At 69.6% G+C, this 461373-nt stretch carries 424 protein-coding genes and 4 tRNA genes (2 of these 428 running past the window's edge); 242 read left to right on the top strand and 186 right to left on the bottom strand.

Features of this window, described 5'->3' with window-relative positions; all coding sequences use genetic code 11:
- Positions 1-825, top strand: the 3' portion of a protein-coding gene (locus BLR91_RS16170) for an isochorismate synthase (RefSeq protein ID WP_089880133.1). It extends 396 nt beyond the left edge of the window; 825 of the gene's 1221 nt are visible here — the last part of the coding sequence; its start codon lies beyond the left edge, outside the window; it ends in the stop codon at positions 823-825.
- 29 nt (positions 826-854) lie between these two features.
- Here BLR91_RS16170 and BLR91_RS16165 read toward each other — a convergent pair whose 3' ends face one another.
- Positions 855-1709: a polyphosphate kinase 2 family protein gene (locus BLR91_RS16165; protein ID WP_018189421.1), complete on the bottom strand. Its 855-nt coding sequence runs from the start codon at positions 1707-1709 to the stop codon at positions 855-857.
- A gap of 135 nt (positions 1710-1844) precedes the next feature.
- Between BLR91_RS16165 and BLR91_RS16160 the strand changes: the two genes are divergently transcribed.
- The 5 genes from BLR91_RS16160 (at position 1845) to BLR91_RS16140 (ending at position 6923) form a co-directional block, all read left to right on the top strand.
- Positions 1845-2231 carry a hypothetical protein gene (locus tag BLR91_RS16160; protein WP_018189422.1) on the top strand — a complete coding sequence of 129 codons (387 nt, stop codon included), beginning with the start codon at positions 1845-1847 and terminating at the stop codon, positions 2229-2231.
- 102 nt (positions 2232-2333) lie between these two features.
- A complete protein-coding gene (gene ubiE / locus BLR91_RS16155) occupies positions 2334-3389 on the top strand; it encodes a bifunctional demethylmenaquinone methyltransferase/2-methoxy-6-polyprenyl-1,4-benzoquinol methylase UbiE (protein WP_089880137.1) in 1056 nt (351 codons plus the stop codon).
- Between the two features lie 20 nt (positions 3390-3409).
- Positions 3410-4465, top strand: a complete 1056-nt coding sequence (locus BLR91_RS16150; RefSeq protein ID WP_020075889.1) for a polyprenyl synthetase family protein — start codon at positions 3410-3412, stop codon at positions 4463-4465.
- A gap of 30 nt (positions 4466-4495) precedes the next feature.
- Positions 4496-5893: an FAD-dependent oxidoreductase gene (locus BLR91_RS16145; protein ID WP_089880141.1), complete on the top strand. Its 1398-nt coding sequence runs from the start codon at positions 4496-4498 to the stop codon at positions 5891-5893.
- A 13-nt stretch (positions 5894-5906) separates the two neighbouring features.
- Positions 5907-6923 carry an alpha/beta hydrolase gene (locus BLR91_RS16140; protein WP_089880147.1) on the top strand — a complete coding sequence of 339 codons (1017 nt, stop codon included), beginning with the start codon at positions 5907-5909 and terminating at the stop codon, positions 6921-6923.
- Here the strand turns inward: BLR91_RS16140 and BLR91_RS16135 are convergent.
- A complete protein-coding gene (locus tag BLR91_RS16135) occupies positions 6910-7398 on the bottom strand; it encodes a YajQ family cyclic di-GMP-binding protein (RefSeq protein WP_018189427.1) in 489 nt (162 codons plus the stop codon). The two genes, BLR91_RS16140 and BLR91_RS16135, sit on opposite strands and share 14 nt — an antisense overlap.
- A 127-nt stretch (positions 7399-7525) precedes the next feature.
- Between BLR91_RS16135 and BLR91_RS16130 the strand changes: the two genes are divergently transcribed.
- The 5 genes from BLR91_RS16130 (at position 7526) to BLR91_RS16110 (ending at position 12316) form a co-directional block, all read left to right on the top strand.
- A complete protein-coding gene (locus BLR91_RS16130; RefSeq protein ID WP_089880151.1) occupies positions 7526-8215 on the top strand; it encodes a DedA family protein in 690 nt (229 codons plus the stop codon).
- Positions 8212-9444, top strand: coding sequence for a sensor histidine kinase (locus BLR91_RS16125; protein ID WP_089880154.1), 1233 nt, complete (start codon positions 8212-8214; stop codon positions 9442-9444). The genes BLR91_RS16130 and BLR91_RS16125 overlap by 4 nt, the downstream gene beginning before the upstream one ends.
- Positions 9441-10112, top strand: a complete 672-nt coding sequence (locus BLR91_RS16120) for a response regulator (protein ID WP_020075885.1) — start codon at positions 9441-9443, stop codon at positions 10110-10112. Before BLR91_RS16125 ends, BLR91_RS16120 begins: the two co-directional genes overlap by 4 nt.
- Before the next feature lie 151 nt (positions 10113-10263).
- Positions 10264-11640: an acyltransferase family protein gene (locus tag BLR91_RS16115; RefSeq protein ID WP_231918958.1), complete on the top strand. Its 1377-nt coding sequence runs from the start codon at positions 10264-10266 to the stop codon at positions 11638-11640.
- Positions 11641-11668: 28 nt separating this feature from the next.
- Positions 11669-12316: a biliverdin-producing heme oxygenase gene (locus BLR91_RS16110; RefSeq protein WP_018189432.1), complete on the top strand. Its 648-nt coding sequence runs from the start codon at positions 11669-11671 to the stop codon at positions 12314-12316.
- A gap of 30 nt (positions 12317-12346) precedes the next feature.
- On the opposite strand, the gene BLR91_RS16105 is transcribed toward BLR91_RS16110, so the two are convergent.
- From BLR91_RS16105 to BLR91_RS16100, 3 genes are all read right to left on the bottom strand, one after another.
- Positions 12347-13084, bottom strand: coding sequence for a nucleotidyltransferase domain-containing protein (locus tag BLR91_RS16105; RefSeq protein ID WP_089880162.1), 738 nt, complete (start codon positions 13082-13084; stop codon positions 12347-12349).
- Positions 13085-13099: 15 nt separating this feature from the next.
- The gene (locus BLR91_RS20200) at positions 13100-13243 is read right to left on the bottom strand and encodes a hypothetical protein (RefSeq protein ID WP_166645306.1); all 144 of its coding nucleotides are present in this window, start codon (positions 13241-13243) and stop codon (positions 13100-13102) included.
- Positions 13244-13310: 67 nt separating this feature from the next.
- On the bottom strand, positions 13311-13793 hold the full coding sequence (locus BLR91_RS16100) for a nucleoside deaminase (RefSeq protein ID WP_089880166.1): 483 nt from the start codon (positions 13791-13793) through the stop codon (positions 13311-13313).
- Between the two features lie 128 nt (positions 13794-13921).
- On the opposite strand from BLR91_RS16100, the gene BLR91_RS16095 reads away from it, so the two are divergent.
- The 3 genes from BLR91_RS16095 (at position 13922) to BLR91_RS16085 (ending at position 15369) form a co-directional block, all read left to right on the top strand.
- Positions 13922-14272, top strand: a complete 351-nt coding sequence (locus BLR91_RS16095; RefSeq protein WP_089880169.1) for a helix-turn-helix domain-containing protein — start codon at positions 13922-13924, stop codon at positions 14270-14272.
- 110 nt (positions 14273-14382) lie between these two features.
- Positions 14383-14464, top strand: a tRNA-Tyr gene (locus BLR91_RS16090).
- Between the two features lie 92 nt (positions 14465-14556).
- Positions 14557-15369 (top strand): inositol monophosphatase family protein, encoded by an 813-nt coding sequence (locus BLR91_RS16085; protein ID WP_018189436.1) that lies wholly within the window; start codon positions 14557-14559, stop codon positions 15367-15369.
- Positions 15370-15382: 13 nt separating this feature from the next.
- On the opposite strand, the gene BLR91_RS16080 is transcribed toward BLR91_RS16085, so the two are convergent.
- The 3 genes from BLR91_RS16080 to BLR91_RS16070 form a co-directional block, all read right to left on the bottom strand.
- On the bottom strand, positions 15383-17131 hold the full coding sequence (locus BLR91_RS16080) for a glycoside hydrolase family 13 protein (protein WP_089880172.1): 1749 nt from the start codon (positions 17129-17131) through the stop codon (positions 15383-15385).
- Positions 17132-17156: 25 nt separating this feature from the next.
- Positions 17157-18185 (bottom strand): LacI family DNA-binding transcriptional regulator, encoded by a 1029-nt coding sequence (locus BLR91_RS16075; protein ID WP_089880176.1) that lies wholly within the window; start codon positions 18183-18185, stop codon positions 17157-17159.
- A gap of 133 nt (positions 18186-18318) precedes the next feature.
- The gene (locus BLR91_RS16070) at positions 18319-19176 is read right to left on the bottom strand and encodes a pentapeptide repeat-containing protein (RefSeq protein ID WP_089880180.1); all 858 of its coding nucleotides are present in this window, start codon (positions 19174-19176) and stop codon (positions 18319-18321) included.
- Between the two features lie 110 nt (positions 19177-19286).
- Between BLR91_RS16070 and BLR91_RS16065 the strand changes: the two genes are divergently transcribed.
- From BLR91_RS16065 to BLR91_RS16045, 5 genes are all read left to right on the top strand, one after another.
- Positions 19287-20243 (top strand): aldo/keto reductase, encoded by a 957-nt coding sequence (locus BLR91_RS16065; protein ID WP_089880183.1) that lies wholly within the window; start codon positions 19287-19289, stop codon positions 20241-20243.
- Between the two features lie 118 nt (positions 20244-20361).
- Positions 20362-20433 (top strand) — tRNA-Thr (locus tag BLR91_RS16060).
- A 45-nt stretch (positions 20434-20478) separates the two neighbouring features.
- Positions 20479-20552: transfer RNA gene (locus tag BLR91_RS16055), tRNA-Met, on the top strand.
- 538 nt (positions 20553-21090) lie between these two features.
- Positions 21091-25071: an NACHT domain-containing protein gene (locus BLR91_RS16050; RefSeq protein WP_157694614.1), complete on the top strand. Its 3981-nt coding sequence runs from the start codon at positions 21091-21093 to the stop codon at positions 25069-25071.
- A 175-nt stretch (positions 25072-25246) separates the two neighbouring features.
- Complete coding sequence (locus tag BLR91_RS16045; protein ID WP_157694615.1) at positions 25247-26050, top strand: GAF domain-containing protein; 804 nt, start codon at positions 25247-25249, stop codon at positions 26048-26050.
- A 379-nt stretch (positions 26051-26429) separates the two neighbouring features.
- On the opposite strand, the gene BLR91_RS16040 is transcribed toward BLR91_RS16045, so the two are convergent.
- From BLR91_RS16040 to BLR91_RS16030, 3 genes are all read right to left on the bottom strand, one after another.
- Positions 26430-26906 carry a nucleoside deaminase gene (locus tag BLR91_RS16040; RefSeq protein ID WP_089880193.1) on the bottom strand — a complete coding sequence of 159 codons (477 nt, stop codon included), beginning with the start codon at positions 26904-26906 and terminating at the stop codon, positions 26430-26432.
- Positions 26903-28354, bottom strand: a complete 1452-nt coding sequence (locus tag BLR91_RS16035; RefSeq protein WP_089880195.1) for a purine-cytosine permease family protein — start codon at positions 28352-28354, stop codon at positions 26903-26905. Before BLR91_RS16035 ends, BLR91_RS16040 begins: the two co-directional genes overlap by 4 nt.
- 109 nt (positions 28355-28463) lie before the next feature.
- Positions 28464-29717, bottom strand: coding sequence for an acyl-CoA dehydrogenase family protein (locus tag BLR91_RS16030; protein ID WP_089880198.1), 1254 nt, complete (start codon positions 29715-29717; stop codon positions 28464-28466).
- Positions 29718-29957: 240 nt separating this feature from the next.
- On the opposite strand from BLR91_RS16030, the gene BLR91_RS16025 reads away from it, so the two are divergent.
- Both BLR91_RS16025 and BLR91_RS16020 read left to right on the top strand, forming a co-directional pair.
- Positions 29958-30935 carry a helix-turn-helix domain-containing protein gene (locus BLR91_RS16025; protein ID WP_157694616.1) on the top strand — a complete coding sequence of 326 codons (978 nt, stop codon included), beginning with the start codon at positions 29958-29960 and terminating at the stop codon, positions 30933-30935.
- A 179-nt stretch (positions 30936-31114) separates the two neighbouring features.
- Positions 31115-32539, top strand: a complete 1425-nt coding sequence (locus tag BLR91_RS16020) for an NAD(P)/FAD-dependent oxidoreductase (protein WP_089880204.1) — start codon at positions 31115-31117, stop codon at positions 32537-32539.
- A gap of 9 nt (positions 32540-32548) precedes the next feature.
- Here BLR91_RS16020 and BLR91_RS16015 read toward each other — a convergent pair whose 3' ends face one another.
- Together BLR91_RS16015 and BLR91_RS16010 are read right to left on the bottom strand one after the other, a co-directional pair.
- On the bottom strand, positions 32549-33439 hold the full coding sequence (locus BLR91_RS16015) for a hypothetical protein (RefSeq protein WP_089880208.1): 891 nt from the start codon (positions 33437-33439) through the stop codon (positions 32549-32551).
- Between the two features lie 125 nt (positions 33440-33564).
- Complete coding sequence (locus BLR91_RS16010; protein WP_231918957.1) at positions 33565-34731, bottom strand: flavin-containing monooxygenase; 1167 nt, start codon at positions 34729-34731, stop codon at positions 33565-33567.
- Between the two features lie 87 nt (positions 34732-34818).
- Between BLR91_RS16010 and BLR91_RS16005 the strand changes: the two genes are divergently transcribed.
- The gene (locus BLR91_RS16005) at positions 34819-35124 is read left to right on the top strand and encodes an NIPSNAP family protein (protein WP_089880213.1); all 306 of its coding nucleotides are present in this window, start codon (positions 34819-34821) and stop codon (positions 35122-35124) included.
- Here BLR91_RS16005 and BLR91_RS16000 read toward each other — a convergent pair.
- Together BLR91_RS16000 and BLR91_RS15995 are read right to left on the bottom strand one after the other, a co-directional pair.
- Positions 35105-36022, bottom strand: a complete 918-nt coding sequence (locus tag BLR91_RS16000; RefSeq protein ID WP_089880216.1) for a nucleoside hydrolase — start codon at positions 36020-36022, stop codon at positions 35105-35107. The two genes, BLR91_RS16005 and BLR91_RS16000, sit on opposite strands and share 20 nt — an antisense overlap.
- A gap of 60 nt (positions 36023-36082) precedes the next feature.
- A complete protein-coding gene (locus BLR91_RS15995; RefSeq protein WP_157694617.1) occupies positions 36083-38404 on the bottom strand; it encodes an FN3 associated domain-containing protein in 2322 nt (773 codons plus the stop codon).
- A gap of 189 nt (positions 38405-38593) precedes the next feature.
- Between BLR91_RS15995 and BLR91_RS15990 the strand changes: the two genes are divergently transcribed.
- Positions 38594-39910, top strand: coding sequence for a hypothetical protein (locus tag BLR91_RS15990; RefSeq protein WP_197674299.1), 1317 nt, complete (start codon positions 38594-38596; stop codon positions 39908-39910).
- Positions 39911-39929: 19 nt separating this feature from the next.
- Here the strand turns inward: BLR91_RS15990 and BLR91_RS15985 are convergent, their stop codons facing one another.
- The 6 genes from BLR91_RS15985 to BLR91_RS15960 all read right to left on the bottom strand — a co-directional run bounded on the left by BLR91_RS15985 (position 39930) and on the right by BLR91_RS15960 (position 46602).
- Entirely contained in the window at positions 39930-40961 is a 1032-nt protein-coding gene (locus BLR91_RS15985) for a LacI family DNA-binding transcriptional regulator (RefSeq protein WP_089880223.1), read from the bottom strand.
- Between the two features lie 119 nt (positions 40962-41080).
- Positions 41081-42376 (bottom strand): enolase C-terminal domain-like protein, encoded by a 1296-nt coding sequence (locus BLR91_RS15980; protein ID WP_089880226.1) that lies wholly within the window; start codon positions 42374-42376, stop codon positions 41081-41083.
- Entirely contained in the window at positions 42369-43265 is an 897-nt protein-coding gene (locus tag BLR91_RS15975; RefSeq protein WP_089880230.1) for an NAD-dependent epimerase/dehydratase family protein, read from the bottom strand. The genes BLR91_RS15980 and BLR91_RS15975 overlap by 8 nt, the downstream gene beginning before the upstream one ends.
- Positions 43262-44188, bottom strand: coding sequence for a carbohydrate ABC transporter permease (locus BLR91_RS15970; RefSeq protein WP_197674298.1), 927 nt, complete (start codon positions 44186-44188; stop codon positions 43262-43264). The genes BLR91_RS15975 and BLR91_RS15970 overlap by 4 nt, the downstream gene beginning before the upstream one ends.
- Positions 44188-45174 (bottom strand): carbohydrate ABC transporter permease, encoded by a 987-nt coding sequence (locus BLR91_RS15965; protein WP_089880236.1) that lies wholly within the window; start codon positions 45172-45174, stop codon positions 44188-44190. Before BLR91_RS15965 ends, BLR91_RS15970 begins: the two co-directional genes overlap by 1 nt.
- A gap of 66 nt (positions 45175-45240) precedes the next feature.
- A complete protein-coding gene (locus BLR91_RS15960; protein WP_157694618.1) occupies positions 45241-46602 on the bottom strand; it encodes an extracellular solute-binding protein in 1362 nt (453 codons plus the stop codon).
- A gap of 163 nt (positions 46603-46765) precedes the next feature.
- Between BLR91_RS15960 and BLR91_RS15955 the strand changes: the two genes are divergently transcribed.
- Positions 46766-47926 carry a glycoside hydrolase family 5 protein gene (locus BLR91_RS15955; RefSeq protein ID WP_089881751.1) on the top strand — a complete coding sequence of 387 codons (1161 nt, stop codon included), beginning with the start codon at positions 46766-46768 and terminating at the stop codon, positions 47924-47926.
- Here the strand turns inward: BLR91_RS15955 and BLR91_RS15950 are convergent.
- Positions 47843-48679 carry an SDR family oxidoreductase gene (locus BLR91_RS15950; protein WP_089880242.1) on the bottom strand — a complete coding sequence of 279 codons (837 nt, stop codon included), beginning with the start codon at positions 48677-48679 and terminating at the stop codon, positions 47843-47845. The genes BLR91_RS15955 and BLR91_RS15950 overlap by 84 nt on opposite strands.
- 90 nt (positions 48680-48769) lie before the next feature.
- Here BLR91_RS15950 and BLR91_RS15945 point away from each other — a divergent pair, with 90 nt between their 5' ends.
- Positions 48770-49450 (top strand): TetR/AcrR family transcriptional regulator, encoded by a 681-nt coding sequence (locus tag BLR91_RS15945; protein WP_089880243.1) that lies wholly within the window; start codon positions 48770-48772, stop codon positions 49448-49450.
- On the opposite strand, the gene BLR91_RS15940 is transcribed toward BLR91_RS15945, so the two are convergent.
- Genes BLR91_RS15940 through BLR91_RS15930 form a run of 3 tightly spaced genes read right to left on the bottom strand, consistent with a single transcriptional unit; the run spans position 49437 to position 51151 of the window.
- On the bottom strand, positions 49437-50390 hold the full coding sequence (locus BLR91_RS15940) for an oxidoreductase (protein ID WP_172823223.1): 954 nt from the start codon (positions 50388-50390) through the stop codon (positions 49437-49439). The genes BLR91_RS15945 and BLR91_RS15940 overlap by 14 nt on opposite strands.
- Positions 50391-50423: 33 nt before the next feature.
- Positions 50424-50789: a DUF202 domain-containing protein gene (locus BLR91_RS15935; protein WP_089880251.1), complete on the bottom strand. Its 366-nt coding sequence runs from the start codon at positions 50787-50789 to the stop codon at positions 50424-50426.
- Positions 50786-51151, bottom strand: coding sequence for a YidH family protein (locus tag BLR91_RS15930; RefSeq protein WP_089880252.1), 366 nt, complete (start codon positions 51149-51151; stop codon positions 50786-50788). The genes BLR91_RS15935 and BLR91_RS15930 overlap by 4 nt, the downstream gene beginning before the upstream one ends.
- Positions 51152-51395: 244 nt before the next feature.
- Here BLR91_RS15930 and BLR91_RS15925 point away from each other — a divergent pair, with 244 nt between their 5' ends.
- The 10 genes from BLR91_RS15925 to BLR91_RS15880 all read left to right on the top strand — a co-directional run bounded on the left by BLR91_RS15925 (position 51396) and on the right by BLR91_RS15880 (position 66561).
- Positions 51396-52646 (top strand): low temperature requirement protein A, encoded by a 1251-nt coding sequence (locus tag BLR91_RS15925; protein WP_089880255.1) that lies wholly within the window; start codon positions 51396-51398, stop codon positions 52644-52646.
- A gap of 95 nt (positions 52647-52741) precedes the next feature.
- Positions 52742-54529: a DEAD/DEAH box helicase gene (locus tag BLR91_RS15920; RefSeq protein ID WP_089880259.1), complete on the top strand. Its 1788-nt coding sequence runs from the start codon at positions 52742-52744 to the stop codon at positions 54527-54529.
- 80 nt (positions 54530-54609) lie between these two features.
- Positions 54610-55635 (top strand): LacI family DNA-binding transcriptional regulator, encoded by a 1026-nt coding sequence (locus BLR91_RS15915; protein WP_089880262.1) that lies wholly within the window; start codon positions 54610-54612, stop codon positions 55633-55635.
- 160 nt (positions 55636-55795) lie between these two features.
- On the top strand, positions 55796-57124 hold the full coding sequence (locus tag BLR91_RS15910) for an ABC transporter substrate-binding protein (protein ID WP_089880265.1): 1329 nt from the start codon (positions 55796-55798) through the stop codon (positions 57122-57124).
- Between the two features lie 59 nt (positions 57125-57183).
- A complete protein-coding gene (locus tag BLR91_RS15905) occupies positions 57184-58095 on the top strand; it encodes a carbohydrate ABC transporter permease (protein WP_089880268.1) in 912 nt (303 codons plus the stop codon).
- Positions 58092-58988 carry a carbohydrate ABC transporter permease gene (locus BLR91_RS15900; protein WP_089880271.1) on the top strand — a complete coding sequence of 299 codons (897 nt, stop codon included), beginning with the start codon at positions 58092-58094 and terminating at the stop codon, positions 58986-58988. The genes BLR91_RS15905 and BLR91_RS15900 overlap by 4 nt, the downstream gene beginning before the upstream one ends.
- A gap of 39 nt (positions 58989-59027) precedes the next feature.
- A complete protein-coding gene (locus BLR91_RS15895; RefSeq protein ID WP_089880274.1) occupies positions 59028-60122 on the top strand; it encodes a glycoside hydrolase family 130 protein in 1095 nt (364 codons plus the stop codon).
- Between the two features lie 103 nt (positions 60123-60225).
- Entirely contained in the window at positions 60226-64740 is a 4515-nt protein-coding gene (locus tag BLR91_RS15890) for a polysaccharide lyase family 8 super-sandwich domain-containing protein (protein WP_231918956.1), read from the top strand.
- A complete protein-coding gene (locus BLR91_RS15885) occupies positions 64706-65818 on the top strand; it encodes a LacI family DNA-binding transcriptional regulator (RefSeq protein WP_231918955.1) in 1113 nt (370 codons plus the stop codon). Before BLR91_RS15890 ends, BLR91_RS15885 begins: the two co-directional genes overlap by 35 nt.
- Positions 65818-66561, top strand: a complete 744-nt coding sequence (locus tag BLR91_RS15880) for an HAD-IIB family hydrolase (protein ID WP_089880283.1) — start codon at positions 65818-65820, stop codon at positions 66559-66561. Before BLR91_RS15885 ends, BLR91_RS15880 begins: the two co-directional genes overlap by 1 nt.
- Positions 66562-67001: 440 nt before the next feature.
- On the opposite strand, the gene BLR91_RS15875 is transcribed toward BLR91_RS15880, so the two are convergent.
- Positions 67002-67610, bottom strand: a complete 609-nt coding sequence (locus BLR91_RS15875) for a hypothetical protein (protein WP_157694619.1) — start codon at positions 67608-67610, stop codon at positions 67002-67004.
- Between the two features lie 159 nt (positions 67611-67769).
- Here BLR91_RS15875 and BLR91_RS15870 point away from each other — a divergent pair, with 159 nt between their 5' ends.
- Entirely contained in the window at positions 67770-69047 is a 1278-nt protein-coding gene (locus BLR91_RS15870) for a hypothetical protein (protein WP_089880288.1), read from the top strand.
- 149 nt (positions 69048-69196) lie between these two features.
- On the opposite strand, the gene BLR91_RS15865 is transcribed toward BLR91_RS15870, so the two are convergent.
- Positions 69197-69451 (bottom strand): DUF2188 domain-containing protein, encoded by a 255-nt coding sequence (locus BLR91_RS15865; RefSeq protein ID WP_089880291.1) that lies wholly within the window; start codon positions 69449-69451, stop codon positions 69197-69199.
- Between the two features lie 516 nt (positions 69452-69967).
- Here BLR91_RS15865 and BLR91_RS15860 point away from each other — a divergent pair.
- From BLR91_RS15860 to BLR91_RS15840, 5 genes are all read left to right on the top strand, one after another.
- Positions 69968-71146 (top strand): hypothetical protein, encoded by a 1179-nt coding sequence (locus tag BLR91_RS15860; RefSeq protein ID WP_157694620.1) that lies wholly within the window; start codon positions 69968-69970, stop codon positions 71144-71146.
- Between the two features lie 577 nt (positions 71147-71723).
- Positions 71724-78428, top strand: coding sequence for a PA14 domain-containing protein (locus BLR91_RS15855; RefSeq protein WP_157694621.1), 6705 nt, complete (start codon positions 71724-71726; stop codon positions 78426-78428).
- Positions 78429-79254: 826 nt separating this feature from the next.
- Positions 79255-79686: a VOC family protein gene (locus BLR91_RS15850; protein WP_089880306.1), complete on the top strand. Its 432-nt coding sequence runs from the start codon at positions 79255-79257 to the stop codon at positions 79684-79686.
- Positions 79687-79776: 90 nt separating this feature from the next.
- Positions 79777-80340 (top strand): TetR/AcrR family transcriptional regulator, encoded by a 564-nt coding sequence (locus BLR91_RS15845; RefSeq protein ID WP_089880308.1) that lies wholly within the window; start codon positions 79777-79779, stop codon positions 80338-80340.
- Between the two features lie 86 nt (positions 80341-80426).
- Positions 80427-81191 carry an SDR family NAD(P)-dependent oxidoreductase gene (locus tag BLR91_RS15840; protein ID WP_089880312.1) on the top strand — a complete coding sequence of 255 codons (765 nt, stop codon included), beginning with the start codon at positions 80427-80429 and terminating at the stop codon, positions 81189-81191.
- 19 nt (positions 81192-81210) lie between these two features.
- On the opposite strand, the gene BLR91_RS15835 is transcribed toward BLR91_RS15840, so the two are convergent.
- The 5 genes from BLR91_RS15835 to BLR91_RS15815 all read right to left on the bottom strand — a co-directional run bounded on the left by BLR91_RS15835 (position 81211) and on the right by BLR91_RS15815 (position 85318).
- Positions 81211-81513, bottom strand: coding sequence for a YciI-like protein (locus tag BLR91_RS15835; RefSeq protein WP_089880315.1), 303 nt, complete (start codon positions 81511-81513; stop codon positions 81211-81213).
- A gap of 72 nt (positions 81514-81585) precedes the next feature.
- Positions 81586-81981 (bottom strand): RidA family protein, encoded by a 396-nt coding sequence (locus BLR91_RS15830; protein ID WP_089880318.1) that lies wholly within the window; start codon positions 81979-81981, stop codon positions 81586-81588.
- A gap of 94 nt (positions 81982-82075) precedes the next feature.
- On the bottom strand, positions 82076-83965 hold the full coding sequence (locus tag BLR91_RS15825) for an amidase family protein (protein WP_231946230.1): 1890 nt from the start codon (positions 83963-83965) through the stop codon (positions 82076-82078).
- Positions 83962-84699 (bottom strand): cohesin domain-containing protein, encoded by a 738-nt coding sequence (locus BLR91_RS15820; RefSeq protein WP_231918954.1) that lies wholly within the window; start codon positions 84697-84699, stop codon positions 83962-83964. Before BLR91_RS15820 ends, BLR91_RS15825 begins: the two co-directional genes overlap by 4 nt.
- A gap of 229 nt (positions 84700-84928) precedes the next feature.
- Positions 84929-85318, bottom strand: a complete 390-nt coding sequence (locus BLR91_RS15815; protein WP_231918953.1) for a MerR family DNA-binding transcriptional regulator — start codon at positions 85316-85318, stop codon at positions 84929-84931.
- 49 nt (positions 85319-85367) lie between these two features.
- On the opposite strand from BLR91_RS15815, the gene BLR91_RS15810 reads away from it, so the two are divergent.
- Positions 85368-86138, top strand: coding sequence for an SDR family NAD(P)-dependent oxidoreductase (locus BLR91_RS15810; RefSeq protein ID WP_089880323.1), 771 nt, complete (start codon positions 85368-85370; stop codon positions 86136-86138).
- Positions 86139-86152: 14 nt separating this feature from the next.
- Here BLR91_RS15810 and BLR91_RS15805 read toward each other — a convergent pair whose 3' ends face one another.
- Entirely contained in the window at positions 86153-86566 is a 414-nt protein-coding gene (locus BLR91_RS15805) for a MarR family winged helix-turn-helix transcriptional regulator (RefSeq protein ID WP_089880326.1), read from the bottom strand.
- Between the two features lie 50 nt (positions 86567-86616).
- On the opposite strand from BLR91_RS15805, the gene BLR91_RS15800 reads away from it, so the two are divergent.
- A complete protein-coding gene (locus BLR91_RS15800; RefSeq protein ID WP_089880329.1) occupies positions 86617-87396 on the top strand; it encodes an alpha/beta fold hydrolase in 780 nt (259 codons plus the stop codon).
- A gap of 57 nt (positions 87397-87453) precedes the next feature.
- On the opposite strand, the gene BLR91_RS15795 is transcribed toward BLR91_RS15800, so the two are convergent.
- From BLR91_RS15795 to BLR91_RS15775, 5 genes are all read right to left on the bottom strand, one after another.
- Positions 87454-87867, bottom strand: a complete 414-nt coding sequence (locus tag BLR91_RS15795; RefSeq protein ID WP_089880332.1) for an ATP-binding protein — start codon at positions 87865-87867, stop codon at positions 87454-87456.
- Positions 87860-88192 (bottom strand): STAS domain-containing protein, encoded by a 333-nt coding sequence (locus BLR91_RS15790; protein ID WP_018189541.1) that lies wholly within the window; start codon positions 88190-88192, stop codon positions 87860-87862. The genes BLR91_RS15795 and BLR91_RS15790 overlap by 8 nt, the downstream gene beginning before the upstream one ends.
- Positions 88189-90141 (bottom strand): glycosyltransferase family 2 protein, encoded by a 1953-nt coding sequence (locus BLR91_RS15785; RefSeq protein WP_089880334.1) that lies wholly within the window; start codon positions 90139-90141, stop codon positions 88189-88191. Before BLR91_RS15785 ends, BLR91_RS15790 begins: the two co-directional genes overlap by 4 nt.
- Positions 90138-91313, bottom strand: a complete 1176-nt coding sequence (locus BLR91_RS15780) for a PP2C family protein-serine/threonine phosphatase (protein ID WP_089880336.1) — start codon at positions 91311-91313, stop codon at positions 90138-90140. The genes BLR91_RS15785 and BLR91_RS15780 overlap by 4 nt, the downstream gene beginning before the upstream one ends.
- 86 nt (positions 91314-91399) lie before the next feature.
- Entirely contained in the window at positions 91400-92176 is a 777-nt protein-coding gene (locus tag BLR91_RS15775; protein WP_089880339.1) for an SDR family NAD(P)-dependent oxidoreductase, read from the bottom strand.
- Positions 92177-92295: 119 nt separating this feature from the next.
- On the opposite strand from BLR91_RS15775, the gene BLR91_RS15770 reads away from it, so the two are divergent.
- The 16 genes from BLR91_RS15770 to BLR91_RS15695 all read left to right on the top strand — a co-directional run bounded on the left by BLR91_RS15770 (position 92296) and on the right by BLR91_RS15695 (position 110266).
- Positions 92296-92898 (top strand): TetR/AcrR family transcriptional regulator, encoded by a 603-nt coding sequence (locus BLR91_RS15770; protein ID WP_089880343.1) that lies wholly within the window; start codon positions 92296-92298, stop codon positions 92896-92898.
- A gap of 112 nt (positions 92899-93010) precedes the next feature.
- Positions 93011-95848 carry a discoidin domain-containing protein gene (locus BLR91_RS15765; RefSeq protein WP_231918952.1) on the top strand — a complete coding sequence of 946 codons (2838 nt, stop codon included), beginning with the start codon at positions 93011-93013 and terminating at the stop codon, positions 95846-95848.
- A gap of 97 nt (positions 95849-95945) precedes the next feature.
- Positions 95946-97322: a GH1 family beta-glucosidase gene (locus BLR91_RS15760; RefSeq protein ID WP_089880351.1), complete on the top strand. Its 1377-nt coding sequence runs from the start codon at positions 95946-95948 to the stop codon at positions 97320-97322.
- Between the two features lie 58 nt (positions 97323-97380).
- Positions 97381-98628, top strand: coding sequence for an extracellular solute-binding protein (locus BLR91_RS15755; protein WP_269457361.1), 1248 nt, complete (start codon positions 97381-97383; stop codon positions 98626-98628).
- A 53-nt stretch (positions 98629-98681) separates the two neighbouring features.
- A complete protein-coding gene (locus BLR91_RS15750) occupies positions 98682-99560 on the top strand; it encodes a carbohydrate ABC transporter permease (RefSeq protein WP_018189549.1) in 879 nt (292 codons plus the stop codon).
- Positions 99547-100458: a carbohydrate ABC transporter permease gene (locus BLR91_RS15745; protein WP_089880356.1), complete on the top strand. Its 912-nt coding sequence runs from the start codon at positions 99547-99549 to the stop codon at positions 100456-100458. The genes BLR91_RS15750 and BLR91_RS15745 overlap by 14 nt, the downstream gene beginning before the upstream one ends.
- 25 nt (positions 100459-100483) lie before the next feature.
- A complete protein-coding gene (locus BLR91_RS15740; RefSeq protein WP_089880359.1) occupies positions 100484-101926 on the top strand; it encodes a glycoside hydrolase family 5 protein in 1443 nt (480 codons plus the stop codon).
- Positions 101927-101943: 17 nt separating this feature from the next.
- Positions 101944-103176 (top strand): ROK family transcriptional regulator, encoded by a 1233-nt coding sequence (locus BLR91_RS15735; protein ID WP_089880362.1) that lies wholly within the window; start codon positions 101944-101946, stop codon positions 103174-103176.
- 167 nt (positions 103177-103343) lie between these two features.
- A complete protein-coding gene (locus tag BLR91_RS15730; protein ID WP_018189553.1) occupies positions 103344-104300 on the top strand; it encodes an ABC transporter permease in 957 nt (318 codons plus the stop codon).
- Positions 104300-105127: an ABC transporter permease gene (locus tag BLR91_RS15725; protein WP_089880365.1), complete on the top strand. Its 828-nt coding sequence runs from the start codon at positions 104300-104302 to the stop codon at positions 105125-105127. The genes BLR91_RS15730 and BLR91_RS15725 overlap by 1 nt, the downstream gene beginning before the upstream one ends.
- Positions 105128-105165: 38 nt before the next feature.
- The gene (locus BLR91_RS15720; RefSeq protein WP_089880369.1) at positions 105166-106230 is read left to right on the top strand and encodes an ABC transporter substrate-binding protein; all 1065 of its coding nucleotides are present in this window, start codon (positions 105166-105168) and stop codon (positions 106228-106230) included.
- Between the two features lie 46 nt (positions 106231-106276).
- A complete protein-coding gene (locus tag BLR91_RS15715; protein ID WP_089880372.1) occupies positions 106277-107428 on the top strand; it encodes an ABC transporter ATP-binding protein in 1152 nt (383 codons plus the stop codon).
- Between the two features lie 38 nt (positions 107429-107466).
- Complete coding sequence (locus BLR91_RS15710; RefSeq protein WP_020075801.1) at positions 107467-108261, top strand: carbon-nitrogen hydrolase family protein; 795 nt, start codon at positions 107467-107469, stop codon at positions 108259-108261.
- A 31-nt stretch (positions 108262-108292) separates the two neighbouring features.
- The gene (locus BLR91_RS15705; RefSeq protein ID WP_089880376.1) at positions 108293-108961 is read left to right on the top strand and encodes an RraA family protein; all 669 of its coding nucleotides are present in this window, start codon (positions 108293-108295) and stop codon (positions 108959-108961) included.
- Between the two features lie 38 nt (positions 108962-108999).
- On the top strand, positions 109000-109731 hold the full coding sequence (locus BLR91_RS15700) for a 3-keto-5-aminohexanoate cleavage protein (protein ID WP_089880379.1): 732 nt from the start codon (positions 109000-109002) through the stop codon (positions 109729-109731).
- Positions 109732-109780: 49 nt separating this feature from the next.
- Positions 109781-110266 carry an Lrp/AsnC family transcriptional regulator gene (locus BLR91_RS15695; protein ID WP_018189560.1) on the top strand — a complete coding sequence of 162 codons (486 nt, stop codon included), beginning with the start codon at positions 109781-109783 and terminating at the stop codon, positions 110264-110266.
- A gap of 9 nt (positions 110267-110275) precedes the next feature.
- Here the strand turns inward: BLR91_RS15695 and BLR91_RS15690 are convergent, their stop codons facing one another.
- The gene (locus BLR91_RS15690; RefSeq protein WP_018189561.1) at positions 110276-110794 is read right to left on the bottom strand and encodes an Lrp/AsnC family transcriptional regulator; all 519 of its coding nucleotides are present in this window, start codon (positions 110792-110794) and stop codon (positions 110276-110278) included.
- A gap of 31 nt (positions 110795-110825) precedes the next feature.
- On the bottom strand, positions 110826-111407 hold the full coding sequence (locus BLR91_RS15685; RefSeq protein ID WP_089880381.1) for a TetR/AcrR family transcriptional regulator: 582 nt from the start codon (positions 111405-111407) through the stop codon (positions 110826-110828).
- A gap of 79 nt (positions 111408-111486) precedes the next feature.
- On the opposite strand from BLR91_RS15685, the gene BLR91_RS15680 reads away from it, so the two are divergent.
- Positions 111487-112404, top strand: coding sequence for an aldo/keto reductase (locus BLR91_RS15680; RefSeq protein WP_089880385.1), 918 nt, complete (start codon positions 111487-111489; stop codon positions 112402-112404).
- A gap of 9 nt (positions 112405-112413) precedes the next feature.
- On the opposite strand, the gene BLR91_RS15675 is transcribed toward BLR91_RS15680, so the two are convergent.
- The 7 genes from BLR91_RS15675 to BLR91_RS15645 form a co-directional block, all read right to left on the bottom strand.
- Positions 112414-112932 (bottom strand): hypothetical protein, encoded by a 519-nt coding sequence (locus BLR91_RS15675; protein WP_089880388.1) that lies wholly within the window; start codon positions 112930-112932, stop codon positions 112414-112416.
- Positions 112933-112953: 21 nt separating this feature from the next.
- On the bottom strand, positions 112954-114060 hold the full coding sequence (gene mraY, locus BLR91_RS15670) for a phospho-N-acetylmuramoyl-pentapeptide-transferase (protein WP_089880391.1): 1107 nt from the start codon (positions 114058-114060) through the stop codon (positions 112954-112956).
- A 115-nt stretch (positions 114061-114175) separates the two neighbouring features.
- Complete coding sequence (locus BLR91_RS15665; protein WP_231918951.1) at positions 114176-116290, bottom strand: RICIN domain-containing protein; 2115 nt, start codon at positions 116288-116290, stop codon at positions 114176-114178.
- Between the two features lie 83 nt (positions 116291-116373).
- Positions 116374-117657: a family 1 glycosylhydrolase gene (locus BLR91_RS15660; protein WP_089880394.1), complete on the bottom strand. Its 1284-nt coding sequence runs from the start codon at positions 117655-117657 to the stop codon at positions 116374-116376.
- On the bottom strand, positions 117654-118538 hold the full coding sequence (locus tag BLR91_RS15655; protein WP_018189568.1) for a carbohydrate ABC transporter permease: 885 nt from the start codon (positions 118536-118538) through the stop codon (positions 117654-117656). The genes BLR91_RS15660 and BLR91_RS15655 overlap by 4 nt, the downstream gene beginning before the upstream one ends.
- Entirely contained in the window at positions 118535-119485 is a 951-nt protein-coding gene (locus BLR91_RS15650; protein WP_039731324.1) for a carbohydrate ABC transporter permease, read from the bottom strand. The genes BLR91_RS15655 and BLR91_RS15650 overlap by 4 nt, the downstream gene beginning before the upstream one ends.
- A gap of 56 nt (positions 119486-119541) precedes the next feature.
- Positions 119542-120801 (bottom strand): extracellular solute-binding protein, encoded by a 1260-nt coding sequence (locus BLR91_RS15645; RefSeq protein ID WP_089880401.1) that lies wholly within the window; start codon positions 120799-120801, stop codon positions 119542-119544.
- Positions 120802-121041: 240 nt separating this feature from the next.
- On the opposite strand from BLR91_RS15645, the gene BLR91_RS15640 reads away from it, so the two are divergent.
- Positions 121042-122265, top strand: a complete 1224-nt coding sequence (locus BLR91_RS15640) for an ice-binding family protein (protein ID WP_172823222.1) — start codon at positions 121042-121044, stop codon at positions 122263-122265.
- On the opposite strand, the gene BLR91_RS15635 is transcribed toward BLR91_RS15640, so the two are convergent.
- Positions 122262-122930, bottom strand: a complete 669-nt coding sequence (locus BLR91_RS15635) for a winged helix-turn-helix transcriptional regulator (RefSeq protein WP_089880407.1) — start codon at positions 122928-122930, stop codon at positions 122262-122264. The two genes, BLR91_RS15640 and BLR91_RS15635, sit on opposite strands and share 4 nt — an antisense overlap.
- 63 nt (positions 122931-122993) lie before the next feature.
- Between BLR91_RS15635 and BLR91_RS15630 the strand changes: the two genes are divergently transcribed.
- A complete protein-coding gene (locus tag BLR91_RS15630; protein ID WP_089880410.1) occupies positions 122994-124505 on the top strand; it encodes a DHA2 family efflux MFS transporter permease subunit in 1512 nt (503 codons plus the stop codon).
- Here the strand turns inward: BLR91_RS15630 and BLR91_RS15625 are convergent.
- Genes BLR91_RS15625 through BLR91_RS15610 form a run of 4 tightly spaced genes read right to left on the bottom strand, consistent with a single transcriptional unit; the run spans position 124502 to position 126768 of the window.
- On the bottom strand, positions 124502-124975 hold the full coding sequence (locus BLR91_RS15625; RefSeq protein ID WP_089880412.1) for an SRPBCC domain-containing protein: 474 nt from the start codon (positions 124973-124975) through the stop codon (positions 124502-124504). The two genes, BLR91_RS15630 and BLR91_RS15625, sit on opposite strands and share 4 nt — an antisense overlap.
- Positions 124976-124984: 9 nt before the next feature.
- Positions 124985-125629, bottom strand: coding sequence for a dihydrofolate reductase family protein (locus BLR91_RS15620; protein WP_089880414.1), 645 nt, complete (start codon positions 125627-125629; stop codon positions 124985-124987).
- Position 125630: 1 nt separating this feature from the next.
- Entirely contained in the window at positions 125631-125978 is a 348-nt protein-coding gene (locus BLR91_RS15615) for an ArsR/SmtB family transcription factor (RefSeq protein ID WP_089880417.1), read from the bottom strand.
- A gap of 43 nt (positions 125979-126021) precedes the next feature.
- Complete coding sequence (locus BLR91_RS15610; RefSeq protein WP_089880421.1) at positions 126022-126768, bottom strand: hypothetical protein; 747 nt, start codon at positions 126766-126768, stop codon at positions 126022-126024.
- Positions 126769-126927: 159 nt separating this feature from the next.
- Here BLR91_RS15610 and BLR91_RS15605 point away from each other — a divergent pair, with 159 nt between their 5' ends.
- Entirely contained in the window at positions 126928-127794 is an 867-nt protein-coding gene (locus BLR91_RS15605) for an AraC family transcriptional regulator (protein ID WP_089880425.1), read from the top strand.
- A 22-nt stretch (positions 127795-127816) separates the two neighbouring features.
- On the opposite strand, the gene BLR91_RS15600 is transcribed toward BLR91_RS15605, so the two are convergent.
- From BLR91_RS15600 to BLR91_RS15590, 4 genes are all read right to left on the bottom strand, one after another.
- Complete coding sequence (locus BLR91_RS15600; protein ID WP_231918949.1) at positions 127817-128602, bottom strand: alpha/beta hydrolase; 786 nt, start codon at positions 128600-128602, stop codon at positions 127817-127819.
- The gene (locus tag BLR91_RS20350) at positions 128560-128907 is read right to left on the bottom strand and encodes an epoxide hydrolase N-terminal domain-containing protein (protein ID WP_231918948.1); all 348 of its coding nucleotides are present in this window, start codon (positions 128905-128907) and stop codon (positions 128560-128562) included. Before BLR91_RS20350 ends, BLR91_RS15600 begins: the two co-directional genes overlap by 43 nt.
- Before the next feature lie 52 nt (positions 128908-128959).
- Positions 128960-129256: a DUF2277 domain-containing protein gene (locus BLR91_RS15595; RefSeq protein WP_018189579.1), complete on the bottom strand. Its 297-nt coding sequence runs from the start codon at positions 129254-129256 to the stop codon at positions 128960-128962.
- A gap of 150 nt (positions 129257-129406) precedes the next feature.
- On the bottom strand, positions 129407-130366 hold the full coding sequence (locus BLR91_RS15590) for a zinc-binding dehydrogenase (protein ID WP_089880427.1): 960 nt from the start codon (positions 130364-130366) through the stop codon (positions 129407-129409).
- Positions 130367-130450: 84 nt separating this feature from the next.
- Here BLR91_RS15590 and BLR91_RS15585 point away from each other — a divergent pair, with 84 nt between their 5' ends.
- The gene (locus BLR91_RS15585) at positions 130451-131029 is read left to right on the top strand and encodes a TetR/AcrR family transcriptional regulator (RefSeq protein ID WP_089880431.1); all 579 of its coding nucleotides are present in this window, start codon (positions 130451-130453) and stop codon (positions 131027-131029) included.
- A gap of 10 nt (positions 131030-131039) precedes the next feature.
- Here BLR91_RS15585 and BLR91_RS15580 read toward each other — a convergent pair whose 3' ends face one another.
- Positions 131040-131603: a TetR/AcrR family transcriptional regulator gene (locus BLR91_RS15580; protein ID WP_089880435.1), complete on the bottom strand. Its 564-nt coding sequence runs from the start codon at positions 131601-131603 to the stop codon at positions 131040-131042.
- 81 nt (positions 131604-131684) lie between these two features.
- Here BLR91_RS15580 and BLR91_RS15575 point away from each other — a divergent pair, with 81 nt between their 5' ends.
- Both BLR91_RS15575 and BLR91_RS15570 read left to right on the top strand, forming a co-directional pair.
- Positions 131685-132584 (top strand): NAD(P)H-binding protein, encoded by a 900-nt coding sequence (locus BLR91_RS15575; RefSeq protein ID WP_089880438.1) that lies wholly within the window; start codon positions 131685-131687, stop codon positions 132582-132584.
- Positions 132585-132591: 7 nt separating this feature from the next.
- The gene (locus tag BLR91_RS15570) at positions 132592-133380 is read left to right on the top strand and encodes a thioesterase family protein (protein ID WP_089880442.1); all 789 of its coding nucleotides are present in this window, start codon (positions 132592-132594) and stop codon (positions 133378-133380) included.
- 6 nt (positions 133381-133386) lie between these two features.
- On the opposite strand, the gene BLR91_RS15565 is transcribed toward BLR91_RS15570, so the two are convergent.
- The 3 genes from BLR91_RS15565 to BLR91_RS15555 are packed head-to-tail and all read right to left on the bottom strand — an operon-like array spanning position 133387 to position 135579.
- Positions 133387-133791 carry a RidA family protein gene (locus BLR91_RS15565; RefSeq protein ID WP_020075776.1) on the bottom strand — a complete coding sequence of 135 codons (405 nt, stop codon included), beginning with the start codon at positions 133789-133791 and terminating at the stop codon, positions 133387-133389.
- A gap of 28 nt (positions 133792-133819) precedes the next feature.
- Positions 133820-134566 carry an IclR family transcriptional regulator gene (locus BLR91_RS15560; RefSeq protein WP_231918947.1) on the bottom strand — a complete coding sequence of 249 codons (747 nt, stop codon included), beginning with the start codon at positions 134564-134566 and terminating at the stop codon, positions 133820-133822.
- A complete protein-coding gene (locus tag BLR91_RS15555) occupies positions 134563-135579 on the bottom strand; it encodes a sugar kinase (RefSeq protein WP_089880449.1) in 1017 nt (338 codons plus the stop codon). The genes BLR91_RS15560 and BLR91_RS15555 overlap by 4 nt, the downstream gene beginning before the upstream one ends.
- A gap of 98 nt (positions 135580-135677) precedes the next feature.
- Between BLR91_RS15555 and BLR91_RS15550 the strand changes: the two genes are divergently transcribed.
- From BLR91_RS15550 to BLR91_RS15525, 6 genes are all read left to right on the top strand, one after another.
- Positions 135678-136928, top strand: a complete 1251-nt coding sequence (locus BLR91_RS15550; RefSeq protein ID WP_089880451.1) for an alanine racemase — start codon at positions 135678-135680, stop codon at positions 136926-136928.
- 8 nt (positions 136929-136936) lie between these two features.
- Complete coding sequence (locus BLR91_RS15545) at positions 136937-137560, top strand: bifunctional 4-hydroxy-2-oxoglutarate aldolase/2-dehydro-3-deoxy-phosphogluconate aldolase (protein ID WP_089880454.1); 624 nt, start codon at positions 136937-136939, stop codon at positions 137558-137560.
- The gene (locus tag BLR91_RS15540; protein WP_089880457.1) at positions 137557-139158 is read left to right on the top strand and encodes an N-acyl-D-amino-acid deacylase family protein; all 1602 of its coding nucleotides are present in this window, start codon (positions 137557-137559) and stop codon (positions 139156-139158) included. Before BLR91_RS15545 ends, BLR91_RS15540 begins: the two co-directional genes overlap by 4 nt.
- A gap of 101 nt (positions 139159-139259) precedes the next feature.
- Positions 139260-139772: a hypothetical protein gene (locus BLR91_RS15535; RefSeq protein ID WP_089881764.1), complete on the top strand. Its 513-nt coding sequence runs from the start codon at positions 139260-139262 to the stop codon at positions 139770-139772.
- 112 nt (positions 139773-139884) lie between these two features.
- Positions 139885-140580, top strand: a complete 696-nt coding sequence (locus BLR91_RS15530) for a helix-turn-helix transcriptional regulator (RefSeq protein WP_089880460.1) — start codon at positions 139885-139887, stop codon at positions 140578-140580.
- Positions 140581-140667: 87 nt separating this feature from the next.
- Positions 140668-141048, top strand: coding sequence for a VOC family protein (locus BLR91_RS15525; RefSeq protein ID WP_089880464.1), 381 nt, complete (start codon positions 140668-140670; stop codon positions 141046-141048).
- Positions 141049-141084: 36 nt separating this feature from the next.
- Here BLR91_RS15525 and BLR91_RS15520 read toward each other — a convergent pair whose 3' ends face one another.
- The 4 genes from BLR91_RS15520 to BLR91_RS15505 all read right to left on the bottom strand — a co-directional run bounded on the left by BLR91_RS15520 (position 141085) and on the right by BLR91_RS15505 (position 147374).
- Positions 141085-142020, bottom strand: coding sequence for an NADP-dependent oxidoreductase (locus tag BLR91_RS15520; RefSeq protein ID WP_089880467.1), 936 nt, complete (start codon positions 142018-142020; stop codon positions 141085-141087).
- Between the two features lie 71 nt (positions 142021-142091).
- Positions 142092-142667, bottom strand: a complete 576-nt coding sequence (locus BLR91_RS15515; protein WP_089880470.1) for a TetR/AcrR family transcriptional regulator — start codon at positions 142665-142667, stop codon at positions 142092-142094.
- 70 nt (positions 142668-142737) lie between these two features.
- Entirely contained in the window at positions 142738-144888 is a 2151-nt protein-coding gene (locus tag BLR91_RS15510) for a phosphocholine-specific phospholipase C (protein ID WP_089880473.1), read from the bottom strand.
- Positions 144885-147374: a hypothetical protein gene (locus BLR91_RS15505; protein ID WP_089880476.1), complete on the bottom strand. Its 2490-nt coding sequence runs from the start codon at positions 147372-147374 to the stop codon at positions 144885-144887. Before BLR91_RS15505 ends, BLR91_RS15510 begins: the two co-directional genes overlap by 4 nt.
- A 291-nt stretch (positions 147375-147665) precedes the next feature.
- Between BLR91_RS15505 and BLR91_RS15500 the strand changes: the two genes are divergently transcribed.
- Together BLR91_RS15500 and BLR91_RS15495 are read left to right on the top strand one after the other, a co-directional pair.
- A complete protein-coding gene (locus BLR91_RS15500) occupies positions 147666-148403 on the top strand; it encodes a GntR family transcriptional regulator (RefSeq protein WP_089880479.1) in 738 nt (245 codons plus the stop codon).
- 179 nt (positions 148404-148582) lie between these two features.
- Positions 148583-149326 carry an alpha/beta hydrolase gene (locus BLR91_RS15495; RefSeq protein ID WP_089880482.1) on the top strand — a complete coding sequence of 248 codons (744 nt, stop codon included), beginning with the start codon at positions 148583-148585 and terminating at the stop codon, positions 149324-149326.
- Between the two features lie 56 nt (positions 149327-149382).
- On the opposite strand, the gene BLR91_RS15490 is transcribed toward BLR91_RS15495, so the two are convergent.
- Positions 149383-150207: an alpha/beta fold hydrolase gene (locus BLR91_RS15490; protein ID WP_089880485.1), complete on the bottom strand. Its 825-nt coding sequence runs from the start codon at positions 150205-150207 to the stop codon at positions 149383-149385.
- Between the two features lie 124 nt (positions 150208-150331).
- Here BLR91_RS15490 and BLR91_RS15485 point away from each other — a divergent pair, with 124 nt between their 5' ends.
- The 11 genes from BLR91_RS15485 to BLR91_RS15435 all read left to right on the top strand — a co-directional run bounded on the left by BLR91_RS15485 (position 150332) and on the right by BLR91_RS15435 (position 161650).
- On the top strand, positions 150332-150772 hold the full coding sequence (locus tag BLR91_RS15485) for an MSMEG_6728 family protein (protein WP_231918946.1): 441 nt from the start codon (positions 150332-150334) through the stop codon (positions 150770-150772).
- Positions 150773-150864: 92 nt separating this feature from the next.
- Positions 150865-151878, top strand: coding sequence for a LacI family DNA-binding transcriptional regulator (locus BLR91_RS15480; protein ID WP_020075758.1), 1014 nt, complete (start codon positions 150865-150867; stop codon positions 151876-151878).
- A 406-nt stretch (positions 151879-152284) separates the two neighbouring features.
- Positions 152285-153292, top strand: a complete 1008-nt coding sequence (locus BLR91_RS15475) for a LacI family DNA-binding transcriptional regulator (RefSeq protein ID WP_018189608.1) — start codon at positions 152285-152287, stop codon at positions 153290-153292.
- Positions 153293-153362: 70 nt separating this feature from the next.
- On the top strand, positions 153363-154613 hold the full coding sequence (locus BLR91_RS15470; protein WP_020075757.1) for a sugar ABC transporter substrate-binding protein: 1251 nt from the start codon (positions 153363-153365) through the stop codon (positions 154611-154613).
- Between the two features lie 37 nt (positions 154614-154650).
- A complete protein-coding gene (locus tag BLR91_RS15465; protein ID WP_089880493.1) occupies positions 154651-155622 on the top strand; it encodes a carbohydrate ABC transporter permease in 972 nt (323 codons plus the stop codon).
- Positions 155619-156437 (top strand): carbohydrate ABC transporter permease, encoded by an 819-nt coding sequence (locus tag BLR91_RS15460; RefSeq protein ID WP_018189611.1) that lies wholly within the window; start codon positions 155619-155621, stop codon positions 156435-156437. The genes BLR91_RS15465 and BLR91_RS15460 overlap by 4 nt, the downstream gene beginning before the upstream one ends.
- A 2-nt stretch (positions 156438-156439) precedes the next feature.
- Positions 156440-158155, top strand: coding sequence for an amylo-alpha-1,6-glucosidase (locus BLR91_RS15455; RefSeq protein ID WP_089880496.1), 1716 nt, complete (start codon positions 156440-156442; stop codon positions 158153-158155).
- Positions 158152-160107 carry a glycoside hydrolase family 127 protein gene (locus BLR91_RS15450; protein ID WP_089880499.1) on the top strand — a complete coding sequence of 652 codons (1956 nt, stop codon included), beginning with the start codon at positions 158152-158154 and terminating at the stop codon, positions 160105-160107. The genes BLR91_RS15455 and BLR91_RS15450 overlap by 4 nt, the downstream gene beginning before the upstream one ends.
- Positions 160108-160266: 159 nt before the next feature.
- Positions 160267-161001 (top strand): DUF4397 domain-containing protein, encoded by a 735-nt coding sequence (locus tag BLR91_RS15445; RefSeq protein WP_089880502.1) that lies wholly within the window; start codon positions 160267-160269, stop codon positions 160999-161001.
- 17 nt (positions 161002-161018) lie between these two features.
- Entirely contained in the window at positions 161019-161453 is a 435-nt protein-coding gene (locus tag BLR91_RS15440; RefSeq protein WP_089881767.1) for a hypothetical protein, read from the top strand.
- Positions 161454-161461: 8 nt separating this feature from the next.
- Positions 161462-161650 carry a hypothetical protein gene (locus BLR91_RS15435; protein ID WP_089880505.1) on the top strand — a complete coding sequence of 63 codons (189 nt, stop codon included), beginning with the start codon at positions 161462-161464 and terminating at the stop codon, positions 161648-161650.
- A gap of 59 nt (positions 161651-161709) precedes the next feature.
- Here BLR91_RS15435 and BLR91_RS20055 read toward each other — a convergent pair whose 3' ends face one another.
- The 8 genes from BLR91_RS20055 to BLR91_RS15395 form a co-directional block, all read right to left on the bottom strand.
- Entirely contained in the window at positions 161710-162315 is a 606-nt protein-coding gene (locus tag BLR91_RS20055) for a TetR/AcrR family transcriptional regulator (protein WP_157694622.1), read from the bottom strand.
- Between the two features lie 15 nt (positions 162316-162330).
- On the bottom strand, positions 162331-163620 hold the full coding sequence (locus tag BLR91_RS15425; protein WP_089880509.1) for an ABC transporter permease: 1290 nt from the start codon (positions 163618-163620) through the stop codon (positions 162331-162333).
- A complete protein-coding gene (locus BLR91_RS15420) occupies positions 163617-164306 on the bottom strand; it encodes an ABC transporter ATP-binding protein (protein WP_089881770.1) in 690 nt (229 codons plus the stop codon). Before BLR91_RS15420 ends, BLR91_RS15425 begins: the two co-directional genes overlap by 4 nt.
- Before the next feature lie 81 nt (positions 164307-164387).
- A complete protein-coding gene (locus tag BLR91_RS20345) occupies positions 164388-165053 on the bottom strand; it encodes a class F sortase (RefSeq protein WP_231918945.1) in 666 nt (221 codons plus the stop codon).
- Positions 165050-165904: a DUF4397 domain-containing protein gene (locus tag BLR91_RS15410; protein WP_231918944.1), complete on the bottom strand. Its 855-nt coding sequence runs from the start codon at positions 165902-165904 to the stop codon at positions 165050-165052. Before BLR91_RS15410 ends, BLR91_RS20345 begins: the two co-directional genes overlap by 4 nt.
- Before the next feature lie 133 nt (positions 165905-166037).
- Positions 166038-166808: an anti-sigma factor gene (locus BLR91_RS15405; protein ID WP_089880517.1), complete on the bottom strand. Its 771-nt coding sequence runs from the start codon at positions 166806-166808 to the stop codon at positions 166038-166040.
- Positions 166798-167340, bottom strand: coding sequence for a sigma-70 family RNA polymerase sigma factor (locus tag BLR91_RS15400; protein WP_018189623.1), 543 nt, complete (start codon positions 167338-167340; stop codon positions 166798-166800). Before BLR91_RS15400 ends, BLR91_RS15405 begins: the two co-directional genes overlap by 11 nt.
- A 65-nt stretch (positions 167341-167405) precedes the next feature.
- Positions 167406-167672 (bottom strand): lipopolysaccharide assembly protein LapA domain-containing protein, encoded by a 267-nt coding sequence (locus BLR91_RS15395; RefSeq protein WP_018189624.1) that lies wholly within the window; start codon positions 167670-167672, stop codon positions 167406-167408.
- A 56-nt stretch (positions 167673-167728) separates the two neighbouring features.
- Here BLR91_RS15395 and BLR91_RS15390 point away from each other — a divergent pair, with 56 nt between their 5' ends.
- A complete protein-coding gene (locus BLR91_RS15390; protein ID WP_089880521.1) occupies positions 167729-168472 on the top strand; it encodes a phosphotransferase in 744 nt (247 codons plus the stop codon).
- Positions 168473-168549: 77 nt separating this feature from the next.
- Here BLR91_RS15390 and BLR91_RS15385 read toward each other — a convergent pair whose 3' ends face one another.
- Complete coding sequence (locus tag BLR91_RS15385; protein WP_089880525.1) at positions 168550-169389, bottom strand: helix-turn-helix domain-containing protein; 840 nt, start codon at positions 169387-169389, stop codon at positions 168550-168552.
- Between the two features lie 102 nt (positions 169390-169491).
- On the opposite strand from BLR91_RS15385, the gene BLR91_RS15380 reads away from it, so the two are divergent.
- The 7 genes from BLR91_RS15380 (at position 169492) to BLR91_RS15350 (ending at position 178799) form a co-directional block, all read left to right on the top strand.
- Positions 169492-170175 carry an SDR family NAD(P)-dependent oxidoreductase gene (locus BLR91_RS15380; protein ID WP_089880528.1) on the top strand — a complete coding sequence of 228 codons (684 nt, stop codon included), beginning with the start codon at positions 169492-169494 and terminating at the stop codon, positions 170173-170175.
- Positions 170176-170215: 40 nt separating this feature from the next.
- Positions 170216-171214: a LacI family DNA-binding transcriptional regulator gene (locus BLR91_RS15375; RefSeq protein ID WP_089880531.1), complete on the top strand. Its 999-nt coding sequence runs from the start codon at positions 170216-170218 to the stop codon at positions 171212-171214.
- 142 nt (positions 171215-171356) lie between these two features.
- On the top strand, positions 171357-173459 hold the full coding sequence (locus BLR91_RS15370) for a beta-galactosidase (protein ID WP_089880534.1): 2103 nt from the start codon (positions 171357-171359) through the stop codon (positions 173457-173459).
- Between the two features lie 29 nt (positions 173460-173488).
- Positions 173489-174847, top strand: coding sequence for an ABC transporter substrate-binding protein (locus tag BLR91_RS15365; protein WP_231371112.1), 1359 nt, complete (start codon positions 173489-173491; stop codon positions 174845-174847).
- Positions 174848-174917: 70 nt separating this feature from the next.
- A complete protein-coding gene (locus BLR91_RS15360) occupies positions 174918-175871 on the top strand; it encodes a carbohydrate ABC transporter permease (protein WP_089880537.1) in 954 nt (317 codons plus the stop codon).
- Positions 175864-176805, top strand: a complete 942-nt coding sequence (locus tag BLR91_RS15355; protein WP_089938097.1) for a carbohydrate ABC transporter permease — start codon at positions 175864-175866, stop codon at positions 176803-176805. Before BLR91_RS15360 ends, BLR91_RS15355 begins: the two co-directional genes overlap by 8 nt.
- On the top strand, positions 176802-178799 hold the full coding sequence (locus tag BLR91_RS15350) for a beta-galactosidase (RefSeq protein ID WP_089880544.1): 1998 nt from the start codon (positions 176802-176804) through the stop codon (positions 178797-178799). Before BLR91_RS15355 ends, BLR91_RS15350 begins: the two co-directional genes overlap by 4 nt.
- Before the next feature lies 1 nt (position 178800).
- On the opposite strand, the gene BLR91_RS15345 is transcribed toward BLR91_RS15350, so the two are convergent.
- Positions 178801-179430 carry a TetR/AcrR family transcriptional regulator gene (locus BLR91_RS15345; protein ID WP_089880548.1) on the bottom strand — a complete coding sequence of 210 codons (630 nt, stop codon included), beginning with the start codon at positions 179428-179430 and terminating at the stop codon, positions 178801-178803.
- Between the two features lie 84 nt (positions 179431-179514).
- Here BLR91_RS15345 and BLR91_RS15340 point away from each other — a divergent pair, with 84 nt between their 5' ends.
- The 3 genes from BLR91_RS15340 (at position 179515) to BLR91_RS15330 (ending at position 183739) form a co-directional block, all read left to right on the top strand.
- Positions 179515-180945 (top strand): purine-cytosine permease family protein, encoded by a 1431-nt coding sequence (locus BLR91_RS15340; protein ID WP_089880551.1) that lies wholly within the window; start codon positions 179515-179517, stop codon positions 180943-180945.
- The gene (locus BLR91_RS15335) at positions 180942-182570 is read left to right on the top strand and encodes an amidohydrolase (RefSeq protein WP_089880554.1); all 1629 of its coding nucleotides are present in this window, start codon (positions 180942-180944) and stop codon (positions 182568-182570) included. The genes BLR91_RS15340 and BLR91_RS15335 overlap by 4 nt, the downstream gene beginning before the upstream one ends.
- A gap of 83 nt (positions 182571-182653) precedes the next feature.
- Positions 182654-183739, top strand: a complete 1086-nt coding sequence (locus BLR91_RS15330) for a LacI family DNA-binding transcriptional regulator (protein ID WP_089880555.1) — start codon at positions 182654-182656, stop codon at positions 183737-183739.
- A gap of 12 nt (positions 183740-183751) precedes the next feature.
- On the opposite strand, the gene BLR91_RS15325 is transcribed toward BLR91_RS15330, so the two are convergent.
- From BLR91_RS15325 to BLR91_RS15310, 4 genes are all read right to left on the bottom strand, one after another.
- On the bottom strand, positions 183752-184738 hold the full coding sequence (locus BLR91_RS15325) for an aldo/keto reductase (protein WP_089880558.1): 987 nt from the start codon (positions 184736-184738) through the stop codon (positions 183752-183754).
- Between the two features lie 101 nt (positions 184739-184839).
- Positions 184840-185541 (bottom strand): type 1 glutamine amidotransferase domain-containing protein, encoded by a 702-nt coding sequence (locus BLR91_RS15320; protein WP_089880561.1) that lies wholly within the window; start codon positions 185539-185541, stop codon positions 184840-184842.
- A 91-nt stretch (positions 185542-185632) separates the two neighbouring features.
- Positions 185633-186502 (bottom strand): LysR family transcriptional regulator, encoded by an 870-nt coding sequence (locus BLR91_RS15315; protein WP_089880564.1) that lies wholly within the window; start codon positions 186500-186502, stop codon positions 185633-185635.
- Positions 186503-186528: 26 nt separating this feature from the next.
- A complete protein-coding gene (locus BLR91_RS15310) occupies positions 186529-187533 on the bottom strand; it encodes an amidohydrolase family protein (protein WP_089880566.1) in 1005 nt (334 codons plus the stop codon).
- Positions 187534-187636: 103 nt separating this feature from the next.
- Between BLR91_RS15310 and BLR91_RS15305 the strand changes: the two genes are divergently transcribed.
- Positions 187637-188173, top strand: coding sequence for a TetR/AcrR family transcriptional regulator (locus BLR91_RS15305; RefSeq protein ID WP_089880569.1), 537 nt, complete (start codon positions 187637-187639; stop codon positions 188171-188173).
- Positions 188174-188213: 40 nt separating this feature from the next.
- Here BLR91_RS15305 and BLR91_RS15300 read toward each other — a convergent pair whose 3' ends face one another.
- Positions 188214-188693, bottom strand: coding sequence for a MarR family winged helix-turn-helix transcriptional regulator (locus BLR91_RS15300; RefSeq protein WP_231918943.1), 480 nt, complete (start codon positions 188691-188693; stop codon positions 188214-188216).
- A gap of 47 nt (positions 188694-188740) precedes the next feature.
- Between BLR91_RS15300 and BLR91_RS15295 the strand changes: the two genes are divergently transcribed.
- Entirely contained in the window at positions 188741-189643 is a 903-nt protein-coding gene (locus BLR91_RS15295; RefSeq protein ID WP_089880573.1) for an alpha/beta hydrolase, read from the top strand.
- A 20-nt stretch (positions 189644-189663) separates the two neighbouring features.
- Here the strand turns inward: BLR91_RS15295 and BLR91_RS15290 are convergent, their stop codons facing one another.
- Positions 189664-190059: a winged helix-turn-helix transcriptional regulator gene (locus BLR91_RS15290; RefSeq protein ID WP_089880576.1), complete on the bottom strand. Its 396-nt coding sequence runs from the start codon at positions 190057-190059 to the stop codon at positions 189664-189666.
- 93 nt (positions 190060-190152) lie between these two features.
- Between BLR91_RS15290 and BLR91_RS15285 the strand changes: the two genes are divergently transcribed.
- A complete protein-coding gene (locus BLR91_RS15285) occupies positions 190153-191022 on the top strand; it encodes an SDR family oxidoreductase (RefSeq protein ID WP_089880580.1) in 870 nt (289 codons plus the stop codon).
- An 81-nt stretch (positions 191023-191103) separates the two neighbouring features.
- Here the strand turns inward: BLR91_RS15285 and BLR91_RS15280 are convergent, their stop codons facing one another.
- Both BLR91_RS15280 and BLR91_RS15275 read right to left on the bottom strand, forming a co-directional pair.
- Positions 191104-193050 carry a potassium transporter Kup gene (locus tag BLR91_RS15280; protein ID WP_020075725.1) on the bottom strand — a complete coding sequence of 649 codons (1947 nt, stop codon included), beginning with the start codon at positions 193048-193050 and terminating at the stop codon, positions 191104-191106.
- Positions 193051-193076: 26 nt separating this feature from the next.
- On the bottom strand, positions 193077-194111 hold the full coding sequence (locus tag BLR91_RS15275) for a LacI family DNA-binding transcriptional regulator (protein ID WP_231918942.1): 1035 nt from the start codon (positions 194109-194111) through the stop codon (positions 193077-193079).
- A 318-nt stretch (positions 194112-194429) separates the two neighbouring features.
- Here BLR91_RS15275 and chvE point away from each other — a divergent pair, with 318 nt between their 5' ends.
- The 5 genes from chvE (at position 194430) to BLR91_RS15250 (ending at position 200276) form a co-directional block, all read left to right on the top strand.
- Positions 194430-195551: a multiple monosaccharide ABC transporter substrate-binding protein gene (gene chvE, locus BLR91_RS15270; protein ID WP_029042853.1), complete on the top strand. Its 1122-nt coding sequence runs from the start codon at positions 194430-194432 to the stop codon at positions 195549-195551.
- A gap of 74 nt (positions 195552-195625) precedes the next feature.
- Positions 195626-197170, top strand: coding sequence for a multiple monosaccharide ABC transporter ATP-binding protein (gene mmsA / locus BLR91_RS15265; protein WP_089880585.1), 1545 nt, complete (start codon positions 195626-195628; stop codon positions 197168-197170).
- Complete coding sequence (gene mmsB / locus BLR91_RS15260) at positions 197167-198342, top strand: multiple monosaccharide ABC transporter permease (RefSeq protein WP_020075724.1); 1176 nt, start codon at positions 197167-197169, stop codon at positions 198340-198342. Before mmsA ends, mmsB begins: the two co-directional genes overlap by 4 nt.
- A 9-nt stretch (positions 198343-198351) precedes the next feature.
- Positions 198352-199263 (top strand): NADP-dependent oxidoreductase, encoded by a 912-nt coding sequence (locus BLR91_RS15255; RefSeq protein WP_089880588.1) that lies wholly within the window; start codon positions 198352-198354, stop codon positions 199261-199263.
- A gap of 236 nt (positions 199264-199499) precedes the next feature.
- Positions 199500-200276 (top strand): isocitrate lyase/PEP mutase family protein, encoded by a 777-nt coding sequence (locus BLR91_RS15250; RefSeq protein ID WP_089880591.1) that lies wholly within the window; start codon positions 199500-199502, stop codon positions 200274-200276.
- 37 nt (positions 200277-200313) lie between these two features.
- Here the strand turns inward: BLR91_RS15250 and BLR91_RS15245 are convergent, their stop codons facing one another.
- Positions 200314-203022, bottom strand: a complete 2709-nt coding sequence (locus tag BLR91_RS15245; protein ID WP_089881781.1) for a CBM35 domain-containing protein — start codon at positions 203020-203022, stop codon at positions 200314-200316.
- 242 nt (positions 203023-203264) lie between these two features.
- Between BLR91_RS15245 and BLR91_RS15240 the strand changes: the two genes are divergently transcribed.
- From BLR91_RS15240 to BLR91_RS15215, 6 genes are all read left to right on the top strand, one after another.
- Complete coding sequence (locus BLR91_RS15240) at positions 203265-205400, top strand: glycoside hydrolase family 36 protein (protein ID WP_089880595.1); 2136 nt, start codon at positions 203265-203267, stop codon at positions 205398-205400.
- Positions 205401-205437: 37 nt separating this feature from the next.
- The gene (locus BLR91_RS15235; protein ID WP_089880598.1) at positions 205438-206760 is read left to right on the top strand and encodes an ABC transporter substrate-binding protein; all 1323 of its coding nucleotides are present in this window, start codon (positions 205438-205440) and stop codon (positions 206758-206760) included.
- Positions 206761-206830: 70 nt separating this feature from the next.
- The gene (locus BLR91_RS15230; protein ID WP_231918941.1) at positions 206831-207772 is read left to right on the top strand and encodes a carbohydrate ABC transporter permease; all 942 of its coding nucleotides are present in this window, start codon (positions 206831-206833) and stop codon (positions 207770-207772) included.
- Positions 207769-208629: a carbohydrate ABC transporter permease gene (locus BLR91_RS15225; RefSeq protein WP_089880603.1), complete on the top strand. Its 861-nt coding sequence runs from the start codon at positions 207769-207771 to the stop codon at positions 208627-208629. Before BLR91_RS15230 ends, BLR91_RS15225 begins: the two co-directional genes overlap by 4 nt.
- A gap of 31 nt (positions 208630-208660) precedes the next feature.
- Complete coding sequence (locus BLR91_RS15220) at positions 208661-209671, top strand: LacI family DNA-binding transcriptional regulator (protein WP_089880606.1); 1011 nt, start codon at positions 208661-208663, stop codon at positions 209669-209671.
- Positions 209672-209727: 56 nt separating this feature from the next.
- On the top strand, positions 209728-211338 hold the full coding sequence (locus BLR91_RS15215; protein ID WP_089880610.1) for an alpha-amylase family glycosyl hydrolase: 1611 nt from the start codon (positions 209728-209730) through the stop codon (positions 211336-211338).
- A 143-nt stretch (positions 211339-211481) separates the two neighbouring features.
- Here the strand turns inward: BLR91_RS15215 and BLR91_RS15210 are convergent, their stop codons facing one another.
- Positions 211482-212405, bottom strand: a complete 924-nt coding sequence (locus BLR91_RS15210) for an aldose 1-epimerase family protein (RefSeq protein WP_089880614.1) — start codon at positions 212403-212405, stop codon at positions 211482-211484.
- A gap of 101 nt (positions 212406-212506) precedes the next feature.
- Positions 212507-213958: a PucR family transcriptional regulator gene (locus BLR91_RS15205; RefSeq protein WP_089880619.1), complete on the bottom strand. Its 1452-nt coding sequence runs from the start codon at positions 213956-213958 to the stop codon at positions 212507-212509.
- Between the two features lie 91 nt (positions 213959-214049).
- Between BLR91_RS15205 and gabT the strand changes: the two genes are divergently transcribed.
- Together gabT and BLR91_RS15195 are read left to right on the top strand one after the other, a co-directional pair.
- Positions 214050-215411, top strand: a complete 1362-nt coding sequence (gene gabT / locus BLR91_RS15200) for a 4-aminobutyrate--2-oxoglutarate transaminase (RefSeq protein WP_089880622.1) — start codon at positions 214050-214052, stop codon at positions 215409-215411.
- Positions 215408-216892 (top strand): NAD-dependent succinate-semialdehyde dehydrogenase, encoded by a 1485-nt coding sequence (locus tag BLR91_RS15195; protein ID WP_089880625.1) that lies wholly within the window; start codon positions 215408-215410, stop codon positions 216890-216892. Before gabT ends, BLR91_RS15195 begins: the two co-directional genes overlap by 4 nt.
- A gap of 27 nt (positions 216893-216919) precedes the next feature.
- Here BLR91_RS15195 and BLR91_RS15190 read toward each other — a convergent pair whose 3' ends face one another.
- On the bottom strand, positions 216920-217144 hold the full coding sequence (locus tag BLR91_RS15190) for a three-helix bundle dimerization domain-containing protein (RefSeq protein ID WP_018189668.1): 225 nt from the start codon (positions 217142-217144) through the stop codon (positions 216920-216922).
- A 58-nt stretch (positions 217145-217202) separates the two neighbouring features.
- Between BLR91_RS15190 and BLR91_RS15185 the strand changes: the two genes are divergently transcribed.
- Positions 217203-217895, top strand: coding sequence for a PhzF family phenazine biosynthesis protein (locus BLR91_RS15185; protein WP_089880628.1), 693 nt, complete (start codon positions 217203-217205; stop codon positions 217893-217895).
- 75 nt (positions 217896-217970) lie between these two features.
- Here the strand turns inward: BLR91_RS15185 and BLR91_RS15180 are convergent, their stop codons facing one another.
- From BLR91_RS15180 to BLR91_RS15160, 5 genes are all read right to left on the bottom strand, one after another.
- Entirely contained in the window at positions 217971-219464 is a 1494-nt protein-coding gene (locus BLR91_RS15180; protein WP_089880631.1) for a catalase, read from the bottom strand.
- A gap of 41 nt (positions 219465-219505) precedes the next feature.
- Positions 219506-219946 carry a Fur family transcriptional regulator gene (locus BLR91_RS15175; RefSeq protein WP_089880635.1) on the bottom strand — a complete coding sequence of 147 codons (441 nt, stop codon included), beginning with the start codon at positions 219944-219946 and terminating at the stop codon, positions 219506-219508.
- 30 nt (positions 219947-219976) lie between these two features.
- Positions 219977-220171, bottom strand: a complete 195-nt coding sequence (locus BLR91_RS15170; protein ID WP_089880639.1) for a hypothetical protein — start codon at positions 220169-220171, stop codon at positions 219977-219979.
- A 107-nt stretch (positions 220172-220278) separates the two neighbouring features.
- Positions 220279-222006: a cation:proton antiporter gene (locus tag BLR91_RS15165; RefSeq protein WP_089880641.1), complete on the bottom strand. Its 1728-nt coding sequence runs from the start codon at positions 222004-222006 to the stop codon at positions 220279-220281.
- 38 nt (positions 222007-222044) lie between these two features.
- Positions 222045-222611, bottom strand: coding sequence for a TetR/AcrR family transcriptional regulator (locus tag BLR91_RS15160; protein WP_089880644.1), 567 nt, complete (start codon positions 222609-222611; stop codon positions 222045-222047).
- 165 nt (positions 222612-222776) lie between these two features.
- Here BLR91_RS15160 and BLR91_RS15155 point away from each other — a divergent pair, with 165 nt between their 5' ends.
- Positions 222777-224363 (top strand): MFS transporter, encoded by a 1587-nt coding sequence (locus BLR91_RS15155; protein ID WP_089880646.1) that lies wholly within the window; start codon positions 222777-222779, stop codon positions 224361-224363.
- Positions 224364-224443: 80 nt separating this feature from the next.
- Here the strand turns inward: BLR91_RS15155 and BLR91_RS15150 are convergent, their stop codons facing one another.
- Genes BLR91_RS15150 through BLR91_RS15140 form a run of 3 tightly spaced genes read right to left on the bottom strand, consistent with a single transcriptional unit; the run spans position 224444 to position 226779 of the window.
- On the bottom strand, positions 224444-224986 hold the full coding sequence (locus BLR91_RS15150) for a GIY-YIG nuclease family protein (RefSeq protein ID WP_089880649.1): 543 nt from the start codon (positions 224984-224986) through the stop codon (positions 224444-224446).
- Between the two features lie 58 nt (positions 224987-225044).
- A complete protein-coding gene (locus tag BLR91_RS15145) occupies positions 225045-226040 on the bottom strand; it encodes a class I mannose-6-phosphate isomerase (protein WP_231918940.1) in 996 nt (331 codons plus the stop codon).
- 37 nt (positions 226041-226077) lie between these two features.
- Positions 226078-226779, bottom strand: a complete 702-nt coding sequence (locus tag BLR91_RS15140) for a YoaK family protein (protein ID WP_089880652.1) — start codon at positions 226777-226779, stop codon at positions 226078-226080.
- Between the two features lie 171 nt (positions 226780-226950).
- On the opposite strand from BLR91_RS15140, the gene BLR91_RS15135 reads away from it, so the two are divergent.
- From BLR91_RS15135 to BLR91_RS15115, 5 genes are all read left to right on the top strand, one after another.
- On the top strand, positions 226951-227988 hold the full coding sequence (locus BLR91_RS15135) for a LacI family DNA-binding transcriptional regulator (protein ID WP_018189683.1): 1038 nt from the start codon (positions 226951-226953) through the stop codon (positions 227986-227988).
- Between the two features lie 161 nt (positions 227989-228149).
- The gene (locus BLR91_RS15130) at positions 228150-229490 is read left to right on the top strand and encodes an ABC transporter substrate-binding protein (protein ID WP_089880656.1); all 1341 of its coding nucleotides are present in this window, start codon (positions 228150-228152) and stop codon (positions 229488-229490) included.
- A 148-nt stretch (positions 229491-229638) separates the two neighbouring features.
- Positions 229639-230496 (top strand): carbohydrate ABC transporter permease, encoded by an 858-nt coding sequence (locus BLR91_RS15125; protein ID WP_089880660.1) that lies wholly within the window; start codon positions 229639-229641, stop codon positions 230494-230496.
- Positions 230493-231404: a carbohydrate ABC transporter permease gene (locus BLR91_RS15120; protein WP_089880662.1), complete on the top strand. Its 912-nt coding sequence runs from the start codon at positions 230493-230495 to the stop codon at positions 231402-231404. The genes BLR91_RS15125 and BLR91_RS15120 overlap by 4 nt, the downstream gene beginning before the upstream one ends.
- 47 nt (positions 231405-231451) lie before the next feature.
- A complete protein-coding gene (locus BLR91_RS15115; RefSeq protein WP_089880665.1) occupies positions 231452-232549 on the top strand; it encodes a glycoside hydrolase family 172 protein in 1098 nt (365 codons plus the stop codon).
- 15 nt (positions 232550-232564) lie between these two features.
- Here BLR91_RS15115 and BLR91_RS15110 read toward each other — a convergent pair whose 3' ends face one another.
- Entirely contained in the window at positions 232565-233587 is a 1023-nt protein-coding gene (locus tag BLR91_RS15110; RefSeq protein ID WP_089880669.1) for a LacI family DNA-binding transcriptional regulator, read from the bottom strand.
- Between the two features lie 157 nt (positions 233588-233744).
- Between BLR91_RS15110 and BLR91_RS15105 the strand changes: the two genes are divergently transcribed.
- The 5 genes from BLR91_RS15105 (at position 233745) to BLR91_RS15085 (ending at position 239072) form a co-directional block, all read left to right on the top strand.
- On the top strand, positions 233745-235097 hold the full coding sequence (locus BLR91_RS15105) for an ABC transporter substrate-binding protein (RefSeq protein WP_231371105.1): 1353 nt from the start codon (positions 233745-233747) through the stop codon (positions 235095-235097).
- A gap of 131 nt (positions 235098-235228) precedes the next feature.
- Positions 235229-236101, top strand: a complete 873-nt coding sequence (locus BLR91_RS15100; protein WP_089880673.1) for a carbohydrate ABC transporter permease — start codon at positions 235229-235231, stop codon at positions 236099-236101.
- Positions 236098-236922, top strand: coding sequence for a carbohydrate ABC transporter permease (locus BLR91_RS15095; protein WP_089880677.1), 825 nt, complete (start codon positions 236098-236100; stop codon positions 236920-236922). The genes BLR91_RS15100 and BLR91_RS15095 overlap by 4 nt, the downstream gene beginning before the upstream one ends.
- Before the next feature lie 3 nt (positions 236923-236925).
- Positions 236926-237918, top strand: coding sequence for a glycosyl hydrolase family 32 (locus BLR91_RS15090; RefSeq protein WP_089880682.1), 993 nt, complete (start codon positions 236926-236928; stop codon positions 237916-237918).
- Positions 237915-239072, top strand: a complete 1158-nt coding sequence (locus tag BLR91_RS15085) for a serine hydrolase domain-containing protein (RefSeq protein WP_089880685.1) — start codon at positions 237915-237917, stop codon at positions 239070-239072. Before BLR91_RS15090 ends, BLR91_RS15085 begins: the two co-directional genes overlap by 4 nt.
- 37 nt (positions 239073-239109) lie before the next feature.
- Here BLR91_RS15085 and BLR91_RS15080 read toward each other — a convergent pair whose 3' ends face one another.
- Both BLR91_RS15080 and BLR91_RS15075 read right to left on the bottom strand, forming a co-directional pair.
- Complete coding sequence (locus tag BLR91_RS15080) at positions 239110-240435, bottom strand: enolase C-terminal domain-like protein (RefSeq protein WP_089880689.1); 1326 nt, start codon at positions 240433-240435, stop codon at positions 239110-239112.
- A gap of 123 nt (positions 240436-240558) precedes the next feature.
- Positions 240559-241479, bottom strand: coding sequence for a LysR family transcriptional regulator (locus tag BLR91_RS15075; RefSeq protein ID WP_043742045.1), 921 nt, complete (start codon positions 241477-241479; stop codon positions 240559-240561).
- Between the two features lie 145 nt (positions 241480-241624).
- On the opposite strand from BLR91_RS15075, the gene BLR91_RS15070 reads away from it, so the two are divergent.
- A complete protein-coding gene (locus BLR91_RS15070; RefSeq protein ID WP_231918938.1) occupies positions 241625-242533 on the top strand; it encodes a DMT family transporter in 909 nt (302 codons plus the stop codon).
- Positions 242534-242577: 44 nt separating this feature from the next.
- Here BLR91_RS15070 and BLR91_RS15065 read toward each other — a convergent pair whose 3' ends face one another.
- The 7 genes from BLR91_RS15065 to BLR91_RS15035 form a co-directional block, all read right to left on the bottom strand.
- Positions 242578-243285: a GntR family transcriptional regulator gene (locus BLR91_RS15065; RefSeq protein ID WP_018189697.1), complete on the bottom strand. Its 708-nt coding sequence runs from the start codon at positions 243283-243285 to the stop codon at positions 242578-242580.
- Between the two features lie 55 nt (positions 243286-243340).
- The gene (locus BLR91_RS15060) at positions 243341-244318 is read right to left on the bottom strand and encodes an aldo/keto reductase (RefSeq protein WP_020075691.1); all 978 of its coding nucleotides are present in this window, start codon (positions 244316-244318) and stop codon (positions 243341-243343) included.
- Positions 244318-245442 (bottom strand): mandelate racemase/muconate lactonizing enzyme family protein, encoded by a 1125-nt coding sequence (locus BLR91_RS15055; protein WP_089880697.1) that lies wholly within the window; start codon positions 245440-245442, stop codon positions 244318-244320. The genes BLR91_RS15060 and BLR91_RS15055 overlap by 1 nt, the downstream gene beginning before the upstream one ends.
- A gap of 32 nt (positions 245443-245474) precedes the next feature.
- Positions 245475-246371 carry a carbohydrate ABC transporter permease gene (locus BLR91_RS15050; protein ID WP_018189700.1) on the bottom strand — a complete coding sequence of 299 codons (897 nt, stop codon included), beginning with the start codon at positions 246369-246371 and terminating at the stop codon, positions 245475-245477.
- Positions 246361-247347 carry a carbohydrate ABC transporter permease gene (locus BLR91_RS15045; RefSeq protein ID WP_018189701.1) on the bottom strand — a complete coding sequence of 329 codons (987 nt, stop codon included), beginning with the start codon at positions 247345-247347 and terminating at the stop codon, positions 246361-246363. Before BLR91_RS15045 ends, BLR91_RS15050 begins: the two co-directional genes overlap by 11 nt.
- A gap of 3 nt (positions 247348-247350) precedes the next feature.
- Positions 247351-248598 (bottom strand): ABC transporter substrate-binding protein, encoded by a 1248-nt coding sequence (locus BLR91_RS15040; RefSeq protein WP_231371104.1) that lies wholly within the window; start codon positions 248596-248598, stop codon positions 247351-247353.
- A 192-nt stretch (positions 248599-248790) separates the two neighbouring features.
- Positions 248791-250155, bottom strand: coding sequence for an alpha-L-fucosidase (locus BLR91_RS15035; protein ID WP_089880701.1), 1365 nt, complete (start codon positions 250153-250155; stop codon positions 248791-248793).
- A 131-nt stretch (positions 250156-250286) separates the two neighbouring features.
- On the opposite strand from BLR91_RS15035, the gene BLR91_RS15030 reads away from it, so the two are divergent.
- Together BLR91_RS15030 and BLR91_RS15025 are read left to right on the top strand one after the other, a co-directional pair.
- The gene (locus BLR91_RS15030; RefSeq protein ID WP_231919005.1) at positions 250287-251645 is read left to right on the top strand and encodes an alpha-L-fucosidase; all 1359 of its coding nucleotides are present in this window, start codon (positions 250287-250289) and stop codon (positions 251643-251645) included.
- Positions 251646-251648: 3 nt separating this feature from the next.
- Positions 251649-252482 (top strand): amidohydrolase family protein, encoded by an 834-nt coding sequence (locus tag BLR91_RS15025; RefSeq protein ID WP_089880708.1) that lies wholly within the window; start codon positions 251649-251651, stop codon positions 252480-252482.
- Positions 252483-252640: 158 nt separating this feature from the next.
- Here the strand turns inward: BLR91_RS15025 and BLR91_RS15020 are convergent, their stop codons facing one another.
- The 3 genes from BLR91_RS15020 to BLR91_RS15010 all read right to left on the bottom strand — a co-directional run bounded on the left by BLR91_RS15020 (position 252641) and on the right by BLR91_RS15010 (position 255801).
- Positions 252641-253918: an alpha-hydroxy acid oxidase gene (locus tag BLR91_RS15020; protein WP_089880713.1), complete on the bottom strand. Its 1278-nt coding sequence runs from the start codon at positions 253916-253918 to the stop codon at positions 252641-252643.
- On the bottom strand, positions 253912-254649 hold the full coding sequence (locus tag BLR91_RS15015) for a FadR/GntR family transcriptional regulator (protein ID WP_089880716.1): 738 nt from the start codon (positions 254647-254649) through the stop codon (positions 253912-253914). The genes BLR91_RS15020 and BLR91_RS15015 overlap by 7 nt, the downstream gene beginning before the upstream one ends.
- Before the next feature lie 69 nt (positions 254650-254718).
- Entirely contained in the window at positions 254719-255801 is a 1083-nt protein-coding gene (locus BLR91_RS15010; protein ID WP_089880720.1) for a 2,3-butanediol dehydrogenase, read from the bottom strand.
- A gap of 183 nt (positions 255802-255984) precedes the next feature.
- On the opposite strand from BLR91_RS15010, the gene BLR91_RS15005 reads away from it, so the two are divergent.
- Positions 255985-256722, top strand: a complete 738-nt coding sequence (locus tag BLR91_RS15005; protein WP_089880723.1) for an SDR family oxidoreductase — start codon at positions 255985-255987, stop codon at positions 256720-256722.
- 27 nt (positions 256723-256749) lie between these two features.
- Here BLR91_RS15005 and BLR91_RS15000 read toward each other — a convergent pair whose 3' ends face one another.
- Both BLR91_RS15000 and BLR91_RS14995 read right to left on the bottom strand, forming a co-directional pair.
- A complete protein-coding gene (locus BLR91_RS15000; protein WP_089880727.1) occupies positions 256750-257496 on the bottom strand; it encodes an SDR family NAD(P)-dependent oxidoreductase in 747 nt (248 codons plus the stop codon).
- 38 nt (positions 257497-257534) lie between these two features.
- A complete protein-coding gene (locus tag BLR91_RS14995) occupies positions 257535-258386 on the bottom strand; it encodes a fumarylacetoacetate hydrolase family protein (RefSeq protein ID WP_172823221.1) in 852 nt (283 codons plus the stop codon).
- A gap of 86 nt (positions 258387-258472) precedes the next feature.
- Here BLR91_RS14995 and BLR91_RS14990 point away from each other — a divergent pair, with 86 nt between their 5' ends.
- Entirely contained in the window at positions 258473-258805 is a 333-nt protein-coding gene (locus BLR91_RS14990; RefSeq protein ID WP_089880731.1) for an L-rhamnose mutarotase, read from the top strand.
- Positions 258806-258817: 12 nt separating this feature from the next.
- Here BLR91_RS14990 and BLR91_RS14985 read toward each other — a convergent pair whose 3' ends face one another.
- From BLR91_RS14985 to BLR91_RS14975, 3 genes are all read right to left on the bottom strand, one after another.
- On the bottom strand, positions 258818-259741 hold the full coding sequence (locus tag BLR91_RS14985) for an acetylxylan esterase (protein ID WP_089880733.1): 924 nt from the start codon (positions 259739-259741) through the stop codon (positions 258818-258820).
- Positions 259742-259796: 55 nt separating this feature from the next.
- Positions 259797-262388, bottom strand: a complete 2592-nt coding sequence (locus tag BLR91_RS14980; RefSeq protein ID WP_089880736.1) for a X2-like carbohydrate binding domain-containing protein — start codon at positions 262386-262388, stop codon at positions 259797-259799.
- 92 nt (positions 262389-262480) lie between these two features.
- Positions 262481-264679: an alpha-galactosidase gene (locus tag BLR91_RS14975; protein ID WP_089880739.1), complete on the bottom strand. Its 2199-nt coding sequence runs from the start codon at positions 264677-264679 to the stop codon at positions 262481-262483.
- An 87-nt stretch (positions 264680-264766) separates the two neighbouring features.
- Here BLR91_RS14975 and BLR91_RS14970 point away from each other — a divergent pair, with 87 nt between their 5' ends.
- On the top strand, positions 264767-267169 hold the full coding sequence (locus BLR91_RS14970) for a glycosyl hydrolase family 95 catalytic domain-containing protein (protein WP_089880742.1): 2403 nt from the start codon (positions 264767-264769) through the stop codon (positions 267167-267169).
- 32 nt (positions 267170-267201) lie between these two features.
- A complete protein-coding gene (locus tag BLR91_RS14965; RefSeq protein ID WP_089880746.1) occupies positions 267202-268368 on the top strand; it encodes an ROK family protein in 1167 nt (388 codons plus the stop codon).
- Between the two features lie 6 nt (positions 268369-268374).
- On the opposite strand, the gene BLR91_RS14960 is transcribed toward BLR91_RS14965, so the two are convergent.
- Complete coding sequence (locus BLR91_RS14960; protein ID WP_231918937.1) at positions 268375-269565, bottom strand: ROK family protein; 1191 nt, start codon at positions 269563-269565, stop codon at positions 268375-268377.
- A 273-nt stretch (positions 269566-269838) separates the two neighbouring features.
- Between BLR91_RS14960 and BLR91_RS14955 the strand changes: the two genes are divergently transcribed.
- The 3 genes from BLR91_RS14955 (at position 269839) to BLR91_RS14945 (ending at position 273540) form a co-directional block, all read left to right on the top strand.
- Positions 269839-270825: an ABC transporter permease gene (locus BLR91_RS14955; RefSeq protein ID WP_231371102.1), complete on the top strand. Its 987-nt coding sequence runs from the start codon at positions 269839-269841 to the stop codon at positions 270823-270825.
- Positions 270819-271772 (top strand): carbohydrate ABC transporter permease, encoded by a 954-nt coding sequence (locus BLR91_RS14950; protein WP_020075679.1) that lies wholly within the window; start codon positions 270819-270821, stop codon positions 271770-271772. The genes BLR91_RS14955 and BLR91_RS14950 overlap by 7 nt, the downstream gene beginning before the upstream one ends.
- Before the next feature lie 85 nt (positions 271773-271857).
- On the top strand, positions 271858-273540 hold the full coding sequence (locus BLR91_RS14945; RefSeq protein ID WP_089880754.1) for an extracellular solute-binding protein: 1683 nt from the start codon (positions 271858-271860) through the stop codon (positions 273538-273540).
- A 40-nt stretch (positions 273541-273580) separates the two neighbouring features.
- Here the strand turns inward: BLR91_RS14945 and BLR91_RS14940 are convergent, their stop codons facing one another.
- Positions 273581-274462, bottom strand: coding sequence for an SDR family NAD(P)-dependent oxidoreductase (locus tag BLR91_RS14940; RefSeq protein ID WP_089880758.1), 882 nt, complete (start codon positions 274460-274462; stop codon positions 273581-273583).
- A gap of 28 nt (positions 274463-274490) precedes the next feature.
- Between BLR91_RS14940 and BLR91_RS14935 the strand changes: the two genes are divergently transcribed.
- The 4 genes from BLR91_RS14935 to BLR91_RS14920 all read left to right on the top strand — a co-directional run bounded on the left by BLR91_RS14935 (position 274491) and on the right by BLR91_RS14920 (position 276909).
- Positions 274491-274955 (top strand): MarR family winged helix-turn-helix transcriptional regulator, encoded by a 465-nt coding sequence (locus BLR91_RS14935; protein WP_089880762.1) that lies wholly within the window; start codon positions 274491-274493, stop codon positions 274953-274955.
- Positions 274956-275069: 114 nt separating this feature from the next.
- Positions 275070-275684, top strand: coding sequence for a DUF416 family protein (locus BLR91_RS14930; RefSeq protein ID WP_089880765.1), 615 nt, complete (start codon positions 275070-275072; stop codon positions 275682-275684).
- 43 nt (positions 275685-275727) lie between these two features.
- Positions 275728-276555, top strand: coding sequence for an AraC family transcriptional regulator (locus BLR91_RS14925; protein ID WP_089880769.1), 828 nt, complete (start codon positions 275728-275730; stop codon positions 276553-276555).
- A 45-nt stretch (positions 276556-276600) separates the two neighbouring features.
- The gene (locus BLR91_RS14920) at positions 276601-276909 is read left to right on the top strand and encodes a hypothetical protein (RefSeq protein ID WP_089880773.1); all 309 of its coding nucleotides are present in this window, start codon (positions 276601-276603) and stop codon (positions 276907-276909) included.
- A gap of 45 nt (positions 276910-276954) precedes the next feature.
- On the opposite strand, the gene BLR91_RS14915 is transcribed toward BLR91_RS14920, so the two are convergent.
- Entirely contained in the window at positions 276955-278163 is a 1209-nt protein-coding gene (locus tag BLR91_RS14915) for an MFS transporter (protein ID WP_018189723.1), read from the bottom strand.
- 80 nt (positions 278164-278243) lie between these two features.
- Entirely contained in the window at positions 278244-279161 is a 918-nt protein-coding gene (locus BLR91_RS14910; protein ID WP_089880777.1) for an NAD-dependent epimerase/dehydratase family protein, read from the bottom strand.
- A gap of 100 nt (positions 279162-279261) precedes the next feature.
- Here BLR91_RS14910 and BLR91_RS14905 point away from each other — a divergent pair, with 100 nt between their 5' ends.
- Entirely contained in the window at positions 279262-280155 is an 894-nt protein-coding gene (locus tag BLR91_RS14905) for a LysR family transcriptional regulator (protein ID WP_089880780.1), read from the top strand.
- Here BLR91_RS14905 and BLR91_RS14900 read toward each other — a convergent pair.
- Positions 280134-280835 (bottom strand): ABC transporter ATP-binding protein, encoded by a 702-nt coding sequence (locus tag BLR91_RS14900; protein WP_089880784.1) that lies wholly within the window; start codon positions 280833-280835, stop codon positions 280134-280136. The two genes, BLR91_RS14905 and BLR91_RS14900, sit on opposite strands and share 22 nt — an antisense overlap.
- Complete coding sequence (locus BLR91_RS14895; protein ID WP_089880787.1) at positions 280832-281899, bottom strand: FtsX-like permease family protein; 1068 nt, start codon at positions 281897-281899, stop codon at positions 280832-280834. The genes BLR91_RS14900 and BLR91_RS14895 overlap by 4 nt, the downstream gene beginning before the upstream one ends.
- Positions 281900-282065: 166 nt before the next feature.
- Here BLR91_RS14895 and BLR91_RS14890 point away from each other — a divergent pair, with 166 nt between their 5' ends.
- From BLR91_RS14890 to BLR91_RS14880, 3 genes are all read left to right on the top strand, one after another.
- Entirely contained in the window at positions 282066-283253 is a 1188-nt protein-coding gene (locus BLR91_RS14890; RefSeq protein WP_089880789.1) for a sensor histidine kinase, read from the top strand.
- Positions 283250-283876, top strand: a complete 627-nt coding sequence (locus tag BLR91_RS14885) for a response regulator transcription factor (RefSeq protein WP_089880794.1) — start codon at positions 283250-283252, stop codon at positions 283874-283876. The genes BLR91_RS14890 and BLR91_RS14885 overlap by 4 nt, the downstream gene beginning before the upstream one ends.
- A gap of 68 nt (positions 283877-283944) precedes the next feature.
- Positions 283945-284763, top strand: a complete 819-nt coding sequence (locus tag BLR91_RS14880) for a hypothetical protein (protein ID WP_157694624.1) — start codon at positions 283945-283947, stop codon at positions 284761-284763.
- Between the two features lie 19 nt (positions 284764-284782).
- Here BLR91_RS14880 and BLR91_RS14875 read toward each other — a convergent pair whose 3' ends face one another.
- The 11 genes from BLR91_RS14875 to BLR91_RS14825 all read right to left on the bottom strand — a co-directional run bounded on the left by BLR91_RS14875 (position 284783) and on the right by BLR91_RS14825 (position 294830).
- The gene (locus BLR91_RS14875; protein ID WP_089880801.1) at positions 284783-285379 is read right to left on the bottom strand and encodes a dihydrofolate reductase family protein; all 597 of its coding nucleotides are present in this window, start codon (positions 285377-285379) and stop codon (positions 284783-284785) included.
- 69 nt (positions 285380-285448) lie between these two features.
- Positions 285449-285949 carry a flavin reductase family protein gene (locus BLR91_RS14870; RefSeq protein WP_231374334.1) on the bottom strand — a complete coding sequence of 167 codons (501 nt, stop codon included), beginning with the start codon at positions 285947-285949 and terminating at the stop codon, positions 285449-285451.
- Complete coding sequence (locus tag BLR91_RS14865; protein WP_018189730.1) at positions 285946-286449, bottom strand: NADPH-dependent FMN reductase; 504 nt, start codon at positions 286447-286449, stop codon at positions 285946-285948. The genes BLR91_RS14870 and BLR91_RS14865 overlap by 4 nt, the downstream gene beginning before the upstream one ends.
- Positions 286449-288221 carry an MDR family MFS transporter gene (locus BLR91_RS14860; RefSeq protein ID WP_089880805.1) on the bottom strand — a complete coding sequence of 591 codons (1773 nt, stop codon included), beginning with the start codon at positions 288219-288221 and terminating at the stop codon, positions 286449-286451. The genes BLR91_RS14865 and BLR91_RS14860 overlap by 1 nt, the downstream gene beginning before the upstream one ends.
- A gap of 13 nt (positions 288222-288234) precedes the next feature.
- On the bottom strand, positions 288235-289560 hold the full coding sequence (locus tag BLR91_RS14855) for an NtaA/DmoA family FMN-dependent monooxygenase (RefSeq protein ID WP_231919004.1): 1326 nt from the start codon (positions 289558-289560) through the stop codon (positions 288235-288237).
- Positions 289561-289565: 5 nt separating this feature from the next.
- Positions 289566-290225, bottom strand: a complete 660-nt coding sequence (locus tag BLR91_RS14850; protein ID WP_020075667.1) for a cysteine hydrolase family protein — start codon at positions 290223-290225, stop codon at positions 289566-289568.
- A complete protein-coding gene (locus BLR91_RS14845) occupies positions 290222-291286 on the bottom strand; it encodes an LLM class flavin-dependent oxidoreductase (protein WP_089880812.1) in 1065 nt (354 codons plus the stop codon). Before BLR91_RS14845 ends, BLR91_RS14850 begins: the two co-directional genes overlap by 4 nt.
- A gap of 31 nt (positions 291287-291317) precedes the next feature.
- On the bottom strand, positions 291318-292430 hold the full coding sequence (locus BLR91_RS14840) for an ABC transporter substrate-binding protein (protein WP_089880816.1): 1113 nt from the start codon (positions 292428-292430) through the stop codon (positions 291318-291320).
- A 113-nt stretch (positions 292431-292543) separates the two neighbouring features.
- A complete protein-coding gene (locus tag BLR91_RS14835) occupies positions 292544-293404 on the bottom strand; it encodes an ABC transporter permease (RefSeq protein WP_018189736.1) in 861 nt (286 codons plus the stop codon).
- 11 nt (positions 293405-293415) lie between these two features.
- Positions 293416-294246 (bottom strand): ABC transporter ATP-binding protein, encoded by an 831-nt coding sequence (locus tag BLR91_RS14830; RefSeq protein WP_089880821.1) that lies wholly within the window; start codon positions 294244-294246, stop codon positions 293416-293418.
- A 158-nt stretch (positions 294247-294404) separates the two neighbouring features.
- The gene (locus BLR91_RS14825; RefSeq protein ID WP_018189738.1) at positions 294405-294830 is read right to left on the bottom strand and encodes a hypothetical protein; all 426 of its coding nucleotides are present in this window, start codon (positions 294828-294830) and stop codon (positions 294405-294407) included.
- Between the two features lie 1520 nt (positions 294831-296350).
- Here BLR91_RS14825 and BLR91_RS20050 point away from each other — a divergent pair.
- The 6 genes from BLR91_RS20050 to BLR91_RS14790 all read left to right on the top strand — a co-directional run bounded on the left by BLR91_RS20050 (position 296351) and on the right by BLR91_RS14790 (position 301693).
- Entirely contained in the window at positions 296351-296722 is a 372-nt protein-coding gene (locus BLR91_RS20050) for a hypothetical protein (RefSeq protein WP_157694625.1), read from the top strand.
- An 843-nt stretch (positions 296723-297565) separates the two neighbouring features.
- Positions 297566-298012 carry a MaoC family dehydratase N-terminal domain-containing protein gene (locus BLR91_RS14810; RefSeq protein ID WP_026307047.1) on the top strand — a complete coding sequence of 149 codons (447 nt, stop codon included), beginning with the start codon at positions 297566-297568 and terminating at the stop codon, positions 298010-298012.
- Complete coding sequence (locus BLR91_RS14805; RefSeq protein ID WP_089880829.1) at positions 298012-298437, top strand: MaoC family dehydratase; 426 nt, start codon at positions 298012-298014, stop codon at positions 298435-298437. The genes BLR91_RS14810 and BLR91_RS14805 overlap by 1 nt, the downstream gene beginning before the upstream one ends.
- Positions 298434-299573, top strand: coding sequence for a UDP-N-acetylmuramate dehydrogenase (locus BLR91_RS14800; RefSeq protein WP_018189742.1), 1140 nt, complete (start codon positions 298434-298436; stop codon positions 299571-299573). Before BLR91_RS14805 ends, BLR91_RS14800 begins: the two co-directional genes overlap by 4 nt.
- A gap of 68 nt (positions 299574-299641) precedes the next feature.
- Complete coding sequence (gene bsh / locus BLR91_RS14795) at positions 299642-300730, top strand: choloylglycine hydrolase (protein WP_269457360.1); 1089 nt, start codon at positions 299642-299644, stop codon at positions 300728-300730.
- 144 nt (positions 300731-300874) lie between these two features.
- Positions 300875-301693, top strand: coding sequence for a hypothetical protein (locus BLR91_RS14790; protein WP_089880836.1), 819 nt, complete (start codon positions 300875-300877; stop codon positions 301691-301693).
- An 83-nt stretch (positions 301694-301776) separates the two neighbouring features.
- Here the strand turns inward: BLR91_RS14790 and BLR91_RS14785 are convergent, their stop codons facing one another.
- The 3 genes from BLR91_RS14785 to BLR91_RS14775 all read right to left on the bottom strand — a co-directional run bounded on the left by BLR91_RS14785 (position 301777) and on the right by BLR91_RS14775 (position 305674).
- Positions 301777-303867, bottom strand: coding sequence for a RecQ family ATP-dependent DNA helicase (locus BLR91_RS14785; RefSeq protein ID WP_089880840.1), 2091 nt, complete (start codon positions 303865-303867; stop codon positions 301777-301779).
- 92 nt (positions 303868-303959) lie between these two features.
- The gene (locus BLR91_RS14780; protein ID WP_089880843.1) at positions 303960-304340 is read right to left on the bottom strand and encodes a hypothetical protein; all 381 of its coding nucleotides are present in this window, start codon (positions 304338-304340) and stop codon (positions 303960-303962) included.
- Positions 304341-304387: 47 nt separating this feature from the next.
- Positions 304388-305674: a PspC domain-containing protein gene (locus BLR91_RS14775; protein ID WP_089880846.1), complete on the bottom strand. Its 1287-nt coding sequence runs from the start codon at positions 305672-305674 to the stop codon at positions 304388-304390.
- Positions 305675-305788: 114 nt separating this feature from the next.
- Here BLR91_RS14775 and BLR91_RS14770 point away from each other — a divergent pair, with 114 nt between their 5' ends.
- The 9 genes from BLR91_RS14770 to BLR91_RS14730 all read left to right on the top strand — a co-directional run bounded on the left by BLR91_RS14770 (position 305789) and on the right by BLR91_RS14730 (position 313433).
- The gene (locus BLR91_RS14770) at positions 305789-306997 is read left to right on the top strand and encodes a sensor histidine kinase (RefSeq protein WP_089880849.1); all 1209 of its coding nucleotides are present in this window, start codon (positions 305789-305791) and stop codon (positions 306995-306997) included.
- Complete coding sequence (locus BLR91_RS14765; RefSeq protein WP_018189748.1) at positions 306994-307668, top strand: LuxR C-terminal-related transcriptional regulator; 675 nt, start codon at positions 306994-306996, stop codon at positions 307666-307668. The genes BLR91_RS14770 and BLR91_RS14765 overlap by 4 nt, the downstream gene beginning before the upstream one ends.
- Before the next feature lie 200 nt (positions 307669-307868).
- Positions 307869-307941, top strand: a tRNA-Trp gene (locus BLR91_RS14760).
- Positions 307942-307983: 42 nt separating this feature from the next.
- Positions 307984-308256 carry a preprotein translocase subunit SecE gene (gene secE, locus BLR91_RS14755; protein ID WP_018189749.1) on the top strand — a complete coding sequence of 91 codons (273 nt, stop codon included), beginning with the start codon at positions 307984-307986 and terminating at the stop codon, positions 308254-308256.
- A gap of 53 nt (positions 308257-308309) precedes the next feature.
- The gene (gene nusG, locus BLR91_RS14750; protein WP_089880853.1) at positions 308310-309233 is read left to right on the top strand and encodes a transcription termination/antitermination protein NusG; all 924 of its coding nucleotides are present in this window, start codon (positions 308310-308312) and stop codon (positions 309231-309233) included.
- A gap of 119 nt (positions 309234-309352) precedes the next feature.
- Positions 309353-309784: a 50S ribosomal protein L11 gene (gene rplK / locus BLR91_RS14745; protein ID WP_018189751.1), complete on the top strand. Its 432-nt coding sequence runs from the start codon at positions 309353-309355 to the stop codon at positions 309782-309784.
- A 73-nt stretch (positions 309785-309857) separates the two neighbouring features.
- Positions 309858-310547, top strand: a complete 690-nt coding sequence (gene rplA, locus BLR91_RS14740; RefSeq protein ID WP_018189752.1) for a 50S ribosomal protein L1 — start codon at positions 309858-309860, stop codon at positions 310545-310547.
- Between the two features lie 239 nt (positions 310548-310786).
- A complete protein-coding gene (locus BLR91_RS14735) occupies positions 310787-312781 on the top strand; it encodes a S53 family peptidase (RefSeq protein WP_231918936.1) in 1995 nt (664 codons plus the stop codon).
- A 106-nt stretch (positions 312782-312887) separates the two neighbouring features.
- The gene (locus tag BLR91_RS14730; protein WP_018189754.1) at positions 312888-313433 is read left to right on the top strand and encodes a GNAT family N-acetyltransferase; all 546 of its coding nucleotides are present in this window, start codon (positions 312888-312890) and stop codon (positions 313431-313433) included.
- A gap of 1 nt (position 313434) precedes the next feature.
- Here BLR91_RS14730 and BLR91_RS14725 read toward each other — a convergent pair whose 3' ends face one another.
- Entirely contained in the window at positions 313435-314403 is a 969-nt protein-coding gene (locus tag BLR91_RS14725) for an NADP-dependent oxidoreductase (RefSeq protein WP_018189755.1), read from the bottom strand.
- A 193-nt stretch (positions 314404-314596) separates the two neighbouring features.
- Between BLR91_RS14725 and BLR91_RS14720 the strand changes: the two genes are divergently transcribed.
- Complete coding sequence (locus tag BLR91_RS14720; protein WP_089880859.1) at positions 314597-315388, top strand: DUF998 domain-containing protein; 792 nt, start codon at positions 314597-314599, stop codon at positions 315386-315388.
- Here BLR91_RS14720 and BLR91_RS14715 read toward each other — a convergent pair.
- The 5 genes from BLR91_RS14715 to BLR91_RS14695 all read right to left on the bottom strand — a co-directional run bounded on the left by BLR91_RS14715 (position 315274) and on the right by BLR91_RS14695 (position 320329).
- Positions 315274-316101, bottom strand: a complete 828-nt coding sequence (locus tag BLR91_RS14715; RefSeq protein ID WP_089880863.1) for a YqaJ viral recombinase family protein — start codon at positions 316099-316101, stop codon at positions 315274-315276. The genes BLR91_RS14720 and BLR91_RS14715 overlap by 115 nt on opposite strands.
- The gene (locus BLR91_RS14710) at positions 316098-317141 is read right to left on the bottom strand and encodes a Gfo/Idh/MocA family protein (protein WP_089880866.1); all 1044 of its coding nucleotides are present in this window, start codon (positions 317139-317141) and stop codon (positions 316098-316100) included. Before BLR91_RS14710 ends, BLR91_RS14715 begins: the two co-directional genes overlap by 4 nt.
- 41 nt (positions 317142-317182) lie before the next feature.
- Entirely contained in the window at positions 317183-317917 is a 735-nt protein-coding gene (locus tag BLR91_RS14705; protein ID WP_089880869.1) for a ThuA domain-containing protein, read from the bottom strand.
- Positions 317914-319056: a Gfo/Idh/MocA family protein gene (locus BLR91_RS14700; protein WP_089880873.1), complete on the bottom strand. Its 1143-nt coding sequence runs from the start codon at positions 319054-319056 to the stop codon at positions 317914-317916. Before BLR91_RS14700 ends, BLR91_RS14705 begins: the two co-directional genes overlap by 4 nt.
- An 82-nt stretch (positions 319057-319138) precedes the next feature.
- Positions 319139-320329 carry an ROK family transcriptional regulator gene (locus tag BLR91_RS14695; protein WP_018189761.1) on the bottom strand — a complete coding sequence of 397 codons (1191 nt, stop codon included), beginning with the start codon at positions 320327-320329 and terminating at the stop codon, positions 319139-319141.
- A 167-nt stretch (positions 320330-320496) separates the two neighbouring features.
- Here BLR91_RS14695 and BLR91_RS14690 point away from each other — a divergent pair, with 167 nt between their 5' ends.
- The 4 genes from BLR91_RS14690 to BLR91_RS14675 are packed head-to-tail and all read left to right on the top strand — an operon-like array spanning position 320497 to position 324544.
- Positions 320497-321219 carry a sugar phosphate isomerase/epimerase family protein gene (locus BLR91_RS14690; RefSeq protein ID WP_020075644.1) on the top strand — a complete coding sequence of 241 codons (723 nt, stop codon included), beginning with the start codon at positions 320497-320499 and terminating at the stop codon, positions 321217-321219.
- A complete protein-coding gene (locus BLR91_RS14685) occupies positions 321216-322313 on the top strand; it encodes a Gfo/Idh/MocA family protein (RefSeq protein ID WP_089880876.1) in 1098 nt (365 codons plus the stop codon). The genes BLR91_RS14690 and BLR91_RS14685 overlap by 4 nt, the downstream gene beginning before the upstream one ends.
- A 13-nt stretch (positions 322314-322326) precedes the next feature.
- A complete protein-coding gene (locus BLR91_RS14680; RefSeq protein ID WP_089880879.1) occupies positions 322327-323496 on the top strand; it encodes a Gfo/Idh/MocA family protein in 1170 nt (389 codons plus the stop codon).
- Positions 323489-324544 (top strand): sugar phosphate isomerase/epimerase family protein, encoded by a 1056-nt coding sequence (locus tag BLR91_RS14675; protein WP_018189765.1) that lies wholly within the window; start codon positions 323489-323491, stop codon positions 324542-324544. The genes BLR91_RS14680 and BLR91_RS14675 overlap by 8 nt, the downstream gene beginning before the upstream one ends.
- 9 nt (positions 324545-324553) lie before the next feature.
- On the opposite strand, the gene BLR91_RS14670 is transcribed toward BLR91_RS14675, so the two are convergent.
- A complete protein-coding gene (locus BLR91_RS14670; RefSeq protein ID WP_089880882.1) occupies positions 324554-325489 on the bottom strand; it encodes a quinone oxidoreductase family protein in 936 nt (311 codons plus the stop codon).
- Positions 325490-325560: 71 nt separating this feature from the next.
- Here BLR91_RS14670 and BLR91_RS14665 point away from each other — a divergent pair, with 71 nt between their 5' ends.
- Entirely contained in the window at positions 325561-325995 is a 435-nt protein-coding gene (locus tag BLR91_RS14665) for a MarR family winged helix-turn-helix transcriptional regulator (RefSeq protein WP_089881791.1), read from the top strand.
- A gap of 3 nt (positions 325996-325998) precedes the next feature.
- On the opposite strand, the gene BLR91_RS14660 is transcribed toward BLR91_RS14665, so the two are convergent.
- Complete coding sequence (locus BLR91_RS14660) at positions 325999-326451, bottom strand: VOC family protein (protein ID WP_089880885.1); 453 nt, start codon at positions 326449-326451, stop codon at positions 325999-326001.
- Between the two features lie 100 nt (positions 326452-326551).
- Between BLR91_RS14660 and BLR91_RS14655 the strand changes: the two genes are divergently transcribed.
- From BLR91_RS14655 to BLR91_RS14630, 6 genes are all read left to right on the top strand, one after another.
- Positions 326552-327535 (top strand): helix-turn-helix transcriptional regulator, encoded by a 984-nt coding sequence (locus tag BLR91_RS14655; RefSeq protein ID WP_089880888.1) that lies wholly within the window; start codon positions 326552-326554, stop codon positions 327533-327535.
- An 81-nt stretch (positions 327536-327616) separates the two neighbouring features.
- Complete coding sequence (locus tag BLR91_RS14650) at positions 327617-328864, top strand: ROK family transcriptional regulator (RefSeq protein ID WP_089880891.1); 1248 nt, start codon at positions 327617-327619, stop codon at positions 328862-328864.
- A 134-nt stretch (positions 328865-328998) separates the two neighbouring features.
- On the top strand, positions 328999-330351 hold the full coding sequence (locus BLR91_RS14645) for an extracellular solute-binding protein (RefSeq protein WP_089880895.1): 1353 nt from the start codon (positions 328999-329001) through the stop codon (positions 330349-330351).
- Positions 330351-331313, top strand: a complete 963-nt coding sequence (locus BLR91_RS14640) for a carbohydrate ABC transporter permease (RefSeq protein ID WP_018189772.1) — start codon at positions 330351-330353, stop codon at positions 331311-331313. Before BLR91_RS14645 ends, BLR91_RS14640 begins: the two co-directional genes overlap by 1 nt.
- Positions 331313-332149, top strand: coding sequence for a carbohydrate ABC transporter permease (locus BLR91_RS14635; protein ID WP_018189773.1), 837 nt, complete (start codon positions 331313-331315; stop codon positions 332147-332149). The genes BLR91_RS14640 and BLR91_RS14635 overlap by 1 nt, the downstream gene beginning before the upstream one ends.
- A 45-nt stretch (positions 332150-332194) precedes the next feature.
- Positions 332195-335206, top strand: a complete 3012-nt coding sequence (locus BLR91_RS14630) for an alpha-mannosidase (protein WP_089880899.1) — start codon at positions 332195-332197, stop codon at positions 335204-335206.
- Positions 335207-335254: 48 nt separating this feature from the next.
- On the opposite strand, the gene BLR91_RS14625 is transcribed toward BLR91_RS14630, so the two are convergent.
- The 4 genes from BLR91_RS14625 to BLR91_RS14610 form a co-directional block, all read right to left on the bottom strand.
- The gene (locus BLR91_RS14625; RefSeq protein ID WP_018189775.1) at positions 335255-335881 is read right to left on the bottom strand and encodes a DedA family protein; all 627 of its coding nucleotides are present in this window, start codon (positions 335879-335881) and stop codon (positions 335255-335257) included.
- 279 nt (positions 335882-336160) lie between these two features.
- Complete coding sequence (locus tag BLR91_RS14620; RefSeq protein WP_089880903.1) at positions 336161-336769, bottom strand: response regulator; 609 nt, start codon at positions 336767-336769, stop codon at positions 336161-336163.
- Positions 336766-337797 (bottom strand): sensor histidine kinase, encoded by a 1032-nt coding sequence (locus tag BLR91_RS14615; RefSeq protein ID WP_089880907.1) that lies wholly within the window; start codon positions 337795-337797, stop codon positions 336766-336768. The genes BLR91_RS14620 and BLR91_RS14615 overlap by 4 nt, the downstream gene beginning before the upstream one ends.
- A 9-nt stretch (positions 337798-337806) precedes the next feature.
- Complete coding sequence (locus BLR91_RS14610; RefSeq protein WP_089880911.1) at positions 337807-338703, bottom strand: UbiA family prenyltransferase; 897 nt, start codon at positions 338701-338703, stop codon at positions 337807-337809.
- Between the two features lie 117 nt (positions 338704-338820).
- Between BLR91_RS14610 and BLR91_RS14605 the strand changes: the two genes are divergently transcribed.
- A complete protein-coding gene (locus BLR91_RS14605) occupies positions 338821-339420 on the top strand; it encodes a pentapeptide repeat-containing protein (protein ID WP_089880915.1) in 600 nt (199 codons plus the stop codon).
- Here BLR91_RS14605 and BLR91_RS14600 read toward each other — a convergent pair.
- From BLR91_RS14600 to BLR91_RS14585, 4 genes are read right to left on the bottom strand one after another with little or no spacing between them, the layout of a single operon-like run.
- A complete protein-coding gene (locus BLR91_RS14600; protein WP_089880919.1) occupies positions 339417-339794 on the bottom strand; it encodes a carboxymuconolactone decarboxylase family protein in 378 nt (125 codons plus the stop codon). The genes BLR91_RS14605 and BLR91_RS14600 overlap by 4 nt on opposite strands.
- Complete coding sequence (locus BLR91_RS14595; RefSeq protein ID WP_018189781.1) at positions 339791-340279, bottom strand: MarR family winged helix-turn-helix transcriptional regulator; 489 nt, start codon at positions 340277-340279, stop codon at positions 339791-339793. Before BLR91_RS14595 ends, BLR91_RS14600 begins: the two co-directional genes overlap by 4 nt.
- The gene (locus BLR91_RS14590; RefSeq protein ID WP_089880923.1) at positions 340276-341145 is read right to left on the bottom strand and encodes an MBL fold metallo-hydrolase; all 870 of its coding nucleotides are present in this window, start codon (positions 341143-341145) and stop codon (positions 340276-340278) included. The genes BLR91_RS14595 and BLR91_RS14590 overlap by 4 nt, the downstream gene beginning before the upstream one ends.
- Positions 341146-341182: 37 nt before the next feature.
- Positions 341183-342121, bottom strand: coding sequence for a LacI family DNA-binding transcriptional regulator (locus tag BLR91_RS14585; protein WP_231918935.1), 939 nt, complete (start codon positions 342119-342121; stop codon positions 341183-341185).
- A gap of 183 nt (positions 342122-342304) precedes the next feature.
- On the opposite strand from BLR91_RS14585, the gene BLR91_RS14580 reads away from it, so the two are divergent.
- The 8 genes from BLR91_RS14580 to BLR91_RS14545 are packed head-to-tail and all read left to right on the top strand — an operon-like array spanning position 342305 to position 350825.
- Complete coding sequence (locus BLR91_RS14580; RefSeq protein WP_089880929.1) at positions 342305-343831, top strand: mannitol dehydrogenase family protein; 1527 nt, start codon at positions 342305-342307, stop codon at positions 343829-343831.
- Positions 343828-344877: an L-idonate 5-dehydrogenase gene (locus BLR91_RS14575; RefSeq protein WP_089880934.1), complete on the top strand. Its 1050-nt coding sequence runs from the start codon at positions 343828-343830 to the stop codon at positions 344875-344877. The genes BLR91_RS14580 and BLR91_RS14575 overlap by 4 nt, the downstream gene beginning before the upstream one ends.
- 42 nt (positions 344878-344919) lie before the next feature.
- Positions 344920-346320 carry an MFS transporter gene (locus BLR91_RS14570; protein WP_018189786.1) on the top strand — a complete coding sequence of 467 codons (1401 nt, stop codon included), beginning with the start codon at positions 344920-344922 and terminating at the stop codon, positions 346318-346320.
- A gap of 16 nt (positions 346321-346336) precedes the next feature.
- A complete protein-coding gene (manD, locus tag BLR91_RS14565; protein WP_018189787.1) occupies positions 346337-347566 on the top strand; it encodes a D-mannonate dehydratase ManD in 1230 nt (409 codons plus the stop codon).
- Positions 347556-348209 (top strand): bifunctional 4-hydroxy-2-oxoglutarate aldolase/2-dehydro-3-deoxy-phosphogluconate aldolase, encoded by a 654-nt coding sequence (locus BLR91_RS14560; RefSeq protein ID WP_089880937.1) that lies wholly within the window; start codon positions 347556-347558, stop codon positions 348207-348209. The genes manD and BLR91_RS14560 overlap by 11 nt, the downstream gene beginning before the upstream one ends.
- Positions 348206-349171: a sugar kinase gene (locus BLR91_RS14555; RefSeq protein ID WP_089880940.1), complete on the top strand. Its 966-nt coding sequence runs from the start codon at positions 348206-348208 to the stop codon at positions 349169-349171. Before BLR91_RS14560 ends, BLR91_RS14555 begins: the two co-directional genes overlap by 4 nt.
- 52 nt (positions 349172-349223) lie before the next feature.
- Positions 349224-349889, top strand: a complete 666-nt coding sequence (locus BLR91_RS14550; protein WP_089880943.1) for a TetR/AcrR family transcriptional regulator — start codon at positions 349224-349226, stop codon at positions 349887-349889.
- A 51-nt stretch (positions 349890-349940) separates the two neighbouring features.
- Positions 349941-350825, top strand: coding sequence for an alpha/beta hydrolase (locus tag BLR91_RS14545; protein WP_089880946.1), 885 nt, complete (start codon positions 349941-349943; stop codon positions 350823-350825).
- Positions 350826-350831: 6 nt separating this feature from the next.
- On the opposite strand, the gene BLR91_RS14540 is transcribed toward BLR91_RS14545, so the two are convergent.
- Both BLR91_RS14540 and BLR91_RS14535 read right to left on the bottom strand, forming a co-directional pair.
- Complete coding sequence (locus tag BLR91_RS14540; RefSeq protein ID WP_089880950.1) at positions 350832-351503, bottom strand: ABC transporter ATP-binding protein; 672 nt, start codon at positions 351501-351503, stop codon at positions 350832-350834.
- 31 nt (positions 351504-351534) lie between these two features.
- Positions 351535-353061 carry an ABC transporter permease gene (locus tag BLR91_RS14535; protein WP_089880954.1) on the bottom strand — a complete coding sequence of 509 codons (1527 nt, stop codon included), beginning with the start codon at positions 353059-353061 and terminating at the stop codon, positions 351535-351537.
- A 172-nt stretch (positions 353062-353233) separates the two neighbouring features.
- Between BLR91_RS14535 and BLR91_RS14530 the strand changes: the two genes are divergently transcribed.
- From BLR91_RS14530 to rplL, 8 genes are all read left to right on the top strand, one after another.
- A complete protein-coding gene (locus BLR91_RS14530) occupies positions 353234-354451 on the top strand; it encodes an NAD(P)/FAD-dependent oxidoreductase (RefSeq protein WP_089880956.1) in 1218 nt (405 codons plus the stop codon).
- Entirely contained in the window at positions 354448-355344 is an 897-nt protein-coding gene (locus BLR91_RS14525; RefSeq protein WP_020075614.1) for an RNA polymerase sigma-70 factor, read from the top strand. Before BLR91_RS14530 ends, BLR91_RS14525 begins: the two co-directional genes overlap by 4 nt.
- A gap of 56 nt (positions 355345-355400) precedes the next feature.
- On the top strand, positions 355401-356123 hold the full coding sequence (locus tag BLR91_RS14520; RefSeq protein ID WP_089880959.1) for a FadR/GntR family transcriptional regulator: 723 nt from the start codon (positions 355401-355403) through the stop codon (positions 356121-356123).
- Positions 356120-357364, top strand: coding sequence for a CynX/NimT family MFS transporter (locus BLR91_RS14515; protein WP_231918934.1), 1245 nt, complete (start codon positions 356120-356122; stop codon positions 357362-357364). Before BLR91_RS14520 ends, BLR91_RS14515 begins: the two co-directional genes overlap by 4 nt.
- A 60-nt stretch (positions 357365-357424) precedes the next feature.
- Positions 357425-358195: a response regulator transcription factor gene (locus tag BLR91_RS14510; protein WP_269209383.1), complete on the top strand. Its 771-nt coding sequence runs from the start codon at positions 357425-357427 to the stop codon at positions 358193-358195.
- Complete coding sequence (locus tag BLR91_RS14505) at positions 358192-359760, top strand: sensor histidine kinase (protein ID WP_089880964.1); 1569 nt, start codon at positions 358192-358194, stop codon at positions 359758-359760. The genes BLR91_RS14510 and BLR91_RS14505 overlap by 4 nt, the downstream gene beginning before the upstream one ends.
- A gap of 258 nt (positions 359761-360018) precedes the next feature.
- Positions 360019-360534 (top strand): 50S ribosomal protein L10, encoded by a 516-nt coding sequence (rplJ, locus tag BLR91_RS14500; protein WP_018189799.1) that lies wholly within the window; start codon positions 360019-360021, stop codon positions 360532-360534.
- Between the two features lie 53 nt (positions 360535-360587).
- On the top strand, positions 360588-360977 hold the full coding sequence (gene rplL / locus BLR91_RS14495) for a 50S ribosomal protein L7/L12 (RefSeq protein WP_018189800.1): 390 nt from the start codon (positions 360588-360590) through the stop codon (positions 360975-360977).
- A 436-nt stretch (positions 360978-361413) separates the two neighbouring features.
- On the opposite strand, the gene BLR91_RS14490 is transcribed toward rplL, so the two are convergent.
- Positions 361414-362289, bottom strand: coding sequence for a sigma-70 family RNA polymerase sigma factor (locus BLR91_RS14490; protein ID WP_089880967.1), 876 nt, complete (start codon positions 362287-362289; stop codon positions 361414-361416).
- 79 nt (positions 362290-362368) lie between these two features.
- On the opposite strand from BLR91_RS14490, the gene BLR91_RS14485 reads away from it, so the two are divergent.
- The 4 genes from BLR91_RS14485 to BLR91_RS14470 all read left to right on the top strand — a co-directional run bounded on the left by BLR91_RS14485 (position 362369) and on the right by BLR91_RS14470 (position 365617).
- The gene (locus tag BLR91_RS14485; RefSeq protein ID WP_089880969.1) at positions 362369-363163 is read left to right on the top strand and encodes an SDR family oxidoreductase; all 795 of its coding nucleotides are present in this window, start codon (positions 362369-362371) and stop codon (positions 363161-363163) included.
- On the top strand, positions 363160-363816 hold the full coding sequence (locus BLR91_RS14480) for a class I SAM-dependent methyltransferase (protein WP_231919697.1): 657 nt from the start codon (positions 363160-363162) through the stop codon (positions 363814-363816). The genes BLR91_RS14485 and BLR91_RS14480 overlap by 4 nt, the downstream gene beginning before the upstream one ends.
- Positions 363817-363848: 32 nt before the next feature.
- Entirely contained in the window at positions 363849-364313 is a 465-nt protein-coding gene (locus tag BLR91_RS14475; RefSeq protein ID WP_089880975.1) for a MarR family winged helix-turn-helix transcriptional regulator, read from the top strand.
- Between the two features lie 65 nt (positions 364314-364378).
- On the top strand, positions 364379-365617 hold the full coding sequence (locus tag BLR91_RS14470; protein ID WP_089880978.1) for an MFS transporter: 1239 nt from the start codon (positions 364379-364381) through the stop codon (positions 365615-365617).
- A 194-nt stretch (positions 365618-365811) separates the two neighbouring features.
- Here the strand turns inward: BLR91_RS14470 and BLR91_RS14465 are convergent, their stop codons facing one another.
- The 5 genes from BLR91_RS14465 to BLR91_RS14445 form a co-directional block, all read right to left on the bottom strand.
- The gene (locus BLR91_RS14465; protein WP_020075607.1) at positions 365812-366819 is read right to left on the bottom strand and encodes a LacI family DNA-binding transcriptional regulator; all 1008 of its coding nucleotides are present in this window, start codon (positions 366817-366819) and stop codon (positions 365812-365814) included.
- 13 nt (positions 366820-366832) lie between these two features.
- Positions 366833-367072 carry a hypothetical protein gene (locus BLR91_RS14460; RefSeq protein WP_018189807.1) on the bottom strand — a complete coding sequence of 80 codons (240 nt, stop codon included), beginning with the start codon at positions 367070-367072 and terminating at the stop codon, positions 366833-366835.
- Positions 367073-367076: 4 nt separating this feature from the next.
- A complete protein-coding gene (locus tag BLR91_RS14455; protein ID WP_018189808.1) occupies positions 367077-367991 on the bottom strand; it encodes a carbohydrate ABC transporter permease in 915 nt (304 codons plus the stop codon).
- Positions 367988-369031, bottom strand: a complete 1044-nt coding sequence (locus tag BLR91_RS14450; protein ID WP_018189809.1) for a carbohydrate ABC transporter permease — start codon at positions 369029-369031, stop codon at positions 367988-367990. Before BLR91_RS14450 ends, BLR91_RS14455 begins: the two co-directional genes overlap by 4 nt.
- Positions 369032-369114: 83 nt before the next feature.
- Positions 369115-370398 carry an ABC transporter substrate-binding protein gene (locus BLR91_RS14445; RefSeq protein ID WP_018189810.1) on the bottom strand — a complete coding sequence of 428 codons (1284 nt, stop codon included), beginning with the start codon at positions 370396-370398 and terminating at the stop codon, positions 369115-369117.
- A 154-nt stretch (positions 370399-370552) separates the two neighbouring features.
- Between BLR91_RS14445 and BLR91_RS14440 the strand changes: the two genes are divergently transcribed.
- The 3 genes from BLR91_RS14440 to BLR91_RS14430 all read left to right on the top strand — a co-directional run bounded on the left by BLR91_RS14440 (position 370553) and on the right by BLR91_RS14430 (position 374209).
- Complete coding sequence (locus BLR91_RS14440; RefSeq protein WP_029042844.1) at positions 370553-372439, top strand: ABC transporter ATP-binding protein; 1887 nt, start codon at positions 370553-370555, stop codon at positions 372437-372439.
- 31 nt (positions 372440-372470) lie between these two features.
- Positions 372471-372821: a nuclear transport factor 2 family protein gene (locus BLR91_RS14435; RefSeq protein WP_089880981.1), complete on the top strand. Its 351-nt coding sequence runs from the start codon at positions 372471-372473 to the stop codon at positions 372819-372821.
- 143 nt (positions 372822-372964) lie between these two features.
- On the top strand, positions 372965-374209 hold the full coding sequence (locus BLR91_RS14430) for an Nramp family divalent metal transporter (RefSeq protein ID WP_089880985.1): 1245 nt from the start codon (positions 372965-372967) through the stop codon (positions 374207-374209).
- 16 nt (positions 374210-374225) lie between these two features.
- On the opposite strand, the gene BLR91_RS14425 is transcribed toward BLR91_RS14430, so the two are convergent.
- Positions 374226-374897, bottom strand: a complete 672-nt coding sequence (locus BLR91_RS14425; protein WP_089880988.1) for a metal-dependent transcriptional regulator — start codon at positions 374895-374897, stop codon at positions 374226-374228.
- 64 nt (positions 374898-374961) lie between these two features.
- Here BLR91_RS14425 and BLR91_RS14420 point away from each other — a divergent pair, with 64 nt between their 5' ends.
- The 3 genes from BLR91_RS14420 to BLR91_RS14410 all read left to right on the top strand — a co-directional run bounded on the left by BLR91_RS14420 (position 374962) and on the right by BLR91_RS14410 (position 377997).
- A complete protein-coding gene (locus BLR91_RS14420; RefSeq protein WP_018189815.1) occupies positions 374962-376326 on the top strand; it encodes a cystathionine beta-synthase in 1365 nt (454 codons plus the stop codon).
- 35 nt (positions 376327-376361) lie between these two features.
- Positions 376362-377507 (top strand): cystathionine gamma-synthase, encoded by a 1146-nt coding sequence (locus BLR91_RS14415; protein ID WP_089880991.1) that lies wholly within the window; start codon positions 376362-376364, stop codon positions 377505-377507.
- 70 nt (positions 377508-377577) lie between these two features.
- Positions 377578-377997: a VOC family protein gene (locus tag BLR91_RS14410; RefSeq protein ID WP_089880995.1), complete on the top strand. Its 420-nt coding sequence runs from the start codon at positions 377578-377580 to the stop codon at positions 377995-377997.
- Here BLR91_RS14410 and BLR91_RS14405 read toward each other — a convergent pair.
- Positions 377984-378814: a hypothetical protein gene (locus tag BLR91_RS14405; protein WP_231918933.1), complete on the bottom strand. Its 831-nt coding sequence runs from the start codon at positions 378812-378814 to the stop codon at positions 377984-377986. The two genes, BLR91_RS14410 and BLR91_RS14405, sit on opposite strands and share 14 nt — an antisense overlap.
- A gap of 23 nt (positions 378815-378837) precedes the next feature.
- On the bottom strand, positions 378838-379119 hold the full coding sequence (locus BLR91_RS14400; RefSeq protein WP_018189819.1) for a hypothetical protein: 282 nt from the start codon (positions 379117-379119) through the stop codon (positions 378838-378840).
- Between the two features lie 241 nt (positions 379120-379360).
- Here BLR91_RS14400 and BLR91_RS14395 point away from each other — a divergent pair, with 241 nt between their 5' ends.
- Complete coding sequence (locus BLR91_RS14395; RefSeq protein WP_157694626.1) at positions 379361-380473, top strand: glutamate--cysteine ligase; 1113 nt, start codon at positions 379361-379363, stop codon at positions 380471-380473.
- A gap of 97 nt (positions 380474-380570) precedes the next feature.
- Positions 380571-380840: a hypothetical protein gene (locus BLR91_RS14390; protein ID WP_089881006.1), complete on the top strand. Its 270-nt coding sequence runs from the start codon at positions 380571-380573 to the stop codon at positions 380838-380840.
- A gap of 31 nt (positions 380841-380871) precedes the next feature.
- On the opposite strand, the gene BLR91_RS14385 is transcribed toward BLR91_RS14390, so the two are convergent.
- The 3 genes from BLR91_RS14385 to BLR91_RS14380 form a co-directional block, all read right to left on the bottom strand.
- Positions 380872-381078, bottom strand: a complete 207-nt coding sequence (locus tag BLR91_RS14385; RefSeq protein ID WP_018189822.1) for a hypothetical protein — start codon at positions 381076-381078, stop codon at positions 380872-380874.
- A gap of 80 nt (positions 381079-381158) precedes the next feature.
- Positions 381159-381320, bottom strand: a complete 162-nt coding sequence (locus tag BLR91_RS20195; protein WP_018189823.1) for a hypothetical protein — start codon at positions 381318-381320, stop codon at positions 381159-381161.
- A gap of 95 nt (positions 381321-381415) precedes the next feature.
- Positions 381416-383002: a Na+/H+ antiporter gene (locus tag BLR91_RS14380; protein WP_018189824.1), complete on the bottom strand. Its 1587-nt coding sequence runs from the start codon at positions 383000-383002 to the stop codon at positions 381416-381418.
- A gap of 105 nt (positions 383003-383107) precedes the next feature.
- Between BLR91_RS14380 and BLR91_RS14375 the strand changes: the two genes are divergently transcribed.
- The 4 genes from BLR91_RS14375 (at position 383108) to BLR91_RS14360 (ending at position 388837) form a co-directional block, all read left to right on the top strand.
- Positions 383108-384475 (top strand): APC family permease, encoded by a 1368-nt coding sequence (locus BLR91_RS14375; protein WP_089881009.1) that lies wholly within the window; start codon positions 383108-383110, stop codon positions 384473-384475.
- Between the two features lie 53 nt (positions 384476-384528).
- Complete coding sequence (locus BLR91_RS14370; RefSeq protein WP_089881012.1) at positions 384529-385548, top strand: LacI family DNA-binding transcriptional regulator; 1020 nt, start codon at positions 384529-384531, stop codon at positions 385546-385548.
- A gap of 81 nt (positions 385549-385629) precedes the next feature.
- Positions 385630-387021, top strand: a complete 1392-nt coding sequence (locus tag BLR91_RS14365; protein WP_089881015.1) for an MFS transporter — start codon at positions 385630-385632, stop codon at positions 387019-387021.
- A gap of 73 nt (positions 387022-387094) precedes the next feature.
- Complete coding sequence (locus BLR91_RS14360; protein WP_089881017.1) at positions 387095-388837, top strand: cellulase N-terminal Ig-like domain-containing protein; 1743 nt, start codon at positions 387095-387097, stop codon at positions 388835-388837.
- Between the two features lie 24 nt (positions 388838-388861).
- On the opposite strand, the gene BLR91_RS14355 is transcribed toward BLR91_RS14360, so the two are convergent.
- Positions 388862-390253, bottom strand: a complete 1392-nt coding sequence (locus tag BLR91_RS14355) for an APC family permease (protein ID WP_089881021.1) — start codon at positions 390251-390253, stop codon at positions 388862-388864.
- A gap of 109 nt (positions 390254-390362) precedes the next feature.
- The gene (locus tag BLR91_RS14350) at positions 390363-391313 is read right to left on the bottom strand and encodes a zinc-binding dehydrogenase (protein WP_089881025.1); all 951 of its coding nucleotides are present in this window, start codon (positions 391311-391313) and stop codon (positions 390363-390365) included.
- 220 nt (positions 391314-391533) lie between these two features.
- On the opposite strand from BLR91_RS14350, the gene BLR91_RS14345 reads away from it, so the two are divergent.
- The 10 genes from BLR91_RS14345 (at position 391534) to BLR91_RS14300 (ending at position 402538) form a co-directional block, all read left to right on the top strand.
- Positions 391534-392613, top strand: coding sequence for a Gfo/Idh/MocA family protein (locus BLR91_RS14345; RefSeq protein WP_231918932.1), 1080 nt, complete (start codon positions 391534-391536; stop codon positions 392611-392613).
- 5 nt (positions 392614-392618) lie between these two features.
- The gene (locus tag BLR91_RS14340) at positions 392619-393314 is read left to right on the top strand and encodes a ThuA domain-containing protein (protein WP_231918931.1); all 696 of its coding nucleotides are present in this window, start codon (positions 392619-392621) and stop codon (positions 393312-393314) included.
- Positions 393311-394285, top strand: a complete 975-nt coding sequence (locus BLR91_RS14335; RefSeq protein WP_018189835.1) for an ABC transporter permease — start codon at positions 393311-393313, stop codon at positions 394283-394285. The genes BLR91_RS14340 and BLR91_RS14335 overlap by 4 nt, the downstream gene beginning before the upstream one ends.
- 6 nt (positions 394286-394291) lie before the next feature.
- Positions 394292-396373 (top strand): dipeptide/oligopeptide/nickel ABC transporter permease/ATP-binding protein, encoded by a 2082-nt coding sequence (locus BLR91_RS14330; protein WP_089881034.1) that lies wholly within the window; start codon positions 394292-394294, stop codon positions 396371-396373.
- Positions 396370-397557: an ABC transporter ATP-binding protein gene (locus tag BLR91_RS14325; RefSeq protein ID WP_018189837.1), complete on the top strand. Its 1188-nt coding sequence runs from the start codon at positions 396370-396372 to the stop codon at positions 397555-397557. Before BLR91_RS14330 ends, BLR91_RS14325 begins: the two co-directional genes overlap by 4 nt.
- The gene (locus BLR91_RS14320) at positions 397554-399212 is read left to right on the top strand and encodes an ABC transporter substrate-binding protein (protein WP_231371095.1); all 1659 of its coding nucleotides are present in this window, start codon (positions 397554-397556) and stop codon (positions 399210-399212) included. The genes BLR91_RS14325 and BLR91_RS14320 overlap by 4 nt, the downstream gene beginning before the upstream one ends.
- Before the next feature lie 70 nt (positions 399213-399282).
- Positions 399283-399951: a ThuA domain-containing protein gene (locus BLR91_RS14315; RefSeq protein ID WP_020075581.1), complete on the top strand. Its 669-nt coding sequence runs from the start codon at positions 399283-399285 to the stop codon at positions 399949-399951.
- On the top strand, positions 399948-400742 hold the full coding sequence (locus BLR91_RS14310) for a sugar phosphate isomerase/epimerase family protein (RefSeq protein WP_231918930.1): 795 nt from the start codon (positions 399948-399950) through the stop codon (positions 400740-400742). Before BLR91_RS14315 ends, BLR91_RS14310 begins: the two co-directional genes overlap by 4 nt.
- Complete coding sequence (locus BLR91_RS14305; protein ID WP_089881037.1) at positions 400739-401716, top strand: NAD-dependent epimerase/dehydratase family protein; 978 nt, start codon at positions 400739-400741, stop codon at positions 401714-401716. Before BLR91_RS14310 ends, BLR91_RS14305 begins: the two co-directional genes overlap by 4 nt.
- Positions 401717-401764: 48 nt before the next feature.
- Complete coding sequence (locus tag BLR91_RS14300; RefSeq protein ID WP_089881040.1) at positions 401765-402538, top strand: GntR family transcriptional regulator; 774 nt, start codon at positions 401765-401767, stop codon at positions 402536-402538.
- Between the two features lie 263 nt (positions 402539-402801).
- On the opposite strand, the gene BLR91_RS14295 is transcribed toward BLR91_RS14300, so the two are convergent.
- The 5 genes from BLR91_RS14295 to BLR91_RS14275 all read right to left on the bottom strand — a co-directional run bounded on the left by BLR91_RS14295 (position 402802) and on the right by BLR91_RS14275 (position 408313).
- Positions 402802-403734, bottom strand: a complete 933-nt coding sequence (locus tag BLR91_RS14295; protein ID WP_089881043.1) for an ABC transporter ATP-binding protein — start codon at positions 403732-403734, stop codon at positions 402802-402804.
- Positions 403731-404594 carry an ABC transporter ATP-binding protein gene (locus BLR91_RS14290; protein ID WP_089881046.1) on the bottom strand — a complete coding sequence of 288 codons (864 nt, stop codon included), beginning with the start codon at positions 404592-404594 and terminating at the stop codon, positions 403731-403733. The genes BLR91_RS14295 and BLR91_RS14290 overlap by 4 nt, the downstream gene beginning before the upstream one ends.
- Positions 404591-405583, bottom strand: coding sequence for an ABC transporter permease (locus BLR91_RS14285; protein WP_018189845.1), 993 nt, complete (start codon positions 405581-405583; stop codon positions 404591-404593). Before BLR91_RS14285 ends, BLR91_RS14290 begins: the two co-directional genes overlap by 4 nt.
- An 8-nt stretch (positions 405584-405591) precedes the next feature.
- On the bottom strand, positions 405592-406575 hold the full coding sequence (locus BLR91_RS14280) for an ABC transporter permease (RefSeq protein ID WP_089881049.1): 984 nt from the start codon (positions 406573-406575) through the stop codon (positions 405592-405594).
- A gap of 61 nt (positions 406576-406636) precedes the next feature.
- Positions 406637-408313 (bottom strand): ABC transporter substrate-binding protein, encoded by a 1677-nt coding sequence (locus BLR91_RS14275; RefSeq protein WP_231918929.1) that lies wholly within the window; start codon positions 408311-408313, stop codon positions 406637-406639.
- Positions 408314-408479: 166 nt separating this feature from the next.
- Here BLR91_RS14275 and BLR91_RS14270 point away from each other — a divergent pair, with 166 nt between their 5' ends.
- The 9 genes from BLR91_RS14270 to BLR91_RS14230 are packed head-to-tail and all read left to right on the top strand — an operon-like array spanning position 408480 to position 418057.
- Positions 408480-409520: a Gfo/Idh/MocA family protein gene (locus BLR91_RS14270; RefSeq protein WP_089881054.1), complete on the top strand. Its 1041-nt coding sequence runs from the start codon at positions 408480-408482 to the stop codon at positions 409518-409520.
- Positions 409517-410290 (top strand): GntR family transcriptional regulator, encoded by a 774-nt coding sequence (locus tag BLR91_RS14265; RefSeq protein ID WP_018189849.1) that lies wholly within the window; start codon positions 409517-409519, stop codon positions 410288-410290. Before BLR91_RS14270 ends, BLR91_RS14265 begins: the two co-directional genes overlap by 4 nt.
- A gap of 1 nt (position 410291) precedes the next feature.
- The gene (locus tag BLR91_RS14260; RefSeq protein WP_089881056.1) at positions 410292-412316 is read left to right on the top strand and encodes a primary-amine oxidase; all 2025 of its coding nucleotides are present in this window, start codon (positions 410292-410294) and stop codon (positions 412314-412316) included.
- Positions 412313-413029: a sugar phosphate isomerase/epimerase family protein gene (locus BLR91_RS14255; RefSeq protein WP_089881060.1), complete on the top strand. Its 717-nt coding sequence runs from the start codon at positions 412313-412315 to the stop codon at positions 413027-413029. Before BLR91_RS14260 ends, BLR91_RS14255 begins: the two co-directional genes overlap by 4 nt.
- On the top strand, positions 413026-414186 hold the full coding sequence (locus BLR91_RS14250) for a Gfo/Idh/MocA family protein (protein WP_089881063.1): 1161 nt from the start codon (positions 413026-413028) through the stop codon (positions 414184-414186). Before BLR91_RS14255 ends, BLR91_RS14250 begins: the two co-directional genes overlap by 4 nt.
- On the top strand, positions 414183-415202 hold the full coding sequence (locus BLR91_RS14245) for an SIS domain-containing protein (protein ID WP_020075572.1): 1020 nt from the start codon (positions 414183-414185) through the stop codon (positions 415200-415202). Before BLR91_RS14250 ends, BLR91_RS14245 begins: the two co-directional genes overlap by 4 nt.
- Positions 415203-415234: 32 nt before the next feature.
- A complete protein-coding gene (locus BLR91_RS14240; RefSeq protein WP_231918928.1) occupies positions 415235-416110 on the top strand; it encodes a BadF/BadG/BcrA/BcrD ATPase family protein in 876 nt (291 codons plus the stop codon).
- 43 nt (positions 416111-416153) lie between these two features.
- On the top strand, positions 416154-417530 hold the full coding sequence (gene aldh, locus BLR91_RS14235) for an aldehyde dehydrogenase AldH (RefSeq protein ID WP_018189855.1): 1377 nt from the start codon (positions 416154-416156) through the stop codon (positions 417528-417530).
- Positions 417527-418057, top strand: a complete 531-nt coding sequence (locus BLR91_RS14230) for a hypothetical protein (RefSeq protein WP_089881068.1) — start codon at positions 417527-417529, stop codon at positions 418055-418057. Before aldh ends, BLR91_RS14230 begins: the two co-directional genes overlap by 4 nt.
- A 40-nt stretch (positions 418058-418097) precedes the next feature.
- On the opposite strand, the gene BLR91_RS14225 is transcribed toward BLR91_RS14230, so the two are convergent.
- Together BLR91_RS14225 and BLR91_RS14220 are read right to left on the bottom strand one after the other, a co-directional pair.
- Entirely contained in the window at positions 418098-419009 is a 912-nt protein-coding gene (locus BLR91_RS14225; RefSeq protein ID WP_089881072.1) for a 2-dehydropantoate 2-reductase, read from the bottom strand.
- Complete coding sequence (locus BLR91_RS14220; protein WP_231918927.1) at positions 419006-420394, bottom strand: MFS transporter; 1389 nt, start codon at positions 420392-420394, stop codon at positions 419006-419008. The genes BLR91_RS14225 and BLR91_RS14220 overlap by 4 nt, the downstream gene beginning before the upstream one ends.
- A gap of 96 nt (positions 420395-420490) precedes the next feature.
- Between BLR91_RS14220 and BLR91_RS14215 the strand changes: the two genes are divergently transcribed.
- The 3 genes from BLR91_RS14215 to BLR91_RS14205 all read left to right on the top strand — a co-directional run bounded on the left by BLR91_RS14215 (position 420491) and on the right by BLR91_RS14205 (position 423153).
- A complete protein-coding gene (locus tag BLR91_RS14215; protein WP_089881081.1) occupies positions 420491-420991 on the top strand; it encodes a winged helix-turn-helix transcriptional regulator in 501 nt (166 codons plus the stop codon).
- Between the two features lie 70 nt (positions 420992-421061).
- A complete protein-coding gene (locus tag BLR91_RS14210) occupies positions 421062-422090 on the top strand; it encodes a LacI family DNA-binding transcriptional regulator (RefSeq protein ID WP_018189860.1) in 1029 nt (342 codons plus the stop codon).
- A 31-nt stretch (positions 422091-422121) separates the two neighbouring features.
- The gene (locus BLR91_RS14205; protein ID WP_089881084.1) at positions 422122-423153 is read left to right on the top strand and encodes a LacI family DNA-binding transcriptional regulator; all 1032 of its coding nucleotides are present in this window, start codon (positions 422122-422124) and stop codon (positions 423151-423153) included.
- A 12-nt stretch (positions 423154-423165) separates the two neighbouring features.
- On the opposite strand, the gene BLR91_RS14200 is transcribed toward BLR91_RS14205, so the two are convergent.
- The 6 genes from BLR91_RS14200 to BLR91_RS14175 form a co-directional block, all read right to left on the bottom strand.
- Complete coding sequence (locus BLR91_RS14200; RefSeq protein WP_018189862.1) at positions 423166-424086, bottom strand: carbohydrate ABC transporter permease; 921 nt, start codon at positions 424084-424086, stop codon at positions 423166-423168.
- Positions 424083-424997 (bottom strand): carbohydrate ABC transporter permease, encoded by a 915-nt coding sequence (locus BLR91_RS14195; protein WP_018189863.1) that lies wholly within the window; start codon positions 424995-424997, stop codon positions 424083-424085. The genes BLR91_RS14200 and BLR91_RS14195 overlap by 4 nt, the downstream gene beginning before the upstream one ends.
- Positions 424998-425093: 96 nt before the next feature.
- Positions 425094-426410: an extracellular solute-binding protein gene (locus tag BLR91_RS14190; RefSeq protein WP_231918926.1), complete on the bottom strand. Its 1317-nt coding sequence runs from the start codon at positions 426408-426410 to the stop codon at positions 425094-425096.
- Between the two features lie 55 nt (positions 426411-426465).
- Positions 426466-427887, bottom strand: a complete 1422-nt coding sequence (locus BLR91_RS14185) for an aldehyde dehydrogenase family protein (RefSeq protein WP_089881090.1) — start codon at positions 427885-427887, stop codon at positions 426466-426468.
- A 46-nt stretch (positions 427888-427933) separates the two neighbouring features.
- Positions 427934-428944 carry a hydroxyacid dehydrogenase gene (locus BLR91_RS14180; protein WP_020075562.1) on the bottom strand — a complete coding sequence of 337 codons (1011 nt, stop codon included), beginning with the start codon at positions 428942-428944 and terminating at the stop codon, positions 427934-427936.
- 118 nt (positions 428945-429062) lie between these two features.
- Positions 429063-429725, bottom strand: a complete 663-nt coding sequence (locus BLR91_RS14175) for a ThuA domain-containing protein (protein WP_089881093.1) — start codon at positions 429723-429725, stop codon at positions 429063-429065.
- A 109-nt stretch (positions 429726-429834) separates the two neighbouring features.
- On the opposite strand from BLR91_RS14175, the gene BLR91_RS14170 reads away from it, so the two are divergent.
- The 5 genes from BLR91_RS14170 to BLR91_RS14150 all read left to right on the top strand — a co-directional run bounded on the left by BLR91_RS14170 (position 429835) and on the right by BLR91_RS14150 (position 435695).
- Positions 429835-431124, top strand: a complete 1290-nt coding sequence (locus BLR91_RS14170) for an MFS transporter (protein WP_018189868.1) — start codon at positions 429835-429837, stop codon at positions 431122-431124.
- A gap of 165 nt (positions 431125-431289) precedes the next feature.
- A complete protein-coding gene (locus tag BLR91_RS14165; RefSeq protein WP_089881097.1) occupies positions 431290-432489 on the top strand; it encodes a Gfo/Idh/MocA family protein in 1200 nt (399 codons plus the stop codon).
- Positions 432486-433670, top strand: coding sequence for a dihydrodipicolinate synthase family protein (locus BLR91_RS14160; protein ID WP_089881101.1), 1185 nt, complete (start codon positions 432486-432488; stop codon positions 433668-433670). Before BLR91_RS14165 ends, BLR91_RS14160 begins: the two co-directional genes overlap by 4 nt.
- On the top strand, positions 433667-434539 hold the full coding sequence (locus BLR91_RS14155; RefSeq protein ID WP_089881105.1) for a sugar phosphate isomerase/epimerase family protein: 873 nt from the start codon (positions 433667-433669) through the stop codon (positions 434537-434539). The genes BLR91_RS14160 and BLR91_RS14155 overlap by 4 nt, the downstream gene beginning before the upstream one ends.
- A 52-nt stretch (positions 434540-434591) precedes the next feature.
- Positions 434592-435695: a glycerate kinase gene (locus BLR91_RS14150; protein WP_089881108.1), complete on the top strand. Its 1104-nt coding sequence runs from the start codon at positions 434592-434594 to the stop codon at positions 435693-435695.
- Positions 435696-435809: 114 nt separating this feature from the next.
- Here BLR91_RS14150 and BLR91_RS14145 read toward each other — a convergent pair whose 3' ends face one another.
- The gene (locus BLR91_RS14145) at positions 435810-436493 is read right to left on the bottom strand and encodes a FadR/GntR family transcriptional regulator (protein WP_020075555.1); all 684 of its coding nucleotides are present in this window, start codon (positions 436491-436493) and stop codon (positions 435810-435812) included.
- Positions 436494-436637: 144 nt separating this feature from the next.
- Here BLR91_RS14145 and BLR91_RS14140 point away from each other — a divergent pair, with 144 nt between their 5' ends.
- The gene (locus tag BLR91_RS14140) at positions 436638-438068 is read left to right on the top strand and encodes a GntP family permease (protein WP_018189874.1); all 1431 of its coding nucleotides are present in this window, start codon (positions 436638-436640) and stop codon (positions 438066-438068) included.
- Entirely contained in the window at positions 438065-438574 is a 510-nt protein-coding gene (locus BLR91_RS14135) for a gluconokinase (RefSeq protein ID WP_089881111.1), read from the top strand. Before BLR91_RS14140 ends, BLR91_RS14135 begins: the two co-directional genes overlap by 4 nt.
- A gap of 80 nt (positions 438575-438654) precedes the next feature.
- Here BLR91_RS14135 and xylB read toward each other — a convergent pair whose 3' ends face one another.
- From xylB to BLR91_RS14105, 6 genes are all read right to left on the bottom strand, one after another.
- Positions 438655-440094 (bottom strand): xylulokinase, encoded by a 1440-nt coding sequence (xylB, locus tag BLR91_RS14130; protein ID WP_089881114.1) that lies wholly within the window; start codon positions 440092-440094, stop codon positions 438655-438657.
- A 129-nt stretch (positions 440095-440223) separates the two neighbouring features.
- Complete coding sequence (xylA, locus tag BLR91_RS14125) at positions 440224-441414, bottom strand: xylose isomerase (RefSeq protein ID WP_089881118.1); 1191 nt, start codon at positions 441412-441414, stop codon at positions 440224-440226.
- Between the two features lie 97 nt (positions 441415-441511).
- On the bottom strand, positions 441512-443836 hold the full coding sequence (locus BLR91_RS14120; RefSeq protein WP_089881121.1) for a beta-glucosidase family protein: 2325 nt from the start codon (positions 443834-443836) through the stop codon (positions 441512-441514).
- A gap of 30 nt (positions 443837-443866) precedes the next feature.
- Positions 443867-444763 (bottom strand): carbohydrate ABC transporter permease, encoded by an 897-nt coding sequence (locus tag BLR91_RS14115; protein ID WP_089881124.1) that lies wholly within the window; start codon positions 444761-444763, stop codon positions 443867-443869.
- Positions 444760-445797 carry a carbohydrate ABC transporter permease gene (locus tag BLR91_RS14110; RefSeq protein ID WP_018189880.1) on the bottom strand — a complete coding sequence of 346 codons (1038 nt, stop codon included), beginning with the start codon at positions 445795-445797 and terminating at the stop codon, positions 444760-444762. Before BLR91_RS14110 ends, BLR91_RS14115 begins: the two co-directional genes overlap by 4 nt.
- 11 nt (positions 445798-445808) lie before the next feature.
- Positions 445809-447095 (bottom strand): ABC transporter substrate-binding protein, encoded by a 1287-nt coding sequence (locus BLR91_RS14105; RefSeq protein ID WP_020075550.1) that lies wholly within the window; start codon positions 447093-447095, stop codon positions 445809-445811.
- 110 nt (positions 447096-447205) lie between these two features.
- Between BLR91_RS14105 and BLR91_RS14100 the strand changes: the two genes are divergently transcribed.
- On the top strand, positions 447206-448204 hold the full coding sequence (locus BLR91_RS14100; RefSeq protein ID WP_018189882.1) for a LacI family DNA-binding transcriptional regulator: 999 nt from the start codon (positions 447206-447208) through the stop codon (positions 448202-448204).
- A gap of 123 nt (positions 448205-448327) precedes the next feature.
- On the opposite strand, the gene BLR91_RS14095 is transcribed toward BLR91_RS14100, so the two are convergent.
- Positions 448328-449299 (bottom strand): acetylxylan esterase, encoded by a 972-nt coding sequence (locus BLR91_RS14095; protein ID WP_089881127.1) that lies wholly within the window; start codon positions 449297-449299, stop codon positions 448328-448330.
- A 174-nt stretch (positions 449300-449473) separates the two neighbouring features.
- Between BLR91_RS14095 and BLR91_RS14090 the strand changes: the two genes are divergently transcribed.
- From BLR91_RS14090 to BLR91_RS14045, 10 genes are all read left to right on the top strand, one after another.
- Positions 449474-450427 carry a LacI family DNA-binding transcriptional regulator gene (locus BLR91_RS14090; protein WP_020075548.1) on the top strand — a complete coding sequence of 318 codons (954 nt, stop codon included), beginning with the start codon at positions 449474-449476 and terminating at the stop codon, positions 450425-450427.
- Positions 450428-450515: 88 nt separating this feature from the next.
- Positions 450516-451703 (top strand): Gfo/Idh/MocA family protein, encoded by a 1188-nt coding sequence (locus BLR91_RS14085; RefSeq protein ID WP_089881130.1) that lies wholly within the window; start codon positions 450516-450518, stop codon positions 451701-451703.
- 89 nt (positions 451704-451792) lie between these two features.
- Complete coding sequence (locus tag BLR91_RS14080) at positions 451793-452485, top strand: ThuA domain-containing protein (protein ID WP_089881133.1); 693 nt, start codon at positions 451793-451795, stop codon at positions 452483-452485.
- On the top strand, positions 452470-453567 hold the full coding sequence (locus BLR91_RS14075; RefSeq protein WP_089881136.1) for a Gfo/Idh/MocA family protein: 1098 nt from the start codon (positions 452470-452472) through the stop codon (positions 453565-453567). The genes BLR91_RS14080 and BLR91_RS14075 overlap by 16 nt, the downstream gene beginning before the upstream one ends.
- A gap of 52 nt (positions 453568-453619) precedes the next feature.
- Positions 453620-454822 carry an ROK family transcriptional regulator gene (locus BLR91_RS14070; RefSeq protein WP_089881139.1) on the top strand — a complete coding sequence of 401 codons (1203 nt, stop codon included), beginning with the start codon at positions 453620-453622 and terminating at the stop codon, positions 454820-454822.
- A gap of 214 nt (positions 454823-455036) precedes the next feature.
- A complete protein-coding gene (locus BLR91_RS14065) occupies positions 455037-456347 on the top strand; it encodes an ABC transporter substrate-binding protein (protein ID WP_018189889.1) in 1311 nt (436 codons plus the stop codon).
- 112 nt (positions 456348-456459) lie between these two features.
- Positions 456460-457425 carry a carbohydrate ABC transporter permease gene (locus BLR91_RS14060; protein ID WP_089881142.1) on the top strand — a complete coding sequence of 322 codons (966 nt, stop codon included), beginning with the start codon at positions 456460-456462 and terminating at the stop codon, positions 457423-457425.
- Positions 457425-458321 (top strand): carbohydrate ABC transporter permease, encoded by an 897-nt coding sequence (locus tag BLR91_RS14055; protein ID WP_018189891.1) that lies wholly within the window; start codon positions 457425-457427, stop codon positions 458319-458321. Before BLR91_RS14060 ends, BLR91_RS14055 begins: the two co-directional genes overlap by 1 nt.
- A 16-nt stretch (positions 458322-458337) precedes the next feature.
- Positions 458338-460584 (top strand): alpha-xylosidase, encoded by a 2247-nt coding sequence (gene yicI, locus BLR91_RS14050; protein ID WP_089881146.1) that lies wholly within the window; start codon positions 458338-458340, stop codon positions 460582-460584.
- Positions 460585-460678: 94 nt separating this feature from the next.
- Positions 460679-461373: the 5' portion of an ROK family transcriptional regulator gene (locus tag BLR91_RS14045; RefSeq protein WP_089881153.1), read on the top strand. 484 nt of this gene lie beyond the right edge of the window; the window shows 695 of its 1179 coding nt (coding positions 1-695); it begins with the start codon at positions 460679-460681; its stop codon lies off the right edge, out of view.

Raw genomic sequence — 461373 nt, 5'->3', positions numbered from 1 at the left:
GGTGACGAGTACCGGCTGGCCCTCCTCCCCGGCGAACTGGGTGGCGAGGGGTACCGTTCGGCCGTCGCGGCCGCGGTCGAGCACATCCGCGAGCAGGATCTGTCGAAGGTCGTGCTGGCGCGAGACCTCCGCGGGCACCTGCCGATCGAGTCGGACCTCCGACGCGCGCTGGTGGAGCTCGCGCTCGGCTACCCGGACTGCTGGACCTTCGCGGTGGACGGCCTGGTCGGCTCGTCCCCGGAGACGCTGGTGCGCGTCCACCACGGAACGGTGACGGCACGCGTGCTGGCTGGGACGATCTCGCGCGGCTCGGACGCCTCCCTCGACGCTGCCGCTGCCGCCGAGCTGGTGGCCAGCGCCAAAGATCAGGGCGAGCACCGCTTCGCTGTGACCAGCGTGATGGATGCGCTCGGCCCGCACAGTGCAGACCTGGCAGCGAGCGACGAGCCCTTCACGCTCAAGCTCCCCAACCTGTGGCACCTCGCGACGGACATCGCCGGGATGCTGAGCGACGGATCCAGCTCCCTCGATCTCGCCTCCGCGCTGCACCCGACGGCCGCGGTCGCGGGAACGCCCCGACGCGAGGCGCTGGAGCTGATCCGCGAACTGGAGCCGTTCGACCGCGGACGCTACGCGGGCCCGGTCGGCTGGGTCGGCGGGGACGGCGACGGCGAGTGGGCGATCGCACTCCGGTGCGCACAGGTGACTCCGGACGGCGACCTGACCGCATATGCGGGGGCGGGCATCGTCGCGGACTCCGACCCCGAGCGGGAGCTCGCCGAGACGACGATGAAGTTCCGGCCGATCGTGGAGGCGTTCGGCTGAGCGAGGTCCACTGACCGGCCGACCCGCGATCAGGAGTCGGCCAGGCGGCGCTTCTGCTCCTCGACGTCGTAGTCGGGCATCGGCCACTCCAGGTCCAGCCCCTCGAGCGCGCGGATCAGCAGCTGCTGCACGGCGACCCGCGCGTACCACTTGTGGTCGGCGGGGACGACGAACCACGGCGCCTCCGCCGTGCTCGTGCGCTCCAGGGCGATCTGGTACGCCTCCTGGTAGTCGTCCCAGCGGAGCCGCTCGTCGACGTCGGCGGGGTTGAACTTCCAGAGCTTTGCACGGTTCTCGAGCCGGGCGGCCAGGCGCTTCTTCTGCTCGGCCTTCCCGAGGTGCAGCATCACCTTCACGATGGTGGTGCCGGACTCCGCCAGCTCGTGCTCGAATCCGGTGATCGCGCCGTAGCGGCGCTCCAGCTCCTCCGGCGGCGCGAGCTGGCGCACACGGCCGATCAGCACGTCCTCGTAATGGGAGCGGTCGAAGACGCCAACCTGGCCCGCGGCGGGGACCTCCCGCCAGACGCGCCAGAGGAAGTCGTGCGAGAGCTCCTCCGGGGTCGGCTTGCCGAAGCCCGCGTAGTGGACGCCGCCGGGGTTCATCGCGCCGATGACGTGCGAGACGATGCCGCCCTTGCCTGCGGTGTCCATCGCCTGGAGCACGAGGAGGACGGATCGCGGGGCACCTTCCCTGCCGCACGCGAACAGCTTCTCCTGGAGCTCGGCGAGGACGTCCTTCCCCGCTGAGAGGGCATCCTTCCCCTCCTCCTTGCCGCCCTCGAAGCCGGGGGCGCCGTCGGTGGGCTGGTCGGCGAGGCGGAAGCCGGGTCGCACCCGGAGCAGCTCGGAGGGATCCGTCGTCCAAAACGTGTCGTGGGACACCGTCGCTCCTCACCCGTGGGGCGGCCGTCCGCTCCGCGATCTCTGGGATCGCCATGGTAGTCCCGCCCGTTCAGATGTGGTCTAGCCGTGGGTCGGCACGCAGCATTACGGTGTGCGCGATGAGAGGGGACTGAGATGGGCACCTTCTGGAATGCGTTCTTGTACGTCTTCTGGATCTTCGCGTTCGTGGCTTTCGTGATGATCCTGTTCACCGTGCTGGTCGACCTGTTCCGCGACAGCGGGCTCAATGGATGGTGGAAGGCCCTGTGGGTGATCTTCTTCATCTTCGTCCCGCTGATCTCGGTGCTCGTGTATCTGATCGCCCGCGGACGGGGGATGGCGGAGCGGAGCATGGCCCGCCGTGCCCAGGTGCCGGAGGACGACGACTGGGGGTCGAAGCCGACGGCGTCGGCGACACCGGCGGCCGACATCCAGCAGGCGCAGGCGCTTCTCGACCAGGGTGTCATCTCGCGCGGCGAGTTCGACGCTCTGCGGGCGAAGGCGCTGGGGCAGCGGTTCTGATGGTCGGAAGCCGTCGTGCCGGAGCGCCCCGCCTGGCTGACCGTTCGGCGTGCATCCTGTCGTCGGCATGCACCCGCTGACGCCGCAGCCTAAGCTGGTGGGGTGAGTAAGGCCGACCTCAGCAAGCAGCCCGCCCAGGTCGCCGCCATGTTCGACCAGGTGTCGACGCGCTACGACCGGACCAACAACGTCCTGTCGGTCGGCAATGCGGCCCTGTGGCGCGTCGCGACGACGCGTGCGGTCGCGCCGCGCGCCGGCGAGACGATCCTCGACGTCGCGGCCGGGACGGGCACGTCGAGCGCCTCCCTCGCCCGCAACGGGGCGTCCGTCGTCGCCGCCGATTTCTCGGCCGGGATGATCGACGTCGGCCGGCAGCGCCAGGCCGGCAACCCCTTCATCCGTTTCGTCCAGGCCGACGCCATGGACCTCCCGTTCGACGACGACACGTTCGACGCGGTGACGATCTCATTCGGTCTGCGCAACATCGTCGACCCGAAGAAGGCCCTCGCCGAGTTCTTCCGTGTGGTCAAGCCAGGCGGCCGCGTGGTGGTGTGCGAGTTCTCCCAGCCGCCGCTCGCTCCCGTCCGCGCCGGCTACTCGGCGTATCTCAAGTTCGGGATGCCCGTGCTGGCGCGCGTCGCCAGCTCCAACCCCGCGGCCTACGAGTACCTCATGGAGTCCATCCAGGCGTGGCCGGACCAGCGCGCGCTCGCCGGGTGGATGCGCGAGGCTGGTTTCGAGCGTGTCGCGTACCGCAATCTGACGGCCGGCATCGTCGCCCTGCACCGCGGTTTCAAGCCCGAGCGCCGGCCTGCACCGGTGGAGCCAGTGGAGCCGGTCGCGGCGACGCCCGACGTGAATGCGCAGCCCGAGGCGCCGGCCGAGAAGCCGGCTGCCGCGACGAAGCCCAAGGCCGCTCCCAAGCCGAAGGCCGCTGCGACGAAGGCGAAGCCCGCTGCTGCGAAGCCCGCTGCCGCGAAGCCCGCTGCTGCGAAGTCTGCCGCTCCGAAGTCTGCCGCCGCCAGGCCCACGACGCCGAAGCCCGCGGCACCCAAGCCGAAGCGCTCGACCTCCGCCGGCTCCGAGTCGCGTCCGGCATCCGCCGGAACCGCCGGCTCCGAAGAGTCTGCGTCCACCATCCCGTCCGAGGGGGAGTAGTGCCACGAAGTGTCCCGGCTGTGCGGCGCCCGTCGCTGACCAGCCAGCTCGGCTTCACCGAGCGGATCTTCCTCCGCGGTGACGACCGCCAGCTCGCGAACGCCGTCGACGCCGGTCTCGCCCAGGTCGAGGAGAGCCTCCACCGCGAGATGCACTTCGCGGACAACCTCGCCGACGTGACCGCCCGGTACCTCCTCGAGGCCGGCGGCAAGCGGGTCCGTCCCATGCTGACCCTGCTGGCCGCCCAGCTCGGCGACGGCACGAACGCCGACGTCATCCAGGCGGCCGAGGCCGTCGAGATCACCCACCTCGCCTCGCTGTACCACGACGACGTCATGGACGACTCCCAGATGCGCCGCGGCGTGCCCAGCGCGCAGTTCGTCTGGGGCAACTCCGTCGCCGTGCTGACCGGCGACCTGCTGTTCGCCCGCGCCAGCAAGCTGGTCTCCGCGCTCGGTGAGCGGGCGATCCAACTCCAGGCCGACACGTTCGAGCGGCTGTGCCTCGGCCAGCTGCACGAGACCATCGGACCCCAGGAGGGCGAGGACCCGATCGAGCACTACATCGGGGTGCTCGAGGACAAGACCGGCTCCCTGATCGCGGTCGCCGCCCAGATGGGCGTGCTGTTCTCGAACGCTCCGAAGGAGTACGAGCAGCCCGTCGTGGTGTTCGGCGAGAAGATCGGCGTGGCCTTCCAGCTCATCGACGACGTCATCGACCTGTCGTCGGAGGGGGTGGCCGAGACCGGCAAGACCCCCGGCAACGATCTGCGTGCCGGCGTCGCGACCCTCCCCGTCCTCCGCCTCCGCGAGCGTGCGTCCACCGACCCGGAGGCCGCGGCCCTGCTCGAGCGTCTGGAGCGCGACGTCATCGGCTCGGCCGAGGACGGCGAGGTCACGCCCGCCGCGATGGAGGCGATCGCCGCGCTCCGTGAGCACGAGGTGACCCGCCAGACGCTGGAGGAGGCGCACCGCTGGGCGCGCGAGGCGGTCGAGGCCCTCGAGCCCCTTCCGGACGGCCCGGTGAAGAAGGCTCTGATCCGGTTCGCGGACACGATCGTCGAACGCTCCAGCTGAGCGACCAGCAACCCCAGAAGGAATCAACGAATGACCAAACTGCGACTGGCCATCGTCGGCGCCGGACCGGCGGGCATCTACGCCGCCGACATCCTGCTGAAAGCGGAGCGGGGCTTCGACGTGTCGATCGACCTGTTCGAGCAGCTTCCCGCACCGTACGGCCTCGTCCGCTACGGCGTGGCCCCCGACCACCCGCGCATCAAGGGCATCATCACCGCGCTGCGCGAGGTGCTCGACAGCGGTGACATCCGGATCTTCGGCAACGTCCAGTACGGCCGCGACATCACGCTCGACGACCTCAAGCGCCACTACAACGCCGTCATCTTCGCCACCGGCGCCGTGCGCGACGCCGACCTCGAGATCCCGGGCATCGAGCTCCGGGGTTCGTATGGAGCGGCCGACTTCGTCAGCTGGTTCGACGGGCATCCCGACGTCCCGCGCACGTGGCCGCTCGACGCGAAGTCGGTCGCCGTCATCGGCAACGGCAACGTCGCACTCGACATCTCCCGGATGCTCGCCAAGCACGCCGACGACCTGCTGCCGACCGAGATCCCGGACAACGTCTACGAGGGGCTCAAGAACTCGCCTGTCACCGACGTTCACGTCTTCGGCCGTCGCGGCCCCGCGCAGGTGAAGTTCACTCCACTGGAGCTGCGCGAGCTCGGCGAGCTGCGCGACGTCGACATGATCCTCTACGACGAGGACTTCGACTACGACGAGCAGTCGAAGGCGGCGATCGCGAGCAACAAGCAGGTGATGGTCATCGACCGCGTGCTGCAGCAGTGGCGGCAGCGCGAGGTCGGCAACGCATCGCGACGGCTCCACCTGCACTTCTACGCGAAGCCGCTCGAGGTGGTGGGCGACGAGAACGGCCAGGTGCGGGCCTTCCGCTGGGAGCGAACCGAGCCCGACGGCGAGGGGGGCGTGCGCGGTACGGGCGAGATCCGCGAGCTCGAGATCGATGCGATCTACCGGGCCGTCGGCTACTTCGGCTCGCCGCTGCCCGGCATCCCGTTCGACCGCAAGCACGGCGTCATCCCGAACCACGAGGGCCAGGTGCTGCGGAAGGGCGACAACGAGCGCATGTACGGGGTCTACGCGACCGGGTGGATCAAGCGCGGGCCCGTCGGGCTCATCGGTCACACCAAATCGGATGCCATGGAGACGATCAAACATGTCATCAACGATCAGGGGAACTGGTGGTCGCCGTCCGACCCTGACGAGCAATCTGTGGAAAACCTCCTCCACGAGCGAGGTGTGGAGTACACGACGCTCGACGGCTGGCACAACCTCGACGCGTACGAGCAGTCTCTCGGCGCCGAGCGCGGCCGGGTTCGGGTGAAGGTCGTCCCGCGCGACGAGATGGTGCGGGCCTCCAATGGGGAGCCTGTCGGCAGCGGGCCGGCGAGCGGGCAGGCCGCCGAGTAGGCGCCCCGGCGGCATGGCGAACGCGCGCGAGTGGGTCCCCGACATCCTCGGGGAGCCGTTCGAGCAGCTGACGCTTCCGCTGCAACCGGACGCGGAGGGCGACGTCGTCGCCACGCTCGTGCGATACTCGCCGCCGCCGCGCCTCCACCTGCACCGTCGGCCCGCCGCCGACACCGACGTCCTGTACGTGCACGGCTGGTCGGACTACTTCTTCCAGACCGAGCTCGCCGAGTTCTGGCACGACCAGGGCGCTCGGTTCCACGCGCTCGATCTGCGCAAGTACGGCCGCAGTCTCCGCGAGGGGCAGACTCCGGGGTTCGTGGACGACCTGGCCGTCTACGACGAGGACATCGCGGCAGCGCTGGACGCGATCGGCCACGGTGAGTCGCAGGACCCGGAGGGGGCACACCGCCCGCGGTCGCGCCGCCTCATCCTGCTGGGCCACTCGACCGGCGGTCTCACCCTCAGCCTGTGGGCCGACCGCCACCCCGGCCGAGCGGGTGCGCTCATCCTGAACAGCCCCTGGCTCGAGTTCCAAGCCCGATCGGCGGGTCGCGCCGCCCTGACACCGCTCATCGACCTGCACGCGCGCATCGACCCGAAAGCGGCGATGCCCAACGTCGACCTGGGCTTCTACAGCCGGACGGTGTCACGCACCATGGACGGCGAGTGGGACTACGACCTGGCCTGGCGCCCCATCCGCGGCTTCCCGGTCCACCCCGCCTGGCTGGTGGCCGTGCTGGCCGGGCACGCGCGCGTCGCTGCGGGCCTGCACATCGACGCACCCGTGCTCACCCTGTTGTCCGAACGGTCGACGCTGCTGCCGCACTGGACGCCGGACATGCTGACCTCGGACGTGGTGCTCGTCGTCCGCGACATCGCTCAGCGCGCGCTGCAACTCGGGCCGACCGTCACTGTCTCGTGGCTGGAGGACGCCCTCCACGACGTGTTCCTGTCGCGACCGCCGGTGCGCCGGGCGGCATACGCATCCATCACGCAGTGGATGCGCGGGTACCTCAGCGCAGGTTGACGAACTGCAGGGCGACGTCGAGGTCCGCGTTCTTGAGCAGCGCCATGGTGGCCTGCAGATCGTCGCGGCTCTTGGAGCTGACCCGCAGCTCGTCGCCCTGGATCTGCGACTTCACGCTCTTGGGCGCCTCATCGCGGATCAGCTTGTTGATCTTCTTGGCCGCATCCTGCTCGATGCCGTTCTTGAGTCCGACCTCGATGCGGAACTCCTTGCCGGACGCGTACGGCGCGCCGGTGTCGAGCGACTTGAGGGTGATGCCCCGCTTGACGAACTTCGACTCGAGGACCTCGAGCACCGCCTTCACGCGCTCTTCGGTGTTCGCCTTCAGGAGGACCTTCTCGCCGCTCCACTCGACGGATGCGCCGACGTTCTTGAAGTCGTAGCGCTGGTCCACCTCTTTGCGGGCCTGGTTGACGGCGTTGTCCGCCTCCATCTTGTCGACCTTGCTGACGACGTCGAACGAGGAGTCTGCCATGGTGTCCGTCCTTCCCGTAGTGAGCTGCTCCCAGTCTACGAGGCGCGACAAGTCCCTCCGCGGTAGGGGTCGGACCGGTACTCCCGGGGGACGCGCGGAGGGCGCTCCGATTCCTATCGTCGGGACCATGGACGCCATCAACGACTTCATCGCGGCAGCGGCCGCATCTCCGTGGGTCTATCTCGTCGTCTTCGCGGTCGTGCTGGTGGACGCCTTCTTCCCGCCCGTTCCGAGCGAGTCGGTCGTGATCGGCGCCTCTGCTGCGGCGGTCGCCGTCGGCGTCCCGAACCTGCCCCTGGTGCTGGCATGCGCCGCCGCGGGGGCGATCGTGGGCGACAACCTCACCTTCGCGCTCGGGAGGACGTTGGGGCTCGACCGGTTCCGGGTGCTGCGGAGGCCACGCATGGCCGCCGCCGTTGAGCGCGCACGGCGCGGCATCCACGCCCGCGCCGGGGTCCTGGTGCTGTCGGCGCGATACGTTCCGGTCGGCCGGGTGGCCGTGAATCTGGTGGCCGGGGCGTCCGGCCTGGCGTGGCGCCGGTTCGTCGGGCTGTCGGTCGTCGCGGGCGTCTCGTGGGCGCTCTACTCCGTTACAGTTGGGGTGGTCGCGGCCCAGTGGCTGCATGGCAACGCGTTCCTCGCGATGGTCGTCGGCATCGCGCTCGGGGTCGGCACGGGGGTCGTGGTGGATGCGCTCCTGCGGCGTTCCGCTCGCCGGCGCGCGTCGCGGGCGGGCGTCGAGTCGCCTGCCGCCGTCGCATCCCGACCTGCGCGGACCGGAGCGCGACGCGCCGCACTGGAGGGAGGACGCCGATGACTGCGAACAGCCTCCCCACCACCGCCCGGGTCGACCGGTGGCTCCTCGTGCTGTGGATCGCAGCGTCCGCAGCGTCCATCGCCATCGTCGCGGTCGCCGCCTCCATCGGACCGGCCGTCTACGGCGTGCCGGTCGCTCTCGCCCTGCTTCTAGCGCTCCTCCAGGGGACGTCCATCGTCGGCGCATTGCTCTGGCCGCGCGTCGCGGCCGCTGCCGCCGCGGCCTCGCTGCTGGGCTTCGCCGTCGTCTCACCCGCGACGGCGTCCGCTCCGTGGCCGGTGTCGGCCCCATCCATCGTCGCGTTCTCGGCCACGATCGCCCTCGTCGTCGTGCGGGGCGCCTGGCGTCCCGGACTGGTGGCGTGGGCCGTCGCGGTCGCGGGAGCGGTGACCATTGGAGTGGTGGGCGGCGCTGCTGCCGGCACGGCGAGCGGAGTCGACGGCGCCGCGACGGCCGACCTGATCGTGTTCGCGTCCGTCAGCGGAGCTGTGCTCCTCGGGGCGTTGCTCGTTTCGCGCTGGCAGGATGTTCGCCGTCAGTTGGTGCGCGAACGGCAGACCTCCGCGGGGGAGCTCGCACGGCGTGAGGTCGCGGAGGAGCGGACCCGCATCGCGCGCGAACTGCACGACATCGTGGCGCACGGGATGTCGGCGATCCAGGTGCAGGCGTCGAGCGCGAAGTACCGCATCCCGTCGCTCCCGGACGAGGCGGTCGCCGAGTTCGACGACCTCGCCGCCACAGCGCGCACCGCGATGGGGGAGATGCGGCGACTGCTCGGGGTGCTCCGCAGCGACGACGCCGGGGTGGAGACGGCGCCGCAGCCGGGCGTGACGGACATCCCGGCGCTGGTCGCCGACGCGGCGCGGCGCGGACGGGTGGAGCTCGTCGGCACTGGCGTCGACACCGGCGGCATGGACGCCATCACCTCTCTCGCCGCCTACCGGATCGTGCAGGAGTCGCTCAGCAACGTCGCGCGGCACGCGACCGACGCCGACACCGTGGTCCGCCTGGACCGGGTGGACGACTCGCTCGCGATCGAGGTCCGCAATGCCCCGGCCCCCGGTCGCCCCGCCTCGCCGCCTGCTCCCGACGGCGGAGGGCACGGCATCCGCGGGATGCGGGAGCGGGCGGAGCTGCTCGGTGGCACGCTGACCGCCGCCGCCCAACCCGACGGCGGGTACCTCGTGCGTGCGGTCCTTCCGCTCGCCGGGAAGAATGGGACGCCGTGACGATCTCCGTGCTCGTGGTCGACGACCAGGCGATGGTCCGCGCCGGCTTCGCCGCCATCCTCGCGGCCCAGGACGGGATCGACGTGCTCGGCCAGGCGTCGGACGGCGCTGAGGGTGTCGAACTGGCGCGCCGCCTGCGACCGGACGTCGTGCTCATGGACGTCCGAATGCCCGGCATGAACGGCATCGACGCGACGCGCGAGCTCGTCCATCCGTCGCGCGGTGAGCCGCATCGACCGCTCGTTCTCGTGCTGACCACGTTCGACGCGGACGAGTACGTCTACGACGCGCTCGCTGCCGGTGCGAGCGGGTTCCTGCTCAAGGACGCGCCGCCGGACGACCTCGTCCACGCCGTCCGCGTCGTCGCGGCCGGGGAGGCGCTGCTCGCTCCGCGCGTGACCAAACGACTGCTGGAGCGGTTCGCGACCCAGCGGCCCGCCACCTCCAGCCGCGCTCTCCTGCTCGCCGACCTGACCGAGCGCGAGCGCGAGATCCTCGTGCTCATCGGGCGGGGCATGTCGAACGCCGAGATCGCGGCGCAGCTCTTCATCGCGGAGCAGACCGTGAAGACGCACGTGAGCCGCATCTTCACCAAGCTGGGCCTGCGCGACCGGGTGCAGGCCGTGATCCTGGCCTTCGATGCCGGGCTCGTCGAACCGGCGCCGTAACAGCGCTGGCAGCGCTGGCAGCGCTGGGCCGCTGATGCCACCCCTACCGCGGTAGTGCCCGGGGTTGGCTCCGCGGAGGGACGCGGCGGCCGACACCGCATCGAGACGCTCGTACCGACCGGTCACCCTGACCGGACGGAAGGAACGTCCGATGTCTCTCGCAGCCGCCACGCTCGCGCCCGACTCCCCGCCGACTCGGGCGAGAACCGCTACGGGTCCGCATCCCGACCGCGCTCCGTCCTCTCGGCGCGACGCCGCAGTGGATGTGGCACGCGCCTGGTGCCTCACCGTCGTCGTCGCCCTCCACGCTCTGATGGTCGGCGTCTCCGTCACCGCGGACGGGCCGCTGCTCCAGAACGCGATGGAGCACTGGAGCGGGTTCGGCATCCTGACCTGGTTCGGCCAGGTCATGCCGCTCTTCTTCGTGCTCGGCGGGTTCTCCGGGTTCCTGCAGTGGGAGCGCGCACGCCTGCGCGGTGACGGGTACGGCGCCCAGCTCGCCGGTCGCCTGCGGCGCCTTTTCGTGCCGGCCGTCGCGGCGGTACTCGCGATCGTGGTGGTGCTGGCCCTGTTGCAGTTGGCCGGCGTGCCGGAGGACATCGTGGCGACCGCAGGTTTCCGGCTCAGCCAGCCGCTGTGGTTCCTCGGCGTCTACGTCGTGTGCACGGCGGCGCTGCCTCTGCTGGCCGCCCTGCATCGGCGTCGTCCCCTGCTCGCGCTTGCGGGTCTGGGGGCAGCGGTGCTCGCCGTGGACGTGGTCCGCGCATCCACGGGCGTGGCCGCCGTGGGCCTGATCAACCTGCTCTTCGTGTGGTTGCTCGTCCAGCAGCTGGGCTTCGTTCTCGCAACGCTTCCCCGGGACGGATGGTCAGCACGTCGTGCGAGGTGGATGGCGGTCGCCGCGTTCGGGACTCTGGCCGTGTTGTGCGCCGCCGGCGTCTACTCTCCCGACCTCTACCTCAATCTCAATCCGCCGACCGGAGCCCTCGTGCTCCTCGGCGTCGGTCAGCTCGCCGTGTTCTCCCTCCTTCGCACCCGGCTCGCGCGTCTCGCGGAGGGTCGCATCCTCGGCCGGTACGTGGCCGCCATGAACCGGCGCGCCATGACCGTGTACTCGTGGCACATGCTCGTTCTGGTCCTGCTGGCGGGGGTGCTGCTCGTGGTGGGCGGCGAGTCGCTGCCTCAGCCGCTGTCGGCCGGGTGGTGGCTGACGCGGCCGCTGTGGCTGGCCGCCGCCGGGGTGGCGGTGGCCGGGGTTGCGGCGGTCGCCGGGCGGCTCGAGGCCCGGCCGTCCGACGCGGGCGCTGGGATGGGATGGCGCGTTCCGGGGCCGCTCCGTGCGGTGTGCGCCGCGGCGGCGGGCGCCGGCGGTGTCCTGCTCATTCTGGTCTCCGGGTCGGCGCTGGCGGCCTGGGTCGTGGGTGCCGTGCTGATCCTCGCTTGCCTCGGTCTATTGCGCTCGCCGGGTGTGTCGCCGGAGCGGCGGCCGGCCGTCTTGACGGGAGTCGCGCGGGTAGGAGAGGCTTAGGCAAGCCTCCCCTAAGTCAGGAGACCCGATGGCTGATCTGATCCCCTTCTCCGAAGCCCTCCGCGAACGCACGCGGGGTGTCCATCAGGAGAGTGAGGGCGCCGGCTTCATGCAAGACCTGATGAGCGGGCGGGGGTGCCGCGACGACTACATCCAGCTTCTCTCGCAGCACTACTTCATCTACGAGGCCCTCGAAGAGGCGGCCGTGTGGATGCGCGAAGACCCGGTCGCCGCCCTGTTCATCAGCCCCAAGCTGACGCGCCTGCCGGCGATCGAGGCCGACCTCGCCTTCCTGCTCGGCGACGACTGGCGCGAGCGGATCGCGCCCCTGCCCTCGACGGCGCGGTACACGGCCCGCATCCGCGAGGTCGGGCGCACCTGGCCGGGCGGCTTCATCGCACACCACTACACGCGGTACCTCGGCGACCTGTCCGGCGGCCAGATCATCCGCACGCTGCTTCAGCGCCAGTACGGGTTCGAGACCAACGGCGTCGGGTTCTACCTGTTCGCCGACATCGCCAAGCCGAAGCTGTTCAAGGACACCTATCGGTCGCAGCTGGATGCGGTCGAGTGGACCGAGGAGGAGCGCGACCGCGTCATCGGCGAGGTGTCGCTGGCCTTCCGCTTCAACACGGAACTGTTCGACGACCTGGCGACGGCGAAGGCCGCCGCCTGACGCTGACCCGCTTTCGGCGAATCCAGGGTCTCAGCGCACGAAGTCCTCGTCGACGCGGCCGCCCAGGCGGTCCAGCAGGGCGGCGGCGACACGGACAGCCTCACGATGGTCCCGCTCGCGGGCGAAAGCGGCCAGTGCATCGGCCGACTCCGGGTCGACTGCACGAAGCCGACGGGCAAGCCATTTGCCGCTACCCAGCCACGCGCCGGAATGGAGCAGGGCGAGCTCTCCGAGGCCGCGGAGGAGATCGGCGCGGATGGCCGCCGACACCAACTCGTCCGTCGCATCTGTCAGGTCGTCGATCAGATCCGTGACCGCGTAGCGTCGGAGCGCCAGCTGATGCGCGGTCGGCCGCGGACCCGGCGCCAGGCGATCAGCCGACCAGCGACGCAGTTCCGAGAACTCGTCGCCCGTGCGCAACGGGATGCCCTCGGTCAGCAGGACGGGCAGGACCGGGCGCAGCGAGGCGAAGTCGCGTTCCGCCCACTCGCGGTATCCCTCGACCGTGTAGGCGAACACATCGAAGCGCTCGCCGTCGTGGTGCGTGACGCGGGCCTCGGAGGTCGGGCTGCCGTTTCGCCGCTCGAAGGTCGATGGTGGCGCGATCAGCAGGATGTCGATGTCGCTGGTCGGCGTCCGTTTCCCGGTTGAAGAGCTGCCGCCCAGGATGACCGTGGTGGCCTCGGGGTACTCCGCATCGCAGAAGCGGAGCGCGGCGCCCCGTACTCGCTCAGCGTCGGCGGGGCCGCCCGATCGAGGCGATGCCATCGATCGCGGCCGGGATCAGGCCGTCTGCGCGAGCTCGGCGTAGTAGGTGACGTGGCAGCCGTCACCGTTGCACTCGACGCAGAGGGTGATCTCCTCACTGCGCTGGGCGGGGTCGGCCCCGGTCCCGTCGCACCGTTCGCAAATCTCCAACGTTCTCATGCCCCCGATTGTGCGCCCGACCACCGACATCGGCCGCAGGCCCGTCGGGGTGTCGCGATCGCGGCCTTCAGTCGTGCCAGAAGCCGCGGTGCGGATCGACCGCTTCGTCTTCGAGGATCGGGCCGAGGACGGTGACCTCGCGGCTCCCGTCGGCGAAGATGAGGCGGCACGGGTGGTCCAGCGTCGGATTCTCGGGGTGGTCGCCCGTGAGGGCGCGCAGACCCTGCTCGGAGAGGCCGTAGACCACCGCGCCGATCCCGGCCCAGTAGATCGCGCCGCTGCACATGGCACACGGCTCGCACGAGGTGACGAGGGTGTATCCGGGGAGCTCGGCGTGCGGGATGGCCTCCCACGCCTTTCTCACCAGATTGGTCTCCGCGTGGCCGGTGATGTCGTTCTCGGTGACCACGGTGTTCTCCGCTTCGAGGGAGATCGTGCCGTCGGGAGCGACGAGGATCGCGCCGAACGGGTGGTTGCCGTGGGCGCGGGCGTCGAGGGACACCTGGATCGCGCGTCGCACGTGGTCTTCGGTCGCTGCTGCTGCGGTCATGGGTCGGGTCCTCCTGTGTGGATGCGCGGGCGGCGGGGCCCGATACCTGTCTATCGGTGATTCTGCCCAGAGCAGAACCGCCGAAATCGACGGGCGCGGATGCGGCCGAGCCGACATAGGCTGGCGGCATGCTCGTACGGCATGCGATCGGATCGGTGCTCCGCCGGATCAGGACGGAGCGCGGGACGACGCTGCGCGAGCTCTCCGAGACCTCCAGGGTGTCGGTCCCGTACCTCTCCGAGATCGAGCGGGGCCGCAAAGAGGCGTCGTCTGAGATCCTCGCCGCGCTGTGCCGCGTGCTCGGGATCAGCGAGGGTGAGCTCCTGACCCGCGTCGCGGCCGAGTTCGCGGGCGCGCAGGTGCTGACTCTGGTGCCGGAGCGGGAGATCGAGCGCGAGCCCGCATCCACTCTGGAGCTGCAGTCGGCCGCGGTCGGCCGCACTGCGCAGACCTCCGGCGTCGTCGCGCTCGCCGCCTGACGCCGGCCGTGTGGCCGCTGAGCGGGCGCTGATTTCGTCTGCAGCCGCCCGCCGAGTATTCTTGTGTGGCGCCTTCGGTCACGAGTGAACTGGTGGTCGAAAGCGCCAATGGCGAGTTACCCAAGCGGCCAAAGGGATCTGACTGTAAATCAGCTGTCTACGACTTCGGGGGTTCGAATCCCTCACTCGCCACCGCGTTCAGAACGCTTCGCGAAAGCCCTCGGCCACCGGCCGGGGGCTTTCGTCATGAGACGCATGCCACACAGGTCTGACAGGCTGGAGGCATGACCTCCAACGCCGAGCTGCTCGAGATCGCCGCCACCGTCGCCCGCCGCGCCGCCGCCTTCGCGCTGCAGCGCCGTCAGGACGGGGTGGAGATCGCCGCGTCCAAGTCGTCGCTCAGCGACATCGTCACGCGCGCCGACCGCGAGACGGAGCAGCTGATCCGCGACGCACTCTCGGCCGCCCGCCCGCGCGACGGGTTCCTCGGTGAGGAGTCCGGCGGCGGCAGCAGTCAGAGCGGTCTGACCTGGGTCGTCGACCCGATCGACGGGACGGTCAACTACTTCTACGGCATCCCGGCCTGGGCCGTCAGCATCGCCGTCGTCGAGGGCGATCCGGAGCCCGCGACCTGGAAGGCTCTCGCCGGTGCCGTGGTGAACCCCATATCCGGAGAGGTCTTCACCGCGTACACCGGGGGAGGGGCGCGGCTGAACGGGGAGCCCATCCACGTCACCGAAGGGGTGGAGCTGCCGCTCGCCCTCATCGGCACCGGCTTCGGCTACGACGCCGAGGTGCGGCGCCGGCAGGCGGGATTCGTCGCCGAGCTGATCGGCGACGTGCGCGACATCCGCCGCATCGGCGCCGCGTCTCTCGACCTGTGCTCGGTCGCCGCCGGCCGGCTCGACGGGTACTACGAGCGCGGACTGAACCCGTGGGATCACGCCGCCGGTGCCCTGATCGCCCAGGAGGCCGGAGCGCGGGTCGCCGGAATCGGCGGAGGCCCGGCCGACCGCCGCCTCACGGTGGCGGCCGCGCCGGACCTCTTCGAGCAGCTGCACCCCCGCGTCGAGCGCTTCTACGCCGACTGGGAGTGACGCCGAGCGCGGCTCAGACCAGCCAGGCGGTCGTGTCGCGGGGAAGCGTACCTCCGTCGAGCGCGCCGCTCGCCAGGACCACCTCGCCCTCGGGCAGTTCCACCGGCTCCTCCCCGAAGTTGACCACCACGGTGACCTCGCCGGAGCGGAAGGCGAGCGTGTCGCCGCCCAGGTCCATCCACTCGGGGGAGCCGAACGCCAGGTCGTAGCGACGGCGGGCCTCCAGGGCGTCCTGGTACATCGTCAGCGTCGAACCCGGAACGCCCGCCTGCGACGACCGGGTGTATGCCGCCCAGGTCGCCGGCTGGGGCAGCCAGCTCGCGGCGGTCGGCCCGAAACCGTACGACGCCTCGGCGCCCTCCCACGGGATGGGGACGCGGCAGCCGTCACGGCCGTACCGCTCGCCGTTGGTGCGGAACCACGTCGGGTCCTGGCGCGCGTCGTCCGGCAGGCCGATCGCCTCGGGCACCCCGAGCTCCTCGCCCTGGTAGAGGTAGGCGGAACCGGGCAGGGCCAGCATGAGCGCCGTCGCCGCCCGCGCCCGATGGAGAGCGAAGACCGGGTCCGGCAGCCCGGTGGTCTTCGGACCGATGCCGTGGCCCTGCAGGTTCTCGCCGTGCAGCGCAAGGCGCGTGGCGTGGCGGACGACGTCGTGGTTCGACAGCACCCAGGTGCTCGGGGCGCCGACGCTGCTGAACGCGGCGATCGAGCGGTCGATCACGCTGCGGAGAGCGGACGCGTTCCACGGGGTCTCCAGGTACGCGAAGTTGAAGGTCTGCTGCATCTCGTCCGGCCGGACCCAGCGGGCCAGCTTGTCGAGCGGCTCCACCCAGGCCTCGCCGCACAGCACGCGGTCGCCGGTGTACTCATCCAGGACCTTGTGCCAGTCGCGGTAGATGGCGTGCACGCCGTCCTGAGCGAAGTAGGGAGGTGTCGGCGGCTCGCCGTCGGCGTGCGCCGCGATCTCCGGCTCCAGCGGGATGCCGCCGGTCTCCTGCGTCGACGCAGTGCCGCCCATGCTGCCCATGTGCGCGGGCGGGGTGTAGTCGGGGAGGCCGGCCTCCTTGACCATGCCGTGGGCGACATCCACCCGGAAGCCGTCGACACCGCGGTCCAGCCAGAAGCGCAGGATGTCACGGAACTGCTCCCAGACCCACGGGTTCTCCCAGTCGAAGTCCGGCTGCGACTTGTCGAACAGGTGCAGGTACCACTGGCCGGGCCGCCCGTCGGCCTCGGTGATGCGCGTCCACGCAGCACCGCCGAAGATCGACTCCCAGTTGTTCGGCGGCAGTTCGCCGTCCTCGCCCTTCCCGTCACGGAAGATGTACCGCGCCCGCTCGGGGCTTCCCGGACCGGCCGCGAGCGCCTCCTGGAACCAGCGGTGATCGCTCGACGAGTGGTTCGGGACGATGTCGATGATCACGCGCAGACCGAGGTCGTGCGCGGTCGCGAGCATCGTGTCGAAGTCGGCGAGGGTGCCGAAGCGGACGTCGACGTCGCAGTAGTCGGAGACGTCGTACCCGGCGTCGCGCTGCGGCGAGCTCTGGAACGGAGACAGCCAGACGGCATCCACCCCCAGCTCGCGGAGAGCGGGGAGGCGGTGGGTGATGCCGGGCAGGTCGCCCATCCCGTCGCCGTCCGAGTCGGCGAAGGAGCGCGGATACACCTGGTAGATGACGGCGGAGCGCCACCATTCGCGGCCGGGGGCCGACGGCGTGAGCTCGGTGTGGGGGAGGGGGGTCGGAGCGGCGATGGTGGTCACCTCGTGTTCGTGTCGGTTGTGATGGTCAGGGGTGGACGGCGGTGCTGGACCGCACGATCAGATCCGCCGGAGCGGTGTGGCTGAGGGGATCGGGGCGTGCCCGGGTCGGAGCGGCCCGCGCGGCCTGGAGGGCGTCGAGCAGCAGGGCGGCGGCCTGTTCGCCCTGCCGGTCGGGATGCTGCGCGACCGTGCTCAGTCCGAAGAAGTCGGCGAGAGGATGGTCGTCGATGCCGATAATGGAGACGTCGCGGGGGACGGAGAGTCCGAGGTCGCGTGCGGCGAGGATGGCGCCGATGGCCATCTCGTCCGAGCCCGCGAAGATCGCCGTCGGGCGCTCGTGCGGCGACCCGAGCAGTTGCTTCGCCGCGTCGTAACCGCCGGGGAGGGTGAAGTCGGAGGCGCGGTGCAGCTGTTCGTCGACGGGGAGGCCCGCATCCCGCAGCGCCTGCTCGTAGCCGAGGCGCCGGCTGGTCGGGATGTGGAAGTCGAGGTCGAACTCCTGCGAGCCGCCGATGTGGGCGATGCGGATGTGCCCAAGCGAGATCAGGTGGTCTGTGGCGAGGCGGGCGACGGCCAGGTCGTCGATGGTCAGGGTGCTGACGCCGGGGAGGGGGCCGCCCACGCCGACGACGGGCTTTCCGAGTGCGAGGAGCCGGCTAACCTCGCCCTCCGCCAGCTCCAGCGAGACGGTGAAGACCGCATCCACCCGGTTGCGCAGCAGGTGGTGGTCGAAGACGCGACGGCGCTCGCCGCCGTCCCCGCTGAGGTTGTAGAGCGTGAGGTCGTAGCCCTGCCCCAGCAGGACGCGCTCGGCGCCCTCGATGACGGAGGTGAAGAACCAGCGGTTGAGGTGCGGCACGACGGCGCCGATGTTGCGGGTGCGGCCGGAGGCGAGGCTCGACGCGTCGGAGGAGACGACGTACCCGAGCTCCGACGCCGCCTGGACGACGCGCGCCCGTGTGTGGTCGGAGACCGGGCCGTTGCCGCTCAGGGCGCGGGAGACGGTGGCCGTGGAGACGCCGGCGAGACGCGCGACATCGTCGATCCCGGGCATCCCACCTCCTGCGTCTCGCGTCGTGTCTGATGCGGTGGAAGCGTTTGCGTCCGCCGGTGTCCCGCGGCCGGCCGCGCACAGCGGCAGTATAGCGAGTGGGGTGGAAGCGTTTGCACTCTGTGACGCGATGCGGTCATGCCCAGTGGCCGGGGCGGTCGAGCGTCGGCGGCAGGAGGGTGCGGCTGTCGCCCGTCGCCGCGTTGACCTGCACCTGCGTCAGATAGATCGCCTCGCGGAGGTCGGCGCCGTCGAGGCGCGCGTCGCGGAGGTCGGCTCCGATCAGTTCGGCACGGGACAGGTCGGCGTCGCGGAGGTCGGCGGCGATCAGGAGAGCGTCGCGGAGTTCGGCCCCCCGGAGGTCCGCCCCGCGGAGGTCGGCGCCCAGGAGGTCTGCGCCCGGCTGGATGCGCGAACGCGCGGTCCGCTTCCTGCCGGCACCGAGGGGTCCGGTGCCGACGGGTCCGGCCTCGCGGGTGAGCCGAGCGGCCTCGCGGAGGAGCTCGGCGGCCGGTGCGCGCGGGTCGTCGATGTCGGAGTCGACGATGACCGCGCTCGGCGCGTCTGTCAGCTCCAGCACCTCCGCACGCGCACGGCGGAGCGCGGGATGGATGCGGGCTGCCGCGGGTAGTGCGAGCGCCTCCTCGAGGTACCAGAGGAGCTCGTGCAGCTGGCGCATGAGCGGGAAGACGGCGAACATCTCGCGACGGCGGTCGGCGTCGCCGCGCCACCCCATCCCGTCGAAGGTGTGCTGCGTCACCTGCTGGCCGGCTCCGAAGCAGTCGAAGACCGTGCAGCCGCGGAAGCCGCTCTCGCGGAGCCTCGGGTGGATGGTGCAGAGGTCGTCGTGGTCGAGGTTGACGCAGGGGTCGCCGGCGGGCTTGTCGAACGCGAAGTCGGCGGAGCGTGCGAAGGCGAGGGCGACGCAGCAGAGTCCGACGCACCGGGAGCAGTCGGCTCTCAGCTCGCGGCGGGGTTCTTCAGCGGTGCGCACCCGTCCACAGTACGGGTCCGCCGCAACCTTTCCACACCCTCAGGAAGAGCCGGAATAGCCCTGGGCCGACCGCGTTAGCGTGGAAGAACGACACAACGAAGGAGAACAGCATGACTGCACCGCGCCGCACGATCGGTTCGTCCGACCTCGAGGTCTTCCCGCTCTCTCTGGGGGGTAACGTCTTCGGCTGGACGGCCGACCGCGAGACATCGTTCGACGTCCTCGACGGGTACACCGCGGCGGGTGGCAACTTCGTCGACACCGCCGATGGCTACTCGGCGTGGGTCCCTGGCAACACGGGCGGCGACTCCGAGCGCATCCTCGGCGAGTGGTTCGAGGCGCGTGGCAACCGCGACCAGGTGGTGCTCGCGACCAAGGTGAGCCAGCACCCGGACTTCAAGGGGCTCGCTGCCGACAACATCCGTCGGGCGGCCGACGCATCGCTGGAGCGACTGAAGTCGGACTACATCGACCTCTACTACGCCCACTTCGACGACGAGACGGTGCCGCTGGAGGAGACGGTGGCGGCGCTCTCCGGCCTGGTGGATGCGGGCAAGGTCCGCTACATCGGCATCTCGAACTACTCGCCCGAGCGCATCGAGGAGTGGTTCCGGATCACCGAGCGCGAGGGGCTCCACCGCGCCGTCGCCCTTCAGCCGCACTACAACCTGGTCGAGCGCGGGTACGAGACGACGTACCGCCCGATCGCCGAGCGCGAGGGCCTCGGTGTGATGCCGTACTTCGCTCTCGCGGCCGGCTTCCTGACGGGCAAGTACCGCGACGGCGTCACGGTCGACAGCGCTCGCGCCGGCGGTGCCGCGAAGTACCTCGACGACACCGGCCGCGCCGTCCTCTCGGCCCTGGACGAGGTGGCCGCCGCCCACGGCGCCTCCGTCGCATCGGTCGCCCTCGCCTGGCTGGCCGCGCAGCCGACCATCACCGCCCCGATCGCCAGCGCCCGCACCACGGAGCAGCTGCCGGACCTCCTCGCGTCCGTCGAGCTCGAGCTCACGGGCGACGAGCTGGAGGCGCTCGCCGGAGCCTCGGAGGCGGCCAAGGCGGCCTGAGCCTCGCAGGGGGCGGGGCCGCCGCTGCCGGGCGTCCGCAATGGTACGGAGCACCCTGTCGTGGGTGGTATCCTCGAACGGTTGCCGAAAACGACGTGCCTCGGGCCGTCACGGCTCCGCCCCCTTAGCTCATTGGTAGAGCACTTCCTTGGTAAGGAAGAGGTAGTGGGTCCGATTCCCACAGGGGGCTCCGTCTCCCGTCCTGCGACTGGCTCGCTCGACGTGGGGATGCCACGGCGGGGTAGCTCAGGTGGTTAGAGCACACGGCTCATAATCGTGGTGTCGCGGGTTCGAGTCCCGCCCTCGCTACAGGTTCTTGAAACACGGAAACGGCGGCTGATGATCAGCCGCCGTTTCTTGGTTGTCGGGGACAGGAGGGCGGCCAGATCGCGGTGGCGCGTCGGTCGGCTACCAGCTCGAGGACCTTGGCGAAACTCGAGTCGTTTGAGGCCAGGAACAACGCGACCGATGCCATCTCCTCGCGGTGGCTCGTCTCTCGTCGCGGTATCACGGACTCGAACGCAACCTTCAGTTCCGCGCTCATCACTGCAGCATCATCGGCGTGGCGACCTGTCCCTCAGCTCGGACACCCAGACCCGAGGGTGGGCGGCCAGCACGGCCTTGCGTGCCGCGTACACGCTCGTGGTACGCGCGGTGCTCTCGAGCGCCAACCTATTAGGGTCGCTCGCGGTGATATTCAACAGACGACTAACACAAACGAGGGCGGCGCCGAAATGGTTTCGCGATTCTGCGGGTGCACGGTCCGTGGTTCAATACTCGACCCCAAAACAGCCTGCCCCGAATGCGGTGCAGACCGGAGGGTCGCGCGTAAGCCATGATCAACACCATGGACTACAACCTCGACTCGTTGGGCCCCCGTAACTTCGAGCATCTAACGCAGGCGCTTCTGGCCAGAAAAATTGGCCCGAAATTGAGCGTTTTCGGAGACGGACCTGATGGTGGAAGAGAAGCCATCTGGAACGGCGAAGCACCATCATTCGGCAGGTCCAATGATTGGAACGGTTACGGAGTCCTGCAGGCTAAGTTCAAAGTCCACACGTCAGATGTGAGTGCCAACCTAACCTGGCTCAAGTCCGTCGTGCGCAAAGAGATTTCTGAGTGGACACGCCCCGATTCGAAGCGCTACGAAAAGCCCGAATACTTGCTGTTCGTTACGAACGTAAGGCTTTCTTCCGTGCCCGGGGCGGGTAAGGACGATATCCGAGCAGAACTATCACGCCTCGTTTCTGAGGCCGACCTACCGATCAAAGAAGTTCAACTTTGGGATTACCACGAGCTGATCACTCAGCTCGACGATGCAGAAGACATTCGCCGGCGCTATGCTGCCTTCCTTACGCCCGGAGACGTTATCGCGGCGATGCTGTCGCAAGTAGATGATACCGAGCGCACGCTCGGAGAGGCATTGACCGGCTACACCGCACGGCTGCTCATCGACGAGAACATCATCAATCTCACACAGGCTGGGACCTCCGGAGATGGTCGAGTGACCATGGGTGACGTCTTTGTGGATCTCCCAGCAAGTCTGCCCCCTCAGCCTTGGGCCACCGTGGATACTAGCGAATCTGATGACCTTGCCGATTCTGTCACGGACGACGAAGACGACGAGGATGTGGACCCCTCCGAATACTTCGACATCGCTGAAACTGACCGGGAGAGGGCGCGGGAGCGTTCGGGGATTGTTACGTACCTGGTGAATGAGTTCAACCGGGGAGCGGATGCTATTGGCGGCGACAGGCGGAGTTCCAACCGTACGGTGCTGGTAGGAGGTCCCGGGCAAGGAAAGAGCACTGTTACGCAATGGCTCGCTCAGCTTTTCCGTGCCGAGTTCCTCAGAGGTTCGAGCGTCGAAGTCGCTGATGTCAGGGATACCGCTGCAAGAGTAGAGGCAAGACGCCAGAAACTCGGTCTACCCGAGATTCGAGCGCGTAGGTGGCCAGTCCGTATAGTCCTCTCTGAGCTCGCTGACCACCTTGCCGAAAGCCCGAAGGACTCCCTACTTCATTACGTCGCGTCGCGGGTATCCGACAGGTCTTCGGTTCCCGTTGATTCCATGATGGTGCGGAGGTGGCTGCAGAGATATCCGTGGCTCCTTCTCATTGACGGGTTGGATGAAGTGCCCGCGTCCAGTAACCGCGAACAAGTCATGACCGCTATCCGAGATTTCTTCATCGATGTGGCGGGGCTGGGAGCGGACGTCGCCGCAGTGGCGACCACGCGCCCCCAAGGTTACGGCGAGGAGTTCTCGCCGAACGAATACCAACATTTCGAGCTCAGCGCGCTCACCGTCACCGAAGCCATCTCGTATGCGGAAGGTCTCGTCTCACTCAGGATGGGAGAGGGCACAACCAATGCCGAAAAAGTGATGGAGCGGCTCAGGCGCGCCAGTAGGGAAGAGCACACGTCGCGACTATTTGAGTCGCCACTGCAGGTCACGATCTTGGAGGTTCTGCTGGAGAAACTCGGCAAGGCACCCAATGATCGCTCGCGTCTATATTCGGCGTACTACAACGTGATTTCGGAACGCGAGCAAGAGAAGAGCGGCGAGCTAAGCGAACTGGTGCAGCGCTATGAGTCCGATGTGGTTTATCTCCATCGACGAATCGGATTCGAACTCCAAACGCGTGGAGCGGCCGTTGGAGAAACCACCTCTTCGTTGACGATCGACGAGTTCAATCTCTTCCTGACCGAACGATTCCGAGAGCAAGGGCACGAGCCGGTGGAGGCGGCTGCCCTCGTCGATGACTTCACGCGCCTCGTTACAGATCGACTGGTATTTCTCGCGAAACTTCAAGCCGACCGCATCGGTTTCGAGTTGCGAAGCCTTCAAGAATTTATGGCTGCCGAGTATCTGGTGAACCTTCCCGAAACCGATGTCATTGGTGAGATTGAAGCGCGTGCAAGGACGCCCTATTGGCGGAATGTCGTTCTTTTCGCGATCGGAAGCGTCTTTGCCCACAAGGAGCATCTGAGAGCTGAAATTGTCCTGTCTTGCGAGCGCCTCAATATTGACGACAAGACCACCCAGCTCATGTTGCCTGGAGCCGACCTCGCGATCGATATTCTGCGCGATGGTAGCTGCCTGTCGATGCCAAGGTACGCCCGGGGTCTTGTCCAGAATGCACTTCGGGCGCTGTCGCAGGCGAGGAGCGTCGACGTTAGACAGCTGCTCTTCTTGGCCTCCACCGACTACGCCAGCCTCCTTTGGGACGAGCTGGAATCGGTGAACGCAATGAGCGCCGTGCACTCTATTAACCGGGTCGCACTGCTGGCCATGATTCGTAGTGAGCACGCCGACCGCGCGGATAAAGCCATGCGAAGAATCTTCGATGAGGCGGATCCTCATTTGCGGGCGGCGCTGATCGAATGGGCCTGGGACACTTGGGACTCAGGAATGGGAGAAGTAGTGGGGAACTGCTTCCTTACTGCCCCGCCAACAATGTTCTACGAGGAACGCGCTCGACTGGGTACAAGGTCAATCCTGCGCAGCCACGAAACGCCCTCGCCTGAGTGGATGCGAAACCTCTCCGTTCTTTCGGGAGCCAACATCCGCGATCGCCCTGACTTCGGCAGCCCTCGCTCGAAGGAGTCAGCCGTAACGGTCTTCTTCTACCCGCTCGGAGGAAACACGGAGGCATGGCAGTGGCTCGCCGGGATTGAGTCAGACGACTACGAATGGCGCGCGTCCATCGAAATCGCGAAGTTCGCCGCTAATCCATCGAGCTCAAGTCTTGCCGATGCTCTGGAGGCTTTCAGTGCTAGCGATAATGACAGCGCACCCCAGGTCACCCCCTGGCCGTTCGTGGCATGCGCCCAGTACGCCGACCGGATTGCTGCCACGACTTCGACATCTCGCACAACTGCGCTTTTGCAGCTTGCCGCGGCGTCTCGTCGCGGCGAACTAGGCGAAGTCGACCATTGGTACGCGGCGCAGAACGAGTGGGGCGCCGTGTTTCCGGTGACCGAAGCTTTCGTGTCGAGTCTCGCTAAATCCCCGTCGGGCACGCCGCTCTGGCCGTTCGTCCCAGGGGAAGGTTACGCGCACGAAGGGTTTACATTTCTCGCGGGCACCCCGACTGATGCAGCGGAACTCGATCAACAGGTGAGGATAGTCCGCGCCTTCGCCGCCCGGGGGACTGCCGAGCAAGCCTTGGGTCACGTCGCCGTATTTCTGGCAAGCCTTATTGCGAGCGCGCGCCTCGAGGATCCCACGTTGCTCACACCAGAGTTGCGCAACGAGCTGTTTGAGCTGGTGAGTCCAATCGCTGCGGATTCGGTTCTTGGACCACATTGGCTCCCGTGGATTAACCTCGCCGAGCCCTCCCACGATCGGCCCAGTGGCGATCTCATCCGTTCTCTTGGTGCTCGCGATTGGTACTCGCGTTACATGGACGAAGCCCATGCCGATTTCTTGCTCGGCCGACTAGACGAGGCGACTGAGGCGGCGGGTGCCTTGCGGCTAGCGCTTCACTCGAAGCCGAGTCTGATTGTCACGTGTGAGCGGGCAGTACTGAAAAGTGCGATGGCTTCGAGACCGGATCTTTCGTACGGCATCGTCGCGGAAGCGTGCGCCGTAGTGGACAGTTCGCTTGAAGCGCTCTGGTCAGGTTCGCTCGATTCGCATCTCCGCGCGATCGCCTGTTCTGACGATCGCGTCTTCGGTGCAATGTGGTTTCTGCGAGTGCTAGATGACGACGAACTACCTAATGGCGTCCATATCGCCGCGCGGACTTCGTTTGTCGCCGCGGATGCCAACCCGCGAATCGCTGAGAGAATGTACGAAGTCGCTGAAAGGCTAAGACTCGAGTAGCGACAGATTCCGAAGGGGCGTCCTGACGCTTTTTGTCCGCCATCGCATCGCTTGGAGGGTGCGTGGCCCTCGACGCTCCTGGAAGTTTCAACAGCCAAGCGGCTAAGCCTGCAGGGCACTCGCTCGAACTGGGTGTCGCATGTTGCGCTGCGCGAACTGCAATAACATTTTGCGCATGTCAAGACGGGTACCGGGGAGCTGGAAGCGATTTGGCTTGACCGTGCTTCGCGTTTTTGTTCTCGGGGTGGTTGTCGCTGGCGGTTTCGTTTTCGAGGCTCGTAAGGATGCTGGTGGCGACATCTGGCCCGGGTTCGCTTGGGCATGGTTCTTCGCCCTACTTGGCGGGGTCTTGATCATCGCTGGCATCGCCGCCCAAGTCCTGTGGGGGTGGCGCGTAGATCTGACTGAGGCTCGAAATACTCACGACGCGGCGAACTTCCAGGTAGCAATGAAAGATGCTTTGAAACCAGTGCTCGCGAAGGTTTCGGAGATGCCCGATATGCCGGTAGGCGAGCGTGAGGCTCACCTTAAGGTTGTTGCTGACGCTGCGGCATGGGCGCTTTCAACACTTCTCCTTCGACACGTCGATTCGGCACGAACCGGAGTCTATGGAATGTCCGCGAACGGCGATGCGCTCCGTGTCGTTGGCTACGGGGGGCGCGGTGAGCGTCCTGGAGAGTTTCTTGCTGGCAGAACCGCGGCGGACCTGGCACTTCAACGAGTCAAGAACGGTGAGATCCTCATCATCGACGATCGGACGGTTGAGGGGCCGCCTGGCTGGGACCGCGAAACTGCGGAGTGGCTCTCCTTTGTGTCGATTCCTATCGTCAGTAACGACGGTTACTCATTCGGGATGCTCAACGTAGACTCGCCGAGTGCACGTCAGTTCGGTGACATCGAGAAGCAGATCGTGTCGGTGGTCGCCGAGATACTTGCCATTGCCTTCGCTCTTACGTATCCGCTCAGCGGCAGATCTTAGGGCGTGGTACAGGTAAAGGAGGGTAGGATTTGAGCATGAGCACAGTATCGGTTGCGGATGCAGCGGGTGGCTCGATTGGGCGGGTTCGTGTGCCCGAGTATAAGAAGATCGAAACGCCAGATCTCACCAGCGAGGCGACCGTCAACGAAATATTTGCCGCTGCCGTGCGGGTAGCGCGAGCCGAACGAGCGCGTCGACCCTTTTGGTCGCGAAAGAACCGCTAGCTGGCCATACAACATTCGATCGTCCGGGCTATACGACGCGGGCCTGGAGCAGTTCGCCCGGGCGTATGGCGTCGGCTTGCGATAACCCGCACCGCCCTTGATCGTGGTTCGCGGGTTCGAATCCCGCCCTCGCTACAGGGCTCGACCCGCGCTCCTCACTCCTCCCCGATGTCCTCATTCCACAGCTCGGGGTTGGACTCGATGAATGCACCCATCATCGCGACCAGCTCTGGATTGTTGACGACCGTGACCTCCACGCCGTACTCTGCCAGCCAGTCCTGGCCGCCGAGGAAGTTGCGGTCGTCGCCCACGATCACCCGGCCGATGCCGAACTGTCTGACCAGGCCGGAGCAGTACCAGCACGGCGACAGGGTGGTGACCATGACCGTGTCGCGGTAGCTGCGCTGGCGTCCGGCGTTGCGGAAGGCGTTCGTCTCGGCGTGCATGGAGGCGTCGCCGTCCTGCACCCGGCGGTTGTGACCGCTGCCGAGCAGTCTGCCCTCGCTGTCGAACAGCGCGGCGCCGATCGGGATGCCACCGGCCCCCGCGCCGCGCCGCGCCTCCGCCGTCGCGACGGAGAGTTTCTCGGCGTCCGTCGTGTAGACGCGGCCATCCGCGTCGGCGGCGCTCACGCGACCGTGTCCGCGGCGTCCACCCCGACGATCACCGACGGTTCCGTCGCGAGAGAGGCGCCGAGCCGGACCTTGAAGGCGCGGAACAGGATCCAGTAGAGCGCGGCCGCGAGCACGAACCCGACGAGCGGCGTCAGGTCGCCGATCGGCGCTGCCGCTGCGATCGGGCCCGTGTAGAACGTCTGAGCCGAGAACAGCCAGATCGACACCGCGCCCGCGACCAGGAGCGAGATCCAACCCGCCGGGTTGCGGTAATTCGCGTGGCTCGTGACCAGGCTCGCTATCTCGGTGCCACGGCGCAGGAGTCGGTCGGTGAGGACGACGCCGAGCCACGGCGCGATCCAGTAGGCGATGACGAGGAGGAAGTTCTCGTACTTCGCTCCCGCGTCCGGCAGAGCGCTCCACGCGATGAAGAACCCGATGACGCCGAAGCCGAGCGCGACGATCGCACGGCGCCAGGCGAACGGTATCTTGATGCCGGCGGCGAGGAACGACATCGCCCCGGAGTAGATGTTGAGCGCGTTCGCCGCGATCGCCCCCACGGCGATGGCGAGCAGGGTGAGGTCGCGGATGACGACCGGCATGTGGGCGGTGAATGAGGCCGTCGGATCGTCGGGGTTGAATCCCGCGATCGTCGCCGCCGCCGCGCCCGCGGCCATGAGCACGACGCAGCTGATGAAGTTGCCGAGACCGGCCGCCCAGCCGATCGCCCGGCGGCTGGAGTTCGCGGGAAGGTACCGGCTGTAGTCGGACGCGTAGGGGTTCCACCCCGCGGCATAGCCGAACGCGGCAGCGGCGGTCAGAGTCCAGCCCGCGAAGCTGAAGCCGCCGCCCTTGACCGGAGCGCCGAGGTTCGCATGCGCGAACACGGTGATCGTCGCGACCAGGAAGATCGCTCCCAGGATGTAGGTCGCGTACCGCTCGAAGAGCTGCACCAGGTCGTGGCCGATGAAGGCGACGACCACCTCGACGACGACGACGATCAGCAGCGACAGCACGGCGGGCATCCCGGTCAGTGTGGTGAGTGCGAAAGCGCCGCTGACGGAGTTGACCGCGAACCAACCGAGCCCGGCCATCACCGTGTTCAGGGCCGACGGCAGGATGTTGCCGCGGCTGCCGAATGCCGTGCGGCCGATCACCATCTGGGCGAGCCCCTCACGGGGACCCCAGGTCGACAGGATGCCCTGGGTGAGGGCGCCGAGCGCCGTGCCGAAGACGAGCGCGGTCATCGACTGCCAGAAGCCCAGCCCGAAGAACGCCACCGCTATCACGCCGACGAAGATCGTCGCGAACTCGAGATTCGGGGCGGTCCAGGTGGCGAAAAGCTGCCATGGAGAACCGTGCCGGCGCTCCGGCGGAATGGCTTCGATGCCGCCCGATTCGACGCTGGTGACGCTGACATGCTGCGCGTCGGCGGGCGCTATCCCTACCGTGGGGGAAGTGGTCATGGAGGCAGCATAGGAAGATCCGATCCGGCGAGCTTCTTCGCGGACGGAAAAGTCACATGTTGTTTACATGAGGCAAACACAAGCCCCGTGCTCACCGCCAGCGGTCGACCTAGGCTGAGAGACGGTTCTCGCCCGCCGCCAGGTGGTCGTAGCGGGGGTTGCGAAGCAATTCGTGCAGGTGACGCCGGCGGACGCCCATATTGCCGCCGTCGTAGACCGGGAAGCAGAGGACATCCTGCATGATTCCACCGAGCTCCGAGCGATCTCCGTACGAGTCGACGCCGACCAAGCGCATCGCGTCGTAGACGGTCTGCACCGAAAGCTCCGAGTTGTAGATCTTCACCATGTTCGACAACTCCCGATCGAGCCCTCCGGTCTTATCGAAGTGGTCGGCAGCTTTCCAGGCGAAGTAGCGTCCCACCTCGATCCGGGTTTTGATGTCGGCGAGCATGTAGCCCGCGTTCTGGTGCTCGATTACCGGCACGCTTCCGGATCGTTTTTCGGTCTTGACGAAGTCGTACGCGAGCTCGAAGGCGGCACGCATCTTGCCGACGGCTGCCGCGCCGATGCTCGAGCACGTCCAGGAGAAGGAGCCTTTCGTCAGGCTGAGACCGTCGCCGGGCGCGCCGACCAGGTTGGAGAGCGGCACGCGCACGTCCCGGAACTCCACAACCGGTGAGTTGGTTGCGCGGTGGCCGACGGTGTCGATGATCCCGGTGATCTCCACTCCCGGCGTCCCCTTCTCCACCACGATGATCGCCAGCGACTCCTCCGGAGGCTTCGTTTCGTCGATCCGGCACACCACGCTGATCAGGTCCGCGCCCCCGTCGTCCCACCCGGAGGCATTCGTGGTGTAAGCCTTGCTGCCGTTGATGACCCATTCGTCGCCATCCTGGACGGCGAAGGTCTGAACTCCGTACCGGGGATCCGGGTGATCGAAGTTCGCGCCGCCCGCTGACTCGGTGAAGGCAATGGCGGCGAGTGCCGGGCTGCCGTCCAGGAAGGGGGCGAAGAAGCGCTCCCTCTGCTCGGGCGTACCTGCCGCGATAATCGGAAACAGTCCGAGACCGGTGCCGAGGATGGCCGATGGAACGTTGACGTCCACCCTGGCCAGTTCTTCACAAGCGAGTGCGAACTCCAGGTTGCTGAAGCGGTTCCCGCCGTTCTCGGCGGGGACAAGACCGCTGACGAATCCTGCGTCGACCATCTGCTGGTAGAAGGGTTTGAGCGAGCGGAATCGGACCAGGGGATCGGTTGCCGGAGCAATAGCGCTCTCGACGCCTTTCAGAACGGTCTCGGCGAACTCGCGCGCCTGGAGACGAAGACCGAGTTGTTCGTCGGAGAGTGTGAAATCGATGGGCATCGGGGTGGCTCCAATTCTGCTGGGTCGGGGATCGGTTCGGGTAGCGTCCCAGGCTCGAACATGCGGCGAATTGTATGAGCGTGCAGTGCGGGTGGGATGACAGTGCAGACGACGGGAATGTGAGCGATCGGTTACAGCGCGGAAACTCGCGACGAAGCAAACGGAAACATTGGATTGGTCTGCTGGTTCTGTAGCCCTCGCATCGCAAGGGGTCCGCAGACGGCGGAAGGGAGTGGAGTTGTGCAACGGTGGAACACGACCGACCGACCCGCATCCGAGCAATACGCGTATTGGCGCGAAGTTGTATGCGAGGCCTTCACCCCACTTCGGCCGACGGCCCGAGATTCGCGGGACTCCTGGCGGGAGGCGGGCCTCGAGGGCTGGGTCGATTCTCACGCGTTCGGCGCCGTCAACGGGGCGGAGATCGGCACGTGCGTGCAGACTATGCGCCACGGAGACGAGGAGGTCGCGCGCGTCTCCGATGGGGTGGTGTTCATCAACTTGATGCTGCGCGGTCGCTGTCTGGTCAGCCAAGGGTCGCAGGAGACGATGTCGGGCCCCGGAACGTTCTCGATCGTCGATGCAACGCGCCCGTTCCGTCTCGACTACATCGACCCCTGGCGCACGATCTCGTTCCGCGTGCCATCCGCGCGGATCCCCGGCGGCATCACCGACGACATGATTGCGCGGCCCTTCTCGGCCGGGCGCGGGATCGGAGCGGTGCTCGCCGACACGATGCGCTCAGCATGGGCGCGGGCCGCGGAACTGACCGATACGCAGGCGACCACAGCGGGCACAGCGATCGCGGCGCTCGTCGGCGTGTTGGCTGAGGCGAAGCCGTCCGACGATTTCACGGGAGAGCCCGCTCGCGACGAGGCGCTACGCAGCAGCATCGAGCACTTCGTCGTACGGCATCTTCAATACGGCGACACCTCGCCTGGCGCGATCGCCCATCACTTCGCAATCTCCGTGCGGAAGCTCCATCAGATTTACGAGAGTGCGCCCCTCACATTCAGCCAAACCGTGATGCATCTGCGGGTGGAGAAGTGCGCCGATGACATCGTGTCCATGGAAGGTCGCACGACATTGACCTCTCTGGCAGCGAAGTGGGGATTCAGCGACCTCTCGCACCTCAATCGAGCATTCCGCCAACATCTCGGTGTTGCACCGCGGGCTGTCGGCCCATTGATCGCCTCCGGGGTGCGCGTCACGCGCTGAGCGGTCAGGCCACGTCGCTCAGCAACGCATCGATCAACGCTGCCTTCAGGCGTGCGCCGCGACAACCTGTTGCGGCCGACGCAGAATGCCGACGCACTGTCCGAGCCTCCACGGGATGCGTTCTCCTAGTGTGGAAGGTGGGCAGAGCGTCCAGCGCCACCGCTTCCACAGGAGACCCCGTGTCCGCACCGATTCCCGCCTACGACCTCGACCTCCGCAGCGACCCCGCCGTCATCGACCGTGCGCTCCGCGGTGCGAAGAACGTCTCGTTCTGGCTCGACGACCCGCGCCGGCCCGCCGCGCGACCGGCGCTGTCGGGCGACGTCAGCGCCGACCTTCTGGTCGTGGGCGGTGGCTACTGCGGCCTGTGGACCGCTCTCCTGGCGAAGGAGCGCGAGCCGGACCTCGAGGTGGTCCTCGTGGAGGGCAAGGAGGTGGGCTGGGCCGCGAGCGGACGCAACGGCGGTTTCGTCGAGGCGAGCCTGACGCATGGCTCCGAGAACGGCGAGCGGTACTTCCCGGCCGAACTCGAGACCCTGGACCGGCTCGGGATGGAGAACTGGGTCGAATTCGCCGCCGACCTGAAGCGGCACGGCATCGAGGCGGAGTACGAAGCGACCGGCGTCCTGACCGTCGCCACCGAACCGCATCAGGTCTCCGCGCTCCGGGAGGCGGCCGGAGAGCACAGCGAGTTCCTGGACGAGGGTGCGCTCCGGCGCTACGTGACGTCGCCGCTCTTCCGCGGGGGACTCTTCGAACGCGACGGCGAGGCCCTGGTCCATCCCGCGCTGCTGGCGTGGGGACTCAAGCAGGCGTGCCTGAGTCTTGGCGTGAAGATCTACGAGCGCACTCCGGTGCGCGGGCTGTCGGACGAGCGCGATCGCGTGCGTGCGACGGCCACCGGCGGTGTCGTGTCGGCGCGACGCGTCGTGCTGGCCACCAACGGCTTCCCGTCGCTTCTGCGCCGGAACCGGTTCCGCACCATCCCCGTCTACGACTATGCGCTGATGACGGAGCCGCTGAGCGAGCAGCAGCTGGAGGCGATCGGCTGGACGGAGCGCTTCGGGATGACCGACTCCTCCCGCCAGTTCCACTACTACCGGAAGTCGGCCGACAACCGGATCCTCTGGGGCGGCTACGACGCCGTGTACCATCCCGGCGGCCGGATCAAGCCGTCGTACGACGTGCGGGACGAGACGTTCCGGCGCCTCGCCGACCACTTCCTGCGGACGTTCCCGCAGCTCGGTGACATCACGTTCACGCACGCGTGGGGCGGCATGATCGACATGTCCAGTCGGCTGGTGGCATTCCACGGCACGGCGATGGGAGACAAAGTCGCCTACAGCAGCGGCTTCACCGGCCTCGGCGTCGCGGCCACCCGCTTTGCGGCGAAGGTGATGCTCGAGCTGCTCGACGGCGCGGACACCGAGATCACCCGGACGCGGCTGGTGCGGACCAAACCGCTCCCCATCCCTCCGGAGCCGGTCGCTTCGGCGGCCGTCGCGGTGATCAAGCGGGAGATCGTCCGTTCCGACCGGAACGGCGGTCGCGACGGCGTGATCCTGAAGGTGGCGGACGCCCTGGGATACTCGTTCGATTCGTGACCGGCGTTCTCACGCCTCGGGCTCGGCGAGCGTCTCGCGTCTGCGTCCACCGCGGGCGATGGCCCAGCGGACGACGACGATGGCCGCCCCCAGCAGCGCCGCCAGAATGACCGGGCCGACGCCGATGTCGAGGGCGGCGGGGAAGATCTTGACGGCGATCTGCGCCATCTCTCGGAGGTCGCCGTCGAGCACCCGCATGCCGAGCGCGTTCGAGACGGCCGTGAAGACGGCGGGCGTCACCCAGAGCGCGATCAGCCCCACCACCCACACGCCGAGGCGGCGCAGCGGGACCACGCCGCACCACCCGAGGACGGCACCGACGATGACGGCGGGCAGCCAGTGGAAGATCGACCCGAGTGCGAGCGCGACGCTGTACGGGCCGACCAACGCCGTGACGGCGCCGACGATCCAGGAGGTGACAGGGACCGCCGCCAGCACCAGCCCCAGCGCCGCGGGACCGACGGCGCGCCGGGAGACCAGCCAGAACAGTCCCTGAGCCAACAGCACGGAGACGATCGTGCCCCCGAGCATCCCGGCGAAGTAGAGCGAGGCGCGGCTATCGACGCCGGGCCGGCCGATGCCCAACCCGTCGGCGATCACCACGAACGCCTGCAGGAGGGCGGCGAACTGGAGGAGCAGCAGTCCGATGGAGACGCTCCACGCCTCCACCTGTCCGGTCCGATGCAGCAGCCGGGTCGCGCCGCCCGCGAGCACCCCGCCCACCAGGAGCAGGACCAGGAGCGTCGTGGCGGAGTACTGGCTCACCGGCAGCAGTGCGAACGGCATCTCGTCCGGCGGCGTGTCGGTCTGCCAGAGGTTCTGCAGCGGAAGGCGGCCGCCCGTCACGAGCCAGGGCAGCAGGCCGACGACTCCGGATGCGAAGCCCAGCGCCCCTCCCATGACGAGTGACTCGGCTCGGCCGCGTGGACTCACAGACGTCGGACCATGACGTGACGATGACATGAAACAGCGCTCCCCCCGAGGCGACATGCAATGACCAGAACGGTACAGTATCCCGCTGCCGCTCACCGGTCCGACTCGATGGTGCTCGTCGTCGCAGCGGCGATCTTTCTGGCGTCGATCCCGAGCTGGCGGAGGTTGCCTGTCAGCGGATTCGAGTATCCGAGGAAGAACAGGCCCGGGTAGGCGGGCAGTTGAGCGTCCGCGTTGATCAGCGGACGACCGTTGGGGGAGAGAACGCCGAGACCGCCGACCAGCGACTCGAGGCCGCGGCGGAACCCGGTCGCGAGGACGACGGCGTCGGGATGCAGTTCGGTGCCGTCGGCGAGAACCACGGCATCCGGGGTGAACCTCGAGACGGCCGCCACGACCGTGACGTGACCGGCCTTGAGGGCCCGCAGGAGACCCACGTCGAGCGTCGGCGTGACATCGTCGCGGGCCTGTTGGGTGGCGATCCCGCGTGGCGCCTTCGGGATGCCGTACGCGCGCAGGTCGCCGACAGCCACTCGTTGAAGCGCGCCGGCGAGCGCATCCTGCGCCTTCAGGGGGAGCGGCGCCATCGACAGGATGAGTGCCTGGCTGGGGATGCCCAGCACGGCGCGTCGCACGATGTTGGGCGGCGTACGAACCGCCAGGGAAACCGTGACACCTGCCTCTGCGAGGTCGGCGGCGATCTCCGCTCCGCTGTTGCCCGGCCCGACGACGAGCACGTCGCGAGCTCCGAGCAATGCGGGGTTCCGGTACGCGCTCGAATGCAGGACCGTGCCGGAGTAATCGCCCAGCCCGGGCCAATCGGACATCTTCGGGCTGTGGTTGTAGCCGGTCGCGACGACGACGGTGTCGGCCGCGATCACGCCGCGTTCGTCTCCTCTGCTCCAGGCGACCCGCCACTGGTCCTCCGGCCGCTCGACAGACAGAGCGGCGACTCCGAGTCGGATGTCGAGATCGTGCACGGCGGCGTACTGGGCGAGGTAGCGCAGCACGTCGTCGCGCGCGACCCAGCGACCGTAGCGGCGCGGGATGCGGAGGCCGGGCAGTCCGGAGAGCCTGCGCGCAGTGTGCAGATGGAGGCGGTCGTAATGGCCGGCCCAGCTCGCCCCGACCCGGTCGGCCCGGTCGATGACGACAGCGTCGACGCCCGCGCGCTTCAGTTCGGCGGCAGCGGCGAGACCGGCGGGGCCGGCCCCGATCACCACCGCCGGAACACGAGGGGGGAGGGCGTGGGCGCTCACGCGAGCCACCTTAGCTCCGCCGACCCGCGCCGGCCGCACCCTCTGCCAGGATGGGCTCGCCCCTTTGACCGACGAGAGAGAGCATCCGTGATCACCGTTCACCTGCGGTACGAGATCGACGACAGCAAGCTGGCGGACTTCACCGAGTACGGGCAGCGCTGGATCCGCCTCGTCAACAAGCTCGGCGGGACCCACCACGGGTACTTCATGCCCAGCGAAGGCGACAGCGACGAAGCCTTCGCCCTGTTCACCTTCCCGTCCCTGGCGGATTACGAGCGCTACCGCGAGGCGTCCGCATCGGACCCCGAGTGCCAGGAGGCCTTCCAGTTCGCCCGCGACACCGGGTGCATCCGACGGTACGAGCGCCGCTTCCTCACGCCGGTGTTCGAGTAGGGAGCCGTCTCGCGCGGGTGGACCGCTCGAGCAGGGCATCGAGGGCGTCGCCCACCCGCGCCGGTTCGGCGGCGAGCGAGATATGGCGGTGGGGGCCGAGGTCGTCAGTGACGAAGCGGGTCCACCCGTCCTGCTCCACCGTCAGCCTTCCCCGCGGCGAAAGCACATACAGGTCCGGGTCGGAGACGACGGCGTAGTGCATCGCGATGAGGTCCCAGCTCGCGCGGCCGGAGTCCTCTCCGGAAAATCTCCGGTAGGCGGCGCCGACGAGGTTGTGCTCGCTGTCCCGAGACGGGCCCCGGCCGGTGACGACCTCGAAGCCGGTCTCCCAGCCGACGAATTCCACCGGTGTCGGCCACTGAGAGAGCACGAAAGCCGCGGCGACCGGGTCGTGGGCGATGTTGAACTCGTGACCCTCGGGGAACCGGCCGCCCATGACGATCAGCCGAGTGACCGCACCCGCGACCAGCGATCTGCCGTCGAGGTCGGAGATGTCATCCGGCGGCGACTCGATCAGGTCGCGCAGGTTGCCGAAGAAGCCGATCGATACGACGGTCACGGATGCGGCCGCCGCCTCGGCGAGTGCGCGGCGGTGAACCGTCACGGCGAGCTCAGCGTCCTCGGCCGGAGGAACCACGTAGTTCTCGGTGATGAACCTCGCATAGTCGGGCTCGGACACGGACTCGTCCTGCAGGGGGAAGCGCCCGACAGGGATGCCAGGTCGCCCGAAGAACCCGTTGACGGCGAGTGCGGCAGGGACGCCGTAGACGCTCGGCGTGTTGACGCCGACGGTAAGGATCTCGCACCGGCCATCGTCGGCGAGAGCGTGCGCAATGGCCAGGGCACCGACGTCGTCCACGTCGCTGAACAGGTCGGTCTCGATGATGAGGCGGTGCATGGTTTCTCCCGGGCTGCGACGCGCCCGTATCGGGGATCGACACGGGCGCGCCGCTGGGCCTCAGCCCTGGTTGACGGAGAGGTAGAACACGTCCTCGTTCTCGGTCTGGTTCAGGTCGTGCACCGTCGGGTCGGTGTCCCGGATCGGCACCTGCACCTGGATGGCGTTCCGGCCGGCCGACGTCCAGGTCAGCGGCGTTCGGTTGCCGAGCAGATCGACCCGGTCCAGCGATTTCACGTTGTGGACGTTGCGGAGCGTGACGGTGATGGTCGGCTCGCCGAAGTCCAGGTGGATGGTGTCACCCGTGTTCTGGTCCTCGAAGATGTCGGCCTGGTTCTGGCGTTTCAGATCGATGGCCAGCACGATCCGCTTGCCGTCGAGCAGGAACCCGTTCGCTGTCGACAGCGCCTCGTTCAGCTCGGGCTTGAGGCCCGGATCCGTGGTGAAGCTGTCGTAGGTCGTCGCCTTCGAACCGCGGAGCAGGTCGGCGAGCGTCACGAGCGTCTTGCCTTTGGTGCTGAGCCCGTCGCCGCTCTTGATCGTGCGGTTGTAGCCGAAGGCGGCCGGGTCGTTCGGCGACCAGTCGGCGAAGTAGATCAGCTTGACCTGGTCGGGGTTGCTGCCGCCCTTGGACAGTGCCCAGTGGAAGACGCGCGGGTAGATGTCGGCGATGAACTTGTCCTCGGTGGTGAAGCCGATCTCCGTCTGCCACACCGACGGATTCTTGATGCCGCGCTTCTGCGCCGCGGCGTAGATCGTCTGCATCGTACCGATCGGCATGTAGTGCATGTCGTAGACGTCGATGCTCTTCCAGGCCTTCCACTTGTCGAGCAGTGCGATGTACTCGCTGAGCGGGGCGCCGCAGATCCAGCCTCCGTAGACCACCTTCATGCCCGCCGCGTGGATGATCTTGGCGGCGGGGAGCTGGATGTCCTGCATGTACTGGTCCATGCCGCCCTCCCAGAAGCCCGAGCCGGGGTAGGCCTCGTTCCACACCTGGAAGTACGTGATGCCGAGCGGCTTCAGGGTGTCGACGGCGAGCTTCACGAAGTCGGCCCAGTCCTTCGGATCCTGCGGGGGAGTGCGGCCGATGTTGGTCTGCACCGACGCGTCCGAGATCACCTTTCCGGAGGAGTCCGTGACCTTCAGCTGGCGGATGAAGTTCCAGCCCTCTGTGCCGGTGACGGGACCGTACTGATAGGTCTTGCCGTGGAACTCGTAGCTGTAGCCCGTTCGGTTCGCCGCCCAGCCTGCGGTGTAGGCGAGCACCGGGAGGATGGTCACCCCGTGCGCCTTGGCGTCCGTGAACTGTTGCACGTACTTGTCCAGGGCGGCATGGTCGATCTTGCCCTTCTCCGGTTCGATCGTGCCCCAGTCGAAGTCCTGCCGGCCCCACTGCATGTCGGCGACATTGGCGGCCGACGTCGGTCCCTGGTTGACGCCGGCGAAGGCGCGGAAGGGCTCGTTCAGCACGAACGGCAGGTCGCTGACCGTGCTGGGCGCGCCGCCCACCCCGATCGCGACCGCCTTGAGGTCGGTGTCTGCAGTGATCGGCACCGGCTTGGTGTAGGTGATGGCCGTCGCCGAGGTGGCGGGGTCGCTCCCGTCGGTCGTGTAACGGATGCAGGCGCCGGCGGTCTTGGTCGTCAGCGTGACCGGCGTGCTCACGTCGATGGTGCCGGGCGCGGGCGACGAAGTGACCGGCGCGGCAGGCTGATTCACTTCCGAGGTGATGTCGGCCTGGAGCTTGCCTGGCACCCACCACGTCTGCACGGAGTCGCTGACGAAGAGGATGTCGTCGCCCTTCGCGGCCGTGAAGGTCTTATCGAAATTCGTGGACGTACCGGTGTACGTGAAGAGCTCCTGCAGCGAGCCGGCGATGGCGGCGCTGTCGCCGTCGTGCGCCAGCAGGATGCGGAAGCGGCCGCCGAGAGAGGTGAACGATCCGGTGAGGTGGACAGGCTTGCCGTCGGCCTCATCCGGGACGGTGTAGGTCTGCGCGATGGGCCGCCAGTCGGTGCCGATCGAGCCGTCCGCCTTGACGTACCACGCGTGCTCGGGCTTGGTGAGATCGAGCGCCCACTCGTCGGCGGCGAAGGCGCCGGAGCCGCCCTTCTGCAGCAGAGTGGCACCGGTGTCGCTCAGTGCTTCGTAGGACCAGCGTCCCGGGCCGATGGTGTTGGACGCGAGCTGGTAATCCTTCACATTGTCCGTCGTCGGATTGGGCGTGGTGGCCGGGCACTCCGACGGGGTGGCGGCCGCCGAGCGGGCGGTCGGCAATGTCGGAGGGTTGGTGTGCGCAAAGGCTTGCGCAGATGAGGCTATCAGCAGCGCGCCGGCGGCGGCCGTCGATGCCAGGAGGTACAGCGGATGCTTCTTCATGACGCGGAACTCCATCGTTCGAGAAGGTGATGTGCCGCCATATCTCGCGGCGCGGTCAGACTAGTGGCCGCGCGATGGCGTGTCAATCGCTTCTCTCGGGCTCTTGACGGCATCGCGGCGTCGGTGCACTCTTGTGGTGCACAAGCGATTGCGCAGATGTCATCAGGTATGAGGCGATGGAGGCTCAGGATGAACGAACGCAGCATGTCGAGGAGGGTCTTCCTCGGCGCGACGGCACTGACCGCGGGAGCGGTTCTCGGCGCCCTCGACGTCGGGCCGGTCCTCGCGGCGCCGACCCCCAGGCTCCGGATGGGCGACTCGCCGAACGCGTCTCCGGACGGCACCACCATCCCGTCCGCAACCTCGATCACCGATAACGGCGGCGATGTCTGGACGGTGTCGGGCGGGGTCATCTACCGCAACGGCTCGACCGTTGGCGTGACCTACGACGTCGCCCTCCTGCTCTGGTACGGCGGAGTGATCTACTGCGTCAACACGAGCGGCCAGTGGTACGCCGGCTGGAACGACGCCTGGCTGCACTGCACCGACCCTCGCATTCCGCTGTCCGTTCCCGCCGGAATGCTCTACGGGATGAACGGGCATCACGACACCCCCCAGAGTCCCGCGCTCATCGCGAGCCTGATGACCGACCTGGGGTGCACCGTGTATCGGGTCAACTGCACCGACGACCCGGCGAGCCTGGGGCCGGTGACGACACTCGCGCAGTCCCTCGGCGCCTCGGGAATCACCGTCCTGCCCGTCATCGACTCGGGCCTGGAGGACTCGAGCGGGGCGATGTACGCCTCCGAGGACGCCGCCTACGACTCGGGTCACTCGATCGGGGAAGCCGTCGCGAACGCTCTGACACCGCACGGAGTGACCATGTTCGAGTGCGGCAACGAACTGACCAGGAACTCGGCCATCATCCTGCCGGAGCACGAGGCGGACGCAGGGACCAAACTGATCGACTTCGACAACGACAACTGGCCGCTCATGCGCGGGCTGATGCGCGGGCTCATCGATGGCGTCAAGAGCGTGCAGCCGGGCGCTCAGTGCGGCATCAACTTCTGCAAGTCGGACGTCGCCGCCGCGGACGGGCTGTGGGAGGGGTGGCAGCCGGACGGCTCGATCGGCCATCCCCCGGTCCGCTGGGACCTCACCACGTGGCACAACTACGAGGGAGACGGTGACATCTTCCGCATCGGTACCGACGGAGCCGGCCCGTCCTTCGATCTGCCGATCTACTGCAAGGCCCGTTATGGCGTGCCGTTCCTGCTGACCGAGTGGAACTCCGACCCCAATCAGTCGCAGAGTCACCGGGCCTCCTACATCTCCGCCCAGCTCGCCGAGTTCGGGCCGCGACGGAACACCGAGGGCTTCCTGTCGTCGATGTTCTACGAACTCGACGGCGGCACGCAGTGGGGGCTGGTCGACGACGCGGGAACGCACATGGACCCGCCGTACTCGGCGTACCGCTCGTTCGTCGCCGCCCACCCGGACGTCTGATCCGGCGGGGAAGTCGCGCTCAGAGGAGGTCGTACGGCTCGAGCGTCGGCCCGACCGTGGAGCGACCGACGATGAACTCGGGCTGTACGTACTCGATCCCGGCCTCGTCGTCGCTGTTCAGCACGCGGAGGAGGCGTGCCGCCGCCTCCTCCCCGACCTTGCCCAGAAGCGGGTCGAAGGAGGTGAGTGGACGGTCGGGGCGCCTGACCTCGCCCATCCGGTTGTCGTAGCCGACGATCGCGATGTCATCGGGCACGCGGACCCCCGCCCGGTGGAACTCCGAGAAGAGGCCGACGGCGATCTCGTCGTTCGCGGCGAACACCGCATCCACCCGTGCGCCCCCGGCCAGGATGCGCCGCGCGGACTCGGCACCCCACTCGCGTAGGTAGCTGCCGAAGAGAGGGGCGTCGAAGGCCGGCTGGAGGCCGGCGTCGCGCAGGGCGTCCGTGAAGCCGGCGGAGCGCGCGGCGACGGCGGGCTCCCCGAGCGTGGCCGTGACGTGTGCGATGTGGCGCCGCCCGAGACCCATGAGGTGCTCCGCCGCGACCCGGCCCGCCTCGCGGTTGTCCGGGGCGACGACGTAGTCGGTCTCCGGCGTGGCCGATGAGGAGGCGAACACCACCGGCACCGAGAACTCCTCCGACAGCACCAGGCTGGCCCGATTGGGGTCGTCGCCGACCACGAGGATGCCGTCGATGCGGCGCGAGCGCAGCCGCTTCAGGTAGCTGGCCAGCACGCGTGGCCGCCCCTGCGCATCGAGCACGACGGCCGCGATGTTCTCACGGCCCAGATGGTTGCTCGCACCCATGATCAGCGGCATGCTGAATCGGCCGAAGCCGTTCTCGGCGAGCACGCCGACGATGAAGCTCTTGCCGGTCACGAACGAGCGGGCGATCATGTCGGGCTCGAACTGCAGGCGGGCGGCCGTGTCGATCACGCGAGCGCGGGTCTCGGGGGAGATGCGGCCGATGCCGCGCAGCGCGCGTGAGGCGGTCGAGACCGAGACACCTGCCGCGCGCGCGACATCGCTCATGCTCGCGCGGTCACCCATCCCTGTCCTCCTCCTGTGGGCCGTCCCGACGGATCGGCTCCCTCATGATGGCATGACGCACCGCACCGGACGAGGTGGTCGCTGTACGCGCCATCCACGACGGTGCGCGTCGGCCGGGGTCACGGTGCGATCAGCCCGCCGTCGAGCCCGCGGACCCCGGCAGCCCACTCGTCGTGTCCCGACAACCCGGCCGGGAACCGCGCTGCCGCGGCCTCGTCGATGTCGATCCCCCATCCCGGGTCCTCGTTCGGGCGCAGCCAGCCGTCCACGATGCGGAGGGTGCCGGGGAACACCTCGTGGGTCGCGTCGTTGTAGACGTGCCCCTCCTGGATGCCGAAGGCGGCGGAGGTCACATCCAGTGCCACATTGGCGGCCGCGCCGACCGGCGAGGTGTCGCCTGGGGCGTGCCAGGCGGTCTTCACCCCGAAGAACTCCGCCAGCACGGCGAGCTTCTTGGCCGGGGTGAGCCCGCCGACGGCCGAGATGTGCGAGCGGATGAAGTCGACGCCGCCCGAAGTGATCAGCCGTGCGGCATCCGACACCGACGTCGCCAGCTCACCGACCGCGAGCGGCACGGGCGACTGCGCGCGCACGTCCGGCAGGCGGTCCCAGTGCTCGGGCGCCACAACATCCTCCAGGAAGAAGAGCCGGTAGGGCTCCAGCGATCGCGCGAGCACGACCGCCTCCTTCGGTGTCAGCCGGGAGTGGACGTCGTGCAGGAGCTCGACTCCGTCACCGAGCCGCTCCCTGGTCCGGGCGAAGAGCTGCGGGGCGGCCGCGAGGTACTCGCCGACATCCCAGCCGCGCGGGTACGGCGCCCCGGCTCGCGCGACGCCCGCGATCGGCGGAGCTCCGTACGTGCCGATACCCGCCTGGCCCGACTGCAGCCGGATGTGCCGCCACCCCCGGGCGAGGAATTCCTCCGCCTGGTCGAGCGCGTCCTCCACGCCCGCCCCTCCTGCATGGATGTACGTGTCGGCCGCCGCACGGACCTTGCCGCCGAGCAGTTCGTGCACGGGCGCCCCCGCCCGCTTGCCCGCGATGTCCCACAGCGCCATGTCGAGCCCTGAGATGGCGTTGTTGCCGACGGGGCCCTCCCGCCAGTATCCCGAGAACCGCGCCAGCCGGATGAGGTCGCCGATGTCGCCCGGGTAGCGGCCGACCACGAGAGGTGCGAGGTGCTGCTCGACGAAGACGACCACCGCGTGCCAGCGCTGCGTGAAGGTCGCGCAGCCGAGCCCGTAGAGGCCGTCCGTGTCCGTGTCCACCCGCACCACCACGAGGGGTGTGCCTTCCGGCGCCGTCACGATGGCGCGCACGCCGGTGATCCGGACATCCTCCCGCGCGGGCCACGGCTGGTCGAAAGTGCGGAAGTCGCGGTCGGCGACGGGGTCGAGTACGGCGGTCTCAGGCATTCACGGCTCCCAGGGCGAGCGGATCCTCGAGCGGGTCCGCGTGATGGATGGAGTACAGCGGGGTGAAGCCCAGCAGCTCCCGCGCCCGCGACGTGTCGATGAGCGGCCCGTGCTCGGCGATCGGCCCGCGGACCGGGACAGCGGGCGCGAACCTCCTCAGCAGCTCGGCGGCCGGGATGGCCGGCAGCACATCGTCGGCGCTGAGGCCGACCACGTGAGGTCCGGGCGGCGCGGAGGTCAGTGCGGAGCGGATGGCCCGCACGCCGTCGCGCAGGTCGAGGTAGGCCCAGCCCTCCCGCGCCATCGACGCCGGGTCGAGCTCGACCTCGGCGGCGACGCGCTCGAGGGTGGCGCGATCCTTGATCAGCGGGAATCGGAGGCAGACGACGTCCATGCCCCAGCGCCGCCAGATCATGCGCGCGGTCGTCTCGTCGCTGGTCTTGGAGAGCGAATACGCGTCCGCGATGTCGGTGGGGATCTCCTCGTCGATCGGGTAGTACGCCGGCTCCACGTCGTTGCTGTTCATCGGGACGCCGAACGCATTGATGCTGCTCGCCACGACGGCGCGCCGGACGCCGCGTTCGGCGGCGGTAGCGAGCACCGTGAACGTGGCGACGACGTTCGTTCCGTAGACGGTCGCCGGCGTCCCGAGCGACGGATGCGGGATCGCGGCCAGGTGCACGATCGCGTCGACATCCTCCAGCGCCTCCGCGACGGTGGCCTCGTCGCGCGCGTCGCCGGCGATGACCCGGTCGGCTGCGCTGTCGCCATCGAAGTTCAGGGAGAGCGCCGTGACGGCGACGCCGTCTGCGACCAGCTGCTCCGTGGTGGCTCGGCCGATCGCGCCGTCGGCACCGGTGACCAGCACGCGGCGGGGAAGCTCCGTCATCCCTTCACTCCTCCCGACATCCCGACGCCGCGCAGGAACGAGCGCTGGAAGACGATGAAGAGCACCACCGGGATCAGCAGGGCCAGGAACAGGCCCGCCAGCTGGATGTTCAGCGGGCTGAACTGCGCGATCTTCGGCAGGGCGACCGAGACCGGTTGGAGATCCGGGTTCGGTAGCACGAGGAGTGGCCACAGATAGTCCTTCCAGGAGGCGATGACGGCGAGGAGGGCGACCACGCCGAGGATGGGGCGGGACAGCGGGAGCACGATCGTGGTGAACACCCGCACATGGCCGGCGCCGTCGATACGCGCAGCCTCGAAGTACTCGCGCGGTATGGAGTCGAAGAAACGCTTGATGACGAGGACGTTGAAGCCGTTCGCGGCGGCTGGGAGCCAGACCGCCCAGTACGTGTTGGTGAGATCCGCGCCGACGAGCGGGAGCTTCAGCACCGTCAGATAGAGCGGGACGAGCGAGACGATTCCCGGGATGAACAGGGTCGCCAGGATGGCGCCGGAGAGCACGGGTCCCCACTTCGGCCGGAGCACGCTCAGCACGTAGGCGCCGGTGGCGCACACGAAGAGATTCGCGATCATCGAGCCCAGGGCGAGGATGGCCGTGTTGCCGAGGTAGAAGCCGAGGTGTCCCTGGTTCCAGGCCGTCGCGAGGTTCCCCCACTCGACGACGCCGGACGGGAAGAAGGCGAGCGGGTCGCGCAGGATGTCCTGGGTGGGGGAGAGGGCGGCTTTGAGCAGCCACAGCAGCGGACCGAGGCCGGCGACGATCAGACCGATCAGGATGAGGACCTGGACGACGGTGAGTGGAATCCGCACCGCCGGTCGCCTGCGGTCGCTGTCGGAGATCACGCTGCGCTCGGCGGCCGGACGACTGCGACGCCGGGTGCCGGTGGGAAGCGGTGCGCTCATCAGTCGCTGCTCCATTTCCGCGTCGCGAGCTGGTAGATCGCCGACAGCAGGCACAACCCGGCGGCCAGTAGGACGCTGAGGGCCGTGGCCGCGCCGTAGTCGCCGCTGACGAACGCGTAGTTGTAGATGAGGAGGAGGATCGTCGTCGTCGACCCTTGCGGACCGCCCCCGGTGAAGAGGAACGGCTCGGTGAACAACTGCATCGTGCCGATGACCTGCAGCAGCAGCATCACGAGGATCACGCCGCGCAGTTGCGGGAGGGTGATGTGCCACACGCGGGACCAGATGCCGGCGCCGTCGAGTTCGGCGGCTTCGTACAGCTCCGTTCGCACCGATGTCAGGGCCGCCAGGTAGATGATCACCGCCGTGCCGGCTCCCGCCCAGGTCGCCTCGATCACGATCGAGGGCATCGCGGTCGCAGGCGAGTCGAGCCACGGCTGCGGCGGGATGCCGAACACCCCCAGGATCGAGTTGAACAGCCCGCTCGGCGAGGAGTCGTAGAACACCTTCCAGAGGAGGATGGAGACGACGGGCGGGACGATCACCGGCAGGTACACGAGCGTCGTGTACATCCACGACCGTCCGCGCAGCTCGGCGATGAACACCGCGAGGAGGATCGGCAGCGGGAAGCCGAAGAGGATCGCCAGGCCGGTGAAGTAGAGGGTGTTGATCGCCGCCTGGCCGAGTCCCGGATCGGAGAGGACGTACGTGAAGTTGTCCAGCCCGACCCACGTGGCGGGGTCGACCAGGTTCGTTCGCTGCAGGCTCATCACGAGCCCGCTGACGATCGGCCCCCACGAGAAGTAGAGGAAGATCAGGACGATCGGCACGGCGAACAGGACGACGGTGAGCCCGCCGCTCCGGTACCACGCCACGACACGGTTGCGCCGCCTCGCCGGCGCCGACCGGCGCCGCGCATCCCTCACTCCGGACGTCGCCGTCGGCGGCGCCTCCTTCAGCGTCGGGGTCTGCTCCCTCAGCGCCATGATCTCTCCTTCCGGACGCGGTGGTCCGGCGCGTGGCTTCCCAGCCCTGCGCCGGACCACGGGGCGTCAGCGTCCGAGCTTGCCCTGCACGGTCTTCGCCGCCTGCGACAGCAGAGCCGGGATGTCGGCGTTCTGGTCGGTGAGCACGCTCTGCACCACCGGGTCCAGCGCCGCGTAGACCTCCTGCGCGTGCGACGACGGCTCCGGGATGATCTTCTGGTCCTTCGCGACCGCCACGTACGGTGCGAAGTTCGCGGTGGGGACGTTGACGTAGGGCTTGATCCAGCCGTTGTACGTCTCCTGCTTCTCCGCGCTCAGGACGGGCAGGCCGGGCAGACCGACGGGCTGCTTGTCCGCCGCCTGGGCCTTCGCCTGGTCGACCGCAGCCTTCTGATTCTCGAACGGGCCGAGGTAGAAGAAGCGGATCCACTTGAGCGCGGCCTTCTGCTGGTCCGCGGTGGCCTTCGGGCTCACCACCTGCACCGAGCCTCCGGAGAGCGTGCCGTGGTCGCCGCCGTTCTGCGGCAGCCCCCCGACACCGAAGTTCTTCGGGTCCATGCCGTTGGTCACGATGGAGGCGCGGTACTGATCGGGCGCGGACATGAACATGCCGACCTTGCCGCCGGCGAACGCCTGGGCCATGCCGTCGAGATCGTAGAGGGCCGTGGACGGCATCGAGCCGTCGGTCCACCGCATCTCGTGCAGCGCCTTCAGCGCCTCCTGCGACGGTGTCCCATCGAAGGTGGCCTTCGTGCCTTCAGCGTTCTCGACCGTGCCGCCGAAGGCGTACGTCTGGGTGGTGAACATCCAGCCACCCTGGCCTTTGGTGGTCAGCTGGGCGTAGCCGGGGACTCCGGTCTTCTCGGTGATCTGCTTCGCGTCGGCCCGCAACTCGTCCCAGGTGGCCGGCGGCTTGTCGGGGTCGAGGCCGCTCTTCGCGAACAGGTCACGGTTGTAGATGAGGCCGACCGAGTAGGCCGACGTCGGGACGGCGTAGGTGTGTCCGTTGTCGGCCTGAGCCACCTTGAGGACCGTCGGGTTCAGCTCGTCGGCGAGACCGGAGGACTTGAGCACGTCGGTCAGGTCGGCGACCTGCCTTCGCGCGATCAGGCCCTGCGGCTCCGTGAACGGGACGCTGAGGACGTCGGGCAGGTTCCCGCCGGCGACCAGGGCCTGGAACGTCGTCGCGTCCCACTTGGTCTCGACGGGTTTCAGCGTGATGCCGGGGTTCGCCTTCTCGAACGCCTTCACCTGCTTGTCGTAGTAGGCCCGGTTGTCCGCGTCCGACGACGCCGGCCGGTCTCCGATGGTGATGGTCACAGCGCCGTTCGCGCTGTCGGAGCTCGGCGAGCTCGAGCAGCCGGCGAGCACAGCGGCGACGGCGAGGCCGGTGGCGGTGATCACAGCCAGCTTCCGCGTTGGTTTCATCCTTGAAACTCCTTGGTCTTGGACGATGCTCATGGTCGTCCTGGAATGCATTTTGAGCAAAGCGCGCAAATGCTTGTTCATCGCGATTCTGCTGGATACATTCACGGTGCGCAAGTAGCATTGCCTGCACCACGCAAACGATTGCGCATGCGAAGGAGCGTGAATGCCGACGATATCCCGAGCCTCCCACTGGCGAGGCGCCAACCTGATCGAGCTCTTCTCGACGAGCGCGCGCTGGATGGAGCTCTTCCCGATCCGGCTGGGGCACGGAATCCAGGAGTCGGATTTCGCCATGATGGCGGAGCTCGGGATGACCTTCGCGCGCATCCCGCTGTCGTACCTGTGGTTCGGCACCGGCCCGCGCGGGCAGTCCATCGATCCCGATCGCCTGGGTCTCGTCGACCGTGCGGTCGAACTGGGGCGCGAGTACGGCATCCACGTGAGCCTCAACCTCCACCGCGCCCCCGGGTACTGCGTCAACTCACTGTCGCAGTTCGACGTGCCGGAACCCGGGGACCTCTTCCGCGACGCCGACCGTCAGCAGCTGTTCCGCCACTACTGGACGACTTTCGCCCGGCGGTACGCCGATGTACCGCCGGAGGAGCTGAGCTTCGACCTGCTCAATGAGCCACCGCGCACCGACGAGGCGACCTTCGACGAGGTCTTCGGCCGTACGGCGGAGGAGATCTGGAGGATCTCGCCCGAACGCCTGGTGGTGCTGGAGGGCTGGGATGCGGGAATGCAGCCACCTCCTGCGAAGTGGTCGGCGCATCCCCGGGTCGTGACCTCCGTGCACCTGTACAAGCCCTTCGAGATCACGCATCACCGAGCGCCGTGGGTGGCTGCGACGACGGCCGAGCCGCACTGGCCGCTGCAGACCGATGTGGATGCGGCGCGCCGCGACGGGTACGTGCCGCTGCCCGGCGAGACGACGGCGACGTGGGATGCGGGCGCCATCGAGCGGGTGCTGCAGCCGTGGATCGCGCTCGCGGACGCCGGCGCCGCTGTGCACGTCGGCGAGATGGGGGCCTACGCGACACTCCCGTCCGCAATCCGCCTCGCGTGGTTGGAGGCCGTCACTGGCGTGCTCGGCGACCATGGCATCGGCTGGGCGCTCTGGAACCTTCGTGGGCCCTTCGGCATCGTGGACACCGACCCCGCGGTGTCGCGCTCGGGGACGGAGCCCGCAGCGCCCGAGGTGATGCGCGCGCTCGGGATGCGCTCCCCGGGTGGGCGGCGGTCAGCGGAACAGCTCGACGTGATCGCTGACCCAGGTGCGGAACGTGCGAGATGGGCGCCCGGTGATGCGGGTGTACTCGCGTGACACGTCCGGGCGGGTTCCGACGGCCTCCCGCCAGTCCGTGACGATCTGCGTCACCCAGACCTCCGGCACGTACTGGGACAACATCGCGACCGACTCCGCCTCCGTCTGCTCGACCACGGCGACGGGTCGGCCGATCACCGAGCCGATCGTCTCGACCTGCTGGCGCAGGGTCAGCCGCTCCGGGCCGGTGAGCACGGGGGTCGCGTTCAGCAGGGCGTTTCCGGTGAGGGCGATCACGGCCACCTCCGCGATGTCCGCCTCGTGGATGGGGACCTGCACGGCGTCCGGGTAGGGCAGCGGCACCGCGCTCTCGCCTTTCACACTCCAGCTCCAGCGCGCCGCGTTGCTGGCGAAGCCGCCCGGCCGCAGGAACGTGAAGTTCAGCCCGGATGACTCGATCGCCCGCTCGACGCGCAGGAACCTCGCACCGTTGAAGTCCTCTTCGGCCCCGGGGAACGTCACGGCGGAGGACGACAGCAGCACCACGTGCCGAACTTCCGAGCCCGCCAGCTGCGCGACCACGGCTTCCGGGTCGTCGAGATCCGCGTACAGGAACACGCGATCAACGCCCGCCAGCGCCGGCCCGAGCGTCGGTGGGTCGTTCAGGTCCGCGGCCAGCACCTCGACCCGCTCCGGCAGCGTCAGGTTCTCCGGTCGCCGGCTCGTCGCCCGCACCCGCTCTCCGCGCTCCAGCAGCCCGGCGACCACCAGGCCGCCGACCGCACCGCTCGCGCCCACTACCAGCACCGACATGGTTTCTCCTTCTCATAGAGCTTGACGAACAGCGTTCGCGAACAATGTTCGTAGAGAATGGCGATCGTGTCAACTCGCTACACTGGGGGAATGCCGCTGCCCGCTGAGCCCGTTTCGCGCCGTGACCGCCCGGCGAAGCCGCCGTTGTCGCGGCGCTCGATCCTCGACGCCACCCTCGGGCTGATCCGCGAACGTGGAGTCGAGGCCGTGACGCTCCGCGACGTCGCCGCGGCGGTGAACACGGGCCCGGCGTCGTTGTACGCGTACTTCGGGGGTCGGGATGTGCTGCTCGAGCACGCGCTCGACGACGTCTACGCGGGCATCGAGCTCGTCGCTCCGGTCGACGGGGACTGGCGGGCGGCGTTGGCGGCCACGGTCGTCAACACGGTCGACGCGCTCGAGTCGTTCCCGGGCCTCGGCGCGGTCGCGCTCGGCACCATCCCGACGCTCCCAGGGGCACTGCGTCTCGCAGAGCACGAGCTCGCGCTCATGGAGGCCGGCGGCATCCCCGATGCCGATGCCGCGCTCGCCGTCGACCTCATCGCGCAGTTCGCGGCGTCGACCGCCGTCGAACGCACCGTGCGTGATCGCTCGGCCGTCGCCGGCATCCCCGATTCGGATGCTCTCGCCGTCTACTCGACCGCGGACCCGGAGCTGTTCCCGCGCGTCCGGCGGCTGGCCCCGGCGCTGACCGGAGCGGACGAGCGCCGACGGCGCGACTTCGCGATCGACGTCATGATCTCGGGACTCACCTCGGTCAGCCGGGCGTGACCGCCGCCGGCCCGGCGACCCTTCCCGTTCCATCGCTCGCTGCGGCGAGAAGGGGCACGAGCACATCGCTGATCGGCGTCGGGATGCCATGAGCGCGGCCGAGGCGCTGCACGACACCGTTCCGTGCGTCCCACTCCAGAGGGCGACCCGCTTCGCGGTCGGCGAGGATGGAGGTGCCCAGGTCGGCGGGGAACGACTGGAACCGCGCGAGCAGCTGGGCCGGGACATCGTCGTCCAGCGCAGCCCCTTCGGCCCGAGCGACGGCGAGACACTCGTGGAGGTAGTCCAGCGCCAGTCCGGCGATGTCGTCTCGCCGGAACATCCCAGCCCTGCGGCCCGTCAGCACCATGAGACCGGCGACGGCGTTCTGGAGCAGCTTGCGCCACGCGACCGACGCGAAATCCGTGGACAGCTCGACCTCGCACCACGTGGTGCTCAGCGCCTGGGCCGCGACCGACGCTGCCGGGGAGTGCGGCAGGGTGAGGCGCGCGTCGCCGCGCAGCAGTACGGAGCCGTCGGGCTGCGTCTCGGCGGGGAACCACACGACAGCGGGGACGACATGTCCTTCCGGGAGGAGCGGCGCCAGCGCCGCCTGCTGTTCGACGCCGTTCTGCAGCACGCAGACGACGGTCTGCGGCCCGACCAGTGCCGCCAGCCACGGTGACGCGGCCTCGAGCTGGGTGGTCTTCACCGCGAGAAAGACGAGATCTGCCGGACCGGCGACCTGCGACACGTCAGCGATGACGGGTCCAGGGACCACGATGTCGTGATCTCCGCGATGAAGGACGAGCTGGTCTCGAGCCGTGCGTCCGTAGAGCTGAACGGGGGTGCCCGCCTCCTGCAGCGCCGCGGCAACGGTGGTGCCGATCGCGCCGGGGCCGATCAGGGCGATCGTCTCCGGCACCGACGAGGTCCCGCCTCGCGGATGGACTGCGCTCATGCCGACCACCCTATTCCGCGGGTGCGTCCGACCTCATCGCGGGAGCGAGGCGCCGAGGGCACCGCTCACTGCGAGCACGATCACGACGACGATGCTGACGAGGGCGCCGCCGAAGACGAAAGCCGCGGTGGCCGCGATGAGGCGACCCTCGGCGATCGGCGCACGATCGCCGTCGGTGGTGAGCTGTCCGTGGTGCCCGCGATACCGGCGATGGATCATGGCGAGCAGGATGCCGGCGATCACCACGCCGGTCAGCCCGAGGAGCGCCGACCAGGCGCCGAGCAGCTCGGGCAGGATGCGCGCTGCGACGAACGATCCGACGAGAAGGGCGAGCCCGGTCCGCCGCCACGCGAGAGCGGTGCGTTCGGGTTGCAGGCCCGGGTCGAACGGGGCGTTCATCGCAGCAGGACGCCCACCAGGACCAGCACGCCGACCGCGGTGACGACGACGCTCAGGACGACGGTCAATGGTGCCGACGGCAGCGGGGTCCCGTGTCGCAGGGCGGACTCGGTGCGCTTCCAGCCGTACCAGGCCTGAATAGGCACGGCCGCGCCGGCGATCAGCAGCAGGAGGGACGCGGCGAGGCGGAACCCGGGGTGGATGCCCAAACCGAGGGCCTCGAGCGCGACACCGCCGGCGAGGAGGGCGATGCCGGTGCGGAGCCAGGCGAGGAATGTCCGTTCGTTGGCGAGGGAGAAGCGCGCATCCGGCTCGTCGCCACTGGAGAAGACGGACCGCGGGAAGCGTTTGTCGTCCGTCATCCGCGGCCGTCCGAGGGGGCATCGCCTCCGGCAGCTGCAGGAGCGCAGCAGTCCGGAACGGACTCGGCTGGGGTGTGCTGATCGGTGTCGGAGGTCATGGGGTTCTCCTCGTCATTCGGCGTCGCGGACGGCGACGGTGCGGAACCCGGCGTTGGGCGACCATCGTAACCTGCCGAACCGACGAGACCCGGCGCAGAATAGGGCCACCCGGCCGCGGGGGCCGGGCGTCCATTCGGGAGGCGACATGTCCGAGACCACGCGAGACGACCTCGGTCACCGGCTGCTGCGTATGAGCGGCCGGGACCCGGGCGAGGCGCACCGCGCGGCGACACCGCTGGAGCTGCTGTTCGATCTGACCTTCGTGGTCGCCTTCGGGCAGGCGGGGGACCAGCTCGCACACCTGCTCTCGGAGGGACACGTGTGGCCGGCGATCGGCGCGTTCTCGTTCGCGATGTTCGCGATCTGCTGGGCCTGGATCAACTTCTCGTGGTTCGCGTCGGCCTACGACACCGACGACTGGTTCTACCGCGTGACGACGATGGTGCAGATGGTCGGCGTTGTCATCCTGGCGCTCGGACTGCCGGAGATGTTCGCGTCGGTCGACGCCGGAGGCGAGTTCGAGGTCGGTGTGCTCGTGGCGGGCTACGTCGTCATGCGCATCGCCCTGGTCGCCCAGTGGCTGCGCGCGGCGGCACAGGATCCCGCCCGGCGGCGCACCGCCCTCGTCTACGCCGCTTTCGTCACCGCGGCCCAGGTCGGCTGGGTGCTGCTGGCGTTCGCGCGGCCCAGCTTCGAGACGGTCCTGCTGGTGGCTCCGCTGCTCTATGTTGTGGAGCTGGGCGGCCCCGTCCTCGCCGAGGTGCGGCTCGGCGGGACGCCCTGGAACGCCGGCCACATCGCCGAACGCTACGGCCTTCTCACGATCATCGCGCTCGGCGAGGTGCTGTTCGGGACGGTCACGTCGGTCGCGGCGCTCGTCGAGAAGCAGGGATGGAGCATCCAGGCCGCCCTGATCGCCGTGGCCGGCGTCGGGCTGACCTTCGGGCTCTGGTGGACGTACTTCATCATCCCGTCGTCACAGATTCTCCGACGGCACCGCCGGCGCGCGGTGGCGTGGGGCTACAGCCACATCCTGCTCTTCGCCTCGATCGCAGCGACCGGGGCGGGGCTGCACGTCGTCGCGTACGAGATCGAGGGGGTCGGGGAACTCGGCGTGGCCGGTGCTGTGGCGAGCGTGGCCGTGCCAGTGCTCGTGTTCTCGGTGGTCCTGTTCCTGCTGTACACGTATCTCGTTCACGAAGGGGACCCGTTCCACATCGGGCTGTTCGTTGGGACGGTCGTCGCGCTCGTCGCGTCGGTGTGGCTGGCGGCCGCGGGGGCTCCGATCGGGGTGAGCCTCATCGTCATCGCCCTGTCGCCCGCGGTCGTCGTGGTCGGATACGAGACGATCGGGCACCGGCACCAGGCGGCGGCGCTGGCGCGTCAGCTCACCTAGGCCTCACCCGGAAGCCCCTAACTCGGCGGTTGCCGCACGCCGCTCGGCGTGCTTCGCCACGCCGAGAATCCGCCCCCGGGGACTACCGTGGGACAGTGACCACGCCAGATTCCGCACACAGCGGCTCCGAAACCGCCGACGATGCTCCGACCTTCTCGTCGTTAGGGCTGGATGGGGCCGTCCTGAAGGCTCTGAAGGATGTCGGCTACGAGACGCCGTCCGCCATCCAGGCCGCCACCATCCCGCCGCTGCTGCAGGGCCGCGACGTCGTCGGCCTCGCGCAGACGGGAACCGGCAAGACGGCGGCCTTCGCGCTGCCGATCCTGTCGCGCCTCGACCTGTCGCAGAAGAGTCCGCAGGCGCTCGTGCTCGCCCCGACGCGCGAGCTCGCGCTGCAGGTGGCGGAGGCGTTCGAGAGTTACGCGACCCACCTGAAGGGCGTGCACCTGCTGCCGGTCTACGGCGGGCAGGGATACGGGGTGCAGCTGTCCGCGCTGCGCCGCGGCGTCCACATCGTCGTCGGAACGCCCGGACGCATCATGGACCACCTGGAGAAGGGGACCCTCGACCTCTCCCAGCTGAAGTACCTGGTGCTCGACGAGGCCGACGAGATGCTGAAGATGGGCTTCGCGGAGGATGTGGAGACCATCCTCGCCGACACCCCGGACGACAAGCAGGTCGCGCTCTTCTCGGCGACGATGCCCGCGCAGATCCGGCGCATCTCCAAGAAGTACCTGCACGATCCGGAAGAGATCACCGTCAAGTCGAAGACGACGACGTCGGCGAACACGACCCAGCGCTACCTCGTCGTGTCGTACTCGCAGAAGGTCGACGCGCTCACGCGCATCCTCGAGGTGGAGAACTTCGAGGGGATGATCATCTTCGTCCGCACCAAGAACGAGACGGAGACGCTCGCGGAGCGGCTGCGCGCACGCGGCTACTCGGCCGCGGCCATCAACGGCGACGTCGCGCAGGCCCAGCGGGAGCGCACGGTCGACCAGCTCAAGTCCGGCAAGCTGGACATCCTGGTCGCCACCGACGTCGCGGCGCGCGGCCTCGACGTCGAGCGCATCAGTCATGTCGTCAACTTCGACATCCCGGTCGACACCGAGTCGTACGTGCACCGCATCGGCCGCACCGGACGCGCAGGCAGGAGCGGCGCGGCGATCAGCTTCGTGACGCCCCGCGAACGCCGGCTCCTGACCGCGATCGAGAAGGCCACGCGCCAGCCGCTGACACAGATGCAGCTGCCCAGCGTCGACGACGTGAACGTCACCCGTCTCGCCCGCTTCGACGACGCCATCACCCAGGCGCTCGCCCAGGAGGACCGGATCTCGCGCTTCCGCGAGATCATCGCCCACTACGTCGAGCACCACGATGTGCCGGAGACGGATGTGGCGGCGGCGCTCGCCGTCGTCGCTCAGGGCGACGAGCCGCTCCTGCTCAGCGAACGCGACGAGCTGTCGCAGCCGGTGGAGCGCGAGACGCGCGGCGACCGTGCCGGCGGCGATCGTGCAGGCGGCCGAGGCGCTCGGGGCGACCGGCTCGACCGTCCGGGGCGCCGGGAACGGAACGACACCCCCATGGCGCCGTACCGCCTCGAGGTGGGCAAGCGTCAGAAGGTGGAGCCGCGCCAGATCGTCGGTGCGCTGGCCAACGAGGGCGGCCTGAGCCGCGAGGACTTCGGGCACATCCGGATCATGCCCGACTTCTCCATCGTCGAGCTGCCGGCCGACATGCCGGGCGACACGCTGTCCCGGCTCTCGGGCACGCGGATCGGCGGCAAGCTCATCCAGCTCCGTCCCGATCGCGGGCGAGGCGGCAGTCGGTCCGGCTCGTGGCAGGACGACGACCGGCCGCCGCGCAAGCCGCGGCGCGGCTGAGGGAGGCTGAGGAGCGCCCGCCGCCCTCTTCGGCATAGGATGTCCGTCGCTCGATGCAGGGCGGAAGGCGAGGCGGGTCGGTGGGCGATGAGCGGGTGACGATCGTCGACGTCGCGAACAAGGCCGGCGTCGCGATCAGCTCCGTCTCGAGCGCGCTCAACGGGCGGCCCGGGGTCTCGGACGTCACGCGCGAGCGCATCATCCGGATCGCGTCGGAACTCGGCTTCGTCCCCTCGCTCCGGGCCAAGAGCCTGTCCGGGCGGCGCGCGTTCACGGTCGGCCTCGTCCTGCACCGGGATCCGGATGTGCTCGAGCTCGACCCGTTCTTCGGCGGGTTCATCGGCGGCATCGAGGATGCGATCGATCCCCGCGGGTACGCGCTCGTCCTCCAGATCAGCGCCGAATCCGACAAGGTGCTCCAGCGGTACGAGAAGCTCGCGGCCGACCGTCGCGTCGACGGTGTGTTCATCAACGACCTGGAGGTCGACGACCCGCGCATCGCGTTGGTCCAGCGGCTCGGGCTCCCCGCCGTCGCCATCAACCCGGGCAGCGGCTTCCCGATCCCCGCGGTGCGCGAGGATCCCGACGCCGGGATCCGGGCCACCCTCCGGCACCTGGTCGACCTCGGGCACCGGCGCATCGCCTACGTCAGCGGCCGCCCGAACATGACGCACTCGGTGGAGCGCGAGAACTCCTGGCGTGCAGGGCTGCGCGAGCTGGGGCTGGAGCCCGGACCGGTGGTCCCCGGCGAGTTCACCTACCTCGGCGGCGCGGCTGCCGCATCCATCCTGCTCGACTCGGCCGACCCGCCGACCGCGGTGATGTGCGCGAACGACCTGTCGGCCATCGGCCTCATCGCCCAGGCGCAGCACCTCGGCGTGGATGTGCCGGGCCAGCTGTCGGTGGCGGGCTTCGACGACATCCGGCTCGGCACCTACGTTCGGCCGTCCCTCACCACGGTGCACACCTCGCCGCGGACGCTGGGGAGGGAGTCGGGCAGGATGCTCGTCGATCTGATCGAGGAGGGCGTCGTCGACGACGTCCGGATCCCCGACGCCGAGATGATCGTCCGCGATTCGACGGGGCCGGCGCGCTCGCAGCGCTGATCGCGATCGGGCGGGGTGCTCGGTCGGGCTTGCATTTGCATGCCGGGGCGTGCCACCATGTCGTCACCGAAACGTTTCGGTAACCTGCGCGTGTAGAACCGAAACGTTTTTGTACCCGATACACCTGCACACATCCCGAAACTCGACGAGGAGACAACACATGGCAACGAAGAGGTTGCGCGGCGCGACCCTGGGCCGGCGGCTGATCGCCGGCGCGGTCGCCGCAGCCACGATCGGCGCACTCGCCGCCTGCTCCAGCGGCGGCGGATCGACAGATGGAGAGCCGAACGGGAAGCTGCAGCTTCTCGTCTCGAGCAGCGACGCCACGGACGCCGGCTTCCGGGCGATCAACGAGGCCTTCGAGAAGCAGTACCCGAAGGTGGACGTCGTCTTCTCCACCGTCTCGAACGACAACTACCCCGCGACCAAGTCGTCGCGCCTCACGGCGGGCAACCTCGACCTCTTCGTCGTGAAGGGCCTCATGGAGACGCCGTCGTACGCGAAGGACGCCGCCACCGACGACGCGCGGCTCGCCAAGGCGGGCGGCCTGGTCGACCTCACGGGCGAGTCGTTCCTCAAGCAGTACACGCCGACCCTGCTCGACACGCAGGCGATCGACGGCAAGCAGTACGCGGTCCCGACCGGCGTCAGCTACTACACGGGCGTCTTCTACAACAAGAAGATCTTCGCCGACAACGGGCTCACGATCCCGACGACCTGGAGCGAGTTCACCGCTGTGGTCGACGCCCTCAAGGCCAAGGGCGTCACGCCGTTCGGCATGGGTGGAAAGGACAGCTGGCCCGCCGGACTGCCGATGCTCGCCTCCGTCACGGCGAACTATCCGACGCTCGCCGACAAGCGGCAGCTGGCGAAGGACCTCTGGACGAACAAGGCCAAGCTCACCGACCCGACCGAGGTCAAGGTGCTGAAGCAGACCGAGTACGTGCTGCAGAACTCGCAGGAGGGAGCTGCGGGAGCCGACTACACGTCCATCCCGTCGGGCTTCGCTGCGGGCGACTTCGCGATGACGGTCGACGGCACCTGGGACCAGCCGACGATCGACGCTGCCGTCGCCAAGAAGTTCGACTACGGGTACTTCCCGTTCCCGGGTTCCGACAACGCGGCGGACAACGCCCTGCTCAACGGCAAGACGGAGCTCCAGCTGGCCGTCCCGACCTCGGCGAAGAACAAGACGGCGGCGCTCGCGTGGCTGAAGTTCTTCTCCGACAAGAAGAACTACGAGCTGTTCCTGCAGAAGTCGGGCTTCTCGTCGGCTCAGCCCGGAATCTCCACCAGCGCGTTCCTCCAGTCGATCGGCGACTACACCAAGTCGTACGAGCCCGCCTGGGACCAGGTCTGGTTCGCCAACAACAAGGCGGGCCAGGACGCGGTCTTCCCGTTCAACTACCCGGCGCTGAGCCCGCTCGGCTCCGCAACGCCCGAGCAGGCCGCCGAGGCCGCGCAGAAGGCGTGGTCGGCCGCCGGCTGACCCTCTGTCGGGAGGGTGGCCGACCCCGGCCGGCCACCCTCCCGGGAGTCGAGAGACACATGACTGAATCGTTCCCCTTCCCCCGCCGCACGCCGGTCCGCGTCACCTTCGGGCTCGGGATGCTGCTGCTGGGCATCTTCGGCTTCGTTCCGGCGGTCGGCGTGCTGATCGCCTCGCTCACCGACCTGCGCGGCCTCCCCGGCCTCCCGATCAACTTCGTCGGCCTGCAGAACTACGTCGACTTCTTCTCGCCCGCCAAGTGGGCGGACAGCGCGAACGCCCTGCGCAACACGATCATCTTCGCCGTCGTGAGCACGGCGCTGCAGATCGTCGTCGCCCTGGCCGTCGCGGTGCTCCTCAACCGCCGGCTGAGGGGTCGTAACTTCTACCGGGCCGTGGTGTTCATGCCCACGATCCTGGGCGTGACGGTCACGGGACTGGTCTGGTCGCTGATCTTCAACGTGAGCGGCGGACCGGCCGCATCGCTGCTCGGCCTCTTCGGCGGCCATTCCGCGTTCTTCGGAGACCCGAAGCTGGCGCTTGCCCTGGTGATCCTCGTCCAGGTGTGGATGGTGCTCGGCGTCTCGGTCATCATCTTCCTGTCCGGCCTCCAGGCCGTTCCGGAGGAGCTCAACGAGGCGGCGGAGATCGACGGGGCGAGCGGCTGGCAGCGCTTCCGCAGCATCACCATCCCCCTGCTGGCGCCGTCCATCACCGCGAACGTCCTGCTGGGCATCGTCAACGCGCTCCAGAGCTACCAGCTCATCTACGTGCTCAGCGGTCCGAACAACCGCTCAACCCAGGTGCTCTCCCTGCTCGTGTACGTCCAGGGCTTCGGCGGCGCCTCGGGGACGACGTTGTCGCAGTCGCAGGGCTATGCGGCGGCCGTATCGATGGTCCAGTTCTTCCTGGTGGCCATCGTCTCGATCATCGCTCTGCTGATTCTCCGCCGACGGGAGGCGAGACTGTGACGACCACCACCGAACAGGTGACGACGCCGACGACCGAGTCGCTGCCGGAGGCATCCGGCCCACGCGGCGCCACGGTGTCGCGCCGTCGCCGGCGCCGGCCGATCGGCGCGTACATCTGCGCGCTCATCCTCATGGTCGTGTTCCTCTTCCCGCTGCTCTACCTGCTGAACACCGCGCTGAAGTCCCAGGCCGAATTCGTCGCGAACCCGGTCGGGATCGTCTCCAACCCGCAGTGGGGCAACTTCGCGACCGCGTGGGAGAAGGGCGACTTCGGCGCGTACATCCTGAACAGCGTCCTCTACACGGCGGCCGGGTCGGCGATCGGCACCCTCCTCACCCTGGTGCTGGCGTTCCCCGTCGCACGCGGGTACATCCGCGGTGCGAAGTACTGGTCCATCGTCTTCGTTCTGGTGCTGTTCCTGCCCAACGCCCTGATCACCCAGTTCCAGCTGCTGCTGCGGCTCGGGCTCTACGACACGCAGCTCGGGTACATCCTGCTGGTCGGTGTGGGTGTCGGCGTCGGGCCCCTGCTGCTGAGCGGATTCGTGAAGTCCATCCCGCGCGAGCTCGACGAAGCGGCCGCGATGGACGGCGTCGGCTACTGGCGCTACCTCTTCACGTTCATCCTGCCGCTGGCCCGGCCGGCGCTGGTGACCGTGTTCATCCTGCAGGCCGTGTGGATCTGGAACGAGATCATCCTCGCGACCGTCCTGCTCGCCGACCCCACCAAGTTCCCGGTGACCGTCGGGCTCTACGCCTTCAAGGGGACGTACGGCAACCAGTGGCCGCTGCTCGCGGCCGCGACCTTCATCGTCGCGGCCCCGCTCATCGTCGGCTACATCTTCATCCAGCGCTACCTGGTCAACGGCGTCGTCGGCGCCGTCAAGGGCTGACCCCGTCCACGCATCACCCCATCCGCTAGAGAGGTCCTGTTGTCCACCACCACCCCCGCCCGCACCACCGCCGTCGCCATCCCGTACGCACTGGAGCGCATCGGCATCGTCATGGAGCCCGACCCGGCCGACCCGCGCCAGGTCGAGGGCGTGCTGAACCCCGCGACCGTGCAGGACCCGGACGGCACGGTGCACCTGTTCCCGCGGCTGGTCGCCGAGCAGAACGTGTCGCGGATCGGGCGGGCGCGTGTCGTCGTGACCGACGGTGTGCCGACCGGCGTCGCGGACCTCGAGATCGCCCTGGAGGCGCAGCGGGGATGGGAGCACGGCACGGCGCACGGCGGCGTGGAGGACCCGCGCATCACCCCGCTGAACGACCTCGGCATCCACGTGATGAGCTACGTCGCGTTCGGGCCGCTCGGACCGAAGCCCGCCCTCGCCGTGTCGACCGACGGCCGCGAGTGGACGCGGCTCGGCCCCATCCAGTTCGCCTACGACGACGCCCTCGACACCGACCTCAACCTCTTTCCGAACAAGGACGTCGTGTTCTTCCCGGAGGTCGTGCCCGACCCGGAGGGCCGCCCGAGCTTCGCCATGCTGCACCGGCCGATGTGGGACTTCGGGTTCGTCCGGCCGGACGAGCAGCCGCCGCTTCCCGCGGGCGTGACGGACGACCGCGCGAGCATCTGGATCTCTTACGTGCCGGTGGACGACGCCGTGCAGGACATCACGGCGCTCACCCGTCCCGGCGGCCACCGCTTCGTCGCAGGCCCCGAGTACGAGTGGGAGGCCCTGAAGATCGGCGCCGGCCCCGCTCCGCTGCGGGTGCCCGAGGGCTGGCTGCTGCTCCACCACGGCGTCACCGGCAGCCTGCCGGGCGGATCGTTTGTGCCCCAGGCATTCACCGTCCGCTACGTGGTCGGCGCCATGCTCCTCGACGCCGACGACCCCTCGCGCGTGCTCGCCCGCACGAGCGAGCCCCTGATGGCCCCGGAGACCGCGGGCGAGACCGCGGGAACCGTGGCGAACGTCCTGTTCCCCACGGCGATCGAGAAGATCGACGGAGAGCATGTCGTCTTCTACGGCGCAGCCGACACGCGGATCTGCGTCGCCCGGCTCGTCCGCATCCCCTGACCCACCTCCAGCGAACAAGGAGTCCAACGCAATGACGCGTCATCCCGAAGACCCGAACGCTCCACGTCCAACGCTCCTCCGCCGCTCGCGCCTCTCGGCGTTCGTGGCCTTCCTCGTCGCGGCCCTCCTGAGCGCGGCCGGTCTCGCAGCGCCAGCCCAGGCGGCGGACCTGCAGACGGACGTCTCCACGATCGTCACCCGGCTGCAGGACTACTACCTGAGCCAGGGGGATGAGGTGCAGATCGCCAACGGCATCTACCTGGCGCAGACCAGCAACGCCCTCGATTACGTCGCCTCGCAGAACGCGGACGGCTCGTGGTCGGACGTGAACTATCAGGACACGACGAGCTCGGCGAACGGCAAGACGTGGGATGCCTACAAGGCTCTCTACCGGATGGTCGCCATCGCGCAGGCCTACCGCGAGACGTCGGCGAAGGGCTACCACGACCCCGCGCTGATCGCCGCGGAGGAACGCGCGCTCGCGTACTGGGATCAGGTGAACCCGGGGAACACGAACTGGTGGGAGACCGAGATCGGCGAGTCGATCGCGATGGGCCGGATCTCGATCTTCGTCGGCGACGAGCTGAGCGCCGATGCCGCAGCTCTGGCGATCAAGCACAACCAGGGCAAGCTGGACCCGGCCGGCGCGAACGGCGCCTGGCGCACCTCCGACTACCTGTACAAGGCGCTCGCCACCCGCGACGCCGCCGCGATCACGGCGGGGTTCGCCACGATGGTGCAGACGGTGGCCGTCGACGACTCGGGCACCGTGCAGGAGGCGGTGCAGCCGGACTCGACGTTCTGGGCGCACGGCGCGCAGCTCTACAGCGAGGGCTACGGGATGGCCCTGTTCACCATGGTGGCGATGTGGGCGGACTCCGCCCGCGGCACGAGCCTGGCCTTCACCCGCGATCAGCTGGATACGATCGCGTTCTACATCGTCGACGGCACCCGCTGGCTGATCCGCGGCGAGATCGAGATGCTGTACCTCCTCTACCGGCCGGCGACCACGGTCGACGGGGTTACGAGCTACGGCGCCGTGTTCCTGGATCCGCTCGACCGGATGGCGCGCACCGACCCCCTCTACGCGACGGCCTACCGGCAGATGGCCGACAACATCCGCGGGAAGACGGCCGGCAACGGCGTCACCGGCGACAAGTACTTCTGGCGCTCCGAGTTCTCCTCGCACCAGCGGGCCGACTACGGCATCGTGACCGGTCTGAACTCGAGCCGGACCGTGGGAAGCGAGTACCGCTCCACCCTCCGCAAGGACGTCGGCAACGAGATCGTCTGGAACCGCACAGGCACGACGGCGATCCAGGTGACGAACAAGGAGTACACCGACCTCGGACCGGCGTTCGACTGGTACCACTACCCCGGCACGACCGTGCCGTACGTGAAGGAGACCTCGCTCGGCAAGGACGGCCGCTCCGCCAACGGCGGCGCGTTCACCGGCGGCGTCTCGGACGGCACCTACGGTGCGAGCGTGGAGAGCCTCGACCGCGCGGGCACGCAGGCGCAGAAGAGCTACTACTACTTCGACGACGAGATGGTGGCGCTCGGCGCGGGCATCCAGTCGTCCTCGACCGCGCCCATCCACACCACCGTCAACCAGGTCGCCGCGAAGGACAACGCCTCGGTCGACGGTCAGAAGGTCGCGCCCGGCACCGACGGGAAGGTCGTCGCCGATCCGTCGTGGGCGTACAACGACAAGGTCGGGTACGTGTTCCCGTCCGACCAGGCGGTGACGGTGTCCGACAAGACGCAGACGGGCAGCTACTACGGCGACCAGCCGGAGAGCCACGACGCGTTCACGCTGTACTTCGATCATGGGACGACGCCCAGCGGCGCCGGATACCAGTACATCGTGCTGCCGGCGAAGTCGGCAGCGCAGACCCAGGCCTACGCGGCGAACCCCGCCGTGAAGATCCTCCGCAACGACACATCGGTGCAGGCGGTGCAGCATCCCGGGCTCAAGCGGACGATGGCGACGTTCTACCGCGCCGGCTCGCTCGACCTCGGCGACGGCCGCACGCTCTCGGTGAGCCAGCCGAGCATCGTGATGCTCGACGAGTCCTCCGGCACCCCGGTCGTGAGTCTGTCGAACCCCAGCCAGCCCGGCCTGCTCGTGGATGTGGCGCTGAGCGGAGGCGCGTCGGCGTCGCGCGGCACCTTCGTGCTCGGCACCGGTGCGAACCTCGGGAAGACCGTCACGGAGCCGCTGGTGGCGGACGACTCGGACGGCTCGCCCTACACGGCAAGCGGTTCGGTCGCGGGCCACGGCCCCGCGCGTGCGGGTGACGCCGACCAGACGACCGCATGGCAGTCGTCCGGTGCGGCCCCGTGGCTGAGCCAGCGGCTCGCCGCCGGCACGTACGCCATGGGCGCGGACATCGACTGGGGCGCCGACTACGCCACGCGCTTCCTCGTCCAGACCTCTCTGGACGGGACGACCTGGACCGATCAATCGCTGGTCCAGAACGGCACTGGAGGACACCAGCACGTCGACTTCCCGGCGGTCGCGGCGAACTTCGTCCGCATCCTGCCCCTGGACGGCCCGGGAGGCGGCTCCTACTCGGTGACCGAGTTCGCCGCGTTCGCCCGCGCGAACCTCGCGCTCGGCGCGCCGACCACCGCCTCCGATGGGACGAGTCCGGCGAGCGCGACCGACGGGAACGCGACCACCCGCTGGATCGCCGACAGGACCGGATCGCCGGATACCTCGTGGCTCCAGGTCGACCTCGGCAGCGTGCGGAAGATCGGCGCCGCGAGGCTCTTCTGGGAGGCGTCCTACGCCAGCCAGTACAAGATCCAGGTCTCGGATGACGGCAGCACCTGGCGCGACGCCTACACGACGCCCGCCGCCGGAAGCGATGGCGGCACCGACCTCGTCGCGCTCAACGCGACAGGACGCTATGTCCGGATGCAGACCGTGAAGCGGGCACTCACCACCTACGGCGTCTCGGTGTGGGAGTTCGAGGTGTTCGGCGACAGCGCCATCACCACGGCGCCCGCATCGGCCGGGCGGGTGAACCTCGCTCTCGGGAAGCCCACCACAGCGGACAGCGTGTACAACAACCTCGCGAACGTGCAGGCTCCGGCGGCGACGGACGGCTCGAAGACCACCAAGTGGTCTTCCGCCCGACCCTCCGGCACGGCGCCGTACACCAACCGCAACTGGCTGCAGGTCGACCTGGGCACGGTCCGTCCGGTGTCTCAGGCGGTCGTCGAGTGGGAGAGCGGCAACTCGACCGACTACCAGCTCGAGGGATCGGTGAACGGCAGCGATTGGACGCCGCTGGCCCGCGTGCAGAACACCGGCACCGCCGACCACCGCCGCGACAGCACCTCGTTCCCGACGGCGGAGGTGCGGTACGTCCGCGTCATCGGGTCGCCGGCGACCAAGTACGGACTCAACATCTGGGAGTTCGAGGTCTACGGCGGATACAGCCTGGCGTGCCCGGCGCCGGTGAACGCGGACAGGGACAGCACCGCCATCCTGGCCGCGACCGTCACCCCGCTCGTCGATAGCGACTCGTTCACGGCGTACTCGCTCGACCCGTCCGTCGCGGCGGTGGCGTCCGCACCCCAGGCGGCCGCCGATGGGACGGTCTCCGTCGGCCTGAAGACCGGGGCGCCCGGCAGCACGTCCGTCGTGCTCGTGCACAGTGCAGGGGACGAGTTCGTCCGCTGCCCGGTCACGGTGGCGGTCGACAAGAGCGCTCTGCAGGCACAGGTGGATCGGGCCAACGGTCTCGACAGCACGGTGTACACGCCGGCCACCTGGTCGCCCGTGCTGCCCGCGCTGGAGGCCGCGAAGGCGACGCTCACGGCGGCCGACGCCACACAGCCCGCGATCGACGCGAGCACCGCTGCGCTGAAGGCGGCTCTCGACGGTCTGCGCGCCACCGCCGTCGTCAGCGCACCCGCTGTCAGCACGAAGTGGGGGACGGCGGCGACGGTCACCGTCACGGTCACCTCTCCACTCCCGGTCTCCGGGAAGGTCGCTCTCACCGAGGGGGACAAGGACCGCGGGGTCGCATCCCTGACGGGCGGTGTCGCCACGTTCACCCTGCCGCCTGGTCTCGCAGCGGGCGACCACGTGCTGACCGCGACCTACAGCGGCAGCGACACGGTCGCCGGTGCCAGCACGACGCTGACCGTCACCGTGGTGCTGCCTGCCGCCTGGAGCAAGACGACGTCCTACAAGACGGGCGACATCGTCAGCTACAAGGGTTCCGTCTACAAGGCGGGATGGTCCACGAAGGGCGAGCAGCCCGGGCTCAGCAACACCGGAGCCTGGCAGGAGCTGGCGATGACGGAGAGCGGTGCCGCCGTGTGGACGTCGTCCCGCGTCTTCGCTGCGGGCGACACCGTCGTGTACCAGGGCAAGACCTTCCTGGCCGGCTGGTACAGCCGTGGCGATGTCCCGGGGTCGGTGACGGGACCGTGGCAGGAGATGGCCACCGCACCGGACGGCACCGCGTTGTGGACGCCGTCGCGCATCTTCACCGCGGGCGACCGGGCCAGCTACAAGGGAGTCGTCTACGTCGCGAAGTGGTGGACCCGCAACCAGGCTCCGGGTGACGTCAACGGCCCGTGGGCTGTGGCGCGGTAGCGGGCGGGGCGCCGAGGTGGGAGCCGGTTCGGGTCCGGATCCCGCCTTCGGTGCCGCCCAGCAGCCGGGGGAGCGGCGCATCACCATCGCGGACGTCGCCGCGCGAGCGGGCGTCTCCAAGAGCGCCGTCTCGTTCGTCTTCAACGGTCGTCGCGGCCTCAGCCAGGTGACGACCGACCGCATCGTGCGGGCGGCGCGGGAGCTCGGCTGGCGGCCGAGCTCCCGCGCCCGGGCGCTCTCGGCGCGCCGGCCGCGGAGTGCGGGTGTAGTGATCCGCAGAGACGGTTCGGGAGCGGACTCCGATCTGGGCGGGTTCCTCCACGGACTCGGGGATGCGCTCGCCGCGACGGGCGCCGTCCTCGTCGTCCGCGTCGTCACGACGGGCGTGGAGGAGCAGGAGGTCTACTCCGGATTCGTCCGCGAGTCCCAGGTGGACGTCGTCCTTCTCCTCGGCATGCGGATCGGCGACGAGCGTCCGGACGTTCTGACGGCTCTCGGTCTGCCGTTCGTGGTGGGCGACGACGCGGGGGCGTCCGGCGCCGACGCGGAGGGGATGCGGCTGGCGATCCGTCACCTGCAGGGGCTGGGCCACCGGCGGGTCGCGCTGGTCGCTGACGGAGCGCTCGTCCGGTCGGCCCGGCGGATAGCCGCGTTCGTCGACGAGTCCCGCCTCCTCGGCCTCGACGTCCGCGTGTTCCGTGCCGACTCGTCTCCGCCCTCCGTCGCGGCCGCCACAGTGCGTCTCCTCGATAGGAGTGTCGCGCCGACCGCCATCCTCTATGAGAGCGGCATCCTCGCCGCCTCCGGGATGCAGGTCGCCCAGCGTCGGGGCATGGCCGTCCCGGAGGAGCTGTCGGTCATCGGTCTCGAGGACGGACCGATCGCCCTCGCGACCACACCCTCCCTCTCCACCGTGTGCAATGACGCGGACGCCTGGGGCCGGGCATGCGGACGCCTCCTGGCCGACCGCATCGGCGGTGGAGAACCCCACGAACTCGCGCTTCTTCCCCTGGAACTCGTCGTGCGGGGCAGTACCGGCCCGCCACCCCGCCCACTTGACCACGAAAGGTCCCGCTGATGCTCCGTCTCGTCGCCTTCGATCTCGATGACACCCTCGCTCCGTCGAAGTCGCCCATCCACCCGCGGATGGCCGCGCTGCTCGGACACCTCCTCGAGGTGAAGGAGGTGTGCGTGATCTCGGGAGGCCGGTTCGAGCAGTTCCGGGACCAGCTGCTCTCCCGTCTGCCCGCGTCTGCGCCGCTGGAACGCCTCCACCTCATGCCGACCTGCGGGACGCGCTACCTGAACTGGGACGGAGCCCGCTGGCGCCTCAGGTACGCCGAGAACCTGAGCGACGCCGAGCGGGAGGAGGCGCTCGCCGTCGTCGAGGAGGAGGCGTCCCGCCTGGGATTGTGGGATGCGGGCACGTGGGGGCCGGTCATGGAGGACCGCGGCTCGCAGATCACGTTCTCCGCGCTGGGCCAGTTCGCACCCGTCGCCGAGAAGTCCGCCTGGGATCCGGCGGGAACGCGGCGCAGCAGTCTCCGCACGGCGGTGCAGTCGCGGCTGCCCGGACTCGAGGTGCGTGCGGGCGGTTCGACCAGCATCGACATCACGCGGCGTGGCGTGGACAAGGCCTACGGGATGAGGAGGCTCGCGGCGATCACGCACATCCCGTTCTCGGACATGCTCTTCGTCGGGGACCGTCTCGACCCGGACGGCAACGACTATCCGGTGCTCGCGCTCGGCATCCCGACGCGTGCCGTGAGGGACTGGACGGAGACCGCGTCGCTCATCGAGGAGGCGATCGCCGCGGCGTGATGTGGCGGGCTGTGGTCCCCAGCCTCGACGCTGACCGCCCGGATCCCGAAGGTCACCTTCTTCGCCGGGCACCCCACTGAGCTGGCGCACTTTTGGAGGGGTCTCGACGCCCATATGCGGCCGGGGCGGGACGCGCGCGTAGCCGATCTGTCTCATCTCAACGGGGTGCCTGTCTCGTAAGCAATCTTCGTGACGCGGATTCCGCGGCCTGGGTTGCGACACAGGCTTATGAGATTCGCCGGCACTTGGTTCGCTTGAACTCAAAGGCAGCCCGCGGCATCTTAGCGAGACGTCTCAAAACTGTAGGGATACAAGACCCAGCCGACATCGGTCCTAGATAAAGGAACAGAAGGCAGTACGTAAAGCTGCCAAGAAGCCACTCGATCCGTGGCGTCAGTGGAGGCTTGGCCGGGCTCGGCCGATAGCAATGGAGTGCGGTGCTACCGCTTGTCCGGGGATGACGTGGGAAGTCCGAGCACCTTTAGATCAGCGTCCGCCACGGCGGAGAGAGCATTGGCTACGTCGTCAGTGAGCAGCGAATCGATGAGTTCAGGAGTCAGAGGCAGTTCGCCCTTGTCGATGGAGTCGAGGAGCCGGTCGCGGAACTTCTGCCGGAACGCCACCGCGTTCTCATATTCGGTCGCCGCTGCGTTATTGATGCGCCTGCGCGCCGGCCAATCGCGAATCAATCGGATGATGTACACGACAACGACGCCACCCGCGAGGATGACGAGCTCGAGGGGGTTTTCGTAGCGGAGCGACTGGACGGTGATGCGGGCGTTCGCCTCGATCTCGCGCAGCGTCAGCTGGCTAATGGGGGCTTCGCGGATGCCGAGTCCTTCCAGTGCTTCGAAGGCGCCCAGCTCGAAGAACGTCGCAGATCTGCGGCTGACAAATCTTGCGTACTCCCAGGCCAGTCGATCGCTTGACCGCTGCATCTCGCTCGCGAAGGTAAGAAGTCGTCCCAGGTCATCGACTGCTGATTGGACAGCTTCTATGGTCGATCGCGGCCCGAGATTGAGACGCAGGGTGATTGGTTCGTCCGCCATGGCTAGAAGCTAGCAGCGGAGTCGCTTACAGCGGCGTATTCGTGCGCAATGAGAATCGAGCGACGCTCAAAAAGACATAAGGTGGTTATCGGTGTAAAAAACTCCTGTCTAATGGAGTGATTTCCCCCGTCGAAATCGGTGCCCCCATAGGGTGATCGAGTGGCCCAGTTCTTCGACTTTCCCCACCCGCGAGTGCTGTTCGAATCTGTCCCTGACGACGTATACGTGCTCCTAGAGAAGCATGTTGCGCACGCGGTTCGAATCGGGCCGAACGACCTGGTGCATGAAGACGAGTTTGACCTGTATGTCACCTTCGAAGAACACCCTCAGCGCTTGTTCAGCCGCCTCTCGACGTTCAGTGTGGGCGCGAAATCGCTGAGCTGGAAGTTCAGCCGAGACGTCGAAACCTACGCGAGCGAGCTGTATATCCCCGACCCCATTAATGAGAACGACGACGCTAGGCGGCTCGTGGAGGACACCCTTGTCGACCTGTTCCCGCCAGGGCCGAAGCTGGCGTGGCGATCCGATTACGTGAAGACCGGAACGCTCGACGATAAGTGCATCCCGCTACTGCACCTAGGCGATGCGAAAGAGGTCCTCGCGCTCATCGCCACCGACTTTGGAGGAGGGTCGTACGTGCTAGCGCTTCCGCCAGGCGTCGGCCAGGTCGAGCGGTGGTTTACCTGGTCTATTACCGTCCTTCACAACGTGGCTTCCGACCGATTTCCGGCTGCGCCAGGTTGGGCGGAAGCCGCGGAGTGGTCGAGCGCAGCAGCCGTCGCGGCCGCGGACACCTTGGAGCAGGTTCGGGCGGCGTGGGCCGACGCCCGGGTCGAGTTCGTGAAGAGCGAGAGGGAAGCGCTGGACAGACTTGAGGCCCGTCGCGAGGAAGATCAGCGAGGCCTTCAACGGCTCCTCACGGAAGACGGGCACGAGCTGGAAGAGGCAGTCGCTCAGGCGTTTGATCTGCTGGGATTCGAGGTAACCGTAATGGGTGAAGATCACCGCGATCCGGTCACGAAGGCTCTGCTGGAAGACATTAGGGTTCAAGCCCCGGGCGAAGAGTGGACGGGTCTCGTGGAGGTCAAGGGGTACACCAAGGGGGCCAAGGTGGGCGACCTGAGCCAGATAACCAACAGGCCAGTGCTGGCCTTCCATCGGGAACACAATCGTGAGCCAGACGCTTTGTGGCACGTGGTCAACGCACACCGGCGAATCGACCCCTCGGCGCGGCCACGGGCGATCGACAGTGACGCGGAACTGGACGGCCTCGCCGCACAGCACGGGATGCTTATTGACACGCGAGATCTGTTTCGGGCGGTGCGCGCGGTGCAGGATCGCACGTGCACACCGGGAGCAATACGTGAATCGCTCCGTGCCGGCTTGCGACGATGGACGTTTGATCCCTCCGACGTAGAAGGCCCCGCTAGCCACTAACGCAACGCATCAGCGTTCCTCGACGCCGCGCCACTCGTAGACCGCGGCATCGACGTCCTGAGCGGAGAGCACGAAGCGTTCGTAGGCGGTGCGGTCGTCGTTCAGCGGTCGCTTGAACTCGCTCGGCAGTCGGCCGTCGACATGCAGCGTCAGTGCTTCTTGTCCGGCGCAGGTGACTCGTTGTGGTGCCCGGAGATGCCGTCGCGGAACTTCCCGTCCCGGCCCTGCACGCGGACCTCGCCCTTGCCCTCACCGGAGTTGTTCACGATCTCCTTGGCGCGGGCGATCGCCTCGGCCTGAGTGTCGGTGTGCGCGGAGGCGCGCTTGTGGTCCTCTTTCACCACATCCCAGCCGCCCCGCTTCTCGTTCTGGACGACATAGCGGTCCTCGTCGTTGTTCGCCATGACGCTCCTTTCCGCCACGCACGGTACGCCGCCGCGGTTGGATTCCAGCCGGAGCCGGCTTATCATTCGAACACATGTTTGAATGAATGGAGGCCGGCGGATGACCCTTACTCACGCTCCCGAACTCGTGTCCGTGTGGACCGAAGGCCGTCGACCCGTCCGCTTGGTCTGGCAGGGCGTGCGCTACCTGGTGACCGATCAGTCCACCGCCTTGCGGGAGGCGGTCATCCACGAGGCACTGACCCATCCCGCCAGCAAGATGACCGGGTGGCGTTTCCAGGGGAACCAGGGTCGTCGACGGCGAGACGAGGATGTTCGACGTTCGCCCCGTCGACGGCACCAGCGGGAAACCCAGGATGCCGTCGGCCTCAGCACTCAGTGAGATGAAGAAGTGCGGCTCGTGTTGCCCGCAATCTGACATAACGTCGAGTATCGCCGGTGTGCTTGATTGGGGATAGGGGACTGGTGGGCCGTCGCGAGTGCCATGGCTAAGCTCATGGTGACCTAGGGGAGCCGATGACTATATGGGGCGAGCGGTATCGCAAACATGAGCTGTGGGTTGAGGTCGCGAATTGCCGCGGATTAGTCAATTCGATCGAACTCGATCCTGGCGACCGTAACGAGCAAGATGCGCTGGCGCACATCGGAATGGTCCTCGAATTACTCGAGAAGCGGCACGAGGAAACGGACCCTCGAGAAGTGACCTCATCGATGCTCGCCCGCACACACCAGGCGACCCTGCAGTGGAACAACGCCCTAGTCAATGTGCGGGATCACTCCTGGAACGCTACTGACGCAATCGACGAAGCTGATGCGGTGTTAGACACCCTTGCCAGCTGGCCTCCGATGAAGCCGGCACGCTATCTGGCGGGCATCGGTTCTGCAACCGAGGCCTTTCAGAACCGCGTCGCAGACATGCTCGAAGATGTCACGCAGCGGTACGACACGCTGGTCCTGAAATTGGAGGGGATGGCGGAGGATGAGACCAAGCTTCGGAGCAGCATAGACGCAGAGAAGCAACGGATCTCCGAAGCCATCGCTGATTTCAAGACAGTGTCGAAGACGGCGGTTGACGAGCTCATCGCCGAAGAGAATCAGCGTCTTGCCGAGGCGCGGGAGCGGGAAACGAGAGAACGGTCACGCTATACGGCCGAAGCACAAAATGCACTCGACCAGCTAAGGAAGCACGAGGAGACGGCTCGGGACACCGTGCACGCGACCACCGCCTCAGCCGTCGCCACGGATTATGGAAAATACGCTCGTAACAAGGCCGTGGCGGCTTGGGTCTGCGATATCGGTGCGGCACTCATCGGCGCGGTCGGCGTCGCCGCGATCCTGTTCCATCTATTCACACTTAATCCGAATGCGGACACCAACCTTGGGATCTCGATCACGCGCTTGGCGGCGTCGCTTGGCGCACTGGGCGTCGCAGCGCTTTTAGGCAAGAGGGCCGCCCAGCATCACAGAGAGTCCCGGGCGGCAAAGCGCACGGATCTGGCGTTGCGCCGGGTCATGCCCTTCATCGTTAACCTGCCCGCCGACGAGCAGGAGCTCATCGTGTTGGACTTCACTGAGCGCGTGTTTATTCGCGGAGAACTTGACGAATCCCAACCGACGTCCGGTGCTAGGGCCCTTAGAGAACGAGTGGCAGATATGCGCCGGCGGAAGTCGGATCAACCGGCAGCGCAAGATTAATCTGACATAAGGTCCGCTTATCGGCCGACGCCGCTTACCTCGCAAGGCTCAGCAGCTGTATCGCCCCAGGTCCGATGCGCGCACCGGTGGGAACGTCGTCCGCCCGGCCCTCGGACCTACCCCCAGTTATGGGGGATGACGCACTATCTTGTCTGGTTGTCCAGCATTCATATGAGAACTCTCACGGTTTTGAGGTTCCTTTGTGGTCGCGGTCGCCGCTAACTTGACCTCACGCTTCGCTGTCGGGGGGAGGCGGTAGCGAAGGGAACGACGAGTGCGCCGGTTGACTCGAGGCTTCACTGCTGTTTTGGCCGCGGTGGCCACATCCGGGGCTTTGGTGCTGACATCCGCGGCTCCCGCAGGAGCGGTGCCCGCAGCGCCGGCTGCGGCAGTGCCAGCGACCCGATCTGTGGCAGAGTTGCCGCCGTTGCCGTCCACGGTAGCGCCGGCCGTGGCGGGGACCGCGGAGGATCTCAGCGCCAGGCCGTTGGAGCAGACACAAGGATCCAAGCTCCACGATTCGGAGCTCGACACTCCTGCAGCGGCCGCCGCCCCGGCGGATCTCGCCGGCGCAACGGTGACCGACCGGGACGAGTTCACGACGACGTATCAGAAGCCGGATGGTTCGCACGTAACGGAGGTATCGCCAACACCTATCAACGTTCAGCAGGATGGGGCGTGGCAGGAGTCCTCGACGGCACTCAAGGATGACGCTGCTGGCGGGATGAGTGTGCAGCAGAACGTGCTGCATCCAGCGTTCAAGGACGATGTCACCGCGGCGGATGCGGTGTCGGTGGAGAAGGATGGGTACTCGGTCTCGTACTCGTTGCTGGGTGCGGAGAAGACGTCGATGAAGCGTCCCTTGCCGATGTCCTCCCGCAACCATGTCGGCGAGAACGAGGTGACCTACCCGGACGTGTTTGATGGCACCGACGTGGAGTATCAGGTGCAGCCGTCATCGGTGAAAGAGACGGTGAAGCTGGATTCTGTTCCGAAGGCGAGCCAGGACTCTTACACGTGGAAAGTGAAGGCGCCAGGGCTCTCCCTTGCTGTGAATAACGACGGGGGAGTGGACTTCACTGACAGCAACGGCACGGTCCGGTTTCGGATCCCGACTCCGCTGATGTGGGACTCGGCCGGTGTCGAGGGGGAGTCCTCGCCAGCCACAACCAACGTGCCGGTGACTGTGAAGAAGGCCGGGAGTGACTGGAAGGTCACGCTCAGCCCGTCGCGGACCTGGCTGACGGACAAGGATCGGGTGTACCCGGTGTTCATCGATCCGACCACCTGGGGTGGCGGCACGAACGATATCCACTCGTACAAGGCCGACGGCACCGTGCGAACGGACACGATCCTGGTCGGTAACGCGCGTGACCCGGGCGATGATTGGTGGCGGTCGATCGTCCATTTCCCGTACGAGCAGCTGTTCGGGAAGCAGGTTCTGGATGCGCAGATCTACGCGTCGATGAACGGCATCGTGGGAACGTCCACCACCTACCCGGGCGCGGTCGATTACGCCACAGCGTTCAGCTACTACGGTGTCGGCGCGAACCTGGCTTCACTCACGGTGGGCACCGACGGGTACTCGGGGGGCGCGGGGCTTGCGCAGTACATCTCAAACTGGGTGAACGCGCGCTCGTCCGGGAACTATCTGATGCTCGCCGGTGGCGAGATCGCCGGCGCGTACACGCTCAAATCGTTGAACGCCGCACTCTACGTTTCCTGGGTTGATTACCCAGCGACTCCAACGGCCGTCGCACCGTCCCCAACCAGCGGGTATTCGACGCTGACGCCAACGTTCAGGGTGAGCTCGACTGATCCCGCCGGCATAGGGCTGGGATATTACTACCGCATTGCTACCGGGCCAACCGCGGAAACGGGTGTGGTCTACCAGTCCGGATGGATTACAAACAATCCGCTCACACTGGCCCCCGGGGTGCTTACCCCGAACACGAAGTACTTCTATCACGTGTTCGTCAAGGATGGGTATTGCAACAACACCCCGTCGAACTCGTGCTCACAGGTGGTGAGCCCCGTGTATTCCTTTAGCACGAACACCCCTGGCGTCGTGGCGCAAGGCCCGACCACCCCGGCGGACGGGTCTGTGGTGGTGACGCCGACGCCGACGTTGACCGCTCCGCCGGGCACGGATGCGAACGGTGACAAACTCAAGTACCAGTTCCGCATTACCACTGGAGCAGACGGCGCCAGCGGTATCGTCGCCGTCTCCGACGTCCTGACCAACAGTCCACTGTCGTGGACTGTTCCACCAGGTGTGCTGCAGGACGGGGTCACGTACTCCTGGGTGGTCGTGGTTGATGACGGGTACGACAAGTCTTCGGGATCCTGGGTGAACCGCCTGCGGTACACCGCCCGCGCCGGTGCGAGTGGGCCCTCGCCCACAGATTCCGCGGGCGGGGTGAGCGTGAATCTAGCGAACGGGAACGCGACCCTCTCGTTCGCCTCTCCGACCGTGTCCACACTGGGTGGGCCGATGGGGATGTCGTTCACCTACAACTCGCAGCAGCCCTCCACGCAGGGTCTGACCGCCACATATTACGACGTGTCGGATTCAACGGCCAGCGCCGCCAGCTTCTCGCGGTCGGATCTGGCCAGCCGGGTGCGGCTGGTGCGCACCGACCCGATGGTCCGCTTCGACTGGGGCACGGCCGCGCCGGCGCCAGCAGTGCCGAACAACAACTTCCTGGGTCAGTGGGACGGGTTCATCACCCCACCCGGTGCCGGGACGTTCACCTTCGGGCTGCTGCGCGATAACGGGGCGAAGCTGACCATCGGGTCTGCTGTGATGGACCAGCTCACCGACACCTACACGACCACGCCGTCGTGGGGGAGCCCCATGAGTCTGCCGCTCGCGCCGACCACATTCGATCTGAAGTATTTCAACCACACCGGGCCTGCGCAGCTCGAGCTTTGGGTGCAGGGCACCTACACCGACAAGAACGGAGTGCAGCAAACCCTCGCGCCGACAGTGGTCCCGCCGACCTGGTTCAGCAAAGCCGTAGACACTCTTCCACCCGGGTGGGGATCCAGCACCGCCCTGAACGGCACCGACGCGATATACACCCGCGCCGAGGTGAAGGAGGGCTCGATCGCCCTCATCGACTCCAGTGGGACCCCGCACACGTACACCAAAGCAAAGACCGGCAGCGGGTATACGCCGCCGCCCGGAGAACAGGGGATCCTCGCCCAAGACGGGAACAACACGTACACGCTGACCGATGAGGCCGGAACGGTATACCAGTTCAACACCGCCGGGAAGATCACCGCCATCACCCAGGCTATGGACACCAAGAAACGGGCCACGCCGGTCCTCGCCTACCGGGCTGGCACCAACCAGCTCGACAGCGTCTCTGACCCGGTTTCCCTGGTATCAGGCAGCTACACCCGGCAGGTGAAGTTGGCCTACGCCGGCGACACCGCCGCCTCTGTCGGTCTGTCCACGTCCGACACCGACGCGTCTGGGTTGGCCTGCCCGGTCCCGTCTGGTTTCACCACCGCTCCGGCCGGGATGATCTGCCGCATCATCTACCCGGGCCACATCGCGGGCGCGGCCGACACAACCCAGCTGCTGTACACGCTGCCGGACACCACCAACAACCCTGCCCAGGCAGCGCTCCCGGAGGCGGCAGGCGGAAAGTTCCTCTCCCGCATCATCGACCCCGGAAACGAGGTCACCGACTTCGGATACAGCAACGGGCTGCTGAGCTCGATCCGCTCCGCGACCGTGAACGACTGGCTCCTGGCCCACCCGGACAAAAACGCCGCCGCGGCCGAGGTCCTCACCCAGATCAGCTACGACACCAGCAACCGGGTCACCAGCATCACCCTGCCCGCCCCCGACGGTGTCACGGCGTCGCAACGCCCTCAGAAGACCTACACCTACGCCCGCAACGCCGACGGGTCAGGAACCACCTACGTTGACGCGGCCGGGCTCACACCGCCCACTGCCGCACCCGCAAACGGGCACGCCGCTACCACCAGCTACGACACCGCATGGCGGCGCACCACAAGCTTGTCCGCTACCGGACTCGCGACCTCCACCACCTGGAACGTCCGGGATCAACAAACCTCGAGCACCGATCCCGCCGGGCGGATGTCCACCACGATCTACGACCAGCTCAACCGCCCCACCGACGCCTACGGGCCCGCACCGACCGGGTGCTACGACAGCACCACACTGCGCCCAGTACCCGCCTCCTGCGCGATCACGGTCGCCCACACCTCGACCGCGTACGACGAGGGCATGAAAGGCCTGAACGCCACTTACTACACCAACACCGCCTTCTCCGGCCTGCCCAGCTTCTACTCCACCGGCATCGACGGCATCACCGACGGCATCATCAACCGCAACTGGTCAACCGGCGCCGCGTACAGCGGAGGACCCACCGACAGCTGGACCATGCGGTTGACCGGAACCATCACCTTCCCCACCGCCGGCAACTACATCCTCAACACCTACGCCGACGACCAAGCCAACCTCTACATCGACGACGTTCTCGTCGCCAACGACGCAACCCCCGGCGCTGTCCACTTCGGACCCAACGCCACCATCACCTCGAAGACAGCTGGCGACATCCACCGGATCCGCATCGACTACACCGACCTCACCTCCAGCGCCTGGCTGGCGCTTTACTGGATAGCCCCGGGCGGGTCCCGGGTCCTCGTCCCCGGAACTGCCCTGTCACCCGCCTACGGCCTATCCACGAGCAGCCAGACCGATGACTCGGGACCCACCGGAGTGAGCGGTGTCAGCAACTCGCAGGTGCCCTCGCTGCGCACCGCAACCAGTTACGCCACCCCCTGGCTCGGCATCGCCACATCAACCTCGGTCGACCCGGCAGGCCTCAACCTCACCACAACAAACACGTTCGAGCCCTACGGCACCACCGGATACCTCCGCCAGCTCTCACAGACGCTCCCGGCTGGAAACACGGTGGCAACTAACACGTACTACACCGAAACCGGGGGATACGCCACGCAAGTCAACGGCGGCACAGCCGTATGCGGTCTTGCAGCAACGACCCCTCAGTTTGGGCAGCTGATGACCAGCACCGGAGCAACACCTGCCACCGGGCAGGCGATCGCCACCAACTACGTCTACGACATGATGGGACGCGTGGTCGCCACCAAACGCACGGGTGACGCCAACTGGTCCTGCACCAGTTACGATGCCCGCGGACGGGTGACCCAGCAGACCTACGCAAACACCAGCGGCAATGGGCAACGGACGGCAACATTCGGGTTCACCGATGCGAACGGGGATCCGCTCACCATCTGGGCGGAGGATGACGCCGTCCCCGGATCACCGACCCACGGCCGCATCACCACCGTCTCCGACCTCCTCGGGCGCACCATCTCGTACACGGATGTGTGGGGGACGGTAACTACCTCCAGCTATAACATCCTCAACCAGTTGGTCACCCAGACCTCTACTCCTGCCGGGCAGCCTGGCCAGGGCGAACAGTTCACCTACGATGACGACGGCAAGATCACAACGATCAAGGATCTCGCCGGGAGTGTCCTCGCTCAACCCACCTACACCCTTGGCGAGCTCGCCGAGGTCAACTACCCAACCGGTGCTGGAAACGCCGGCCCCGGTGTCACCGGTGCCTGGACCCGCACTGCAGACGGCGACATCCGATCCCTCAGCTGGGTATTCCCGAGCAACCAGCCCGGCATCACTGACGCAGTGATCCGCTCCCAAGCCGGGCGGATCCTGCAAGACACCACCACCGATGGCGCAACCACAGCTGTCTCCACCTACAGCTACGACGGCGCCGGACGGCTGACGCAGGCAGTGATCCCGAACCACACCCTCGCGTACGGGTTCGCTTCCGCCAGCTGCGGCGCTAACACCTCCGCGGGCAAGAACGGCAATCGGACAAGCCTCACCGACACCTACACGCCCGTCGGCGCAACCACTCCCACGGTGCTCACCAGCTCGTACTGCTACGACAACGGGGACCGGCTCACCGCCACCAACATGCCGGCAATCACCGGCGGGTCACCGATCGCGACCACCAGCCTGTCCACCAGTACCGGCACGCTGGCTTACGACGGCCGCGGGAACACCACCACCCTCGCCGACCAGACCCTGAGCTATGACCAGTCGGACCGGCACATAAGCACAACTACCGGCAACGAGACGATCACCTATGAACGAGATGTGACCGACCGGATCATTTCTCGCACAGTGACCCCGACCACCGGTCCCGCAACCACGGTGCGATACGGGTTCAGCGGCGACGGAGACAGCCCTGACTGGACACTCACCATCAACGGAGGAGTACTCGAGCGCACCGTCGGACTTCTTGGCGGTGTGACAGCATCCCTTCAGCCAGGAGCAGCGGTGTGGTCTCTACCCAACATTCATGGCGATGCCATAGTCGCTACAGACGGAGCCGGCACACGTCTGGGAATGCTAGCGGCCTACGACCCGTTCGGAAACCCTATCGACCCGTCCACGCAGGCAATCGGAACCGGGATAGCCGACGACGCCGTCCCGGCCAATACTCCACAAACCGCTACCTATGGGTGGGAGGGATCAAGCCAAAAGCTCTACGAACACGAAACGACCATCGACACCATCGAGATGGGGGCAAGACAATACGTCGCGGTCCTCGGGCGCTTCCTTTCGGTGGACCCTGTTCACGGCGGCAACACCTGCGCGTACAACTATCCGAACGATCCAATAAACGGCGAAGATCTCAGCGGCAAATACGGCATTGGGGTCCGACTAAGTGATGCAGGTCCTGCCGGAATTCCGGTAACGCCTAAGCAGCTTGTTGCTATCGCATCGAAGAGCCTCACTTACAGCAAAGGACGTCTAATTGCCCGAGCTGCTCCGCGCCCGACGCCCGCGAAAAGTCCATCCTGGGGCGATAAGGTCGCAGCCAACTGGAATAGGACCTGGGCACGTTTCTTCGACAATCCGGAAGGACGAAACTTCCTATCCGGGCTCAAATGGCTGGGCGATAATGGTGGAGCAGCAGGTCAATACTGTGGACTTGTCATTTGCGGCTCTTTTGGCACGTCTGGGATGGGAATCGGACCTGCCGTCGGCGCAGGGTTCACCGGTCAAGTAGGAGTCAGTGGCGGAAAGCTTCACGGACTTGGCTTCACCGTGGGCTGCTCTGGTGCCGCTGGCGCGGGCGTGTACGCCTCATACTCTCGTGATTGGCAAGGAAACTCGTCACCCGAAGTGGGCGCCACCAATGGCGGTGGCGCAAACTGCTCCGGGCAAATCATGTGGTTCTGGTAGGAGAAGTAATGTCCATCGAGTCAATAGTGATGACAATCGCGGGTTTCGGAGCAATCGTGGCCGGGGTCGCGGTCATACTTTTCCGAGACCGCGTCGACTCTAGAAATAAGGCGAACATTGAGCAGAAGCTGGAAGGAGCACTGCCTAATGCGAGCTCGCTATCGACGCCTGCCAGAATGGCCGGGGTTGGAGTAGTAATCGTGATCGCAGGGGTGATCGTTGCATGGAGGGGGTTGGCGGGCTGAGCACGTATGCCCTACCTGAAGTGGTCGTTCTAGAATCTAGGCGCACCCAAAGGCCCTCAGAAGAGAGGGGCGTTGCCACCTCGACGCAACGTGCTCGCAAGAGGCACCGGCCATCGGTCACGCACAGAAGCTCCTCACGGCGGTCCGTACCCCCACATTGCGCTGATCACTTGGTCGACGGTTTCATGCACAGCTTCGGAGCCCACCGCAACACTGCCCCGGTGGTGATCGACGTCCAGAACGGCGCGGGGAGCGCCGATCGGCTCGCATCGCTCCTGCCCCGACACACAGCCATGGACATCCTTTTCAACAACGCGGTCATGCGAGTGGACGCGTGTGACCGCCGCCGTGCGGGTACTCGCCACAGAGCGGCGAAGCGCGAAGCTGTCCTGCGATGATGCTCGACAAGAGATGTAAATGAAATAAAATATAATACAAACCCAGAGGCCGGTACGCGTGGGGAGCGGCTTTGCAACGATGGCATCCTCGATCGCAAGGCGCTTGTGCGTCCGTATGGTCCATCGAGGAGACGGGCTCCCAGCGATGCGGCGGCTGTGGCCGCGGATCGCTATCCTCGACGCATGACCGCCCGGATTGCGAACGTGACGTTCTTCGCCGAGAATCCTACCGAGCTGGCGCGCTTCTGGAGCGCCGTGATGGGCTACCCGGAACCCACCGGCTGGGACCCGGAGGATGTGGCAGAGCTCAAAGCCTCCGGGATGACCGACGAGGAGATCGCGGATCGCGCCGAAGCGTGGGATCAGAACCCGGCGCATCAACGGTTCTACTTCAGCCGGTACCGGCGCGAGCGACGGCAGCGCAACCGCGTGCACCTCGACATCACGCCGTTCGACGACCGCCGCGCCTCGCGTGAGGAGCTCGAAGCGGAGCGCGACCGCCTGATCGCGCTGGGCGCCACCGAGGAGAAGACCCTCCTGGGGTACTGGGGCCCCTACGAGGAGTTCGTGATCATGATGCGCGACCCGGAGGGCAACGAGTTCTGCCTGCAGTAGCTCCGCGTCGGTCGCCTAGGATCTAAGCGGAGCTAGATCCGCTTACGGCGGAGGATGAGACGACAGCGTCCATCCGGCAAGGAGGACACCGTGGCTCGACCCCTGAGGGCCGATGCGCAGGCCAATCACGAACGACTGCTGGAGGTCGCCGCGGCGGCCTTCGCGCGGGAGGGCACGGACGCCTCGCTGAAGGCGATCGCCGCGGAAGCGGGCGTGGGGATCGGCACGCTGTACCGTCGCTTCCCCACGCGCGAGGACCTGATCGAGGCCGTGTACCGCAGTGAGAACGCTCGGCTGGCCGCAGCAGCCGAAGAGCTGCTGGAACAGCAACCGCCGATCGATGCGCTGCGGGCGTGGATGGAGCGCTTCGTCGACTACATGCTCACGAAACAGGGGATGTCGGACGCCCTCCCGATGATCCTCGCCGCTCGCGACGGGCTGAGGGCGCAGAGCCGGGAGGCCCTCGAGGGTGCGGTGAGCGCGCTCGTCGACGCCGGCCGGCGAGGCGGTGTGCTCCGTCCTGACATCGTTCCCCACGATGTGCTGATGGCGCTCGGCGGCATCACCCTCATCGCGGAGCACGAGCGTCAGCGTGAACTCGCCTCGCGCCTCGTCTCCCTCCTAATCGACGGGCTGGTGGCGCAGCGACCCTGACTCGTTTTGCTCCGTATACGGAGTCGGCTCCGCTTGTGTTACATTAACCGGAGTCGGCTCCGCATGCCGTCAGTCAGGAGAGGAAGATGTCGAACGCACTCACAGGGACAGTCGCGCTGGTCACCGGCGCAAGCAGCGGTATCGGCGCCGCTACGGCTCGCAAGCTCGCCGCCGAGGGTGCCGCGGTCGTGCTCGTCGCGCGACGAGGCGAGCGCCTGGATCAGGTGGTCGAGCAGATCGAGTCGAACGGTGGTGTGGCGAGAGCGGTCGTCGCGGACATCACCAGTCGCGCGGGAGCAGACAGCGCCGTGGAGCAGGCGGTCGCAGCGTTCGGGCGGCTGGATGTGCTCGTCAACAACGCCGGTGCGATGCTCGTCGGGCCGTTCGCGGATGCGCCGGAAGGCGAGTGGGAGCGGATGGTCGACGTCAACATCCGCGGGCTCCTGTACATGTCGCGAGCGGCATTACCCCATCTGGTGAAGGCGGCCTCCGATGCACCGCGGCGAACCGCGGATCTCGTGAACATCAGCTCCTCGGCCGGGCGCGTCGCCCGTCCGGGGACGGCGGTCTACAACCTCACCAAGTTCGGCGTCAACGGTTTCACCGAAGCCCTTCGGCAGGAGATGCAGGCACAGCGGGTCCGCGTCAGTGTCGTCGAGCCCGGGAACGTCGACACCGAACTCGCATCACATACGCGAGAGGAACTCCGGGCCGGTGTCGAGGCGCAGACCGGCGCCATCGAACGGCTGAAGCCGGAGGACATCGCGGACGCCGTGGCGTACATCGTGACGAGCGACCGGCGCGTGGCCGTCAACGAGGTCTTCGTCCGCGCGGCCGATCAGAGCTGGTGAGCTGAGAGCCGAGCTGCGCCTACGGGCGCACCGGCGTGGCTGCGTCGTTTCCGACGACGGTGCGCCAGGGGCGGGCGGTCCAGGATCTGACGACGCCCTCCGTGACGTACGGATCGATGGCGGCGAAGGAACGCGCGGTCTCGAGCGCGTCCTCGCCGGTGAAGATCAGGAGGCCGGTGAACGGGCCGTCCCCGGCAGCGCCTCCGAGCACGAGCTCCCCGCGCTCGACGGCAGCCCACGCTGCCGTGAGATGGGCCGAGCGGTGCGCCTCCCGAGCGGTCAGATAGTCGTCGCCGTAGGTGTACTCGAGCACGGCATGCATGCGTCTCTTCCTCTCTGCTCACGGTCGGCTGCTGCGATCGAGCCTATCGAGGTGGCGTCGCAGAGAAACGAATCAGGAGCCGTTCCGGCGGCCGCCGACGTACGCGGTCACGCGGATGGAGATCAGCACGTCGGGGATCACGGCGCCGAGTTTCGCCGCATACCGAGCGGGCGGCTCGCTCGGGAACCATGATCGGTACTCCTCGTTCATCCCGGCGAAGTCGGCCGGGTCGCTGAGGAGGATCCCGACTTCGACGACGTCGTCCAAAGTGGCATCCGCGGCCGCGAGAACAGCGCGACAATTCGCGAGTGCCTGGCGCGTCTGCTCCTGGATCGTGGGGCCGGCGGGTCTCCCCGTGTTCACGTCGACCCCCACCAGGCCCGAGATATGGATGAAGTCCCCCGCCTTCACGCCTTGGCTGTAGAACGGGGAGCTCGGTGCATCCGGGATGCTGATCACTTCGCGCATGGGCTCACTATGGCTCGTGGTGTCCGCGGTGGCCAGGGGGAGTCGAGCGCCCCGGCGGGATGGCCGGGGCGCTCGTCTCGGACGGGCGGTCGCCCTACTTCAGCGGGCCATAGAGCGGCGCGGTCGCCCGCGCGTGCGTCGCCTGCTCGAACGCGTAGGCCAGGCCGATGATGCCGCTCTCGTCGTAGTCGCGCCCGAGGAACTCGAGGTTGACGTTGGCGCCGACGACGGGGTTCGTTCCGTCGGTGGCGACGGCCTGCCCCATCGGCACCGTGATGGCGGGCATCCCGGTGTTGGGGCTGAGACGCATGTTCGTGCTGATGGTGCTGTACGGGGATCCGCTCGGATACACCAGCGAGTCCAGCGCATTGTCGTTCATCAGCTGCGTCACGGTCGCGTTGCCGGTGGCGATCGCCGCCGTGTGCGTTCCGCTCGGGCCCGCCCACGCCTGGTACTGCGCGTCGGTCACGTTGTTGCGCGAGGTGTAGATGCTGTTGCGGGAGGTGACGTTGCGCCCGCTGGCCAGGATGTCGTCGATCGACCGCGCGGTGACGTTCGGGGCCAGGTGGTTCTGGATGTAGATGTTCAGGTCGTGCTTGAACTCGTTGGTGCTGCCGCTTCCCTCGTTCAGCGTCGCCGTGAAGGCGGCGGGAACGGTGGTGATCTCGACGACCGTCGCCCCCTTCGCCTCCAGCTTCGCCTTCGCGTCCGCCCACAGTCGGAGGACCGTCGCATTGCTGCCGAGCATGGAGGTGACGATGCCGATCCGCTTGCCCTTCAGCGCCGTCGGGTCGAGAGCTGCGGTGTACGAGTCGGGGACGTGGCCCTGCTGCTCCGCCGTGATCGGGTCGGCTGCATCCACTCCGGTGACGGCGTCGAGCGCGACCGCCGCGTCGGTGACGCCGCGGGCGATCGGGCCGCCGGTGTCCTGGGTGAGGGCGAGCGGGATGATGCCGTCGCGGCTGGTGAGGCCGACGGTGGGGCGGATGCCGACCAGCGAGTTGTAGGTCGACGGCACACGGATCGAGCCTCCCGTGTCGGTGCCGAAGCCGATGCCCGCCAGGTTCGCCGCGATGGCCGCGCCCGTCCCGCCGCTGGAGCCTCCGGCGGTCTTGGTGGTGTTAAGGGGGCTGGCGACGAGCAGCGTCTTGCCCGGGTCCTGGAACGAGGAGAACTCGGAGACGAACCCGTACGCGAACTCGTCCAGGCTGGCCTTCGCGAGGATGACGGCCCCCGCCGCGCGGAGGTTCTTCACCATGGTCGCGTCGTCGCTCGTCTGGTTGGCGTCCCAGCAGCCGCATCCACCGGTCGTGGGCATGTCGGCGGTGTCGTAGTTGTCCTTGACGGCGATCGGGACTCCCAGCAGCATGCTCGTCATCCCCTTCTGCGCGCGGGTGGCGTCGGCCTGCGCCGCGATCGTCAGCGCCTGGGCGTTCGTCGAGATGATCGAGTTGAGCGCGCGGCCGCCGGCCCCCGGGTCGACCACGGTCCGGTCGAGCGCGGCGATCCGGTCGAGGTACTCCTGCGTGATCTTCACGGACGTGGTGACGCCGGCGTTCATGGCGGCCTGCATGTCCAGAGCGGAGGCCTCGACCAGCTCGAACGGTCCGTCGTCGTAGATCATCCGCTGCGACAGGGCGACGACGTCCTTGACGGTGATGACGCCGTCCGTGTCGGAGTCGGCAGCCGCGACGGTGGACCAGCCCGCCGATGCAGGGGTGGCGCCCAGGTGATCGGTCAGCACGTCGAGGTCGGCCTTCGTGACCTGCTTGTCCCCGGTCAGGTCGAGAGCCGTGTAGTACGGCGCGAGGAACGGCTCGGCGGCGCTCGCCGCGGGGGCGGCTGCGGCGGGAGCGACGACGGCGCCGGTGGCGACGAGAGCGGCAAGCGCTGCGACCGCGCCGACGGTGGTCGTGGCGCGGCGGGCAGTTGTTCGGGTGTGCATGGCGGTGGCGCTCCTCTGGGCGGGTCGGCGGGCGGTCATCGGGCTTCTCCTGCACGGCGGCGGCGGACTGCGATCAGGACGACGGCCGCGCCGAGCACGACCAGCACGGCGCCGGCGATCAGGTACGGAGCGACATCGGAGCCGGTCGAGGCCAGGTCATCATCGGAGGTGGATGCGGACGAGCTCGTCGCCGCGCCCGAGCCGGAGCCCGTGCCGGACGACGACCCGGTCGACGGACCGCTGCCGGTGGGCGGGCCGGGGACCGAGGCAGGGGAGACCACGACGGCCGGGCTCGCGGCGGCGTTCGACAGCGGCGTCACGGCCGAAGCGGGATCCACCAGCGAGAGCGAGCGGAGCGTGAACGCCGTCGAGCCCGCGGCCTTCGCGGTGAACGTCAGGGTGTACGCGATGGTGCCGGAAAGCGCGGGGGAGGTGCCGAGCCGCGTGTAGATGACGTCCACGGTGCCGGAGGAGGTGGTGACGGCGTCGTATCCTCCGGCGGGCACGACCGCGCTGCCGTCGACATACGCCACGACGGCCGGGTCGAATGCGAGCACCGATTCGTAGCCGAAGACGTCGGTCGCGCCGGTCAGGGTCACGGTCACGGTGAACGAGTCGCCGGCGGTGACGGCGGACGGCGCGGAGACCGTGGTGCCGGTCACCGCGGGCGCCGCGACAGCGGGCGCCGCTGCGCCGACCGCGAGGCCGAGGCCGGCGAGCGCGGCCGCCGCGGCGGCGAGGAGGCGCACGAGTCGCCTGGGGGTGTGATGCATCGGGTAGTGCCTTCCTGAGCGGGCGAGGGGGCTCGCGGGCGGGTGGGGTCGCCGATGCGACCGCCGTCAGCGGCAGGAAGGGGAGACTCGCGGCGTCGAGGAGCACGACCGGCGAACGGTCCAGTACCGGCCCCGGGGGTGGGCCGGCGGCTGAGAGAGCGGCGCCATCGACAGGGTCGACGCTAGGGGGCCGCTGTTTCGCGGAGCGGGCGAACGTGTTTCTGAACGATTACACAGACTGGGACTCGTGCACGGCGTTGGCCCCGGACGGGAGCAACCGGCCGGCGAGATAGTCGTCGAGCGTCTTCCGGCGCTCGCGGAGGCGATGCTCCTGCCGGAGGAGGTCGTCGCGGACCGCCATCACGCGGGCGAGGAGATCCTCGGGCGGGGAGGACGTGCCGCCCTCGGCGACGCACGGGATGATGTCGCGAAGCAGCCGAGACGGGAGGCCGACGGCGAAGAGGTCCTGGACGAACAGCACGACGTCCACGGTCTGCGGGCCGTAGTCCCGGTAGCCGTTCGGGAGCCGGCGACTGCGGATGAGACCCTGCTGCTCGTAGTAGCGCAGGGCTCGCGTGCTGACACCGGTCTTCGCGCTCAACTCGCCGATCCGCACCATCCACCTCCGCTTTACCTTGACATTGACGTCAATGTTTAGGTTAGCCCTCATGACATCACTGACGCAGCTGAAGGATCGCCATGCCCTGGTCACGGGCGGCTCGACCGGGATCGGCGCGGCCATCGCCGCGGAGCTCGCACGCAACGGAACCCACCTGGTCCTCGTCGCCCGGGATGCGCGTCAGCTCGAGGTCACGGCCGCCGACCTGCAGACGCGGTTCGGCGTCGCCGTGCTGACGATCGCCGTCGACCTCGCCGAGCCGGGAGCGGTCGCCCACGTACTCGAGGCCGTCGAAGACGCCGGCATCGAGATCGAGCTCCTGGTCAACAGCGCGGGGATGAGCTCGCGGGGGTTCGTGGCGGACTCGGATCCCGTGGTCCTCCGCCGCCTCGTCGAGCTCAACGTCGGTGCGCTGACCGAACTCACCGCATCCGTCGTTGCCGGAATGGTGGAGCGCGGGCGCGGCGCGATCGTGAACGTCGCCAGCACGGGCGCCTACGCTCCCGCGCCCGTCCTGGCCGCATACGCCGCATCGAAGGCCTACGTCCTCTCGTTCACCCAGGCGCTGTGGGCGGAGACGAGGGATGCCGGGGTGCGGGTGGTCGCCGTCAGCCCGGGGCCGACACGGACCCCGATGAACTCCTCGCAGAGGAAGGGGATGCGTCAGCCCGCCCAGGTGGCGCGCACCGTCCTGCGGGCGCTGGAGGGCGCGGGCCCGGCGGTAGTGGATGGCGCCGCGAACGCCGTGACCGTTGCGGCAATCCGGCTGCTTCCTGCCCGTGTCATCACGGCCATCGCCCGACGCGCGATGGGCGCCTAGCCGAGTCCCGCGCTCTACTGCTCTTCCGTGAGGAGCCGGAGTCCGGCGGCAAGCGCGGCACGTTGGCTCTCGTCGAGGGGTGCGAAGAGATCCTCGAGCACGTCCGCGGCGACGCGGTGCCCCGCGCGCAGCGCATCCCTCCCGGCTTCCGTGAGCGAGTGCTCGATGCGTCGCCCGCGGCCGGCGGTGCGCGAGATGAGACCCCGTTCGACCAGGCGGTTCGCCAGAGTGCCGAACGCCTGATCGCTCTGGAAGGTCGTCACCGCGAGGTCGTGGCCGGACGCGCCGGGCATCCGTTCGATGGCTCGCAGCGCGTCCCACTGCACCAGGCTCACGCCGACGTCGCGCAGGGCGGCGTCCATCGTCCGGTGGTTGCGGTACTGCGCGCGCTTGATCGCGAGGCCGAGCTGTTCCAGATCCGTGGTCACGGTGCTACTGTATCAACATTCGTAGATAAACATGTTTAGATAGGCGCATCATGAACCCCTCACTTCCCGAAGATCTGCCCACCCTCCAGGCCGGCGACCCGAGCGGCCGCACCGCGTTGGTGCTCCACGGTGGCGGCGGCCCGCAGACCGTCGCCCCGATCGTCGGCCATCTCGGCGCCACCATGCACGCCTCTGCGCCGACCCATCCGGGCTGGGAGGGAACCGCCCGCCCGGAGGACATCGCGTCGATCCGCGACCTCGCCTCCGCGTACCTGGCGCGTCTCCTCGATGACGGCGAGCACGGCGTCGTCCTGATCGGATCGTCGATCGGCGGGTGGATCGCCCTCGAGATGGCCGTTCAGGCCGCGGCCGACGAACGCTATGCCGGAGTGATCGGCGCGGTGATCGACATCGACGGCGTCGGCGCGGTCGTCGAGGGGGAGCCGGTCGCCGACTTCTTCGCCCTCGACGCCCGCGGGCTGGCCGAGGCCGCGTGGCACGACCCGGACCGCGGATACCGCGACCCGGCCCAGCTCACGGACGAGCAGCGTGCCGTGCAGCTGTCCAACGGCCGGACCATGGCCGCCGTCGCCGGGGTGAGCATGAGCGACCCGACGCTCCTCGATCGGCTCGCGACGATCGACGTTCCGACCCTCGTCGTGTTCGGCGAGAGCGACGGCATCGTCACACCCGCCTACGGCCGTGCGGTCGCCGCCGCGATCCCCGGTGCGGAGTTCGCCGAAGTGCCCGCCGCCGGGCACCTCCCGCACCTCGAGGCGCCGGATGCGACCTGGGCCGTCATCGACCCGTTCCTCGCCCGCGCACGGTGAGACCAGCGATGGTGAGACCGGCGCGAGGGGGAGCCCCGCGCGACGGCAGAGCGCGGCCTAGCCGAGCGCGAGCAGCCAGCGGTTGCCGGTCCCGTCGAGAGTGTCGTGCTCGAAGCGGTCCACGAGCATGGTCACCAGCGCCAGGCCGCGGCCCGATTCGGCGAGGTCCTCCGCCTCCGGCATGGCCGGATCGACCACATCCACATCGGCGGGAGGGGCGTCATCCGTGATGATCGCCTCCAGGCCACCGGTCGTGGTCCGGATGACGAGCTCGACGCGGACCGGACGGTCGTCCTCGCTGTGCGTGACGACGTTCGTCACCACCTCGACGACGGCCAGCTCGAACGCCCCGCGGACCTGCGCGGGGAGGTCCGGCCGCTGCTCCGCGAGCCGCTCGAAGCTCTCGTGGACGCGACCGATCGTCTCCAGGTCGGCCGGCGCCCGGAACGCATCCCGGAACGGCTCAGTCACGGTAGGCGTCGTCCGGCGACGGGTAGACGCGCAGGATGCGGTCGAGGTTGGTCAGCTGCAGCACGCTGGTGACCTGCTCGGTCGCAGCGGCGAGCCGCAGATCGCCACCGGCCGTGCGGGCGGTCTTCAGGCCGCTGATGAGAGCGCCCAGGCCGGAGGAGTCGATGAACTCGACGGCGCTGAGATCGACGGCGACGCGCGCGCTGCCCTCGTCCACGACGCTCTGAACGGCGCGCCGGAGGTCCGGGGCGCTGACGAGGTTGATCCGCCCCTCCACCGCGAGGACGGCGACGCCGTCGTCGCGGAGTGTCGTCGTGATGTTCATCGTGGGGGGTTCTCCTTCCTCGCCGCGTGAGCGGCGGGGCCTCGGTACAGGGCGGCGCGGGGGATGATGCTGAGCACGACCAGGTCGTAGACGACCCACACCGTGTTGACCAGTGTCCCGACGCCGTCGGCCGTCCCCGCGATGACGCGCAGGATTCCGATGATCGCGGCGATGACGAGCAGTGCCATCGCGGTCAGCTGCGGCCAGATCTCGCGCCATGGGATGGGCGCACGGCCGTTGCGCTCCTTCGGCGTCACGACGAAGCCGAGGGGGCGCTTGAACCAGACGTTGGCCGCGGAGGTCCAGCACGCCTTGATCCACAGCGGGAACAGGGCGAGCGCGTACTGCTGGCCGCGCCACGTGCGGATGCCGTGCGCGCCGATCAGGAACATCAGCTGGCTCAGCACGAAGTACGGGATGAAGCGGGCGAAGAAGTCGACGCTCCAGGCGGTCACCGGCATGACGCCCGCCAGCAGGTAGATCGCGGGGGCCGCCAGGTAGACGATCGCGGCGAAGCCGGCCAGGTAGCTCCACATCGTCGCGAAGTACATGAGCCGCTGCCCGGCGTCGAGTCCGCGCTTGAGGAGCGGATTGTCCTTGAGCATGACCTGGAGCGTTCCCTGCGCCCAGCGCAGGCGCTGCTTCAGCATCGTCCCGAGGTCTTCCGGGGCGAGCCCGGTCGCGAGCAGCTCGTGGTGGTAGACGCTGCGCCAGCCGTTGGCGTGCAGCTGCATCGCCGTCGCCATGTCCTCGGTGACGGAGATCGTCGCCATCGGCATGACCGGTTGCGCCTGGTCCGGACGGTCGACGGCGAGGGCCTCGGTGATGCTCTGCACCGACTCGATGGCCCCGAGGGGCGACCAGTCGCGCTCCGCCAGGCGGTCGAGGGCGACCTCGTCGACGACGAACGCCGGCAGCTCGGAGTCGGCCTGGACGGGCAGCTGCGCGATCGCCGCGAGGTCCGCCTCGACCGAGGTCAGGTGGCCGCGCACGGCGGCGCGCGAGACCGCATCCACCTGCTCCCGGAGCCGGAAGGTCACCTCGCCGACGCTCTGTCCGGCGCGCAGGCTCTCGCTCGCCTCGTGCACGTGTCCGCGCAGCTCGCCGACGAGGGCGGCCGCTTCCGGGTCGAGGTGGGAGGCGCGCTCGGTCTTGGTGAGCATCCGCTCGGCGGCGCGCAGGGAGGTGCGCACGGTCCGCTCGACGTCCCGGACGTAGCCGGAGATGCCGAGCTGCATCAGGGCATCGCGGCGCAGCACGGCGTTGGACCCGCAGAAGAAGGCCGCGTTCCAGCCGTCCTTGCCCTGCTGGATGGGTCCGTAGAACAGGGGCGCCTGGTTGCCGAGCAGGTCGGCGTCGTCGACGTTCGAGAAGTACTGGGGCGTCTGCACCAGCGCGACCTTCGGGTCGGCGAAGTGGCCGAGCGTCCGCTCGAGGATCTCCGGCTCGGGGATCTGGTCGGCGTCGAGGATGAGCAGGAACTCGCCGTCCGTCTGGAGCAGGGCGTTGTTGAGGTTGCCGGCCTTGGCGTGCCGGGGCTTGTCGGTCCAGTCCTCGGTGCGCGTGATGTAGCCGACACCCTCCCGGGCGGCGGCGGCGCGCATCTCGGGCCGGTCGCCGTCGTCCAGCACCCAGGTTGTGTGCGGGTACGGGATGCGCCGGGCCGCCGCCGCCGTCGTCATCACCAGGTCGACCGGCTCGTCGTAGGTCGTGATGAACACGTCGACGGTGCCGGCGGCCGGGGCGTCCGGACCGTTGCGGATGCGGATGCGCCACATCGTGAGGGCGAAGAAGAAGGTGTCGACCAGGCTGTACGTCTCGGCGATGACGAGGGGGACGGCGATCCACCACGCCTCCCAGTTGACCGACGCGAGCCACCGCCAGACCACGTAGTTCACGCCCGCGAGGACGGCGAGCAGCGCGACGACGCGCAGCAGCACGGGCCTCACCGGTCGCTCCGTCGCACGACCACGGCCGTCATGTCGTCGATCGGGATGCCTTGCCGGGCAGCGCTGAGGATGCGGGACACCGCACCCGCCGCTGTCGCCGATCCGCGCACGATGGCCTCCAACCGGGTCAGGGCGTGGTCGCCGCCGAGCGCATCGAGGATGCCATCGCTGACGCACAGGAGGGCGTCGCGCGGGCCGAGCTGGATGCGTCCGGGCGTCCGCGGCTCGAACACCGGCAGACCGAGCGGCAGGGATCCGGCGGGAAGCCGCTCGAACCGCCCGGTGTGCCGCACGATGATCGCCAGCCCATGACCGGCGTCGAGGTAGTCGATGGTTCCGTCCGGATGCACGCGGGCGTGGAACAGGGTGACGAACGTCGCCAGCTGGTCGAGGTCCTCCTCGACGACGCGCGAGGCCGCCTCGACGGACGCCTGAAGGTCGGCGAGGTCCATCGCGCTGCGGAGAGCGGTGCGCACGGAGGCGGCGACGATCGCGGCGGCCATTCCCTTGCCCATGACGTCGGCGACCGAGACGCAGAAGTCGTCGTCGACGTCGTACCAGTCGTAGAAGTCGCCGGAGACGCCGCGGGACGGCTCGCACGCGGCAGCGACGTCGAAGCCGGGAGCGCGCGGCTGGCGCCGGGGGAGGAGCCCCTTCTGGGCGATGGCCGCACGGTCCAGTTCGTCGTCGCGGTCGAGCTCGGCCTGCACCCAGTCCGCCAGGTCGCGCAGCACGCGCTCCTGCTCCGGGCTCAGCTCGCGGGGGACGGTGTCCAGCACGCACAGCGTGCCGACGGCGTCGCCGCCGGGGGCGTGAAGCGGCTCGCCCGCATAGAAGCGGAGGTGGGGGTCGCCGAGGACGAACGGGTTCTCACTGAACCGCTCGTCGACGGAGGCATCGCTCACGATGAGGGCGGCATCCTGCCGCACGGTGACATCGCAGAACGCGCCTTCACGCGGCGCCTCGGTGGTGAGGCCCAGCTGCGACTTGCGCCACTGGCGGTTCTGGTCGATGAGCGTGATGCTCACCATGGGCACGTCGAAGAGCTGCTGGGCCAACCGCGTGATGCGATCGAACCGTGCCTCCGGCCCCGAATCGAGGATGCCGAGGCCCGCGAGCGCCCGCTGTCGCCGGAACTCCGCCTGCTGTACCGAGTCCGCGTCGACGACCATGCCCCCATCGTACCGAGCGGTCTACCCCGCGCCAGGCCTGCGGCCGAAGTCGATCGATGTCCGACTTCGGCCGCGGGCCGATCGGCTCAGGCCGTCCAGCCGCCGTCGATCGTCACCGCGGAGCCGGTCATGTAACCCGCGGCGTCGGACGCGATCCACGACACCAGCTCGCCGACGTCGGAGCTGTGGCCGAAGCGGCCGAACGCGGTGAAACCGGCGAGGTAGTCGCCGGCCTCGCCCGAGGCCGGGTTGCCGTCGGTGTCGATCGGGCCCGGCTGGACCACATTGGCGGTGATGCCGCGCGCGGCGAGGTCGCGCGCGAGCCCCTTGGTGAAGCCGACCATCGCGGCCTTCGTGAGCCCGTAGACCGCACCGCCGGTGAAGGGGATCCGCTCGGCGTTGACGCTGCCGATCGTGATGATGCGCCCGCCGTCGGGAAGGCTCTCGAGCGCCGCCTGCGTCGTGTACACGGTGCCGCGCACGTTGAGGTCGATGGTGTGCTCGATGTGCTCGTCCGGCGTCTCGGTGAACGGCTCGAACCATCCGCCTCCCGCGTTGTTGACCAGGATGTCCAGGCCGCCCAGCGCCTGGACGGCGTCGCGGACGCCCTCCCGGGCCGCCGCGGCGTCTCCGTTGTTCGCACGGATGGCGACAGCTGTGCCCCCCGCAGCGGTGATCTCATCGACCAGAGCCGTCGCGCGCTCGGGCGACGACCAATAGGTGATCGCGACCTCGGCCCCGTGGGCGGCGAGCGAGCGGGCGATGCCGGCGCCGATGCCGCGGGAGCCCCCGGTGACGAGGGCTCGCTTGCCGGCGAGGGTGAGGGGCGTGGTCGGTGCTGCGGTGGTGGATGCGGTGCTCATGATGTCCTCCGGTTCTCTGTCCTGGATTCTGTTCCAGTTGGTACAGAAAACCACGGGCTTGCCCGAGTATTCCATCTGAGCGATAATTTTTTCCAGATCAGTACAGAAAGGGGTCGCAGATGACGGTGACGCGCGGGCGCCCCCGGGGATTCGACACCGATGACGCGCTCGACCGCGCGATCGAGGTGTTCTGGCGCCAGGGGTATGAGGGGACGACGCTCGACGATCTGACGGACGCCATGGGCATCAAACGGCCCAGCCTCTATGCGGCCTTCGGCAACAAGGAGGCCACGTTCCGTCGCGCGGTCGAGCGCTACTCAGCGGTGGACATGGCGTATGTCTCCGAGGCGCTGGCCCAGCCGACGGCACGGGCCGTCGCCGAGCACTACCTCCGCAGCAACGTCGTGGCGATCACCCGGCCCGGCAAGCCGGCGGGGTGCCTCTCGGTGCAGGGCGGCCTCGCGGGCAGTCCGGAGGACGAGCGGATCGTGCGCTTCCTCGCCGACAGCAGGGCAGCAGGCGAGCGGAGGTTCGCCGAGCGTTTCCGGCGCGCGCGGTCGGAGGGCGACCTTCCGCCGGGGGAGAGCCCGACCGAGCTCGCGCGCTACCTCTCGACCGTGAGCGCCGGCCTCGCGGTGCAGGCCGCCGCCGGCGCATCCCGCCGCGCGCTGATGGCGGTCGCGGAGCGCGCGCTCCGGGCCTTTCCTGGAGGCTCGGCGTAACGTCGCCGCTTAGGGTTTGACTTAATTTAAGCTCTTGACAAAGGGGCACGGTCCTCGCGATGCTACGTGCGACGGAACGACCAGACGTTCCGCGTACCGATCAAGGAGGATCGTGAAACGATACGTAGTGGCCGCGCTGGTGACAGCCGCGGCCGTGGCGGCGACAGCCGTCCTGCCCGTCACCGCGGCCAACGCCGCGGCTCTCACCGCCACCGACTTCCTGAAGGCCAACGGGAACGTCCTGAAGAAGGCGTCGGGGACCGGATCCACCGTCAACCTCCGCGGAACGAACATCGGCGGCTGGCTCACGCAGGAGGACTGGATGTCCCCGCTCGGCGAGTTCGCGGCCGACCGGACCGGATGGACCGTGACCGCGTCGGCCGGCACCGCCGCGAACGCCCTGGACGGCTCCGGCACCAGCCGCTGGACGACCGGGGCCAACCAGGCCGGCGGGGAGTGGATCCGGCTCGACCTGGGCGCCAACACGCTCTTCAACCGGCTCACCGTCGACAACACGGCCAACGCCGGCCAGTGGCCGCGCGCCCTGAACATCGAGACGTCCACCAACGGCACCACCTGGACGAGCGTCGCGACCCAGGCGGGGACGGACGGCCTGACCACCGTCAAGTTCACTCCGCAGGTCGCCCGGTACGTGCGCGCCACTCAGACCGGCACGGCGGCGACGCCGTGGTCGGTCGGGGAGATCAACCTCTACAGCGACCCGGTGCTCTTCAACGGCACGCACACCGCCACCGCCTCCGCGAGCGCGCCCGGTACCAACGCCCAGATGGTCCTCGACGGAAACACCTCGACGGTGTGGCAGACGGGAGCCGCTCAGGCGCCCGGCCAGAGCCTCACCATCGACCTCGGCCGCAACGTCGACATGGACAAGGTGCTCTTCGACGCCGGCGCGGCCACGGCCAACGACTACCCGCGCATCTACGACGTGTTCACGTCCTACGACAACACCACCTGGACCCAGGTGGCGAGTGGATACGGCTCGAACCGGGTCACGCAGGCGGACTTCCAGGGCAGCAAGAACGGGCGCTACCTCCGGATCGTCTCGAACGGGACGTCCACGCAGTGGTGGTCGGTCGCGGAGGTCGCGATCTCGAGCGGCACCTCCCTCGACCGCGGCGGCTGGTCCGTCGTCTCGTCGGTCGGAGCGACCCCGGCCGCCATGCTCGACGGCAACACCGGGACCCGCTGGGCGACCGGGGCGGCCCAGGCGCCCGGGCAGACCGTGACCGTCGACATGGGCGCACTCGTCACGCTCAACAACGTGACGACGGACACGGCGAAGAACACCACCGATGAGGACGACTGGATGCGCGGCTACAGCCTCCAGCTGTCGCGAGACGGCTCCACCTGGAGCACCGTGGCCTCCGGCGTCGGAACGCGGAAGGCCACCACGATCGGGTTCACGGCCCAGGCCGCGCGCTACGTGCGCCTGACGCAGACCGGATCGGCGGGCAACTGGTGGTCGATCGGCGAGCTCACGGCGGGCCTCTACAACGACGACTACTCGCTGACGAACACGATGACCTCGCGGTTCGGCACGGCGACGACGGCCTCGGTGGTCGGCACGCATCAGGACACCTGGTTCACCGCGACCGACCTGGACAACATCCAGGCCACCGGGATGAACTTCATCCGCGTGCCCATCGGCTGGAACGTGTTCCTCAACCTCGACGGCACGTGGAAGTCGAACCCGTGGACGAAGATCGACTGGGTCGTCAGCCAGGCCGCCTCCCGTGGCATCTACACGCTCATCGACCTGCACACGGTGCCGGGCGGAGGCTGCCCGTGGGGCTCCTGCGGCCGCATCGGTCCGAACCCGAACGGGTTCTGGGGCAGTGCCACCTACCAGAACTGGGTCGAGGACATCTGGAAGAAGATCGCGACGCGCTACAACGGCAACCCCGCCGTCGCGGGATACGACCTCATCAACGAGCCGCTGATCGACTACGGCGAGGACACGGACGACGTGGCCCAGAAGAGCGCGTACTACGACCGCCTCTACGACGCCGTCCGGGCGATCGACGCCGACCACACGATCTTCCTCGGGGCGTTCTTCGGCCTCGACAAGATCGCGCCGCCGTCGACGTACGGCTGGACCAACGTCGCGTACGAGTACCACCCGTACGACATGCCGAACTCGAAGGACTGGACGGCGCAGAACCAGCTCGTGACGAACGAGCTGGGCGGCCTCGCGGCCAAGCTCTCCGACCCCGGGGTTCCGATCCTCTACGGCGAGTACTCGCTGTACTACAACGACGATGTCTGGGCCCGGTTCATGGCCGGTCTGAACGCGTCGAGCGTCTCGTGGTCGAACTGGTCGTACAAGGTCAAAGGCTCTGCCGACGACGGCTTCGCCTACTGGGGTCTCTACTACGACAACCGCAAGCCGGTCCCGGTGATCAACAGCGACGACGCCGCCACGTTCCAGTCGAAGCTGGCCCAGTTCGGAACGTCGAACTTCACCCAGAACACCCGGTTCGTCGGCACGATCGCCAAGTACGCGGGTGGCCTGTCCACCTTCTCGCCGACGGCGATCAGCCACACCGGCTGGACGGCGACCGCCTCCACGACCGCGGCGGGCTCGTCCGCGGCCTCCGGGATCGACGGCGCCAACGGCACCTCGTGGCAGAGCGGGCAGGCGATGGCCGGCGGTGAGTGGTACCGGATCGACATGGGCGCGAACCGCACGGTCGCCATGGTGACCGTGCAGACCGCGAGCGGTTCGAAGTGGGACTACCCGCGCGGCTTCACGGTGGAGACGTCTCTCGACGGCTCCACCTGGTCGACCGCCGCCACCGGAATCGCGTACGGCTGGAAGCGGCCGATCTCGATCGCCCCGACCACCGCGCGCTACATCCGGATCACCCAGACCGGCGTCGCGCCGCAGTGGTGGACCATCGACGAGGTGACCGTCTACTCGTCGTACTGAGAACACGGGGACAAGAGGCCGGCCTGCGGGCCGGCCTCTTGCATCCCTGCTGATCCATGCCTTATTCTAAGACCTAGAGAAAGAACGAAGGAGTTCCATGACTCTCACCGACCCGAGCGGCCTCCCGGTCGACTTCCCCCCGGACTTCCTCTGGGGCGTCGCCACCGCGGCCTATCAGATCGAGGGCGCAGCGGCCGAGGGCGGACGCGGCCCGAGCATCTGGGACACCTTCAGCCACACGCCCGGCCTCACACATCGCGGGGACACGGGTGACATCGCCTGCGACCACTATCACCGGCTCGGCGCCGACCTCGACCTGATCGCGTCGCTCGGCCTCACCGCGTACCGGTTCTCGCTCTCCTGGTCGCGACTCCAGCCGAGCGGGCGCGGCCCGCTCAACCCGGAGGGCGTCGCCTTCTACCGGCGGATGCTGACGGGGCTCGCCGAGCGCGGCATCGGGCCCTTCGTGACCCTCTACCACTGGGATCTGCCGCAGCCGCTGGAGGATCTCGGCGGCTGGCCGGAGCGGGAGACCGCGCTGCGCTTCGAGGAGTTCACCGCCCGCGTCGCCGACGCGCTTGGCGATCTCGCGCAGGACTGGATCACCCTCAACGAGCCGTGGTGCTCCGCCTTCCTCGGTTACGGCTACGGAGCACACGCGCCGGGCCGGCGCGACCTCCGGCTCGCCACCGCGGCCGCACACCACCTCAACCTCGCGCACGGGCTGGCCCTGCGCGCTCTGCGCTCCGCTCTGCCCGGTGCGCGGGTCGGCGTGACGGACATCGTCACCGACATCGTCGCAGGGGAGGGGCCGGACGACGCCGCTGCCGCGGACCGCCTCGACGCCGTGAGCAACCGGGTGTTCCTCGACCCGGTGTACCGCGGGGAGTACGGGGCCGGCGTGCACGCCCTCCTCGATCCTCACGGGCTCGCGGACCTCATCCACGACGGCGACCTCGCGCTCATCTCGGCACCCGTCGACTTCGTCGGCCTCAACCACTACCAGCGTGTGATCGCCACGGCCGACCCGGCCACCCCGTTCGGCGTGCGCGAGACCCCCGCGCAGCCGGCGACCACCTCGTTCGGCTGGTCCGTCATCCCGGACTCGCTGCACGCCGTGCTGCTCCGCATCTCCCGCGAGTACTCCGGCCTGCCGGTCTACATCACCGAGAGCGGCGCCAGCTTCGACGACTACGTCGACCCGGAAGGCGGTGTGGACGACACGGAACGCGTCGCCTACCTCGCCGGCTACTTCGCCGCCGCATCCCGGGCGATCGCCTCCGGCGTCGACCTCCGCGGCTACTTCGTCTGGTCCCTGCTCGACAACTTCGAGTGGGCGGAGGGCTACTCCAAACGGTTCGGCATCGTCTACGTCGACTACCGCACCCAGGAGCGCATCCCCAAGCTCAGCGCCCGCTGGTACCGCGACCTCGTGTCGCAGCACGCCCGTCTCACCACCGCCGACCTCCCATAGCCGGCATCCACCACCCGCACCCACCTGCACACCCCTGCACACCCGAAAGGAAATCTCGATGAAGAGAATGCGCTGGCTCGCCCTGGGCACCGCCGCCCTGGCCGCCGCCACCCTCGCCGGCTGCTCCTCCTCCGGCTCGTCCGGCGACGCGACCGCCGGAAAGGACCTGACCGTCTGGGTCATGGGAGACAGCTCCGCCCACTTCGACGCGCTGGTGAAGCCGTTCGAGGAGAAGAGCGGGATCGACGTCAAGACCGTCGCGATCCCGTGGGACAACGTCGACCAGAAGTTCACGACGGCCGTCGCCTCCGGAGACGGACCGGACGTTGTCCAGATCGGTCTCTCCAAGCTGCGCACCTACGCCGACAGCGGCGCGCTGATGACCCTCGACGACGCCACCCTCGGCGACTACCCGAACCTCGCCGCATCCAACTTCGTCGAGGGCGTCGCCGGCGATGCCACCGCCATCGGAGGGAAGGTCGTCTCGGTGCCCTGGGTGTCCGACACCCGCGTGCTGTTCTACCGCAGCGACATCCTCGGCGCCGCGGGAATCGACGCTCCTCCGGCCACCTGGGACGAACTGCGCGCCGACGCGAAGAAGCTCACCGCGCGCGGCAACGGCTCGTACGGCTACTACATCCCGCAGTGGGACAGCGCCCTCCCCGTCATCATGACGTGGGACCAGGGCGGAGAGATCGTGAACTCGAAGGGCACGATCGACTTCGACTCGCCCGAGTTCGAGAAGGCGGTCGACCTCTACACCGGCCTCTACGCGGACAAGAGCGTTCCCACCAACAGCGACTTCGACCAGACCCAGGGGTTCGTGACCGGCACGACGCCCATGCTGGTGAGCGGACCGTACCTGGCCGCGGCGATCTCGCAGGCGGCTCCCGAGCTCGCCGGCAAGTGGAACGTGACGACGGTCCCGGCGGCCGAGAAGGACACGTCCCTCCTCGCCGGCTCCAACCTCGGCGTCTGGGGCTCCACTAAGAACAAGGCGGGTGCCCTTCAGCTGCTCGACTACCTCTCCCAGCCCGACGTGCAGGTGAAGTGGTACGAGTCCGACGGACAGCTCCCGACGGTCACGAAGGCACTGGAGGACGAGAAGCTCTCCGCCGACCCGATGGTCGCGGTCTACACGAAGCAGCTCGCCTCGTCGCGGCTGCTGCCCCTCGTCCCGAACTGGGACGGTGAGACCGGCAAGGCCCTGCTCGACTCGCTGAACTCCATCGTGCTGACCGGCGCGAATCGCGACGAGACGCTGAAGAACCTGTTCACCACCACCAGCGGAACGTCCGCGAAATGAGACCCGGCGGTGCGCGGTGGCCCCGGTCGCCGCGCACCGCCGACCATGAGGCCATGAAGACCCGACTCGTCCCCTACACGTTCGTCGCCCCGGCGATGCTGCTCCTGATCGCGTTCGGCATCCTGCCGATCGCCGTCGCCCTCCTCGTCAGCTTCACCGACATGAACCTCGCCGGACTCGGCAACTGGTCGCGCATCCAGTTCGTCGGAGGCGACAACTACGCGGCCCTGTTCGCCGATCCCGCCTTCTGGCAGGCGCTGGGAAACACCGCGCTGTTCGCCTTCATCGGCGTGCCCAGTGTGATCGTGCTCTCGCTCCTCATCGCGCTCGCCCTCAACCGGTCGCAGGGGCGGTTCTTCCGTGCGCTGCGCTCCTTCTACTTCGTCCCGGCCATCACGGCCATCGTCGCCGTCGCGCTCGTGTGGGGGTACCTCTACAACACGCAGTTCGGCCTCTTCAACTACCTGCTGTCGCTGGTGGGGCTGCCACCCGTGCCCTGGCTCTCCGACCCGACGGTCGTCAAGTTCTCGGTCGTGCTCGTCGCCGTCTGGCGGGGGCTCGGCCTCAACGTGATCATCTTCCTCGCCGCCCTCCAGGGCGTGCCGAAGGAGTATCTGGAGGCCGCCTCGATCGACGGGGCCTCCGGGGCGCGCCGCACGTGGTCGATCGTAATCCCGCTGCTGCGGTTCGCGATCTTCTTCGTGACCATCACGACCGTGATCGCCTGGCTCCAGTTCTTCGACGAGCCGTTCGTGCTCACCAAGGGCGGCCCGCTCGGCGCCTCCACCTCCATCTCGCTCTTCCTGTACCAGAAGGGCTTCTCGTCGAGCCAGTTCGGCTACGCCAGCGCCGGCTCGGTCGTCCTCGTCGCGATCATCGCGATCATCACCGTCGTCCAGCTGCGTCTGAGGAGATCCGATGTCGACTACTGAGCTGCTCGCCCGCGGAAGCCGCCGGCTCGTCACCGACGGGCCCGGCGACGACGAGCCCGCGGCCGCACCCCGTCGCCGTGTGCGCCGCGGCCGCGTCGGCACCGTGATCATCGGCGCCTTGCTCGCCATCGGCGCATTGGCGACCGCGTTCCCCTTCCTCTGGATGGTGTTCGCGTCGGTCAAGCCGCGCAGCGAATCCGTCGCCTACCCGCCGCAGCTGCTGCCGAAGGAGCCCACCTTCCAGTACTTCGTCCAGCTCTTCACCGAGCTCGACTTCGGCCGGTACCTCCTGAACACGCTGATCATCGTGGTCATCTGCATGCTGGGCCTTCTGCTCATGGCCGCGGCCGGCTACGGGTTCGCGAAGTTCCGCTTCCCCGGGCGGGACGCGCTGTTCTTCCTCGTGCTGGTCACCATGATGATCCCGGGCCAGGTCACCATGATCCCGAGCTACCTCATCCTCAACGGGATGAAACTGACCAACACCCTGGTCGGCATCGCCCTGCCGATGCTCGTCTCGGGCTTCGCGGTCTTCCTCTTCCGGCAGTTCATGGCGACCATCCCCACCGAGATCGTCGAGGCGGCCCGGATGGACGGGGCGGGGGAGTGGCGCATCTTCTTCCGCATCATCCTGCCGATGTCCGGCCCCATCCTCGCGGTGCAGGTCGTTCTCACCTTCATCGCCGGCTGGAACAGCTTCCTCTGGCCGCTGATCATCGCCAACGACCAGAACCTCTACACGCTCTCCGTCGGGCTCTCGCTGCTCAACCAGCAGATCGCCACCAACCCGTCGCTGCAGATGGCCGCCTCCACGCTGATGGTCGTTCCGATCCTGATCGTCTTCGTCGTCTTCCAGCGCTACGTGGTGCAGGGCTTCGCCCTCTCCGGACTCAAGTGACCCACCCGAACCGATGAGGAACACCATGGACTCTTCCCTCCGCCCCCGCCCGGCCGGCTTCGTGCGCGCCGAGGGGACCCAGCTGGTCGACGACTCCGGCCCCCTCCTGCTCCGCGGGGTGGGGCTCGGCAACTGGCTGCTGGCCGAGGGGTACATGTGGCGGTTCGGCGACGAAATGTCCTCCCCGCGTCAGATCGAGGCGCGCATCGAAGCCCTGGTCGGCAGCGAGCGGGCGGGGGCGTTCTGGCGACGCTTCCGGGACTCGTTCGTGACGGAGCGGGACTTCGCGCTCATCGCCGAGCGGGGGTTCGACCACGTCCGGCTCCCGATCAACGCCCGCGGCGTGATGGACGACGACGGCGGACTCCGGGAGGGGGGCTTCGAGCTGATCGAGCGCGCGGTGCGCTGGAGCGAGCAGCACGGCCTGCGCATCCTGCTTGACCTGCACGGGGCGCCCGGCGGTCAGACCGGCACCAACATCGACGACTCTCCGAACGGTCTGCCCGAGCTGTTCATGTCGCCTCGCTACCGCGCGCAGACCGTGGAGCTGTGGCGTGAGCTCGCGCGCCGGTATCGCGACCGGGAGGCGGTGCTCGGCTATGACCTGCTCAACGAGCCGCTCCCGAACGAGTGGCAGCACCGCTACAACGACGAGCTCGTCGACCTCTACCGCGAGCTGACGGCGGCGATCCGCGCGATCGACGACCGGCACCTGCTGATGTACGAAGGGAGCCACTGGGCGACGAACCCGGAGCCCGTGCGCCATCGCTTCGACGACAATCAGGCGGTCCAGTTCCACCGCTACTGGTGCCCGCCCGACGAGACCAGCATCGCCGATTTCCTGCAGCTGCGGAACGATCTCGGCGTTCCGATCTACATGGGCGAGGGCGGGGAGAACACCCCCGGCTGGATCTACGCGGCCACCCGCCTGTACGAGCGGCACGGCATCGGCTGGAACTTCTGGCCGTGGAAGAAGCTCGACACGCTCACCTCTCCGCTGTCCGTCCGGCCGCCCGAGGGATGGGACCGGATCGCCGACCCGGCCGAGCATCCCGAACCCGAGGAGGCAGCGCGCACCCTCGATGCGTTCCTCGCGTCCGTGCCGGCGGATCGCTGCGACGTGCGCACACCGGTGCTGGACGCGCTCTTCGCGCGTCCCGACCTGCACCTCCCGGCCTGGACCGGCGTCCGGGACGCGGCCGAGACGCCCATCGACGACCTCACTCCGTCCGTGGTGCCGGACGGCATCTGGCATCACACCGCCGGGCGACCGTACGCCCACGACGAGTACGTGCCGGTGGAGTTGCATCCCGGCTCCCGGCTCTCCTTCGGGTTCTCGGCACCGCCGCGATCGTGGACCGTGGATGCCGACCGGCCGCACGCCGTCACCGCCAGCTGGGACGACGGCGCGCTCATCCTCGCGGTCGCCGAGCGCGTGCTGGTGCGCAGACTCGAGGTCAGCGTATGACGGGATATCGTCGAGCCATGAGCGCACAGTCACGGCCCGCGGCACCCGGCATCCGGGAGTCCGCCACCGTGACGTCACTGCGCCATCAGAACCGTGCCGCCGCGCTGCGGTTCGTGCTGCAGCAGCGCGAGACCACGCGCGCCGAACTGGCCCGCCGGTGCGGCTTCTCCTCGGCCTCGGCCGCGAACATCACCGCCGAGCTGATCGAGGACGGCCTGATCGCCGAGGTCGGCTCTGTCGCATCCCGGGGCGGGCGCCCCATCTCGCTCCTCGCACCGCGCGCCGACGGCGCGTACGCCATCGGGGTGGACGTCGGAGAGCGTGGCGTCGCCGTCGAGCTGTTCGACCTCTCGCTCACGATGGTCGACCGCGAGTTCCGCGGCGGCCGGCGGGAGGAATCGCCCGACGACATCCACCGCGACCTGAGCGAGGCGATCGCCGAGCTGCGGGAGCGCAACCGCGAGCGCTGGCCGCGCGTCCTCGGCATCGGGCTGGGCCTTCCCGGCGTGGTGGAGACGGAGGCCGACGGCACCCAGGTGCTGTACGCCCAGAGCCTCGGCTGGGCGCCCCGGCCGATCCCGCTCGACCTCGACCCCGACCTCCCCGTCTACGCGGAGAACGGAGCCAAGACGCAGGCGCGAGCCGAGCTCTGGTACGGCGCGGCGCGGGGCATCGACCATGCCGTCGTCGCTCTCCTCGGCCGTGGCGTCGGTCTCGGCGTGATCACGGACGGCGAGCTGGCGCACGGCGCGCACAGCAGCGCCGGCGAATGGGGCCACACCAAGATCCGCTACGGCGGCGCGCTCTGCCGCTGCGGTCAGCTCGGCTGCGTGGAGGCGTACCTCGGCGCCGACGCCATCCTCGAGGCGTGGCGCGCCCGCGGCGGCTCCTTCGACGGCAGCGGCTGGCAGGCTCTCGGCGCGCTTCTGGCGGCGGCGGCCTCCTCGGACCCGGACGCGACGGCCGTGCTGGACGACACGATCGACGCGCTCGGAGCCGCGCTCGGCAGCGTGGTGAACCTGACCAACCCGCAGCGCGTGGTCATCGGCGGCTGGGTCGGGATGCGCCTGATGGAGCAGCATGCGGACCAGATCGCGGCGGCAGTGCGCCGGAACTGCCTGGACCGCCTCGGCGCCCAGTTCGAGCTCGTGCCGGCGACCTTCGGCGGCGACACGGTCGCCCTCGGCTCCGCGCTCATGCCGATCACCGCGCTGATCGACACTCCGCGGGCGGAGCTCTTCGCGAGCTGAGCGCCTCCTCCGGCCGCCGGGGCGCCGGCGACGGCTGCGATATGCGAAAGCATGTAACGGGGACGCCACTGATCTCGCAGCACCCTCCTGTATCGAGCAGGTGAACGGGACACCAACAATGGATCAACCCCGCTCACGCCGCTGAGATGCCACGAAGGAGGAGCGCAGTGACGACCACCGACACCTTCGTCCCCGCCGACGACGACACACTCGACGTGGCGACTCCCGCGGACGCGCCGAGCGCGGGACCACGCTCCCGCCGCGTGCGGGGCTCGGGTCGTCGGACCGCGACAGGCCTCCTCCTGCTCGCCCCCGCGATCGTCGCGGTGCTCGGCCTCGCCATCATCCCGATCGTCATCGTCGCCCGCAACTCGTTCGCCGAGAGCAACCTGTACGGCGGGATCACCGGCGGATTCACCTGGGCCAACTACGCGCAGCTGGTCGATCCGGCCTACGCCAAGGTGCTCGGATACAGCCTCGGGATGGCCGCGATCAACACCGTCGTGTGCCTGGTGATCGGCTACATCGTCTCGTACTACATCGTCTCGCGGCCGCCGCAGCGCCAGTCCCTGCTCCTGCTGCTCATCATCGTGCCGTTCTGGACGGACTTCCTGGTGCGCACGTTCGCCTGGATCTCGGTGCTCGGCCGCGGCGGTCCCGTCTACGGCGTGCTCGGAGCGCTGGGCGTCGACACGGGGAGCCTCTCGCTCATCCCGAGCCAGGGCGCCGTGGTCATGGGGCTGCTGTACGCGTTCCTCCCGACGGCGATCTTCCCGATCTACGCCAGCATGCGGGCGATCGACCCCTCGGTGAAAGAGGCAGCGGCCGACCTGGGCTGCGGGTGGTGGCAGACCCACCTGCGCGTGCTGATCCCGCTCAGCAGCACCGGGATCGTCGCCGCGGCGATGCTCACGTTCGTCCCCACCCTGGGCGTCTTCGTCATCCCCGTGCTCCTCGGCGGCGGCAAGGACCAGCTCGTCGGGAACCTGATCGTCACCCTCTACACGGAGTTCCGCAACCAGCCGATGGGCGCGGCGGTCTCCATGGTGCTCCTCGTGCTGATGCTGCTCGCCATGGTGGTCGCCGGTCTCATCGCGCGACGCGGACGGAAGAAGGTCGCCTGATGGATCGCGTCACCTCCTGGATCGCCCGCATCGTCCTGGTGTTCCTCTACATCCCGATCGTCGCCGTGATCGTGTACTCGTTCAACTCGGCGTCCGGCGGGTACCAGTGGAAGGGATTCACCCTCCAGTGGTACGGCCAGCTCTTCAGCGACGGCGCCCTGCTCCAGACCCTCCTCATCAGCGTGATCGTCGGCGTCCTCGCCGCATCCGTCGCCACCGTGATCGGCCTGCTCGCCGCCATCGGGATGGTGCGCTTCCCGTTCCGCGGGTCGGCCGCGATCCTCGGCGCGATCGCCCTTCCGCTGATCGTGCCCGAGATCGTGCTCGGCGTCGCCCTGCTCAGCGTCTTCAGCTTCCTCCACGTCCCGCTCGGCATCCTCACGCTGGTCCTCGGCCACATGATCATCACCCTGCCGCTGACCACGCTCATTCTGATCGGCGCCTTCCGCACCCTCGACCCGAGCCTCATCGAGGCCGCCGCCGACCTGGGCTGCACGCCGTGGCGCACCTTCACGCGGGTCCTCTTCCCGCTTCTGCGCTCCTCGATCCTCGCGTCGTGGCTGCTCGCCTTCACCGTCTCGCTCGGCAACATCGTGATCTCCACCTTCGTCAGCGGAGTGGGATCCACGACCATGCCGCTGCGCGTCTACTCGCTGCTCAAGTCCGGACTCACCCCGGAGCTGAACGCGCTCGGGACGCTCCTGATCGTGCTCACGTTCGTGGTCGTCCTCTCCGTCGGCATCCAACAGATGCGACGCATCCTCGCGAGCCCATCCGGCGCCGCCGCACTACCCGACACCAGCACCACCTCCATCCGCACCCGCTAGCCCTCACCCCCGCACCCCCCCAGAACGGGAGAACCCTCATGAAGCGCACCTCCGCCCTCATCGCGGTCGCCGCGGTCGCAGCACTCGGCCTCACCGCCTGCTCGTCCGGCTCCGGCGGCTCGTCCTCGGCGCCCTCCACCCAGCTCAACATCTACGCGTGGGCCGACGAGATCCCGAAGTCCGTGATCTCGGCCTTCGAGAAGAAGACCGGCATCAAGGTCACCATCGACACGTTCGACGCCAACGAGACGATGATCTCCAAGCTCGCGGCCGGCGGATCCGGTTACGACATCGTCGAGCCCAGCCAGTACGCGGTGCAACAGCTGGTCGGCCAGGAGCTGGTCGAGAAGCTGGACCACTCCAAGATCACCGGGCTCGACAACCTCGGCAAGAAGTTCGCGGACCCCAGCTACGACAAGGGCAACGAGTACAGCGTCCCGTGGATCTGGGGCACCACCGGGCTCGCCTACAACCAGGCGTGCACCGGGAAGGCCGTGGACAGCTGGGACGCCCTGTGGGACCCGGCGTACAAGGGCAAGATCTACATGCTCGACAACATGCTGAGCGCATACATCCCTGCCCTGCAGTACAAGGGCCTGAAGGCGACGACCACCAGTGAGAAGGACATCGAGAAGGGCACCCAGGCGCTGCTCGACCAGAAGCCCCTGCTGGCGGGATACAACTCCTCCAACTACTCCGACCTGCTCGCGTCCGGAGACGCCTGCGTCGCGGAGGCGTACGGCGGCAGCGCGATCGCGAAGGTGACGGCCGCGAACCCCGACGTCAAGTTCGTCATCCCGAAGGAGGGCGGCACCCTGTGGGTCGACGGTTTCTCGATCGCCAAGGACGCCCCGCACGCCGACGCGGCGTACAAGTGGCTGAACTTCACCCTCCAGCCGGAGATCGCGGCCATGGCCACGAACGACGGCGGCAGCGCCTCGGTGAACGAGGCGGCCAAGGCCCACATCACCGACAAGGCGCTCCTCGAGAACGTCGCCGTGTACCCGACGGACGAACAGCTCGCCAAGAGCGAGTTCATCGTCGACCCCGGCAAGGCGCTCGCCTACTTCCAGCAGGGCTGGACGAAGGTCAAGGCCTCCTGAGGCCAGGCCGCCGACACCACACGGACGACACCACGAGGACGACACCATGACCACGCCCGCCAGCCCGACCGTCACCGCCCCGACACTCGCGGGAGCGGCGGACCGGAAGACTCCGGCCATCCGTCTCACCGGCGTCACGAAGACGTTCGGGAGCACGACCGTCGTGCAGCCCGTCGACCTGACGATCGGGGACAACGAGTTCTTCTCGATCCTCGGTCCGTCGGGATGCGGCAAGACGACGCTGATGCGGATGATCGCCGGCTTCGAGGCGCCGACCGGCGGCTCGATCGAGCTGGCGGGCCGGTCAGTGGAGTCGCTCCCCACCCGCAAGCGCGACCTCAACATGCTGTTCCAGAGCTATGCGCTGTTCCCGCACCTCTCGGTGCGGGACAACATCGGCTTCGAGCTGAAGGTGCGCGGTCGCAAGCGCTTCCCCGACCGGGAGGACGCGGTGGATGCCGCACTCGCCCTGGTGCGGATGGAGCGCTTCGCCGACCGCAAGCCGAACGAGCTGTCCGGCGGCCAGCGGCAGCGCGTCGCGCTGGCTCGCGCCATCGTCTCTCGACCCGCCGTCGTGCTCCTCGACGAGCCGCTCGGCGCCCTCGACCAGCAGCTCCGGAAGGAGATGCAGGTCGAGCTCAAGCGGATGCAGCGCGAGGTCGGGATCACGTTCGTCTACGTGACCCACGACCAGGAGGAGGCGCTGACGATGTCCGACCGGATCGCCGTGATGTCGGAGGGACGCGTCCAGCAGGTGGATGCGCCCCGCGCCATCTACGACCGGCCGGCGAACCGCTTCGTCGCCGGCTTCATCGGCACGTGCAACCTCTTCGATGCCGTCTATCACGGCACTCCGGCCGGGGCGACGGTCGACATCGCCGGTCTCGGAATCGTGCCGGCCCGCACCGACGCGGCGGGACCGGGCGCCGAGGTGACCGTGGCCGTCCGTCCCGAGCGCGTCGCCCTGCGCTCCGGCACGGAGCCGTCGCCGGCCGGCAGCGGCGCGGTCGCGGCGACGCTCCTCGACGCGGTCTTCCTCGGCGACGAGTGGCGCTACATCGTCCGCGCCGAGCAGGGCGCCGAGCTGGTCGTCACGCGGCCGAGTGGCCCGGGCGACGACGCACTCACCCGGCTGGTGCCCGGCGACGCGGTCACCGTCTCCTGGCACGCGGACGACGCCCACATCCTCGCCGCTTGAGCGCGCGAACCCCGCTCCTCCTCCCCGAAAGGATCACCATGAAGGTCGCAGCAGGCCAGCTCGCACCGACGACGGACCTGGCCGCCAACCGCCGGACGATCGAGACCCTGGTCGATGAGGCCGCGGCGGACAACGTCGACCTCCTCGTCCTGCCAGAGGAGGCGATGCTCCTCGCGGACGGCGTCGACCTCCCGCTGGGCGATATCGCGCGGGCGGAGTGGGGCGGGTTCGTCGAGTTCGTCTCCGGGCTCGCCAAGCGCACCGGCATGGCCATCATCGCCGCCGGGTACGAGGGCACCGACGGCGACCGCCCCTACAACACTATCGTCGCCATCGACGAGCGCGGCATCGAACGTGCGCGATACCGCAAGCTGCACCTGTACGACGCGTTCGCGTACCGGGAGTCCGACTACGTCACCCCGGGCGACGCGAACCCGGTCGTGGTCGAGCTCGCCGGTGCCTCCGTCGGGCTCGTCAACTGCTACGACCTCCGTTTCCCCGAGCTGACCCGCAACCTCATCGACCAGGGAGCCGACCTCATCTCGGTCTCGGCCGCCTGGGTCTCCGGCGCGATGAAGGAGGACCACTGGCGCACACTCCTGCGCGCCAGGGCCATCGAATCCACCACCTGGGTCGTCGCTGCCGGATCGGCGTCACCGGACTGCATCGGCCAGAGCATGGTCGTCGACCCGTTCGGCATCGTGCGCTCGTCGCTCGGCGGTGAGACGTACGGGTTGGCCGTGTCCACCGTGTCCCAGCGCCGCACGGACGAGGTCCGCGCCGTGCTGCCGGTGCTCGAGAACCGCCGGCTGAACACATCCATCAGCCTCTGACCCCGTCCGCCCCACCTCGCGAGGAACATCCATGCCCGTCACCATCGGCCCCACCCCGTCCGCGCTTCCCCAGGAGCTCCTCGAGAAGCTCGCCCGCGTCTCGTTCCCGACACTCGGCCACTACCTCGAGGAGGGGTTCGCCGACCCGGGGATCGTCCGGCTCGCCGGCACGACGCGCGTGATCGGTCGCGCCGTCACGGTGCGGACGACGGCCACCGATTCGACGATGCTCCACCACGCCGCCGGCCTGGTGGAGGCCGGGGACGTGATCGTCGTCGACACTGGCGGGGACGTCCGCCATGCACCTCTTGGCGAGGTCGTCGCCTCTGCGCTCTCCTTCCGGGGAGCGGCCGGAGCGATCGTCGACGGCGCGGCCACCGACATCGACGAGATCGCGGGACTCGGGCTCCCGGTGTACGGGCGCGGGTTGAGCATGCTAACCACGAAACTCCACGACATCGACGCCGGGGGACTCAACATCCCCGTCGTCTGCGGTGGCGTCGTCGTGCGCCCGGGCGACGTGGTGCTCGCGGACGCGAACGGGGTGCTCTTCGCACCCGCGGCGGTGCTCGAGCAGCTCATCGACACCGCGCTCGAAGACGACGCGGAAGAGCCGGATCTCGTGCAGGCGCTGCGGGACGGCGGACGCCTCGGCGACCTCACGGGCGCCAGCGCGACCATCGCCGGCTTCGCGTCCTGAACTCCCCTCACTCTCCCTCCCGCCACCGAAAGGACCCCATGCTCCTCAAAGCCGCCATCAACGGAGGGAGGACTCCCGACGAGTTCCCCGCAGTCCCGCTGACCGCGGAGCAGATCGCCCGGGAGTCCGCCGCCGTGCTCGCGGCCGGCGCCGACGTCGTCCACGCTCACGCCCGCGCGGCGGATGGCGCCCAGACGATCGACCCGGAGGCGATCGGTGCGATGGTGCGGGCGTTCCGCGCGGAGGTCCCGGACGGGGTGATCGGCACGACGACCGGACTCTGGACGTGCTCCGGGCACGCGGAGCGGATGCGGCTGATCGCGGCGTGGCCCGAGGACGCCCTGCCCGACTTCGCGTCGGTCGCGTTCAGTGAGGAGGGCGCGGCCGAGGCGGCCCAGCTGGTCCTCGACCGCGGAATGGTGCTGGAGAGCGCGGTCTGGTCGATGGCCGACGTGCCGGCGCTGCTCGCCTCGCCGACGCTGCACCGCAACGTGCGCATCCTGATCGAACCGGAGACAGAGGACGTGGAGGAGGCGGTGTCTGCGTGCCGCACGATCGCCCACGTGTTGCGCGACGCGGGCGTGGAGGCCCCGATCCTCTACCACGGGGCCGACCGGACCGTCTGGCCCGTCGTCCGCGCCGCGATCCAGGACGGCTGCGAGACACGGGTGGGGCTCGAGGACGGGCTCACCCGCGAGGACGGCTCTCCGACAGCGGGCAACGTGGAGTTGATCGGCGCCGTGCGTGCGCTCGAGCCGATCATCGCCTGAGGGTGCTCCGGCTCCGGCGTTCTCAGGATGAGCGTTTAGGGTGCTTGCGATGATCGACGACACCGACCGCAAGCTCATCGAGCTGCTCATGCGCGACGGGCGCCGGCCGTTCACCGAGCTCGGGGCTGAGCTCGAGGTGAGCGAGGCGACGGTGCGCGGGAGGGTCGCGCGCCTGCAGGAGTCGGGCATCCTCAAGATCGTCGCCCTCTGCAACCCGCTGACGCTCGGTCACCAGTCGGTGCGCCTGATGATCGGCGTCGGGGGCCACTCGCCGCGGGCGGTGGCGAAGGCGCTCGCCGACATGGCGATGGTCAACCACGTCGCCCTCGGGACGGGCGCGCACGACGTCTACGTGGAGGCGACCTGCCGCGACCTGGACCAGCTCGTGACCCTGCTCGACGACGTTCGGCGCGTTCCCGGCGTGACGGACATCGACCAGTTCGTGCTGCTGGAGCTGTTCAAGGACTACTCGTGGGTGGGTCTGCGCGACAAGGCCGGCCAGAGCGCGGGTCAGGGCACCGGCCAGACCGACTGAGCCCGAGCGTCAGAGCTTCGGAAGCTGCGGCCGGGCCGTCCGCCGCTTGATGATGGCCTCGTCGACCGGCGCCGAGTCCTCGCGGAAGCCCGCCCAGAGGTAGGTGTCCTTCATCACCTCGAGCACGGTCATCGTCTCGACGTGCTGGACGCCGTTGACCCTCCGCACCTTCTCGTTCAGGATGCTGGAGAGGTGGATGACGTCGTCGCAGCGCAGATCGGCGATGAGGTCGTACGCTCCGACCGCGCTGGCGACGAACTTGATCTCCGGAACCGTCACCAGCTGTTTCGCGACCGCGGCGACGGCGACACCGCGGATGCGGATGGCGATGTGCACCTCGATCTCGCCGAGCTTCGGGGCGTCGGGCATTCCGACCACCTGGACGATCCCAGCCTTCGAGAGGCGGCGGTACCGCGCTCGGACGCTCGGCTCCGAGAGGCCGACGTTTCGGCCGATGACGGCGAACGAACGGCGCCCGTCGACGCGCAGCTGATCGATGATCTTGCGGTCGATCGTGTCGATGTCCATGCGGGGCTCCCGGGGCGTCGGTGGTCCAACTCTATGCGGTCCGCAGCCCCCGCACCACGAGATCCAGCAAGCGCTCGACCTGCGCGCTGTCTGTCGATTCCGCGGTGGTGAGGAAGACGCCGACCATGGCGGCGGTCACGTCGTCGGCCGAGACGTCGTCGCGGAAGAGCCCGCGCTCGATGCCGGCGGCGAGGAAGGGCTGCACGGCCGCGTCGACCCGCTGCCGGGTCTGCGCCGAGGCGGCGGCGGTTCGTGCGCCTCCCGCCCGGAGCGACTCGGCCATCCCGCGCTTGGTGGCGATGAACCCGGAGTAGAGGCGCATGAACTCGCGGAGTGCGACATCCGGCTGTTCCGTCGGCAGAAGCGAGGCGCCGCGGTCGAGGACGGCGTCCAACTCGTTCTCGTAGACCGCAGCGACCAGGTCTTCGCGGGTCGGGAAGTTGCGGTAGAGCGTCCCGATGCCGACCCCGGCCGCACGTGCGATGGCTTCGAGGGACGCCTCCGGGCCCTCTGTCGTGAGCGCCTCACGGGCGGCGTGGAGGATGGCCGACCGGTTGCGTGCCGCGTCGGCGCGCGGTCTGCGCGCGCGAGTGGATGCGGGATCGGCGCTCAAAGTGGAGGTACCTCCGGTTTAAGTGGTAGCGTCATGGCAGCGGAGGGGCCTCCGCTTCTGACCCAGTCTAGGAGGAGACATGACCGACACGACGATCCGACCCGGGGGCACATTCGCTCTCGGCGGCCGGGAGGTCGCCCGCGTGGGCTACGGCGCGATGTCCCTGGAGCGCTACGAGGACGACCGCGAGACCGGGGCCGCTCTGCTCCGCCGAGCGGCCGAACTCGGCATCGACCACGTCGACACCGCCGACTTCTACGGCGCCAGCGTCTCGAACGACATCATCCGGCGGGCCTTCGGAGACTCCGACACGGTCGCGATCGCCACGAAGGTGGGTGCCGTGCGCGTGGATGCGCCCGTGCCCCTCGCTCTCGCCCAGCGACCCGCGGAGCTGCGCGCCCAGGTCGAGGACAATCTGCGCACGCTCGGGCGGAGCAGACTCGACGTGGTCAACCTGCGCCGCCCGGAGGTCGGGCCGGGTCTCACGGTGCCGGTGGAGGAGCTGGTCGACCTGGACGACCAGCTCGCCGAGCTCATCGCGCTGCGAGACGACGGCCTGATCGGCGCGATCGGGCTCAGCGCCGTCGGTGCGTCGACCCTACGCCGCGCCCTACCCGCCGGGATCGCCTGCGTGCAGAACGCCTACTCCCTGCTCAGTCGGGAGCACGAGGACCTCCTCGCCCTCTGTCTCGCCGAAGGGATCGCCTGGGTGCCGTTCTTCCCGCTCGGCAGCGGTTTCGCGCAGTACCCGAAGGTCGCCGACGACCCCACGGTCCGGCGCATCGCGACGGAGACGGGCGCAACACCTGCCCAGGTCGGCCTCGCGTGGCTGCTCGCGCACGCGGCGAACGTCCTCCTCATCCCGGGCACGGCGAGCGTCCCGCACCTGGAGGAGAACGTGGCCGCCGGCGCGCTGGTTCTCACCGCGGAGCAGCTGGCCGAACTGGACGCCGTGGCCGGAGCGACGGCCGGTCCGTCGGATTCCGCGCGGCGTTAGTCCCCACGGTCAGAGCGCGCCGTCGAGCACCCGCGCCGCCGCCTCGCGGGGCGTGAGCCGGCTCGTGTCCACCACCGGACCGGGGATGCGCGCCGCGTCGAGCACCGCATCCAACTCTCCGAAGCGGTGCAGGTGCCAGGCGGCCGCCAAGTCGTCGTCGCGGTGCCGTGCGCGCAGCCGGGCCTCGCCGATCACCGGGTCGACGGTGAGGCGGACGACCGTGAGAGGGAGTCCGCCGAGTGCGTCGCGATAGCGGGGCAGCTCTGCGGCGTCCTCGATGACGCCGGGGAGGATGAGGACCTGAGCGCCCGCAGCGCGGTGGTTGGCAGCGACCGGGCGGAGGTTCGCGAGCTCCAGCGCGGAGTTGAACGGGTCGCCCTCCGGGGCTGGCCAGCCCGCGCGGAGTGCGTCCAGATCGATGATCGCGTGCGGGACGCCGCGCTCGATCAGGAGCGCGCTGACCGCATCCGCCGCCGTGCTCTTGCCGACGCCGACCGTGCCGTTGAGGAAGAGTGCCTGCTCGCGCATGGGATCAGTCAACCGCACGCGCTAGGCGAGCCACTCGAAGTAGAACGACCCGACGCCGACGGCGATCAGCACGCCCGCGATGATCCAGAACCGCACGACGATCGTGACCTCGGGCCATCCCTTCAGCTCGAAGCTGTGGTGGATCGGCGTCATCGGGAAGAGACGCCTGCCGTGGGTCGCCTTGAAGTACGCGCGCTGGACGATGACCGAGCCCGCCTCGATGACGAAGAGGCCGCCGATGAGGATCAGGAGCAGTTCGGTGTGGGTGAGGATCGCGAGGGCGCACAGCGCTCCGCCGAGACCGAGCGCGCCGGTGTCTCCCATGATGATCTTGGCGGGACTGGTGTTCCACCAGAGGAACCCGACCAGAGCGCCGCAGATCGCCGCAGCGACGATGGCCAGAGACAGCGGGTCGCTCGTCGGATAGCACTTGGCCACGTTCGCCGGGTTGATGTTGGGGTTGAAGCAGGACTGGTTGAACTGCCAGAAGCCGATCAGCGTGTACGAGCCGATCGCGAGGACCGATGCGCCCGTCGCCAGTCCGTCCAGACCGTCCGCGAGGTTCACGCCGTTGGTGGTCGCCGACGCCAGGAGGTTGATCCAGACCAGGTAGAGGACGAAGCCGACCACGGGCACCACGGTGGCGATCCGGGCGAAGTCGAGTGCGGGGATGTCGCGGATCGCCGAGACGGCCATGGATGCCGGCGTCGTGCCGTCGGCGGTGGGGAACTGGAGTGCGAGCACGGCGAACGCGGTCGCGACGATCGCCTGCCCCGCGATCTTCGCCCATCCGCCGAGTCCGAGGCTGCGCTGGTGGTGCACCTTCAGGAAGTCGTCGATGAACCCGACCGCCGCCATGCCGACGAACATCAGCAGCACCAGGAGCGACGACGGGGAGATGCCGTCCCCGCCGTTGAGGAGGGCGGACACGAAGAACCCGAAGAGCGTCGCCAGGATGAAGACGATGCCGCCCATCGTCGGGGTCCCGCGCTTGACGTGATGCGACTGGGGTCCGTCGTCCCGGATGAACTGCCCCCACTCCAGCCGTCGGAACAATCGGATGAAGAGCGGCGTCAGGAAGAGCGAGAAGGCGAGGGCGAGACCGCCCGCCGTAAGTAGGGTCCCCACGCAGCGAGTCTGGCAGGCGGCGCCTCGCCGGACGTGATCCGCGCCGAGCACTCGAAGAGTCGACGCGCCGGGAGGGGCGACGGCGGCCCGATCGCCGTCGCCCCGGTCGGATGGACTACTGGATGCCCTCGCGCACGAGCCGCCACTGCTGCGTCGCACTGCCGTCGGCGGTGCGCTGCTGGGCGAAGGCGCCGTCGGCCGTCGACGATCCGGCGATCTCGAGCGGCTTGCCGCTGTTCGCGTTCGTCAGCGTCCACCAGCCGCCCGAGGTGCTCGGCGACCACACCTGCGTGGCGTTGCCGGTCGGACCCCACTGCGCCGCCCGCACACCGTCTGCGGTCTGAGCGCCGGGGATCTCGAGCAGCTTGCCGCTGTTCACATTGAACAGCTGGAGGCCGTTCGACACCGGGTGCACGTTCCACACCTGGCACGCGTTGCCGGTGTCACCCCACTGCCCGGCTCCCGCGCCGTCCGCCAGGGACGCACTCGCGATCTCCAGGTACTTGCCGCTGTTGCGGTTCACGACGCGGAACTGCGGATCCAGGGCGGTCCCCGGCTTGTACAGCTGGATGGCGTCGAGCTCGGCGAACGAGGTGCCCTTCGTGAATGCGATCGTGTTCGCGCCCGCGTTCAGCGTGACCGTCTTCTGCACCCAGCCGTAGCGTCCCCAGTTCACCGTCGCCGGGTAGCTGAGGGTGGATGCGGTGCCGCCGTTGACGCTGACGTTGTGCGTCGATGCCGCGCCCGTTCCGTTGTCGTAGCGGACGTTCATCGTGTACGAGCCGGCCGACGGGACCCGCACGGTGAAGGTCACCGAGCTGGTCGTGTTGTTGATGTTGCCGACCTTGCTGCCGTTCGACGCATCCGGATCCGTGACGAGGGAGGTGTCCGATGTGCGGGCGGCCTTCTCGGCCTCGTACTGCTGGGCGTCCAGCGGGATGGAGCCGACACGGATGTCGTTGTAGGTGGTCGTGAGGTTCTCGACGTTGGTCGCCTGGTACAGCGTGCGGCCGTCCACCGAGTAGTCGATGCTCTGGGCGAAGCCGCTGAAGGTGCCGCCTTCGGCGTCCGGTCCGTCGTACGTGACCGCCATCGGAAGTCGCTCCCACGGCCCGTCGCCGAGGTTGTAGTTGACGTAGAAGTTCTGACCGCCGTCGATGGTGCCCGTGGCATCCAGCGACCACTTGGATGCGACGACGACCATCCCCTTCGGCCCGCCGCCCGGGACCCACTTCACATACGGCGACGATCCGATGCCGCGACCGTTGGCGAGAGTGATGGGCGTGCCGATGCTGGTCGTCGGCGACCAGTTCAGGCCGTCGGGGGACGTCTTGAAGTACACCGGCGCGGTGTTCTTGGTCTGCGACGGCCGGTTGACCACCTCGAACGTGGCGAGGTAGCGGCCGTCGGGGAGCTTGGTCACCGTGATCATGCCGGGCCGGTCGGACTGGTTGTTCGGGGCCGACACGTTCGACTCAGCACCCCAGGTCGCGCCGCCGTCGGTGGACCGCCGATACGACACCGCCTGCAGGACGCCGCTCGCCTTCTGCCGCTCGTCCGAGAAGTAGGCGACCAGGCCGCCCTGCCCGTCGATGGCCAGCGACGGCTCCCACACGGTCGAGGTCGTGGAGGTCGGGCTCGGGTCGTAGACGGCGGGCCCGCCGGTGTCGATGGTGCTCAGATACGACCACGACGTGCCCTGGTTCGTGCTCTTGTAGACGACCAGGCGGCTGCTCGAGCGGTCCTCCGGCATGATCATCCCGGCGAGCAGGATGGTGCCGGCGGCCAGCCCGCCCGTCGCCTGCGAGACCTCGAACAGGAACGGCTGGGAGGTGCGGGTCAGCGTCGGGAACGTCGCGCTCGGCACGACGTCCGTGACGTGGGTCCAGCTGGTCCCGTCGTCGGTACTGCGGTAGATCGGGTAGACCTGCACGCCGTTCACGAGCACGAGCTGGTCGTAGGTGACCAGTTGGGTGCCGTTCGCCGCCCCGCTGTTCTTGAGCACGATGTTCTTCGCGTACGTCGTTCCGGCCGCGCGGCCGCCCTCCGGGTTGAACGACGTGCCGGCGGCGGGGGAGTAGACGAGCGATCCGTTGCCGGTCGTCACGGCGGAGGCGGGCGCGGCGGTCAGCGTCGTCGCGACGAGTGCGCCGGCGACGGCGCCGGCCACGGCGAGTGCCCGGAGTCGTCGCCGCTGCGACGTGCCCGATGTGGTGCGTGATGGAAACATTGTCGGTTCCTTCTCTCACTGGTGACCCGTCCGCGGGCGCGGGCGGGCCGTCACGACGTCGGGCTCGTCGTCACGTCTGGACGTCAGGTCAGCAGGCTGACGTCATCGGCAGGCAGAGGGGCGAGCCGGGCGGCGTACTCGCGGAAGCGGTCGGCGACCGGGTTCGGCCGCCGCAGCAACCCGGCGGGCGACTCGACCAGGTCGTGGAGCCCCATGGTCAGCAGGTGGTCGGCGCGCGGCCGGTCGCTGTGCCGCCACGTCCACTCGTACATGTCGAACAGCGGCCACCAGACGTACCCGACCACCGGCTCGCCCTCGGACCGCATGCTCTCCACGAGGGCGAGCGACTCATCCAGCCAGTGGATGCGCTCCTCGACCGTTCCCGTCACGCACGTCTCGGTGACCATCACCGGGGCGCCGTACCGCGAGGCGAACCGCTCGAGCGCCTCGCGGAGGCCCTGCGTTCCGCGGTCGACGCTCGGCCGCGGGTCGGCGAAGCCGCCGCCGTGCCGGACGCCCGCCTCGAACAGCTCGGTGGAGTGGCGCGGGTAGTAGTTGACGCCCATGATGTCGGGGCGCACGGCGTGGGCGGCGAACCAGTCCAGCTCGGCGTCCGTGACCGCCGGGGCGAGCCGGTCGCGCAGCGGGTGGGCGTCGTCGACCCGGCCGGTGACGAGGTCCTCGACCAGGTGCACCTGGTGGCGCAGCCGCTCGGCCTCCGCGTGGTGTTCCGGTGCGGTGTCGTCTCCGACGTAGCTAATGGCGGCGTCGACGTGCACGAAGGTCGCGCGGTCGCCGATGCGGGCGGCCAGCGCCTCCTGGCTGAGCACGAAGCCGCGCGCCAGGTTCGCGGCGATGGTGGCGAAGCCCTCGGCGCCGGTCCGGTAGGGCGGCCAGTAGCCGTACTCCCCGGAGAACAGCGCGTGGATGACCGGCTCGTTCACCGGCGTGTAGTCCACGACCCGGTCGCCGTAGCGCTCGCCGAAGCGGTCCGCGAACTCGGCGACATGCTGCGGGTAGTCCGGCGAGGCGAACTGGTCGGCCAGCCAGGTGGGGGTGCCGTAGTGCAGCAGGTCGATGATCGGCCGGAGGCCGGCGCCGAGCAGCGCATCCACCGCCCGGTCGGTCCAGTCCCAGTCCCAGCGGCCGGGCTCCGGCGCGATCCGGTACCAGGGAACGCCCCAGCGCAGCACCTCGGCGCCGACGCCCGCCGCGAGGGCGAAGTCCTCGCGGTACCGGTCGTAGTGCTCGGTGAGCTCGTACTCGTCGATGGCGCGCTCGCCGGGCCGCTCCTGCGGCACGAAGGTGTCCTCGATCCCGAGTCCGAGGTGCAGGCGGCCGTCCTCGAACCAGCGCGGGGACGTCACTTGAGCCCCGTGGTCGCGACGCTCTCGATGAAGCGGCGCTGCATGATCAGGAACATGACGGCGAGCGGCAGGACCGCGATGAGCGATCCGGCCATCATCGTGCCGTAGGGGATGATGCCGCTCGGCCCGGTCAGCAGGGTGAGGCCCGACGTGATCGTGCCCATCTCCGGCGACGTGGTGAAGACGAGCGGCCAGAGCAGGTCGTTCCAGTTGTTCACGAAGGTGAAGATGGCGAGCGTGAGGAGGGCCGGGACGGCGTTCGGGAGCACGATGCTGCGGAAGATGCGGAACTCGCCGGCTCCGTCGATCCGCGCCGCGTTGTCGAGGTCGCGGGGGAGGGCGATGAAGAACTGGCGCAGGAAGAAGATGCCGAAAGCGTCGGCCGCCCGCGGGATGATCAGCCCGGCGAACGTGTTGACCCACCCGAGCTGCGCCACCAGCTGGTAGACGGGGATGAGCGTCGCCTGGAACGGGATCATCAGGCTGGCCACGATCACGATCAGCACGACCCTGCTGCCGCGGAAGTCGATGCGGGCGAGGGCGTAGGCCGCGAGCGAGTCGAAGACGAGGGCGAAGACCGTCACCCCGCCCGCGAAGACGAGGCTGTTGAGGAAGAGCCGCCCGAACGGGAGGTCGCTGAAGATCTTGGTGAAGTTGTCCAGCGTCCACGTACCGGGGAGCAGTGTCGGCGGATAGGCGTTGATCTCGGACGCCGGCTTGAACGCCGTGAGGACGATCACGATCACGGGGAGCAGCACGATGGCGGTCAGCACAAGGGCGGCGGCGAAGAGCAGCCAGCGCTCTGCGGTGCGGCCGACGCGCCGGCGGCGGGTCGTAGTTGCGGCCCGGGCCGGCGCAGCGGGGGCGAGGGTGGCGGTCATGCGAGGTCCTTCTCACGGCGTCCGAAGAAGCGGAACTGGATGAGGCTGAGGATGAGGGTCGCGGCCAGCAGCACGTAGGAGAGCGCTGTCGCGAGCCCGAGGTCGAGCTTCTTGAAGCCCTCCTGGTAGATCTCCATGACGACGGTCTGCGTCGAACGGTACGGACCGCCGCCCGTCATGACGTAGATCTGGTCGAAGGCCTGGAGGGCGGCGATCATCGCGAACACGACGACGAACGCGAGGGTGTTGCTGAGCTGGGGGAGGGTGATGCTGATGAAGCGCCGCCAGGCTCCCGCGCCGTCGATCTTCGCCGCCTCGTACAGCGACTCGGGGATCTCCTGCAGACCGGCGATGAAGATCACCATGTAGAAGCCGAAGCTCTTCCAGATGGCCACGAGCACGACGGTCGGCATGGCGAGCGCGGGATCCTGCAGCACGTTTCCGAGCTGGATGCCGACGCTGCGCAGCCAGTAGTTGAGGAGGCCGACCTGCGGGTCGAGCAGGTACGTCCAGGCGAAGGCGGCGACGGCGAGGGAGACGATGAACGGGAGGAACAGTGCCGTGCGGAAGAAGCCGCGACCGAGCAGGCGGCGGTTGGTGAGGAGGAGCGCGAGCAGCAGTGCCGCTATCAGCGCCGTCGGGGTGAAGAGCACCGTGTAGAGCGCGGTGTTGCCGAGGGTGGCGAGCACGCGTGGGTCGGTGAAGACCTGCACGTAGTTGTCGAAGCCCACCCACTCCTCCAGGCCGAAGCCGCTCGCGTTCGTGAACGAGAGACGCAGGGCCGACAGCATCGGCCATCCCACGAAGGCGATCAGGACGACCGTCGCGGGGAGCATGAAGAGCAGGGCCATCGGTCCGCGGCGGCGGCCCGAACGCGGCCGGCCGCCGAGCGGGGCGGGCGGGCGATACGGCCTGCGGCCCGTGCGGGAGCGAGTGAGTGTGGTCATGGTCGCTTTCGGAAGAGGGTGGTGGACCGCCGGGGTGCGGCGGTCCACCGGGTGGATCACTTGCCGAGTGCCTGCTGCACCTGGGTGGATGCCGACTTCAGCAACGCATCCGGGTCGCCGCCGGCGAGGGCCTTCTGCGTCGCTTCGTCGACCGCCGAGAGGACATCCGTGCTGTTGGCGACGCCGGGGAGCAGGGGACGCGCATCCCCGACCAGGTCGGTGAGCGTCGCCACGACCGGGTTCGACGACACGTCGGAGGAGGGGATGTCGGTGCGCAGCGGCGGCCACGCCGAGCCGAGCGACCACTTCGTGGCGACCTCCTTGGTGAAGAAGTAGGCGAAGAACTTCTCCGCCGCAGCCTTCTTCGCCGCGTCTGCCTGTGCGGTCACCGCGGCCGAGATGCCGATCGCCGAGGCGGCGGCGCCCTTCGGTCCGGCGGGGATGCCGGCGATGCCGTAGTCGATCTTGTTCTCGGTGGCGACGCCCGCCATCCACGGTCCGCCGATCTCCATCGCGGCCTTGCCGGAGGAGAAGAGCTTGTCGGAGGCGACGCCGTCGAGGCCCGTCGGCGAGATCTTGTCGGCGGTGACGGCCTTCGCCCAGTACGACAGCGTCTCGGCGTTCTCGGAGGAGTCGAGCACCGACTTCGAGCCGTCGACGATCTTCCCGCCGTTGCCGTAGAACAGGCTCGCCCAGACGCCGTTGCCCACGGTCGCGTGGTCGGGGAGGGCCAGGCCGTACTGCTCGGGGGTGCCGTCGCCGTTCTCGTCGACGGTGAGCTTCTTGGCGTCGGCGACCCATTCGTCCCACGTCTTCGGGAACTCGGTGATGCCGGCCTTCTCGAAGAGCGCCTTGTTGTAGATGACGGAGAGCGGCACGAAGCCGGTCGGGATGCCGTAGTAGGAGTCGTCGACCTTCTCCATCTCGACCGCTGCGGGCCGCAGCGACGCGCTCTTCGTGGCGCTGCTCGCGTAGAAGTCGTCGAGCTTGGCGAACGCGCCCTTGGATGCGTACACCGGGAGGGTCTCGGCCGGCATCGCGACGATGTCCGGCCCCTTCTTGGCGGAGAGCGCGGGGAGCAATGTGTCGCCGATGACGGCCCAGGTCTTGGTCGTGGTCTTGATCGTGATCTTGTCCTGCGACTTGTTGAAGTCGTCGACGATCGCGTCGAGCACCTTGCCGTCTGCTTCGGTGTAGCCGTGCCAGAAGGTGAGAGTGACGGGGCCGGAGTCGGCGGAGCCGGGGGAGGTGGAGCAGCCGGCCAGCGCGAGAGAAGCGCCGGCCGCGACGGCCAGCGTCGCGAGCAGTTTCTTCATTGAATGCCTCTCATGGGACCGACCGCTCATCGTCGATCGGATCGGGTTTACAACGATGTAATCAACGTTGTAAATGGGAGTATAGGCAGGCGGCGGAGCGGGCGTCAAGCCGAAAACCGCTCACCCCCCGTTCGGCCGGATCCGGCACCGGGCCCGGATGTGTGTCAGACTCCGCGGCAAGGGGTATGGAAGACGAATCTCGTCGTATGCCAGGACCCCCCGATTCGGGCGGGGGCCTTCGTGGCCGATTCGACATCCACTTCTTCTTCACGTTCTTTCGGCGCGCGCATCGGCGTCGGGGCGACAGCGGCAGCTCTTCTGGCGCTGCTCGCCCTGTGCTTCGGCCCGGCTGCGGCGCACGCGGACACCACCCTCGACGGGCCGGTGGACATCGGGACTGCCGCGCCCTTCGGCGTGCTCGGAGCGAGTGAGGTGACGAACACCGGGCCGACCGTCGTCGACGGCGATGTGGGCGTGTCTCCTGGCTCGTCGATCACCGGGTTCGGGGGCGCTCCCGACGGCACGTTCACCGGAACCCTGCATCAGACCGACGCCGTCGCAGCTCAGGCGCAGAGCGACGTGACGACGGCCTTCAACACCGCCAGCGGGCTCACGCCGACGACCTCCGGCATCGGCGAGCTCAACGGGTTGTCGCTGACACCCGGCGTCTATTCGGGCGGCGCGCTCTCGCTCGCGGACAACGGAGCGCTGACCCTCGCCGGCAGTGCGTCATCGGTGTGGGTCTTCCAGGCGGCCAGCACGTTGACCATCGGATCGGCGACGCACATCACGATGACCGGCGGCGCGACCGCCTGCAACGTCTTCTGGAGGGTCGGGTCGTCGGCGACGTTGGGCACGGCCGCGCAGTTCATCGGGACCGTGCTCGCCGACCAGTCCATCACCGCGACGACCGGCGCGACGATCGTGGGCCGCCTGCTGGCGAGCAACGCGGCGGTCACCCTCGACACCAACACCGTGACGGCCCCGACGGGATGCCCGCCGCCGGGCACACCCGTCACGACATCGAGCCCGTCCATCACCTCCGGAACGCCGACCGCCCCGGTCGCCGGGACACCGTACGCGTTCACCGTGACCGCCTCCGGCACGCCGTCACCCACGTTCACCGTGAGCGCCGGCGCTCTCCCGGTCGGTCTCACCCTGAACGGCACCACCGGAGTCATCTCCGGGACGCCGACCACCCCGGGTTCGTCGACCGTGACCATCACCGCATCCAACGGACAGGGCCCCGACGCATCGGCGACGTACACCTTCGTGACGACGCCCGCGGCAGTGCTCGTCGGGACGGAGGGGGTGCTGGCGATCGGCTCGGAAGGCGCGACCGCATCGCTCGCAGACAGCGGGAGCGACCCCGTCCTGCCGTTCGTCGCGGCTCTCGCGCTGGTCGTCCTGGGGCTCGCGGTGAGCCGTCTCGGAGTGTCCCGTTCGGCTCGCGGCCGGCTCTAGGCGGGCACGTTCGGGCTGTACGGCACGTGGAGCGCGTCGGCGAAGCGGGCGAACAGCGAGGCGTCGCCCTCCAGCTGCACCGCACCGGTCGCGATCGCGGTGTCCGCATCCAGCTCTCCCGCGAGGAGGTCGCGGATCTGCGGGCCCGCGGTGATGACGAGGTCCGGTGCCTCGGCCGCGCCAGGGCCCACGGTGATGACGCCGTCGCGCATGATCAGGTGCGTCACCACCTCGCCGACGCGGACGGTGTAGGCCGTGTCCCACTCCTTCGGCACGACTCCCTCGCCCGCGGCGACCTTCAGCGCTGAGGCGATGGATGCGGTCGTCACGATCTCGCCGTCGCGCGGAGTCCGCATCCCGCCGGCGCCCCAGCGCGACAGCGCGTCCATCGCCGGGCCGAGCTCCTCGCCGCGCGGGGTCAGCCGGTAGACGACCGCCCGCTCACCGCTTGACGGAGCCATCCGCTCGACGATGCCCTCCTCCTCGAGCTCTTTCAGCCGGGAGGCGAGGGTGTTCGTGGGGATGCCGGGGAGGCCGGAGACCAGGTCGGAGTAGCGCTGCGGGCCGACGCTCAGATCGCGCAGGATCAGCAGGGTCCATCGCTGCCCGACGATCTCGGCTGCGCGTGCGAGACCGCAGAACTGCCCGTAGTGCTGGTTCGTCATGAATCTCACTGTAGCACTTGACTTCATTATTTGCAGTGTGCTTTATTTTTTGAAGTACATCCGATGAAGGAGAACGCCATGACCGACACCATCGACCGCGCAGAGCTCGCCAGCGAGCCGACCCCGGTCGCCACCGCAGCACGCAACCGCACCGCGCTCGCCCTGCTCCTCGCCGCCGTCTTCGTCGTCTTCCTCAACGAGACGATGATGGGTGTCGCGCTCCCGCGCATCCAGGAGTCCCTCCACATCGACGCCACCCAGGGGCAGTGGCTCACGACGGCGTTCGCGCTCACGATGGCCGTGGTCATCCCCGTGACGGGCTGGCTGATGCAGCGGCTCAACACGCGGCCCGTCTTCATCGTCGCGATGTCGAGCTTCGTGATCGGCACCCTCATCGCGGCCCTGTCGCCGGTGTTCGAGACGCTGGTGGTCGGCCGGGTCGTCCAGGCGGTCGGCACCGCGATCATGATGCCGCTCATGATGACGACGGTGATGACGATCGTCGCGGAGGAGCAGCGCGGCCGCGTCATGGGGCGCGTCTCGATCGTGATGTCTGTCGCTCCCGCGATCGGTCCGATCGTCTCCGGGGCGCTGATCCAGGTGCTCCCGTGGCAGGGGCTGTTCTGGGTGATGCTGCCGATCGGACTCGTCATGCTCGCCATCGGCGTGCGCCGGGTGCCGAACGTGTCGGAGACGCGGAAGGTGCGCCTGGACACGCCGTCGGTGATCCTCTCGGCGCTCGCCTTCTCGGCCCTCGTGTTCGGCCTCAGCCAGATCGGCGCCGCGGCGGTCGGCTCGGCGGCGGTCCAGCCGTGGATCCCCATCGTCGTCGGCCTGATCACGCTGGCGTTCTTCGTGTGGCGGCAGCTGGTGCTGCAGCGCACGGACTCGGCGCTGCTCGACCTGCGCACGTTCCTCTCCCGCGACTTCGCGGTCTCGGTCTCGATGATGACCGCCGCCATGGTGTCCCTCTTCGGCGCCTTCATCGTGCTGCCGCAGTTCGCCCGCTACACCCTGGGTCTCGAGCCGCTCTGGGTCGGCGCGATCCTGCTCCCCGGCGGCCTGCTGATGGGGCTGGCCGGTCCGACGGTCGGCCGGCTGTACGACCGGTTCGGGCCGCGGCCGCTCGTGATCCCCGGGTCGATCGGTCTCGCCGTCGCCCTCTGGACGCTGGCGCTCGGGCTCGGCGAAGGGTCGTCGTGGGTCGTGCTGCTCGGGGCGCACATCGTCCTGATGCTGTCTCTGGCGTTCCTCTTCACGCCGGCGTTCAGCTCGTCGCTGGGCTCGCTCCCGCCGCGGCTGTACTCGCACGGCAGCGCCACCATCGCCACTCTGCAGCAGGTCGCGGGCGCCGCAGGAACGGCCATCTTCGTCGCCCTGTATGCGACGGGCGTGGCCTCGACCGGAGGCGCCGACCCGGACCTGCCGACGGCGGCCGCCGCCGCGCACGGCTCGCACCTCGCGTTCCTCGCTGGCGGCGTCCTGTCGCTCGGGGTGGTCGTGCTGGCGCTCTTCGTCCGGAAGCCCGCCGCGACCGCAGACGCGATGCCGGAGCTGGAGGTCGCCGAGGCCTAACCGGCGGAGCGTTCGAGATAGGCGCCCAGGGCATCGAGCAGGCCCCGGGTGCCGCTCTCGCGTCCGGGGCCGTCGGCCCAGAACCGGTCGAAGAAGACGCCGTGCTCCACGTGCGTGAAGCGGGTGCCCTGCTCGGTCGGGTCGAACTCCAGCGACGCGACGGACGTCGACATGTGGTCTCCGTCGATCCACATGTCGTAGGTGGTGACGATGCGGACGTGCTCGACGATGTCGGTATAGGTCGCTTCGTACCGAGAGACCGGGCCGTGGTGGAACTTCCCCTCGGCGACGTCCCGTCCGCCGACGCGGAAGTCGAACGACCACTCGCGCGGCTCCATGGCGTCGCCGGCTCCCCACCAGCTGAGCTTCTGCTGCTCGTCGGAGAAGGCGTCCCAGACGCGCTCGGGCGGGGCCGGGTAGTCGCGGGTGAGGGTGAATCCGGCGCGGGCGAGGCGGCGTTCGATCGTCATGGCTGCGTCCTAGCGGGTCAGGCTGACGTGGATGGTGCCGCTCTCGGCGACCTCGGTGGTCACCGTGTGCGTCGAGTCCATGCCGGTCAGGTCGTCGAAGAGCCGATTGCCGCGGCCCAGGAAGATCGGCGTGATCATGAGGTGGAGGTCGTCCACCAGTCCGGCCTGCAGGAAGGCGCGGGCCGTGCGGTACCCGCCGCCCACCCGGACGTCCTGGCCGCCAGCGGCCTCGGTCGCCTCGGCGAGCACGTCCTCCGGGGAGGCGTTGCGGAAGTGGAAGGTCGTGCCGCCGTCCATCTCGATCGCGGGGCGGGGAGCGGTGCTCGTGAGCACGAAGACCGGGGTTCCGAAGGGCGGGGTGTCTCCCCACCATCCTTTCCACTCCGGGTCGTCGGGGAACGAGTGGAGGCCGAACATCCCGGCGCCCAGGATCTCGGCGCCGACGCCTGCGAAGAACTCGCGGCCGACCCGGTCGTCGACGCCGGTCGTGCCGGCCCCGCTCGTGTCGCCGAAGATGCGCTCGCGGAACGTCCGGGTCGATGCCCAAGCGGCCGTGAGGCGGCCCCAGTCCTCGCCCATCGGGTTGTCGGGCGACACATCGGACGGCGTGTAGCCGTCGAGCGAGGCGAAGAGGTTCATGCGGACGCGGGTCATGTCAGGTGTCCTTCGGGGTCGGCGCCGAGGCGCGGGCGAGGTGGATGCCGAGGCGGTCGGCCTGGTGCTCGGCGGGCGTGCGTTGCTCGCCGAGCCAGAGGTGCAGGATGTCGAGGGCGCCCGGCCGCAGGCTCACAGTTCGGACGCGCCCGTGCTTCTCGGAGGTGATCACTCCGGCGTTCTCGAGCACGCTCAGGTGCTGCATGAACGACGGCAGCGCCATCGGGAACGGTTCCGCGAGCTCGCTCACCACCGCCGGTGACGCTGCCAGCCGCTCCACGACGGCTCGCCGCGTGGGGTCCGCGAGGGCGCGGAGCACGGCGTCGAGCTCGTCGTAATACTTAGGCACATGCCTAAGTGTGGCCCCGACGACCTCGTTCGTCAACCCGTGGTCAGGGTTTGGCGCCGTTGCTGAACGAACCGTGCAGGGTGGTGTCGGCGAACACCGTGGTGTCGATGACCGCGCGGACCGCATCCAGCGTCGCCGGGTCCGCGCCGTCGACGAGCACCGTCAGCGAGCCGTACTCGACGCGCATGGTGTACGGGATGGACGCCTCCAGCGAGGTGACATGCGGCGTCGCCGCCAGACGCGCGAGGCCCTCGGAGACGTCCGTGGAGGTCTCGATCGGGATGGCCTGGTCGAAGGTCCGGCTGTAATGGACCGTCGTCTCGATGTGCCCGGGCCCGGCCGGCACCGTCAAGGAGAGGCTCACACCCGTCCACGCGAGGTGCTGCGCCATCGTCGTCGGAACTGCCGCCGCCTGTGCGGGTGTCGCCTCCGCCTCCATCACGACGTCGACCTGGCTGGAGAAGTGATTGGAGACGATCCGGCAGTCCGGTCGGTTCCGATCGTCCGAGGCGGTTCGTGAGTTCGATGTGCGCTCGCTCACCGTGTCGACGCCCGCGAGCTTTCGGACGGCGGCGACGGCCTCCCGGACCTCTCCGGCGACATGCGGATCGAGCGTCGGGGCCGGCGTCGGGGATGGATCCGGCTCGGCGCCGCGGGGAAGGCAGGCCTCCGCAGGCGCGGCGGAATCCCGGCCGGTCGCATCCCGCGCCAGCCCCTCGATCATCGAGCACCCGGACATGAGGGCGGCAGCGCAGACGATGGCCAGGATGGTGGCGGCGCGGCGAAGCATAGGCTCGAGGCTAATGCGGTGGCCCGTTGCGGGCGTCAGCCTCCGGGATGAGCTCGGCCGAGCGGGTACACCAGGCCGACCCGGCGCCGATCGTTTCGGACCGCGATAGTCGGGTGCGGCGGCCCGTGGCCGACCAGGCTGAAAGGCGAAGGAGGGACCGTGATCGCGATTCTCAACCGGGTGGTCGAGGTGATCGAAGACCACCTCGCCGACGACCTCGACCTCGCCGGGGTTGCCCGCGAACTCGGCACCACGGAGTACCACGTCCGTCGCATGTTCTCGTCGCTGGCCGGGATGCCCCTGTCAGAGTATGTGCGCCGTCGTCGCATGACCGTCGCCGTCGCCGACCTGCTCGGAGATGACGACCTGCTCGACGTTGCCGTTCGTCACGGCTACGGCTCGACGGAGGCGTTCAACCGGGCGTTCCGGTCGGTGCACGGCGCGAGTCCCATCACCGTGAGACGGGATGGCGGCCCCCTTCGCACGCAACCGCAGCTCAGGTTCCGCCTGACCGTAGAAGGGAACACCCCGATGGACACCCGTATCACCGACCGACCGGCCTTCCGGCTCGTGGGCCACGCAGCCCGCGTGCCGCTCATCCACGAAGGCGTCAACCCGCACATCCAGGCCCTCGTCGCATCCATCGAGCCGGACGAGCATGCTCGCCTCAGGGGCCTCAGCGACACCGAGCCCGCAGGCCTGCTCCAGGTCAGCGCCGACGTCGACCCCGACTACACCGAGGGGACCGAGCTCACCTATCTCCACGGTGTCGCGCGAACGGTGGACTCGCCGACACCGGACGACCTGGACGCCATCGAGGTCCCGGCCGGGACCTGGGCGGTGTTCCGCATCGAGGGGGACTACCCCGCGGCGCTCCAGTCGGCGTGGGCCGCGACGGCGAGCGAGTGGTTCCCCTCCAACCCGTGGCGTCTGCGGCCGGGCCCGTCGATCGTCGCGGTCCTCGACCGATCGGCGGACTTCACCAGGGCGACCTGCGAGTTGTGGCTGCCGGTGGAGCGCGCCTGACGGCGGATCAGCGGACGGCGGATCAGCGGACGGCGCCCAGCGCCCGCCGGACACCCTCGACGTAGTCGGTCGGCTGCTCCCAGGCGGCGAAGTGACCGCCGTGCGGGAACTCCAGCCAGTCGACGACGGAGAAGAACCGCTCGACGAACTGCCGCGGCGCGTTGACGAGGTCGCGCGGGAACACCGTCATGACCGTCGGGATCTCGATCCTTGGCCAGTCCTTCGGTGCCGCAGCCGCGTACGGAGTGAAAGACGTACCGATCGCGCCGGTGTACCAGTACGCCGAGATCCAGGTCAGGGCCTCATCGGGCGTGAACGCCCGGCGGAGGTCGCCGCCGGAGTCCGTCCAGTCGATGAGTTTCTCCAGAATCCACGCGGCCATCCCCGCGGGGGAGTCGCCGAGCCCCACCGCGAGCGTGCGCGGGCGGGTGGACTGCTCGTGCATGTACCCGCCCTCGCGCTGCTGCCAGTCGCGGCCGCGCTCCACGTAGGCGCGCTCCGTCTCGTCGAGGTCGTCGGGGAGCCCGACGAGGAAGTGGTACTGCGAGAGGTCGGTCAGATGCAGGGCGCTGACGTGGGAGCCGTGGCGGCCGGCGATGGCCTCCCCGACATCGCATCCCACGTCGCCCGCCGAGATCACATATAGGTCGAACCCGAACTCGGCCATGGCGTCGGCGACGGCGTCCGCCATCTCAACCGACGACATCCCGCCGCCCTCCACCGGTGCGGCGAACGGATACCCGGGCAGAGCGGGGAGCACGAGCGTCACGTCACCGAGCAGGGGCAGGATGCGCTCGAAACGGAGCACCGAGTCCGCCAGCCGTGCAGGAGGAGGACGACCGGCGCATCCTCGCGGTCGGCGGGCCGGACGATCGCGCGGATGGGCACCGCGGTGTGTTCGGTCTGCACCCACGGCCAGGACGCGATGCGGCGCTCGTGCTCGCGCCAGTCGTAGTCGTCCGCCCAGTGCCGCAGCAGGTCGGACAGCACCTCGGGGTCGACGCCGCCGAGTCCGTCGCGCTGTGGCAGCGGCACCCTCCGGAACCGCTCGAGGCGCGAACGGAGGTCGGCGATCGCCTCCTCCGGCACCGGGATGAGTTCGTGACGCTTCATCGCTCCTCCTCCGCAGCCGCGCTGTGCGTCGTTGCTCTCACGTCCGATGCGCTCATGCCGACGCCGTCCGGATCCTCACCTCGCGCTCCATGCGCTTCTCGTGGCGTTGTCGGCCCTTCGCGGCCTCGAGCTCGCGGCTCTTCGGCGGGGCGTTCGTCACCAGCTGGTCGAGCATCCGTCTGGTCGCCTCGGCGATCTCGTCGATGGCCTGCTCGAACGCCGCGGTGTTGGCCCGGGAGGGATGCGTCGAGCCGCTGACTTTGCGCACGAACTGGAGTGCGGCCTCCCGCACCTCATCGTCGGTTGTGGGCGGTTCGAAGTTGTGAAGGCAACGGATGTTCCGGCACATGCCGCGACGATATACCGCCCACCGCCCTCCTCCCAACCGCCCTCCTCCCAACCGCCCACCGTCGAGTCCGCGATCTTTGCACGCTGAGGGTGCGAAAAGCGGTAAGTCTGTGCGGACTCGACGGTGGGCGGAGGGGGCGACGGCGAGGGGTCAGGGGGTGAGGACGATGCGGCCGAAGACGGCGCCGTCATCCATGAGGCGGTGGGCGTCCGCCGCGCGGTCGAGCGGCATGACCTCGTGGACGACGGCGTGCAGCTCGCCGCGGATGGCGGCCTCGAACAGCTCGGCGCGTGCGGCGGAGCGCGCGAGCGGAGGGATGGAGTCGAGGCTGAAGGCGGCGACGGAGCGCGAGGCCTGGAAGCCCTGGAGAAGGCGCGCCCCGAAGTCGGCGGGCGGGAAGCCTGCGACGGCACCGACGAGCACGAGGCGGCCGTTGGGGGCGAGCCGGTCGATGAACGCCGGCATCCCGTCGCCTCCGACGATGTCCACGATCACATCGAACGGGCGGGAAGCCCCGTCGGGCCCGTGGCCGGACCGGTCGAGCACGTCCGTCGCCCCGAGCGCCGCAAGCCGACGACCCCGCTCGGCGGACGAGGTCGTCACGGCCACCGCGGAAGCGCCTGCGCGCGCCGCCAGCTCCACCGCGGCGATCCCGATGCTGCCGCTGCCACCGCGGATGAGCACCGAGTCGCCGGGCGCGAAGGGGGCGCGGGCGAGCGCGAATCGCGCGACGGGGGCCGCGCTGCCGATCGTCACCGCATCCACCGCCGACAGGTCGTCGGGGAGCGGGGTCACGTCCTCCACTGAGGCGACGGCGCGCTCGCTGTAGCCGCCCGATCGACCCGTGAACGCCCAGACGCGCCGACCGATCCAGGAGGGGTCCACGCCGTCGCCGACCCCGGCGACCGTCCCGGCGACCTCACTGCCCGGGATCATGCCCAGCGGGTAGCTCGAACCGAGCGTCCCGCGCCGGATCACCGCGTCGACGCCCCCGACGCCGATCGCCTCCGTCTCGATCAGCAGCTGCCCGGCACCGGCTTCCGGCTCGGGGGCGTCGATGACGGCCATCCCGCTCGGGTCGCCGTATTCCTGGATCGCAATCGCTCGCACGTCTTCTCCTTCTCGTTGCGGTACTCTCGCACGGTAGTGGACGCCCCCGTCCACTTGATCGAAGTGAGACCGTCGGGAGGACGAGTGACTCAGATCCTCCGCTCGGATGCGCAGGACAACCGCGACCGCATCCTGGCGGCGGCGCGCACCCTCTTCTCGGAGCGCGGACTCGACGTCGGGATGCGGGAGGTCGCCCGCCACGCCGAGGTCGGCCCGGCGACGCTCTACCGCCGGTTCCCCACGAAGCAGTCGCTCATCGACGAGGCGTTCCAGGTCGAGATGCGGACGTGCCGCGCGGTCGTCGAGGAGGGCTGCGCCGATCCCGATCCATGGCACGGCTTCACGTCGGTCATCGAGCGCCTGACCGCGCTCGACGTGCGGAACCGGGGTTTCGTCGACGCCTTCCTGTCGATCGCGCACAGCTCCGCAGCCTTCGCGCAGCACCGCCGGGAGTTGCTCGGGATGCTGGACGGTCTCGCGACGCGGGCGAAGGCGCAGGGTCGACTGCGCCCCGACTTCGTCGTCGACGACCTGGTGCTCATGCTGCTCGCCGGCCGCGGCCTAGGGTCCGTGTCGCTCTCGCGGCGGGATGCGGCGGCACGCCGCTTCGCGGGTCTCGCCATCGACGCCTTCCGGGCCGACCGCGCCGTCTCCGCCGGCTGACCGCGGGCGCTCAGCCGGCGGTGCTGCGGATCCCGTCGAGCTGGAGGTCGAGGTAGCGGCGCCAGTCGCCGCTTCCGGACATGTTGGCCATGGCTCCGCGGGTGATCAGGATGAAGTCGTCGGGCCGGAAGTCGGGGCGCAGCAGCCCGACGTCGACGGCGCGCTGCACGACCCGGTCGACGATCTCCGAGAACGCGTGCTTCTCGGCGGTGATGTCGGCCCAGGTCGGCTCCTCCGGGCTGAGGATGGCGAAGCGGAACGCGGCGTCGGGCTGCGCCGATTCGAGGTAGCCGACGAGGAGGGTCTCGAAGGCCGCCCACGGATCATCGAGCTGTTCGGCCGCCCGGGCGAGTTCGGTGACCGCCGCGAACCGGCGCGCGATGATGGCGGCCCGCAGCGCCCGCTTGTCGGCGAAATGCCGGTAGAGCGTCCCGACGCCGAGCCCCGCCCGCGCGGCGATCTCATCCATCTGCACGTTGTCGCCGTGGCGTGCGAACAGGTCGCTGGCCGCGTCGAGGACGGCTTCACGGTTGCGCCGGGCGTCGGCGCGCAGCGAGCGTTCCGGTGCGGTCATGATCCCTCACTGTAGTTGACGTCAGGGAGGCGTCGGGGCTACATTCGGAACCGGAATTCAGGTTCATCTTATGGAGGTCTCATGATCGTCGTCACCACTCCCACCGGCCGGATCGGCAGCCGGCTCGTCACCCTGCTGCTTGAGCGGAGCAGCGACGTCCGCGTCATCGTGCGGAACGCATCCCAGCTCGACGACGCCGTCCGCACCCGCGTCGAGGTGGTGGAGGGATCGCACGCAGACCCGGCCGTCCTCGACGCGGCCCTGCCCGGCGCGGACGCGCTGTTCTGGCTCGTTCCGCCGAACCCGGCGGCACCGAGCGCCGAGGAGCACTACCTCGCCTTCGCGCGCGCCGCTTCCGCCGCCATCCGTCGTCACGGAGTCGGCCGCGTGGTCGGGGTCACCAGCGCCGGACACGACTTCCGGGAGCCGGCCGGCGTGCTGTCCGCGGCGTTCGCGATGGATGCGGAACTCGCCCGGTCCGGCGCGGCCTACCGGGCGTTGTCCCTGCCGTTCTACATGGAGAACCTGCTCGGGCAGGCCGACGCGATCGTGCGCCGCGGGGCCTTCTCGCTCACGTTCGCCGCCGATCAGCCGCTCGCCATGGTCGCGACCCGCGACATCGCCGAACGCGCGGCGGACCTGCTCACCGATCCCACCTGGCACGGGCAGGAGAATCTTCCGCTGTTCAGCCCGGACCGCCTCGCGCCCGACGCGATCGCCCGGGTGATGAGCGAGGAGCTGGAACGCCCGGTCTCCTACGAGCCGATCGCGATGGACGACTTCGCCGCGCTCCTGCGGTCCCGAGGGGCGAGCGAGCGGGCGATCACCGACACGATCGAGATGTTCGCCGCACAGGATGCCGGCATCTACGACGCGGACTGGGCGACGGCCGAGATCGCCCCCACCGACTTCCGTACCTGGTGCCGCGAGGTGCTGCGCCCGGCGGTGGAACGAACCGCTGCGACGGTGGGCGCGAAATAATCGGGGGATGGACTCCTACTTCCAGCGCATCGACGACACCCGTTTCCGCCCGACCGTCGATGCGGGGGGAGCCTGGAACGACGGCGAGATCCACTTCAGCCCGCTCGGCGGCCTCATCGTGCACGCGATGGACCGCCACCGCGCCGACCGCGACGCGGCTCCGCTCTCGCTCGCGCGGGTGAGCTTCGACATCCTCGGCTTCCTCGCCGCCGACGTGTGCGACATCGCCGTGGAGACCATCCGTCCCGGCCGGACCATCGAACTGGTGGAGGCGACCGTCGTCATCGCGGGCCGTACCGCTGTGCTCGCGCGGGCCTGGTACACCGTCGACGGCGACACCAGCGAGGTGGCGGGAGGCGAGCCGGAGCGGATCGCCGTTCCCGGTCCCGACCGGCGCTGGCCGATGACGGAGACCTGGCCCGGCGGCTACGTGGCCTCGCTCGAGATGCGGGCGGCCGAGGACCCGCGCCCGGGCCGCGCGACCGCGTGGCTGCGCACCGATCGGGCGATCGTCGCCGGTGAGGAGGCCAGCCCCCACGCCGCCTTCATCGCGCTGGTCGACACAGCGAACGGAATCGCCGTGCGCCGGCATCCTACCGAGTGGATGTTCCCCAACCTCGACCTGACCATCCACCTGTTCGCGCATCCGACAGGGGAGTGGGTCGGCCTCGACACGACCGTCACCTTCGGGTCGACCGGGCAGGGCCTCACCAGCACCGCGCTCCATGACGTGTCCGGGCCGGTCGGCCGGGCGGAGCAGGTCCTCACCGTCCGGCCGCTGACCGGACGCGCCTAGGCCGGCTCAGTCGAGCACGGCGAGGGCGTCGATCTCCACCAGCATCTCCGCGCGGGGGAGCCCGGTGAACACCGTGGTGCGCGCCGGCAGAACGCCCGAGCGGACGCGCGAGGAGAGGAACTCGCCGTACGCCTCGTTCATCGCCGCGAAGTCGTCGCGCGTGGTCAGGTAGACGCGCAGCATCATCACGTCGTCGAAGGTCGCGCCGCCGGCCGTGAGGATCGCCTCCACGTTCTGCAGGGTCCGGATCGTCTGGCCCTTCACGTCTCCCTCGTGCACGTACGCGTTGGTGGCGGGGTCGACGGCCCCCTGCCCCGAGACCTGGAGGAACGGACCGCGCCGCACCCCCTGCGAGAAGACGTGCGCGGGGGCGGGGGCCTCGGCGGTGAAGACGGCGATGCGTTCGGACATGGCTTCCTTTCGAAGGGGGTGGCTGCGGTCAGGCGGCGCGGGCGCCCAGCTCCGCGGAGACGCGCCCGGCCGCGGCCTGGAGCGCCGGGAGGAGCTCGACGACGCCCTCGTACGGGAGGACGACGTTCGGAACGGAGATCGAGATGGCGGCGACGACACGACCGTCGGGGCCGCGCACGGGCGCGCCGACGCAGTTCATGAACGTCTCATGCTCCTCGTGGTCTTGCGCCCAGCCCCGTCGCACGCTGCGCTCGACCTCGGCGAGCAGGGCCTCGGGCGTGGTGATCGTCCGGTCGGTGAAGCGCTCGAAGTCGAGGCCGGCGACGACCGCGCGGCGCTCCGGGGCATCCAGTCCTCCCAGCAGCACTTTGCCGACCGCGGTCGCGTGCAGGGCGGCGGGGAGGCCGATCCGCGAGTACATGCGGAGCGGTTGCCGCGACTCGACCTTGTCGACGTAGGTCGCGACGCCGTCGTCGTAGGTCGCGAGGTGCACGGTCTGCCCGGTCTCGGCGGCGAGTGCCCGGAGCTCCGGGCCGGCGGCGCCGCGCACATCCAGCGCATCCAGTGCACCGGAGGCGAGGGCGAGCACGGCCGGGCCGATCCGATACCGGTGGTGGCTGTCGCGGCCGACGAAGCCGCGCTGCTCCATCGTCTGGAGCAGGCGCAGGACCGTCGTCTTGTGGACGCCGAGCTCCGTGGCGAGCGGGTCGAGGGTGGTGGTGCCCCGGGCGATGAGCCCGAGGACGTCGAGTGCGCGGCCGAGCGACTGGCTCACGACGACACGATCCAGGGAATCGCGCCCGGACCGACGGACCAGCTCGCCCACTCGTCGTCGGACGCGCGCACGATCCTGTCGCGTTCCGCCTCGTTCGGGACGGCGGGCGGGCGGTCTCCGCGGCTGGTGAGGGTCAGCGCCGCCAGCGCGTGTCCGAGGCGGAGGCTGGCGGCGTCGTCGCGTCCCTCCGCGATTCCGCAGAGGAAGCCGGCAGCGAACGCGTCGCCGGCGCCGACGGGCTCCACCACGTCCACGGTGAGGCACGGGACGTGCACCTCCACGCCATTTCGCCGGTGGACGGACGCGCGACGGACGTCGTCCTTCACGACGATGGTGTCCAGCCGGGGATGCGCAGCGAAGAGCCGACCGGCGTCGCCGTGCCCGAAGTACGCCTCGGCCTCGTCGCGACCGACGAAGAGGAGGTCGGCCTGGCCGACCAGGGCGGTCAGCGCGGAGGTGTCGCCGTCGCTCCAGAGCTGAGGGCGGAAGTTGAGGTCCACGCTGAGCCGGGTGTTCGCACCGAGCGCCTGCCGCAAGCCCGAGACGGCGTCGGCCGCAGTGGGGGACAGCGCCGCCGTGATGCCCGAGGTGTGCACGAGTTCGGCCCGGGCGAGGAGGGCGGCGACGGGCGGAGCGGCCACGGTGTCCGGCGACAGGGCAGAGGCCGCGGATCCGCTGCGGTGATAGTGCATCCGGGTGCGGACGCCCTCCGCGGCCCGGATCGTCTCCTTGATGTAGAGCCCCGTCGGGCGGGTGGGATCGAGTTCGACGGCGGACGTGTCGACTCCCGCCTCGTCCGCGACACGACGGATGCGCTCGCCGAACCCGTCGGTTCCGAGCCGCGACACCCACGACGTGGGCACGCCGAGGCGCGCGAGGCTGGTCGCGACGTTGAACTCCGCGCCGCCGACGTCGGAGCCGAAGGTGCTCGCGTCGGCCAGCGATTGCTGCGCGTCCGGATAGAGGACCACCATCGCCTCGCCGATCGTGACCTGGAGACCGGCGCTTCGCATGCGGTGTGCCCTTCCTCGATCGACGGACTCCATGCTAGACAGGGATGCACACAAGACGCAATGACCGTTGCATATCGTGCAACCAGCGAGGGAGGCCTGTGCCGGACTTCAAAGGGATGCCCCTCGGTGGGCCACCCGCCGCCATCGACACCCTCGCGGCAGATCGCCCGTCGTTGTCCGACTTCCCGACCCCTCTCGTCACCCTCAGCGAGGATGCGCTCGCACACAACGTCCGGACGATGGCGGCCTGGTGCGCCTCCGCGCGAGTAGGACTGGCGCCGCACGGCAAGACCACCATGAGCCGGGTGCTGTGGCAACGGCAGCTGGATGCGGGCGCCTGGGGGATCACGGTCGCAACGCCCTGGCAGGCGTCGGTGGCGCTCGACTGGGGCGTCCCGCGCATCCTGCTGGCCAACGAGCTCGTTCAGCCGGCGGCGATCCGCGCTCTCGCCCCGTACGCCGCCCGGCTGACCGTCTGGGCCGACTCGGTGCGTGCCGTGGAACTTCTCGCGGGCGTGCTGGACGAGGTGGATGCTCCCGTGCCGCTGGCGGTGCTGGTCGAGCTGGGAAGCGCGGGAGGCCGGACCGGGGCACGTGGCGTCGACGCGGCTCTCGAGGTCGCGCGTGCCATCGCCGCTGCTCCCACGCTGCGGCTGGCCGGGGTCGGCGGGTACGAGGGTGCGCTGGCCCACGATGCATCGACGTCATCGCTCGACCGTGTCCGGTCGTACCTCGCCGAGATGGTGCGGCTGCACGAGGAACTGGATGCGCAGGATCTCTACCCGGCGGAGGGCCCGGTGCTGCTCACCGCCGGTGGCAGTGCGTACTTCGACGATGTCGCGGCGGTCCTGGCTCCGCTCCGCGCCCCGGAGGGCGAGCACGGGCGGCCGGTCGATGTGGTGCTCCGGTCCGGCGCGTACATCACCCATGACGACGGCTTCTACCGCGGCATCACACCGTTCTCCCGTGGTGGCTCCGGCGAGCGGCTCCGCTCCGCGATCCACGGCTGGGCGACGGTCCTGTCGCGGCCGGAACCGGGCCTCGTCCTGGTGGATGCCGGCAAGCGCGACCTGCCCTACGACGAGGGCCTTCCGGAGGTTCAGGCTGTGCGGCCGCTGCGCGGAGGCCCCGCTGCCCCCGTAGAGGGAGCGGAGGTGACCGCCATGAACGATCAGCACACGTTCATCCGGGTCCCCGCCGACGCGCTCGTCGAGGTGGGCGATGTCGTCCGGCTGGGCCTGTCGCATCCCTGCACCGCGTTCGACAAGTGGCGCGCGCTGCCGCTCGTGGACGACGCGCTCGCCGACGACCCGCGGGTCATCGGGCTGATCGAGACCTTCTTCGGCTAGGAGTCCTGATGCTCATCCCCACCCTCGAGCGCGACCGCGCGCTCGCCGTCGTCCGCGCACCACGCGTCGACGACCCGGCAGCCCTGTGCCGCGCGCTAGCGGCGGGCGGCATCCGCACGGTCGAGTTCACGTTCACGACGCCGGGCGTCGAAGCGGTGATCGCCGAGGCGGTCCGCGGTGCCGACGACGTGATCGTCGGCGCCGGCACGGTGACGGATGCGCGCTCGGCCGAGGCGGCGGTCGCGGCCGGTGCGCAGTTCCTCGTCACGCCCGGCATCAGCGAGGGCGCGGCGGGGGTCGCGCGCGAGGCGGGCATCCCGATCCTGCTCGGCGCGCTGACGCCGTCGGAGGTGATGCGCGCGCTGGCGTTCGGAGCCGCCGCGGTCAAGATCTTCCCGGCCGGCCTCGTCGGTCCTGCCTACCTCACCGACCTGCGGGGCCCGTTCCCGGGTGTGCCCGTCGTGCCGTCCGGCGGCCTCGATGCCGCCAATGCGGCCGACTGGATGCGCGCGGGCGCCCTCGCCGTCACGGCCGGCTCCAGCGTGGTTGGCGCCGCGCTGGTCGAGGCCGCCGACTGGGCGACCGTGACCGCGCGGGCGCGGGAGTTCTCGACGGCGGCGCTGAGCGCGTGAGCGGCATCCTCCTCCGCGACGCCCTGATCCTGGACGGTTCCGGACGCCCGGGCGTCGTCGGCGACCTCCTGGTCGAGAACGGGCGGATCGCCGGGGTGGGAGGCCGCATCCATGCCGGGGACGCCCGCATCGTCGCTGCGGACGGACTGGCCGTCGCTCCCGGATTCATCGACATGCACGCGCATTCGGACCTCGCGGTCCTCACCGATCCGGAGCATCGGGCGAAGACGACGCAGGGGGTCACCACCGAGGTCCTCGGGCAGGACGGACTCTCCTACGCACCCGCCACCGAACGGACGCGGGGGATCCTGCGCGAACAGCTCGCCGGCTGGAACGGCCTGCCCTCCGGCAGCGACGTCGGCTGGCGCCGTGCCGCCGACTACCTGGATGAACTGGACCGGCATCCACTCGCGGTGAACGCCGCCTACCTGCTTCCCCACGGCACCATTCGGATGAACGTTATCGGAACGGAGGGTCGGCCGCCGACGGCGGAGGAGCTCGAGACGATGCGCGCGGAGGTGGACCGGGGGATGCGCGACGGCGCCTTCGGGCTGTCGGCGGGACTGTCGTACGTGCCGGGGATGTTCGCGAGTACGGATGAACTCGTCGCCCTGTGCTCGGTCGTCGCCCGCCACGGCGGCTTCTTCGCGCCGCACCAGCGGTCGTACGGAGCGGGCGCGCTCGACGGCTACGCCGAGATGATCGACATCGCCGCACGGTCGGGGAGCGCCCTGCATCTCACGCACGCCACCATGAACTTCGACGTGAACCGGGGTCGAGCGGGCGAGCTGCTCGACCTGGTCGACCGGGCGGTGGCCGCCGGCGCCGACGTGACGCTCGACAGCTACCCCTACCTCCCCGGGTCGACGACGCTCGCCGCGCTCCTGCCGAGCTGGGTGCAGACCGACGGCCCGGAGGCCACCCTGCAGAGACTGCGCGATCGGGAGGTGCGGGTCCGGATCGCTCACGAGCTCGACACGACCGGGAGCGATGGGAGCCACGGTGTCCCGGTGGACTGGGCGGCCGTGCAGGTGGCCGGCGTGCGGGACGGATCGCTCGCCGACCGGGTCGGCCGCACCATCGCCGATCTCGCTCGCGACGCCGGTCTTCCGCCCGGGGAGGTGTACGTCGACCTGCTGGAGCGGGACCGCCTGGGGACGACCATCCTGCATCACGTGGGCGACGAGCAGAACGTCCGCGCGGTCATGCGCCACTCCCGCCACACTGCGGGCAGCGACGGGATCCTCGTCGGCGACCGGCCGCATCCCCGCGCCTGGGGCACCTTCCCGCGCTACTTGGGCCATTATGTGCGGGAGGAGGGCGTGCTGACCCTCGAGGAGGCGATCGTGCACCTCTCGGCACGACCGGCTCGTCGGCTCGGACTCGAGGACCGCGGCCGCATCGCGCCGGGCTTCGTCGCAGACCTCGTCCTGTTCGATCCGGATCGGGTCGCCGACGCCGCCACGTTCGACGATCCGCGGCGCCCTGCGGAGGGCATCCCGTGGGTCCTCGTCGCCGGCGAACCGGTGATCGAGGATGGCGAGCGGACGCTCGCGACCCCCGGCCGCGCGCTCCGTCGCGGCGCGGGACGTTGCTAACCGCGCCGTGAAGGGATAACGTGAGCGGCGCTCAAATGCAATGGCCCAGCGGCCGTCGCATCCATCAGCTCCAGAACCATCTGCTTCAGAAGGAGACCACCGTGAGTGATTCCAACCTGCCCCCGAGTTACCCCGCCTCGTCGTCGCCGGCCCCTGCCGCCGGCGGTCCGGTCACCCCTCCGCAGCAGGTGAACATCGCGTTCTGGCTGTACATCGTCGGTGCGGCCCTGAGCCTCATCTCGCTCATCGTCTCGTTGGCCACGGTCGGTTCGCTGAAGGATCAGATCCAGCGTCAGCTCGCCGCGCAGGGCCAGCAGGTCCCCGCCGGCGCCGTGGACGCCGGCGTGGCGGTCTCCGTCACGCTCGCGGTCATCTTCAGCATCCTCTTCATCGCCGCCTACGTGCTCTTCGCCTTCTTCATGCGTCGCGGCGCGAACTGGGCGCGCATCGTCCTCCTGGTCGTGACCGTGCTGTCGCTGTTCGAAGTCCTCGGCGGCTTCGGCCTCGGCGCCGCCCGCTTCGTGGTCGGCGTCATCGCCACCATCCTGATCTTCCTGAAGCCCGCGAACGACTACTTCCGCGAGGTCAAGGCGAGCAAGCAGCTGCGGGCCTGACCGCCGCTGCCTCACGGGGCCCAGCGGGACGCGTTCACGCGCATCCGCTGGGCCCTTCGTCGTTCGCGGCCGGGTCCGGCGCCCGCGCGCACGGTCTCGCTAGAGTCGACGGATGAACCGCACCGACCGGCTGTACGCCATCGTGGAGGCGCTTCGCGCCGTGGCGCCGCGCCCGCTCAGTGCGCGGCGGCTGGCCGAGCGGTTCGAGGTCAGCACCCGCACCATCGAGCGCGACCTGTCGTCGCTTCAGCAGACCGGCGTCCCCATCTGGGCGGAGCCCGGCCGGACCGGCGGCTACTGCCTCGACACCGCGCACACGCTCCCTCCGCTGGGGCTGACGGTCGAGGAGGCGCTCGCCGTCACGATCGGGCTCGGGATGCTCGCGTCCAGCCCGTTCGGAGCCGAAGCGTCAGCGGCGCTCGGCAAAGTGCTCGCGGTGATGGACGGCAGCAGGGCTGAGGAGACGCGGGCGCTCGCGGCGCGCGTCCACCTGCTCCAGGGCGACCCGCCCGCGCCTGCGCCCATCGGGTTCTCGGACGCCCTGCGCGCCGGGACGGTGCTCCGCCTCCGCTACCGCGATCGGGCGGGCGTCGAGACGGAACGCGAGGTCGAGCCGCAGGGATACGTCGGCCGGGACGGGACCTGGTACTTGATCGCCTGGTGCCGCACGCGCGGTGCCATCCGGGCGTTCCGCGGCGATCGCATCGTCGCCGCCGAGCCGACGGGCGAGAGGCCGCCGCGGCGGGAGCTCACGGCCGCCGACCTCGACATCCCGTACGGAGACCTGCGCCCGATACTCGGACCCTGAATCCTGGAAACACCGACAGGACGCTGTCGCCGGGGCACGCGACCATGGTTCTGCGCGGGTCGAGCGGCCCGGGCGGAGAGGTTCACCATGGCTTTCAGCTCGATCAGGATCATCACCCACGACGTCGATCGACTCGTGCAGTTCTACGAACTCGTCACCGGGAAGACGGCGTCCCGTCCCGCCCCGGTGTTCGCCGAGTTCCGGGAGGGAACGGTGGCGCTCGCCATCGCCGACGTCGCGACGGTCGCCATGCTCGGCGACGACGCTCCCCGGCCATCGCGTGGCGGACCGGCCATCGTCGAGTTCGAGGTGGACGACGTCGACGGCGAGTTCGACCGCCTGCGGGACGCGCTCACAGACATCGTGCTGGAGCCGACGACGATGCCGTGGGGCAACCGCTCCACGCTGTTCCGCGACCCCGACGGCACCCTCGTCAACCTGTTCGCGCGCCCGCAGCCCGCTCCCTGAGCGAGGGCTCGGGAGCGGGCGGGGAGGCGGAGCCGGTTACGGGAGGGCGACCACTTTGCCGCGCAGCGTGCCGGCGGCGGCCTGCTCGTGGATGCTGCGAAGCTCGGCGAGCGGCACGCGCCGGGCGACGTCGACCCGGAGGTCGCCGCTGTCCACGAGGGAGACGAGCTCGGCGAGCTGCTCCGCGTCGCTCCGCACGAAGACGACCACGCTGCGGACATTCCGCTCCGCGTCGTCGGGGGCGGCCATCCACGCGGTCGTGCTGACCACCACGCCACCGTCGCGCACCCGTGCGACCAGGGCCGCGAACTCGTCGGGCTCCAGCGGGGCCAGGTTGAGGAGGACGTCGACCGGTTCGTCGACCGCGTCGAGCACCGAGCGTGCGGTGTGGTCGATGACCTCATCCGCGCCCGCCTCACGGACGGTCGCGCTGCTGCGCGGGCTCGCTGTGGCGATGACGTACGCGCCGGCACGCTTGGCGAGCTGCACCGCGTAGCCGCCGACGGCCCCGCCCGCACCCGTGATGAGGATGCGCTGGCCCGACGTGAGTCCCGCGTCGTCGAACAGCGCCTGCCGCGCGGTCAGGGCGACGGAAGGCAGGGCGGCCGCATCCGCCAGAGGGATGGAGTGCGGCGCCCGGGCGAGCACCTCGGCGGGGGCGATGGCGTATTCGGCCGCCGAGCCGTCGGCGGTCATCGGCAGGAACCCGACGACCTCGTCGCCGACGGCGAGGCCCTCGACTCCCGCGCCCAGCGCGTCGACCGTGCCCGAGACGTCGTAGCCGGGGATGTGCGGCAGCGTGATCGGGATCGGCAGGCTGCCCGCGCGGATGCCGTTGTCGGCGGGACTGAACGCCGAGCCGGCGACGCGGAGCCGCACCTCGCCCGCGACCGGGACGGGGAGTTCGGCTTCCTCGTAGCGGAGCACGTCGGGTCCGCCGGTCTCGTGGAAACGGATTGCCTTCATGGTCATGACTTCCTCTCAGATGGTCGCGGCACCCGTCCTCGGCGTCGCACTCTCATCAAGCGGAGGAAATCATCCGTTTATTCCCCGATATCGGGAGAGATCCCGCGCAGGAAGATCGCCCGCTGCTCCTCGGCGGCCCGCGGCCAGTCGGAGACGTTCGGCATGGGCTGCGCGAGCATGGCCCCGAAGCGGACAACGGTGCCCGCGTCGACCTCCCGCCGCACGGAGCCGTCGGCATGGCCGCGCGCGACGATGGCGGCCATCGTCCGCTGCATCCGCCCCCGCAGCTCCGCCGACTCCGTCCCCTCGGTCATTGGGCCGCCGTGTAGGGGGAGGACCAACTGGTCGCGGTGCTCGAACGACTGCCGCAGGAAGCGGGCGATCGCATCCCGACCCGTCTCGCCCGACGCGAGCGCGTCCTCCGCCTCGGCGAGGATGAGGCGGTAGGCGCGCACCGCCATCGCCTCGAGCAGCGCCTCCCGGTTCGGGTACCGGCGGTACAGGGTGCCGATGCCGACCCCGGCGTCGGCCGCGATCTTCTCGAGCGGGACGAACCTGCCCTCGGCCAGGCCCGAGCGGACGGCCGCGGCGATTAGCCGGTCGGCGTTCTCCGCCGCATCCCTTCTCAGCTTCTTCGGTTCGCTGCCCGCCATGACCTGCCCTCGGATCCACTCGACGTCGTCGCCCCACGATAGTTGCTCGAGGGCCGTCGAGCTGCGCGCGTCAGACCCGCCCGGCGAAGCGGTAGCGGAAGCCCGTTCCCGTCCCCGCGGTCACGACGACGTCGTAGTAGCCCCACTCGTCGACCGGCCAGTCGACCGATCGGGATCCGCGCGGCGGCACCGTGACCTGCTCTGCGTGGTCGGTGAAGTCGTTCCCCACCAGGCAGAACCGGACGGCCGCTCCACCCTCGTTCGTGAGCGTGAGGCGGAGGCTGCGCGACCCGACCGCACCGACGGCGGCCGTCGCGTGCGGTATGCCGATGTCGCGGCGGTCGCCGCGCACGACGGTTCCGGCGAACCGGCGCAGGAAGCGGTCGGGACCATAGACGCTGACGTCGTACAGGCCGTCGGTCGCCGCCGCGTCCCACACCCAGTCCGCGGTCGCACCGGCCGCCAGCGTGTGCGGGTCGGCCTGGAAGGGCAGCGCGATGTTCGGGAAGACCTGGTGGTTGACGCCCACCGTGCCCTGGTTGCGCATGGTCAGGGTGACCCGGCCGCTCGTGCGGTCGACCGCGACGTCGGCGCTCTGCCGGTAGGGGAGCGTCCGGTGGCGGGGCGCGCCCGCATCCTGTCCCGGCATGGACTGGGCGCCGACCGCCGGTACGGCCACGGGCGGCTTGCTGCGGTCCGCGTCCGCCGCGGCGACCAGCTGCTGCGTCTGCGCGAGGCCGGGCACGACGTCCGTCCCCGGGATGCTGAAGTCGGGATGCGCGAAGTCGAAGCAGCTCAGCAGGTCGCCCGAGACGGTCCGCCGCCACTGCGAGATGTTGGGCTCCGTGACCCCGGTGATCGCCTCCAGGAACCGGATGATCGACGTGTGGTCCGAGGTCTGCGAGTTGACCCATCCGCCGCGCGACCACGGCGAGACGACCGTGAGCGGCACGCGGGAGCCGAACCCGATGGGCAGGCCGTTGACGAACTCGTCCGCGGTCCCCGCCTCCGGGAACGGCGGCAGCACGTGGTCGAAGTAGCCGTCGTTCTCGTCGTAGTTGATGAGCAGGACGGTCGAGGCCCAGGTCTCCGGATTGCTGAACAGCGCCTGCACGACGGCGTTCGTGTAGTGCGCGCCGTAGTCGGGGCTGGCCGACGGGTGCTCGCACCAGCCGTACGGGGCGACGACGTACGAGACGGTGGGGAGCGAGTTCGTCGCGCAGTCCCGGCCGAAGTCGGACAGCAGGTAGGTGACGTCGAGCCCGCGCCCGGAGTCGGCCTTCCAGCCGTCGTGCAGCCCGCCGTTGAGCGCGAGCTGCCGCGTCGCCGGATCGGAGGAGGCCAGCGCGTCGTGGTACTGCTGGAACAGCCAGAGCGGGTTGTCGCCGTAGTCGCCGACGTACGGGTGGCTGCCGCTGTCGCCGACCTCGTCGTTGGCGTAGGTCTTCCAGCTCACGCCCGCCGCCTGAAGCCGTTCGGCGTAGGTGCCCCAGCGGTACACCGGGTTGTAGTCGGCCGGGTTGTCGATGGCCGGGCCGCCGAGACCGCCCGCCGGGTTGATCATCCCGGACCACTGGTACAGGCGGTTGGGCGTCGTCGGGCCGTTGAGCGAGCAGTGGTAGTCGTCGCACACGGTGAAGGCGCTGGCGAGGGCGTGCTGGTAGGGGATGTCGTCGCGGGTGAAGTAGCCCATGGTCTGCTCGCCCTTGGCGGCGACCCAGCGGTTCCAGGCGCCCTTGTTCCACGCGGTGTGCCCGCCGCTCCAGCTGTGATCGAGACCGCCCGCGTTCTGCGAGTTGTACTTCGTCGAGTCCATGCGGAACGGCAGCATCACCTGCCCGTCGGCGCGCGATGCATCCGGCTGGTGGAAGATGTCCCCGCCTCCGGGGTACTCCAGGATCTGCTTGTCGGCGAACCCGCGGACGCCCGGGAGGGTGCCGTAGTAGTGGTCGAACGACCGGTTCTCCTGCATCAGGACCACCACGTGCTTGATGTCCTTATAGGTGCCGGTGAGTTTCGCGGCCGCGGCGGCGGGGAGGGCGGCCCGGCCGGCGGTCCCGTAGGCGACACCGGCCATGATCGCCGCGGCGCCGCCGAGGAGGAGCGTCCGGCGGCTCACCCCACGCGGGACGGAGCTGACGTACGCGGCGTTCTCGTCGAGCGGCGGCGCCGCATCGAACGTGACTTCGGGCGCGTGGCGCTCCGGCTTGGATCGGCTCATGGGTTCGCTTCCTCCGGGTGTGCGTTCGGTTCTGCTGCTGCGATGCCGGAGGGAGTGGATGCGTCCATCCGGCGGCGGATCAGGATCGTCAGGGCGCCGATCACGACGGCCGCCATCGCGAGGCCGGCCATCACCAGGCCGAGCACGTCGCCGGTGCGGGCCAGCGCTCCGGGCAGGCCGGTGTGCGGGGCGGTGGTGCTCGTGCCCGGGTCGGCAGGCGCGGCTCCGCCTCCGCTGCCCGCCCCGCCTCCGCCGGCCGGGGGCGCTGCGAGCACGATGGTCGCCTCCACCGCCGCCCGATCCGATACCCAGCGGTTGGCGTTCGACGGCGATGCCTGCGGGAAGCCGTCGATGACGAGGTTGGCGTCCCGCACGGTCATCGCTCCGGCGACGTACGCGTAGTCGAGCCGGTCGAGGAGGGCTGGTCGTGCCGCCGCCGCACTCGCGGTGCCGCCGAGGATGCCGGCCGTCGCGCCGGGGTCGGCGGCGGTGTCCGTCCGGGCTGTGCGGAACGCATCCACCAGGCCGGCCGCGTGGAGCTCCGACGTGACCGGCCAGGCCACCGGGCCCGCTGCGCAGTTCGCTGCCGAGGCCGCGCCGGCCCAGTCGACGTCCGACGGCGACTCCAGGTCGCCGAGCAGGAGCAGCCGGCCCTCCGGCGCCGAGGCATGGGCGGCGCGCGCGGCCCGGGCGATGGCCTGCGCCTGCGCGTACCGCGCGCTCGCCTTCTCGGCGGAGACGGCGGCCGCGGCTCCCTCGGTGCAGACCGCTGCCCGGTCGGGGCCGCCGGCGTCCAGGGCGACATCCCACACCGGCAGGTCCGTCTCGCCGATGGCGGCCGACACTGCGACGACGGCCCCGGCCGGCGCGGGGAGCGCGGTCAGGGGGAAGGGCGCGATCACGGCGAGGCCGGTTGGGTCTTCGACCACGTTCCAGCCGAGCCGCTGCGCCACCGCGGTGGCGGTCCCGCCGGTCTCCTGCAGCGCGATCAGGTCGAAGCGGTTGACGAGCACCGACCGCGCCAGCTTGCCGACGGCGTCGTCGACGTGGGTCCCGCCATCCCACATGCTCAGCGTCGCGGCGTGCACGGCCGGCGGTGCACCGGGTTCGCTGATCGGCAGCTCGATCGTCAGCGTTGCGGTCAGGCCGCTGGCCTCGGTGGCGAGCACCGTCAGCAACGGGGTCTGCGCCGGGATCGACGCGGGCGTCGTGCCCGCCACCGTCCCGTCGGGCGCGACCGCGAGCCAGTCCGGGCCGTTTTGTGCGGTGAACGTCGCCGCGGCGGGAGCTGCGCCGCGCACGCCGGTCCACATCCCGGCGATGGAGAAGCGCACGGCCGTCGACGGCGCGGCGGCAGGCCGGACGATGTCGTCGGTCAGGAAGTGGTCGACGGTCGGCTCCGTGGACCCGGTGAGCGGCGGTTCGGCCTTCAGGGCGAACGTGATGGGCGGTGCCAGGTTCACGTAGCCGTCGTCGTAGAGCAGGACGGCGGCGACGGTGTGGCCGCCGGTGAGCGCCCCCGCCGGGATCGTGACCGTCCCCGATGTCGCGTTCGGCACGTACGCCCAGGTGGTCGATGCTCCGTGCGACGCGCCGCCGCTCGGCGCCGTTGCGGGATCGTCGTAGATCCCGATCCAGTTCTTCGCGTTGGGGGTGGCGGTGGTGAACGAGAAGGTCAGCGGCTTCCCGGCCATCGGATCCCGTGTGAGGAGCGTCAGCGTCCCGCTATCGGTCGGTCCGGAGGCCGCTGGGGCGAGCCGGAAGACGACGGGCTGCGCGAGCCAGGTGTAGCCGTCGTCTGCGAGCAGGTACGCGATCACGTCGTGTCCCGACGTGAGTGCGCCCGCCGGGATGGTGACGGTGCCGGAGGTGCCAGACACGTATGACCACGCGGTCGAGCCGGCTCCGGGGTAGGTCTGGTTCAGCGGGGATTTCTTCGGGTCGTTGTAGATCGCGACCCAGTCGGTCCCGGACGCGTTCGCGTCACCGGTGGAGTAGGAGAACGTCAGGTCGCCGCCGACCCGCGGGGTCGCCGTCGTGAGGGCGAGCGAACCCCCGGTGGCGTACCCGACGTGGAAGGTGACGGGCTGCGCGAGCCAGGTGTAGCCGTCCGCGTACAGGAAGTACGCGACGAGGTCGTGGCCAGGAGTGAGCCCCGCGCTCGCGACCGTGACCGTGCCGCTGGAGGCCGGCGTCGTTGCGCTGACGTACGCCCAGTCGGTTGAGGAGCCGTGGCTCTTCTCGTCGGTCGGGCCGGTGGCAGGGTCGTTGTACACCGCGACCCAGTTCTTCGTGTTCGGCTTGTCCGTCGTGTACGAGAACGTGAGCGGATCGCCGGGCGCCGGCGTGGTGTTCGTGAGCGTCAGCGTCCCGTTCGGAGCGGGCGCCGCGGCGGCCGGCTGGGCGACGACGCCGAGTGCCGCCGTCGCAGCGACGACGGCGCCGATGAGGGCTGCGGCGACGGTCGACCGGGTGATCCTGCGCACGGGTGCTCCTTCGGGTGAGGCCGCGGGCGGGGCGGGATCCCGAACCCGCACCGCGCCCGTCGGCACAGGTCCCCACCCAACCGACCGCAGCGGTCGCGGACCCTGCGTGCTCGCGACGTACGGGTGAACGGCCGTCGAACCGGAGCCGTCCACCTGGCACCGTCTGCGCACTCAGCAGCGTGGCGTAGGGGCACGGACGCGCGGGATACCGGGGAGAGCGGTCACACTGGTCTGTACAAGTGTTTGCACCCGGGCGGACGCACGCGACCAGGATGAGCGGAAGGACCGAACATGCCGACGCTGTATCGAGAGATCGCCGAGGACCTGGGCGCGCGCATCCTCCAGGGCGAGTTCGGCGCGGGCACCTCGCTGCCGTCGGAGAACCGGATGGCGGAGACCTACGGCGTCGCCCGCGGCACCGTGCGGCGGGCGCTCGCCCTGTTGCGCGCCCGCGGCGACCTGACCTCGCGCCAGGGCTCCTCGTGGGTCGTCGCCGCGGCGCGCCAAGGGCAGGAGTTCGACGAGCTGCGCTCTTTCGCCCAGTGGGCACGGAGCAGGGGGATGACACCGGGCGGCCAGGTGGTGTCGCTCCAGACCGCGCCCGCCCGCGTCGCCGAACGCCGCCGCCTCCACCTCGACGAGGGGGACGAGGTGCTGCGGGTGGTCCGGCTCCGCACACTCGACGGCCGGCGCGTGATGCTCGAGCGGACCACGTACGCCACCTGGATGATCCCGATCATCCAGTCGCTCTCACCGCGCGAGGCCTCGGTCGTGCAGGTGCTCTTCGACCGCTTCGGGATCGTCACAGGCCAGGCCGACAACACGCTGGACGCGACCGCCGCGACGAGCGAGGACGCCCAGCTGCTCGGCGTGCGCCGTTCGTCCCCACTGCTCCGGCTTCGCCGGGAGAGCTCCGACGCCGGAGGCCGCCCGATCGAGTACGGCGAGGACCGCTACGTCCCCGGAACGGTCGCCTTCCAGGTGCACACCCGGCTCACCGCCGCGGCGATGCGGAGGATGGGCGGCTGAGTCGATCGGGGCTCGGGGATGATCGCAGGGCGAGCCGGTGCTAGGCTTCCGGCGTCCGTGCAGCAGATCGAGGAGGTGATACCCATGAACGAAACGACGTGGGTGCTCTTCTCTGAGGACACGGTCGGGCGATAGGTCGTCCGGGAGCGCCCTTCAGGCACTCCACGAAAGGCACGACCATGCACTTCGACTTCACTTCAGCACCACACCTCGTCGACGGCGTCACCGAGCGCCGATTCACCCTCGGCGGAATCCCGGGCATCCTGTGGGCGCCCGAATCCGCATCCTCCTCCGCGCCCGTCCCGCTGATCCTGCTGGGGCATCCCGGCGGCGTCGAGCAGATGTACCCGCGGCTCGTCGGGCGAGCGCGACAGGCCGCGGCCGACGGCTTCGCTTCGCTCACCATCGAGCTGCCCGGGACGGGCGACCGCCCCCCATCGGCGGTGACGGAGGAGGCGCGCGCCGACCTCCGTCGCACGCTCGCGGCGGGAGACCCGGTCGGCCCTGACCTCGTCGACCGTCTCGTGCTCCCGCTCGTCGAGGGCGCCGTCCCGGAATGGCGGTCGGCGGTGGATGCGGCTCTCGCACTGCCGGAGATCACCGGTCCGGTCGGGTACTCCGGCGGATTCATCTCGATCGGCGTCCGGCTGGCTCTCACCGAGCCACGGGTGGTCGCGGCCGGGCTCTTCGCCGGCAGCTACATCCCGTCCGTCATCCAGGAGGAGGCACGGCAGGTCACCATCCCGCTGCACGTGCTCCTGCAATGGGATGACGAGGGCAACGACCGGCAGGCGGCGCTCGACCTGTTCGACGCGTTCGGCTCGACGGAGAAGACGTTGCAGGCGAACCTCGGCGGCCACCGCGGTGTCCCCGCGTTCGCCGGCGAGGGCGCGGCCCGGTTCTTCGCCCGGCACCTGCGCTGACGACATCGGGCCACCCGCCGGAAGGCGGGTGGCCCGATCCTTCGCGTCGGCGGACGCTACGACTGGAGCCACTCCAGCAGGTCGGCGTTGATCGTCTCGGCCTGCGTGGTCGGCATCCCGTGCGGGAAGCCCGGGTACGACTTCAGCGTGCCGTTCTGGACGAGCTTCGCCGAGAGGGGGCCCGAGTCGGCGTACGGCACGATCTGGTCGTCCTCGCCGTGCATGACGAGGACGGGCACCGAGATCTTCTTGAGGTCCTCGGTGAAGTCGGTCTGCGAGAACGCGACGATCCCGTCGTAGTGCGCCTTCGCGCCGCCCATCATGCCCTGGCGCCACCAGTTCTCGATGATCGCCTCGGACGACTCCACGCCGGGGCGGTTGAAGCCGTAGAACGGGCCCGACGGCAGTGCCCGGTAGAACTCCGACCGGTTCTTGGCGAGCTGCGCCTGCAGGTCGTCGAAGACGCTCTTCGGCAGACCGCCGGGGTTGTTCTCGGTCTGCACCATGATCGGCGGCACAGCGCTGATCAGCACCGCCCGGGCGACGCGGTCCTCACCGTAGGTCGCGATGTAGTGAGCGACCTCGCCACCGCCGGTGGAGTGGCCGACGTGGATGGCGTCGTGCAGGTCGAGCGCCTCGACCACGGCCCGCAGGTCGGCGGCGTAGTGGTCCATGTCGTGCCCGTCGCCGGACTGCGTGGAACGGCCGTGGCCCCGGCGGTCGTGGGCGACGACGCGGTAGCCGTGCTGCAGGAAGAACAGCAGCTGGGTGTCCCAGTCGTCGGCCGAAAGCGGCCAGCCGTGGCTGAAGACGATGGGTTGACCGGTTCCCCAGTCCTTGTAGTAGATCTCGATGCCATCTGACGTGGTGACAGTGCCCATGGTTCCCTCCGGGAGTGGCGAAGCGGGGTGCTGTGGGACGGTGCTGCGGAACGTTCGGCGCGCTCTCAACCTAGCCGTCGGTACGGAGCGAGTGCCAGGGGCTGACGCGGGTACCGTGACGGGCGTGCAGACCTTCCTGCCCTATCCGTCTTTCGCCCGGAGCGTTCGCGTGCTCGACCGCGCGCGCATGGGGAAGCAGCGCGTCGAGGCGTTGCAGGTTCTGCGGGCGATCACCGTTCCCGGGTACGGCTGGCGCCACCATCCCGTCGCGAAGATGTGGCGTGGATACCTCCCCGCGCTGACGAAGTACGCGCTCGAGTCGACGGACGCGTGGATCGAGCAGGGCCACGCCGACACCGTGCGGCCGCAGGTACTGGCTTTCGCGCCGGAGGTCGAGGCGCTGTCGCAGGAGGAATTGGAGCTGCCGCCGTGGATCGGCGACCCGGACTTCCACCGCAGCCACCAGTCGAACCTGGTCCGCAAGGACGCCGAGTTCTACGGGCCGCTGTTTCCGGGGGTGCCCGACGATCTGCCCTACGTCTGGCCGGGGCCGACGCGGGAGTGAGCCAACGCACTGAGCCAACGCGCGACGAGGTTCGAATCGGTTCGATTCGCGCGCCCGTGTGAGAATTGACACGGCGAACGGCTGGAGGGGCGATGGCGGCGACGATCCGGGATGTGGCACGGGTCGCGGGGGTGACCCCGAGCACGGTGTCGTACGCGCTGTCCGGCAAGCGGGCCATCTCCGAGGAGACGCGGGAGCGCATCCAGCGGGCCATCGTGGAGCTCGACTTCACGCCCAACGCCGGCGCCCGCGCCCTGGCACTGTCGCAGACGAACGTGCTCGGGCTGTTCCTCCAGTTCCAGGAGGACGAGTTCGCGCCCGCGATGCTGCAGTACGTGCTGCCGGTGTCGACGACGGCACGCAATCACGGGTTCGACCTGCTGATGGTGACGGACCCGGACGTGGATGCGGCCATCCGCCGCACGACGTCGTCGGCGATGGTGGACGGAGTGGTCCTCCTCGACGTCACCTACGACGACCCGCGACTGGAACCGCTGCGGCAGACCCGCCAGCCGGCCGCACTCATCGGGTATGCGAAGAACGCCGAGGGCTTCGACGCGGTCGACCTCGACTTCGGCGAGGCGGCACGGAACGCTCTCGATCACCTGCACGGCCTCGGGCACAGGGAGGTCGTGCTCGTCACGCCGCCACGGCACGTCTCGGAGCGCGGTGGCTCGTACGCCTGGCGGTTCAGCGATGCGGCGGCGGAGCGGGCGGCGCGCCACGGCATGCAGCTGCACATCGTGGAGGGGGAGTCGCGCCAGCCCGCTCTCGGGCAGGCCGTCACGGCCGCGCTCGACCGGTATCCGTCCGCGACGGCTCTCGTCGTGCACAACGACGCAACGATCGCCGCGCTGCCGTCGCTGCTGCATGAGCGCGGGATCTCGGTGCCGGACGACCTCTCCGTCGTCGGCATGTTCTCCGCCGAGTTCGGGACGGCGTTCTCGCTGCCGTACACCTCCGTCGACACGCGTCCGGAGCTGCTGGGGGAGTGGGCGGTGTCCCGCCTCGTGGAGCGCATCGCCGATCCCGAGGGCGCCGAGGCGCCGCAGGTGCGCCTGATCGAGCCGGGGTTCGTCGACCGGGGCAGCACGCGCGCGGTCTGAGCCGCGCCACGCACATTCGTGCCGAATGTGCGTTTTGAGCGCTCCTTTCCGCACATTCGTGCCGAATCTCCGCCCGTCCCCGCGCGAGATTTGCGCCAAATCTCGGTTATCGCGGCCGCTTTCCCACGATTTGCGCCAAATCTCGGTAATAGCGGCGCGTTTCCCGCGATTTGCGCCAAATCTCGCGGGGCGGGGATGCGTCGAAGCGGTTCGGTGACGAGGTCAGGCACGCCCGGAGAGGGGGTATAACGGGCCGTCTGCGGCCTGAATCGGGGCGAGAATGTGCCGATTCGCGCGGGAGCGAAGCGGTTCGACTTGTGCAGCACGCGCGAGCGCGCTATCTTCATCGAAGCGGTTCGACAGCAGTCGGGCCGACGACTTCCCGATGGAGCGAAGGAGGGGCGCGATGGCCGTCACCATCACCGACGTGGCACGTGCAGCCGGCGTCTCCACGAGCACCGTCTCGTACGCCCTCTCCGGCAAGCGCTCCATCTCCCCTGACACCCGCCGCCGCATCGACGAGGCGATCACGAACCTCGGCTTCATCGTCAACGCGGGCGCCCGCGCGCTCGCCACCTCGCAGACGATGGTCATCGGCCTGCTCACCCAGTTCCACGCCGACGAGTTCGCCCCCGCCATGCTCGAGTACATCCTCCCGGTGTCCGACACGGCCCGCGAGCTCGGCTACGACATCCTGCTCGTCACCGAACTCGACAGCGTCGCCGCCCTGCGCCGGGTCACCAGCTCCGGGATGGTCGACGGCGTCGTCCTGCTCGACGTCGTCCACGAAGACCCGCGCCTGGCCACCCTCCGTGACGCCGCGCAGCCCGGAGCCCTGGTCGGCCTCCCGAAGCACACTGAGGGCCTCGACGTCTTCGACCTCGACTTCGGCGAGTCCGCCCGCATGCTGGTCGACCACCTGTACGCGCGCGGTCACCGCGAGATCATCGTCGTGTCGCCCCCGCTCCACGTCTTCGAGCGCGGCGGCGCCTACGGCTGGCGGTTCCGGGATGCGGCCCTCGAGCGCGCCGCCCGTTACGGCCTGCAGATGCACCCGTACTACGGCGAGGCGCGGCAGCCCGAGATCGGCCGGAGCATCAACGCCATGCTCGACGCCCGGCCGACCGCCACCGCGCTCATCGTGCACAACGACGCGACGATCGCGGCGCTGCCCTCGGTGCTCACCGCACGCGGCGTCAGCACGCCCGACGACCTCTCGGTCGTCAGCCTCTACGCGAAGGACTTCGGCCGAGCGTTCTCCCTGCCGTACACGGCAGTCGAGAGCTCACCCGATGAGCTGGGCCGCTCCGCGGTCCGGCAGCTCGTCCGGCGGATCACCTCACCCGATCTCGCCGGTCCGGCGGTGACGAGATTCGTCGCCCCCGAAATAACCGACCGTGGGAGCACCCGATGAACCGCCCCACGCAGCACGCTCAGCGCCCCCGGCCGGACTCGCCCCAGTGCACGATTCAAGGAGGAATACTGTGATCACCAAGAAGACCTCGCGCCTGCTCGGCGCAGCGGTCGTCGCCGCGGCGGTCGTCGCCGGCGTCGCCGCCTGCTCGGGCTCGGGCTCCGGCTCGAGCGGAAGCGCCGGAGGCACCTACACGTTCTGGGATCCGTACCCGCAGTTCGACGCATCGGCCGACTGGACGAAGCTCGTCGAGCAGTGCGGAACGGAGGCCGGAGTCACCGTGAAGCGCACCGGCTACGACACCAGCGACCTGACCAACAAGGCGCTGCTCGCCGGCCAGCAGGGCAGCTCCCCCGACCTGCTGCTCGTCGACAACCCGGTCGTCTCGACGCTGGCCGAGGCCGGCATCCTGACCACCACGTCGGAGAACAAGCTCGACACGTCCGACATCCAGAAGAACATCCTGGCTGCCGGTCAGCTCGACGGGAAGACGTACGGCGTACCGATCGGGGCCAACACCCTGGCGCTCTACTACAACAAGGCCGTGCTGTCGGCCGCCGGTGTGGACGCGAGCTCGATCAAGGACTGGTCGACGCTCACCGACGCCCTCGCCAAGGTCACGGCCGCAGGCAAGAAGGGAATCACCTTCTCGGCGATCGGGACCGAGGAGGGCAGCTTCCAGTTCCTGCCGTGGTTCTGGGGCTCCGGCGCCAACCTGACGAAGCTGGACTCGGACAAGGCCGAGCAGGCGCTCTCGCTGTGGACGGACTGGGTGAAGAAGGGATACGCCCCCAACTCGGTCATCAACAACACGCAGACGACGTCGTGGCAGGAGTTCGCCACCGGTGACTTCGCGTTCGGTGAGAACGGCACCTGGCAGCTGGGCAACGTGAAGAAGGCCGGGATCGACTACGGCATCCTCAGCATCCCGGCGATGGATGGGGGAGCGGCTCCCGCTCCGACCGGCGGCGAGTTCATGACGCTCCCCGTGCAGAAGGACACCGCCCGCTACGCCACCTCGAAGAAGATCGCCGAGTGCCTCACCAGCACGAAGAGCTTCGTGAAGACCGACACCACGCTCTCCTACATCGCCCCCACGGAGGCGGCGCAGAAGGAGCAGGTCGCCGCGAACCCGGAGTTGCAGCCGTGGGTCGACGCCGTCGCCGCAGCGAAGGGCCGCACCAGCGACGACCTCGGCACGAAGTACCCGAAGATCTCCAAGGAGCTCTGGACCGCGGTCCAGAACGCCCTCAGCGGAGCGCAGTCGCCCGCGGACGCCCTGAAGGCGGCCCAGACGGCAGCGGCCGCAGCCACCAAGTAACCCGAGCACGACCAGCAACGCAACTGAGGAAACACCGATGACGACAACTCAGACAGCGTCGCGCGGCACGGCCACGGACGGGGGTGGGACGGTGCGAGCCGCCGTCCCGCCCGCGCCCCGGCGCCGGCGTCGGCGCGGCTCGTGGACGGCGTGGGCGTTCCTCGCCCCCGTCGTGATCTACCTGGTCGTGTTCTACGCGTGGCCGCTCTATCGCAACGTCGAGCTCAGCGTCCGCGACTACACCGTCCGGTCGTTCGTGATGGGCGACGCCCCGTTCGTCGGGCTCGACAACTACATCAAGGTGCTGCAGGATCCGACTTTCGGGCCGGCGTTCTGGCACACCGCCGTCTTCACCCTCGTCTCGATCGCGTTCCAGTTCACGATCGGGCTGGCGCTGGCGGTGTTCTTCCACCAGAACTTCCGCCTCTCGGCCACGCTGCGAGCCCTCTTCCTGGTGCCGTGGCTGCTTCCGCTGATCGTCTCCGCCTCCACCTGGTCGTGGATGCTGAACAGCGATTCCGGCGTCGTCAACGCGGCGCTCGAGGCGTTCGGGCTGCCCGGGATCAACTGGCTGACCTCGCCGGACTGGGCGCTGACCAGCGTCATCATCGCGAACATTTGGATCGGCATCCCCTTCAACCTGGTCATCCTCTACTCGGGCCTGCAGAACATCCCGCAGGAGCTCTACGAGGCGGCGTCGATCGACGGGGCCAACGGATGGCAGCGCTTCTGGCGTGTGACCTTCCCGCTGCTGCGCCCGGTGTCGGCGATCACCCTGCTGCTCGGGCTGATCTACACGCTCAAGGTGTTCGACATCATCTGGATCATGACGCGCGGCGGGCCCGGAACGGCGTCCACGACGTTCGCGACCTGGTCGTACCAGCTCGGGTTCGCCTCGACCCTGCCGGACTTCAGCCCGGCGGCCGCGGTCGGCAACCTGCTGATCATCCTCGCGCTCGTCTTCGGCTTCGTGTACATCCGCACCCAGAGGAAGCAGGACCTCGCATGAACGGCAAGCGGCCCTGGTGGAAGACCGTCGTCGGTGTGGTGCTGACGCTGGTGATGCTCTTCCCCGTCTATTGGATGATCAACGTCTCGCTGACTCCGACGAGTCTGATGCGGAAGAGCCCGCCGGACCTGTTCCCCATCCACGCCACTTTCGAGGGCTATCAGGCCGTGCTCGACCAGCAGCTGCCGTACCTCGGCACGAGCCTGCTCGTCGGGATCGGCACCGTGATCCTCACGGTCGCGATCTCGGCTCCGGCCGCGTATTCGCTGGCGAAGCTGCGCCCACGCGGCCGTGGAGTCCTCAACTTCCTGCTGCTCATCGCGCAGATGATCCCCGGGATCATCATGGCGATGGGGTTCTACGCGATCTACCTCAACCTCGGCATCCTGAACACGCTGTGGGGCCTGATCATCGCGGACTCGACGCTGGCCGTGCCGTTCGGCGTGCTGATCTTCAGCGCGTTCATGTCCGGCATCCCCGACGAGCTGATGAACGCCGCGAAGATCGACGGCGCGAGCACCTGGCGCACGTTCCGCTCGATCGTGCTCCCGGTGAGCCGCAACTCCATCGTCACGGTGTCGCTGTTCGCGTTCCTCTGGGCGTGGTCCGACTTCGTGTTCTCGTCGACGCTGAACAGCGGCGGGGCTCTGCAGACGATCACGCTCGGCATCTACAAGTACATCGGCAACAACAACCAGGAGTGGAACGCCATCATGGCGACCGCCGTGGTCGCGTCGGTGCCCGCCGCCGTGCTGCTGGTTCTCGCGCAACGCTACGTCGCCGCCGGTGTCACCGCCGGGGCCGTGAAGGACTGACCGTGACGAACCTCAGCACCATCGCGTCGACCGACGTCGCCGTCGACCTGTCCGAGATCCCGTTCTCCGTCCGGGGCAGCTGGCTCGACATCTCGCCGGTGATCGGCACGCACCAGGTCTCGGACGACCTCCATCTCGTCAGCCATGTCACCGGGATGCACGCCGTGCTCCGGCTCACGCCGGTCGTCGGCGCCGCCACCGCGGCCCGTGTCGAGGCCACAGCCTCCCGCGTCGCCTGGACGGCGGGCGACGGGATCGTCGAGGCCGTGTTCGAGCATCCCGGAGCCATACGCTTCCGCGGCCGGGGGCTCGGGATGCGGTTCGCCGCCTCCGACGAGCTGACGCCGTTCACCGGCGGGTACCTGTTCACCGATCCCGTCGACGGCGCCATCACGCTGACCAGCTACGAGACCGGCCGGCGCTACCGGTTCACGGTTCTGGCCGGTTCGGCGGAGATCGTGGGCGACGGGCTGCTCGGCAGCGGAGCCCGGGAGGTGGCGTTCGGCGCCGACGACCTGTGGGAGGTCCGGTTGGAGCAGACGGAGGCGGGTCTGCGTCCACTCGATGCCACCACCTCCTTCGACGACCTGGTGCGGCACCGCCGAGCGGAGTTCGCGGCGTACTGCTCCGGCCTGCTGGCCGGGGCGGAGGCGACGCCCACCGCGGTGAAGGCCGCGTACGTGCTCTGGTCGGCCACCGTCGAGCCCGGCGGCTTCGTCGGCCGCGAGGCGGTGCTCATGTCGAAGCACTGGATGGACAAGGTCTGGTCGTGGGACCACTGCTTCAACGCCCTCGCCCTCGCACCGCTCGATGCGGAGGCCGCCCTCGACCAGTTGCTCCTGCCCTTTGATCACCAGGACGCGGGCGGAGCGCTGCCCGACTCGGTCACGCACTCCGAGGTGCTCTACAACTTCGTGAAGCCGCCCATCCACGGCTGGGCGTTCCGGCTCCTGCGGGAGCGCGTCTCCACACCCTTCGACGACGGCGCCCTGCGCCTGGTGTACCGGAGGCTCTCCGCCTGGACGCGGTTCTGGCTCGACAGCCGCCGCGCACCCGGTCATGCGCTCCCGTACTACCAGCACGGCAACGACAGCGGGTGGGACAACTCCACGCTCTTCGACCGGGATCGGGTGGTCGAGTCGCCGGACCTCGCCGCGTTCCTCATCCTGCAGCTGGAGGAGCTGGGCCGCCTCGCGGTCGAGCTCGGAGAGTCTGCGGCCGAATGGGAGGACGAGCGGATCGCGATCGAGCGGGCGCTGTTCGACGAGCTGTGGGCGGGCGATCACTTCGTCGCCCGGTCGGTCGCCTCGGGGCGGCCGTCCACCTCCACGAGCCTGCTCGGGTCGCTCCCCATCGTGCTCGGAGACCGTCTTCCCGCCGACATCGCGTCCGCGCTCGCCGCCGCGGTCGAGGCCCACCTCACACCGTGGGGACCGGCGACCGAGCTGCCTGACTCTGCGCAGTACACCGCCGACGGCTACTGGCGCGGACCGGTCTGGGCGCCGAGCACCCACCTCATCGTCGACGGCCTGCGCCGCGCCGGGCACGGCGAGCTGGCCGACCGGGTCGCGGACGCCTTCCTCGCCGCCTGCGAGCGCTCCGGATTCGCCGAGAACTTCGACGCCCTCACCGGCGACGGCCTGCGCGACCGCGCCTACACCTGGACGGCGGCGGTCTATCTGCTGCTCGCCAGCCACCGACCGTCGGGAGAACGATGACCCTCACCTCGACCGCCCTTCTGACCGGGGGACCGGTTGTCCCCTCCCGCAGCCTCCTCCGGCCGCTCGGACCGGACGAGGTCCGCATCTCGGGCGGATTCTGGGCCGACAAGCAGCAGCTCAACGCGACCGTCATCCTCGACCACTGCGAGACGTGGATGGAGCGGATCGGCTGGATCGGCAACTTCGACCGTGCCGCCGCGGGCACGGTCGCCGAGCACCACGACGGGATCGAGTTCGTCGATTCGGAGGTCTACAAGCTGCTCGAGGCGATGGCCTGGGAGCTCGGCCGTCGTCCCGATGCCGGGCTCGAGGCGCGCTACTCGGCCTTAGTCGCCCGGGTGGCGGCGGCGCAGGAGCCTGACGGCTACCTGCACACCGCCTTCGGGCGTCCCGGTCAGCGTCCGCGGTACAGCGATCTCGAGTGGGGCCACGAACTGTACTGTTTCGGCCACCTCTTCCAGGCGGCGGTCGCGCGTGCCAGGAGCGGGCATCCCGACGACGTGCTCGTCCGGACCGCCCGGCGGCTGGCCGACCACGTCGCCCGCGAGTTCGGCGAGGGCGGCCGGGATGCGATCTGCGGTCACCCGGAGATCGAGCCGGCGCTGGTCGAGCTGGGGCGCGCCCTCGGTGAGCAGCGGTACATCGACCTGGCGCGCATCTTCGTCGAGCGGCGCGGCCGGCGGACCCTCGCCACGACCCTGTTCCAGGGCAGCGACTACTTCCTCGACGACGTGCCGGTCCGCGACGCGACCGTGCTGCGCGGGCACGCGGTCCGCGCCGCCTACTTCACGGCCGGGGCGGCCGATGTCGCCGTCGAGACCGGCGACCACGGCCTGCTCGCCGCCGTGCAGAACCAGTGGCGACGGACGGTCGCGCACCGCACCTATCTCACAGGCGGGATCGGCTCGCACCACCAGAACGAGGAGTTCGGCGCCGACCACGAACTGCCGCCGGATCGCGCCTACGCCGAGACCTGCGCCGCCATCGGCTCCGTCATGGTCAGCTGGCGCCTGCTCCTGCAGACCGCCGACCCGGCTCACGCCGACCTCATCGAGCGGACCCTCCTCAACGCGGTGCTCGTCTCTCCCCGCGAGGACGGCCGCGCGTTCTATTACGCCAACACTCTGCACCAGCGCGAGCTGGCGTCGGAGACGCACGACGACGAGCTGAGCGAGCGCGCAGAGGCCAACCTCCGCGCGCCCTGGTTCGAGGTGTCCTGCTGTCCGACGAACGTCGCCCGCACGCTGGCGAGTGTCGGCGCGTACTTCGCGACGGCCGACGGCGACGGCGTCCAACTCCACCAGTACGCGGATCTGGATGTGGACACGGCCCTCCCGGACGGCAGGCACGTCGCGCTCGCGGTGCGCACGGGCTACCCCTTCGACGGTCGAGTGGTCGTCTCGGTGGCCGAAGCGTCGGAGTTCACCCTGAGCCTGCGCATCCCCGCCTGGTCTCGCGGCCGGGCGCGCGCGAGCCTGAACGGCGAACCCGTCCTTGTCGACGGCGACACCCTGCGTCTGCGCCGCGCCTTCGCTCCGGGCGACGAGCTGGTGCTCGACCTCGACACCTCCCCGCGGTTCACCGTCGCACCCGACGCGGTCGACGCCGTGCGCGGGACCGTCGCCGTCGAGCGCGGGCCGCTCGTGCTGTGCCTGGAGTCGGTGGATCTGCCCGGCACGACAGGGTTCGATCGCGTCCGGGTCGACACGGGAACTGCGCCGGTTTCCACCGCAGACGGTGCGTCCGTGCGGCTGATCGTGGAAGATGGGCGCAACGACGACCGCGACGATGCCGACCGCAACCTTACCGACGACTGGCCGTACCTCCGCCTCGACTCCGCCGTGACCGCCCGGTCGGGCCAGGCGGTCACGGCGGGCCTCATCCCCTACGCCCACTGGGCGAACCGCGGACCGAGCCTGATGCGGGTGTGGATCCCCGCCGCAGGCTGACGACGCTCGGCTGCCGGCGAGTCATCGGGGCCGGCAGCCGAGTCCTTCTCTCCCCGGTTTGGGATTTTCTCCGGACCGGGTGCATCCGATCGCCCCTCTTCAGCCGAATGAACCCGTGGGAGCACACACGGTTCTTCCGCGGAGACGAAGGGGTTCATCATGACGAGGACTCGGAAGTGGCGGATCGGCGTCGCCATCGGCGCAGCGCTTGCCCTGATCGGGGTGGCGGCGCCCGCGAACGCGGCGCCGCATCCATCCACCTGGCGCCCGTTCGGCATCTCGCAGGTGTCGGTCTTCCACGGCGTTCCCGCAATGCCGGTGGATGTGTACGTGAACGGCCTGCGGGTGCTGAACGACTTCCAGCCCGGCACGTTCGCCGGCCCGTATCTGCTGCCGTCGGGCACCTACCGCCTGGCGATCACCGCGGCCGATGCGCGTAACGACCGGAATCCCGTCATCGGACCGGTGACGGTCTCGTTCGCTCGGAACACCAGCTACACCGTGGCCGCGCACCTCACGCCGACCGGGACGCCGACGGCGAGCGTCTTCACGAACGACCTGTCCGTCTCGCCGTCCGGCACCGGCCGGTTGGTTGTGCGGCACACCGCGGCTGCTCCGGCGGTGGATGTGCTCGCCGGTGGCACTCCGGTGATCACCGGTCTGACCAATCCCAACGAGGCGGCACTGGTGCTTCCCGCGGGCACGGTGAATGCGTCGGTGGCGCTTGCCGGAACGACGGCCCCGGTCATCGGACCGGCGGCGGTCCCGGTGACGGCCAAGACCGACACGATCGTCTACGCCTGGGGGAGCGCCAGCGCGGGCACCCTGACGGTCGCCGTCCAGACGCTGCGGCAGGGGCGCCTGTTCGACGTCCCGTGGATGCTGCATCGCTGATCGTCGAGGAGGAAGCTGTGCGAGTCGTGGAGGCCCACATCACTGCGACGGTGCACGAGTTCTTCTCCCAGCAGTGGGTCCTTCTTCTCGCCGGCCGCGTGACCACGCGCGGCCGGCGAGAGTTCCGGAGCCGGCTCACCGGCCCGGTCGCCCTGAAGGAGGGCAGCGCGCTCGACGTGAGCGCGCTGCCCGAGCGCGACGTTCACGCCCTGCTCGTCGCCCGCGGGGCGCCCGACACCTGCGTCCTGGTCAAGGACGGACTCGTGGAGGACGAGATCACGACCCTCGCCTCCGCCCTGCACCGCGTCTTCCTCTCCCGGGAGGGCGCGCTCATCTCGTGCGTCCCCGGGCGGCTGGGCTTCCTGCAGTCCGACGGCGGCCGCACCCGGCTGCTGCTCGGCGCGGGACGCACGACCGCCGCACCCGGCATCTCACAGAAACCACCCCAGTAGGAGAAATCATGTCTGCAGCCACCGCGGACGATATCGCGGCCGCACTCGGCGACCTCGCCGTCCGCCTCCCCGCCGCGCCGACCGTCGAGCAACTGGCTCCGATCGTCGCCCGCCTCAGTCGCCGTGAGCGCGCCGTGCTCGCGCTCGTCTTCGAGCGGCTGGCGGAGGAGCCGGGCGCGGAGCAGCTGAGCGCGTGATAGCTCGGTCGGCGGTCCGCTCCGTCAGCCAGACGTCGTTCCGAAGCGGACTGCTCTCGTCACGCCAGGGGCGGCCTCAGGTCGCGGAGCAGGCGCCCGATCCGCTGCCCGATCTCGGCCGGGTTCGCGGGGGAGGGGGCCGCCGCCGCCTCCGCCATGTACCGGAACGTCCCGGCGAGCATGTGGCTGACCAGCGCTGCCTGGTCGGCCAGATCGACGGGGTCGGCGTCGGGGCTCTCGTTCTCGAGCCGCAGTCGGAGGATCTCTGCCAGTTCGGACTGGATGGTTCCGAATTGCTCGAGCTGGCGCGCGACCAAGTCGGGGTGGCTCCCGACCGCGCGGAGCCGCGCGGCGCGGTCCGCGTCATCTGCCACCGCCGGTAGCGCGATCAGGCTCAGTGCCGACGGGAGCAGCGGCTCGCGTTCGATGATGAAGCGCCGGGCACGGCCCTGGTCGACGCGCGGGCCGTCCGTGCCGATGACGGCCGCATCCTTCGTCTTGAAATGGTTGAAGAAGGTGCGCTGCGAGATGCCCGCCCTCTCGCAGATCATGTCGACCGTGACGGCGTCGTAGCCCCGCTCGTTGACGAGGGCCACGGCGGCGGACTCGATGGCCGCCGTCGTCTCGGCACGATTGCGGCGCCGCGCTCCGTCAGCGGTCGACATGGTCCTCCCGGTGTCCTACTCGTAGCGTAGCGAGTCGATCGGGTTCTGCCGGGCGGCTCGACGTGCAGGGAGGACGCCGGCCAGGAACGCGATGAGCATGATAGCAACGACCACGACGAGGACGGACTCCGGCCGGAACAGCAGGAGCGTGAGCCCGGGCAGCTGCGACAGCGGACCGGCCGCCGCGGCGGCGCTGATCCCGCTGCCGAGGAGGATCGCCACGACCGCCCCGAGCGCGCTGCCCAGCAGCCCGATGACGACGGCCTCGACGCTGAGCAGGGCGAATACCCGCCGGCTCGGCATCCCCAGGGCTTTCATGAGTCCGATTTCTCGGGTGCGCTCCTGTACACCCATGAACAGGGTGTTCACGATCCCGAAGGCGGCGGCGATCAGGGCCACCACGGCGAAAGCGTTCAGCACGCCGATGATGCCGTTGATGACGGTCTGGATGGTGCCCAGCTGGTCCGCGATCGTCTGGCCGCTGAATCCCGCGTCCGCGAGTTCGCCCTTCAGGTCGTCGATTCGCTGCGCGTCAGGGTTTCCGTCGAGGTAGGCGATGGCGAGCGGATACCCGGCGCGGGTGTCCAGGCCGGCCCGTTGGGAGGTGACGAGGGCGTCAAGGAGGGCGTTGTTCGCGCCCGCGCCGCTGGCGAGCAGGCTGGTGCGAGCCACGCCGACGATCGTCGCGGTGACCGTCTGAGGCCTGCCCATCGCGTCGGTCAGGCCGAGGGTGACCTCGGTACCGACGGCGTCCGCGGCCGACTTCAGGCCCAGCGGCTCCAGATACGACTCGGGCAGCACCAGCTGATGCGCGGAGGCGTTCTGATCAAGCTGGTCCCCGGCGGCGAGATCGGCCCGCGTGATGGAAGAGGTGGGATTGATCGAGAGCTGGTACCGGTCGCCGTCGGCGGCTGCGATGTAGTCGACCGCGACACTCTGGATCGGGGCGACCCGCTCGATGCCGTCGATCTTCCCGATCGCGGCCACATCGGCGTCCGAGAGCGTGCCGCCGCTCGCTCCGAGCGGGTTCGGAGCACCGCCTGCGGCGGCCGCCGCGCCCCCCGCCTCCGGGTCGTACTTCTGCGGTCCGGTGCCCGTGGGCGCGGATCGCTGGACGAGGAGGACGTCCTGAGAGCCGAGCGACGCCAGCTGCTTGGTGACGTAGTCGGAGACCCCCGAACCGAGCGCCGTGGTCAGGGTGAGGGTGAACGCGCCGACGAAGAGCGACAGCACGGTGAGGATCGCCCGCGTCTTGGTCCGGAAGACGTTGCGCGCCGCCGTCCGGATGAGTTCGCCCGTTCTCATGCCGCCACCTCCGCAGCGATGCGGCCATCGGTGATGGTCACCCGCCGGTCGCATCGCGCCGCCAGGTCATCGTCGTGGGTGACGAGCACGAGGGTGATCCCGTCCGTCTCCCGCGACGACAGCAGCAAATCCTCCACGTGGGCGCCGGTGGTGCTGTCGAGGTTGCCGGTCGGTTCGTCGGCGAAGATGACGCTGGGATCTCCGACGAGAGCGCGGGCGATGACCACGCGCTGCTTCTGGCCTCCGGAAAGCGCCGTTGCCGCATTCTTCGCTTTGTCGGCGAGGTCGAGACGCTCGAGAACCTCCATTCCGCGCCGGGCTCGCTCCTTCCGTGATACCCCGCGGATCGCCAGCGGCAACGTCACGTTCTCGAGGACGGTCAGGTTCGGGATGAGGAAGAACTGCTGGAACACGAAGCCGAATCGTTCGTTCCGGAGGTTGTCGAGCTCCCGCCTTCCCAGGTGCGACGCGGGCCGACCATCGATGAGCATCTCCCCGTCGTCCGGACGATCCAGTAAGGCGAGCAGGTGCATCAGAGTCGACTTGCCCGACCCGCTCCTGCCGACGATCGCCACGCTCTCTCCCGGAGCGATGTCCAGATCCACTCCGCGCAGCGCCTCGAACCGGCTCTCTCCGGTCCCGTAGGTCTTCGAGAGACCCTTGGCGCTCAAGATCGCTTCCACCAGCACACCTCCATTTGTCGTTAGTGCAGTCACTGTAACAGATGGTGCAGTGACTGCACATGACGCCTTATGGAGGCGCACGCGTCACGGCCCGAGCGGGGTCGCCGTCACGATCACGTTGTCGCGGTAGTGGCCGGTGGCGTCGTCGAAGACGCCGCCGCAGGTGATGAGCACGAGCTTCGCCGGGCCGGTCTCGACGAAGAAGTCCTTCAGCGACCCGGGCGCCTTCTGCGGCTGAGCGACGCCGTCGACCCGGAAGCTGCGAGCGCCGGAGTCACCGGTGAGCACGACCTCCGCGCCGGGCGCCACGTCCTTCAGACGGCTGAACGGCCCGATGCCGTCCCAGGCATCCACATGGGCGACGACCACGATCGAGCCCGTCGTGGCGGATACGCCGGACGAGTAGCGGTACCAGCCGGCGGTGTGCGATTCGGACGGAATGGTGACGTCGCCCGTCGGATCGAGGCCGACGGGGACGACCGGCATATCGATGCCGAGCGACGCGACAGCGACGCGCGCGGGCGGCTGCTCCGGCGCGACGGGCGGAGCAGATCTGGTGTCGATGGTCGTGCGCGGGATGTCGGGCACCGGGGGCGACGCAGCGGGCGGCGACGAAGTGGGGCCGACAGTCGGAGCCGTCGGCGTCGGTGCAACGCTCGCGCCTGTCGTGCACCCCGTGAGCGCCACCAACGCGAGGGCGGCGCCGAACACGGCGGCCGCCCTCGCGTGGGCTGTGGTGTGGGGACTCATCCCCGGGTGGACTCCGCACGGGTGCGGCGGACGACGAGACCGGCCGCGACGGCGGCTGTCAGCAGGAGCGCGATGGCGCCGACCCACAGCGCAATCTGCTCCGACCGGGCCGCCTGGTCTGCGCGGAACGCGGCACCGGTCGTGCCGGCCTGCACGCCGTTCGGCGGCGTGCCCAGACCGTCGATCGTCTGGACCATCAGCGCCAGGTTCTTGTCGGTGGCGCTGCCGTAGGCGTAGACGATCGTGTTCGTTCCGTCGGCGATCGTCACGTCGGCTGGGCCGATCAGGGCGGGTTCGGTCGTGCCCGCGGCCGTCACCGAGGCGGAGACGGTCGATGCGGGCAGGTCGAGCTTCGCCTCGTTCGGGTTGGTCAGGTTGCTGACGACGGCCTTGCCCCCGGCGACGACGTCGACCGCGGGAGCCGCCGCGACGTGCCGGACGGTCAGGCGGCCCTGGCCGGCCGCCGTGGCGGACATGTCGTTCGTGAACAGCGTGGCCGTCGGCTTGCCCGATGCGTCGAGGTGCGCGACCGCCGAATAGTCGCCGCCCGCTGCGAGCGGCAGGTCGATGGGGCCGATCACCGGGCTGTCCGTCGCCGAGGTGGCGCCCACCTTGGTGATCGAGACGCTGTAGGTCCCGGCCGGCAGGGTCAGCGGACCGGCCATCGTGCCGGGCTGGAAGTTCTTGATCGTGTCGGTGCCGTTCACCCACACGTCGACGGGCGTGCCGGGCACTCCGTGGATCACGGAGAGCTGGACGTCCGACTCGGCAGCCGTGGCGGGGGCGGCGCTCACCGCGAACGCGAGCGCGGCGATCACCACGGCCGAAGCGGAAACTGCTCTGATCTTCATCGATCCTCCTAGGGATGTCGGACGCGGGATCGCGTCGCATGCCCATACATTCCGGGCGGAGGGCGAATCGGATGCACCTCCTACGGATTCGCGGGGGAACCGGAGGAAACAGAGGAAGCGGAGCTGGGCCGGGTCAGCGTGCCGCGGACAGGGTGCCCCGGACGATGCTGTCGCCCGAGTGCGCCGGATCGCCGTTGAGCGGCTGCTGCGAGATGTCGACGACCGGGTAGTCGGCGGCGGCGATGTTGGGCGGCATCACGAAGCGACCCGTGCCTCCATCCAGGAGTCCGACGCTGATCGCCTTCGTGAGGTCGCTGTTCATCAGCCACACCTCGCGGTACGCGGTGCCCGGGGAGTGCACGGCCGGGGAGTCCAGCTCGACCGCCAGGACCGTCGTGCCGTCGGGCTCCCGCTCCATGGTGGCCTGACCGTTGGAGGTCGACCACGCGGGCAGTCCGGCCAGCGTGGCCTGCGCCTCCACCTGGGGCGCCGGACGGATGAACACGACGAGAGCCACAGCGACGGCGACGAGCACGACCGCTGCGGCGGAGACCAGGTACGGCCAGCGACGACGGCCGCGTCCCCGGCGACGCGGGGCGACATCCCGGGTCGGGGAAGCATCAGCCCGAGTGGCCGAGGGGATGCCGTCGTCGGCCGCCACGCTGGAGGTCGCGGGCGGGTCGAGTGTCAGCTGCGCGCTGATGTTCTCCCACACGCGGGGAGAGGGCTCCTGCAGGGCGAAGTCGACCGGGCCGTTCTCACGCGCCGCACGCGTCACACGCGTCAGGCGCTCCAGCTCCGTCCTGCACTGCGGGCAGGTCATCACGTGGTCGACGTCTCTCGCGTCGATGTCGGTCTCGCCGAGGGCGAGCATCGCGAGGACATCCGGGTCGCTATGCGTCATCCGCGTCCTCCAACCGTGCCCGCAGCCGGAGGAGGCTGCGCCGGATATGACTCTTGACCGTACCCAACGGAAGGTCGAGTTTCGCCGCGATCTGCGTATGGGTCAGCCGATCGTAGAAGGCGAGCCGCATGATCTGCTGCGCCACCGGCTCCAGCTGGTCGAGCTCCTGGCTCATGGCGACGCTGTCGGCGATCTCGTCCGTCCAGCTGAGCGACTGGAGGTAGACGCTCTCCATGAAGGCCTCCAGTTCGCGCTGACGTTTCGCCCGCGCCTCGTAGGCGTCGACGATCTTGTGGCGGGTGATCGCCATCAGCCACGTACTGAGCTTCGCGCGCTCCGGATCGAATCCCGCGCGTCCCTGCCAGGCGGCGACGAACACCTGCTGCGTCACGTCCTCGGCGTCGGCGACGTTGCCGAGCGAGCGCAGCGCGAGCGTGTAGACCAGCCGTCCCCAGCGCTGGTACAACAGCTCGATCGCGGACACATCGCCGGCATGCAGGGCGCCGACGAGTGAACGCTCGGTGTCATCCACGCAGTCATCATCGCTCCCAGGTCCGCAGAAAGCGAGGAAACGGCCGTGTTCTGGCGAAAAACGCCTCAGCGCCGCGCGCGCCTGGCCGCACGGTTGCGCGCGAGCACCCAGCCGACGACTCCGCCGATCAGGAAGACGAGCACCACCAGCAGCCAGGTCGGCACCTGAACCTGCGTCCACAGCACGAAGATGGTCGCACGGTCGCCGCCGACGAGGTTCTGCACGGCCACGATCACCAACAGCAGGATGAGGACGATCGCCAGCCACTTGCGTTTCAGGAACCGCGTCAGACGGTTCTCGTCATCCCGGCCGGTGTTCCCCGCGCTGCTCATCCGGTCAGTATGGCGGTGGGGAGGGGTGGGTCGCCAGGGGCGGCTAGCCTCGACGTGTGGAACGGGAAGAGGCGCTCGCCGGGGGAAACGCCGGGGGCGCGGTGGTGCGCATCGGCGACACCGTCCGCAAGCCGTGGACGGCGGCGACGCCGAGCGTCGTGTCGTTCGTCGAGCACCTGCGGGAGTCCGGTGTGGATGCGCCCGCCCCGCTGGGCCGCGACGACGAGGGGCGACAGGTCCAGGAGTTCGTGCCGGGCCGTCTGGCGATGGATGCGGACCCGCTCACCCTGTCCGAGCTGCATCGGGTCGGGGAGATGGTCCGCGCCATCCACGACGCCAGCGCCGCGTTCGTCCCGCCGCCGCATGCGGTCTGGGAGACGGCGATCCCTGCACCTGCCGCAGAGCTCGTCTGCCACAACGACCTGGCCCCGTGGAACCTGATGGTGGGCGACCGCTGGCTGTTCATCGACTGGGACGCCTCCGCCCCCAGCACCCGCCTCTGGGATCTGGCCTACGCCGCCCAGGCGTTCACGCTCAACGACGCGGCCCGCGCCCCCGAGGACTCCGCCCGGGCGCTCGCGGCATTCGTCGACGGGTACGGCGCCGACAAGAGTCTGCGCGCCAACCTCCCGACCGAGATGGGCCGTAGAACGCAGGCGATGTACGACCTGCTCCACACGTCGAACCGCGCGGGTCGGGAGCCGTGGGCGACGATGTACGAGACCGGGCACGGAGCGCACTGGCAGGCGGTGACCCGCTACGTGACCACTCACCGCGACGTATGGGCACGCACCCTGTAAAACCCGGGCCGAGATTCGTGCCGAATGTGCGCTTTGAGCGCCGCAAAGCGCACATTCGGCACGAATCTCGGGGGAGGTCAGGGCGCGGGGGCGAACCGCTCCACACCCGCGACGCGCAGCAGGTCGAGCTTGGCCGCATCCTCGCTGCCCGGCACTGCGGTGTAGACGACGATGCGGAGGTCCCCGTCGGGCACGGTCAGCACGTCGCAGTCGACGGTGATCGGGCCGACGATCGTGTCGGTCATCGTCTTCCTGCTCGAACGGTGCGCGGCCACGCGGGCCGTGGCCCAGCGGCGCTCGAAGTCGGGCGAGGCGGCACGTAGCCGGCCGATCACGCGTTCGAGGTCCCGGTCGGCGGGGTAGCGGCCGTGCGCCTGGCGGAGGTCGGCGACGAGGTCGGCCGAGAACTCCTCGGCGTGGATGTCGTCGAACTCGACCCCCGAGTGGCCGTGGGTGAAGTGCCGCCAGACCAGATTGCGGTCCAGTCCCGTCATCTCCGACGGATCCTTCAGCAGCGCCGCCCACAACGGGTTCCAGACGAGGAAGTCCCACGACGCCGTGAACACCGCGAGCGGCACATCCCCGATCCGGTCGAGGATGCGCTGCACGCCCGGCGTGAGGTGCCTCGGGATGCTGCCCGCCGGCGACGACGCCGCACCGGCCACCCGGAACAGGTGGTCGCGTTCCTCGGCGGAGAGCCGCAGAGCGCGGGCGAGCGCGCTGAGCAGCTGGGGCGACGGGTTCGTCGCGCGACCCTGCTCCAGACGCACGATGTAGTCGACGCTCACGCCGGCGAGGGCGGCGAGCTCTTCGCGGCGCAGGCCCGGCGTCCGTCGGCCCGGGCCGGCGGGGAGCCCCACCTCGACCGGGTCGACCCGGTCGCGCCACGACCGCAGCACCGCCGCGAACTCGCTCATGGCCTCATCGTACGTCCGGTCGCCCGCCCGACCCTGGTACTGCCGGTACCCCCGAAGACCGGTGCCTGGGCATCCCCGCGGCGGGCGCACAGGATCGAGGTCATGACGACGACACTGATCACAGGAGCCAACCGCAGCCTCGGCCTCGAGACCGCCCGCCGACTCATCGAAGCCGGGCACACGGTCTACGCCGGGATGCGCGATATCGCGGCAGGAGACGAGGCGCGAGCGCTGGGCGCCATCCCGCTGGCCCTCGATGTCACCGACCAGGCCAGTGTGGATGCGGCGGTCGCCTCCCTGCCGGAACTGGATGTGCTGGTCAACAACGCCGGCGTGCTCGGCGGCCGACGGCAGGGTGCCGACGACCTCGACATCGAGGCGATGCGGCAGACGCTCGACACGAACGTCGTCGGCGTCGCCCGGGTCACCCAGGCCTGCCTCCCCCTGCTGCGCCGCTCGGCGGCGCCGGTCATCGTGAACGTCGCCTCGGGAGTGGGCTGGCCGCGCTGGCTGTCGACGCCCGGGCACGACGAGCATCCGGTGCTCGGCATCGCCTACGCGGCATCCAAGGCGGCGGTCATCGCCCTGACCGTGCAGTACGCCAAGGGACTGCCCGGCTTCCGGGTGAACGCGAGCGATCCGGGCTACACCGCGACGGAGTTCAACGGGTACAGCGGGCATCAGACCGTCCAGGAGGGGACGGACGCCACGGTCGCGCTGGCCACCCTCGGTCCGGATGGCCCGACCGGCGAGTTCCACAACCGCTTCGGGCGCATCGAGTACTGACCGGACGGGGCCCTCGCGCGGTGTGGCTACACTTCATTCCATGAAACGCGCCACCATCTACGATGTGGCACGCCACGCGGGGGTCTCGCACCAGACGGTCACCCGGTTCCTCAACGGCTTCGAGGGGATCCGGCCCGCGACGCGGGAGAAAGTCCAAGCCGCGATCGACGAACTGAACTACCGGCCGAACGGCGCCGCCCGCTGGCTGCGCTCGCGGCAGTCCAACCGGATCGGCATCCTCGCCCACCGAATGGAGCTCTCCGGCCCCGGGCGCATCATCGCCGGCGCGACGACCGCGGCGCGGAGCCGCGGCTACGTGCTCGACATCGCGTCGATGGACGGGGAGGACGCCGACTCGGTCGATGCGGCACTGGATGTGGTGATGGAGCACCAGATCGCGGGTGTCTTCGCGACGGCCCAGACCGACGTGGTGCGCGAGGCCGTCGCCAATCGCGGACTCGACGTTCCGATCTCGATCGACTCGGGGGAGGGGCTCTCGTCCTCCGGCACCAACCCGCGAGCACATCCCGGCCGGCTCGCGGCGGCGCATCTCGCCGACCTCGGGCATCGCCGCGTCGCCTTCGTGAACGGGCCGGATGTCTGGATCGCGGCGGGGGAGCGGCGCAGCGGCTTCTTCGCCGTGGCTGCGGAACGAGACCTCGATGTGGTGTGGGAGTACGAGGGCGACTGGTCGGCCGAGGCCGGCTACCGCGCCGCGCAGCAGCTGCCGGACGACGTGACCGCGGTCGCCCTCGCCAACGACAGCATGGCGATCGGACTGATCTTCGGCCTGGCCGAGCGCGGCCGCCGGGTGCCGGACGACGTGAGCGTGATCGGGATGGACGACGCCCCCGAGTCGCGCTTCCACCTGCCGTCGCTGTCGACCATCCGCCTCGATTTCGAGGGCGAGGGCGCGTACCTGATGAACGTGCTGATCGCGAAGATCGAGGGTGCAGACACAGCCGACGTGCCGGGCTACCGCCTGCCGGAGCTGGTGCAGAGGGGCTCGACGGCCGAAGCGCCGACAGCCGGAAAGTAACCATCCGGTCTCGGTGGTTGTGCGCCGAGCGCCGGTCTGTGTAGCATCGCGACCAGGAAATGTTGTCGACAACATCGAGTGAACCCGCTGCAGGATGTTGTCGACAACACACAGCAGGACGCAACGATGCGGAAGGTCGACGATGACGCAGAACCCCCCGTTCCCCGGTGTGCTCTTCGGAGCCGCCTACTACGCCGAGTACCAGCAGGAGGGGACGCTCGATCGTGACCTCGACCTGATGTCGGAGGCGGGGTTCACCGTCATCCGGGTCGGCGAGTCGGTGTGGTCCACCTGGGAGCCGCGGAACGGCGAGTTCGACCTCGACTGGTTGCAGCCGGTGCTCGACGGAGCCCACGCCCGCGGCATCGCGGTCATCCTCGGGACGCCGACCTACGCCATCCCGCCGTGGCTGCAGACGCTCCACCCCGAGATCGCGGCGATCGACGGGCGCGGGCACGCCATCGGCTGGGGAGCCCGCCAGGAGATGGACCAGTCGTCGACCGTCTACCGCTGGTACGCCGAGCGCATCATCCGGAAGGTGGTCGCGCGCTATGCCGACCACCCGGCCGTGATCGGCTGGCAGGTGGATAACGAGCCGGGTAACAACCTCCCGCACAACGAGACGACCTTCCAGGCGTTCGTCTCCTGGCTCCGGAGGCGCTACGGCACGGTGGAGCGCCTCAACGACGAGTGGGGGCTCGTCTACTGGTCGCACCGCATCGCCGAGTGGTCGGAGCTGTGGCGCCCGGGCGGCAACCTGATGCCGCAGTACCAGCTGGAGTGGCGCCGGTTCCAGGGCGAGCAGGCCACCGACCTCATCGCGTGGCAGGCCGAGATCGTGCGCGAGTACGCCAGGGACGACCAGTTCGTCACGACCTGCATCTCGTACTCCCGGCCGCAGATCTCCGACGACGAGCTCGTCTCCTCCCTCGACATCACCGCGGGCAACCCCTACTACCTGATGCAGGACGGCCTCTCGGCCGACGTCGACCTCCCACGCCGCGCCCAGTGGTGGCACACAGGCCCGTGGGCGCTGTTCCAGTGGGGCGACCGCGCCTTCTCGTCGGCGCAGGAGCGGTTCCTCGTCACCGAGACCAACGCGCAGTCGATCGGCGGACCGTGGCAGAACCAGCCGCCGTTCCCCGGCCAGATCAAGCAGGCAGCGTATGCGCTGATCAGCCGCGGCGCCCGGATGATCGAGTACTGGCACTGGCACACCCTCCACTTCGGGGTGGAGACCTACTGGGGCGGCGTCCTCCCGCACAGCCAGGTGCCCGGCCGCATCTACCGCGAGGTCGCCGAACTGGGCGCGAGCCTGCAGCGGCTGGGCGACGCGCTCGACGGGTTCGTGCCGGATGCGGACGTGCTCATGCTGCACTCCACGGACACCCTGTGGTCGTTCGAGACGTATCCGCCGCTCGCGACCGACGACGGAGGACCGGACGGCACCTCCTACGCCCGCATCGTCGATGCGTTCTACCGCGGCTTCAGCGAGGTCGGCGCGCAGGTCCGCGTGCAGCACACCCGGCAGTTCGTACAGCGGTCCGCGGCCGACCTCGTCGCCGAGCATCCCATCCTCGTCGCTGCCGCCGAGTACGTCGCCGACGACGCGACCCTCGATGCGTTGCGCGCCTACGCCGAAGCGGGCGGACACCTCGTGCTGGGCATCCGGACCGGGTACGGCGATGAGCTCGCCCGTGCCCGCCGCGCTGTCGCTCCCGATCGGCTGCATGACGCCGCCGGCGTCTGGTACGACGAGTACAGCAACCTCGCCGAGCCGCTGGCGGTCACGGCCGCAGACGAAGGATTCGACCTCGAGCCGGGCGCGCAGGCGACGGCCTGGGTCGACGTGCTCAACGTCGAAGGGGCCACAACGCTCGTGTCGTACGAGCCCACCGAGCTCGGAGCCGACGCGGCCATCACGACCACGCCGTTCGGTGCGGGGCGCGTGACCTACGTCGGAACGGTCCCCAACCGGGAGCTCGCCCGCAGCCTCGCTCGCTGGCTGGTCCCCGAGACCGCCGCCGCGCGCTGGCAGACCGCGTCGCCCGTCACCGTCAGCACCGGGCGCACCGGCGGCCAGGACGTCGCCTTCGTGCACAACTGGTCCGCGACCGAGCATGTGGTCACCGTGCCGGCGGACAGCATCCACCTGGACACCGGCGAGCGGTTCGCCGCCGGGTCCCGTTTCACCCTCGAACCGCGCGGCGTCGCCGTGTTCGAGGTCGCCGGTTCACAGGCGTGACCGGGAACACCAAGAGAAAGAGAACGCTCATGAGGAAGAAAGCACCGAGAACAGCAGTGGCGCTGGGCACCGGCCTCCTGGCCGTCGCCCTCGTGCTGACCGGCTGCACCGGCGGTGGAGGCGGGACCGCCGACAACACCAAGCCGGTCTCGCAGTCCGACATCGACAAGGCGATGAAGACGCCGACCACCCTCACCTTCTGGACGTGGGTGCCCGACATCAAGAACGAGGTCGCGCTCTTCGAGAAGAAGTACCCCGCGATCAAGGTCAAAGTCGAGAACGTCGGCCAGGGCGCTCCGCACTACCAGAAGCTGCGAACGGCACTGAAGGCGGGAAAGGGTGCCCCGGACGTCGCGCAGATCGAGTTCCAGTACATCTCATCGTTCACCGTCACCGACAGCCTCCTGAACCTCACGCCGTACGGCGCGAACGACCTCGGCGACCAGTACGTGCCGTGGGTGTGGAACCAGGTGAAGCAGAACAACGGCGTTTACGCCGTGCCGCAGGACTCGGGCCCGATGGGCAACCTGTACCGCAAGGACATCCTCGACAAGGCCGGCGTCACCACGCCCCCGACCACGTGGGACCAGTACGCGACCGACGCCGCGACGGTGAAGGAGAAGACCGGCGTCTACATGTCGAACCTCGCCTCCAGCCAGGCGGGCCAGATGCTCGGCCTCCTCTGGCAGGCCGGCGTGAAGCCGTTCGGCTACGACGGCAAGAAGGGCGTCACGGTCGACGTCAACAGCGCAGAGGCCAAGAAGGTCGCGTCGTACTGGCAGGACCTCATCCAGAAGGGATACGTCTCCACCGATCCGGACTTCACCGACAGCTGGTACCAGGGTCTCGCCAACGGCAAGTACGCCGGCTGGCTGACCGCGGCGTGGGCTCCGGTGTTCCTCCAGGGCACCGCGGCCAAGACCTCCGGACTCTGGCGTGCGGCCGAGCTGCCGCAGACACCCGGAACGAAGCCGGCCTCGGGCAACTGGGGCGGGTCCTCCGATGCGGTCCTGAAGACCACGAAGAACCCGATCGCGGCGTACGAGCTGGCGAAGTTCATCAACAACGACCCGGAGTCGACGCTGATGTTCGCCAACAAGCAGTTCCTGTTCCCGACGCTGAACTCCACGCTGAAGGACCCGGCGTTCGTCGACCAGAAGGCCGAGTTCTACGGCGGCCAGGAGGTCAACAAGCTGTTCGCGAACATCTCCACCACCGTCGACACCAAGTTCGACTGGCTGCCCTACATGGACTACGCCTACTCGAGCTACACCGAGACGATGGGCAAGGCGCTCGCCGCGAAGGGCGATCTCTCCGCCGGGCTCGACGCCTGGCAGAAGGCGCTGGTCAGCTACGGGACCCAGCAGGGCTTCTCCGTCAACAAGTAGGGGTCGGGGCCGGCGGTGGATGCGCATCCGCCGCCGGCCCGCACCCTCGGCTCGAACAAGGGAGTTCACCATGACCCAGTCCGTCGCACCCGGGAGGGTGCGCACGCGCGAGCACACGGAGAAGCAGCGGCCTCGGAGGAACGCGAACCAGCGCCGGCTGAGCATCGCCGCCTACCTGTTCGTGGCGCCCTTCATGATCGTCTTCATCGTCATGCTGCTGCTGCCGCTGTTCTACTCCGGCTACCTCAGCCTCTTCACGACGCAGCTGATCGGCGGCCAGACCTTCGCCGGCTTCGCCAACTACGTGCGGGCGTTCACCGACCCGGACTTCCTCGCGGGCGTCGGGCGCATGGCGCTCTTCCTCGTCATCCAGGTGCCGATCATGCTGGCGCTGTCGCTGTTCTTCGCTCTCGCGCTCGATAGCGGCCGCGTTCGCGGCTCTGTCGCCCTGCGGCTCCTGATCTTCCTGCCGTTCGCCGTGCCCGGCGTGGTCGCGACGCTGATGTGGGGCTACCTGTACGGCAACGACTTCGGCCCGATCGCCCAGTTGTTCCGTGCGGTCGGCCTCGGGGCTCCCGACCTGCTGAGCGACCAGAACATGCTCGGCTCGATGATGAACATCGTCACGTGGGCCTTCGTCGGCTACAACATGATCATCATGTACGCGGCGCTCCGCTCGATCCCGACGGAGCTGTTCGAGGCGGCGGAGATCGACGGCGCCAGCCAGTGGCGCGTGGCGTGGAGCATCAAGATCCCCGGCATCCGTCCCGCAATCATCCTGACGGTGATCTTCTCGATCATCGGAACGTTCCAGCTGTTCAACGAGCCGAGCCTGCTGCACGCGCTCGCGCCGAACGTGATCGACAACGGCTACACGCCCAACTACTACGCGTACAACCTGGCGTTCACGAACCAGGACGTCAACTACGCCGCCGCCATCGCCTTCCTGCTCGGTCTGGTGATCGCGGTCGTGTCGTACGTCGTCCAGCTCTCGACCCAGCGGAAGGCGGCCCGCAATGACTGAGACCGCCACCGGCAGCCCGCTGCCGACTGTCGACGACGTCTCGCCGCGCCGCCGGACCGGGCGCCGCGGCGCACGGGCCTACAACCGGGAGACGCAGCGCAGCACCCTGCTCACCGTGATGCTCTGGATCTGCGCGCTGTATTTCGTGCTCCCGATCGTCTGGCTGTTCATCGCATCCACGAAGAGCAACGCCGACCTGTTCACCACCTTCGGGTTCGCCTTCGGACGCACCTTCGACCTGTTCGCGAACATCGGTGCGGTCTTCACAGCCCAGAACGGGATCTACCTGCACTGGGCCATCAACACGCTCGTCTACGCGCTGGTGAGCGCGATCGGTGCGTCGCTGCTCGCGACCATGGCGGGATACGCGTTCGCCAAGTACCGCTTCCCGGGGTCCGTGCTGATGTTCAGTGTGGTGCTCGGGGCGATCATGATCCCGCTGACCGCGCTGGCCCTCCCGGCCTACCTGATGTTCAGCCAGATCGGCATCACGAACACTCCGGCCGCGGTCATCGTGCCGTCGCTGGTCAGCCCGTTCGGCGTGTTCCTCATGCGGGTGTACGCGGCGGACGCCATCCCCGACTCGATGATCGAGGCCGGCCGAGTGGATGGCGCGGGCGAGTTCCGCATCTTCTGGCAGGTCGGTCTCCGCCTCCTCGGACCGGGAATCGTCACGGTGTTCCTGTTCGCGCTGGTCGGCACCTGGAACAACTACTTCCTGCCGCTGATCATGCTGAACAGCTCCGAGCTCTACCCGTTGACGGTGGGGCTCGCCCAACAGCAGGCGACGAGCGCGGCGGGCGGGGGATCGCAGGCGCTGTTCTCCGTCGTCATCACGGGTTCGCTCGTGTCGATCATCCCTCTGGTCATCGCGTTCCTGTTCTTGCAGCGATACTGGACGACCGGACTAGCGAGCGGGAGTGTCAAAGAGTGAGTGGATTCTGGTACGGCGGCGACTACAACCCTGAGCAGTGGCCGGAGGAGGTATGGCGCGAGGATGTGCGCCTGATGAACCGGGCTGGCGTGAACATCGCGTCCGTCGGCATCTTCTCGTGGGCGCGCATCGAACCGAGGGACGGCGAGTTCGACTTCGCCTGGCTGGATGAGGTGCTCGACCTGCTGCACGCGGGCGGAGTGCGCGTCGACCTGGCCACGGCGACCGCTTCGCCGCCACCGTGGCTGGCGCTGAAGCATCCCGAGATGCTGCCGGTGACGGTCGACGGCGTCACGCTCTCGTCGGGGAGCCGGCAGGCGTATTGCCCGAGCTCGCCGATCTACCGGCGCTACGCCGCGCGGCTGGTCGAGCGGATCGTCGAACGCTACGCCGACCATCCCGCGCTCTCGCTCTGGCACGTCAACAACGAGTACGGCTGCCATGTCAGCCACTGCTACTGCGATGCGTCGGCGGCGGCGTTCCGGGTCTGGCTGGAGCGGAAGTACGGCACCATCGAGGCGCTCAACGACGCGTGGGGCACGGCCTTCTGGTCGCAGCACTACGGCGCCTTCGACGAGATCCTCCCGCCGCGTGCCGCCCCGACCTTCAAGAACCCGACCCAGGTACTGGACTTCGACCGTTTCAGCTCGGACGAGCTGCTGGACTGCTTCCGCGCAGAGGCGGCGATCATCCGCTCGCACTCGGACGTTCCGATCACGACCAACTTCATGGGCTTCTTCAAGCCGGTCGACTACTGGACGTGGGCGCAGGAGGTCGACATCGTCTCCGACGACTCGTACCCCGACCCCGCCGATCCGCTCGCCCCGGCCTACGGCGCGATGCAGCGCGACCTGATGCGCTCGCTCGGCGGCGGCGCGCCCTGGCTGCTGATGGAGCAGTCACCCGGCGCTGTGAACTGGCGCGAGCGGAACGCCGCGAAGCTCCCGGGGCAGATGCGGGCGTGGTCGTACCAGAGCATCGCGCGCGGGGCCGACGGCATCCTCTTCTTCCAGTGGCGGCAGGCGGTCGCGGGCGCGGAGAAGTTCCACGCCGGGATGCTGCCCCACGGCGGCACGGACACGCGCATTTTCCGCGAGGTCGAGCAGCTCGGCTCCGAACTGGCGACGCTGTCGTCGGTCGATGGCCTGCTCGGGCGACCCGTTCCCGCTCAGGTCGCCATCGTCTTCGACTGGGACTCCTGGTGGGCGATCGAGCAGAAGGCGTCGCCGACCACGATCTCGTACCTCGCCGACGTCCTGGGCTGGCACATCGCGCTGACCGCGGCGGGCGTCACGGTGGACTTCGTCCAGGCGACGGGCGACCTGTCCGGCTATCGGGCCGTCGTCGTCCCGTCGCTGTTCGTCGCGAGCGACGCCCAGCTCGAGGCGCTCGACGCGTACGCGGCGGGAGGGGGATCGCTGGTCGTCGGCTATCTCACCGGCATCCTCGACCCCGACCTCCACGTGCGCACCGGCGGATACCTCGGCGCGCTGCGCGAGACGCTCGGGCTCTGGGTGGAGGAGTTCGCCCCGCCTGCCGCGCCGGATCTCGCCGCGCTCGGCGGCGGCGAGCCGCCCGCCGTCGGTGTCCGCGGCGACCGCATCGGCGGCCGGGCCTCCGCGTCGCTCTGGTCGGAGTACGTGCGCGTCGAATCGGCCGACGTGGAGGCGGTCTTCGAGGGCGGAGCGCTGGACGGGCATCCCGCGGTGACCCGCCACGCCCGTGGTTCCGGGCAGGCCTGGTACGTCGCGACCCGGCTCGACGCCGAACCGCTCGGACTGCTGCTGGATTCGATCCTGACCGAGGCCGCAGTGGAGCGGCTGCCGCGCATCCCGGGCGTGGAGTTCGTCCGCCGCGGCGCGTTCCTCGCCGCCATCAACCACGGCCAGGAGGCGGTGACGCTCGACCTGTCCGGCACGGACATCCTCACGGGGGGGTCGGCGGCCGGTCTTCGACTGGAGCCGCACGGGGTGGCGCTCGTCCGAGAGGAGTGAGTCAGCTCTTCGCGACGGCGCCGAGCGTTCCCGGAGCGAGACCGAGCGTCCACTCGGTCACGTCGGCCACGAAGTGCACGTGCGCCGGGTGGCTGAGGTCGTCGGTGCTGTTCACGTACGAGCCGCCGCCGTCGACCGCGATGAGGATGCGGATGCTGGCCGCCTCCGGGTCGACGGCGGCGAAGTCGCCGGACGCGACGCCGTCCTCGATGATCGCGCGCAGGCGGGCGCGGTCGAGCGCATCCTGCTCTTGCAGTGTGGTCTCGAGGCTCGGGATGAAGCGCGACAGGTGCCGGGCGTTGAGCCACAGCCGGGCGAGCGGGAGCGATGCGCCCGTCTCGATGTGGTGGACGAAGTGCGCGAGTCGCTCCAGAGGTGAGCCGTCGGTGGGGAAGAACCGCTCGCGTTCGATCGTCGCCGCCCGCACGAAGGCCTCGTCGACGAGGTCCTCCGCCGCCGGGAAGTAATGGGAAATGAGGCCGGGGCGGACGCCGAGGCGGGTGGCGACGGCGCGCAGGGTGATGCGTTCCAGTCCCTCGTCGAGGGCGATGGATGCGGCCTCGGACAGGATCTCCTCCCGTCGCTCCTCCGGTGCTTTCCGGGAGCGGGGAGGGGATGCGCTTGACTCCATGGGTCCCATGCTATTGAATGACTGACCAACAGCTTATTGGGCACATGACCAACAGCAACGGTGCTCGGTCAGGAAAGAGGCATCATGTCCGGAACGCAAGCCCGCGAGGAGCAGTTCGTCGACGCCTCCACGCAGCCGGAGACCCGCGGCATCGAGGTCATCGGCGACGCCGAGCGGCACGGGCGCGCCCGGGACCTCTTCTTCGTCTGGGCCGCCCCCGGCGTGAGCATCCTGAACTTCACCATCGGCGCGACCCTCATCCTGCTCGGGCTCGAGATCTGGCAGGCGATCGCGGTCATCGTCGCCGCCTCCCTGCTCTGGGTCTTCCCCGGGATCATCGCGGCGAGCGGGCCCGCCGCCGGAACCTCCGGTTCGGTCGTGACGCGCGCGATGTACGGCATCCTCGGCAACAAGCTCTTCGTCGCCTTCGTCGGCTGGTTCATCGGCGCGGTCTTCCTGTCTCTGACGTGGCTCGCGTCCTCCTTCATGGGCGCCGACCTGCTGCGCCGGGTCGGCCTGGACGACCCGGTGTGGGTGCCGATCGGCGTCACGATCGTGGTCTCGGCGGTGACCATCCTGGTGGCGATCTTCGGACACGGGCTGATCCTCCGGATCTATCCGATCCTCGCGATCGTGCTGTTCGTCATCTTCATCGTGGTGTCGGGCTTCATCCTCCCGACCGTGGACTGGCAGTACACCGCGCCCGAGCCGCTCGGGGGAGTGGAGCTGTGGTCGGCCGTCTCGATCGGCTTCACGATCCTCGCGTCCACGCCGCTGTCGTTCATCAACAGCCCCGACATCGCGCGCTACCTGCCGCGTACGACCCGGCCCGCGAACATCGCCGCCGCGACCGCGCTGGGCGGCGCGCTGCCGTTCATCGTGTTCACCGGCGTCGGAGTGCTGCTCGCCACCGGGTTGAAGGCGAGCGCGTTCGACGCCGGCATCGACGTCGCGCTCTTCGACCTGCTGCCGGAGTGGCTCGGGCCGGTGCTCGTCATCGGGGTCGTCCTCAACACGATCGCGCTGAACGCCATGACCACCTACACCTCGAGCATGGCGCTGCAGGCGATCGGATTCCGGCTCAAGCGCATCCCGGCCGCCATCATCGTGGGCGTGGTCGGGACGGCGCTGACCATCTACCTGGTGCTCTCGTCGAGCCTGCTCCAGGCTGCCAACCTCATGCTGCAGTTCCTCGTCATCGTGTCCGGCCCCGCCATGGCGATCTTCGTGGTCGACGTGCTTCGGCGCCGATACGTGTACGACAGCGTCGATCTGTTCGACACTCGGCGCGGCGCGGCGTTCTGGTTCACGGGCGGGTGGAGCATCCCGGGTGTGGCGGCGCTCGTCCTGGGCGGCTTCGTCACGGCCGTCTGCCTGTCGACCGACGTGTGGAGCGGTCCGATCGCCGCGTCGATCGGCCACATCGACCTCTCGGTGCCGCTCGGGATGATCGTCGCCGCCACCGTGTACGCCCTGTTGAGCCGCACCCGGCTCGGGAAGGAGGGACGGCTGTGACCGACCCCGCCGAGACCACCCTGTACCGCGACGCCCGCGTCTTCACCGCGGACGCGGACCCGCGCGCCGCCTGGGCGGACGCCTTCGCCGTCGCCGGCGACCGGATCGTCTGGGTCGGGCGCGATGGCGACGCCACCCCGCCGGCCGACCGTGTCGTCGACCTCGGCGGCCGCCTCGTCCTGCCGGGGTTCACGGATGCGCACACGCACCTGCTGATGATGGGCGCCGCCCTCGGCCAGGTGTACCTGACCGGTGCCCGCGACCTCGACGGCATCCAGTCGCTGCTGCGCGAAGCGCGGGAGGCGGACCCCGGCGCGACGGTGCTGCGCGGGCGCGGCTGGCTGTTCGACGCGGTGCCCGGGGGAGCGCCCACCGCCGGGATGATCGACGCGGCAGTGCGCGATATCCCGGTCTACCTGGATGCGAACGACTACCACTCCTGCTGGCTCAACACGGCGGCGCTGGCCGAGCTCGGCATCACCCGCGAGACGCCCGATCCGATCGGCGGCGAGATCGTGCGCGACGCCGACGGAGAGCCGACGGGTCTGCTCCTCGAGACGGCAGCGACCCAGTACGCCTGGGCGCAGCGGGACGCCGCGACCACGGACGCCGACCGGGACGCCCAGGTGGAGCGGACCCTCGCCGCCTACGTCGCTGCCGGAGTGACGGGCGCCGTCGACATGGCGATGGACGCCTACGGGCTGGAGGCCCTCCGGCGTGCGCAGGACCGCCGCGGAGGGGAGCTGCCGATCCGCATCGCCGCGCACTGGCTCGTGACCAACACGGGCGATGACGAGCAGAACCTGGCGCAGGTCGCGGAGGCCGCGCGCGTGGCGGCCGAGCCAGCCACTCCCTGGCTGCGTGTGATCGGGATCAAGCTGATCCTGGACGGCGTGATCGATGCCTGCACGGCCGCGATGCGCCAGCCGTACGCGAACGGCTCGAACGCCGATCCGATCTGGCCGTTGGCGCGCCTGACTCCCGTCGTGGTCGCGGCCGACGCCGCCGGTCTGCAGATCGCGCAGCACGCCATCGGCGACTACGCGAGCCAGATCGCGCTCGACGCGCTGGAGCACGCCGTCGCCGAGAACGGCCAACTCCCGCGGCGTCACCGCATCGAGCATCTGGAGTACGCCGCACCCGGGACGGCCGAGCGGATGGCGCGCCTCGGTGTGACGGCGTCGATGCAGCCCGTCCACGCCGATCCGGCGATCTTCGACAACTGGATGCAGATGCTCGGCGACGACCGGGTCGAACGCGCCTTCCCGTGGCCGGAGTACGAGGATGCCGGAGCCCTTCTCGCGTTCTCGACGGACTCGCCGACGGCGCCGCACGACGCGCTGGCCAACATGTACGTCGCCGCCACGCGCGCGTCTGCCCTGGTGCCCTCGGTCGCCGCGGTGCAGCCGCAGTACGCGCTGCCTCTCGAGCGTGCCGTAAGCCACGCCACGAGGGATGCCGCCGCCTCCATCGGAGACGGCGGCTGGCGCGGGCGGATCGCGCCGGGCCACGCGGCGGACGTCGTGGTGCTCGATGCGGACGTCTTCGCGGAGGAGCCCGCGTCGCTGCTGAGTGCCCGGGTCGTTCAGACCATCGTCGCCGGGCGAACGGTGTACTCCGCGTAGCCCCGCGAACCGAGGCCGCCACGGCCATCGCCCTCCGGATATCCAACGTTGTACAGTGGGACGACAGCCCACCAGGAGGACGAATGGCAGCGACGCTGCACGACGTGAGCCGGCTTGCCGGGGTGTCGATCAAGACGGTCTCGAACGTCATCAACGACTACCCGTACGTCCGGGACAGCACACGTCAGCGCGTCCTCGCGGCCATCGCAGAGCTGGACTACACGCCCAACCTGTCGGCGCGCAGCCTGCGGTCCGGGCGGACCAACGTGATCAGCCTCCTCATCCCGGAGCTGCGGAACGCGTACTTCGCCGAGCTCGCGGACTCGGTGATGCGGGCCGCGCGCGAGCGGGGGCTGTCGGTGCTGATCGAGCAGTTCGGAAACGACCGCGCCAGCGAGCTGTCCGTGCTGCGCAACCGGAGCGGCCGCATGGTCGACGGCATCCTGTACAGCGTGCTCGGCCTGGACGAGTCGGACCGCGACGCCATCGCCGAGGTGAACACGCCGATGGTGCTGCTCGGCGAGCGGATCTTCAACGGTCCGAAGGACCACGTGACCATGCAGAACGTCGAGGGCTCCCGGGCCGCCACCGAGCTGGTGCTGGCCGGCGGTCGCCGTCGGGTGCTCGCGATCGGCGCGCACCCCGGCGAGGTGATCGGCTCGGCCGGACTGCGGCTCGCGGGATACCGCGAGGCGCTGGAGGCCGCGGGCGTCGCCTACGACGAGCGCTTCGTCGTCCCCGCCGGCACCTGGCACCGTGCCGACGGCGCCCGTGCCATGCGTGCGTTCCTGGAGACGGGCCTCGAGTTCGACGCGGTCGTCGCCTTCAACGACACCCTCGCGCTGGGCGCGCTCCGCGTGCTTCAGGAGGCGGGTCTCCGCGTCCCCGACGACGTCGCCCTCATCGGCTTCGACGACATCGACGAGACGCACTACTCGATGCCGACCCTCTCGACCATCGACCCCGGACGCGACGAGATCGCCCGCCGGGCCGTCGAACTGCTCGTGCGGCGAATCGAGGAGGACGCGGACACCCTCGAGCCGGAAGAGATCGCGGTGCCGTTCCGCGTCATCCAGCGGGAGTCGACGCCGCCGGCGCCGGCCTTCGCCGCGGACGTTGCCGCGGAGACGCCGGTGGCCGCCGAGACGCCGGTGCCCGCCGAGGCGTGAGCCGCCGCTTCGTCAGCCCAGCGCCGCGTCGATCGCGGCGAGCACGTCGCCCGTCAGCTCCGGGCCGTCGAGCGCGCCGAGGTTCTGCTCCAGCTGCTGCACGCTGCTCGCGCCGATGATCGCCGAGACGACGACCGGGCTGCGGAGCACCCACTGCAGGGCGAGCTGGGCGAGCGTCTGGCCACGCCCGGCGGCGATGTCGTTGAGCGCACGCACCCGGGTGAGGACGTCCTCGGTGAGATCGGACTCGTGGAGGAAGGCGCTGGTGACCGCGCGCGATCCCTCCGGCACTCCGCCGAGGTACCGGTCGGTCAGGAGGCCCTGGGCGAGCGGCGAGAACACGATGGCCGCGGCGCCCGCCTGCTCCACCGCATCCAGGACACCGTTTTCGGGCGAACGGTCGAAGAGGGAGTAGCGCGGCTGGTGCAGCAGCAGCGGCGTGCCGGAACCGGCCAGCAGGGCGGCAGCCGCGGTGGTGCGTTCCGCGCCGTAGTTCGAGATCGCGGGGTAGAGCGCTTTGCCTCGCTCGACGGCGGTGGTGAGCGCGCCCATCGACTCCTCGAGCGGTGTCTCGAGGTCGGGCCGGTGATGGTAGAAGACGTCGACGTAGTCGAGTCCGAGGCGCGTGAGGCTCTGGTCGAGCGACGACAGGAGGTACTTGCGCGATCCGTGGTCGCCGTACGGGCCGGGCCACATCAGGTAACCGGCTTTGGTGGAGACGACGATCTCGTCCCGGTGGGCCTTCAGATCGGTGGCGAGGATGCGGCCGAACACCTCCTCGGCGGCGCCAGGGGGAGGACCGTAGTTGTTCGCCAGGTCGAAGTGCGTGATCCCGGCGTCGAACGCCCGGAGCACGATCGCGCGCTGCGTCTCGAAGGAGCGCGTGCTCCCGAAGTTCTGCCACAGCCCCAGCGACAGCGGGGGCAGCAGCAGCCCGCTGCGGCCGGCGCGCCGGTAGGGCATGGAGTCGTAGCGGGCGGGATCGGCGACGAAGGTCATGCGGCGGGCTCCTGATCGGCGGGGGTGCGGGGCAACGGTATCGCGGATGGGATGCACCCGCGGTACCGCGCCGTCAGCATGCGCGTGTCAGCATGCGCGTGTCAGGAGGCGAGCGCCTCCACCAGCGCCTTCGCGACCGCCTCGCTCGACTGCGGGTTCTGGCCGCTGATCAGATTGCCGTCCCGCACGACGTGCGAGCTCCACGCGTCGCCGTCCTCGACGAGCGCACCGCGCTTGCGCAGGGTCGAGGCGACGAACCAGGGCGTGTTCTCGCCCAGACCGCCGGTGCGCTCCTCATCATCCGTGAAGACCGTCAGGCGCCGGCCGGCGAAGGTGAACGCGCCGGACGTGTCGACAGCGCTGAGCAGGCCGGCGGGGCCGTGGCAGAAGGGCGCGATCATCGTCCCGCGCGCATCCGCCTCGGTCAGGAGGGAGCCGAGTGCGACATCGAACGCCAGGTCGGCCATCGGGCCGTGGCCGCCCGGCAGCACGACCGCGTCGTAGTCGGCGGCGACCGCCGAGTCGAGCGCGAGAGGATGCGCCAGGTCGTCGGCGATACCGGAGAGGTAGGCACGGAAGTCGTCGACCTTCGCCTGGTCGCCGACGATCTCGACCGTGAGCGATCCGGGGTCGACGGTCGGGATGCGGCCGCCGGGCGTCGCGACGGTGATCGTGTGCCCCGCAGCCGTCAGGTCGCGGTGCGCGACGACCAGCTCTTCGGCCCAGAAGCCGGTGGGATGCGCAGAGCCGTCCGCGAGGGTCAAGGAGTCGGCCGCGGTCACGACCATCAGGATGTTCGACATGGGGGTCCTTTCGACTCCCCGATTGTGGCGGGCCGCAACGGTCGCTCCCGATCGGTGCGACCGCACCCGGGCATCGGAAATCTTGGGATGGTCACCGCAGGCAGCGGCGGAGGAACTCCGCCGCTGCGCCGAGTTGCGCATCCCGCTCCCACTCCCGACCGCGCGTCGCCAGGTACAGCGTGTTGAGCGGCGGCACCTCAGGGGAGTGGAGGGCAACCAGCGATCCCTCAGCCAGGTCGCCCTCCACAAGGTAGCGGGGGAGGACGGAGAGGCCGGCGCCGGCGAGCAGGGCCGAGCGGATGCCGCGGAGGTCCGGGATGATCGCCGCGATCGTCGCGGGTTCCGGCCGCTTCCCGAACTCGCTGCGCCAGTAGCGCCGGATGATCGGCAGGTTCTCGGCGTACGCGACCACGGGCACCTCGTCGAATGTCGTGCCCGTCCACCGCGGCGCTGCCACCAGCACGAACTCCTCGTCGTACACGGGAACGCTGGTGATGCCGCGGCGGCGCGGGGGCACCGCGCTCACGACGATGTCGAGGGATCGAGCGGCCAGCTGGTCGAGCAGGTCGTCGGCGAGGCCGAACACGAACCGCAGGGTCGCATCCACCTCGTCCCGCGCCTCGGCGATGCGCGGCAGGACCAGCAGGGAGAGGATGTCGGCAGCGCCGCCGATGTGCACCGATCGACGCGGCGGGCCGGGCGCGCCGGCGCCGGCGGTGGCATCCTCGATCGCGTCGAGATGCGCGGCCACCTCGCGGGCCAGCTCGGTGCCTTTGGGTGTGGCCGAGACGCCGGCCGGCCCCCGAGTGAAGACGGCGTATCCGAGCGACCGCTCCAGGGCATGGATGTGCGCGGAGACGGTCGGCTGCGAAATGCCCAGCAGGTCGGCGGCGCGGGTCAGCGAGCCGGTCCGCCACACCGTCACGAACGTGCGCAGGTGGTCGAGGCTCTGGCTGGTCACGGGGTCACCCTATGCGACGGCGAGTGTCATCCGATGCCGAACAGGGCTCTCGCGTTGCCGGATGCGAACGCGCCCCGGGCGGTCTCGTCGGGCAACGCATCGAGGAATGCTTCGATCTCGTCGCGGGTCGGAAGCTGGAACGGGTAGTCGGTGGAGAACAGGATGCGGTCCGGCGTCGTCACCGCGAGGGCATGGTGGAGCATGGCCGGGTCCAGCATCCCGGATGCCGTGATCCAGACGTTCTGCTGCAGGTATTCGGTGATCGACCGATCGAGCCCGGCGGCGCGCGCGAGTCCGTCCGCCCGCTGGTGCCAGAACAGGAGCAGTTCGCCCCAGTGGCCGAGAACGAGCTGCAAGTCGGGGTGTCGATCGAGCACGCCGCGTGTCATCAGCCGGAGGGCCGCCGTGCCCGCTTCGAGGTGCCAGCCCCACCCGAAGGTGGCAAGGGCGAGATCGGCGATGTCGCCGAAGCCGCTGTAGTTGGCGGCGCGAACGGAGGCCGGCGGGATCTGCGGGTGGATGAAGATCGGCTGGCGCAATCGGGCCGCGACCGCCCAGAGGTCGTCGAAGCGGGGGTCGTCGAGCAGGATGTCGCCGGTGCGGCCGTAGACCATCGCGCCGGTGAGACCGCGGGCGGATGCCCGTTCGAGCTCCCCGGCCGCGCTCGCGGGATCAGCCAGCGGCAGGGTCGCCATCGCCCGGAACCGGTCGGGATGCGCGCTCACGATCGAGGCCGCAGCATCGTTGGCCTCGCGGCTGAGCACCGCGGCATCCGCCCTCGACAGGCCCTGTGCTCCTGGCGGCGCCAGCGACAGCACCTGCAGCGCGACGCCCTGCGCATCCATCGTCGCGATCCTGTCGGCGTCCACGTCGGCGAGCCGGCCTCGCGCACCGCCGTGGTCGTTGAGCGCGAGGCTCTCGTCGCGGACTCCGGGCGGCTGCGCGCGGAGTGCTGCGTCGATGCCGTCGAAGGTCCAGTGCTCCTCGATGCCGACCAGACCCGGGGTCGTGGCCTGCGTGGTCCCGCTCATGGCATCTCCTGTGTGTGTTCTCGAAGTCGGGCGCTCAGAGCGATTCGCTCATCGACTGTTGAGTGACCGTACCACATTCGCTCACCAGTTGTAGAGTGAACGCATGGACGCCTCCCCCTCGCGCGCCGAACGCCGCGCCGCGACCGCCGCCCGGATCCTCGAGGCCGCCCAGGCCGAGTTCGGTGCGCATGGCGCAGAAGGAGCGACCATCCGGGGCATCGCGCGACGCGCCGGCGTGGATCCGTCCCTGGTGCTGCAGCACTACGGCTCCAAGCAGGGGCTGTTCGCGCTCGCCGTCCGCCCGGCCGCCGATCTCACGGCCGAAGGGGTGCCGGCCCACCTGGCGGAGGTGCTCGAGGCCCGGTTGACGGACCTGTCGCCTGCGACCAAAGCGCTCATGCGGTCGATGCTCACCTCCGCCGAGGCGGCTGCGGTGATGCGCGAGTATCTCCAGGAGCGCACCGAGAACCTGGCCCGCACGTTCTCGGGTGACGACGCCGAGCTGCGCGCGGCGGCGATCGTCTCGAGCATCCTCGGCGTCACCATCGCCCGGCACTTCCTCGACCTGGCGCCGCTGAAGGACGCCGATGAGGCTCAGATCGCGGCGCTGACGACCACCTGGCTGTTCCCGCTCACCTGACGGCGCGCTGGTCGATCCCGGCGCGGGCTGACCTGCTCGACTAGCCGACCGGCAGTCCGACCCGGCTGCTCTCCAGTGCGGTGCGGAGCCGCGCGAGGACCGGGCCCGTCGCATCGATGTCCGACGGCGTCATCGCGGGGGACACGAGTTCGGCGAGGCGCTCGCGGAACGTGCTCTCGGCTTCGGCGACGAGTTCCGCACCCGCGGGCGTGAGGCTGACCAGGGAGGAGCGCCCGTCCGCCGGATTCGGATGGCGGGTGACCCAGCCGCGGGCTTCGAGGCGGTCGACACCTTTGCTGATCGCGCCGATCCCCGCGGCGAAGTTCGTGGCGACATCCGCGATGCGGGAGCCAGGGTGGTCGCGGAAGTAGCGGAGGAACTCGTATTGCGAGGTCGCGATGCCGTGCTCTCGGCGCAGTGTCTCGCTGATCGCGTTGTACAGCCGCGTCTCGCACCGGACCAGGTCGTCGAACAGCTGGATGAGGCCATCGGTTGCACTTTTAGTTGCCACGGCATACATTCTACGAGATACTTGCCGCGGCAAGTAATTGGAGACGAGGAGAGAACATGAGCAGGGAACAGCGACGAGCACTCGACCGGAAGCTGCGCGAGGCGCCGCAGCCGGACGGACCGGCCTCGGTCGAGAGCATGCGCGAGGGCTTCGCCCGGCTGATGAGTCAGTTCCCCATCCCCTCCTCCGTCCGCCGGACCCCCACCGAGGTGGCCGGCCGACCGGCGGTCCTCGTGGAGCCGTCGACGGGGCAGCGCGCCGGCACGATCCTCTACTTCCACGGAGGCTCGTTCTCGCTCGGTTCGCCGGAGACGGCGATGGCGCTGACGGCGCATCTGGTCGAGCGGACCGGGGTGCGGGCGCTCTCCCTCGACTACCGACTCGCGCCCGAGCATCCCTTTCCCGCGGCGATCGACGACTGCCTGTCCGCCTATCGGGCCCTGCTGGACGACGGCGCCGACGCCGCGTCGATCGTGCTGGCCGGCGACTCCGCGGGCGGAGGGCTGGCGGTCACGACGACACTCGCGGCGCGGGATGCGGGTCTCCCGGTCCCGGCGGGCATCGTCGCCTTCTCGCCGGGGCTCGACCACACGCGCTCCGGAGGGTCGATGGCGACGAAGGAGGGGATCGATCCCTTCTTCGTCGCCGATGGGATGCGCCGCACCGGCGAGCTCTACCTCGACGGCCAGGATCCGCACCAGCCGCTGCTCGCTCCCGCGATCCTCGGCGACCTGAGCGGGTTCCCGCCGATGCTGCTGCAGGTCGGCACCAACGAGCTGCTGCTCGACGACTCCGTGCGGCTCGCCGACCGGGCGCGGGAGGCGGACGTCGACGTGATCCTCGATGTGGTCGCGGACGTCCCCCACGTGTTCCCGGCCTTCGTGGGGATGCTCGATGAAGCGGACGAAGCCGTCGACCGGGCTGTCCTGTTCATCACGCAGCGGCTGCGCGCCCGCTGACGGTACAGCCTCGGCCGGGATCAGGCCTGCTGGGGCTGCTCGGCTTCCTCGTCGGCGAGGATGTCGTCGGCGTTCGCCGCGATCCACGACATCAGGGGCAGCAGGTGCTCGGTCAGCTCGTGCCCGCGGGCGGTGAGGCTGTAGTCCACCCGGGGCGGGATGGTCGGCTGCGCCGTGCGGAGCACGAAGCCGTCGGCCTCGAGGGTGCGGAGCGTCTGCGCCAGCATCTTCTCGCTGATGCCCTGCACCGTCCGGCGCAGCTCGCCCCAGCGGAGGTCGCTCTGCGAGAGCGCCACGAGCACCAGCACACCCCAGGTGCTGGTGACGTGGTTGAGGACGATCCGGGTCGGGCACGCCGACGGGAGCACGCCGTCGGTGAAGCCGAAGCCGTTGAGTGACGCAAGACTGGTGTCCACGTCAGTAACTTACCAAAAAGTGGGTACCTGCGATGGGGAAGTAATGAACGCGGAGATGAGTTGCCTCCGATGTCCGATCGAAAGGAACCCATCATGACCATCGTCGTCACCGGCGCCACCGGCCACCTCGGCCGCCTCACCATCGACTCCCTGCTCGCCCGCGGCGTCGCCGCCTCCGACATCCGCGCGGCCGGCCGTTCCGCCGAGCGGCTCGCCCCGCTCGCCGCGCAGGGCGTCCAGACCGCCGTCATCGACTTCGAGAAGCCCGAGACGCTCACGGAGGCCTTCGCCGGTGCGGACGCCGTGCTGATCGTGTCCGGCTCGGAGGTCGGCAAGCGGGTGCAGCAGCACCGCAACGCGATCGAAGCCGCCGAGGCCGCCGGCGTCGGCCGGCTCGTCTACACGAGCGCACCGCACGCGACCGACGGGGCGCTCGTGCTGGCGCCGGAGCACAAGGCGACCGAGGAGCTGCTCACCGCGTCGTCGCTGCCCGTGACGATCCTCCGCAACAACTGGTACACCGAGAACTACACCGGCCTGATCGACCAGGCCGCCGCGACCGGCGAGATCGTCGGCAGCGCGGGCGACGGACGGGTCGCCAGTGCCTCCCGCAAGGACTACGCGGAGGCCGCGGCCGTCGTGCTGATGACCCCGGGCCACGAGGATGCGGTCTACGAGCTGAGCGGCGACACCGCCTGGACGTTCGACGAGCTGGCGTCCACGATCGGCGAGCTGGTGGGACGTGAGGTCGTCTACCGGTCGGTCTCGCCGGAGGAGCACACGCGCATCCTCACCGAGGCGGGACTCGACGAGGGCACGGCCGGCTTCGTCGTCGCGCTCGACGGCAACATCCGCGACGGGGAGCTGGCCGACGTGCGCAGCACGCTGGCCGACCTGATCGGCCGCCCGACGACGCCGCTCGCGCAGGGCCTCGCCGAGTCGCGCTCAGAGGCCGCGGCCTAGTCGCACCCTTCCCGTCGGGCAGATTCGTGCCGAATGTGCGCTTTCGCGCCCGCAAAACGCACATTCGGCACGAATCGCGGCTCAGATCTCGACGTCGCTGCCCATCGTCACCGTCCGGAGCGGCGGCAGGCCGAACCGGGCGGCGGGGTCGGCGGCGTTGTGCGCCAGCGCGACGAACAGCGATCTGCGCCACCGCACCATCCCCTTCGTTCGGGTGGTGCGAATGGCACCCCGCGAGATGAAGTACGACGCACGCGGGAAGTCCGAGGGATCGAGCGGCAGTGCGCCCGCGCGGCACGCGGCACGCAGCGCCCGGGGGATGTCCGGCTTGTCCGAGAAGCCGAACCTGATGCTGAGGTGCTCGATGCCGTCGTCGGCGTACCCGAGGTCGTCGTACGTGAACGCCTCCGACGTCGGCACGTGCGGCACCTGCGCCGTGCTGATCGACACGATGATCACGTGCTCGTGGAGGACGTGGTTGTGCTTGACGTTCGCCCGCAGGGCGAGCGGGGTCGTGTCCTTGTTGGGGTGCGGGAACACGGCGACGCCGGGCACCCGGGGGAGGTTCTGCTCGCGCAGGTTGTCGATGAACTCGGAGAGCGATCCCTCCTTTCGCTTGCGGTCCTGCTGCACCAGCTGGCGTCCGCGGCGCCACGTCGTCATCACCAGGATGACGGCCGCAGCGATGAGCAGCGGCACCCACCCGCCGTTGATGATCTTGGAGAGGTTGCCGGCGAGGAACGCGAGTTCGAGTCCGCCGAACGCGACGGCGGCGAGGATCATCTTCCACGGCGCCCAGTTCCAGAGCGGCTTGGCGACGAGGAGCAGCAGCAGGGTGTCGACGACCAGGGCGCCCGTGACCGAGATCCCGTACGCGGTGGACAGCCGGTCGGACGATCCGAACGCGAGCATGACGGCCATCACGCCGATGAAGAGCAGGATGTTGACCGCCGGCAGGTAGATCTGGCCGCCCTCGCGCTCCGATGTCTGCCGGATCGTGAGCGGCGGGAGCAGCCCGAGCTGGACGGCCTGCCGCGACAGCGAGTAGGCGCCCGAGATGACGGCCTGGCTCGCGATCACGGTCGCTGCCGTGGCCAGGATGACGACGGGCAGCCTGCTCCACTCGGGGAAGAGCAGGAAGAACGGATTGCTGCGCGCGGCGGGGTCGTGGAGGATCAGCGCGGCCTGCCCCAGGTAGTTGAGCGTCAGCGCGGGGAAGACGAGCACGAACCAGGCCCTCCGGATGGGGGAGCGGCCGAAGTGGCCCATGTCGGCGTAGAGGGCCTCCGCGCCGGTGATCACGAGCACCACCGCACCCAGAGCGATGAACGAGATGGTCGGGTGGGAGACAATGAAGACGACGGCGTAGGTGGGCGACAGGCCGAGGAGGACAGCCGGATACTGCACCACCATCACGACGCCGGCCACCGCCATCACGACGAACCACAGCACCATGACCGGCCCGAACAGCACGCCGACCTTGCCCGTCCCGAACCGCTGGACGGCGAACAGGACGACGATGATCACCGCGGCGATCGGGATGACCAGATGCGAGATCGCCGGGATGGTGACGTGAAGACCTTCGACGGCCGACAGCACCGAGATCGCCGGCGTGATGATCGAGTCGCCGTAGAACAGCGACACCCCGACGATGCCGATCACGAGCAGGATGCCTGCCTTGCCCGCTCGGCTCGCGTAGAGCCGCTGCGCCAGGGCGGCCAGCGCCATGACCCCGCCCTCGCCGTCGTTGTCGGCGCGCATCAGGATGCCGAGGTACTTGATCGACACGATGATCGTGATGCTCCAGAACATCAGCGAGATCACCCCGAAGACGTCGTCCTGGTTCGGACGCACCGCACCGCCGTCGAGCAGGAACACCGTCTTCAGTGCGTACAGCGGGCTGGTGCCGATGTCGCCGAACACGACGCCGAGTGCGGCGAGGGCGGCGGCCGCCAGCGCGCGCGGATGGTGAGGCGCACCCGCGGGCGCACCCGCGTGCGCCGTCGGCGGCGCTACGAACTCTCGCACTCCGGCAACGGTACGCCGATTCCGTGTCAGCCGGGCACACGCGGCGGCGCGGTGCTCTGCCGGACCACCAACTGCGGGATCGGGTACTCCGCCGCGATCGTCGACGCATCCCCTCCCTCGATCTGCGTGACCAGCACGTCGATCGCGTGCGCGCCGAGCCAGGCGAAGTCCTGGCGGATGGTCGTCAGCGGCGGTGCGAAGTGCTTCGCCTCCGGGATGTCGTCGAAGCCGACGATGCTGAGGTCGCCCGGGATGGAGAGCCCGAGGTCGGCGGCGGCGTGCATGAGGCCGAGCGCCATCTGGTCGTTGGAGGCGAACACCGCCGTGAAATCGGGATGGTCGAGCAGCTTCAGGCCGACCTCGTAGCCCAGGTCGGCCGTCCAGTCGCCGAGGACCGGCGCGGTCGCCGGCAGGTCGTGGTCCGAGAGCTCGGCGAGGAAGCCGTTCATGCGGTCCTCTGCCTCGTTCCAGTCCTGCGGGCCGGCGAGATGCCGGATCCGGGTGTGGCCGAGCTCGATCAGGTGCCGTGTCGCGAGCCGTGCTCCCGCCTCCTGATCGAATGCCGCGACACGGCCGTCGCTGTCGTCCTTCCAGTGCATGCTCACGAAGGGAACCCGCACGGCCACCCGCTGGAGCGCCTCGTGGGCGCGCTGCTGCGGTGCGATCACGACGACGCCGTCCACTCCCTGCGCCGCGAACGCGTCGAGCGCCTCCGAGATCGCGGCGTCGTCCTCGCGGGCGAGGGTGGCCGAGAGGATGGCGTAGCCGCGCGCCCGCGCCGCCTCGTCGATCGCCGCGGCCGCGCTGAACGGTCCGTAGTGCGATCGGGCGGAGACCAGCAGCCCGATCGTCTTCGAGCGGGAGGTGGCCAGCGCCCGCGCCGCGCTGTTCGGCCGCCAGGAGTGCTCCTCGATGACCTTCCGCACCTGCGCCTCGGTGGAGGCCTTGATGTAGCGCTCGCCGTTCAGCACCCGGGACACGGTCTGACGCGACACACCGGCCAGCCGGGCGATGTCCCGGATGGAGAGCGCGCGCTGCTCGTCGCGTGGGTGCTTGTCCATGCATCCTGTCTCGTCGGCGAGAGCGGCTGCGCTGCCACGCTCGGTGAACGTGTTCATCATATTTTTCCGCGGAGCACTTGACTGACGCCCGGCTCAGGTCATAACGTCTAACCCGTTCTGGGACCGGTCACATATATCGCGTACGGACCAGCATACGACGAGGGAGTCGCACATGACAGCAGCAATCGGGCCGCACAGCAGCGGCCGTTCCTGCAGCTCCCCGTCGCACGCTGCGACGGGGGCGCGTGACAGTTCCGAGCTCGGCGAGCTCGTGCGCAGCGGGCGCACGGGTCGCCTCACCGCTCGAAAGGAATCACAGTGAAGTTCAGGAAAGTGGCACTCGCTGCGGCCGCGCTCGGCATCGCCGTCGCGCTCGCCGCGTGCACCGGAGGCCGCGGCGGCGGAACAGGGTCGAGCACCGACAACAAAGGCGCGCTGGTCGGCGTCGCGATGCCGACGAAGGTGTCCGAGCGCTGGATCGCGGACGGCAATGCGGTCAAGTCGGACCTGCAGAAGAACGGCTACAAGGTCGACCTCGAGTACGCCAACAACGACATCCCGACCCAGGTGCAGCAGGTCAACACGATGATCACCAAGGGCGCCAAGGTGCTCATCATCGCCTCCATCGACGGTGGCTCGCTCACCGACCAGCTCGACGCGGCCGCCAAGGCGGGCATCAAGGTCATCTCGTACGACCGACTGCTCACCGGCGACAAGAACGTCGACTATTACGTGTCGTTCGACAACTACAAGGTCGGCGTCTACCAGGCCAACTCGCTCCTCACCGGCCTCGGAGTCCTCGACAAGGACGGCAAGCCGACCGGGCAGAAGGGCCCGTTCAACATCGAGGTCTTCGCCGGAAGCCCCGACGACAACAACGCGACCTTCTTCTACAACGGCGCGATGGACACCCTGAAGCCGTACATCGCCGACGGCACCCTGGTCGTCAAGAGCGGGCAGACCAACTTCAACCAGGTCGCCATCCTGCGCTGGGACCCGGCGACGGCCAAGGCCCGCATGCAGGACCTCATCGCCAAGTCGTACTCCACCGGCACCGAGGTGCAGGGCGTGCTCTCGCCCTACGACGGTCTCTCCGACGGCATCCTGAGCGCGCTCGAGGGCGCCGGCTACGGGTCCGGCGGCAAGAAGCTCCCGATCATCACCGGTCAGGACGCCGAGGTCGCCAGCGTGAAGCAGATCATCGCGGGGACGCAGTACTCGACGATCTACAAGGACACCCGCAAGCTCGCGAACGAGGCCGCCAAGATGGCCAACGACCTGCTCTCCGGCAAGAAGCCCGAGGTGAACGACACCAAGAGCTACGACAACAAGGTCAAGGTCGTCCCGAGCTACCTGTTCCAGCCGGTCGTCGTCACCAAGGACAACTACAAGGAGATCCTGGTCGACAGCGGTTACTACAAGGAGTCCGACCTTCAGTAGGTCCGGCCTGACGGTCCGGGCCGGTCGGTGACAACGCCGCCGGCCCGGGCCTCATTCGCCAAGCAAGGGAGACCATGGCCAACACGATTCTCGAGATGCGCAACATCTCGAAGTCCTTCCCCGGCGTCAAGGCGCTGCAGGATGTCTCGATCAGCGTCGAGGAGGGATCCGTCCACGCGATCTGCGGCGAGAACGGCGCAGGCAAGTCCACGCTCATGAAGGTCCTCTCGGGGGTGTACCCGCACGGGACCTTCGAGGGCGAGATCGTCATGAACGGCGAACCCGTCGAGTTCCGGTCGATCAACGACTCCGAAGCGGCCGGCATCGTCATCATCCACCAGGAGCTGGCGCTGTCGCCCTACCTGTCGATCGCCGAGAACATCTACCTCGGCAACGAGCGGCAGAAGCGCGGGTTCATCGACTGGAACGAGACGAACCTGGAGGCGGCCAAGCTGCTCGCCCGGGTGGGTCTCCACGACAACCCGATCACCAAGATCAAGGACATCGGCGTCGGCAAGCAGCAGCTGGTCGAGATCGCCAAGGCGCTGTCCAAGGAGGTGAAGATCCTCATCCTCGACGAGCCCACCGCGGCGCTCAACGACGAGGACTCCGCGCACCTCCTCGACCTGATCCGTCAGCTCCAGTCGCACGGGATCACGGCGATCATCATCAGCCACAAGCTCAACGAGATCAAGGCGATCGCCGACCGGGTGACCATCATCCGCGACGGCCGCACGATCGAGACGCTCGAGATGGGCACAGAGGGCACCAGCGAGGAGCGCATCATCAAGGGGATGGTGGGCCGGGATGTGGCGAGCCGCTTCCCCGACCACGTGCCCCACATCGGCGAGGAGCTGCTCCGGGTCGAGGACTGGACCGTGCATCACCCGCTCGACCGCACCCGCACGGTGGTCGACAACGTCAGCTTCCACGTGCGCGCCGGCGAGATCGTCGGCATCGCGGGCCTCATGGGAGCGGGGCGCACCGAGCTCGCGATGAGCATCTTCGGCCGCAGCTACGGGGTCGGGATCAGCGGGCGCGTCTACAAGCGCGGCCAGCAGATCTCGGTCAGCACGGTGTCCAAGGCGATCGCCAACGGCATCGCCTACTCGACCGAGGACCGCAAACACTTCGGGCTCAACCTGATCGACAACATCCAGCGCAACATCTCCATCGCCGCGCTCGACAAGCTCGTCAACTGGTTCAAGTTCGTCAACGACCAGCGGGAGTCGCTGGTGGCGGAGGAGTACCGCCGGACGATGAACATCAAGACACCGAACGTGCTGACGCTCACCGGGAAGCTCTCCGGCGGAAACCAGCAGAAGGTCGTGCTGTCGAAGTGGATGTACGCCGACCCGGATGTGCTCATCCTCGACGAGCCCACCCGCGGTATCGACGTCGGCGCGAAGTACGAGATCTACACGATCATCGACCGGCTCGCGGACCAGGGGAAGGGCATCATCGTCATCTCCTCCGAGCTGCCGGAGCTGCTCGGCATCTGCGACCGCATCTACACCCTGAGCGAGGGCCGCATCACCGCCGACGTCCCGCGCGAGAAGGCAACCGCCGAATACCTCATGCAATTCATGACCCAGGAACGCGAGAAGAACACCGCATGAAATCGCTCACGAAAGCCCTCAGCTACCTGACCAGCCAGTTGCGTCAGATCGGGCTGTTCATCACCCTGATCGCCATCGTGATCTTCTTCCAGATCGCGACGGGCGGCATCACCCTCGCGCCGATCAACGTGTCGAACCTGATCGTGCAGAACAGCTACATCCTCATCCTCGCGATCGGCATGGTGATGGTCATCATCGCCGGCCACATCGACCTGTCGGTGGGGAGTGTCGTGGCGTTCATCGGGGCGATGGCGGGTGTGTTCATCTCCGAATGGCACCTGCCGTGGCCGCTCGCGATCGTGTTCTGCCTGGTGCTCGGAGCTCTGGTCGGAGCGTGGCAGGGATTCTGGATCGCGTACTTCGGCATCCCGGCCTTCATCGTCACCCTGGCCGGCATGCTCGCGTTCCGTGGCGCGGCGCAGATCGCTCTGGGCAACCAGCAGATCTCGTTCTTCCCGAAGGAGTTCCGCGCGATCGGTTCCGGCTTCCTGCCGGCGTTCGGCACCACAGGCTACGAGCCGCTGACGATGGTCCTCGGTCTGCTCGCGAGCATCGCGATCCTGGTGTCGTCGCTTCGCCAGCGCGCCGTCCGGCGCAAGTACGACCTCGAGGACGAGCCGCTGTGGTGGTTCGTGGTGAAGCTCGTCTTCCTGATAGCCCTGGTGCTCGTGATGACGGTGCTGCTCGCCAGCTACAACGGCACCCCGATCGTGCTGATCATCCTGGCCGTGCTGGTCGTCGGCTACTCGGCGATCATGAACCGCTCCGTGTTCGGCCGTCACATCTACGCGATCGGCGGCAACCTGGCCGCTGCCGCCCTCTCCGGCGTCAAGACCAAGCGGGTCACCTTCCTGCTGTTCGTCAACATGGGCGTGCTGTCGGCCGTGGCCGGTCTCGTGTTCACGGCGGGCCTGAACCTGGCCAGCCCCAGCGCGGGCAACGGGTTCGAGCTGGATGCGATCTCCGCCGTCTTCATCGGTGGCGCGGCGGTCACGGGCGGTATCGGCACAGTGACCGGCGCCATCATCGGTGGTCTGATCATCGGCGTGCTGAACAACGGCATGTCGATCCTGGGTATCGACAGCGACTACCAGTTGCTCATCAAGGGCCTGGTCCTGCTCGCCGCGGTCGCGTTCGACGTCTACAACAAGCGGCGGTCCGTCGGGCAGTAACCTTCCGGCATGAAGGCGATCACCGTCAGCGATCCCGCCGCTGGAGTCGCGGGAATGAGAGTGGAGGAGCGCCCGGCGCCGCACGCGGCCGAGAACGATGTCATCGTCCGCGTGCGCGCCGCCGGGTTCACCCCGGGCGAGCTGGAGTGGCCGGCCACCTGGACGGACCGGGCCGGCCACGACCGCACCCCGGCCATCCCCGGGCACGAGCTCGCGGGCATCGTGACCGGGCTCGGGTACGGCACGACCGGCCTGACCGTGGGTCAGCGCGTGTTCGGGCTGGCCGACTGGGCGCGCGACGGAACGCTGGCCGAGTTCGTCGCGGTGGAGGCCAGGAACCTGGCCCCGCTGCCGGCCGATGTGGACTTCGTGACCGCGGCGAGCCTCCCGATCTCCGGTCTCACCGCCTGGCAGGCGCTGTTCCAGCACGGCGGCATCCAGGCGGGACAGACGGTGCTCGTCACCGGAGCCGCGGGAGGCGTCGGGTCCCTCGTCGTCCAGCTCGCGCGCGAGGCCGGAGCCGTCGTCATCGGCACCGGGCGGGCGGGTCACCGCGATCGTGCGACCGAAGCGGGCGCCCACGTCTTCGTGGATACGGAAGAGCTCGACGCGGCCGGATCCGTGGACCTGGTCGTCGACGTGCTCGGCGGCGACGTCGGTGCCCGGGCCCTTGGGCTGGTGCGACCGGGCGGCCGGTTCGTCACGATCGCCGCGCCGCCCGCGTCGGAGCGGCCGGACGTCACGGCACTGTTCTTCGTCGTGGAACCGAGCCGCGTCGAGCTGGAGCAGCTGGTCGCCCGCGTCCGTGCCGGCGCGTTGCGCAGCTTCATCGGGGACGTCGTCGAGCTGGACGGCGCCCCCGCCGCGTTCGCCGGCCGCGGTTCGCGGAACGGCAAGACGATCGTGAGGGTGGCGGACTAAGGCCGGCCATCCCGCATCTCCTCCGTCTCCGTCACTCCGGAGCGGCGCAGACGGAGGGTCTGCGCCGCGCGCGCCCGCGAATCACCTCCGTTGGGCGCCGGCACGCGCCGAGCACCCGAGATCTCCTCCTTTCCCGCGCAGGAGGGGATCGCCGCCGCCGCCCTCGGCGGGCTATCCTCGCCCCGTGATGGTGAGGGCCGGTGGGGCTTTCCAGCGCATCCCGTGAGGGGGAGCCGATGACGTTCCACGAACTCCATCGCGGCGACCGGCCGCTTCTGCTGCCCAACGCGTGGGATGTGGGGTCGGCGATCGCCTTCGCCGCGGCGGGCTTCCCGGCGATCGGCACGACGAGTTTCGGTGTGAACGCGGCATCGGGCCGCCCGGACGCGGAGAGTGCTGGCCGGGAGGCGACGCTCGCCCTTGTCGAGCGGATCACCGCGCTCCCGGCGTACATCTCGGCCGATATCGAGGACGGCTTCAGCGACGACCCGGAGGAGGTCGCCGACCTCGTCGCAGGCCATGGCGTCGCGGGTGTGAACCTGGAGGACTCCGCCGGCGGCCATCTCGTCGACCCCGCCATCCCCGCGGCCAAGATCGCGGCGGTCACGCGGAGCGCACCCGACGTGTTCGTCAACGCGCGGGTCGACTCCTACTGGTTCCACGAGGAGGCGACCGTCGACGCCGTCGCCGAGCGGGCGAAGCGGTACGCCGACGCCGGAGCGGACGGCATCTTCGTGCCGGGCGTCTCGGACCCGGCGACGATCGAGCAGCTGGCGGCGGCCATCACGCTTCCCCTCAACGTGCTCGTCGTGCCGGGCCTCGGCCTCGACCGCCTCGGTGAGCTGGGGGTGCGACGGGTGAGCACCGGCTCCCTGCCGTACCGGGTCGCGATCGACGCGGCAGTGGATGTCGCGGCAGCGGTGCGGGACGGCCGCGAGCTCCCGACAGCAACCTCCTACGCGGAGGCGCAGCAGCGGCTGATCGACTTCGCGCGAGCGGCGCCGGAGCCGTGAGGCTCCGACGCCGCCCGTCGTCTGTTCCCGGTGCCGGCTACTTCGCACCGAGCCCGGTCTGGCGCTTCGCGATCGACGGTGCCGCACCGACGAACTTCGCCAATGTGACGGTGTCGACGTTCGGCCCGTACGCCGTGGCGTTGCCCAGGGTGAGCGCGCCGCCGTCGGTCGAAAGCGTCAACGGGACCGTCTTGTCCCAATAGCTGCTCCACGAGTAGTTGTGGCGGAAAGCGGCGCGGGTGGTGGCTCCGCCGGCCTCCGTCACATCCAGGAAACGGCTGATCACCTGCGGGTTGTAGTTGATCGCCGCCGACTTGTCGGCGTTGGCTGCGCCGAGGACCAGCTGGTAGTCGCCCGCCGCGAAGCCGCTCGGCCGCGGCACAGTCAGCGTGTTCGCCGGGCCGTTTCCGAGGTAGCCGACGTGGCGGACCACGCCCTGCGCATCCGCGGAACCGTTCGAGCCGGCCGGGTCGGTCTGCGCGACCGCAGCGCCGGACAGAGGGAGAGCCTCGGCCTCGCTGCGGAAGACGAGAGCCGCATCCGCGTCGGCCGCCTTCTGCGCCGCACCCCGGATCGTCGACACATCGCCGACGAGCACGGTGCCCGCCGTCGCGCGGACGGTGAGCTCGTTCACTCCCTGCGGGAGGAACAGCCGCACGGTCGCATCGAAGACGCCCGGCCCGGTGGAGGTCGGAAGGGCCACCGTCCGGCCGTTCACGACCAGGGAGGGTGTCGCCCCGCGACCCGTCGACGCGAAGTGCGTCGTCACGTCGTAGTAGCCCGTCTCCGCAGTGGTCGCGTAGAAGGTGGCGGCGCCGTCGCCCGTCACCGAGGCGTAGCCCCGCGCGGCCGGCTGCTTCCAGGAGAGGGTCGCCCCGCCGGAGAGGCGGGCGTCGACGGCCGGGTACGTCGCCCGCTCACCCGAGGTGACGTCGTGGAGGTCGAACCGGTCGAGCGTGATGTCCGCACCCGGAAGTAGGGTCGTCCCGTCGACGCTCGCCCGCAGCGACAGAGCGTGAGTGCCCGCGGTCAGGTGGATCGTGGCATCCGCCGTCCCGCGGTATCCCCAGCCGAGATCGGCGGAGTACTTCACCAGCTGGCCGAAGGCGCCGTCGACGAACAGCGCGTGCTGCCCGGGCGACGCGTTCGTGCCGCTGAGCACTGACAGCCGGTAGTTGCCGGTCGTCGGCACGGTCACGTTCCAGGTCGCGGAGGAGCCCGCGCGGTTGAACGAGCCGACGTCCTTGCCGCCAGAAGCCATGAAGGACCACTCGCGCGACGGGTCCTGCGTGTAGACGGTCGCGTCCGCGAGAGTCGCGTTCTCGGCCTCCGTGCTGTTCACCAGGTCTGCCGACACGGGTTGCGGATCGGTGAGTCGCGGCGTGATCTCCAGCTGGTACGCCGAGTACCGGTCACTGTTCGGAACGTTCACCGAGAGCCGGCCGTCTGTGACCTCCGCGGTCGTCGACAGGATCACCGGAGGCTGGAGCGAGGCGCCCTCCGCGCCATTGAGGCGGTCGGCGCGGACGCGCACGTCGACGGTCGAGCCGAAGGTGGATGCGTCGAGTCCCTTCACGTCGACCGCCACGTCCGAGGATCCTCCGCCGAACAGCACGGTGGCCGTGCGAGCACCGGTGTCGATGGCGGCGAGGCCCTGGAGGGAGTCCGGCGTGTGCAGCTTCGGCGGGGTGACCTGCGCGGTCGTGGAGCCGGCGAGGTCGCCGTACCAGTTGAACATCCACCATCCGCCGTTCGCGCCGTTGTTGCGCGAGGAGTTGTCGGAGAGGTTGCCCGCGTAGTTCCAGTACGCCGTCTGCGCGTCGACCTTCTCGCTCTCGAACATCGAGATCCACTGGATGAGCTGGCCGGGCACGCCCATGTCGCGCAGCATCCCGAACTCGGTGATGTTGACGGGGATGGGCGCGATACCTAGCCGCTGGAGCAGTGCCGTGTACTCGTCGTGGTGGCCTCGGAAGGTTGCCAGGTTGTTCGTGCCGAGTTCGTGCCAGATGAAGATGTCCGGGAGTTCGGAGTGCGCTTTGGCGTAGGCGAGGAAGTCGGCGCTCCGGTCGGGGTGCCAGACGGAATCGCCCGGGCCCCCGACGCGGGCGTGCCCGAGGCCGTGCTCGGCGTAGACGCCCTGGATCACCTGGTAGGCGGCCGACCAGTCGGCGAGGAACTGGTCCTTCTGCGTCGACCAGTTCGGGTACCAGTTGCCGCCGTCGGGTTCGTTGAACGGGATGAAGACGTACTTCTCGGGATGCTTCGACGTCGTCGCGACGTCCTCGACGACCTTCTTGAGGATGGGGAGGTAGTCCCAGACCCCGTCGCCGTTCGCGTCGCCCGGCCGTGTGCCGCTGTTGTAGGGCCAGTCCGGATACATGTCCTGCGCGTAGACGTAGAGGTCCTGGCCTCCGCCGGCGAAGAAGGACGACTCGACCTGCAGCGCGTCGCCGTTGGGATGCTGAGCACCGAAGGGCGGCTTCTGCGACGTGTTGGTGATGTGGGCGCCGTTCAGGACGGACTGGCTCGGAACCCCGTCGTCGCCGAGGCCGTAGAGCGTGCCGGTGGCGCCACCCCGGAAGGCGCCGGTGGTCTGGGAGAAGTCGACACCGAGGTGGTCGACGCCGGCGGCGCCGGCGGGAAGGGCCGAGAGGCCGCTCACCGCGAGGGCGAGCCCGGCAGTGATGGCGATCGAGGGCGGGAGGATGCTGCGCAGGCGGCGCCTGCGGTGTGTTCCGTTCACGCGGTACTCCTTCGTACGGATCGGTTGGACGGTTCCGGGCTCGCGTCGGGTCTCCACCGTGGAGCGCCACTCTGAAACCGCTATCATGATAGCGATATCGCCAAGGCTTGCAAGTATCCATATCGCCCAATGACCGTGGCGCTGATAGCGCTATCAGAAAAAGACTTGCGCAGCGGTCTGATAGCGCTATCATGAACCGACGCGGCAGCCGGCCGCCACCATCCACGATGACGAGGAGACCGATGACCGACCGCCTGAGCTGGGGCACCGAGAAGCTGACCGTCGAGATCGAATGGTCCGCCGACTCCGCACCCCGAATCGCCGCGGTCGAGCACGACGGGTTGCGGCTCGACATGCCCGCGGGGCTTCCGCTGGTCGACGTGCTCGCGGTCAACCAGGGGCACTCGCTCGCCAGCGATCGGCTGGTCCACACGGCGATCGGGCACGACCTCCGCTATGCCGGCCACGACGAGGCGGCCACCGCCACCGGATCGGCCCTGCGGGTCCGGCTCGACCACGTACAGACCGGCCTCCGCATCGAGCTGCTCCTCGAACTCACCGACGGCCTGTCGGTGCTCCGTTCGTCTGCCACCGTCCTCAACGACGGTCACGAACCCGTCGTGCTCCGCTCCATCCCATCGCTCGCGCTCTATCTCGGCGGCAACGGCCGCAGCAGCATCCGCGAGTGGGAGGTCTACCACGCGCTCAGTGACTGGCTGGGCGAAGGGCGGTGGGTGCGCGAGCCGCTCAACGGCGTCCGCTTCCCGCGCCTCGAACAGCAGCTGACCAACCACAACCCGCGCGGAGAGTTCAGCGTGATCTCCTCCGGCACCTGGTCCACCGGCAAGCACCTGCCCGTCGCGGCGGTGCGGTCGACGCGGCTCGGAGCCGCCTGGGCCTGGCAGATCGAGCACAACGGCGCCTGGCGCTGGGAGCTGGGGGAGGACACCGCGAGCGGCTATCTCGCCCTCTCCGGGCCCACCGACACCGACCACCAGTGGAGCGAGGAACTCCGGCCCGGCGAGTCGTTCACCACGGTCACCGTCGCCCTGGCTCTCGCCCGCGACGTCACGTCGGCGATCGGCCAGCTGACCGCCTACCGGCGCGCACACCGGCGGCCCCATCCCGACAACAGCGCGATGCCCGTCGTCTTCAACGACTACATGAACACCCTGAACGGCGACCCGACGACGGAGAAGCTGCTCCCGCTCATCGACGCGGCCTCCCGCGTCGGCGCCGAAGTGTTCTGCATCGACGCGGGTTGGTACGACGACAGCGGCGAATGGTGGGACACCGTGGGGGAGTGGATGCCGAGCACCACACGTTTCCCCGGCGGGCTCTCGGAGGTCATCGACCACATCCGAGACGCCGGGATGGTGCCCGGCCTCTGGCTCGAGCCCGAGGTCATCGGGGTGAACAGCCCGATGGCCGACCGTCTGCCCGACGGCGCCTTCCTGCAGCGCAAAGGCGAGCGCGTGGTCGAGCACCACCGCTACCACCTCGACCTCCGCCATCCGGCGGCGCGCGAGCACCTGGACTCCGTCGTCGACCGGCTCGTGCACGAGTTCGGGATCGGCTTCTTCAAACTCGACTACAACATCAACCCGGGGCCGGGGACGGATCGGGATGCGGACAGCGTCGGCGCCGGACTGCTGGCCCACAACCGCGCCCACCTCGACTGGCTGGACGGCGTGCTCGACCGCCACCCCGGTCTCGTGCTCGAGAACTGCGGTTCCGGGGCGATGCGCTCCGACTACGCCATGCTCTCCCGGCTGCAGATGCAGTCCACCTCCGACCAGCAGGACTTCCTCAAGTACCCGCCGATCGCGGCGAGCGCGCCCGCGGCGATGCTGCCGGAGCAGGCGGCGAGCTGGGCGTATCCGCAGCCGGAGATGACGATGGAGGAGGTCGCCTTCTGCCTCGCCACCGGACTCCTCGGCCGCTACTACGTGTCCGGGCATCTGGCGCGGATGGACGCCGAGCGACTGGCGCTCGTCGCCGACGCGGTCGGGGTCGCCAAGCAGCTGCGCGGCGAGCTCACCGCATCCACCCCCTTCTGGCCGCTCGGCATCCCCACCTGGGACGCAGGGTGGACCTCGCTGGGGCTCGCGATCGACGACGGCGCCCTGGTGACCGTCTGGAACCGCGACCCGGCGACACCCGAGACCCGGCTCTCCCTTCCGGCGTTCGCCGGACGGGAGCTCACGGTCTCGACCGTCTTCCCGCGATCCCTTCCCGACTGGGAGACCCACTGGGACGCGGGGACAGGAGAACTCACCGTCACCAGCCCCACCGGCGAGGTCGGCGCGCGGGTCCTCCGCCTCCAGGCCGCGACGAACATCGCGTCCGCACCGCATTCCGCAACCCGAACCCAGTAGCGCTACCGTCGCTACGTCACTCAAGGAGAGCAGTTCAATGAAGATCGCTTGGAAGGGAGCCGCCTCGATCGCGGCCATCGCCGCCGCCGCGGCGCTCGTGCTGTCGGGGTGCAGCGACCCCGGATCCGGAGGCGGCAGCGCGGGCAGCGCGTCGTGGCCGGCGCAGGACACCAAACTCGACGGCGTCGACCTCACCATCTGGGCCGCGCAGAACTCGAACAAGACCCCCGAGAGCGTGATCACGGGCTTCGAAAAACTGACCGGCGCGAAGGTGAAGGTCGTCACCATCCCCGACCCGTACGAGCAGGGCGTACAGACCAAGGTCGCTACGGGTGACAAGCCAGACCTCGCCTTCTGGCAGCCCACGGCTTCCGAGCTCACGGCGCTCAACGCGACGCAGAACCTGCAGTCGCTGGAGGGCGCTCCGTGGGTGAAGAACTACACCGGCAACCTGGCCGACATGACGGGCACGCTGGACGGCACGCGCTACGCCGCCCTGGTGACCACCCCGGCCGTCATCGGCGTCTACTACAACAAGGAGGTGTTCTCGAAGAACGGGATCACCGCCACCCCGAAGAACTGGGACGAGTTCATCGCCCTGGCCGAGCAGCTGAAGGCCAAGGGAGTCGACCCCTTCTACGAGATGGGCGGCGACAAGTGGGCCACCCAGTGGTGGGTGCAGGCGCAGCTGGCCGACGCCGCCAAGGACGGCCTCTGGGACAAGGTGAACAAGAACGAGGAGAAGTTCACCGACCCGACCATCCAGGGCGCGATCGACAACTATCAGAAGCTGATCCAGCAGGGGCTGTTCAACGCCGACATCAAGACCGCGACATTCGTCGACCAGGGGAACGCACTGCTCGGAGGCAAGGCGGCCATGGCGATGCAGGTCAACTCGTTCTTCGGCGAACTGCAGGCCACCTCCAACACCGAGGAGCTGAACAAGAAGATCGGATTCTTCCCCATCTCGCCGAAGGGCAACGTCGGCACGTACATCCCGGACCAGTCGAACGCCCTCGTCGCCTTCAAGACGGGTGACAGCAAGCGGGAGGCCGCCGCCCGTCAGTTCCTCAGCTACTGGCTCGGAGACGGGTACGCCGACTTCGTGAAGGCGCAGTCGACCGTGTCCCTGATCAAGGGCGTCGACACCCCCAGCAGCGTCCCCACCGCCCTCACCGATGTGGCGGCATCCCTCGACGGGTCGGTCGGTTCGATGCAGGCGCTCGCCGTCGCGAACCCCGACCTGTACCTGAACCTCGCCGACATGATCCAAGGGACCAAGACCCCGGTCCAGGTGGCAGAGGCGACACAGGCGCAGTTCGCACAGCTCGCGAAGGCGCAGGGAGTCAAGGGCTTCTAGCCGACGGGCGTCGGGGCGGACTCCCCACCCGCCCCGGCGCTCCCCGACCACTCGCAGAAAGGCAGACACCGTGACCGCCCAACTCGCCCCGCCCGCCCCCGCGGCCGCGCCGACGGCCCGCCCGAGTGCGCCGCGACCGCGAGGCCGCCGACGGCAGGACCACCCCGCTTGGTTCCTGGTGCCCGCGCTCCTCGTCTTGATCGTCTTCTTCTTCGTCCCGACGATCTTCAACTTCGTGTACGCGTTCACGAACTGGTCCAGCTTCCACAGCGACATCGGCTTCGTCGGCACCGACAACTTCGCCGCCCTCTTCACCAACGGCAGCCTGCTGAACGACCTCCGGATCACGCTCGTCTACGCCATCCTCGTCGCCGTGTTCCAGAACGTGTTCGGCCTGGTCCTCGCGCTCGTGCTGGAGCGCGACACCCCGATCAACCGCTTCGCGCGCGTCGCCTTCTTCGTCCCCGTCGTGATGTCGGCGCTCGCCGTCGGCTACATCTTCCAGGCGATGCTGAAGCCCGAGGGCGCGCTCAACCAGATCCTCGGCTTCGTCACCGGCCAGCACGTGTCCATCGCCTGGCTCGGCAGCACCACCTGGACCATCGTGGTCGTCGCCCTCATCCACGCGTGGAAGTGGATGGGCCTCTCCATGCTGATCTACCTGGCCGGCCTCAAGACCATCAACGAGGACATCCTGGAGGCCGCGCGCCTCGACGGCGCCGGCTGGTGGACGACGTTCCGCACCATCCGGTTCCCCCTCCTCGCCCCCGCCGTGACGTTCAACGTCGCGACCGCCTTGCTCGGCTCGATGAACGGCTTCGACATCGTCCAGGCGACGACGGGAGGCGGCCCCGGTGGAACGACCGAGCTGCTCAACATCTTCATCTTCCGCACGTTCGGGCAGGGACTGTTCGCGCAGGCGACCACCATGAGCCTCACCCTGTTCCTCATGGTGACGGTCCTGGCCTTCCCGGTCATCTACTTCCTCCGCAGAAGGGAGAACGTGCTGTGAGCGCGCTCGCCTCCACCACCCGCCGTCGCCGCCGGCCCCTGAAGCCGTCGCGCGTCGTCCAGCCGATCGTCGCCATCCTGCTGGTCGTGCTCCTGCTCGGCATCCCCTTCTGGCTGGTCGTCGTGACCGCGGGAAAAGACCAGGCCGAGGCCCTCAACCCCAGCCTGGCGCTGCCGACCAGCTGGCACCTGCTGCAGAACTTCGCGACCGTCCTGGACCAGGGACGCATGGTCCCCGCCTTCTTCGGCAGCCTGCTCATCATGCTGCCGTCGGTGTTCGGCGTCCTCCTCCTCGGCGCGATGGCGTCGTGGATCCTGGGCCGACGGCGCGGGCGCGCGATCTCGTTCGTCTACGCGCTCGGCATCAGCGGGATCGTGCTCCCGCCCGCCGTCGTGACCATCGTGCTCCTACTCCGCCAGCTGGGGCTCGCGGGCACGGCCGTCGGGATGATCGGCGTCTACATGGGCATGTACATGTCGACCGTCATCTTCTTCGTGACGGGTTTCGTCCGCACCATCCCGGTGGAACTGGAGGAGGCGGCGCGCGTGGACGGGGCCGGCCCGGTGAAGGTGTTCTTCCGTGTCATCCTGCCGCTCCTGACCCCGACGCTCGCGACAGCGACCATCCTCATCTGCCTGTACATCTGGAACGACGTCTTCTACGCGCTGTTCGTGGTCGGGGGGCGGCTTGACACCCTCCCGCTGAACCTCTACCAGGTCGCCAGCGCCGGTCTGTACCTGCAGAACTGGCACCTGATCTTCGCCTACATCATCCTGATGAGCCTTCCGCTGCTGATCACCTTCACGGTGATGCAGCGCCGCATCATCTCGGGCATCACCAGCGGGGCCGTGAAGTGACGGAGCGGGGCGCGTGGCTATGCTGAGGGCGATGCCGAACAACGCGCCGAAACCGCCCGTGATCAGCGACGTCGCGCGCCGCGCCGGCGTCTCGGTCCCGACGGTGTCGCGCGTCCTCAACGGCGCGGCGTACGTGTCCGACGAGAAGCGCTCACGTGTCATGGAGGCGATCCGGGAGCTCGACTTCCGTCCCTCCGCCGCCGCACGCGCGCTGGTGGCCCGTCAGCCGCGGCTCATCGCCGTGATCGCAGGCAACACCTCCCGATACGGGTACGCCGAGACCATCCGCGGTATCGAGGAACGCGCCCGCGCGGCCGGCTACACCGTGAGCATCACGGTGGTGGAGTCCGCCGACGATGAGACCGTCGACGGGGCCGTGTCGCTCGTCCTCGACCAGCCGATCGCCGGCGTCGTTGTCCTCAAATTCGACCCGCCGGGAGTGGCGGCGCTGCATCGGCTGCCGAAGTCCATCCCGACCGTGTCGATCTCCGGCGTCCGGGAGTCGGGGGTTCCCCAGGCGGTGCTCGCCGAGGCGGACGCCGCGGAAGAGGTCGTCGACTACCTCCTCGAACTCGGCCACTCCACCGTCCATCACGTCCGAGTACCGCCGTCGCGCAAGGAGGACGGCCGCACGACCGGCTGGAAGCGGGCGCTGACCGCCCACGGAGCCCCGGTTCCCCCGCCGGTCGACGCCACCTGGGAGCCGGAGTCCGGGCGCGAGATCGGACGTGCCCTCGCCGAGGACCCGACCGTCACGGCCGTGTTCTGCGGCAACGACGAGATCGCGATGGGAGTCATCCGTGGTCTCGTCGAGAAGGGCAAGCGCGTGCCGCAGGACGTCAGCGTCGTCGGGTTCGACGACCATCCTCTCGCCCGGATGTGGAGCCCGCCGCTGACCACGGTGGACCAGGACTTCGTCGGGCTCGGCTCCCGCGCCTACGACCTGCTCGAGGGCGTGATCGCGGGCGGCAAGGTGCGGAAGTTCTCCTCGGAGCGCCCGACCGTCGTCATCCGCGAGAGCACGGCGCCGCCGCCCGCCTGACGACGGGAGTGATGCCTGATCGCGGCCCCGCCGGACCGGGGGCGTATGACTGGAGCATGACGAACACTGCTGCCACCACCGACGGCTGGACGGGCGCCTGGGCCGGCGATCCCGGCGAACTGGTGTACGGGCTCGACCTGTCGCGGTTCGCGGACGGCGACGGCGACGGTTTCGGCGACTTCGCCGGGGCGATCGAGCACCTCGACTACGTCGCCTCGCTCGGCGTGACCTGGATCTGGCTGCTGCCGTTCTATCCCAGCGCCCGGCGCGACAACGGCTACGACGTCGACGACCATCTCGCCGTCGACCCTCGGTTCGGGGACATCGACAGCCTGCGCGCCTTCCTCGACGCGGCGCACGAGCGGGGGATGCGCGTCCTCATCGACGCGGTGCTGCACCACACCTCCGACCGGCACGCCTGGTTCCGCGCGGCCGTCGACGCGCCGGACTCCACCGCCGGACGCTTCTTCATCTGGAGCGAGGACGACTCGGTCGAGCCGGGCGACCATCCGATGTTCCCGGGCGAGGACGACGCGGTCTGGGCGTACGAGCCCCGGGCCGGCCGGTACTACCACCACCAGTTCTACGAATTCCAGCCGGACCTCAACGCAACGGATCCGGACGTGTTCGAGGAGATCGTCCGGGTGCTGAGCTACTGGCTGGAGGTCGGCGTCGACGGCTTCCGCATCGACGCGGCCCTCCTGATCGTGCAGGGCAAAGGCCGGCCGGACACGGATGTGGACGACGGCTCCTTCTTCGACCGCCTGCGCGCACGCCTCCGCGAGGTGAAGCAGGATGTGGCGCTCATCGCCGAGGCGGACGAGTCGCCGGAGCTCATGGCGGCCCTCGTCGAACGCGGCCGGTTCGAGGCGGTCATCGACTTCACGCTGAACAACTCACTGATCCTCGCGCTCACCCGGGGTCGGGCGCAGCCGCTCGTGGACGCCCTCCGACGCCTTGACGACACCATCCCGCCCGATGCGCGGCTCAACTTCGTGCACAACGCCGACGAGCTCGACCTCCAGCAGTTGAGCGACGACGAGCGCAAGGAGGCGTTCGAGCATTTCGCGCCCGAGCCGTCCATGCTGATCTACGGGCGCGGCATCCGTCGTGGCTGGGCGCCGATGATGCAGCCCGATCAGCGGGTGCGCATGACCCTGAGCCTCCTGTACGCGCTGCCGGGCGTCCCGCTGCTGCTCGCCGGCCAGGAGCTCGGAGTCGGCGACGACCTGAGCATCGAGGGACGCGGAGCGGCCCGGACCACGATGCAGTGGGACGACTCGCGGTGGGGCGGGTTCACGAGCGCGGAGGAGTCGCCCCTCACGCTGCCGGCGCAGGTCGACGGGCCGTACGGATTCCGGGAGGTGAACGTGCGGGCGCAGGAGGGCGACCCGGCGTCGCTGCTGACCCTCGTGCGGAGGATCGCGGAGCTCCGCCGGGAGAAGGGGGCGGGTGCAGCCGGATGGACGGCGCTCGACGTGGGCGCCCCCTCCGTCCTCGCCCTGCGGCGGGACGGGCTCCTCACCGTGCACAACCTGTCGGACGAGTCCGTCGAGCTCGATCTCGGCCGTCACCTCGACCTGGGTGGCGAGCCGGAGGCGCCGCTCGCGGAGGGCTGGGACGGCCGCGTGCTCGGCCCGTACGGCTTCGCGTGGCTGTCCCTGTGAGCGCATCCGACGGAGTGTCGACGGCGGGATGACCCGCTCGACACCGCGTACAGCGTTGCCGCCGGCCGGCTCCGCCTAGCATCGCAGTGCGCGCGGCCCGTCGTGGAAGGCCGCGCGCACCTTCTTCCCCTGGGCGGCCTTCGCTAGACGGCGCGGATGGTCCAGGATGCGGTGGCCGATGCTCCCGGTTCGAGCACGATGAGGTCGGTGCCCGAGTTGTAGGCGTCCGGCGGGCACGTCATCGGCTCGACGGCCAGTCCGAGTCGGTTCAGCTCGGGGACGGGCTGGTCGGCCGTGTGGATCTGCACCCACGGGCAGTCCTCGCCCCAGGCGAGTTCCACTCCGGTGCCCTCCGCGGTCGTGACACGGACGACGGCCACGCCGTCCGCCGAGCGGGTGAGGCCCGTGAAGGCGTGGTCGATGAAGGTGTCGCCGATGGTCCGGGGCGTGCGGAAGTCCCAGTCGCCGCCCTGCTCGGTCGCGACGTCGGCGAGGCCGGTCGGGATCAGGCGGTCCTCGGTGACGGTGAGCACCTGGTCGGCGGGGAGGGACAGCGTCCAGTCGTCCACTCGGCCGTCGCCCGCGACGAGGTACGGGTGCGGGCCGGTGCCCCACGGGGCGCGCGTCGGCCCGGTGTTCGTGCCGGTCACCGTCGTGTGCAGGCCCTCCTCGTCGAGCGAGAACGCGACCGTCACCTCCACGCGGTGCGGGTAGCCGGCCTGCGCCTCGATGGTCGCGGCGAACGTCACGCTGTCGGCGGCTCGATCGACCGCGACGAAGTCGAGCCACGCCGCCAGTCCGTGCAGGGCGTGCCCGCGGGTGGGCTCGGTGAGCGCGAGCTGCTGCTCGACGCCGTCGAAGGTGTAACGGCCGTCGACGACCCGGTTCGGCCAGGGTGCGAGGGTGGCGCCGCGGAACGCGGGACGCACCTCGTCGGCCTCGAACGGGACGACGAGGTCGCGTCCGTCGAACTGGAGCGTCCGCAGGGTGGCGCCGACCGACGCGATGGTCGCGTGGTAGTCGCCCGCCGTGAGGCCGAAGTGGGTACCGGAGATGGGTGTGCTCATCCGCCCATTCTCTCCAACGATGCACCCAAGCCAACAGCTCCTGAGTTTTTCGGGCGAATGAGTCGCTTGAGACCGAAAGACTCAGGAGCTGTTGGCTTGCGTCAGGTGGAGGCGCGGAGGGCGGCGTAGAGGTCGGCGCGAGCGGCGAAGGACGTGAGGTCGCGACCGAGCAGCCGCTCCGCCTCGGCGACGCGCGCACGGAGGGTGTGACGGTGGATGCCGAGCTTCCGGGCGGCGACGTCGTACACGCCGTCCGAGTCGAGCCAGGTGCGCAGGACGCCCGGCAGCGACGGATCCGCGGCGGTCAGCGGGCGGAGCGCGCTCTGCGCCACCGCGCGGGCGTCCGGCGTGTGCAGCAGCGCCAGCATCCCGGCCCCGGCCACGTCTTCGAACGACGGGATGGGGTCATCGGCGGTTGCGCGGCCGCGCGCCGCGATCGCCTGCTCCAGAGCGGCGGGCAGCGCATCCAGCTCGGCCGGAGCCGACAGCCCGCCGCGCAGGTCGAACCGCACCGCGATGGCCGAGGCCGCGTCGTCGTCGCCGAGCACGAGCAGGTCGCCGCCCTCCCGCGCGAAGAAGCCGGAGGCGTTGCTCCCGAGCCAGTCGAGCGCGGCGGCGATCGCCGGGCCGCTCAGCACGGCGACGCGGAGCGGCGCGGCGGGGAGCGCCCCCAGCACAGGCTCGGCGACGGACGCGGCGACACCCAGGTCGCCGGCGAGCAGGGCGCGCCACACCGCCGTGCGGAGGCGTTCCCGTGCCGCGTCGGCGGCCCGCGACTGCTCGAGCGCCAGCCCGGCCAGGGCGACGACGCCGGTCACGACCTGTTGTGCGGCGGCATCCAACCCGTCCGACCCGACGGCCAGGACACCACGGAGGCGCCCGGCGGCGCCGAGTGTCTGCAGGGCGAACGGTCCGGCGTCGGTCCCGACCGTACCCGCGGCGCGACGGCCGCTCCGCAGCAGCGGGTCGGCGGCGTCCGCGAGCGCCTTGCGTGCCCGCGCGTCGAGCACACCCGACGGGTAGCTGCGCGCAACGGCGCCGTCGCCGCCGACGAGCGCGACCGGTCGCTCGATCTGCCGCGACAGCTCGGACAGCACGGCGCCGAGGGCATCCGGCCGCAGGGCCGCGAGCGAGATCGCGCGCGACGCACGCAGCGCCCAGGTGCTGCGGGCGTACGCATCGGCCGCCACGCGGTCGGCCACGAAGCGCGCGATCGCGATGAACGGCGTCCGGTAGGGCACCTCGAACAGCGGGAGGCCGTGCCGGGTGCACGCCTCGACGAGCGCTGCCGGCGCCCCGTCACGGACCACCTCCGTCCCGAAGCCGAGCGCCGCGATGCCGTGTTCGGCCAGCCGGCCGACGTACGGCTCTGCGTCCTCCGGCGGCTCCGTCACCAGCAGCACCTGGCCGCGCGACAGGAAGGGCGTCGGGTCGGGGAGGTCCGAGCTGTGCGCCCAGGCGAGGGACGCATCCGGGTCGCCCACTCCGGCGGGGGTCAGCAGGCGCAGGCCCAGCTCGCCGCGCGCGAGCAGCTGGGTGAGGGTGGCGGGCATCGTGCTCCATCTGCCAGGGTGTCGATCCCCGACGCTGTGATTGTACGTCGCGTCCAGGTCGCGGTTCGCGCCGACTTCTTACATTCGACACATGACCATCCTCGACACCGCCATCGACACCCCCGTCGGCGGACCCTCGCTCCCGCAGGAGCGCCGGCTCGTCACCCCGATCCCCGGCCCCGAGTCGCGCAAGCGCGCCGAGCGCAAGGCCCAGGCCGTCGCCGCCGGCGTCGGCACGACCATCCCCGTCTACACGGTCGCAGCGGGAGGCGGCGTGCTGGTGGATGTGGATGGCAACTCCCTCATCGACTTCGGCTCCGGCATCGCCGTGACCGGCGTCGGCAACTCGGCCCCGCGCGTCGTGGACGCCGTCAGCGCGCAGGTCGCGGCCTTCACCCACACCTGCTTCACCGTCGCCCCGTACGACTCGTACGTCGACGTCGCCGAGGCGCTCAACCGGCTGACCCCCGGCGACTTCGCCAAGCGCAGCGCCCTGTTCAACTCGGGGGCGGAGGCCGTCGAGAACGCCGTCAAGATCGCCCGCCACTACACGGGCAAGCAGGCCGTCGTCGCGTTCGACCACGCGTATCACGGCCGCACCAACCTCACGATGGGCCTCACCGCCAAGAACCAGCCCTACAAGAACGGCTTCGGACCGTTCGCCCCGGAGATCTACCGCGCACCGCTCAGCTACCCGCTGCGCGACGGCGGCCTCTCCGGCGCCGAGGCGGCGAAGCGCGCGATCACCATGATCGAGAAGCAGATCGGCGCAGCGAACCTGGCCGCGCTCATCATCGAGCCGATCCAGGGCGAGGGCGGCTTCATCGTCCCGGCCGACGGCTTCCTCCCCGCCCTGCAGCAGTGGGCGAACGCCAATGGCGTCGTCTTCATCGCCGACGAGGTGCAGACCGGCTTCGCCCGCACGGGCACCATGTTCGCCTCCGAGCAGTTCGGCATCGTCCCCGACCTCATCGTCACCGCGAAGGGGATCGCGGGCGGCCTCCCGCTGTCGGCCGTCACCGGTCGCGCCGAGATCATGGACGCACCGCAGGTCGGCGGCCTCGGCGGCACCTACGGCGGCAACCCGCTCGCCTGCGTCGCCGCGCTCGCCGCGATCGAGACCTACGAGCAGGAGGACCTGGCGGCCCGCGCCCGGCAGATCGGCGACATCCTGTTCGAGAAGCTCGGCGCCCTGCGCGATGCGGACGCCCGTGTCGCCGAGGTGCGCGGCCGCGGTGCGATGGTCGCGATCGAGCTCGTCGACCCCGCAACCGGTGAGCCGGATGCCGCGCTCACCGCGAAGGTCGCCGCCGCGGCCCACGCGGCCGGTGTCGTGCTGCTCACCTGCGGCACATACGGCAACGTCATCCGCTTCCTCCCTCCGTTGAGCATCCCGGACCACCTCCTCATCGAGGGCCTGGACGTCATCGCAGAGGCGGTGGCGGGCGCATGACCATCATCGACACCACCGCCGAGCTGACCGCACGCGAGGCCGAGCTGCTCGCCCGCGTGCCCGACGGCCTGTTCATCGCGGGCCGCTGGGAGGCGGGCTCCCGCGACCCGATCCAGGTGCAGGACCCGGCCACCGGACGCGTCATCAAGCGCATCGCCAACGCCGATCCTTCGGACGGGATGCGCGCGCTGGATGCCGCGGTCGCCGCCGCCGACGAGTGGGCCGCCACCGCGCCCCGCGTCCGCGCCGAGATCCTCCGCCGCGCCTTCGACCTGCTGCAGGAGCGCCGGGACGACTTCGCCCTGCTGATGACGCTCGAGATGGGCAAGCCGCTCGCCGAGGCGAACGGCGAGGTCACCTACGGCGGCGAGTTCCTGCGCTGGTTCTCGGAGGAGGCGGTGCGCATCTCCGGCCGCTTCGGCCAGAACCCCGAGGGCACCGGCACGATGGTCGTCTCGCAGCGCCCGGTCGGCCCGTGCTTCCTGATCACGCCGTGGAACTTCCCGCTCGCCATGGCCACCCGCAAGATCGCCCCCGCGCTCGCCGCGGGCTGCACGGTCGTGGTGAAGCCCGCCGAGCTGACGCCCCTGACCACGCTGTTCTTCGCTCAGCTGCTCGCCGACGCCGGTGTGCCCGCCGGCGTCGTGAACGTCATCCCGACGAGCACGGCGCGCACGGTCTCCGAGCCGATCATCGCCGACCCGCGCCTGCGCAAGCTGTCGTTCACGGGATCGACCCCGGTCGGCCGGTCGCTGCTCGCCCAGGCCGGCCAGAACATCCTGCGCACCTCGATGGAGCTGGGCGGAAACGCGCCGTTCGTCGTGTTCGGCGACGCCGACCTCGACAAGGCGGTGGAGGGCGCGATGCTCGCGAAGTTCCGCAACATCGGCCAGGCCTGCACGGCGGCGAACCGGTTCATCGTCCACGAGTCGGTCGCCGACGAGTTCGCCCGCCGTGTCACCGAGAAGGTGCAGGCGCTGCGGATCGGGCGCGGCACCGAGGAGGGCGTCACCATCGGGCCGCTGATCGACGACCGTGCCGTCGCATCCATGTCGGCCCTGGTCGACGATGCGGTGGGCCGCGGCGCCCGCGTGCTCACCGGCGGCGGCGCGCCGGAGGGCGACGGCTACTTCTTCGAGCCGACCGTGATCGTGGATGTGCAGCCCGGCAGCGAGATCCTCCGCGAGGAGATCTTCGGGCCGATCCTCGCGATCACCACCTTCTCGACCGAGGACGAGGCGGTGGCCGCGGCGAACTCCACCGAGTACGGCCTCGTCGGCTACGTCTTCACCCAGGACCTGGCTCGCGGCCAGCGGATGATCGACCGCATCGACACCGGGATGATGGGTCTCAACACGGGCCTGGTGTCCAACGCCGCTGCCCCGTTCGGCGGCGTGAAGCAGTCGGGCCTCGGCCGCGAGGGCGGCCTGGAGGGCATCCACGAGTACCTCAGCACGAAGTACACGCTGATCCCGGCCTGATCGGGACGACGGGGGAGAGCGCGCCGATCAGTCGGCGCGCTCTTCTGCGTTCAACTCCTGCTTCACGTCGTGCTCGATGAGGACCGGGACGAAGTCGCGGACCGGCGCCCCCTCGAACTCCTCGTGGTGCTTCTCGACCAGCTCGTCGATGCGCTCGCGCGGCACCTGCGGATAGCGCTCGGCGAGCCGCTCGGCGGCGTGCTCGACGGCGAGGTCCTCTTCGCTGGCGTTCTGGCGGTCGTCGATCGTCATGGCGCGATTATGCACCCGCCGGGTTAACGAAGTGGAGGCCTTCTGCCAGGCTGATGCCATGGATGAGACCATCGAAGTAGTCGTCGTTCGCGTGTTCACGAACGAGAGCGGCCGTAACGGCAACGAGCTCGGCATCATCACGAGCTCCCCGGCCACGGCGTCCCGCGAGCAGGACATCGCCAACGCGCTCGGCTTCAGCGAGACCGTGTTCGTGGATGCGCTGGACGAGGCGGGGCGTGCCGCCACGATCCGCATCTTCACGCCGGCGCGCGAGCTGCCGTTCGCGGGCCACCCGAGCGTCGGCACGGCCTGGTGGCTGTCCGATCAGCGGACCCCGGTCGACGTGCTGCGAGAGCCCGCCGGAGATGTCGAGGCCACCGTCGACGACGACACCGCGTGGATCACCGCCCGCGCCGAGTGGGCGCCCACCTTCGAGTGGCTCGAGCTGCAGTCGCCGGAGGATGTGGACGCGCTCGACCCGTTCGCGTTCACCTCCGGCCACCACTACGCCTACGCGTGGATCGACGAGGCGGCGGGGACGCTGCGCTCGCGGATGTTCGCGCCGGACATGGGGATCATCGAGGACGAGGCGACGGGCGCGGCGGCCATCGCGCTGACGGCGCGCCTGGGCCGGCCGCTCAGCATCCTGCAAGGCGAGGGGTCGCAGCTGGCGACCGAGCCGCTGGGCGACGGCCGCATCCGCGTCGGCGGGACCACGGTCTACGACCGCACGATCGAGGCGACGCTCTAGCAGCGGTCTCCGAAACGCGGCACGCCGCCATCCCGAGCGGGATGACGGCGTGCTGCGCCTGTGGAAGGGGCGTGCCTACTCGGCGACGCCCATGTACTCCGCGGCCTCGTCCGGGGTCTGCGCCGCCGAGTCGAGGCGGTCGCGCAGCGCACGGCCGAGCGACGCATCCACGTTCGTCCAGTACTGGATGGCGCGCTCGCGGATGTCCTCGCGCTTCACACCGCCGACGGCGCCGGCGATCGTGTCGAGGAACCGGGCTCGTGCCGTGTCGTCGAACACCTCGCGGTAGAGCGCGCCGGCCTGACCGAAGTCGTCGTCCTCCGCGTGCAGCGTCGCCGCCGAGCGGACGAGCGCGCCGTCGGACTCCCACGAGCCCTCACCCGCACGCTCCGCCTGGGCGGACGGACCGCCGAACGAGTTGGGCGCGTACACCGGGGCGTCCGCGGGCTTGAAGCCGTGGCGTGCCGCGCCGTCCTGCGAGTAGTTGTGGACGGGTGCGACCGGGCGGTTCACCGGCAGTTCGTTGTAGTTGGTGCCCACGCGGTAGCGCTGGGCGTCCGGGTACGAGAACACGCGGGCCATCAGCATCTTGTCCGGGCTGATGTCGATGCCAGGAACGGTGTTGGCGGGCGAGAACGCGGCCTGCTCGATCTCGGCGAAGAAGTTCTGCGGGTTCTCGTTGAGGGTGTGGATGCCGACCTCGATCAGCGGGTAGTCGCTGTGCGGCCACACCTTGGTCAGGTCGAACGGGTTGAAGCGGTACGTCTTGGCGTCCTCGTACGGCATGACCTGGACGGACACGCGCCACGCCGGGAAGTCGCCGCGCTCGATCGCCTCGTACAGGTCGCGGCGGTAGTGGTCCGCGTCGGCGCCGGCCAGCTGCTCGGCCTCGACGCCCGTGATCTCCTCGTTGCCCTGCAGCGAGTGGAAGTGGTACTTCACCCAGAAGCGCTCGCCGGCCGCGTTGATCCACTGGTAGGTGTGCGAGCCGTAGCCCGGCATGGTCCGCCATGAGCGGGGGAGACCGCGGTCGCCCATGAGGTAGGTGACCTGGTGGGCCGACTCGGGCGACAGCGTCCAGAAGTCCCACTGCATGTCGGCGTCGCGGAGGCCGGATCCGGGGAGGCGCTTCTGCGAGTGGATGAAGTCGGGGAACTTGATGCCGTCGCGGATGAAGAAGACGGGGGTGTTGTTGCCGACGATGTCGTAGTTGCCCTCGGTCGTGTAGAACTTCACCGAGAAGCCGCGCACGTCGCGCCAGGTATCGGGCGAGCCCTGCTCGCCGGCGACGGAGGAGAACCGCTGGAGGGTGCGGGTGGCGGTGCCGGGCTGGAAGACCGCCGCCTTGGTGTAGGCCGTCACGTCGCCGGTGACGACGAACTCGCCGAACGCGCCGCCGCCCTTGGCGTGGACGATGCGCTCCGGGATGCGCTCGCGGTTGAACTGGGCGAGCTTCTCGACGAGGTAGCGGTCGTGCAGCGCGGTGACGCCGTCGCGGCCGGCCGTCAGCGAGTGGGCGTCGCTGGCGACGGGGGTTCCGGTCTGGGTCGTTGTGTAGTCGTCCGTCATTGTTCTCCCGGTGTCGGTGAGCGCTCGCGAGTGCTGAGCGTTCAGGGTTCCTGAGCGCGCGCGGCGCGCTCCTGGCAGGACGGGCACAGACCCCAGAAAGTGACTTCGGCCGTGTCGATCGCGAAGCCGCCCGCATCCGAGGGATGCAGGCAGGGCGCGTGACCGACGACGCAGTCGACGTCGGCGACCGCACCGCATGCGGTGCACACCACGTGGTGGTGGTTGTCTCCGATGCGCCGCTCGTAGAGCGCAGCCGAGCCTGCCGGCTCGATCCGCCGCAGCAGTCCCGCCGCAGTCAAGTCGCCCAGAACGTTGTGGACGTTCTGGATCGACGTGCCCGGAAGGGTCGGCAGCAGCGTCCGGAAGACGGTCTCCGCGTTCGCGTGCGGCCGGTCGGTCAGCGCTTCCAGCACCGCCACCCGGCCACGTGTCGCTTTCAGGCCGGCATCGCGCAGTGCGCTCTCGAGCCGTGCCGTGTCCATGACTCGACACTAGTGCGATGTTTTGAATAACTAAAAATACGTGATGACCCGGGCGTGGCGCCGCCCGAGTTCGGCGCGCGACCGGCGGACCGGCAGCTTGTCATGCGCGACGGTGACCGGGCCGATGGCTTTGCTGATCGCGCGCAGGGCGTCGCCCTCGGTCTCGGCCTCGACGGCGACGACCATGCGACGTCGGTCGCGGTTGCGAATCACGGTGAGCTCCATGACGCTCCTCTTCCTCCCGCCCCCTGCGGGTCTCATCCACTTGAGACGAGAGGACGGGACGGTCGTGACGCGGCAGGCCGGCGTTCGCAGAGGTCTGTCAGGAAGCGCTACCGCGAGCGGGAGCGGAGGCGGGTCTCCTCGAGATCGAGCAGCGCCTGCGCCTCGGTGAGGACGCGGGAGGGATACGACCCGCGGGAGCGTTCGAGCAGCAGCCGCTCGCGCTCGGCATCCACGACGGCGAGCCGCAGCGTCCGGTAGACGTGGTGCGGGCGGCTGTCCTGGGGTGCGTCGCTCAACAGGGTGCGCTCCCACGCGGACTCCGCGCGCAGGTAGGACGACTGCCGCACCCGCTCGACCACCTCCGGGTCGATCGTCGTCGTGGTCTGGGCCGCGGTCTCCGGGTCGTCGAGCACGGCGAGTCCGGCCTCGCTCAGGTCGTCGAGGAGCTGCGCGAGCAGCCGGCGGTCCTCCCGGGCGTCCGCGCCCTGGAGCCCGAGGGTCCGGATCAGCCAGGGCAGCGTCCCGCCCTGCACCACCAGGCTGACGAACGCGACGGTGAATGCGATGAGGATGAGCTGGGGGCGGTAGGGGATGTCGCTCGGCAGCGACTGCGCCGCCGCGAGGGTGACGACGCCGCGCATCCCGGCCCAGCCGAGGACGACGCCGCCCTTCCAGTCGATCGCCTCCTGCCGGTACTCCTCCAGGTCGGTGCGATGCCGCTCGTACCGCTGCTCCGCCCGCTGCTTCCGCAGAGCCTGCCATCGGTAGCGGACGGGATGGTCGCGGAAGTAGCTGATCATCAGCCACTCGCGCAGCACGGAGCGTTCGGCGTGCTCCGCGCGTCTTCGCAGGCCGAAGATGAGCGGGACGATGAGCACGAACCGGATGACGATGAGCGAGAGCACGGCGATGAGCCCGAGGCCGACGGCGTTCCACACGCTCAGCACCTCGGGGTTCTCGACGTCGCCGACCAGCGTCCGCAGTTCGAGCCCGATCAGCAGGAAGACGCCGTTCTCGAGCAGGAACTGGATGGTGCGCCAGTTGATCTGGTCGCTGATCCTCGCCTGCGCGCTGAACTGACGCGGTGCGGCGTGCCCGGTGTAGAGGCCGGTGATGACGACGGCGAGGACGCCGGAGCCGTGCAGGGCCTCGGTCGGCGCGAACGCGGCGAACGGGACCACCACGGAGAGCGCCGTGTCGAGCACCGGGTCGCTGAGCTTGGATCGCACCCACACCGAGACGAAGCCGACGACGAGACCCACGACGAACGCGATGACCACGGCGGAGATGAAGTCGACGACGCCCGCCCACGGAGTCGCGAGGGCGCCGAGCGCGGCCGCGAGCGCCGTCCGCAGGAGCACGAGGGCGGTCGCGTCGTTGACCAGGCCCTCCCCCTCCAGCACGGTCAGGAGGCGGGGCGGGAGGCCGAGCTTGCGGCCGATCGACGTGGCCGCGACGGCGTCGGGTGGACTGATGATCGCGCCGAGTGCGATGGCCGCCGCGAGGTTGAGATCCGGCAGCATCGTGTACAGCACGAAGCCCGAGGCGAAGGCCGTGATCACGACGAGCACGACGGAGAGGCCGGCGATCGGGGCGAGGTTCCGCCGGAAGTCGGTCAGCGGGACGCTGATGGCCGCCGCGTACAGGATCGGCGGGAGGAGCCCGTCGAGGATGATCTCGGGCGGCACCTCGATGTCGGGGACGCCGGGCAGGAACGACAGAGTGACGCCGACGATGACGAGGATGATCGGAGCCGCGATGCCGAGCTTCCGCGAGAATGCGGCCACGCCGACGATGACCGCCACAGCGATCACCGCATAGACGCCCAGCTCCATCCTCTAAGCGTACGGGGCCGTCCGGCGGGGCGCCCTGGTCAGCGGGGGCGGAGACCGTCGATGGCCATGGCGAGGACGCGGTCGCGCTGCTGGTCGTCGTCGAAGGCGACCCCGGCGATCCCGGACACCATGCGGATCACGTCGCCGATCGTGGCGTCGGAGCGCAACTCACCCGCCAGCTGTGCCCGGCGGACCAGCGGCTCGCCGGCGTCGTAGAGCGAGGTGCGGCAGCTGAGCAGCACGGGGGAGTCTTTGTTGAGGCCTTCGATGAGCGCGCGCTTGGTGCCGACGTAGGCGATGAAGCGGCGGAGCCAGGCCTGAACGGCCTCCCACGGCTCGAGCGACCCCGCCTCCTCCGCTGCGCGGACGACGGCGGCGACCTCGTCGATGTACACGGCCTCCACCAGCGAGTCGCGCGTGGGGAAGTTGCGGTACAGCGTCCCGATCCCGACCCCGGCGCGGCGGGCGATGTCCTCGAGCGACGCGTTCGGTCCCTGCTCGGCGAAGGCCTCGCGTGCGGCGGCGAGCAGCGCGTCGAAGTTGCGTCGGGCATCCGCCCTCTGCGGTCGGGCGACGCTCGGTGCTGTGGTCTCGGTGCCGGTCACGGCAGCTGTCCTTTCGGGTCGGACCTCGGGGGTCGAAAACTCGAGGTTGCGAAGCGGAGGCACCCTCCGGTAATGTTATGAGCGTAACCGGAGGAACCCTCCGAACGGAGCCTCCCTCCAATTCTACGCCTTTCGGCACCTCTCGAGAAACGGAAACCCCGGACAATGTCTCGATCCCATCCCGGACTGACCTTCGCCATCCTGGCGCTCAGCGTCGGTTCCTTCGCGACGCTCCAGTCGCTCGTCGTCCCCGTCCTCCCCGTCATCCAGTCCGACCTGCACACCACGACCGCAGGCGTCACCTGGACCATGACCGCGTGGCTCATCGCCGCCGCGGTCGCGACGCCCCTGCTCGGTCGCGTCGGCGACCTCGTCGGCAAGCGCCGCATCCTCGTCCTCGCGCTCCTGGCCGTCGCTCTCGGAAGCGTCGTGGCCGCCGTAGCGCCGTCGATCGGCGTCGTCATCGCCGGTCGCGTCATCCAGGGTCTCGGCGGGGCGATGTTCCCGCTCGCCTTCGGCATCATCCGCGACGAGTTCCCCGCGCGCCGCCTCCCGTCCGCGATCGGCGCCATCGCCTCGATCATCGCCATCGGCAGCGGGCTCGGGACGGTGCTCGCCGGACCCCTCGCCGACGCGCTCAGCTGGCGCGGCCTGTTCCTGCTCCCCGTCGCCCTGACGGTGACCGCCGCCGTGCTCGCGCTGATCTTCATCCCCGAATCGCCCACCCGGGCGACCGGTGGCGTCAACCCGTGGGCGGCCGTTCTGCTCTCCAGCTGGCTCGTCGCCCTCCTCCTGCCGCTCAGCACGGGCGCGCAGTGGGGATGGTCGTCGCCGGGCGTGATCGGCCTGTTCGTCGCCGCCGCGCTGCTCCTCGCCGGCTGGATCATCGTCGAGCTCCGCTCGCGGCATCCCCTCGTCGACATGCGGCTCATGCGCGAACCGGGCGTCTGGTCCATGAACGCGGCGGCCGTCTTCATCGGCGCATCGATGTTCGCGATCTTCGCCTTCTTCCCGCGGTTCGTGCAGACGCCGACCTCGACCGGGTACGGCCTGGGCGCATCCGTGGCGGAGTCGGGAATGCTGATGCTCCCGATGCTGGTGACCATGGCTGTGACCGGCTTCCTGAGCGGCCCGCTCGCCCGCTGGGTCGGCTTCCGCGCGCAGATTGTGGTCTCGGCGGTGCTCATGGGGGCCGCGGCCCTCTCGCTCGCCTACCTCCACGGGTCGCTCGTGGCCGTCGCCGCCGCCTCCGGCGTGTTCGGCATCGGACTCGGTCTGATCTACGCGGCCATCACGAGCGTGGTGGTGCAGAGCGTGCCGGCCACCCAGACCGGGATCGCGAGCGGGATGAACGCCAACCTGCGCACCGTCGGCTCGGCGGTCGGAGCGGCCGTGATGACGGCCCTCGTGACCGGCGCGATCGCTCCGGACGGGCTCCCCGCGGAGTCCGGCTACACCGAGGGCTTCACGACGGCCGGCGTGCTGGCGCTCGCGGCAGGGGCCGTGACCGTCGTGGCCGCGTTCCTGATGCGGGCGGCCCGGCGCGTCGCCGAGGCCGAGGCCGAGGAGATCGTCGCGACCGCGGTCGTGGAGACCGTCGAGCCCGTGCCGGCGGCAGCCCTGGTGGACATCGCGGCGCTGTCCTCCGCGGAGGCGGAGGCGGCCGAGATGGCCCGCCTCGCCGCGAAGGTCGACGGCGAGCTGTCCGTCACCGTGCGCGACGGACGGCGCGAGAGCCTCGAGGTCGCCTGACCGTCTCTCTCTCGACGAAGGCCCGGGTCCGCACGGATCCGGGCCTTCGTCGTCGTTCTGGGAACGTCGGCGTGGCCACCTCAGACACGGAGCGCCGCCGCCTCGCTGCGCCAGCGCGCGAGCAGGGCCCACGGGTCGTCGGCGCCGGCGCGGACGAGCTCCACGTGGGCGAGCAGCACGGGGTCGGTCTCGAACCACTCGGTGCCCGGGATGCGCAGGTGCGCGAACTGCTCGTGGCGCCGGTGCTCCGCGGTCCGGTCGCCGCGTTCGAACGCGAGCACCTCGTCGTGGGGCAGCGCCGCGAACCGCTGGGCGGGGTTCGCGGTCGTGCCGATCTTGATGCGGTCACGGAACCGCAGGTAGTAGACCACATCCACCCGGGATGCGGCCGCGCCCTCCGGAGGCGGCTCGCCCACCCGCCACTCGCACACTGCACAGAGCCACCCCGACGGGTAGCGGACGCCCAGCCGCGAACCGCAGAACACGCACGGCGACGGCAGCGCGTCCGTCACGCCGAACTCGGCGTCGACCAGATCGTGCGCCTCCAGCAGATGGGTCAGGCACAGCCGGAGGGACGCGCCGGCATACGCAGGGCTCTCGCAGAGAGCGCAGACGGTGTCCATGGGGTGAGGCTAGCCGCGTCCGCCGACAGCGGGCGCCTCAGAGAGTTCGCGGTGCAGCTCAGCGCGGCGGGCGGCAGCGGATCAACTCGAGCTCGCCACTCAGCCCGATCGGGCCGTCGGCGAACGCGGTGAGCACCGTCGCCCCGCGGCCTAGCGGCACGACCGTGCCGCCTTCCGTCTCCAGCCGTCCCTCTCCGCCGAGCACGACGAGCACCGAGAACCCGGGGTCGAGCTCGCGGGAGCCGGAGACGCGGATGCGTTCCGCCGCGAAGAACGGATCGGCATCGCCGGGGAACAGCGTCTCTGCGCCGCGCCCCTGGCGCAGGGCGGCGATCCGCTCCTCGGGCGTCACGCCGCGGTTCAGCCCCTCGATCGCGGTCCCCAGGTCGAGGCCGAGCAGCGCGTCGTGCTCGGAGAGCATCCGCCGCTCCAACAGGACGGAGAGGTCGGTGGGCTGCTGCAGCTCCACGAGCGTCACACCCGGGCCGATCGCGTGCGCGAGCCCGGCCGGGACGAGCAGCGTGTCACCGGCGGCCAGCGGGACGGTGTTCATCGCATCGAGCATCGCGTCGGCATCCTGGCCGTCCCACCAGACGCGCACCTCGTCGGTCGAGACGGGTCGGCGGAACCCGAGGAACGCGGCGGCGCCGGGCTCGGCCTCGATGACCGCCCACGCCTCCGTCTTGCCGAGCGGGCTGTTCAGGTGGCGATCGGCGAACGCGTCGTCCGGGTGGTAGTGGACGAAGAGGCGCTCGGCGGTATCGAGCAGCTTCACGAGCAGCATCGTGCGCGCGCCGAAGCGGGCGACATGCTCCTCGCCGAGAAAGGACACGGGGTCGGCCGCGACCGCGTCGCGCAGGGTGCGGCCGTCGGGCAGCACGGTGAGACCGACACCGCCACCCGCGAAGACCTCGGTGGTCGAGGCGACGAAGTCCTCCGGCGTGAACGGGCTCGGCTGCGGTGTTCCGCGGAAGCGCGCGATGCCCGCGCCACCCCGGTACGGCCGATCGAGAGGCTGGTTCGGGCCGAGCAGGAGCGGCGTCGCAGTGGTCACCGACACACAGTAGTACCGCGTGCGCAGTGCCGGGTCGTCACGCCCGCGCGGCCGCCACGCGGCGCCCCTCATGGGCGGCGAAGTGGCCGACGACGGCGGCAGCCGCGGTCACCACCGTGGCGAGTCCGAGCGGTAGGGCGATCCCGAACCTCAGCAGCAGCGCCCCGACCAGTGCACCCAGCGCGATGAGCACGACCGCGCCCGCGCGCCGGCGCCACGGCTGGCCGGAACCGCCGGCGAGCACCGAGTCGGCGGCGAGGCCGGTGATGGTGGACGTGACGACGACCGTGGTCACATCCTTGACGGCCAGGTGCCGGGCGACGGCCGCCTGGAATCCCATCGCCGCGGCGAGCAGGACGGTGATGCCGAGCTCCCACGGCTTCGGCGGGACGCCGCCGGTCGCGATCGTGACGCCGGTGAGCACCGCCAAGGCGGCGGCGACAGCGGTGAAGGACCAGCTCGTCCGCGTGTTCCAGCCGATCGTCTCTCGGCGCAGCGTCCGGCCGCCGATGACGGCTCCCACCATGAAGGCGATGAGCGCGACCAGCGGCCCGACCCAGGGCAACCCGTCGGCGCCCACGATGGCCATCCCGAGGATCACCACGTTGCCCGTCATGTTGCCCGCGAACACTTTGTCGAGCCCGAGGTAGCCGACCGCGTCGACGATCCCGGTCGAGAAGGTGAGCGCGAGCATGAGCACCAGGGTCATCTCGCTCTGCCGCTTGCTGCCGTCTGTCATCGGTCCTCCTTCATGCCGCTGACAGGATCGCATGCGGGCGCACGGAGTCCCGCATCGGGGCGAGCGGATAACGACTTCGTAACGGGCGTTTGCGTCAACGCGTTTGACGCTCATAGCGTGACGTCAATCGATTGAAGTCAACCGATTGACGCACAGAGCGAAGGAGCGCCGATGCTGACGATGAAGGACATCGCCTCGCACGTCGGCGTCTCCGTGTCGAGCGTCAGCCTGGTGCTCAGCGGTCGCGGTGAGGGCCGCGTCAACGCGTCGGTCGCGCAGCGCATCAAGCAGGTCGCCGACGAGCTCGGCTACGTGCCGAATCAGCTGGCCCGGTCGCTCAAGACCAAGCAGAGCCGCACGATCGGGATGGTGTCCGACCAGGTCGCCACGGTGCCGTTCTCCGGTCACATGCTCGCGGGCGCGCAGCAGGCGGCATGGGACAGCGGCTTCATGTTGATGCTCATCGACACCTACGGCAACGACGAGGTGCAGACCCCGGCCGTCCAGTCCCTCCTGCAGCGCAACATCGAGGGCCTCATCGTCGCGACCAACTTCCACAAGCTCGTCGAGCTGCCGCTCGTCCCGCCGACGATGCCGGTCGTCATCCTCGACGGGCGTCCCTCCGTGGAGGATGCGCATCCCACGGTCGACTACGTCGTGCCCGACGAGGAATTGGGTGCCTACACCTCGACGCGCCTGCTCATCGAGGCCGGTCACACCCGGATCGGCTTCTGCGACGTCCGCGCCTACCCGATCGCCTCGCGGCTGCGCGCCCGCGGCCACGAGCGGGCGCTGACGGAGGCCGGCCTCCGCCGGGACGAGAGCCTCACCGTGGTCGCGGAGGACGCGGCCACGCGGTTCGCCGTCGAGCCGGCCCGGCAGCTGCTCGACCGGGAGGACAGGCCGACCGCCGTGTTCTGCTTCAGCGATCAGACCGCGATGGGCTTCTACCAGGTGGCGCGCCACCTCGGGCTCGACATCCCCGGCGACCTCTCGATCGCCGGATTCGACAACCAGGAGTTCGTCGCCGAGGCGCTCGACCCCGGCCTCACGACCGTGCAGCTGCCGCACCGCGACATGGGCGCGTGGGCGGTGCGCCGCGTGGTCGGCCGGCTCGACGGATCCCTCGACGGGGCCGAGCGCGAAGGCTTCCTCATGCCCTGTGCGCCCGTCCTCCGGCACTCGATCGGGCCGCCTTCCGGCACCTGACCGCATCCCGGCCCACATATCCCGCCGCACACACCCGAATCATCGACCGGAGGCACCGGTGGCGCGAGCCTGCCCGCGCCCACCGTCCTCCTCACCATGCCCACCATCCGCACCACCCAGAACACACGCACTCTGAACACCCGATGCAAAGGAGCAACGCAATGACAACACCCCGGAAACCGGGCGGCCGCACCGTCGCCCGCCTCGCCGCCGCCGCAGCGGCGGTCGCCGTGGCCGCCGCCGGCCTCGTCGGCTGCAGCAGCGGCAGCGGCAGCGGCGGAGACGCCGGCAAGACGTTCACGATCCTCCAGTACGAGGACCCGAAGACGGCGCAGGGCCAGGGCTGGCAGCTCGCCCTCGAGATGTTCAAGAAGAAGCATCCCGACGTGAAGGTCGACTTCCAGACCACCAGCTTCGACGCCGTCCGCAAGAACGCCAAGCTCACCCTCGGCGGCAACAAGGTGCCCGACGTCGTCGAGTTCAACAAGGGCAACGCCGACGGCGGCCAGCTCGCCAGCCAGGGACTGCTCACGCCGCTGAACGACCAGGTGGAGAAGTACGGCTGGGACAAGAAGGTCACCGGCGGCATGCAGTCCTTCGCCAAGTACGACGAGCGGGGCAAAGCCGGCTCCGGCGACTGGTACGGCATCCCCAACATCGGCGAGTACGTCACCTTCTACTACAACAAGGATCTGTTCGCGAAGGCCGGCATCGCCGCCGAGCCGAAGACCATGGACGAGTTCGTCGCGGCGATGCAGAAGCTGCAGGCCGCCGGGATCACGCCGGTGTCGTCCTCTGCGTCGACCAACCAGGGCTTCAACCAGATGTGGGTCTGGTACTCGCTCGTCTCCGCCTACGCCGACCGGAAGCAGATCGACGACTTCATGTTCCTGAAGGGCAAGGTCGACTTCTCCGTGGACCCGTGGAAGAAGGGCACAGAGCAGTTCCAGGACTGGATCGACAAGGGCTACCTCGGCACCGACCTCGCCGGCCTCACCTACGAGCAGGCGAACGTCAACTTCCTCAGCGGGAAGACCGGGATGCTCATCTGGAACAACGGCGTGTTCTCACGGGTGAAGGACCAGAAGGACTTCGCCTGGGGCTACTTCACCCTCCCCGGCGCGAACATGTCGATGGGGTCGTCCGGCCACCTGTGGGGCGTGCCCGCGAAGGCGAAGAACAAGGACCTCGCCTACGACTGGATCGACACGACGCTGAGCCCGGAGGTCCAGAACAAGATCGGCGAACTCGGCGGCCTTCCGCTCGCGGGCGACTCCTCGAAGATCACCGACCCGGTGACCCGCGCGTACACCGAGCGCTTCGACGAGATCGTCAAGGCGGACACCCTGACGTTCTACCCGGACTACCCGGTTCCGGGGTTCCTGGACTTCATCCAGACCAACATGGCCGCGATGTCCAACAAGAACGAGACGGCTGACGAGTACATCCAGAAGCTGCAGAAGTTCTACGACGACGGCAAGAAGGCGACCGACCAGGGCTGAGCGGCGGGGCGGAGCCGCCGAACGCGACTCCGCCCCACCCTCCGGATCCGGAGAACATGACATGACGACAGCGACACCAGCCGCGGCGCCCCCGCTGCGGCGACGGCGGTCAGCGCGACGCGCCGGCTACTGGATGTACCTCCTCCCGATGATCATCGGGACGGCGGTGATCGTCCTCCTCCCGTTCGCGGTGAACGTGTTCATCAGCCTGTTCCGCTGGAAGGGCGGCATCGCCCCGATGCGCTGGAACGGCCTGCAGAACTATGTGGACCTGCTGCACGACTCGCAGTTCTGGCTGGCGTTCACGAACACGATCTTCATGATCGTCGGCATCGTGATCGTCCCCACCCTGCTCGGGCTGCTGCTGGCGGCCATGCTCTTCGACTACATCGGCCGGGAGTTCGGCGGCAGGACGGCCGCGTTCCTCCGAGCCACCTACTACCTGCCGCAGATCCTCCCGATCGCGGTGGCCGGCTTCATCTGGAGCTGGGTGCTCGCCACCCAGAACGGCCTGCTGAACAGCGTGATCGAAGCAGTCGGGGTGAAGAGCCCGCCCGACTGGCTCGGCGACCCGAACATCGCGATCTACGCCGTGATGCTCATGCTCATCTGGCTTCAGCTCGGCTACCCGGTCGTGATCTTCATGGCCGCGCTCCAGCGCGTGGACCCGGAGCTGTACGAAGCGGCCTCCCTCGACGGCGCCGGCTGGTGGCGGCGGTTCCGCGCCATCACGGTCCCGCAGATCCGGCCGGAAGTGTTCGTCGTGGTGATCACCGCGACCGTCGGGGCGCTCAAGGTCTTCGCGCCCATCCTCATCCTCACCGGAGGCGGGCCGGAGGGCTCGACCGTCGTGCCGTCCTACTACTCGTACCGGAACTTCTTCGAGCTCTCCAAGGTCGGCTACGGCTCCGCCATCGCGACCGCCATGTCCATCGTCATCTTCCTCGTCGCCGGCGTCATGCTCTGGCTCCAGCGTCGGGGCGCCCGAGAGGAGGCCGCCGGATGACCACGACGACCGCACCCACCGACTCCCGTCCGCGCCGGGCCGATGCGCCGCAGCGGACCGTCCACGCGGGCACCCGCCGACGCCGCCCGCGACGGCCCCTCCGGTGGCTCATCCTCGCTGCTGCCGTGCTGATCGCGCTGGTGATGCTCGCGCCCCTCGTCCTGCTCGTGCTCAATGCGTTCAAGACCGGCACCGACTACTCGGCGCACGGCCCGCTCGCGCTTCCGACCAGTTGGAGCCTGCAGTCGTTCCAGGACTACCTCGACCGCGTCGACTTCCTCCGCGCGCTGTGGAACTCGGTGGTCATCTCGACGCTGGTGGCTCTGCTGGGCACGCTCGTCTCGCTGCTCAGCGCCTACGCGATCGGCGTCGGCCGGGTGCGCGGGAGCACGGCGCTGCTCGCCGTGTTCCTGCTGGCGACGATGCTGCCGCAGGAGGCGCTGATCTACCCGCTGTTCTACGGGGCGCAGGCGACCGGCACCTTCAACACCGTGTGGAGCGTCATCATCGTCTTCACCGTGCTGCAGGCCGCCTTCGGAACCTACCTGCTGTCGAGCGTGATGTCGACGCTGCCGCCGTCGCTGCTGGAGGCCGCCGCGCTCGACGGCGCCGGACGCTGGCGCATCCTCTGGTCGGTGGTCTACCCGGTGATGCGGCCGACGCTCTCGGTGCTGATGGTGTTCTTCTTCGTCTGGACGTGGAACGAGTTCTACATCCCGCTCATCCTGCTCTCCGACCAGTCGGTGCAGACCGTGCCGATCGCCCTGGCGACCCTGCAGGGTCAGAACTCCATCGACATCACCTCGCTGAACGCCGGGTCGCTGCTCTCGCTGCTGCCCACCCTGGTGTTCTTCATCATCTTCCAGCGCACCCTGAGCCGCGGCGTCACCGTCGGCTCGGTCAAGTAGCCGCCCGACCCATCCATCCGATCCACCCATCAGACCTGAGGAGAACCGTGCTTCCCACCCTGTCCGACCTGCTCGCCGCCGACGGCGTGCGCTCCCGCTCCATCAACGCGGAGAACCCCACCGGCGCACCGGGCGCGGCCGCGGCGGCGAGTTCGCACCTCGGCCCCGGCCGGAAGGGCAGCGCGTACGCGGCCCTGCCCGCCGGCGGCAGCCTGACGCTCGCCGACATCGAGGGGCCCGGCGTCATCCGCCACATCTGGATCACGGTCCCCGACCGCACCGACGGGGGGCCGTTCGTGCTCCGCGACCTGGTGCTGCGGATGTACTGGGACGACGAGGAGCAGCCCGCGGTCGAGGCGCCCCTCGGCGACTTCTTCTGCAACGGCTTCGCCGCGCGGGCGCTGGTCACCTCCGAGCCGATCGTGGTGGCGCCGACCGGCGGGATGAACTCGTACATCCCGATGCCGTTCCGGCGGCGCGCTCGCATCGTGCTGGACAGCGACCACGCGGCCTCGGTCGACCACGTCTTCTTCCAGGTCGACTACACCGTCGGGGACGACATCCCCGCGGGGACGCCGCTGTTCCACGCGCAGTGGCGGCGCTCCAATGCGACCACGGCACTGGGGGAGGACCACGTCATCCTCGACGGCGTCACCGGACGCGGCCGCTACCTCGGCACCTACATCGGCATCGCCGCGCTCTCGCGCTACTGGTGGGGTGAGGGCGAGGTGAAGTTCTTCGTCGACGGCGACACCGACCTCGCGACGCTGTGCAGCACCGGGCTCGAGGATTACGCGGGCGGCGCCTGGGCCTTCCAGGACGAACTGCGTCACGATCCGGAGCCCGTTCCGCTGACGTTCAGTGCGCCGTACTGCGGCTATCCGTTCTTCAGCACCCGCGACGAGACGCGCGGGGGTACGTTCATCACCTCCACGGCGCCCATGCACGCGGTGTACCGGTGGCACCTGCCCGACCCGATCTTCTTCGAGAGCGACCTGCGCGTGACCGTGCAGCAGATCGGCGTCTGGGACAAGGGACTCTTCGAGCGCACCGACGACGTCTTCTCCGTGGCCTACTGGTACCAGACCGGTCCGCGGGCGGAGGCGCCGGCTTTCCCGGACGCGGCTGCCCGCGTCCCGCGCTGATCCGCGGCGGGGAGCTCAGGCCCGGGCGGCGACCGACGCCCGTTCGATGACCGGCATCGGGATGAGCTCCTCGCCTGCCGGACCGGGATGCAGCAGCAGCTCGACCGAGCGGGCGCCCATCGCCTCGTGGGGGAGGGCGACGGTCGTCAGGCCGGGTCGCAGGTAGGCGGCGAGCTCATCGTTGTCGAAGGAGACGATGGAGAGGTCGTCCGGGATGCGTAGGCCCGCTTCACTCACGGCCTGGTAAGCGCCGAACGCCAGCCGGTCGTTCATCGCGACGATGGCCTGCGGGCGGTCCTTCCGGCGGAGCAGCTTCCTGGTCGCCTCGTAGCCCTCGCCGGGCTCCCACAGCCACACGGACGTCTCGGAGACGAAGTCGAGGTCGAGCTCCGCCATCGTGTCGCGGATGCCCGCGACGCGCTGTGCGACGGTCGCGGAGCGGAACAGCCCCTTCTCCTTCGCGTCGCTCTGGCCGAGGAGCGCGATGCCGTCGCGGAAGCCGGCGTCCGCCAGCACGTGGACGGCTGACCGGCCGCCGCCGTACTCGTCCGGCAGCACCGCGTGCGGGAAGCGCGCGTTCGTCGCGTTCAGCATGACCACCGGGGTCTCGATCCGCATGTCGGGGAGGAACAGCTCCCTCGCACGCATCGTCGCGAAGACGATGCCGTCGACCTGCCGGTCGAGCGCTGCGCCGATCGCCTCGGTCTCGCGCTTCGGTTCGCCGTCCGTCTCGAGCACCATCATGACGTGGCCCGCCGTCTCGGCCGCGTTCAGGGCTCCCTTGATGAGCCCGGAGGCGAAGCGGGTGGTGGCGACGACGTCGGAGATGAACGCGATCGTGTGCGTCTTGTCCGTCTTGAGCCCGCGGGCCGCGACGTTGGGCCGGTAGCCGAGCTCGGCGGCGGCCGCGTGGACGCGGTCGTGGGCGTCCTGCGAGAGGCGTGTGTCCGGGCGGCCGTTAAGGATCATGGATGCGGCGGAGACGGAGAGGCCCGCCTTCCTGGCGACGTCGGCCAGGGTCACGCGCTTGCTCAGCATCGAGACGTCCTCCTCCTGTTCGGGATGGTAGCCGCTTGGGTGCGCCGTTCGCGGAACGCAGTTGACAATGTGCGCGACGTATCTCAGTATAGGGCCTGCTGAAAGCATTTAGCACTGGGATCGGTATCGACCCATCCTGTCGACGAAGGAGTCCTGCATGTCCACAACATCTCGCGGGCGGAGGGTGCGCGGCGCAGCAGCCGCCGGCCTCATCGCCTCGCTCACCGCACTCGTCTTCACCGGCTGCGCGCCCGGATCCTCCACCTCCGGCGCGACCACCGCGACCGACGTCAGCACGAAGCTCACGTCGGACAAGGTCCAGCTGACGATCGCCGACGAGACCGGGTTCCCGCTGACGGACGACCTGACCAAGGAGTTCACCAAGCAGCACCCGAACATCACGTTCAAGATCACCCGCGACACGTTCCAGAACCTCACGGCCAACGCCCCCAAGCTGCTCGCCAGCTCCACGCCGCCCGACCTCATCCGCCTCCCCACCCTCGGCGACACGGTGAAGGACGGCCTGGTGGCCAACCTCGATCCCTTCTTCACGGCGTACGGCTGGGACAAGTGGTCCCCGGCCCAGCTCGCCCCGCTGCGCATGACCAAGGACGGCGTGCGCGGCAGCGGTTCGCTCTACCAGCTGGGCCTCGGCTACAGCGTCACGGGCATCTTCATGAACACGAAGCTCGCCGCCCAGGCCGGGATCACCGCTCCGCCGGAGACCCTCGGAGAACTCGAGGCCGACTTCGCGAAGGCCAAGGCGGCCGGCATCGCGCCTCTCGTCGAGGGCGACAAGGACGGCGTGGTCAACTTCACCGTCCAGGCGGCGATGAACCAGTACGCCGACAAGCAGGAGTTCCTCGACTGGATGTTCAACAAGCCGGGCGCGACCTACAACACCGCGGGCAACGTGAAGGGCGCCGAGCTCATCCGGAAGTGGGCGGACGCCGGGTACTTCCCATCGGACATCAACGCGCTCGACTACTTCACGTTCGTCAGCCGCTTCCAGGACGGCGGGGGCGTCTTCACGTTCAACGGCAACTGGGAGGCCGCGAACTACGCCAAGAAGCTCGGTAAGGACCTCACGTTCTTCCTGGTGCCCCCGGCGGAGAAGGGCGGAGACCACGTCGCGATGGGTGCGGCCAACTCGTTCTCGGCCGCGGCGAAGTCGAAGCACCTCAACGAGGTCGCCTACTTCCTGAACTGGGTGCACACCAACGACAAGGCGCGCCAGATCGTGGTCGACGTCACCGGCGCCGCCCCCGGCGGTGACCCGGCGCAGGCCCAGCCGAAGGTCGAGAAGGGCTCCATCACGGAGCAGGTCCTCGCGGCGGCGGCCCAGATCGCCAAGGAGGACGGCCAGGTCGACTTCATGGCGAACACCACGGCGGGCATCTACGCCGGCGCGATCATCCCCGAGTCGCAGCTGCTGGTGACCAGCAAGATCAGCGGCCAGGAGTTCGTCGACAAGGTGCAGGCGTTCTACGAGCAGGAAGTGAAGAAGTAACGATGACCTCGGTGCGACCCCGCGCGGGCGACGACACGACCCGCCATACCCCGTCGGCGCGACGGGCGGTTCGCGACGGTTCGCGCGGGGCCGCATCCGGGACCCCTGTGCGTCCGGCCACCCGGAAGCGGATGGCCGGACGCACGAGACGGATCGGCTGGCTGCTCGTCGCTCCCGCCCTGTTCTTCTACGCCGCGTTCGTGCTCTGGCCGCTCATCCAGGGCGTCCAGTACTCGTTCTACGACTGGAACGGGATCGGCGCCTCGACCTGGGTCGGGCTCTCGAACTACCTGACGGTGTTCACCGATCCCGACCTCCTCGGCGCCATCCGGAACGCGTTCATCCTCATCGCGTTCTTCACCGTCATCCCGGTGGTGGCGGGGCTCGTGCTCGCCACGCTCATCCGCTCCATCCGGGCCGGGTTCTTCTCGAGCCTCTCGCAGACGGTGCTCTTCCTCCCGCAGATCATCCCGCTCGCCGCGGCCGGCATCGCCTGGTCGTGGATGTACGCCCAGACCGGCGCGGTCAACCAGATCCTGGGATGGATCGGGCTGGGCGGTCTCGCGCGCCCGTGGCTCGGCGACTACCAGACCGCCCTCCCGGCCGTCGGGCTGATCGGCTCGTGGACGCTGACCGGCCTGTGCACCGTCCTGCTCCTCACCGGCATCGGCAAGATCGACGCCTCCCTCTACGAGGCCGCACGGCTCGACGGGGCCGGCTGGTGGCGCGAGTTCTTCACGATCACCCTCCCCGGCCTCCGCCAGGAGCTGGCTGTGCTCATCACCATCACGATCATCGCCGCGCTCAGCAGCTTCGACATCATCTACACGACCACCCTCGGCGGTCCCGGTCGAGCCACCCTGGTGCCCGGCATCTCCATCTACCGGATCGGGTTCACGCAGAGCGAGGTGGGGCTGGCATCCGCCTTCGGCATCGTGCTCATGATCCTCGTCCTCGTGGTCGTCCTCCCGATCCAGCGCCTCTCGAAAGTCCGTGACCAATGATCGTCAATCCCGTCGAGAAGTGGACCGGCCGCGTGCTGCTCGTCCTCGTGCTCGTGCTCACCGTCATCCCGCTGCTGAACATGGTGTCGGCGGCGCTGCAGCCGGCCGACGTCAACCCGACCGGTCTCGCGTGGCCGCCGAACCCGCAGTGGGGCAACTTCGTCGAGGCGTTCAACACCGGTCATGTCTGGGAGCTCCTCGGGTCGAGCGCCCTCATCGTGCTCGGCGTCGTGCCGATTAGCCTCGTCATCGCGAGCCTCGCCGGCTACGCGCTCGGCAGCCTCCGGATGAAGGGGTCCCGCGCCCTGCTGATCCTGTTCGTGCTCGGGCTCACCATCCCGTTCGAGGCGCTGATCATCCCGCTCTACTACGAGATGCAGTCGCTCAACGTGCTGAACACACAGTGGGCGATCATCCTCCCGCTGATCGGGCTGTTCATGCCGTTCAGCGTGTTCTGGATGCGCGCCCACTTCGTCGGAGTGCCCACCGAGCTGTCCGAGGCGGCGCGGGTCGACGGCGCCGGGATGTGGCAGGAGCTCCGGCTCATCCACCTTCCCCTCGCGCGTCCGGCGCTGTCGGCGCTCGGCATCCTGCTGTTCCTGTGGACGTGGAACCAGTTCCTGCTGCCCGTCGTGCTCATCGCCGACCCGCTGCAGCGCACGGTGGCCGGAGCGCTGACGTTCTTCCAGGGGCAGTACAGCCTCAGCATCCCGCTGCTGAACGCGGGAGCGCTGATCATCATCCTGCCGACGATCCTGGTCTTCGTCATCTTCCAGCGCCAGTTCATCAAGGCGCTCATCCAGGGCGCGGTCAAGGGCTGACGGATGGGGTTCAGCAGAGACGGTCATTGGGTCTGGGATTTCTGGGTCGCCGACGACGGCGACCTCTTCCACCTGTTCTACCTGCACGCGCCGGTGTCGCTGGTCGACCCGGACCTGCGGCACCGCAACGCCCGGATCGGGCACGCCACCTCGGCCGACCTCGTCGTCTGGGACGATCACGGGACGGTGCTGGGCCCCGGCGGTCCGGGCGACCTGGACGCCTCGGCGACCTGGACGGGCAGCGTCGTCCGCGGCGACGACGGCGCCTGGCGGATGTTCTACACGGGATCGGCGTTCCTCTCGGCGGCCGAGATCACCAACATCGAGACCATCGGCGTCGCGGTGTCCGACGACCTGTTCCACTGGCGCAAGGACGATCGGCTGCGGCTGCAGGCCGACCCGCGCTGGTACGAGGTGCTGCCGGACCGCACCTGGCATGAGGAGGCGTGGCGCGATCCGTGGGTGTTCCGCGATGCCGCCGGCGATGGCTGGCACATGCTGATCACGGCTCGCGTGCGCGACGGCGCGTCGGTCCGTGACCGCGGCGTGGTGGGCCACGCGGTATCGCCCGACCTCGTCGACTGGCGGGTGCAGTCGCCCCTGACGGAGTCGGGAGCGGGGTTCGCGCACCTGGAGGTGCCGCAGAGCGTCCGGCTGGACGGCCGCGATTGGCTGCTGTTCTCGTGCGACACGGCGCATCTCGCCGGCGAACGGTCGGGCGGCCCCGGCGGGATCTGGATCGCGCCATCGGCGTCGCCGGTCGGGCCGTTCGAGCTCGAGGCGGCCGACCTACTTTTGGACGAGCGTTACTACGCAGGGCGCGTGGTGGTCGATCGCGATGGGTCGCCGCACCTCCTGGCGTTCGAGAACACCGGGGAGGCGGGCGGTTTCGGCGGCCGGATCACCGACCCGATCAGGCTGACGACGGAGCCGGACGGCTCCGGAGGGATGCGGCCGAGAGCCGCGATCGACGAAACGGAGACGAAGACCAGATGACCGACGTGATCGAGGGCACCGCAGCGACCGGCTTCGAGGAGGTCGGCTCGGCGTTCGCCGACGCCTTCGCCGGGAGGCCGACGATGGGCGCGGCCCTCTCGGTCCGCATCGACGGCCGGCGGGTGGTGCAGCTGTGGGGCGGCGTGAAGGATGAGCGCGACGGACAGGCATGGACGGCGGACACGGCATCGGTCGTGTTCTCGTGCACCAAGGGCGTCATGTCCATCCTCGTCGCCCGACTGGTGCAGGACGGCCTGCTCGACTACGAGGCGCCCGTCAGCCGCTACTGGCCCGAGTTCGCCGCAGCCGGGAAGGGCGACGTGACGGTCGCCGAGCTGCTGTCCCACCGCGCCGGACTCTCCGCCCTGCGCGAGCGGCTCACTCTCGATCAGGCGCTCGACTGGGAGACGGTCACCGGGTTCCTCGCCGCCCAGGAGCCGCTGTGGAGGCCGGGTTCCGGCTACGCCTATCACGCGCTCACGCACGGCTGGCTGGCGGGCGAGCTCGTCCGCCGCGTCACCTCCACGATGCCCGGCGCCTACCTGGCGTCGGTCGCCGCGCCCTGGTCGGACAACCTGTGGATCGGGCTGCCGGCCGGCCGCGCCGATCGCGTCGCGCACCTGCAGGCGTCGGAGAGCCAGCGCGAGGCCGGAGAGCAGCTGGAGCAGGCGGAGTCGCCCTGGACGGCCCTCGCGATGACGCTCGGGGACGCCTTCCCGCCGGAGCTCGTGACGCCGGAGGGCGGCTTCAACGACTCTCGGGTCCGGGCCGCGCAGATCCCCGGCGCCGGCGGGATCGCCACCGCGGACGCCCTCGCGTCCCTCTGGTCGTCGACTGTCGTCGAGACCGACGGCGTCCGGGTGCTGGACGACGATGTGCTGGATGCGGGTCTCATCCCGATGAGTGGCGGTGAGCCGGTGTTCCCGACTCCCGGGCCGTGGCCCCGGTGGGCGCGCAGCTTCCAGCTGGACTCGGAGGCGCGGCGGTACCTCGGTCCGTCGAGCCTGGGACACGACGGAGCCGGTGGACAGGTCGCCTTCGCCGACCGCGACGCGCGCGTCGGGTTCGCGTTCGTCACCAACTGGATGGAGGCGGGAGCCGACGAGCGGGCGACGAACATCGTCGCGGCGCTGAAGCGCACGCTCGCGGGTTAGCCAGCCCCACCCTCCGCCGAAGTGCACGTAGTGGTGGTTATTCCGCCGGGATAGCCGCCACTACGTGCACTTCGCCGCGGAATTCGCGACCGACCTCGTGCTCGTGGAGGGACGAGGCGAGCATCTCCATCCCGATGCCCGGGGCCAGCGGCGCGCGGTAACGTCCGCGGGTCACCTCGGCCGGGGTGACGAAGTGCTCGTGCAGGTGCGTCGTGTACTCGATCATCCGGCCCTCCTGGCTGCCCGAGACGGCGACGAAGTCGAACATCGAGAAGTGCTGTACCGCCTCGCACAGGCCGACGCCGCCGGCGTGCGGGCAGACGGGGACGCCGAACTTCGCCGCGAGCAGCAGGATCGCGATGTTCTCGTTGACCCCGGCGACGCGGGTGGAGTCGATCTGGACGATGGATGCGGCGCCCGCCTGCAGCAGCTGCTTGAACAGCACCCGGCTCATGCCGTGCTCGCCGGTCGCGATCGGCACCGGCGCCACGGCCCGGGCGATCGCCGCGTGGGCGAGGACGTCGTCCGGGCTGGTGGGCTCCTCGACCCAGGCGAGGTCGAAGGGCTGGAGGGCGCGGATCCACTCGATGGCCTGGTCGCGATCCCAGCGCTGGTTGGCGTCGATGGCGATCCGGATGTCGGGGCCGACCGTGTCGCGGGCCACGCGGAGGCGGCGGAGGTCGTCATCGAGCCGGTCGCCGACCTTGAGCTTGATCTGCGTGAAGCCGTCGTCGACGGCCTCGCGCGCCAGGCGCCGCAGCTTCTCGTCGGAGTAGCCGAGCCAGCCGGGTGTCGTCGTGTATCCGGGATACCCGTCCGCGAGCAGTTCGGCCTCGCGCGCAGCACGGCCTGGTTCCGCCGCGCGCAGCAGCTCGAGCGCCTGCTTGGGGGTGAGCGCGTCGGTGAGGTACCGGAAGTCGACGAGCGAGACGAGCTCCTCCGGCGACATGCGGGACAGCAGCTGCCAGAGGGGAAGACCCGCGCGCTTGGCCTTGAGATCCCAGAACGCGTTCACGACGGCGCCGATGGCCATGTGCATGACGCCCTTCTCGGGGCCGAGCCAGCGCAGCTGCGAGTCGTGGACGAACTCGCGCCAGAACCCGCCGAGGTCGTCCAGGATCGCCTCGACGTTCCTGCCCTCCACGCGGTGGGCGATGGCCTCGATGGCGGCGACCTGGACGTCGTTGCCGCGTCCGATGGTGAACACGAAGGCGTGGCCCTCGTGGCCGTTCGGGGCGTCGGTCGTAACGCGCAGGTAGGCGGCGGAGTAGTCCGGGTCCGGGTTCATCGCGTCCGACCCGTCCAGCAGGGCGGATGTCTCGAACCGCACATCCAGGGTCTCGAAGCCCGTGACGATGCTCACTCCGTTGTCCTCTCGCTCGTCTTACTCAATATCCTATTGGATATAGCCTCTAAGCGCCAGCAAGACACATCGTGCACGCGGGAAGTGCGACCGGGCAGGAGGTGGAGTGGTCGGCGGGGTGACTCAGGCGTGCGCCAACGGGGTGCGTCGCACGTGATCCTTTGCGGTCGCCGCCAGCACCTCGGCGATGCGCTCCACCCCGGCGTCGCCGCGGAGGGAGGAGCGGTAGGCGACGTCGATGTGCCGCTGCAGCGGGAGTGTGGGCGCGCACAGTGTCACGCCCTCAGGGACCGACGGGACGGTGAGTCCAGGCACGAGCGCGACACCGGCTCCCGCGGCGACGAGTTCGAGCTGTGCGGCGAAGTCGACGCTCTCGGCCACGACCCTCGGCCGGAAGCCGGCCAGCCCGCAGGCGCGATCCACCATCTCATAGCAGGTCAAGTCCGCCTGCGGCGCCACCCACGAGTGCTCGGAGAGATCGGCGATGTCAACCATCGGAGCCGCCGCGTCGTCGTCGGCGCGGATCGCCAGCCAGACCCGCTCGCTGACGAGCCGGCGGCCCACGATGCCGTCCGGGAGGCGGCGGGGGACATTGGAGTACGAGTGGACGACGGCCACATCCGAGAGCCCGCTGAGCAGATTCGCGAGGGCTTCCGCCGGCTCCGGCGTGCTCAGGTTCAGCTGGATGCCGGAGTGCTCGGACAGGTGCCTCCAGGTGTCGGCGACGAAAGTCCGGGCAGCCGAAGGGAAGGCGGCGAGCCGGTAGGTTCCGGCCCTCCCGAGTCGGAGGGATTCCACCTCGAGCTCGGCGAGCGAGAGCCGGTCCAGTACATCCCGCCCGTGCTCGGCGAGCAGTCTCCCGGCTGGCGTGAGCGCCAGGCGCCGCCCCTGACGCTCGGTGAGGGTGACGCCGAGCTCCTTCTCCAGGGCAGAGAGCTGCATCGAGATGCCGGGCGCCGTCAGCTGAAGCTCCTCGGCGACCGCCGCGATGGTCCCCAGCCGATCCAAGTCGGCGAGCATCCGGAGCTTGCGTACATCTATCATCTGTGAACTTTAGCATTCAGAGCTTAAGGCCGAATCGATGCTGAGCTCAGACGGCGAGAACGTCACACAAAACTAAGCGTGAGTGAGTTATCGCATAAAGATTATTCACTTGTGCTGTATGGAACGCGTCAAGAATCCTTGGAGAGTGAAAGCGAATCGCGGAGTCTTGGCCGGTCTGGCCGTCGTCGTGCTGTGGGCCAGCGCCTTCCCTGCTATCCAGGTGGCCGCGCCGGCCTTCGGTGTGATCGGGCTCTCGTTCGTCAGACTCGCGGTGGCGATGATCGCGCTCCTGGCGTTCGCAGCGGTGAAGCGGGTCAGGCTCCCGAGGCCGCGCGATTTCGGTTGGATCGTCGCCGCTGGATTCTTCGGGATGACCGCCTACCAGCTACTCCTCAACGAGAGCGAGCTGCACGTGCCTGCGGGGACGGCGAGCATCATCGTCGCGGCCGCACCGCTCGTCTCGGTCGCGGTCGCCTTCCTCCTCTTCCGCGAACCCGTCACGCGGTTCACCGTCGTCGGCAGCCTGATCGCCCTGGCGGGGGTGGCCGTTGTGTGCCTGGCGCGAGCAGGCGTGTCGCTGTCCGCCTCCGTGTGGATCGTCGTCGCGGCGATGGTCGTACAGGGCATCTATCATCCCCTGCAGCGGCCGCTGTTGAAGACCTACACCGGTCTCGAGGTCGCCACCTACACGATGGTCGCCGGCACCGCGATGACGCTGCCCCTCGTCCCGTTCGGGTGGGGGCGGCTGGTCGAGGCGTCGCCGACAGGATGGATAGCGGCCGTCTACCTCGGTCTTCTGCCGTCCGCGCTCGGGTTCGTGCTCTGGGGCTACGCGGTCGGCCATCTCCCGGTGGCGATCGCGACCTCTCTGCTCTACCTCGTCCCGCCGATCGCGGTGTTCATCGCCTGGGTCTGGCTGGGCGAGATCCCGCTCCCCACCGAACTGATCGGCGGCCTCATCGTGATCGCAGGCGTCGTCGTGATCTCGCAGGGCGCACGCCTCGTCCGGCGCGCCCATCGCCGTCAGCCGGCGACGGTATCCATCGAGCGCTGATCGTGGAATCGAGCAGTGGAGAAAGCGCGACGGGAAGAGGGACCCTAGCCGGCCTTCTCGGCCTCGGCGAGGCTCGCGGAGATGCGGGCGTACGACTTGGTGATGTGGTCGAGCATCGCCTTCTCGGCCGAGGCGGGCTTGCCGCTGCGCAGCGCCTCGAGGACGGCCTCGTGCTCTCCCGATGTCTCGTCCACGACGCCGTGCTTGAAGTAGATGCGGTACTGGTGCATGTGCGAGCGGAGGCGGCCGATCGCGTCGGCCAGCAGGGCGTTGCCCGAGTGCTCGGCGATGATGCGGTGGAACTCGGCGTCCTGGTTGGCGAAGTCCTTGTAGTCCTTGAAGCGGTCGCCGCCGGTCTGTGCTGCCTGGCCGCTGCGGTGCATGGCGTCGCAGAGGTCCTCCAGCTGCTTCAGCGTGTCCGCATCCAGCTCGCCCGCCGCGTTGCGGGTCGCGTACGGCTCCAGCAGCCGCCGCATCTCGAACAGCTGACGCAGTCCGTCGCTGTCGAGCAGGGGCGCCGCGGTGTAGCCCTTCAGGGCCTTCTTGACGACCAGGCCCTCCGACTCTAGGCGCGCGAGCGCCTCCCGGACCGGGGTGGGAGAGACGTTGAGCTGGCGGGCGATGCCGTCGATGCTGGCGCGGCTGCCCGGCTCGATCACCTGGTCCATCAACAGGCCGAGGACGGCGTCGTACACGTCATCGGCCAGCGCCCGCCGCGCCGGCAGGAAGTGTTCCCCCGATTGGATCGTCATGTGCACATCCTAGGTCGGCGTCCGAAGAACCGAGAGGATAGAGGATGCAGGATCTTCACGGCAACAGCCCCTCCTCCCGCAGCTCCCCCCATACCGCCTCGGGCACCGGGGGAGTGGACAGCAGGGCGTTCCGTTCCATCTGGGCCGGGGTGTCCGCCCCCAGCACCACGGTCGAGACCGCGGGATGCCGCAGCGGGAACTGCACCGCCAGCTGAGGCACCGTGACGCCGTGACGCTCGGCGATGTCGGCGATGCGGTTCACCCGCGCGATCAGCTCAGGCGACGCCGTGCCGTAGACGAAGGTCGCGTCGGCCGCGGGCCGGTCGGTGGCGAGGATGCCGGAGTTGAAGACCGCCGCGACGGCGACCGACACTCCTCGCTCCTGCGCCGCCGGCAGCAACTCCTCCTCGGCGGAGGGGTCGAGCAGTGTGTACCGGTTCGCGCACATCACGATGTCGAGGTCCGTCTCGCGGACGAAACGGGTGAGCATGGCGGTCTGATTCATCCCGGCCCCGTACGAGCGGATGACGCCCTGCGACCGGAGCTCGTCGAGCGCCGGGAAGGCGCCCTCCAGTGCTTCCCGCTCGTGATCGTCCGGGTCGTGGACGAACAGCACGTCGATGCGGTCGACACCGAGGCGCCTCAGGGAGTCCTCCACCGAGCGGAGCACGCCGTCACGCGAGTAGTCGAAGCGGCGCCGCAGGGTCGCGGGCACGTCGAACAGGTTCGCGATGTCGGTGTCTCCTGGCCGGTAGTCGGGGTTGGGATCGAGGACGCGGCCCACCTTGGTCGAGAGCACGTACTCGTCGCGCGGGAAGGCGCGCAGGCTCTCGCCCAGACGCTCCTCGGCGAGCCCCAGACCGTAGTGCGGCGCCGTGTCGTAGTAGCGGACGCCCGCCTCCCAGGCGGCGGGGACGATGCGCGGCCACTCGTCTTCAGGCCGTGCGCTGTAGAGGTTGCCGAGGGCGGCGGCGCCGTAGCCGATCGGACCCACCGACAGCCCGCCCCGCCCGAACGCGCGCTTCGGGCCCATCAGGCGACCCGCAGGTCGTCGACGGCGTCCAGGTCCCACTCGATGCCGAGGCCCGGCTGCGACGGCGCGAGACCGTGACCGTCGCGGATCGCCATCTCGGTGCGGGTCACGGCGCGCAGCTGGGGGATGTGCTCCAGATAGAGCGCGTTGGGCACCGCGCAGCACAGCGACACGTGCAGCTCCATCAGGAAGTGCGGGGCCACCGCCACGTTGAACGCCTCCGCGAGGTGCGCGACCTTCAGCCACGGCGTGATGCCGCCGACGCGGGCGACATCGACCTGGACGATGGAGGCGGCCCCCGACTGCAGGTACTCGCGGAAGTGGCCGACCGAGTAGATCGACTCGCCGACCGCGACCGGGACGCTGGTCGACTCGGCGAGCCGGCGGTGCCCGGCGACGTCCTCCGCGGGGAGGGGCTCCTCGAACCAGAAGATGTCGAGCTTCTCGAACAGGGCAGCGCGGCGGATGGCCTCGGCCGCCGTTAAGGACTGGTTCGCATCCACCATGATGTCCATCCTGTCCCCGACGGCCTCGCGGACGGCGCTCAACCGCTCGAAGTCCTCGTGCGCGCGCGGCTTGCCGACCTTGATCTTCACGCCGCCGAGCCCGCGCCGCTGCGACTCGACCGCCTGCGCGACCAGCTCGTCCGTGCTGAAGTGCAGCCAGCCCCCCTCGGTGTCGTACAGCGGGATGCGCGGCTGCGCTCCTCCCGCCGCCACCCAGAGCGGCAGGCCCGCCGCCTTGCAGCGCGCATCCCACACCGCGGTGTCGACGGCGGCGAGCGCGAGCGAGGTGATCAGGCCGACGGTCGTCGCCCGGGTGGTAGAGAACAGCGCGCGCCAGACGTCCTCCGGACGGTTCACGTCCATCCCGACCACCACGTCGAGCAGGGTCTCGCGCAGGAGGCTGAGGACGGCGGCGCCGCCGGTCCCGATCGTGTAGCTGTAGCCGATACCCTCGACCCCGCCGACCGTGCGCAATCGGACGAAGATGGTCTCCTGCTTCAGGAACGACTGCACCGCATCCGTGCGGACCGTCTCCACCTCCAGGTCGCTCAGCCAGGCCTCGGCGCTGACGATCGTGCCGTCGACGGCGGTGAGGGCGGCGGGCGGGGCGAGGCTCATGGGTGTCTGCTTTCTGGTGAGGGACGGGGAGGTCAGCGGCCGCCGAAGCCGCCGAGGGCGACGCCCTTGATCAGCTGGCGCTGCAGCAGCGCGACGATGATCAGCGAGGGGATGATCGCGATGGTGGATGCGGCCATCATCAGGCTCCACTGGGTGCCGTGCTCCCCGGTGAACATGGAGAGCCCGAGCGGCACGGTCGCGAGCTCCTGGCTGTTGATGATGATCAGCGGCCACAGGTAGGAGTTGTAGTAGCCGACGAACGAGAAGACGCCCAGCACCGACAGCGGGGCGGTGAGCTGAGGGAGCAGCACCGACCACAGGGTGCGGAAGCGCGAGGCGCCGTCGATCAGCGCCGCCTCCTCGAACTCGATCGGGATCGTCAGGAAGAACTGGCGGAGCAGGAACGTGCCGAACGCGGTGAACGCGAACGGGATGATCAGGGCCGTGTACGTGTCGACGAGCCCGAGCTGGTTCATCATGATGAACAGCGGGACGACCAGCACCTCCTGCGGGAGCACCAGCGTGAGCACGTAGAGCAGGAAGATGCGGTCGCGGTACTTGAAGCGGAGGCGCGAGAACGCGTACGCCGACAGCACCGCCACGATGACGGAGAGCAGAGCGCCGCAGATCGAGACGAAGAAGCCGTTGAAGATGAACCGGCCGAACGGCACCAGGGTCCACGCATCCACGAAGTTCGACCACTTCACCTCGGACCCGATGAAGGTCGGGTGGGGCGAGAACACCTCGGACTCCGGCTTGAGGGCCGAGAAGAACATCCAGATGAAGGGGAAGGTGAACAGCAGCGCGACGATGGCCATCAGCAGCGTGTTGAGCCAGGTCTTCGTCACGACGACGCGCTGAGCCGGCCGGAGCCCGTGCCGGCGGCCGTTCGTGCGAGTGCCGGCGCGTTCGAGCGTGTCACTTGTCATAGTTGACCCACCTCTTCTGTCCCGCGAACTGCAGGGCGGTGATGATCATGACGACGATGAACAGCATCCACGCCAGAGCCGACGCATAGCCGAGCCGGTCGAAGACGAAGCCGTTGCGGTACAGGTAGAGCACGAAGGTGTTCGTCGACTCACCGGGTCCGCCCTGGGTCAGAATCTGCGGCTGCACGAAGACCTGGAACGCGCCGATCATCGTCATCGTCATGGTGAAGAACAGCGACGGCGAGATCATCGGCAGGATGATCGACCGCAGCCGCTGCCAGGCGTTCGTTCCGTCCATCCGGGAGGCCTCGAGGATCTCCTTCGGGATGCCGCCGAGACCGGCCGAGAGCACGATCACGTTGTAGCCGAACGACTGCCAGACCGACATGGCGATGACGGACGCCAGGGCGAAGCGGGAGTCGGAGAGCCAGCTGGGACCGTCGATGCCGATGCCGGCGAGCGCCGAGTTCACCAGGCCGTCGTCGCTGAGGAGCAGCCGCCAGACCAGGGCGTTCGCGACCATCGGGGTGATGGCCGGCAGGAAGAAGATGACGCGCCAGAATCCGGCGAACTTGATGCGGGTGTTGAGCCACAGCGAGACCGCCAGGGCGACGGCCAGGTTCAGGGCCGTGTAGACGAAGGCGAAGATCACCGTGTTGATCAGCACCGTGTAGAACGTCGGGTCGCTGAACAGCTTCTGGTAGTTCGCCAGCCCGATGAACGTGGGGGAGCCGAACAGCGGCCACTCGAACAGGCTGATGACGAGCGACCCGAGCAGCGGGACGACGATGAAGAACGTGAAGCCGGCGAGTCCCGGCCACAGGTAGGCGAGGGCGACCAGGCCGTCCCCGCGGCGCTTGCGGCCGCCCCGGCGGGGAGGGGTGGGATGCGGCACGCCGAACGGGCGGGTCGGGGGCGCGGCGGGTGCCGCCGTCTCCTCGGAGACGACGGCACCCGTGACCAGGGGGGAGGTCATGCGCTACTGCCCGACCGACTTCTGGATCGTGCTCAGCACGTCCTTGGCCGTCTTGTCACCCCGGTACCCCTCGACGCCGTACTGGGTGAACAGGGTCTCCACCTGGTTCCAGGTGGGGGTGGTGATCTGCGCCGTCGCGTTCTTCAGCAGAGCCTGCACCGCGGCGTACGCCTCCGGCGACTTGCCCTCGGCCCAGGCCGACTGGGCGTCGGCTCGGGAGGGCACGATGCCGCGCTTCTCCGCCTGACCCTTCAGGACGCTGGTGTCGGTCATCGCGACGATCGCCTTGAAGGCCGCGTCCGGGTTCTTGCAGTTCTTCGCGATGCCGAAGCCGGAGCCGGCCGTCATGCCGTGCGCCTCACCAGAGGTGCTCGGAACGATCGTCACGCCCATCTTGAACTTGGCGGCGTCGGCGAAGGTGCCGTACATCCACGGGCCCTCGATCAGCATGTCGACGGCGCCGCTGGTGAACGCCGACTGGGAGACGTCGGAGCCGTCCGCGGCCTCGGGCGCCTTCGCGATGCCCTCCTTGCCGACCAGGTCGAAGTAGGACTGCACCTGGTCGACCAGCTTGGAGTTGGTGAGGTCGAGCTTGGAGTCCTTCACGGCCTCCGCGCCGTCGGCGATGGCCCAGGCGTTCGGGATGAAGAAGCCGGGGGAGATCGCGAGCGCCTTGTGGTCGCCCGTCGTCAGCTTCTTCGCGTCGGCCAGGAACTGCTCCCGTGTGTAGGTGGTGCTCGGGAGCTGCAGGCCCGCCTTCGCGAAGTTGTCCGCGTTGTAGTAGAGGACGATCGGCTCGGCGTCGTAGGGGATCGCGCGGATCGTGCCGTCCACGGTCATGCCCTTGAGCATCGACTCGTCGAACTTCGAAGTGTCGAGCTTGTTCTTCTTGATCAGGTCGTTCAGCGGCATGAGCAGCCCCGAGAGCTCCTGAGCCCGCGCGGCCTGGGTGGTGAGCAGGCACGGCGGGTTGGAGCCGCTGAGGCGGGTCTTGACCTTGGTCCAGTAGTCGTTGAAGCTCGGGCCTTCGATCGTGACATCGAGGTCGGGGTCGACCTTCTTGCCGAGATCGATGAAGCCTTCCCACTGGTCGCGGTCGCTCTGACTGCTGACCCAGGTGTACATGCTGATCGGGCCGCCCTTGGCGTCGCCCCCGCTGCCGCCGGCGCAGCCGGCCAGTGCGGTGAGTGCTCCGGTCAGCAGGACGGCGGTGCCGATCCTGGCCGCCCTGCGCTTGCTTCGTGGTGTCACGTGCTGTGCCTCCTCCATTGGATTCATCCAGGTGATCGCCTTGCGTTGGTGGTGCCTGTCGTACTGTCTTCGTGCGGATCGTCCGGGGCGTCCTCGCTCCGTCGGGTGGTTCACAATCCTATAGGGTCTACGATATAGGCCTCATGCGGAGCTTAGATCGGACCCGGTCGGCGGTCAAGAGGTCGGCCCGGTCTACGCGAAATCGATCGCGATGACATCGACGACCGCGCCCGATGCTGCCGGCGCGGGGATGTGCAGCTCGCCCAGCGGGTCGACCCCGGGCGCCGGCTGCTCGTGCACCTCCAGGTTCACGTCGTACGGAAGCTCCTCGCCCGTGGCCAGCAGGCGGACCCCCGTGACCCGGCCGACGGGGATGCCGCGCACGACGACCTCCTCGATCGGACGCATCACCAGGTGCAGGTACAGGGTCCCCGGCCGGGCGGTGGACGGACCGTAGAAGTCCACGCCGACGGTGGGGGAGACGTCCACGACGCTCTCGGCGTGCACGTCCATCCACTCGCCGATCTCCTCCAGGGTGCGCACCTGCGACTCGTTGAGGCTGCCGTCGCCCTTCGGCCCGATGTTCAGCAGGAGGTTGCCGCCGCGCGACGCCACCTCGATCAACGTCGTGATCAGCGAGGTGGTGCTCTTGCTCTTGGTGTCGCCCGGCCGCCACGCCCACATCTGGCCGATGGTCATGCACAGCTCCCACGGCCCGTCGGGCGCGGTGACGGGGAAGCCCTGCTCGGGCGTCTTGTAGTCGCCCTGGCCGAGCAGGCGGTCGTTGATGACGACATCCGGCTGCAGGGACTTGATCAGAGCGCGCAGGCCCGCGCTGTCCCACTCCTGCTCCGACCGCTCCCACTCGCCGTCGAACCAGAGCAGGTCGATGGTGCCGTAACGGGTGAGCAGCTCGGTGAGCTGGCCGCGCAGGTACTCCTGGTAGCGCTGCCACTGCTCGGGCGTCGCGCGGCGGTGCCGGTCGTCGGCGACCGGTGTTCCGGCGTTGGCCGGGTCGCCGGCGGCCGGCCAGTGCTCGAGAGCGTACGGCCGGTCCTCCATGCGGAAGGCGGGGTAGTCCGGGTGGTTCCAGTCCGGGAGGCTGTAGTAGATCCCGACCCGGATGCCCTCCGCGCGGATCGCCTCGACGAACTCGCGCGTGATGTCGCGCCCGAAGGGGGAGTGCTCGATGCCGAAATCGGACTGCTCGGTGTGGAACATGGCGTAGCCCGCGTGGTGGCGGGCAGTGAAGACGACGTAGCGGGCGCCCGCGCGCTTCGCGAGCCGGGCCAGAGCGACCGCATCCCACTCGACCGGGTTGAAGGTCGCCGCAGTGGACTGGTACTCGTCGACGGTGACGGTGTCCTCGACGCCGTCGGAACCGGGGATGATGGAACGACCGACCAGCGGCCAGGAGATCTCGATCCCCTGCTGGCTGGCGTGGTCCCAGTGCACGAACAGGCCGAAGCCCGCACCGATGAACCACTCGCCTCCGGGCAGGCGGAAGTCGGTGGGCCGGACGAACGAGGCGGGGGGTGCGTCGAGCGCGGTGGTCACGGGAACTCTCCTTCGAGTGGGGGATCGCATCGTTGAACACGGATGCTATTGCCTATAGGATATGGATTCCGGACGCATCCCACAATCGCTCCGGCGCATCCATTCGACGACGAAGGAGACCACCCGTGGCCATGTTCACAGACGATCCCGTCCGCCCGGAGAACTACCGCCGGTTCGAGCGCGAGGTGCCGCAGTGGTTCACCGACGCCAAGCTGGGGATCTTCGTGCACTGGGGGCCGTACTCGGTGCCCGCGTGGGCCGAGCCGATCGGTGAGCTGGGCACGATCGAGAAGGGGTACTGGTTCGCGCACAACCCGTACGCCGAGTGGTATTACAACACCATCCGCATCCCCGGCAGCCCGGCCGCCGAGCACCAGCGGGACGTGTACGGCGGAGCGCCTTACGACGACTTCATCGACCAGTGGGACCCGGTCGACTTCGACCCGGAGGCGTTCATCGCCCTCGTCAAGAGCACCGGCGCCCGCTACTTCGTGCCGACGACGAAGCACCACGACGGCGTGACCCTGTGGGATGCGCCCGGCACCGACGGCCGCAACACCGTCGCCCGCGGACCGCGCCGCGATCTCGTCGGCGCCTTCGAGCAGGCGACACGTGCGGCCGGCCTGCGATTCGGCGTCTACTACTCCGGCGGCCTCGACTGGCACTACTCGGAGCTGGAGCCGATCACCGACGACGGCCAGGCCTTCCGCCGCCCCGTCGACGCCGGCTACGCCGAGTACGCGTACGAACACGTCGCCGACCTCATCGACCGGTACCGTCCGGATGTGCTTTGGGGCGACATCGAGTGGCCGGATGCGGGCAAGCCCAGCGGTCCGCACAGCATGGAGCGGCTGTTCGAGAAGTTCTACGCCGCCGCCCCCGACGGCGTCTCGAACGACCGCTGGGGCGAGACGCACTGGGACTTCCGCACCAGCGAGTACCAGAACGGCACCAATGTCGAGGGCACCGGCGCCTGGGAGAACTGCCGCGGGATCGGCTACTCCTTCGGCCACAACATGCTCGAGGACGAACGGCACATGCTGAGCGGCCCGGGTGCGGTGAAGACCTTCGTCGACATCGTCTCGCGCGGCGGGAACCTGCTGCTCAACGTCGGCCTGACCGCGCGCGGGACCGTACCCGATCTGCAGCGCCGGACGCTGGAGCACCTGGCCGCGTGGAACGCGGTCAACGGGGACGCCGTGTTCGGCTCGCAGGTGTTGGACGCATCCGTCGCCCGTCCGTCGGGGGAGCCGTGGGTGCGCTGGACGCGCGGCGGTGAGGGCGTCGGGTCCGACTCGGTCGCGAACGCGTTCGTCGAGGCGACGGGCTCGGTGCGCCTCGAGGGTGTGTCGTCCGCCGTGGATGCGGGCAGCGCGCGGCTCGCGGACGGCACGCCGGTCGCCGCCACGCGGGACGGCGACGCGATCGCCCTGACCCTCCCGGAGCCTGCGGTCGCCGGGCCGGCCCTCGTCCGCTTCGACCTGGTCTGAGCCATGGCGGTCGACGCGCACCTGCACCTGTGGGACCTGGAGCACGGGACCTACTCGTGGCTGTCCGACGCGGTCGCCCCGATCAACCGGACCTTCACGCTCGCCGAGGCGGAACCTCAGCTGCGGGAGGCCGGGGTGGACGGGGTCGTGCTCGTCCAGGCGGCGAGCACGATCGAGGACTCCGCGGCGATGTTCGCCGTCGCTGCCGAGTCGCCACTGGTCGCCGGAGTGGTCGCGTGGGTCGATCTGCTCCACCCCGACCGGGTCGGAGAGCAGCTGGACCGCTGGGCGGAAGCGGGGCCGCTTGTGGGCATCCGGCACCTCATCCACGACGAACCCGACCCGGACTGGCTGGCGCAGGAGCCGGTGCGCCGGTCGCTCGGTGTGCTCGCCTCCCGAGGGCTGACGTTCGACGTGATCGGGGTGCTGCCGCGGCACCTGGAGCATGCGGTCGCGCTCGCCGACAAGCTGCCGGAGCTGCGGCTCGTCATCGACCACCTCGGAACCCCGCCGGTCGGCGCGGAGCCCGGTGACTGGGGGAGGCTGATGGACTCGTTGGCGCGCCGCCCGAACGTCTTCGCGAAGCTGTCCGGCCTGACGACCCTCGGTCCGGCCGGGCGGGCGTCGGCGGCGGACCTGCGTCCGTACGTCGATCGTGCGCTCGCCGCATTCGGCCCGTCGCGCCTCCTCTACGGCGGGGACTGGCCGGTCTCGACCCTCGCGACGCCCTACGCCGAGACCATGGCCACCGCGCGCGCCCTCCTCGAGCCGCTGACCCCCGCCGAGCGCGACGAGGTGCTCGCCGGCACGGCGGCTCGCGCCTACCGCCTCCCCTGACCCGCGAGATTCGTGCCGAATGTGCGGAATGCGGCGCGCAAAGCGCACATTCGGCACGAATGTGGGCGTCCTGTCCCCATCGCTGCGTGTGAGATTTGCGCCAAATCGCGGCAATGGGCGCCGCATTACCGCGATTTGGCGCAAATCTTGCGACGGGGTCAGGCGTCGGCGTCTTCCCGGACGGGGGAGAGGGCGGGGGCGGTGCGGCGGAGGGGCTGCAGGCGCGTGAGTTGGGTGACGTGGTGGGGGCCGAGTTCGGCCAGCGAGTTCACTTGGAGGAGTTTCATGGTGCGGATGAGTTGGTCGGTGAGGATCTGGATGGTGCGGTCGACACCCTCCCGGCCGCCGGCCATGAGCCCGTACAGGTACGCGCGTCCGATCAACGTGAACTTGGCCCCCAATGCGTGGGCGGCGATGATGTCGGCGCCGTTCATGATGCCGGTGTCGATCGCGACCTCGGTGTGCCGACCCACCTCGCGCACGACGGACGGGAGCAGGTGGAACGGGATGGGGGCGCGGTCGAGTTGGCGGCCGCCGTGGTTGGAGAGCACGATCCCATCCACCCCATGGTCGACCAGGGTGCGAGCGTCCTCGAGGGTTTGCACGCCTTTGATCACGAGTTTCCCGGGCCACATGTCCCGGATGATCTTCAGGTCGTCGTAGTTGATCGACGGGTCCATCGCCGCATTCAACAGATCCCCGACCGTCCCACCGGTGGACGACAACGACGCAAACTCCAGTTTCGGGGTGGTGAGGAAGTCGTACCACCACCACGGCCGTGGGATCGCGTTCACGACGGTGCCGAGGGTGAGCTGGGGTGGGATGGAGAACCCGTTGCGCTTATCCCGCAACCGCGCCCCGGCGATCGGGGTGTCGACGGTGAAGAACAGGGTGTCGAACCCCGCCTGCGCTGCCCGCTCCACCAGCCCGTAACTGATCTCGCGTTGCCGCATCACATACAACTGGAACCAATTCCGGCCGTGCGGGTTCGCCGCCTTCACGTTCTCGATCGACGTGGTCCCCAGCGTGGACAGGGTGAACGGGATCCCCGCCGCCCCGGCAGCGCCGGCACCGGCGGTCTCGCCCTCGGTCTGCATCAGGCGGGTGAACCCGGTCGGGGCGATCCCGAACGGCAACGCCGACGGGCCACCCCAAATCCGGCACGACGTATCCACCGTGGACACGTCCCGCAGGATCGAGGGGTGGAACTCCACGTCCTGGAACGCCTGCCTGGCCCTGGCCAACGACAGTTCGCCCTCGGCCGCACCCTCGGTGTAGTCGAACGCCGCGCGAGGCGTCCGCCGCCGAGCGATCCGCGCCAGGTCCTCGATCGTCAACGCCGACTCCAGGCGCCGCTTCTTCAGGTCCAGCTCCGGCTTCTTGAAGCGCATGAGCTCCAGCAGCTCGACGGGCTTCGGAAATTGACGGTTCACCATGAAGGCTCCTGATGGGGTTCGCGGATGGGGGCGGTCAGCGCGGCGTCGCGGTAGTAGCCGCTGATGTGGTCGTGGATGCGGTGGCGGGCCGTCGACGCGTCGCCCGATGCGATGGCGGCGACGACGGCGCGATGCTCGGCGCGCAGGCGCGCGGCCATCCCGTCCCAGTCGGTGAGACCCGATGCGGCGGCGAGCACATAGCTCTCGATGGAGGTGCGCAACCCGGCCATCATCGCGGCGACGACGACATTGCCCGATTCCTCCGCGAGCTGAAGGTGGAACTGCGCGTCGAGGGCGAGGAACTCCTCGCGGGCGAGGGAGACGTCGTCCATCGCATCCAGCAGGTGCTCGGCGGATTCCAGGTCGACCGCCTCGGCGCGCTCCGCCAGCTCGGCGGCGACGGCCGTCTCCAGGATCAGACGGGTGCTCACCACGTCGGCGACCGGGAATCCGCTGGCCGCGACCTGTAACCGCATCAGCGCTTGCATCCCGCCGACAGGAAGCGCCACGATCACCGCGCCGGCGGTCGGACCGGACCCGGTCTGCGTCCGGACGAGGCCCATCGCCTCGAGCACCCGGATCGCCTCGCGGACGCTGGACCGAGCGACGCCCAGCTCGGCGGCGAGTGTGCGCTCTGCCGGCAGGTGGTCGCCGGGATGAAGGTCGCCCTCCACGAGTCCCGCCTCGATATGGGCGAGCACTCCCTCCCAGGCGCGCGGCTCCGCGCTCATCGCACCTCCGTGTGGTCGGACCATGTGGTCCGACCACACTACCATCACGGTCTGCGGCTGCCTAACGACTCATGGTCGTCCGTGCGCGATCGGACCGGGGGAGACGAGGATCTTGACGTGGTTCTCGTTGTGGTGGATCAGTTGCTCGAAGCCTCCCTCAACGAGGTCGTCGAGTCCGATCCGGCCCGTGATGAAGGGTGCGAGGTCGATCCGGCCCTGCTGCACCAGCTCGATCACTCGCGCGTGGTCGTGCGCGTAGGCGATGGTGCCGCGGAGGTCGATCTCCTTCAGTACGAGCTTCTGCATGTCGACGCTCGCCGGATGTCCCCAGATCGAGACGTTCACCACGACTCCTGTCGGCCTCACCGCGTCGAGCAGGGTGTCCAGGACGGCATTGACGCTCGAGCACTCGAAGGCCACATCGGCGCCCGATCCACCGGTGAGTTCGCGGACACGGTCCGCGACGTTCACGGCCGACGGATCCAGAACGTGGTCGGCGACGCCCGTCTCCGACGCTTTCGCCTTCCTGGCCTCGGAGAGCTCGGTGACGATCACCGTGAGCCCGTACGCTTTGCAGACCGCTGCGGTGAGCAGGCCGATCGGCCCGGCCCCGCCGATGAGTGCGACCTGACCCGCCGTTGCGCCGGAACGCACGAAGGCGTGATGTCCCACCGAGAGCGGCTCGATCAGTGCCGCCTGGTCGAGGGGCAGGTCGGGCCCGACGGGGTGCACCCAGCGTCGCTCCACCACGATGTGCTCGGAGAGCCCGCCGCCACGTCCTGCCAGCCCGATGAAGTTCATGTCCGGAGTGAGCTGGTATTCGGCGTCGCCGTCGACCGGGACGTCATCGCGGATGATGTAGGGCTCGACCACCACGTGATCGCCGATGGCGAGGTCGTCGACGCCGTCTCCGAGCGCCGTCACGACCCCGGAGAACTCGTGGCCCAGCGTCACAGGCGCCGCTTCACCCGACAGCGGATGTGGATGTCCGGCCGGCGGGATGAAGATCGGTCCTTCCAGATATTCGTGCAGATCGGTTCCGCAGATCCCGCACCACGCCACGTCGATCCCGACCGTGCCCGGTTCCAGGGACTGCTCGGGGACGTCGTCGATCCTGATGTCTTTCTGACCGTGCCAGCGCGCTGCGCGCATACTCGTGCTCCTTAGGTTGGTGACCGGTGTGCTCGTGGTTCCAGGGTGCGAGGCCGGTTCCCGCCTTTCCAGGGTCGAACGTCCCGTAGCGATCCCTGCGGGCAGCATCGGTCGGGACTTTGGACCTTGTCCGCGTGAGCTGGGAGGGCCGAGGCTGGGGGTTCATAGAAGAAGGAGTTGAGCGTGGGAAGAGTCGACGGCAAGGTTGCTTTGGTCAGTGGCGGCGCACGGGGGATGGGAGCATCGCACTGCCGAGCACTGGGACGTGAAGGCGCGAAGGTCGTGATCGCCGACCTCCTCGACGCGGAGGGGCAGGCCTTGGCGGAGGAACTGGGTGCGCAGGCGACGTTCGTCCACCTGGACGTGACGAGACCGGAGGAATGGGACAAGGCGGTCGCGCACGCGACCTCCACCTTCGGCTCGCTGGACATCCTGGTCAACAACGCCGGCATCGCCAACGGTGCTGCCCTGCACGAGTTCACCGACGACATGTGGTCGACGATCATCGCCATCAACCTCAGCGGAGTCTTCTATGGCATGCGCGCCGCGGTGCCCGCGTTGGCGGCCAGCGGGCGCGCCAGCATCGTCAACATCTCCTCGGTCGAGGGGTTGCAGGGAAGCCCCGGTCTACACGGCTACGTGGCGGCGAAGTTCGGTGTGCGCGGGTTGACGAAGTCGGCAGCCGTCGAGCTCGCTGCGGCGGGCATCCGGGTCAATTCCGTGCATCCGGGGTTGATCGAGACGCCGATGACGACGGGAATCGACGCGAAGCAGCTGCAGATCCCCCTGGGCCGGGCGGCGACACCCGACGAGGTGTCGAACCTGGTCCTCTACCTGGCCAGCGATGAGTCGTCGTACTCGACCGGGTCGGAATTCGTCATCGACGGCGGCCTGACCTCGCACATTCCGCAGGGCGTGTGAGGGGCCGGCCGCCCCGCAACCACCGGGCTACCTCCGCGGCCGCAGCGAGTACATCCCGCCGTCGACCGGCAGGATGACGCCGTTGCTCGACCCGGACGTCGGCGACGCGAGGTACGCGACCGCCTCCGCGACCTCCTGCGGCTGCACCAGGCGTCCGCTCGGCTGGCGCGCCTCGAGCGCCGCGCGCTCCGCATCCGGGTCGGCGGCGGAGTCGAGCAGGCGGCCGACCCACGGGGTGTCAGCGGTTCCGGGGGCGACGGCGTTGACGCGGATGCCCAGCGGCAGGCAGTCGGCGGCGATCGCCAGGGTCATGGCCGAGATGGCGCCCTTGGATGCGGAGTACAGGACCCGCTGTGGCAGGCCGGCCCAGGCGGCGATGGAGCTGGTGAGCACGACGGCGGGCGATGGCGACTCCTTGAGGTGCGGCATCGCGTGCCGGATGGTGCGGGCCGAGCCGATCACGTTGACGTTGAGCACGCGCATCCACTCGCCGTCGTCGTTCGCCTCGATGTCGCCCTGCGCGCCGATCCCGGCGTTCGCGATGACGACATCGAGCCGCCCGGCCGTGGCAACGACCGCCGCGATGGCCTCCCGCACGCTGGCGTCGTCCCCGATGTCGCAGCGGATGCCGGTGTGCGGGGCGCTCACGGCGTCCGGGTCGAGGTCGAGCGCGAACACGCGCGCTCCCTGGGCGGCCAGCTCGTCGGTGATCGCCCGGCCGAGCCCGGACGCACCGCCGGTGACGGCGGCCACCAGGCCATCGAAGTGCGACATCCTTGTCTCCTTGCAGTGAGGGTGGGTGATGGATGCGGTCAGAGCGCCGGCCGCACAGTCGAACGCTGCGCGCCCAGGCCGTCGACTTCGACCTCGACCTCGTCGCCGGCGGCGAGGTACGGGAAGCGACCGGAGAGGCCGACCCCCTCGGGGGTGCCCGTGTTGATGAGGTCGCCCGGTTGGAGCACGGTGAACCGGCTGAGCCGGTAGACGATCTCGGCGACGTTGAAGATGAGGTCGCTGGTGTTCGAGTCCTGGCGCGATTCGCCGTTGACGCGCGAACGGATGCCGAGCCCGCTGCCGTCGCCGACCTCGGCGGCGGGGACAAGCCACGGGCCCAGCGGGTTGAAGGTCTCGAAGCTCTTGCCCTTGCTCCACTGACCGAGGGAGCGCTGCAGCTGGTACTCGCGCTCGGACACGTCGTTGGCGACCGCGAAGCCGGCGATGTGGTCGATGGCCTGCTCGGGGGAGTCGAGGTAGCGGGCGCGCTTGCCGATGACCACGGCGAGTTCGACCTCCCAGTCGGTGGTCGTGGAGCCGGGCGGGAGCAGGATGTCGTCGTTCGGCCCGACGACGGTGTTGGGGTGCTTGTAGAAGACGACGATGTCGGTGGGCGGCTCGGAGCCGGACTCGCGGGCGTGCGCCGCGTAGTTCATGCCGATGCAGATGACGGCTTGGGGGCGGGCGATGGGAGCGCCGATGCGGAGTCCGGCCGGGTCGAGCTCGGGGAGGTCCCCCGCGCCTGCGGCGGCCTCGGCCCGCGTCAGGCCGTCGTCGGCGAGGAAGGCACCGTCGATGTCGGTGGTGAGGGGGCGCAGGTCCCACGTGGTGGTTCCGTCGGTGACGACGGGGATCTCCGCTCCCGGCTCGCCGAGTCGCATGAATCGCATCGAGGGTCCTTTCGCTCGCCTTCCGGCATCGAGACTATTACTATTTCCTATAGGAATTCAAACTTCGGACGCAAAGGAGCACCGGGATGCGCGTCGCGCTTCACTCCATCATCCGCGACGGTCACGAAACGGCCTACGACGTTGCGCACGCCGCCATCCCGGACGACCTCGTCGCGTCGTTCGAACGGCTCGGAATCCACGACTGGCAGATCTGGCGCAGCGGGCGCGACCTGTTCCATGTGGTCGACTGCGACGACTTCGCTGCGGCGATGCGCGCGCTGGACGACGACCCCGCCAACCAGCGCTGGCAGGAGTCGATCAACCAGCACGTCGACCACTTCGCCATGTCGGGCCCTGGCGCCGAGGGGATGGTGCTGCCGCAGGTGTGGAGTCTGGCGGCCCAGCGCGTCGATGCCTGAGGCGGTGCGTCCTCAGGCATCCACGAGCCGCAGACGATCGCGAAGGACCGCGAGCGCACCGCGCCGGTCGCCAGTGGCCCCCGCCTCGTGCCCGGCGCCCGGCCACTCGCGCAGCGTCACCGAGGCGGCGTAGGCCTCCGCTGCCGCGCGGGCGGTCTCCGGCGGGCAGATGTCGTCGTCGAGGCCGTCGCTGATCCATCCCGGTGCCGACGCGTGCCGGGCCGACGTGACTCCGTCCACGTACGCCAGCGTCCGCGCCACCGCATCGGCCCGGTCGGGATGCTCCGTCAGGTACGCGCGCAGCTCCAGCCACGGCCCGTTGCGCGCCAGCCGGATGCCCTGTGGTGCGTCCGTGAGGAAGGGCGCCTGCGCCAGAACGGCGGAGAGCTCGGGCCGGAGGGCTCCGACGCCGAGGGCGATCCCGCCGCCCTGGCTGTTCCCGATCGCCGCGATCCGATCGCCGTCCACCTCGTCCAGCGAGCGCAGCGCGTCCACGGCGCGAGCCGCATCCACGAACACCCCACGGTAATAGAAGCGGTTCGGGTCCTCGATCCCGTCGAGCAGGTGCCCGGTGCTGCCGCCGCCCTGGCCGTGCGTGTTCATGACCAGCTGTGCGAAGCCCGCGACCGGCCATGTGAGGTCGTCGATCGGGTCGAGTCGTCCGGCGCCGTAGCCGTTGAAGTGCACGACGCCCGGGAGCCGTCCCTCGCGGTGCCGCGGTAGCCGAAGCCATCCGCTCACCCGCCGCCCGTCCGCCCCCGCGAACGAGATGTCGAACACGTCGACCGCGGTGAGGCCCGTGTCCACCGGCTCCAACTGGACGGCGAGCGGATGCCGCGCGGCGTCGTCGAGAGCGCTCGCCCAATAGGCGTCGTAGTCGTCGGGGGTGGGGAGCGGGGCGGTCCCCAGGAGGGCGTCGGAGTCGGAGCCGGACATGCGGAGGCCTTTCGGAGAGGGTGGGCCGGGAGGTGCTCCCGGCCCACCCGACGGATCAGCGGACGGAGTAGCGGAGGGCGTCGGCGCGCATCACCGCACCCGACTCCTTCACCGCCATGATGGTGTGCTTCCCGTTCCGGAGTCCCGAGACGCTGAACACCTTCTGCTGGGTGCGGCGGGTGTCGCTGTGGGTGTCGACCCGCTTCACCAGCTTGCCGTCCAGGTAGACGTCGACGATGCCCTGGTCGGGAGCCGTCGGCGCGAGCCAGTCGACCCCGGTGCCGGTGAACGTGTACGACACCGAAGCTCCGGTCGCCGTCGTGGCGTGGACGTCATCGAGGTAGTCGCCGCGGAAGCCCACGTTGAGGGTCGTCGCCCCGACGGGCAGCGTCGCGAGGTACGACGGCTGCAGCGTGACCGTCGACCCGGACACGGTGTAGTCGGAGCCCTTCTTCAGCGCCGTGCCGTTCGCGGTGATCCCGGTGAACTCGTCCGGGTCGCGCAGCACCGAGAAGGTCGCCGGCGCCGGTGCCTTCGTGTCGAACGACACGCTGGACGGGTCGATCAGGCTCGGCTGGATGACGTCGAGCCGGTCGAGCAGCATGAACTGCCCCGACTTCATCACCACCCGGAGCGTGTGCTTCCCGTCGGTGAGGTCGTTCGTCGTGAACACCGTCTGCTGCGCCGTGTGGGAGGCGCTCGGGATGTTGGCGCTGATCGTCTTCACGAACTGCCCGTCGATGTACACGTCCGCTTCACCCTCCGAGGAGTCGAGCTCGGTGAGGTACGAGATCCCGGTGCCGATGAAGGTGTACGAGAACGAGTCGCTGCCGGGATGCTCCGCATAGTGCACGTCGTCCTGGTAGTCGCCGAAGTTGCGCCCGTTGCTGTACCCCCACTGACCGGAGTACGCGATGCCGGGGTCGGTGTCGTTGATGCTCGTGGTGCGGCTCGGCCCGGTCGACGTCGGCGGTGCCGGCGTGCCGGTGTCGGTGACGTTCACGGTCAGCGGCTGCGAGGTCGCGGCGACTTCGGCACCCCCGTTGCGCGTCCAGTCGCCGCCGTACGAGAAGCCCTGGGCGTCGTCGTTGACCGTGACCGTCGCGCCCTTGTCGGGCGTGACCTTGAGCAGCCGGACGCCGTGGATCGGCACATCCGTCGCCGTGAACGAGCCGTCAGCGCGGCCGATGTTCTTGCGCGCCCACAGGTCGCGGACCGTCGCCGACCCGGTCAGGCCGATGTCGGACCACTTCGCGGTGATGTCGGACTCGGCCCGGCCCAGGTTGAACAGCGCGACCGTGTAGCTGCCGTCCTTGTTCAACGCGTACCAGACCTGCTGCTTCGTCGTCGTCGAGACCGGACGTGCCGGGACGCCAGCCTGGTCGACGCCGACGACCTCCGGGTTGGTGAGCAGATCGACGCCCAGCTGGTCGAGCTTGGTGAGGTCGTTGCCTGTGTACATCGGCGCGGCGGAGACCGCCCACAGCGTGGTGGCGGTGCGGCGCTCGTCCGGCGTCAGGCCGTCCATCTTCCCGTTGCCGACGTCGAGCGAGTCGAAGTCGTTCCACCCGCCCGGTCCGGCGTGACGCCACCAGTCCGCGGCGCGGGGGAAGAGCCGGGCGATGTTGTCCCACTGGGTGAGCGCTTCGTTGCCGCAGTAGCACTCGACGTCCCACTCGACACGCCAGCCGTTCGCGTACTGCTTCCAGTAGTCGGCGTAGTTGATGTCGAGCGCCCAGGACAGCTCGAACCAGATGTTGTGCTTCTTGAGGGCCTTCGACCAGGCGGCGACGTCGTCACGCGCGTCCACCGAGCCGTCGCTGATGCCGGAGCCGGGGGTGACGCTGTCGAACTTGACGAAGTTCACGCCCCACGCGGCGAGCTGGTCTGCGATCGAGTCGATGTACTTCTGGGAGCACGGGTTCGAGAAGTCGATGGCGTAGCCGATCTTCCAGTAGTCCGCCTGCGTCAGCGGCTGCTTCGCGATGTCGTGCGTGGTGCATCCCGGTGCGCCGGCGATCGGGTACGCCTTGTTGTAGACGTCCGGTCCGATGCCGGGGATCAGGTACACGCCGAACTTCTGGTCGTTCGCGTGAACGTGGTCGATGACCTTCTTCAGCCCCTGCGGGTAGAGCGTCGCGCTGGGAGTCGGCCGGCCGTTGGCGTCGACGCCGTCGCTCCAGCCGGCGTCGACGTTGATGTAGTCGTAGCCGGCCTTCTGCAGCTTGGCGTGCATGGCATCCGACTGGGCGATGAGCTGGTCGGCGGTGATCCACTTCCCGTTGCCCGAGTAGACCTGCATGCTGTAGCTGCTCCACCCCATGTAGGGCGTGACCGCCCACGGGTCCACGGCGGCGGTAGCGGGAGGGATGGGGGTCGGCACCCCGGGCGTCGTCGACGTCGGAGCGCCCGTCGGAGTCTCCTTCTTCGGACTCTCAGTGGATGTGGGGGTCGGTGTGCCCGTCGCGGTCGGCGACGCGGTGGGCGCCGGCGTCCCGGTCGGTGTCGTGGATGGTGTGGCTGTCGCCGTCGGTTCCGGCGTCGGCGTCGCGCCGGCAGGGGCGGCGGCGGCGGCCACGATCCCCAGGGCCGCGACCGTCACGACCAGAGCACGCAGGCTCCGTCGTGCACGCGTCATGCGTGTCATGCGTTCTTCCTCTCTGAAGAGCCCCGCGCGCGTCGGTGCGCGAGGGGTGTTCGGTGCGGTGGGCCGTCTGGGTCAGACCGGCGTCCGGTGGCTCAGGCCAGCCGGACGAGGTCGAAGAGCATCGCCTGTTGCGGGTTGAGGGTGGGCAGGGGGACGCCGGCATCGGCGAGGACCGAGCCGGGGAGGTCGACGCCGCCCGGCTCGAGGGCGGCGGTGATCCAGGACGGATCGGCTCCCTGGTGCCGGCTTGCCGGACCGAACTCGTCGCGGACGCGCACCGTGTAGCGGGCATCGGGGTCGAGCCCGGGGAATCGGACCCGGCCGGACTGGCCGGGAGCCGAGGTCACGAGCCGCGCCCAGGTGTAGAGCGCTCGCGACCCGTCCTGGGCGACGATCCCGGTGAGCGCGGTCGCGTCGTCCGCCAGGTCGGCGTTGACGATTCGGCCGGAGTGGATCAGTCCCCGGAGCTCGCGATAGACCTCCGCCCAGCGGGCGATCCGGTCCAGCTCGTCGTCGTCCGCCTCCTGAAGGTCCCACTCGATGCCGGCGTGGGCGGTGAGGGCGACGATGAGCCGGAACGACAGGTCCGTCCGGCGGGACGTGGTGTGCGACCGCTCGGCGCCGAGGTGCGAGCCGATGAGTTCCGGCGGGAGGAGCATGCGCGTCCAGCGCTCGATCTGCAGGCGCTCGACGGGGTCGTTGCAGTCGGAAGCCCAGACGCGGTCGGTCCGTTCCAGGATGCCGAGATCGACCCGGCCGCCGCCTCCCGAGCACGTCTCGATCTCGAGGCGCGGGTGGCGGGCACGGAGGGTGTCGAGCATCCGGTAGAGCGCGAGCGTCTGCTCGTGGACGGCCGGCCGGTCGACACCGGGCGAACTGCTGACGGCTTCGGACAGATCGCGGTTGTGGTCCCACTTGATGTAGTCGACGGCGTACTCCTCGATGATCGCGCTGATCTGCTCGAGGACATGGGAGTACGCGTCGGGGCGGGTCAGGTCGAGCACGTACTGCGCGCGGGAGGTCGCGCCGAGCCCCTGGCGCGGGCCGAGCACCCAGTCGGGGTGCTCCCGCGCGAGGTCGGAGTCGAGGTTCACCATCTCGGGTTCGAACCAGATCCCGAACTGCATGCCGTGCGACCGGACCAGGTCGACGAGCGGCCCGAGGCCGTCCGGCCACACGGTGCGGTCGACGAACCAGTCGCCGAGCCCGGCGTCGGCGGCACGGCGGCCGTGGAACCAGCCGTCGTCGAGGACGACGCGCTCGACGCCGACCCGGGCCGCGCGCTCCACCAGAGCGGTCAGGTGGGCGAGGTCGTGGTCGAAGTAGACGGCTTCCCACGAGTTCAGGGTGAGCGGACGCGGGGATCGTGGATGCGACGGCCGCGCGCGCAGCCGGCGGTGCAGCCGATCGGCCAGGCCGTCCAGGCCGTTCGCCGACCACACGAACAGAGCTGTGGGAGCGGTGTACCGGTCGCCGTCGGCGAGCACGATCTCACCGGGCCGCAGCCCCTCCCCGACACCCAGGACCGACGAGAACGCACCGGCGCCCTCCGTCAGCCGCTCGACGACGTACTCGCCGTCGCCGCTCCACGCGAGATGCGTCGCCCAGGCCTCGCCGCGGCCGAAGCCGAGGTCCTCCGTGCCGGCGACGACCAGGAACGGCGCATCGTGGCCGGGCTTGCCCCTGCGTGCGCGGCGCACGTGGCTGCCGTAGAACAGCGGACCGCGCTGGGGTGCGCGCTCACGACACCACTTGCCGGTGAAGTCGAGGATGTCCACCGCGCGCTCCGGCACGGGCAGCATCACACGCAGGGCGTCGAGGGTGTACGGGATGCCCGCATCGCCCAGGGCGGCATCCCGGACCAGAGTCGTGTCCACCGAGAGCACGCCGAAGCGGTCGAGCGCCAGGGTCATCGTCGTCCGCAGGGCGGTGATCTCGTCGACCAGCTCGATCTCGATCGTCCCACCCTGGTCGTCGTCCGTCCGGTACCGCACGGCCACTGTCCGCGGGCGCGGGGTCGTGGCGGTTCCGGAGGCGTGACCCTCCTGCGCCGGTGTCCCCGCCCATCCCTCGAACTCGGTCGGCAGCAGGCTGAAGGTGCGCGGGACGTCGGGTGAGTTGTTGAGCAGAGCCGGTCCGGCGGTCGCCCGCAACGCCTCGGCGCCGGCGTCGTCGATGGGGCCGAGATCCGCGCCCCAGTGCAGCACGCGAGGCACTCGACCCGCCGCATCGATGACGAGTGACGTGCCTGCGGCTCGCAGGCTCAGAACGGCGCCGTAGCCGTCGAGCATGAAGGACTCCTCGGAGGTTTCCGGTTACTTGACAGTGTCAATTAACCATGCCTAGTGTGTCGAGTGCAACCCCGAGAAGGAAGACCGATGACGATCTCCACCGATACTCTCCAGCTCGCCTGGAGCCGTCCCGCCGACCAGTGGGAGGAGGCCATCCCCATCGGCGACGGCTCCCTCGGTGCGATGGTCTTCGGCGGGTCCGAGGGCCGCTACCAGGTCAACGACGCGACCGTGTGGTCCGGCACTCCGGAGACGGCGGCGGACGAGCTGCGTCGCGTGCTCGCAGGAGGCGCGGGGCCGGAGCGCCTCCACGAGGTGCGTGAGGCGCTCGCCGCAGGCGACCTCGATCGCGCGGAGGAGCTGCTGCTCACCTTCGAGGGGCGCTACAGCCAGGAGTTCCTCCCTTTCGTGGACCTCACGGTCGGACTGCCGGGCGCGACGCCGGTCGACGGCGAACCCGCGCGCGTGCTCGATCTCGACCGCGGGATCGTCGAGGAGGCGCTGCAGGTCGGGGGAGCGCGCGTCGAGCGGGTGTCGCGCATTGCGTCGCGGACCCTCCTGGTCTCCCTCCGTTCCTCCGAGCCGCTCCCTGAGGTGCGCATCTCCCTTCGCACGCCGCTCCGCGAGCTCGCGCGCACCTCGGCGGACGGGATGCTGACGCTCGATCTCGCTGTTCCGATCGACGGAGCGCCCCTCCACGAACAGTCCGTCGTCCCTCCGTTGCGCTACGCGGAGCAGGACGACGCAGACTACGACGGCTTCGCCACCGCGACCCTCGCGGTGCGGAGCGACGGCACGACCGAGTCCGCCGATGGCGACCTCATCGTGCGTCATGCCCGTCGGCTGTCGATCGCCCTCTCGTCGTCGACCCGCGCTGAGTCGTGGTGGGCCGGCGCGGACGACGAGTGGCGGACCGTCTCCCGTGAGACGATCCGGGACCGCGCCGGTGCCCGTGCCCTCAGCGCCATCGCCGAGGACGCGGGCGCGCAGGACGACGTATCGCGTCGTCCTGCACCGGCGCGGTTCGCGATCGGCGGGCGTCGCGAGGGCCGGTGGGATGTCGAGGCCGACATCCTGCGGGGCGGCGACGACGGGCTGCGGGCGACCATAGCGGCCGAGTACGGACGCTACCTGCTCACGTCGTCGTCGCGTCCGGGCGGACCGGCGGCGAACCTGCAAGGCATCTGGAACGGCGAGCTCCGTCCGGCCTGGTCGTCGAACTACACGATCAACATCAACACCGAGATGAACTACTGGGCGGCCGGACCGCTCGGGGTGATCGACCACGCCGAGCCCCTGATCTCGCTCGTCGAGCGTCTGGCCGCAAACGGTCGTGACGTCGCGCGCGAGCTGTACGGCTGCCGCGGCTGGGTCGCCCACCACAACAGCGACCTCTGGGGTTGGGCACTTCCCGTCGGCATGGGTCATGGCGCGCCGAGCTGGGCGATCTGGATGATGGGCGGAGCGTGGCTCACCCACTCCCTCTGGGATCACTACGAGTTCAGCGCGGACGACGCGCTGCTGCGCGAGCGGATCTGGCCGCTGCTGCGCGGCGCGGCGGAGTTCTGCCTCGACTGGGTCCAGGTCGGGCCGGACGGCCGCGCATACCTCGCTCCGTCGACCTCGCCGGAGAACTCCTACCGGGACGCCGACGGGAGCCCGCGCTCCCTGGGCCTCACGGCGACGATGGACCTCGAACTCATCCGCTCCCTCTTCCAGCGCTGCCTGGACACGCTCGACGTGCTCGGCGAAGGCGACCCACTCCGGCGGGAGCTGGAGGCGGCGCTCGCCGTCATCCCGGAGCCGCCGATCGGCAGCGACGGGAGGCTGCAGGAATGGTCCGAGGAGGTGGCCGACCACGAACCCGGGCATCGGCACATGTCTCCGATGGTCGGCCTCTACCCGCTCGACCTCATCACGCCCGAGGGCACCCCGGAGCTCGCGGACGCGGCTCGCCGGTTCCTCGACGCGAGGGGGCCGGGTGCGATGGGGTGGTCCTGGGCGTGGAAGATCGCACTCCGTGCGCGACTCGGGGACGGCGACGCCGCCTACGAGCTCCTGCAGCAGGCTCTGACGCCGTACGACGGCGACGCCCGCCGGCACGGGCCGGTCGACGGCTCGGAGTGGGGCGGACTCCTCCCCAACCTGTTCAGCACGCATCCCCCGTTCCAGATCGACGGCAACCTCGGGTTCCCGGCGGGCATCGCCGAATTGCTCCTGCAGAGTCACGGGGGAGTCATCCATCTGCTGCCAGCGCTGCCCGCCGAGTGGCCCGACGGGCGGGTCACGGGGCTCGGTGCCCGCGGGGCGCTCCGCGTCGACCTCGAGTGGACGGGAGGGCGGCTGACGACGGCCGTCATCCGCAACCCCCACGACGCGCCGCGCACCGTCCGTCTCCGGTATGACGGCACCGAAGTCGTCGTCCGGCTGGAGGCCGGAGGCGAGCACGTCCTCCAGGGCGAGCCCCGGCTCCCCGTACCCACTCCGTAAGGTGGAAGCACCCCGACCGGAGAGAGCACCCCATGAACGACGAGCTGCGAGCGCGGACAGCGCTGCTCGGATCGTCATCGGAGGCGGCGACCCGTGTCTTCACCACCATCCTCACCCGCAGCCCGATCAGCCGGATCGACGTCGCCCGGCTCACCGGCCTGTCGCAGGCCGCGGTCACCAAGGCGGTGACGCCACTGCTGGCCGCCGGTCTCGTCGACGATTCGCTCGGCGTCACGCCCACCGGCTTGCCGGGCCGGCCCGCGAACCCGGTCGCGGTGGTCCCGGACTCCGTCATCGCGCTCGGGATCAAGGTGAACGTCGATGAGCTCATCGGCGTGGCGACCGATCTGACCACGAGGATCATCGCCTCCGATCGCGTGGAGCTGGCGTCGCACGATCCGGTCGCGGTGGTGGACGCCATCGTCCGAATGTGCGCCCGCCTGCAGGAGCCGCTCGGCGACCTCCGGTCGAGCGTCGCCTCCATCGGCGTCTCGGTGTCGGGCGACGTGGACACGGCGACCGGCATCGTCCGCGACTCGGCCATCATGGGCTGGCACGGTGTGGAGCTCGCCGCCGCGCTGCGCGAGCACCTCGACGCCGAGATCGTGGTGGACAACGACGTGCGAGCGCTGACGATCGGCGAGCACTGGTTCGGCGTCGGGCTCGGCACGCGCTCGTTCGCCATCGTCACGATCGGGCGCGGCATCGGCAGCGGACTCCACCTGAACGGCGAGGTCGTGGAGGGCGCTTACGGGGTCGCGGGCGAGATCGGCCACCTGCCGCTGACGTCGCCCGACCGCGTCTGCGCCTGCGGGCGTCGCGGCTGCGTCGAGGCGGTCGCCGCGACCAGCGCGATCGTCGCGGCGGTCTCCGCGGCCCACGGCCGGCCCGTCACGGTGGAGGAGGCCGTCGCGCTGGCGCACGCGGGGGATCGGGCGGCCGTCGAAGCGTTCGGCGAGGCCGGTGCCGTCATCGGACTGGCGATCGCCAGCCTGGTCAACATGGTCGGACCGGAGCTCGTCATCATCGGCGGCGAGGGCGTCGTCGAGTTCGGGCTCTTCGAGGAGCGTCTTCGCGCTGCCTATGCCGAGCACGTGTTCGAGTCCGCCGGCCGCTGCCGCATCGTCGTGAGGCCGCACACCTTCGAGGACTGGGCGCGTGGCGCGGCCGCCTCGGCCATCCGCTCCCTCGTCGTGTGACGCGCCTCAGTCCGCGGTCTGCTGGGGCGAGACGGTGATGGATTCGCGGAGCGCGGCCACCGCAGCGCCGCGGGCCCAATCGGTGAAGGTGTGGCGGCGGACGACCAGGCGGCAGTTGGCAGCGGCGCCGAACGCGTGCGCAAGGAACTCCTCGCGGAACCGGCGCTCGTAGAGGTCGTAGTCCATGACGCCCTCGCCGGCGATCACCACCACTTCGGGCCCGAACAGGTTCACAGTGGCGGCCACCGCGGCGCCGATGGCCGTGCCCGCCCGCTCGAAGGCGTCGACGGCTGCGGGGTCGCCCTCGTGTGCGAGACGGATGACGTCCGCCAGGGTGAGGTCCGGCTCCCCTCTCTCCAGGCTCACCGCGTCGCGGATGGCCCGGGATGAGGCGACGGCCTCGACGCACCCGCGGCGGCCGCACACGCACAGGGCGTCGGACGATGCGAGCGGGAGGTGCCCGATCTCGCCCGCGACGCCGTGAGCGCCGACGACCACGTCGTCGTTCACGTAGATGCCGCATCCGATGCCCGCACCGATCGTGATGATGGCGAACGACTCCACGTCCCTGCCCGCTCCGAACCACTGCTCGGACTTCGCGAGGGCCCTCACGTCGTTCTCGACGGTGATCGGCAGCGGGATCTCGTCCGCCAGGCGGCTGCCCAGCGGGAAGTGAGTCCAGCCGAGCAGCGGGGAGTCGCGGACGAGCCCGGTCGTGCTGTCGATATCGCCTGAGACCGAGACGCCGACGCCGGTGAGGTTCGCAGCCGTCTCGCCGAGCTGGGCGATGAGCGACGTCACCGACGTCACGATGGCGGCGACCGTGCTCTCCGGGTCGTGGCTCTTGAGCCGGCGACGGGTGGAGCCGAGCACCTCGTTGCCCAGGCTGACGGTCACGGCGAAGATCTCGTCCGCATTCACCTTGACCCCGATCGCGATCATCGACCGCGAGACGACGCTGAGGGGACGGACGGGGCGGCCGGGAAAGGAGTGCTCTGCGTGCTCGCCCACGGTCACGTAACCGCCCTCGATGAGCGGATTGACCGTCTTCGTCACCTTCGCCTGCGACAGGCCGGTGAGACGGCCGATGTCGAGCCGGCTGACCGGTCCGTGCGTGATGATGCGCGTGAAGATCTCGGCCGACCGGGGAGTCCCCAGCTCCGGCCGCCGACGGGTGCCCACGTCATCGAGTGGCATGTCGAGAGAGTACCCCATCGTGTCGCTTTCTTTCTTTCGTGTTCGAATGCGCAGCGTCCACGATTCGCGCGAATACGGGAGGATCGCAGGGTCGCGCGGCGGAGTGCGCCTGCTGTCAGGATAGATTATTGACAACGGTAAGGAAATAGGTTTTGCTGTATCCAGTCCGGGCGGACCGAGCGTCCATCCGGCTCGATCTGTTCAGGAGTCTTCGATGACGAAGCGGCAACACCGTTGGCACCCGGCGGTGCGCGGATGACCAGCGCCCCGCCCATGACGACCACCACCACCCGGCAACCGGCTCGGACCACTCCGCCGCCGAAAGCCCGCGTGACGACCCGGCGCAGGACCCTCGGTCAGCGCTGGCGCATCGCGCTCCGACGGCACTGGCAGCTGTACCTGCTGACGGTGCTGCCCCTCGCCTACTTCGCGATCTTCAAGTACGTGCCGATCTCCAACGCGATCATCGCGTTCAAGGACTACAGCCCGGTGCTGGGCGTGTGGGGGAGTCCCTGGAACGACTTCGCGAACTTCCAGGCGATGCTGCAGAACCCGCAGTTCCCCACCCTGGTCTCGAACACCCTGATCCTCTCCGGGTACGCGGTGCTGGCGAGCTTCCCCATCCCGATCATCCTGGCGCTCGCGCTCAACGAGGTGCGTCACCGGTGGTTCCAGAAGACCGTGCAGATGGTCACGTACGCTCCGTACTTCATCTCCACGGTGGTCGTCGTGTCGATGCTCATCCTGATCATGGCCCCGCGACTGGGCGTCATCAGCCAGGTCTTCGGGTTCTTCGGGGTCCCGTCGCCCGACCTACTGGGCAACCCCGACTACTTCCGCAACATCTACGTCTGGTCGGACGTGTGGCAGACCGCGGGCTACTCCGCCGTCATCTACATGGCGGCGCTCTCCGGCATCGACCCGTCGCTCTACGAGGCCGCGCGGATGGACGGCGCCTCCCGCCTGCGGAAGATCTGGCACGTCGACATCCCCGGGATCATGCCGACGGCCATGATCGTGCTCATCCTGAGCGTCGGGAACATCATGGCGATCGGCTTCGAGAAGGTCTACCTGCTGCAGAACCCGCTCAACCTGGGGCAGTCGGAGATCATCGCCACCTACGTCTACAAACTGGGCATCCTCAACGCCGACTTCGGGACGGCGACCGCCGTCGGCCTCTTCAATTCCGTCGTGAACCTCGTGCTCCTGCTGGTCGTCAACTGGGTGGCACGCCGAGTGAGTGGGAGCGGACTGTGGTGACCATCGATCTTCCGGCCGAGCGCGCGCGGCAGAAGGCGCGTGCGAAGCGCATCAAGAAGCCCCGCCGTATCAAGGAGTCTCCGGGCGACCGCGCGCTGCTCGTCGTCATCTACCTCGGGCTCACGCTGGCGGTCCTCGTCGTCCTCCTGCCCCTGCTGTTCATCCTCGCCAGCTCGTTCTCCTCGCCGCATGCGGTGACGGCGGGCCAGGTCTTCCTCTGGCCGGTGGATTTCACGCTCAAGGGCTACCAGACGGTCCTGGCGGACCCGCAGGTGCTGATGGGCTACGCCAACTCGCTGTTCTACATGGTCGCGGGCACCCTGATCAGCACCACCCTCACGGTCTGCATCGCGTGGCCGCTGTCGCGCCCGTCGTTCATGGGCCGCAACGTGATCATGTCGCTGCTGCTGTTCACCATGCTCTTCAGCGGCGGACTGATCCCGACCTACATGGTCGTGCAGAACCTCGGCCTCCTCGACACGCGCTGGGCGCTCCTGCTGCCGCAGGCGGTCGCGGTATGGCAGGTCATCATCGCGCGGACGTTCTTCCGCTCGGCGATCCCCGAAGAGCTCGTCGAGGCCGCGTCCCTCGACGGTGCGAGCGACTTCCGGTTCCTGTGGACCGTCGTGCTCCCGCTCTCGAAGCCCCTGATCGCCGTCATCGCGCTCATGTACGCGATCGGCCAGTGGAACGGCTACTTCGACGCGCTCCTCTATCTGAAGAGCTCCGACCTGTTCCCGCTCCAACTCGTCCTGCGCAACATCCTGGTGCTCAACGCGACCAACGGGGGCGTGAGCGACCTGGCGGCTCAGGCGCAGAACCAGGAGCTCGTGAACCTCCTCAAGTACGCGCTCATCGTGATCACGAGCGTCCCGGTGCTGATCATCTATCCGTTCGTCGCCCGGTACTTCAACAAAGGCGTGCTCATCGGTTCCGTCAAAGGCTGAGCCGGCCGATCGAGCATCATCTCCCACCACACACGGCACCATCCACATCACTGACACACCCGAAGTTCCAAAGGAGGAACGCACCATGTTCTCGAAGACTGATCGACGACCCCGCCGGGTCCGGTCGCGGGCGCTCGTCGCCGCGGTGGGCGGCACCGCCGCGCTGCTCGCCCTCTCCGCCTGCACCCCCGCGAGCGGGTCGGGTGCCGACGACAAGATCGGCGGGACGGCGCACCTGAGCGTCTTCGCCCAGCAGGGCACCGGACAGGACCTGGCCACCAACGCCTTCACCAAGGAGGTGGAGAAGAAGTTCAACATCAAGTTCTCCTGGCAGACCACGACGCAGGATTCGTCGGTGGCACCGGAGAAGCGTCAGATCCTGATGGCGAGCGGCGACTACCCCGACGCGTTCCTCCTCATCCCCTGGGTGGACCAGTTCAATCAGGTCGACGTCGAGAAGCTGGCGAAGCAGGGCGTCGCGCTGCCGCTGAACGACCTCATCAAGCAGTACGCCCCCGACATCCAGAAGGCGCTCGACAGCAACCCGGACTACAAGGCGATGGCGACCTCGCCCGACGGCAAGATCTACGGCCTGCCGCAGCTGGCCGAGACACTGCACATCCAGTACCCGTCGAAGCTCTGGATGAACACGGAGTGGCTGAAGAAGCTCGGCCTCCAGATGCCCAAGACCACCGACGAGATGACGAAGGTGCTCGAGGCGTTCAAGAACGACGACCCGAACGGCAATGGTCAGAAGGACGAGATCCCGCTCAGCGGCGACTCGCACGACACCCTGATCCCGTTCTTCATGAACGGGTTCATTTACGACCCGCAGAACCCGGACAAGGGCATCCAGTCGACGACGGTCCTCAACAAGGGCAAGGTCGACATCCAGGCGAACAAGGACGGCTGGCGCGAGGGCCTGAAGTACATCAAGTCGTTGTGGGATGCGGGTCTGATCGACAAGGGCGCGTTCACGCAGAACCCCGCGGCGCTCGCCCAGGAGGGCAACAACGAGGGTCCGGTGCTGCTCGGGAGCGCGAGCGGGCTGCACCCGTACATCTTCGTCAGCCCCGGCGCGAAGGACGGCCGCGACAAGCAGTACGACGCCGTCCCGCCGCTCACCGGTCCGGACGGAGCGGACTACGCCACGTACGCCTTCGGCAGCACGCCGGGCGCGACGTTCATGCTCACGAACAAGGCGTCGAAGAACGACCAGGTGGCCGCGATCAAGCTCGTGAACTACCTGTTCACCGAGAAGGGCCAGCTCGACGGCAACTTCGGCCCGGAGGGCAAGGGCTGGGACAAGGCGCCCGCGGGCTCCGAGGCGCTCAACCCGGACGTGAAGGCGCAGTTCGTCAACCTGCAGCTGCCTCAGGATGAGGCGAACGCCGTCCAGTGGGGCGCGCTGTCCACCTACAACCAGAACGCTGCGTTCCGTGAGTCGCAGGCCGTGCCGACGGACATCTACGACACGTCCGGGTACGAGCGCCGCCTGTTCGAGGCGACGCAGCTCTACCAGGGCCACGAGGACAAGAGCCAGATCTACCCGAGCTGGAAGGTGTGGCCGGATCCCGCGAAGGCGACCCAGGTGGCCACGCAGCAGACGAACATCGACAACTACGTGACTCAGAACGCCCTGGCGTTCATCACGGGTTCGAAGAGCCTCGACAGCGACTGGGACTCCTACGTGAAGGGCTTCGACGGGCTCGGGCTGAAGGACTACCTCAGCACGCTGCAGAAGGCGTACGACGCGTCGAAGAAGTAGTGCCCGCGGACGCCGGCGGGGATGTCCCCGCCGGCGTCCGTCACACGCCGAGAAGGCGTTCCGTCTCGTCCCACAGCCGCCGCTGCCACTCCGGGTCTCCACCCGGGTGCGCCGGCGTCAACGGCTTCGCACTCCGCACCGAGTAGTACCCGCCGTTCCTGCCCGCGAACGCGGGATCGGTGGCCAGCCGGACGATCAATCCCGCGCCTCTGGCGGGGTCGCCGACACGCAGCAGGCGCAACACGCGCTCGAGCGGTGCGGCGAAGCGCAGCTCCCGTCCCAGACCGGTCACGTTGAAGCCCGGGTCGAGGCAGTTCGCGGTGACGCCGGTGTCCTCGATCCGCCGGGCGAGCTCCCGGGTGAACATGATGTCGAGGAGCTTCGTCTTTCCGTAGACGACGGAGGATCCCCGCGCGGTGAACGGAGTCGTGTCGGTCAGATCCTCGGGCAGCGCGAGCGTGCCGTGCCGACGGGAGGCTTCGGAGGCGACGTTCACGATCCGCGCTCCCGGCGTCCGCGTGAGCACGGGGAGCAGCTCCCGCGTGAGCAGCCACGGCGCGAGGTAGTTCACGGCGACCATCTCGGGGAAGCCATCGGCGGTCACCCGCTGCTCGAACGCGTGGATGCCGGCGTTGTTCACGAGGACGTCGACCTGCTCGTAGGCGCCGGCGATCTCCCGCCCGACCCGGCGGACGTCGTCCAGGCGGGTGAGGTCGGCCGAGAACATGCGGACCTCCGCGCCCGGGTGGACCTCTTCGATCTCGGCGCGCGTGGCATCGGCGCGGCGGGCATCCCGAGCCGTGATCGCCAGTCGGGCGCCCTGGCGGGCCAGCTCGATGGCGGCGAGCCGCCCGAGGCCGCTGGTGGCGCCGGTGATGACGATGGTCGGTGGATGCGCGGACGAGCCGGATAAAGTGGGCATCTCCACACCATAAAGAATTGATGGGGAAATGTCCACTAACTCACAGGCGGGCGCGGACCGCCGGGCAGCCGAGCTCGCCCTCGGCGTCGAGCTGAACGCCCTGCTCAGCGCATCCCGTGCCCTCACCGAGCGCAGCGCCGCCGTCTTCCACCCGGGCGTCCAGCCGGCCGCCTTCCATGTGGCACGCTGGCTGTATGCCTACGGCCCGGCGAACCCGAGCACCGTGGCCGACGCGGTCGCGATGGACCGCAGCTCCACCAGCGCCCTCATCCGCCAGCTGAAGGCCGCCGGCCTCGTCGAGAGCACCCCCGACCCGACCGACGGCCGGGCCGTGCGGGTATCGCTGACGCCCGCCGGCGCCGAGCGGGTGCGCGAGGCGCTCGACCTGCGCGGAACCGTCTTCTTCGAGCGCACCGCCGACTGGTCGGTCGCCGACCTCCGCACGCTCGCGCGCCTCCTGCACGAGCTGACGGGGCCGCGCGACGACGGCTGACGGGCACACGACCGCACCCGCTGTCCTCGTGACCCCGTCTATGACATTTCGCAGGCTTCCAGCCTTGTTGGGCTCGCCGCCCGTTCATTAGCGTTCGAGAACGGCCGGGATCGAATGGATGGACGCGGGGCAGGGGAAGGGGACCGGTTCGTGGAATCGTGGAGTGACCGTGAAGCCGAGTGGTATCGACTGGCATCTCGTCTGCCCAAGGCATCCAAGACAGCGCTGGCAGCTGCCAGTGCCGAGCGACTCTTTCCTCTTTATCGCGTGTTCGCGGTCGCGCGGGATGGCGACGACGACGGATCGGCGCTCCTTCGACGTGCCCTGGACGAACTCTGGACAGCGGCGGAGACCGACACCGCCCCGCGATCCGACAACTATGCGATCGCGCTCTCCGTCGTTCCCTCGGTCGAACAACCCGACTGGATCGTCGAATCCGCCTTCGCGCAGAACGCCGCCGCCGCGGTCGCCTACGCGGCCCAGACGTGGCAGCTCGACGACCCTCAGCAGGTGGTGTGGGCCCTCCGGCAAGCCATCGAAGCCGCGGATTCCGCCGCCGATGGGAGGCCCGAAGCCATATCCATGGCCTTCGTCGACCAGGCGCGCGACTCGATCGCGTACGACTGTGTTCTCGCCGCGAACGGTTCGCTCGGGGACCTGCGCCGCGCGGCGTCGAGCGACGGCTCCTGGGGTGTGGCTCTCGCCGAGGCATGGACGCAGGCGGAATAGCACGCCCCGCCCCACGGTTTCGCCGAATGTGACGATCACCGGGATGCGCGCCCCCGCCACACTGGACGAGCTGCTCTCCACGCTCGAGTGGCACGTGGATGCGTCGCGCCGCGAAGCGTTCGAGCGCGGGATCCGGATCGGGTTGGAGGGCCCGACCTTCGTCTACGTCGTCGACGGATCCGTGCGCGTGCGCTCCACCGGCCCGCAGGCGATGTCGTTCGCCTACGGTGAGGGCGATGTGGTCTTCCTGCCCGGTCGGCATGACTCCGAGCTGAGCGCCGACGGTCCCGGCGAGGTCGTCGTCACCGCGCTCCGGCCGACAGCCGGATTCCACGCCCTCGACCTGCTGCCCGACCATCTCGGCGTCCATCGGCTCGCCGACCTCGACCCCGGTGTCGCGTTGCTCGCCTCCCGGATGGGCTGCCAGACCGCGGTCCGTCGCGCCGGCGATCGCGTGATCTGCGGCCGGATGGCGACCACGATCATCTCCGTCGCGATCCGCGCCTGGGCCGAGGGCGATTGCGCGCCCGACAACTGGCCCGTCGCCGTGGAGGATCCCTTCCTCAGCCGCGTGCTCGACGCCATGCACACGAACCCAGGGCACCCGTGGACGCTGCGCGACCTCGCCGCCGTCGGCGCGATGTCGCGGACAACGTTCGCCGAGCGCTTCCGGGAGCAGGTCGGTCAGTCGCCGGCGAGCTACCTCGCGCAGGTGCGGATGGAGGCGGCCATGACCTACCTCTCGCAGGATGGCCTCACCGTGAGCGAGACCGCCCGCCTCCTCGGCTACGAGTCGGACGCGGGCTTCAGCCGCGCATTCCGCCGCCACACCGGGGCGGTCCCGTCCGTGTGGCGGCAGCGCGCGAGCTGAACGCCGCGGATGGCGGTGGATGGGCCGCCGCGCTAGTGTCGCCTCATGCAGACGCCCCGCTCGGGTGCACCTCGGCGCCTCCCCGTTCCGCTCGTCGTCCTCCTCCTCGTCGGCGCTCTCGCGACGGTTGTGGGCGAAGGGTGGTTCCTGACCGCGAAGGCCGCGGTCGCGAACAGTGCGCAACGGTCGAATTCCCTGCCGACTCTCCCGGTGCACGTCTACGCGCAGTACACCCAGCACCTGCCCGCGGTCGACACCTCCGGTCTCTGGACCGGCCTGCTGATCGCCGGGCTGGGCATCGCAGTGCTCCTGGCGGCCGCGGTCGTCGCGATCAGGCGGTCATCCGTCCGCTGATCGGGCCTGGGCCGAGTGGATGCGGCGGGCATCCCCTCGACTCGCTCAGCGCAGAGCCGCGCTGCGTCGCCCGGCGCTGCCGAACAGCACGACCCCGACCGCGACGACGGCCACGGCGACGAAGTAGGTGAACCGCACGTCGACCGTGTCGACGAGGAGGCCTCCCACGCCTGCGCCGAGCGTGATCGCCAGCTGGAACCCGGCGACGACCAGGCCGCCGGCCGCCTCCAGACGATCCGGGATGTAGCGGCCGGCCCACGTGTTGATGACCGCGGGCCAGGCGCCGAAGCCGAAGCCCCAGACCACAACGGCCGCCGCCACGACGATGACCGACCCCTGTCCGACGATCGCGAGCAGGATGGCGCCGGCGATCAGCGACGGCTGCAGGTAGCGCAGCAGCGCCAGGTGCCGATCGGCGAGCGCCCCGACGACCAGGTTGCCGATCACTCCGCCGACGCCGAAGGCCACGAGCAGCGCGGCCGCGAACGCCGTGTCCAGCCCGGGTACCTGGTCGAGGGCGAGCCGGATGAACGTGTACGCCATGAAGTGGCCGAGGACGATCAGGATGTGACCGGCCAGCCCCTGGCGCACTCCCGGCCGCCGCAGCGTGTCGCCGAGGATGCGCAGGCTCGACGCCTCGGCCGGAGCGACCGGGGGCAGCGCGAGACGCAGCGCGACCGCGACCAGAGCGGTGAGGATCGCCGCTCCGACGAAGACGCCACGCCAATCCACGAGGGCGGTGAGGTACACGCCGACCGGGACGCCGGCGACGACCGCCAGCGTCATTCCGGCGCTCACCGTGGTCAGCGCGCGGCCGAGCCGGTCGGGGGTCGCGAGCGACGCGGCGACGGTCAGCGACATCGACCAGAAGCCGCTGATCGCGACGCCGATGAGCAGTCGCGCGATCAGCAGGACCCACAGCGAGGGTGCGAGCGCCACGGCGAGATTGGAGACGGCCGCGAGTGCCGCGACCAGCACGAGCAGCGTCCGGCGGTCCATCCGCGGGATCAGGATGCCGATGGTCGGCGCCGCGAGGAACCCGACGAACGCGGTCACGGTCACCGTCTGTCCGGCCTGCCCCGGCGTGACGCCGAGCTCTGCGGCCATCGCGGTCAGCACACCGGACGGCAGGAACTCTGCGGTCACCAGCACGAAGCTGGTCAGGAACATGACGATGAGGCCGGCCCAACGCGTGTGCGTGAGCGGCTGGGCGGCGGGGGAGGTGGCCCGGATGGGCGAAGTGTCTGTCGTCACCCTTCGACTCTGCCGGATCGCAGCCGTCGGCACCTGACTCTGCGTCCGGCGTCGGGCGACCGAGCGTCCCGTGTCGGCGGTCATCGGTCCGCTGCTCGGAGCGCGGCGATCGCGACCTCGTGCGAGACGACCGGCGCGTATCCCAGCTCTTCGACCGCCTTTGCCGTGCGGAGCGTGCAGGACTGACCGAGGAACCAGAGCACGGGGACGGGCACGACCTGCTCGGCGGTGGCCGCGTCGATCTCCTGGTCGGGCACGGGCGCGCCGGCGAGCTCCAGTTGCAGGCTGACGAAATCGCGCAGGTCGACCCGCTCCTGATCGGTCACGAAGTACGCCTGACCGGCTCGGCCACGCGTCCAGCCGAGGAGGAGTCCCTCGACGGCGTTGTCGACGTGCGTGACATCGGTGAGGTGGTGGCCGCCCTCGATCCAGGGCAGCTGCCCGGCGCGTGCCGCGTCGGCGAAACTCGCGATCAGGCTGCTCTCCGGTCCCCAGACGAAGCGGGGCCGGATGACGACGGTGGTGAAATCGGGGCCGTCGGCGTCGAGCACGATCTGCTCCGCCATCGCCTTCGACGCGCTGTATGCGGCGGGCGAGTCCGGTCGCAGAGGTGCGCTCTCATCCACATCGCGGAGGGGTTCGCCGGCCATCAGCGCCGCTTCGGTCCCGCAGTGCACGAAGCGTGGAACGCCTGCCGCTTGCGCCGCCTCGACGACGGAGCGCGTCCCCTCGACGGTCACGCGCTCGTGGCGCTCCCAGGGGGCGAGGATGTCGGTCTCCGCTGCGAGGTGGAACACGACATCCATGCCGGCGAGGGCGCGCGTCAGGGCCGCGGTGTCGCTCAGCTCGGCCAGCACGGCCTTCGCGCCGGCCCGGGTCACCACCTCGGCCGAGCGCTCGCTGCGCACCAGCGCCGTCACCTCATGGCCCTCCTCGATAAGGCGGCTGATCAGCCGACGTCCGATGAAGCCCGATCCACCTGTCACGAACACGTTCATGGGGAACTCTCCTTACCTGTCGAGGGGTCCAGCAGTCCGGGACCGGGATGTGTTCCCTCGAAAGCATCGAGGTATTGGACGGTACTCATAAACTTCTTCTATGCCGTCGCTCCGCGCCCTCGCTTGCCTCATCGCCGTCGCCGATGCCGGATCCATCACGGAGGCGGCGCGCTCGCTCTACCTGTCGCAGCCGGCCGTCTCGCATCACCTGCTTCAACTGGAGCAGGAAGCTGGTGTCGCGCTCATCGTGAGGGAGACGCGGGGCGTGCGGCTCACCCCGGCCGGCCGCGCCGCGCTCGTGGAGGCCCGACGCGCTGTCGATGCGGCCGGCGCAGCGCTGCCGGCCGCGGCAGCCGCGGGCCAGGCGACAGGCGGCACCATCCGGATCGGATGCGCCCAAAGCCTCGTGACCGTGCTCGCGCCGGTCCTGGTGGACTGGCATCGGCGACGGGCCGACGTGCTCCTCACGCTGCGCGAGTTCACCACGGTGGAGGAGGTCACCGCGCAACTGGACGGCGACGAGATCGACCTCGTCGTGATGGCCGGACCAGCGCCGGCTCGCTTCGTGGGCACCCCGCTCGGAGACGAGGAGATCGTCCTGGTCACCTCCGCCGATCATCCCCTCGCCGCATCCGACCGGGTGGAACGGCAGGCGCTGGACGGCGTCTCGCTGGTGCACTACGCCGCCGAGAACAGTCTGAGCGGCTGGCTGGACCAGGCGTTCGCGCGATCCGGGGTACGGCCGACAGTCATCATGCGCACGGCGGTGACCGCCGCCGCCCCGCAGCTCGCGGCCGCGGGCTTGGGTGTCGCGGTCTGCCCGGCGAGCGCGGTGCCGGCGGGCCTCCCCGGTGCGGTGCTCTCCTTCTCTCCGACGTGGACCCGCGAGCTCGTCGCAACGACCCGCACCGCTCCGGACGGTCTCGTCGCGCACCTCGTCGCGGACATCCGCGACCGGATCGCGTCGTCCCCTCAGGATGGCCGGCGCGCGTGACTCGGCTCGGCGATCCGGCCGTCGACCAGGCGCAGGACCGCGTGCATCCGCGGAAGGTGCACCAGGTCGTGGGTGACGAGCAGCGTGGAGGTGTCGAGGTCGTCGGTGAGCCGCAGGATCAGATCCATGATGGCGGCGCCGCGCTCCTGATCGAGCGCGCTGGTGGGCTCGTCGACCAGCAGGACGCTGGGGTCGTTCATGAGGGCGCGTGCGATGTTCACACGCTGGCGTTGGCCTCCGGAGAGCTCGTGGGGGCGCCTGCCGGCCTGGTCTGCCAGGCCGACCGCGTCGAGCAGCTCGCCTGCACGGGCGGACGTCTTCGCGCGGGCGCGCCGGCCGGCCCAGCCGCCGAGCTCGTTCATCACGCAGAGTTGCTCCCGGGCGGTCAGCGAGGGGATGAGGTTGCTCTGCTGGAAGACGATCCCGATCGACGTGCGGCGCAGCTCGGCCGCCGCGGTGCGATCGAGGCGGGTCGCATCCACGTCGTCGATGAGCACCTCGCCCGAGTCCGGGCGGATGAGGGTGGCGGCGACCGCGAGGAGGCTGGACTTGCCCGAGCCGGACGGTCCGGTGATTCCGGTGACCGTCCCCGGTCGGCCGGTGAGGGAGACGTGGTCGACGGCCGTGACACGGCCGTCGCCGTCGGGGAAGGTGAGTGTGATGTCGGTCAGGCGGATCATCGGTTGCTCCCGAGGGCGGTGAGGGGGTCGGCGGAGGTGACGGAGCGGAGGGCGAAGGCGGCCCCCGCGAGTCCAAGCGCGATCATGATCGCGCCGGGCAGGAGGGTGGTGAAGGGGCTGAGGAGGAACGGCAGGGCGGTCCCGGCCAGCGCCCCGAGCAGAGCGACCAGGCCGAGGCCGACCCCGATGCCGGCGACGAGAACGATGAGGGCCTGGCCGAGCGCATCCCGGACGAGGGATGCCGTCGTCGCGCCGAGCGCTTTGAGCACGGCGATGTCGCCCTTCCGCTGCATCGTCCAGACCGTGAAGAACGCGCCGATGACGAGTCCCGAGATCCCGAACAGCAGGGCGACCATGAGCAGCAGGGAGCCGATCTCCGACCGGAACGCGCTGAGCGCGGTCAGCGACTCCAGCGGCGTCTTCGACACGGTTCGATTCGCCGTGTCGGCAGCCGCCCAGGCGGGGGAACCCGCGACGGCGAGCACGGTGGCATAGGCGCCGCGGTCGCCGGTGGCCGAGGCGGACGCCTGCCAGTCGTGGAGGGTCATCGTGACGACCGGGGTGTGGCTGTACCAGGCGTCGCCGCCGACGCTCTCGACCCGGTAGGAGGTCCCGGCGATCGAGATGTCGTCACCGACGCCGGCGCCGAGGGCCTTCGCGGCGGGAAGCGACAGACCGAGCAGGCCGTCGCGCGTCGGAGTGGCCCGATCGGCTCCCGGCTCCATCCCGAACAGGGCGATCGCCGCCACCGTGTCTCCTGCCGTGCCGCGCGTCTGGCTGATCCCGACCGGATCGACCGCGGTGACGCCGTCGATCGCGCGCCAGTCGGCAGCCTGCTTCTCGGTCACAGCGGAGTCCGAGTAGCTAGCGTCGCTGCTCCCGGAGGGGAGGGAGAACACGATGCGGTCACCCGGCAGCCCGAGTACGGCGGAGATGTTCTGTGTGGCCAGACCGCCGGTGAGGCCGCTGAGGAACCCGACCAGCACCGTGATCAGGCCGACCACCGACCCGATGAGGAGGAACCGGCCCCGGGCGAACCGGAGGTCGCGGAGGGCGACGAACATGGTGACGTTCCTTTCTGATCGCCGGAGGCGGCGACACATCCAGCCTCCCGGGCAGCGTCGGCTGCGTCATCGGCGGGGAGGAGGGACGCGGGCGACGAGAGGATGGACGCCGGTTTCGTCCTTTCGGACGATGACCGCCCGAGCGCCCCCGCGTAGTCTTCAGCCCATGGCGCACACCGCATTGACCCCGGTCTTCGTGGGGCTGCGCACCGGTCTGCACGTGCTCTTCCTCGCCCTCACCGCGCTCGTCGTGGCGCGCGCCCTCTTCGCGCCGACCGCCGCGAGCGGCGCGGTGATCGCCCTGTGCCTCGTGCTGGCCGCGACCTACCTGGCGGGCGCTCTGCTCGCACGGCGAGGACGCGGGGCCTCGAACGCGCTGACGATCGCCTGGCTCGCCCTCCTGACTCTCGAGTGGATGGCGCTGCTCTGGCTGATCCCGGAGGCCGCGTACCTCGTCTTCCCGCTCTTCTTCCTCTACCTTCACCTGCTCGGCCGGAGGTGGGGCCCTGTCGCCATCCTCGTGACGACCGTGGTGGCGATCTGCGCGCTCGGCGTCCACGGCGGTTGGACCGTCGGGGGCGTGGTCGGTCCTCTCGTCGGTGCGGGTGTCGCCCTGTTGATCGGGCTCGGATACCAGGCCCTCGCGCGGGAGGCCGCGGAGCGGGAGGCGCTGATGGCGGAGCTGCTCCGCACGCGGGACCAGCTGGCGGCGACCGAGCACGAGTCCGGGGTGCTCGCCGAGCGCGCCCGACTGGCCCGGGAGATCCACGACACGCTCGCCCAAGGGCTGTCGAGCATTCAGCTCCTCCTCTATGCCGCCGAACGCTCCGATCCCGATCGCCCGGGAATCGAGCACATCCGGCTGGCGCGCGAGACCGCCGCCTCGAACCTGGCCGATGCGCGGCGGTTCATCCAGGAGCTCACGCCGCCCGTCCTCGACGACCAGGGGTTGGGCGGTGCGCTGCGCCGCCTGGCCGAGACCCAGTGGTCGACGCAGGGGTTGGAGGTGCGCGTGCGGGTGTCAGACACGACCGCGCTCCCCATGTATCTGCAGACCGCCCTGCTGCGGATCGCGCAGGGGGCGATCGCCAACGTCATCCAGCATGCGCACGCGTCGACCGCGACCATCGCGCTCGAAGTCGAGGGCGACGAACTGCTGTTCCGCGTGGAGGATGACGGGGACGGCTTCGACCCGTCCGTCATCCCGTCCGACCAGGCCGGGCGGTCGGACTCGTTCGGCCTGCGGGCGACGCGGGAGCGCGTCCAGCAGCTCGGGGGCACGCTCGAGCTGCGTTCGGCTCCGGGCCGCGGGACCACGCTCCTGGTGCGGCTCTCACCGGTGGTGACGTCGTGATTCGGCTGGTCGTCGCCGACGATCACCCGATCGTCCGCGCCGGACTCGTCGCCCTGTTCTCGCTCGAGGACGACTTCGAGATCGTCGCGGAGGCCGGCACACCGGATGCGGCGGTCGCGGCGGCCGAGCGGGAGAACCCGGATGTGGTGCTGATGGACCTGCAGTTCGGCGCGAACGAGAGCACCACCGGCGCCGATGCCACCCGGCGGATCCGCGCGCTCGACGCGCCGCCGTACGTGCTCATCCTGACCAACTACGACTCCGATTCCGACATCCTCGGCGCGGTGGAGGCGGGAGCGAGCGGCTACCTCCTCAAGGACGCCCCGCCGCACGAGCTCACGGCAGCCGTGCGGGCGGCGGCGGCCGGCGAGAGCGCACTCGCACCGGTCATCGCGACCCGCCTGCTGAACCGGCTCCGCGCCCCGCGCGTGAGCCTGAGCACGCGCGAGATCGACGTGCTGCAGCTGGTCGCGGCTGGGCGCTCGAACAGCGAGATCGCCGCATCCCTCTTCATCAGCGAGACGACCGTCAAGTCGCACCTGGCGCACATCTTCACCAAGCTCGGCGTCGCCTCCCGGACCGCCGCGGTGTCCGCGGCACGGGAGCGCGGCATCCTGCGGTGAGCAGCGCGTATCCGGCTGACGCGCCGTGATAGCGTGCTCTCGCTCGACTGGCTGAGGGGGAGGCGAGGATGGCGAGAAGCGCGACGGTCAGGAGATCGATCGACCCGTTGACGAGTCCGATCATGCTCGGCCGCGACATCGAGCCGCGCGTCGCGGCGGTGCTGCTCCGCCCGTTCGGTTATCTGCTGGTATCCGTCGTCTGGGTGGTGCTGTTCCTCGTGTGCGTCGCCACCGCCGTCGTCGCCCTGCCTGCTGCGCTGTCGGGCACGGTCGGCGACGCGGGGCTGGGGGCCTCGCCCGCCTTCCATCGCTCCGACACGTGGATGGCGTTCATCGTGATCCCGCTCGTCATGGCGGTCCTGGGCTGCGTCGGGTACCTCCTGATCCTGGCGTCGCTCGGGAACATGCTGGCCGCCCTCACCCTGTTCGCCCGGAGCCTGCGGCCGTCGTTCCGGCACGAGCGGCTCTCGGCCAGCATCCGCGCGGCCGGCGGTGAGGCCGTCGGACCCGCGACCACCGCCGTGACGGGGGTTTCGCTCTCCCTGCTTCCGATGCGCCTCACCCGCTGGACCAAGTTCGTGATGATCGTGCAGTTCAACGGGTGGGTCATCAACGGCCCGATGTTCAGCATCGGATCGGTGTGGGGAGCCCTCTACGTCTTCACGGTCGGATGGGTGCTGTGGCCCGCGACCGGCGTCGGTCTCGTCGTGTGCGGCGTCGTCAGCGCGGCCCTCGCGGGCATCCTGCTGTGGATGATCTGGCAGCGCCGGTCGGTGTTCCCCACGGTCATGCCGGGAGCGCTCGAGAACAGTCCGTACCGCTGGTCCTGGCCCAACAAGCCGCCGGTCACGAAGAAGCGCGACCGGCGGACGATGCCGTCGTCCTGACAGCCCCGGCCGCTGCCGGTCAGGCGTACTCGGGCCGGCCGCCGACGCGGTACGTGAGGGCGACGATGCCCGTGGGGAACACGCGCGTGTCGGTGAGGTCGAGGGCGAAGTCGAGTCCCCGTTCGGGCAACCAGCGCTCGCCCTCGCCGACGATCACCGGGAACTGGACGAGGTTCAGCTCGTCGACCAGCTCGTTCTCCAGCAGCCATCGTGCGAGCGCCGCGCTTCCCACCACCAGCAGTTCGCCATCCGCGTGGGCCTTCAGCTCGCGGACCCGGGCCGCGACATCCCCGGAGATGACGGTCGTGCCCTGCCAGGTCGGCGCGGTCAGGGTGCTGGAGACCACGTACTTCGGCCGGGAGCTGATCGCCTCACCGAAACCGTCGTCGTCGCTGCGGGCGCCCCAGTAGGTCTCGAACAGCCCGTAGGTCTTCCGCCCGAGCAGGAAGGCGTCGGGACGCCGCCAGGTGTCGAGGATGTACTGCACGGCCTCGCCGTCGTTCAGCGGAAGCGCCCAGCCGCCGCGGGTGAATCCGGGGTCCATCTCCTCGTTGTTTCCGCCGTTCGCCTGGGCGACGCCGTCGAGGGTGACCTGGAGACTGATCGTGAGCTTCATGGTGTGATTTCCTCTCTCTCACCCCTGCAACGAACGACTCTCCTCCATTTCGACAGCGTCCACGTGCGATCACTCGAGCAATATCTTCACCTTGCGCTGATGCCAGACGATCGGCGCCGGGAGCTCGTCGCTCATCATCGCGAGCACGCGCAGCACGATGATGTCGTGATCGCCCGCGGGATAGCGGTGCTCGACGACGCACTCCAGCCAGGTGGGCGATCCTTCGAGGAACACCGCGCCGGACGGAAGCTCGGCTTTGCGGACACCGCGCAGCCGGTTCTGCTTGTCTCGCGAGGCGAGCTGACTGGTCTTGCCCGCGTGGTCTTCGCCGAGGATGGACACTCCGATCACAGGGGCGCTCGCCAGTTCCGGCCAGGTCGTCGAGCTCCGCTGCGCTGCGAAGGACACCATCGGCGGATCGTAGGAGACGCCGACCGAGAAGGAGGAGGCGATCATCACGACCGGCTCGCCGCCGATGGTCGCGGCCAGCGCGGCGACTCCGGACGGGAACCCGGCGAAGGCCGCTCTCATCTCCTCCGGGTCGGAGGTGAAGTCGTAGGTCATCGTCATCGTGATCGGTCCTCCCGCAGAGAAGCGTGGATCGCAGGGGCCCACGCGGTCACCCAGGTGTCGAGTGCCCCCTCCTCGGCGTAGCGCGAGTCCAGTTGGTAGAGGCCCTGGGCGGGACAGACCGCCCCGAGCTCGACCAGCACGGGCTTGAGCGTCAGCTCGGGAGCGAGAGCGTGCGTCGGACCCCCGCCCAGCATCAGCGGGATGCCGACCTGACCGGCGAGGCCGGTGGCCGTCGCGAACTGGTCGAGGAAGAGCTTGAGCAGCCCGGAGTAGGTGCCCTTGAACGTGGGGGATGCGGCGATCACGAGGTCCGCATCCTGTACCCGGGCCACGGCTTCGGCGACGACAGGGTCGCCGAAGCCGAGGACACCGGCGCCCAGCTCGGACACCTCGATCGTCGTCGCGGTCGCCCCGAGGGCGGACGCGAGACGCTCGGCGGCGTCGCGGGTGCGCGACTGCGGCTTGGGGTTGCCCACGATGACGGCGGCTGTGAACATCAGGAGACCTTCCTTTCGTGTGGTTGCCGGGCGAGGAGCAGCGAGCGGGCCTCCCGCTCGTCCTGCCGCATGGCCTCGACCAGTTCCTCGGGACTCGCGAAGGCCCTCTGCGTGCGGATGAGCCGGTCCGTCGTCACCTCGGCGCGGCGTCCGTAGAGGTCGCCCGCGAAGTCGAGCACGTGGACCTCGATCGTGTGTGCCCGGCCGGGAAAGGTGTCGTTCGTCCCGATCGAGATCAGCGCAGGCATCGGCTCGCTCCATGACTCGGCGCGGAACCCGCCGATGTAGACGCCGTCGGCCGGCAGGCCGGCGCGCTCCTCCAGGTCGAGGTTCGCGGTGGGGAAGCCCAGGCCGAGTCCCGCGCCTGCGCCCCCCACGACGGTGCCGACGAGGATGCCGCCGAGGTCCCGGTCGCTCGCGTCACCGGCGTCCGTCGAGGTGACGCGGAGGAGGGAGGCGGCGACGATGCTCAGCACGCCCACGAGCGCGAGCACCGCCAGCGCGACGGCGTTGCCCGTCCACGCCAGCACGACCGCCGTCGCGGCGCTCCCGAGCACGGCGCCCAGCTGCTTCACGGAGTTGAAAGCGCCGGAGGCCGCTCCGATCGACGACCGCTCGACCGAAGTGACCGTGGCGATGGAGAACGGCGACCACAGGAACGAGTTCGCGATCCCGAACAGAGCGAACACCCCGGCGATCGCCCAGATCGGTGCTTCCGCCCACACGAGCGCCGCCGTGCCGCCGATCGAGAGTACGAGCGCGATGCCGCCGATCACCGCGACCACCCGCAGCCCGACGCTGTTGTTCAGCCGGGCGGACACCGGAGCGGCAAGGAGGCAGACGACGCCCATCGGGACCAGGACGATCGAGGCCGTCACCACATCCAGCCCCCGATCCTCCTGCAGCGCCAGCATCAGCGGGATGGGCGCGGAGCCGACGCAGAACGCGGCCGCCGCCGCGCCCCAGGAGGCGGTGACGAAGCCATGGCTGCGGAACAGCGACACCGGCAGCAGCGCGCGGTCGGCGGACCGGCGCTGCAGCCACACCACGCTCGTGACGAGCGCGGCGCCCACCACCACCAGGAGCCACCGAGGGATATTGGCCACGGAGGAGGAGGCCGCGTCGGTTCCCTGGATGCCGATGACGAGCGCGGCGACCCCGAGGGCGTTGCCCGCCATCGCCCAGAGCGGGATGCGCGCGGGCAGGCGCTCGGACGCCGGCACCCACAGCAGCACGGCGACCGCCGTGATCACGCCGATGGGCAGGTTGACCGCGAAGATCGACGGCCAGCCCGCCGCGCCGACGAGAAGGCCTCCCAGGATGGGACCGGCGACCGTGGCGGCTCCGCCGACAGCACCCCAGATCCCCAGCGCGATCGCGAGTCGCGGCGGAGCGAACAGCGTCCGGATGATCGTGAGGCACTGCGGCGTCATCAGGGCGGCTCCGACGCCCTGGGCGACGCGCCAGCCGATGAGCGAGCCGATGTCCTGCGAGACCGCGCACAGGACGGACCCGATCGTGAACGCGGCGAGCCCGATCAGGTAGACCCGGCGCCGGCCGAACCGGTCGCCCAGCCTCCCGGCGATCAGCAGGGGGACCGCGTAAGCGACCAGGTACCCGCTGTTGACCCAGATCGCGAGGGTCGATGTCGTTCCGAGCCCCGCGATCAGGGCCGGCAGCGCGACCGAGGTGATGGTGCTGTCCAGCAGCAGCATGAAGAAGCCGAGACACAGGCTGCTCAGGGCGAGCCAGTCCCGCGTCGTACGCCGCACAGCGCCATCCATCTCAGACCGCCAGGTTCTCGCGCAGGGTCGAGCCGGGGTAGCGCGGCGCGAGGGCGCCGCGCCGGCGGAGCTCCGGGACGAGCAGCTCGCTCAGGTCGGCGAGCCCCGACGGCATCGAGAGAGGGCTCGACAGCATGTACCCGCCGCGCGAGCCGGTCTGGGCGAAGTTCTCCTCCAGGGCGTCGGCGACCGTGGCGGCGTCGCCGACGACGGTGTGGTCGAGCCCACTGGCCGCCTCGAAGCCGTGCTCGAAGAACTCGGCCCTGCTGATGGTGTGGTCCTCGCCGAACTCCGCGACGAGCGCGCCGACGAAACCGGCCGGGCTCGCCTGGGCCGCGACGATCTCATCCCGGAGCTCGCCCAGCCGGAACGATGCGGGCAGCGTGGAGAAGTCGTACCCGGCGTTGTGCGACAGCATGGTGCCGACGGCCTCGTCCGTCCAGAAGTCGAGCACCGCATCCCGCCGCGCAGACGCCTCCGCTGCCGTGCGGCCCACGATCGCCTGCGTCGCCCACAGGATGCCCACGTGCTCCGCATCGCGCCCCTCGGCGGTGAGCGCCTCGTCGAGCAGGCGCCGGTGGCGCTGCTGACCGGCGAGGCTTCCGCCGAAGCCGAAGACGAGATCCGCGAACGCCGCAGAACCCGCGATTCCGCGCGGCGAGTTGCCGGCCTGCACGATCACGGGATGCACCTGCGGGCTCGGCACGGAGGCGAGCGGACCCTTGACGGTGAAGAACCGCCCGTCGTGGTCGATCGGGCGCACCTTCGACGGGTCGGCGAACCGCCCCGTCGCCGCGTCGCGGACGATCGCGTCGGGGGCCACCGAGTCCCACAGCGCCCGGCAGACCTGGATGAACTCCTCCATCCGCTCGTAGCGCAGGTCGTGGTCGATCAGCTGCGCGTAGCCGTAGTTCGCGGCGTCGGCCCCCCGACTGGAGGCGACGACGTTGAAGGCGATCCGGCCCCCGGTCACGTGGTCGAGCGAGTTGAGCAGCCGAGCGACGTAGAAGGGGTGCATGAACGTGGAGGAGTAGGTGAGCCCGAAGCCGATGCTCTCCGTGACGGTCGACATCGCGGCGATGATCGGCGACATGTCCTGACGCGGCCACTGGATGCCCCACTCCACCGCAGGGTCGATGCTTCCCCGCCAGGTGCTCGGGATGCCGGAGCCGTCGCCGAAGAACAGCATGTCCACTCCGGCGCGCTCGGCGGTGCGAGCCACCTCCAGGTACATGCGCACGTCGGGGAACTGCCGCCCGACCCACGACCCGGGCTGAGCCCAGCGGCCCTCGGTGTGCGTGAACGACAGATCGTAGGCGATGTGCATGCCGCTCACGCGGTCACCTGCTTCCAGAGGGACACGACCTCGTCGGTGTCCGAGAGCACGGCGACGTTGAGCTCCAGCTGGACGAGCGCCGCCTCGTTCACGGCGAGGTCGTATGCGGCGGTCGCGTCCCGGGGCACGACGACCGGCCAGTCGAGCTGCATCGCATCCTGGGCCGTCGCGTCGACGCAGCACTCGCTGGTGAGGCCGACGATGGTGAGCCAGTCGTAGCCGGCGGTGCGCATCCGCTGGTCGAGGTCGGTCCCGAGGAAGCCGCTGTACCCGCGCTTCACGACGCGGAGCTCGCCGTCTGCCGGCTGCATCCGGTACCACTCCGCGCCGGGCGTGCCGACGATGCACGGCTCCGACTCGCCCATCGGGGCGTCGTAGTCGCCCTCGCGCAGCCAGTTGCTCGAGCGCCAGGGACGGGACGGGTCGCTGCCGAGCTCCACCCAGACCACCGGCACGCCCAGCTCCCGGGCGGCGTCCACCAGGGCGCCGATGCGGGTCACGGTCGCGTCGAGCTCGGCGACGACCTCCTCGCTCAGACCGTAGGCGCCCAGCGCGGCCGGGTCGCCGAAGTCGCGCTGGACGTCGACGACGACGAGAGCGGGTGCGCTCCCGGGCCGCGTCAGCTGCGCGAACTGCGCCTCGCGGAGGGCGCTCACCGGTCGCCACCCGCGTCGTGGGCGCGCAGCGCCGGGAGGACCGTCTCGCCGAACAGGACCATGTCCTGGTCGTACTCGGGGAAGATCAGCATGAGGCCGTCCAGATCCGCCTCGCCCACGATGTACTGGATGTGCTCGGTGACGGTCTCCGCGGACCCCGCCACGTACGCCGTCTGGAACGCCGCCTCGCCGACGGCTCCCGATGCCCACGCGCGAGCCTGGTCCTCCGGGACGCCCCACGACGCCCGCATGTTCGCCAGAGCCTCCCGGTCGACGCCGGCGCCCCACTCCTTCACCTTGGCCTCGGCGAGCGCGTCGGTCTCATCCTGGACCACGGTGAGCATGGAGTACGTCTTGCAGGTGCGGCCGTTCGCCTCGGCCCTGGCGTGGACGTCGGCGGAGAGCTCCTTCATCTCCTCCAGGCTGTCGCCGGCGAGGAAGGCCCCGTCGGCGAACCGCGCCTGGAAGGCGCGTGCGGCCTCCGACTTCCCCGCGCTGATGATGGTCGGCGTCGAGGACGGGTGCGGGCGCGACTCGCAGTCGACCAGGTCGAAGTACGGGGTGTGCATGGTGACGGAGCCCTCCGACCAGAGCCGGGTGACGGCCTCCGTCCAGAGCTCGGTCATCGCGTAGCGGTCGGCGTGGCTGAGGGTGGGGTCCCAGATGCCGAACTGCTCGAACTCGCCGGCGTAGGCGCCGTTGACGATGTTCATGCCCGCCCGGCCTCCGGACACGTCCTGCAGCGTGGCGTACATCTTCGCGGCGATCGCCGGGTTGTGCACGTTGGCGTGCATGGTGGCCCAGATCTTGACCCGTTCGGTGGCCTCGGCGAGCGCCGACATCATGGTCATCGACTCCAGCGAACGGCCCCAGTGGTCCGTCGTGCCGCCGAAGCCGCGCCACTTCGCCATCGACATGATGAAGTCGAGACCGATCTCCTCGGCGTGCAGGGCGGCACGCTTGTTCCAGGCGTACGTGGCTTCGGGATGGGGGGCGGTGATGGACAGCATCCAGCCGCCGTTCCCGATCGGGAGGAAGATCCCATAGTCTTTCGCGGGCATTGCTCGCCTTTCGCTGCGCTCGGTGGTGTGGTTACGGGGCGGGCCAGATCAGGGTGTCGCCCTTGTAGATGGCTTCGATGTAGGAGTTGTCGAACCACTTCGCCGCCTCGTCGCCGGTCACGCTGTCCGGGACGATCTCGAACTGGTGCAGCATGTCGACGAGCTTCGTCACGTTGGCCGGGTCCATCCCGCCGAGCGGCTGGCCGGGGGTCGGGTTGTCGGCCACCACCTGGGTCTCTGTCTTCCAGATCGTGGCGTTCAGCTTCTTGTCGTACGTGGCGCCACCGGACAGGTCGGCCGCGAAGCCGACGCACTTCTCGGTGTTCGCGTCGCTGGCGCTGCAGTAGTCGTAGGCGTGCAGGGCGGCGCGGAGGACGTCCTGCACCGCGGTGGGGTGGGCCTTCGCGAAGGCCGGGTTGACCGCCATGGCGCCGAGCGAGCTGGGGATGCCGTACTTGACCGGCTGCCAGACCGTGACCTTGTCACCGGCCGCCTTGAGCTGGTTCGGCTCGTTGGAGATGAATCCGGTCAGCGCGGCGAGGCCGTCCTGCTTGCGCGGAAGCACCGACGGGTCGTAGCCCTCCTTGACCAGGGTGAGGGACTTCCAGTCGACGCCGGCCTTCACCATCATCGCCTCGACGGAGGCCGGGACGTAGCCCTTGTGGCCGACGACCTTTCCGTCGAGCTGGGTGAGGTCGGTGATGTCGGGGTTGGTCATCAGGATGTCGAGGCCGGCGTTCGAGTACGACGAGATGCCCTCGATGTCGATGCCGTTGGCGCGTGCCTGGATGAGGTCCTGCTGAGCGATCGCGGAGACCGTCGCCTGCCCGCTCGCGAGCAGCTTGGTGTTCTGGGCGGTGTCGCCGGTTCCCGGCTTCAGCTGCACGTTCAGGCAGAGGTCCGAGAAGTACCCGAGCTTGCTGGCGGCGACGTACTCCAGGATCGAGGCGGAGGACTGGAACTGGTAGCCGGACAGGTACGTGATCGGGCCGGCCGCCTTGTTCTCTTCGCAACGCTTGGCCGAGATGGCGGTGCCGGACGACGCGGAGTCCGCGGGGGAGCCGGAACTGCACGCGGCGACACCGAACGTCAGGACGACGGCGGTGAGGGACGCGAGACCGGCCTTGATGAGACGGTGCTGCATGGGTCACTCCTTCTTCGGATGGGGTGGTGCAGGGGTGCGCTGAGGCAGGGGTGGGCCTGGTCGCCGGTCGGCGACAGGTGGGGGGAACGCGAGGTGGGGCCGGTGGCCCTCGCTCAGTCGGTGGAGCTCTCGTGCCAGTGCAGGACGCGGCGCTCGATCAGGGTGATGAAGGCAAGCAGGAGGACGCCCATCACGGCGAGGACGAAGATCGCCGCATAGACCACAGCGAGCTGGTTCATCGACGACGCGACACTGATGGCCGTCCCCAGGCCGCCGGTCGACCCGGACGCGGAGAGTTCGGCGACGACGGCGCCGATGATCGAGAGCGGGAAGACGATGCGCAGGGCCGCGAAGATGTACGGGAGCGCGTTGGGGATGCGCAGGTGGATGAGCATCTCCAGCCGCGACGCGTCCATGGTCTTGTAGACCTGCATCACCTGCTGCGGCACCGAGCGGAGGCCGACGGCGGTGTTGATGAGGATGGGGAAGAAGCAGATCAGGGCCGTGATGATGAGCTTGGGCAGCGGGCCGAATCCGAAGGCCACGACGAGTGCGGGGGCGATCGCGACGAGCGGCGTCACGTTGAGCACGACCGCGATCGGCATGATGGCCCTCCGCGCCACCGGGAGTTCGCTGATGAGCACGGCGACGACGAAGGCGGCGCCGAAGCCGATCGCCAGGCCGGCCGTCGCCTCCCCGAGCGTGATCAGGGCGTTGCCGAGGTAGTAGCCGATGTTGCCGGCGAGCGAGTCCCCGATCGCCTGCAACGGCGGGAGGAGGTACGGCATGGATGCGGCGCCCCACTGCCAGAGCCCGGCGAGCAGGGCGAGCATGACGACCAGCGGCAGCCACACCGCGGGACGGATCCACGCCAGCCGGGACTTGGGATGCTTCAGGCTGAACCGCGACGGCTCGGCGGGGACGCCGTCCGGCAGCGGCGGCCGTACGGTTGCTCGTTCTGTTGCGACGCTCATCCGGTGGCCTCCTATGCTGCGTCCGTGGATCGCCAGGCGGAGTGCAGGCGGTCTCTGATCAGGTCTTCGTATTCGTGGAAGCGGCGCTCCTCGAACAGCTTCTGGTTGCGGGGCCGCGGCAGATCGATGTCGATCACGTCGACGATCCGGCCCGGGCGGGGCGCCATCACGACGACCGTGTCCGACATCCGCACGGCCTCGGACACCGAGTGCGTCACGAACACGACCGTCGTCTTCAGCTCGTCCCAGAGGTCGAGGAGCTGGTCCTGGAGGCTCTCGCGCGTGAACTCGTCGAGGGCCGAGAAGGGCTCGTCCATAAGGAGCACATCCGGTTGGAGGCCGAAGGCCCGCACGATCGCCGCACGCTGCTGCATCCCGCCGGAGAGCTGGGCGGGGAGCTTGTGCGCGGCATCCGCCAGCCCGGCTCGATCGAGGAGTTCGAGCATGTCCGGGGCCTGCGTGCGGTCGCCGCGGTCGGCGAGGTCGCCGATGCGCTGCCGTCGCCGCGCCGCCCCTGGGTTGATCTTCTGCGGCAGCGTCACGTTCTTCAGCACGGACAGCCACGGCAGCAGTGCCGGGGTCTGCGGCACCAGCCCGATCAGCTTCGCCGCACCCGCCTCGCTGGGCGTCACATCGTGGACGCGCACCTCGCCGCGATCAGCGGATTCGAGACCCGCGACGATTCGCAGGAGCGTCGACTTGCCGCATCCGCTCGGGCCGATCAGGCTGACGAACCGCCCCGGCTCGATGGCCAGATCGACGTCGTTCAACGCGATCATCGCCGAGGATCCGTACCCGTAGACCTTGCCGACCGAGGTCAGCTGTACCGCTGGCGTCACCATCCACACCCTCCATGCCGTGTACGGACCCATAGGCCCGTTCCCAGATGGCGGAGAGCGTGCGTAGCGAGGTTGATGTCTGCCACGCGGAGTCCGCTTGTTGTTCCACAACGCTACCGAGCCAATGTTTCGTGAATCGGCCTCCGGAGATTGCGCGGATGTTAACTCTGGCCGGCCAGCGGGGCGACGCCGTCCCCGTCGAAGACGTACACCTCGACACCCAGCTCGGCCGCGGCCACGGCGACCCAGCCGTTGAGAGCCTGGGTCGTGCGGGCGCTCACGACAACGGCGGCACGCGTGACCCCGGGCACGGCCGCGCGCAACCAGAGGAGCTTGAACATGTCGGCCATCACCTTGTTCCGGTACGACGGCTTGTAGGCACCCTGATTCGCCACCAGCTGCACGACGATCGTTCCGTCGTGATCCATGCCCTCGACCTCCACCCGCGCGCCGTGGGCGAGGGAGAGCGACCGGGGCCGCAGGGGGACCCCGAAGTGAGCGCCCAGTGCGAGGAGCATCCGCTGCTCGACGGAGCCGTCGGCGAACCGCCCCCACTCTCGCGGTGCGCTCGGTTTCGGCGAGGACATGGCGCAAGGGTAGTTGCGGTTGATTTCCTGCGTGTTACTCGCTGGGCCGCGCGCCGTCGCGCGCCGCCGTGTCGGGGCGCGGGGTGATCTCTGAGCCACGAAGGCTTCTCAGACCGCTGCGGCGCTGTTGATACCTCAGCCGAGCCGTGACGAACGATCCCGACGATGCGCGGGACTCGTTGATGTGTTCTTGAATCGTCGGACGCATTCGAGGAGTATGAAGTGTTGCTGAGAGGAACTGTAACGGGAGCGCGTGTCCTGCCATGACACCACAAGATCTACTGGATCGACAGGAACTGATTTCGCGTGCTGAACGCTCCGACTTGCGTGTCGCTCCGCGCCTGGCGGCCGAACTAAGAAGTCTGGAGTTGCCGGCGTACCGTTGCCCATCGGTCGACAGCCACCGACTGATCGATATCTACGAGCGCCGTCGGCGTCGTTTGTCGGCTGACACTGTCCTTGCTCGCCAGATAGACGCCTGGCTCGAAGCGCTGCGAGGACGGGCGACAGTTCGGCTTGTATCGGTTGAAGATGCCACCGATCCGCTAGCCCTTTTAATTTCCGAGGACCGGTCCGAGCTTTTAGCGGCCATTTGGCCGCGGGCGACAATCGATCCGTAACTCACGACGACGGAGGCGCATCCCTTCCGACTATAAGGAACACCTGCTGGGTTCCCGGCCCAAGCAGGGCATCGGCCGTCGGCTGCGCGACGCCCTCGGCACACCGACGAGCTGACCTACATCGAGACACTCCCACTTGTCGAAGCAGCACAACTGACCACTTCCATACGGCAGGACCCAGGGGCTCTTGCTTTGGGTGGTGGAGCTGGAGTCGGAGTTCTATCTGACGAAGCAGCAACCTGAGGAGAGCCTCGTCGACTCATCCAATCGGGGGGCTTCGTTCGGAGGAGCGCGCCAGCAGATGACTACGCTTCCATTTAGAGAACGGTTGATTGCGATGACGCTTGCTTGAAGGTGGTTAGCCGATGAATCGAGTTGAGCTAAGCCAACGGCTCGTGGCGGAAGGGATCCGAGCTGATTCGTACTCTCTCGATGGAGGCGGCCCGTCCGAACGGTTGGTTCTTGAGGACGCGCGTTGGTCTTGGAACGTGTACTACTCCGAGCGCGGCCAGCGAACGGGCGAAAGACACTTCGACAGTGAAGAAGCAGCATGCGACTACTTCTTGAGGACTATTCTTGGTAGCCCTGAGTATCGATCCGACCGCTGATGTTGGCTCACTCCAGCGAGAACACCAGGGATGGAGATCCTTGGGCCCGAATCGACAGCGTGCCGTCGCTGTCCCGCATCGTGGACGCACGACGCCGGACTACCTCGGCTAGCGGCCTTGAGGCGGCCTCGGGACTCACTCCGAACGGCTCGCCGTCGGCGAGCTGACGGATCGACAGCGCGGAGGTTGTCGTTGTGCGAGGCGAACAGCCCGACTGGCAGCGACCAAAAAGAATGGTGGACGAGCATGCCAACCAGAAACAGAGAGCTGGCAAGGGAGCCAGTGCGCTGCGGTGAGTAGCGAATCACCGGCGCATCCCGAGATTCTTCTTCTAGCAGCTGGTCGTGGGCGCTGGCGAGTATTGCGTCAGGTGATTGCCGACTGGGACATGCTCAACGCAGGTGTCCCGAGTCGGGTTCAGCTTGAGCAATCAATCGCGATTCTCCTTGGATCCAAGCTGATCGAAGCAGGTGACGAAGGGCGGTTCCGCGTCACCCGCGCGGGAAAGCGATTGTTGCATGATCGCCAGTTGAGGAGATTGAGACCCAGAGCGCGCCCGTCAGTCCTGATGGGCGAGTTCGCGAATCACCTTCAAACCCCGGCCCCCTACGTATTGGATGACGACAAGTATCGGGCAGCCGTCGAAGCTTACGTGGGCCGCTGACCAGCTCTCGTCCGCGTTCACGCCGCAACGGGAGAATGGCCGCGAATACTGTGCCAATAACCCCGCAGCTCCGAATGATCCGTCAGGCGAGTGCTATCAGGAGTTCTCCGACCCGTTTGATATTTACGCGCATGCTCGGCTGGAATCGGCGAAGCAACCCGTTCGAGTGTCCGCGCTCGTGGGACGCCAGGTTCGATTTGGTCCGCCCCAACCGGGCGCCTCTGAGCGACCGCGCCACCTGTCTGACGACTTCTCTGGGCGTTGTGCCGAGTAGTCGAGGCTGGCGACCGGGAGACAGAACAGCCCGCCGTCCCGATTGACCGCGCCGAAAGGCCGACACGCCGACACGCCGAGGACTCTCACGCCTAGGCAAATGTGGGCACCAGGCAATCCCATCGGCGTCGAAGTGGTGCCAACCAGCATGCGAGCAGCGTTTTCCAGCAGGTCATGCGCGAGAAATGTAGTCAATGGCGCGTTAGGCGTCCGGGTCGATGCGAACTGAAAATGTCGGTGGTCGCCCCTACTCTGGGGGCAGCGAGAAAAAATCCCCAAAACACAACATGTAGTGGAATGACAATCGTGTCATTCGGGTTATATAGTGGGTGAACACCGCGGGAACGCGGATCACCAAGACTTCTAGGGGAGGCCATCATGGACTACGAAAACGACAGCGTTGGCGGCTACTCGGTTCCCGTCGACCCCATGGACCTGCTGCAGTGCGACAGCTGCCAGTAAGGCGCTAGCACCGAGCACGAAGACCCCGGAGGCCCCACCGCCTCCGGGGTCTTCTGTCGTTCGCGGGTGCCAGGGACCCGGCGAGGAACGCGCCAGTAGAATCGTCGGGTGCCAGTGAACCCAGAGCTGCAGGGACGTGAGTTCCCGCCCACCCGGCCGTACCTCGTCGGGCGAGAGAAAGTGCGCGAGTTCGCTCGTGCGGTCTTCGCGACCTCGCCGGTCTGTTTCGATGTCGACGCGGCGCGCGCGCAGGGACACCGCGACCTCGTGGCCCCGCCGACGTTCCCGGTGGTGGTTCAGGAGGCGACGCTCGCGCAGCTGCTCTCCGAGCCCGACGCGGGGATCGACTTCAGCCGTGTGGTCCACGGCGACCAGCGCTTCTCGTTCTCGCGCCCGGTGTTCGCGGGCGACGAACTGACCGCGACCCTCCGGGTGACCTCCGTGAAGTCGCTCGGCGCGCACTCGATGGTGACAGCCGAGTCGACCATCGTCGACGCCGACGGCGCGCACGTGGTGACCGCGACATCCACCCTGGTCGTGCGAGGAGACGAGTAATGGCCACCCCCGACTTCGACAGCCTGACCGTCGGCGACGTGGTCGCCGAGCGCACGGTCGAACTGACCCGTGACTCGCTCGTTCGATACGCGGGAGCCTCCGGCGATTTCAACCCCATCCACTACCGCGACGACATCGCGACCTCGGTGGGCCTGCCCGGCGTCATCGCGCACGGGATGCTCACCATGGGCCTCTCCGTGCAGCCTGTGGTCGACTGGGCCGGTGACCCTGCCCTGGTGGCGGACTACCAGGTCCGGTTCACCCGCCCGGTGGTTGTCGACCCGACGGAGGGCGCCACGGTGACCGTGACCGCCAAGATCGGCCAGCTGGATGCGGAAGCGCGAATCGCGCGCATCGACCTGACCACGACGTTCGGCGGCGAGACCGTGCTCGGCAAGGCGCAGGTCCGCGTCCGGCTGGCATGACCGACTCGACGCCGGCACTCGCCGAGCTCACCACCATCCGCGTCGGCGGCGTGCCGCACCGGCTCGTCGTCGCCAACGACCGCGACGGCGTGGTGGACGCGGTGCGGGAAGCGCGCGACACTGCCGAGGACTGGCTGCTGCTCGGCGGTGGCTCGAACACGGTGGCGAGCGACGACGGCTTCGATGGGACCGTCATCCACATCCGCAGCCGTGGTGTCGAGCGTCTGGCCGCGCCCGAGGGCCGGATCCGGCTCCGCGTGCAGGCCGGCGAGCCGTGGGACGAGCTCGTCGCCCTCACCGTGCGCAACGGCTGGTCCGGGATCGAGGCGCTGAGCGGCATCCCTGGCTCAACAGGCGCCGCGCCCGTGCAGAACATCGGTGCGTACGGCCAGGAGCTCGAGTCCGCGCTGGTCGGGGTGGAATTCCTCGACGATGCCTCGGACGAGATCGTGTACCTCACTCGACAGGAGCTGGGCCTGGGATACCGCACCTCGGTGCTCAAGCGCGGACGCATCGGCGTCGTGCTCTCGGTCGACCTGGAGCTCGCAGACGGCGCAGTGCCCGGCGCGATCGGTGCGCCGCTGAGCGCGCCGGTGGCGTATGCCCAGCTCGCGGACGCCCTGGGCGTGCCTCTCGGTTCCCGGGTGCCCGTAGCCGAACTGCGTCGCGCGGTGCTCGCCCTGCGGTCGTCGAAGGGCATGGTGCTCGACCCGGCCGACCCCGACTCGGTCAGCTCCGGCTCGTTCTTCACCAACCCGATCGTGTCAGAGGGCTTCGCCCGTACCCTTCCCGCCAACGCCCCCCGCTGGCCGCAGGCGCCGCTGGAGGCCGACACGGTGATGGACATCCCGCTCGGCGGCGTGCATCCGCTCGACGTTCCGCCTCTCGCGACAGCCGAGTACACCGTGAAGCTCAGTGCCGCGTGGTTGATCGAGAACGCGGGCATCCGCCGCGGGTTCGCCCTGCCCGGCTCGGGCGCTGCCATCTCGTCCAAGCACACGCTCGCGATCATCAATCGCGGTGGCGCGACGGCGGCCGACGTCGCCCAGCTGGCGTCATTCATCCAGTCGAGGGTGCAATCCGAGTTCGGTGTGGTGCTGCAGCCGGAACCCGTCATGGTCGGCCTCAGCCTCTGACGGGTTCTCGCCGACCATCCATTCAAGCGAGGTTTGCGGCGGAACGATCCCGCATCGATCGTGTGGCCGTGGATGTGATCGACGGCTCTGACGGTCCTGGTGCCCGGTGTCTGTTACTGGTAGACCGGCCCCGAGGAGAGCGCGACGAAGACACCCGACCGACAAAAAGGGCAGATACGATGTGCACTGGACTGAGCTATACGACCAAAGACCATTACTTCGGGCGAAACCTCGACCTCGAGTACTCCTATAACGAGACCGTCACCGTCACCCCGAGAAATTTCCCGTTCGAGTTCCGCAACATCGGAACTCTTACACCTCATCACGCCATCATCGGCATCGCCACGATTTCGGACGGTTACCCGCTGTATTACGACGCAGCGAACGAGAAAGGCCTCGGTATGGCCGGCCTCAATTTCCCTGGCAACGCTGACTACAAACCAGAAGTTCCAGTCAAGACGAACGTCACACCTTTCGAGTTCATCCCGTGGGTGCTTGGACAGTTCGAGACGGTGGACCAGGTTGAGGCAGCGTTGAGCGACGTCAACCTCGTCGACATCGCGTTCAGTGAAGCATTTCCGCTGTCGCCGTTGCACTGGATCATCGGCGATAAAAACCGGTCGATCACGGTGGAGAGTGTGAAGGAGGGCCTCCGGGTGTATGACAACCCGTTCGGCGTCCTCACCAACAATCCGACTTTCGAGATTCAGGCTTTCGGTCTGAACGACTACATGAATCTGTCGACTTATCCTCCGAAGAACCACTTCTCGAAGGACATCTCCTTCGACATCTACAGCCGTGGAATGGGTGCGATCGGTCTGCCAGGCGACCTGTCTTCGGCATCTCGCTTCGCGAAGGCGGTGTTCACTCGGATGAACTCCGTGGCCGGCGAATCGGAGTCGGAGTCCATCAGCCAGTTCTTCCACATCCTGGGATCGGTTGCGCAACAGCGCGGGTGTGTCCATGTCGGAGACGACGACAAATACGAAATCACGATCTATTCGTCCTGCTGCAACACCGATGGCGGCGTGTACTACTACACCACGTACGAGAACAGCCAGATCACGGGTGTCGACATGCACAAGGAGGATCTCGAAGGATACGCGCTGGTCGACTTCCCGCTGGTGAAAGGTCAGCAGGTCAGAATGCAGAACTAGTCCGAGGACGTGCCCCGACGCCGAGGTCTCTCACATTCGGCGCTGTGCTGACACCCATCCAACTCTGAGAATTTTCTCACGCCGCGCTCCGTAGGCTGAACTCCACACGGCGCGTTCGCGCCGGGAAGGACCGGAGGGGACGACATGGGATTCCTGGACCGCCTGCTCGGACGCGAGGAACCGCGCCCGAACGGCACGCAGACGCAGAACACCGCCAACCAGCCGTACGGCGGAGGCCAGGGCCAAGCGCCGGGACAAGCTCCCGCCCAGCCGCAGGGCCGCAGTGAGGATGAGATCGCGGTCGAGCGCTACCGGTACCTGCTCCGCACCGCCCCGCCCGAGACGATCGAGCAGGTGCACGAGGAGGCGTTCGCAAAGCTGACGCCCGACCAGCGGCGCCTGCTGTTCCAGCAGCTCAGCGAGAACGCTCCCGCAGGGGAGCAGCCGCGCGGCGACGACCCCCGATCGCTCGCTCAGGCGGCGACCCGCTCCGAGCTCCGTCAGCCGGGCACCCTCGAGCGTGCCCTCGGCGGCGGTGGCGCCGGCGGCGCCGGCCGTCCCGGTTTCGGGGGAGCGGGCTTCGGCAGCATGTTCGCCAGCTCCCTGCTCGGAAGCGTGGCCGGTTACGTGATCGGCTCCGCCCTAGTCAGCGCGTTCCTTCCGGCGCCCGGCGCCGACCAGGCCGACGGCGGCGCAGGCGACCAGAACGGCGACAACCAGAACGGCGACAACCAGGACGGGACCGACCAGGGCGGCGACCAGAACGGCGGCGACCAGGGCGGCGACGGGGGCACCGGTGACGCCGGCTCGGTCGACGCGGCCGGCTGGGACGGGGGCGGCGACGCCTCCGGCGGCGGCGACTTCGGTGGCGGTGGCGACTGGGGCGGTGGCGGCGACTGGGGAGGCTTCGGTGGCGGCGACTTCGGGGGCGGCGACTTCGGCGGCGGCGGCGACTTCATGTGACCGGCTGAGGGAGGCGAGCACCGGTTCGGCGCTCGCCTCCCTCAGCCGCGCTCCTACCTGCACGGAGTGCGACATGACGGAGCTCAGCTACGCACTGCGGTCGCGAACGGGAGAACTGCCCCTGCTCCCGCACGCAGGAGCTCTTGACCGGCGACCGTGATCGTCCAGCGACTGTCGACGAGGTCGTCCACGAGGAGGACGGGGACGCCGGGCGGCAGATCGAGCCCGTCGGCCGAGAACCGGTTCCACACGGACGCCAGCCGGAAAGCGCTGTTGCCGCCGGGTGCTCCGGTCGGCGGTCCACCGCGCCAGTCGAGCGTCCCGGCGAACGGAAGGCGGCCGATACCCGCGAGCCCGCGAGCGAGGGTCTCGATGAGCTCCGGTCGCCGGCGTGAGGGCATCGCGACGACGGCTCCCGGGCGCGCATCCCAGTCCCAGTCGGCGAGTACCCGCACGCACGCGTCGAGGACAGCGGGCGGCACCGGCTGGTCGGCCGCGTCGTCGGCCAGCAGCTCACGCAGGCGACCGCCCCAGCCGAGGTCTGTCAACCGGGCGAGCGCCCTACCGGGCCGGAGCTGCTGGTCCACCCCGATCTTGCCCTTCACCGCAACCCCGAGGCGATCAGCGCCCGTCGGCCACAGCTTGCGCGGCTCGAGCTCGACACCGACCCTGTCGAGGATGGTGCCGACCTCGCCGGCCGCACTGCCGTCCACCTCCGTCGGGTACCAGACGCCCGCGCAGTTGTCGCAGCGGCCGCAGGGGCCGGCATCCGGGTCGTCGAGCGCGCGCTGCAGGAACTCCATCCGGCACCCGGACGTGGACTCGTAGTCGAGCATCGATTGCTGCTCCGCCTCGCGGGCGGCAGCGATGCGGGCGTACCGCTCTTCGTCGTACTCCCAGGGTGCGCCGGTCGAGACCCAGCCGCCGCTCACCCGCCTCACGGCGCCGTCGACATCCAGCACCTTCAGCAGCAGTTCCAGCGTGGACGCCCGGAGGTCGACGCGGCTCTCCAGCACGCGCGTCGACAGGGGCTCCGACCCGAGCGCCTCGAGCACAGCGGCGGCCTTCTCGCGCGACGGCATGGAAGCGGTCGCGAAGTACTGCCAGATGGCGCGGTCCTCCGGGCCGGGGAGCAACAGCACATCGGCGTTCTCGGTCGCCCGGCCGGCGCGACCCACCTGCTGGTAGTAGGCGACGGGAGACGACGGCGCCCCCAGGTGGACGACGAAGCCGAGGTCCGGCTTGTCGAAGCCCATCCCGAGAGCACTCGTCGCCACGAGCACCTTGACCTCGTTGCGCTTGAGCCGGCCCTCCAGGTCTTCCCGCTCGGCGGTGTCCGTCTGCCCGGTGTACGCGTGCGCTTCGTGGCCGGCGCGGCGGAGCACCCGCGCGGTGTCCTCTGCGGCCGACACCGTCAGGGTGTACACGATGCCGCTGCCGGGCAGGTCGCCGAGGTGACCGGCGAGCCAGGCGAGCCGGGCGGTGGCGTCGGGCAGCGGGAGGACTCCCAATCGCAGCGATCGCCGGGCGAGTGGCCCGCGGATCGTCAGGACCTCGGCTTCGCGGCCGACACCGAGCTGCTCCACCACGTCGGCCACGACGCGCTCGTTGGCCGTCGCCGTGGTCGCGAGCACGGGCACGCCGTCGGGAAGCTGCCCGATCAGGTCGCGGAGCCGGCGATAGTCGGGCCGGAAGTCGTGTCCCCAGTCCGAGATGCAGTGGGCTTCATCCACCACCAGCAGTCCGCTGCGCTCGACCAGGGCCGGCAGCTGCGTGTCGCGGAAGTCCGGGTTGTTCAGCCGCTCCGGCGAGACGAGGAGCACGTCGACCGAGTCCTCCCGGAGACGGGCCGCCACATCGTCCCACTCGTGCCGATTGGACGAGTTGATGGTCACGGCGCGCACACCCGCCCGCTCGGCTGCCGCCACCTGGTCGCGCATGAGCGCCAGCAGAGGCGAGACCAGGATGGTCGGCCCTGCGCCCCGGGCTCGCAGCAACATGGTCGCCACGAAGTACACCGCGGACTTGCCCCATCCCGTGCGCTGCACGACCAGGGCCCGTCGATGATCGTCGACCAGAGCGATGATGGCCTCGAACTGCCCGTCATGGAACTCGGCCTCCGGTCGCCCGACGAGGGCCCGGAGGCTGGAGAGGGCATCTGTTGCAGTGGTCATGGAGCCATCGTGTCAGGGACGCCTGACGCCCGCTCCCCGCCGAGGACATCGGTGGAGAACGGGCGTCGAAGCCGTTCTGTGGACGGAACGGGTCAGATCCGCGCGCGCACGCGCCTGCGCTGGGAGGCTCGGATGCCGCCGAGCAGGGCGGAGACGACGATGACGAGGCCGATGACGGCGGCTCCGAGCGCCCAGGCCGAACCCGGCGTGAGCGACGCGAGCCAGTCGGCGACGTCGCGGACGCGTTCCCATGACGCCAGCACGTAGAGGGTGGCAGCGGCGAAGAGCGTCAGAAGGAGTCCCCAGACCACGCCGCCCCAGCGCACCGGTGCTTCGCCGGTCGGTGTGAGCGGCGCCGTGTACACAGGGCTGGGGGGAGGCGGCGTCGGCGCGGTGAACGGTGCTCCCGTGAGGGGCGCCGTCTCGGAGGTCGAGGCCTCCTGAGATGCGTTCTGCGGCTTCTGGTCGGTCATGGTCGTCTCTCTCGGTCGATTCTCGGCCAGCACGGGTCGGCGCTGGATCAGTGCTGGAGGAGCGCGGGCAGCCCGACGCTCGTCAGGTGGATGCCGGCGACGTTGTCACCCGCGAGGAGCAGTGCGGCCGTCGTGAGCACGGCCAGCAGGATCCCGAGGAAGGTGAGGAATCCGCTGCGACGCCGCGCCAGCCCGGCGATGAGCACGACGACGCCGACGACGAGCGTGGCGGCGGCGAGTCCGGCGGCCGTCGTGAAGCGAGTGACGTCGGCCAGTTGAGGCCACACGATGGCCACCAGCGATCCGGCGACGAGAGCCAGTCCGACGGTCAGCCAGCCGACCGCGGCGCCGACGCGCGGGTTCGCCGCCCCGTAGGCCTCCCGGCGCGCAGCCGCCTCGGCCGTCGCGGTGGCGACCTGCGTCCGGAGCTCGGCCGACCGCTGCGCCTTGACTGCGCGCATGTCCGCGGCCAGCCGCTGCTTCCACGCCGCGTGCTCCGCCCGCCACTGCGCCTGGCGCTGCTGCCAGTCGGCGACCTCGTCGGCGGACGCGCCCAGGCGCGGTGCAGGCGGCGCCGTCGGCTCGACGGCGGTGTCCAGCTGCGGGGTCGGGATGGATGCGGCGCTCGCCGCCGGTACGGTCGAGGACGGGGTTCCGGCGGAAGCGGTGCCCGCGTCTGTCGCCGCGTCCGTCGAGGCCGCGGAGCCCGCGTCCGCCGTGAAAGTGCTCGCCGTCGTGTCGGCACCGGCCGTGGCCGTCGTCCCGAACCCACTCGACCCCGCCGCCGGCGTCGGCGGGGTCGCCCGCGTCGCCGCCCGGGCGTCCGAGTTCCGCACGGCGATGACGATGAGCGCGACCACCGCGCCGATGACCACCAGCGTCCAGATGACGCGGCCGATCACATCGCTCCAGGCCGGAACGTTCCAGAACGGCCCGTCAGCCCACCAGACGCCGCTCGTCCACGGCAGCAGCGAGAGCAGCGCCATGACGCCGATCGCGACGATCGGCGGCTGGAAGTCGCCCTCGAAGAACTGCTGGAGGTGGATGCGGCCTTCGCGGTCCGGCAGGAGGGCCCACGCCGCCGCGTACAGCAGCAGCACCGGTGCGCCGAGGATGCCGGCCACCACGATGATGCCGCGCACGATGAGAGGGTCGATGCCCAGGCGGTACGCCACCCCGGCGCTCACTCCGCCGAGCCAGCCGTCGGCCCGGACGATGCCGAGGCCGCGCATCCAATCGAAGAAGCGTGTTCCGCGGCCGGAGAATCCGGTCTGCGGACCGCCGTAGGGGTTCGCGGGCGTCCCCACCGGGGGAGTCGAGTCGTTCTGTGACATGTTCCCCATCCTGGCGTCGGGCTTCTCGCCCGGGTATCGGGTGAACCCCTGAGCGGACCCTGATTAGGGCGGCCATCGGGTGCGGGTCCCCTCGGGGTCTGCTTGGATCTGACTATGTCGTCCACAGCGCCCGCCGGTTCGCGCGCCGGCCTGCCGCGGCCCCCGCTGGCCCGGCCGCGCACGTGCGCCGTGAGCGGGGTGAGCGTCGCGCTCGCCGACCACCTCGGCTGGCCGGTTGCGGCCGTGCGCTGGGCGTTCGTGGGCGCCACGTTCCTGGGCGGCGCCGGGCTCCTGCTGTACCTCTGGCTGTGGGCATTCACGCCGTTGCGCACCCCGTCGGGCCTCGACCCCGCGGACGGCGTGCGCCGCCGGGTGAACCTGCCCTGGCTGCTCGCCGGCGCCGGTGCGGCGGCGGGGATCACGGCCGTGGTCCTCGCTGCGGGCGGGGCACTCGGCCCCGGTTTCGGGGCGCTGGTCGCCTGCGCCGCCCTGCTGGTGCTCGCCGTCGCCTGGGAGCAGCTGGCGGACGAGGAGCCGGTCGCCTTCGCACCTCTCTCTCCCGCGGCCTTCCGCATCGTCTGCGGCGCCTTCCTCGTGCTGGTCGCGCTGGCGATCGCCCTCACGCAGAACGTCTCCGGCTCGGGGGTGCTGTGGCTCGGCATCCTGATCGCCACCTTCGCCGGCGCGGCGGTGCTGGTGGCTCCGTGGGGGCTGCGGCTGTGGCGGGAACTGATCACCGAGCGGACTGCGCGCATCAAGGAGGAGCAGCGGGCGGAGATGGCGGCGCACCTGCACGACTCCGTGCTGCAGACGCTCGCTCTCATCCAGAACCGTGCAGGAGCGTCGAGCGAGGTCGGGCGCATCGCCCGCGCCCAGGAGCGCGAGCTGCGCGAGTGGCTGTTCACCGAGGGTGCGGCGGCCTCGGGAGCGGAGGAGCGGGACCTCGCCGCCGAACTCCGGGAGGTCGCGGCCGCCCTGGAGGTGGAGCATCCCGTCACCTTCGACGTCGTCTCCGTCGGCGAGCCGGTGAGGAACGCGCCCTCCGAGCTGGGGGCGGCCGCACGCGAGGCGATGCTGAACGCCGCGCGTCACGCGGGAGGCGCCGTCTCCGTCTACGTCGAGCACGCGTCCGGACGAGTGGATGTGTTCATCCGCGACCGCGGACCGGGCTTCGACCTCGGGGCGCTTCCCGAAGGGCGTCTCGGTGTCAGAGAATCGATCATCGGCCGTATGCGCCGTGCCGGCGGTCAGGCGACCGTGACGGCGCGCGAGACCGGCACCGAGATCCAGCTGACCATCGATATCGCGAACGAGGCCGCATGACCGAGAGCACCGCCACCGGCCGGCCCGTCACCGTGGTGATCGTGGACGACCACTCCATCTTCCGTTCCGGGCTCCGCGCAGACCTCGACGACCGCCTGCACGTCGTCGGAGAGGCCGCCGATGTGGATGCGGCGGTCGCCGTGGTCCTGGAGACCCGGCCCGACGTCGTGCTGCTCGACGTGCACCTGCCCGGTGGCGCAGGCGGCGGCGGAGCGGAGGTCGTTCGCAGGACGGCGGCCGAGACCCCGTCCACGCGCTTCCTGGCGCTCAGCGTGTCGGATGCGGCCGAGGATGTGGTGGGCGTCATCCGCGCCGGAGCCCGCGGCTACCTCACGAAGGGCAGCTCGGGCGGCCAGGTCAGCGACGCGGTCGTCGCGGTGGCCGGCGGCGACGCGGTCTTCTCGCCCCGCCTCGCCGGCTTCGTGCTCGACGCCTTCGGCGCGGCCTCCGGCGAGCAGGCGGAGTCGACCGACGAGCTGGACCGGCTGTCCGCGCGGGAGCGCGAGGTGATGCGGTTGATCGCCCGCGGATACGCCTACAAAGAGGTCGCGGCCGAGCTGTTCATCTCGATCAAGACGGTCGAGACGCACGTCTCCGCGGTGCTGCGGAAGCTTCAGCTCTCCTCCCGGCACGAGCTCACCGCGTGGGCTCTTGAGCGCAAACTCCTGTAGTCCGGTGACCGCTTTGCGGCCGACCTGTCGCGTCCCGTACACTTGACGCGGTGGTTGAATCTGCCAAGCTTTTTTGCGCCCTTTTTCTGGTGTAGCGACGGCAGTACTGCCCCGCTCCGGCCGGGCATCCGCAGCACGTTCGGATGTTCGATCGGTTAGCCTGGAACAGCCAGCGCAGGAAGTCGGCGATTCGGTTCCCTAGGGCGGTAGCTCAATTGGCAGAGCAGCGGTCTCCAAAACCGCAGGTTGCAGGTTCGATTCCTGTCCGCCCTGCAAGTCGGCACTCTGGTGCCGATCCACGAAAGGTGTAACGAGGTGGCCCGAAAGGTAATCGACGAGCCGAGCGAGGAGATCGTCGCCAACGCGAAGAAGGATCGCGCCGCACGGCGCAACCCCTTCGCGCGGATCGCCCTGTTCATCCGGCAGGTCATCGGCGAGCTGAAGAAGGTCGTCACGCCGACCCGCAAGGAGCTCTTCAGCTACACCGGCGTCGTGCTCGTGTTCGTGGTGATCATGATGGCTCTCGTGTCACTCCTTGACTGGGTGTTCGGCATGGGTGTCGTCTGGGTCTTCGGAAACCCGAAGTAGACGACGTCGATCGGGCCGCACCGGCCTTCCCGACAAGAAATGGAATGAATTCAGTGTCTGAGACGAATCGCGACGACGTGGACTGGGCGCCCGCTGCGGAGCAGTCCTCCGAGGACGACGAGGCGCAGACCGGCAACGTTCTCGCCAGCGAGGACGAGGCGTCCGACTCCGCCGAGCACGAGGCGCTGCACGTCGTCGCCGACGACGGCACCGAGATCGACCTCGACGCCGTGCTCGATGCCATGGCGGAGGCGGTGGACCCCGAGGCCGACCGCGCCGTCGACGAGGCGCTCGAGGTCGACAGCGAGGACGAGGCCGAGGCGGCTCTCGAGGCCGTCGAGGACGAGGAGGATGAGACCTCCGTCGACCCGTACGAGGAGTTCCGCGCGGAGCTCCGCTCCAAGCTCGGCAAGTGGTACGTCATCCACTCGTACGCCGGCTTCGAGCGTCGCGTGAAGTCCAACATCGAGAACCGCATGGTCTCGATGAACATGGAGGACTACATCTACGAGGTGCAGGTCCCCATGGAGGACGTGGTCGAGATCAAGAACGGCCAGCGCAAGATGGTCAACCGCGTGCGCATCCCCGGCTACGTGCTGGTGCGCATGGACCTGAACGAGGACAGCTGGTCGGTCGTCCGGCACACGCCGGGCGTCACCGGGTTCGTCGGCAACGCTCACAACCCGACGCCGCTGCGCTTCGAAGAGGCCTTCTCGATGCTGAAGAGCCTCGTGCAGGTCGAGGCCGCCCCGGCCAAGGGCGCCGCGAAGGGCCAGAAGGCCGCCGCGCGCGTCATCCCCGCCGAGGTCGACTTCGAGATCGGCGAGACCATCACCATCAAGGAGGGCTCGTTCGCGGGCCTCCCCGGCTCCATCAGCGAGATCAAGCCGGAGAGCGGCAAGCTCACCGTCCTCGTCTCCCTGTTCGAGCGCGAGACCCCGGTCGAGCTCAGCTTCGACCAGGTCACGAAGCTCTAGGGAACATTCAGAGCCTCCCCACTGTTTTTCAGAACACCGGGTCTCGGAAGGGCCGAGAAACCGGGAGAGCGATGCGGACCGCGGTCCGGCTCGCTCGAATACACAAAGAAGGAAGAGACATGGCACCGAAGAAGAAGGTCACCGGTCTGATCAAGCTTCAGATCAACGCCGGCGCCGCCAACCCCGCCCCGCCTATCGGCCCGGCGCTCGGTCAGCACGGCGTGAACATCATGGAGTTCTGCAAGGCGTACAACGCGGCGACCGAGTCGCAGCGCGGCAACGTCATCCCCGTCGAGATCACCGTCTACGAGGACCGTTCGTTCACGTTCGTCCTGAAGACCCCGCCGGCGGCAGAGCTCATCAAGAAGGCGGCCGGCGTCGCCAAGGGCTCGGGCGTCCCGCACACCAACAAGGTCGGCAAGCTGACCCAGGAGCAGGTGCGCCAGATCGCCGAGCAGAAGATGGTCGACCTCAACGCCAACGACATCGACGCGGCGTCGAAGATCATCGCAGGCACCGCCCGCTCGATGGGCATCACGGTCGAGGCGTAAGCCCCAACCCACTCAAGACATCTCGTGGAAGAGCCGGCCAGGCTCGCACCACATTCTCGTAAGGAGAAATCACATGGCACAGAAGTCCAAGGCCTACCGGGCCGCGGCCGAGAAGATCGAGGCCGGAAAGTTCTACACCCCCGCTGAGGCCGTCGCCCTGGCGAAGGAGACCGGCTCCGCCAAGTTCAACTCGACCGTCGAGGTCGCGCTGAAGCTGGGCGTCGACCCGCGCAAGGCGGACCAGATGGTCCGCGGTACCGTCATTCTTCCTCACGGTACGGGCAAGACCGCCCGCGTCATCGTGTTCGCGACCGGCCCGGCCGCCGAGGCGGCCATCGCCGCCGGTGCGGACGAGGTCGGCGGCGCGGAGCTGATCGAGAAGGTGGCCGGCGGCTACACCGACTTCGACGCGGCCGTCTCCACCCCGGAGCTCATGGGCCAGGTCGGTCGCCTCGGTAAGGTGCTCGGCCCGCGTGGCCTCATGCCGAACCCGAAGACCGGAACGGTCACGCCGGACGTGGCGAAGGCCGTCTCCGACATCAAGGGCGGAAAGATCGAGTTCCGCGTCGACAAGCACGCCAACGTGCACTTCGTCGTGGGCAAGGCGGGCTTCACCGCCGAGCAGCTGAACGACAACATCACGACCGCTCTCGAAGAGGTCGTGCGTCTCAAGCCGTCCGCCGCGAAGGGCCGTTACATCCAGAAGGGCGCCGTGTCGACCACGTTCGGCCCGGGCATCCCGCTGGACGTCAACGCCATCTGAGGTCGTTCCGCGAACACACTCCGACGGGGTCGGGGCCGCTTGCCGGTCCCGGCCCCTTCGTCGTTTCCCGGGCGAGGGGATGCGGTTCCCGGGTGAGGATGCTTCACCTACAGCAACGATCACGACAGAACTGTCTACCCCTCGTTGCGGTGGTAGAACGATGAGGTCTAGTGTCGCTCCTGTCGCGCGCCGTGCGCGGCGGCTCGAAGTCGAGTCCGTCCGAGCTAAGGATGACATTCATGGCACATCGCACCACGGGATCCCTCCACAAGAGGGCGCTCGGAATCATTGCCACCACGTCTGCCGTGGTGGCTTTGTCGTTGGCGGGGGCATCGGCGGCGAACGCAGCCGACCGGGTGACCTACGCCGGTTCCGTCCCCTCCTGGGCGACCGCGGCGAACGACGCCGGCGCCGCACCGGCCGACGAGACGGTGGAGGGTGAGATCTACCTTCCGCTCCGCGATCAGGCGGGCGCGGAGGCTCTCGCCAAAGCCGTCTCGAACCCCCTCGATCGCGGATACCGCAAGGCTCTCAGCCCGAAGCAGTGGATCGATCGCTTCGCGCCGAGCCAGGCGGACTCCGACGCCGTGGTCAGCTTCCTGAAGGCGGCGGGCCTCACCATCTCGGCTGTTCCCGCCAGCCGCCAGTACGTCGTCTTCCGTGGCACTCCGGACCAGCTCGGCTCGATCTTCGGCACGTCGCTCCACGCGTTCAACTACGCGGGTCGCCAGCTCGTGGCCCCGGCTTCGGCGCCGTCGCTTCCGACCTCGATCGGCGGCAAGGTTTCGGGTGTGAGCATCGAGCAGTCGCGCACGCTGACGCGTCCCGACTCGATCAAGCAGGGCGACCTCGGTCCGTCCGGCGCACCGCAGGTCGCGCGCAAGGCGGCCGCAGCGCCGGTGATCCAGACGCCGTGCTCGCACTACTACGGTGAGCACACGGTGACGGTCCCGCCCGCGTACAACGGCAACACGCAGTACAGCACCTACAACTGCGGCTACACGCCGCAGCAGCTGCGCAGCGCGTACGGCCTGAACGACCTGGGCAAGCGCGGCATCAACGGCTCCGGCCAGACGGTCGCGATCATCGACGCGTACGCCAGCCCGACGATCGTCAAGGACGTCAACAGCTACTCGCAGCAGAACGGCGAGCCCGGCCTGACCAACAGCAGCTACCAGCAGCTGGTGCCGAGCCCGAGCGAGTTCGTCGACCAGGAGCTGTGCCAGTACCCGAGTGGATGGCAGGGCGAGCAGACGCTCGACGTCGAGTCCGTGCACGCCATCGCACCGGGAGCCCGCATCCTCTACGTCGGCGGCTTCAACTGCGGCGGCGGCCTCGATGTGGCCATGTCGAAGATCCTCGACAACAAGCTCGCGAACATCGTCAGCAACAGCTACGGCAACGTGGGCGAGGCCGTTCCGGCCGACGTGATCCAGGGCGAGGTCAACCTGCAGCTCCAGGCGGCGGGCGAGGGCATCGGCCTGTACTTCTCGAGCGGTGACAACGGCGACGAGGTCGCGAACCTCGGCTACCCGTCGCCGGACTTCCCGGCGTCCTCCCCGTGGGTGACCTCGGTCGGTGGAACCAGCACCGGAATCGACAAGAACGGCAAGATCGCGTGGGAGACGGGCTGGGGCGACCAGTTCGACCAGATCGTCAAGAACACCGACGGCACGCTCAGCTACGCTCAGCCCCTCCCGGGCACCCGGTTCGTCGGCGGCGCCGGCGGCGGCACGAGCGCGGTGTTCGCGCAGCCGGACTACCAGCGCGGGATCGTGCCGGCGGCACTCGCGAACGGCAAGCGCGTCTCGCCGGACGTTGCGGCCCTTGCCGACCCGTACACCGGGTTCCTGATCGGCATCCGTCCGATCATCGACGACACGACGCTGGAGACCGGCGACTACGTCAACGAGACCTACGGCGGAACGTCGCTGGCCTCGCCGATCGTCGCGGCGCAGATCGCGATCGTGCAGCAGGCGACGCGGTCCACCATCGGGTTCGCGAACCCGACGCTGTACGGAGTGAAGCGCATCCTGCCGAACGCGTTCCGCGACGTGCTGCCGCAGAACCCGACGCAGGCGCTCGTCTACACGAGTGCGATCAGCGGCAACACCTACCTGGTATCGATGGATCAGGACACCTCGCTGAAGACGGCCAAGGGCTACGACCCGGTGACCGGCCTCGGCGGTGTCTCCTTCGACCTGCTCAGCTGGGTGGCGCAGGGGCGGCACTAGCGACCCTGCGGCTCCGGCCGCACCGCACCACGGACCGGCCGTCTCCCGATCGGAGGCGGCCGGTCCGCTGTGTGAAACCGGCCCGACTGCTGGCTAGGCTGACGGAGTGACCGTCACCATCCGCCCCGCCGTCGCCGGAGATGCCGCCGCCCTCGCCGCGGTCGCCGCCGCGACCTTCCCGCTCGCCTGCCCGCCGCACACGACCGAGGAGGCGAAGGCGGCGTTCATCCGGACCGTGCTCTCGGAGGAGCGGTTCGTCGAGTACCTCGCCGACGCATCACGCCGCCTGCTCATCGCGGAGGATGACGAGGGCAACGCCGTCGGCTACACGATGATCAACCTGGGCGAACCGGCCGACGCCGATGTGCGCGGCTCCCTGCGCATCCACCCCACCGCCGAGCTGAGCAAGTGCTACGTCCTCCCCGGCCACCACGGCGAGGGCGTCGCGGGCCGGCTCATGGCCGAGAGCCTGCGGGCCGGCGGCGAAGCGGGAGCCGAGGGGATGTGGCTGGGCGTCAACGAGGAGAACGCCCGCGCCCAGCGCTTCTACGGCAAGCACGGCTTCGAGCGCGTCGGTGCGAAGCGGTTCCTGGTCGGCGACCGGTACGAGGACGACTGGGTGATGGAGAGGCCGCTCACCCCGGTCGGCTAGGTCAGCCCTCCGCGACCTTCAGCACGACCTTGCCGCGCGTGTGGCCGCTCTCGACGGCTCGGTGTGCCTCGGCGATCTGCTCGAGGGCGAAGATCTGGTCGACGTGCACGCGCACGTTCCCCGACTCCAGCAGGCGGGCGATGACCGCGAGCGTGCTGCCGTCCGGCGCGACCTTGTAGTCGGTGCCGCGCACTCCGGCGGCGGCGGCGTCCTCCGCGAAGGTGGGCCAGCTCCCGGTCGGCACGTTGACGATGAGGCCGCCGGGGCGCAGAACGGAGAGGGAGCGGGTGCCGGTGTCGTCGTGCACATTGCCGACCAGGTCGATCACCACGTCGGCGTCGTGCACCACGTCCTCGAAGCGCGTGGTCGTGTAGTCGATCACTTCGGCCGCACCGAGGGAGCGCATCCACGACGCGTTCGACCCGGAGGCGGTGGCGATGACGTGCGCGCCGAAATACGAGGCGAACTGCACGGCGAAATGACCCACGCCTCCGCTGCCCGCGTGGATGAGCATCCGCTGTCCCTCGTGCGCCTTGGCGACCTCGACGACCAGACCCCACGCGGTCAGAGCGGCCAGGGGTGCGCCGGCCGCTTCGATGTGGCTCAGGGTCGCCGGCTTGCGCACGACGCTCAGCGACGGCACGGAGATGTACTCGGCGAAGCTGCCGCCGAGCCGCGGCACCATGACCATGCCGAACACCTCGTCGCCCGGGCGGATGGGATGCGCGCTGTAGGGGGACTCCACGACGACGCCACTGAAGTCGTGGCCGAGCACGGCGGGGAACGAGTGGATGGCGTCGTAGATCCCGCGTCCGGCCCGCGTCTTCGCGTCGATCGGGTTCACGCTCGAGGCGACCACCTTGACCAGGAACTCGGCGTTCACACGATCCGGATAGGCGGTCTCCCCGATGCGGAGTGCCTCCGGGGCTCCCGCGGCGTCCAGAAGTGCGGCCCGCATGGTCTTCGGCATTCGTCATCCCCTCGTCGGTCTGCCGCTGCGTCGGCGCGGCGTCCCCTCAGTCAATCCTGCGCGTGCTTCACCGGTGTTACGGTCGGGTCACCAGATGTGAACAGTCTGTTTCGGATACCCCCAGGCCGTTTCCCAGCGTCGCGCCGGTTAGGATGCTGCGACCCGGGGCGTACGACGCCTGCGGGAGCGGACCATGACGGCCAGACCCGAGGAGCGACAGGTGCGACAACTGCTGCGGATCGCTCGCGAGCCCTTCGCCGTCCCGGTCCTTGCGCGCGGGTGGCAGCGCGCCGTCCCCATCCTGCTCGGCATCGGCACCCTCTGCGTCCTCGGCGGCCTCGTCATCATCTGGGCCGCACGGCTGACCGTGCCGTACCCGGTGTACGTGAGCGAGCTCGGCGCGAAGGGCGCGGCGACGTCCGGCGCCTTCGCCGTCGCACTGCTCCTCATCGCGGGCGGCGGCTTCGCGATCGCCGTCGCGAGCGGCCACATCCGCTCGTCCGCACGAATGCTCGACCGCTGGGCTCCTGCGGTGACGCTCGGATTCGCCGCAGTGTGCTTCGTCCTCGCGTCGCAGGTCACCTGCACGGCGTACTGCCCGGTGCCGATCGTCGACCCGAAGTCGACCGTGCAGGATCTGGTGCACACGGTGTCCGCCGTCATCGGCTTCGCGGCGGCGTGCTTCGCCATGCTGCAGGTGGGCTTCAGCCGGAAGCTCCCGCGCCTGTCCCGCCTGTCGCGGCTGAGCTGCGGGGCGGTCGCCGTGATCACGATTATCGGAGGGCTGCTCGCCATCGTCCGCGTCGGCGCCGATGTCGGCGCGTGGCTCGAACTGATCGGGACGACGGTCGCCGTCGGGTGGATCGCCGTCTACGCGGTGGCGCTGACCCGCATCCCGGTCGGAGTCGTGGATGCGGCCGGGCCCGAGGCGGCGCCGGCTTCGGTGACCGACACCGTCGCCGGTGCTCCGGCCGACGTCGCCTGACGCAGCAGTTCGATCAGATCCGCCGCCAGCGCGACCAGCTTCGCGATCTCGGCATCATCACGGTCGACCCAACGGCACTCCGGCTCGTCGCGGAGCGGGACGAAGCCGTCGTGCTGCTCCCAGACGAAGAGGGTGCGCTCGGCGCCGAGCACGTACTGCTGCCACCAGATCTGACGGAGATACGGGCGGGGGATGCTGCGGAACGGCTTGTTCGTCGTCTTGATCTCAGCGAGTTCGAGCTTGCCGCCAGAGCGGGCGACCAAGCCGTCGGGAGTCGCCAGATGCCGACGGTCGCGCTCGGCGTGGAAGAGCAGATCGGACGGCTCGATGCCGTGCGTCGCCGCCACCCACGCGGCGATCTCCGGTTCGCGCGAGCGGCCGTGCTGCGTGAAGACGTTGCCGCTGAACCCTGTGCCGTGCAGCTTGTCGTAGGCGGCCGCGCGGATAGAGCGCGGGCTCGACAGCTTCGCGACGTCGGTGGCGGTGATGCCGCGGCTGCGCGCCCGCAGCCAGCTCACGCGGTCGCTCGACCGCGCCACCACACGTGCCAGGTGCCCGGTCTGACCGGGAACGGCCGGCACCACCGGGACGGGAGCGGGCCGCGCCGGGCTCAGATCCGCGAGGACGCCCGGCCGGTAGAGGTCGGCGGTGCGGTACGGAGCGGAGTCGAGCACCTCTCCATTGTGCCGCGTCGCGCCGACGCTCGCCGTCACTCCACGCGCGTCGCCCCGAGTTGCCTGCGTGCTTCGTCGATCGTCGCCAGCGTGTCGACCGCCTCCGCGAGCGGGTGGAGCGGAGATTCCGTCCGCCCCTCGGCGACGAAACGGGCGAGGGCCGCGGCCTCGTAGGACATCCCGTCGCGGTGCGGCCGGCCGTACGGGTCGCGCCAGTGCGCGGCGAGTGTCCCGTCACCGCGGAACACGCGCAGGCCGCTCGGCCCCCAGAACGGGCTGTCCGTCTCGACGCGGCCCGCGCTCCCGCTGATCGTCGCGAGCGAGGGCGTTCCCGCCAGCAGGGTGGTGCTCAGGAGAGCCTGCCCGCCGCTCGCGGACGACAGCACCAGTGCTGCCTGCTCGTCCACGCCCGTCTCGGCGAGGGTCCCGGCCGCGATGATCCCGGCGGGCGCGCCGAGCGCGAACGAGGCCCACGACACCGTGTAGACACCGAGGTCGAGCAGCGCTCCGCCCGCGAGGTCGGGATTCCACAGCCGACTCGACGGATCGAACGGCGCCCGACCTCCGAAGTCCGCCGTGACGACACGGATGTCTCCGAGCGCCCCGTCTTCCAGCAGCTGACGCACGATGTCCGTCTGCGGCAGGTAGCGCGTCCACATCGCCTCCATCGCGAAGACGCCCGCCTCGCGTGCGGCCGTGACGATCCGCCTGGCCTGGTCGGCGGTGACCGCCATCGGTTTCTCGATGAGGACGTTCTTGCCCGCCGCGATCGCGAGCAGGGAGTGCTCGAGGTGTTCGCTGTGCGGGGTCGCGACGTACACGACGTCGACCTCCGGGTCGCCGACGAGCTGCTCGTAGGAGCCGTACGCGCGCTCCACCCCGTGCGCGTCGGCGAACGCCTGCGCCCGCTCCGCCGAGCGCGACCCCGCCGCCACCACCCGCTGACGGGTGTGCCGATGGAGTGCGTCGGTGAAGTCGGCGGCGATCACGCCGGGACCGAGCACGCCCCACCGCAGCGGCGGGGCGTCGGCGGGGTCGGGATGCCGCGGCTGGGGGAGCGTGGACCATACGTCGGTCATGGGCAGGTCTCCTCGTCTCCGTCGGTTCTGTGCTGCTCGGCCTAGACCGGCTGCGGGTTCGACACCTGGGGCGCCTGGCGGGCGCCCTCCACGGGGGCGGCCCACTTCACGCCGTTGGCGAGCACGCGGCGCACCTGCGGGTGGAAGTAGACCGGGTACTCCTGATCGCCGGGGCTGAAGTAGAAGATCTTGCCACGCCCGCGGGTGAAGGTGACGCCCGAGCGGAACACCTCGCCGCCGGTGAACGAGCTGATGAAGACCAGATCGTCCGGCGTCGGGATGTCGAAGAACTCCCCGTACATCTCCTGCGCCTCGATGACGATCGGCTGCTCGACGCCCTCGGCGATGGGATGCGTCGGGTTGACGTTCCACACCAGCTCGCGTTCGCCGCCCTCCGGGTTGCGCCAGCGCAGCGAGCAGGTCGTGCCGAGCATCCGGATGAAGATCTTCGAGAAGTGGCCGGAGTGGAGGACGATCAGACCCATCCCGCCGAGGACGTGACGGCGGACGCGCTCCACCACCTCGTCCGAGACGCGGTCGTGCGCGGTGTGGCCCCACCAGAGCAGCACATCGGTCTCGTCGAGCGCCTGCTCGCTGAGCCCGTGCTCGGGGTCGTCGAGGGTTGCCGTGCGGACGGCGACCTCGTCGCCGAGCAGCTCGGACAGCCCCTCGGCGATGGCTCCGTGGATGCCATGCGGGTAGATGGCGGCGATCTCGGGCTGGGTCGCCTCGTGGACGCCCTCGTTCCAGACGGTGACGCGCAGTGTCATGGTCATGCTCCCTTCAGGGCGGTGTCGGTGGTGCTGGCCGCCTTGGTCGCCGGGGTCAGCCGGACTTCGGCGCCGATGCGGGCGGACTCGTAGGCGGCGTCGATGACGCGAGCCCGGTCGAGGGCGAGCGAGCCGTCCCAGTTCGACCAGTTCGCCCGGTCGGCGACGTGCTCGAGGAAGGTCTCGACCACGGCGAGGTGCCCACGGCCGGGGTCGGCCGTGACCGTGATGTCCTCGCTCTGCTCGCCGTCGCCGGTGAAGATCGTCAGCTCACCCGACGGTGCGTAGTCGACGACGCGCAGGTCGGCGCCGCCCTCGGTGCCGTAGAGGGTGATGCCGAACTCGTCGCCGGCCGGGCGGTAGGCGGCCCAGCTGGTCTCGATGACGATGGAGCCGCCGCCCTCGAGCCGGAGCAGGAGGCTGGCGAGGTCTTCGACCTCGTAGTCCGACCCGACGTGCTGCTTGGAGGCGGCGGCCCCGCCGCGGCCGCGGACCCCGAGCTCGGAGTGGGTGACGGCCGAGACGGCCTCGACGCGCGGCTCGCCGAACAGGTGGAGGGCGTAGTCGAGGACGTGCACGCCGATGTCGATCAGCGGGCCGCCGCCGGCCATCTCGCGGTTCGTGAACCAGCTGCCGAGCGCGGGGATGCCGGCTCGTCGGAGCCACACCGCACGCGCGTGATACGGCCGGCCGATCTGCCCGTCGTCGATCGCGGCCTTCAGTGCCTCGATGTCTCCGCGGCGGCGGTGGTTGAAGGCGACCTCGAGCACACGGCCGGCGCGGTGGGCCGCATCCACCATGGTCTGGGCCTCCGCCGCGGTGCGGGCGATCGGCTTCTCGCTGAGCACGTGGATGCCCGCGTCGAGTGCTCCGACGGCGATCGGCGCGTGCAGGAAGGTGGGGACGGCGACGCTGACGACGTCGAGATCGCCCTCGGCGACGAGGTCCTTCCAGTCGCGGTGCAGGCGCTTGACGCCGTAGGTCTCGCCGAGCTCGGCGCGGGGGCCGTCCTCCATGCCGGCGATGGCGACGAGCTCGACGCCGGGGAGGGCCGAGTAGGCCGCCATGTGCTGCTGTCCGGCCCAGCCGAGGCCGACCACTCCGGCGCGGAGGGGGCGGTCGAGGGGTTCGCTCTGGGTGCTCACGGCACTCCTTTCAGTGTGATCCTTGGGGGATTCGAATCGATTCGAGGTTGTGAGGAACGGGGTGGATGTTCCGCCGAGGGTGTCAGCGGAAGAGGGAGCGCGGTGTGCCCGCGTCGGGATCGAGCGCGCGCTGGATGACCATGATGGCCGCCCCGATCGCGCCGCCGGTCTCGCCGGAGCGCGACTGCGTGATGGTCAGATGTTGCGTCGCCAGCGGCGTGGACCGCTGGTAGACGACCTCGCGCATCCCGGCGAGGAGCTGCTCGCCGACGCGGGAGAGACTGCCGCCGACGACGATCATCGACGGGTTCAGGAGGTTGACGCAGGTGGCGACGACCGCGCCGAGGTCGCGTCCGGCCTGCCGGATCGCATTCTGGACGGCCGGGTTGCCCGTGCGCGCCAAGGCGACGACGTCGTCGCTGGTCTCGGCGGCGAGACCGGCTTCGGAGAGTGCCCGCGCGATGGCCGGACCACTCACCAGCGACTCGAGGTCCGCATCCTGCTCGCCATGGCTCGGGGTGTCGCTGCCGAAGGGGACGCGGACGTGACCCAGGTCTCCGGCCGAGCCGAGCGCCCCACGCTGCAGGCGGCCCCCGCTGATGATCCCGGCGCCGACGCCCGTCGCGACCTTGATGAAGAGGAGGTCTGTCTCCTCCGGCCACATCAGGGCCTGCTCGCCCAGGGCGAGGAGGTTGACGTCGTTGTCGACGAGGACGGGCACGTCGAAGACGCGACGGATGTAGGCGGGGATGTCGAAGCGGTCCCACCCGGGCATGATCGGCGGGTTCACCGGCAGCCCGGTGGAGTGCTCGACGGGGCCGGGGACCCCGACGCCGACGCCGATCAGCTCTTCCGGCTGCCGACCGCTGGCCACGTAGAGCTCTGACGCCGTCTCCATCGCCCAGTCGAGCACCGGCTGGGGGCCGTCGGCGATGTCGAGCCGGCGTGACTCGCTCGCCGTGATGTTGCCGGCGAGATCGGCGAGGGCGACGACCCCGTGGGTTGCGCCGAGATCGATCGCCACGACCACCCGCGACTCCGGGTTGAAGCGGATGCGCGAGGGAGGGCGGCCTCCGGACGACACGTCGTCACCCGCGGGCGCGACGAGTCCCGCCGCGGTGAGCGTGTCGATCCGGGACGCGATGGTGGAGCGCGCCATGCCGGTCAGCTCGGCGAGCTGCGCGCGGGTGCGCGGGATGCCGTCGCGCAGGATCGCCAGCAGCTCCGCGGCGTCTGCGGCGACGAGCACCGAGTCTCGCGCGCTGTCGGTCATAGAGGGTATTGAACCACAGTGCCGGCGGACTGCTCAAAGATCGTCTGCATTCGGTCGACTTTTGATTGACATCCGGCAGAAGTCGCACTTGAATAGAGCCACGCCATCCGGCGCCTTTCCACTCCATGAACTCGACGAGGAGAACAGTGTCGACGTCAAAAGTCTCCGTGCAGCTGTACACGGTCCGGGAACTCCTGACCGAGGACACGGTCGGTACCCTCAAGCGGATCGCCGAGATCGGGTTCACCCAGGTCGAGCCCTTCGCCTTCCTCACCTTCGGTGACGCGCTCCGCCAGGGCCTCGCCGAGGCCGGCCTGTCCGCGCCCACCACTCACCAGGGCTTCATCGGCGGCGACCTGGACGAGGTGTTCGGCGCCGCGAAGGAGCTGGGCGTCCAGACGGTCATCGACCCGTTCGTCGCGCCCGAGCGCTGGCAGACCGCGGACGACGTCGCGCAGATCGCCGAGCAGCTCAACGCCGCCGCCGAGGTCGCGGCCCGTCACGGCGTGCGTGTCGGCTACCACAACCACGCTCACGAGCTCGAGAGCACGATCGAGGGTACGACGGCGCTCGAGTTCTTCGCCGGCAAGCTCGCCCCGGAGGTCGTGCTCGAGGTCGACACCTACTGGGTGGCCGTCGGCGGCGTCGACCCGGTCGCGCTGCTCCCCAAGCTCGGCGAGCGTGTGGTCGCCCTCCACATCAAGGACGGCCCCGGCACCACCGAGACGAAGGACCAGGTCGCCGTCGGCCAGGGTTCGCTCCCGATCGAGCAGATCATCGCAGCAGCACCCGACGCCCTCCGTGTCATCGAGCTCGACGACTCGCGCGGTGACCGCTTCCAGGCTGTCGCCGACAGCTTCGCCTTCCTGACCTCGAAGGGCCTCGCATGAGCGGCGGGCGCGTGGGAGTCGGCGTCATCGGCGCCGGTGTCATCAGCAACCAGTACCTCGAGAACCTCACCGTGTTCCCCGACCTCGATGTGCGCTTCGTCGCCGACATCGACCTGGAGCGGGCCAAGACACAGGCCGACAAGTACGGCGTGCCGGGGTCCGGCACGGTGGAGGAGCTGCTGGCCGACGATGACATCGAGATCGTCGTCAACCTGACCATCCCCAAGGTGCACGTCGAGGTGGCGCTGCAGGCGCTCGCCGCCGGCAAGAACGTCTGGAGCGAGAAGCCGTTCGCCCTCGACCGCGCGAGCGGTCGCGAGCTGCTCGAAGCCGCGCACGCGGCCGGGCTCCGGGTCGCCACGGCGCCCGACACGTTCCTCGGCTCGGGCATCCAGTCGGCCCGACGCCTGATCGAGAACGGCGACATCGGTGCTCCGCTGACTGCGCTCACGCTGATGCAGAGCCCCGGCCCGGAGTCGTGGCACCCCAACCCCGACTTCCTGTTCCAGGAGGGCGCGGGTCCGCTGTTCGACATCGGCCCGTACTACCTGACGGCCCTCGTGCAGATCTTCGGTCCGGTCGCCCGGGTGAGTGCGAGCGCATCCCGCGCTCGCGAGACCCGCGTCATCGGCTCCGGGCCGCGCGCCGGCGAGGAGTTCGCCGTGACCGTGCCGACGCACGTCAGCGCCCTCTACGAGTTCGAGAGCGGGCAGACGGCGCAGGCCGTGTTCAGCTTCGACTCCAAGCTCGGCCGCACCCAGTTCGAGGTCGCGGGTGTCGACGGCACGCTGGTCGTTCCCGACCCCAACACCTTCGAGGGCGAGCTGCTGGTTCACGGCGGCGACGGCATCGAGACGGTCCCGTCGACGGGAACGACCGATTCTCGTGGCATCGGCGTGGTGGAGCTCGCGCGGGCCATCCGCGCCGGCGTCCCCGAGCGTGCGTCGGGCGAGCAGGCCTACCACGTGCTCGACATCATGGTGTCGACCATCGAGGCGGGGGAGTCCCGCACTCCGGTCGAGGTCGAGAGCACGGTCGATGTCGCGCCGGCCCTCCCCGAGGACTGGGACCCGCGAGCGGCGACCCTGGCGTGAGGGGAGCCGGGCGATGACAGACGGGAATCAGGCCGGAGCTTCGGCCGGCAGCGCCGCGACCAACGGTGGTCTCACCCGCCGCGACGGCAGTTCGGCCGGAGCCCGCCTCCGCGTCGCGATCGTCGGCGGCGGCTTCATGGCGGAGGTTCACTCGCGAGCCGCTCGTGCGGCACGCGCCGACATCGCCGGAATCGTCTCCTCGACGCCGGAGCGCTCGGCGGCGGCCGCCGAACGGCTCGGCATCGGCCGCTCGTACGGATCGCTCGACGACCTGCTCGCCGATGACACGGTCGACCTCGTGCACGTCACCACGCCCAACGCCCTCCACGCAGAGCAGGCGGCGGCCGTGCTGGCCGCCGGCAAAGACGTCATCTGCGAGAAGCCGCTCGCCACGTCCGCCGCCGACGCCGAGAGCCTGGTGGCCGCGGCGGAGGGGCGGACGGCGACCGTTCCCTTCGTCTACCGCTTCCATCCGCTGGTGCGGGAGGCCCGCGCCCGCTTCGCCTCCGGCGAGGCCGGACGCGTGCTGAGCATCAACGCCTCCTACCTGCAGGACTGGCTCCTGGGGTCCGACGACGACAACTGGCGGGTGGATGCGGCGCAGGGCGGCCGCTCGCGCGCCTTCGCCGACATCGGGTCGCACCTCGTCGACCTCGTCGAGTTCGTCAGCGGCGACCGCGTCAGCCGCGTCTCCGCCACCAAACGCACGGTGTTCGCCGAGCGCGCCTCCCATGCGGCGATCACGACGGAGGACGCCGTCGCCGTGGTGATCGAGACGCGTTCCGGCGCTCTCGGAACACTGCTGGTGTCGCAGGTCGCTCCTGGCCGGAAGAACCACCTCTGGCTCGAGATCTCCGGCAGCGCCGAGAGCGTCGCCTTCGACCAGGAGCAGCCGGAGACGCTGTGGGTGGGCCGCCGAAAGGGAAGCCTGATCATCCCTCGCGACGCCGACCAGCTCAGCGAAGACGCCGCGCGCCTGTGCGTCGTGCCCTCCGGGCACCCGCAGGGCTACCAGGACGCGTTCAACGCGTTCGTCGCCGACAGCTACGCGGCGGTCGCGGGGGAGAACCCCGACGGCCTCCCGCGCTTCACCGACGGCCTTCGTGCCGTGCGGATCACGGATGCGGTGATCGACTCGGCCGAGTCGGGCACCTGGATCGAGATGGGAACGAACAATGACTGACGCCACCAGTGCAGGCGGCTCGGAGACCACCGAGTCGGGCCGGACGCACCCGGTCACCCTCTTCACCGGTCAGTGGGCCGACCTCACGCTCGAAGAGGTCGCGAAGTACGCGAGCGAGTGGGGCTACGACGGCCTCGAGATCGCGTGCTCCGGCGAGCACCTCGACGTCTGGCGCGCCGCCGAAGACGACGCGTACCTGCAGGGCCGCCTCGACATCCTCGACCGGTACGGCCTCAAGGTCTGGGCCATCTCCAACCACCTCAAGGGCCAGGCCGTTTGCGATGACCCGATCGACTTCCGCCACCAGGCGATCGTCGGGTCGAAGGTCTGGGGCGACGGCGACCCGGAGGGCGTGCGCCAGCGCGCCGCCGAAGAGCTCAAGCTCACGGCGAAGGTCGCCCGCAAGCTGGGCGTCGACACGGTCGTCGGGTTCACGGGGTCGAGCATCTGGCCGTACGTCGCGCAGTTCCCGCCGGTGCCCGCCGAGGTGTTCGACCGCGGCTACCAGGACTTCGCCGACCGCTGGAACCCCATCCTCGACGTCTTCGACGGCGAGGGCGTCCGGTTCGCGCACGAGGTGCACCCGTCCGAGATCGCGTACGACTACTGGACGAGCGTGCGGTCCCTCGAGGCGATCGACCACCGCGAGGCCTTCGGCTTCAACTGGGACCCGTCCCACATGATGTGGCAGGACATCGACCCCGTCGGGTTCATCATCGACTTCCAGGACCGCATCTACCACGTGGACTGCAAAGACACGCGTCTCCGGCCGAAGAACGGCCGCGCCGGCGTGCTCGGTTCCCACCTGTCGTGGGGCGACCCGCGTCGCGGCTGGGACTTCGTCTCCACCGGCCACGGCGACGTGCCGTGGGAGGACGCCTTCCGCGCGCTCGAGTCCATCGGCTACACCGGCCCGATCTCGATCGAGTGGGAAGACGCGGGGATGGACCGCCTCCACGGCGCCAAGGAGGCCGTGGGCTACATCCGGTCCCTGCTCTGGAAGCAGCCGACCGCCTCCTTCGACGCGGCGTTCAGCAACCAGGACTGAGCACGCCGATCACGGGACGAGGACGAGGCGGTCACGGGTCGTGGCCGCCTCGTCCCATGCCCGCTCGACGTCGGAAAGCGGCACGGCACGAGCGTCGGTGACGAACGCGCCGCCCGCCACCTCGACGGCCAACTCGGAGAGTTCGTCGACGATCGCCTCCGTGCTCACCGAACCCTGACCGCTACCGATCAGCCGAAGATCGACAGCGCGCAACGCGGCGGACGGGATCGGCGACTCCGCTCCGGCAACGGACCCGATCTGCACCCACGTGAGAGGTTGATCGTCTCGCGCCCGACCGGGAATGACGGCGCGAAGTGCATCCGCGGTCGGTCGTCCCCACAGGTAGTCGAGCACCACATCCACGTCGCTCGCGGCCCGTGCCAGCGCATCCGTATCACCCAGCTCGACGACGACGTCAGCCCCCGAGTCCTGTAGCCGGTGCGAGTCCCTCGAGACCGCGACCACGCGGCCTGCCCCCAACCGTCGGGCGACCTGTACCGCCAGCCGGCCGGCGTTACCCGACGCACCGAGCACCAGCACGCTCTGGCCCGGCTGCATCCGCGCGCGGCGACGCAAGGCGACCCAGGACGACATGGCCGGATTCATCGCCGCGGCCAACGGGACGGGATCGGCGTCCGGCGGCAGTGCGACGCTGCGCCGCAGATCCACGACGGTCCGCTCGGCCATCGCGCCCTTCGTGGTGTCCGGGAGGATGAAGTACCGGAGCGTGCCGTCAGGAGTTCGTCCCACCCCGTCCAACCCCGGGATGAGCGGCAGCTCGTCCGTACTCGTGTAGTGGCTGCCCGCCGCCTGCGACCGCACCCGCGGGGAGATCGCGGCGGCCAGAACCTCGACCACGACCTCGTGGGGCCGCTCGGCGGCGGCCTCCTCGACGTCCAGGTGGCGCGGGTGGGCACCGAACTCGGTGACGACGGCTGCTTTCATGACATCCTCCGAATGGTTGGGATTACGAACTAAATAGATGGTAACCCCAACTAATGCGCTACGCTAGCGGCATGACGACCTCGGCACACCCGCACGACTCGGAGCGCCTTCTCGACGCCCTCGTGCAGACCTCGTTCGAGGTCATCGGCGTGGTCAGTCGGGTGGCAGCCGACAACGAGTTGTCCCTCACTCAGCTGCGCGTGCTGGCCATCCTGCGCGATCGGGAGCCCACCATGTCCGAGCTCGCAGAGCACTTGGGTGTGGACCGTTCGTCCGTCTCCGGCTTGGTCGATCGGGCGACGCAACGAGGGCTCGTGAGCCGCGTCCGGGACACCGTCGACCGTCGCTCCGCCCGAGTGGGACTCACGCCGGCCGGCCACGAGCTGGCGCGGGCCGGCGCCGCGGCCATCCACGCCGGAGTCGCGCCCCTGCTCGGCGGCCTGGGGGCCGACGACGGAGCGCGACTCACGGAGTTACTGGAAGCTCTGCTTGGCGGCCGTCGCTGACGGTCACGCCACGTCGAGCACCCAGGTGACGCCGAAGCGGTCCGTCAGCATCCCGAACCCCGCCGACCAGGCGGAGGCCGCCAGCGGTTCGACGACCGTGGCGCCCTCCGCGAGGCGCTCCCAGTAGCCGGCCAGCTCGTCGAGGGATCCCGCCCGGACGGAGACGAAGAAGGGCTGATCGGTGATGGTCATCCCGTTCTCTCGCCGCGTCGATGCGGACCGAGCCGCGTCCTGATCGCCAGTGCCCGGAACGTCGTACGCCATCACCCGGAACCCCTCGGCTGAGACGACCTGGCCGAAGACGATGCGCTGCGCGTCGGGGAGTTCGGGGGGCATGCCGAAATCGGCATACGTCGCCGCGGTCACCTCTCCGCCGAACGCGTCGGCGTAGAAGTCGAGGGCTGCTCGCGCCTCTCCGGCGTGGAAGTTCAGGTGCGTGGTGACGGTGATGCTCATGGCTGGTTCCTCTCAGTGAGATCGCCGGGTTCTCCCGACGACGCCAGAATCGCAGCGGTAGCGGACAGTTTCGGTCCGCTACTCCCGCGAGAATCGAGGCATGAACGCACCCTCCTCGCGCATGCTCACGATGCTCTCGCTGTTGCAGGCGCGACGGGACTGGCCCGGGCAGGCGCTCGCGGATCGGCTCGACGTGAGCACCCGGACGGTCCGACGGGATGTGGACCGCCTCCGCGAGCTCGGCTACCGCATCGACGCGATGAAGGGTCCCGACGGCGGGTACCGTCTCGCCGCGGGCTCCGAGTTGCCGCCCCTCCTGTTCGACGAAGAGCAGGCCGTCGCCCTCTCCATCGCGCTCCAGAACGCCGGGGCGTCCGGAGCCGGGATCGAGGAGGCCGCTGCCCGCGCGCTCGCGACCGTCCGCCAGGTCATGCCGTCTCGCCTGCGGCACCGCATCGACGGCATCCGCTTCGACCGGCCGAGCGCGGGACCGGCGGTCGAGCCGGCGGTGCTCGGCGCGGTGAGCGACGCCGTCCGGGAGAGGAAGGTGCTCCGGTTCGACTATGCCGGAGCGGACGGACCGCCGCGTCGCACCGAGCCGCACGGTCTCGTGGCTCGGGATGCGCGCTGGTATCTGGTGGCGTGGGACCTCGACCGGGACGACTGGCGGGTGTTCCGGCTCGATCGGCTGGCGCCGAGGTTCCCGGCCGGTCCGGGGTTCCGTCCGCGGCGGATCCGCACCGGAGACGCGACGTCGTATGTGGCGGCGCGCTTCAAGGGCAGCGACGACGAGGACCGCTGGCCATGCGTGGGCGAGGTCGTCATCGACCTGCCGCCGCGCGACGTGATCCCGTGGGTGACCGACGGCCACGTGGAGCCCGTGGGCGACTCCCGGAGCCGTCTCATCCTCGGCTCGTGGTCGTGGATCGGCGTGCTGGCGTCTCTCACGCGGTTCGACGTCGCCTTCGAGATCGTCGGGCCGCCCGCACTAGCTGAGGCCGCGGCGACGCTCACCGACCGTCTGATCGCCGCGGCCCGATCGCTCGGACCGCCGGGACCGCCCGAGCGGGGGAGGGTCGCCTAGCCGCCCCCGCAGGCGTCCAGCCCGCAGTCAGTAGGTATCCTCAGTACTCACTGGGGACACCTGGCGGCGAACGGAGGACCTGTGGCCAGAGGAGCCAACCTCCCCGCCATCGCGGCGTTCAACGAGACGGTCGTGCTGGATGCCGTCCGACGGTCGCCGGACGGGCTCAGCCGGGTGGAGCTGGCAGCGCGAACGGGCCTCTCGGCGCAGACCGTCACCAACGTGACGCGCCGCCTCCTGCAGCAGGGGCTCATCCGCGAGGCCGGGAAGCAGAGCGAGGGCAGCCCGGGCAAGCCCCGCACCATTCTGCGCCTGAACCCGGCAGGCGCCTACGCCGTGGGTGTCCACCTCGACCCAACCGTGATCGCCTGCGTCCTGCTCGATCTCGAGGGGTCCGTGGTCGCCCACGTACACCGTCCGTCCCCGCCGGACGGCGACGCCGTCTCGACGCTCGCAGCCGCCGTCGATGCCATCCGCGAGGTGCTCGCGTCGCCGGGCGTCGATCCGGAGCGCGTGATCGGCGTCGGCGTCGCCGCGCCCGGCCCTATCGACGTCGAGCGGGGTGTGGTGGTCCGGCCGCCGTTGATCCCCAGCTGGAACGACTTCCACCTCCGCGACGAGCTGACGGCCGCGACCGGCCTGCCCTCCCTTGTCGCGAAGGATGTGACGTGCGCGGCCGTCGCTGAGCGATGGAGCGATCCGGCGGGAGCATCCCGGGACTACGCTTTCGTCTACTACGGCACCGGCGTCGGCGTCGGCCTGGTGCTGGGCGGAGAGGTCTACACGGGATCCACCGACAATGCCGGCGATGTCGGCCATGTGCTCGTCGACCCCGGCGGAACGCTGTGCGCCTGCGGCCGGCGCGGCTGTTACGGGGAGTCCGTCCGGCCGTACCGGCTGGTCATGCAGGGCCTGTGGGCGGGGGTGCTGACGCCGCCTGTGGGCACGACCGTCGTGCCGGAGGAGGACCTGCAGCTGGATGTGGAGACCGTCGACGAGCTCTTCACCGAACTGGCATCCGCGGCGGAGGGCGGTGACGCGGGGGCGCGGGAGATCATCGACCGGAGCATCCGCAACTCGGCCTTCTACCTGTCCAATCTGACGTCCCTCCTCGATCTCGACCGCATCGTCTACGGCGGCCCGTCGTGGTCGCGGGTGGAGCGCCGCTATCTGGACCAGCTGCCGGCGCGGCTGGCCGAGCTCGACACGGGCATCCTGACGCACGGCATCGCGATCACCTCCAGTGCGATCGGTGAGGACGTCGCCGCCGTCGGTGCTGCCGCGCTCGTCCTAGACGGGACGTTCTCGCCGCGCGCTGTCGTCCGCTGACCGCTGCCGCGCTGCTCTTGCGACACGGCGGGGGACAATCTCTCCGTTTCCCTTGCGCTTGTAAATCAAATTGATTTATAAATTACGCAGGTCCGGCGGCGTCACGCCACGGACGTCAATGCAAAGGAGCATCGATGAAGCGAAGCAGGATCCTGGCCGCCACCGTGGCCACTGCGGCCCTCGTCGCACTGGCGGGATGTTCGTCCTCGTCCGGCGGCAGCGACGGCACGACCATCAAGGTCGCCTTCCAGGACTTCGGGTCCGACATCATGGCCAACTTCATGACCAAGGCCAAGGCCGACTTCGAAAAGGCCAACCCGGGGAAGAAGATCACGCTCGTCCCGATCAAGGCGGCCGAGAACGACTACTACACGAAGCTCTCCCTCATGAACCGTGCGGCCACCACGGCGCCCGACGTGATGTCGGAGGACACCTTCCTCATCCGCGCCGACGCCCAGGCCGGCTATCTGGCCCCGCTCGACTCGTACGTCGACAAATGGTCGGACTGGTCGAACTTCTTCGACAACGCCAAGGACGCCGGCAAGGGAGACGACGGCAAGGTCTACGGCATCCCGACCGGCACCGACACCCGGGGCCTCTGGTACAACAAGGACATCTTCGCGAAGGCCGGCATCCCGACCCCGTGGCAGCCGAAGACCTGGGATGACGTGATCGGCGCCGCGAAGAAGATCAAGGCGGCCGTGCCGGGCGTCATCCCGCTCAACATCTTCTCGGGAAAAGCCGCGGGTGAGGCGAGCTCGATGCAGGGCTTCGAGATGCTGCTGTACGGAGCCAGCGAGAAGGGCCTCTACGACGACACGAAGGCCAAGTGGATCGTCGGCTCGAAGGCGTTCACGGACGCGCTCGACGTGATCAAGGAGGTCTACCAGGGCGGTCTCGGCCCGAGCCAGGAGGTCACCAGCGACACCAACTACCAGAACACGATCAACAACCAGCTCATGCCGCAGGGCAAGCTCGCGATCAACCTCGACGGCTCGTGGGCCTCGAACGCCTGGCTGCCGACCGGCGCGACGCCGTGGGCGGACTGGTCGAAAGTCATGGGCACCGCGGCCATGCCGACGAAAGAGGGGCAGGACCCCGGGAAGATCAGCCTCTCCGGCGGCTGGACGTTCTCGATGGGCGCCAAGAGCAAGGCCAAGGACCTGGCGTGGAAGTTCATCACCTTCCTGACCGACAAGCAGCGCTCGCTCGAGTACAACATCAACACCGCCGGCATCCCGGTCCGCAAGGATGTCGCCGACGACGAGAAGTACAAGACGTCGAACCCGACCTCGGAGTTCTTCTCATCGCTCGTCGCCGTGACCAAGTTCCGGCCGGCCACACCCGACTATCCGAAGATCTCGAACGGCATCCAGGTCGCGATGGAGTCGGTGATGACCGGGCAGGCCACGCCCGCAGAGGCCGCCAAGACCTACGACGACACCGTCGTGGGGATCGTCGGTGAGGGCAAGACGGAGTCGAAGTAGTGACCTCCACCGTCCCCGCCGTCTCGGACGCGCGCGGCCGGGCCTCGTCGGCCCGGCCGCCGCGCCAGCGGGACACGGCACGTTCGCGCGCACACACCCGGCGGTCGCTCGCCCGCTCGGTCCCCCTTCTCCCCGCCATCGGTCTGCTCGTCGTGTTCCTGCTCGGGCCGATCCTGTCGTCGTTCTACGGCTCGTTCACCGACATGTCGCTGACGGGTTCCGCTGCCGCATCCAGCCAGTGGGTGGGGCTGCAGAACTACATCGACCTCTTCAAAAGCCCGGACTTCCCGGTCTCGGTGTGGCTGACCCTGGTCTTCCTGCTCGGGTCCGCGGTCATCGGCCAGAATGTCGCCGGGATGGTGCTGGCTCTGCTGATGCGGAGCGGGAGCCGCTGGGTCGGCGCGATCGTCTCGACCTTCGTCGTCGGCGCGTGGGTGCTCCCGGAGATCGTCGCGGCGTTCGCGTCGTACGCGTTCTTCAGTCAGCACGGGACGCTGAACGCCATCCTCGCGATGTTCGGCGTGACGGGTCCGTCCTGGCTGTTCGCCTTCCCGATGCTGTCGATCATCCTGGCCAACACGTGGCGAGGCACGGCCTTCTCGATGCTCGTCTACTCGGCGGCGCTGCAGGAGGTGCCGCCGGAGATCACCGAGGCGGCGGAGGTCGACGGCGCCAACGGCGTCAAGCGGTTCTTCCTCGTGACCCTGCCGATGATCCGGCGGAGCATCTCCACCAACCTGATGCTCATCACGCTTCAGACGCTGTCCGTCTTCACCCTCATCTACGTGATGACCGGAGGCGGCCCGGGCAACAAGAGCATGACCCTCCCCGTGCTGGCGTACCAGGAGGCGTTCAAGTTCTCCGAGCTCGGCTACGGCACCGCGATCGCGACGATCCTGCTGCTCGTGGGAGCGGTGTTCGCCGTGATCTATGTCCGGGCCCTCAAGACGGAGGTGGACTGATGAAGCTGTCGTCACCCAACGGGGTCGCCCTGCGCTGGACGTCGAACGTCATTCTGCTCCTCATCGGCGCGGTCTTCGTGCTCCCTCTGGTGTGGGTGGTGCTCGCGTCGTTCGACGGCGGCGCCACGCTCTCGGTCGCGTGGCCGAAGCAGTGGTCCCTGGAGAATTTCCGCAAGGTGCTCACGCCTGAGCTGTCGTTCCTGCCGCTGTGGAACAGCCTGCTGCTGTCGGCGGGATGCGCGATCGTCACGGTGGTGGTCGCCATCCTCGCGGCGTACCCGCTGTCGCGTTACCGCAACCGGTTCAACCGGCCGTTCCTGTACGCGATCCTGTTCGGCACCTGCCTGCCGATCACCGCGATGATGGTGCCGGTGTACAGCCTGTTCGTCTCGCTGAACCTGATCGACTCGCTCGGCGGGACCATCCTGTTCCTCGCCGCGTCGTCCCTCCCGATGGCGATCTGGATGACGAAGAACTTCGTCGACTCGGTGCCCGTGCAGCTGGAGGAGGCGGCCTGGGTGGATGGCGCATCAAGCATGAAGACGCTGTGGACGGTCGTCGTCCCCCTCGTCCGCCCCGGGATCGCGGTGGTGTTCATCTACGTGTTCGTGGCAGCCTGGGGCAACTTCTTCGTCCCCTTCGTGCTGCTGCTGAGCCCGGAGAACCAGCCGGCGGCCGTGAGCATCTTCACGTTCTTCGGCCAGTACGGTGCGGTCGCCTACGGGCAGCTGGCGGCGTACTCGCTCATCTACTCCGTTCCCGTGATCGCCCTCTACGTCATCGTGTCGCGCGCGCTCGGCGGTTCGTCCGCGCTCGCCGGCGCCGTCAAGGGATGAGCCCGTCCCTTCGCCCCGTCCCATCCCCTCACCCAAGGAGAACCGTTGTACCAGCAGAACCAGCTCGCCGAGATGCGCATCGATCGATTCGTCCGCGAACGCCTCACGCCCGCCCTCGAGCGTGCGGCCGTGCCCGCGTCGATCGAGGCATGGGAGGCGCCCGGCGAGCCGGTGCCCTTCGCCGACGCCGTCTCGAACGACTTCCGGCCGTTCGCGGCGGGGGAGGCGTGGGGTCGTCCCTGGGGCACCGTGTGGTTCCGCGTGACGGGCACCGTCCCGGCGGAGTGGGAGGCGGCGGCCGAGGATGTCGAGCTCCTCGTCGACCTCGGGTTCACGCTGAGCCAGGTGGGGTTCCAGGCGGAGGGGCTGGTGTGGACTCCCGAGGGCACCATCCTGAAGGCGCTGGAGCCGTACAACGCCTACGTGCGCCTCCGGGCCCGGCCGGGGGAGTCGTTCGAACTGTACGTCGAGGCCGCGGCCAACCCGGATGTCGGCTCGAACTGGACCTTCGCGCCGACCGGGATGGGCCGGGTGTCGACCGCGCCGCAGACCCCGATCTACACGCTGCGCCGCCTGGACATCGTTCATCGAGACCGCGAGGTGTGGGAGCTGGTGCAGGACATCTTCACCGCGAAGGGGCTCGCGCTCGTGCTGCCCGAGACGTCGCCTCGCAGGGCCGCCCTGTTCGCCGCGCTGGAGGCGGCGGTCACCGCGGTCGATCCCTTCGACGTCGCCGGGACGGTCTCGCGCGGGCGGGAGGCGCTCGCCGGGGTGCTCGCGTTACCCGCGTCCGCGACGGCGCACCGGGTCTTCGCGGTCGGGCACGCGCACATCGACTCGGCCTGGCTGTGGCCGGTGCGCGAGACCATCCGCAAGTGCGCCCGCACCTTCTCCAACGTGCTCGACCTGATGGATCAGGACCCGGACTTCGTGTTCGCGTGCTCGTCCGCCCAGCAGTTCGCCTGGATGAAGCAGTTCTATCCGGAGCTGTTCGAGCGCATCCGGGCGCGCGTCGCCGAGGGCCGGTTCGTCCCGGTGGGCGGCATGTGGGTCGAGTCGGACACCAACATGCCGGGATCCGAGGCGATGGCCCGGCAGTTCGTCGAGGGCAAGCGGTTCTTCCTCGAGGAGTTCGGGTACGAGCCGCGCGAGGTGTGGCTTCCCGACTCCTTCGGCTACTCGGGTGCGCTTCCGCAGATCGCGCGGGAGGCGGGGATGGACAACTTCCTGACCCAGAAGATCTCGTGGAACGAGGTGAACCTGTTCCCGCACCACACGTTCGAGTGGGAGGGCATCGACGGGTCGCGCATCTTCACGCACTTCCCGCCCGTGGACACGTACAACTCCCTCCTCTCCGGCCAGGAGCTGGCACGCGCCGAACGGAACTTCGCCGACAAGGGCCGGGCGAACACCTCGCTCGTGCCCTTCGGCTTCGGCGACGGCGGCGGCGGCCCGACCCGCGAGATGCTCGCGGCGGCCGAGCGCACTGCCGACCTCGAGGGGTCGCCGACGGTGCGCGTCGCATCGCCCGCCGCCTTCTTCGAGGCGGCGCGCGCGGAGTTCGATCCGGCGCCGGTGTGGGTGGGGGAGCTCTACCTGGAGTTCCACCGCGGCACGTACACCTCCCAGGCGCGGACCAAGCGCGGCAACCGCCGCAGCGAGGCGCTGCTGCACGAAGCCGAGCTCTGGGCGGCCACCGCCGCCGTCCGTGCCGGGGCCGACTACCCGGAGCGCGAGTTGCGCGAGGCATGGCAGACGGTGCTGCTGCAGCAATTCCACGACATCCTGCCCGGTTCGTCGATCGGCTGGGTGCACGACCAGGCGGTCGAGAACTACGCGAGGGTGGCGGAGTCGCTGGAGGCGGTCATCGCGCGGTCGCTGGCGGCTCTGGGTGACGGAGTTGCGGATGGAGTTGCGGATGCGACGAGTGCCGGTCTCGTCGCTAACTCCTCCCCGTTCGCTGTCGACGGCGTACCGGCCGGCGGAGTTGCGGTCCCGCAGCGGACCGGCGACGCGCGCATCGAGCGCGACGGCGACGGCATCCGGCTGTCGAACGACCGCGTCAGCGTCCTCGTCGATGCCGACGGTCTGATCGCGTCTCTGCTGGATGCGACCACAGGTCGCGAGGCGGTGCCGCCGGGCACGCGCGCCAATGTGCTCCAGCTGTTCCGCGACACCCCCGCCCAGTGGGACGCCTGGGACGTCGACATCGAGTACCGGCTCTCCGGCGAGGACCTGAACGGTCTCGACTCCCTGGAGGTGGTCTCCGAGTCGCCGGAGCTGGTCGCGCTGCGGGTCGTCCGCCGGTTCGGGTCGTCCACTGTCACGCAGACGCTCGCGCTCGCCGCCGGCTCCCCGGCCCTCGACATCGAGACGAACGTCGACTGGCACGAGCGCCAGCGCATGCTGAAACTCGCCTTCCCGGTGGACGTGCACACCGCGTCCGCGCGGTCCGAGATCCAGTTCGGCCACATCGAACGCCCGACGCACACCAACACGAGCTGGGATGTCGCCCGGTTCGAGACGAGCGCGCACCGCTGGGTCCACGTCGGCGAGCCGGGGTTCGGCGTCGGCGTCGCCAACGACTCCACCTACGGCCACGATGTGACGCGCCACCCGCGGGATGGCGGCGGCACCTACTCCCTGGTGCGCCAGACGCTGCTGCGCGCCCCGCTCTTCCCGGACCCGGAGGCAGACCAGGGCCGACACACGCTGCGCACCTCCCTCGTGGTGGGCGGAGTGGACGCGGCGATCGAGACCGGCTACCGGCTCAACCTGCCGCTGCGTCCCGCGCCCGCCGCGGTCGATCCGCTGATCGTGTCGGTCGATCCGGCTGTCGTCGTGGAGACGGTCAAGCTCGCCGAGGACGGCTCGGGCGACGTCGTCGTCCGACTGTACGAATCGCTCGGGTCGCGCGCCGCGACGACGTTGGTCGCGTCGTTCCCCTACCGGCGCATCCAGAGGACGGATCTGCTCGAGCGGGAGGTCGGCGACGGCGCGCTCGACCTGCAGCTGCGTCCCTTCGAGCTCGTCACGCTGCGGTTCGTCCGCGAGTGACGCACGATCGCCCGCCCCGGGCCGCGCGAACCCCGGGGCGGGTACAGGTCATTCCGCGAGGGTCCGCCGCGCGCGCCGGTCGAGGACCCAGGCACGGACACCCGCGATGAGGGAGGCGAGGATGACGACGCCCGCCACGACGTAGGCGACCGGTCGCACGCTCGGGTTCACGGCTGCGAAGTAGCCGATCACGGTGATGAGCACGCCCCAGCTGAGCGCTCCGACGATGTTCGCGGTGAGGAACCGCCAGTAGCTCATCGCGCTGATCCCGGCGATCGGCGGGATGAAGACGCGACCCCACGGGATGTACCGGCTGATCACCACGGACCACCAGCCGAAGAGTTCGTAGAAGCGCTCAGCCCGTTTCACCCCGGCCTGCACCCAGCGACCGCCGCGGCGGGTCAGATACGGCCGGCCCAGCCGACGGCCGAGCCAGAATCCGACCTGGTCGCCCAGCACGGCGGCGATCCCGACGCCGATGGCGAGGACCCAGATGTTCAGCTCCGGGTTGGTGCCGGTGAGGATGCCGGCGCCGAACAACAGTGAGTCGCCCGTGATGAACGGGATGAAGACGCCGATGAAGAGCGCGGTGCCGGCGAAGACGAGTCCCCACACCGCCAGGTAGAACACGAGCGGCCCGACGTCGCCGAGGAAGTCAGCGAGATCGTGGGCCATACCCCGAGCGTATCGGACCCCCCTCCGCCCCTCCGCCCACTCCCGTCGCCCCTCCGCCCCACCGTCGAGTCCGCAAACTTTGCACACGAAGCGCCGCGGCGGCGTGCAAAGTTTGCGGACTCGACGGTGGGTGGGAAGGGGCGGAGGGGGAATGTGACGAAAGGTGTATTCAGTTGGGGGAGGGAAGCGATTACTTTCAATGTGCGCCTTCGGGGGAACGGCGCTGGTGGTGGCGGGAGCGGGGGCCTGCCACCGCCCCAAACTCTTCTGCCGGCAGCGTCAGTCGAGCAGCCCCAGGCGCGCGGCCTTCCGGACGGCGTCGATCCGGGACGTGGCTCCCAGCTTCTCGTACATGTTCGTCGTGTGCCGCTTGACCGTGCCCTCGGCGATCGACAGCGACATCGCGATGTCGCGGTTCGAATACGCCTGGGCGATCATCCGGAGCACCTCCTGCTCGCGCACCGTGAGGATGGCGCCGGCCGCCTCCGCGTCGGCGCCGGCCTCCGCGGCTTCTCCGACGGGAGGGGTCGCGCGGGCGATCACGGCGATCAGCTGCTCGCTCCCCACGGTCTTGGTGACGAAGGCCGCCGCCCCGGCGCGCAACAGCTGCCGTTCGAGCACGGCGTCGCTGTGCATCGTGAGGATGACGACCGCCGTCTCCGGGTGATGCCGCCGGATGCGCGCGATCGTCTGCTCCGCCGGCACCCCCGGGATCTCGACGTCGAGGAGCAGCACGTCGGGGGAGTGCTCGGCGACGAGCGCCCACGCCTCCTCGCTGGATCCACCCTCCCCGACGATCCGGAACCGGTCCTCGATGAGCGCCCGGATGCCCTGGCGGAACATCCCGTGGTCGTCGATCAGGACCACGGTTCGCGTTTCGTCGTTCATGCGGCTTCCCGCCCTCTCGGAATGGTCAGTGTGAGCACGGTCCCGGTGCCGAGACCCGGAGCGATATGGAGGTCGGCGCCGATCAGTTCGGCGCGCTCCTGCGCCGCGATCAGGCCGAGTGCGCCCGACCGGACCGCTTCGTGGGCGAATCCGTGCCCGTTGTCGCTCACCACGATGGTGAGAGTCCGGCGGTCCCAGCGCGAGTGGACACGGATGAGTTCGGCGCCGGAGTGCCGTCGCGCGTTGTGCACCGCCTCGCGGACGATGATGAACGCCTCCTCCTGAACCGCGGTGGAGAGGCGGTACGGCTCCCCGTCGACCGTGGTCTCGACCGGCGGGCCCGAGTCGTCGAGGTCGCCGACGTAGTCACGCAGCGCCTCGTCGAGCCGCTTGTCGCCGACGGCGTGACGGAGGTCGAGGGCGATCGCGCGGGTCTCGTCGAGTGCGGCGCCGAACAGCTGCAAGCCTTCCCGCAGGCGGGGATCCGACGCGTCGTCGACGCCCCCGAGCTGGAACCGCTGGAGACCGGCGGCGATGCTGTGAGCCACGCGGTCGTGCAGTTCGCGCGAGATGCTGAGGCGCTCCTCGCTGTGGGCGACGGCCAGGCGTTCCAGCAGCACATCGACGTACCCGATCGAGGCCGGGACGACGGCATCCATGATGGAGGCGTTCAGGGCCCGCGCCAGGTCGGCGAGGCTGACGGCCGAGTCCCGGTCGGCGCTGATGATCGAGAACGCGACATCGAAGAGCTCGGTCGCCGCGCTGAGACTGTCGACCGGGTGGATGTTCTGGCGCGCCCGCGTCTCGCCCACGCCGGATCCGTGCCGGGCCGGGGTCGCGAGACGTTCGGCACCGGCTGGGCGGCCGAGCCGGTCGAAGGTGCGATCGAGGATCCAGTCGACCTGCGCCACGAGCTGCTCGCTCACGTCGGGGTCTGCGACCAGGGTGCTCTCCGCGCCCCGGAGCCGCTCGAACAGCGCCTCCACGATGCGGTCGCGCAATGCGACTCCGTCGTTACCGATCACCACGTCCGACCCTCAGCTCTCGAGCGCGCCTAGAAGCGCTGCGACGTTCAGAGCGTACTGACCCGCCATGAAGGAGCGGTACGGCCGCTTGTCGCGTCGGCGGTCTCCGCCATCGACCAGCAGGGTGAAGGCGATCACGACGGGACCGGCGACGCCGAGGGTGATCAGGGCCCGCAGCTGGTGGACGAGCGCACCGAGGGCCATCGCCGTGGCCGACACGACACCCGTTCCGATCGCCACCACGACGCGGGCGCGCTGGATTCCGAGCAGTACCGGAAGGGTCCGGCGCCCCTCCGCCGCGTCACCCGCGACGTCTCCGAAGTCCTTGGTGTGCCCGGCGACCGCGATCCAGCAGGACGCCACCGCCGCGAAGACCAGCGCGGATGTCGGCACCGTTTCGGCAACGACGAGCGCCGCAGCGAGATACGTCAGGAACACCCCCGCGGCTGCGATCGTGAGCGCCGCGATCGCCGCCTTCTTGGCCGCCCACGGCCCGACCGAGTAGACGAGTCCGAGGCCCACGAACGCCACCACGGCGAGCAGGAAGGGGCGGGGGAGCAGGGATGCGGTGAGCAGCGACGCCGCGAGCAGAGCAGCCGCGATCGCGGACGCCGACGGCACGTCCAGCCTCCCGGACGCCAGGGGGCGGGGTGAGCCGTTGAGTCGGTCGCCTTCGACGTCGCTGATCCCGTTGACCAGGTAGACGGCCCATACCGCGAGCATCCACGAGGACGCGCCGAGCCACAGCGACGCCGACGCCCCGTCCTCGCCGGCGGCCAGCAGCCTGCCGACGAGGAAGCGGAGCGCGAAGACGCCCATCACCATCGGACGGCCCTCGAGGAAGGCCAGACCCACCCGGGACGCGCAGGACGCGAAGGCGCCCCGGTTCCGGTGGGCCGCGGTGCTCATCCGCTCATTGTCGAGTGGTCCTCACCATTTCGGGGGCCCGATCGACTACAACGAAAGTCACATTCCGCGGGGCAGGTGGCCGCCGCCCGCCGGTCCGCGCCGGGCTAGGCTCGCCTCGTGACGGACGGCGGAGAGACCATCAAGGGCGAGGACTGGTACGGGCGCGAGCTCGACTCGGTCGAGTACACCGGGGTCGTGTTCGACGACGTCGACTTCACCGAGCTGCGTAGCAGGGGTGCGACCTTCACCGAGTGCGTGTTCCGCAAGGTGCGTTTCAACGTGAGCGAGCACGACGACTCGGCGTTCGTGAACTGCCGGTTCGAGTTCTGCAACTTCTTCGACGCGAGCTTTCGGCGCTGCAAGGTCACCGGCAGCTCTTTCCATGGATGCGAGTTCTCCCTGCTGAAGGTCACGGGCGGCAACTGGTCGTTCGTTGGTCTGCGGCGCGCGGAGCTGCGGGGTGCGTCGTTCGAGGGAGTCCGCCTGCGCGAGGCCGACCTCTCCGAGGCGCGGTGTCAGGAGGCCCGGTTCGAGGGATGCGACCTCAGCGCCGCGACGCTGACCGGCGCAGACCTCACCGCGGCGAGCATCGCGGGAAGTGACCTGACGGGCGTCGACCCGTCGGAGGTCGTCCTCCGCGGCACGGTCATCGACGAGCGACAGGCGGTCGTGCTGGCCGAGGCGCTGGGGATGGTCGTCGTGCCGACCCCTCGTTAGGCCAGAGGTCGAGTCCGGCGCACGGTGGCCATGGCGGCCGATGTCGCCGGCTGACCGAGGTAGGCGGTCAGCAGGATCATCAGCGAAGCCAGCCCGTCTTCGGTGACCCCGTTGGCGCGGGCGGCCGAGAGATAGGTCGCCAGCCGGTCGTCGACGACGTGTTGGCCGACGAGGGCGGCGATGACGGCGATCGACCGGTCGCGGTCGGTGAGCTGATCGCCCTGCCAGCCGGGGCCGCCGGCGGCCAGGAACGCTTCCCGCGTGTATGCGGCGCCGGCGCGTTCGGTCATGATCGCCTCGACCTGCGTCTCGTCGACGCCGACGTTGCGGGCGTAGGTCGCCCGTCCGGCAGCGATCCGATCGTTCTCGGTCATGGCCGCGATCCATCGGTGTCGGTGTCGGTGTCGCCGACGATGGCGAAGAGGATGCGACGAAGTCGGACGATGTCGTCGTCGTCGAAGTCGCGCAGCGCGTGGCGTTCGGCTTCGTCTGCCGACCGCGCCGCCGCGGACCGAAGGGCTTCGCCCTCCTCGGTGATGACCGGGATGCGGGCGCGCCGATCGCGCGGGTCGGGGCGTCGCTCGATGAGGCCGTTCCGCTCCAGCCGGTCGAGCTGGCTGGTGAGGGTGGTCTTGTCCAGCCCGAGAACCCTGCCGAGCTCGATCTGGGTCAGCCCCGTCGTCTTGTCGAGGGCGCTCAGGATGATGTAGTCGCGCAGCTGGAGCCCGTGCGCGACGGCCTCCCGTTCGGTGACCGCGTGCATGCGCTGCGCCGCCCGGTGCAGGAGCCAGGTGATCTCGGACTCTGGTCCGGGTCCGGCTGCGGACGCCTCGGCAGGGGCTGGAGATTCCGCGGTCATCGTTGGCTCCCATCCACGGTCGGGAATCGGGCGGGCAGTGCTGCGATGCTCTCATATGCGCCGCCGTCGTGGGCGGGCACGATCCGCATGAGGTCTCTGAGCGCGATCACCCGTTGCAGGTTCTCCCGCACTTTCGCCGCATCCGTGTCCGCCATCTTCCGCATCAGCCACGGACGTTCGAGCCCGTCGGTGATCGCATCGGACTGCCAGGCGATGTCTCCGATGAACGCGTAGCGATCGCCGTCGGGCACGGTCACGAAGACCACGATGGAGCCGAAGGTGTGCCCACCCGCTTGAGCGATCACCACCGAGCCGTCGCCGTATACGTCATGGCTGGCGGGGAAGCCGAGGTAGGCGGGCCCGTCGAAGGCGTACTCATGGACGGGCAGGCCGGCCGACACCGTCCGGAACACGGCGCCGTGCGTGTCTTCTGCGCCGTATCGCATCTCATCCGCGTTGATCCAGATGGGGACGTGCAGGCTGTCGAGACCGCTCACGTGGTCCCAGTGGACGTGGGTGACCAGCACTCCGCGCAGGTTCGCCCAGTCGTAGCCCGCGGCGTCGAGCTGCTCCTTCACCGTCTTCTCGCGCGAATACGGAGCGCGTTCGACGCGGGGGAGCAGGGCGACATGGTCGGCCAGGCCCGCCCCGAAACCGGCGTCGATCAACAGGTCCCCGGCGGGGTGGGTGATGAGCACCGACGAGGCTGCGAAGCGACGCTTATCACGGAAGGCCCCGCCTTTCACGGCGAAAGCCGCCCGGGTCTCGTAGAAGCCGGTCGGTAGCCGATACAAGGACATGCCCTGCGGCGGGGATGCGTCCGGCAGGCCCAGCGACCATGGTGCGACAGCGAGATGATTGGTCATGAGCAGATAGTACCATTTCGGACTATATTGAAATGAACTACTTTGGAGCCGCCGTCGTTCCCCGGACGATGAGTTGCGAGCCGAGTGTTGCGGCTTCCGTGAGCGTTGCGCCGGCCATCACCTGCAGCAGGAGCTCCACGGCGAGCGCTCCGCATCGCTCGATCGGCATCTTGACCGTCGTCAGCCCGGGGTTCACGGCGCTGGCCATGTCGATGTCGTCGATTCCGATGATGCTGATGTCGGCCGGGCAGGACCGTCCCATCTCCGACATGCCGGCTTCGAGGCCGAGCGCGACGAGGTCGTTGTAGGCGATGACGGCCGTCGCCCCGCTCGCGATCACGGGCGCGGCCGCGGCCCGGCCGCCTTCGATCGACGCCGCTTGGTGGCTCAGGTGCGTGAGGCGGATGCCGTACCGCTCGCACGCCTTCGTGATCGTGGCGGCGCGCTGGCCGTCTGCCCAGGATCCTGTGGGCCCGGCCGCATAGGCGATGTGCGTGTGGCCGAGTGCAGCGAGATGCTCGACCGCCTGCTGCGGCCCGTTCTCCATGTCCATGAGCACGCAGGGGGCGCCCTCGATGAAGCGGTTGACGATGACGAAGGGGGTGTCTCCGGCGAGCGTGAGCACCTCGTCGTCCGGCAGGCGGGGTGAGCACAGCAGCATGCCGTCGAGCTTGCGCGCCTGCTCGATCTGCTCCCGCTCGCGCCAGCGATCCTCGTCGGTGTCGAACAGTACGGTGCGGTGACGACCGTGCCATGCCTGGGAGTGGATGGCCTTGAGAAGCGTGGCATAGACGGGGTTGGCGACGTCCGGCACGACGACGCCGAACGAGCGGGTGGCGGTCGCCACCTGCGGGCTGTCGTAACCGAGGTCGTTGGCGGCCTGGAGCACCCGGTCTCGTGTGGCGGTCGCGAGGCGGTCGGGTTCTCCGAAGGCGCGGGATGCCGTGGCGATCGAGACGCCCGCGCGTCGCGCCACGTCAGTCAGCGTCGCACCCATTGCCGCCTCTCCGGTGTTGCGGGAACAGTTGTTCCATCATGGCTCATCCTGCAACATGGAATGCGTCTTGACAATTTTGTACAAACCATTCACACTCTTTTCCATGCCGATCATCGAAGATCCCAGGACCCGCCGACGGGCACCTCGTACCGGGGTGCACTCATGAGCGGCACTCCGCAGCGCCTGTCGCGCTCGCACCACGGTGCTGTCCCGCTCCCCGAGACTCCCGCCCGTGCCGGAATCCTCCACCTGGGCCTGGGCAGCTTCCACCGCGCACACCAGGCGGTCTACACGGCTGCGGCCATCGCGGCCGATGGCGGCGACTGGGGCATCGTGGGCGTCGCCTCGCGATCGCGGACCGTCGTCGACGCGATGCGCGCACAGGACCTCCTCTCCTCGGTCGCGACGATCTCGCCCGAGGGAATGTCGCTGAGCATCCCGGGCGTGCACACCGACGCCTTCGTCGCGGCGGACGAGCCCCAGCGCGTCGTCGAGAGCATCGCCGACCCCGGCATCCGCATCGTCACGCTCACGGTCACGGAGAACGGCTACAGCTCCTCGCCCGCGACGGGTCACCTCGACACTGCAGACCCGACCATCGTCTCCGACCTGCGCGGAGGCCACCCTCGCTCGACCATCGGACAGCTCGCTCGCGGCGTCCAGCGGCGGGCCGCGGCATCCGGAGCCCCTCTGACGATCCTCAGCTGCGACAATCTCGCCGCCAACGGCGCCCGTACGAAGGCTCTCGTCCGCGACTTCCTGGAGGCGCTGCCTGCCAGCGAGGGCGCCGAGGCACTCGCCTTCCTCGAGTCGTCGGTCTCGTTCCCCTCGAGCATGGTCGACCGCATCGTCCCGTCCACGACGCCCGCGCTCCGCAGTGAGGTGTCGTCGCTCCTCGGCGCGTGGGACGAGATCCCCGTCCCCGCCGAACCCTTCACGATGTGGGCGATCGAGGACGACTTCGCCGCAGGACGGCCCGCCTGGGAGGCCGGAGGAGCGGTCTTCAGCACGGAGGTCGGCCGCTACGAGGACATGAAGGTGCGGCTCCTCAACGGAACGCATTCGTTGATCGCCTACCTGGGCGCGCTGCAGAACGCCGAGACGATCCCGGATGCCGTGGGCCGGCCGGCGATCGAGCGTGCAGCGCGCGCGGTGCTCGCCCACGAGTACACGCCGTCCATCCAGGTCCCGACGGGCGTCGACATCGCGGAGTACGAGCGTCAGCTGTTCCTCCGCTGGGGCAACACCGCACTCGGGCACAAGACCAGCCAGGTCGGTACGGACGGCTCGGTCAAACTGCGTCAGCGCATCCCCGAGCCGGCGCTCCGGCTGCTCGACCGCGGCGAGATGCCGCACATGATCGCCCTCACCGTGGCCGCCTACCTCTCCTGCATCGCACCCCGACCCGGATTCGATCCCGGCCCCTTCGCCGCCGCGATGAAGGATGCCGCCCGCGAGCGGCTGATCCCGCTCGCCGGGTCGGCCCGTACCGGGGCCGACCTCGCCGCGGCCTCGATCACGGACCTCCGGCTCTTCGGCGCCGACCTCGCCGACCGTCCGGCGTTCATCGAGCGGGTCGGCGAGCTGGTCGACACGATCGAACGCGACGGCGTCTCGGCGGCGATCACGGAGAGCGTCACGGCGGCGGAGACCGACATCAGGTCACGAGCATCGGAGGTCCCGGCATGAGCACGGTGAACCCGACCCACGATCACGAGGAAGGCGCGACGATGAAGGCGCTCGCCATCCACGGCAAGGAAGACATCCGCTGGGAGGACCGCGAGGTGCCTCAGCCCGCGTCGGGCGAGGTGCGGCTCCGGGTCCGGTACGTCGGCATCTGCGGTTCCGATCTGCACTACTACTTCCACGGCGCGAACGGCGAGTACACCATCCGGGAGCCGCTGACCCCGGGCCATGAGCTCTCGGCCGTCGTCGACCTCGACCCGTCGGGGCGCCTCGCCGCCGGGACACCCGTGACGGTGCACCCGGCCCGCTACGGCGCCGACGTGCCCGGCCTCGAGGACAGGCCGCACCTGCGCCCCGGCGGCGACTACTTCGGCAGCGCCGCGACGATGCCGCATCGCCAGGGCGGCGCCGCGGAGTACCTCCTCGTCGAGGAGCACATGATCCGTGTTCTCCCCGAGGGCCTTCCGCTGGAACGTGCGGCACTCGCAGAACCGCTCGCCGTCGCCCTGCACGCCGTGAGCCTGGCGGGCGACATCAGCGGAAAGCGTGTGCTCGTCATCGGCGCGGGCCCCATCGGACTGCTCGTCGTCGCGGCGGCCGTGCACGCGGGGGCCGCCACCGTCGGCGCGAGCGACGTCCGCGCCGAGCCCCTCGATCGCGCCGCGGCCCTGGGCGCGAGCGAGTTCGTGCTCGTCGGCAGCGACTCCATCGCGGACGAGTCGTACGACGTCGTCTTCGAATGCTCCGGAGTCCCCGTCTCCGTCACCCAGGCCGTCCGCGCGGCGCGCCGGGCGGGAACCGTCGTGCAGGTCGGGATGCTCGCCGACGCCGAGATCGGCGTCAACCTCGCGCCGATGCTCGCCAAGGAGCTGACCCTCCGCGGCGCATTCCGCTTCTCGACGGAGATCGACGACGCCGTCGCGATGCTCGCCGAGTCGGACGCCCTCGACTCCGTCATCTCGCACACCATCGACGCCGCAGACGCCCTCGACGCGTTCCGGGTCGCGCGCGACTCGTCCGCGTCGGCCAAGGTCCTTCTGCGTCTCTGAACCTCCACCACCCTCCCCCCACTCATTTACGAAGGAGTAACGATGAGCACTTCCAACGTCCCCGGTGTGGACGCCTCCGCGCCCCCGCAGACGGTCGAGAGATCGACCGGCGACCTCGTCCGGGCCGCGGTCTCGGGCTGGCTGGGCACGGCACTGGAGTTCATGGACTTCCAGCTCTACTCCCTGGCCGCCGCCCTCGTCTTCAGTCAGCTGTTCTTCGCCGGGGAGGAGCCCGGCATGGCCGTCGTGCTCGCCATGGCGACCTACGGCGTCGGCTACATCGCCCGCCCGCTCGGCGCCTGGTACTTCGGCCGGATGGGCGACAAGGTCGGCCGCCGCAAGGTCCTCTTCTACACGATCCTGCTCATGGGCCTCGCGACGACGCTCATCGGCTTCCTGCCGACGTACGCGCAGGCCGGCATCCTCGCGCCGATCATGCTCGTCGTGCTGCGTCTCGCGCAGGGCTTCGGCGCCGGCGCGGAGATCTCGGGTGCCGGCGTCATGCTCGCCGAGTACGCTCCCGCGCGCCGCCGCGGCATCATCGCCTCCCTCGTCGCGCTCGGCACGAACTGCGGAACGCTCTTCGCCTCCGCGATCTGGGCACTCCTCCTCGCCGTCATGATGGAGGACGACGTCATCGCCTGGGGCTGGCGGATCCCCTTCATCGCGAGCTCCATCGTGATGGTGTTCGCCGTCTGGGTGCGCTTCCGCCTCAAGGAGAGCCCCGTCTTCGAGGAGCGCACCGACGTCGTCGACGGCAAGGCGCTCTCGCGCGATGAGATGGTCGACCTGGCGACCAAGAGCAACGACCTCCGCGCGCTCGAGGCCCTGCGGAAGAAGCCGGTCAAGGCGACGCTCGTGTCGTTCTTCCTCCGCTTCGGCCAGGCCGGCAACTCGGGTCTGATCCAGACCTACATGATCTCCTTCATCACGATCACGCTCGCCGTCCAGAAGGGCGTCGGCCCCGAGATCGTGATCGTCTCCTCGCTCATCGGCTTCGGCACCATCCCGCTGGTCGGCTGGCTCGGCGACCTGTTCGGCCGCCGGCGGATGTACATCATCATGACGTCGCTCTCGCTCGTGCTGATCATCCCGACGATGCTCGCGATCAACACCAAGGAGGTCGGCTGGATCTTCGTCGGCTACGCCGTGATCCACAACGTCTCGGTCCTCGGCCTCGCGTCCATGGAGAACATCTCGCTCCCCGAGATCTTCGGAGCGCGGAACCGCTACACGCTGACGGCCATCGTGCGCGAGATCGCCGCCATCATCGCCACCGGCATCGGCCCGATCATCGCTGCGGCCTGGGTCGCCGCGACGACCGGCAGCATCATCCCGGTGATGGTGCTGCTCGGCATCTACACCGTGTGCGCACTGGTCGCCGCGATCGTTGCGCCCGAGTGGACGGGGCGCGACCTCACCGACCCGCGCGCCGCGATGTGACAAGGAAGGACGATCAATGACCATCGACCGCGTCGATACCATCATCACCAGCCCCGGACGCAACTTCGTCACCCTCAAGATCACGACCTCGGACGGCATCGTCGGCTGGGGGGACGCCACACTGAACGGCCGCGAGCTCTCGGTCGCCTCCTACCTGGAGGACCATGTCGCCTCCACTCTCATCGGCCGTGACGAGGACCGCATCGAGGACACCTGGCAGTACCTCTACCGCGGCCCCTACTGGCGGCGCGGACCGGTCACGATGGCGGCCATCGCCGCGGTCGACATGGCCCTCTGGGACATCAAGGCCAAGAAGGCCGGGATGCCGCTCTACCAGCTCCTCGGCGGTGCGAGCCGGTCCGGCGTCCGCGTCTACGCCCACGCCTCCGGCACCGACTACGACGCGCTCGCGAACGCGATCACCGGCTACCAGGAGCTCGGCTTCACCGCCGTGCGCGTGCAGACCGGTGTCCCGGGGCTCGGTCAGATCTACGGCGTCTCGGCGGCCGGACCGGGGGTGCGCTACGACTACGAGCCGGCCAAGCGCGCCGAGAACGGCCGCCCGAGCGAAGAGACGTGGGACACCCGCAATTACCTCAACCACATGCCGGGGATCTTCGCCAAGATCCGCGAGGACTTCGGCACCGACCTGCGGATCCTCCACGACGGCCACCATCGGATGACGCCGATCGAGGCCGCGCGCTTCGCGAAGGACATCGAGCCGTACGACCTGTTCTGGCTCGAGGACTGCACTCCCGGCGAGGACCAGACGGCGCTCCGCCTCGTGCGCCAGCACTCGACGACGCCGCTCGCGATCGGCGAGGTCTTCAACACCGTCTTCGACTACCAGACGCTCATCACCGAGCGCCTCATCGACTACGTCCGCTCCGCCGTCACCCACACCGGCGGCATCACCGCGATGAAGAAGCTCCTCGACTTCGCCGCGATCTACGGGATCAAGTCCGGCATCCACGGCCCGACCGACATCTCGCCCGTCGGGATGGCGGCAGCGCTCCACCTCGACCTCGCGATCCACAACTTCGGCATCCAGGAGTACATGCCGCACAACGAGCAGACGCTGGAGGTGTTCCAGACGTCGTTCACGTTCGACCGCGGCTTCCTTCACCCGGGGGAGGAGCCCGGGCTCGGTGTCGAGCTCGACGAGGACGCAGCGGCCGCCTTCGAGTACACCAAGGCCTACCTCCCCGTGAACCGGCTTACGGACGGGACCGTCCATGACTGGTGACGTCGCGCGGCTTCCGCTCCCGCAGAAGACGGCGCAGTCGCGGCTCATCGTCGTGGCGCGAGCCAGGAGCGCCGAGGACTACGACCCCGTGCTGGAGGCGCTCATCGATGCCGGCATCCGTAGTGTCGAGCTGACCCTCACCACACCGGGTACGATCGAGCACCTCCCGGGGCTGATCGAGCGCTTCGGCGATGACGTCGACCTCGGCATCGGGACCGTGACCGACACCGACCAGCTCCGGCGTGCAGTGGATGCGGGCGCCCGCTACCTCGTCACACCGATCACGGTTCCCTCCCTCCTCGCCGCGGCCGTGGAGGCCGGTGTGCCGCTCGTTCCCGGCGGGTTCACGCCGACCGAGTTGTTCGCCTCGTGGTCGGCCGGGGCGTCCGCCGTCAAGGTGTTCCCTGCCGGACGGCTCGGCGCGGGATACGTCAAGGATCTGCGGGGACCGTTCCCCGACATCGAGGTGGTGCCGTCTGGAGGCGTCGACCTCGAGAGCGCCGCGCAGTGGCTTGCGGCCGGTGCCGCGGCCGTGAGCGTCGGCGGCCCGCTGCTGGGCGACGCGTTCCAGGGCGGCGACCTGGTTGCCCTCGGTGAGCGGGCCCGCGCGTTCGTCGCTGTCGCCGCCGGCGGCAGCGCATGACGGCGGTGTCCGACCGTCGACGTGTCGCGACGCTCGGCGAGACGATGGCTCTCGTGCGCAGCCGCGACATCGGCAGCCTCCGGCACGCGTCCGACCTCGCTCTCGGCGTCGGCGGCGCCGAGAGCAACGTCGCGATCGCCCTGCGCAGGCTCGGCGTCGACGTCACGTGGCTCGGTCGGGTCGGCGACGATTCGCTGGGGGAGCGCGTCGTGCGCGAGATCCGCGCGGAGGGGGTCGACGCGCGCGCCGTCGTGGATGCGGGCGCCCCGACGGGCCTCATGCTCAAGGAACGCCCCAACTCGACGTCGACCCGCGTGCTGTACTACCGATCCGGCTCGGCCGGATCGAGACTGTCGCCCTCCGACCTGCCCGACGGCTGGATCGAACAGGCCGACCTGCTCCATCTCACGGGGATCACGGCCCTCATCTCCGAATCGGCCCGCGAGACCCTCTCGGTCGCGATCGACCGCGCCCGAGCGGCCGGCGTCGTGGTGACCTTCGACATCAACTACCGATCCTCTGTCGCTGCTCCGGCCGTCGCGGGGCCGTGGCTCCGGGAGGTGGCCGAACGCGCCGACATCGTGTTCGGCGGCGCGGAGGAGTTCGAACTGCTCTCCCCGGGCACGGATGCCGCGGCCGCGTGCGAGCGCCTCCTCGCGCATCGTCCCACGGAGGTCGTCCTCAAGCGCGGCGCCGAGGGCGCGACGACCATCCTGCCGACGCAGGTGGTCGACGCCCCGGGGTTCGTCGTCGATGTCGTCGACACGGTCGGAGCCGGCGACGCCTTCGTCGCGGGGTACCTGAGCGGCGTCCTGGATGGATCGGACGTCGCGGCGCGCTTGCACCGCGCCAACGTCTGCGGAGCGATGCTCTGCATGACGCCCGGAGATTGGGAGTCGAGTCCCACGCTTCGGGAGGTCCGGCAGTTCACAGCCGGCGTCGGCGACCCCGTGCTCCGCTGAGGAGTCTCCCGGCCGTTTGGCGATCCGGCCGGATCCCGTTACGATACGGTACGTGTCGTATTCAGAGAACACCTCGCGCCGGGCGGGCCGCCCGCGCGACGACAGCCGCGAGTCCCACATCCTCGCCGTCGTCAACGCGCTCCTCGCCGAGCGCGGCTACGACGGCGTCTCGTTCGAGGAGGTCGCCCGCCGAGCCGGCGCCTCCAAGCCGACGCTGTACCGCCGCTGGGCGAACAAGCGCGAGATGGTCGTCGCCGCACTGAAAGTCGGTCCGGCCCGCCGGGACGACGCCGACGCGATCGACACGGGGTCGCTGCGTGGCGACCTGCTGGCGCTGTGCCGCCGCCTGCTCACGACCCTCCGCTCGGCCGACGGCCAGACCGCGCTCGCGCTCCTGCAGGCCGGGTTCGAGGACCCGGAGCTCGGCGAGACGATCGAGCAGACGGTCGGCCCGACCGGTGCGCGCCTTCCGGCGGACGTCGTCGCTGCGGCGGTCGGCCGGGGCGAGCTGCCCGAGGGGGTCGACCCCTTCCCGTTCGAAGAGGTCACCGGCTCCGTGCTCCTGCTCCGCCGCCTCAACGGCCTCGCCGTCACCGACGACTACCTCGAGGCACTGGTCGACACCATCCTGATCCCCGCGCTCCGGGCGACGGCATCCGACACCCGGCCCCTTCCCGCCGGCATCTTCTCCGGACACCCGGCGACCGCCGACGCCTGACCGCCCACTCCACCGACCGACCACCCCCACGACCCAGGAGGCACATCCACCATGGCCACGATCGACGGCTTCAGCTACCAGACCATCCCCGGCAGCGGCGGCATCCCGCTGCACGTCGCGGTCGGGGGGACCGGCCCGGCGGTGGTGCTGCTCCACGGCTTCCCGCAGACCCACTACATGTGGCGCGAGGTCGCGCGGCGGCTCGCCGACGATCACACCGTGATCGTCCCCGACCTCCGCGGCTACGGCGAGAGCGGCAAGCCGGCGGAGGACGGACCGGACACCTACTCCAAGCGCACGATGGGCGACGACGTCGTGGCGGTCGCGTCCGCCCTCGGACACGATCGGTTCGGGCTCATCGGCCATGACCGCGGTGCGCTCGTCGGCGTCCGCGCCGCGCTCGACCACCCGGAGCGCGTGCAGTACCTCGGCATCCTCGACGTGCTGCCCACCCTCGACACCTGGGACGTGCTGCACGGGGTGGATGCGAAGATCGCCTGGCACCTCTACCTGATGGCCCAGCCGGTGGGGCTGCCCGAGCGCATGATCTCCGCGGTCGCCGACGACTTCTTCGCCTCGTTCCTCGACGCGTGGGACACCGACGGCACCACGTTCACGCCGGACGTGCGCAGGCACTACATCGACAGCTCGGTGGCGGCGGTGCCGTCGATCGTCGCCGACTACCGCGCGAGCGCCGGGATCGACCTGGAGCTGGATCGCGCCGATCGCGCCGCGGGCCGAGGGCTGGCCATGCCGGTCGGCGTCCTGTCGCAGGACTGGGGGTCGCAGCTCGGCTTCGACCCGCGTGCGATCTGGGGCGCCTGGTCGGACGACCTGGTCTACGAGCCGATCGACGCCGGCCACTTCATGGCCGAGGAGAAGCCGGATGACGTGGCCGGCTTCATCCGCTCGCTCGCCGCGCGCGCCCGCTCCTAGACCGGGTCAGTCGACCTCGCGCACCTGCCCGTGCTTGATCTGCAGGCGGCGCTGGGCGCGCTTCGCGACCGCGGTGTCATGCGTCACGATCACGACGGTGAGACCGCGGTCGCGCCACAGTCCCTCGAGCAGGTCCATGATCTCGTCCCGCGTCTCCTCGTCCAGGTTGCCCGTCGGCTCGTCCGCCAGCAGCACCTCCGGATCCTTGACCAGCGCCCGCGCGATCGCGACGCGCTGCTGCTGGCCGCCGGAGAGCTCCGACGGCAGGTGGTTGCCTCGGTCGGCGAGCCCGACCGAGGCCAGGGCCTCCGCCGCGCGGCGCTTGCGGTCGGCGGCGCTGACCTTGAGCGGCGCGAGAGCCGTCTCGACGTTCTCCTGCGCCGTGAGGGTCGGGATGAGATTGAACCCCTGGAAGACGAACCCGATCTCCTTCGCCCGGATCTTCGTGAGCCGTCCGTCGTGCTGCTTCGAGAGGCTGTCGGCGCCCAGCTCGACCGAGCCGGAGGTCGGCCGGTCGAGCGCCCCGAGCATCTGCAGCAGGGTCGACTTGCCTCCTCCGGTCGGCCCCTGGATGGCGACCAGCTGGCCGTCCGGGATGTCCAGGGTCACGTCGTTGAGGGCGACGACCTGGCGCTTGGACTGGCTGTAGGTCTTGGTGACGTCGGTCAGGGTGTACATGTGTGCTCCTTCGAGGGCGGGATGACCGGGTTCAGGCGACCGAGCGGAGGGCCGCGGCCGGGCGGAGTCGCGAGGCACGCCATCCGCCGATGGCCCCGGCGATCAGACCGCCGAGGACGGCGAGGCCGACCGCGCCGACGATGATCCACAGGGTCACCGGGGCGTGCAGGGCGATGTTCGCGGAGGTCGTCGCGGCCTCCCTGGCCGCTCCGAAGGCGCCGCCGAAGCCGCGGGCCGCGCCCTCGCCGGTCGCACCCGTCGCCGCACCGGAGCGCTCGGCGGCGGCACCGGTGGTGCCGTGGCTGATGCTGCCGGTCAGTGTCGGCGAGATCAGATTGACGACCAGCACCCCGAGGAGGCCGACCGCGACGCCGATCACGCCGCCGATGACGCCCTGCACCACGGACTCGCCGGCGACCTGCCCGACGATGCGCCGGTTGGACCAGCCGATCGCCTTGAGGGTGCCGAACTCGCGGGTGCGCCGGGTGACGCCGGAGATGGTGAACAGGATGGCGATGAGGAACGCGGCCGCGAGCACGATCACCGACAGCCAGGTGCCGAGGTTCGCGATGAGCTGGCCGGCGCTGCCGAGGGAGCCGGAGACCGTCGAGGCGAGGTCGGCCTGCGTGCTGACCGTCGCCCCGGACACGGCCTTCGTCAGATCGGTCTTGATCTGGTCGATGTCGCCGGAGGAGGCCGCCTTCACGTACACCGACGAGATCTTGCCGCTCTGCCCGGAGAGCGTTTGGGCGACATCCAGCGGGATGTACGCGTTCGCCGCAGTGGTCGCGTCGGAGCCGGTCGCCGCGACGATCCCGATGACCGAGAAGTCCGTGCCGCCGATCGTGATGGTGTCGCCGACGGCTTTGCTCGCCGTCTTGGCGTAGCTCGCGTCGAGCACCACCACATCCTTGCCCGCGTCGGCCGCCGTGAAGCTCCGGCCGCCGGTGAGGGTGACCGAGGCGAGCGGGCCGACGGACTTGCCGGCGGGATCGAGGCCGAGCACCGAGAAGGAGTCGACGGTGAAGGAGCTGCCGCCTGCGCCGTCGGAGCCGCCCGTCGGGGGCGCGGTCGGCTGTGCCGCCTGACCGTTCTCGCGCTCCTGGCGGAGCTGCTGGAAGTTCGGCAGGGTTCCGCTGAAGCTGGTGTTCGTGAGCGAGAGCACGGCGGCGGCCGACTCGACGTTCTGCACCTTCTTCACCGTGGTGAGGGTGGATGCGTCCATGACCGTGGCGCCGCGGGTCGGTTCGAGACGGGAGGTGTTGACCTGCCGTGCGCCGCCGGTGTCGGTCCCGGCGTTGGCGCCGAAGTCGAAGCGTGGACCGCCTCCCGCACCCTGGAGTCCGGTCGCGTTCTGCGCGGTCGCGGGCTGGCTCACCGTGATGTCCGTGCCCACCCCGTACACCGACTGCAGCACGCTCTCCTGCGCCTGGCGCACCCCCGCCGAGACCGCGTCCACGATGATGACCAGCGCGATCGCCAGGGCCATCCCGATGGCGATGATGATCGTCTGCTTGCGGCGGTTGAGCAACTCGCGCCGCAGATAGGTTCCGAACATGGGCTCCCAAACTGTGCTGTCGGATGAACGTCTGGCGTGAGGTTAGGAACGGCCGTTTTCGGGTCGCTGTGGCGAAGCTATGCATCCGCCGAGTGCCCGGTTTCCTGCGGATTGTCACATCCGGCGCGCCTGCCGTGTCGTACGGGTGAAGGCAACGAGAAGGAGGAATCCCATGCAGCAGCAGGCCCAGGTCGTGGTGATCGGAGGCGGGTATGCCGGAGTCGCGGCGGCCAACCGGCTCAGCGGTCGGGACGACGTCTCCGTGACCCTGGTGAACGCGCGGCCGGTCTTCGTCGAGCGCATCCGTCTCCACCAGCTGGCGGCGGGCACGGACGACGCGATCGTGGAGTTCGGGAAGGTGCTGGCGCCGTCGGTCCACCTGGTCGTCGACGCCGTCGAGCGCATCGACGCGCCCGCACGACGGCTGGAGCTGTCGTCCGGCGGCCACCTCGACTACGACTACCTTGTCTACGCAGCGGGCAGCGTCCGCGCGCTGGCCGATGTCCCTGGCTCTGCCGAGCACGCCCTCCCGATCGCGCAGCTCGGCGACGCGGACCGGCTGCGGGAGGAGCTGGCGGCACTCGGGTCGACGGACCCGATCGCGGTGGTCGGCGGCGGTCCGCTCGGCATCGAGGTCGCCTCGGAGCTCGCAGAGCAGGGCCGTTCCGTCACGCTCTACTGCGGCGGACCCCTCGGCCCGTCGCTGCATCCCCGCGGACGCCGCTCCATCGCCCGGCGGCTCGCCGCGCTCGGCGTCACGGTCGAGGACGGCCCCGGCTCCCGGGTGATGGCGGTCGAGCAGGATGCGGTGGTGCTGGCCGACGGGAGCACGCGCCCCAGCGCGCTCACCATCTGGGCGGCCGGGTTCGTCGCAGCCGACCTCGCGCGCCGCAGCGGACTCACCGTGGATGCCGCCGGCCGGCTCCTGACCGACGAGACCCTGACGAGCGTCGACGACGACCGCATCGTCGCGGCGGGCGACTCGGCCGCGCCGTCCGGGCACCCGCTCCGGATGAGCTGCCAGGCCGCCGGGCCGCTCGGCGGTCACGCCGCCGACACCGTCCTCCGCCGGATCGACGGCCGCGACCCGGAGCCGTTGGTGATGGGATTCGTCGGTCTCTGCATCAGCCTGGGCCGCCGTCACGGGATCTTCCAGTTCGAGCACAGGAACGACACGGCGACGCGGGCGCACATCGGCGGCCGTGCGGGAGCAGCGGTGAAGGAGCTGGTCTGCCGGGGCACGGTACAGCAGCTGACCCTCGAGGCGCGGCATCCCGGCGTCACTCGACTGCCTGCGGCCTTCGGCGACCGCGAGCGCCGCCGTATGCTCGCAGTGAACGGGTCGGCCCCTGAAGTCGCGGGCGCGACCCCGGGACGGGAGGGCGCATGAGCTCGCACCGGACGGATGCGGCGACGTCGCTCTTCGTGGCGCACCGCAACCTCCTCTTCACGGTGGCGTACGAGATGCTCGGCTCGGCGGCGGACGCCGAGGACGTGCTGCAGGAGACCTGGCTGCGCTGGAGCACCGTCGACCAGGCGGAGGTGCGGGAGCCCCGCGCCTACCTGGTGCGGATCGCGACCCGGCTGGCGCTCAACCGCCTCCGCAGCGCGCAGCATCGTCGCGAGGCATATGTCGGACCCTGGCTGCCCGAGCCCCTGCTGACCTCGCCCGATGTCGCGGACGACGCCGAGCTCGCGGAGAGCATCTCCATGGCCCTGATGGTGGTCCTGGAGACTCTCGGGCCGACCGAGCGCGCTGTGTTCGTGCTGCGCGAGATCTTCGGCTTCGAGTTCGACGAGATCGCAGCGGCGGTGGAGAAGACGCCGGCGACCGTGCGTCAGATCGCCCACCGCGCCCGGCAGCACGTGGAGGCGCGGCGCCCGCGGGTCAGTGTCACCGCCGATGAGGCTCGCGCCGCGCTGGACGCGTTCCGTGTCGCGGTGGAGACCGGGGACGTGCAGGCGATGCTGAACGTGCTCGCCCCCGACGTCGTCCTCATCAGCGACGGCGGCGGAGTGAAGCAGGCCGCACTCCGGCCGATCCTCGGCGCCGACAAGGTGGCGCGTTTCATCTCCGGCGGCATCCGGAAGACCGCCGTCGATTTCGCCATCGAACCGGCCGTCGTCAACGGCAACCCGGCGCTGGCGCTGCATGTGGCGGGCGAGTTCGACGGGGTGCTGGCCGCCCGCGTCCAAGACGGTCGGATCACGGGCCTGTACATCGTCCGCAACCCGCAGAAACTGTCGTGGCTGGGGGAGGAGCTGACCCTGTCGCTGCGCTGACCGATCCAAATAGCCAAATGTTGGACATTTAGGGGAGCCTGCCCTAGCGTGGAGGAATGCCACGCATCGCCCCCAGTCCCACGCTCGCCGAACAGGTCACCGATCAGCTTCGTCGGCGGATCTTCGCGGGGGAGTTCCCCGTCGGCGCGCTCCTGCCGCCGGAGACGGAGCTGGCCGAAGAACTCGGCGTCAGCCGCAACAGCATCCGTGAAGCCCTCCGGTCGCTGGTCCACGCCGGGATGCTGGGCGCGCGGGCGGGATACGGCACTTTCGTGCGCGCCACGAACGACGTCGCTCCGACCCTGGCGCGACGCCTCGACCAGGAGCGCGACGTCGATGTCGCAGAGGTGCGTGCCCTCCTCGAGCGGGAGGCCGCCCGGCTCGCGGCCCTCCGGCGCACGCCCGAGCAGCTCGCGCGGTTGAACAAGGCCCTCGCCGAACGGACCGCGCTGATCGGCCTCCCCGGATACGACGACGCGGACATCGCCTTCCACCAGGCCCTCCTCGACGCCACCGGCAATTCCCTGCTGGCCGAGCTGTACCGCGGCGTCGGCGGCAACGAACGGGCTCTGCACGCCCTTCGCGACGAGGCCGCCGTGTCCGCCGACGGCGAGGCGCGACCCACCGACATCGACGAAGCGCACGCGCCCATCGTCGAGGCGGTCGCCGCGGGCGATCCGGTGGCCGCAGCCGCGGCGGCGGAGGCGGCGGTCCGCCTGATCAACGAGAGACAGGGCATCCACCTGCCCGGATACGACGCGACGGGCTCGGGCCGATGATGTCGGAAAGGACGGCGCTGCGCGGCGGCGGGAGCGGGGGCGCTCGCATCATCCGGACCCTGAGTCCCGCGCTCGTCCTCACCGGTCTGCTGCTCGTCGCCGGAAACCTGCGAGCGGGGCTCACCACCGTCGGCCCAGTCCTCAGCGACATCACCAGTGCGCTCGGCCTCACCTCCGTCGCAGCGTCCGTGCTGGTCAGCCTCCCGCTCGTCGCGTTCGCCGTCGTGTCGCCGTTCGCGCCGCGTGTTGCGCGCGCGCTCGGGCTCGAACGGTCCCTGGCGCTCGCGCTCCTCCTCCTCGCCGGCGGCCTCGTGCTCCGCTCCCTCCCCGGCCTCGGCTCGCTCTGGACCGGCACGGCCCTCATCGGCGTCGCGATCGCCGTCCTCAACGTGGTGCTGCCCGCATTGGTGAAACGCGACTTCCCCACGCGCATCGGGCAGATCACCGGCGCATATTCGGTCGTGCAGGCCGTCTTCGCCGCAATCGCGGCCGGTGTCGCCGTCCCGGTCGCCGGGCTGACGGCGGTCGGCTGGAGGCTCCCGCTCGGGATGTGGGCGGTGCTGGCGGTCATCGCGATCGCCGTCCTCGCACCGCAGCTGCGCCGCAGAACCGTCGTGCCCGACGGGCAGGAAGACCTGACCCTCGGTAGAGAGGGCCATCGCAGCGGCGGACGCTCGCCGTGGCGGTCGGCCCTCGCGTGGCAGGTGACCGCGTTCATGGGGCTGCAGTCGGTGGGCTTTTACATCTTCATCACCTGGCTGCCCTCGATCGAGAGGTCGGCGGGGATCAGCCCGGAGGCGGCCGGGTGGCACCAGCTCCTCCTCAATGGCTGCGGCATCGTCGGCAGCGTCACGTGCTCCTTCCTCATCCCGCGGTTCCGGGACCAGCGGCTGCTGGCCGCCGCGGCACCCGCCCTCACGGTGATCGCGATGCTCGGTGTGCTGTTCGCTCCGGCGCTCTCGGCCATCTGGGACAGCATCGCCGGGGTGGCGGGCGGTGTCACGATCGTGCTGGCGCTCTCGTTCTTCGGCCTGCGCACCCGCCACCACGCGCAGGCGGCCGCACTGTCGGGCATGGCGCAGTCCGTCGGCTACCTTGTCGCCGCCGCCGGCCCGATCGGCGTCGGCGCCCTGCACGACGCGACCGGGTCATGGACGGGTCCTCTCCTGGTGGTCATCGGTGTGCAGGTCGTGCTCCTGGTGTTCGGTCTGCTGGCCGGACGGAACCGCATCCTGGAGTGACCCCGAGCGCTCAGAGAGTTCATAGGTTGTGCAAAGACGGCATCCATCACCCTCCTCATAATGAGAAAGGTGACCATCAACGCGCGCGCCGCCTCCGGCCCCTCCAGCCAGCCCCGTACCCTCCTGCGCCGCGCGGACGGCAGCGCCATCCGCGTGCTCGTCGTCGACGATGAGGCGACGCTGACGGACCTCCTCGCGATGGCCCTCCACTACGAGGACTGGGAGGTCAAGACGGCGTCGAACGGTCAGCAGGCGCTGCAGCTGTCGCGCGAGTTCAAGCCGGATGTCGTGGTGCTCGACATCATGCTCCCCGACATCGACGGCCTCCAGGTGCTGTCGCGGATGCGCGCCGACGGCAACGAGGCGCCCGTTCTCTTCCTCACCGCGAAGGACTCCCTCGACGACCGCATCGCCGGTCTCACCGCCGGCGGCGACGACTACGTGACGAAGCCGTTCAGCCTGGAGGAGCTCGTCGCGCGCCTGCGCGGTCTGCTGCGCCGGTCGCGCGCGGCGGTCGCCGACCACGACGACCCCGTGCTGATCGTCGGCGACCTCGTCCTCGACGAGGACAGCTACGAGGTCCACCGCGACGGCGAGCCCATCCAGCTGACCGCCACCGAGTTCGAACTGCTGCGCTTCCTGATGCGCAACCCGCGCCGCGTGCTCAGCAAGGCCCAGATCCTCGACCGGGTCTGGAGCTACGACTTCGGCGGATCGTCCAGTGTGGTCGAGCTCTACATCTCCTACCTGCGCAAGAAGATCGACGCCGGCCGCGCCCCGATGATCCACACTGTCCGCGGCGCCGGTTACATGGTGAAGGCCGCGCAATGACCTCCGCCCGCGACGCGGGCGCCCCGGTCACCGGGCCAGGCGGATCCGGTCGCGCGAGCGGCCGGTCCTGGCGCATCCGCCCGTTCCGCTCGTGGACCCTCCGGAGCCGTGTCGTGCTCGTCGTCGTGGCGATGCTGGCGGTGCTCGGCGCCGTGATCGGGACGGTCAGCGTGTTCGCGCTGCAGAACTACCTGATGCAGCGGCTGGACGGGCAGCTCACCTCGGCGCTCGACCGCGGCCAGCGGGCCGCCGATCGCATCTACGGCGATCAGCCCACAGGACCGGACGTCATCGGCATCGTCCAGACGCCGGGTCAGCAGACCGGCACGTTCGGCGTCATCCGCAGCGGCGACATGCTGCTGTACCCGGTCATCCTCTCCGAGAGGCCGGCCGGAAGCACCCCCGATCAGCCGGTGGCGCCGAAGCGGGTGCTCATCTCCACCACCGCCCTGCTCAGCCTGCCGTCGGACGGGCACCCGCGGACCATCGACCTCGGCGCGTCCCTGGGGGAGTACCGCGTCGCCGCGGTGGAGCTGACCAACGGCGACAGCGTCATCATCGGCCTCCCGCTCAGCGACGTGAACGCGACCGTCGCACGGCTCACGCTCGTCATCGTGCTGGTCACCCTCGCCGGGCTGGTGTTCGCGTTCCTTCTCGCGAGCGTGGTCGTCCGGCTGGCGATGCGTCCGCTGGAGCGGGTCGCGGACACCGCGGAACAGGTCTCCTCCCTGCCGCTCGATCGAGGAGACGTCGCGCTCTCCGTCCGCGTCCCGGAGGCCGACACCGACCAGCACACCGAGGTCGGAAAGGTCGGCTCCGCCCTCAACCGGATGCTCGGCCACGTCGCCTCCGCCCTGACCGCACGCCAGGCGAGCGAGCAGAAGGTGCGCCAGTTCGTCGCCGACGCCAGCCACGAGCTGCGCACACCGCTCGCCTCCATCCGCGGCTACGCCGAGTTGACCCGGCGAGCCCCGCACGAACTCCCGCCGGACGTCACGCACTCGCTCGGTCGCATCGAGTCGGAGGCGACCCGGATGACCTCCCTCGTGGAGGACCTGCTGCTGCTCGCCCGGCTCGACGAGGGCCGCGAGCTCGACCGCGATCCCGTGGACCTCTCCCTGCTGCTGGTGGATGCGCTGAGCGACGCCCACGCGGCCGGACCCGACCACGAGTGGGCGCTCGACCTGCCCGACGAGCCCGTCGAGGTCGTCGGCGACGCCCCGCGACTGCACCAGGTGCTCATGAACCTGCTCGCGAACGCGCGCGTGCACACGCCGGAAGGCACGAAGGTGACGGCCGGCCTGCGCGTGGATGAGGACGCGCACCGCGCCGTCATCACGGTCGCGGACGACGGACCGGGCATCCCGGAGGACATGCAGGCGACGCTGTTCGAGCGCTTCGCCCGAGGAGACAGCTCCCGCAACCGCGCCACCGGATCCACCGGGCTGGGCCTGGCCATCGTCCAGGCGGTCGTGCAGGCGCACGAGGGAGACGTGACCGTCACGAGCGAGCCGGGCCGGACCGTGTTCACGGTGTCGCTGCCGCTCGTGCCGACCGCCGTTTGAATCCGATTTGCAGACCGGGGTGCGCATCCCGTACCCTGTACGAAGCCAAAGACCGCTGGTTGTCGTGCTCGCATGACCGAAGATCCACTCAGGTGGGGGCCCGCGCAGGTGTATGAAGCAAGTTCCGCATTTTCTGCGTCGCCAGCTCCGTGCCTCTGCGCCGGAGCTTTTTTCTTTGTCCGGTGACGGTGTCGTCCAGCGACTTTGGCGGGCACACCGCTTCCGCGGTGTGCGACGAAGAAGATTGAGGAGTAGGCCATGGCGAACAAGGAAGCCACGGTCGCCGAGCTCACGAACCTGTTCGAGAGCTCGACCGCCGTTCTGCTGACCGAGTACCGCGGTCTCACTGTCGCTCAGCTCAAGCAGCTGCGCACGTCGATCAGTGAGCACGCGACCTACGCCGTGGTGAAGAACACGCTGACCAAGATCGCGGCCAACAACACGGGCATCTCGTCGTTCGACGAGGAGCTCGCTGGGCCGTCCGCGATCGCCTTCGTGCACGGTGACCCTGTCGCCGTCGCGAAGTCGCTGCGTGACTTCGCCAAGGCAAACCCTCTGCTTGTGGTCAAGGGCGGTTACTTCGACGGTAACCCGCTGACCGCAGAAGAGGTAGGCAAGCTCGCCGACCTCGAGTCCCGTGAGGTTCTGCTGGCCAAGCTGGCCGGCGCCTTCAAGGCCTCGCTGTTCGGAGCCGCATATCTGTTCAACGCACCGCTGTCGCAGGCCGTTCGCACGGTCGACGCGCTGCGTGAGAAGCAGGAGTCCGCTGCCTGAGTCCTCACGGACCAGGCCAGCGGTGAGTAACCACACACACTAAGGAGAGAACAATGGCAAAGCTTTCGACTGAGGAGCTGCTCGACGCGTTCAAGGAGCTCACGCTCATTGAGCTCAGCGAGTTCGTGAAGAAGTTCGAGGAGACCTTCGAGGTCACCGCCGCCGCCCCCGTCGCCGTGGCCGCTCCGGCCGCCGGTGGTGCGGGCGCCGCTGCCGAAGAGGTCGAGGAGAAGGACTCCTTCGACGTCGTCCTCGAGGCCGCCGGTGACAAGAAGATCCAGGTCATCAAGGAGGTGCGCGCCCTCACCAGCCTCGGCCTCGGTGAGGCGAAGGCCCTCGTTGACGGCGCTCCGAGCACCGTGCTCGAGGGTGCCAACAAGGAGACCGCAGACAAGGCGAAGGCCCAGCTCGAAGAGGCTGGCGCCACCGTCACCCTGAAGTAATCAGGGCCCCATCGGGGCTCTTCTTACCGACGGCTGACTGCCGCTGTGTCGTAGACACAGGCGCGACGCGGACTCCTTCATTAGAGAGTGTCCGCGTTGCGGAGGGCGTCGCCCCCGTAACGGGGCGACGCCCTCCGTGCGTTAAGTGACGCACGGGCGCGGATGCTCACCCATCCCACGCGTCCGATCGCGCCCGCCAGCGGGCATCGGTGTGCAAGGACGCACAACCGGAAGAAGAACCACGATGAATACCAGTTCTTGGCGTGCTTACGCCTCGCGACTGCGTGATTTCGGTCACGCGATGCTCCACGGTGAGGACCGCGACAGCGGTTGCCACCCACCGGATCTGTGCCGCAGGACCCTCCTCTACGACAGGTACCTGCGGTAACACCCACCACGAAGCGCCCCCGGCCACCCGGCCGGGGGCGCTTCGCCGTCACGCGAGGCCCAGCACCCGGGCGACGCCGAGGTCCGCGAGGCGAGCGGGATCGGCGAGCACGTCGAGCCGGACGATGCGGTCGTCCTCGATCTCGAACGCCATGACGGAGACGACGCGACCCGACAGCACCGCCGCGACGCCCGGACGGCCGCCCAGCAGCACCGGCGTCGAGTGGGCGGCGAGCCGGGCGGAGAGGACGGCCTGGGCCGCGATCTCCTGGGCTCCGACCAGATGCTGCTCACTCGTCCCGTAGTCGGCATCGAGCACGGCGCCGTCGTCGAGGAGGCTCAGCAGGCGGCGCACGTCTCCCTGCTGCGCCGCCGCCAGCCACGCGTCGACGAGCGGTCGCGCCCGGCGCCGATCCGGCTGTGCCGCGTCCGGAGAGCCGTGGAGGCGACGTCGAGCGCGCGAGGCCAGCTGACGAGCGGCCTGCGGAGAGCGGTCGAGCGCCTCCGCCACCTCCTCGAACGGCCGGCCGAAGACGTCGTGCAGGACGAACGCGATGCGCTCGGCGGGGCTCAACGCATCGAGCACGACGAGGAGCGCGGTGGCGATGCGGTCTCCCTGCTCCGCCTCTGCAGCGGGGTCGCCGAGGGTCGAGACCGGCTCGTCCATCCACGGGGTGACCTCCCACGATCGTTCCCGCGTGCGGCGCGGCGACCGCAGTTGGTCGAGGCAGACCCGGGACACGACCGTGGTCAGCCAGGCGTCGATGTTGTCGATGCCGGCGGGGTCGGTGCGGCTCAACCGCAGCCAGGTCTCCTGCACGGCGTCCTCCGCGTCGGCGTGCGACGACAGCAGCCGTCCGGCGATGGCGGTGAGCCGCGGTCGTGCTGCCTCGAAGTGCTCGGCGAGGGGTCGTGCATCCGTCATGTCACGTTCTCCGTCTCTCGATCGTCACCCTATCGACGAGCCGGAGACGGCAGATGTGACACGAGACAGGAGGACGGCCATGAACGACACCATCGTGGTGACAGGAGGTACCGGCAGGATCGGGCGCAGCGTGGTCCCGCTGCTCCGCGCCGGAGGGCGTGACGTGCGGGTGCTCAGCCGTCACCCGCAGCAGGCTGGGACGGACCCCGGCATCACCCATGTCGGCGGCGACACCGTCGCGGGCGACGGACTGGAGGATGCGTTCGGCGGAGCGGGGACGGTGCTCCACCTCGCCGGCGGCGCGACCGGGGACGACAGGGCGGCCGCCAATGTCGCAGAGGCCGCCCGCCGGGCGGGAGTCGGCCATCTGATCCTCATCTCCGTGGTCGGGGCCGGGCGGATGCCGATCGGATACTTCCGCGCGAAGGCCGAGGCCGAGAAAGCGATCGCCGCGTCGGGGGTGCCCTGGAGCATCCTGGCGGTGTCGCAGCTCCACGAGTTCATGCTGCCGCTGGTCCGGGCGATGGCGCGTCTGCCGTTGACCCCGGCGCCGCGCGGGCTGCGGTTGGAGCCCGTGCACCGGGAGGAGGTCGCAGAACGACTCGCGTCGCTGGCGCTGGCGGATCCCGCAGGGCGGGTGCCCGACCTGGCGGGGCCGGAGGTGCTGGACATCCCCGACCTGGTGCGCGCCTACACCGGGCGTCGCCGGCCCACGATCGCGCTGCCGCTGCCGGGAGCGGTCGGCCGCGCCTATCGAGCGGGAGAGAATCTCGCCGGCCCGGCGGCGACCCGGGGCACGCGCACCTGGGCGGAGTTCGTCCGCGAGCTCGCGGCGTCTGAGAACGTGCCGGGTCGGTCCTCCGCCCTACGATGAGTCGCGTGACCGAGCCCGCCGATGTGACTGCCACCCGTCTCGCCTACGACACCGTCGCCCAGGACTACGCCGACCTGCTTCGCGACCACCTCGCGGGAAGCGAGTTCGACCGCGCCATGCTCGGCGTCTTCGCGGAGCAGGTGGCGCGCGGCGGAGGCGGCCCGGTGGGGGATCTGGGATGCGGTCCCGGCCGCATCGCCGGGTACCTGGCGGGACTCGGACTGGAGGTCGTCGGCGTCGACCTGTCGCCCGGGATGATCGAGGTGGCCCGGCGCGAGCATCCTGCTGTTCGGTTCGAAGTCGGGACGATGGCGGCCCTTCCGTTCGCGGACGGCGCGCTCGCCGGAGCGCTCGCGTGGTACTCCGTCATCCACACGCCGGAGGAGCGCCAGGGGGAGCTCTACGCGGAGTTCGCCCGTGTCGTCCGGCCGGGCGGGATCCTCCTCCTCGCCTTCCAGGTGGGGGAGGACGTCGTGCACCTCACGCACGCCTACGGGCACGACCTCGACCTCCACACCCGGCGACAGCATCCCGACCGGGTCAGGGAGCGGCTCGTCGAGGCAGGGTTCACGGTGACCGCTGAGCTCATCCGGCAGGCGGTGCCGCCGGAGAAGTCGCCCCAGGGCTACGTGCTCGCGCGCCGCGACGTTTGATAAACATAGGCAAGCTATATATAATTGGTCTCATGCCCGAGACCCCCGAACTCCACCAGATCCTCGGCGACCTCGTGGTCGCCGCCCACCGTCTCACCCGGCTCGCGGCCCGGGTGACCGGCAGCACCGAGTCGCCCGCCACCTGGCGCACCCTCAGCGTGCTGCAGACGGTCGGCCCCATGCGCCTCGGCGAGCTCGCCGAGCACAGCCGGGTATCGCAGCCCACGATGACCAAGATCGTCCGCAACCTCGTCGACGCCGAGTGGGTCAAGCGCATCGCCGACAGCTCCGACGCGCGCGCCTGGCAGATCGCGATCACGGGGAAGGGCGCCGACGCGCTCCAGACGTGGCGTGATGAGCTGTCCGCCGCGCTCGTCCCGATGTTCGCCGACCTCAGCGACGACGAACTCGCCGCCATGCGCGCCACCGTCGAGATCATCGGATCACGCGTCGACCTCTCCACGGCCGCCTCGGCCGCTCTGGCCGGCCGCGGCTGAGCCGCATCCCGTCGCCACATCCCCTCTCTCCGCACCACCGACCGGCAAGGAGCCGTCTCCCCTTCATGTCCCACGAACGCCCCACCAGCATCCTGAAGCAGCCGACCGCCGTCTGGGCCGTCGCCTTCGCCTCCGTCATCGCCTTCATGGGCATCGGCCTCGTCGACCCGATCCTGCCCGCGATCGCGAAGAGCCTGGAGGCGACGCCGACCGAGACGGAGATGCTGTTCACCAGCTATCTGCTCATCACCGGCGCCGCCATGTTCTTCACCAGCTGGATCTCGAGCCGCATCGGGGCGAAGAGGACGCTGCTCATCGGCCTCGCCCTGATCGTCGTGTTCGCGCTCGCCGCCGGCCTGTCGCAGAACGTCGAGTCGATCATCGGGTTCCGTGCCGGCTGGGGGCTCGGCAACGCGCTGTTCATCTCCACCGCGCTCGCGACCATCGTCGGGGCAGCGTCGGGCGGGACGTCGGCGGCGATCATCCTCTACGAGGCCGCCCTGGGACTCGGCATCGCGATCGGACCGCTCCTCGGCGGCCTGCTCGGCAGCTGGAGCTGGCGCGGGCCGTTCTTCGGCACCGCGACCCTGATGGCGATCGGGTTCATCGCGATCGTCGCGCTCCTCAAGAAGAACCCGGAGAAGCCACAGCCCACGAAGCTGTCCGCGCCGTTCCGCGCTCTCGGACGGCCCGCGCTCGGCTTCCTCGCCGGCGCCGCCCTGTTCTACAACATCGGCTTCTTCGTGCTGCTCGCCTACACGCCGTTCGCGCTCGTACCGCTCGGGGTCGAGGATGCCATCACGCTCGGCCTGATCTTCTTCGGCTGGGGCGTCGCCCTCGCCGTGACCTCGGTCTGGGTCGCGCCGCTCCTCACGGCCCGCCTCCCGCGCACGCGTGTGCTCTGGCTCGTCATGCCCTTGCTCGCGCTCGACCTTCTGGCCGCCGGGCTCTTCGTCGGCTCGCTGGTCGCGCTCATCGTCTGCGTGATCGTCGGCGGACTGCTGCTGGGCATCCTGAACACCGTGCTCACCGAGTGCGTCATGGAGGCGACCGATCTACCGCGATCCGTGGCGTCGAGCGCCTACTCGGGCGTCCGCTTCCTCGGCGGCGCCGTCGCCCCGCCGGCCGCGACGCTCCTCGCCGACACCGTCGGTCCGGCCATGCCGTTCTACGCCGGAGCCATCTCGGTGCTGATCGCGGCGGCGCTGATCATGATGGGCCACAAGCACCTGAAGCGGGTGGATGCACCCGCAGAGACTCCGCAGCAGGAGGCCGAGGTGCTGTCGCTCGCCGACGCCGACTGACGAGAACCGCCGTGCGGAAACGTTCCCACCGAATTCGAAGAGCCGCCCTGTCCTAGTCAGGGCGGCTCTTCCCGTCATGTGGGCCCCGATAGCCCGACGGGCGACCCCGTCAGCTGACCGTGCCTACCCGAAAGGCGCGCTCAGCCGGATGGCCGCCTCACCATTCTTTCAGACAGCGGGCGCGCAACGGGACATCAGCGCGGCGGTGCGGTGGACGAGCGGACCACCAGGCTGACCGGCGACCCCACCGATCCGGTGCGCGGTTCGGCGCCGGCGAGCTCGTCCAGCAGGATGCGCGCGGCGGTCGCCCCCTGCTCGAACGGGTCCTGCGCCATCGTGGTGAGCCCGAATCCGGCGGCATAGTCGTGGTCGTCGATGCCGATCACCGACAGGTCGTCCGGCACCCGCAGGCCGTGGTCGCCCGCCGCGAGGATGGCACCGAACGCCATCTCGTCCGAGCCCGCGAACACCGCGGTCGGCCGGGGGCCGGGCGCATCCAGCAGCCGGTTCATCGCCGCGCGGCTCTCGGGCAGCGAGAACCCGCCGGGGATGACCCACTCGGGACGCACCGGGAGACCCGCGTCCCGCATTGCATCCTTGAACCCGTGCAGGCGCCCGATCGGCACCTGGCTGTTCAGGCCTTCCTCGTCCTCGCCGCCCAGGTGCGCGATCGCGGTGTGACCGAGCGAGATGAGGTGGGAGGTCGCGGTGTAAGCGGTCGAGGTCTCGTCGATGCCGACGCTGCGGAGACCCTTGACCGGTCCGCCGACGACGATCGTCGGATGTCCGAGCGTCGCCAGCTGCTCCCGCTCCTCCGTCGTGAAGTCGAGGCACAGCGCGAGCAGGGCGTCGGTGCGCTTGCGCAGGATGCTGCGGTGGAAGACGCGCTCCCGGTCGCCGCGATGACCCCCGAGGTTGAAGAGGATCATGTCGTAGCTCGCCGACCGCAGCTCCGCATCCACCCCCTCCAGCACCTGGGTGTAGAACCACCGGCTCACCGACGGGACGACGACCCCCATGGCCAGGGTGCGGCCGCTGGCGAGACCAGACGCGCTCGACGAAGCGACGTAGCCGAGCTCGTCCGCCGCGCGGCGCACCGCCGCCCGCGTCTTGTCCGAGACGTTCGGCAGACCGCGCAGCGCCCGGGAGACGGTGGCCGTGGAGACCCCGGTCGCGCGCGCGACCTCCTCGATCCCTGCCATCGCCCGGCTCCGTTCAGGAGTCCTGGTGCTCGAGCCGCGCCTCCTCGGCCTCCTGCCGCCGCGCGATGATGCGGCGGCGCAGCTGCAGGAGGCCGATGAAGGCGAGGACGAGTACGAGGAGGGTGAGCGCCCAGCCGAGGGCCGGTTCGCCGGTCAGTTCGCAGAAGACGGTGATCCCGAGGAACGCCACCGCGAAGAACCCGACGAAGCCGAGGCCGACGTCGACGACCTCGCGGGAGTCGCTCCAGCGCATACGATCAGCCCTTCACGCCACCGGCCGTGAGTCCGGCCACGATGCGCCGCTGGAAGATCAGCACCAGGATGATCAGCGGCACGGTCACGATCGTACCGGCTGCCATGACCGCGGTGTACGGCTCCTGATGCGGCTGGCTGCCGGTGAAGGAGGCGATGGCCACGGTGACCGGCTGGGTCGCGTCGCTCGACAGCTGGCTGGAGATCAGGAACTCGTTCCACGACGAGATGAACGCCAGGATCGCCGTCGTGAACACGGCGGGAGCCGCCAGCGGGAGGATGATCTTCCTGAATGCCTGCGCCTGGGTGCACCCGTCGATCCGCGCGGCCTCCTCCAGGTCCCACGGCATCTCGCGGAAGAACGAGTTGAGCGTGTAGACGGTCAGGGGGAGGGCGAAGGAGATCTCCGGGATGATCAGCGCCTGGTAGGTGCCCATCCAGCCGATGTTGGTGAACAGCTGGAACAGCGGGGTGATCAGCGCGACGCCCGGGAACATCGAGGCGGCGAGGATGATCCCCAGCACGATGCCCTTGAACTTGAAGTCCAGGCGGGCGAGGGCGTACGAGGCGAAGATGCCGACGACCAGGGAGATCACCGTGACGCAGATGCCGATGAACAGCGAGTTCAGCAGCGCCTGGCCGAGGTGGTTGCCCAGGTTGGTCGAGAGGGCGGTGACGTAGTTGTCCCAGGTGAAGTGCGTGATCCACGGGGTGTTGTCGTTGGTGAAGCCGACATCCCGGAACGAGGTCACGACCATCCAGTAGAAGGGCAGCAAGCACCACAGCACGATCACGATCGCCTGGATGCCGGTGCGGAGACCGGCGTTGCGGCGGCGCTGCCTGCCACGGTTCTTGGTCTGGGTACGAGGGAGAGCTCCCGCCTCGGCGGTCGCTGCTGCCTGGCCGGCGACGGCGGTCATCGCTTCGCCCCCTTCTGCTGGTCCTCCTGCGTTCGCACGACGTTCGTCCCGAGGAGCCGGACGAAGATGAAGGCGATCAGGAAGATGATGATGAACGTGATGGTGGACAGGGCGGCCGCGCTGTTGAAGCCCTGCCTGATCTGATCGACCACCAGGATGGACAACGTGGTCGTGGCATGGCCTGTACCACCTCCACCGCCGGTGAGGATCTGCGGCAGGTCGTAGATGCGGAGGGCGTCGAGCACACGGAACAGGATCGCGACCATGAGTGCCGGCTTCAGCAGCGGCATGGTCACGCGCCAGAAGCGCTGCCAGGTGGTCGCGCCGTCGACCTTCGCGGCCTCGTAGACCTCCTCCGGGATGATCTGCAGACCGGCCAGGATCAGCAGCGCCATGAACGGCGTGGTCTTCCAGGTGTCGGCGATGATGACCGCGAACCGGGACGCCCACTCATCCGACGTCCACAGGATGTGGGCGCCGAGGACCGCGTTGGCGACACCGGCGACCGAAAAGATGAAGAACCACAGCTTCGCGGTGACCGCGGTGGGGATCGCCCACGGGATCAGGATCGCCGCACGGACGAGGCCGCGGCCGCGGAACGCGCGGTTCATGATCAGCGCGAACCAGAGGCCCAGGCCGGTCTCGAGGATGACGGTCGTCACCGTGAAGAAGAAGGTGACGAACACGGCGCTCCAGAAGCTGGAGCCGAGGTTGCCGGGCGGGCAGGAGATCGTGGTGCCGTTGGGGCCCTGACACTGCTGGAGCAGCCAGTGGGCGTAGTTCTGGAAACCGGCGAACCCGCCCTGCACGAACAGGCCGGTCGCCGGGTCGAGACCCGCGTCCTTCTGGAAGGACATCACGATCGCCGAGACGACCGGGTAGCCGATCACGACCGCGAGCAGGACCAGGGTGGGGATGATCAGGTAGAAGGCCCAGCGACTCTGCTGGGCACGCTGCCGCTTCGCGCCGGCGCGGATCGGCGGCTTGCCGTTCTTACCGGTACTGGTGGATGAGGGGGCGACGACGTTCGACGTTGACATGTGTGCCTCCGGATGCTTGTCGGAAGGAGAGGGGCCGGGCGGCGGGAGAGGTCCCGCCGCCCGGCAACCGTTTCAGGCCGGGATCAGCCGGCGCTGGCGGTGTTGATCGCCGATGCCATGTCCTTCAGGGCTTCGTCGACCGTCTTGTCGCCCTTGAGGGCGGCGTACGCGTTGTCCTGCACGGCCTTGGTGATGGCCGGATAGAACGGAGACACCGGACGCGGGACCGCGTTCTCGATCGAGGTCTTCAGCGTCGACAGGTACGGCAGCTGGCTGTTCAGCGCCGCGTCGTCGTACAGCGAGGACACGACCGGTGCCAGAGAGCCCTGGGTCACGAAGAACTTCTGCGTCTCTTCGCTCTGCAGGAACTTCAGGAACTCGAAGGCGGTCGCCTTGTGCTTGGAGTACACGCTGATCGCGGCGTTGTGGCCACCGAGGCTGGAGACGCCCGGCTTGTCCGCGCTGATGCCCGGGAGCGGCGCGATGCCGAAGGTGTCCTTCACCGTCGAGGAGCCGTCGGTCTTGGCCAGGTTGTACACGTACGGCCAGTTGCGCAGGAACATCAGCTTGCCGGCCTCGAACGCCTGCCGGCCCTGCTCCTCCTGGTAGGTGATGGCTTCGGCCGGGATCTGCCCGTTCTTGAAGCCGTCCACCAGTCGGGTCAGACCCGCCTTCGCCTCGTCGCTGTCGACGGTGACCTTCTTGCCGTCCTCACCGACGATCGTGCCGCCGTTGGTGTTGATCGCCTCGGCGACGTTCACCGTGAGGCCCTCGTACTGGGCGAACTGACCGGCGTAGCAGCCGATGCCCTTCGCCTTGGCGATGTCACAGTCCTTGAGCATGTCGTCCCACGTCTTCGGGGGCTCCGGGACGAGGTCCTTGCGGTAGTACAGGATGCCGCCGTCAGAGGTCTGCGGCGCCGCGTACTGGGTGCCGTTGTACGTTCCCGACTTCACCGTCGGCTCCAGGAGGGCCGAGTTGTCCATCTTGAACTTGCCGGTCAGCGGCTGGAGCCAGCCCTTCGCGGCGAACTCACCCGTCCACACCACGTCCACGTCGACGACGTCGTAGTTGGTGTCCTTGGCCTGGAAGTGCTGCACGAGGTCGTCGTGCTGCTGGTCCGCCTGGTCGGTCTGCTCCTTGAAGGTGACCTTCTCGTCCGGGTGGGCCTTGTTCCACTTCTCGATCAGCGGGCGGACCACATTGGAGTTGTCCTTGCCCTGCACGTAGGTGATGGGACCCTTGCTGTCGAGATTCGAGTTGGCGTCGCCGCCACCGCTTCCCGAACCGCCGCCACCGGTGCATCCTGCCAGCGCGAGGCCTGCGAGGGCCACCCCGGCGATCACGGAGAGACGTGCTGCTTTCATTTCACTCCTCGTTGAGCTCTTGGTGCGGGCACAGGTGTGCGCCCGCCGATCACCGTACCCCCACGCTCTCGCGTGATGCAAGCGTTTACGTCAAGCGCTTGCATCACGGTTGCGTCACGCCGGACGGGTCGCCGGCGGGGGTTACGCTGAGACCATGAGCGGGATGCGCGGCATGGCTGCGGCCGGAGGCGGCGGCGGTCGCGGGCGCGTCAGCGGCGGCGACGCGGAGGCTCAGCGGGCCATCAACGCCGAGGCGCCGAAGATCCCGCACCTGTTCCGCCGGATCGTCTCGCTCTTCTCGGCTCACCGCATGGCGATCGTGTTCACGATGGTGCTCGTGCTGATCGGTGCAGCGCTATCGGTGGTGCCGCCGCTGCTCACCGAGCGGGCGTTCGACGACGGGCTGTTCCCGCCCGGCGGCCCGAACATCCCGGTGCTCGTCGAGATCGTCGTGTTCATGCTCATCGTGTACATCGCGTCGGCGCTGCTGGGCGTCTGGCAGACCTACCTCACGGCGTCGGTCGGCAACAAGGTGATGGGGGCGCTGCGCGTCCGGCTGTTCTCGCATCTGCAGTCGATGGAGCTCAGCTTCTTCACGCACACCAAGACGGGCATCATCCAGTCGCGGCTCCAGAACGATGTCGGCGGGGTCGCCAGCGTCCTCACCAACACGATCTCGAGCATCCTCGGCAACACCGTGACGGTCATCGCCGCGCTCGTCGCGATGCTGCTGCTCAACTGGCAGCTGACCATCGTCGCCGTGGTGCTCATGCCGATCCTCGTGATCGCGCAGCGCCGGGTCGGCCAGGTGCGTGCACGCATCGCGACCAAGACGCAGGAGTCGCTGTCGGACATGACGGCGATCACGCAGGAGACGCTGAGCGTCAGCGGCATCCTGCTGTCGAAGAGCTTCAACCGCCAGACCACCGAGGTCGGCCGTTACTCCGCCGAGAACGAGAACCAGATCCGACTCCAGGTGTCGCAGGCGATGAGCGGCCAGTGGTTCTTCGCGATGGTCAACATCTTCCTGTCGTCGATCCCCGCCATCGTGTACCTGGTGTCCGGGTGGCTGATCGTGGGCGGTGCGACGGACATCTCGGCCGGAACGATCGTCGCTTTCACCACCGTGCAGGCGCGACTGCTGTTCCCGCTGCTCGCGCTGATGCGGGTGGCGCTCGACCTGCAGACCTCGGGTGCGCTGTTCGCCCGCATCTTCGAGTACCTCGACCTCAAGCCGGCGATCGCCGACCGTCCGGATGCCGTTCCGGTGGATCCGTCCGACGACCTCGGGAGGATCGAGTTCGACCACGTCGTGTTCCGCTACCCGGATGCCCGCGACGGGGAGCGCAACACCCTCGACGACGTGTCGTTCGTCATCGAGCCCGGGGAGTTCGCTGCGTTCGTCGGGCCGAGCGGCGCGGGCAAGACCACCGTCTCCTACCTCATCCCGCGGTTCTACGACGCGACGAGCGGCTCGATCCTCTTCGGCGAGACGGACGTGCGCGACCTCCAGCAGGACTCGCTGGTCTCGCACATCGGGGTGGTCAGCCAGGAGACCTACCTGTTCCACGCCACCATCGCCGAGAACCTGCGCTACGCCCGGCCGGACGCGACGCAGGAACAGTTGGAGGACGCGGCCAAGCGTGCCAACATCCACGACACGATCGCGCGCTTCCCGGACGGCTACGCGACGATCGTGGGGGAGCGCGGCTACCGGCTCTCCGGCGGCGAGAAGCAGCGGATCGCCATCGCCCGCGTGCTGCTGAAGGACCCGGAGGTGCTCATCCTCGACGAGGCGACGAGCGCCCTCGACACCATCTCGGAACGGGTCGTGCAGCAGGCGCTCGACACCGCATCCAGCGGCCGCACCACCATCGCCATCGCGCACCGGCTGTCGACCATCGTCTCGGCGGACGTGATCTTCGTGATCGACCACGGGCAGGTCGTCGAACGCGGGACGCACCGCGAACTGCTGGAGCTCGGCGGCGTCTACTCGCGCCTGTACCGCGAGCAGACCGAGAGCGCAGTCCTCGAGGAGTAGCGTCCTCATCCATCCGACGAAAGGGCTTCCTGTGCCGACGATCACCGAACTGCTGTCCGCCAACCTTCTCGAGGTCTTCGGCAACCGCGACGCGGGCTCGCGCCGCGCCGCCATCGAGCGCACCTACACCGAGGACGTCGTCTTCGCCGATCCCGAGGGCGAGGTGACCGGATGGGATGCGCTCGAGGCGAAGGCCGCCGGCCTCATCGACGACGCGCCGGCCGCATTCGCGTTCGCGGACGCCGGCCCCGTCTACCTCGGGCGCGACACCGGAGCCCTCGCCTGGACGTTCGGCCCCGAGGGCGCGCCCGTCGCCCGCGGCATCGACGTCATCGAGGTGCGCGACGGCCGCATCGCCGTGCTCCGCACCCTCCTCGCCTGACGCCTCCGCCCCCTGCCCCCCACCGTCGAGTCCGCAAACTTTGCACGCTCCGGGGGCGTTCGGCGTGCAAAATATGCGGACTCGACGGTGGGGGGAGGGAGAGAGTTAGACTGGGCTAACTTTTGAGGTAGGCGAGGTTGCGGATGAGCGTCGAGGTCGAGGAGCGGGTGCCGCGGGCCGCGCCCGCGCGGCTCCTGCTGCTGCTCGGACCAGCGTTCGTCGCGGCCATCGCGTACGTCGATCCGGGCAACGTCGCCGCCAACCTGACGGCCGGCGCGCGGTACGGATACCTGCTCGTCTGGGTGCTGGTCGCCGCCAACGCGATCGCGGTCTTCGTGCAGTACCAGTCGGCCAAGCTCGGCATCGTCACCGGTCGCAGCCTCCCCGAACTCCTCGGGGAGCGGCTCGGAACCGGCGCTCGCCGGGCCTACTGGGTGCAGGCCGAACTGGTCGCAGCGGCCACCGACATCGCCGAGGTGATCGGCGGCGCCATCGCGCTGAACCTGCTGTTCGGGCTGCCGCTGCCCATCGGCGGGCTGATCGTGGGCATCGTCGCCATCGGCATCCTCGCCATCCAGTCGCGCCGCGGCCAGCGCCCGTTCGAGGCCGTCATCCTGGGGCTGCTCGCCGTGATCGCGGTCGGGTTCCTCGCCGGGCTGTTCGTCAGCCCGGTCGACTGGGGCCAGGCGGTCGGCGGGCTGGTGCCGCGATTCGACGGCGCCCAGACCGTGCTGCTCGCGGCCAGCATGCTGGGCGCGACGGTCATGCCGCATGCCATCTACCTGCACTCGGCCCTGGCCCGCGACCGGCACGGGACCACCGCAGACCCCGGCCGCATCCGCCGGCTGCTGCACGCCACCCGTGTGGATGTGGTGCTCGCGCTCGTGCTCGCCGGCGCCGTCAACATCGCCATGCTGCTCGTCGCGGCGTCCGCCCTGCGCGGCGTCGACGGGACGGACACCATCGAGGGCGCCTACCACGCGATCTCCTCCGCCCTCGGCCCGGCGATCGGGGTCGTCTTCGCGATCGGCCTGCTCGCCTCCGGCCTGGCCTCCACCTCCGTCGGCAGCTATGCGGGCGCGACGATCATGGGCGGACTGCTGAAGCTGCGCGTGCCGCTCCTCGTCCGCCGGATCGTGACGCTGATCCCGGCCGTGATCATCCTCGCCGCCGGCGTCGACCCCACCTGGGCTCTGGTGCTGTCGCAGGTGTTCCTCAGCCTCGGCATCCCGTTCGCCATGATCCCGTTGCTGCGGCTCACCGGCTCGCGGGCCGTGATGGGCGCATCGGCCGACCGGCTGTGGGTGCGCATCCTGGGCGGCGTCGTCGCGGGCCTCGTCGTGCTCCTGAACCTCGCCCTGGTCGGCCTGACCATCGCGGGAGCGTAGGCGGCGGGTCCGCCGCTCAGCCCCGCGCGGCCACCCAGACGGCCGCAGCCGCCGTCGCCCCGAGCACGATGTGCTGCTCGTCGACCGTCACCGTGACATCGCCCGCGAACGCGCGGTGCTCCTCCACCCTGAGCACGGTGTCGAGTCCGATGCCGCGCTCTCCGAGGTAGCGGAGCACCGCCGGGTCGGCGTCCGAGATGCGCGCGACGCTCAGGGGCGTTCCGGTCTCCGCGTCCAGCAGGGGGACGGCGTCCGGGCGGCGCGGTGTGCCGTCCGCGGTCGGGATCGGGTCTCCGTGCGGATCGCGGGCCGGGAAGCCGAGGCGCCGATCCAGGCGCTCGACCAGGTCGTCCGAGACGGCGTGCTCCAGCACCTCGGCCTCGTCGTGCACCTCGTCCCAGCCGTAGCCGAGCTCCTCCACGAGGAACGTCTCGATCAGCCGGTGCCTCCGCACCATGGCGACCGCGTGCCGGCGTCCGGCGTCCGTCAGCTCGACTCCGCCGTACCGCTCGTGGGCGACAAGCCCCTGTTCGGCGAGCCGCCGGATGCCGTCCGACACGGTCGCTGCGCGCACGCCCATCCGCTCGGAGAGCTGCTTGACCGTCACCGGGTCGTCCGACCATTCGGTCGCCGACCAGATGATCTTCAGGTAGTCCTGTGCGACGGACGACAGGTCGGACACGGGCATGAGCCGATTCTAGGCGGGCGTCACACTCTGCCAGCGGTGCATCCGCGCTGTTAAGGTGGGTCGGGTGAAGTACGCAGAGACCATCATCGACTTGGTCGGCGACACCCCGCTCGTGAAGCTCAACAGGCTGACCGAGGGGATCGCGGCGACGGTGCTCGTCAAACTCGAGTACCTGAACCCCGGAGGTTCGTCGAAGGACCGCATCGCCTCCCGCATCATCGACGCTGCGGAGCGCGACGGGCTGTTGAAGCCCGGCGGCACCATCGTGGAACCGACGAGCGGCAACACCGGAGTCGGGCTCGCCCTGGTCGCGCAGCAGCGCGGCTACCGGTGCGTGTTCGTCCTCCCCGACAAGGTGGGCGAGGACAAGATCAACGTCCTCACCGCCTACGGAGCGGAGGTGGTGGTGACGCCGACATCCGTGCCGCCGGACCATCCCGACTCCTATTACTCGGTCTCCGACCGCCTGACGGCCGAGATCCCCGGTGCGTTCAAGCCCAACCAGTACTTCAACCCGAACGGTCCGCGCAGCCACTATGAGACCACCGGTCCCGAGATCTGGCGCGACACCGACGGCCGTATCACGCACCTCGTCGCCGGTGTGGGCACCGGTGGCACGATCAGCGGCACCGGGCGGTACCTCAAGGAGGTCTCCGAGGGTCGCGTCCGCATCGTCGGCGCCGACCCGGAAGGGTCCGTCTACTCCGGCGGCACCGGTCGGCCCTACCTCGTCGAGGGCGTCGGCGAGGACTTCTGGCCCGGCGCCTACGACCCCAGCGTCGTCGACGAGGTGATCGCGATCAGCGACGCCGAGGCGTTCCGGATGACCCGGCGGCTCGCCCGCGAGGAGGGCATCCTCGTCGGCGGGTCGAGCGGCATGGCCGTCGCGGCGGCGTTGCAGGCGGCGAAGGACCTCGGCCCGGACGACGTGGTCGTGGTCATCCTGCCCGACGGCGGCCGCGGCTACCTCGCCAAGATCTTCAACGACCGGTGGATGCAGTCCTACGGTTTCAGCGAGGTGCCCGACGAGTCCACGGTGCACGACATCATCAAGACGAAGAGCGGCGCCCTGCCGGACCTGGTGCACACGCACCCGTCCGAGACGGTGCGCGACGCCATCCAGACGATGAACACCTACGGCGTCTCGCAGCTCGTGGTCCTCACCGCCGAGCCGCCCGTCGTCATGGGCGAGGTCGCCGGCGCGCTCGACGAGCGGTCGCTGGTGGACGCGGTCTTCAGCGGGCACGCCGAGATGAGCGACTCCGTCGGCACCCACCTCGGGGAGCCGCTCGAGCTCATCGGCGTCAACGAGCCGGTCACGGCCGCCCGCGCCGCGCTCGCCACGACAAACGCTCTTCTGGTGACCGACGGCGGCAAGCCCGTCGCGGTGCTCACCCGCCAGGACCTCCTCAACTACTTCAGCGACTGACCCGCACCGGGCCGACCCACACAGGAACAGAGACAATGACACACGGCTTCGCCACGCGCGCCATCCACGAGGGTCAGGAGTTCGACCCGACGACCGGCGCGATCATCCCGCCCATCTACCAGACCTCGACGTTCGTGCAGGACGGCATCGGCGGGCTGCGCAACGGCTACGAGTACGGTCGCGCCGGCAACCCGACGCGCACGTCCCTCGAGACGCTGCTCGCCTCGCTGGAGGGCGGCGTGCGCGCCCTGTCGTTCGCGTCGGGACTGGCGGCGGAGGACGCCCTGCTGCGCGCGGCGCTCCGCCCGGGCGACCACATCGTGCTCGGCAACGACGCGTACGGCGGCACCCACCGGCTGATCGACCGCATCCACAGCGAGTGGGGGATCCGCAACACGACCGTCGACCTGGCCGACCTGGACGCCGTGCGCACCGCGCTCGGGAGCGACGGCACCCGCATGCTGTGGATCGAGACGCCGAGCAATCCGCTGATGAAGATCAGCGACATCGCGGCGCTGGTGGAGCTCGGCCACGCCGTCGGCGCGATCGTCGTCGTCGACAACACGTTCGCGTCACCTGCCCTGCAGCAGCCGCTGTCGTTCGGCGCCGATGTCGTCGTCCACTCGACCACGAAGTACCTGGGCGGACACTCGGACGTCATCGGCGGCGCGCTGATCTTCGCCGACGAGGAGCTCGCCGAGAAGGCGCAGTTCATCCAGTTCGCCGCAGGTGCCGTGTCGTCGCCGATGGATGCGTGGCTCACCACGCGCGGCATCAAGACGCTGCAGGTGCGCGTCCGCCAGCACAGTGCGAACGCGCAGGCGATCGCGGAGGCGCTGGTCGGCCACGCGGGCATCGAGACCGTCTACTACCCGGGCCTGCCGGCGCATCCCGGCCATGAGCTCGCGGCGCGCCAGATGAGCGGATTCGGCGGCATGCTGTCCGTCGCGCTCTCCGGCGGTGCGGCGGCCGCCCGGCGGTTCGCGGAGTCGACGCAGGTGTTCCAGCTCGCGGAGTCGCTCGGCGGTGTGGAGTCGCTGATCGGCTACCCGACCGAGATGACGCACGCCTCGGTTCGTGGGACCGCACTCGAGGTGCCGGACAACATCGTGCGCCTGTCTGTGGGCATCGAGGATGTGGACGACCTGCTCGCGGATGTGGAGCAGGCGCTCGGTCGCTAGCGACCCTTGGTCGCAAGCGGCGTTCGATCGATCACCAGGGGAGTCGGTGGCCGGGGCTAGCCTCGGGCGCATGGATCAACGCATCAGTCTCGTGACGCTCGGAGTGGCCGACCTGGCGAGGAGCCGCGCCTTCTACGAGGACGGACTCGGCTGGAGGCCGGCCGACGCGCCGGAGGGCGTCGTCTTCTACCAGCTGCCCGGCATGGCGTTCGCGCTGTTCGGGCGGGAGGAGCTGGCCGAGGACGCCCGACATCCGGTCGACGGGTCGTTCAGCGGCATCACGCTCGCGTGCAACCAGCGGTCGGAGGAGGACGTCGACCGCGTCTTCGCGCAGGCCGAGGCCGCCGGTGCCCGCATCCTGAAACCCGCCGAGCGTGTGTTCTGGGGCGGGTACTCGGGGTACTTCGCCGATCCGGACGGCCACGTCTGGGAGGTCGCGTACAACCCGGGATGGACGCTGGCGGAGGACGGCACGCTCACGGTCGGCTGAGGGCCCCGCGTGCGACCGCCAGCCGATCGGACAGGGGCGCCAGCCGCGCTTTCGTGAGGTTCTCGCGGGCGATCCAGCGGGCGTCGCCGTCCGTGGAGGTGGCGAGGCGTTCCAGGAGGGCCACCCCGGCATCGGGGTCGGCCGCCGCGACCACGCTGACCGCATAGCCGAGGGCCTTCCGGAGCACCCGAACGTCCGGGTCGCGGCGCCCGGAGGGCGGAACGGCGAGCAGCGCGTCGACCGCACGCTCGATGATGGAGGCGGCTTCCGCGGCGTGGCGGGGATCCCGCAGGAGGGACGGCTCGGCGACCGCGGCGACGGCCGCTCGCACGGGAAGCGGGCCGGCCGGCAGCCAGGCGTGCGCGTGCGCGATGCCGCGATCCCAGTCGGCGGCGAGCACCCGTTGCAGTCCCGTGGCGGCGAGTTCGCGCACGCGCCAGCGGGGATCGGCGGTCGCGGCGTCGAGGAGCGCCAGCGCATCCGGATCCGGGCCGGTGGCGAGGATCGCGCCGGCCGAGAGCGCGGCCACCGCGGCGAGGTATTCGCGATGCGCCTCGGGAAGGTCGGGGGCGGCGCCGGGGTCGTCGCTCAGCCACCGGCGGAGCACGCGGAGGGCGTCCGCCCGGCGCTCGGGCGGCGTCGCGTGCGCCAGGTCCGCGACGCGGTGGGCGAGCTCGAGGTTGGCACGCGGTCCGGGTAGGCGGCTGCCCTCCGCGAGGTGGCGCTCCAGCGCATCCGCATCGCCGTCGAGCGCGCGCTGCCAGGAGGCGGCCGGTTCGGAGTCGGTGGAAGCGGTCACGTCAGGGGTCCGGGGCATGCCCGGAGTCTAGAGGGGCGGCCTCAGGCGGGGGCGGTCCCGTCGCCGGTGCCGTCGCACACCGGGTACACGCGGGTCTCCCGTTCGAAGAACCGCGGGGGCGTCGTCGACGTGCGGATGAGGCCGGCCCGGTGGAAGGACCGCAGGTCGGCGAACAGGCCCGGCAGGTGCATCCCGTGCAGCTCGTCCATGCTGATGCCCGGACGTTCGAGCAGGAGGGCCATCAGCCGCATCCGTGCGGCGGCGTCGCTGCGCTCGGTCAGCAGGGCCGGATCGAAGGGGATCCGCGTCGCCGTGTCCCACATGGAGGCTCCTCGATCTCGCATCACTGCGCCGGCGATTCCTTGCGCCGCAGGGTCAGTTATAGGGCAACGTCGGCATCCCCGCAATCCATGCACGCCACGATTCGCCGATTAGAGCAAATACACCGCAACGGATGTGCGGCAGCCGCGAGAGATGGCCCGGCCGCCGACACAAACCGACGCACGGCACATTCACGGCTGATCGGGTATTGTCCGGCTGCCCGCCCTCGCCGATAGTGGTCTCGTGAGGACTTTCGGGGTGGAGGAGGAACTCCTCCTGGTAGACGCGCGCGGGATGGCCACGCCGGTGGCTCCGTCCGTCCTTGCGGACGCTCCGCCGGTCGTCGACGGGCCGTCGGTGAGCGCGGAGTTCCAGCAGGAGATGATCGAGACGCAGACGCGTCCGCAGCTGCAGACCAGCGAGCTGCTGCTCGACATCATCGGCGGCCGCGAGCTCGCCGACGGACTCGCTCAACGTCACGGCGCCCGGGCCATCGCCGTCGGGATGTCGCCGATGCGGCTCCGCCCGCACGTGACCGACGACCCCCGCTACGCGAAGATGATCGAGCGCTACGGGCTCACGGCTCGGGGCACCCTCGTCTGCGGCTTCCACGTGCACGTGGGCATCGAGTCGCGTGAGGAGGGCGTCGCGGTGCTCGACCGCATCCGCACCTGGCTTCCGACCCTGCTCGCCCTGAGTGCGAACTCGCCGTTCTTCGGCGGAGCGGACACCGGGCACGCCAGTTACCGCTTCGCTGCATGGCACCAGTGGCAGAGCGCCGGACCGACCGACGTGTTCGGCTCGGTGGAGGCGTACGACCGGTTCGAGCGCTTCCTGGTCGACACCGGCGTCATCCTCGACACGGGGATGCTGTACCTCGACGCGCGCGTCTCGCACAAGCAGCCGACGGTCGAGGTCCGGGTCGCCGACGTCTGCCTCGACGCCCGCGACGCCGCGGTCATCGCGGCACTCGTCCGCGCCCTCGTCGACACGGCGGCGGCGGACTGGCAGGCGGGCGTTCCTCCCGCGCCCGTCCCCTCGGCGGCGCTGCGCCTCGCCGAGTGGCAGGCGGCGCTCACCGGCGTCCGCGGCTCGCTGCCGCATCCCGTCACCTGGCGCGAGGTGCCGGCGGTCGAGGCCATCGACGCGCTGCTGTCGCACACGGCGGCCGCACTCGAGGCGAACGGGGATCTGGTGCTGGTGCGCCGCGGCCTCGCGCGCATCCTCACCACCGGTGGAGGAGCCGGCCGTCAGCGCGCGGCGTTCGAGCGTCGAGGGCGGATGCGCGATGTGGTCGCGCTCGCGGTCTCGGCCACCCACGAGCAGTCGGAGGACGACGACCTGGTCGTCGCCTGACCCGTCCGAGCCCGGTGGCGCTCTCTGTGATGGCGCGCGTGTTCACGCGCTGTCACGCGGCCTTCCGCCCGCGGGGGATCGCGCCTATTCTGCGGTCATGACGGAGAAGGAGCTCGCCCACCAGCACGCCGTCTACACCTACGGCTCGCTGCCGCTGACGCTCATGTACAGCCCCACCGCGACCGCGGCATGGGAGGTCTACTACGGCTGCGAGTACCTCGGCCTGATCGAGGAGGTCCACGACACCGGCGAGCTGTGGCCGGCGTTCGTCGCCCGGCTTCCCGGCGAAGAGGAGGACGGCGAGGGCATCCCCGCCCGCGACTGGCGGGTGGCCGTCGAGGTGCTCGCGGGGCAGGCGGGGCTCTAGCGCCCGGTGCCGTGCGCTCCGGTTCGCCGCGTCAGAACGCGAACTGCGACCACTCGTCGCGCGCGAGGGAGACCTGCTCACCGCGCGAGTCGACGATCCAGGAGTCGGATGTGCATCCCAGGTACGTGCAGAGCAGGGTCTCGCTGGACCACCCGTCCGCCGAGCGCACCCACCGCACCAGATGCACATCCTGACCGGGCTTCGGAACGTTCCCGATCGGTGATTCGAATGTCGTCACGCTGCACCCCTCCCCTCGGGCGGCCTGTCTGACCACGACCCTAGCGGGGTACACGACCGGGGGACAAGAGGTGCGGGCGATCAGTTGCCGCTGTCGTCCTCGAGCGGATCGAACTCGTCGTGCTCCGGCTCGACGAAACCGTCGGCGTCGTACGGTCCTTCCCCGCCCCCTTCGGCGATGGCGTCGGTGTCGACCGGTTCGCCCGAGGGCGTCTCCGGCCAGTTCTCCTTGGCGTCGCTCATGGCGTCCCTCCCGGATCGCTGTCGCGTGGATGCTCTGAGCGCGATGGTAGACGGCTCTCGGGCTCCCGGGTAGGGCCGCCGGGCAGGGACGCAGCTCACTCGCCGGGTTCGCGCCCGGTGAGCCGGACCTCCTCCACGTCGAGCCGCCGCTGGATGTCGCGCAGCACGATGTCGTCGATCTCGCCCTCATCCCGCAGCCGGACCACCTCTTCGCGTTTGCAGTGCAGCAGCGCCAGCCGGAGCTCGGTGTCCTGCCGGCTCCGCTCCGCCGCCTCCTCGCCGTCGCGCGACTCGTCCTCGACCTCGAGCAGCTCGAGGTGCTCCTCGAACTCGCCCTGGATGCGCTCGCTGATCTCGGGGTCGACGCCGAGCCGTTGGGCGAGCTGCGGCAGCTCGTCGAGGGCCGCGCGGGTCGCGCTCGTCTCGGCAAGCCGCAGCTCGTGCCCGACCGACTCGTCGGAGGGAAGGTGCGCCCAGCGGACGACCGCCGGGAGGACGAGGCCCTGCCCGACCAGCGTCACGACGATCACGCCGGTGGTGACGAACACGATGAAGTCGCGGCCGGGGAACGGGGAGCCGTTCTCCAAGGTCGTCGGCACGGCGAGAGCGGCGGCGAGGGAGACGGCGCCGCGGAAGCCGGAGAGCCCGCTCACGACGCGGGCGCGGTCGCTCATCCGGCGCTTCTTCTGCTGCGGGCGCCGATCGAGGAGCCGGATCAGGTACACCGTGCCGAAGAGGTAGGCGAAGCGGACGGCGACGATGACGGCGGTCACGGCGGCGATCGCGACCAGTCCCATCCCGACGTCGACCGCCGCCAGTTCCATGGTCGAGCGCGGCAGCTCGATGCCGACGAGGACGAACAGGCTGGCGTTGAGCAGGAAGGTCGTGAAGGTCCAGAAGGCGTCCGACTGCCTCCGCCCCTCGGCCACGCCGATGCGGGGACCGGCCTGGCTGATGATCAGCCCGGCGACCACCACGGCGAGCACCCCGGAGGCATGCACCAGCTCGGCCAGCAGGTATGCCACGAACGGGGTCAGCAGCATGGCGATGTTCTGGGTGATCGCATCCCGGAGCCGACGGCGGGCGAGGATGGCGATCCAGGCGACCAGGGCGCCGATGACGGCTGCGCCGACGTACGCGATGAGGAGGGTCAGCGTGACGGCGCCGACGCTGACATCGGTGTCGCCGACAGTGAACCCGACCGCGAGGGACCACAGCACGAGGGCCGTCCCGTCGTTCACCAGGCTCTCCGCGCGCAGGATCGTGACGTTGCGGCGGGGGAGCGAGCGCGTGAACGAGGTCATCGCCGTCGCGTCGGTGGGCGCGATCGCGGCGCCGAGCGTCCACGCCGCACCCCACGGCAGACCCATCGCATGCGCCAGCACCGCGACTGCGGCGGCGGTGACGACGACGAGGCCCGTGCTCATCAGGACGATGCCGCGCAGGTTGGAGCGGATCTCCCGCAGGGAGGTGGTCAGGCTCTCCCAGTAGAGGATCGCCGGGAGGAAGAGGAACAGCACCACCTCCGGCGCGAGTTCGATGTCGCGGAACAGGGGGATGAACCCGATCAGCACGCCGATGCCGACGAGGAGGAGCGGCTGGGCGATCCCCGTCTTCCGCGCGATCACCTTGGTGAGCAGGGTGGTGACGCCGATGACGACGACCAGTTCGAGTCCGAGCACTGGACCTCCTTCTGCCGCACATCCTCCCGCGGTGTCGGGTGCGCCGTAACCCTCGGCGGGTGGATGTGCAACCCGCATGTCGGAGGTCCGCGCCATCATGAGCAAATGACGGAACGCGGGCCCTCGACGACGAACCGCAGCACGACGCGCACCGGCGGTCCGGAGCCCGAGCTCAGCGATCCGCGGGTGCCCGCGACCCCGCACGGGCGGCTGGGAGTAGCCGGCGGCACCGCGCTGTACATCGCGGCGGTGCTCGGCACGGGCATCCTCGTGCTCCCGGCGCTCGCCGCGGCCGCCGCCGGTCCCGGCGCGATCCTCGCCGTCGCGGCGCTCGCCCTGATCTCGGTACCGCTGGCGAGCACCTTCGCCGCGCTCGCGCGACGGCACCCCGACGCGGGCGGCGTCGCCACCTTCGCGCGGCGTGCGTTCGGTCCGGACGCCGCCCGCGTGATCGGGTACTGGTTCTTCTTCGGCACACCCATCGGCGCGCCGATCGCGGCGCTGATGACCGCCCGATACGTGGTCGCGGTGATCGGGGGCGACGCGCTCAGCACGACCCTGATCGCCATCGGGCTGATGGTGATCCCGGTCATCGTGACGGCCTTCGGCGTGCGGTTCGCCGCTTCGGTGCAACTCGTCCTATCGGGCGCGCTCGTCGCGGTGCTGATCTTCGTGCTGGCGGCGGCGGCGCCGCACGCGCGCCCAGAGAACCTCGAGCCTCTGCTCCCGCACGGGTGGGCGGGCGTCGGACTGGCCATGAGCCTCTACATCTGGGCCTTCGCCGGGTGGGAGGCCGTCGCCGGGATCGGCGGCGAGTTCCGGAACCCCCGGCGCGATATCCCGCGGGCGACCGCGCTCGCGCTGGTCATCGTCTCGGTCGCGTACCTCGCCATCCAGGCTGTCACGGTCGTGGTGCTGGGTGGGAAGGCGGCGACGAGCGATGTCCCGCTGCTCGACCTCGTCCGGGTGGCGACCGGTGACGGAGGAGGCGTGGTGGTCGCCGTGATCGCCGCCATCGTCGTGACCGGCGTCTTCAACGCCTACCTCGCGGCCTTCAGCAAGCTCGGCGCGGCCATGGGACGCGACGGCGACCTCCCCGCATGGTTCGGCCGGGGCGTCGAGAACGGCGCGGTCGCCCGGCGCGGGCTGCTGCTGTCGGCTGTCGTCATGGCTCTGTACTCGGTCGTCGTGCTGGCGAGCGGCGACCTCCAGCCGTTCATCCTCGTCCACACCAGCATCGCGGCCGCGGTCTACGGCCTGGGAGTGGCGTCGGCGTTGCGCCTGCTCCCGGCGCGCTCGCTCGGCTGGTGGATGGCGCTGATCTCGTGCGTGCTCGCGGCCGGGCTGCTCGTGCTCGCCGGATGGCATCTGGTCTTCCCCGCGGTCGCGGCCGTCGTCGCGCTGGGGGTCGGCGCCCTCTCGCGCTCGCGCCGTCGGCGTTCCGGGCGGCCTGCTGGAGCCGATCCCGCATAATAGGGGCAGCCGCGGCGCCGCCGCGCGCGTCGCGACGCACGGGAGGGGGCGCGGTGACCGAGCATCAGCGGGCCTCCAGCATGCGGGATGTCGCCGCCCTCGCCGGCGTCTCGCACCAGACGGTCTCGCGCGTGATCAACGGTCATCCGAGCATCCGGGAGTCGACGCGGCAGCGGGTGCTGGTCGCCATGGACCAGCTGCACTACCGGCCCAATCGCGCCGCCCGGGCGCTGGTCACCGCCCGATCGCGCACCATCGGCATCCTCTCGACGTCCGCCGCGGCGCTCTACGGGCCGGTGTCGAGCATCAACGCCATCCAGGATGCGGGCCGCGCGGCCGGCTACTTCATCGCCGTCGCCCAACTCGCCGACCTCGAGCCGGAGTCGATCGCCGCCGGCCTCGACCACCTGCTCGCGCAATCGGTCGAAGGGCTCATCGTCATCGCGCCGCAGGAGGTCGTGCTCCAGCGGCTCGAGACGGCACGCCTCGACGTCCCGTACGTCACCCTGCTGGGCGGTCCGGCGTCGGTCCAGCGCGAGCTCACCGTCGACCAGGTGGCCGGCGCCCGGGCCGCGACCCGGCATCTGATCGACCTCGGCCACCGGCGGATCGTCCACCTGTCGGGGCCGCTCGAATGGTTCGAGGCGCAGGCCCGCGTCCACGGCTACCGGTCGGAGCTCGCCGCCGCCGGCCTGACTCCGATGCCGGCGCCGGAAGGCGACTGGACCGCGGAGTCCGGCTACCGCCTCGGGCGCGAGGTGCTCGGCGATCCGGAGGTGACGGCGGTGTTCACCTCCAACGACCAGATGGCGCTCGGCGTCTATCACGCGGCGCACGAACTGGGTCGGCGGATCCCCGAAGACGTGAGCGTCGTCGGCTTCGACGACATCGCCGAAGCCGCTCACTACTGGCCGCCGCTCACGACCGTGCTGCAGGACTTCACCCAGCTCGGCCGGCGGAGTGTCGAGAACCTGGTGACCGAGATCGAGGGCGGGACGGAGCCGACGCCGGTGACGCTGCGGCCCGACCTCGTGGTCCGCGCCTCCACCGCTCCTCCCGTCTCCGTCGGCTGACGCCACCGGCCGACCCGGGCGCTCGGGACCGGCCCCGACCGGCCCCGACCGGCGTCGGCGGCTCGGCCTAGGCTGGAGCCCATGAGCTCGCGCGACCTGGATTCGGAGACCGCGGCCCCCGCCACCCCCGATGTCGCGCCGGCCGGCGGCGTGCTGAGCGCACCGTTCCGCTGGACGAGCATCGGGATGTGCCTCCTGATCACGCTCGCGGCCTTCGAGGCCCTCGCCGTGACCACGATCATGCCCACCGTCAGCCGCGAGCTCGACGGCGCCTCGCTCTATGCGTTCGCCTTCGCCGGTCCCCTCGCGGTCGGCGTCGTCGGGATGGTGACCGCCGGCGCGTGGACCGACCGCGGCAATCCCCGGTCGGCGTTGATCGCCTCCGTCGTCCTCTTCGCGGCCGGTCTCCTCACCGCGGGACTGGCCCCGACGATGGGGGTGTTCGTCACCGGGCGCCTCGTGCACGGTCTCGGCGGCGGAGCGCTCACCGTCGTGCTGTACGTCATCGTGGCCCGGGTGTATCCGCCGCGACTGCATCCCCGGATCTTCGCCGGCTTCGCCGCGGCGTGGGTCATCCCGTCGCTGATCGGTCCGTTCATCGCGGGCGTGCTGAGCGAGACCGTCGGCTGGCGCTGGGTGTTCCTGGGCGTCGTCGCGCTGACCGCCCTCGCCATGCTGATGGTGGTTCCGGTGATGCGCGGCGTGCGCCGGGCTCCCGATGAGCCGGGGTCCTTCCCGGTCGGGCGCATCCTGTGGTCCCTGCTGCTCGCCGTGGCGGTGCTCGCCCTCACTCTCGGCGCCGAGGCGTCCGGCCCGATCCAGTGGATCGTGCCGGTGCTCGCCGTGGCGGTCGCGGCTGTCGCGATCCGTCCGCTGGTGCCGCGGGGGACGCTGGTCGCGCGTCGCGGTCTGCCGAGCGTCATCCTGATGCGTGCCATCGTCGCCGCAACCTTCTTCGCTTCCGAGGTCTACGTACCGCTCATGATGGTGACCGAGTACGGGCTCTCCGCCGCCATCGCCGGCCTCGCTCTCACCGCGGCCGGCCTCAGCTGGTCGGCGGCCTCGTGGGCGCAGGGCCGCTTCCCCGGCATCGGCAACCGTCTGGCCGCACGCCTCGGCGCCACCGGGCTGACCATCGCCCTCGCGTCGCTCATCGCCACGGCTGCCTGGCACCTCGATCCGTGGGTCGTGGTCGTCGGCTGGGCGTTCGCCGGCGCCGGCATGGGTTTCGTGTACCCGCGCCTCGGCGTCCTCACGCTGCACTACTCGACGACCGCCGACCAGGGTTTCAACAGTTCCGCCCTGACGATCGCCGACTCCACCGGCTCCGCGGTCGCGCTGGCTGCGACGGCGGTCGTCTTCGCGGCCCTTCGCGGCCTCGGCGGCGGCGTTCCGTTCGTCGGGGCGTTCGCGGTGACAGCGGTGCTCTGCGGCCTCGCGTGGGTCGTCGGCTCGCGACTCGTGCGTCGCTGACGCGCCCGCATACCAGCGCTGGAGGATCGCCCTGGTATCGTGTGGTACTCCTTGGTATGCACATGGAGGCAGCATGCAGACGGTCGACCAACCCGCGATCCTCGTGAGCCATCTCGGCTACGACACGGGAGCGCCGAAGGCCGCCGTGCTCGTCGGGTTCGATGTCGCTCCGCGCCTTCGGATCGAGCGACTCGACGACAGCGACACCGTGTCCGTCGCCGTCGACTCACCGCAGCGCGTCTCCCGGTGGTCGGCACGGCCCTACGCCCGCGCGGACTTCTCGTCGATCACGACGCCCGGTCGCTATCGGCTCGTCGCCGACACCGGCGAGGGCGGGGTCGCGTCGGCGCCGTTCGTCATCGCGGAGGACCGCATCCCGAGCCTCGTCGTGTCCGACATCACGGCGATGTTCCGCGCGCAGCGGTCGAGCGGGGAGATCGATCGCAAGGATGCCGCAGCGCGCTTCTACGACGACGACTCCGGCCGCACGGTGGATGCACGCGGCGGCTGGCTCGACGCATCCGGTGACTACAGCAAGTTCCTCAGCCATCTCACCTACACCCGGATGATGAGTCCGCAGCAGATCCCGCTCTGTGCCTGGGCACTGCTGACCGCGGGCCGGGAGCTGCGCACGGCGCATCCGGGCTTCCGGACGAGTCAGTATCCGCGGCTCCATGACGAAGGCCTGTTCGGCGCCGACTTCCTGGTGCGCTTCCAGGATCCGAGCGGCTTCTTCTACACGGCCGTCTTCGACGCGCTGACGAAGCGGCTGGAGGAGCGCGTGATCACGGCGCCGCTCCAGGACAGCGTCCGCACCCAGCGGTGGCAGGCGGCGTACCGCCAGGGAGGGGGCCTCGCGATCGCCGCGCTCGCTCTCGCCTCGTGCGCCGACGACGAGGGCGATTTCCGTCGCGAGGAGTACTTCGCCGCGGCGGTGCGCGGCTTCGAGCATCTGGAGCAGCACAACCGCGACTATCTCTTCGACGGCGAGGAGTCGATCATCGACGACTATTGCGCGCTGCTCGCCGCCGCGGAACTGCTGGCAGCCACCGGCGGTACCGGGGTGGAACGACAGGCATTCGCTGCGGCGGGGGCGCGCCGCGCAGAGTCCATCGCACAGCGACTTCGCGACGGCGAGACCGGGGCATGGCTGGTGGGCGACGTGGAGGGGCGGCCCTACTTCCATGCGGCCGAGGCCGGCCTGCCCGTTGTGGCACTGCTGCGCTGGGCCGAGGTGCTCAGGCAGGGCTCGGCAGCGGGCACGGACACGGACGCGGCCGCAGCCGACGCCGCGGAACGCACCGCGCTCGCCATCCTCACGGGAGTGCTGCGGCGCACGGATGCCGTGCCCAATCCGTTCGGCTACCCGCGGCAGCGCGTCCAGCCCATCGGAGCGGAACCGCGCGACGCGTTCTTCTTCCCGCACGAGAACGAGACCGGGTACTGGTGGCAGGGCGAGAACGCCGGGCTCGCGTCCTTCGCCTATGCCGCAGCCGTGGCGGCGCGTCTGCCGCAGATCGACGAGCGGCTCCGGGCCCGCCTCCGCCGGCTGAATGCCGACGTGATCGCCTGGGTCGGCGGCCTCAACCCGTTCGACTCGTGCATGCTCCAGGGCCGCGGGAGGAACGGAGTGGAGTACTCCGCGGTGTATCAGAACACCCCGGGAGGCATCGTCAACGGCATCACCTCCGGCTGGACGGACGAGGAAGGCGTCGCCTTCCTCCCCGCCGACGCGCCGGACGGGGAGGAGTGGCGGTGGGCCGAGCAGTGGATCCCGCACTCCGGCTGGTTCCTCCTCGCCGTCTGCGCCGGCTGAGCAGCCGACCGGAAGACGTGGCCCTCAGGCCTCCGGGAGAGGTGCAGGGTCCTCCTCCGAGAAGTCCATCGCGGGCGGCTTGCGCCGGAAGCCGGAGGTGAGGATCGCGAGCAGGACGACGCCGATCAGCACCCAGATCCCGCCGGCGATGAACGTCGTCAGGGAGAGGCTGGTCCAGAGCCAGACGGTGAGGGCGAAACCGATCAGCGGCGCCACCAGGTGCGCCAGCACGGCACGCGTTCCCCGCTCGTGCTGGTCGATCAGGTAGTGCTTGATCACGGCGAGGTTCACGAAGCTGAAGGCGACGAGCGCGCCGAAGGAGATCACCGATGCGGCGACGTCCAGCGGCAGGAGCAGTGCGCCGATGAGACCGACAACGCCGACGATGAGCACCGACAGCCACGGCGTCTTGAAGCGCGGGTGGATGGCGGCGAACACGCGGCGTGGCAGCTGGCCGTCGCGGCCCATGGCGAACAGGATGCGCGCGACACTGGCCTGCGATGTCATCGCAGAGGCGAAGCTGCCGGCGATGTAGGCGGCGGTGAAGAACGTGAACAGGGCTCCGCCGCCGATCCGCGTCATCACGTCGAGCGGAGCGGAGTCGGTGTCGGTGAAGTTCGTGAAGTCGGGGAAGACCAACCCGGCGACGTAGGCGGTGACGATGAAGAGCAGGCCGCCGACCAGGGTGCACAGGATGATCGCGCGTGGGATGCTCTTCCTGGCGTCCTTCGCCTCCTCGCTGAGGGTCGAGACGGCGTCGAAGCCGAGGAACGCGAGCGCCAGGATGGCGGCGCCAGCGGCGATTCCGCCCAGCGTCGTGTTGCCCGAGAAGAACGGGTCGAGCAGGTTCGGGACGGTCGCCCCGCCCGAGAGGTACGCGATCCCGGTGGCCACGAAGACGACGATGAAGACGATCTGGACTCCGACGAGCGCCAGGTTGGCGCTCGACACCAGGGTGATGCCGATCACGTTCAGCAGGGTGACGACGACCACCGATCCGACCACCCACACCCACGCCGGAACCGCGGGGAAGGCCGCATTGAGGTAGATGCCGATGACGAGGTAGTTGAGCAGGGGGAGGGCGAGGTAGTCGAGGAGCAGCGTCCACCCGGTCAGGAAGCCGAGATGGCGGCCGAAGGTGCGCTGCGTGTACGTGTAGGCGGACCCGGCGACGGGGTAGGCCCGCACCATGCTGGCGTAGCTGCCGGCGGTGAACAGCATCGCGATCGTCGTGACGAAGTAGGCGCCGGCGAGGTGGCCGCCGGTGGTCTCGGTGACGAGACCGTAGGTGGTGAAGACGGCGAGCGGCAGCATGTAGGCCAGGCCGAAGAGCAGGAGGGACGGCGTGCCCAGGCTACGCTTCAGTCGCGGACCGGCGGGAGCGGCGGTGCTCGAGGGTCGGGAGGTGGTGGTCACGGGTGTGCCCTTCGTCGAAGCCGGAAAGCGGTTACCCGGGAATGTATAGCTTTGGTGCGCGATTGGTAAAGAGAAATTTTCGGAAGCGACGGCGGGCGCCCCACCGGGCTCACGGCTCGATGACGGCCTTCACGAATCCGGAGGCACGCTGGGCCATCAGCTCGTAGGCCGCATCCACCCCGTCGAGCGCGAAGCGATGCGTGATCAGCGGCGCGAAGGTGAACCCGCGCGAGGCGACCTGCGCCAGGGCATCCCGCATCGCCCGCATGACGCGCGGATGGTCCGGGCAGAAGCCGTTGACCACCGTCGCGCCCTTGTACCAGAGCTCCATGTCGAAGGGGGCGGTGCCCGCGTGGTGGTATCCGACGACGCACAGGGTGCCGAAGGGCCGGACCAGCAGGGATGCGGTGGCGAGTCCCGGCGTCACCCCGGTCGCCTCCAGCACGACGTCGGCGCGGGGGTCGGCGGTCCCGGCACCCTCGGCGGCATCCACGAATGCGGCGACCTCGTCCGGGTGCAGGGCGACCGCGGCGCCGAGGGCGAGTGCGCGCTCCCGCGCCTCCGGGTTGGGGTCGACGGCGATGACGGTGCGCGGTGCTCGGGCCAGCGCGAGCTGCAGCAGCCCGAGACCCATGAATCCCAGTCCGACGATCGCCACGCGGGCGCCGGGGCTGAGCGGGGTGCGGGAGATCGCCTCCTCGAGTGTCGCGATCGGCTCTCCGATGGCGTGAGCCGGCTCGATCCCGGCGGGGACGGGAAGGAGCAGGTCCTCCTCCAGGAGGGCGTGGGTCGCGAAGCCGGGGCCGCCGAGGCCGGTCACGAACTCGCCCTCCTTCCAGCGCGACGCGGAGGATCCCACGGCGACGACGCGGCCGGAGATCTCGTGCCCCAGCTCGATGGGCTCGCCGCCGTCTCCCGGTCCCCGCAGCCATGGGGAGAGGTCGGAAGTGCACACGCCGCTGGCGACGATTTCGACGAGCACCTGGCCGGGGTGCGGCTCCGGAGTGGGGGCCTCCTCGATGCGGGAGGTGCGGGCGGCGACGACACGGCTGATCAGCATGCGAGCAGTGTAGCGCGGTGGTCCGTTGTGGTCTTATGTGGATGCGCGCTCGGGTCGATGAAAACCGGTCACACATTGTTTCGACCGCGTAAACGAAGAAACCATCTCTTGTTACCGCTCACATTCTGTCTTAGTCTGGCATTGGGTGGTATCGATCTGGGATACAGTCGGGTCCACCCCGCAGCCGATTCGGCACCCGAGAAGTTCAATGGAGAAGCACATGCAGACGTACTCTGCGGTCGTCGTCGCCGCCGGTGGGCAGGGCCGGGTCCACGCCGCCGCCTACCAGGCCGACGAGCGGGTGCGACTCGTCGGGGTCGCCGATGTCGACAGCGGCGCGGCCGACCGGCTCGCGACCGAACTCGGAATTCCGCGGAGCTACTCCGACGTCTCGGCGATGCTGCGCGAGGAGCGACCGGACATCGTGAGCGTGTGCACGCCTCCCGCCTTCCGCCGCGCCGTGGTCGACGCGGCGATCGACGCGGGTGTCCGCGCCATCCACTGCGAGAAGCCCTTCGCGCTCAGCTATGGCGATGCCGTCGCGATGACCGAGCGTGCGGCCGATGCAGGCGTCAAGCTGACCGTCAATCTGCAGCGCCGGTTCGAGCCGGTGCACCGCTTCGCCCGGGCCCAGCTCGACGACGGCGCCATCGGCGAGCTGGTCAGCATCGAGGGCTACTGCCCGAACCTCTTCGACTGGGGCAGCCACATCGTCGACCTCGCGCTGTTCTACCGGCACGACGAGCCGGCCGAGTGGGTGCTCGGACAGATCGATGTCAGCACCAACCGCTACGTCTACGGCGCGTTCGTGGAGACGTCGTCGCTGACGCAGGTCGCCTGGTCCGACGGCGTCCGCGCGACCATCGCGACCGGTCGTGAGCCGGCCACGCCCATCCTGAACCGCGAGAACAACCTCGGGCTGATCCTGCAGGGCAGCCGCGGCAGGATCGTCGTGAACGGCCAGGAGTGCATCGTCCAGCGGTTCGGGGTCGACGGCATGCGCTTCGCGTCCCCGTACGCGAGCGATCCGTCGACCTGGGACCACGGGATCGATCCGGCCATCTTCGCCTGCACCCGCGAGGCCGTCGCCGATCTGGTCGACGGCCTGCAGACCGGCGAGGAGCCGGTTCTGGCCGCGCGCCACGCTCTCGCCGGCGCGGCCATCGTCTTCGCGACCTACGAGAGCAGCCGGTCGCGGGGCCGCGTCGGGCTGCCGCTCCGGGTGTACGACAACGCCCTGCTCAGCGGGCTCGACGAGGGACTGTGGTCGCCGGTGGGCGAACTGCGGTCGACGTGGTGACGCGGATGGGAACGGCGACGGTCATGCTCGTGGGCGACGACGTCTACGAAGACCTCTTCGGCGCGGGCGTCGAGCTCCAGGCGATGCTGGCCGACGAAGGTCTCGCCACTCGCGTGCGCATCGGCGCGGGGTCGCTGCGCGAACCGGCTTCCGCATCCGGCCCGCACGCGCCGGACGACGTCATCGCCCTCTATCGCGCCGCCGGCGAGCTCGACGACGACGCCCGCCGGGGACTCGTGCGCGCGGTGGCCGGCGGCGCAGGACTGCTCGCCGTCCACTCCACGGCGTACCTCGAGGACGACGCGCTCGTGCCGGTGATCGGCGCGCGGTACCTCGACCACGGTCCGCGCCCCCACGAGTCCCGGTTCGCCGTCGGCCTGGCGCCGCATCCGGTGACGGAGGGCGTCGAACCGTTCGAGCTGGAGCACGAGCACTACCGCCTCGCCGTCGAGCCGGGCGTGGATGTGCTGGCTTGGCGCGATGCCCCGTACGGGCGCGAGCCGCTGGTGACCGCGCACGCCTACGGACGCGGACGCGTCTGCTACCTGCAGTTCGGCCACGACCTGCGGGCCTGGGGGTCGACGGAGGTCCGCCGGCTCGTCACGAACGCGGCGCGCTGGCTCGCCCAGCCCGCACGGACGGCCGCAGAGGCCGCACCCACCACCCGCCCGATCGACGCGGAGGACACCGACCGCCCATGAGAGTGCTCCTGAGACGAGCCGTCTTCTACCTGATCACCGCCTGGGCGGCGATCAGCCTCAACTTCCTGCTCCCGCGCATCATGCCGGGAAGTCCGGCCGACGCGCTGATCGCCAAGTTCCACGGCAAGCTGTCGCCGGACGCCATCCAAGCGCTCCGCGTGCTGTTCGGCCAGAGCGACGCGAGCCTGTGGCAGCAGTATCTCGACTACTGGAAGAACCTGTTCACGGGCAATTTCGGCACGTCGTACGCGTACTATCCGACCCCGGTGTCGGACGTGCTGGCGAGCAGCATCGGCTGGACGCTCGTGCTCATCACGGTGTGCACGGTGCTCGGCTTCCTCATCGGAACCGGGCTCGGAATGATCGTGGGCTGGAAGCGGGGCTCGTGGCTGGACGGCCTCATCCCGTTCACGACACTGCTGTCGAGCATCCCGTACTTCTGGTTCGCGATCTGCGTCGTCCTGATCTTCTCGATCGTCCTGCACTGGTTCCCGCTCTCCGGGGGCTATTCGGTGACCGAGACGATCGGCTGGAACCTGGGCTTCATCGGCAGCGCCACGTACTACGCGGTCCTCCCGGCGCTCACCATCGTCGTCGCCTCGATCGGCGGCTGGCTGATCGGGATGCGCAACATGATGGTCACGACCCTCAGCGAGGACTACGTCCGGCTGGCGGAGGCGAAGGGCCTCCCGAAGCGGCGCGTGATGTTCAGCTACGCGGCGCGCAACGCCATCCTCCCGTCGTTCTCGAGCTTCGCGATGTCGCTCGGTTTCGTGGTGGGCGGCTCGATCGTGACCGAGGTCGTCTTCAACTACCCCGGGATCGGCACGGTGCTGTTCAAGGCGGCGCAGGCCCAGGACTACCCGCTCATGCAGGGCATCTTCCTGGTGATCACGATCACCGTCCTGGTCGCGAACCTCCTCGCCGACCTCATGTACGTCTTCCTCGACCCCCGCACACGAGAGAGCTGAGCTGACATGGCCATCGCCGCCGCCACCGCCGTCGAAGCGGAGAACGCCGAGACGGACACCCCGACATCCCGCTTCGCGTGGATGCGCGCCTTCCGCCGTCCCTGGACCCTCACCGGCATCGTCATCACCGCCGTCTTCTGCATCTTCGGGATCATCGGCCCCTGGGTGGCGCCGTACGACCCGTCGGCGGTCAGCAAGGCGACCCTGCAGCCGCCGAGCCCGGAGCACTGGCTGGGCACGACGCAGACCGGCCAGGACGTGCTGTCGCAGATGCTGTACGGCACGCAGATCTCGCTGCTCGTCGGCGTCGGTGCGGCGATCGTCGCGACCGTGCTGTCTGTGCTCGTCGGTCTGGCCGCCGGCTACCTCGGCGGGCTCTCGGACGAACTGCTGTCGCTGCTCGCCAACGTGTTCCTGGTCATCCCCGCCCTGCCCCTGACGGTCATCCTCGCCTCCTACCTGCCGAAGTCGGGGTCGCTCGGCATCATCCTGGTGATCTCGATCACGGGATGGGCGTGGGGCGCTCGCGTGCTGCGGGCGCAGACCCTGTCGTTGCGCAAACGCGACTTCGTCGAAGCGGCCAGGGCGACCGGCGAGCGCACGTCCAGCATCATCTTCCGCGACATCTTCCCGAACCAGATCGCCGTCATCGCCGCGAGCTTCCTCGGAACGGTCACCGGCGCGATCCTCACGCAGGCGAGTCTCGCGTTCCTCGGGCTGACGAACGTGACCGAGTGGTCGTGGGGCACCATCCTCTACTGGGCGCAGGTCTCGAGCGCGATGCTGACCGGCTCCTGGTGGTGGTTCGTCCCCGCCGGGCTCGCGATCGCGCTGCTCGGCACCGGGCTGTCGCTCGTGAACTTCGGGATCGACGAGTTCATCAACCCGCGGCTGCGCCAGGCGGGCATCGGCACCAGGAAGGCGCAGCGGGCGCAGGTGCGTGCGCAGCGGGCGAAGATCGTGCGGGGGCCGGCCCGGGTGCGCGGCCAGCGTCCGCCCCACCAGCCGTACGACCCGGTGACCAGCGACGTCATCCTGAAGATCGAGAACCTGCACGTCGACTACGTCGGCGAGAACTCGGTGACGCCGGCCGTCAACGACGTGTCGCTGACGCTCCGCCGGGGCGAGGTCCTCGGCATCGCGGGGGAGTCCGGGTCGGGCAAGTCGACGCTGGCCTACGCCATCACACGGCTGCACAAGCCGCCCGCGCAGATCACCGGCGGCGGGATCCTCTACACGAACTCCGACGGCTCGACCATCGACATCCTGCGGATGAGCGAGAGCGAGCTGCGCGACTTCCGGTGGGACGAGCTGTCCATCGTGTTCCAGTCGGCCATGCACGCGCTCAACCCCGTGCTGACGGTCGGCGCGCAGCTCGACGACGTGCTCCGCGCACATCGACCCGACCTGTCGGCCGCGGATCGCGCCGCACGCGTGGTCGAGCTGCTCGGGCTCGTCGGCATCCAGACCGACCGGGTGAACGCCTACCCGCACGAACTCTCCGGTGGGATGCGGCAGCGCGCCATGATCGCGGTGGGGCTCGCCCTCGACCCCGAGATCATCGTGATGGACGAGCCCACCACGGCGCTCGACGTCGTCATCCAGCGCCAGATCATCGAGAAGATCATCGAGCTGAAGGACCGGCTGGGCTTCGCCGTCGTGTTCATCACCCACGACCTCTCGCTGCTCATCGAGCTCTCGGACACCATCGCGGTCATGTACGCCGGACGCGTGGTGGAGCTCGCGGACGCGGACGAGTTCTACCGGAACCCGCGGCATCCCTACAGTCAGGGGCTGCTGGCGTCGTTCCCGACCCTGTCCGGCCCGAAGCGCGAGCTCGCCGGCATCCCCGGGTCGCCGCCGGACCTCCGCAAGCTGCCGACGGGATGCGCCTTCGCGCCCCGCTGCCCGCTCGCGTTCGACCGCTGCGTCGAGGTCGTTCCCCCGCTCATCCCGCTGGCAGGACCGGCCGAGTGGCGGCAGGCGGAAGCCGCCTGCCTGCTCTACGAGGGGGACGGTTCTGCGCCGAACCGGACGCCGGACGCCGTCGCCGAACTTCCGCACGCCCGAATGGAGGATGCCCGATGACCACCATCGAGACCGCGCCGCAGGAGGTCGCACCCTCCGGTGAGGATGCGCCCCTGCTGGAGGCGCGTCACGTCACCAAGCACTTCACGGTGCACAGCTCGCCGTTCCGTCGCGGTCCGCGCCGCGTCGTCCACGCCGCCGACGACGTGTCGCTCGCCCTCTACGCCGGGCGGATCATGGCGCTCGTCGGCGAGTCCGGATCGGGCAAGTCGACCTTCGCCCGGCTGCTGGCGCAGCTGCATCCGGTGACGTCGGGAGAGATCCTGTACCGCGGCAAGCCGGTCCGGGTGAAGGGCGGGGCGTCGTTCCGGGCGCACGTCAGCAAGGTGCAGCTGATCCTGCAGGACCCGTTCGGGTCGTTCAACCCGGTCGCCACGATCGCGCGCACCCTGACGCGCGCCGTGCGCATCCATCACCCGAAGGCCGACGGCGCCGCCCAGCGGCGCATCATCGACGACCTGCTGGCACAGGTGAGTCTGCGGCCGGCGCGCCAGTTCACGGAGAAGTACCCGCACGAACTGTCGGGCGGTCAGCTGCAGCGCATCTCGATCGCGCGGGCGCTCGCCGCCGACCCCGATGTCTTCCTCGCCGACGAGCCGGTGTCGAGCCTCGACGTGTCCATCCGCCTCGGCGTGCTCAACCTGCTGCGCCGGCTGGTGGAGGAGCGCGGCGTCGCGCTGCTGTACGTGACCCACGACATCGCGTCCGCCCGCTACTTCGCCGAGGACACCAGCGTCATGTACGCGGGACAGCTCGTCGAGGCCGGCCCGAGCGAGACGGTCACCCAGAAGGCAGCGCATCCGTACACGCAGCTGCTCATCGCCTCGGCACCGGATCCGTCGCGTCCCGACGAGGCACGGCCACGCGACATCGGGCAGCCGCCGAGCCTGATCGACCCGCCCACCGGCTGCCGGTTCCACCCGCGCTGCCCGTTCGCGATGGAGCGGTGCCGCACGGACGCGCCGCCCGCCTTCGCCCTCGAGGAGGGCCAGTGGGCGAAGTGCTGGCTGTACGCGGACGACGCAGAGGCGACCGAACGGCGCTCCGAGAACGCCGTCGCCTACGGGCTCGGTGCCGTGCGACCGGCCGGCCGCCGCATCCACACCGGGCCGCAGGCCCCCACAGACGCTCCAACGAGCACAGACGCTCCAGAAACAACCGATACCAAGGGAGACCAGCAATGAATCGCAGAAGGTCCATACGTCGCGCCGCCATCGGCGCGGCTTTGGCCGCCTCGCTCGTCGTGCCGCTCGCCGCCTGCTCGTCGAACGGTTCGGGCTCGGGCGACGGACTGATCCTCAACGTGGCGAGTCAGTCCGACAGCCTCACGCAGTCCTTCAACCCGTACCTGCCGAACACCGCGCAGGGGGCCACCTACACGAACCAGGGCGCCGGCGGCTTCATCTACGAGCCGCTCGTGCAGATCAACAACGTCGACATCGGGCACGACATCCCGTGGCTGGCGAAGTCGTGGGAGTGGAGCGACGAGAACAAGACGCTCACCCTCCACCTCCAGTCGGGCGTCAAGTGGACGGACGGCCAGAAGTTCTCGGCCGACGACGTCGTGTTCACCTACGACCTGCTGAAGAAGTACCCGGCCCTCAACGTGGGCGGCGTCGACTTCGACACCATCACGGCCAAGGACCCCGACACCGTCGTGATGACCTTCGCGGCACCGTCGGAGACGAAGTTCACCTCGCTGGTCTCGGCCGCGATCGTCTCCAAGCACATCTGGTCGAAGGTGGGCGACCCCACCAAGTACGTCGACAAGAACCCGGTCGGCACCGGGCCGTTCATCCTCGACACCTTCTCGCCGCAGAGCTTCGTGCTCAAGACGAACAAGGACTACTGGCAGACGCCCGCCAAGATCGGCGGCATCCGCTTCATCCCCTACAAGGACAACCAGGGCCAGACGAACGCGCTCGTGCAGGGCCAGGCCGACTGGTCGGGCACCTACATCGCCGACGCCGAGAAGACCTACCTCTCCAAGAGCAAGGACAACCACTACTGGGCACCGGTCGTCGGATCGGACGGCCTCATCCCGAACCTGGAGAAGTGGCCGCTGAGCGACATCGCCGTGCGACGCGCGATCAGCCTCGGGGTCGACCGGGCGCAGATCGGCGCAGCGACGGACTCGCCGCCCGCGACGAGCCAGACCGGGCTCCCGATGCCGGCCTTCGAGAGCGAGGTCGCATCCAAGTACAAGAACCTCGACTTCAAGCAGGACAAGCCGGCCGCCGAGAAGCAGCTGACCGATGCCGGTTACACGAAGGGATCGGACGGCTACTACGAGAAGGACGGCAAGAAGGTCGAGTTCTCGGTCAGCTTCCCCGCGTCGTACACCGACATCGCGGCCCGCGCCCAGGTGCTCGTGTCGCAGCTGAAGGACCTCGGCATCAAGCTCGACATCGACACCACCTCGGTGAACGACATCAACAAGATCACCGCCGACGGCACGTTCCAGTCGACGATCGGATACCCGGTGGGCCCCGCACCTCGCGCGTTCAACATCTACGACTCGATGATGAACCCGAACAAGTACTACCCGCTGGGGCAGGCGACGCCGACGTTCGAGAACATCGAGCGGTTCAACGACCCGGTCGCGAAGGAGCTGTTCAACAAGTACCCGCTCGCGACCACGGACGAGGAGCGGGCGAAGATCCTGGAGCAGCTCGAGGGCATCTGGATCGACCAGCTCCCGATGATCGTGATGTTCTACTGGGGCAACTACGGCGACTGGAGCAGCGCGAAGGTCACCGGCTGGCCGAGCGAGGACAACCCCTACTTCGCGCCGTACCCCAACCCGGTGGTGGCGCTGAAGCTGAAGCCGGTCTCCTGACCGGACATGCACCGTCCGCGGGCGGGCCGGTCATCCGGTCCGCCCGCGGTCTCGCGAGAGAACGAGAGAGATGACGCGCAACAAGAACGCACTGGTCGTCGTGAACGGCGACGACATCCACCACGACCTGCTCACTGCCTCCCTGGTGTACCAGCAGCTCGGCATCGAGGCGGGCCTGGTGACCCGGCGCGGGATGGGCATGAACCGCTTCGTCGACGCCCGCCCGGAGACGGCCGACGCCGACACCTACCTGCTGTACACCTCCGGCGGGCTGTTCCCGACGGCGCAGCAGGAGGCGCTCGCCGCGGCCGTCCGCGGAGGGAAGGGGCTCGTCGGCATCCACGGCGCCAACATCCTGGGCTGGCAGGGCGACGGGCTCGACCCGGCGGACCGGCCCATGTTCGAGCTGCTCGGCAACCGGTACCTCTCGCACGGGCCGGGTCACCACGAGGGGAGGCACACGATCGAGATCGTGGGTGACCACGCCATCACCGAGGGCATCGACGACTTCGAGCTGTTCGACGAGTACTACGAGTTCGAACTCGCGGACGACGACGTGCAGGTGCTCGCGCGGCGACACAGGGCGGACGGCGCGGAGATCCCCGTGATGTACGCGCGCCAGGTCGGCGACGGTCGTGTGGTCTACCTGGCACTCGGCCACGACCTGCGCTCGTGGGGCGAACCGCCCGTGCGCGAGCTCGTCCGGCGCGCCCTGCAGTGGACGGCGGGCGCGCTGTGAGCGGGGAGGACTCCGGCGGCGGCGCACGACCGCTCGCCGTGATGGGGTACACGATCCTGGAGCAGGCGCTCGCCGACCTGGAGAGCACCTTCGACCGCGTCGCCGCCATCGGCTATCTCGGCGTCGAGACGTACGGGCTGGTCGAGGCGTACGGCGCGGAGCGGGTGCGCATCGCCGCCGCGTCCTCGGGCCTCGCCATCACGAGCGCCCACACTCCGTTCCCGGCGGGCGAGCCCGCGGAGCGGCTGCTGGATGCGGCCCAGGCTCTCGGCGCGCCGACACTGGTGTGGTCGATGGAGCGCGAGGAGTTCGACTCTCCGGAGAGCATCCGCGCCGGAGTCCAGCGGGTGAACGAGGCCGCGGAGAACGCGGCCGCCCGGGGCCTCGCGATCGGGTACCACAATCACTTCGCCGAGTTCTCGCAGAGCTTCGACGGCCGTCAGGCGTACGACCTGCTGCTCGACCTCCTCGACCCACGGGTCGTGGTCGAACTCGACGCCTACTGGGCGCGCATGGGCGGCGCTGATCCCGCCGAGGTGCTGACCCGGCTGGGCGACCGCGCGCGCCTGGTCCACATCAAGGACGGGCCCGCGGTCAGCTATGAGGACGACGTCATGGTGCCGATCGGCGAGGGCGCGATGGACTGGGAGCGCATCCTGACGGCTCCCTCCGGTCTGCGCTGGCACATCGTCGAGCTGGAGCGGCTCAGCGTCGACACCTTCGACGCGCTGGAGCAGTCGTACCGTCACCTGGTCGGCCTGGGCGTGTCGCGCGGGAGCGTGGACGCATGAGCGCCCGGGTGCTCTTCCTCGGCGGCAACGGGATGATCGGCTCGGCCGCCGCGCGCGAGGCCGTCGAGCGGGGGATCGACCTCACCATCGTGACGCGGTCGGCGCCCCGGCGTTCGGTACCGGAGGGTGTCCGCCTCCTGACCGGCGATGTGCGCGACCCTGCAGCGCTGGCGGCCCTGCTCGGCGACGAACGGTGGGACGCCGTCGTGAACTGGGTCGCGTTCACGCCGAAGGACCTGGACGGCCACGTCGACTACTTCGGCGAACGCACCGGCCAGTACGTCTTCATCTCGACATGCTCCGTGTTCGCGCGCCCGGTGCCGCTGCTGCCCATCACCGAATCCACCCCGCGCCGGCAGCCCGTCTTCGGGTACGCCCGCGACAAGATCGCCTGCGAGCTGCTGCTCGAAGAGGCGTACCGCGAGCAAGGATTCCCGCTCACGATCGTCCGCCCGTTCCACACGTACGACGAGACGACGGTCCCGGTGCTCGCCGGCTGGACGGCGATCGAGCGGATGCGCGCGGGCGAACCGGTCGTCGTCCACGGTGACGGCACATCCCTCTGGACGCTGATGCACTCGAGCGACTTCGCCCGCGCGTTCGTGCCGCTGCTCGGCGAGGGCCACGCGATCGGCGAGAGCGTGAACGTCGTCAGCGGCGACATCCTCACCTGGGATCAGATCCACCTCGAGCTGGCCCGCGCCGCCGGGGTGCGCTCGCCGCTGCTGGTGCACCGCTCGAGCCAGACCATCGGCGAGGAGATCCCCGACTGGGACGAGGTGCTGGAGCACGACTTCCGGCACACGATGCTGTTCGACACGACGAAGCTGCAGCGGCTCGTGCCCGGCTTCGCGCCGCAGGTGTCGTTCGCCGAGGGGGCGCGTCGGGTGGTGCGTCACCACGACGAGCACCCGGATGCGCGCGGAGTCAGCGCGGAACTCGCCGCGGCATTCGATCGTCTCGCGGCGCGGTAACGAGTGGTATGAATGAGGCGTGCTATCGGCAGGGAGAGGGTATCGACGTTGACGCAGCCGGAGACTCTCGGTCGAGACGCGGTCGCCGCCATCCGGCCTGACTACCCCGAGCCCCTGTGGATCCAGGTGATCAACCTGATCACCCACGAGATCGCCACCGGCGTGCTGAAGCCGGGCTCACGTCTGCCACCGGAGCGCGAGCTGTGCCAGCAGCTGTCGATCTCGCGTGTGACGCTGCGCAAGGCGCTCAGCCAGCTGGTCGAGGACGGCGTGCTCAGCGCGTCGCACGGCCGTGGCTGGTACGTCGCCCAGGCGCCCGCGCCGGGCAAGGACTTCCCGAACAACCTCGAGTCGTTCACCGAGACCGCGAACCGGATGGGGCTGGCCGCGTCGTCCACCGTGCTGCGCGCTGAGACGAAGGCGGCGACGCTGGACGAGGCGGAGGAGCTGGGCGTGGCGCCCGGCACCCCGCTGTTCCACCTGGAGCGGGTCCGCCTGCTCGACGAGGTGCCGATCGCCGTCGACGTCACGCGGTTGCCGGCTACCATCGCCCCGTCGCTCGAATCGGTCGACTTCGCCACGGCATCCTTCTACGAGGCCCTCGCGGACGCCGGCGTCGAGCCGTTCCGCGCCGACGCGACGATCGAGGCGCGCGAGGCCATCGGAACGGTCGCCGAGCACCTGGGGCTGGAGCTCGGGAAGCCGGTGCTGGTCATGCGCCAGGTCGCCGTCGACCAGTCCGAGCGTCCGCTGTTCGTGTCGACGATCACGTACGCGGGCGAGCGCTACCGCCTGCGCACCCACTTCGCCCGCACGCGCTAGCCGCATCCCTCCGCCCTCTCCGCCCGTTACGGCGTCACCGTCCGCCCGCTGCGAAAACGGAGGACATCCCGGACCGTGCGGCCGCGCGCGCCTCCGTTCGTGGCGAATCGCCGCGCCGGTCGCTGGGATCTCCTCCCTTTCGAACGGCGACGAAAACGGAGGAGTTCCCAGGGCGGCACGCCGCGGGATGCGGGAAAGTGAGGTGGTTCGGGGCCGGAAGGGTTCCGAGCACCTCCGTTTCCCGCATCGGGTGGGGTGCGGGGTCAGGAGGTGGCGAGGAGCTCCGCGACGGCGGCGTCGTCCGCCCACGCACGCGCCCAGTGACCCGGCTGCGCGGGGCCCGGATCGTCGGGCGTCACCAGCACGTCGGGGGAGAGGCGGAAGCGCTCGGGGTCGAGGTCGAAGGCCTCGGAGTGCGGGTCCGGCGCCGCCCGCACCAGCAGCTGCGTGTACGGATGGATGGGGTTGAGGATGACCTCGCTCGACGGACCGCGCTCGACCACCCGGCCGTGGCGCATGACCACGATCTGCGTCGAGAAGTGCCGCGCGGTCGCGAGGTCGTGCGTGATGTAGAGCACGGCGAGGTTCCGCTGCTTCTTGAGGTCGTCGAGGAGTTGCAGGATCTCGAGCCGGATGGACACATCCAGCATCGACACCGGCTCGTCGGCGATCAGCACCTCCGGCTGCGGGGCGAGCGCTCGCGCGATGGCGATGCGCTGACGCTGCCCGCCCGAGAGCTCGTGCGGATACTTCGCCAGGATCTCGGCCGCCGGCCCCAGGTTCACCGAGTCGAGGAGCCGGTGCAGTTCCCTCTCCTCCTCCGCGCGGGTGCGCACGATGCCGTGGATGCGCAGCGGCCGCACCAGCTGGTGGCGGATCGGGAGCGACGGGTTGAGGGAGGAGAACGGGTCCTGGAACACCATCTGGACGCGTTTGCGGTAGCGCTTGGTGGCGCGGCGTCCGGAGCCGATGCGCTCCCCGTCGAGCGTGATGTCGCCCGCCGTCGGATCGACCAGCCGGATGAGCATCTTGGCGATCGTCGACTTGCCGCTGCCCGACTCGCCGACCAGGGCGACGGATTCGCCCGGACGCACGATCAGTGAAACGTCGTCGACGGCCTTCAGGACGTGCGGGCGCAGGCCGCTCCCGCGGATCTGGTACTCCTTGGCCAGGTGGAGCGCTTCGAGCGTCGTCATGCCAGCGCCTCCTCTCCTCGTTCGATGTCGACATAGCGTGTGCCCGTGAGCGGGACGTCGCCGCGGAGGCTGGGGAACGACCGCAGCAAGTGCCGGGTGTATTCGTGGCCGGCGCCGTCGAGCAGCGCCTGCGGGGTGTTCTCCTCGACCAGACGCCCCGACAGCATGACGCCGACCCGGTCGCTGATCTCGAGCAGCAGACCGAGGTCGTGGGTGATGAACAGCACGGCGAAGCCGAACTCGCTGCGCAGCCGGTCGATCTCCTCCAGGATGTTGCGCTGCACGACGACGTCGAGCGCGGTCGTCGGCTCGTCCATGATGATCAGCCGGGGCCGCAGGGCGAGGGCCATGGCGATCATGACGCGCTGCCGCATCCCGCCGCTCAGCTCGTGCGGGTAGCTCTTCAGCCGGTCGACCGGGATGCCGACGGTGCGGAGCAGTTCGGCGGCGTGCTCCCGACGCTCCGCTCGGCTGAGTCCCGCGCGGTGGTCGACGAAGACGTCCTCGATCTGCGCCCCGATCCGGTGGACGGGGTTGAGGGCGTTCATGGCGCCCTGGAAGACCATCGAGATCTCCTGCCAGCGGAAGGCGCGCAGCTCGCGGCCGTCGAGACCGAGGATGTCGGTCGTCCCGCCGTCTTCGCGGCGCCACTCGATGGAGCCGCCGCTGATCTGGGCGGGAGGCTGCAGGAGCCGGGTCACGGTGTACGCGAGGGTCGACTTCCCGCATCCCGACTCTCCCGCCAGCCCGACGATCTCGCCGGGGTGGATCTCGAGCGAGACGCCGTCGACGGCCCGCACCGGGCGGTCGGTGGCGTAGTCGACGGTCAGGTCGCTGATGCGCAGCAGCGGTTCGCTCATGCGGCTGCTCCCTTCGGGGCGGTACGGGAGCGCTTGGCGATGGCCGCCGTCCGCAGCCGCGGGTTGATGCGCTCATCGATCGAGAAGTTGATCAGGCCGAGGGCGGCCCCGAGGATGGCGATGCAGAGCCCCGGTGGGACGAACCACCACCACGCGCCGAGGGTGATCGCCTGGGCGTTCTGGGCGAAGAACAGGATGCTGCCCCAGCTCTTGCCGCCGGGCGCGCCGAGCCCCAGGAAGGACAGCCCGGCCTCCGCGAGGATCGCGCCGAGGGCGCCGAAGACGAACTGGCTGGCGATGATCGGCATGAGGTTGGGGAGGATCTCGCGCAGCATGATGCGCCAGTTCGACTCGCTGGCGACGCGCGCAGCATCCACGTAGTCCCGGGAGCGCACCGAGAGGGTCTGCGCGCGGAGGACGCGGGCCGCGCCCGCCCACGACACCAGGGCGATGACGACGGCGATCACCACGATGTCACGCGACTCGACGTAGTCGGTCACGATGATGAGCAGCGGGAGGCCGGGGATGACGAGGAACACGTTGCTGATGAGGGACGAGAGGTTGTCCCAGAACCCGCCGAGGAACGCGCCGCCGATGCCGAACAGCATCGAGAGCACCACGGTGATCGCGCCGGCGACCACGCCGATCACGACGGAGCCCGTGGTTCCTGCGTAGACCTGCGCGAAGACGTCCTGCCCGATGTTCGTCGTGCCGAACCAGTGCTCCGCGCTCGGCGGCTGGAGTCCGACGGGGCTGGACTGGTTCGGGTTCGGGACGAGGAGGGGAGCGGTCAGGGCGACCAGCGCGAAGAAGACGCAGATCGCGATCCCGACCCAGAACTTCCACCCGCGGGAGGTGCGGCGCCGGTCGGTGCGGCGCGATCGGCCGGCGGCCCGGAGGAACCCGGTGCGGGCGGCCGCGGCGTCGTCGGCGTCGGGCTCGGAACCGGACAGCTCCGGGTCGGCGAGTTCTTGCTGCGTGAAGCTCATGAGGACTCCTAGTTCGCCAGCCGCGTGCGCGGGTCGATGAAGCCATAGACGAGGTCGACGACCAGGTTCGCTCCGAGGACGGCCAGGGTGATGATGAGGAACAGCGCCTGCATCAGCGGGTAGTCGTTGTTCTGCACGGCGGTCAGCAGGGTGAAGCCGACGCCCGGGTACCCGAACACGCTCTCGGTGACCACCGATCCGTTGACGATGAAGCCGAGGGACATCGCGAACCCGGCGACGCTGGGGAGCAGGGCGTTCCGCATGGCGTACGAGCCGAAGACCCGTCCCGGTCGCAGCCCTTTCGCCCGCGCGGTGACCACGTAGTCCTCCGCCATCGTCGACACCATCATGTTGCGGGTGCCCAGCAGCTGGCCCGAGACGGACGCGAGGATGATCGTGATCGCCGGGAGGGCGCCGTAGATGATGACGGAGCCGATGAACTCCGGTGTGAATCCCGGCACGATGTTGAGGTCGTAGCCGCCGCTGACCGGGAACCAGTGCAGGATCGAGCCGAACACGTAGACGAGCACGAGGGCGAGCCAGAAGTAGGGGATCGCCGAGAAGAAGGTGGAGGCGGGGAGGATCGCGTCGGTCCAGCTGCCGCGACGCCAGCCGAGCCACGAGCCGAAGACGACGCCGATCACGTAGCTGATGACGGTCGCGAGGCCGACGAGCGCGAGCGTCCACGGGAGCGCCTGCATGACGACGTCGATCGCCGGGGTCGGGTAATAGCTGACCGAGAGGCCGAACTGGCCGGTGAAGATGTTGTGCAGGTACTGCCCGTACTGGACGATGAGCGGCTCGTGCGAGACCCCGAACTGCAGTTCGAGGGCGTGCCGGGCTTCCGGGGGCATCGGGGCGACACCCTGCGTCTTGGCGAGGATGACGTCCACCGGGCTGCCTTTGACCAGCCGGGGGAGCAGGAAGTTGAGGGTGATCGCGATCCAGCCTGCGATCAGGTAGAAGCCGAGCTTGTTGAGGTAGTAGCGCATGAGGTGGTCCCGCCGGGTCGGGGCGCGGGACGACGGGTGACCGCCGTCCCGCGCCGAGGGGTCACTTGACGGGCTTCAGCGACTTGGCGATGTAGCCGATGTTGCCGGACAGCCAGTTGGACGGGGTCGCCCACAGGTTGTCGGGCGTGGGCATCCCGGTGAAGTACTGGTCGCGGTAGGTGGTCACCGCGCCGTTCTGGCTGAGGATGATGTACGGCTGGTTCTCGGCGAAGTAGGTGCCGAGCGCCTGGTAGGCGCTGGTCAGCTGAGCCGGGTCGTTGGTGCCGCCCGCCTGCGCGATCAGCTGGTCGACCTTCGGGTCCTGGAAGCGCACGAAGTTGGCGTTGGCCGGCTTGCCGACCGGTGCCGTCTTGGCCGAGTCCAGGCTGTCGCTGAACTGCTGGAAGGGGTTCGGGCCGGTCGGGATGCGGTCGTCCAGGAGGTCGAACGAGCCGTTCTGGCGAGCGGTGGAGTAGGCGCCGAGCGACAGCTCCTCCGGGGTCGCCTGAACGCCGATCTTCTGGAAGTCCTGCACCAGCAGCTGGTTGGCGGTGATCGTGTCGGTGTAGCCCGTGACAGTGGTGATCTTGAACTTCACCGGCTGGCCGTCCTTGCCGATCAGGTTGCCCGAGCCGTCGTACGAGTAGCCGGCGTCGGTGAGGATCTTCTTGGCCTTGTCCACATCCTGGTCGAGCGTCTTGCCCGTGTAGTCGGCCGGGATGTAGGCCTCGTCCCGCGGCTGCAGGAGGCTCGTCGGGTTGGCCGGGGTGTCGGTCCCTCCGAACGCCTGCTTGATGATCGCGTCGCGGTCGATCGAGAGGCTGAGCGCCTGACGGAAGGCGAGGTCGTCGAAGGGCGCCTTGCTGAGGTTCGGCATCAGCACCTTGATGTCGGCGGGGATGGACGTGTACTTGTTGTACTTCTTGTCCTTGTCGACGAACGACTTCTGCACATCCTGCAGCGCGATGCCGGCCCAGTCGATCTGGCCCGCGTTGAGCGAGTTGAGCGCCGCGGCGTTGCCGGTGGACGTGACCAGCCGGATGCCGGGGATCGCCGGCTGTCCCTTCTGGTAGTAGTCCTTGTTGGCCGTGAGGGTCACCGACTGCGGGGTGAACTGCCCGAAGTCGAAGGCTCCGGTGCCGATCGGCTTCTGGTTGGTGGTCTTCGCCGGGTCGGAGATGGACGACCAGATGTGCTCCGGCACGATGAAGGTGAGGCCGAGCAGGCGGTACTCGTTGGGGTAGTCCGGCTGGCTGAGCGTGATGGTGACGTGGGTGTCGTCGACGGCCTTCGCCTCGGCGATCTTGAGGCCGTAGAGGTTCAGCTCCGGCTTCTTCTCAAGCAGGTTGTACGTGTAGGCGACGTCGGCCGCGGTGAACGGCTTGCCGTCCTGCCACTGCACGCCGTCGCGCAGGGTCACGGTGTAGGTGAGGCCGTCCGGCGAGACGGTGTACTCGGTGCCGAGCCACGGCTGCGGCTTCTCGTTCTTGGCGGAGTTGAAGTAGAAGAGCGGCTCGTAGACCGCGCCGAGCACGGCGCCGTTCGCGCCGTAGGCGACGTCGGCGACGAACGGGTTGAAGTTGTCAGTCAGGTTGCCGGGGTTGCCGGAGTACACGTTCAGGTAGCGGGAGCTGCTGGACGCGCCGCTGCCGGCGCATCCCGTGATGATCAGCGTGGCCGCCGCCACCGTCGCGAGAGCCGCAGCCACTCGCATCTTCATCGACTTGCGTGGTCGCACTGCATTCTCCTCGGGTTCGGGGTGATGGATTGACCGCGAGCATACATAGCGGTCCATAGAGGTAGCAAGAGGTATTTTGTTTCTGGTCTATCACGGGTTTCGGTATAGACCAATGGCGTACCACATGGCTACTATGGCGATCACACCCGTTCCAGCAGGAGGAAATGTGATTCGAGTAGGACTCCTCGGTTCCGGCTTCATCGCCGACACGTACGCGGACGCCCTCCAAGACGTCCGCGGGGCCGAGCTCGTCGCCACCTACTCGCGCGACCTCGCCCGCGCTCAGGCCTTCGCCGGGAAGTGGGGCCCCATCCCGCGTCAGTACGACGACATGGCGGCCCTGTGCGCCGACCCGGAGATCGACCTCGTCGTCATCGCCCTCCCCAACGAGGTGCACGTCGAGGCGGTCCGCATCGCCGCGGCCGCGGGCAAGGGCATCGTGTGCACCAAGCCGCTCGCCCGCACCGGAGCAGAGGCGGCGGAGATCCTCCGTATCGTGCGCGACGCCGGTGTCTGGCACGGCTATGCGGAGAGCTCGGTCTTCTCGCCGAACATCGCGAAGGCCCACCAGATGGTCGTCGCCGGCGCCATCGGCGACCCGCTCACCATGCGGGCGCGGGAGGCGCACTCCGGCCCGCACGCCCCGCACTTCTGGGACGCCGAGACGGCCGGCGGTGGAGCCCTGCTCGACATGGGCTGCCACACCGTCGAGTCCGCACGCCACTTCTTCGGGAAGGGCAACCCGGTCACCGAGGTCTTCGCGTGGGGCGCGACGATGGCCCACGCGGATAAGACCACCGGAGAGGACACCGCCATCGCCCTCCTGAAGTTCGCGGGCGGTCAGCTGGCGCAGATCGAGTCGTCGTGGATCGAGAAGGGCGGGATGCAGCTGCGCCACGAGCTCGTCGGCACCGCCGGGCGCCTCGTCACCGACACGTCGCACACTCCGGTCTGGGGCTTCATCGAGAATCCCGCCGGTTACCTGGTCGAGAAGGCGGACGCCGAGACGGGATGGGTCTACCCGGTCCCGGAGGAGGCGCGCGCCTACGGGTTCAGCCAGGAGATGCGGCATTTCGTCGAGCGCTTCGCCGAGGGGCGGGAGCCGGACGAGACGTTCGACGACGGCTTCGTCGTCAACTGCATCCTCGACGCCTGCTACGCCTCGATGCGCTCGGGCGTCTGGGAGACGGTGAGCCTCGAGCGATGACGACGACACCGACCACGACGGGCGTCGTCCGGACCGACTACCCGGACCCGCTCTGGATGCAGGCGGCCGACTCCCTGCGCGAGCGGATCGCCTCCGGCTCACTGCCCGCTGGCGCGCGCCTTCCACCCGAGCGGGAGCTCTGCCTGACGCTCGGGATCAGCCGCGTCACTCTCCGCAAAGCACTGCAGGCCCTCGTCGAGGACGGCGCGCTCGCGCCGTCGCACGGCCGGGGCTGGTACGTGTCCGGCGAGAGCGATCAGCGCAACGAGTGGCCGAACAGCCTCGAGTCGTTCAGCGAGACGGCCGAGCGGATGGGACTGGCGGCGAGCTCGCGCGTGCTGCAGGCGAGCGTCGCCCCCTCCACCATCGACGACGCCGAATTGCTCGGCATCGCCCCGGGCCTCCCGATCTTCCGGCTGGGCCGCGTGCGGATGCTCGGCGGCGTTCCGATCGCCCTCGACTGGGCGCTCATCCCGGCCGCCCTGCTTCCGGACGCCGAGAGCTACGACTTCGAGACCTCCTCGCTGTACGAGGCGCTCACCGAGACCGGCAACGAGCTCGCCAACGCGGAGACGACCATCGAGGCGCGCGAGGCGAGCGCCGACGTCGCAGGCCAGCTCGGCGTCCAGCCGGGAACACCGACCCTCGTGATGCACCAGGTGGTGCGCAACCGGTCGGAGCGGGCGGTGCTCGCCTCGACCGTCCAGTACGCCGGCGACCGCTATCGCCTCCGCACCTACTTCTCCCGCCACAACCGAACGGAGTCCTGACGTGACCGAAACCGCCCAAGCGCCTACCGCACCGTACGCGGACCCGGAGGCCGACGCCGCCATCGCGGCCGCCCTGGCGAGCCTCCGGCCGGAGGAGGTCGCCGCCTCGCGGGCGATCCTCGAGCGGGAGGGGCTGCTCGGGCCTGACGGACATGTGTCCTATTTCGGCCTGCTCGAGCAGGACAAGCGCACTCTGCTCGCCCCGGGGTCCCGGCCGGAGGCCCGCCGGTTCCGCGCGATGCTGGTGGACTTCGCCACGGGAGCGTCCCACGACGCCGTCGTCTGCCCGGCGGAGGACCGCCTCGTGTCGGTGGTGGAGCTCGACCCGGCAGACGGCCAGGTTCCGGTGGTCCTGGCCGAGTTCGGGCTCGTCGAGGAGATCGTCCACCAGGACGAGCGCTGGCTCGCGGCCATGGCGAAGCGCGGCCTCACCGACATCTCGACACTGCGCGTGAACCCGCTCTCGGCCGGCGCTCCGGCGACCGACGAGGCCGGCCGACGCATCCAGCGCTGCTTCACCTTCGTGCAGAAGACGCCGGACGACCTCGGCTGGGCGCATCCCGTCGACGGCGTGACGGTGATGGTGGACGTCGTGACCCGCGAGGTGCTCGACGTGATCGACTACGTCGAGCTGCCCGTGCCGCAGGAGGACGGCAACTTCCACCTCCCGGAGTGGGTGGGGAAGCCCGAGCGCGCAGGCCTCAAGCCGATCGAGATCAGCCAGCCGGACGGTCCGAGCTTCACCATCGACGAGAACGGCGTCCTGTCGTGGCTGGGCTGGAAGCTGCAGGTGTCGTTCGACCAGCGCGAGGGGCTGGTCTTCCACAACGTGTCCATCGCGGACGACGGAGTGCAGCGCCCGGTGCTCTACCGCGCATCCATCGCCGAGATGATGGTGCCCTACGGCGACCCGAGCCCGCAGCGCTGGTTCCAGAACTTCTTCGACTGCGGCGAGTACCTGCTGGGCGGCTTCGCGAACTCGCTGGAGCTCGGCTGCGACTGCGTCGGAGACATCACCTATCTGGATGCGACCCTGGCCGACAACGCCGGGAACGTGCGCGTCATCCCCCAGGCGATCTGCATCCACGAGGAGGACGCCGGGATCCTCTGGAAGCACTTCGACAACTGGAACGGCTCGAGCGACTCCCGCCGCAACCGCCGGCTGGTGGTCAGCTTCTTCGTGACCGTGGGCAACTATGACTACGGCTTCTACTGGTACTTCTCGCTCGACGGCAACATCGAGCTGGAGGTGAAGGCCACCGGCGTCGTGTTCACCTCCGCGTACCCGGGCCCGGGCTACGCCTACGCGTCGGAGCTCGCTCCCGGCCTCGGGGCGCCGTATCACCAGCACCTCTTCTCGGCGCGTCTCGACATGATGGTCGACGGCGTGGAGAACGCGGTCGACGAGCTGGAGGCGGTGCTCGTCCCGCGCGGGCCGGAGAACCCGACCGGTACCGGCATCACCCAGACGGTCACCCGGCTGCGCACGGAGAAGGAGGCGCAGCGGATGGCGGACAACGCGAAGAACCGGGTCTGGCTCGTCTCGAACCCGGGCAGGAGGAACCGGCTCGGCGGCGCCGTCGGGTACGTGCTCTACCCGGAGGGGAAACCCGCCCTGCTGGCCGACGAGCTCTCCGACATCCACCAGCGCGCCACCTACTCGGCCAAGCACCTGTGGGTCACGCCCTACGAACCCGCCGAGCTGTACCCGGCGGGCGACTTCGTCAACATGCACCGGGGCGGCGCCGGCCTCCCGAAGTGGACGGCCGCGGACCGCGACGTCGACAACGCCGACATCGTGCTCTGGCACACCTTCGGGCTGACGCACTTCCCGCGCATCGAGGATTGGCCGGTGATGCCGGTCGACTCGGCGGGGTTCGTGCTCAAGCCGCACGGGTTCTTCGGCGCCAACCCGACCCTCGACATCCCGGAGTCGGTCGGCGACCACTGCGCGCCCGGTCATCACGGGCACGGCGACGGCCACGCGGATGCGCACACGCACGATCACGGAGGGCACGGCGCGTGAGTCTCGGAATCCAGCTGTACAGCGTCCGCGAGGACATCGGCCCGGGCCGGCTCGAGGGCACTCTCGAACGCCTGGCGGGCTACGGCTTCACCCAAGTGGAGCCGTACGACATCCTGAGCGACACCGCGGGGCTGCGCGCCGCGCTCGCCGCCACGGGTCTCATCGCGTCGACCGCGCACGCCAAGATCACGGAGCTCGACCGCGACGCCGTGCTCGATGCGGCGGAGAGCCTCGGCATCGAGACCGTCATCGTCCCCTTCGTGCCGCCGGTGAGCATCGCCGACCGCGACGGCGTGCTGGCCCTCGCCGACGCGATCAATGCGGTGGTTCCGGTGGCGGCCGAACGCGGCATCCGCATCGGGTACCACAACCACGACTTCGAGTTCTCGCAGTCGGTCGACGGCCGGACGGCCTATGACGTGCTGGTCGACGCGCTCGACCCCGCTGTCGTGCTGGAGCTCGACACCTATTGGGCGGCGGTCGGCGGCGAGGACGTGCTCGGCCTCATCCCGAGACTCGGCGACCGGGTGCGCTTCCTGCACGTCAAGGAGGACGGCACCAACCCGTTCGACGTCACCGCGGCCATCGCCGCCGCCCGATCGCTGGAGCTACCGGTGGTCGAGGTGGTCGTGCACGAGGGGGATGTGTTCCCGCTCGTCGAGCGCAACGCCGCGTTCTTCGCCGAGCGCCTCCCGCGGGCGGTGGACGCATGACCGCCACCGGCGTCGGGATCGTCGGCGCAGGAAACATCTCGGACGAGTACCTGCGCTCGCTCGCGACGTACCCGGACGTGCGGGTGGTCGCGATCGCCGATCTCGACGTGGAGCGCGCCGCGGCGCAGGCCGACCGGTACGGCGTGGAGGCCGCGCCCACCGTCGCCGACCTGCTGGCACGCGACGACATCGAGATCGTCGTCAACCTGACCATTCCGGCCGCCCACGCCGACGTCGCGCTCGCCGCCATCGCGGCGGGCAAGCACGTCTGGGGCGAGAAGCCCCTCACGCTCGACCTGGCGTCGGCCCGCGCGGTGCTCGACGCAGCGCAGGAGGCCGGCGTCGTCGTAGCCAACGCGCCGGACACGATCCTCGGCGAGGGCATCCAGAACGCGCAGCGGCTGCTGCTCGACGGTGCGGTCGGAGAGCCCAGGACGCTGCTCACCCTCATGCAAGGCCCCGGACCGGATGCCTGGCACCCGCGGCCGCAGTTCCTGTTCGCCCGGGGCGCCGGTCCGCTGTTCGACATCGGCCCGTACTACGTCAGCACGATGATCCAGCTGCTCGGCCCGATCGTCCAAGTGGAGGCGATGGGCCAGCGTCCGCGCGCCGAACGCGTCGTCGGGTCAGGACCGGACGCGGGTCTGCGGTTCCCCGTCGAGGTCGACACACATCTCAGCGTGCTGACGCGGTTCGCCTCCGGTGTGGTCGGCACCTCCGTGTACAGCTTCGACTCGCCACGGCGGCGGCAGGCGTTCGAGATCACCGGATCGGAGGGCGTGCTCGAGGTGCCGGTCAGCGGCTTCGACGGACCGACGCGGGTGCTCGCCGGCGACGACCGCGACCACGCCTGGAGCGAGGTCCCCGCGCCCGGAGCCCACCGGGAACGCGGTGTCGGCGTGCTGGAGTTTGCCCGCGCCCTGCGCGACGGCCGGCCTCCGCGCGCGTCCGGCCCGCTCGCGTTCCACGCGCTCGAGGTCATGCTCGCGGTCGAGGAGTCGGCGCGCTCCGGCGTGCCCGTCGCCATCGACAGCACGGCGCCGCCCGTCGAGCCGCTCCCGCCCGACTGGGACCCGAGCGCAGCGACCACACCATCCAGCTCGGCAGCAACCGGCTCGCGAGCAACCAGCCCAGCACAGTCAGGGGGACTCCGATGAAGGGGTACATCACGTACGCGTCCGCGCGGGCGACGCAGGCGGAGGAGCTCGGCCGGGCGATCCCGCTGATCGCCGATCAGGTCGAAGCGCGCTCGGCGCTCGGCCAGCTCGCGGGACCCGGCCCGATCTTCGTCGGGATCGGCGCGAGCCTCGCCGCGGCGTGCGCGCCGGTCTGGGAGCTGCGCTCGCGCGGCATCCACTCGTTGCGCCTCGGCGCTGGGGACTACCCCGTGCCGTTCCCGCCGAGCGTGCATCCCATCGTCGGGATCTCGCAGAGCGGCCGCAGCGCCGAGACCTTGGCGGTGCTCGAGTCGGTGCCGGAGGAGCTGCGCTTCGCGGTCGTGAACAGCGAGCCGTCGCCGATCGGGCGCATCGCCTCGACGTTGTCGCTCGGCAACCTGGCCGACAGCTACGCCTCGACCCTGGGGTACACGGCGACCGTCGCGGCGCTCGGGCTGCTCGCCGATGTCTGGGACGGCGGGACGCCCGATGCAGGATGGGCGCGGCTGGCCGAGACGTTCGCCGAGGTGGAGGATCGACTGACTGCTCCGGTCTCGGCGCTCGCCGAACTGTTCGCGACGGTCTCGTCGAGCGATTTCGTCGGCGCGGGACCGGCGGTCGGATCGGCCGAGGCGGGTGCGCTGCTGTTCCGTGAGGTGGCCCGCATCCCGGCGACCGGGATGAGCACGCGGCAGTACCTGCACGGCTCGATGGAGTCGGCGGGCGACGGGGTGCACGTGGTCTTCGGCGACAGCCGGGAACTCGATCTGGCGACGACGCTGGCGGACGCCGGCCACCACGTCGTGCTCATCTCGGCCGAGTCCATTGCTGCGACGAGCACCCTGCACCCGGTGCGCCTGCCCAAACTTCCCGCCGCCCAGCGCGCGGTGCTCGAGGCGCTGGTGATGCAGATCCTCGTCGGCGCCGTGGCCGAGGTGCGGGGTGTGGACATCGAGGAGTTCGTGTTCCACAACGCGGACACCAAGGTGTCGGTGGATGCGGGGGGCGCCGCGTGACGGCTGCATCCCCTCTTATTTCCCCTTTGATCGTGGGCTTGGATGCCGGTGGCACCAAGCTCGGCGTGCGTGCTGAGACCCTCGACGGCTCACGCGTCGCCGACGTCGCCCTGCCGGCGGATGAATGGAGCGCATCCCCGGCAGGCGGCGCCGCTCGGTGGCTGCACGCCCGCATCCGGCACGTGCTGCCCGAGGGTGCGACCGTCTCCGCTCTCGGCGTCGGCGCTCAGGGACTCGACACCGTCGAGCACGCCCGTGAGCTCCGCGCCGCCCTCGGCGAGCTGGGCTACCGCGCGGCTGTCGTGAACGACGCCGAGCTGCTCGTCCCGGCCGCGGGCCTGCGGGAGGGCATCGGCGTGATCGCCGGCACGGGCTCCATCGCCGTCGGCGCGGATGCGTCCGGCCGGACCCTGTTCGCCGGCGGCTGGGGATGGGTGATCGGCGACGAGGGCGGTGCGCCCGCCATCGTCCGCGATGCCACCATCGCCGCTCTCCGCGCCGACGATGACGGCGCACCGGACGACGGCCTCCTCGCCGCTCTGGAGCGCGCGTTTGGGGTGTCGTCCGCGCCGGCACTCGCCCGCGCCGTCAACGACGACCCGACACCGGAGAACTGGGGGCCGCGCGCCGTCGCCGTCTTCGCGGCGGCGGACGGCGGCTCCGCCCTCGCCGTCTCCGTCATCGACCGGGCCGCCTCCGAGCTCGCTGCGCTGATCGGCCGCCTGATCGCCCGGGGCGCCGCCGGGTCGCACATCGTGGTGGGCGGCAGTGTGTTCGCCCACCAGCCGCGGCTGCTTGCGGCCTTCTCCGGGGCGGTCGCGGCCGCGCATCCCGGACTCACCGTCGTGCCGCTCGCGGACGCACCGGTCGCCGGCGCCGTCGAGCTGGCCAGGCGCATCGCGGTGTGAGCCGCGCGCGCATCCCATCGGCCGTCACAACAAAGGAGTCACCATGGCCATCGCCACCATCAACCCCACCACCGGCGAGACGCTCAAGACGTTCGAGCCGCACACGGCCGAGCAGCTGGAGGAGATCCTCGCCGCGGCCGAGGCCGCCTACCGCGGGCTCGCGGACACGACGTTCGAGCAGCGGGGCGCGTGGATGCGCGCCGCCGCCGACCTCCTCGACGCCGAGCTCGACGAGGTCGCCGCGCTCGTCACGACGGAGATGGGCAAGACCATCGGGACGGCGAAGTACGAGGTGTCGAAGTCGGCGCGCGGCATGCGCTGGTACGCGGACCACGCCGCGGAGTACCTCGCCGAAGAGCGACCGGTCGCGGCGGGCGACGTCGGCGCCTCGGCGGTGAGCGTCCGCTACCAGCCGATCGGGACGGTGCTGGCGGTCATGCCGTGGAACTACCCGTTCTGGCAGGTGATCCGGTTCGCGGCCCCCGCGCTCATGGCCGGCAACACCGGCATCCTGAAGCACGCCTCCAGCGTTCCGCAGAGCGCGCTCTACCTCGGTTCGCTGTTCGAGCGGGCCGGGTTCCCGGCCGGAGCGTTCCAGACCGTCCTCGTGGAGGGCGGCGCGGTGGCGCCTCTGATCGACGACCGCCGCATCCGAGCGGTCACGCTCACCGGTTCGGTCGGGGCGGGATCGTCTGTGGCGGAGGCGGCGGGACGCAACATCAAGAAGTCGGTGCTGGAGCTCGGCGGCACGGACGTGTTCGTCGTGATGCCGTCGGCCGACATCGCAGCGGCGGCCGCAGCCGGGGTGAACGCGCGCGTGCAGAACTCGGGTCAGAGCTGCATCGCCGCCAAGCGGTACTACGTCCACGCGGACGTCTACGATGCGTTCGAGGAGGCCTTCGTCGCGGGGATGCGCGCGCAGGTCGTCGGCGACCCGTTCGACGAGGGAACGTCGTTCGGCCCGCTGGCCACCGAGCAGGTGCGTCGCGACACCCACGAGCTGGTCGAGGACGCCGTCGCCAAGGGTGCGACCCTCCTAGCCGGAGGCGAGCTGCCGGACGGCCCCGGCTGGTTCTACCCGGCGACGGTGCTGCGGGATGTCACCCCCGAGATGCGCATCTTCCGCGAGGAGTGCTTCGGGCCGGTCGCGTGCCTGTACCGGGTCGAGTCGGCCGAGGAGGCCGTCGAGCGCTCGAACGACTCGGACTTCGGCCTGAGCTCCAGCGTATGGACGCAGGACGATGACGAGGCCGCCTTCTTCCAGGACCGCATCGAGGCCGGCGGCGTCTTCGTCAACGGGCTCACCGCATCCTTCCCGCAGCTGCCCTTCGGCGGCATCAAGGACTCCGGGTACGGGCGCGAGCTGTCGGCGTTCGGCATCCGCGAGTTCACCAACGTGAAGACCGTCTGGCGCGCATGACCATGGGGGCGGCCGTGGCGCCGGCGGCGGGGGCGGTCGCGACCGCATCCACCGCCGGTGCCGCGGTGCGCCGTCGCGGGCGCGCGCACCGGACGGCGGGCACCCTCGTGCACGAGCTGCCCGCGGCCGGGGTGATGGCGCTCGCCTGCGCCGCCGGGAACGCGGCGGCGCTCTGCGCGGGCGCTGTCGCACTCGCCATGCTCGCCTGCGGCTACGGGCGGATCGCCCGCCGATCCCCGTTCGCGCGCGAGCATGTGGTCGACCTCTGGGCCATGCTCCTCGTCATGGTGGGGATTGCCTTCTCGGCTGCTCCCGTTCCGGCTGGTGTCGTGGGCTCGGCTGTCGCGTCCCCGCACCGACACCTGGACCCGTCCGTCGGCGGCCCGGTCGGCCCGGCGCTCGTCGCCATCGCGGTGGCTGGCTGGCTGATCGGCCGCCTGGTGCTGGCTCGCCGGGTGCGCCGCCTGCATACCGTCGTATCGGCCGCTGTGTGCGGCGGGATGCTCGTCGCGATGCTCGCCATGTGAGCGACGCGTCGGCCGGTACGTGTGAGTCCCGACGCGTTCGTCACGACTCGGGGACGATGCGGAGCGCGGCCGCGGCGGCCGCGAGCAGGGGCGCCGGGGTGTCGAGGCGGTCGGCGCGGCGCACGAGGTCGCCCAGCACCGCTTCCACCTCGACCGGACGGCCCGCGCGATGATCGCGGTACATCGAGGTCGTGAAGTGCGACCCCGCCTCGGTGAGGACGCCGCGCGCACGCTGGACGGCATCCGCCCGCGGCGCATGACCGGCGCGCGTCATCACGTCGACGACCTCGTCGACCACGGCTTCCGCCGTCCGTGCGCCGCCGTCCGCCGCGACGATGCGGCCCACATCCGCCCCCAGGAGGGTGTTGGTCGCACCGCCGGACGCGAGCAGCAGCCACTTCTCCCACATGTCCGCGACGATGGTGGTCGACGCGGAGCTCTCGATGGGCGAATCGCTCAGGTCGTCCGCGATCCGGCGCACGCGCTCGGTGTCCCGCCCGTCGAGCTCGCCGAAGCCGAGGGTGGCCCCGGGCCGGAGGATCCGGATCGCGCCGTCGTCCCGCAGCTCGGTCGCCGTGAGGCAGACGCCGCCGAGGACCTGCCCGGGGAACGCGGCGTCGAGCGCCTCGATGTGGGCGATGCCGTTGAGGGACGGGATGACGACCGTGCCCGGTCCGATCGCGCCGCGCAGGTCGGCGATGGCCCCTGGCAGGGCGTACGCCTTCACCGACAGCAGCACGACGTCGTACTCGGGGCGCACGGTGTCCGCCGTGACGGTCTCCATCGGGAAGGCGGAGGTCGGGCCGTCCGGTTCGGCCAGCACCAGCCCGTCCCGCGCGAGGATGCGTGCCCGCTCCGGCCGGACCAGCAGCGTCACCCGGTGACGGGACTCCTGGAGCAGCGCAGCGAGATAGCCGCCGACGGCCCCTGCCCCCACGATCAGGTATCTCATCGACCGCCCTCCGCCGACCGATCGCGGATCGCCCACGCCGCCAGGACGGCCAGAACGCCGCCCGCGGTCAGCACCGCCCAGGCGCCGGTGTACCCGGTGAGGGAGCTCGTCGCTCCGAGCGTGAGCGCCACGAAGACCGCGACTCCGATGGCCGAGCCGATCTGGCGCGCGGTGTTGAGCACGCCCGCGCCGGCCGAGTATTCGTGCTGGGGGAGGCCCGCCGTCCCGCCGGCGATGAACGCCGTCTGCGCGAGACCGGCTCCGAGACCCGTCAGCACGATGCCGGGGAGGTAACCCCACCAGAACGAGCCGCCGGCGGTGAGCAGGATGGTCCACCACAGCCCGCCCAGCGCGAACAGTGCACCGCCGAGGAGGCCGAGGGTGCGCGGGGTGGACGGGAGGCGCCCCGCGACGATGGTCGAGACCACGGCGGCGGCGGGTCCGGCACCGAACGCGATGCCGGCGACGGCCGGAGACAGCCCGAGCGGGCCGGTGAGCACCAGCGGCGCGCCGACGAGCATGATGCCGAAGCCCGCGTAGAAGAAGAACATGCCGGCCGAGGCGGCACGGAAGCCGTGATCGCCGAACACCTGCAGATTCACGGCGGGGACCGCCGCCCGCCGGCTCCTCCACACGAACAGCACAGCGAAGAGCGCGGCGAGCAGCGCGCCGACGCCGAGTTGCCAGAGGCTCACGTCGGGGTCGGAGCTGTACGAGACGGTCCAGACCACCAGCGCGGCCGCGGCGGCGAGAGCGAGCGAACCGAGGAGATCCGGTCGCCGACCGCCCGAGCCGGGCGCGGAGGGCACGCGGGGGAGGACGATCAGGGCCGGCAGCGCGAGCACGACGTTGATGAGGAAGATGAAGCGCCAGTCGACCTGCACGAGCAGCCCGCCGACCGTCGGCCCCAGGGCGGCGGCGATGGATCCGGTGGCCGCCCAGACGCTGACGAGCCGGGTGTGCCGCGCTCGCGGTGCCGTGGTGAGGAGGAGTCCGAGGCTGGTCGGGATGATCGCGGCAGCGGCAGCTCCCTGCACGGCGCGTGCCGCGATCAGCACCCCGATCTCGGGCGCGATCGAGCAGACCGCGCTGGCGACGACGAACACGACGAGACCCATCACGAAGGTCCGCTTCCTGCCCACGACGTCGGCCAGTCGGCCGAACGGGATCAGGAGCGCTGCGAAGGCGATGCCGTAGGCGTTGAGCACCCAGGCGAGCTGCTGAGGCTGCACGCCGGGAAAGCTGGCGCTGATCGAGCCGAACGCGATGTTGACGATGAAGAGGTCGAGGGAGGCGAGCACACTCCCGGTGGCGACCACGAAGAACGTCAGTCCCAGTCGGGAACCCCGCGTCTCGTCTTTACTAGCTTCAAGCAAGTCAGCCACGGAACAAGTAGGCCACAGGCTGTCGCTGGAGCGCAAGCTCGGATCTTGAACGAGCATTCAGCGGTGCTAGCGCTAAGCTAGCTGCAGGAGGACGACATGCCACTGAGATCCGATTGGTCGACCCGCCCGTGCACCATCGCCCGGGGCATCGATGTCGTCGGCGACCCCTGGGTGCTGCTCATCCTGCGCGAGGCGTTCGCCGGTGCCCGCCGATTCGAGGAGTTCGCCTCCCGGACCGGCATCACCGACAAGGCGCTGAGCGCCCGGCTGCGCACGATGGTCGAGAGCGGTCTGCTCGAGCGGTCCACCGCGGGCGACGGGGCGCGCCCTCGGGCGGAGTACCGGCTGACGGAGTCCGGCGCCGCAACCCTGCCCATCCTGCACGCATTCGCCCTGTGGGCCGACGAGCACGGGCCGGAACCCCGACCCGGTCGCCTCGGTATCAACTGCGTCGCGTGCGGAGCACGCGCCGAGGCGGCCGATGTCTGCGTCTCGTGCGGCCGGAGGCTGACGCCGGACAATGTGCGGTGGACGCGACCCGGCGAATGGGATGGCGCCCAGGTCGAGCTCGTCGGCGCCGCGACACCGGCCGGCTGAGTCGAGCGGACATCCCGCCGCGCCCGGTATGCGCATTCCCAGGCGGTGGCGGAGCCGGTACTGTTGCCGTGTGGGTGAGGCGAAGAGCGAGGCGGCGCCCCGACGTCCCGTCACTCTGACCGACGTCGCGCGGCGGGCCGGCGTCTCACAGCCGACCGCGTCCCGGGTGCTCAACGGAAGCGCGCGGACCGTCGCAGACAGCTACCGGCGCCGGGTGCTCGACGCCGCCCGCGAGCTGGGTTACACGCCCAACCTGGCCGCACAGGTGATCGCGCGCGGCACCTCCCGCACCATCGCCCTGGTGATCAGCGGGATCTCGGACCCGTACTTCTCGGCCATGGCCTCCGAGCTCATGAAGCAGGCGGCGGAGTACGGGATGCGCGTCTCGATCGCCGTGACCGACCGCCGGGTGGACCGCGAGCTGGAGCTGGTGCGCGAACTGCGCGGACAGCAGCCGCAGGCGATCGTGCTGGCGGGCACCGGGTACGTCGATCCGCCCAACGGGGACGAGCTGGTGGCCGAGTTGCGCCGTTTCGAGGAGACCGGCGGCCGGGTCGTGCTGATCAGCCGGACCGACCTTCCCTTCGAGACCGTCACCTTCGACAACCGCGAGGGCGCACGCGAGCTCGCCGCGGAGCTCACGACGCTCGGGTACCGGCGCGCGCTCGTGCTCGGAAGCGCCACCCCGCTTCTCTCCATGCAGCAGCGCGTCGACGGATTCGTCGAAGGGTTCGGAGGGGAGGCGGCCGTCGCGTATCCCGAGTTCTCGTGGGAGGGAGCCCGCGAGCACATCCGCTCGCTGCCCGACGACGAGCTCGCGAACATCCAGCTCGTCTTCGCGATCACCGACGACATGGCGCTCGGGGCGATCGCCGGGCTCCGCGACCGCGGGCGGCGCATCCCCCAGGACGTCGCGGTCGCCGGATTCGACGACATCACCACGCTGCGTGACGTCGTGCCCGCCCTCACCACCGTCCACGTGCCGCTCGACCAGGTCGCCGACGAGACGGTCCGCCGTGCCCTCGACGGGGATGCGGGGGGCCGCACGGTCCCGGCGCACCCCGTGATCCGGGCGTCGACCCCGCCGGTGCGGCGGTAGGCCCGCAGGTGACGGCCGGTAGGTTGGGGCTGTGAGCGAGAACGCCCCCACCCTGTCCGACGTCGCCGCGCATGCCGGCGTCTCGCTGGCGACCGCGTCCCGCGCGCTGAACGGCAGCACGCGCAAGGTCAACGCGGCGCTGCAGGAGCGGGTGCTCGCTTCGGCCCGCGAGCTCGGCTACAGCCCCAACGTCCAGGCGCAGGCGGTCGCCCGGGGCACGAGCAACGTGGTCGCGCTCGTGGTTGGCGACATCGCCGACCCCTACTTCGCCTCCATCGCCTCCGGGGTCGTGCGTGTGGCGGACGAGCGCGGCCTCATCGTCACGATCACCGCGACGGGACCCTACGCGGGCCAAGCGTCGGTCGCGCGCGAGCAGGCCGCGCTGGCGGCTCTCCGCGGGCAGCGCCCGCGCGCGGTCGTCCTCGCCGGAAGCCGCGTCGTGCGGCCGGACGCCCAGAGCGCCGCCGCAGCGCCGGACGACCCGCTCGCGGGCGCCCGTGCGAACGTGGCCGTGGTCGGCGGGGGAGCTCCGGAGCATCGCACCGTCGCCGTCGACAACCACGGCGGGGCGGCGGCGCTCGCCCGCGAGCTGCTGGCGCTCGGCTACAGCGACTTCGCCGTCATCGCCGGCCCCGAGGAACTCGTCACGGTGCGCGACCGCGTCGACGGTTTCCGGTCGGTCGTGCCGTCGGCCTCCATCGCCCACGCCGAGTTCTCGCGCGCGGGAGGACGGGATGCCATGGCCGAACTGCTCCGCTCGGGTGCGCGCCCCGAATGCGTCTTCGCGGTGAGCGATGTCATGGCGATCGGGGTGATGGCGGCTCTGCGCGAAGCGGGCATCGCACCCGGCGAGGAGGTGGCGGTGGCGGGATTCGACGACATCCCGCTCGTCGCCGACGTCACTCCCGCCCTCACCTCGGTGTCGCTTCCGCTGGCCGAGATCGGAGCCCGTGCACTCGAGCTCGCGCTCGCGGACGAGTCGGACGACCAGGGCGGGCCGGACGGAGAGCGTACGCCGGTCTCCGCCGAGGTGCGCGTGCGCGCATCCACTCCTCGGCGCTGACGAAGACGGACCTCAGAGCTTGACGCCGCCCGAGATGAGATCGATCTTCCAGTAGCGCTGCAGCGACAGGAACAGGATGGCCAGCGGCACGATCGACACGAGCACGCCTGCGATCACGATCGAGTACTGCGCCGCCTGGCCGCCGGTGATGATCATGAGGCCGTACAGCCCGAGAGTCAGCGGGTAGAGCTGGTCGTTGTTGATCATCACGAAGGGCAGGAGGAAGTTGTTCCAGATCCCGATGAACTGCAGCAGGAAGACCGTCACCAGTGCGGGCATCATCAGCCGCGACCCGACCGACCAGAAGATGCGCCACTCGCTGCCGCCGTCGATCCTGGCGGCCTCCATGATCTCGTCGGGAACCGACGCCTCCGCGTAGATCTTGCACAGGTAGATCGCGAACGGCGACACCAGCTGGGGGAGGATGACGGAGGCGTAGGTGTTCGTCATCCCGAACTTCGCCAGCAGCAGGAACTGCGGGATGGCGAGCATGATCTGGGGGAGCAGCACGGCCGCGACGATGAGCCGGAAGATCCACTTCGACCCGGTGAACGTGTACTTGCCGAGGGCGTACCCGGCCGCCCCCGCGATGACGGTGGACAGCACGCCGCCGCCGATCGCGTAGATCACCGAGTTGAGCGCCCAGCGGCCGAAGATGCCGTTGTTGTAGGTGAACAGCGCCTGCATGTTGGTCCAGAAGCCGCCGGTGAAGGACGGCACGAACGACGGGGTCGAGAACAGCTCGTCGTTGGTCTTCGTGGAGGCGATGAGGATCCACAGCACCGGCAGGACGCAGTACAGCGCGCCGACGATGAGGATGAGGGTGGGGACGATCCGCAGACCGGAGCGAGTCCGCAGCGGCGGTCGCGGGTCGGATCGCCGCGCCGCCGTCGTCGGCGGCCCGTCGGGGGTGCGTACGGTCGCGGTGGTCATCGGGTCTCCCTCCGGGCGAAGCGCCGGCCGATCACGTTGACGATCACCGTTGCGGCGACGGTCATGAGGATGAGGATGAACGAGGTGGCAGCGCCCTCGTAGATGCTGTTGTTGACGAACGCGTCCGTGTACACGCGCATCAGCGGCACCCAGGTGGACGAGATGGCATTCGCCAGCGGCTTCAGGGTCGTCGGCTCGTTGAACAGCTGCAGGGCGCCGATGACGGAGAACAGGGCGACCATGGTGATGGCCGGGGCGATCAGCGGCAGCTTGATGCGCAGGGCGACCTGCAGCTCGCTGGCGCCGTCGAGCTCCGCCGCCTCGAACAGCTCCTTGGGGAGGCTGCGCACGGCGGTGTAGATGATCACCATGTTGAAGCCGACGACGCCCCATACCGCGACGTTCGCGACCGAGAAGAAGATCCCTGTGCTCCCGAAGTAGTCGATGAAGCGGCCGCCGATGGGGCTGGTCGCCGGGAGGTACATGAAGCCCCAGAGCAGCGACGCGACGACGCCGGGAACCGCGTAGGGGAGGAAGATCGCCAGCCGGGTGACGCCGACCAGCCGGGCGCGCTTGGCATCGAGGCAGAGCGCGAAGAGGGTGGCCAGCACGATGGTGAGCGGCACGCCGATCAGGGCGATCAGCAGCATCCGTCCGAGGCTCGCCCAGAACTCCGGGTCGGTGAGGGTCGTCACGTAGTTGGCGAAGCCCGCGAAGACCTCGGTCGGGTCGCCGCCGCCGAGGAGTCCGCCGCCCACCTTCAGTTGCAGGAAGCTGAGGATCACCGCGTACACGCCGGGTGCGACGGTGAACAGCAGCAGCAGGATGACGGCGGGCGCGACGAGGAACACGGGCAGAAGCGTGCGCCTGCGGCGCGGTCTCCGTGCGGTGCCGGCTCCGATGACGGCCATGGGCGGGTCTCCAGTTCGGTGGGTGCGGGCGGTGGATGCGGTGGGGTTTCGGCGGGGACGGCGTGGGGGTCGCCGCCCCCGCCGGGGGAAGCAAGGTCAGCCCGTGACCTTGAACCCGATCTTCTTCATGTCGGACACCGTGCTCGACTGCATCTTGTCGAGAGCCGCGGCGAGCGGCGTCTTGTTCTGCAGTGCGTCGCCGAAGGCGTTCGAGTAGGAGTCGAACGTGACGTTCGCGTTCGGTCCCCAGATGTCGAAGGTGCGGACGCCCTTCGCCAGCGTGCCCATGAGGGTGTAGTAGTCCGGCTGGTTCGACATGAACGGCGGCGGGGTCTGAAGCTCCGGAGCCGTCTGGTTCGACAGGCTCGCGGGGAAGACCTGTACGTTCTTGATCAGCGAGGCGACGCCCTCCTTGGAGGAGTTCATCCACTTCACGAACTTCGCGGCCTCGGCCGGGTGCTTCGAGTTGGCCGTCACGGCCTCGGTCTCGCCGCCCCAGATGCCGACGGTGTCGTCTCCGGCCGTCCAGGCGGGGAGGGGCGCCGCGACCCACTTGCCCGCGGTGTCCTTGGCGATCGACGGCAGCTGGTTGGGCGCCCACTGCGCGCTGACCCAGCCCACGAGGGTGCCGTTGTTCATGTCGGTGTTCCACTGGGCGGACCAGTTCGGCTCCGGGCTGACGACGCCCTGATTGACGAGCCCGCTCCAGTAGTCGGCGACCTTCTTGGAGGCGGCGTCGTTGATGGCGACCGTCCACTCGTCACCGGAGGCCTTCCACCAGTCGGCGCCCGCCTGCTGGGCGAGTCCGGCGAACCAGCCGGGGTCGGCGGCGGTGAAGTTGCCGATGAACTTGGACGGGTCGGCTGCGTGGATCTTCGCGGCGTCAGCGGCGTACTCGTCCCAGGTCTTCGGTGCGGTCAGGCCGAGCGAGTCCCAGATGTCCTTGCGGTAGAAGAACACCATCGGGCAGACGTTCTGCGGGACGCCGTACGTCTTGCCCTCGAACTGCACCTGCGCCAGCGTCGACTTCGAGAAGTCGCCGGAGAGGTCGCCGACGTACTTGTCGATCGGGACCACGACCTTGTTGGCGATCAGGGCCGGGAGCGCCTGGTACTCGACCTCGGTGACGTCCGGGTTCGTGCCGGCCTTGTTGTTGGTGATCAGCTTGTTGTACAGGGTGTACCCGGTGCCGGACGGCTTGGTCAGCTTGACCTGGATGTCCGGGTTGGCCTTGTTCCACTCGTCGACGACGGCCTGCATGCCGCCGTCCCAGTTGACGTAGGACAGGGTGACCTTGCCGCCGGAGGACGACGAGGTCCCTCCGCCGGAGCTCGAGCAGCCGGTCAGGACCGTGGCCGCGGCAGCGGCCATGCCGACCACCGCTCCGATGGTCCTCAGCGTTGACTTCCTCACTGTGTGCATCTCCTTCGATGATTCGTGGTGCGTTCTCGTGGTGCGTCGGGTGGGTTCAGCCCTCGGCCCATGCGGGGTAGCGCACGGGGGTGGTCTGGATGCCGATCCACTGCCGATGGGTGAAACCGGCGAGCTGTCCCTCGCCGCCATGGCGGGCATACCCGTCGTTGACATGGACCTCGTTGCTCTTCACCTGTTCCGCGAACGCGAGTCCGCGCATCGGGTCGCCGGTGAAGACGGAGTTCATGAGCGTGCGGTGCCTGTTGACGAGGGCGAGTGCCTCCGCCTCACTGTCGACGACGGTGATCGGCATCACCGGGCCGAAGATCTCCTCCGTGAACACCGGCATGTCGGGGGTGACGCCGGTGAGGACGGTGGGCTGGTAGAAGAGGCCGTCGTGATCGCCGCCGACGGCCACGGTGGCGCCGGCCGCGATGGACGGCCAGACCAGGCCATCGGCGAAGCGGCGCAGCTGGGTCTCGCTGATGATCGGGCCGAGGTCGACGTCGTCGCGCAGCGGGTCGCCCACGCGGAGGGCGCGCACGCGCTCGACGACGGCGTCGGTGTATGCCGCCGCGACATCCCGGTGGACGATGTGGCGCCCGGCGGTGATGCAGGTCTGGCCCTGGTACCAGAGCGACGACCACACTGCGCAGCTGGCGGCCTGGTCGATGTCGGCGTCGTCGAGCACGACGAACGCGTTGTCGCCGCCGAGCTCGGTGGCGACGGGCCGGAAGGATCGCGCCGCGAAGTTGGCGATCTGGTGGCCGACCTCGAACGATCCGGTGAAGTGGATGAGGTCGAGGTCCGGGTGCTCGCTGAGCGTGCGGCCCGTGGTCGGCCCGTCGCCCGGGACGACCGCGAACACGCCGGCCGGGACGCCGGCCGCGAGCGCGGCCTCCGCGAGGATCTGGCCTCCGGCGATCGGAGTCAGCTCGGCGGGCTTGAGCACGACGGCGTTCCCGTAGGCGAGTCCGGGGGCGAGCGCACGCATGGCCAGGCTCATCGGGTAGTTCCAGGGGACGATCAGGCCGATGACGCCGAGGGGGACGGCGCGAGAGAGCGAGAGCTTTCCCGACTTGTACGGAGGGAGGATGCTCCCCGCGTTCTCGGTGAGCTGGGTGGCGGAGTTCTCGAGCTGCGTGATCGCCTGCCCGAGCTCCTCCTCCGCCTTCTCGAGCGTTCCGCCGGTCTCGCGGATGAGCAGGGTCAGGAGCTCGTCGCGCCGGTTCTCGAGCTCCGCGGCGAACCGGCGGATGATCGCGGAACGGGTGTTGGCATCCACCTGCGCCCAGGCGGGCTGCGCGTGGCGGGCCGCGGCCACCGCGCGGTCGACCTGTGCGGGGGAGGCGTTGCCGTAGCTGCCGAACGGCACGCCGGCCGCTTTGTCGAGCACGGGGATGCCGTCGCCGGCCTCCGGTCGCTCGAACCGGCCGTCGATGAACACCTGGACGTCGTAGTCGCGGAGCTCGCGCATGGGGGATGCCTCCTGGATCGAAGGGGTGGTGGGTACGGTGACAGTCTCAGGCAACGGCGATCAGAGCTTCCTTCGTGACGGGATGTTCGGCCGGCTCCCCGGCGACGAATCGTTCGATCTCGTGGCGGGCGCACTCGCCCAGACGACGGACCTCGGTGCCGAGCGCACCCGCGACGTGGGGTGTGAGCACGACCCCCGGCAGAGACCGCAGCGGGTGCTCCGCGGGGAGGGGTTCGGGCTCGGTCACGTCGAGGACGGCGCGCAGGCCGCGGTCGCGGACCGCGGCGGTGAGCGCCTCCTGGTCGACGATCGGGGCGCGGGCGGTATTGATCAGGGTGGCGCCGTCGGGCAGCAGGGCGAGCTGCGCGGCCCCGACCATCCCGACCGTCTCGGGCAGCAGCGGCGCGTGCACGCTGACGATGCTCGATCCGGCGAAGAGGTCGTCGAGGGGCACAGCCCGTGCTCGCTCGAGGACGGGGTCGCCCTGGCGCACCTGCGGGTCGTACAGCAGCACGTCGATGTCGAACGGCTCGAGCAGCTCGATCACCCGGCGGCCGACGCGGGAGGCGCCGATGATGCCGACCGTCCGGCGGAAGTTGCCGATCGCCGGGTCGGCCTCGCGCTCGTAGAGGGCCGGGTCGGTCGCGTACCCGCGGATGTAGTCCGGCACGCCCTTGCCGGCCAGCAGGATCATGGCGAGCGTGTACTCGGCGACGGGATAGGCGTTGGCGTTGGCCGCGCTGGTGACGAGCACTCCGCGATCCCACGCGGCGTCGTCGATGTGGCCCTTCACCGTGCCGGCGGCGTGGACGATGGCGCGCAGCCGGGGCATGCGGTCGAGCTCCGCCGGCCCGATGTGCGGGGCGCCCCATCCGGTGACGAGGATCTCCACGCTGTCGAGCAGCCCGGCGGGCGCGGTGGCGAAGTCGGTGATGGTGACGGTGGCGTCCAGCACGACGATCGACCGGAGGGCGGCGAGGTCGTCGGACGAGAACAGCAGAGCCGGCAGGTCCGGTCGCATGGCGAAGGCGGCGACGGGCGTGCTCGCTGCGGTCATCGTCGACTCCTCGGGTGGGGCGGTGGTCCGGATTGCGCATTCCCAGAATGCGCATTCCCAATAATGCGCATCCCAGGTCGCCACGTCAAGCACGAATTTCGGAGAGCCTGGAAGCGGCTCAGGAGACGAGGCGACGCACCGCCCGGCGGAGGATCTCGCGGTGGGTGTCGGCGTCGTAGGAAGCGGCGTCATGGCCGAGCGCATCGTAGAAGATCGTCGCCGGGCCGTACTCGCGCTCCCACATCAGCGGATGCTCGGCGCCGTCGTGCTCGTGCGAGGCGAGCGCCAGCACGTCCGGCTGCACGCGCAGGTCGGTGTACCGCTCGTCCGTCACCGAGAAGTCGTCGAGCCCCGCCACGATGGGGCTGCGATTGGCGTGAACATGGATGCGGGCCGGCCCGTAGTCGGGGTGGAACGTCGTGCCGCGCACCCAGACGCCGCCGAGGATGCTCTCCCACTCGGGGATGCCGCGCAGCGAGGTCGACGTCACGTGCGATGCGAGCAGCGGCCGCCCGGAGGCGAGATACGCGAGCAGGCCGTCCCGGGCGCGGCGTTCGGCCTCCGGGTCCGGGGTGCCGGTGAGCGCCGGGTCGCCGATGTTGAGCACCAGCAGGTCGGGCGCATCGGTCGTCAGCGCGGCCATGCGCGCATCCACCTCTTCGGAGATCTCGACCTCGAGTCCCACTTCGCGGAGGATGCCCGCCAGTCGCTCCGACGTCTCGGCGAACGGGTGCCAGGGATCGGCGTACCGTCCGGCGCCGCTCAGGATCAGTGCTCGCATCACAACCTCCGTCGGTTCGGGTTGACACCCGCGAAACGGGGTCTATCGTAACGCGATGGTAAGCGCTTTCTCGCGCGCGTGCCGATCACCGTCGATCGGAAGGGAACCTGTGTCCGACACTGCTATCGCCTCCACTCGCCTGAACCCCGACCAGCGCAACGCGTTCATCGCGTCGCTCCTCGGCTGGATGATGGACGCCTTCGACTACTTCATCATCGTGCTCGTCTACGCCGAGATCGGGGCCGAGTTCCACGTCCCGCTCGAGCAGATGGCGTACCTCACGACCATCACGCTGATCATGCGCCCCGTCGGTGCGTACCTGTTCGGTCTGTGGGCCGACCGGATCGGCCGGCGCATCCCGCTCATGGTCGACGTGTGCTTCTACTCGGTGGTGGGATTCCTCTGCGCCTTCGCCCCCAACTTCACCGTGCTCTTCATCCTGCGGCTGCTCTACGGCATCGGGATGGGCGGCGAGTGGGGCCTCGGCGCCGCGCTCACGATGGAGAAGGTGCCGCGCACCCGCCGCGGGTTCTACTCCGGCATCCTGCAGGCCGGCTACTCCGCCGGCTACCTGCTGGCGTCGCTCGCCTTCCTGCTGGTGCACTCGGTCCTCGGGCTGAACTGGCGGTGGATGTTCGCGCTGAGCATCCTGCCCGCGCTGATCACGCTCATCATCCGCTCCCGCGTCAAGGAGTCGGAGGTGTGGGAGAACACCCGGGAGAAGATGCGGAAGGCCGACACGTCCATCCGCCGCGTGTTCTTCGACGGCAAGGTGCTGCGCCGGTTCGTGTACCTGGTGCTGCTGATGGCGGCCTTCAACTGGATGAGCCACGGCACGCAGGACATCTACCCGACGTTCCTGAAGTCGACCGAGAACGGGGGAGCCGGACTGGATGCGGCGACGGCCGGCTGGATCGCCGTCGTCTACAACATCGGCGCGATCGTCGGCTGCGTCGTGCTCGGCTCGCTGTCGGACCGCTGGGGCCGGAAGGCGACGATCATCCTCGGGGCGGCTCTGACCATCCCGATCATCCCGATCTTCGCGTTCTCGCAGACGGCAGGGCTGCTGTGCCTCGGCTCCGCGCTCATCCAGTTCACGACGCAGGGGGCCTGGGGCGCCATCCCGGCGCATCTGAACGAGATGTCGCCGAACGCGATCCGCGGGTTCTACCCGGGCGTGACCTACCAGCTGGGCAACGTGATCGCGGCGTTCAACCTGCCCATCCAGCAGGCGCTCGCGCCGCAGCTCGGCTACGGCTGGGCGATGGCGTCGACGGTCGGCATCGCGGCGATCGCCGTCATCCTGCTGACCGCCTTCGGCAAGCAGGCGCACGCCATCGACTTCACGCGGGACGACCCGGTGTCCGCCTCGATGCCCGCAGCGCGTCGAGCCGCCTGACCCCGCCCCGTTCGCGATTTGGCGCAAATCGCGGGAATCGCGCACTGATAACCGCGATTTGCGCCAAATCGGCGCGGGGGGCGGGCGGCTTGACCGGGCGCGGCGGCGGGCGTTAGGCTTGGTAAGCGCTTTCCAACCGAGTGCAGCACATACGAAGGAGTACACGTGTCGTCGATCGGCATCATCATGAACGGCGTCTCCGGGCGCATGGGGTACCGCCAGCACCTGGTCCGCTCGATCCTCGCCATCCGCGACCAGGGCGGCGTCGAGCTGTCCGACGGCCGCCGCGTGCAGGTGGTGCCCCTGCTGGTCGGACGCAACGAGGAGAAGCTGGCCGAGCTCGCGAAGCGCCACGACATCGCCGACTACACGACCGACCTCGACGCGGCCCTCGCCGACGACCGCTGGCAGATCTACGCCGACTTCCTCGTCACGAAGGCGCGCTCGGCCGCCATCCGCAAGGCCATCGCCGCGGGCAAGGCGATCTACACCGAGAAGCCGACGGCCGAGAGCTTCGAGGAGGCGCTGGAGCTCGCGCGCCTCGCCGACGACGCGGGCATCAAGAACGGCGTCGTCCACGACAAGCTCTACCTGCCCGGCATGCGCAAGCTCAAGCGGCTGATCGACTCCGGCTTCTTCGGCCGCATCCTGTCGGTCCGCGGCGAGTTCGGGTACTGGGTGTTCGAGGGCGACTGGCAGGCGGCGCAGCGGCCGAGCTGGAACTACCGCGCGGAGGACGGCGGCGGCATCGTCGTCGACATGTTCCCGCACTGGAGCTACGTGCTCGAGAACCTCTTCGGCCGTGTGGAGTCGGTGTACGCGCAGGCGGTCACCGAGATCCCGCAGCGCGTCGACGAGCGCGGGGAGGCGTACGCGGCCACCGCGGACGACGCGGCCTACGCGATCTTCCAGCTGGCGGGCGGCATCACCGCGCAGCTCAACTCCAGCTGGACCACCCGGGTCAACCGTGACGAGCTGGTCGAGTTCCAGGTCGACGGCACGCTCGGGAGCGCGGTCGTGGGTCTGTTCGGCTGCAAGATCCAGCCCCGCAACGCGACGCCGAAGCCTGTATGGAACCCGGACCTCGCCGACGCGCACGACTACGCGGCCGACTGGATCGAGTCGCCGGCCAACGAGGTGTTCGAGAACGGGTTCAAGACGCAGTGGGAGGAGTTCCTGCGGCATGTGCTCGAGGACGGCCCCAACCGGTTCGACTTCCTCGCGGGTGCCCGCGGCGTCCAGCTGGCCGAGCTCGGGCTGCGCTCGTCGCGGGAGGGTCGGCGGATCGAGCTGCCCGAGGTGACGCTCGACACCACGCCGACGCCGACCGCGGGCGCCGCGGGCCTGGAGGCGGCGGCACGATGACGGCCGCCGCGCTCTCCACCGCGACCGCCGTCACCCTGATCGGTGCCGACGGCGCCACGTCGTCCGTCGATCTCGGCTCCGCTCCGGCGTTCACGCGCCCGGCCGCCCCGCTGCGGTCGCGGGTCGCCTACGCGGCGGCTCACGTCATCCCGAAGCCCTGGGCGGAGAACGTGCCAGGCGCCCCCGCCGACATCGACTGGGAGGCGACGCTCGCGTTCCGCAGGCACGTGTACTCCTGGGGGCTCGGTGTCGCCGACGCGATGGACACGGCCCAGCGCAACATGGGCCTGGACGCGGCGGCGACGCGTGAGCTGATCTCGCGGAGCGCAGCCGACGCCCGGGAGGTGGGCGGCTCGGTCGTCGCCGGCGTCAACACGGACCACGTCGACGAGCCGGTCATCCCGCTGGATGCCGTCATCGACGCGTACAAGACGCAGCTGCACTTCACCGAGGACGCCGGTGCGGGGGTCGTCCTCATGGCCAGCCGGCACCTGGCCCGCGCGGCGGAGTCGCCGGCCGACTACGAGCGCGTCTACGGCGAGGTGCTCGCCGCGGCCTCCACCCCGGTCGTGCTGCACTGGCTCGGCCCGGCGTTCGACCCCGCGCTCGACGGGTACTTCGGCTCCGCCGATGTCGCGACGGCCGGCGAGACGGTGCTTCGGATCATCGAGGCCGCCGACGGCCGGGTCTCCGGGATCAAGATGAGCCTCCTGGACGCCGCGGCGGAGCGCTCGCTGCGGGCGCGCCTGCCCGAGGGCGTGCGCATGTTCACCGGCGACGACTTCAACTACGTCGAGCTGATCGAGGACGACGGTTCCGGCCACTCGGATGCCCTCCTCGGCGCGTTCGCGGCGCTCGCGCCGGCGGCATCCGCGGCGATCCAGGCGCTCGACCGCGGCGACTCCGCACAGTACCGGAGCGTCCTCGAGCCGACGCAGCAGCTCTCCCGCCAGGTCTTCGCGACGCCGACCTTCTACTACAAGACCGGCGTCGCCTTCCTCTCCTGGCTGAACGGGCACCAGCAGTCGTTCTCCATGGTCGGCGGACTGCACTCCGCGCGCAGCCTGCCCCACCTGTCGGAAATCGTCCGGCTCGCGGGGGAGTGCGGTGCGCTGGAGCGACCGGACCTCGCCGCCGAGCGCTGGACGTCGCTGCTCCGGCTGAACGGGGTCGACGCATGACGGCCGATCCGCGCCTGTCGATCAACCAGGCGACCATCAAGTACGCGAACCTCGCCGAGGCGCTGCGCGTCGTCGGCTCGGCCGGAGTCGAGGCGATCGGCCTCTGGCGCGAGCCCGTGGCCGAGGTCGGGCTGGATGCGGCGGTGCGGATGCTCGCCGACTCCGGTCTGCGCGTTTCGAGCCTGTGCCGTGGCGGCTTCTTCACCGCGCCGGAGGGCGCCAAGCGGCGCGCGGCCCTGGACGAGAACCGGCGCGCCATCGAGGAGACGGCGGCGCTCGCCGCGGCCGGCGCCCCCGGCTCGGCGGCCGTCCTGGTCCTGGTCGCCGGCGGGCTGCCCGACGGGTCGCGCGACCTCGCCGGCTCCCGTGCCCGGGTCGCGGACGCGATCGCGGAGCTGGAACCGGAGGCCCGCGCCGCCGGAGTCACCCTCGCCATCGAGGCGCTGCACCCGATGTACGCGGCCGACCGCGCAGTGGTGTCGACGCTCGGGCAGGCGCTCGACATCGCGGAACCCTTCCCGGCCGAGTCCGTCGGTGTCGTCGTCGACACCTTCCACCTGTGGTGGGACCCCGACCTGTTCGCCCAGATCGCCCGCGCCGGTCGCGACGGTCGCATCGCGAGCTACCAGGTGTGCGACTGGGTGACGCCGCTCCCCGCCGACGTGCTCCTGGCGCGCGGGATGATGGGCGACGGCCACATCGACTTCGCGCCCATCAGCGCGGCGGTCGCCGAGGCGGGCTACACCGGCGATGTCGAGGTCGAGATCTTCAACGAGGCGATCTGGGCGGCGGACCCCGCAGCTGTCGTCGCGCGCACCGTGGACGCGTTCGATCGCGCGGTCGGACTGCGGTCGGCCGAGCGGGCGTGATCCGCGAGCCGGTGTCGGGGCGCGGCCACCGCATCCATGCGAAGGTGGGGGCATGAGCGTCATCGTCGTCGCGCCGGACTCCTTCAAGGGCTCGGCGTCCGCCGCCGAGGTCGCCGCTGCTCTCGCGGAGGGCTGGGCCTCCGAGCGCCCGGGTGACCGCGTCGTGCTCGCGCCCATGGCGGACGGCGGCGAGGGGACCCTCGACGCGTTCGAGGCGGCGGTGCCCGGCGCCGTGCGGCATCCCGTGCATGTCCTCGGCCCCGACGACGCGGAGGCCGACGCCTCGTGGCTGATGCTTCCGGGCGGCACGGCGGTCGTCGAGCTCGCCGAGACGAGTGGGCTGGGGCGGATGCCGCGGCTGGAGCCGTTCGCCGCGCACACCATGGGGTTCGGGCAGGCGATCGCGGATGCCCTGCGCGCGGGGGCCCGCTCATTGCTCCTGGCGATCGGGGGCAGCGCGTCGACGGACGGAGGGGCGGGAGCGCTCGCGGCGCTCGGCGCGCGGTTCGTGGATGCGGCCGGGCGCGACATCCCGCGCGGCAACCGGGGCCTCGCGTCGCTCGCGCGGGCCGATCTCTCGCGCCTCGCGGCGCTCCCGGCCGGCGGCGCGCGCATCCTCAGCGATGTCACGAGTCCCTTGCTCGGTCCGCTCGGGGCCGCCGCGGTCTTCGGACCGCAGAAGGGCGCCGGTGAGCAGGATGTGCCGGTGCTGGAGGCGGGACTGCGGCGCCTCGCCGAGACGCTGCGGGCGGCCGGCGCTGCGACCGACCCGGACGAGCCCGGCGCCGGAGCCGCGGGCGGGACCGGCTTCGGCCTCCTGGTCTGGGGCGCTCGGATGGCGCCGGGCGCGGCCGCGGTCGGTGAGGCGCTGGGGCTGCGGTCGACGATCGCGGCGGCGGATGCCGTCATCACGGGGGAGGGGCGCTTCGACAGTCAGTCGGCGTCCGGCAAGGTGCCGACGTACGTCGCCGGTCTGGCGCGCGACGCGGGCGCGCGCGTCCTGCTGGCTGCCGGCAGCATCCAGGCGCCCACCGCCGGCTTCGCCGACGCCGTCGCCCTGGCCGACCTCGGCGGCTCGTCCGCCGCCGCGATCGCCGACCCCGTGCGCTGGGCGCGCGCCGCCGGCGCCGCCCTCGCCAGCCGCTTCCGCCCCTGACCCCCGCCCCCTCCCCCCTCCCGAAAAGTCCCGTCCCCAACCGCCAGCTCCTGAGTTTTTCGGCCCCAGGCGCGGCGTGTCGGGCGAAAAACTCAGGAGCTGTTGGCTTCGGCGTCAGCGGGTGAGGGCCGCGCTCGCCTCTTCCACGATCGCGCGCATCGCGGCCTCGGCGGCTGCGGCGTCGCCCCGACGGACCGCCGCGGCGACCTCCTCGTGCAGCCGGATCGCCTCCGGGTTCGCCGTGTCGGGCATCAGCGCGTGCACGGTCCGCCCGTTCAGCGCCTCCGCGACGGCGTCGCTGAGCGCCGAGAACACCGGGTTGCCGGATGCCTCCAGCAGCACGCGGTGGAAGTCCCGATCGTGCGCCAGATACTCCTCGCGGTCCGCCGACCGCTGGGTCGCCGACATCCCGACGATCGCGGCGGTGAGCTCGCCGCACTGAGCCGGCGTCGCCCGGGCGCTCGCCAGCCGCGCGGCGACCGGTTCGATCGCCATCCGCAGCTCGCCGAGCTCCGCGAGCGCGGTCAGCCGGTCGGGACCGGCGAGACGCCAGCTGAGGATGCGCGGATCGAGCGCCTGCCACGACGACTCCGGCAGCACGACCGTCCCTCGACGGCGCCTGGCCTGCACGAGCCCCAGCGACTCGAGCACGCGGATGCATTCCCGCAGGACCGTCCGCGAGATCCCGAGCCCTTCGGGCGTGAGCACCGCTCCGACGGGGATGTCGCCCGCGACGATGCGGGCGCCGAGGGAGGCGATCGCCTGCTCGTGCTGGGAGGCCTGCGTTGCCTGAGTCACGCTTCATTATCTGCGTACGGAAGTGATCGGGTCAAAGCGACACGCATTGCCCATAAACCCGTCATTATTTACCTCGATTAGACACAAATCAGGTTTATTCCTAGAGTGTTCGTGCCCTATCCGGATTCACGACCAAGGACGTTCATGACCCCCACCCTGCTCGCTCACCTGGCGGCTGCCGCCCGCACTGCGGCCCCCGCCCCCGCTCCAACTCCCAGCGGCCCCGAAGGCCAGCTCATCTTCGCCGCCCTGGCCGGCATCGCGGTCATCGTCGTGCTGATCACCTGGCTCAAGCTGCACCCGTTCCTCTCGCTCCTGCTCGGCTCGCTCGTCGCGGGCCTCGCCGCGGGACTGGCGGCGGATGCGGCGATCGCCAGCTTCATCACCGGTTTCGGAAACACGATGGGCAGCGTCGGCGTGCTCATCGGCCTCGGTGCGATGTACGGCAAGCTGCTCGCCGACTCCGGCGGCGCCGACCGTATCGTCGACACCCTCGTCTCGCGCACCAGCGCGCGCCTGCTGCCGTGGACGATGGGCGCCGTCGGCGCGATCATCGGTCTGCCGATGTTCTTCGAGGTCGGCCTCGTGCTCCTGATGCCGGTGATCATCCTGGTGACCCGCCGGTCGGGCCTCCCGCTGATGCGCATCGCCCTGCCGACCATCGCGGGCCTCTCCGCCATGCACGGGCTGGTGCCGCCGCACCCCGGACCCCTGGTCGCGATCAGCGCGCTTGGCGCCAACCTCGGCCTCACGCTGGCATTCGGCGTGCTCGTCGCCATTCCGACGATCGCCGTCGCGGGCCCGCTGTTCAGCCGGCTGGCCGCGCGCTGGGTTCCTGTGGGCGTCCCCGACCTGTTCGTCCCGGAGGAGGGCGACGGCCCCGCACGCCGCCGGCCGTCGTTCGGGGCCGCGCTGATCAGCATCCTGCTGCCCGTCGTCCTCATGCTCGGCAAGGCCGTCGCCGACATCGCCGCCCCCGACGCGGCCCCCGTGTGGAAGGTCGTGCTCGACTTCCTCGGCACGCCGGTCATCGCCCTGACGGTCGCCGTGCTCGCCGGACTGCTGCTGCTCGGCGTCGGCGGCGGGATGGACCGCAAGGCCATGCAGACCAGTCTCGGCGCCTCCCTGCCCCCGATCGCGGGCATCCTCCTCATCGTCGGCGCCGGCGGCGGGTTCAAGCAGGTCCTCGTCGACACCGGCATCGGTCAGGTGATCGCGGACTGGGCGACCGGTGCGAGCGGGATCCTCGTGCTCCTCCTCGCCTGGACTGTCGCGGCGCTGATCCGCATCGCCACGGGCTCCGCGACGGTCGCGACCGTGACAGCCGCGGGCATCCTGCTCCCGCTCACCGAGCACCTGTCGACCCCGATGGTGTCGCTGATGGTGCTGGCGATCGGCGCGGGATCGGTGTTCCTGTCCCACGTCAACGACGCCGGCTTCTGGCTGGTGAAGGAGTACCTGGGCCTGAGCATCCCGCAGACGCTGAAGAGCTGGACCGTGCTGGAGTGCCTGGTCTCGATCGTCGGGCTGGCGGGTGTCCTGATCCTGAGCCTGTTCGTCGGCGGCCTCGGGTGACGCCGGTGCGCGCGGTCGTCGTCATGGGCGTCGCCGGATGCGGCAAGTCGACCGTCGCGGCGCTCCTCGCCGAGCGTCTGGGCTGGGAGCTGCTGGAGGGCGACGGACTGCATCCTGCGACGAACGTCGAGCGGATGAGCGCGGGGGTCCCGCTCACCGACGACGACCGCGCGCCCTGGCTCGCCGCCATCGCCGAGTGGATGCGGGAGCGGCTCGACGCCGGACGTCCGGTCGTCGTCGCCTGCTCCGCGCTCGCGCGGAGGTACCGCGATGTGCTCCGCCGGGACGACGTGCTGTTCCTGCACCTGAGCGGTTCGCCGGAGCTCCTCGAGGCGCGCCTGGCGTCGCGCGAGCATCACTTCATGAAGTCGGGGATGCTGCAGAGTCAGCTGGCGACGCTCGAGCCGCCCGCCGACGACGAACGCCACCTCACCCTCGACATCGCCGAGCCGCCGTCCGCTCTCGCCGCCCGAGCCGCCTTCGCCGCCTCCGCCCTCACCCCCTGAGCCCCCACCGTCGAGTACGCAAACTTTGCACGCGAATCGCCGCGCGAGCGTGCAATTTGTGCGTACTCGACGGTGGAGGGTCAGGCGCGGGCGGCGGCGTACTGGGTGCGGATGACGGAGCGCGTGTCGACGGGGAGCGCGGCGGACGTCTCGACGGTCCAGGACGGACGCGTGCCGGTCAGCGCCCATGCGGCCTGCACCGCGCCGCCGTCCGCGACGTACTCGCCGGGCGCCGGCACCTCGACCGGCGCGTCGAACACCTGCGCGGCGACCTGCGCCACGGCCGGGTTCTGCGCCGCTCCGCCGATGAGCAGGATGCGGCGCTCGCGCACGCCGGCCGCCCGCACGGCGTCGAGGCCGTCGGCCAGCCCGCACAGCATCCCCTCGATTGCAGCACGCGCGAGGTTCGCCGGGGTCGTCGAGGCGAGGGTGAGCCCGTGGATGCTGGCCTTCGCGTCGGGCAGGTTGGGGGTGCGCTCGCCCTCGAAGTACGGGACGAGCACAACGCCGCCGGATCCGGGCTCGGCCGAGAGCGCCAGGGCGGACAGTCCGTCGTGGTCGACCGACAGCAGCCCGGCGACGGAGCCGAGCACGCGCGCGGCGTTGAGAGTCGCGATGAGCGGCAGGGAGAGGCCGGAGGCGTCCGCGAAGCCCGCGACGGTGCCCGACGCATCCGCGATGGGCGCATCGGTCACGGCGAAGACCGTTCCGGACGTGCCGATCGAGACGACGACGTCGCCTTCCGCGGCGCCGAGTCCGAGGGCCGCACCGGCGTTGTCGCCCGCGCCCGGTCCGACGAGCACACCGGACGGCGTCCGGCCGGCCGACTCCGACGGTCCGAGCACACGCGGGAGCACGACGGCGTCGCCCGCCGCACCGGCCGACGAGCCCGCCTCACGGCCCGGCCGGCCGAGCGCCCGCTCGAACAGGTCGAAGTCGTATGCGCCAGAGGCCGCGCCCCAGTAGGCGGTGCCGCTGGCGTCGGAGCGGTCCGTGGTCAGCGCCTCGAGGTCCGGTCCGAGCTCGCTCTCGCCCTCCGGCCCGTAGCCGCGGAGGCGCCAGGTCAGCCAGTCGTGCGGGAGCGCGACCGCGGCGACCCGCGCGGCGTTCTCGGGTTCGGCATCCCGCAGCCAGCGCAGCTTGGTCGCGGTGAACGAGGCGACGGGAACCACGCCGACGCGGTTCGCGTACTCCTCGGCCCCGACCTCGTCGATCAGGTCGCGGGCGGCCTGCGCCGAGCGGGTGTCGTTCCAGAGCAGGGCGTCGCGGATGACCCGGCCCTGCGCATCCAGCACCACCATCCCGTGCTGCTGCCCGGCGACGGAGATCGCGTCGACGTCATCGAGCCCGCCTGCGGACGCGATGGCCTCCTGCAGCGCGCTCCACCAGGCCGCGGGGTCCACCTCGGTGCCGTCGGGATGCGCGGCGCGGCCGGACCGCACCAGCGCACCGGTCTCGAGGTCGCGCACGACCACCTTGCAGCTCTGCGTCGAGGAGTCGACGCCGGCGACGAGAGTCACGGGTGTCCTTTCACGGGCGATCCCACCCGCCGTCGAGTCCGCGAACTTTGCACGTTTTCGGAGCGAGAACGTGCAAAAAGTGCGGACTCGACGGAGGGTGGGAGCGGGAGGGGATGGGGTGGATGCGGATCAGCGCGCGCCGAGCAGGTGCTCGAGGGCGAGCTGCTGCAGGCGGACGAACCCGAAGCCCTTCGCGCCGAAGTACGCGCTCGGGTCGAAGTCCTCGTAGGCGCTGCGGTCGGCGAGCAGGTCGTCGTACGACTCGCCCTCGCCGAGGGTCGGGCGGGACAGATCGATGACGCGGGACGCCTCCAGCTGCTCCTGCACCTCCGGGTCGGCGCGGAACGCCTGCGCCCGCTCCTTGAGCAGGAGGTAGGTGCGCATGTTCGCTGCGGCCGAGTCCCAGACGCCGGTGATGTCCTCGGTGCGGGACGGCTTGTAGTCGAAGTGGCGCGGACCCTCGTAGGCCGGGCCGCCGTCGGGGCCGCCGTTCTCGAGCAGGTCGACGAGGGCGAACGCGTTCTGCAGGTCGCCGTGACCGAAGACGAGGTCCTGGTCGTACTTGATGCCGCGCTGGCCGTTGAGATCGATGTGGTACAGCTTGCCGTGGTACAGCGCCTGGGCGATGCCGGCGGCGAAGTTGAGGCCCGCCATCTGCTCGTGGCCGACCTCGGGGTTGAGGCCGACGAGCTCCGGGCGCTCCAGCGAGTTGATGAACGCGAGCGCGTGGCCCACGGTCGGAAGCAGGATGTCGCCGCGCGGCTCGTTCGGCTTCGGCTCGATGGCGAAGCGGATGTCGTAGCCCTTGTCGGTGACGTAGTCGCCGAGGAGGTTGACAGCCTCGCGGTAGCGCTCGAGCGCGGCGCGGATGTCCTTCGCGGCGTCGTACTCGGCGCCCTCGCGGCCGCCCCACATCACGAACGTCTTGGCGCCGAGCTCGGCGGCGAGGTCGATGTTGCGGAGAACCTTGCGGAGGGCGAAGCGGCGGACGGCACGGTCGTTGGAGGTGAATCCGCCGTCCTTGAAGACCGGAGCGCTGAACAGGTTGGTAGTCACCATCGGCACGATGATGCCGGTGTCGGCGAGGGCCTGCTTGAGGCGGTCGATCTGCTTCTGGCGCTCGGCGTCGGTCGAGCCGAACGCGAACAGGTCGTCGTCGTGGAAGGTGAGGCCGTAGGCTCCGAGCTCGTCGAGCTTGTGCACCGCCTCCACCACGTCGAGCTGCGGGCGGGTGGGGCCGCCGAACGGGTCGGTGCCGTTGTAGCCGATGGTCCACAGTCCGAACGAGAACTTGTCGGCGCGGGTGGGGGTGAGGCTCATGATGTTCCTTCAGCGTCGTCGGTGATTTGTTGTTTCAATAAACTTATACAGCACTGGCGGGGCGAGCGCGAGTCCGGGAGTGAACTCGCGGCGCCGGTCAGCGGGCGTCCGTGAAGACGGCACCCACGGTAGCCGTCTCGACGTCCGCCGTCACCAGGCGGGCGTCCGCCGGGGTGACCTCGTGAACGGGACCGGTGATCGTCAGCGCCGCCGTGGTCTCGCGCAGGTCGCACGACGGCCCGACCCACAGGTCCACCGCGCCGGGCTCGACGATGCGGGTCAGCGACCGGTCCGAGAAGGCGAGGCGGGTCGTCGGCACGGCGAACCGCACGACGGCCTCCTCGCCCGGCTGCAGCTCCACCCGGCGGTAACCGAGCAGCTGCGCGACCGGACGGGTGACGCTCGCCTGCACATCCCGTGCATACAGCTGCACCAGATCGGTTCCGGCGCGGTCACCCGTGTTGCGGATGCGGACGCTCGCGGCGAACGTCCCCCCGGCGGCCACCTCCCCGTCGACCACCAGATCGCTGTGCTCGAACGTCGTGTACGAGAGCCCGTGACCGAATGGCAGCACCGGGGTGCTGTCCGCGCTCGTGATCTCGTTGGGGCCGCCGAGCACGGGGTGCAGGTACGAGTACGGCTGCGCGCCGGCCGAACGGGGGAGCGAGACGGGGAGGTGCCCGGAGGGCGAGATCCGCCCCGAGAGCACCGCGGCCAGCGCACGGCCTCCCTCCTCGCCCGGGAAGAACGCCTGCAGCACGGCCGCGGGGGCGGTGACGCCCTCGACCGCCCACGCGATCGCGTACGGGCGGCCGGAGAGCACGACGAGCACGACCGGCGTGCCGGTCGCGACGACCCGCTCCACCAGCTCGCGCTGGATGCCGGGCAGCTCGAGGCTCTCCACATCGTTGCCCTCGCCGACGGTCCCGCGGCCGAACAGGCCCGCGCGGTCGCCGACGACGACCACGGCGACATCCGCTGCACTCGCCGCGGCCACCGCTGCGGGGATGCCGGAGCGGTCGTCGCCCTCCACGTCGCAGCCGCGCTCGTAAGAGACCGAGGCGGACGGGAACTCGGCGCGCACCGCCTCCAGCACGGAGGGCAGCTCGAAGCCGAGCGGCACCTCCGGATGGTGCGCGAGCACGTGGTTCGCGAACGAGTAGCAGCCCATCAGGGCTTCCTGGGCGTCGGAGTTCGGGCCGAGCACCGCGATGCTCGCCGGTGCCGACGCGAGCGGCAGCGTGCCGTCGTTGGTCAGCAGCACGAGCGACTCCTCGGCCAGCCGCAGGGCGACATCCCGGTGGGCGGGAGTGTCGAGATCGATGGACGCGGGGGGCGCGTCGAAGGTCTCGTCCAGCAGGCCGAGCTCCTCCTTCTGCGCGAGCACACGGAGGACGGCGCGGTCGACCAGCGCCTCGTCGACCTCGCCCGACCGGATGCGGGAGGCCAGCGGCTCGAGGAACGCGTCGCCCGTCGGCAGCTCGACGTCGATGCCGGCCGCGAGCGCGATCGCCGCGGCCTCTCCCAGGTCGGAGGCGACGCCGTGCATGGTGTGGAGGAAGGCGACGGAGAAGTAGTCGGAGACCACCGTCCCGTCGAAGCCCCACTCGTCGCGCAGCACGCCCGTGAGGTACTCGGCGCTCGCCGCGACGGGGATGCCGTCGATCTCGGCGTACGAGTTCATGACCGACCGGACGCCGCCGTCCCGCAGCGCCATCTCGAACGGAGGCAGCAGGGTGTCGCGCACCTCGCGGGGTCCGGCGTGAACCGGCGCGTGGTTGCGGCCCGCCTGCGACGCGGAGTACCCGACGAAGTGCTTCAGCGTCGCGTGGACGCCGGCGCCCTGCAGCCCGCGCACGTAGGCGGTGCCGAGCGTGCCGACGACGTACGGGTCTTCCGCGATGCACTCGTCGACGCGTCCCCAGCGCGGGTCGCGGATGACATCCAGCACAGGAGCGAGCCCCTGGTGGATGCCCAGCTCGCGCATCGACATGCCGATCAGGCCGGCCATCTCCTCCACCAGCTCCGGGTCGAAGGACGCGCCCCACGCCAGTGGCGTCGGGAACGTGGCCGCCTTCCAGGCCGCGAGCCCGGTCAGGCACTCCTCGTGCACCAGCGCGGGGATGCCCAGCCGGGTCTCCTCCTTCAGCCGGCGCTGCTCCGCCCACAGCCAGGCCGCGCGTTCGACCGGCTCGACCGGTCGCGTGCCGTAGACGCGGGTGAGCTGCCCGAGGCCGTGCACGGTGGCGTCCGCGTACGCGCCCGGGTTGCCCATCTCGCCGGCCATCGGCGCCACGAGCTCGTCGCCCTTGTCGACCCAGAAGCCGACCAGCTGGGCGAGCTTCTCCTCCAGCGTCATGGAGGCGAGGAGGGCGCTCACGCGCTCGGAGGGCGCAGTGGAGCGCGGGAGGGATTCGGTCATGTCGATCTCACACTTCTTGACGTGCGGGCGTCAGCCCTTGACGGCGCCGGTCAGGCCGCCGACGATGCGGCGCTCGAACAGGCTGAAGAAGATCAGCGCCGGGATCATGGACAGCGACGTGAACGCGAGCACCTTGGCGGTGTCGACGGAGTACTGCGACGAGAACGCCTGCACCCCGAGCGGCAGCGTGAACGTCGCCTCGTTGTTGAGGAGGAAGAGGGGCAGCAGGTAGCTGTTCCAGCTCGCGATGAAGGCCAGGATGCCGACGGTGATGACGCCCGGAAGCGACAGCCGCAGCACCATCCGCCAGAAGAAGCCCAGGCGGCTGCAGCCGTCGATGAAGGCCGCCTCCTGGATCTCGTCGGGGATGGCGCGGAGGAACGGCACCAGGATGATGATCGTCGTCGGCAGGGCGAAGGCGATCTGCGGGAGGATTACGCCTCCGAGCGAGTTCATCAGGCCCAGGTTGCGGACCACTATGTACAGCGGGGTGATCGCCACGGTGATCGGGAACATCAGCCCGGCGGCGAACAGCGCGTAGAGGGCGCCGCGGCCGCGGAAATGGTAGCGGGCGAGCACATAGCTGGCCATCAGGCCGAGGATGATCACGCCGACCGTCGTCACGACGGCGACGATGGTCGAGTTGAGCACCTCCTGCCAGAACACCCCGCCCGTGAGCACGCCGATGTAGTTGGCGGCGTTCCACGGGTTGGGGAATCCGGCCGGGTCGACCGTGATCTGGGAGTTGGTGCGGAACCCGCCGATCACGATGTACGCGATCGGCGCCAGCATCAGCGCGATGACGACGAGGGCGACGAAGTAGACGGTGGGGGAGCCCCAGGGCAGCCCCTTGGCCTTCTTGCGGTCGGGCGCATCCAGGACGCCCGGCGCGTCCGGCGCGTCGGGGATGACGGTGAAGGCGCTCATCGCTTCTTCCTTCCGGTGCGCCTGTCACCCGTGAGCGCGCCCTCGGTGTCGCGCCGCAGCACGAACCGCTGATAGAACAGGGCGACGATCAGGGAGATCAGGAAGATGACGACGGCGACGGCGTTTCCGTAGCCGAAGTTGCCGGCGTTGCGGCCGTTGGCGACCATGTAGGTCGCCATGGTCGAGGTGCCGGCGGTCGAGGCGACGTACTGGCCCCAGATGATGTAGACGAGGTCGAACAGCTGGAGCGCTCCGATGATGGAGAGGAACGCCCAGATGCGCAGCGTCGGGCCGAGGAGCGGCAGGGAGATCCGTCGCTGGATCTGCCAGTACGACGCGCCGTCGAGGGCGGCCGCTTCGTACAGCTCCTCCGGGATGCCCTGGAGCCCGGCGAGGAAGAGGATGACGGCGAAGCCGACGTACTTCCAGGTCAGGATGGCCAGCAGCGTCCAGATCGCCAGGCTCGGGTTGGACAGCCAGTCCTGCGTGAGGAACCCGAGCCCGAGGTTCTCCAGGAGCCCGTTGAGGGCGCCCTTCGTGGAGAGCATCAGGCTCCACCCGGTGCCGACGACGACCTCGGCGATCACGTACGGCACGAAGATCAGGACGCGGATCAGGGACTGCCCGCGCATCTTGCGGTTGAGCAGGAGCGCCAGCAGGATGGCCGCCGGCCCCTGGAGCACCAGGGAGCCGATCACGATGATCCCGTTGTGCAGCAGAGCCTGCTGGAAGGCGGAGTCCTGGAGGATGGTGATGTAGTTCTGCAGGCCGATGAAGTCGGTGGCCGGCCCGTATCCCTGCCAGCGGAAGAAGCCGTAGTAGGCGGCGATCGCGACCGGGAAGATCACGAAGGCCAGGAAGACGATGGCTGCGGGTCCGGCCAGCAGAGCGATCTCCAGGCGCATGGCCCAGCCGGTGCGCTTGCGGCGGCGCGGCTGCGACGGGGGCGACGCGACTGCGCCGCCCCCGCCGTGCTGCGCGAGACCCGCGTTCGGCACGAGGCCGGGGGACGTGTTCTCGCGGATGTGTGTCACGAGGAGAGTCCTCAGCCCTTCTTGGCGGCGTCATTGGCCGCCTGGATGAGCTGCTTCGGGTCGCTCTTGCCGGCCAGCATGTCGACGACCGCCACGTTGAGCGCGTTGCCGACGTTCTGTCCGAGAACGGTGTCGAGCCACTGCGAGACGTACGGGGCTGCGTTGTAGGCGGCCAGCACATCCTTCAGGTAGGGCTCGGTGACGACCTTCTGCGCCTCCGAGTTGACCGGCGGGGCGTTGAAGGCCTTGTAGTAGGCCTCCTGCTGCTCCGTCGATGCGACGAAGTTGAGGAAGTCGGCGCACTCCTTCGGAGCCTTGACCGAGCACGAGTAGCCGTCGACGCCGCCCATGATCGAGCCGGGCTCGCCCTTACCGCCCGGAACCTCCGGGAACGGGTAGAAGCCGAGGTCGGGGAGGGGCTTCTGGTCGGGGGTCAGGGAGGCGATCACGCCCGGGTCCCACGCGCCCATGAGCTCCATCGCCGCCTTGTGGTTGGCGACGAGGCCCGCCGAGCTTCCGGCGCCCTGCTGTGCGGTCGTCGTGAGGAAGCCCTCGTTGAACGGCTGGGTCTTGGCGAAGTCGTTCAGGTCCTCAGCGGCCTTCAGCCAGCACGGGTCGTTGAACGACTTCGAGTCGGCCGACTTCTCCATGGTCGACCCTGCGCACTCGCGCAGAGCGAACCAGTAGAACCAGTGCGCGGCCGGCCAGGCGTCCTTCGCGCCGAGGGCGATCGGGGAGACCCCGGTGGCCTTCAGCTTGGTGACGTCGGCGTTGAGGTCGTCGATCGTCTTGGGCGCTTCGGTGATGCCTGCCGCCTTGAACAGATCCTGGCTGTAGAAGAGACCGCCCGGGAGCACGGCGATGGGCATGGCCCACACCTTGTCCTGGTAGGTCTCCGCCTTGAACGAGCCTTCGGAGATGTTCTTCTTGGTCTCGGACGACACCTTGTCGGTGATGTCCATCAGCTGACCCGCGTTGACCATCGCCGCCATCTTCCCGCCGCCTCGCTGCAGGAAGATGTCGGGTGCGTCGCCGCTGTTGAGAGCGGTCTGCAGTTTGCCGTCGAGGTCCTCGTTCTGGATGGACTGGACCTTGATGGTGACCTTCGGGTTCGCCTTCTCGAATGCTGCGACGGCGTTCTTCCAGAACTCCTGGCCGGGGCCGGTGGTGGAGTTCTGCCAGAGGGTCATGTTGACCTTGCCGTCGCCGGAGCTGTCGGAGCCGCCACTGCACCCGGTGAGTGCGAGTGCGCCGGCCATCACGACGGCGGCCCCGGTGAGGAGCTTGGTGCCTTTCATGTGATTCCAACCTGTTCTCTTCGTTGAGGTGGGGACGTCGGAAGTGTCGCAAGCGACGGGGATTGTGTCAAACGTTTTCGAAAACCTTTTCTACGCTATGCTCGGTCGCCATGGGACGGCGTCCGACGATCAGCGATGTGGCTGCTGCTGCCGGCGTCTCGGTCGCCACCGTGTCCAAGGCCGTGAACGGCCGGTACGGTGTCGCGACCTCGACGGTGGAGCGCGTGCTGCAGGTGGTGCAGGAGCTCGGCTACGAATCGAGCCTCGTGGCGAGCAGCATGCGGTCGCGGCGCACCGGCGTCATCGGCGTGCTCGTCGCCGACTTCGAACCGTTCTCCGCCGAGATCCTGAAAGGCGTCGGGACGGCGCTCCACGACTCGCGCTACGACCTGCTCGCCTACAGCGGCTCACGCCAGCCGTCGAGCGAGGGATGGGAGCGGCGCTCGCTGAGCCGGCTCAGCGGCACGCTCATCGACGGCGTGATCATGGTCACTCCGACCGTCGTGAACGCCAACGCCGACGTCCCGATGGTGGCCATCGACCCGCACGCAGGACGGGCCGACCTGCCCACCGTCGAGTCGGACAGCTTCGGCGGCGCACGCAACGCGACCGCCTTCCTGATCGGGCTGGGCCACCGCCGCATCGCCTTCGTCGCCGGTCGTCCGGACCTCCGCTCGTCGAGCCTGCGCGACGCGGGATACCGCCGCGCGCTGGGCGAGGCCGGCATCCCGTTCGATCCGTCGCTGGTGGCCGTCGGCCGCTACGAGCACGACACCGTGCGTGAGGTGGCGCTGCCGCTCCTGCGGCGGGCGGACCGCCCGACGGCGGTGTTCGCGGCGAACGACATCTCCGCGATCGCGGTCATCGAGGTCGCGGCCGAGCTCGGCCTCGACGTTCCGCGCGACCTCTCGGTGGTCGGCTTCGACGACATCCCCGAGGCGTCGCAGTTCAGCCCGCCCCTGACGACCGTGCGGCAGCCGATGCAGGGCCTGGGCGCGACGGCCGCCGACCTCCTGATCCGGCTGATGAACGGCGAGACGCCGGAGCGCATCCACGTCCGCCTCCCCACCCGGCTGGTCCGCCGCGCGACGACCGCCCCGCCCGCCTGACCTTCCGCCCCTGCTGGCACCGGTCCGGCCGCGATTTGGCGCAAATTGTGGTTATCGGAGCGCGAGAACCGCGATTTGGCGCAAATCTTCCGATGGGGAGGGGACAAGGGGTGCGGGCCGCGGTCAGCGGAGGCGCGGGGCCAGCCAGGCCGCCTGCGTGCGCCAGTGGGCGCCGCCGCCGCCCTCGTGGTCGTTGAACGGGTACACCTCGATCGCGCGGTCGGACGCCGCGACGTGGTTGTACGCCGCGAAGGTCGTCGACGGCGGCACGACCGTGTCCATCAGCGCCACCGAGAACAGCGAGGGCGCGTGGATGCGGCGGGCGAAGTTGACCCCGTCGAAGTACGACAGGGTCCGGAACACGTCAGCGACCTCGTCGCGATGCACCGACAGGTAGGTCGCGAGCTCCAGGAAGGGTCCGCCGGCCGCCACCTCCGCGCCGCGGCGGAACGCGCAGAGGAAGGCCACATCCGGCATCACGGCCGTGATGCCGCCCGCGAGTGCGCCGGCCGCGAGGGCGATCCCACCGCCCTGACTGCCGCCGGTCACAGCGATGCGGTCGGGATCGACGAACGGCAGCGACCGCGTGGCGTCGACGGCGCGCACGGCGTCCGTGAAGACGCGGCGGTAGTAGTACGTCTCCGGCGAGTGGATGCCCCGGGTCATCACGCCCGGAGTGGCCGGACCCGAGCCGTGCGGGTCGGGCGTGTCTCCGCCGCTGCCCCATCCACTGCCCTGCCCGCGGGTGTCGACGAAGACGTGCACGTAGCCGGCCAGTGCCCACGCCACGTTCTCGCCCGGCAGCCCGCGGCCGCCGCCGTAACCCTGGTACTGCACGACCGCAGGGAGCGGCCCGTCGTCGTGGAGCGGCCGTGACACCCAGGCCCGCACCGGCTCTCCTCCGAACCCGGGGAAGACCAGGTCGTCGATGCGCAGCTGCGTCACCGGCGAGTCCGCAGGAGTCAGCTCCGGCACGCCACCGGCGGCGCGCGCCTCGGCGATCGTGCGCTCCCAGAAGGCGTCGAAGTCGGCGGGCTCCTGGACCTCCGGACGGAAGGCGAGCAGTTCGGAGTGGGTCAGGTCGGTGAGCGGCATCGGTCTCGCTTTCTGAACGGTTTTCGCAACGCGGGCGGCAGGAGGCTGGGCGTCATTGTGGCACAGCCGGGCGCCGAGCGTGGGACCGGCCCGGCGTGCGACCGTGTGTGCGACAGTGGCTCCATGCCCGCTCCAACGCGCCCCACCCTGGAGGCCATCGCGCGCGAGGCGTCCGTGTCGCTGTCGACGGTGTCGAAGGTGCTCAACGGCCGCCCCGGCGTGTCCGCCGACACCCGCCGACGCGTCGAGGAGCTGCTGCACGACTCCGGGTACGCCCGCCGCGGTGTGGATGCGGAACGCGGCGAGACCGTCGAACTCGTCATCGAGAACCTGGCGAGCGAGTGGTCCGTCGAGGTCATCCGCGGCGTGGAGCGCGTCACCCGCGAGAACGGGCTGGCGATGACCCTCTCGACCATCGGCGACTACCACGCGGTCGGAGACGAGCTGATCACCGGGGTGCTCCGCCGCAAGCCGATCGCGATCGTGCTGCAGTTCTCGAACCTGACGGCCGACCACCGCCGCCAGCTGCGCACCCGCAACATCCCGTTCGTCGTCGTCGATCCCGCCGGCGACCCTCCGCCGGACGTGCCCGCCATCGGGGCCACCAACTGGGCGGGAGGCGTCGCCGCCACCCGTCACCTGCTGGCGCTCGGCCATCGGCGCATCGCGGCGATCGCCGGCCCGGCCGATCTGATGTGCTCCCGCGCTCGGGTCGCCGGATACCAGTCGGCCCTGCAGGAGGCGGGCCTCCCGGTGCCGTCGGAGATCGGCGGGGGAGGGTTCTCGCGCGCGGAGGGGGAGCGGGAAGGGCGAAGGCTGCTCGCGTCGCCGGACCGCCCGACCGCCATCGTCTGCGGCAACGACATGCAGGCGCTCGGCGTGTACGACGCCGCCTTCGCGCTCGGCCTCGATGTGCCCCGGGATGTGTCGGTGGTCGGCTTCGACGACGCGCCGTCCGCGGCGTGGGCGCGACCGCCGCTGACGACCATCCGGCAGCCGCTGCAGGAGATGGCGGAGGAGGCGACGCGCCTCGCGCTGCGGCTCCGGGCCGGCGCGGTGGAGAACACACGGCTCGAGCTTGCGACCGCTCTGGTCGAGCGCGGGTCGACGGCAGCGCCCGCCGCCTGACGAAAGTTTTCCAACCCCCGCAGGAAACTTGCTCCCCCGCCGCCCGCGAACTACCGTCGCACGGGTACCGCCAGACGAAGGGCCGACGATGACCGACGACAAGCCGCAGCTCCGGGTCGCCATGATCGGGTACGGGTTCATGGGCGCAGCGCACTCGCAGGGCTGGCGCACCGCCCCGCGCTTCTTCGACCTCCCCGCCGAGCCGGTCATGTCCGTGATCGTCGGCCGCGACGCCGCCCGCGTCGAGGATGCACGCCGCCGGTTCGGCTGGCAGCGCGCCGAGACCGACTGGCGCGCCGTGATCGACGACCCCGAGATCGACGTCGTCGACATCTGCACACCCGGCGACAGCCACGCGGAGATCGCGATCGCCGCCCTCGACGCCGGCAAGCACGTGCTCTGCGAGAAGCCGCTCGCCAACACCGTCGCGGAGGCGGAGGCGATGACCGCCGCCGCCGAGCGCGCCGCCGCCCGCGGCATCCGCTCGATGGTCGGTTTCAGCTACCGCCGGGTCCCTGCCATCGGCTACGCCCGCTCGCTGGTGCAGGAGGGGCGCCTCGGCGCCATCCGCCAGGTGCGCGCGCTCTACCTGCAGGACTGGCTCCGCGACGAGGACGGCCCGATGACGTGGCGCCTCGACAAGGCGCTCGCCGGCTCCGGCTCGCTCGGCGACATCGGGGCGCACGCCGTCGACCTCATCGAACACCTCACCGGCTCGCAGCTCAGTGCGGTCTCCGGGACGCTGACCACCTTCGTCGAGGAGCGCCCGCTGCTCGGCGAGGGCGTCGGCCTGTCCGGCACCGCATCCACCGAGCGCGGGAAGGTCACCGTCGATGACGCCGCCTGGTTCACCGCCCGCCTCGAAGGCGGGGAGGCGGACGGTGCGATCGGAGCCTTCGAGGCCACCCGGTACGCGACCGGCCGCAAGAACGCGCTCCGCATCGAACTCAGCGGCTCGCGCGGCGCCATCGCGTTCGACCTCGAGGAGATGAACGAGCTGCAGTTCTACGACGCGACGGCCCCGGCCGGGGAGCAGGGCTTCACGCGGATCATCGTCACCGAGCCCGAGCATCCCTACATGGCCAACTGGTGGCCGACCGGTCACGCCATCGGCTACGAGCACGCGTTCAGCCACGAGGTCGTCGACCTGGTGACCGCCATCGCGTCCGGAACCGACCCCGAGCCGTCGTTCGCCGACGGCCTCCACATCCAGCGCGTCCTCGACGCCGTCGAGCGCAGCGCCGCCGACGGCAGCGCCTGGACCCCGATCCCCTGAACCACGCCCGCAGCTCCTGAGTTTTTCGGCCGAATCGCGTGCGAAGAGCAGAGAAACTCAGGAGCCGGCGGCGACCACCGGAAGGAAGCATGAGCAAGCAGGCACTGATCGTCCGTGGAGGATGGGATGGGCACATGCCCGTCGAGACCACGGAGCTGTTCCGCCCCTTCCTGCGCGAGAACGGCTTCGACACCCGGGTCGAGGAGGGCACGGCCGTCTACGCGGACGACGCCTTCATGGACACCGTCGACCTCGTCGTGCAGGTCAACACCATGAACACGATCGAGGAGCCTGAGTTCCGCGGCCTCCAGCGCGCCGTGCTCAACGGGACGGGGATGGCCGGCTGGCACGGCGGGATCGCCGACTCGTACCGCAACAACGCCGACTACCTGCACATGATCGGCGGACAGTTCGCCCATCACGCGGGCAAGGATCCGGCCGAGCGCGTCGGCGAGCAGTCGGACAACTACATCCCGTACACCGTGCACATCACCGACTACGGCCGGACGCATCCCATCACGCAGGGGATCGACGACTTCGACCTGGTCACCGAGCAGTACTGGGTGCTCAGCGACGAGTACAACGACGTCCTCGCCACCACCACCCAGAGCGTCCGCCCGTGGGATGCGTGGAACCGCCCCGTCACCGCTCCGGCCATCTGGACCCGGCAGTGGGGGAAGGGACGCATCTTCGTCTCGGCACCTGGCCACCGGCTGGAGATCGTCGAGAGCCAGCCCGTCCGCACCATCATCGAGAGGGGGATGCTGTGGGCGTCCCGTTGAACGTCGGCGTCATCGGCGTCGGCAACATCAGCCGGCAGTACTTCGAGCACTTCCCGCAGCTGCCGAACCTGCGTCTGACCGCCGTCGCCGACCTGGATGTGGAGCGCGCCTCCGCGGTCGCCGCCGAGCAGGGCGTGCTCGGGCTCTCGGTCGACGAGCTGCTCGCGCATCCCGAGGTGGATGCGGTGCTCAACCTGACCATCCCGCAGGCGCACGCCGAGGTCGCCCTCCGCGCGCTCGCCGCGGGCAAGCACGTCTACGGCGAGAAGCCGCTGGCTCTCTCGACCGCGGAGGCGGCGCCGGTCCTCGAGCGGGCTGCGGCGCAGGGCCTGCGGATCGGCAGCGCTCCGGACACCGTTCTGGGCACCGGCATCCAGACCGCCCTCGCGCTGCTCGACGATGGGCGGATCGGCCACCCGGTCGCCGCCGCCGTCGCCTGGAGCGCACCGGGCCACGAGCTGTGGCACCCGGCCCCGGCGTTCTACTACCAGCCGGGCGGCGGCCCACTGTTCGACATGGGGCCGTATTACCTGACCAGCCTGGTCAGCTTCTTCGGTCCGGTCGTGCGGGTGTCGGGGGCGACCGGCCGGTCGACGCGCGAGCGCACGGTCGCGACCGGCCCGCTCGCCGGCTCGACCATCCCGGTGGATGTGGACACCCACGTGACCGCCCTCCTCGAGCATGCGTCCGGCGTCATCTCGACCGTGACCGTCTCGTTCGAGGTGTGGGCGACGCGCGCTCCGAAGTTCGAGGTCTACGGGACCGCGGGGACGATCGCCGTGCCCGACCCCAACATGTTCTCCGACCCGGTGGAGCTGGCAACGGCCGACGACCGCGAGTTCCGCGAGGTGCCGGTCGCCGCCGGCTACGCGGACGCCGGTCGCGGCTACGGCCTCGCCGACATGGCGCGGGCGATCGAGACGGACCGCCCGCACCGGGCCTCCGGCGAGCTCGCCTTCCATGTGCTCGAGATCATGGAGTCGGTGATCCGGGCCGGGGCGACCCACACGGTGGTGGAGCTCGCGTCGACCGTCGAGCGTCCGGCCCCTGTGCCGCTGGGCGCGCGTCCGGAGAGCTGGTGAGCGACCGAACCCGGTGACCGAGCGGCTGCACGCCGCGCGTTATGGTCATTCCATGTCCGCATCCGAGCTGAGCACCGTGCGCCCGTCGTCGGGCGGCGCCACGGACGCGCTGCGCCGCAGCAACCTGGCGACCGTGCTCGGTTTCGTGCACCGCGACGGAGCTCTGTCGCGCAGCGACCTGACCCGCCTGACCGGGCTGAACCGCTCGACGGTCGGCGACCTGGTGGCGGAACTCGCGGCCCTCGACCTGGTCGAGGTGGACGAAACGCCAGGAGGCGGTCGCGCCGGTCGTCCGAGTCCCGTCGTCCGCGTCTCGGGCACTGTCGCCGCCGTCGCGGTGAACCCCGAAGTGGATGCGGTGATCGTCGGCCTCGTCGGTCTCGGCGGCCGTGTGCTCAAGAGGGTCCGCATCGAGACCGCGTCGGCGCGGTCGGCCGCGGAGACCGTCACCCTGGCTTCGGCAGGGATCGCCGGGATGCTGGCGGGGGAGTCCGGCATCCGCATCGCCGGGATCGGCGTCGCGGTGCCCGGCCAGGTGCGGCTGTCGGACGGCATGGTCCGGGAGGCGACGCACTTCGGCTGGGTGGACGAACCGCTGGCCGGGATGCTCTCCGCCGCGACCGGCCACCGGGTGTGGGCGGCCAACGCGGCCGTCCTCGGCCTGCGGGCCGAGAGCGCGTTCGGCGCCGGGCGCGGCGTCGACGACCTCGTGTACATGATCGGCGGAGCGTCAGGGATCGGCGGCGGCGCGATCGGCGGCGGCCGTCTGCTGACGGGTGCCGCCGGATACGCGGGGGAGTTCGGGCACACGTTCGTCCGGTCGGACGGCCGGCACTGCTCTTGCGGATCGCGCGGGTGCCTGGAGGCCGAGGTCACCCAGGCGGAGCTGCTGGCATCGGTGGGCCTCGCGTCGGCGGAGGCCGCATCCCTCGCCGACCGGCTGGTCGCCACGGAGGATCCAGCGGCGCTCGCCGTCATCGAGCGCGATTACGCGCTGCTGTCGATCGCGGCGCGCAATGCCGTCAACGTGTTCAACCCCTCGCTGCTCGTGCTCGGCGGCTTCCTCGCCGCCCTGTACCGGGGAGCCCGCGCGCACGGCGCACCCGACCTGCTCGACGATGTCGTGCACTCGGCGAGAGAGGGCGTCACGGTGGTCGAGGCGGAGCTCGGAACCGATCAGCTGCTCATCGGCGCGGCCGAACTGGTGCTGGCCGACCTGATCGCGGATCCCGCTCGAGCGCTCGCCGCCGCCTGAGCCTGCGAGCGCCGCCGGGCGAGAATGCGCCTGCAGCCGCCCGTATGTTGTTGCCGAAAACTAACTGTTCTACCCAGCAATCCCGCGGTTTAGCATCCAAACGCGGACTTGCTTTCGCCACCTTCGTCACTTATGTTGTGTTCACCAACAAAATGCATCGGAGTGGCTGCGAGGCCTGCAGACGCGCGTCCACTCCACTACAAGGAGGTAACAGATGCGCAAGAGGCACCTCGCAATCGGCGCCGTTCTGGCCGCCGGTGCCCTGCTGCTCGCCGGATGCTCCGGCACGTCCGGTTCGTCGTCCGACAGCACCGACGGGAAGGGCAAGACCCTCACCCTGTGGCACTTCGAGAGCGAAGACTCGGCGATGGGCAAGGCCTGGAACGAGGCCATCAAGGAGTTCGAGTCGGAGACCGGCGCCAAGGTCAAGTTCGAGGCGAAGGCCTTCGAGCAGATCCGCTCCACCGCGTCCCAGGTCCTGAACTCGGACCAGGCCCCCGACATCCTCGAGTACAACAAGGGCAACGCGACCGCCGGCCTCCTCGCCAGTCAGGGCCTGCTCACCAACCTCGACGACGCCGTCAAGAAGTACGGCTGGGACAAGAAGCTCGCGCCCAGCCTGCAGACCACGTCGCGATACGACGACAAGGGCATCATGGGTTCCGGTTCGTGGTACGGCATCCCGAACTACGGCGAGTACGTCGAGGTCTACTACAACAAGGACATGTTCGCGAAGTACGGCATCGAGGTGCCGAAGACGCAGGACGAGTTCGTCGCCGCGCTGCAGAAGTTCAAGGACAACGGGGTCACCCCGCTCGCGGAGTCGGCGGCCGAGTACCCGCTCGGCCAGCTCTGGTACCAGCTCGCGCTGACCAAGGCCGACCGTTCGTTCGTCGACGACTACCAGCTCTACAAGGGCAAGGTGAACTGGCAGGGCAGCGAGCTCCTCTCCGCCACCAAGACGGTCGACGACTGGGTGCAGAAGGGCTACATCTCCAAGGACGCCTCCGGCCTGAAGGCCGAGGACGCCGGGACCGCGTTCATCTCGGGCAAGTACCCGATCTTCTTCTCGGGCAGCTGGTGGTACGGCCGCTTCCAGACGGAGATCAAGGACTACCAGTGGGGCACGTTCCTCTTCCCGGGCACCAAGCTCTCGCCCGGATCCGCGGGCAACATGTGGGTGATCCCCGAGAAGGCGAAGAACAAGGGCCTCGCCGAGAAGTTCATCGACATCACGATGACCCCGAAGATCCAGGCGCTCATCGGCAACAACGGCGGCGTCCCCGTCGCCGCCGACACGGCCGACATCACCGACGAGAAGTCGAAGGAGCTGATCGCGAACTTCAACACCCTCACCGGTGAGGACGGCATCGCGTACTACCCCGACTGGCCTACGCCGACCTTCTACGACCAGCTGAACGCCGGTCTGCAGGAGCTCATCAACGGCACGAAGGACCCGTCCGCGGTCAACAAGGAGCTCGGCTCCGAGTACCAGGACGGCGTCGACCAGATCGTCAACCAGTAAGACTCCCAAGCCCCCCACCGTCGAGTCCGCACTAATTGCACGCGCCACGCCATTCCAGCGTGCAAAGTTCGCGGACTCGACGGTGGGGGAGGGAACGCAAAGGAGAGAACGCATGGTCGACGTGAGCGTGCGCGCGCCGGAAGGGCGCAAGCGGAAGGCGCAGAGCGAAGCGCTGGTGCCCGGCCGAGGGCACGGCCGGTTCTGGCTGTACCTGCTGCCGGGATTCGTCCTGCTGACGGTGATCGTCCTCGTCCCGCTGGTGTGGAACATCTACCTCAGCTTCACGAGCTACCGCGGCATCCGCCCGCCGAAGTTCATCGGGCTGAACAACTGGGTCCGGCTGATGGGCGACGACAAGTTCTGGACATCGTTCGGCAACTCCATCGCGATGATCATCGCGATGGTCGTCATCCCGACCCTCGTCGGCCTCATCCTCGCGGCCATGCTGTTCGACCTGGTCGGCAAGAAGTTCGGCGGCAAGCTCGCCAGCTTCCTGCGGGCCACCTACTACCTGCCGCAGATCCTGCCCGTCGTCATCGCGGCGATCGTGATCGGCTGGATCCTGCGGCCCGACAACGGCGCGCTCAACACCATGCTGCAGGCCGTCGGTCTGGGGCAGTTCGCCCACAACTGGCTGGGGAGCCCGGACACGGCACTCGCCTCCATCATGGCCGTGATGGTCTGGGTGCAGATCGGCTACCCGGTCGTCATCTTCATGGCGGCGCTCCAGCGGGTCGACCCCGAGCTGTATGAGGCGGCCGAGCTCGATGGAGCCAACTGGTTCCAGCGGTTCCGCTCGATCACCGTGTCCATCATCCGGCCCGAGATCTTCGTCGTCACCCTGACCTGCACCATCGCGGCCCTCAAGGTCTTCGGCCCGGTCTACACGCTGACCCGCGGTGGGCCCGGCACGGCGACCATGGTGCCCAGCTACTACTCCTACAGCGAGTTCTTCCAGAGCCAGCAGGTGGGATACGGCGCCACCATCGCGACCGCGCTGACGGTGGTCATCATCGCCGTCTCCGTCCTCTTCATGATCGCCCAGAACCGCGCGGAGCGCAGGGAGAACCAGATCTGATGTCGACCACCATCGAGCGCCCCCGCACGGATGCGGCGACGGCGCAGCCCCGCCGGCTGAAGCGGCAGAAGCCGCGCAAGACCGTGACCGACTGGGTCATCCTCGTCGTCGCGATCCTCATCGGGATCGGCATCGCCTTCCCGTTCCTGCTGATCCTCATCAACTCGTTCAAGAGCCCGGCCGACTACAACTCGGGTGGTCCGCTGCAGCTGCCGACGTCGTTCTACACGGACGGCATCGTCAACTTCTGGAACCGCGTCAACTTCCCGGAGAAGCTGTGGAACTCCATCTTCATCTCCGGGATGGTCGCCCTGCTGTCGGTCGTGCTGTCGGTCCTCAACGCCTACGCGCTCGGCATCGGCCGGGTGAAGGCGCGCACCTGGATCATCGTGCTGTTCCTCCTGGCCAACATGCTGCCGCAGGAGGCCCTGCTCTACCCGCTGTACTTCATGTTCAAGCAGGTCGGCCTGTACGACAATCCGTGGGCGGTCATCATCATCTTCACGGTGATCCAGAGCGCGTTCGGCACGTATCTGCTGTCGAGCGTGTACGGCACCTTCCCGAAGGAGGTGCTGGAGGCCGCATCGCTCGACGGCGCCGGCCGCTGGCGCATCCTGTGGCGCGTCGTCGTCCCGATCTCGCGCCCGACCCTGAGCGTCCTGCTCATCTTCTTCTTCATCTGGACGTGGAACGAGTTCCTGATCCCGCTGACCTTCCTGGTGTCGAACGACAACCAGACGGTCCCTGTCGCGATCAGCGCCCTGCAGGGCGACCGGCTGATGGATGTGACGACCACGTCCGCCTCGGCACTGCTCGGCCTCATCCCAACCCTCGTCTTCTTCCTCATCTTCCAGCGCACCCTGACCCGCGGCATTACCGCCGGCGCGGTCAAGTAACCGGAGCAGTCACCGCATGAAGTTCACCGATGGTTTCTGGATGCTGCGCGACGGCGTCACGCCCGTCTACGCCCAGGAGGCGTACGACGTGGTCGCCGGCGACGGCAGCATCACGATCACCGCGCCCGCCAAGGTCATCGAGCGCAGGGGGGACACCCTCAACCGCCCGACGCTGACCGTCACGCTCACTTCGCCGCTGCCCGGCGTGGTCGGCGTCCGCGTCGACCACTGGCAGGGCACGCAGCCGGAGCGCGGCTTCGACCTCAACGTCGAGGAGGGGCACGCGCACGTGTCCGTCGACGACGAGGCGGGCGTGCTCACGACCGGCGGCCTGACGGCGACGGTGAAGCGCGGGGCGCCGTGGTCGCTGACCTTCTCGGCGGGCGACCGCGTGCTCACCTCGAGCGGACACAAGTCCCTCGGCTACATGACCGTGGCCGGCGAGGGGACGTTCGTCCACGAGCAGCTGGCGCTCGGCGTCGGCGAGCTGGTCTACGGCCTGGGGGAGCGCTTCGGACCGCTGGTGAAGAACGGCCAGGTGGTCGACATCTGGAACGCCGACGGCGGCACCTCCAGCGAGCAGGCGTACAAGAACATCCCGTTCTATCTGACCAACCGCGGCTACGGCGTGCTCGTCAACCACCCCGGCCACGTCTCGTACGAGATCGGGTCGGAGTCGGTGGAGCGCGTCCAGTTCTCGGTGCCCGGCGAGAGCCTGGAGTACTACCTCGTGTACGGCCCGACTCCGAAGGAGATCCTGGAGCGGTACACCGCACTGACGGGTCGGCCGGCGTCGGTTCCTGCCTGGTCGTACGGCCTCTGGCTGTCGACCAGCTTCACCACCGACTACGACGAGGCGACCGTCACCTCCTTCATCGACGGCATGGCCGAGCGCGACCTGCCGCTGTCGGTGTTCCACTTCGACTGCTTCTGGATGCGCGAGTTCAACTGGTGCGACTTCGAGTGGGACCCGCGCACGTTCCCGGACCCGGAGGGGATGCTCGCGCGCCTGCACGACAAGGACCTCCGGGTCTGCGTGTGGCTCAATCCCTACATCGGGCAGCGCTCGCCGCTGTTCGCGGAGGCCGCCGAGGCGGGCTTCCTGGTGAAGCGTCCGAACGGCGACGTCTGGCAGTGGGACCTGTGGCAGGCCGGGATGGGCCTCGTCGACTTCACGAACCCGCATGCGACCCGCTGGTACCAGGACAAGCTGCGAGGGCTGGTCGCGCAGGGCGTCGACTGCTTCAAGACCGACTTCGGGGAGCGCATCCCACTCGAGGTGGACTACTTCGACGGCTCATCGCCGGAGCGCATGCACAACCTCTACACGCAGCTCTACAACGAGGCCGTGTTCGAGGTGCTGCAGGAGGCGAAGGGCGTCGGCGAGGCCGTGCTGTTCGCGCGATCGGCGACCGCAGGGGGCCAGCAGTTGCCCGTCCACTGGGGCGGGGACAACACCTCCAGCTACGAGTCCATGGCCGAGACCCTGCGCGGCGGCCTCTCGCTGGCGTTCAGCGGCTTCGGCTTCTGGAGCCACGACATCGGCGGCTTCGAGGGCACCCCCGACCCGGGCGTCTTCAAGCGCTGGACCGCGTTCGGGCTGCTGTCGAGCCACTCGCGCCTGCACGGCAGCGACTCGTACCGGGTGCCGTGGGCGTTCGACGAGGAAGCCGTCGAGGTCACGCGCCTGTTCACGAAGCTGAAGCTGCGGTTGATGCCGTATCTGTTCGCGGCGGGCCAGGAGGCGCACGCCGCGGGGACGCCGGTCATGCGGCCGATGCAGCTCGAGTTCCCGGGCGACCCGGCCGTCGACCACCTCGACCGCCAGTACATGCTCGGAGCGGACCTCCTGGTCGCGCCCGTGTTCTCGCCGTCCGAGGTCGAGTTCTATCTGCCCGACGGCACCTGGACCGAGTACTTCTCGGGCCGGACGGTGGAGGGCGGACGCTGGCTGCGCGAGACCCACGGCTTCGACAGCATCCCGCTGTTCGTGCGCGAAGGCGCCGTCCTGCCGCTCGGCGCCCGCGACGACCGCCCGGACTACGACTACCGCACCGACCTCACGCTCGCCGTCTACCCCGGGCCGGACGGAGTGCGCACGGTGACCGTCACGACCCCCGATGGCGAGGTCGCCGAGTACACGGTGACCCGCCGCGGTGAGGCTCTGACGGCGACCGGGCCGAGCGGGCATCCTTTCACGCTGCGGGATGCGGTCACCGGCCGCACCGCGGCCTCGGAGTCGGGGACGGCGACCCTCGGCTGAGCCGGCGCATCCAGCCCGGCGGACCGGTGACGGGGGCGCGCGCCTGGCGCCCACGTCACCGGAGGCCGCGCCCGACGGTACAGTTACGCGGAGTATGAACGGCAGGGCGACGGGGACGAACCTCGACACGGTGCGGCGGCACAATCTCGCGACCGTGCTCGGGCTCGTCCACCGCGAGGGTCCGCTGGCCCGCTCGGCGCTCACGCAGGCGACCGGCCTCAACCGCTCGACCGTCGGCGCTCTGGTCGCCGAGCTGGCGGAGCTGGGCCTCGTGCAGGAGCGCGAGCCCGAACTCAGCAACCGGGTCGGGCGGCCGTCTCCCGTCGTCGCGCCGGACGGCCGCGTCGTCGCGCTGGCCATCAACCCCGAGATCGACGCGGTGACCGTCGGCGTCGTCGGTCTGGACGCGACCGTGCATCGCCGCGTGCGGTACCCGACCGGGCATATCCCGTCGGCCGCGGAGGCCGTGGCCATCGCCGCAGCGGTCGTCGACGGACTGCGCGCGGACCTCGCGAAGGCCTCACGCGTGGTCGGGATCGGCGTTGCCGTCCCCGGGCTCGTTCGGGAGGAGGACGGCGTCGTGCGGCTCGCTCCCCACCTCGAATGGGCCGAGGAGCCGTTCGCCGCCGAACTCGCCGCGGCCACGGGGTACCCCGTGCTCGCCGCCAACGACGCAAGCCTCGGCGCCGACGCCGAGCGGCTCTTCGGCGCCGGACGCGGTGCGAGTGACCTGGTGTACCTCAACGGCGGCGCGTCGGGCATCGGCGCCGGGGTGATCGTCAGCGGAGC

Source organism: Leifsonia sp. 466MF (genome assembly GCF_900100265.1).
Taxonomy (GTDB): domain Bacteria; phylum Actinomycetota; class Actinomycetes; order Actinomycetales; family Microbacteriaceae; genus Leifsonia.
This window is presented reverse-complemented; position numbering and strand designations above follow the sequence as displayed.

Bases quoted from the DNA above. Each gene is read 5' to 3' on its own strand.
- BLR91_RS14390 (WP_089881006.1), top strand. From the start codon at position 380,571: ATGACGGAGAAGGAGCTCGCCCACCAGCACGCCGTCTACACCTACGGC.
- BLR91_RS15725 (WP_089880365.1), top strand. From the start codon at position 104,300: ATGGATCGCGTCACCTCCTGGATCGCCCGCATCGTCCTGGTGTTCCTC.
- BLR91_RS16095 (WP_089880169.1), top strand. From the start codon at position 13,922: ATGCTCGTACGGCATGCGATCGGATCGGTGCTCCGCCGGATCAGGACG.
- BLR91_RS14845 (WP_089880812.1), bottom strand. From the start codon at position 291,286: ATGCCCGCGAAAGACTATGGGATCTTCCTCCCGATCGGGAACGGCGGC.
- BLR91_RS14325 (WP_018189837.1), top strand. From the start codon at position 396,370: ATGACCACCATCGAGACCGCGCCGCAGGAGGTCGCACCCTCCGGTGAG.
- mmsA (WP_089880585.1), top strand. From the start codon at position 195,626: ATGGCCAACACGATTCTCGAGATGCGCAACATCTCGAAGTCCTTCCCC.
- BLR91_RS15120 (WP_089880662.1), top strand. From the start codon at position 230,493: ATGACCACGACGACCGCACCCACCGACTCCCGTCCGCGCCGGGCCGAT.
- BLR91_RS15630 (WP_089880410.1), top strand. From the start codon at position 122,994: ATGAAGGAGAACGCCATGACCGACACCATCGACCGCGCAGAGCTCGCC.
- BLR91_RS15940 (WP_172823223.1), bottom strand. From the start codon at position 50,390: ATGAGCGCAGTCCATCCGCGAGGCGGGACCTCGTCGGTGCCGGAGACG.
- BLR91_RS14910 (WP_089880777.1), bottom strand. From the start codon at position 279,161: ATGAACGTGTTCGTGACAGGTGGATCGGGCTTCATCGGACGTCGGCTG.
- BLR91_RS14180 (WP_020075562.1), bottom strand. From the start codon at position 428,944: ATGACCGCAGCGAGCACGCCCGTCGCCGCCTTCGCCATGCGACCGGAC.
- BLR91_RS14455 (WP_018189808.1), bottom strand. From the start codon at position 367,991: ATGACCGCCGTCGCCGGCCAGGCAGCAGCGACCGCCGAGGCGGGAGCT.
- BLR91_RS15450 (WP_089880499.1), top strand. From the start codon at position 158,152: ATGACCCTCACCTCGACCGCCCTTCTGACCGGGGGACCGGTTGTCCCC.
- BLR91_RS14985 (WP_089880733.1), bottom strand. From the start codon at position 259,741: ATGTCCGGCTCCGACTCCGACGCCCTCCTGGGGACCGCCCCGCTCCCC.
- BLR91_RS16135 (WP_018189427.1), bottom strand. From the start codon at position 7,398: ATGGCAGACTCCTCGTTCGACGTCGTCAGCAAGGTCGACAAGATGGAG.
- BLR91_RS15045 (WP_018189701.1), bottom strand. From the start codon at position 247,347: ATGACCTCCCCCCTGGTCACGGGTGCCGTCGTCTCCGAGGAGACGGCG.
- BLR91_RS15220 (WP_089880606.1), top strand. From the start codon at position 208,661: ATGCCGAACAACGCGCCGAAACCGCCCGTGATCAGCGACGTCGCGCGC.
- BLR91_RS14160 (WP_089881101.1), top strand. From the start codon at position 432,486: ATGACGGCCGCCGCGCTCTCCACCGCGACCGCCGTCACCCTGATCGGT.
- BLR91_RS15130 (WP_089880656.1), top strand. From the start codon at position 228,150: ATGACAACACCCCGGAAACCGGGCGGCCGCACCGTCGCCCGCCTCGCC.
- BLR91_RS14510 (WP_269209383.1), top strand. From the start codon at position 357,425: ATGAGAAAGGTGACCATCAACGCGCGCGCCGCCTCCGGCCCCTCCAGC.
- BLR91_RS15370 (WP_089880534.1), top strand. From the start codon at position 171,357: ATGACGCAGAACCCCCCGTTCCCCGGTGTGCTCTTCGGAGCCGCCTAC.
- BLR91_RS15780 (WP_089880336.1), bottom strand. From the start codon at position 91,313: ATGGTCGTCGACGCGGACTCGGTACAGCAGGCGGAGTTCCGGCGACAG.
- BLR91_RS16000 (WP_089880216.1), bottom strand. From the start codon at position 36,022: ATGCACCGCCTCATCATCGAGACCGACCTGTTCAGCGACGTGGACGAC.
- BLR91_RS15875 (WP_157694619.1), bottom strand. From the start codon at position 67,610: ATGGCGGACGAACCAATCACCCTGCGTCTCAATCTCGGGCCGCGATCG.
- BLR91_RS14425 (WP_089880988.1), bottom strand. From the start codon at position 374,897: ATGCCCGTGTCCGACCTGTCGTCCGTCGCACAGGACTACCTGAAGATC.
- BLR91_RS20195 (WP_018189823.1), bottom strand. From the start codon at position 381,320: ATGAGCGACGCCAAGGAGAACTGGCCGGAGACGCCCTCGGGCGAACCG.
- BLR91_RS15860 (WP_157694620.1), top strand. From the start codon at position 69,968: ATGACTATATGGGGCGAGCGGTATCGCAAACATGAGCTGTGGGTTGAG.
- BLR91_RS15745 (WP_089880356.1), top strand. From the start codon at position 99,547: ATGTCGACTACTGAGCTGCTCGCCCGCGGAAGCCGCCGGCTCGTCACC.
- BLR91_RS15030 (WP_231919005.1), top strand. From the start codon at position 250,287: ATGTTCACAGACGATCCCGTCCGCCCGGAGAACTACCGCCGGTTCGAG.
- BLR91_RS15570 (WP_089880442.1), top strand. From the start codon at position 132,592: ATGGACTCCTACTTCCAGCGCATCGACGACACCCGTTTCCGCCCGACC.
- BLR91_RS14490 (WP_089880967.1), bottom strand. From the start codon at position 362,289: ATGACGGATGCACGACCCCTCGCCGAGCACTTCGAGGCAGCACGACCG.
- BLR91_RS15840 (WP_089880312.1), top strand. From the start codon at position 80,427: ATGTCGAACGCACTCACAGGGACAGTCGCGCTGGTCACCGGCGCAAGC.
- BLR91_RS15935 (WP_089880251.1), bottom strand. From the start codon at position 50,789: ATGAACGCCCCGTTCGACCCGGGCCTGCAACCCGAACGCACCGCTCTC.
- BLR91_RS15735 (WP_089880362.1), top strand. From the start codon at position 101,944: ATGAGCGCACAGTCACGGCCCGCGGCACCCGGCATCCGGGAGTCCGCC.
- BLR91_RS15820 (WP_231918954.1), bottom strand. From the start codon at position 84,699: ATGCATCACACCCCCAGGCGACTCGTGCGCCTCCTCGCCGCCGCGGCG.
- BLR91_RS14695 (WP_018189761.1), bottom strand. From the start codon at position 320,329: ATGACCGACAGCGCGCGAGACTCGGTGCTCGTCGCCGCAGACGCCGCG.
- BLR91_RS16115 (WP_231918958.1), top strand. From the start codon at position 10,264: ATGTCTCTCGCAGCCGCCACGCTCGCGCCCGACTCCCCGCCGACTCGG.
- BLR91_RS15650 (WP_039731324.1), bottom strand. From the start codon at position 119,485: ATGACCACACTCACTCGCTCCCGCACGGGCCGCAGGCCGTATCGCCCG.
- BLR91_RS15195 (WP_089880625.1), top strand. From the start codon at position 215,408: ATGACCATCATCGACACCACCGCCGAGCTGACCGCACGCGAGGCCGAG.
- BLR91_RS15060 (WP_020075691.1), bottom strand. From the start codon at position 244,318: ATGGGCCCGAAGCGCGCGTTCGGGCGGGGCGGGCTGTCGGTGGGTCCG.
- BLR91_RS14970 (WP_089880742.1), top strand. From the start codon at position 264,767: ATGACGATCTCCACCGATACTCTCCAGCTCGCCTGGAGCCGTCCCGCC.
- BLR91_RS16065 (WP_089880183.1), top strand. From the start codon at position 19,287: ATGACTGCACCGCGCCGCACGATCGGTTCGTCCGACCTCGAGGTCTTC.
- BLR91_RS15790 (WP_018189541.1), bottom strand. From the start codon at position 88,192: ATGAACATCACGACGACACTCCGCGACGACGGCGTCGCCGTCCTCGCG.
- BLR91_RS15495 (WP_089880482.1), top strand. From the start codon at position 148,583: ATGCACTTCGACTTCACTTCAGCACCACACCTCGTCGACGGCGTCACC.
- BLR91_RS14445 (WP_018189810.1), bottom strand. From the start codon at position 370,398: ATGAAAGCAGCACGTCTCTCCGTGATCGCCGGGGTGGCCCTCGCAGGC.
- BLR91_RS14805 (WP_089880829.1), top strand. From the start codon at position 298,012: ATGGCCACCCCCGACTTCGACAGCCTGACCGTCGGCGACGTGGTCGCC.
- BLR91_RS14685 (WP_089880876.1), top strand. From the start codon at position 321,216: ATGAGCGGCGGGCGCGTGGGAGTCGGCGTCATCGGCGCCGGTGTCATC.
- BLR91_RS15690 (WP_018189561.1), bottom strand. From the start codon at position 110,794: ATGGACATCGACACGATCGACCGCAAGATCATCGATCAGCTGCGCGTC.
- BLR91_RS14175 (WP_089881093.1), bottom strand. From the start codon at position 429,725: ATGCGAGCACTGATCCTGAGCGGCGCCGGACGGTACGCCGATCCCTGG.
- BLR91_RS15830 (WP_089880318.1), bottom strand. From the start codon at position 81,981: ATGCGCGAAGTGATCAGCATCCCGGATGCACCGAGCTCCCCGTTCTAC.
- BLR91_RS15750 (WP_018189549.1), top strand. From the start codon at position 98,682: ATGAAGACCCGACTCGTCCCCTACACGTTCGTCGCCCCGGCGATGCTG.
- BLR91_RS15635 (WP_089880407.1), bottom strand. From the start codon at position 122,930: ATGACGAACCAGCACTACGGGCAGTTCTGCGGTCTCGCACGCGCAGCC.
- BLR91_RS14545 (WP_089880946.1), top strand. From the start codon at position 349,941: ATGGCCACGATCGACGGCTTCAGCTACCAGACCATCCCCGGCAGCGGC.
- BLR91_RS15375 (WP_089880531.1), top strand. From the start codon at position 170,216: ATGAAACGCGCCACCATCTACGATGTGGCACGCCACGCGGGGGTCTCG.
- BLR91_RS14865 (WP_018189730.1), bottom strand. From the start codon at position 286,449: ATGTTCACAGCCGCCGTCATCGTGGGCAACCCCAAGCCGCAGTCGCGC.
- BLR91_RS15135 (WP_018189683.1), top strand. From the start codon at position 226,951: ATGCTGACGATGAAGGACATCGCCTCGCACGTCGGCGTCTCCGTGTCG.
- BLR91_RS16140 (WP_089880147.1), top strand. From the start codon at position 5,907: ATGGCGAACGCGCGCGAGTGGGTCCCCGACATCCTCGGGGAGCCGTTC.
- BLR91_RS14140 (WP_018189874.1), top strand. From the start codon at position 436,638: ATGACCCCCACCCTGCTCGCTCACCTGGCGGCTGCCGCCCGCACTGCG.
- BLR91_RS15880 (WP_089880283.1), top strand. From the start codon at position 65,818: ATGCTCCGTCTCGTCGCCTTCGATCTCGATGACACCCTCGCTCCGTCG.
- BLR91_RS14680 (WP_089880879.1), top strand. From the start codon at position 322,327: ATGACAGACGGGAATCAGGCCGGAGCTTCGGCCGGCAGCGCCGCGACC.
- BLR91_RS15865 (WP_089880291.1), bottom strand. From the start codon at position 69,451: ATGGCGAACAACGACGAGGACCGCTATGTCGTCCAGAACGAGAAGCGG.
- BLR91_RS14900 (WP_089880784.1), bottom strand. From the start codon at position 280,835: ATGATCCGCCTGACCGACATCACACTCACCTTCCCCGACGGCGACGGC.
- BLR91_RS15980 (WP_089880226.1), bottom strand. From the start codon at position 42,376: ATGCCTGAGACCGCCGTACTCGACCCCGTCGCCGACCGCGACTTCCGC.
- BLR91_RS14525 (WP_020075614.1), top strand. From the start codon at position 354,448: ATGAGCTCGCACCGGACGGATGCGGCGACGTCGCTCTTCGTGGCGCAC.
- BLR91_RS15365 (WP_231371112.1), top strand. From the start codon at position 173,489: ATGAGGAAGAAAGCACCGAGAACAGCAGTGGCGCTGGGCACCGGCCTC.
- BLR91_RS15000 (WP_089880727.1), bottom strand. From the start codon at position 257,496: ATGTCGCACTTCGATGGCCTGGTGGCCGCCGTCACCGGCGGTGCGTCC.
- BLR91_RS20345 (WP_231918945.1), bottom strand. From the start codon at position 165,053: ATGAGTCCCCACACCACAGCCCACGCGAGGGCGGCCGCCGTGTTCGGC.
- gabT (WP_089880622.1), top strand. From the start codon at position 214,050: ATGACCATCCTCGACACCGCCATCGACACCCCCGTCGGCGGACCCTCG.
- BLR91_RS14790 (WP_089880836.1), top strand. From the start codon at position 300,875: ATGGGATTCCTGGACCGCCTGCTCGGACGCGAGGAACCGCGCCCGAAC.
- BLR91_RS14570 (WP_018189786.1), top strand. From the start codon at position 344,920: ATGAGCACTTCCAACGTCCCCGGTGTGGACGCCTCCGCGCCCCCGCAG.
- BLR91_RS15340 (WP_089880551.1), top strand. From the start codon at position 179,515: ATGTCCGGAACGCAAGCCCGCGAGGAGCAGTTCGTCGACGCCTCCACG.
- BLR91_RS15930 (WP_089880252.1), bottom strand. From the start codon at position 51,151: ATGACGGACGACAAACGCTTCCCGCGGTCCGTCTTCTCCAGTGGCGAC.
- BLR91_RS14870 (WP_231374334.1), bottom strand. From the start codon at position 285,949: ATGACGATGACCTACGACTTCACCTCCGACCCGGAGGAGATGAGAGCG.
- BLR91_RS15770 (WP_089880343.1), top strand. From the start codon at position 92,296: ATGACGGTGACGCGCGGGCGCCCCCGGGGATTCGACACCGATGACGCG.
- BLR91_RS15095 (WP_089880677.1), top strand. From the start codon at position 236,098: ATGATCGTCAATCCCGTCGAGAAGTGGACCGGCCGCGTGCTGCTCGTC.
- BLR91_RS15680 (WP_089880385.1), top strand. From the start codon at position 111,487: ATGACCGACACGACGATCCGACCCGGGGGCACATTCGCTCTCGGCGGC.
- BLR91_RS15580 (WP_089880435.1), bottom strand. From the start codon at position 131,603: ATGACCGCACCGGAACGCTCGCTGCGCGCCGACGCCCGGCGCAACCGT.
- BLR91_RS15405 (WP_089880517.1), bottom strand. From the start codon at position 166,808: ATGACGCATAGCGACCCGGATGTCCTCGCGATGCTCGCCCTCGGCGAG.
- BLR91_RS14065 (WP_018189889.1), top strand. From the start codon at position 455,037: ATGCGCAAGAGGCACCTCGCAATCGGCGCCGTTCTGGCCGCCGGTGCC.
- BLR91_RS15445 (WP_089880502.1), top strand. From the start codon at position 160,267: ATGACGAGGACTCGGAAGTGGCGGATCGGCGTCGCCATCGGCGCAGCG.
- BLR91_RS14115 (WP_089881124.1), bottom strand. From the start codon at position 444,763: ATGAGCGCCTTCACCGTCATCCCCGACGCGCCGGACGCGCCGGGCGTC.
- BLR91_RS14855 (WP_231919004.1), bottom strand. From the start codon at position 289,560: ATGCACATCGCCTACGATCTGTCGTTCACGCACACCGAGGGCCGCTGG.
- BLR91_RS16105 (WP_089880162.1), bottom strand. From the start codon at position 13,084: ATGGCATCGCCTCGATCGGGCGGCCCCGCCGACGCTGAGCGAGTACGG.
- BLR91_RS15955 (WP_089881751.1), top strand. From the start codon at position 46,766: ATGCCGACGATATCCCGAGCCTCCCACTGGCGAGGCGCCAACCTGATC.
- BLR91_RS14665 (WP_089881791.1), top strand. From the start codon at position 325,561: ATGACGACCTCGGCACACCCGCACGACTCGGAGCGCCTTCTCGACGCC.
- BLR91_RS15490 (WP_089880485.1), bottom strand. From the start codon at position 150,207: ATGGGCACTGTCACCACGTCAGATGGCATCGAGATCTACTACAAGGAC.
- BLR91_RS14785 (WP_089880840.1), bottom strand. From the start codon at position 303,867: ATGACCACTGCAACAGATGCCCTCTCCAGCCTCCGGGCCCTCGTCGGG.
- BLR91_RS14560 (WP_089880937.1), top strand. From the start codon at position 347,556: ATGACTGGTGACGTCGCGCGGCTTCCGCTCCCGCAGAAGACGGCGCAG.
- BLR91_RS15710 (WP_020075801.1), top strand. From the start codon at position 107,467: ATGAAGGTCGCAGCAGGCCAGCTCGCACCGACGACGGACCTGGCCGCC.
- BLR91_RS15310 (WP_089880566.1), bottom strand. From the start codon at position 187,533: ATGAGCGGGACCACGCAGGCCACGACCCCGGGTCTGGTCGGCATCGAG.
- BLR91_RS14890 (WP_089880789.1), top strand. From the start codon at position 282,066: ATGGCGCACACCGCATTGACCCCGGTCTTCGTGGGGCTGCGCACCGGT.
- BLR91_RS15285 (WP_089880580.1), top strand. From the start codon at position 190,153: ATGACCATCGTCGTCACCGGCGCCACCGGCCACCTCGGCCGCCTCACC.
- BLR91_RS15020 (WP_089880713.1), bottom strand. From the start codon at position 253,918: ATGGTGAACCGTCAATTTCCGAAGCCCGTCGAGCTGCTGGAGCTCATG.
- BLR91_RS14330 (WP_089881034.1), top strand. From the start codon at position 394,292: ATGGCCATCGCCGCCGCCACCGCCGTCGAAGCGGAGAACGCCGAGACG.
- BLR91_RS14655 (WP_089880888.1), top strand. From the start codon at position 326,552: ATGAACGCACCCTCCTCGCGCATGCTCACGATGCTCTCGCTGTTGCAG.
- BLR91_RS14645 (WP_089880895.1), top strand. From the start codon at position 328,999: ATGAAGCGAAGCAGGATCCTGGCCGCCACCGTGGCCACTGCGGCCCTC.
- BLR91_RS14415 (WP_089880991.1), top strand. From the start codon at position 376,362: ATGACACACGGCTTCGCCACGCGCGCCATCCACGAGGGTCAGGAGTTC.
- BLR91_RS15970 (WP_197674298.1), bottom strand. From the start codon at position 44,188: ATGAGCGCACCGCTTCCCACCGGCACCCGGCGTCGCAGTCGTCCGGCC.
- BLR91_RS14410 (WP_089880995.1), top strand. From the start codon at position 377,578: ATGGATCAACGCATCAGTCTCGTGACGCTCGGAGTGGCCGACCTGGCG.
- BLR91_RS14340 (WP_231918931.1), top strand. From the start codon at position 392,619: ATGGGAACGGCGACGGTCATGCTCGTGGGCGACGACGTCTACGAAGAC.
- BLR91_RS14880 (WP_157694624.1), top strand. From the start codon at position 283,945: ATGGCGAGAAGCGCGACGGTCAGGAGATCGATCGACCCGTTGACGAGT.
- BLR91_RS15610 (WP_089880421.1), bottom strand. From the start codon at position 126,768: ATGCTTCGCCGCGCCGCCACCATCCTGGCCATCGTCTGCGCTGCCGCC.
- BLR91_RS14225 (WP_089881072.1), bottom strand. From the start codon at position 419,009: ATGAGATACCTGATCGTGGGGGCAGGGGCCGTCGGCGGCTATCTCGCT.
- BLR91_RS14470 (WP_089880978.1), top strand. From the start codon at position 364,379: ATGTCCCACGAACGCCCCACCAGCATCCTGAAGCAGCCGACCGCCGTC.
- BLR91_RS14990 (WP_089880731.1), top strand. From the start codon at position 258,473: ATGCGCGTCGCGCTTCACTCCATCATCCGCGACGGTCACGAAACGGCC.
- BLR91_RS16160 (WP_018189422.1), top strand. From the start codon at position 1,845: ATGGGCACCTTCTGGAATGCGTTCTTGTACGTCTTCTGGATCTTCGCG.
- BLR91_RS15255 (WP_089880588.1), top strand. From the start codon at position 198,352: ATGAAGGCGATCACCGTCAGCGATCCCGCCGCTGGAGTCGCGGGAATG.
- BLR91_RS15575 (WP_089880438.1), top strand. From the start codon at position 131,685: ATGATCGTCGTCACCACTCCCACCGGCCGGATCGGCAGCCGGCTCGTC.
- BLR91_RS14705 (WP_089880869.1), bottom strand. From the start codon at position 317,917: ATGACCATGACACTGCGCGTCACCGTCTGGAACGAGGGCGTCCACGAG.
- BLR91_RS15565 (WP_020075776.1), bottom strand. From the start codon at position 133,791: ATGTCCGAACGCATCGCCGTCTTCACCGCCGAGGCCCCCGCCCCCGCG.
- BLR91_RS15410 (WP_231918944.1), bottom strand. From the start codon at position 165,904: ATGAAGATCAGAGCAGTTTCCGCTTCGGCCGTGGTGATCGCCGCGCTC.
- BLR91_RS15380 (WP_089880528.1), top strand. From the start codon at position 169,492: ATGACGACGACACTGATCACAGGAGCCAACCGCAGCCTCGGCCTCGAG.
- rplK (WP_018189751.1), top strand. From the start codon at position 309,353: ATGGCACCGAAGAAGAAGGTCACCGGTCTGATCAAGCTTCAGATCAAC.
- BLR91_RS14600 (WP_089880919.1), bottom strand. From the start codon at position 339,794: ATGACCGAGAACGATCGGATCGCTGCCGGACGGGCGACCTACGCCCGC.
- BLR91_RS14440 (WP_029042844.1), top strand. From the start codon at position 370,553: ATGAGCGGGATGCGCGGCATGGCTGCGGCCGGAGGCGGCGGCGGTCGC.
- BLR91_RS14955 (WP_231371102.1), top strand. From the start codon at position 269,839: ATGACGACCACCACCACCCGGCAACCGGCTCGGACCACTCCGCCGCCG.
- BLR91_RS14070 (WP_089881139.1), top strand. From the start codon at position 453,620: ATGTCCGCATCCGAGCTGAGCACCGTGCGCCCGTCGTCGGGCGGCGCC.
- BLR91_RS15300 (WP_231918943.1), bottom strand. From the start codon at position 188,693: ATGTATGCCGTGGCAACTAAAAGTGCAACCGATGGCCTCATCCAGCTG.
- BLR91_RS15305 (WP_089880569.1), top strand. From the start codon at position 187,637: ATGGACGCCTCCCCCTCGCGCGCCGAACGCCGCGCCGCGACCGCCGCC.
- BLR91_RS15995 (WP_157694617.1), bottom strand. From the start codon at position 38,404: ATGAAGAAGCATCCGCTGTACCTCCTGGCATCGACGGCCGCCGCCGGC.
- BLR91_RS14940 (WP_089880758.1), bottom strand. From the start codon at position 274,462: ATGCCCACTTTATCCGGCTCGTCCGCGCATCCACCGACCATCGTCATC.
- BLR91_RS14100 (WP_018189882.1), top strand. From the start codon at position 447,206: ATGGGACGGCGTCCGACGATCAGCGATGTGGCTGCTGCTGCCGGCGTC.
- BLR91_RS14060 (WP_089881142.1), top strand. From the start codon at position 456,460: ATGGTCGACGTGAGCGTGCGCGCGCCGGAAGGGCGCAAGCGGAAGGCG.
- BLR91_RS15815 (WP_231918953.1), bottom strand. From the start codon at position 85,318: ATGGTGCGGATCGGCGAGTTGAGCGCGAAGACCGGTGTCAGCACGCGA.
- BLR91_RS15525 (WP_089880464.1), top strand. From the start codon at position 140,668: ATGGCTTTCAGCTCGATCAGGATCATCACCCACGACGTCGATCGACTC.
- BLR91_RS14450 (WP_018189809.1), bottom strand. From the start codon at position 369,031: ATGTCAACGTCGAACGTCGTCGCCCCCTCATCCACCAGTACCGGTAAG.
- BLR91_RS20200 (WP_166645306.1), bottom strand. From the start codon at position 13,243: ATGAGAACGTTGGAGATTTGCGAACGGTGCGACGGGACCGGGGCCGAC.
- BLR91_RS15720 (WP_089880369.1), top strand. From the start codon at position 105,166: ATGAAGCGCACCTCCGCCCTCATCGCGGTCGCCGCGGTCGCAGCACTC.
- BLR91_RS14305 (WP_089881037.1), top strand. From the start codon at position 400,739: ATGAGCGCCCGGGTGCTCTTCCTCGGCGGCAACGGGATGATCGGCTCG.
- BLR91_RS14575 (WP_089880934.1), top strand. From the start codon at position 343,828: ATGAGCACGGTGAACCCGACCCACGATCACGAGGAAGGCGCGACGATG.
- BLR91_RS15755 (WP_269457361.1), top strand. From the start codon at position 97,381: ATGAAGAGAATGCGCTGGCTCGCCCTGGGCACCGCCGCCCTGGCCGCC.
- BLR91_RS15010 (WP_089880720.1), bottom strand. From the start codon at position 255,801: ATGCGCGCAGCGCGCTGGCACGGTCAGAAAGACATCAGGATCGACGAC.
- BLR91_RS14360 (WP_089881017.1), top strand. From the start codon at position 387,095: ATGCAGACGGTCGACCAACCCGCGATCCTCGTGAGCCATCTCGGCTAC.
- BLR91_RS20350 (WP_231918948.1), bottom strand. From the start codon at position 128,907: ATGAAGCGTCACGAACTCATCCCGGTGCCGGAGGAGGCGATCGCCGAC.
- BLR91_RS14895 (WP_089880787.1), bottom strand. From the start codon at position 281,899: ATGTTCGTCGCCCTCCGCGACCTCCGGTTCGCCCGGGGCCGGTTCCTC.
- BLR91_RS14335 (WP_018189835.1), top strand. From the start codon at position 393,311: ATGAGAGTGCTCCTGAGACGAGCCGTCTTCTACCTGATCACCGCCTGG.
- BLR91_RS15985 (WP_089880223.1), bottom strand. From the start codon at position 40,961: ATGGGTGACCGCGCGAGCATGAGCGATGTCGCGCGCGCGGCAGGTGTC.
- BLR91_RS14580 (WP_089880929.1), top strand. From the start codon at position 342,305: ATGAGCGGCACTCCGCAGCGCCTGTCGCGCTCGCACCACGGTGCTGTC.
- BLR91_RS15825 (WP_231946230.1), bottom strand. From the start codon at position 83,965: ATGACCGCCCGCCGACCCGCCCAGAGGAGCGCCACCGCCATGCACACC.
- BLR91_RS16075 (WP_089880176.1), bottom strand. From the start codon at position 18,185: ATGCCCGGGATCGACGATGTCGCGCGTCTCGCCGGCGTCTCCACGGCC.
- BLR91_RS15990 (WP_197674299.1), top strand. From the start codon at position 38,594: ATGAACGAACGCAGCATGTCGAGGAGGGTCTTCCTCGGCGCGACGGCA.
- BLR91_RS15085 (WP_089880685.1), top strand. From the start codon at position 237,915: ATGACCGACGTGATCGAGGGCACCGCAGCGACCGGCTTCGAGGAGGTC.
- BLR91_RS15520 (WP_089880467.1), bottom strand. From the start codon at position 142,020: ATGACCATGAAGGCAATCCGTTTCCACGAGACCGGCGGACCCGACGTG.
- BLR91_RS15240 (WP_089880595.1), top strand. From the start codon at position 203,265: ATGACCGACCGCCTGAGCTGGGGCACCGAGAAGCTGACCGTCGAGATC.
- BLR91_RS14480 (WP_231919697.1), top strand. From the start codon at position 363,160: ATGAGTCGCGTGACCGAGCCCGCCGATGTGACTGCCACCCGTCTCGCC.
- BLR91_RS14995 (WP_172823221.1), bottom strand. From the start codon at position 258,386: ATGCGATTCATGCGACTCGGCGAGCCGGGAGCGGAGATCCCCGTCGTC.
- BLR91_RS14840 (WP_089880816.1), bottom strand. From the start codon at position 292,430: ATGCAGCACCGTCTCATCAAGGCCGGTCTCGCGTCCCTCACCGCCGTC.
- BLR91_RS14710 (WP_089880866.1), bottom strand. From the start codon at position 317,141: ATGACCGACGTATGGTCCACGCTCCCCCAGCCGCGGCATCCCGACCCC.
- BLR91_RS15150 (WP_089880649.1), bottom strand. From the start codon at position 224,986: ATGGACACCGTCTGCGCTCTCTGCGAGAGCCCTGCGTATGCCGGCGCG.
- BLR91_RS15075 (WP_043742045.1), bottom strand. From the start codon at position 241,479: ATGATAGATGTACGCAAGCTCCGGATGCTCGCCGACTTGGATCGGCTG.
- BLR91_RS15835 (WP_089880315.1), bottom strand. From the start codon at position 81,513: ATGCATGCCGTGCTCGAGTACACCTACGGCGACGACTATCTGACCGCT.
- BLR91_RS15705 (WP_089880376.1), top strand. From the start codon at position 108,293: ATGCCCGTCACCATCGGCCCCACCCCGTCCGCGCTTCCCCAGGAGCTC.
- BLR91_RS14875 (WP_089880801.1), bottom strand. From the start codon at position 285,379: ATGAAGCTCACGATCAGTCTCCAGGTCACCCTCGACGGCGTCGCCCAG.
- BLR91_RS15620 (WP_089880414.1), bottom strand. From the start codon at position 125,629: ATGACCCGCGTCCGCATGAACCTCTTCGCCTCGCTCGACGGCTACACG.
- BLR91_RS14245 (WP_020075572.1), top strand. From the start codon at position 414,183: ATGAAGGGGTACATCACGTACGCGTCCGCGCGGGCGACGCAGGCGGAG.
- BLR91_RS14185 (WP_089881090.1), bottom strand. From the start codon at position 427,887: ATGCGCGAGCTCCGCGACTACGACGTCCAGGTGTTCATCGACGGCCGG.
- BLR91_RS14725 (WP_018189755.1), bottom strand. From the start codon at position 314,403: ATGCCGAAGACCATGCGGGCCGCACTTCTGGACGCCGCGGGAGCCCCG.
- manD (WP_018189787.1), top strand. From the start codon at position 346,337: ATGACCATCGACCGCGTCGATACCATCATCACCAGCCCCGGACGCAAC.
- rplA (WP_018189752.1), top strand. From the start codon at position 309,858: ATGGCACAGAAGTCCAAGGCCTACCGGGCCGCGGCCGAGAAGATCGAG.
- BLR91_RS15235 (WP_089880598.1), top strand. From the start codon at position 205,438: ATGAAGATCGCTTGGAAGGGAGCCGCCTCGATCGCGGCCATCGCCGCC.
- BLR91_RS15105 (WP_231371105.1), top strand. From the start codon at position 233,745: ATGTCCACAACATCTCGCGGGCGGAGGGTGCGCGGCGCAGCAGCCGCC.
- BLR91_RS14055 (WP_018189891.1), top strand. From the start codon at position 457,425: ATGTCGACCACCATCGAGCGCCCCCGCACGGATGCGGCGACGGCGCAG.
- BLR91_RS14265 (WP_018189849.1), top strand. From the start codon at position 409,517: ATGACGACGACACCGACCACGACGGGCGTCGTCCGGACCGACTACCCG.
- BLR91_RS14540 (WP_089880950.1), bottom strand. From the start codon at position 351,503: ATGTACACCCTGACCGACGTCACCAAGACCTACAGCCAGTCCAAGCGC.
- BLR91_RS15025 (WP_089880708.1), top strand. From the start codon at position 251,649: ATGGCGGTCGACGCGCACCTGCACCTGTGGGACCTGGAGCACGGGACC.
- BLR91_RS14775 (WP_089880846.1), bottom strand. From the start codon at position 305,674: ATGTCACAGAACGACTCGACTCCCCCGGTGGGGACGCCCGCGAACCCC.
- BLR91_RS14825 (WP_018189738.1), bottom strand. From the start codon at position 294,830: ATGTCCTCGCCGAAACCGAGCGCACCGCGAGAGTGGGGGCGGTTCGCC.
- BLR91_RS14660 (WP_089880885.1), bottom strand. From the start codon at position 326,451: ATGAGCATCACCGTCACCACGCACCTGAACTTCCACGCCGGAGAGGCG.
- BLR91_RS15655 (WP_018189568.1), bottom strand. From the start codon at position 118,538: ATGACCGCCACCCTCGCCCCCGCTGCGCCGGCCCGGGCCGCAACTACG.
- BLR91_RS14400 (WP_018189819.1), bottom strand. From the start codon at position 379,119: ATGTGGGACACGGCGACGCGGATCCCCTTCGATCCGGCCCTGCTGACC.
- BLR91_RS15925 (WP_089880255.1), top strand. From the start codon at position 51,396: ATGTCCGAGACCACGCGAGACGACCTCGGTCACCGGCTGCTGCGTATG.
- BLR91_RS15740 (WP_089880359.1), top strand. From the start codon at position 100,484: ATGGACTCTTCCCTCCGCCCCCGCCCGGCCGGCTTCGTGCGCGCCGAG.
- BLR91_RS16015 (WP_089880208.1), bottom strand. From the start codon at position 33,439: ATGGGAGGGGCGCTGGGCTTCGCATCCGGAGTCGTCGGCCTGCTGCCC.
- BLR91_RS15465 (WP_089880493.1), top strand. From the start codon at position 154,651: ATGACGACAACTCAGACAGCGTCGCGCGGCACGGCCACGGACGGGGGT.
- BLR91_RS15645 (WP_089880401.1), bottom strand. From the start codon at position 120,801: ATGAAGAAACTGCTCGCGACGCTGGCCGTCGCGGCCGGCGCTTCTCTC.
- BLR91_RS14670 (WP_089880882.1), bottom strand. From the start codon at position 325,489: ATGAAAGCAGCCGTCGTCACCGAGTTCGGTGCCCACCCGCGCCACCTG.
- BLR91_RS16085 (WP_018189436.1), top strand. From the start codon at position 14,557: ATGACCTCCAACGCCGAGCTGCTCGAGATCGCCGCCACCGTCGCCCGC.
- BLR91_RS15595 (WP_018189579.1), bottom strand. From the start codon at position 129,256: ATGTGCCGGAACATCCGTTGCCTTCACAACTTCGAACCGCCCACAACC.
- BLR91_RS14120 (WP_089881121.1), bottom strand. From the start codon at position 443,836: ATGACCGAATCCCTCCCGCGCTCCACTGCGCCCTCCGAGCGCGTGAGC.
- BLR91_RS15625 (WP_089880412.1), bottom strand. From the start codon at position 124,975: ATGACGATCGAACGCCGCCTCGCCCGCGCCGGATTCACCCTCACCCGC.
- xylA (WP_089881118.1), bottom strand. From the start codon at position 441,414: ATGAGCCTCACCCCCACCCGCGCCGACAAGTTCTCGTTCGGACTGTGG.
- BLR91_RS15530 (WP_089880460.1), top strand. From the start codon at position 139,885: ATGAACCGCACCGACCGGCTGTACGCCATCGTGGAGGCGCTTCGCGCC.
- BLR91_RS14405 (WP_231918933.1), bottom strand. From the start codon at position 378,814: ATGCCCCGGACCCCTGACGTGACCGCTTCCACCGACTCCGAACCGGCC.
- BLR91_RS15180 (WP_089880631.1), bottom strand. From the start codon at position 219,464: ATGACGGACGACTACACAACGACCCAGACCGGAACCCCCGTCGCCAGC.
- BLR91_RS14770 (WP_089880849.1), top strand. From the start codon at position 305,789: ATGTCGTCCACAGCGCCCGCCGGTTCGCGCGCCGGCCTGCCGCGGCCC.
- BLR91_RS14590 (WP_089880923.1), bottom strand. From the start codon at position 341,145: ATGACCAATCATCTCGCTGTCGCACCATGGTCGCTGGGCCTGCCGGAC.
- BLR91_RS14515 (WP_231918934.1), top strand. From the start codon at position 356,120: ATGATGTCGGAAAGGACGGCGCTGCGCGGCGGCGGGAGCGGGGGCGCT.
- BLR91_RS15555 (WP_089880449.1), bottom strand. From the start codon at position 135,579: ATGCGAAGCGCCGGTCTCCAGGTCACGATCGGCGAGGCGATGGTGGTC.
- BLR91_RS14520 (WP_089880959.1), top strand. From the start codon at position 355,401: ATGCCACGCATCGCCCCCAGTCCCACGCTCGCCGAACAGGTCACCGAT.
- BLR91_RS14905 (WP_089880780.1), top strand. From the start codon at position 279,262: ATGCCGTCGCTCCGCGCCCTCGCTTGCCTCATCGCCGTCGCCGATGCC.
- BLR91_RS15210 (WP_089880614.1), bottom strand. From the start codon at position 212,405: ATGAGCACACCCATCTCCGGTACCCACTTCGGCCTCACGGCGGGCGAC.
- BLR91_RS15545 (WP_089880454.1), top strand. From the start codon at position 136,937: ATGCTCATCCCCACCCTCGAGCGCGACCGCGCGCTCGCCGTCGTCCGC.
- BLR91_RS14080 (WP_089881133.1), top strand. From the start codon at position 451,793: ATGAGCAAGCAGGCACTGATCGTCCGTGGAGGATGGGATGGGCACATG.
- BLR91_RS15100 (WP_089880673.1), top strand. From the start codon at position 235,229: ATGGCCGGACGCACGAGACGGATCGGCTGGCTGCTCGTCGCTCCCGCC.
- BLR91_RS16035 (WP_089880195.1), bottom strand. From the start codon at position 28,354: ATGACCACTTCCCCCACGGTAGGGATAGCGCCCGCCGACGCGCAGCAT.
- BLR91_RS15695 (WP_018189560.1), top strand. From the start codon at position 109,781: ATGATCGACGACACCGACCGCAAGCTCATCGAGCTGCTCATGCGCGAC.
- BLR91_RS15910 (WP_089880265.1), top strand. From the start codon at position 55,796: ATGGCAACGAAGAGGTTGCGCGGCGCGACCCTGGGCCGGCGGCTGATC.
- BLR91_RS15185 (WP_089880628.1), top strand. From the start codon at position 217,203: ATGGATGAGACCATCGAAGTAGTCGTCGTTCGCGTGTTCACGAACGAG.
- BLR91_RS15055 (WP_089880697.1), bottom strand. From the start codon at position 245,442: ATGAGCCTCGCCCCGCCCGCCGCCCTCACCGCCGTCGACGGCACGATC.
- BLR91_RS15050 (WP_018189700.1), bottom strand. From the start codon at position 246,371: ATGACAAGTGACACGCTCGAACGCGCCGGCACTCGCACGAACGGCCGC.
- BLR91_RS14315 (WP_020075581.1), top strand. From the start codon at position 399,283: ATGACGCGCAACAAGAACGCACTGGTCGTCGTGAACGGCGACGACATC.
- BLR91_RS15775 (WP_089880339.1), bottom strand. From the start codon at position 92,176: ATGAGCACCGCATCCACCACCGCAGCACCGACCACGCCCCTCACCCTC.
- BLR91_RS14595 (WP_018189781.1), bottom strand. From the start codon at position 340,279: ATGACCGCGGAATCTCCAGCCCCTGCCGAGGCGTCCGCAGCCGGACCC.
- BLR91_RS15090 (WP_089880682.1), top strand. From the start codon at position 236,926: ATGGGGTTCAGCAGAGACGGTCATTGGGTCTGGGATTTCTGGGTCGCC.
- BLR91_RS15385 (WP_089880525.1), bottom strand. From the start codon at position 169,389: ATGAGCGAGTTCGCGGCGGTGCTGCGGTCGTGGCGCGACCGGGTCGAC.
- BLR91_RS14215 (WP_089881081.1), top strand. From the start codon at position 420,491: ATGCCACTGAGATCCGATTGGTCGACCCGCCCGTGCACCATCGCCCGG.
- BLR91_RS15190 (WP_018189668.1), bottom strand. From the start codon at position 217,144: ATGACGATCGACGACCGCCAGAACGCCAGCGAAGAGGACCTCGCCGTC.
- BLR91_RS15960 (WP_157694618.1), bottom strand. From the start codon at position 46,602: ATGAAACCAACGCGGAAGCTGGCTGTGATCACCGCCACCGGCCTCGCC.
- BLR91_RS16145 (WP_089880141.1), top strand. From the start codon at position 4,496: ATGACCAAACTGCGACTGGCCATCGTCGGCGCCGGACCGGCGGGCATC.
- BLR91_RS15215 (WP_089880610.1), top strand. From the start codon at position 209,728: ATGACGAACACTGCTGCCACCACCGACGGCTGGACGGGCGCCTGGGCC.
- BLR91_RS15205 (WP_089880619.1), bottom strand. From the start codon at position 213,958: ATGCCCGCCACCCTCACCCAGCTGCTCGCGCGCGGCGAGCTGGGCCTG.
- BLR91_RS14920 (WP_089880773.1), top strand. From the start codon at position 276,601: ATGCAGACGCCCCGCTCGGGTGCACCTCGGCGCCTCCCCGTTCCGCTC.
- BLR91_RS15500 (WP_089880479.1), top strand. From the start codon at position 147,666: ATGCCGACGCTGTATCGAGAGATCGCCGAGGACCTGGGCGCGCGCATC.
- BLR91_RS14530 (WP_089880956.1), top strand. From the start codon at position 353,234: ATGCAGCAGCAGGCCCAGGTCGTGGTGATCGGAGGCGGGTATGCCGGA.
- BLR91_RS16110 (WP_018189432.1), top strand. From the start codon at position 11,669: ATGGCTGATCTGATCCCCTTCTCCGAAGCCCTCCGCGAACGCACGCGG.
- BLR91_RS15510 (WP_089880473.1), bottom strand. From the start codon at position 144,888: ATGAGCCGATCCAAGCCGGAGCGCCACGCGCCCGAAGTCACGTTCGAT.
- BLR91_RS15950 (WP_089880242.1), bottom strand. From the start codon at position 48,679: ATGTCGGTGCTGGTAGTGGGCGCGAGCGGTGCGGTCGGCGGCCTGGTG.
- BLR91_RS15810 (WP_089880323.1), top strand. From the start codon at position 85,368: ATGACATCACTGACGCAGCTGAAGGATCGCCATGCCCTGGTCACGGGC.
- BLR91_RS14320 (WP_231371095.1), top strand. From the start codon at position 397,554: ATGAATCGCAGAAGGTCCATACGTCGCGCCGCCATCGGCGCGGCTTTG.
- rplJ (WP_018189799.1), top strand. From the start codon at position 360,019: ATGGCGAACAAGGAAGCCACGGTCGCCGAGCTCACGAACCTGTTCGAG.
- BLR91_RS14835 (WP_018189736.1), bottom strand. From the start codon at position 293,404: ATGAGCGTCGCAACAGAACGAGCAACCGTACGGCCGCCGCTGCCGGAC.
- BLR91_RS15360 (WP_089880537.1), top strand. From the start codon at position 174,918: ATGACCCAGTCCGTCGCACCCGGGAGGGTGCGCACGCGCGAGCACACG.
- BLR91_RS14475 (WP_089880975.1), top strand. From the start codon at position 363,849: ATGCCCGAGACCCCCGAACTCCACCAGATCCTCGGCGACCTCGTGGTC.
- BLR91_RS14720 (WP_089880859.1), top strand. From the start codon at position 314,597: ATGACGGCCAGACCCGAGGAGCGACAGGTGCGACAACTGCTGCGGATC.
- BLR91_RS15480 (WP_020075758.1), top strand. From the start codon at position 150,865: ATGGCGGCGACGATCCGGGATGTGGCACGGGTCGCGGGGGTGACCCCG.
- BLR91_RS14735 (WP_231918936.1), top strand. From the start codon at position 310,787: ATGGCACATCGCACCACGGGATCCCTCCACAAGAGGGCGCTCGGAATC.
- BLR91_RS14295 (WP_089881043.1), bottom strand. From the start codon at position 403,734: ATGACGACGCTCGAAGCGCTCCACCTGGCCAAGGAGTACCAGATCCGC.
- BLR91_RS14155 (WP_089881105.1), top strand. From the start codon at position 433,667: ATGACGGCCGATCCGCGCCTGTCGATCAACCAGGCGACCATCAAGTAC.
- BLR91_RS14105 (WP_020075550.1), bottom strand. From the start codon at position 447,095: ATGAAAGGCACCAAGCTCCTCACCGGGGCCGCCGTCGTGATGGCCGGC.
- BLR91_RS14780 (WP_089880843.1), bottom strand. From the start codon at position 304,340: ATGACCGACCAGAAGCCGCAGAACGCATCTCAGGAGGCCTCGACCTCC.
- BLR91_RS15175 (WP_089880635.1), bottom strand. From the start codon at position 219,946: ATGGACACGGCACGGCTCGAGAGCGCACTGCGCGATGCCGGCCTGAAA.
- BLR91_RS14230 (WP_089881068.1), top strand. From the start codon at position 417,527: ATGACCATGGGGGCGGCCGTGGCGCCGGCGGCGGGGGCGGTCGCGACC.
- BLR91_RS16030 (WP_089880198.1), bottom strand. From the start codon at position 29,717: ATGCCCATCGATTTCACACTCTCCGACGAACAACTCGGTCTTCGTCTC.
- BLR91_RS15395 (WP_018189624.1), bottom strand. From the start codon at position 167,672: ATGAGCAGCGCGGGGAACACCGGCCGGGATGACGAGAACCGTCTGACG.
- BLR91_RS15015 (WP_089880716.1), bottom strand. From the start codon at position 254,649: ATGAGCGCGGAGCCGCGCGCCTGGGAGGGAGTGCTCGCCCATATCGAG.
- BLR91_RS15425 (WP_089880509.1), bottom strand. From the start codon at position 163,620: ATGAGAACGGGCGAACTCATCCGGACGGCGGCGCGCAACGTCTTCCGG.
- BLR91_RS14430 (WP_089880985.1), top strand. From the start codon at position 372,965: ATGAGCGTCGAGGTCGAGGAGCGGGTGCCGCGGGCCGCGCCCGCGCGG.
- BLR91_RS14290 (WP_089881046.1), bottom strand. From the start codon at position 404,594: ATGAGCGAACCGCTGCTGCGCATCAGCGACCTGACCGTCGACTACGCC.
- BLR91_RS14610 (WP_089880911.1), bottom strand. From the start codon at position 338,703: ATGAGCACCGCGGCCCACCGGAACCGGGGCGCCTTCGCGTCCTGCGCG.
- BLR91_RS14675 (WP_018189765.1), top strand. From the start codon at position 323,489: ATGACTGACGCCACCAGTGCAGGCGGCTCGGAGACCACCGAGTCGGGC.
- BLR91_RS15945 (WP_089880243.1), top strand. From the start codon at position 48,770: ATGCCGCTGCCCGCTGAGCCCGTTTCGCGCCGTGACCGCCCGGCGAAG.
- BLR91_RS15515 (WP_089880470.1), bottom strand. From the start codon at position 142,667: ATGGCGGGCAGCGAACCGAAGAAGCTGAGAAGGGATGCGGCGGAGAAC.
- BLR91_RS15665 (WP_231918951.1), bottom strand. From the start codon at position 116,290: ATGTTTCCATCACGCACCACATCGGGCACGTCGCAGCGGCGACGACTC.
- BLR91_RS15155 (WP_089880646.1), top strand. From the start codon at position 222,777: ATGTCTCGATCCCATCCCGGACTGACCTTCGCCATCCTGGCGCTCAGC.
- BLR91_RS15700 (WP_089880379.1), top strand. From the start codon at position 109,000: ATGCTCCTCAAAGCCGCCATCAACGGAGGGAGGACTCCCGACGAGTTC.
- BLR91_RS14765 (WP_018189748.1), top strand. From the start codon at position 306,994: ATGACCGAGAGCACCGCCACCGGCCGGCCCGTCACCGTGGTGATCGTG.
- BLR91_RS14280 (WP_089881049.1), bottom strand. From the start codon at position 406,575: ATGCGCTACTACCTCAACAAGCTCGGCTTCTACCTGATCGCAGGCTGG.
- BLR91_RS14830 (WP_089880821.1), bottom strand. From the start codon at position 294,246: ATGGTGACGCCAGCGGTACAGCTGACCTCGGTCGGCAAGGTCTACGGG.
- BLR91_RS14505 (WP_089880964.1), top strand. From the start codon at position 358,192: ATGACCTCCGCCCGCGACGCGGGCGCCCCGGTCACCGGGCCAGGCGGA.
- BLR91_RS14625 (WP_018189775.1), bottom strand. From the start codon at position 335,881: ATGGCCCACGATCTCGCTGACTTCCTCGGCGACGTCGGGCCGCTCGTG.
- BLR91_RS14095 (WP_089881127.1), bottom strand. From the start codon at position 449,299: ATGCCGCTCACCGACCTGACCCACTCCGAACTGCTCGCCTTCCGTCCG.
- BLR91_RS15295 (WP_089880573.1), top strand. From the start codon at position 188,741: ATGAGCAGGGAACAGCGACGAGCACTCGACCGGAAGCTGCGCGAGGCG.
- BLR91_RS14930 (WP_089880765.1), top strand. From the start codon at position 275,070: ATGGATGGACGCGGGGCAGGGGAAGGGGACCGGTTCGTGGAATCGTGG.
- BLR91_RS14200 (WP_018189862.1), bottom strand. From the start codon at position 424,086: ATGACCACCGCGACCGTACGCACCCCCGACGGGCCGCCGACGACGGCG.
- BLR91_RS14935 (WP_089880762.1), top strand. From the start codon at position 274,491: ATGTCCACTAACTCACAGGCGGGCGCGGACCGCCGGGCAGCCGAGCTC.
- BLR91_RS14635 (WP_018189773.1), top strand. From the start codon at position 331,313: ATGAAGCTGTCGTCACCCAACGGGGTCGCCCTGCGCTGGACGTCGAAC.
- BLR91_RS14800 (WP_018189742.1), top strand. From the start codon at position 298,434: ATGACCGACTCGACGCCGGCACTCGCCGAGCTCACCACCATCCGCGTC.
- BLR91_RS15250 (WP_089880591.1), top strand. From the start codon at position 199,500: ATGACGTTCCACGAACTCCATCGCGGCGACCGGCCGCTTCTGCTGCCC.
- BLR91_RS15065 (WP_018189697.1), bottom strand. From the start codon at position 243,285: ATGACGATCCAATCGGGGGAACACTTCCTGCCGGCGCGGCGGGCGCTG.
- BLR91_RS15330 (WP_089880555.1), top strand. From the start codon at position 182,654: ATGGCAGCGACGCTGCACGACGTGAGCCGGCTTGCCGGGGTGTCGATC.
- BLR91_RS15345 (WP_089880548.1), bottom strand. From the start codon at position 179,430: ATGGAGTCAAGCGCATCCCCTCCCCGCTCCCGGAAAGCACCGGAGGAG.
- BLR91_RS15170 (WP_089880639.1), bottom strand. From the start codon at position 220,171: ATGGAGCTCACCGTGATTCGCAACCGCGACCGACGTCGCATGGTCGTC.
- BLR91_RS14975 (WP_089880739.1), bottom strand. From the start codon at position 264,679: ATGCTCGACGGCTACGGCGCCGTTCTGAGCCTGCGAGCCGCAGGCACG.
- BLR91_RS14465 (WP_020075607.1), bottom strand. From the start codon at position 366,819: ATGGCAGGGATCGAGGAGGTCGCGCGCGCGACCGGGGTCTCCACGGCC.
- BLR91_RS20055 (WP_157694622.1), bottom strand. From the start codon at position 162,315: ATGTCGACCGCTGACGGAGCGCGGCGCCGCAATCGTGCCGAGACGACG.
- BLR91_RS15965 (WP_089880236.1), bottom strand. From the start codon at position 45,174: ATGGCGCTGAGGGAGCAGACCCCGACGCTGAAGGAGGCGCCGCCGACG.
- BLR91_RS15800 (WP_089880329.1), top strand. From the start codon at position 86,617: ATGAACCCCTCACTTCCCGAAGATCTGCCCACCCTCCAGGCCGGCGAC.
- BLR91_RS15905 (WP_089880268.1), top strand. From the start codon at position 57,184: ATGACTGAATCGTTCCCCTTCCCCCGCCGCACGCCGGTCCGCGTCACC.
- BLR91_RS15850 (WP_089880306.1), top strand. From the start codon at position 79,255: ATGACCGCCCGGATTGCGAACGTGACGTTCTTCGCCGAGAATCCTACC.
- BLR91_RS14535 (WP_089880954.1), bottom strand. From the start codon at position 353,061: ATGTTCGGAACCTATCTGCGGCGCGAGTTGCTCAACCGCCGCAAGCAG.
- BLR91_RS16125 (WP_089880154.1), top strand. From the start codon at position 8,212: ATGACTGCGAACAGCCTCCCCACCACCGCCCGGGTCGACCGGTGGCTC.
- BLR91_RS15675 (WP_089880388.1), bottom strand. From the start codon at position 112,932: ATGCGCGAGCAGGCACTCTTCCTCAACGGCACGGTCGGCGTCGGCAAG.
- BLR91_RS14485 (WP_089880969.1), top strand. From the start codon at position 362,369: ATGAACGACACCATCGTGGTGACAGGAGGTACCGGCAGGATCGGGCGC.
- BLR91_RS14375 (WP_089881009.1), top strand. From the start codon at position 383,108: ATGACGGAACGCGGGCCCTCGACGACGAACCGCAGCACGACGCGCACC.
- BLR91_RS14085 (WP_089881130.1), top strand. From the start codon at position 450,516: ATGACCGACGACAAGCCGCAGCTCCGGGTCGCCATGATCGGGTACGGG.
- aldh (WP_018189855.1), top strand. From the start codon at position 416,154: ATGGCCATCGCCACCATCAACCCCACCACCGGCGAGACGCTCAAGACG.
- BLR91_RS14350 (WP_089881025.1), bottom strand. From the start codon at position 391,313: ATGCTGATCAGCCGTGTCGTCGCCGCCCGCACCTCCCGCATCGAGGAG.
- BLR91_RS15715 (WP_089880372.1), top strand. From the start codon at position 106,277: ATGACCACGCCCGCCAGCCCGACCGTCACCGCCCCGACACTCGCGGGA.
- BLR91_RS15475 (WP_018189608.1), top strand. From the start codon at position 152,285: ATGGCCGTCACCATCACCGACGTGGCACGTGCAGCCGGCGTCTCCACG.
- BLR91_RS15165 (WP_089880641.1), bottom strand. From the start codon at position 222,006: ATGGAGCTGGGCGTCTATGCGGTGATCGCTGTGGCGGTCATCGTCGGC.
- BLR91_RS14195 (WP_018189863.1), bottom strand. From the start codon at position 424,997: ATGGCCGTCATCGGAGCCGGCACCGCACGGAGACCGCGCCGCAGGCGC.
- BLR91_RS14460 (WP_018189807.1), bottom strand. From the start codon at position 367,072: ATGCGCTGGAGCGACTCCCGCGAGGTCGTCGACGTCGGCCTCGGCTTC.
- BLR91_RS14345 (WP_231918932.1), top strand. From the start codon at position 391,534: ATGCAGACGTACTCTGCGGTCGTCGTCGCCGCCGGTGGGCAGGGCCGG.
- BLR91_RS15110 (WP_089880669.1), bottom strand. From the start codon at position 233,587: ATGCTGAGCAAGCGCGTGACCCTGGCCGACGTCGCCAGGAAGGCGGGC.
- BLR91_RS15460 (WP_018189611.1), top strand. From the start codon at position 155,619: ATGAACGGCAAGCGGCCCTGGTGGAAGACCGTCGTCGGTGTGGTGCTG.
- BLR91_RS15275 (WP_231918942.1), bottom strand. From the start codon at position 194,111: ATGGACAAGCACCCACGCGACGAGCAGCGCGCGCTCTCCATCCGGGAC.
- BLR91_RS15125 (WP_089880660.1), top strand. From the start codon at position 229,639: ATGATCATCGGGACGGCGGTGATCGTCCTCCTCCCGTTCGCGGTGAAC.
- BLR91_RS16100 (WP_089880166.1), bottom strand. From the start codon at position 13,793: ATGACCGCAGCAGCAGCGACCGAAGACCACGTGCGACGCGCGATCCAG.
- BLR91_RS14980 (WP_089880736.1), bottom strand. From the start codon at position 262,388: ATGACACGCATGACGCGTGCACGACGGAGCCTGCGTGCTCTGGTCGTG.
- BLR91_RS15975 (WP_089880230.1), bottom strand. From the start codon at position 43,265: ATGACGGAGCTTCCCCGCCGCGTGCTGGTCACCGGTGCCGACGGCGCG.
- yicI (WP_089881146.1), top strand. From the start codon at position 458,338: ATGAAGTTCACCGATGGTTTCTGGATGCTGCGCGACGGCGTCACGCCC.
- BLR91_RS14150 (WP_089881108.1), top strand. From the start codon at position 434,592: ATGAGCGTCATCGTCGTCGCGCCGGACTCCTTCAAGGGCTCGGCGTCC.
- rplL (WP_018189800.1), top strand. From the start codon at position 360,588: ATGGCAAAGCTTTCGACTGAGGAGCTGCTCGACGCGTTCAAGGAGCTC.
- mmsB (WP_020075724.1), top strand. From the start codon at position 197,167: ATGAAATCGCTCACGAAAGCCCTCAGCTACCTGACCAGCCAGTTGCGT.
- BLR91_RS15320 (WP_089880561.1), bottom strand. From the start codon at position 185,541: ATGTCGAACATCCTGATGGTCGTGACCGCGGCCGACTCCTTGACCCTC.
- BLR91_RS15355 (WP_089938097.1), top strand. From the start codon at position 175,864: ATGACTGAGACCGCCACCGGCAGCCCGCTGCCGACTGTCGACGACGTC.
- BLR91_RS14285 (WP_018189845.1), bottom strand. From the start codon at position 405,583: ATGAGCTTCACGCAGCAAGAACTCGCCGACCCGGAGCTGTCCGGTTCC.
- BLR91_RS14965 (WP_089880746.1), top strand. From the start codon at position 267,202: ATGAACGACGAGCTGCGAGCGCGGACAGCGCTGCTCGGATCGTCATCG.
- BLR91_RS14960 (WP_231918937.1), bottom strand. From the start codon at position 269,565: ATGCCACTCGATGACGTGGGCACCCGTCGGCGGCCGGAGCTGGGGACT.
- BLR91_RS16045 (WP_157694615.1), top strand. From the start codon at position 25,247: ATGTCAAGACGGGTACCGGGGAGCTGGAAGCGATTTGGCTTGACCGTG.
- BLR91_RS15140 (WP_089880652.1), bottom strand. From the start codon at position 226,779: ATGACAGACGGCAGCAAGCGGCAGAGCGAGATGACCCTGGTGCTCATG.
- BLR91_RS14925 (WP_089880769.1), top strand. From the start codon at position 275,728: ATGCGCGCCCCCGCCACACTGGACGAGCTGCTCTCCACGCTCGAGTGG.
- BLR91_RS14365 (WP_089881015.1), top strand. From the start codon at position 385,630: ATGAGCTCGCGCGACCTGGATTCGGAGACCGCGGCCCCCGCCACCCCC.
- BLR91_RS14250 (WP_089881063.1), top strand. From the start codon at position 413,026: ATGACCGCCACCGGCGTCGGGATCGTCGGCGCAGGAAACATCTCGGAC.
- BLR91_RS15435 (WP_089880505.1), top strand. From the start codon at position 161,462: ATGTCTGCAGCCACCGCGGACGATATCGCGGCCGCACTCGGCGACCTC.
- BLR91_RS16050 (WP_157694614.1), top strand. From the start codon at position 21,091: ATGGACTACAACCTCGACTCGTTGGGCCCCCGTAACTTCGAGCATCTA.
- BLR91_RS14555 (WP_089880940.1), top strand. From the start codon at position 348,206: ATGACGGCGGTGTCCGACCGTCGACGTGTCGCGACGCTCGGCGAGACG.
- BLR91_RS15760 (WP_089880351.1), top strand. From the start codon at position 95,946: ATGACTCTCACCGACCCGAGCGGCCTCCCGGTCGACTTCCCCCCGGAC.
- BLR91_RS16130 (WP_089880151.1), top strand. From the start codon at position 7,526: ATGGACGCCATCAACGACTTCATCGCGGCAGCGGCCGCATCTCCGTGG.
- BLR91_RS15325 (WP_089880558.1), bottom strand. From the start codon at position 184,738: ATGACCTTCGTCGCCGATCCCGCCCGCTACGACTCCATGCCCTACCGG.
- BLR91_RS14620 (WP_089880903.1), bottom strand. From the start codon at position 336,769: ATGAACGACGAAACGCGAACCGTGGTCCTGATCGACGACCACGGGATG.
- BLR91_RS14945 (WP_089880754.1), top strand. From the start codon at position 271,858: ATGTTCTCGAAGACTGATCGACGACCCCGCCGGGTCCGGTCGCGGGCG.